Origin of the sequence: Pseudomonas sp. R43(2017) (assembly GCF_002112345.1) — a bacterium.
Taxonomy (GTDB): domain Bacteria; phylum Pseudomonadota; class Gammaproteobacteria; order Pseudomonadales; family Pseudomonadaceae; genus Aquipseudomonas; species Aquipseudomonas kribbensis.
The window spans coordinates 1-416,800 of record NZ_NEHJ01000006.1; the positions used below are offsets into that span (position 1 = coordinate 1).

The window sequence follows — 416,800 nt, forward strand, 5'->3', positions numbered from 1 at the left end:
GAAGACCGAACCGTTGAAAGCGCCAGACAAACCGGCATTTCCAACTCCTTCCAGGCTTCGATGATCTGAAGCAATCCGCCATCGAAACCTACATAACTCATTGAATCTCAAGGAGTTTTCCGTTTCGACTGCGCCGGAAGTGGGGCGAATTATAGAGACTCAGAATCTGCCGTCAACCCTTAATTTGGTTTTTCTATCAGCCGAATCAAAAAGCCCGCTTATATATAGACGCAACACCAGCGAATGCGCAGTATATTGCCCATCACTCAGTTAGTGCCTTCTACTGCCTTTACTATCGGACGATGCCACGCAATGAACGACCAACCCCGCAGTCTTGTATCCATCCTGTTTCCGGTTGGCCTGATATTGATCGCCATGGCATCGATCCAGTCAGGCGCGTCTCTGGCCAAAAGCATGTTCCCCATCGTGGGCGCCCAAGGCACAACAACGCTACGCCTGATGTTCGCCAGTGTGATCATGCTGCTATTGCTGAGACCCTGGAGGGCAAAGCTGACGGCCAGATCGCTACGAACCGTGATCGTGTACGGTATGGCGCTGGGCGGCATGAACTTCCTCTTCTATATGTCCTTGCGTACCGTCCCGCTCGGCATTGCGGTTGCGCTGGAGTTCACCGGGCCGCTGGCCGTCGCCATCTACGCGTCCCGTCGTGCAATCGACTTTCTCTGGATTGCCCTTGCCGCCGTCGGATTGCTGCTATTGATACCAACAGGTGCAGCGACAGCTGGTCTCGACCTTACCGGTGTGGCCTATGCGCTGGGTGCTGGTGTTTGCTGGGCACTTTACATTCTCTTTGGTCAGAAGGCCGGCGCTGACAACGGCGTGACGACGGCGGCACTGGGCGTGATGATCGCAGCACTGTTCGTCGCCCCCATCGGCATCGTCCACGCCGGCGCCGCATTGCTGACGCCGTCATTGATCCCGATAGCCATTGGTGTCGCAATACTTTCCACCGCCCTGCCCTACACCCTGGAAATGGTCGCCCTCACCCGTATGCCCGCTCGTACTTTCGGTACGCTGATGAGTATCGAACCTGCATTTGGTGCGCTATCGGGGCTGCTGTTCCTGCAGGAATATCTCTCCTTGTCACAATGGATGGCCATCCTCTGCATTATTCTGGCTTCGGTCGGTGCAACGATGACCATGGGCAGTCATGCCAAGCCCGTGATTGCGGCGGATTGAGAGCGGTTGTAACGAAGGTCTGGCATTTGCCGCTCATTTAGGCCATGTTTAGCCTCGCAACTCAGCGCCAGATATGGACTTTTTTCGGATAGGGACATCGGAACGCGTCAAGCGAGAGCGAATGCAGGCAGACCCGAGCGCCAGACTCGAGGCCGCCATAAGGACGGTAATGAAACGAATTTTGATACTGATCGCCATACTCGCCATTTCGGGATGCGCGGCGACCTCCAAGGCTCAGGTAAAGCACGGCAAAAAAGGGCTGCACATCAACTGTTCAGGACTTTCATCCTCCTGGGACAAGTGCTACACCAGTGCCGCCAACTCCTGCGCGCCGAAGGGTTACAAAGTCATCGCAAAATCCGGGGATGCGGTGGAGGAGCCGGGTGATTATCCCTTCGGCCTCAACCCCGCCGGCTATACCAGCCGAAGCATGATCGTTATCTGCAAATAAGCTACCGCCGCTATTGTGCTCGCTGAACAGCGAGCTGGCGGCCAATCTCTTCGTGACTGGATTCGAGCACCCGCTGCTGAATCTGCGGGGATGCCAACATCCGCGCCACCACCAATGCCCCGACACATTGCGACAGAATCGCCCAGGCCAGGCTGTCGCTCTCCAGAATCTGCGCCCAACTTTCCTGAAGCCGACAAATCCACAGCTCCGCCTGTTCCCGCACAACAACATCCGAGCGCGCAATCTCGGCGCCCAATGCCGGTAACGCGCAACCCAGCTCAGGTTGCTCGACATGAGCCATGCTCAAATACAGCTTCAGGCACCGCTCCAACCGTTCGCGATCCTGCTCACCCCGCCCGCCCAGCCGCTCCAGGCTCTGGCACAACTCGCGCTCGACAATAGCCGCGAATAACGCGTCCTTGGATGAGAAATGGCTGTAGAAAGCCGCGCCACTGAGGCCGATCGCCTTCATCAGTCCGTCGACGCCCATGGTTGAAAACCCGGCTTTTTTTGCAGACAGCGAGCTGCTTTGCAGTAGCTTTTCTTTGGTTTCAAGCTTGTGACCGGCGGAGTACCGCATGTATTTGCCCTCGCAATGGACTGCCTTGACGCTGGGCAAATCCTAGCATAACGTTCGTTCACTTAACGATCGTTTACTAAAGGGATCCACCCATGAATAACAAGAAGGTCGTATTGGTTGTCGGTGCTGGTGATGCCACGGGCGGCGCCATCGCCAAGCGGTTCGCCAAAGAAGGTTTCATCGCTTGCGTCACACGTCGCAGTGCCGACAAATTGCAGCCATTGGTGGAAGCCATCCAGGCAGAAGGCGGCGAAGCCCACGGTTTTGCCTGCGACGCGCGCAAGGAAGAAGACGTGATTGCGCTGATCGAAGATATCGAAACCCGCCTCGGTCCGATCGAAGCATTCGTTTTCAACATCGGCGCCAATGTGCCTTGCAGCATTCTCGAAGAAACGGCACGCAAGTATTTCAAGATCTGGGAAATGGCCTGTTTCTCCGGATTCCTCAATGCCCGCGAAGTCGCCAAGCGCATGGTCACGCGCCAGCGCGGCACCATTCTGTTCACCGGTGCTACCGCCGGGCTGCGTGGCGCTTCCGGTTTTGCCGCATTCGCCGGCGCCAAACATGGCATCCGCGCACTGGCGCAAAGCATGGCCCGGGAACTGGGCCCTATGAACATTCACGTCGCCCACATCGTGGTCGACGGCGCCATCGACACCGACTTCATCCGCAGCAATTTCCCCGACAAGTACGCCACCAAGGATCAGGACGGTATTCTCAATCCCGAGCACATCGCCGAGAACTATTGGTACCTGCACAGCCAGCCAAGGGACGCCTGGACTTTCGAGCTGGATCTGCGCCCCTGGAACGAACGCTGGTAACCCCTCCCAATAACAACAATGAGTGCAGCGATCATGAGCAAAACCGTGGAGTTCTACTTCGACCTCGGCAGCCCCGCCACCTATCTGGCGTACACCCAGCTGCCAGGAATCTGCGCCAAGACCGGCAGCCAGCTGATTTATATTCCGATGCTGCTGGGCGGCGTATTCAAGGCCACCGGCAACGCCTCACCGGCGATGATCCCGCCCAAGGGCCGCTACATGTTTCAGGACCTGGACCGCTACGCCAAGCGCTACGGCGTCCCCCTGAAATTCAACCCGCACTTTCCGATCAACACCCTGATGCTGATGCGGGCGGTGACCGGCATTCAATTGCGCCACCCGGAGCGCTTCCAGGCGTTCATCGACTGCCTGTTCAAAGCGTTGTGGGTTGAGGGTCGCAGCCTCGATGAACCGGCAACGGTTGCAGCGGTGCTGACCGAACATGGCTTCAATCCTGAGCAGGTACTGGCATTGACCAATGATGAAGCGGTCAAGACTGCCCTCAAGGACAACACCGAGACAGCCGTGAAACGTGGCGTTTTCGGTGCACCGAGCATGTTCATCGATAATCAGTTGTTCTTCGGTCAGGACCGGCTCGACTTCGTTGAAGAAGCCCTGCGCTAGATCTCTACCACCAGACGTCCCCGGGCTGCTTTCGATGAAAGCAGCTCATGGGCCTCGCCGGCTGATTCAAGCGTAAAACGACGCGCATCAAGCAGCGGCTTCACCTCTCCGGCTTCAATCAACAAGGCAGCCTGGTGCAAGATCTCGCCATGATGCTCGCCACCCTTTCCAGTCAGCAGAGGCATCAAGGTAAACACGCCAGAGTAGGTCGCCCCCCGGAATGACAGCGGCGCCAGACTATGCTGCCCCCAGCCCAGGCAACTCAGGACATGCCCGTGGTAGATAAGCGCAGCCTTGAAGGACGCATCCAGCGTTTCGCCGCCCACCGTGTCGTAAACGATGTCAAACCCCTCCCCGGCCGTGTACTCGCGGACATAGTCGTCAACCGACATTTCACGGTAATCAATGAACGTCGCACCATAACCTTCAATGATCTCGCGTTGCCCTGCGGAACCTGTCGCAAAAACCTCGGCACCAAACGAGCGGGCAATTTGCACCGCCACATGCCCGACGCCACCCGCCCCACCGTGAATCAATACTTTTTTCCCGGCACTCACCCGTGCCCGATCCACCAAGCCTTCCCACGCCGTAATCAGCACCAGCGGTAACCCTGCGGCCTCACGCATGCTCAGATTGACCGGCTTACGCGCAAGAAGCCGCGCATCAACCACCGCAAATTCCGCCAGCGAACCCTGCACGCCGCCAATGCCGGTCGCCAACGCATAAACCTCATCGCCCGGCACCCAGCCCGGCACACCCTCGCCCACCGCTTCAATCACACCCGCCAGATCCAGCCCCAGCACTGCCGGCAACGGCTGTCGAGCATGGGCGGCCTGCCCGGCACGAATTTTCAGATCCAGCGGATTCACACCACTGGCCTTGATCCGCACCAATACCTGCCCGGCACCCGCCACGGGGCGTTCAAGGGAAACCAAGCGTAGCGGCCCATTGGCGGCGTCCACTATCAGGGCATTCATGTGCAGTGAGTCAGTCATTTCGGTCATTCCTGTGGGAGAAAGTGAAGCCATGTTCTCCCAACCTAACCATGCCGATAAGACACCGAATGACTATAGTGATCATGCCAATCTGGCATGAATGAGGCGCTTCGTGGACAAGCTCAACGCAATGGCAATCTTCGTCCGGGTGGTCGAGCGCGGCAGTTTTTCCGCCGTGGCCCGGGAGTTGCGGACCACCCAACCCACCATCAGCAAGGTTCTGCGCGCCCTGGAAACCCAACTGGGCGGCAAGCTGATTGCCCGCAGTACGCGCAAGCTGTCGCTGACCGATGAAGGTCAGCGGTACTACAACGAATGCCGGAATATTCTTGCAGCGGTGGATGCTGCCGAACACAGTTTTCAGTCTGGCCGCGAAACAGTCGCCGGGGCGTTACGCATCGGCTCGTCAGTCAGCTTCGGCCGCCTGCAGATCGCTCCAAGACTCCCCGATTTTCTCAAGCTATACCCACAGGTTCAGATCGACCTGCACCTGAACGACCAGAACCTGGATCTGGTCAGCGAAGGCCTGGATGTAAGCCTGCGCATCGGAGAATTGAACGACAGTGGCATGATCGCCCGGCGCATCGGCACCACACATCGTGTCACCGTCGCAGCACCTGTTTATCTGCAACGCCACGAACATCCGCAATCGCCGCAGGATCTGGCGCAGCACAACTGCCTGCAATTCAACCTGCTCGAATCGCAAAACCTGTGGACTTACGAAAAGGACGGCCAGCGCCACGAGGTGCGCATCAAAGGCAACGCCCAGAGCAACAACTCCGAGGCGATCCGCGAAATGGTCCTGGGGGGATTGGGGATTTCGCTGTCACCGGTCTGGCTGTTCAGCGAGGACTTGAAGGCCGGTCGAGTGGTTGCCCTGTTGCAGGACTACCAGACCCGATCACTGCCGATACACGCGGTGTCCCCGGCGAACCGTCGCCAGTCCGCCAGGGTCAACGCGTTTGTCGAGCACATGACCCGGGCGCTGGCAACAGCACCCGAGCTTCAACCCATCAAATAGCGGCAGTACGCGTGTTCAGCCACGCCAGCGCCTCACCGCTGAGCAACGGGCTCAAACGCTCGCGCACTTCGGCGTGATAGGCGTTGAACCACTGCTTCTCTTCCTGCGTGAGCAAGGACGGTTCCAGGCAACGGGTGTCGATCGGGCACAGGGTCAGGGTTTCGAACTTGAGGAATTCGCCGAACTCGCTGCTTCCGGCAACTACGTTCATTGCCAGGTTCTCGATCCGCACACCCCAGCGACCCGGACGGTAAGTACCCGGTTCGATGGAGGTGATCATCCCCGGTTGCATGGCGGTTTGCGGCGCAGGCGCAGCCTGATAGGCAATCACCTGCGGACCTTCGTGCACATTGAGGAAATAACCTACGCCGTGACCGGTGCCATGGCCGTAATCCACGCTCTCGGCCCAGATCGGCGCACGGGCAATCGCATCCAGCAGCGGCGACAGAATGCCTTTCGGGAAATGCGCACGGGACAACGCAATCACGCCCTTCAACACGCGGGTGCAGTCACGTTTCTGTTCTTCGCTCGGCGTGCCGACCGCCACCATGCGTGTGATGTCGGTGGTACCGCCCAGGTATTGGCCGCCGGAGTCGATCAGCAGCAAGCCGTCACCCTCGATTACCGCGTGTTCTTCCGGGGTGGCGTGGTAATGCGGCATCGCGCCGTTGGCGTTGTATGCAGCGATGGTGTTGAAACTCAGCGACACATAATCCGGACGACGCTCACGGGCAGCCGTGAGTTTCTCGTCAATGGTCAGCTCGGTAATGCGCTCGCGGCCCCAGGCCGATTCCAGCCAGGTGAAGAACTCGCACAGCGCCGCGCCGTCCTGCTCCATCGCCTGACGAATGTGCTCGGCATCCGCCGGGCTTTTTTGTGATTTGGCCAATGTGGTCGGATTCAGGCCTTCAACCAGTTTCACGCCACTGTCGAGGTTGCCCAGCAGGCCGCTGGTCACCCGCGCCGGATCCACCAGCAGGCTCGCGCCGTTCGGGATCGCAGCCAAGGCCTCGGCGACTTCGCTGTAGTCGCGCAAGGTCACGCCGTCTTTTTCCAGCACGGTGCGCAGATCAGCGTCGACCTTGCTCAAGGCTACAAACAGCGTGGCCTGTTGTTGACCGATCAAGGCAAAAGAAACGAACACCGGGTTGAACGACACATCGCCGCCACGCAGGTTGAACAGCCAGGCGATGTCGTCGAGGGTGGCGATGAAGTGCCAGTCGGCGCCGCGTTCCTGCAGGGTTTCACGCAGCTGGGCGAGTTTCTCGCCACGGCTGACGGTCGCCTGCGGCGGCAAGTGTTGATAGATCGGCGCGTTCGGCAGACCCGGACGGTCGCTCCAGACTTCGTTCAACAGGTCGAGGTCGGTACGCAGGCTGGCGCCCCGCGCTTCGAGCTTGCTGCTCAGGGTCCGCGCCGACGCCACGGCCATTACCGCGCCATCGACGGCGACCACGCCACCTTCCGGTGTCTGCTCGGCGAGCCAGTCCAGCGGGCTCGGCTGACCCGGTTGCAGCTTCACCAGTTCGATGCCGCTGCCCTTGAGCTCCTTGGTCGCCTGTTCCCAGTAACGACTGTCAGCCCAGACCCCGGCGAAATCGGTGGTGACAATCAAGGTGCCGACCGAGCCATGGAAACCCGACAACCATTGCCGCCCCTGCCAGTAACCCGGCAGGTACTCCGACAGGTGCGGGTCGGCGGACGGCACCAGCAGAGCGTGGATGCCTTCGCGACGCATCAGTTCGCGGGTGTGCGCCAGGCGCTGGGGAACCGTTCCTTCGGTCAAAGTCTGGGTACTCATCGTGTCTCCTGCCAATCACTTCATCGTTATTGTTCGGTGCCGTTCGAAGCCGGCTCGTTAAAGCCCTGTCGCCCAGAATGCCGGAGCACTGGCGCAGGCGGTCTTGATCAGATCTACAGCTTTGTCGATGTCCTCAGCGGTGGTGAAACGGCCGAGGCTCAGGCGAATGGTACGGCCGGCCAGATGGGCATCGTGCCCCAATGCCAGCAAAACGTGGGACGGTGTATTGCTGGCGGAATTGCAGGCCGAGGTCGCGGAAAACGCGATCGAATGGCTCAGCGCCGCCGGGTTGAACTCGCCTTCGCCGAAGGTCAGGCTCAAGGTGTGCGGAATTCGTTGAGTAACGCTGCCATTGAGGCGTACGCCGGGCAGGCTCAAGAGTTGTTCGAGCAGACGCTCGCGCAATGCAACGATAGTTTTCTTCTCGTCATCGAAAGCCTCGGCGGCCAGGGCAAACGCCGAGCCCATCGCGGCGATCTGGTGCGTCGCCAACGTCCCGGAACGCAATCCACCCTCGTGGCCACCACCGTGAATCTGCGCCTGCAAACGCTGCTGCGCACGCGGGCCGACATACAACGCGCCGATGCCTTTGGGGCCATAGAGTTTGTGGGCCGAGAACGACATCAGGTCCACCGGCCATTGCGCCAGATCGATCGCGACCTTGCCGGCGCCCTGAGCCGCATCGACATGGAACAACGCCCCGCGCCCGCGCACCACTTCGCCGATGGCCGGGATGTCGTTGACGGTGCCGAGTTCGTTGTTGACCAGCATCAGCGACACCAGAAAGGTGTCATCGCGCATCGCTTCGCTGACCGCTTGCGGAGTGATCAGGCCCTCGGCATCCGGCACCAGATAGGTCACGGCAACACCGGCATCCTGCAATTGCCGGGCGGTATCGAGGATGGCCTTGTGTTCGATCTGACTGGTGATGATGTGGCCGCCGGACACCCCACGGGCCTGGGCGACGCCCTTGAGGGCAAGGTTGTTGGATTCAGTGGCGCCGGAGGTCCAGACAATCTGTTGCGCCTGGGCGCCGACCAGTTCGGCGACTTGCCGGCGAGCGTTCTCGACCGTTTGCCGGGCCTGCTGGCCAAAGGTGTGGGAACTGGAGGCCGGGTTGCCGAAGTTACCGTTGAAACCCAGACACTCGATCATCACCTGGATGACCCGCTCGTCCACCGGAGTGGTGGCGGCGTAATCGAAATACAGCGGACGTGTGTTCATAAAAAGACTCGCAGAGCGTGTTCCGGGATCAGGAAGCTCGTGTCTACAAACGGCACGACGCAGCCTTGTGAGCTGCGTCCGGGTTCGAGAGCGTCATCAATACCTGATCGGATGCCGTTAAAGAAGAACAACTTCATTTAAAAGTGCGTAGGAACGCTCCTGAACGCGACTTTAACAGGCATCGGGCCGGCGGTTGTAGCACTGCGTCAGCTAAAGCTTTCAAGGAGTAACGGATACAGCGAAATCACCAGCAGCGCCGCCATGCCCCAGTTGAACACCCGCAACCAGCGACGATCCTTGAGCACGTTGCGCAGCAAGGTCCCGCACGCCGCCCAGACGCCGACGCTCGGCAGGTTGATGATGGCGAACACCGCCGCAATCACAATCACGTTGGTGAAATAACCCTGCATCGGCGTGTAGGTACTGATGGCACCGATGGCCATGATCCACGCCTTGGGATTGACCCACTGGAAGGCCGCTGCGCCGAGGTAGCTGATCGGTTTCGCCTCGCCGGATTCGCTTTCGCCGACCGGGCCGGAATGGGCGATTTTCCACGCCAGGTACAGCAAATACGCCGCGCCCACATAACGCAGAACCGTATAAAGAAGAGGATAAGTCTGGAACACCGCGCCCAGACCAAAACCCACCGCCACCACCAGCACAAAGAAACCGCAGGTAATGCCGAGCATATGGGGAATGGTGCGGTTGAAGCCGAAATTCACCCCCGATGCCAGCAACATGGTGTTGTTTGGTCCCGGTGTGATCGAGGTGACAAGGGCAAACAGGGCAAAGCCCAGCAGCAGGTCGAGCGAGAGGGTCATGGCAGGCAGTCCGTCAGGGTCATTCAGGTGTTGACCCTATCCCACGGCGCCGCGCAAACCCACGGACAGTTGGGTAAAACTTCGAGCAGTACAGTTTCGGATCAGCTAGGACGACCGTGCAGCTGTATGGTCCGCTCCGCGCTCATTTCACCCTTGTTATCAAACCCGAAAGGCTTCTGTGGCTGGCCGAGCAGTTCGGCTTTTTTCACCTGGTATTCCTCGAAGGACAAGCCGCGACGGTTCAGGCTTTCGAGGGCCAGTTCGCGGGTTTCTTCCGCCGTGTAAGGGCGAAGTTCCGGGGAAACGTGGCTCGCGCAACCGGCGAGAACGGAGACAGCGAGCATCAGAGAAACAGTCAGTAAACGATTCATGGGAGCGTCCTGGCGAGCAGTGTGGGTCGATGGAGAAAGGCTACGCCCGGGCTCGTCGCGGCAGAAATCAACGCTCTCAATAGTGGCTATCAGGTTTCCGACAGATCAGCTTCGAATATTCAAAAACAATCTATCAATATCAATTAACAGTCTTTTACGGAATAACAGTCAGCCCTTATAAATCCTTCATCGCGTTCGGCACTGTTGCTCCAGCAACTGTTTCCCAGGCAACAGCGGTTCAACAAACCGACCTGATAGTCACAGGACCACAGCCCCCGACAACGCTCAAAGCCCCGGAATACGGGCCTTCCAGGAATTGGTACAGCGCTTGCTCTGCTCCAGTGACTACTCACTGCTCGCCGAGCAACTGTTGAAAAAGGAACTGACCATGTCGCGTCCATTGAAAGTCGTTGCCCTGTCCGGCGGAACCTGGCGTCCATCGCGCACCCTGGTGCTGACCCAGGCCCTGCTGACCGAATTGTCCGGGCACCTGCCCGTCGAGAGTCATCTGATCGAACTCGGCGACATCGCCCGCCCGCTCGGCGTCGCACTGTCGCGTCAGGAACTGCCGGCGGAAATCGAAGCCGAGCTGCAAGCCATCGAACAGGCTGACCTGTTGATCGTCGCGGCGCCGGTGTATCGCGGTTCCTATCCGGGACTGCTCAAGCACCTGTTCGACCTGATCGACCTGAATGCGCTGATCGACACCCCTGTGCTGCTCGCCGCCACCGGTGGCAGCGAACGCCATGCGCTGGTCCTCGATCACCAGCTGCGCCCGCTGTTCAGTTTCTTCCAGGCCGTGACCCTGCCGATCGGCGTGTACGCCACCGAGGCCGATTTCGCCGACTACCAGATCACCAGCGAACCGCTGAAAGCGCGCATCCGTCTGGCCGCCGAACGCGCCGCGCCGCTGTTCGGTGCACACCTCAAACCGTTGCTGAAAATTGCTTAAGGAGCTGTTCATGGATGTTTTCTGGTTCCTGCCGACCCACGGCGACGGCCACTATCTGGGCACCACCCAAGGCGCGCGCCCGGTCACCCTCAATTACCTGAAACAAGTGGCGCAAGCCGCCGACAGCCTCGGTTACCACGGTGTGCTGATTCCCACCGGGCGATCCTGCGAAGACTCGTGGGTGATCGCCTCGGCGCTGGTGCCGTTGACCGAACGCCTGCGTTATCTGGTGGCGATCCGTCCGGGGATCATCTCGCCGACCGTCTCGGCGCGCATGGCTGCGACCCTGGATCGACTGTCCAACGGCCGCTTGCTGATCAACGTCGTGACCGGCGGTGACCCCGACGAAAACCGTGGCGACGGCAGTTTCCTCAGCCACAGCGAACGCTACGAGGTCACCGACGAATTCCTCAAGATCTGGCGCCGCGTGTTGCAAGGCGAAGCGGTGGATTTCGAAGGCAAACACCTGAAGGTACAGAACGCCAAAGCCCTGTATCCACCGGTGCAGAAACCCTACCCGCCGCTGTATTTCGGCGGTTCCTCCGACGCGGCTCACGATCTGGCCGCCGAGCAGGTCGACGTGTACCTGACCTGGGGTGAACCACCGGCCGCCGTCGCCGAAAAGCTCGCCGATGTGCGTGAACGCGCCGCCCGTCACGGGCGCAAAGTGAAGTTCGGCATTCGCCTGCACGTGATCGTGCGCGAGACCGCCGAAGAAGCCTGGAAAGCCGCCGACAAACTGATCGAGCACATCAGCGACGAAACCATCGAGGCTGCACAGAAATCCTTCTCGCGCTTCGACTCCGAAGGCCAGCGGCGCATGGCCGCCCTGCACGACGGGCGCCGCGACAACCTGGAAATCGCCCCCAACCTGTGGGCCGGCGTCGGCCTGGTGCGCGGCGGGGCCGGCACTGCATTGGTGGGTGATCCGCAGCAGGTGGCGGAGCGGATCAAGGAATACGCGGACCTGGGCATCGAGAGCTTCATCTTCTCCGGCTACCCGCATCTGGAAGAGGCCTACCGTTTTGCCGAACTGGTCTTCCCGCTGCTGCCCGAGCCGTATGCAAGCCTGGCCGGACGTGGCGTTACTAACCTCACCGGGCCGTTCGGCGAAATGATCGCCAACGATGTTCTGCCCGCCAAAGCCAACGCCTGAGGAAGACCGAGTGACTGCCAAACCGCAAAGCACCCTGCTCTCCCCGTTGCAGACCGCCCGCCAACTGGCCGCCGAGTTCGCCCTGACCGCCGTCGAGCGCGACGAGCGCGGCGGCACGCCGAAAGCCGAGCGCGATGCCCTGCGCGACAGCGGACTGCTGGCCCTGAGCATTCCCACCCGTTACGGCGGCCTCGGTGCGCGCTGGAGCGAAACACTGGAAGTCGTGCGCGAGTTCGCCAAAGTCGACAGCTCGATTGCCCACGTCTTTGGTTTTCATCATTTGATGCTGGCTACCGTTCGCCTGTTTTCCCGACCGGAACAATGGCAACCGTGGTTTGAGCAGACCGCGCGACAGAACTGGTTCTGGGGCAATGCGCTCAATCCGCTGGACACCCGCACCGTGGTCAAGGACCTCGGTGGCTGGCGCGAGTTTTCCGGCAAGAAAAGCTTCTGCTCCGGCGCCAGCGATTCGCAAATGCTGATCGCCTCGGCGGTGGACGAAAGCAACGGCGGCAAACTGCTGATCGCGGCGATCCCCAGCGGCCGCAGCGGCATCACTTTGCACAACGACTGGAACAACATCGGCCAGCGCCAGACCGACAGCGGCAGCGCCACGTTCGAACGGGTGCGAGTCGAGGAATCGGAACTGCTGCTGGATCCGGGTCCGTTGAGTACCCCGTTCGCCTGCTTGCGCCCGTTGATCGCACAACTGACGTTCACCCACATGTTTCTCGGCATCGCCGAAGGGGCCTTCGAAGAGGCGCGGCAATACACCCTCAGCGAAACCCGGGTCTGGCACAAATCCTCGGTGCGCGAGGTGCGTGAAGACCCGTATGTGCTGGCCCATTACGGCGAGTTCTGGGTCGCCCTCGAAGGCATCCGATTGCTGGTGGAACGCGCCGCCGCGCTGCTCGACGAGGCATGGGCCAAAGGCCCGAACCTCAGCGCCGAAGAACGCGGCCACCTGGCCACGGCGATTGCCACGGCCAAGGTCGCCGCGAGTCGTCAGGGGCTGGAGATTTGCAGCCGACTGTTCGAAGTCACCGGCGCCCGTTCGACCCATGCGTCGCTGCGTCTCGACCGCCACTGGCGCAACCTGCGCACGCAAACCCTGCACGACCCGCTGGATTACAAACTCCATGAGCTGGGCGACTGGGCACTGAACCAGGCCCTGCCGGTGCCGACGTTCTATTCCTGATTTCCTTTCGTGGAGCGAGACCCATGCAACTGCTGACCCTGCCGCCCTCACCCGCCCTGGCCACTTCGATTCGCGCCACTGCCCAGGTGTTCGAAGACCCGAAATCCCAGGCCCTGCTCGCGCATCTGCAACAAGTCGCGCCGAGCGAAGCCAGCGTGCTGATCATCGGCGAAACCGGCACCGGCAAAGAACTGGTAGCGCGGCATATCCACAACCTGAGCAACCGACGCAACCGGCCATTCATTGCGGTCAACTGCGGGGCGTTTTCCGAATCGCTGGTGGAAGCCGAATTGTTCGGCCACGAAAAAGGCGCCTTCACCGGCGCCCTCAGCGCCAAAGCCGGGTGGTTCGAAGAGGCGGATGGCGGCACCTTGTTCCTCGACGAAATCGGCGATTTGCCGATGGCGATCCAGGTCAAATTGCTGCGGGTCTTGCAGGAGCGCGAAGTGGTGCGCCTCGGGTCGCGCAAGAGCATTCCCATCGATGTGCGGGTGCTGGCGGCGACCAACGTGCAACTGGAGAAAGCCATCAATGCCGGGCATTTCCGTGAGGATCTGTATTACCGGCTGAACGTGGTCAATCTGGAACTGAGCCCGTTGCGCGAACGGCCCGGCGACATCCTGCCGCTGACCCGGCATTTCATCGAAGCCTACAGTCAGCGCCTGGGTTACGGACGCATCACCATCAGCCCCGGCGCCGAACACAAATTGCGCGGCTACAGCTGGCCGGGCAACATCCGCGAACTGGAAAACGTCATCCACCACACGCTGCTGATCTGCCGCAACGGCGTGATCGAGCGCGACGACCTGCGCCTGTCGAACCTGCGCATCGACCGTCCGGACGATCAGCACGGCAGCGTCGACGACTCACCGGAAGCGCTGCTCGAACGCGCCTTCCAGAAACTCTTCGAACAACAGGCCGGCGCCCTGCATGAAAAGGTCGAGGATGCGTTGCTGCGTTCGGCTTATCGCTTCTGCCACTACAACCAGGTGCACACCGCCGCGCTACTCGGCCTGAGCCGCAACGTGACCCGCACGCGGCTGATCAAGATCGGCGAACTGGCAGTGAACAAGCGGCGGCCCACGGAAAACCTGCAGGGCGAGCGCTTGATCCAGCTGTCGATCTAGCCCACCAGTTGGCAGTGCAAACCATCGTCGTGACTGCGGGCGATGCTGCTCAGCACCTGGAATGAACCGAAGGTCACGGTTCGTGCCTGATGGGTGCGGATCAACTGCCAGAAATCCTGCTCGCCGGTTTCGAAACTCTGGAACGCCGCCTCCCCCGCCTCGCGGGATTGCCATTGCAGGAAACCCAACACCCGCCGGCCATCGTCGCTGGCCTGAACGCTGGCGCTGACGAAACCGGCGTAACGCTGGGCCAGACGCTCGGTCTGCACAGTCAGCGCCGAGACCAGCGCCGGCTGTTGGCCGGGTTCGATTTCAAATTCGATCAATTGGGTAAAGCTGCGGTTTTTCGCTGTGACTTGCATAACGCCCCCACTCGGTCAGGCGAATCTTGCGATTCGAAGGCCTGCAGGGTAAAACCTCGAGTTAACTAGAGGTCAAGGGGCAATTTTCAAATGGTCACAGCGGAAAACTTGCACAGGCAACTCACCGTCGGCGAAGTCGCGGCCCGCAGTGGTGTCGCCGTCACCGCCCTGCATTTCTATGAATCCAAAGGTTTGATCAAAAGCCAGCGCAATGCCGGCAATCAGCGCCGTTATCCACGGGAAGTGTTGCGGCGGGTGGCGTTGATCAAGGTGGCGCAACGGCTGGGCATACCCTTGGCAGAAATCGGCGAGGCACTGAAACAGCTGCCGGACAACCGCGCGCCGACGGCAGCGGACTGGAAAGTGTTGTCGGAACAGTGGCGGCGGGAGCTGGATGAACGCATCAATCAATTGATGCTGCTGCGGGATCGGCTGACCGGTTGCATCGGCTGCGGCTGCCTGTCGATGGAAGCCTGCCCGCTGCGCAACCAGGGCGATGTGCTGGGCGAGCAAGGGCCGGGAGCGCACTTTCTCGATGTCCCGGATTGACGGTTCCCACGGCGTGGGAACCGTCAAATCGAACAATCAGAAGCCCGGTGCAATCTGCCCTTTGTAGCGGGTCAGGATGAACTGGCGCACTTCATCGGAGTTCAACGCCTTGGCCAGTTTCTGCAGGCCCGGATCGTTGATGTTGTCGGGACGTGCGACCAGAAACTCGATGTACAGGCTCTTGCCCTTCTCGACGATCAATGCGCTGTTAGTGTCGATCCCGGCTTCCAGCGCGTAGTTGGCGAACACGAAGGCCAGGTCCACCTGACTCACCGAACGAGCCAGCAGCGCGCCTTCCAGTTCACGGATTTTCAGGTGCTTGGGGTTTTCGACGATGTCGCGCTGGGTGGCCAGGGTGTTGCTCGGATCCTTGAGCTTGATGAGCCCCGCCTCATGCAACAGCACCAACGCGCGACCGGTGTTCACCGGGTCGTTGGGGATCGACACACTGGCGCCGTCCTTCAGCTCCGAAATGTTCTTGATCTTGGTCGAGTAGGCGCCAAACGGTTCGATGTGCACGCCGACCACCGGCACCAGATTGGTGTGGCGGGTCTTGTTGAAATCATCGAGAAACGGCCGGTACTGGTAGTAGTTGGCGTCGAGGTTTTTCAGCGCCAGTTGCTGGTTGGGCTGGATGAAGTCGGTGAAGACCTTGATGTCCAGATCCACGCCTTCCTTGGCCAGGGTCGGTTTGACGAATTCGAGGATTTCCGCGTGCGGCACCGGGGTGGCACCGACGATCAGTTTTTCGTTGGCGTGAGCGCCGAACGACAGCACGGCAGCCAGAACGGCCAGGGTCTTTTTCATGGTTTGCTCCAAGGCAGATTTGAGTGGCCGTCGTGGGGTGGACGTGGGGCCTTTATGGGATGAACTGTTTTTTCTTCAGCGGCGGCTGTAGTGCGCCACCAGTCGGTCACCGGTCATTTGCAGGGCTTGCACCAGAATCAGCAGCAACACCACGGTGACCACCATCACGTCAGTCTGAAAGCGCTGATAGCCGAAGCGGATCGCCAGATCGCCGAGCCCGCCGCCGCCGATCACGCCAGCCATGGCCGTGTAATCCACCAGCACGATGGCAGTGACCGTCACCGCTGCCAGCAATCCTCCGCGGGCTTCCGGCAACAAGGTGTGCCAAATGATCTGCCAGGTGTTGGCGCCCATGGCCTGGGTTGCCTCGACCACGCCGCGATCGACTTCGCGCAACGCGGTTTCCACCAGCCGCGCAAAGAACGGTGTGCAACCGACCACCAGCGGCGGAATGGTCCCGGGCACACCCAGCGAGGTGCCCACCAGCAGCGTGGTCAGCGGAATCAGCACGATCAACAAAATGATGAACGGCAGCGAACGCAGCATGTTCACGATCACCGACAGCACCCGGTACACGCCGACCGTTTCATGCAACTGGCGTTTGCCGGTGAGAAACAGCAGCAACCCCAGCGGCAAGCCCAGCAACACCGTGAACAGCAGCGCCGCGCCGAGCATGCTTAACGTGTCGAGACAGGCCTGGGCAATGTCGGCCCAGTAAATGTGTTTGAACCACTCGGCCATGATCAGGACCAGTCGTGACGCGGTGGTTTGACGCCGTTGAGCAGCCAGTTGCCGACCACGTGGTATTTCCAGCGCACCGGGTCATGCAAGGTGTGGACCCGGGCGTTGCGCCAGTGGCGGTCGAAGTTGTGCTTCTTCAGGGTCGAACGGGTGCCACCGAGTTCGAACAACTTGTTGCTGGCTTCGATGGCGATTTCAGTGGTCAGCACTTTGGCCTTGGCCACGGCCAGGGAGGCCAGCGCGACGTTGTCTTCATCGGGTGCCGGGCGCGCGGCGTCGAGTGCCCAACCGGCCCGTTCGAGCAAGGCTTCGGCGGCTTCCAGACGGATTTCCAGCGCGCCGATCTGAATGATCGTCAGCGGATCTTCGCTGGCCTTGTCCACCCCGGCGTCGATCCATGGCCGGGCAAACTGACGGACGAACTCAACCGTGTCATGCAGCGCCGCCCGGGCAATGCCGGCGTCGATGGCGGCAGTGGTCAACTGGGCGAACGGCCCGGCCAGGGTCGGGCTCTCGTAGGAACGGTACGTCGGGAACAGATTGAACGGCGCCACGTGAAGATCTTCCGCCAGCACGGTGCCGCTGGACGTGGTGCGCTGGCCGATGCTGTCCCAGTCGTCGACGATCACCAGCCCTTTTGTGCCGCGCTCGACGAAAGCCAACTGACCCTTCTGTTCCTCATCCAGCGCCAGCACCGCCAGCCAGTGAGCATAGAGCGAACCGGTGCAGTAACCCTTGCGGCCGTTGATCACGAAGCCGTCACCATAACGACGGATCGTGGTCTGGATGTCCTGCACATTCTTGCCGCCGGTTTCCGACAGCGCATTGGCGAAGCGATGACCTTGCAGCGCCAGCTCAAAGAAGTGCGCCTGCTGTGCGGGCGTGCCTTGCAGGCGAATATCCTCGAGCAGGCAGTAGTGGTTTTGCGGGATCTGCCCGAGGGACGGATCGGCGGCGGAAATGATCGCGATCACCTGCGCCAGCACCGCACAGGACACCTGCGCACCACCGTATTCCTTCGGCACGGTGATGCCCCACAGGCCACTGTTGGAATACAGATCGACGACTTCGGCAGGGACTTCACGGTGGCGGTCACGCTCGGCGGCGTGCTCCTGCAAAACGGCGGCAGCCTGTGCGGCCACGCGCAAGGCTTCGGCGTCGTCGGCGATCCGATGGGCGGCCGGCGGGTTGATCGGATAAACGGAAGATTCAGACATGGATGACTCTCGGTATCGGTGTTGTACCGGGTCATTGCAGCTTCTGTGCCTGACTGGCAGCCCTTGTCTGACGCGGCTTTCAACGGCTTTCAACAGATCCTGACGATAAAAACCCGCGCATTCTGTTGCTTCACTGTCGATGGCTGAACACTGCTCGTCGGCTACTCGTTCATGGCTGCGCGACGGATCTATAGTTGAGCGACCGGAAACCCCGGCGAAGGCAAACCTTCAGTCACTCATAAAAAAGGGAGTACCGCCATGAGCGTCCAACCCATCCCGGAGGGGTACCACAGCGTGACCCCATATCTCGGCATCCATAAGGCCGCCGAGGCCATCGATTTCTATAAAAAGGCGTTCGGTGCCACCGAAGTCATGCGCCTGAGCATGCCTGACGGTCGCGTCGGCCACTGCGAACTGCGCATCGGCGACAGCGCGATCATGCTGGGCACACCGTGCGACCAGGGACCATTGAGCAACCCGGACAGCGCCGTGTCCGTCGGTCTGCATCTGTATGTGACCGATGTCGACAAGTCGTTCCAGCGTGCACTGGATGCCGGGGCGAAGGCAGTGTCCGAGGTCAAGGATCAGTTCTACGGGGATCGCAGCGGTACGTTGAAGGATCCCTACGGGCATCTGTGGTTCCTGGCCACGCGCAAGGAAGACCTGACCCAGGAGCAGATCGAGCAGCGGGCGAAGGAAATGTTTCAGCAGGCTCAGTAACGACGATTCTCCATTCCCGCGCCGCGCGCGGGGATGGGTGAACACGATTCATGAACCGTCGAACCACACTTCACGCCTTGTCATGAACGCCCGGCGATTTCAGGATGCAGGTCAACCGCCTGAATAAAGGATCTCCCCCGATGTTTGCCGGATTCGTCAAAGACCAGCGCCACGTCAATGGCGTGGACATCACTTATCGCCTCGGCGGCAGCGGCCCGGGCCTGCTGCTGTTGCACGGACACCCGCAGACCCACGTCATCTGGCACAAGGTCGCCGAGCAACTGGCCGAGCATTTCACCGTGGTCGCTGCCGACCTGCGCGGTTACGGCGACAGCAGCCGACCACCGGCCGATGAGCGGCACGCCCAGTATTCCAAACGGGAGATGGCCCGCGACGGCGTGGAATTGATGAAGGCGCTGGGCTTTACGCAGTTCTCGATCCTCGCCCACGACCGTGGCGCCCGGGTCGCCCATCGTCTGGCCCTCGATCACCCTGCTGCCGTGCAGCGCATGGTGCTGCTGGACATCGCGCCGACCCTGGCAATGTACAGCCAGACCAACGAAGCCTTCGCCCGGGCCTACTGGCACTGGTTTTTCCTGATCCGCCCGGCGCCGCTGCCGGAAACCCTGATCGAGGCCGATCCCGAAGGCTATCTGCGCAGCGTCATGGGCAGCCGCAGCGCCGGGCTCAAGCCGTTCACTGACGAAGCGTTCGCCGAATACCTGCGCTGCCTGAGCCTGCCCGGCAGCGCCCGTGGGATCTGCGAGGACTACCGGGCCAGTGCCGATATCGATCTGGAACACGACCGGGCCGACCTCGCGGCTGACCATCATCTGAGCCTGCCGCTGCTGGTGCTGTGGGGCGCCGAGGGCACGGTCGGTCGTTGCTTCGATCCACTCAGGGAATGGCAGCAGGTGGCCACCGACGTGCGCGGCAAGTCCTTGCCCGCCGGGCATTACCTCGCTGAAGAAGTGCCTGAGCTGTTGCTCGCCGAAGCGCTGCCGTTCCTGCGCTGAGCCATCCCGCCCATCCGCTCACCACGATTCCAACCGGTGTCGTGATGAGATTGCAGTCGCGAAACATTTACTTTCATATCCTTCATCGGGATTTGCTTCAGTCATCCGTCTTATAGAGATGCGGGCCAGTCGCGTAGGCAAAAGCCACGACCGGCCCTTCAGGGACTCCCGTGCTGCGAAGCCCGTAGCACCGAGCCCCCTCACTGAATCAAGACCCGTCATCATGTCGAAGAAATCCCGCTCGAAACTGTGGTTCCTCATACACAGCTGGTTGGCGTTGCCGATCTGGTTTTTTGTACTGATTGTCTGCGTCACCGGCACCCTGGCGGTGGTCAGCCAGGAAATCGTCTGGCTAGCCAACCCGCAGATGCGCGCCAGCGCCCCTTCGGACGACGCACCGCGCCTGAGTTACGACCAGATCCTCGCCGAAATCAAAAAAGCCGAACCGCAGACGCTGGTGCAAAGCATCAGCCGGCCTGACGAGTCGCACTTTGCCCTCGATGTCGAGGTCAGCTACCCCGACGGCCGCTCGCTGACGGTCTACGTCAATCCGTACACCGGGGTCATCCAGGGCACCGCGCCGACCTTTGACTTCAAGGCCTTCACCCGCGCCTTGCACGGCTGGTGGCTGGTGCCGTTCACCAACGGTTTCAGCTGGGGCTGGTATCTGGTGTCGTTCCTCGGGCTGCCGATGCTGGCGTCGCTGGTGACCGGGCTGGTGGTGTACAAGCGCTTCTGGAAGGGCTTTTTCCGCCCGACCCTGCGCTTCAACCACGGCGCGCGAATCTTCTGGGGCGACTTCCATCGCTTGAGCGGTATCTGGTCGATCTGGTTCATCGCGGTGATTTCCATCACCGGGGTCTGGTTTCTGATCCGCGCCCTGCTGTTCGATTTTCAGATTTCGATTTCCAGCGAGCCGATCATTCCGGCCATGTCCCGTGAAAGTGTGCCGATCTCCGCCGACGGCACGCCCCCGCCAAAGATCAGCCTGGATTCGGCCATCGAGATCGCCCAGACAAAAATCCCGGGGCTGGAAGCCAGTTTCGTCAGCCTGCCCGGCAACGCCTACAGCCACATGAGTGTCGGTGGTCGCGGCTGGTATCCACTGATGTTCCAGACCGCCACGCTCAATCCTTACAACGGTGAGATTGCCGCCTCGCGCCTGCTGTCCGACCGGTCGGCCGTAGAGTTCGTCACCGAATCCATGCGCCCGTTGCACACCGGCGATTTCGGCGGAATATGGATCAAACTGGTCTGGTTCTTCTTTGGTTTGCTGCTGAGCATGATGGTCCTCAGCGGTCTGCTGATCTGGACCAAACGCACCGCACTGGCCACGCTCAACGCGCTCAAGCGCGAAGACAAGAGAAACCGCAAGGCGATACCACGCTCGACTTCCCGACAGGAACCTTCGGAGGTGAGCCCGTGAGCCAGAGCAAAGCAACATCACCCTCGCGCCTGAGCCGGTTCTGGCACAAGTGGCGATTCCATCTCAATGTCCTGCTGTTGCTGATCCCGCTCGGGTTCATGCCCAAATATTTTGCCGATGCTTCGCTGTTTCGCGGCGACAGTGGACTGGGCGAACGGGAGGTCGGCGAAATCCAGGTCGGTCCCTGGAGCCTGCGTCTGGCGGAACTGCGTAATCAGGCGCCGATCCTGACCGGCCCTGCCGGTTACATGAAGGACTTCAGCGCCGCCCTTTGCGACGCCTGCATCGATCACGTCAAGGCAACTTACCTTCGCATCGGCAAACCCCGCAGCCTGCGGGCTGCCGGCGTGATCTTCTTCGGCACGCCGTATCGCATGGGCACCCGGTTGCCAGTGCCGGAAAAGACCGCCGCCGACGCCGAGCTGTGGATCACCATGGAAGGCTGGGACGGCAGCATGCACCAAGCCTCGATTCCGCTGAGCCAGGCCTCACCCGCCACCCTTGCCTGGCTGAACAAACAAGGAGCCAAACCATGAGTCGCCCTTTTCACCCGATCATGAACGCTGCCTTGCTGGCACTGTGTGCCGGTTTCAGCGCCAGCGCCCTGGCCCACAACCCGATGTGCGAGTGCAAAGCCATCGATGCCGAGCAGATCAAATGCACCGGCGGTTTCTCCGACGGCAGCGGCGCGCCGGGGGTGACCCTCGACGTGATCGGCTACGACGAAACCATCCTGGTACCGGGCAAGCTCGGCGCCGATTCGACCCTGACCTTCAAGAAACCCGGCGCCGAGTTCTACGTGCTGTTCGACGCCGGCCCCGGCCATGTGGTCGAAATCGACCAAGCGGATATCGAAGCCCCATGAACACGCCGACCACTCAAGTCGTGCGCCCTGCCGGCGCCGGCCATGAAACCCTCAATGTGCTGCTGATGTGCCTGCTGATCCTCGCGGTGGCCGGCTCCGTGGTGGCGTGGCGCGGTGTTTCCCATGAGCCGGAGCCGGTTTCCGGCCATCAGCTCGACGCCCGCCGCGACCTCGGCGCCAGCGAGCAAGGCATCTACGCCGACCTGCGGGTGACCCTCGACGAAATCCACCTGTTGCGTGAAGAACAGCAAGCGCTGCCAACCCCGCAGAACCTGGCGGATGAAGGTTTCGCGCCGTTCGCCCAGGACGCCAGCTCGGTCAGTCGTGGCAGCCATATCTGGCAATTGCTGGCCAACGCCGCCTATTTCGGCCACAGCCAGGCACCGGCCGTGGCCGGTTCGTTTCTGATGCGCCTGAACGACGCCGCGCCGGACATCTGGCTCAACCGCGCCGCCGATCTGCAGGCACCGACAGACCTGTCCGACGCGGCACTGACCGCCACCGGATGGAAACAGATCGTCGCGCAATTCGATGCCGGGGTGACCCGCGAACATCGTCATTGAACCCTCGCCTTCATTCGAGAGAAGACCGCTTGCCCATGTCTAGTTCATCTCAACGCCGCCCTTTCCTGCGCCTGCTGCTGATCGGCCTGTGCGCCTGCCTGCTGAGCCCGCTGGCCAGCGCCGATCCGGCCAAACGCCTGCGCATCGGCATCACCCTGCACCCTTATTACAGCTATGTGGCGAACATCGTCGGCGACAAGGCCGACGTCGTGCCGCTGATTCCTGCCGGCTTCAATCCGCACGCCTACGAGCCGCGCGCCGAAGACATCAAACGCATCAGCGGGCTCGACGTGATCGTGCTCAACGGTGTCGGCCATGACGACTTCGCCGACCGCATGATCGCCGCCAGCGAAACGCCGGACATCAAGACCATCGAAGCCAACGAAAACGTGCCGCTGCTGGCCGCCACCGGTGTCGCCGCGCGCGGTGCCGGCAAAGTGGTGAATCCGCACACCTTCCTGTCGATCAGCGCCTCGATTGCCCAGGTCAACAACATCGCCCGGGAACTGGGCAAACTCGACCCGGACAACGCCAGGACCTACACCCAGAACGCCCGCGCCTACGGCAAACGCCTGCGGCAGATGCGCGCCGACGCGCTGGCCAAACTGACCCAGGCACCGAACGCCGAGTTGCGCGTCGCCACGGTGCACGCCGCTTATGACTACCTGCTGCGCGAGTTTGGCCTGGAAGTGACAGCGGTGGTCGAGCCGGCCCACGGCATCGAGCCGAGCCCGAGCCAATTGAAGAAAACCATCGATCAACTGCGGGAACTGGACGTGAAGGTGATCTTCTCCGAGATGGATTTCCCGTCCACCTACGTCGAGACCATCCAGCGCGAATCCGGGGTGAAGCTGTACCCGCTGTCGCACATTTCCTATGGCGAATACACCGCCGACAAGTACGAAAAGGAAATGACCGGCAACCTCAACACCGTGGTTCGGGCGATTCAGGAGTCTGGCGCATGACTTCTAAAGAAAACCATATCGCCCGGGATATCGAGCACCCTGTGGGAGCGGGCTTGCCCGCGAAAGCGTCCGGACAGCCAGCATCATTGCCGGATGACACACCGCATTCGCGAGCAACCTCGCTCTCACACGTATCAGGCCCGACTTTGGATTTTTCTGAGGTCAGCCTGACACTCGGGCGCACCACGATTCTGGACAAGGTCACCTTCCAGGTGCAGCCCGGCAGCGTGCATGCGCTGGTCGGCCCCAACGGCGGCGGCAAGAGTTCGCTGATCAAGACCCTGCTCGGGCAGATGCCCCATCAGGGCCGGCTCAGCCTGCAATGGCCCGGCGAGCCCGGCACCATCGGCTATGTGCCGCAGGCGCTGGAATTCGACCGGGGGCTGCCGATGACCGTCGACGATTTCATGGCCGCCATGTGCCAGCGCCGCCCGGCGTTTCTCGGCCTGAGCAAACGCTATGCCGGCGCCATCGGTGATGCGCTGGAGCGAGTCGGCATGCAGGACAAGCGCAAGCGCCGGATGGGCGCGCTGTCCGGTGGTGAACGCCAACGGGTGCTGCTCGCTCAAGGCCTGATCCCCGCCCCGCAATTGCTGGTGCTGGATGAACCGATGTCGGCCCTCGACGAAGCCGGGATCCAGGTGTTCGAACGCCTGCTCGGCGACTGGCGCGCGGCGGGCATCACCGTGCTGTGGATCGAACACGACCTGGAAGCCGTCGGGCGTCTGGCCAACCGCGTCACAGGCCTCAACCGCCGGGTGCTGTTCGACGCCACGCCGCAACAGGCCCTGACCCCGGAACGTCTGCTGACCCTGTTCTCGACCCATCCACGGAGCGCTGCCTGATGAGTTACGAAGCCTTTCGTTTGATGGTTCAGGGCTGGGCGTCGTCCGGTTACCTGCCGGAAGCCCTGGCCTACGGTTTTGTGGTCAACGCGCTGCTCGCCGGCCTGTTGATCGGCCCGGTGCTCGGCGGTCTCGGTACGCTGGTCGTGGTCAAGCGCTTTGCGTTCTTCTCCGAAGCGGTCGGTCACGCGGCACTGACCGGCGTGGCCATCGGCATTCTGCTCGGCGAGCCCTACACCGGGCCGTACGGCAGCCTGTTCGGTTACTGCCTGCTGTTCGGCATCCTGCTCAATTACCTGCGTAACCGCACGGGCCTGGCCCCGGACACCCTGATCGGCGTGTTCCTCTCGGTGTCCCTGGCGCTGGGTGCCAGCCTGCTGCTGATCCTCGCGGGCAAGATCAACGTGCACATTCTGGAAAACGTACTGTTCGGCTCGGTGCTGACGGTCAACGGCAATGATCTGGCGGTGCTGGCCATCGTCGGTTCACTGGTGATGGCGCTGGCGTTGCCGCTGTACAACCGCATCATGCTTGCGAGTTTCAACCCGCAACTCGCGTCGGTGCGCGGCGTCGCGGTGAAGACCCTGGATTATCTGTTCGTGATTCTGGTGACCCTGATCACCGTCGCGGCGGTGAAAGTCATCGGCGCGATTCTGGTCGGCGCCCTGCTGGTGATTCCGGCGGCTGCCGCGCGTTTGCTCAGCCAGTCGCTCAAGGGCTTTTTCTGGTGTTCGGTGCTGATCGCCACGGTCAGCACGCTGTGCGGGATTCTCGCGCCCATCGTCTTCGACCTGCCGATTCCGTCCGGCGCCGCGATCATCCTCGTCGCCGGCATCGGCTTCGCCCTCGCGGCCATTGCCCGGGGCATCGTCCCCAGTCTGAAAGGGAACCTTGGATAAATGTCTTTTTCATTGCGACAACTTGCCCTGGCCATCGCCCTCGGCGGTGCCGTCTCCAGCCCATTGCTGGCCGCCGAAAAACCCGTGCGCGTACTGGCCTCGCTGCCGATCACCTACGGTTTGGGCGAAGTGCTGCTCAAGGGCACCGACATCAGCCTCGAACGCGCGGCGCCGGCAAACCTGCCGGGCAGCCGTCAGTACGCGTACTTCACCGGGCGCGGCGCTCCGGCACTGGACAAGCTGGCCAGCGGCGCCGATGCAGTGATCGGCGTGCGCTCGCTGTGGGCCGATGACCCGCTGTACCCGATGGCTCGACGCAGCAACATCCGCATCGTCGAAGTCGATGCCGCCCGGCCGGTGGACGGCGCCCTGCCCGGCATTGCCGTGCAGCCGGAGCTCAAGGTCGATGGCCTGAACAGTCAACCGTGGCTGGCCAGCAACAACATGGGACGCATGGCTGATGTGATGGCGGCAGATCTGGTGCGCCTGGCACCGAAAGACAAACCGAAGATCGAGGCCAATCTCGCCGCACTGAAACAGCGCCTGCTGAAACTCAGTGCCGACAGCGAGGCACGTCTGGCCAGTGCCGACAACCTTAGCGTGATGAGCCTGAGCGATCACTTCGGCTATCTGATCGGCAGCCTGAATCTGGAGTTGATCGGACAGGATCCGAGGCCGGATGCCGAATGGACGCCGGAAGACCTGAAAAAACTGACTGCAACGCTCAAGGACAACGACGTGGCGGTGGTGCTGCACCATCGGCAGCCGTCGGATGCGGTGAAAGCGGCGATTGCCGAGTCGGGCAGTCATCTGCTGGTGCTGAGCACCGATGCGGCGGATCCGGTGGCTGAGCTGGAAGGGAACGTGGATGCGCTGCTCAAGGGTTTGAGCGGCGCGTAACACCGAACCTCCGGACATGAAAAAACCCGCTGACTGTTTCCAGTCCAGCGGGTTTCTTTTTGGCTGAAGACTTACTGTGCAGCCGCTTGCGCTTCCATCTTCTGGCGCAGGCTCAGCGGGCGCATGTCGGTCCAGACTTCTTCGATGTAGGCCAGGCATTCTTTCTTCAGGCCGCTCTTGCCCACGGTGCGCCAGCCTTCCGGGATGGCCTTGTAATCCGGCCAGATCGAGTACTGCTCTTCGTGGTTGACCACGACCTGAAAGAGGATGTCCTCGCGGTCGAATACTGACGTCATGCTGTGTCTCCATCGTTGTAAGGGTGGGCTGCACGGTGGGTGCAGCCGGGTATGTAGAAGGAACGTTCGGCGCGGCGAAAAATTTACAGGGCGGCGGTAGCAGCGCTCAGCGCACGGCCGAAGATCTCTGCGACGCGGTCGATTTCAGCGGCGGAGATCACCAGCGGCGGCAGGAAGCGCACTACCGCACCATGGCGCCCACCCAGCTCCAGGATCAAACCGCGCTTGAGGCACTCGCGCTGCACCAGCGGCGCCAGACGTGCAAAGGCTGGCGGATGACCCAAAGCATCCGGCGTGCCGTCCGGATCCACCAGCTCGACACCGAGCATCAGGCCACGACCGCGAATGTCGCCCAGTTGCGGGAAGTCACGCTGCAGGATATGCAGATGCTCGCTCAGGCGTTCACCCATGGCGGCCGCGTGATAGCAGACGTTGTGCTCGACCAGATAACGCATCACCGCAGAACCGGCGGCCATCGCCATCTGATTGCCACGGAAGGTGCCGGCGTGGGCGCCCGGCTGCCAGGTGTCGAGCCAGTCGCGGTAGACCACCACCGCCAGCGGCAGGCTGCCGCCGATGGCTTTGGACAGCACCACCACGTCCGGGGTGATGCCGGCGTGCTCGAAGGCGAACATCTTGCCGGTGCGGGCGAAACCGCTCTGGATCTCGTCGACGATCAGTGCCACGCCAGCCTTTTCGGTGATGCGACGCAGACCGCGCAGCCACTCGATGTCCGCCGGGATCACCCCGCCCTCGCCCTGCACCGCCTCGACGATCACCGCCGCCGGCAGTTGCACGCCAGCCTCCGGGTCGTTGAGCAGGTTTTCCAGGTAACTGAGGTTGGCCTTCACGCCCGCCGCGCCACCGAGGCCGAACGGGCAACGGTAGTCATACGGGAACGGCATGAACTGCACGCCGTTGCTAAGCAGCGCGCCCAACGGTTTCTTCGGCCCCAGGCTGCCCATCAGGCTCAACGCGCCCTGGCTCATGCCGTGGTAACCGCCGGAGAACGACAGCACGGTGCTGCGGCCAGTGGCGGTACGCACCAGCTTCAGCGCGGCTTCCACGGCGTCGGTGCCGGTCGGGCCGCAGAACTGGATTTTCGCTTCCTTGGCCAACGCTGGCGGCAGCAACCCGAACAGATCCTGAACGAATTGGTCCTTCACCGGCGTGGTCAGGTCGAGGGTGTGCAGCGGCAACTCATCGGCCAGCACTTGCTGGATGGCCTCGATCACCACCGGGTGGTTGTGCCCCAGCGCCAGGGTGCCGGCACCGGCCAGGCAATCGATGAAGGTGCGGCCTTCAACGTCTTCGACATACAGACCCTTGGCACGCTTCAGCGCCAGGGGAATGCGTCGCGGATAGCTGCGGGCATTGGATTCCTGCTGGCTCTGGCGGGCCAGCAGCGGCGATTCATTGAACTGATACAGCGTTTCCGCCGGCGCGGAGGCGATCCGGGCCGACGACTCTTCGATAAGGCTGGTGGCGACTGACATCTCTCGACCCCTCAATTCGCTATGGATAGTGACCAAAACTGCACACCGCACAGGTGCGCGTTCCGGTCCCGGGGCGCACATGCAGGTTTTCCTGTTCTGGAAACGCACCAGCACGTCGAGGATTTACACCCTTGAGCGAGTTGTCATGCCGACAGCGGCAGCGACTTGTGCATCGGCAGGCTGCGCATGCCGTGGCGGATGAGCGGCGGTGCCGATTCGCGATAACCCAGACGCCGGTAGAAGGCTTCACCAGTGCGAGTGCTGGTGAGCACGGAACGGGCGCTGCCGCGAGTCAGCAGCCAGCCTTCAAGGTCAGTCATCAGCGCCCGGCCCACGCCCCGGCGAAACCATTCCGGCTGCACATGACACAGCGTGATATCGCCGTCGGCCAGCGCCATGCCGACGCCCACCGGTCGGCCTTGCATCAGGGCGATATTCAGATAGCGCTGCGGATCGGCGAGCCAGGCGCTGATGTGTTCCGGCGATTGCTGACGGATCCAGAGATCCACGAGGTGGGGGTCGTTACGATGGTCGAGCGCGCAACCGACGCGAATCGAACGTTCTACGATGCGGCTGATGATGCCGGTATCGGCCGCAGTGGCCGGACAAATGTAGATGGATGCATCCATGGCGCTGTTCCCTCAATCCATTGAGTCAAAGGCTGCGGCGACAATAGCGGCGCCGCCGGCGAATGACCAATGAAGAGAGGTTACATTTGATGTGCCGGGCTCAGGCCGGTTGCAGCGGCATGGTCAGCTCGACCCGCAAGCCATCCGGGCGACTGTCGAAATGCAGGGTACAGGCACAGCGCTGGACAATCGCCTGGACAATCGCCAGCCCAAGCCCGCAACCGGTGCTCTGGCCGTTGCGCCAGAAGCGTTGGGTCAGATGTTGCAGATCGTCCGGCGCAATCCCCGGTCCATGATCGCGAACGACAAAGCGCACGCGGTTGCCGATGGTTTCCAGACTCAGCTCCACGGCCCCCTCGGTCGGGGTATGGCGCAGGGCGTTATCGAGCAGGTTGCGCAAGGCCGCGATCGACAACACCGCCGGCATTTGCAGCGGTGCGCTGGACAGTTTTTCAGGCAGATGCAGTTTGATCCGCTGCCGCTCGTCGCTGGCAGAATCCTGAATCGCCAGTCTTGCCACTTGCTCGGCGCTGCACTGCACGCCGTCGTCGAACGACAGACTGCCCTCGACCCGGGCCAGCAACAGCAATTGTTCGAGGGTGCGGTGCAGACGGTCGGCGCCCTCCTCGGCCCGGGCAAGGGACTGATCGCGGGCGCTGCCGTCGGTCATGCGCGCCACTTGCAGGTGGGTCTTGATCGCCGTCAGCGGGCTGCGCAGTTCATGGGCGGCATCGCCGGTCAGGCGACGTTCACGCTCGATGGTCTTGCCGATGCGCTGGAACAGTTGATTCTGGGTTTCCAGCAGCGGTTTCAGTTCGCTGGGGAATGACTGCAACTGCAACGGTTCGAGGGAGTCGGCATTGCGGCGCATCAAGGCTTCGCGCAAGCGATTGAGCGGTGCCAGGCCCTGGCCGATCCCCAGCCACAGCAGGCACAGGCAGCCGAGCAGCGCCACACCCACCGGCACCGAAGCGGCCAGCAGGATCGACATGTTCAGGGCTTCCCGCTCGATCACCCGGTCGGCAGTGGTGATGCGCACATCGCCCCGGGCCAGGGTGAAGGTGCGCCATGGTGCACCGTCGATCATCTGGTCGTGGAAGCCCATTTTCTGCGCCTCCAGTGCCTGTTCCGGGTTGTTGTGGCTGCGGGCAAGGATCTCGCCACGCAACGAGCTGACCTGACAGGCCATGCCGCCGGGAATGTTCAGTTGTTCGGCACTGAAATGGGTGCCCTCGCCCTTGCTCGGAATTGCCGGCAATTGCTCCAGCAGCCCGGCGACCATTCGCGCCGAGGCCACCAGTCGCTGGTCGAGTGAAAACATCATCTGGTTGCGCAGGTCGCTAAGCATCCAGGCGGCCGCCAGGGCCCAGATCAGCGCGAACGCGGCGCCGAGGGTCAGGCTCAAGCGCAGGCGCAGACTCATCACTTGTCGGTTTCTCCACCATCGGCCGGGCCCAGGCGATAACCGAGACCACGCACGGTTTCAACGATGCCTTTGCCCAGTTTGCTGCGCAGGTGATGGATGTGCACGTTGAGGGCGTTGCTCTCCAGCTCATCGCTGAAACCGTAGACGCTGTCCTTCAATTGCTCGGTGGACAGCACTCGGCCACGGTTGTGCAGCAGGGCTTGCAGCAGGGATTGCTCGCGACGGGACAGGTCCACCGAACGGCCGGCCAACATGGTTTCACGGCTGCTCGGGTCGTAGGTCAGCGCGCCGTGCTCAATCAGGTTGACGCTGCGCCCGGCCACCCGGCGCAGCAGGGTTTGCAGACGGGCAAACAATTCACGCAGGTCGAACGGCTTGAGCAGGTAATCGTCGGCGCCGGACTGCAGGCCGTCGACCCGGTCGGTCACCGAATCCCGTGCGGTAAGGATCAGTACGGGAATTTCCAGACCTTGCTGGCGCAGCTGCTGCAACAGTTTCAGGCCATCTTCGTCCGGCAGACCGAGGTCGAGCACCATCACGTCGAATTCGGCGACCTTGAGGATCGCCCGGGCCTTGGAGGCGGTGTTGACGTGTTCGACCGTCAAGCCCTGGGCCGTCAGCCCGGCGACGATGCCACTGGCGATCAACTCGTCGTCTTCGCAAACCAGTACGTGCATTGGGGCGCTCCCTGAGCAAAAAAGCGAGTCAAACAGGTGAGGATTAAGATCAAATTATGACGATGGCGTCGATTCTCGCAAAGCGCATTCGCGCGAACGGACCGACCCTGAACTCCAGACAACATAAACAAATAATAAAAACTGTAAATAGCACCCACTAAAAACAACCACGCCCGTTTCAACCTGAAACATACCAATCAACCAGGCACCTTTTAAAATCCCGATATCAAACGCTACTATCCACCCACCAAACAAGCACAACAAACAAGCCCGATTACAATCATCTCAACACCCAATAATACCCAAACAACAAAGAGAGCACCCTTATGAAAAACTTCGTCACCGTCGACTGGCGCAATGGACCTGATCGTATTTTTTTCTTCTTCAAGGACACTAATACCTACTCCAGCTTCCATCTTGGAAACAATCACGTTGAAGAAGGCTACCCAACTTCTGTTGCTGGTCACTGGGGAGATTTCGGCCAGCACGTAAAAGACCTGAGGTTCGGGTTCACTACCCCGAGCCCCGACTGGCATAGCGCCGGCGGAGGAGACATGGTCTGGTTCTTCTACCTTGACGGCGATACCCCGATGGTTTGCAAGTATTCCCAGATCAATTCAAAGGTCGTATTCAAAAAAAATCTTTCAGATACCGACTGGTGGCCTCTAGGGAACTTTTTCAACAAAATCGTTGGTGTCATGCTGGATGAAAAGGCGGACTCCAAGCACACTTACTGGGTTTTCCTTAACGACGGGCGCTACTTTCAATACAGCCCTCGAACTCCAAGACCCCCTAAAGTAAAACCATTCAATGGCTCCGAATGGAAAGAACTTGAAAATTACAAGGACCGGATAATCACGACCGCCTTGAACGATTTTTCGATCTTCAACGCTTATTTCTACTTCTTCCTGACCAACAATGAATATTTGAGATTCGACGTTAAGAAAAGAACTGTAAACGGTCCTTTCCCGCTCCATGAAGGAACGTGGCCAGGATTGATTACAAAATGAACTCCCCGTGCATGGATGACAGGCAGGACGCGCCTTTGATGAACCGGTTGAGGGCTCGACTACTATTCTGGTAATCGCCGGTCGACACCGGACCGCAACCAACAACCTGGTCAGAGGTTGCCCCCTGAAAGAGTGCCGATTAGGCGGTTGGCCGTTTAAGCTGACATTATGCCGCGAACGCCACAGCGACAAGGGTGCCGCGGTTAATCATCGGTTAATCGCCGCCGCCCATTGTGCTCATCACTTGCACAGGGACAAGGCTCCTCCATGCGTCATATTTTTTTATTGTTTGCACTGTTGATTTCGGGTCTGGCCCAGGCAGGGAACGATCCTTTTGCGACAAAACCGGAATTTCTCCCGGTCGACAAGGCCTTCGTGCTGACGTCCGAACGTCTGGATTCCGGCGAAACCCAACTGTTCTGGCAGATCGCCGACGGTTACTACCTGTATCAGAAACGCCTGAAATTCGACGGGCTGGCGGCGGAAAACGCTCCGGCGCTGCCCGAAGGCGAATCCCACAGCGACGAGTATTTCGGTGAGCAGACGGTCTATCGCCAGGGCCTCGAGCTGAAAATCCCGGCGGCAGCCAAAGGCCAGATCAAGGTCAGCTATCAGGGCTGCGCCGATGCCGGCCTGTGCTACCCGCCACAGACCCGCGTGATCGACCTCGGTGGCAAAGCGGCCGCTACAGCGACGGATGAGGCGCAGGATCAAGCGTTGGCCAGCGGTCTGCAACAACACTCGTTGGGCTGGAGCCTGCTGGTGTTCTTCGGGCTCGGTCTGCTTCTGGCCTTTGCGCCCTGTTCGTTGCCGATGCTGCCGATTCTGGCGGGCATGGTGGTCGGCAGCGGTGCCACGCCACGTCGTGGTTTCGCGCTGGCCAGCAGCTATGTGGTTTGCATGGCGCTGGTTTATGCGGCAATGGGCGTGATCGCCGCACTGCTGGGGGCGAACCTTCAGGCCTGGTTGCAAAACCCGTGGCTGCTCGGGACTTTCGCGGCGGTGTTCGTGATTCTGGCACTGCCGATGTTCGGCTTCTTTGAACTGCAACTGCCGGTGGCCGTGCGTGATCGGCTGGAACACGCCTCGCGCAGTCGCAGCGGCGGCAGCCTGGTCGGTGCGGGTGTACTGGGCGCTTTGTCCGGCCTGCTCGTCGGCCCGTGCATGACCGCACCTCTGGCCGGTGCCCTGCTCTACATCGCGCAAAGCGGTAATGCGCTGCACGGCGGCTTGATCCTGTTTGCACTGGGCATCGGTATCGGCATCCCGCTGTTGGTGCTGGTGACGGTCGGCAATCGCTTCCTGCCGAAACCCGGCGCGTGGATGAACCTGCTCAAGGGCGTGTTCGGCTTCTTGTTCCTGGGTACGGCGGTGTTGATGCTGCGTCCGGTGCTGGACTCGTCGCTGTGGCTCGCACTGTGCGGCGCGCTGCTGCTGATCGCGGCCTACAGCGCGTGGAAACAGTCCGAAGGCTTCGGCCGGGTCGCCCAGTTGTTCGGTGCCAGCTCGCTGTTGCTGGGACTGTGGGGCAGTTTGCTGGTGGTGGGTGCAGCAGGCGGCAGCGATGATCCATTCCAACCGTTGCAGGTGTATAGCGCCGGACGCACCGGCACGGCGGCACCGAAGGGTCATGAAGCATTCATTACGATCAAGGATCCAGCGGCCCTGCAAAGTGAACTCGACGCCGCCAAGGCTCAGGGTCAGTGGGTGTTGCTCGATTACTACGCCGACTGGTGCACGTCGTGCAAAGTCATGGAGAAAAAGGTGTTTGGCCAGGCGCGGGTGATGCAGGCCCTGAGCGATGTGCGTTTACTGCGCCTCGATGTCACCGATGACAATGCCGCCAGCCGCGAACTGCTCGGCCGCTACAAGGTGCCAGGGCCACCGAGTTTTGTGTGGATCGGCACCGACGGTGAAGAGCGCCGCAGCCAGCGCATCACCGGCGAGGTCGATGCCGACACCTTCCTGCAACGCTGGACCACCACCCGAGACGCCCATTAATGCTGACCTTCACCCTCGGCACCTTTGCCATTGCGCTCAATCACCTGCTGCTGATCAGCGCCCTGGCGCTGGCGACATTCGTCGGCTGGCGGGTGGCCAAACGCGGTGGCGATAACCCCGAGTCGGCGCTGTTCAGCCTGTTCCTGTTGGGCATGCTCGCGGCGCGCATCGCGTTTGTCGCCGTGTACTGGGGTCACTATCGCAACGATCCGTGGCAGATCATCGACCTGCGCGATGGCGGCTTTCTCGCCTGGCCGGGGGTGATCGTGCTGTTGCTGGCGGCGCTGTATCGCGGCTGGCGCCGACCGGGTTTGCGTCGACCGCTGGGTTTTGGCGTGATCAGCGGCGTGGCGTTCTGGGTACTGGCGACCCTGTCGCTGAACATCTATGAACAAGGCACGCGCCTGCCGGACATCACCCTGCGCAACGCCGCCGGGGAAACCGTGAAACTCGCCGACTATCAGGGCGGCCCGCTGGTGATCAACTTGTGGGCCACCTGGTGCCCGCCATGTCGCCGGGAAATGCCGGTATTGGAAAACGCCCAGCAGCAACGCCCGGACCTGACGTTCCTGTTCGTCAACCAGGCCGAAAGCATGCAAAGCGTCGCGACCTTCCTCGAAACCCAGGGCCTGAGCCTGAACAACGTACTGTTCGACCGCAGCGGGCATCTGGGTCAGGCCGTGGGTTCCATGGCATTGCCGACTACGCTGTTCTATAGCCCTGACGGTCAATTGCTGGCCAGCCATCTGGGCGAGTTGTCGAACGCCAGCCTGGCCCGGGCCCTGGAAAACTTCGACACCCCGAATCCGACTACGAACGCCGCACCGGCCACCTCTGCAAGGAAACTGCCATGCCCCGCCTCCGCCACCTGCTGACGCTGTCTCTGGGCGCCGCCCTGCTGCACTTGCCGTCGGTGCAGGCCGCTGAAGAATTGCCTGATGCGATCAAGAAAATCGAAGCCAAGGGCGCCAAAATCGTCGGCCAGTTCGACGCCCCCGACGGATTGCGCGGTTACGCCGCGCAATACCAGAACCGTGGCATGGCGCTGTACCTGACGCCGGACGGCAAGCATGTGCTGTTGGGCAATCTGTACGACGCCGACGGCAACGACCTGAGCAGCGCACCGCTGCAAAAACTGGTGTACGCGCCGATGGCCAAGGAAGTCTGGGCCAAGTTCGAGGCGAGCAACTGGATTCAGGACGGCAAAAAGGACGCACCGCGCACGGTGTACCTGTTCAGCGACCCGAACTGCCAGTACTGCAACATGTTCTGGGAACAGGCGCGCCCTTGGGTCAAGGCCGGCAAGGTGCAGTTGCGGCACATCATGGTTGGCATCATCCGCGAAGACAGCCCGGCCAAATCCGCCGCGCTGCTGGCGGCCAAGGACCCGGCCAAGGCCCTGGACGATCACGAGAAGGCCGGCAAGTCCAGCACCCTCAAGGCCATGAAGGATATTCCGGCCGCCGTGCAGACCAAACTTGCAGCGAACATGCAGTTGATGGAGGACCTGGAATTGCAGGCCACCCCGGCGATCTTCTACATGGACGACAAGGGTGAACTGCAACAACAGCAAGGCGCGCCGACGCCGGACAAGCTGGCGAAGATTCTCGGGCCGATGTAAGGCTTGATATGCAGGCGCCCGAACGGGCGCCTGTTCGCGAAGAGAGATTCGCTCTAGCGGTTGCGCTCGTTCAGAAAAGTAAACAAAACCTCCGTCACAAACCCGGGATTCTCCAGATTGGAGATATGCCCCGCTTCCGGCACCAGCACACACGGGCAGCCGATCAGCTCGGCCATTTCCCTGGCTTCCGACGGAGGACGGGGTTTGTCCTGATCGCCGCAGACCACCAATGTCGTTGCTGCATTCAGTTCGCCCAGACGCGACAGCAGATCATCGCGGCCAAAGGTGATACGCCCCATCGGCACGATGCTTTGACGCAGGCGTTCGGCGGAATAGCCGGCGAGTTTTGCGCGGAAATCCTGATAGAGCGCCGACTCGCGGTCGATGCCCGGACGGAAGAAGATCGGCACCACGATGTCGAGCAACTGCTCGGAGATCCCGCCGCTTTCCTCGATCTGTTTGAACAGCGAGAAGTAATACTGGCGGGTCGGCTCCGGCTCGACGCGGACGTAGGTGTCCATCAGCACCAGACCGTTGAGCCGCTGCGGTGCCGACAGCGCGAGGCGCACGCCCCACATGCCGCCCACCGACAGCCCCACCAGCGTTACCCGGTCGATCTCCAGATGATCGAGCAAGGCCAGTGCCTGACGTGCGATGTCATCCAGTGATGTGGTGTTTTCAGGCAAGCGCCCGGATTCACCATGACCCCAGAGGTCCAGCGCAATCACCCGATAGTGCGGCGACAACGCGGCAATCTGCGGTGCCCACATGGCCTGGTCCCACAGGTAGCTGCCGGCCAGCAGCACCGCCGGGCCTGTGCCTTGATCAATGTAGTGAAGCGCTTGTCCGTCGACCTCGAAGAAAGCCATCGATTCACCTGCACGGTAAAAAAGAGAACCGGCAGACTGAGCTGCCGGTTCTCGATCGTCAACCCTGGAAATGTACGCGAATGTACAGGTTGAATGGTGTTGAACACGCAGCGCTGAAGACTACAAACCCTCCAGCTCCGCCATCAGATCATTCAACCGATCCACCTTCTCCTCGGTAATGTCACTGGCCGCCAGCCCTTCAATGTATTCGGCCAGTTCCTCCACCGTGCTGCATTCGAACATCGCCCGTAGCGGCACATCCCGTTGCAGGGCTTTCTGCACCCGCGAGGCGATCTGTGTGGCAAGCAGCGAGTGGCCGCCGAGTTCGAAGAAGTTGTCGCGTACGCCGACTTTCTCGACCTTCAGCACCTCGGCCCAGATATCGGCCAGGGTTTGCTCCAGTTCGCTGCGCGGCGCCAGGTAATCCTGGCTCTGCAACTGGCCGATCTCCAGCGCCGGCAGGGCCTTGCGGTCCAGTTTGCCGTTGGCGTTGAGCGGCAACCGGTCGAGCCACAACCAGTGCAGCGGCACCATGTATTCCGGCAGTTCGGCGCGCAGGCGCTGCTTGACTCGTTCCAGCCGTTCGCTCGGATTCAGTGCGGAATCTGCGGCGACCAGGTAGCCGACCAGATGCTTGCCATTGACGCCTTCCTGCACGCCGACCGCGCCATCGCGGACTTCCGGTTGTTCGTGCAGACGCGCCTCGATTTCACCCAGCTCGATCCGGTAACCGCGAATCTTCACCTGATGGTCGACCCGGCCGACGTATTCCAGCACGCCGTCACTGCGGCGGCGCGCCAGGTCACCGGTGCGATACAGACGCTCGCCCGGCGCACCGAACGGGTTCGGTACGAACACCGGCGCGGTGCGCAGCGGATCGCTGACATAACCGCGACCGACACCGGTGCCCGCCACGCACAACTCGCCCACCGCACCCAGCGGCACCAGATCCAGCGCGCCATCGAGCAGGTACAGCAAGTTGTTGTCGGTCGGCGTACCGATTGGCAGGTAACTGCCGCGAGTCGAGGCCATATCGACGCGGAAGAACGCCACGTCATCCGAGCACTCCGCCGGACCATAGGCGTTGACCAGACCGATCTCCGGATAACGCAGCAACCATTGGTGTGCCAGCTCCGGCGGCATCGCTTCACCGGTCGGCAGCATCCAGCGCAAACCGTCGAGGCTCAGGCGATCCGAAGCGAGCACGCCCTGAATCAGTGACGGCACGCTTTCCAGCACGGTGATGCCCTGCTGCTGAACATGCACCAGCAAACCCTGCGGATCGTGGGCGATGGTGTTCGGCACGATGTCCACCCGCGCCCCGAACAGCGGCGCGGCGAGGAACTGCCAGACCGAAATGTCGAAACTTTGCGAAGCGGTCTGGGCGATCACATCGGCGTCGCTCAGGTTCAGGTACGGAACCTTGCTCAACTGGTTGTTGAGCATGCCGCGCTGCTCGACCATCACGCCTTTCGGCAACCCGGTGGAGCCCGAGGTGTAGATCACGTAGGCCAGGTTGTCCGGCCCACTGAAGATGCCCGGATTCGCCGACGACACCGCGCCCGCCTGAACCTCTTCCCACACCAGCAGGCGTGGGCGGTTGGCGCAGCTGAATTCATCCAGCAAGGTTTTCGCCTGCTCTCGGCAAGCCTCGGTGCACACCAGCACCGGCGTGCGGCTGAGTTCGATGATGCGCTGCAGACGCTGACTCGGCAGCCCCGGATCCAGCGGCAGGTAGCCGGCACCGGCCTTGAAGCTGCCGATGATCATGCCCAACAGATCCAGATTGCGCTCGCCCAGCAGCGCCACCGGTTGATCCATCTGCACACCCGCAGCAACCAGCGCGTGGCCGAGACGGTTGGCGGTCTGGTTCAGCTCGACATAGCTCAACTGCTGATCGAGGCAACTGGCGGCAATACGTTGCGGATGCGCCGCGACCTGCGCTTCGAACAGTTCGACGTAGCTCTGCTCCAGCGGATAGTCGTGCTCACTCTGGTTGCAACCGTGGAGCAGGAAATCCTGTTCCTCATGGCCCAGCAGCGGCAAGTCAGCCATGTCGCCATGGAAGCCGTCGACCAATGCCAGCAGCAGACGCTTGAACTCACCGAGCATGCGTTCGATGGTTGACTCGTCGAAATAACGCTGGTCATAGGACAGGTGCAGACCGAGGTCGTCGCCGGGGTAGCAAACAGCAGTCAGCGGGAAGTTGGTATGGGTACGGCCCGAATCCGACGTCGCGTTGAGGCTCTGCGCACGGTCCAGCACCGAGACTTCCACCGGGGCGTTTTCGAACACGAACAGGCTGTCGAACAGCGGCTGGCCTTTCGGCAGTTCGCTTTGTTCCTGGATGTTCACCAGCGGCAGGTATTCGTACTCGCGCAGTTGCATGTTGCTGTCGAGCAGACCGCTCAGCCACTGACGCACGCTGGCACGCTGATCGTCCGCCGGGATCTGCACCCGCAGCGCGATGCTGTTGATGAACAGGCCGACGGTGCGTTGCATCTCCGGCATTTCCACCGGGCGCCCGGCCACGGTCACGCCGAACAACACGTCGCGATCACCGCTCAGGCGGCGCAGCACCAGCGCCCACGCTGCCTGGGCGAAGGTGTTGATAGTCAGTTGATGAGCCTGAGCCAGCTCACGCAGACGGGCGCCGTCCTCGACATTGAGTCGGGTGTAGCGGTCGCCGACGATCATGCCGCCGCTTTCGCCGGCGTGTTCACGCAGGAACGGCCGGTCGCTCGGGATCGGCGTGGTGCGCTCGAACCCTTGCAGGTTCTGCTGCCACCACTGACGCGCTTCGGCCAGACTCTGACGTTGCAGCCAGCCGATGTAATCGCGGTAGCGCGGCGGCACTGCCAATTGCGCTTCGCGACCTTCGCCAAGGGCGGTGTAGATCTCGAAGAAATCGTTCATCAGCAGCGAGCGGCACCAGGCATCGATCAGGATGTGGTGGTTGCTCATCATGAACCAGTAACGCGCCGCGCCGACCTTGATCAGGCGCAGGTGGAACGGTGCCTGATTGAGCAGATCGAACCCGGCCTCGCGCTCGGCCTTGAGCAGCGCTTGCAGTTTCGGCTCCTGCTCGGCGTCGGCGATGGCGCTCCAGTCCAGGTACTCGATCGGCGTGCGACCCGGGGTGTGGATCACCTGCAGCATGTCTTCGCCGACGTTCCAGCAGAACGACGCACGCAACGCTTCATGACGGGCGACCACAGCCTGCCACGCCTGGGCGAAGCGCTCGGGATCAAGTTCGCTATTGATGCGGTAGCGATCCTGCATGTAGTACAGACCGGTACCCGGTTCGAGCAAGGTATGCAGCAGCATGCCTTCCTGCATCGGCGTCAGCGGGTACACGTCTTCGATGTGCGCCGCCGGCACCGGCAGTGCGTCGAGTTGCGCCTGGGTCAGTTTCGCCAGCGGGAAGTCCGACGGCGTCAGGCCACCGGCGTCGTCCTGCAGGCAATGTTCGATCAGGCTCTGCAACTCGCCGAGGTAGGCGTCGGCCAGCTCGTTGATGGTCTGCGGGTCGTAGCGTTCGGCGCTGAAGGTCCAGCGCAGCAGCAGTTCCCCGCCGTACACCTGACTGTCGACGCTCAACTCGTTCGGCAACGGTGCGTGCGGATCGTGGGCCGCGCCAACCGATTCATCCAGCGGACGGAACAACGCGTCGCTGCCGAAGCTCTGGTCGAACTGGCCGAGGTAGTTGAAGGTGATCGGCGCGTTCGGCAATGCCGCCATGCTTGCGCGACTGGCGTCATCGGCCAGATAACACAGCACGCCATAACCCAGGCCTTTGTGCGGAACGGCACGCAGTTGTTCCTTGATCGCCTTGATCGAAGCGCCCTGCCCGGCGGCTTCTTCGATGTTGTGCGGGGTCAGCCGCAGCGGATAAGCGCTGGTGAACCAGCCAACGGTGCGGGTCAGGTCGATCTCGTCGAACAGGGTTTCGCGGCCGTGGCCTTCCAGTTGAATCAGCGCCGATGGCTGGCCGCTCCAACGGCACAGCACGCGGGCCAATGCCGTCAGCAACAGGTCGTTGACCTGCGTGCGATAGGCGCTCGGTGCCTGTTGCAGCAGTTGTTTGGTTTTTTCTGCATCCAGACGCACGCTGACGGTTTGCGCGTGACGATTCTCGTGACCGCCCTCAGGACGTTCGCATGGCAAATCGGCAGTCGGGCCAGCCAGTTGCGCCTGCCACCAGCTCAATTCTTCACGCAGGGATTCGCTGCCGGCGTAGGCCTGCAAGCGTGCCGCCCAGTCCTTGAAGGCACTGGTTTTTGCCGGCAGTTTCACCGACTGATCGGCGTCGAGCTGGCGATACACGGTTTGCAGATCGTCGAGCAGAACGCGCCACGACACACCGTCGACCACCAGGTGATGAATCGCGATGAACAAACGTTGCTGGGCGTCCGGCCCATCCACCAGCACCGCACGCAGCAACGGGCCTTGGGCAAGGTCGAGACTGCGCTGGGCGTCGGCGAAAAGTGCAGCGCACTTGTCCATCGACGGCACGCGAACCTGCCACAGCACGGCGGCATCGGTGACCGGTTGATGGGTTGCTTGCCATGTGCCGTTGGCCTCGGTGAAGCGCAGACGCAGGGCGTCATGCTGCTCGATCACCGCCAACAGTGCTTGCTCCAGACGGTGCGGTTCAAGCACAACAGTCGGTTCCAGCAGCAATGCCTGGTTCCAGTGCTGACGCTCGGGAATTTCCGTGTCGAAGAACCAGTGCTGGATCGGGGTCAGACGCGACTCGCCGGACACCAGACCTTGTTCAGCGGTCACGGTTTCACTGCGGCTGGCAACAGCGGCCAGGGTCTGCACGGTCTGGTGCTGGAACAGATCACGCGGGCTGAAATGAATGCCTTGCTGACGCGCCCGGCTGACCACTTGAATCGACAGGATCGAGTCGCCGCCCAGCTCGAAGAAGTTGTCGTTCAGACCGACCTGCTCGACGTTGAGCACTTCGCACCAGATCTGCGCCAGGGTCTGCTCCAGCTCGTTGCTTGGCGCCACGTAATCCTGACGATTGAGCTCCGGATCCGGTGCCGGCAACGCGCGACGGTCGAGCTTGCCGTTGGCGGTCAGCGGCATGCTCGCCAGCAGGATCAAATGGGTCGGCACCATGTAATCCGGCAGTTGCGTCTTCAGGTGCGCCTTGAGGGCTTCGCGCAGTTCGGCTTGCTCGGCTTCGCTTCGCGAAGCGATCTCGGTCACGAGATAGCCGACCAGTTGCTTGCCGCTCGGCGCATCCAGCGCCAGCACCACCGTTTCGCGGATCGAATCGTGGTCGAGCAGGCGGGTTTCGATCTCGCCCAGTTCGATACGGAAACCACGGATTTTCACCTGATGGTCGATCCGCCCGAGGTATTCCACCAGACCATCGGCGCGCTGGCGCACCAGGTCGCCGGTGCGGTACATGCGCCCGCCATCGGCGGCAAACGGGTCAGCGACAAAACGCTCGGCGCTGATGCCGGCACGGTCGTGATAACCCTGAGCCAGACCGGCGCCGCCGACGAACAACTCACCGGTCGCGCCTTGCGGCACCAACGCCAGATCGGCGTCGAGGATGTAGGCCACGCGATCACCGATCACGCTGCCGATCGGCACGCTGCCGGCGCCCTCTTCCAACACCTCCGGCGCAAGACTGGCCAGCGGCATGACCACAGTTTCGGTCGGGCCATAGGCGTTGAAGAACAGGCTCGGCTTGAACGCTGCGCGAATCCGTTGCAGGTGTTCGCCGGTCAACGCTTCGCCACCGGTGATGATCATGCGCACCGGCAGAATGTCGTTTTGCGTGGCGAGGAACTGCGCCAGCTGGCTGCCGTAGCTCGGGGTGAAACCGAGAATATTGATCCGATGTTCGCGGATCAGGCCGCAGATTTCTTCCGCGTCCCACTGCCCCTGCGCCCGCAGCACCACCTGCGCACCGCTGAGCAGCGGCACCAACAGGCGCTCGGTGGCGGCGTCGAAGTTGATCGAATAGAAGTGCAGTTCGCAGTCGTCCGGACGCATGCCGAAGCGCTCGATCACCGCCTGGCAGTGCATGGCGATTTCACCGTGGGACACCACCACGCCTTTCGGCTTGCCGGTGGAACCCGAGGTGTAGATCAGGTACGCCTGATGCTGCGGCAGGCTGATGAACGGAAGTTCGGTGGCCGGGTAATCGGCCAGCGCCGCACTGTCGTCTTCCAGGCACCAGCGCGCTACGTTCGACGGCAATTCACCGAGAGCCTTGAACATCGCGCGGTCGCTGAGCAGCAGGCCGACGCGGCTGTCTTCGATCATGTAATGCAGGCGATCGAGCGGGTACTCCGGGTCCAGCGGCACATAGGCGCCGCCGGCCTTGAGGATCGCCAGGAGGCCGACGACCATTTCCAGCGAACGCTCCAGCGCCAGGCCGACCCGCACTTGCGGACCGACACCGCGCTCGCGCAGGGCCCAGGCCAGACGATTGGCGCGGGCGTCGAGCTCGGCGTAGCTCAGGGTCTGCCCGGCGAAGGTCAGGGCCGGCGCATCTTTGCGCGCCAGTGCCTGTTCGGCGAACAGGTGATGAATGCACTGGTCGAGACGATGCTCGCCCGGTTCGACGCCGAGGCTGTCGAGCAATTGTTGTTGCTCAGGGGTGTCGAGCAGCGGCAATTCGCTGAGGCGTTGCTGCGGATCGGCGATCAACGCTTCCAGCAGATTGCGCCAGTGCTTGGCCATGCGCGCGATGGTCGGCTCATCGAACAGGTCGGTGCTGTAAGTCAGGCAGCAACCGAGGCGATGGTCGAGGTCGGTGACTTCCAGGTTGAGGTCGAACTTGGTCGCCCGCGCATCGTTGGCCAGATACTCGACGGTCATGCCGGCGAGCGTGCGGCTCTGCTGGAACTCCCAGCGCTGCACGTTGCACATCACCTGGAACAGCGGGTTGTACGCGGCGCTGCGCGGTGGCTGCAGGGCTTCAACCAGATGATCGAACGGCAGGTCCTGATGGGACTGGCCTTCGATCACGGTGTGGCGCACTTGCTCGAACAACTCGCCGACCGACATCTGGCCGTCGAGCTGGCAACGCAGCACCTGGGTGTTGAGGAACGCACCGATCAGCCCTTCGCTTTCCGGACGGATCCGGTTGGCCACCGGCGCACCGATGCGCAGATCGGTCTGGCCGCTGTAGCGGTAAAGCAGAGTCGCGAGTGCGGCGGTCATGGTCATGAACAGGGTCAGACCGTTCTGCGCGTTGAACGCCCGGACCCGTGCGGCAAGGTCATCGCTCAGGTCGAAACGGAACAGTTCACCCTGGTGGCTTTGCACCGGCGGACGCGGACGGTCGCCCGGCAATTCCAGCAGCGGATGTTCGCGGCCCAGTTGCGCGGTCCAGTAGTCGAGCTGACGCTGACGCTCGCCGGATTCCAGCCAGTGGCGCTGCCACACGCTGTAGTCGAGGTACTGCACCGGCAGCGGTTCCAGCGGTGAATCGCGATCATCGACAAACGCTTCGTACAGCGCGCTGAGTTCCCGGGCGAAGATGTCCATCGCCCAGCCTTCGGTGACGATGTGATGCAGGGTCAGGACGAAGTAATGCTCCTGCTCACCGGTCTTGACCAGACAGGCGCGCAGCAGCGGGCCGGTCTCCAGATCGAACGGCAGATGCGCTTCGTCGTCCGCCAGTTGCTGGACTTTCTGCTCGCGCACATCGGCGGCGAATTTCGAGAAATCCTTCCAGTCCATGCGCACACCGGTCTCGGCATGCACCTGCTGACGGGCCACACCGTCGACGCTCGGGAACGTGGTGCGCAGGGTTTCATGACGCAGGATCAATGCTTGCAGCGCCGACTCGAAACGCCCGACATCCAGCACGCCCCGCAGGCGCGCCATGCCGCCGACGTTGTACGCCGGGCTGTCCGGCTCCATCTGCCAGAGGAACCACATGCGCTGCTGGGAATAGGACAGCGGCACCGGTTGGCTGCGATCAACCTTGTCAATCGGTGGCTGTTTGTTGGTGCGGCCACTGGCCTGGATCTGGCGGATCTGCTCGGCGAAATCACCCAGTTCGCTGTGTTCGAACAAGGCACGCAGCGGCAGCTCGACGTCGCATGCCTGACGGGTGCGGGAGATGATTTGCGTGGCCAGCAGCGAGTGACCGCCCAGGGCGAAGAAGTCGTCGCGCAGGCCGACCTGTTTCAGGCCCAGCACTTCGCGCCAGATGGCAGCGATCTGTTGTTCCAGTTCGGAAACCGGTTCGACGTGTTCGCGCACTTGCCATTGCGGTTCGGGCAAGGCGCGGCGGTCGAGTTTGCCGCTCGGGCTCAGGGGCATTGCGTCGAGGCGCATCAGTTGTGCCGGGACCATGTATTCCGGCAGCTCGGCAGCCAGTGCGGTTTTCAGGCGAGCGGTTTGCGCGTCCTGATCTTCGCTGGCATCGGTTGCAGTGAAGTAGCCGATCAGTTGCGGGCCGGCGACGGTTTCGCGCACCAGAACGGCGGCCTGAGCGACGCCGTCCTGAGCCAGCAGACGCGCTTCGATCTCTTCCGGCTCGACGCGGAAGCCGCGCAGTTTGACCTGCTGATCGAGACGGCCGAGGTATTCGATCACGCCATCGTGGTTCCAGCGCGCGCGGTCACCGGTGCGGTACAGACGCGCACCCTGCTCGCCCAGCGGATCGACCACAAAACGTTCGGCGGTCAGCGCCGGGCGGCCGAGGTAACCACGGGCCAGTCCGATGCCGCTGATGCACAGCTCACCCGGCACACCGGCTGGCACGGGATTGAGATCGCTGTCGAGCACGCGGCAGACCACGTTGCCCAGCGGACGGCCAATCGGCGAACGCTCGCCATCGGCCACGCTGCAATGCCAGTGGGTGACGTTGATCGCGGTTTCAGTCGGGCCATAACGATTGTGCAGTTGCACCGCCGGCAGTTGCGCCAGCACGCGGTTGCGCAGTTCCGCCGGCAGCGCTTCACCGCCGGAGAACACGCGACGCAGGCTGGTGCACTCGGCGCTCAAAGGCTCGTCGATAAACAGCGCAAGCAGCGGCGGCACGAAGTGCAGCGTGGTCACGCCATATTCTTGAACAAGCTGCGCGATGCGATGCGGATCACGGTGTTCACCAGGGCCGGCGATCAGCAGACGTGCACCAGTGATCAGCGGCCAGAAGCACTCCCACACCGACACGTCGAAACTGATCGGCGCCTTTTGCATCAGCACGTCGGTGCCGTTCAGGCCATAGGTGTTCTGCATCCATTGCAGACGTTCGGCCAATGCCGCATGAGTGTTGCCCACGCCTTTCGGCTGGCCGGTGGAACCGGAGGTGTAAATCACGTAGGCGAGGTTGTCGCCGTGCAGGTGCAGGCCCGGTGCCTGGCTAGGCCAGTTTTCCAGGTGCAGGGTGTCCATGGCGATCACGCTGACGCCTTCGCTGGCCGGCAAGCGGTCGAGCAATGCAGTCTGGGTCAGCAGCAGTTCGACGCCGCTGTCGCTGAGCATGTAGGCCAGACGATCGGCCGGGTAATCCGGGTCCAGCGGCACGTAGGCGCCGCCGGCCTTGATGATCGCCAGCAGGCCGATCAGCAGTTGCGGCGAACGCTCGGCGGCGATGGCCACGCACACGTCCGGGCCGACGCCTTTGTCACGCAGGTAATGGGCGAGACGGTTGGCCTGGGCGTGCAGTTCAGCGAAGTCGAGGCTGCCGCCGTCCCACACCAGCGCGGTGCGATCAGGCGTCTGTCGTGCTTGTTCATTCAGCAGTTCCGGCAGCCATCGTTGCGCCGGGGTGCACGGGGCGACGCTCCACGTGTTTTGCTGAGAGCGCTCGGTGGCGGTCAGCAGCGGCAGGTCACCGATGGTTTGCTCCGGACGTTCGCAGACAGCACGCAGCAAGTTGCTGAAATGTTCGGCCAGACGCTCAATGGTCGCAGCGTCGAACAACTCATCGGCGTAGTCGAACGACAGCGTCAGGCGACCATTGCGGTCTTCTTCGCTGTGCAGTTGCAGATCGAACTTGGCCTCGCGGCTGTGCCACGGCAGTTCTTCGGCGAGCAGGCCCGGCAGACGCTTGAGCGCACTCAGATCGCGTTGCTGGTGGTTGAACATGACCTGGAACAGACCTTGTTCGCGGGCCTGAGGGAAGGCTTCGAGCAGTTGCTCGAACGGCAGGTCCTGATTCGCCTGGGCACCGAGCGCAGCCTGACGGGTTTGCGCCAGCAACTCGGTGAACGGCAGACGCGAATCGACGTCGGCGCGCAGCACCTGGGTGTTGATGAAGAAGCCGATCAGGCCCTGGGTTTCCAGACGCGGACGGTTGGCGTTGGGTACACCGATGCGGATGTCACGCTGGCCGCTGTAGCGATGCAACAGACTCTGCAACGCCGAGAGCAACAACATGAACGGCGTGGATTGATGGGCTTGAGCGGTCTGGCGGATGGCGTCGCTGAGGCTGATCCCCAGGCGAACGCTATGGCGTGCAGCGCTGTGTTTTTGCTTGGTCGAACGCGGATGGTCGGTCGCCAGTTCCAGCGTCGGATGCTCATCACCCAACTGCGCTTTCCAGTACGCCAGTTGCCGTTCACCCTCGCCCTGCGCCAGCCACTGGCGCTGCCAGCTGCCGTAGTCGGCGTATTGGGTGGGCAGTGGCGCGAGCTCGGCGCGCAGGCCTTGGGAAGCGGCGGCGTACAGGCGCGAGAACTCGTCGATCAATACGTTCAGCGACCAGCCGTCGGCGATGATGTGGTGCATCGTCACCAGCAGTTGGTGATCTTCGTCGTCGAGGCGAACCAGCGTCACCCACAGCAACGGGCCTTTCTCCAGATCGAACTGGGTGCGCGCTTCGTCTTCGCGGATCTGTTGTGCGCGGGCTTCACGTTCGCTGGCCGGCAGGTCGCTGATGTCGATCAGTTGCAGGTTGAATTCACCCGCCGCTTCGACCTGTTGCAGGGCCACGCCATCGCGTTCGAAGAAACGTGTGCGCAGGGATTCGTGGCGCTCGATCAGTTGCTGGAAACTGGCGCGCAGGGCTTCTTCGTCCAGTTCGCCACGCAGGCGCAGGGCGCCGGGAATGTTGTAGGCGCTGCTTTGTGGGTCGAGTTGCCAGGTGATCCACAGACGGTTTTGCGCCAGGGATTGCGGCAGTGCTTCGGTGCGCGACAACGCGGTGATTTCGCCCTGAGCGCTGCCGCCGTCCTGTTGCTGTTGCGCCACGGCGGCGGCGAACGCGGACAGGGTCGGCGCTTCGAACAGCAGACGCAGGTTCAGCTCGAGGCTCAGTTCTTCGCGCACCTTGGCAATCACTTGGGCGGCGGCAATCGAGTTGCCGCCGAGCAGGAAGAAGTGATCGTCGGCGTTGACCTGTTTGACGTTGAGCTGGTCGGCCCAGATCTTGCCAATCAGCGCTTCCAGTTCGGAGGCGGACGCGGTCGAATCCTGAGCGGTTTCAGCCGTAGTCATCGGGAACACCGCGTAGCTATCGAGGCTGCCGTCAGCCAGGCGATTACGGCAGGCCGAACGTTGCAACTTGCCGCTGGAAGTCTTCGGCAGCGCTCCCGGATTGAGCAGCACCACCACGCTCGGTGCTTCCTGATAAGCCTCGGCCACAGCCTGGCGGATGGCTTTGATCAGCGCTTCGGGCGGCAGAATCTTCTGCACGCTGCGGCTGATTTCCGCCGCGATGCCGATGCCTTCTTCACCATTCTGATTGACCGCGAATGCAGCAACGCGACCCTTGCGCACAACCTCCACTTCGTTCTCGACTGTTTTCTCGATGTCCTGCGGATAGAGGTTGTGACCGCGCACGATCAGCATGTCTTTCAGGCGACCGGTGATGAACAGTTCGCCGTCGCGGATGAAGCCCAGGTCACCGGTACGCAGCCAGGTCTGGCCGGCGTGCCGGACGAAAGTCTTGGCAGTCGCCTCGGGATTGCGCCAGTAGCCGTGGGCGATGCTCGGGCCTGTTGCCCAGACTTCGCCGACGGCGTTGTCGGCCAGTTCTTCGAGGCTGCCCGGCTCGACGATCAGCACCGCATGATCGGGCTGACTGATGCCGCAACTCATGATCGGACTGCCCTCGCCCGCTTCGGCACGGTTCTGGGCCAGTGCTTGATCGTCCACACGTAGCGCCGGAATGCCGGTGCCGCGCGGCGTGCCGGCGACGAACAAGGTCGCTTCCGCCAGGCCGTAGGACGCCATGAAGCTGCTTTCGCTGAAACCGCAGGCGGTGAATTTTTCGGCGAAACGATCGAGGGTGTCGAGACGGATCGGCTCGGAGCCGGAATAGGCGACGCGCCAGCGGCTCAGGTCGAGACGCTCGAGCGCTGACTCGCTGACCCGCTCGCTGCACAGTCGATACGCAAAATCCGGTCCGCCGCTAATGGTGCCGCCGTATTGGCTGATCGCTTCGAGCCAGCGCAATGGTCGGCCGAGGAAGTACGCCGGCGACATCAGGATGCACGGCACGCCGCTGAAGATCGGTTGCAGCAGGCCACCGATCAGACCCATGTCGTGGTACAGCGGCAGCCAGCTGACGATCACGTCGTCCGGGTTCACGTCGATGCCGAAGCCGTGACGGATCAACAGCTCATTGGCCACCAGGTTGCCGTGGCTGACCTGCACGCCTTTGGGCAGTGCCGTCGAACCGGAGGTGTATTGCAGGAAGGCGATGTGGTCTTGCGGCAGGTCCGGTTCAACCCAGTGTTCCGCCAGTGCACCGTCGAGGGTGTCGACGCACAGCAGCGGCGGCGCGCCTTCGATTTGCTGCAAGGCGTCGCGAAGGTCGGCGCTGGTCAGCAACAGGCGCGGTTCGGCGTCGGCGATGATCGACAGCAGACGCTCTTGATGGTGACGTTTGGCCGATTCCGGCGGATAGGCCGGCACCGCAATCACGCCCGCGTACAGGCAACCGAAGAACGCCGCGACGTAATCCGGGCCACTCGGGAACAGCAGCACCGCGCGATCACCGAGTCCAGCCTCGGCCTGCAACGCAGCAGCGATGGTCCGGGCGCGCTGATCGAGTTCGCGGTAACTGAGCACCACAGCCTGCTCCTCGGTTTCGGCGAGAAAGCGCAAGGCCAGCCGATCCGGCGTCAGGGCCGCGCGGTGCTGGAGGGCTTGGACCAGGGTGCTGGGGAGTTCGAACGCGTCGGTCATGAGGTTTCCTGCCTGAATTCGGCTTGCTGGTGGAATCGGGTTGGCTGCGGCACGCCCATGAGAGGCATGCGGGACACGGTCTTCGCCGACCGTGCAAGGCATTGGAATGCGGTAGGTCCGGGGCTGCGTACCCGGATCCATTCACCAATGAGAACGGATGACGTCTTGAAATAATTAGTCGGCAGGCTGGATCGCCAATGGGGCTGGGCGCATGGACGAATGCGGCGGCGTGTCGCAGTTCTCAGATCGCACCGTTATGGATCATTAGTTCTCTTTCTCAATTGACAATCATTATCATTCAACATAATTTGTCGCTCGATGTGTAGGACGGCCCCGTCCCCCAGGCGTCCCACTAACCTATTGGCAGCAAGGTGATTTCCATGACGGAACAAGTATCCACAAGCAGGTGCGATTCACCGCTACTTCAGGCATTCGTCGACAATCGACTGATTCTGGTCAAGATTGCAGCCCGCATTACCGGCTGCCGTTCACGCGCCGAAGATGTGGTGCAGGATGCGTTCTTCCGACTGCAATCGGCGCCGCCGATCACGTCGTCGATCAAGGCCCAGCTGAGTTATCTGTTCCAGATCGTGCGCAATCTGGCCATCGATCACTACCGCAAACAGGCGCTGGAGCAGAAGTACGCCGGCCCCGAGGAGGAAGGGTTGAACGTGGTCATTCAGGGTGCCTCGCCGGAAACCTCACACATCAACTTCTCGACCCTGGAACACATCGCCGATGCGCTGACCGAGCTGCCGGTCCGCACGCGCTATGCGTTCGAGATGTATCGTCTGCACGGCGTGCCGCAGAAGGACATCGCCAAGGAACTCGGCGTTTCGCCGACCCTGGTCAACTTCATGATTCGTGATGCGCTGGTGCACTGCCGCAAGGTGTCGGGCAGCCGCGCTGATGCAGTGTCGGCAAACCGTCGCTGACCGCACACCGCCAAAAAAAAAGATCGCAGCCTTCGTCGAAGGGCTGCGATCTTTTTTTGTTTCAGCGAGACGTCACGCCAGTTTGCAGCGATCAAAAAACCGCTCACGCCCGAGGATCATCAGCGCCGCGCGCTTGTGCGGGAAGTCGAATTCCTTTTCGCAGTGGAAGCACTGATTGTGCATGTGGCCGATCATCTTCGCGTTGTCGGCACGCGGCTCGGCGACGACGCGCTGGGTACGTGGATCATCCAGAAACAGATAGTGCACCAGCGCTGAAAGCCAGCTCGCCACTTTGTGCGGGCCGCGATGGTCTTCCTCACCGACCAGCATGTGAATGCCACGATCGTAATTGTCGGCATCGTAGAACGGCGCGATGCGATCTTCCTTGGCCCAGTAGGCTTCGAAGTAAGCGAATGGCTGATCGTCGAAACACCCGATCAGGGTCAGCGTATGCGGATCGGCGTCGAGTTTGCTCAGGTACTCGCGATGCTGTTCGAGGCTGCCCTCTTCCTGCCAGAAACTGGCCACTCGCGGGCTGTTCTGCCAGCGATTGAAACGCGTCAGATCCTGCTCGATCTCCACCGTTCGCAGAGAAATCCACGCACCCAGACGCGCATCGAAACGTCGATAGACCTCACCGCGCGGTTTGACCGGGCGCAGCGGATGGCGCTTGCCGTTGCTGATGACCATCTGCTGCGGGTAGCTGCCGGTCAATGAGGTACCCAACCAAGGCTGCGGCAGTTGCCAGAACAACGTGCGCTCGCAGCGATATTCGCCCGCCACGTCGGTGCTCACCAGCAAGCCGCTGAGCAAGGCTTCGGTCGGTGGCTGATCCAGTTGCCAGATCAATTGCTGACGTGCCGGATCCCGGGCGAACAGCCAATAACAGGCCGCCCACAGCGCCTGGCCTGGCGGCAGCGCATAACGTTCATCGATCTGGATCGGCCCCTGGCCTTCACGATCAAGACGCAGGCGAATCAGCGGTTGCCCGTCCAGGCTGAGGCTCAGACGGCTTTCGGTGGCATCGGCTATCAGTTGACTGCCCGAAGGCAAGGCCAGGGCAGTCAGGTCATTCAGATTGGACATGGGTCGGGCTCACGATAATCGTCGACAGTTCAACGATGGGACGTGAGCCGAAGCGGGAAATTTAGGCCGGGCGGATAAAACCACAGCTCATGAATGAGGCACCGGCACCACCGCAATCTTGTACGGATCGAAGATCTTCAGCATCTGGCCGTTGTCGCGCAGCCCTTGCAGCAGTTTGCCGAACGCTTCGCCGGTGATTGGCGTCTTCGGGCTGAGAATCGCGTAATGGTGGTAGATCTGGTCGATGCGCTGGGACACCAGCAGTTCGTCACGCACCTTTTCGTTGCGCAGCAGGTAATCGAACAGGTACGAGCGAGTCACCAGCGCAATGTCCGCCCGCCCGCGCAGCACCATTAACAGGTTGCTGTCGTGGGAATAGGTCAGTGTCGCGTTGTAAGTTTCAGCGAGGTACTTGGGGTCGGCATTGAAGTTGGCGAATTCGTAGTGATAGCCGCTGTACAGTGCCAGCCGCTTGCCCTTGAGATCGGCGAAGTAATTCTGCTGGCGACCGGGTTCTTTCTGCGCGACGAAAATCTCTGCGTCTTCCAGCCCCATGTCGACCGTGGTGTGGGGAATGTCTTTCCAGCCCCAGTCCGGGTTCTCGAAGATCGCCATGTCCGTGCGACCTTCCTTGAAATCGCCGAACCGCCGTGGAATCGAGGTGGGGACAAGCTCGAAACGATAGTCGCTCTGCGAGTGGTTCAATGCCTCGACCAGTTCCGGCAGCAGACCGGTGTCGGCGCCGTTTTCCGGGCGAATGGTGTAAGGCGGAAAATGCGCCGCGCCCACCCGAACCACTTGCACCGCCTGAGCGGGCAATACCCATAGTGCAGCCAGCGCTGCGAGCATCAGCCCCGCGGCCGTCCGATCTGGCGAAGACTTCAAAACACCCCACTCCCCGAAAAAGTACCGTTGCATGCATTCAAGCTAGGCGGTTTCGCCCAGTTAGCCAGTTTCCCGGGCCGATAGAAAGCGATTAGCGCTCTTCGAGCACCAGAATCAACGCCTCTTCGGCCAGTTGATCAAGGCTCAGGCTGCCGCCGGCGCGGAACCAGGTGGTGGTCCAGGACAATGCGCCCGTGAGAAAACGTCGGGTAATGAACACATCGCCGCGAATGAACCCCGCTTCTTTGGCTTCGCCCAGCACTTGCAGCCAGATGTCCTCGTAGATATCACGCAACGCCAGCACCCTGGCCTGACCGTCTTCGGACAGCGAGCGCCATTCGTACACCAGCACCGCCATCGCTTCGCCGCTGCCGCCCATGATCGACTGCAATTCGCAGCGGATCAGCGCCAGCACGCGCTCGCGCACATTGGCCGCATCGGCCAGGGCCGCCCGCATCAGCGCGGTGTTGTAGCGAATGGTTTCTTCCATCACGGCACGCAGGATTTCATCCTTGCTCTTGAAGTGATGAAAGATGCTGCCCGACTGAATGCCCACGGCACCCGCCAGGTCACGCACGGTGGTGCGTTCGTAGCCCTTGTTGCGAAACAGGTGGGCCGCCACTTGCAGCAGTTTGCCGCGAGCGCTGTCCGGGTCGGTCAACTGGCCTTCATCGACCAGTTCGCGCATGACCTTCAGGGCTTTTTGCTCGTCCACCCGTTCTCTCCTACAGTCGTTCAGTCGTCTGCCGCCCTGAAACCGCAGGGTTGCGCGGGCAATTTAAGCCGCCGGCCGCGACCAAGCAAGCGCTTGGGCAGAAGATAATTTCGCCTGTTTACAAACCAAGCGCTTGCTTGGTAGCCTCGATGCACTTCTGTCACAGGTTGCTGAGTCGGAGATGAAAATGCCCACCACGGTTCGCATCGGATGCGCCAGCGCATTCTGGGGAGACACCTCGACCGCCGCCGCGCAGCTTGTGGCCGGTGGAAAGCTGGATTATCTGGTGTTCGACTACCTGGCCGAGATCACCATGTCGATCATGGCCGGCGCACGCATGAAGGACCCGCAGGCCGGGTTTGCCGGCGATTTCATCGAAGTCCTCACGCCCCTGCTGCCGCAACTGGCGGAACAGAAAATTCGCGTCATCAGCAATGCCGGCGGGGTCAATCCCCAGGCCTGCGCCGCCGCGTTGCAAGCGGCCTGCGACAAGGCCGGCGTGGCGCTGAGAATCGCCGTGCTGTCGGGCGATGACCTGCAACCCCAGTTCAAACAACTCGCCACCCAAGGCATCACGGAAATGTTCAGCGGCGCCCCGCTGCCGCCGATGTGCGTGTCGACCAACGCCTACCTCGGCGCCCCTGGCATCGTCGAAGCCCTGCGCCTGGGCGCCGACATCGTCATCACCGGCCGCGTGGTCGACAGCGCGGTGGTCAGCGCAGCGCTGGTGCATGAATTCGGCTGGTCGTGGCACGACTACGACAAACTCGCCCAGGCCGCATTGGCCGGGCACATCATCGAATGCGGCGCGCAGTGCACCGGCGGCAATTTCACCGATTGGCGTGACGTGCCGGATTACGAACACATCGGTTTTCCGATCGTCGAGGTCAGCGCGGACGGCCAGTTCATCGTCAGCAAACCCGAAGGCTCCGGCGGGCTGGTCACGCCGCTGACCGTCGGCGAACAGATGCTCTACGAAATCGGCGATCCGCAGGCCTATCTGTTGCCCGATGTGGTCTGCGATTTCAGCCAGGTCAAACTCCAGCAACAAGGCAAAAACACAGTTCGGGTCCACGGTGCGAAAGGCCTGCCACCCAGCGACAAATACAAGGTCAGCGCGACATACCCGGACGGCTTCCGTTGCACCGCCAGTTGCCTGATCGCCGGTATCGATGCGGTGGAAAAAGCCCGGCGCGTCAGTCAGGCGATCATCGACAAGACCTCGGAAATGCTCGGCCAGAAAGGCCTCGGGCCTTACACCGAAACCCATATCGAACTGCTCGGCAGCGAAGCCACCTACGGCCCCCACGGCCAGCGCCGGGACAGCCGCGAAGTGGTGATCAAACTCGCCGTGCGCCACCCGAACAAACAGGCCCTGGTCCTGTTCTCCCGGGAAATCGCCCAGGCCGCCACCGGCATGGCGCCGGGCCTGACCGGCATCGTCGGCGGACGGCCGACGGTTTATCCGCTGATCCGGCTGTTCTCGTTCCTGATCGACAAAAGCGCCTGCAGCTTGCAGATCGACATCGACGGCGAGCGTCACCCGTTTGCCCTGCCCGCCTCGGCCACACTCGACAGTCAGGATCTGCCCCTGCCCCACGAAACGCCCAAACCTCAGGGCCGCGCCGACGCCAGCGTGCCATTGGTAAAACTGGCGGTGGCGCGCTCCGGCGACAAGGGCAATCACAGCAACATCGGTGTGATGCCGCGTCGCCCGGAATACCTGCCGTGGATCGCCGAAGCGCTGACCCCGGCGGTGGTTGTGGACTGGATGAGCCATGTCCTCGACCCGATTCATGGCCGGGTGGAACGCTGGTATCTGCCGGGTACTCACAGCCTGAATTTCCTGCTGGAAAACGCCCTCGGTGGCGGTGGTGTGGCGAGCCTGCGCATCGACCCGCAAGGCAAAGCGTTCGCCCAGCAATTGCTGGAAATCCAGATCCCGGTGCCGCAGAGCATCGCCGAACAGTTCGACTAGAGGATTGGCACCATGGCGTATGAATCGATTTTCAGGACCGATCTGTTCAGCGGCCAGACGGTGATCGTTACCGGTGGCGGCAGCGGCATCGGACGTTGCACCGCTCATGAACTGGCAGCGCTCGGGGCGACCGTGGTGCTGGTCGGACGCAAGCCGGAAAAGCTGCAAACCGTTGCCGCCGAAATTGCCGAGGACGGTGGCCGGGCGCACTGGAAGGCCTGCGACATCCGTGACGAAGAAGCGGTGAAGGCGCTGGTCAGCGAACTGATCCGCGAACACGGGCCGATCCACGGACTGGTCAACAATGCCGGCGGGCAATACCCGTCGCCGCTGGCCTCGATCAATCAGAAAGGTTTCGAAACCGTGCTGCGCACCAATCTGGTCGGCGGTTTTTTGATGGCCCGGGAAGTGTTTAACCAGTCGATGAGCAAGCACGGCGGCAGCATCGTCAACATGCTCGCCGACATGTGGGGCGGCATGCCGGGAATGGGTCACTCCGGCGCCGCGCGGTCGGGCATGGACAACTTCACCAAGACTGCCGCCTTCGAATGGGGTTACGCCGGCGTTCGGGTGAATGCCGTGGCGCCGGGATGGATCGCGTCCAGCGGCATGGACACCTATGAAGGCGCGTTCAAGGCCGTGATCCCGACCTTGCGCGAACACGTGCCACTCAAGCGCATCGGCACCGAATCCGAGGTCAGCGCAGCAATCGTGTTTCTGCTGAGTCCCGCTGCCGCATTTATCAGCGGCAGCACCTTGCGCATCGACGGCGCCGCCAGTCTGGGCAGTCGTGCATGGCCGCTGCACAAGGCGACCCACAGCGAATCCTTCAACGGTTTTCACCGGGCCTACATGCCAGACGTCTTGAAGGACAAGGAGTAAGCCATGCCGGTCATTCAGTCACAGCTCGACCCGCACAGCGAAGCCTTCGCTCGCAACCGCGCGGCGATGCTCACCGCCATCGAGCAAGTCCAGCAGCTCGAACAGAACCTGCTGAACAAGGCTGCCGAAGCCAAACCGAAATTCGACAAGCGCGGACAATTGCTGCCTCGCGAACGCCTGAACCTGCTGCTCGACCCCGGCGCGCCGTTCCTCGAACTGGCGAGCCTGGCCGGCTACAAACTGCACGACGACAAGGATGGCAGTTCGGCAGGGGGTGGCTTGATTGCCGGCATCGGTTACGTGTCCGGAGTGCGCGCCTTGATCGTGGCGAACAACAGCGCGATCAAGGGCGGGACGATTTCCCCGTCGGGTCTGAAAAAATCCCTGCGCCTGCAACAGATTGCCCAGGAAAACAAACTGCCGGTCATCACCCTCGCCGAAAGCGGCGGTGCCAACCTCAATTATGCGGCGGAGATTTTCGTCGAAGGCGCACGCAGCTTTGCCAATCAGGCGCGGATGTCGGCCATGGGGCTGCCGCAGATCACTGTGGTGCACGGCTCGGCCACCGCCGGCGGCGCGTATCAGCCGGGGCTGTCGGATTACGTGGTGGTGGTGCGCGGCAAGGCCAAGCTGTTTCTTGCCGGCCCGCCGTTGCTTAAAGCGGCGACCGGTGAGGTGGCCACCGACGAAGAACTGGGCGGCGCCGAGATGCACGCGCAAGTCGCCGGCACCGCCGAATACCTGGCCGAAAACGATGCCGACGGCGTACGTCAGGTGCGGGAAATCGTCAGCCTGCTGAACTGGAACGAGCAACTGCCGTGGCTACCCGAACCACAATTCAAAGAGCCGCTGTACCCCATCGACGAACTGCTCGGTCTGATCCCGGACGACCCGAAAAAGCCCTACGACGTACGCGAAATCATCGCGCGGATCGCCGATGAGTCGCGCTTCCTGGAGTTCAAGGGAGAGTTCGATCAGCAGACCGTTTGCGGTCACCTGAAAATTCAGGGCCGCGCCTGCGGCTTCATCGGCAACAACGGCCCGATCACTCCGAATGGTGCGAGCAAGGCGGCGCAGTTCATTCAGCTGTGCGACCAGAGCCAGACGCCGCTGCTGTTTTTCCACAACACCACCGGGTTCATGGTCGGCACCGAATCAGAGCAGAACGGCGTGATCAAGCACGGCTCGAAACTGATCCAGGCCGTGGCCAATGCGCGGGTGCCGAAACTGACGATCGTGGTCGGTGGCTCCTATGGTGCGGGCAACTACGCGATGTGCGGACGCGGGCTCGATCCGCGCTTCATCTTCGCCTGGCCCAACAGCCGCACGGCGGTGATGGGCGGCGCCCAGGCCGGCAAAGTGCTGCGCATCGTCACCGAAGCCAAACAGTTGAAGGACGGCCTGGTGCCCGATCCGAAAATGCTCGACATGCTGGAACAGGTCACCGCGCAGAAACTCGACAGCCAGTCCACCGCCCTCTACGGCAGCGCCAATCTGTGGGACGACGGGCTGATTGATCCGCGCGACACCCGCACCCTGCTCGGCTATCTGCTGGACATCTGCCACGAAGCCGGCATCCGCACACTGGCCCCCAACAGCTTTGGCGTCAGCCGGTTCTGATTGCCACGGACTCAAGGAGAACAATAAAAATGATCTTCACCCCGGAACACGAAGCCCTGCGCCGCACCGTCCGCCAGTTCGTCGAGCATGAGATCAACCCCCACGTCGATGAATGGGAAAAGGCCGGGCGCTTTCCGATCCACGAGATTTTCCGCAAGGCCGGCGACCTCGGTCTGCTGGGGATTTCCAAGCCGGAAAAATTCGGCGGCATGGGCCTGGATTACAGCTATTCGATCGTCGCCGCCGAAGAATTCGGCACCATCCATTGCGGCGGTATTCCGATGTCGATCGGCGTGCAGACCGACATGTGCACCCCGGCCCTCGCACGCTTCGGCTCCGATGAGCTACGCGACGAATTCCTGCGCCCGGCGATCACCGGCGAGCAGGTCGGCTGCATCGGAGTGTCGGAAGTCGGCGCCGGCTCCGACGTCGCCGGGCTCAAGACCACCGCGCGCAAGGATGGCGACGACTACGTGATCAACGGCAGCAAAATGTGGATCACCAACTCGCCAAGCGCCGACTTCATCTGCCTGCTGGCCAACACCTCGGATGACAAACCGCACGTCAACAAATCGCTGATCATGGTGCCGATGAACACGCCGGGCATCAGCCTCAGTTCACATCTGGACAAGCTCGGCATGCGCAGCTCGGAAACCGCCCAGGTGTTTTTCGATAACGTGCGCGTGCCACAGCGCAATCGCATCGGCCATGAAGGCGCCGGGTTCATGATGCAGATGCTGCAGTTCCAGGAGGAACGCCTGTTCGGCGCGGCCAACATGATCAAGGGCCTGGAATACTGCGTCGACAGCACCATCGAATACTGCAAGGAACGCAAGACCTTCGGCAACGCACTGATCGACAATCAGGTGATCCACTTCCGCCTCGCCGAATTGCAGACCGAAATCGAATGCCTGCGGGCGCTGGTCTATCAGGCCACCGAGCAATACGTGAAAGGCCAGGACGTCACTCGACTGGCCTCGATGGCCAAGCTCAAGGCCGGACGCCTTGGCCGCGAAGTCAGCGACAGTTGCCTGCAATATTGGGGCGGCATGGGCTTCATGTGGGACAACCCGGTGGCCCGCGCTTACCGCGACGTGCGGCTGGTATCGATTGGCGGCGGCGCCGACGAAATCATGCTGGGGATCATCTGCAAACTGATGGGCATCCTGCCGGGGAAAAAGAAATGAGCACCCTGCCCGCTTGCCAGACGCTGTTGCTGGAGCCGCATAACGGCGTGCTGTACATCACCCTCAATCGCCCTGAAAGCCGCAACGCCATGAGCCTGCAAATGGTCGCCGAACTGCGCGCAGTGCTTGCCGCTGTGCGCGATGACCGCAGCGTACGCGCCCTGGTGCTCAGCGGCGCCGGCGGGCATTTCTGTGCCGGTGGCGACATCAAGGACATGGCCAACGCCCGCGCCCAGGGCAGCGATGCCTATCGCGAGTTGAATCGGGCTTTCGGGTCGCTGCTGGAAGAAGCGCAGCACACACCGCAAGTGTTGATCACCGTGCTGCAGGGCGCGGTGCTCGGTGGCGGTTTCGGGCTGGCGTGCGTGAGCGATATCGCGATGGCCGATCATCAGGCGCAATTCGGTCTGCCGGAAACCAGCCTCGGCCTGTTGCCGGCGCAGATCGCGCCGTTTGTGGTGCAGCGCATCGGCCTCACCGAAGCCCGCCGCCTGGCCCTGACCGCCGCCCGCTTCGATGGTCATCAGGCTCGACGGCTGGGGCTGGTGCACTTTGTCGAACAGGATCCGCAGGCACTCGCCGAGCGTCTGGATGAAGTGCTCGATCACGTCTTGTGTTGCGCCCCCGAAGCGAATGCCGTGACGAAAAAACTGCTGCTGGCCAGCGCCGGCCAGCCATCGAGCGAACTGCTGGATGAAGCGGCGCAGTGGTTCAGCGAAGCGGTGACCGGTGCCGAGGGCATCGAAGGCACGATGGCGTTTGTGCAGAAACGCAAACCCGGATGGAGCACCTGACCCTGTGGGAGCGGGCTTGCCCGCGATGAGGCCCTTCCATCCACCGCCAACATTCAGGAAAAACCACCATGCCCGCCATCCATAAAATCCTGATCGCCAACCGCGGTGAAATTGCCTGCCGCATCCAGCGCACCGCCCAGGCCCTCGGTTATCGCACGGTCGCGGTGTTCAGCGACGCCGACGCCGATGCGCTGCATGTGCGGATGGCGGATCAATCGGTGCATATCGGCCCGGCACCGGTGCAGCAGTCCTATCTGAACATCCCGGCCATCCTCGACGCCGCACGGCGCAGCGGTGCCGACGCAATTCATCCCGGTTACGGATTCCTGTCGGAGAACGCCGAATTCGCCCGGGCCTGCGAACAGGCCGGCCTGACCTTCATCGGCCCCAGCGTCGAAGCCATCGAGCTGATGGGCAGTAAACGCCAATCGAAAATCGCCATGCTCGCCGCCGGTGTGCCATGCATCGCCGGCTATCAAGGCGCCGGGCAGGACGACGCGACCCTGACACGGGAAGCCGAACGCATCGGCTATCCGCTGATGATCAAGGCCAGCGCCGGCGGTGGCGGACGTGGCATGCGGCTGGTGCATCACGCATCTGAATTGGCGGAGCAATTGCGCACGGCTCGCTCGGAAGCCTTGAATGGATTCGGCAGCGACGAACTGATCCTCGAACAGGCACTGATCGAACCGCGCCATGTTGAAGTGCAACTGTTTGGCGATCGCCATGGCAACCTGATCTACCTCGGCGAGCGCGACTGCTCGATCCAGCGTCGCCATCAGAAGGTCATCGAGGAAGCGCCGTGCCCGGTGATGACCGAAGAGTTGCGTCAGGCAATGGGCGAAGCAGCGCTCAAGGCCGGGCGTGCGGTGAACTATGTGGGCGCTGGCACCGTGGAGTTTCTGCTCGATGCCCGAGGCCAGTTCTTCTTTCTGGAGATGAATACCCGATTGCAAGTCGAACACCCAGTAACGGAGTTGATTACCGGACTGGACCTGGTGGCCTGGCAACTTTTGGTTGCCGAAGGCCAGCCGCTGCCGTTGACCCAGGCGCAGGTGAAACTCGATGGCCACGCCATGGAAGTGCGACTCTATGCCGAAGACCCGGCCCAGGGATTCCTGCCGCAGACCGGGCGTGTCGAAGTCTGGGCACCGGCACTGGATCGGGGAGCCCGGATTGATCATGGGCTGATCGAAGGTCAGTCGATCTCACCGTTCTACGACCCGATGCTCGGCAAACTGATCGCCCACGGCGCGACCCGCGAAGAGGCCCGGCGCAAACTGTTGTGCGCAGTTCAGGACAGCGTGTTGCTGGGTGTGCAGAGCAATCAGCGGTTGCTGACCAGTCTGTTGCAGCATCCGCAGTTCATCAGCGGCGAATTCAGCACCGGGTTTATCCCGCAACACTTCGCCGACCATCCATGCCTGCGCCCGCATACACCGAGTGCCGAAGAACTCGCGATCGCGGCGTTGCTGTTCTATCAATCTGCCGCGGGTTCGCATCGCGCACCGTTGGCCGGTTGGCGCAACAATGCCGGCGCGCCACTGCACTATCGCCTGGGTCTTGAAGATCAGGAATGGAGCGTGCAATTACTGGCCGCCCCGGATGGCATCGTTCGGGTACAGGTCGCTGAACGCGCCTTCGAACTGAAGCTCATCGAACACGGCGAACGCTCGATTTCCCTGGACATCGAAGGCCTGCGCCAGCGCCACGCCTATCGCCTGCACGACGACCAGCTCTGGCTGTTCACCCGTCCCGGCAGCCTGCGTCTGGTGGATCGAACTCATGCCGTGATCGACAGTCAGACCAGCGTCAGCACCGGCACCTTGAAAGCCCCGATGGATGGCGCAATCATCGACGTGCTTGTCAGCGAAGGCAGCCCGGTCAGTAAAGGCCAGCTGCTGGTGGTGCTGGAAGCGATGAAAATGGAGCACCCGCTCAAGGCCGGCATCGATGGCGTGCTCAAGCGGGTGCAGGTCAAGGTCGGCGATCAGGTGAAAAATCGTCAGGTTCTGTTGCAGGTCGAGTAGTCACCGCGCGCATCCGCAAGGTTTGACTACGCTCTGAATAATCAGGACGCGGAAATCAGGAACCCTGCGATGCCCCATTGGCTGGTCATTGATCTGGAAGCCACCACCGATGAAGGTGGCTGGCCGGTTACGGAAATGGAGATCATCGAAATCGGTGCCACCCTGGTGGATCGAACCGGTCGCGAGCAGGATCACTTTCAACGCTTCGTCAAACCGACGCGTCGGCCACAGCTGACGCCGTTCTGTCGTGAGCTGACACACATCACCCAGGCCAACATCGACGCGGCGCAACCGCTGACCGAGGTCTGGCCGGCGTTCGAGCGCTGGCTCGCTCAGCATCAGACTCGCCTTGAAGGCTGGGCCAGCTGGGGTGATTACGACCGCAAGCAATTGCTTCAGGAATGGCAGCGCCTGCAACTCGACAGCGCCCTTAGCCGTGTGCCGCACATGAACCTCAAACAGCGCTTTGCCAAGGCCCGACGCCTTGAACGGCCTCTGGGACTCAATGGCGCCCTGCAACTGGCAGGCATGCAGTTCACCGGGCAGCAACACCGGGCACTGGAAGATGCGCGCAATACCGCCCGATTATTGCCGCTGGTGCTGCCGCTCTAGCGCAGGTGACGGCGCCTTGAGCCTTGTGCATACTGGCCGACCTTTTTGACCCTTTTTAAGCCCTTTTCGAGAGGAATCGCCCATGTTTAAAGTCAACGAGTACTTCGACGGCACCGTCAAGTCGATCGCTTTTGGCACCGCTGAAGGCCCTGCGACCATCGGCGTCATGGCCCCGGGCGAATACGAATTCGGCACCAGCCAGCGTGAAATCATGCACGTGGTTTCGGGCGCACTGACCGTCAAACTGCCGGACAGCAGCGACTGGGAAACCTTCGCCGCCGGCAGCCAATTCAACGTGCCGGCCAACAGCAAGTTCCAGCTGAAAGTGGCCGTCGACACCGCTTACCTGTGCGAATACCGCGGCTGAAACCCCGGTTTCCTGCGGCAATAAAAAATGCCCGTGTCCAAGGACACGGGCATTTTTCGTTTCGGGACGGTTATTCGAGGATTTCCACCGGCATGCCGACTTCTAGTCGACCGTTGCTGTCGTTGACCAGGTTCTGACCGAACATTGCACCGTCGGCCTGGGCACGGGTCTTTTGCAGGGTCGCCAGTGGCTCGCGGTCGGCGCTGCGCTCACCGGTTTTCGGGTCGATGGTGGTGAGAATGCAGCGCGAGCACGACTTGACCACGCGGAATTCGACATCGCCAATGCGAATGCGCTTCCAGCCATCCTCGGCATACGCCTCGCTGCCCTCGATCACCAGATTCGGCCGGAACCGCAGCATTTCCAGCGGACGCCCGACTTCCTGCGATAGATGTTGCAGCGACGCCTCGCCAATCAGCAGCAGCGGGAAACCGTCGGCAAAGGCCACCTGGTCGTCATCGTTGCCGTACCCGGCCTGAGTCATCCGGGCGCGGTCCAGTGGCACTTGCACCAGTCGGGTCGGCTTGCCGATGAATTCGCTGACCCAGCGGGCCGCTTCTTCACCGGCATCCGGCACACGCAAGGTGTCGCGCCAGATGGTCACGCCGCGCAGTTCGGCTTCGTTACCGGGCAACGCGATATCAATCGCCGAATGTCCCGGCGCATCAAGGGTCAGGCCACCGTCGGCATTCCACAGCGCGGACAACTGGCTCATCTTCGCTTCGGCACGCTGAGTCAGGAAGCGCCCGCTGGCCTCGTCCACCAGCATCCAGCGTCGGTCGCCCTCAAGCCCCAGTTTGTCCAGGCCGATCCCTTGCAGGACCTCGGCCTTGCCGGATTTCAGCGGGTAACGATAAAGCGCGCTCAGACGCAGCATGGCCAGCTCCCTGGTGGGTGAAAAACGCCACCCTATACGAGCTTTGTCGCCGAATCAAAGGCTGACGCCGGGTCAGCCTCGACAAGTTGATCAGGCCGGTACTTCGTCGAGCATCAGACGCTGGCGCACCACATCGACCAGCTTGTCCGGCTGGAACTTGGAGAGGAAGTTGTCGCAGCCGACCTTCTTCACCATCGAGTCGTTGAAGCTGCCGGACAGCGAGGTGTGCAACACCACATACAGGCCACGCAGACGCGGGTCGTTGCGGATTTCGGTGGTCAGGCGATAGCCGTCCATTTCCGGCATTTCCGCGTCGGTGAAGATCATCAACAGCTTGTCGGTCATGTTGACCCCGGTGTCGGCCCAGGCCTTGAGCATGTTCAGGGCTTTCAGACCGTCGCTGGCGATGTGCATCTTCACGCCCAACTGGCCGAGGGTGTCGCGCAATTGCGACAGGGCCACATTGGAATCGTCCACCAGCAGCACTTCACGGCCGCGGGCACGCTCCAGGACCGGATCTTCCAGTTTGTCGCGGGACACCTTGGCGTTGTACGGAACGATTTCGGCGAGGACTTTCTCGACGTCGATGATTTCCACCAGTTGATCGTCGACCTTGCTGATGGCGGTCAGGTAGTGCTGGCGGCCGGCACTGGTCGGCGGCGGCAGGATGGCTTCCCAGTTCATGTTGACGATGCGATCCACGCCACCGACGAGGAAGGCCTGCACCGAACGGTTGTATTCAGTAACGATGATCGTGCTGTTGGGGCCCGGCACCAGCGGGCGCATGCCGATCGCCTGGGACAGGTCGATCACCGGCAGGGTCTGGCCGCGCAGGTTGACCACACCGCAGACAAACGGGTGACGCTGAGGCATCAGGGTCAGCTTCGGCAGTTGCAGAACTTCCTGAACCTTGAACACGTTGATCGCGAACAATTGGCGCCCGGCCAGCCGAAACATGAGAATTTCCAGGCGATTCTCACCCACCAGTTGCGTGCGTTGGTCTACCGTATCGAGAATGCCGGCCATCAATGACTCCTGGGCTTGTTCTGGTGAATTCATTAAAGGGGGTTATCGGCGGATTCCGGCCAATCTTGATCCCCATACAAATCACCTACAAAATGCCATGAGCAGGCATTGATGTCACATTAACATCATGCTTTACTGGCCCCGTGATTTCATCTGCTACATTCTCTGCGGCGCGACCACGGTTTGCGCGGCAGGTTCCCGTGCCTAAGGGATTCCCCTAGTAACAATCAGGCCCAACCTGATGTTCGCAATATCCAATAGCCATTAATGTGACGCCATTCTCATTGCATGAACGGAGTCAGGCTTTTGTGTGCGATCGCAGTTCAGTGGAACCCCATCCTCTCGAAACCCCTGTCAAAAGCCTCGGCACCGCAGGGCGCGATCTCACGACGGTTCATGATCGTCGACACACACGACATTCGCTCATCAGACATGACGTTGTGGAGATAAGCATGCCGAACGACCGTAAAGAGTGGGCGCAGCGGTTCCCCGATTTTCTTGTCGAGGCTGAAACGCTCCTGGCCAAGTCCGAAGAGTGCCTGAGTCATTTGCAACTGATCAGCAATGACAAGGACGCAATCGATTGCATGCTCAGCACCCTGCTCAAACTGGCGAACAAGGCCGATGCCCTGGCACTGGTGGCAGTCTCCGAGTTCTGCCTGCACCTGCACGGTTTGCTCACTCAGACGCAAGATCATGTCGACCTGCATGCCCAGGCACTCGACGCCCTGAAAGACTGCTTCACCCTGATGGCCTGGCAACTTGAGCTGGTCGACCAGAGCACCGGCCAGTTGAGCCTGGACGAAAGCGAGCAGACGTCCCTCATCGAAGCGTTCGCCTTCCAGGTTGGGCAGAGCCAGTTTCAACCGCCGCTCAGTGCCAAACCCTTGTCCCTCGTGTCTTACTCGGAGCGACAAGCGTAATCGAGTGCACCCCGGGCCCGTTGGAGCCTGTTAGTTCGAGCCATCGAATGTCGCAATTGAATAACTCATGCCTGCCAGCGACATCTCCAAATAAATAATTACGCTTCAACATGCAGACTGCCTACCGTTGAAGTCAGGGTTTACCTGTGTATAAAAACTGAAGACTTCAGGTGTCATCGATAATTATCGACTCCAATAAATCAACTTTTTCCATTATGGAACTCGCGTCCAACATGGCGTATTTCCTGACTCTTTGGACATATAGGGCGAACGCGACCAACGGTATGTTAAGTGGTATTATGCCGCGCGTTAGTTGCTTTCACTTAATGGCACAGTGACTTCAATGATCGTTCTGCTCCGAAGTTGGCAGTCAATTATCGATCACTGAACCGTTTTGAAACCAACAACCTGAATCACAGATTTTCAGACAGAGACCGCCAGCCACTTTGACCGGTCTGCCCGCAGCGAACATCCATTGGCTCCATCCGCTATGTACGCCAGCCTCAAGTCAATCGCCACATGGCCACCCTCCAGAGAAAACGCGCGCAGGTTCACGCTCACGCTTTGCATTGGTGCAGCTTTGGGCAGTCTGCTGACTTATTGCCTGTCCGCACCGTTGTCGTTTGGCCTGCTGCTGCTCAACATGGCAGCCGCCGCTTGCGTCTTTACCCAGCATCGCCTGTCACGCAAGTCGATCAAGTTCCAGCCCCAGGAGCTGGCCGATCGATTGCTCGAAGTCCAGGAAAACGAACGCCATCGCCTCAGCCGCGAACTGCACGACGATATCGGCCAGTTGTTGACCGCCGCCAAGTTGCAGAGCGAATGGCTCAAACGGCGTCTGCCCGAGGACCTTCAGGAACAATGTTCGGCACTCTGCGACACCCTTGAGGAAACCCTCAATAAAGTCCGTGATGTTTCGGCCATTCTCAACCCACGGCAACTGACCAGCCTCGGGCTGGAAGCCAGCCTGCGCGCGCATTTGCTCAAGACACTGGCCAATACTTCGGTTCACTGGAGCCTGGACTGTCAGCAGCGTTTGAACGGCATCCCCGAAGAAATGGCTGTCGCCGCCTTCCGCATTACTCAGGAAGCCGTGACCAACATCCTGCGACATGCGCAGGCCAAGAACCTGCTGATCCGCGTGCAACGCCTTCCCCAAGGCTTGACCCTGCTGATCAGCGATGACGGTCTGGGGTTTGCCCCGGCCGCCAATCCCGGTCGTGAAGGACAACGAGGCATGGCCGGGATGGCCGAACGGATCGAGCAACTGGGCGGCAGCCTGAGCGTGACGAGCGAACCGGGCAAAGGCACTCAAATCGAAGCACTATTCCCCTGGGCGCCCCGTGCACTCGAGCGGGCCAGTACGAATAAGGTTATGCGTTGACTTGTAACTTACTTCTGGTGGATGACCACTCGCTGATCAGAGCCGGCGTGCGCGCTCTGGTGCTGGATATTCCCGGTTACGCGGTAATCGGCGAGGCCAATGACGGCTCGCAATTGCTCGAGATGGTCGAGCAGTTGAACCCCGATATCGTCTTGCTGGATATTTCCATGAGAGAAACCGGCGGCCTGGAGGCATTGCAGCGGCTCAGACGGGTTCGTCCGCACAGCAAAGTGCTGATTCTGTCGATGCACACCGACCCTGCGCTGATCATGCAGGCACTGGAGTCCGGCGCTCATGGCTATCTGCTCAAGGACACCACGGCCACTGAGCTCGAACACGCACTGGAAGCGCTGCGCAACAACGAACGCTATCTGAGCCCGGCCATCGCCCACACGGTGATCAACCAGGCCCTGACACGCAATCAGAAGTTGCAACCGGAAGTCGCCGATTCGCACAACCTGACAGCGCGCCAGCTGGAAATCCTGCGCCTGATCGTACGCGGCAAGTCCACCCGTGAGATCGCCAATGGTTTGGGTCTGAGCATCAAGACTGTGGAAACCCACCGCTCGCAGATCATGAAACGCCTGCAGATCTACGATGTGGCGGGGCTGGTACTGTTTGCCGTACGGGAGCAGATCATCAGTCTGGATGACTGACCCGCCGCGTCCTGCCCAACAGCGGCGAGTTCTCCGGCAAATGCACACGCAATGCCGCCGGACGCGCCGCAAACCGCAGACTGTCCCCTTCCAGCGGTTCACCATCGAGATTGATGCAGAGCCCTTCGGCGACCTTGATTTCGACCCACGGCAATCGTGTGCGGACAAACATGTTGTCGAGACCAAATCCGTCGCTGAGCAAATTTTTCAGCGTACCGACCAGTTCCTGTGGTGCCGGAAGAATACTGATATCCAGCAGGCCGTCATCCGCCAGTGCCTCCGGGCACAACACATGCCCTCCGCCTGCCTGGCGGCCATTACCGATACCCAGCGCGAGCAGTTCACCGCTCCAATGAAAGTCCGGCCCCTGCAATTCGCCATAGGCGGCGTGCAACTCACTGAATCGCGACAGCCCCGTAAACAGATAGGCCGCGCCGCCCAGCACCTTTTTCAGATCCTCCGAGGTATTGGCGGTGACCTGACTGCCAAACCCGCCCGTGGCCATGTTCAGGAATATCTGACCGCCCACCTCCCCCAGATCAATGTCACAGGCTGGCGCGTCAAGCAAATCGAGTGCCGCATCCGGTTCCAGAGGAACACCGGCCGCGCGGGAAAAATCGTTGGCGGTCCCCAACGGCAACAGCACCAGACTCGCCTTGCCCGGGTGAGCCGCCAGGGCCTCGGCGATGTCGCGCAAGGTGCCATCGCCACCGCCGGCAATGATTGTCCCGTATCCGGCAGTCAGCGCTTCTTCCACCAGACGCTGGGCATCGCCGGCCTCCCAGGTCAGGCGTACCGCCAGATCCCAGCCCTGTCCGCGCTTGCGTTCAACAGCGGAGCGAACCGCTTCGTTGAGTGCCTGCTTGCCATGCAGAATCAACAATGCCCTGCGCTCATCCATATTGGCCACTCCCGTTATTAAATCAGTTCGGGACATCTTGACCTTCACGGCACGCAAAAGAGCCACCGCAATCCCAAGTATTTCCTGAGTCCCGTCTAACTCGTCCTACAGGGCGGTATTTTTTCGTACGAAATGTAAGGAATCGGCTCAATTGACCAGTCTCGACCATTGGTACACCGTGTGTCGACAGCAACAATCTTCAACCCGATAACACAAGGATGTGCAGGTAATGAGTCACTACATCATCAGGTCTTTCGATCATTCGAGTTGCGGTTTCTGCCAGCAGAAACACATGGCAGCAGGCGGGGGTTTCCATGCACAGCCATGAAGCAAGAGTGGCGGTGAATCCGGTTGCCCCCCTCTCCAACAGTCGTGCCAGTCAAAAAGCCGAATTCAACAGCTGTACCAAAAACACTGGAGAAACCGTTATGGAACCTCGTGTCACCGAACTGGAAACCCACATCAAATACATCCGCCGTGACATGGACGAAGTGAAAGGAGACGTCAAAGCCATCAAACACCGTCTCGCCTACTCCGCAGGTGCCACAGCGGTTGTCCTTGGATTGTTGGGCTGGATTGCCAATAGTCGCTTTGACCAGCTCGTGACACTGATCAGCCGATGACTTACAAAGATGCAGGCCCGCGTTGGGCCTGCATTACGATGATCAGCCGAGAAGGTCACTCAGGGGAATGAAGGGCACCATGTCTCCCTGGGCCAGGGTACGCCCCTCCTGCACCTCTACCAATCCATCAGCCCAGGCGGCGCTGCGCAGAACACCTGAACTCTGGTTTCGGTAGATAGTTGCCTGTCCCTGCTCCAGTCGCCCCCGCAGGAATTCACGCCGATTGCCGGCCTGGGGCCAGACGAATCCAGCCGGGACTGGAAACTTGAGAGGCTCGACATCTTGCACACCCTGACGACGCAGCAGATAAGGCTTGGTCAGCAAGGCAAAAGTCACCAGGGTCGACGCGGGGTTGCCGGGCAGGCCGATGACCGGAACACCCCGGAAATGCCCAACAGTCAAAGGCTTCCCGGGCTTGATTGCCAGCTTCCACAGTGTCAGCTCACCCTCCTCCCTCAGCGCGACGCCGAGGAAATCCGCTTCCCCAACCGATACGCCTCCGGTCGACAGTATCAAGTCGGCCTCTTCGAGTTCCCCAAGACGTGCGCGGGTGGTGGGCAAGTCATCCGGAAGAATCCCGGCATCCAGCACCTCACAGCCCAAACGTTGCAACCAACTGCACAGCACCACCCGGTTGCTGTTGTAAATCTGTCCCGGGCCCAGTGCCGCTCCCGGTTCAACCAGCTCATCACCAGTGGACAGCACTGCCACACGGGGCTTGCGGATCACTTCAAGGCCGGCGCAGCCCAAAGACGCAGCCAACCCCAACTCGATCGGACCGAGCCGGGTTCCCGCGGACAGGATCAATTCGCCCACCGTGGTTTCCTGCCCCTGCGGGCGGATGTTCTGCCCGGACACCATGGGCTCAGTGAACCGAACTCGTTCGTCGGCCTCGATCACGGCGTTTTCCTGCATCTCGACGCAATCGGCACCTGGTGGAACGGGTGCCCCTGTAAAGATACGGGCACAGGTGCCTGGCTCCAGCGGCTCGGGCGCCTGACCGGCAAAAATCTTCTGACTGACCGGCATCGGCTCACCGGTCCAGTCAGCCAGGTTCAAGGCATACCCGTCCATGGCACTGTTGGGCCATGGCGGCAGGTCCAGTGTCGAAACCAGATCCCGCGCCAACACCCGGCCCTCAAGCTGCACCAATGGCAGATACTCGGACTCGGCGATACGCGAGGCGTCAGCCATTTCCAGCAGACGCGCCAATGCCACCTCGACCGGCATCAGGCTGCCGGTCTTGCCAGGCTTACCCGCGGGATTCACAAGGAGCCGCCTGTTTCAGGTGAGGGACGAAATTGCACGGACGATGCCGTGAATCCAGTTGCTCGGCCAGGATGCCATCCCAACCGGTGCGCACCGCATTGGTCGAACCCGGCAGACAGCAGACCAGCGTACCGTTGGCCAGTCCAGCCAGTGCACGGGATTGCACAGTGGAAGTGCCGATATCGGCCACCGAAATCTGTCGGAACAACTCACCAAAACCATCGACTTGCTTGTCGAGCAGGCACGCAACGGCTTCGGGTGTGCTGTCACGACCGGTAAAGCCTGTGCCCCCGGTAATCAGCACCACTTGCACGACATCTTCAGCAATCCAGTGGGCAACTTGCGCGCGGATTTTGTACAGGTCATCTTTGAGCAATACCCGCTCCGCCAGGTTGTGACCGGCAGCGGTCAAACGGTCGACGAAGACCTGGCCGGAGGTATCGGTTTCCAGAGTACGGGTGTCGCTGACCGTCAATACCGCGATATTGAGCGGTGCAAAAGGTACATCAGCCTTGGCTTTCATAGGCTCATCCAGTTGTAGGAGAAACAGCCCGGTGTTATATCACAGCGCCCCATTTTTTCGCCGAACCTGCGGAGAGTTGCCATGACTTCCAATACCCCTTTGCCACCCTGCTCCGTCCTGTTACTGGCCGGTGGACGTGGTCAACGCATGGGTGGCCAGGACAAGGGGCTGATTGAATGGCACGGGGAACCGCTGATCGCTCATTTGCAGCGCAAGGTTCGCCCGCTGACCGACGATCTGATCATTTCCTGCAACCGCAATCGCGAGCGCTATGCGCCCTTCGCCGATCAATTGGTGACGGACGACGAAGAAGACTTTCCCGGACCATTGGCCGGCATCCGTGCCGGTTTGCGAGCCGCTCGCCATCCCCATCTGCTGGTGTTGCCGTGCGACGTACCGCGAATCGATCTTCCCCTGTTACAGAGCATGCGCGAGACCGCCAGCCTGCACCCTGAAAACCCGTTGATGCTGCGTCACGACGAGCACTGGGAACCACTGCTTTGCGTAATTCCCGTGGCGCTTCTGCCCGCATTCGAAGAGGCCTGGCAAGAGGGAGAGCGCAGTCCTGGCCGGCTCATGCGCAGCCTTGGTGCCCAAGCACTGATTTGCCCGGACAACGACCCACGGCTGGCCAATCTCAATACCCCGGAACTGTTAAGCTCTCATAACACTGTGTCAGACTGACCGCATTCAAGGAACTCTCACGCCTTGCATACGTCTACAGCTCAGTAACCAAAAGAATTCCCTTCGGAGACAAACACATGACTCAACGGACTCTCGCCACTTTCATGCTCGCACTGGGCCTGGCCACCCTCGCCGGTTGCGCTTCGCCAACGGTGATCACCTTGAATGACGGTCGCGAAATCCAGGCCGTCGACTCGCCTAAATACGACAAGGATTCGGGCTTCTACGAATTCGAACAGCTGGACGGCAAGCAGACTCGCATCAACAAGGATCAGGTTCGCACCGTTAAAGAACTGTAAGCGACGCCAGATACAGAAAAGCCCGCATTTGCGGGCTTTTTCGTGAGCGTCAGAAAGATGGTTAGCACTATTACTCACCAGTCCAACGTGATCCGGCTTTCAAAATCACGCACCTGCCCAGTCACTGGATCAATGAACCGCAAACCCTGCGCCAGCAGCTTGAGCGGTTTGGTGTAATCGTCCTCGACGTCCTTCAACACCTCGGGATAGAACGGATCGTTGCAGATGCTCGCGCCCAATGCCGTCATGTGCACCCGCAACTGATGTTTCTTGCCGGTCACCGGATACAGGCCATAACGCCAGAGGTCGCCGTTCCGTTCCCGCACTTCCACTGCCGTTTCGGTGTTGCTGACACCGGGACCTTCCTGCATGCGGAAAAAAGGCTCGCCATCGACCATACGGCTCTTGTGTACCAACGGAAAATCCAGCCCCGGCAATGCAGCAGCGATCGCTTCGTAACGTTTTTCGATTTGCCGTGTCGGGAACAATGACTGATACGCCGAACGTGTCTGCGGATTGGCCGAAAAAATCACCAGCCCGGCGGTGTGCCGGTCGATTCGGTGCAACGGCACCAGGTGCGGGTTGTCCAGACGACGAATCAACCGGCGCAGCAGCGTCTGTTCCACGTACTCCCCTGCTGGCGTCACCGGCAGGAAATGGGGTTTGTCTGCGACGACCAGATGTTCGTCCGCGTAGAGAATCGACTCGACCACCGGAATCGGCTTTTCATCCGGCACTTCGCGAAAGTAATGGATGCGCAGGCCTTCCTTGTACGGCAGGTCCAGCGCAATCGGCTGGCCTTCGCCATCCAGTACCCGGCCTCGGGCAATCCGGTCCAGCCACTGATCGCGTCCGATGGCACTGAAGTGATCACACAGACAATCAAACACCGTCCGCCAGTCGCCCGGGGGCAGGTAAAGCGTGCTGGCCTGATTCTGTGCGGCGGAAAATGATGATGTGCTGGACATACGGAGAACTCGAACCCTCAAAGCAGAGCGGCATTATCCAACACCGGACGCAGCAGACCTAGCGCAGAATCAGGCGGGGATCGATTTGAGGGCCGCCGCCTCGGTGAACTCCTTCAGCCAGCGCAGTACATCGACAGCCTCCCAGCGGCCCGGGTCGTACAAGGCGTACAACAACCCCTGATAACCCACCACATCCAGTTGCTTGTGATAGCCGGCGCGCTGGAACAAGGCCTCGATCTCGGCAAAACAGGTATTGAAATGCAGCTTGTTGAAAGGCGTCTTGCCCTCCGTGACCAGACCGTCCAGACGCAATTCGCGGACGGCGTCGTGCACCACATCAACCGACATCCGGTTCACGCTGCTTTTCAACTGTTCGACATTGACCACGATTCATCCCTCAGACGTCCTGGCTGCCATGCCCGTTGCCCCGGAAGGACACAGCACGGCGAGCCCACTCAATTACTGTATACACATACAGTAACCGAATAAACCCGCAAGTGCCAAGGATCGATGAGCGTCGCGATGAATGGCCACGCCGGAACAACGTCGAGGGAAAAAGCTAACGCAGAAATGCCACAACCTGATCGGCACTGAACGGCCAGCCCAGCTCCGCTCCGGTATCGGCCCGGCGCAGCACAGGAATCCGCAGGCTGTAGGCCTCGAACCAGGATTCATCGTCGGCAATGTCAACCAGTTCCACCAGCAGTCCATGCTCGACGAACGGCATCAGCTCGGCTTCAGCGACTTCACACAGATGGCACCCCAGGGTGCCGAACAACTGGCATTCAGGAAGCATGCGCGTTCAATCCCAAAATTTGATTGGCCATTTTAGGCCTGACCTGTGAACCCGTCGACCCATCAGAGCCCTCGAGCCATCGACCGGTTCTGTCCTCGCAAAACCCTGACTCAAATCAGCCCGCACAAAGGCGTTTTACACCATGCTCCGGTGTTTTTTGCCTCTACGCTTGAAGAGCCTGACCCTGCCACCGGAGTGTTTTGTGTTTGCCAATCTGTTGATCATTCTTGCCTCGTCCCTGGTGATGATTGCCCTGTTTCGCCGCCTGCGCCTGCCACCGGTGCTGGGCTATCTGTGCGTCGGGCTGATGGTTGGGCCGAAGGCGTTCGACTGGATCAACGAGAGCGAACACCTGCCGGACCTTGCCGAACTGGGCGTGGTGTTTCTGCTGTTTTCCCTAGGGCTGGAATTCTCCCTGTCGAAAATGATTGCCCTGCGCCAGGTGGTTTTTCGTCTGGGCAGCCAACAGGTGCTGGTCAGTACGGCGCTGTTGGGAAGCGTGCTGATGCTGCTGGGCATGCCTCTCACCCCGGCGCTGCTGCTCGGCGCAGGGCTGTCGCTTTCTTCCACGGCGATCGTCACCAAGGAGTTGGGCAGCCTCGGCGAAATCTTCAGCAGCCACGGCCAGAACGCAGTGGGCGTCCTGTTGTTTCAGGACGTGGTAGCCGTGTTGTTGCTGACGCTGGTTCCCGTCTTCGCCGGCAGCAGCGATCAAGCCTGGTATTGGGCGTTGCCACTGACGCTGCTCAAGACTGTCGTGCTGTTCATCGGCTTGCTGCTGGCCAGTCGCTGGCTGTTGCCACGCCTTTTTCAGGAGGTGGCGGCATCGCGCTCGGCCGAGCTGTTCGTGCTACTGGCGCTGGTGATCGTGTTGCTCACGGCATGGCTGACTCACCTGCTTGGCCTGTCCCCTGCCCTCGGCGCCTTCCTGGCCGGCATGCTGCTGGGGGAGAGTCATTATCGGCACCAGATCGAAGCCGATATCCGGCCGTTCCGCGACATACTGCTCGGCCTGTTCTTCGTCAGCATCGGCATGCTGATCGACCTGCAATTGTTCGCCAGTCACAGCCTGTTGATTATCGCCATGACCCTGGGTTTGCTGCTGATCAAGGGTTCAGTGGTGGCGCTGCTGGTGAAATGGCGTGGCAGCGACAATGAAACCGCCTGGCGCAGCGGCCTGGCTCTGGCTCAGGGTGGCGAATTCTGTTTCGCCCTGATGGCGCAGATGCAGCAGAACCGGCTGATGCCCGCCGATCTCGGCGCCCTGCTCCTCGCTGCGACGTTCTGCTCGATGCTGCTCACGCCGCTGATGTTGCGCGCGGCCCCCCGCATCGCCGCCGCCCTGCACCGCAAACCCAATCAGGAAGCGCAGATCGAGGAAATCAGCGCCCTCAATGCCGGCCTGGATCAGCATGTGGTGATCTGCGGCTACGGGCGTGTCGGTCAGTCGATCGGACGCTTCATGCGCAATGCCGGGCAACCTTACATCGCCTTGGACAACGACCCCGTACGTATTCAGGAGGCAGCCACCGTCGAACGCGACGTGCATTACGGCGACTCTGCGCGTGGCGACCTGCTGACTGCGGTCGGTTTGCTGCGTGCAAGGCTGCTGGTGATTGCCGTGGATAAAAGCGATGTGGCGCTGCGGGTGCTCAAGGAGGCCCGGAGACTCAATCCGAAAGTGCCGATTCTGGTGCGCACCCGCGACGACAGCCAGTGGGCCGAACTGAAAGCCGCCGGCGCCAGCGAAGTGGTGCCGGAGCTGTTGGAATCAAGCCTGATGCTTGCCTCTCACGCCTTGATCCTGCTCGGTCTGCCGGCACACCAGGTGCAGGAGAAGGTCGATCGGGTGCGCATCGACCGCTATCGCCTGCTGCATGGCTTCTACCCGGGTGCCGAAGATGAAGAGACCTAGTCCTGACTCACCGCGCCGATCTTGTGCAACGACAGGTCCGCACCGTAATACTCCTGTTCCTGACTCAGGCGCAGACCATGCAGGGCCTTGATCGAACCGTAGACGGCAAATCCGCCGGCCAGGGCCACCACAACGCCCAACGCGGTACCGATCAACTGGCTGATCAGGCTGACACCACCCAGCCCACCCAGTGCGGTCGAGCCAAAGATCCCGCAGGCGATGCCGCCCCATACGCCACACAAGCCGTGCAGCGGCCAGACACCCAGCACGTCATCGATCCGCCATTTGACCTGCGCCGACGTGAAGCACCAGACAAACAGGGCGCCGGCAATCGCACCGGTGACCAGCGCGCCCACCGGATGCATCAGGTCGGAGCCGGCACACACCGCCACCAGACCGGCCAACGGACCGTTGTGCAGAAAGCCCGGGTCATTGCGCCCGACAATCAGGGCCGCCACGGTACCGCCCACCATCGCCATCAACGAATTGACCGCCACCAGGCCACTGACGCCCTGCAGGGTTTGCGCACTCATCACGTTGAAGCCGAACCAGCCGACGATCAGGATCCACGATCCCAGTGCCAGAAACGGAATGCTCGACGGTGCGAATGCCACCAGCCGGCCATCGCGATAGCGTCCATTACGCGGGCCCAGCAACAGCACCGCCGCCAGCGCCAGCCAGCCACCCATGGCGTGAACCACCACGGAGCCGGCGAAATCATGGAACGCGGCGCCGAATCGCGCGGCCAGCCAGGCTTGCAGACCATAGTTGCCGTTCCAGATCATCCCCTCGAAAAACGGATAGATGAACGCCACGATCAGCGCCGTCGCACACAGCTGTGGAACGAACCGCGCGCGCTCGGCAATGCCGCCGGAAATGATCGCCGGGATCGCCGCCGCAAAGGTCAGCAGGAAGAAAAACTTCACCAGCCCGTAACCATGATCGGCGCTGAGCACCGCCGCCGGTTGCAGGAACGTCACCCCGTACGAAATCCAATAGCCTATAAAGAAATAGGCCAGGGTGGACACGGCGAAGTCGCTGAGAATTTTCGACAGAGCGTTGACCTGATTCTTCTGGCGAACCGTTCCGACCTCCAGAAAGGCGAAACCGGCGTGCATGGCCAGCACCATGACCGCACCGATCAGAATGAACAACGTGTTGGAACTATGAACGAGCGTATCCACAGCGCTTTGCAGATTTTCCATGAAGAGGCAGACCCAAGGCTGAAAAAGGCACCAAAGCGGTTCATGCAGACATTTCATGCACCAAGTTGCGACCGCGCAGTCACAAGCCCGGGGGGCCGGCGAACCGCTTTGGCGCACGAGGTCGATGTCCTGAGCTGAACCCGTGTCATCCGGGCTATGATTTCCCGGCTTCGCGCCCGGCAACAGCGCACTGCTGCCGGGGAACGCACCACGACACAGCAAAAGATGTACCAGTCATTTGTACTGAACCTTCACGCAAGGCTCATACTCGAAAGTTTCAGAAGCCGCTTCAGACCGCCACCTACGGAGATTCCCAATGGCCAGCACCAAGGCAAAGACTGCTCAAGAAATCCTGATGAACGACTTCCAGACCCTGGTCAGCGACACCGAACGGTTGCTGGAACACACCGCCACGCTGGCCGGTGATCAGGCTGATGAATTGCGCGAACAGATCCATGAAAGTCTGCTGCGCGCGCGGGAAACCCTGAAGCTGACCGAAGACACTTTGCGCGAGCGCGGCCAGGCTGCGGTCACCGCCACCGAAGATTATGTGTCGGCCAACCCGTGGCAATCGGTGGGTATCGCCGCCGGCGTAGGCTTTCTGATCGGCCTGCTGGCCACGCGGCGCTGATCATGTCGATCGGTGAATCCGGCCCGACTGCGGGCACTGCCTCTTCCACACGGCGCCTGGGTGCTGCCGTCCTAGGTCTATTGCACAGTCACGTCGAGTTGTTCGGCATCGAGTTGCAGGAACAGAAAGCACGCACCGTCAGCCTGTTGCTGTTCGCAGGCCTCGCGCTGGTGTTTGCACTGCTGTTGCTGGTCGGCCTGTCGACCCTCGTCCTGATCGTGTTCTGGGACACGTATCGGCTCGCCGCCATCATCGGCCTGTGCGTGTTCTACACCCTGGCCGCGATCTTCTGCGGGCTGCGCCTGAAGGCTGCGATCTTCGATGAATCCTCGCCCTTCCATGGCACCCTGGAAGAACTGGCCAACGACCGGGAGCGCCTGCTGCCATGAGCCTGCCTGAACTTCCGCACAACAGCTCGCGCCAGGAAATGCGCAAGGCCCTGATCCGCCTGCGCATGGAAATGCATCGTCAGGAAATCCGCCACGAAACCGGCCAGGTGCTGCAGCCCTTGCAACGCATGCGCGGCATGTCGCAGAACCTGCAGGACGGTTTCGGCATCAAGCATGCGCCGTTGTGGGGCGTGGCCGCCGTGACACTGCTGGGGTTCCTGACCGGCAAAGGTGCGAAAAGCGGTGGCATCGGCGGCCTGAGCCGGTTGATCCGCCTCGGTACCAGCCTCGCGCCGCTGATCAAACTGGTCATGCAGAACTCGGGCAAACGCTGAGTTCCACATCTGGCTGCATTCTTGCACTGCTGGCGGGATTGAGTCTCTTCACCCGGAGATTCAATCCCGCTCGCCTACCCGGCCGGCAGGATCCGACCAGAACAACAATGACCAAGGAGGCCCCGTGATCGACGGGCAACCGCTCGCCTGCTTTCAGCCTTTCATCGATACCGCCACCGGACGCATTGCAGGCGTCGAGGCTCTGGGTCGATTGCGCCAGGTGCAAGGGCAACTGACATCGGTCGGGCCGCTGTTCGCCGACCCACGAACGCCCGCAACCGCCTTGCGCCGCCTCGACCGGCAGATTCGTGACAATGCGCTGAGCCGATTTCACGAAGCACCGCCGGACTGGTTTCTCAGCCTGAACATGTCACCGCGCTGGATCAGCCGTCTGCGCGCCGACCAGGCGCTACCCAGCCTGAAACAGCTCGCCCGGCATGGCATCGACCCGCAGCGGATTGTTTTCGAGATCACAGAACTGGGCGGCAACAGTCAGCGTCTGTCTGAAGTCGTCGCGCGCTATCGTGATGCCGGAGCGCGAATCGCCATCGACGATTTCGGCGCCGGCTATTCACAGCTCGATCGCGTGCTGGCCTTGCAGCCGGACATCCTCAAGCTCGACATGCGCCTGTTTCAGGCTGCCGCGCTCGGCGGGCCCAGCAGCGATGTGGTCAAGGCACTGGCGCAGATGGCCGAAAGGACCGGTTGCTGGATCATCGCCGAGGGCGTGGAGACCGAAGCGCAGCTGAATTTCGCACTGGAATGCGGCTCACGTTACGTGCAGGGTTTTCTGTTCGCCCGGGCGCAGGAGGCTTTCTTTGCGACGGATGCTTTCGTCCAGCGCTTCGCTGAACTGCGCCAGGCCTATGTGAAGCAGAAACTCGCCGAGCGCGGCAAGTTGATGTCCATGCGTCGACAGCTTGGCGAGTTGATGACGATTCTGCAGAGCTGGGCTCAAACCCGCGCGCCGCTCAGTGCCTTGCCGCAACTGGACGCCTTTCCGTGGTTGCTGCGGTTTTATCAGTGCGACCGTCAGGGCACGCAACTGACGCCGAATCTGGAATGGCGGCAAAGCGGCTGGGTCGCCGACAACCGTTACCTGGGTCACAACTGGTCGTGGCGTCCCTACTTCTACCACCTGCTGGCCGAAGGCTGGGAAGAACGCCGGCTGACGCTTTCCAACACCTACCGCGATGCCACCAGCAACCAGTACTGCCTGACCGCCGGCCAGTTTTTCGACAATGGCGAGCGCCTGCTGTTGATCGACATTGACGCCGCCGGACTGTAGTTGCGCTTGCAGACACTCGCCCGAACCGGGAAGCTAGGGCACCAGTCACCCGACGGAGAGAATCAGCCTTGGATTGGCAAACCCTGCTCAACCGCGAACGTCTCGGCAAACCGCTGCACAGCCCGCAGGAACTCGGCCGCAGTCCGTTTCACAAAGACCATGACCGCATCATTTTCTCTGGCGCCTTCCGCCGCCTGGGCCGCAAGACCCAGGTGCATCCCGTGTCGAGCAATGACCACATCCACACGCGCCTGACCCACTCACTGGAGGTCAGTTGCGTCGGCCGGTCGCTGGGCATGCGAGTGGGCGAAACACTGCGTCGCGCTCTGCCCGAGTGGTGCGAACCGAGCGATCTGGGCATGGTCGTGCAGTCCGCCTGCCTGGCCCATGACATCGGCAACCCGCCCTTCGGCCATTCCGGCGAAGACGCCATCCGCCATTGGTTTCAGCAGGCCGCCGGGCGCGGCTGGCTGGATGCGATGAGTGACGCCGAGCGCGGTGACTTCCTGAACTTCGAGGGCAATGCCCAAGGGTTTCGGGTCCTCACACAGCTGGAATATCACCAGTTCGACGGTGGCACCCGGTTGACCTACGCGACCCTCGGTACCTACCTCAAGTACCCGTGGACCGCACGTCACGCCGACTCTCTGGGTTACAAGAAACACAAGTTCGGTTGCTATCAGAGCGAGTTGCCATTGCTGGAGCAGATCGCCCACAAACTCGGCCTGCCGCAACTCGAAGAACAGCGCTGGGCGCGTCATCCGCTGGTTTACCTGATGGAGGCTGCGGATGACATCTGCTACGCGCTGATCGATCTGGAAGATGGCCTGGAGATGGACCTGCTGGACTATGCCGAGGTCGAGTCGCTGCTGCTGGGTCTGGTCGGTGACGATCTGCCGGAAACCTATCGACAGCTGGGCCCTCAGGATTCGCGCCGGCGCAAACTGGCGATCCTGCGAGGCAAGGCCATCGAACACCTGACCAACGCCGCCGCCCGGGCCTTTGTCGAACAACAGGACGCGCTCTTGGCGGGAACGCTGCATGGGGACCTTGTGGAGCACATGCACGGCCCGGCCAAACGTTGCGTGCTGAATGCCAAGGACATCGCCCGCAAGAAAATCTTTCAGGACAAGCGCAAGACCCTGCATGAAATCGGCGCCTACACGACACTGGAGATTCTGCTCAACGCGTTCTGCGGTGCGGCCCTCGAACAGCACAACGGGCGTACGCCGTCGTTCAAGAGCCGCAGAATCCTCGACTTGCTGGGCAACAATGCGCCGGACCCGCACGGCCCGTTGCACGCATCGTTCCTGCGCATGATCGACTTCATCGCAGGCATGACCGACAGCTATGCCAGCGACATGGCCCTGGAAATGACAGGGCGCTCCAGCCATTGATACGTCGTCGCCCGCCCGGTCAGGCATTGACCGGGCGGGCGACTGATGGATATTCCAATCCTTTCCTTATATCCCTGTTCGACGCTCGCGACGTATCGCCAACAAAAAACCGAAACTCATTGATGACTGACAAACATTAAACAAACAGGATTTTCAGTCACCCCCGCCCCCTCCATCGAACAAGTTCAGCTCGCGAAGCCATCCGCTACCTACGTCAAAACTAGTTCACACGTAGTCCCATTCCTCTTTATTTGTAGGACCGATCCTAGATTGCCACCGAGGTCCTGTCGGCTCATGCGACCGCTCTTTCATCTGAGCTAAGGTGCGCCCTTTATTAGTGTTCGCATGGGACTTTGTTATGAACTCCGTTTTTATTGTCGACGATCATCCGGTTATCCGTCTTGCCGTTCGAATGCTATTGGAACATGAAGGTTACAAGGTCGTCGGTGAAACCGATAACGGGGTCGACGCCATGCAAATGGTCCGCGAATGCACACCCGACCTGATCATTCTCGACATCAGTATTCCAAAGCTGGACGGCCTGGAAGTCCTTGCCCGCTTCAACGCCATGAGTTCTCCGTTCAAGACACTGGTCCTGACTGCACAGTGCCCGACGCTGTTCGGCATTCGCTGCATGCAGTCCGGCGCATCGGGTTATGTCTGCAAACAGGAAGACCTCAGCGAACTGGTCAGTGCCATCAAGGCCGTCCTTTCCGGATACAACTATTTCCCCAGCCAGGCCCTGAACCCTGTTCGCAATGATGATGTGCGCTACGCAGAACTGGAACTTTTCAAATCCGTCAATGACCGGGAATTGATGGTATTGCAACTATTCGCCCAAGGCCGCACAAACAAGGAAATCGCCAAAGGCATGTTCCTCAGCAACAAGACCGTCAGTACTTATAAAAAACGTCTGATGCAGAAACTCAAAGCCAAATCCCTTGTAGAACTTATTGAAATGGCCAAACGCAACGCACTCGTGTGAGAGACGACATGCCCAGTCGCTTGAAAAACTGCCTGATTGTATTGAGTGCATGCCTTGGGTTAAGTGCTCATGCAGCAGCCGCCCCCGTCATCTCGCAAGACCTGGCCCTGCTCAGTCGCTCGACCGACAAGCCACTTCCAGTCCTGCTCGATCATGCGCAACGGGATTGGTTGCGAAATCGCAATGAGCTGGTTCTGGGCACATCGGCTCCCGACTATCCGCCATTTGACATGACGGCCAGCGGCCGCGATTACGAGGGGTTCACGGCCGATTATGCCGGACTGATCGGTCAGGCAACCCGCCTGCCGGTCAGGGTCAAGCGCTTTGCCACACGGGACGCCGCGATCCGGGCACTGGTCGACGGCAGCATCGACATGCTTGGCACGTCCAATGGACTGGAGGCGGAAAACGCCAACATCATACTGTCCAGCCCTTACGCGATCGATCAACCGGTACTGGTCACCCGCACGGGTGAAACCCGGTCTCTGAGCGAAGGTCTGGCCGGATTGCGGCTGAGCATGCTGTATCACTATCTGCCGCTGGACGAAGTCAAGGCGCTGTATCCCAAAGCCCTCATCACCTCCTATCCGTCCTACCAGAATGCAATCAACGCCGTCGCCTTCGATCAGGCGGATGTGTTTCTCGGCGATACCATTTCCACTCACTACATGATCAGCAAGGGGTATCTGAACAACATCCGCATGGCCAATTTCGGCAAGCACGAAGCCCACGGTTTCAGCTTTGCCGTACGTCGCGACAATCCTCAACTGCTGGGTATCATCGACAACGTGCTCAAGGCTGTCCCGGGCAGCGAGCGGGAAACCATCGCCAAACGCTGGAGTGCCGGCAGCGATACCTTGCTGACCGACCAGAAACTGCAACTGACCCACCGCGAAGAACAGTGGCTGAAGAAACATCCGGTGGTGAGTGTGGTCGTCAACGAAGCCTTTGCCCCCCTGAGTTTCTTTGACACCGATGGCAACTTTCGCGGCATCAGCGCCGACCTGCTGGAACTCATCCGGTTGCGCACCGGCCTGCGCTTCGAAATCCGCCGCAGCCGCAGCGACGCCGAGATGATCAAACAGATCGAGAACCATCAGGCCGACCTGATCGCCGCCCTGCTGCCGACCGCCCAACGCGAGGAAACCCTGAAGTTCAGCCGCCCCTACCTTGAAAACTCCTATGTCCTGCTGACCCGCAAGGCTGCCGACAGTCCGACCCACCTGGGTCAGCTTAAACGCAAGCGCCTGGCCATCGCCCAGGGCAACCCGATGATCGAGTACCTGCGCAACGAGTTTCCACGCATCCAGTTGATCGAGACCCCGGACACTTTCAGTGCCGTGGCATTGCTCGACGAGGGGCTGGTCGAAGGCGCAGTGAACTCGCTGGTGATCGCCAACTACTTCATCGCCTCGCACATCTTCGAACAGCCCTTGCAGATCACTACCACCATCGGCACCCGGCAGGCAGCCTTTTCCCTGGCAACCGCCAGAGACAACACCGAACTGGGCTCGATCATCGACAAGACCCTGATGAGCATATCGCCCGAAGAACTGGGCATCATCAATGGTCGATGGAGGGGTTATTCAAGCCTTTCGCAAGGCACCTGGCACCAATATCGACGCCTGTTCTATCAGGTGATCGGGGCGGCCGGCCTGCTGTTGCTGCTGTCGATGCTCTGGAATGCCTACATGCGTCGCCAGATCAAGCAGCGCCAGGCTGCCGAACGCGCCTTGAACGATCAGCTGGAGTTCATGCGCTCGCTGGTCAACGGCACGCCTCATCCGATCTATGTGCGCGATCGACAGGGATTGCTGCAAAGCTGCAACGACAGTTACCTCGAAGCCTTCAAGGCCAGACGCGAAGACGTCATCGGCAAGAATGTGATGGAAGGTGTTCTGAACAACGCTTTCGAAGCCAGGGCCTTTCAGGCCGACTACCAGCGGGTCGTGAACGAGGGCAGACCGCTGGTGCTCGACCGGCCGTTGCAAATCGGCAACCGGCGCATGACGATCTATCACTGGATCCTGCCGTACCGCGACTCCAGCGGCGATGTTCAGGGGATCATCGGCGGCTGGATCGACATCAGTGAACGTCATGAACTGCTCGACGAACTTCGTGCTGCCAAGGAACGCGCGGATGATGCCAACCGTGCCAAGAGCACTTTCCTGGCGACCATGAGCCACGAAATCCGTACACCGATGAACGCGGTCATCGGCATGCTTGAACTGACACTCAAGCGCATGGACAAAGTGCATCCGGACCGCTCCAGCATCGAAACCGCCTACAGCTCGGCCAAGGATCTGCTGGGGCTGATCGGTGACATTCTGGATATTGCCCGGATCGAATCCGGACGCCTGAGCCTGAGCCCCGAACGGGTCAATCTCATCGATACCATTGCGTCGGTGGTCAGGATCTTCGAAGGCCTGGCCCGGCAGAAACGGCTGGCACTGATGGTGAACGTCTCCCCGCCCGAACTGAACATCGACGTACATCTGGATCCCTTGCGTTTCAAACAGGTGCTGTCGAACCTGATCAGCAATGCCATCAAATTCACCGAAAAAGGCCAGATCAGGATCTCGCTGGAACTGCTGGACAGCGATGATCCCGCTTGCTCGCAGGTGCAACTGACGGTTCAGGACAGCGGCATCGGTATTACTGCCGAAGACCAGCGGCGGCTGTTCGAACCATTCACCCAGGCCAGCCATGGCAGGAACAGGACAATCAGCGGCACAGGGCTGGGACTGGTCATCAGCCGCAGCCTGTGCGAAATGATGGGAGGGCAACTGCAATTGAGCAGCCAGCCCGGGATCGGCACACAAGTGAGTGTGTCGCTGCCGCTGGCAATCATGCCCGCTGAGGTGAAAAGCCGGAAACACGAACCACAGATCCAGACCGCCCTCACGCCCCTCAACGTTCTGGTGGTCGACGATCACCCGGCCAATCGCCTGCTGATGTGCCAGCAACTCGAGTTTCTGGGACACCGTTTCAGCATTGCCGAAGAAGGCCAGAGCGCACTGGAACAATGGAAAAACGGCGCATTCGATCTGGTCATCGCCGATTGCAACATGCCCGTCATGAACGGCTATGAACTGACCCGCGCAATCCGGCGCCACGAGAGCCTCACGCAACGCCCGACCTGCACCGTGCTGGGGTTTACCGCCAATGCCCAACCGGAAGAGGTACTTCGCTGCAAGCAGGCCGGCATGAACGAGTGCCTGTTCAAACCACTGAGCCTGAGTGCCTTGAGCCAATGGGTCGACAGTGTCCGGCCAATCCTCGATGCACCGGTGTTCCATGCACCTGCGTTCAACCTGCAGGGGCTTTATGCGCTGACCGGAGGGAACCCCGCCCAGACCAGGCGACTGTTGACCGAACTTCTGAAAAGCAGCCGGAATGACCGCCAGGATCTGCAGGCCTTGTCTCCCGGACGGGATCACCAGGCGCTGGCCGAGATGGCGCACAGGATCAAAGGTGCCGCACGCATTGCCCAGGCATCACGTCTGATCAACTGTTGCGAAGCACTCGAACAGGCTTGTCTGCAAGCTTTGCCGGTGGAGGAGATCGAACGCCGATGCAAGGCGAGCAACTTCGCCATTCTTGAGCTGGAGAAGGCGTTGGAGCAGCAACTGACGTTGACCGACCACAGCAGAATGACCGGGCCTTAACTATGCTTGGACGCTGAGCAGTGTGTTTATCAACTCGGAGAGTCCGTAATGCCCAGCCCACTGCGCCCGGATCAACGCCGGTTCCCCCTGCACGTGCATATCAGCGTCATGTTCACCTTTCTGCTGTTGCTCACCGGGGTTGTGCTGGGGCTGTTCAACTACCGGCAGACCACGCAGATCATTCTGTCGAGCAGCGAAAAGCTGTTCGAGCGCATCGAGCAGGATGTGCGCGTCGATCTGCAATCGACCTATGCGCCGATCCGGCACTTGCTGAGCCTGCTCGCGGACAACCCCGGGACTCAGGCCTCCGCCCTTGAACAACGCCTGACACTGCTCAAACCGTTCAGCCAGTCACTGGCGGACAACCCGGACCTGGCATCGTTGTATCTGGGTTACGACAACGGTGATTTCTTCATGGTGCGGCCGTTGCGCACCGCGTCGCTCAAAACCTTGCTCAAGGCGCCGGACGCAGCGGCCTATCAGGTCTGGAGCATCGAGCATGATGCCAATGGCGGTGTCCGGTCACAGTCGCTGTTCTTCGATCAGGCGTTGTCGGCGGTCGGTCATCAGGACAATCCGGACGATGCCTACGACCCGCGCAGCCGAAGCTGGTACACCGGCGCACAAAAACAGAACGAGCAGATCACCACCGAACCCTACGTTTTCTTTTCCACCCACAATGTCGGCACCACCCTCGCCCGGCGCAGCGGTGAGCACTCAGTGATCGCTGCCGACCTGACCCTCGACGCGCTGTCGGCGACCCTGACCAAGCACGTGGTGACGCCAGCGACAGAAATCGTCCTCTTCGACGCCGAAGGCAACGCCGTAGCGTACCCCGACAGCAGCCGGCTGATCGTCGATGATCGCACTGCGCGCCTGGCCAGGGCTGCCGACCTGAGCCCGGGCCTGCATGCCCTGCTGTCTGCCGATCATCAGGGCAAACGCCTGAATGCTGACGGGCGACGCTGGATCGTCGCCCGCAGCAGACTGCAGGAAGGTGGTCCGAAAGGTTTGCAGTTGGCCTTGCTGGTGCCGGAAGACGAGCTGCTGGTCGATGCCTATCGCATGCGTTGGCAGGGTGCGTTGATCACCCTCGCCACCCTGCTGTTGTGCCTGCCGCTGGGCTGGTTGATCTCGCGGATTCTGGTCAAACCGCTGCATTCACTGGTCAAGGAAGCCGACGCCATCCGCAGCTTCGATTTCAACTTTCCCGTGACCCGTCGCTCGCCGGTGCTGGAGGTCGATCAGTTGAGCGTGTCGATGGCGCGGATGAAAGACACTCTGGCCAGCTTCTTTCGCATCACCGACAGCCTGACCGCCGAAACCCGCTTCGCCCCGCTGCTGCAGCGGGTGTTGTTCGAAACGGTGCAGATTGCTCAGGCTCAGGCGGGGCTGATCTACCTGCGGGAAAGTGATGGCAACCGCATGGAACCTTATGGGCTGGTGGTCGATGGCACCTCACAGACGCTGGCTGCCTTCGATATCCAGGGACACAACCTCGACGCCACCCAAGGCCCCGGCTGGTTTGAGCAACTGGCGAAGGCCGACAACGTAGTGAGCAGCCTCGGCTTCGAACAGGCTGCCGACTTGCAAAAAGTACTGCTGGCCATGGAAACACCGCGCGTACACCTGATCGGGATCCGTCTGCACAACCGGCACAACGAGACAATCGGTCTGCTGGTATTGCTGATCAGCGACAGCGGCACCCCGGCCGACCTGGAAAAGCTGCGTCCCGACCGCATCGCTTTCCTGCAAGCGGTGTCCGGCGCGGCGGCGGTGAGCATCGAGAGCCAGCGCCTGCAAGCGCGGCAGAAACAGCTGCTCGATGCGTTCATTCAACTGCTGGCCGGCGCCATCGATGCCAAGAGTCCTTACACCGGCGGCCATTGCCAGCGCGTGCCGGAACTGACCCTGATGCTCGCCCACGCCGCGGCGGCGAGCGAAGCCCCGGCCTTCAGCGACTACCAGCCCAGTGAGGATGAATGGGAAGCCTTGCACATCGCCGCGTGGCTGCACGACTGCGGCAAGGTCACGACGCCGGAATACGTCGTCGACAAAGCCACCAAACTGGAAACCCTGAACGATCGCATTCACGAAATCCGTACCCGCTTCGAAGTGCTCAAGCGCGATGCCTGGATCAGCTACTGGCAAGCTCTGGCATCGGGTGGGGACGAACGACAACTGGCCAGCCTGCGCGACACGACGCTGGCGTCTCTGGATGACGATTTCAGTTTCGTCGCTCGCTGCAACCTGGGCAGTGAAGCCATGGCCGACACCGACCTTCAGCGTCTTGAGGGCATTGCGCAGCGCACCTGGACCCGCACGCTGGATGATCGGCTGGGCGTGTCCTGGGAAGAAAACCGACGCCAGGCACGAACGCCGGCGCCGACCCTGCCCGTCAGCGAAAAATTACTGTCCGACAAGCCCGAACACCTGCTCGAACGCGCCGACAGCGAGCTGATTCCGGAGGACAACCCATGGGGGTTCAAACTCGATGTCCCGCGCTACAAATACAACCGCGGCGAGCTGTACAACCTGAGCATTCCTCGCGGCACGCTGACACGAGAGGAGCGTTACATCATTAACCACCACATGGTGCAGACGATCCTGATGCTCAGCCATCTGCCCTTCCCCGGGCATCTGAACAACGTGGCGGAAATCGCCGGCGGCCATCACGAAAAAATGGACGGCACCGGTTACCCGAAACGCTTGAAACGCGAGGAAATGAGCCTGCCGGCACGGATGATGGCGATTGCCGACATCTTCGAAGCGCTGACCGCCGCCGACCGCCCATACAAAAAGGCCAAGACCCTCAGCGAGGCGCTGGGGATCATGGCCACCATGTGCCGTGAGGCGCATATCGATGCCGAGCTGTTCGGCCTGTTCATCCGCGAAGGCCTTTACCTGCAATACGCCAGTCGGTTCCTCGAACCGCAACAGATCGATGCGGTCGATCCCGCCGGCGTGCTGCGCAAGGCGGGCCTGGCAGCGTGATCAGCAGTCGGTCAGGCGCAGGAAGATCGCTGCCAGTCGTTCGATTCCGGCCTGATCGTCTGCGCCGAAACGCGAAAGCTTCGGGCTGTCGAGGTCGAGCACACCGATCAGGCGGCCGTCCTTGACCAACGGCACCACCAGTTCGCTGTTCGACGCGCTGTCACAGGCGATGTGGCCGGGGAACGCGTGAACGTCTTCGACCCGTTGTGTCTGCAGACTGGCCGCCGCCGCGCCACACACACCGCGACCGAACGGAATGCGTACGCAAGCGATCTGACCCTGGAACGGACCGAGCACCAGCTCTTCATTGCGATTGAGGTAAAAACCGGCCCAGTTCAGATCGTCGAGCTGGTTGAACAGGAACGCCGAAAACTGCGCGGCATTGGCGATGAAATCGCGCTCGTCCGCCAGCAGCGACTCCAGTTGCGCGGCCAACATGCCATAGCCTTCGAGGCCCTGGCCGCTCTGTTGCAAATCAATCATGCCTTGTGCTCCAGCAATTTCAGTCCCACCCAGTAACGGGCGAATTGGTACGCGCAACGTCCGTTGCGGTTGCCACGGCCGGTCGCCCAGCGCACGGCGAGAATGTCCAGTTGTTCGTCGCGCTGCCAGGTCAGGCCAGCCTTGGCGGCCAGTTGCCCGATCCAGTGTTCGACGACATTGAGGAAATGTTCCTGAGTAAACGGATAGAACGACAGCCACAGGCCAAAGCGATCCGACAGGGCGATCTTGTCTTCCACCGCTTCGCTCGGATGCAGCTCGCCGTCGACGCGCTTCCAGTTTTCGTTGTCGCTTTCCTTTTCCGGCACCAGATGGCGACGGTTGGAAGTGGCGTACAGCAACACGTTGTCCGGCGCTTGTTCCAGCGAGCCATCCAGCACGCTTTTCAGCACGCGGTAATCGCCTTCGCCGGATTCGAACGACAGGTCATCGCAGAACAGCACGAAACGCTGCGGCAACTTGGCGATCTGCTCCACCACCCGTGGCAGGTCGGCCAGGTGATCGCGCTCGATCTCGATCAGACGCAGGCCGGCCTTGGCGTGTTCGGCCAGCAACGCCCGCACCAGCGAGGATTTGCCGGTACCACGTGAACCCCAGAGCAGCGCATGGTTGGCCGGCATACCGTCGAGGAACTGTTGGGTATTTCGGCCCAGTTGCTCCAGTTGCCGATCGACACCGATCAGGTCCGACAGGCGCATGTCGAGGCTGACTTCCAGCGGCAACAGATAGCCGCTGCGACCATCGCGCTGCCAGCGTGCAGCCAGGCAAGTGCCCCAGTCGATGACCGGGCGCGGCGCCGGCAGCAGCGGTTCGATCCGCGCCAGAACCGACTCGGCGCGCTCAAGAAAAGCATTCAATCGGGAATCCACGTCTTCTCCTCGGGCTGGTTCACAGTAATGATGGCGATACAGCGACGACCGATAGCGTTCGACACCCGGCCCGGCCCTTGTTACAAGGCGATGCGGGAACTCCGGTATCCATGCATGATCGACTATGCTTGAGCAGCGAAGGGAAACGTAAGTGGTTCAACACCCCATGGATATCAAATTCACCCACCGGCTGTCTTACAAGCAAGCCAGGCTTACCGTGCTGGTCGGGTTCATTCTGGGCACGCTGCTCAGTCTGCTGCAAATCGGCATCGATTATGCCAGTGAAGACGCCTCCATCAACCGTGAAATCCTGTCTTTGCTGGAAATCAGCCATAACCCGGCCTCGCGCATCGCCTACAACATCGATGCCGAGCTGGCCCAGGAACTCACGCTGGGCCTGCTGCGCTCGCCGGCCATCATTTCCGCGCAACTGACCGACAACAATCAGACGGTGCTGGCCAGCGTCAAACGCCCGGAACTGCAAAGCGGCTATCGGTTGATCAGCGACTTTCTGTTCGGCGCCAAACGCGAGTTCGAAGACCGGCTCTATCTCGACCACTTGCCCAACGAATCCCTCGGTACGTTAAGCCTGGAAGTGGACACTTATGCCTTCGGCAGCCGCTTCCTGCGCCGGGCCGAAATCACGCTGCTCAACGGGTTTGCCCGCAGCCTGATCCTGACCGGCATCCTGCTGGCGCTGTTCTACGTGATGCTGACCAAACCACTGGTGCGGGTGATCCGTGAACTCAGCGGGCGCGATCCGCGCAGTGCCGAACCGACCACCCTGGAATGTCCGGGCGGACACGCCAACGACGAGATCGGCGTGCTGGTGAAGGTCGCCAACCAGCAGTTCGAGAACATCGCCACGGAAATCCAGCAGCGGCGCACCGCAGAAAACCGCCTTACTGACTACCTCGCTCAACTCGAAGATATCGTGTCGGCACGCACCGCCGAACTGAAGGCCATCAACGCCCGCCTCAGCCAGTCCAACGAGGAACTGGAGGTCGCCCGCAGCACCGCACTGGACATGGCCGAGGCGCGCTCGGCGTTCCTCGCCAACATGAGCCACGAGATCCGCACTCCGCTCAACGGTCTGCTGGGCATGATCGCGCTGTCCCTCGACGGCCCGCTCACTGGCGAACAACAGCAGCAACTGTCCATTGCCCACGACTCGGGCAAGGTGCTGGTGGAGTTGCTCAACGATATTCTCGACCTGTCGAAATTCGATGCCGGGCAACTGGAGCTCGAGCACATCCCGTTCGACCTCGGTTCGCTCGTTGAAGACACTGCCAACCTGCTGTCACAGAATGCGGCGCCAAGCGTCGAACTGACGTGTCTGATCGATCCGCACTTCCCGGCGCTGGTGCTCGGCGACCCGACCCGGGTCAGGCAGATTGTCAGCAACCTGCTGTCCAACGCCCTGAAGTTCACCCGCTTCGGCCGGGTCGATGTGCGTTTGTCGACCTGGAAGGACGGCGTGCGCATCGAGGTCTGCGATACCGGCATCGGCATTGCCCAGGAAGCCCAGGTGAAGATTTTCCAGCCGTTCACCCAGGCCGGGGCCGGTATCACTCGCCAGTACGGCGGCACCGGACTGGGCCTGGCGCTGACCTACAACCTGTGCGAAGCCATGGAGGGACGCCTGACGATCAGCTCGGAAGTCGGTTTCGGCAGCCAGTTCTGTGCCGAACTGCCACTGCCCTGCCACACCCGTGCGGTCATTCCGGCACAACTGCATGGCAGCGTGCTTGCCATCACCACAGCGGCCAGCGGACTGTCAGAGCTGCTGAGCAGTCTGTTGCCGGTCTGGGGCCTGTCGTACGAACAGCGCACGATTGAAGCGTCACTGCTCGGCCCGTCACCGGACATCATCATCACGGATTGCCCCGAATGCCTGTTCGGCCTGCGACCGACCATGACCGCACCGATTCTGCTGGTGACCGCCTACGGCAGTTTCCTGCCGGGCGAAGAAGCCGCCGCCCTCGCCCCATTGCAACAGCAGGCTCGCCCCCTGGCACGCAATGCGCTGTATCAGAATCTGCGCCGAACCCTGCAACCGGACATCACCACCATCGACCGCGGGCGGCTTGAAAGTTTGCCTTCACAGCGTCGCGGTCGGGTGTTGCTGGTGGAAGACAATCCGGTCAACCAACTGGTGGCCAAAGGCATGCTCAGTAAACTTGGTTGCGAAGTGGTAGTGGCGGCCCATGGCGCAGAAGCGCTGGATCAACTGGAACACCACGAATTCGATCTGGTGCTGATGGACTGCAACATGCCGGTGATGGACGGTTACGAAGCGAGCCGGCAGATCCGCCAGAGCGGTCGCTGGCCGCACTTGCCGATCGTGGCGTTGACGGCCAACGCCATGTCCGAGGAGCGGGAACGCTGTCGGGCGGCGGGCATGAGCGATTACCTGGCCAAGCCCTTCCGCCGCGAAGAACTGGCCGCGCTGCTGGATCAGTGGATACCGACTACGACAGCGCTTTGATTTGCCCCAGCAGATGATCAAGGCCGGTGCGCAGCTCGTTGAGCCGATCCAGGTCCACTCCGCTGTCACACAACAGGCGATCCTTCAACGGCCCGACCTGCTCGCGCAGCGCCAGCCCCTGAGGCGTCAGGCTCAGGTGAACCTCACGCTCGTCCCGCGCCGAGCGTTGACGCTGCACCAGTTGCAGTTGCTCCAGACGCTTGAGCAGCGGCGTCAGCGTCCCGGAATCCAGCGCCAGACGCTCACCCAGTGCCTTGACAGTGGGTTGCTCCGGCGGCATGTCCTGCCATTCCCACAACACCAGCATCGCCAGATATTGCGGGTAGGTCAGCCCGAGCTGATCGAGCATCGGCTTGTAGGCACGAATCACCGCCCGGGACGCGGCGTACAGCTTGAAGCACAACTGACTGTCGAGCTTCAGCGCATCGGCTGACAGTTCGTTCATTTGAGCAGGGCTTCGATCTCGCGGCTCAGGTCCTGCGGCTTGGTGGCCGGGGCGAAGCGCTTGACCAACTGGCCGTCCTTGCCGATCAGGAATTTGGTGAAGTTCCACTTGATGCCCTGGGAACCCAGTACGCCCGGTGCGCGTTTCTTCAGTTGCACGAACAGCGGATGCGCACCGGTGCCGTTGACTTCGATCTTCTTGAACAGCGGGAAGCTGACGCCGTAATTGAGCTCGCAGAATTCGCTGATCGCACCCTCGTTGCCGGGTTCCTGCTTGCCGAACTGGTTGCACGGAAAGCCCAATACCACCAGGCCCTGATCCTTGTAAGTCTGCCAAAGCTCCTCAAGGCCTTTGTATTGCGGGGTGAAACCGCACTTGCTGGCAGTGTTGACCACCAGCACCGCTTTGCCGGCGAAATCGGCCAGGGTCTTTTGCTCACCCTTGATGGTGGTGCACGGGATGGTCAGCAGGTTATCGCTCATTGGTGCGCACTCCGGGAAGTTGAGAAGCTGCAAAAATAGCGAGCAATTGAATTGTGTGCAATTTAATTATCCGAAAGGCGATCCAAAGATCGCCCGCATCGGTTATTCGCGCGGCACCAGGTCCAGGCACACCGAGTTGATGCAGTAACGCAGACCGGTCGGCGGCGGGCCGTCGGGGAATACGTGGCCGAGGTGCGCGTCGCAACGGGCGCATTTCACTTCGGTGCGGATCATGCCGTGGCTGGTGTCACGGATTTCAGTCATGGCGCTGTCGCCGATCGGCGCGTAGAAGCTGGGCCAGCCACAACCGGAGTCGAATTTGGTCTTGGAATCGAATAGCGGCTCATTGCAGCAGACGCAGTGATAGACGCCGTCGGTCTTGGTGGCGTTGTACTTGCCGGAGAACGGTCGCTCGGTAGCACTGAGACGACACACGTTGTATTGCTCCGGGTCGAGCATCGCGCGCCATTCTTCCAGGGTCTTTTCTATCTTTTCCATCATCACACCTCAGCGGCTGAAAAAGCCCGATCTGTACCTTTTCCACGGATCGGGCGGCACGTATGATTGCGCCTCGTCATACGCCAGTCTGGCAGCGGGATCCTGCGCATTCAAACGGATTGTTGGAAACCGCCGCTCAAGACGCTTGCCTGTGTGAAGACGCAGGATTCCCAGCACGGTTGTCCACTCGCCGTCTGGATCGTTCATTTTCGGGATCACATTGCCATGCAGTTCAGCAAATCGAACAAGCTCGCCAACGTCTGCTACGACATTCGCGGCCCGGTGCTCAAGCACGCCAAACGCCTGGAAGAGGAAGGCCATCGCATCCTCAAGCTGAACATCGGCAACCCGGCGCCCTTTGGTTTCGAAGCGCCGGACGAAATTCTCCAGGATGTGATCCGCAACCTGCCGACCGCCCAGGGCTACAGCGATTCCAAAGGCCTGTTCAGCGCACGCAAGGCCGTGATGCAGTACTACCAGCAGAAGCAGGTCGAAGGTGTCGGCATCGAAGACATCTACCTGGGCAACGGCGTGTCCGAGCTGATCGTGATGTCGTTGCAGGCCCTGCTCAACAACGGCGACGAAGTGCTGGTGCCGGCGCCTGACTATCCGCTGTGGACCGCTGCCGTGAGCCTGGCCGGCGGTAACGCCGTGCACTACCTGTGCGACGAAGGCGCCGACTGGTTCCCGGACCTGGCCGACATGAAGGCCAAGATCACCCCGAACACCAAGGCCATGGTGATCATCAACCCGAACAACCCGACCGGCGCGGTGTATTCGAAGGAAGTGTTGCTGGGCATGCTGGAACTGGCCCGCCAGCACAACCTGGTGGTGTTCTCCGACGAGATCTACGACAAGATTCTTTACGACGACGCCGTGCACATCTGCACCGCTTCGCTGGCACCAGACCTGCTGTGCCTGACCTTCAACGGTCTGTCGAAGTCGTATCGCGTGGCGGGCTTCCGTTCCGGCTGGATCGCCATTTCCGGGCCGAAGCACAACGCCCACAGCTACATCGAAGGCATCGACATGCTGGCCAACATGCGCCTGTGTGCCAACGTGCCGAGCCAGCACGCGATCCAGACCGCCCTCGGCGGCTATCAGAGCATCAACGACCTGGTGCTGCCGCAAGGTCGCCTGCTGGAGCAGCGCAACCGCACCTGGGAGTTGCTCAACGACATTCCCGGCGTGAGCTGCGTGAAGCCGATGGGTGCCCTGTATGCATTCCCGAAGATCGACCCGAAAATCTGCCCGATCCACAACGACGAGAAATTCGTCCTCGACCTCCTGCTGTCCGAGAAACTGCTGGTGGTTCAGGGCACAGCGTTCAACTGGCCGTGGCCGGATCACTTCCGCGTCGTGACCCTGCCCCGGGTCGATGACCTGGACATGGCCATCGGGCGCATCGGCAACTTCCTCAAGTCCTACCGCCAGTAACCGGCCATCCGTGCGCAACGAGCCTTTCGTTGCGCACTGTCTGATTCAGCAACACTTCTGCTCCGCCCCCTTCCGCACGCCTTCTACACTGTCGATTCGTACCGGTCACATGCGCCTGATGCAATGCCGGTGGGTGGCGCGTGGCTGTCATCCATGTCGTCTTCAGGAGTGGGAATTGACCCGCCCACCGGAGAATCCGATGCAGGACACAGTTTGAAATAGTCACTCGGTTGAATCACCCGGTGCCGCGCCTTATATACCCCGCAGTACGCTACATCTTTAGCTTGAGGAGATTTCTACAACCATGATGCGCATCCTGCTGTTTTTGGCCACTAACCTGGCGGTCGTGCTGATAGCCAGCATCACCCTGAGCCTGTTCGGCTTCAACGGGTTCATGGCGGCCAACGGGGTTGACCTCAACCTCAGTCAGCTGCTGGTCTTCTGTGCCGTCTTTGGTTTCGCCGGTTCGCTGTTCTCGCTGTTCATCTCCAAGTGGATGGCGAAGATGAGCACGAGCACCCAGATCATCACCCAGCCGCGCACCCGTCACGAGCAATGGCTGATGCAGACCGTCGAGCAACTGTCCCGCGAAGCCGGGATCAAGATGCCCGAAGTCGGGATTTTCCCGGCCTACGAAGCGAACGCGTTCGCCACCGGCTGGAACAAGAACGACGCGCTGGTCGCGGTGAGCCAGGGCTTGCTCGAGCGATTCAAGGAAGACGAAGTGAGGGCCGTTCTGGCCCACGAAATCGGCCACGTGGCCAACGGTGACATGGTCACCCTGGCGCTGATCCAGGGTGTGGTGAACACCTTCGTGATGTTCTTCGCGCGGATCATCGGCAACTTCGTCGACAAGGTGATCTTCAAGAATGAAGAAGGCCAGGGCACGGCCTACTACATCGCAACCATTTTCGCCGAACTGGTGCTGGGCATTCTGGCCAGCGCGATCGTGATGTGGTTCTCGCGCAAACGCGAGTTCCGAGCCGACGATGCCGGTGCACGCCTGGCCGGTACGGGCGCGATGATCAACGCATTGCAACGCCTGCGCGCCGAACAGGGTCTGCCGGTGCACATGCCTGATACCCTGAACGCCTTTGGCATCAACGGTGGCATCAAACAGGGTCTGGCCCGTATGTTCATGAGCCACCCGCCGCTGGAAGAGCGTATCGACGCCCTGCGTCGTCGCGGCTGACCAGCCCCGCTCAAACAGAAAGGCCCGCAGTGATGCGGGCCTTTTTTGTGCCTGTTACTGACCGGCCAGCCGGTACGCCCGCTCCTCCAGTCTTGTCACTCCCGCCTGCAGGAACTTCCCGCTTTCGCTCAGCACGTCCTGTTCCTCCAGCGCCTGCACCGTCCAGTCACCACCGAACAGCCGCTGCACCTCGGCATCTGTCACTGCAAACGGTGGTCCGGGCATCTGAGCCTGATCGTAATCCAGCGTGATCAGCAACCCACGCAGCCCCGTCGGCAGGATGTTCAACAAATGCGCCGCATAGCGCTCACGCATTGGCGCCGGCAAGGCGATCAGCGCCGCACGGTCATACAGCGCCGTGCAATCGGCCACATCATTCGCGGACAAGGCAAAGAAATCCCCGCACCTCAACTCGATCGCCCCGGCCCGATAGACTTTGAAGCCACCCTCTTCGCTGATTTGCGGTTGTAGTTGCTGCTCGCGGAAGAAATCCTCGACAGCCTTCTCGGACAGCTCGACACCGAGAACCCGATACCCCTGACCGGCCAACCACAGCAGATCCAGGCTTTTCCCGCACAACGGCACCAACACCCGCGACTGCGCCGGGATTGCCATATCGGGCCAATGCCGCTGCAAATACGGGTTCACCTCAGGCTGATGAAAGCCGATCTGGTTCGATTCCCACTTCTTGTGCCAAAAATCCGGCTGCATGCATCCTCCCAAGAATTCGATCAAAAAGCGTTAAAACTTATATTGGAATTAGATCAATGATCTGACTGAAGATGAGCCATCTTAACGCTCAGGAACCCTTCCATGTTTCCCAGCCTGTTTATCTCTCACGGCTCGCCCATGCTGGCGCTGGAGCCCGGCGCCAGCGGCCCGGCCCTGGCGCGCCTGGCCGCCGAACTGCCACGCCCGAAAGCCATTGTCATCGTTTCCGCCCATTGGGAAAGCCATGAACTGCTGGTCAGCAGCCATCCGCAACCGGAAACCTGGCACGATTTCGGCGGTTTCCCTCGTGCTTTGTTTGAAGTGCAGTACCCGGCACCGGGCAATCCGCAATTGGCCCGCGAAGTCGCCGATCTGCTGACCGCCAACAACCTGCCAGCACGCCTCGACCCGCAACGCCCCTTCGACCATGGCGTTTGGGTGCCGCTTTCGCTGATGTATCCGCAAGCGGACATCCCGGTGGTCCAGGTGTCCCTGCCCAGCCGTGGCGGCCCGGCGTTGCAGACCCGCGTGGGCCAGGCGCTGGCCGGCCTGCGCGATCAGGGCATTCTGCTGATCGGTTCCGGCAGCATCACCCACAACCTGCGGGAACTGGACTGGCACGCCGGCCCGGAAAGTGTCGAGCCGTGGGCCCGGGACTTCCGTGACTGGATGATCGACAAGCTCGCTGCCAACGACGAAACCGCCCTGCACGCTTACCGCCAGCAGGCACCGAACGCCGTGCGCAGCCATCCGAGTGATGAACACCTGTTGCCGCTGTACTTTGCCCGTGGCGCCGGTGGTGATTTCAGCGTTACGCACCAAGGGTTCACCATGGGGGCGCTGGGCATGGACATCTATCGCTTCGGCTGATGCCCAAATCGCAGGCAAAAAAAATCCCCGAACCAGTCGGGGATTTTTTATGTTCGATCAATCAGCCCGGGGGCAGATCAATCTTCGCGGTAGCGACGCAGCTTCAGCTGCTTGCCGGCAACGCGAGTGTCCTTCAGTTTGGTCAGGAGCTTGTCCAGACCATCTTCCGGCAGCTCGACGAGGCTGAAGCTGTCACGCACCTGGATGCGACCGATGGCTTCACGTGCCAGACCACCTTCGTTGAGGATGGCGCCCAGCAGGTTTTTCGCCGCGATACCGTCACGCGCGCCCAGCGCGGTACGGCAACGGGCACGGCCTTCGCCCAGCGGCATCGGAGCACGACGCTCGCGGTCACCACGGTCCGGACGATCACCGGAACGCTCAGGACGATCGCCACGTGGGGCGCTGTTCGGCACCAGTGGACGTTCCTTCTCGATCGCTGCCAGGTTCAGCGCCTGACCATTGGTGGCCTTGCGCAGCAGCGCGGCAGCCAGGGCACGCGGGGTGCAACCGATGTCGGCGGTCAGACGATCCAGCAGATCACCGTGAGTCGATTCGGCGTCAGCCACCAGCGGCGACAGGCTGTTGGTCAGTTTCTTGATGCGAGCATCGAGAACGGCCTGGGCGTCCGGCAGACGCACTTCGGCAACTTTCTGACCGGTCACACGCTCGATAACCTGCAGCATGCGGCGCTCACGCGGAGTCACCAGCAGCAGCGCGCGGCCTTCGCGACCGGCACGGCCGGTACGGCCGATACGGTGCACGTAGGATTCCGGATCGTACGGCATGTCCACGTTGAATACGTGGGTGATGCGCGGTACGTCCAGACCACGGGCGGCAACGTCGGTCGCCACAACGATGTCCAGACGGCCATCTTTCAGCGAGTCGATGACGCGCTCACGCTGGTTCTGGGCGATGTCGCCGTTCAACGCTGCGGCTTTGTAACCTTTGGCGTCGAGGGCGCTGGCCAGATCCAGGGTCGCTTGCTTGGTGCGCACGAACATGATCAGAGCGTCGAAGTCTTCCACTTCCAGCAAGCTGAGAACGGCAGAAGTCTTCTGGTCAGCGTGAACCAACAGATGAGCCTGTTCGATCGCGGTAACGGTCTGAGTCTTGCTCTGGATCTTCACGTGCTTTGGATCGCGCAGGTGACGCTCGGCGATGGCACGGATCGATTGCGGCAGGGTCGCCGAGAACAATACGGTCTGACGGGTTTCCGGCATGGCCTTGAAGATGACTTCGAGGTCGTCCATGAAGCCCAGTTTGAGCATTTCGTCTGCTTCGTCGAGAACCAGGTGGTTCACGGTCTGCAGCACTTTTTCGTCGCGACGCAGGTGGTCGCACAGACGGCCCGGAGTGGCGACAACGATCTGTGCGCCATTACGGATTGCTTTCAATTGTGGGCCCATCGGCGCGCCGCCGTAGACAGCCACAACAGTTACGCCCGGCATTTGCTTGGCGTAGGTTTCGAAAGCGGTTGCAACTTGTAGCGCCAACTCACGAGTTGGGGCCAGGATCAGAGCTTGCGGCTCGCGCTTGGACGGATCAATGCGGTGCAGGATAGGCAGGGCAAAGGCAGCGGTTTTACCGGTACCGGTTTGCGCCTGACCAATCATATCGTGACCGGCGAGGATGATCGGGATCGACTGCTGCTGAATGGCCGAAGGCTCTTCATAGCCGGTAGCGACTACTGCAGCGACAATATTGGGATGAAGTTCAAGAGCGGCGAAGCCGCCGATTTCCTGGGTCATGGGTCTGCCTCTAAGTGCATCCGCAAAGACCCATGCTCCAAAGCTGCACATGCCGTGTTGAGACTCAAGAGTCGCCCTGGCAGCTTTGTCGGCGGGGATTTGCGAAAACGAATGAATGAAAAAGAATCGTCAAGGAAGAGCCCGCAGTGCGGACGTGCAGCCGAAGCTGACTTCGGGGAATTGCGCTACCTAAACGCGGCCCGGTTAAAGGCCGGCGCGCACTATACCGGAATTTGCCCAAAAAGGGAGCTTTTTTTATCGGCGAAATACAGTTGTCACCGCTGTGTAACGGGGTTTTGCGGATAATCGGGCAAAGGTCTATTTTTCAAAGACCCCGGCCCTGCGGGCGATGGCGCTTAAACGATTCACCGACGTGCGGCATCTGGTCGCTGCACCCTTTCTTCCCGTCCGAGGAAACACCCATGAATCAGCCCTGCCCCGGCCGCGTCAGCCGTGCGCGCCACGGCCACGTCCATTTGATCGGTCTGGACCGTGCAGCCAAGCGCAATGCCTTCGACCTCGATCTGCTCAACGACCTGGCCCTGGCCTACGGCGAATTCGAGGCCGACAGCGACGCGCGGGTGGCGGTGGTGTTCGGCCATGGCGAGCATTTCACCGCCGGACTCGATCTGGTCAACGCCAGTTCCGCCCTCGCCCAGGGCTGGCAGGTGCCGACCGGCGGCTGCGATCCCTGGGGCGTCTTCGTCGGACCGCGGGTCAGTAAACCGGTGATCGTCGCCGCGCAGGGTTATTGCCTGACCATCGGCATCGAGCTGATGCTCGCCGCCGACATCAACCTGTGCGCCAGCAACACCCGCTTCGCCCAGATGGAAGTGCAGCGCGGGATCTTTCCATTCGGCGGTGCGACTTTACGCTTTCATCAAATCGCCGGCTGGGGCAATGCCATGCGCTGGCTGCTGACCGGTGACGAGTTTGATGCCCATGACGCGTTGCGCCTGGGTCTGGTGCAGGAAGTCATGGCCAGCGAAGACTTGCTGCCGCGCGCCATTGAGCTGGCCGAACGGATTGCCCGACAGGCGCCGCTTGGCGTGCAGGCGACACTGATGTCGGCGCGCCAGGCGCGCTATGAAGGCGAGACCGCAGCGGCGCAGAGCTTGCCGCCGCTGGTGAAGAAACTGCTGGCAACCGAGGATGCCAAGGAAGGTGTGCGTTCGCTGGTGGAGCGCAGACCTGGCGACTTCAAAGGCTTTTAAGACTCAAGTCGCCGGACGGATGCAGTTGATCAACGACTGCAACGAATAACCCAGCTTCGGCGCCAGCGCTTCAGCTCGCGCGGTAAGCGCCTGCATGTCCAGTACCTGATCGAGATCCGCCGGCACGATCAGAATCACGTTGCCCTCCTTCACTGGCAGTTCCCAGTAATGCCGGTGATAGAGCCCGCGCAGCAGCGCCGCCCCCAGCGGTTTGCCGTCATCGGTGGCCCACTGGTTGATCACCAGCCAGCCACCTGGATTCAGACGTTTCTGACAGTCACCGAGGAAATTCCACGCAAGGTGCGCGGCGCCCGGGCCGACATCGGTGTAGAGGTCGACGAAGATCAGATCCGCCGGTTCGGCCGTCGGCAGCAGCTCGATTGCATCGCCAACGCGGATGTACAGACGCGGATCGTCATCGAGACCAAGGTATTCGATGGCCAGACGTGGCACGTCCGGGCGCAGCTCGATGGCTTCGACGTCTTCCAGTGGCAGGAACTTGAGGCAGGCCTGGGTCAGCGTGCCGGCGCCAAGGCCGAGAAACAACGCGCTCTCCGGTTGCTCATGACACAGCGCGCCGATCAGCATCGCCCGGGTGTAGTCGTACTCCAGCCAGCTCGGGTCGGCGGTAAACACACAGCTTTGCTCGATGGCATCGCCGAACTCCAGAAAGCGGTAGTCGGCCACTTCCAGCACGCGAATCACGCCGAACTCATCCTGTACCTCGGCGAGCAACAGCTCGACGCGCTCCTCAGTCATTTCGTCTCCAGATCATTACCGCAACAGCACTGTGGCAAAGCGGCGATTGTCCGCGATGCGGCACGAGCAGGTCACGCACTAATTGCTGCTAACATGGCCGTCCGTGCGTAGAACCTTAGAGACCGTGATGAGCCAACCCTGGAGCCCTGACAGCTGGCGCGCCCTGCCGATCCAGCAACAACCCCGATACCCCGACGCCGCGCACCTGCGCCAGGTCGAGCAGACGCTGGCCAGTTATCCGCCGCTGGTGTTTGCCGGCGAAGCGCGGGAGCTGCGTCGTCAGTTTGCCGAAGTCACCCAGGGCCGGGCATTTTTGCTGCAGGGCGGTGATTGCGCGGAAAGCTTCGCCGAGTTCTCTGCCGCGAAGATTCGCGACACCTTCAAAGTGCTGCTGCAAATGGCGATCGTCATGACCTTCGCCGCCGGTTGCCCGGTGGTGAAAGTCGGGCGCATGGCCGGCCAGTTCGCCAAGCCGCGCTCGGCCAACGACGAGACCATCGACGGCGTGACCCTGCCGGCCTACCGGGGCGACATCGTCAACGGTATCGGTTTCGACTCGGCCAGCCGCGTGCCGGATCCGGAGCGTCTGCTGCAGTCCTATCACCAGTCCACCGCCACCCTCAACCTGCTGCGCGCCTTCGCTCAGGGCGGTTTTGCCGACCTGCATCAGGTGCACAAGTGGAACCTGGACTTCATCGCCAACTCGGCGCTGGCGGAAAAATACAGCCACCTCGCTGACCGCATCGATGAAACCCTGGCGTTCATGCGCGCCTGCGGCATGGACAGCTCGCCGCAACTGCGCGAGACCAGCTTCTTCACGGCCCACGAAGCGTTGCTGCTGAACTACGAAGAAGCCTTCGTGCGCCGCGACAGCCTGACCAACGATTACTACGATTGCTCGGCGCACATGCTGTGGATCGGCGACCGCACCCGTCAGCTCGACGGCGCTCACGTCGAATTCCTGCGCGGGGTGAACAACCCGATCGGGGTGAAAGTCGGCCCGAGCATGAACCCCGACGACCTGATCCGCCTGATCGACGTGCTCAACCCGGACAACGATCCGGGCCGCCTGAACCTGATCGCGCGGATGGGTGCGAACAAGGTCGGCGATCACCTGCCGGCGCTGATCCGCGCGGTACAGCGCGAAGGCAAGCAGGTGCTGTGGAGTTCCGACCCGATGCACGGCAACACCATCAAGGCCAGCAGCGGCTACAAGACCCGCGACTTCGCGCAGATCCTTGGCGAAGTGAAGCAGTTCTTCCAGGTTCACGAAGCGGAAGGCAGCTACGCCGGCGGCATCCATATCGAAATGACCGGGCAGAACGTCACCGAATGCATCGGTGGCGCGCGGCCGATCACCGAAGATGGCTTGTCGGATCGCTATCACACCCACTGCGACCCACGGATGAATGCCGATCAGTCGCTGGAACTGGCATTCTTGATCGCCGAGACGCTGAAACAGGTCAAACGCTAAATCGCGATGACGTTGGCTCGGTCGTTTTCGACTTGAGCCAACGTCACCCGCAACCGGTCGGCACTTTCGCGCTGGCAATTGAGTTGCACCTGCTCAAGCCCCAGCCAATCCGCCATCTGCCGCAGGTTCAGCGCCAAGGCCAGCATCCCCGCGTCGTCCAGTCCCGTTTCTTCCTCGTGCACCGCATGCACTGCCAGGCGCCCGGCCGCCCGTTCGGCACGCAGATCGACCCGCGCAGCAATCCGTTCGTTGTGCAGGAACGGCAGTACGTAATAGCCGTAAACGCGCTTGTCCTGCGGCGTGTAAATCTCCAGCCGATAGCGGAAATCGAACAGCCGCTCGGTCCGGCTGCGCTCCCAGATCAGTGAATCAAACGGCGACAGCAATGCACTGGCCTCGACCTTGCGCGGGGTTTTCGGCTCGGGCAGGCAGTAGGCAATCTGGCGCCAACCAGCGACTTCGCAGGTCAGCAGTTGCCCGTCCTCGACCAGTTCGGCCAGGCGCGGGCGGGCATCGGCAGGGTTCAGGCGGAAATAATCGCGCAGGTCTTTTTCCGTGCCCACGCCCAGAGCTTCGGCCGCGTGCCGCAGCAAACCGCGCTGCGCCTCGGCCTCATCGGGCAATGGTTGTTGCAGCACGGAGGCCGGGATCACTCGCTCCGGCAGGTCATACAGCCTTTCAAAGCCGCGCCGTCCGGCGACGGTCACTTCGCCGGCGGCAAACAGCCACTCCAGTGCATGTTTTTCCGCGCTCCAGTCCCACCAGGGGCCGGCCTTTTCCTCACGGGTCGACAGGCTTCCGGCGCCCAGTGCGCCCTGCTCCTCGACCGACGCCAGTACCCGGCGAATGGTGTCCTGTTGCTCGCGGCCGAAACGTGCCAGTTGCTGATAAATGTCTTCGCCCCGTTTGGCCCGCTGCATGCGCCAGCCCATCAACGGGTACATCGACAGTGGCAGCAACGACGCTTCGTGGCCCCAGTATTCGAACAGCGAACGACGTCGCCCCGAACTCCAGGCAGCCTGATCGAGCAAATCGGAAGGATAGGAACCGAGACGGGAAAACAGCGGCAGGTAGTGCGAGCGCACCACGGCATTGACGGAGTCGATCTGCAACAGGCCGAGGCGTTCGATCAGCCGGTTGACGTGCAGGGCTTTGACAGCCGGCGGCTGGCGCCCGTGAAACCCTTGGGCAGCCAGTGCCAGACGTCGAGCCTGTTTAAGGGAAAAGGACAAAGTCGCGGGCATATGTACCTCCGTGTCTGCTCGCAACCTACCTCACTACAAAGTGGTTTGTGTAGCGATGGCCTCATCATTTATGCATCGGATCGTCCCAGAACGGCCGAATCGCTTCATGTTCGACATCGGCACGGCTGACCCCGATATCCTTCAAAGCCTCGTCGCTCAGACTGGCGAGCAGTTCGCGTTCACGGTGAAGTTCGTACCAGCGGCTAAACTTGTGCAGCAAATCGGAAATCAGATGGACCGGCACTCTTTCATCGCTCACATACAGTTTTTGACCTTTCATCGTGTTGCCTCCTTTTTGGGATGGCTCAAGTCTCGCGCCGGGGCTACGATCAATCCAACGAATGTTTCTGATGGCATGCATCACGGAGATTCATCAATTGTCGGCGTACCCCAGTATCGATACCGATGTGCTGCGCACCTTTGTCGCGATTGCCGATCAGGGCGGTTTCACCCGCGCCGGTGAAATGGTCAACCGCACCCAATCGGCCGTGAGCATGCAGATGAAGCGTCTGGAAGAGGACGTGTTGCAGCGCCAGTTGTTCGAGCGTGACGGGCGTCAGGTGCGCCTGACCGCTGAAGGCCAGGTGTTGCTCGGCTATGCGCGGCGCATCCTGAAACTGCACAGTGAAGTGTTCAACACCCTGCGCGAGCCGCACATGGTCGGTACGGTGCGGATCGGCACGCCGGACGATTATGTGATGCGCTTTCTGCCGGGGATCCTGTCGCGCTTCGCCCAGTTCTATCCGTTGATCCAGATTGAAGTGCACTGCGAGTCGACCCGACAGCTACTGCAACGCACGGATCTGGATCTGTCGATCGTCACCCGCGAGCCGGGCAACGAGATTGGCCAGTTGCTGCGCAAGGAGCGCTTCGTCTGGGCCGAGGCGCAGAACTTCAGCGCCCACGAGCAGACGCCGTTGCCACTGGCGATGTTCAACAGTGATTGCTTCTGCCGCCTGTGGGCCTGCAATGCGCTGGACGCCATGGGCCGCGAATACCGGATCGCCTACAACAGCACCAGCCTTTCGGCATTGATGGCAGTGGTGAGCGCGGGTCTGGCGATCACCGCGCAACTGGAAAGCCTGATAACACCGGACCTGCGGATTCTCGGCGCCGCCGAAGATCTGCCGTTGTTGCCCGAGGCCAGCATCATGCTGATCCGCAACCTGAACAATCCGTCGCCAATCACCGAGTGCCTGGCCGAGCACATCGTTGAAGGCTTCAAACTTTAAAGGCGAGCATCACCGCACACAGCACCAGGAACCCGCAGAACAGCCCACGCAGGAGTTTTTCCGGCATGGCGTGGGCCACTTTCACGCCCCAACTGATGCTGGCCAGACCGCCGAGGGCCAGCGGCAGGCCGATCATCCAGTCCACTTCGTGATGCACCGCGTACGTCACCAGCGTGACACCGGTGCTGGGCAATGCCAGCGCCAGCGACAGGCCTTGGGCGACCACCTGAGTGGTGCCGAACAGGCTGGTCAGCACCGGTGTCGCCACCACTGCCCCGCCGACCCCGAACAGACCGCCCATAGTGCCCGACGCCGCGCCCAGCACGCCCAGCCACGGCCAGGAATAACGCATCTCGGAAGTCGCTGCCCGCCGCGCGCCGAACATTCGCACCAGGTTGTAGGCCGACAACGCCACGAGGAACGCGACAAATCCGATGCGCATGGTTTGCGCGTCGATGCCCACGGCCCAGATCGAGCCGATCCACGCAAAACAGAATCCCATCACCGCCAACGGCAGCGCGTGCCTCAGTTCAATGCGGTTGCGCTGATGATAACGCCACAGCGCCAGCATCACGTTCGGCACCACCATCACCAGCGCCGTGCCTTGGGCGATCTGTTGATCGAGGCCGAACCACACACCCAGCAGCGGAATGGCGATCAAGCCGCCACCGATGCCGAATATCCCACCCAATGTGCCAAGGGCGGCGCCAAACAACAGGTACAGCAAAAACTCGATCACAGCAGAATTCCTCATACGTCAGGCGCCCCATCCTACGCAGTCGGCGCTGGCACGGAAACGCACAGCAACGCACAATGGCTGTGCCAAATTCGCATAGGCACTGAGCCGATTCATGAACCCCAATCAATTGACCGAACAACTCGGACTGTTCCTCGACGTACTGGAGAGCGGCAGTTTTTCCGCCGCCTCACGTCGACATCCGCTCACGCCTTCGGCCGTCGCCCGGCGTATCGACAGCCTGGAAAGCGCTGTCGGCAGCCAGTTGTTCATCCGCAGCACGCATGCGGTGCGCGCCACACCGGCCGGTCTGGCATTTGCCGAACGGGCGCGGCGAATCGTTGCCGAGCTGCAACTGGCCCGCGCCGAAGCGGTGTCACTGAGCAGCGCGCCGGAAGGCCTGATTCGGGTGGATGCGCCGGCAGCGTTCGGACGGCGGCACCTGGCGCCGGTAATTGCCGATTTTCTGGTGCTGTATCCGGGCCTGGACGTGCAACTGCATCTGATCGACAGCTTTGTCGACATGGATGGCTCGAACCTGGGCAAGGTCGATCTGGTGTTGCGCGCCGGGCAAATGGCCGACACCCGACTGGTCGCCACACCGCTGGCGAGCATGGTGCGCATCGCCTGCGCCAGCCCCGACTATCTCAAGCGTCGGGGCGTGCCGAGCGAGCCCGCTCAATTGGGCGAACACGACGGCCTCGATTGGGATGGCCTTGCCCCGCCCTTCGCCTGGCGATTCGAACACGACGGGCAAATGCAACTTCACCGTCCGGCGCGCATTCGTATGAGCGCCAACAACGCCGAGGCCTTGGTCTGCGGCGCGCTCGCGGGACTCGGGATCGCGCATCTGCCGACCTGGCTGGCCAGCGAATACCTGTTGCGTGGCGAGTTGCTGCCGCTGTTCTGTGAAAACGGCCTGCCGAAACCGGAGAGCACCGGCATCTACGCGCTGCGGCTGGAACAACAGGCCAGCTCCCGCAGCCGCCTGCTGCTGGAATACCTCAAGACCCGTTTCAGCCCCGTGCCACCGTGGGATCTGGCGCTGCAACGAGAGCTTGGCCGGCACTGACCGATTCGCCACCGGGCACAATTGTCTGGCGCATTAAACAATCGAGCGCTAGATTCATCCGCATTACCGTTCAAGGCACCGACATGACCACCGACCGCAACACCACCGACCACTGCGAAGAACTGCTGCTCGACAATCAGGCCTGCTTCGCTCTGCATTCCACCTCGCTGATGATGACCAAGGTCTACAAGCCCTTGCTGCAAGCACTTGGCCTGACTTATCCGCAGTATCTGGCGATGATGGTACTGTGGGAGAAGGATGGTCTGACCGTCGGAGAAATCAGCACGCGCCTGCTGACCGACCCGGGTTCGCTGACCCCGCTGCTCAAGCGTCTGGAAGGTGAAGGACTCTTGAGCCGGACCCGCAGCCGCGAGGATGAACGGGTGGTGATCGTTGAACTGACTGCACAGGGACGCGCGCTGAAAGACAAGGCTCGGACCGTTCCGCAATGCATTCTGGGGGCCAGTGGCTTCACGCTGGAACGCCTGCAAAACCTGCAAGCCGAATTGCAGGCCTTGCGTGGTCATCTGCAGGACAGCCTGATTTAAGCGTCCCCTTCCCTGCAGGAGCAGTTTCGCACCTGCAGGGAAATCGCATTTTTCTCTGCTTCACCCCCCTCTCCCGAAATTTTTTTCTCTCGTTTTTATCTCAAAAAAAACCTTTCATATCAGAAGCTTGAGATCTCATCCCGAGCTGATCCACGTCTCGCTTCCGTACTTTCGCAAAAATTTATCTTGCGCACTAAATATTAGCGAAGTACATTTACTTCGCACCTAGTTAGCGCGCAAACAATTAGCGCAACAAACCACACACTCGACGAGGCTCACACCATGCAAACTCTCTACACCGCAATCGCAACCTCCACCGGCGGCCGTGACGGTCGTGCGATCTCCAGCGACAACATCCTCGACGTCAAACTGGCCACTCCGAAAGAACTCGGTGGTGCCGGCGGCGCGGCCACCAACCCTGAGCAACTGTTCGCTGCCGGCTACTCGGCCTGCTTCATCGGCGCCCTGAAATTCGTCGCCAGCCAGACCAAACGCAAAATCCCGGACGACGCGTCGATCACCGCTCACGTCGGCATCGGTCAGATTCCTGGTGGTTTCGGTCTGGACATCGACCTGCACATCGCCCTGCCGGGCCTGGAACAGGCCGACGCACAAAGCCTGGTCGACGCCGCCCACCAGGTCTGCCCGTACTCCAACGCCACCCGTGGCAATGTCGATGTACGCCTGCATGTGACCGTGTAACTGCCCGGCAGCAAAAATCGCAGGCACAAAAAAGCCCGACTCAATGGTCGGGCTTTTCCTTTCCGCAAAAAGCAGTGCTTATTTCGCACGGCCTTTGTAGGAACCGCCTTCGCGGGTATCGATCTCGATCATGTCGCCGATTTCGATGAAGTCAGCAACCGACAGCTCGGTACCGTTCTTCAGTTTGGCAGGCTTCATCACCTTGCCGGAAGTGTCACCGCGAGCGGAACCTTCGGTGTAGTCAACCTGACGCACGATGGTGGTCGGCAGTTCTACGGAAACCAGACGCTCTTCGAAGAACACGGCTTCGCAAACGTCGGTCATGCCTTCTTCAACGAAAGGCAGAACGCTTTCGATGTCTTCGGCGTTCAGTTCGTACATGGTGTAGTCAGTGGTGTCCATGAACGTGTAGGTGTCGCCGCTGATGAAGGACAGGGTCGCTTCTTTGCGGTCGAGGATCACGTCGTCCAGCTTGTCGTCCGCACCGTAAACGGTTTCGGTCTTGTAACCGGTCAGCAGGTTCTTCAGCTTGGTCTTCATGATCGCGCTGTTACGGCCCGATTTGGTGAATTCAGCTTTCTGAACCAGCCAAGGATCGTTGTCGATACGGATCACGGTACCGGGTTTGAGTTCTTTACCAGTTTTCATTGCGAATATCCGAATTTGGATGGGATTTACAAAAATCTAGGCCGCGTATCATATCCAATTTCGGTAAAACTGTACCAGCGCCGTCGCAAGATCGGCCTGCAAGGCCTGTTCCAGACACCATGCTTCGGCATTTTCCTGCAGTTCGGGCCAGTATTTACGGGCCTCAAGCCAGTGCTGGCCGATAGGCTGCCCGGCACTCCAGGCCCGCCAAAGACCGTTCATCGCCTCGGCAGCGGCGGGCGAAAGGCCTTTTCCGTAGAGCGCGAGGAAGGCGTCGAGCTTGTCCAGATGGATATCTTCGTCCTGCTGATAGATGTGCCACAGCATCGGACGACCGGCCCACTGCGCACGGACAAACGAGTCCTCGCCGCGCACCGCGTTGAAATCGCAGCACCAGAGCAATTGATCGTATTGATCCTGGCGGACAAACGGCAACACCTGCACGGTCAGCGCCTGGCGCACATTGAAGTCGCCGACCGACAGCGACTCGACACCGAGCCAGCGCGCGACATCACCGAGAATCCGCCCTTCCGGCACCAGCAGATGAGTCGGTGTCGAATCAGCGGCGAGCACATCCAGCCAGCTGGCGAGACCGGCATTCTCGTAGGCGAACAGCGAAATCAGTTGCGCACCGGGCGCAGGAACGACCCCCAAGGCTTGCAGGAATTGTCGCTGCGACTCGGGATCCTGCTGAAACCGCCGACGCCGATCCAGCAGTCCGCTTTCACGCAACAATCCGCCAGTGCCGGCCTGGAACCCCGGGAAGAAAAAGATCTTCTGTACGGACTTGTACTTCACCGAAGGCAGACCGTGGCAGCCAACCACCCAGTCCTCGGCGCTGAGATAGTCGAGGTTCATCCACAATGGCGGCTTTTCCCGCTCGGCCATGGCGTCCATGTAGGCGCTCGGCAACTGGCAGGCGAACGCGGCGATGACCACGTCGGCTGCGTCGGTTACTGGCCATTCTGCCGGCCAGTGCCGGACCTCGACACCCTGCTGCCATTGCGCATCGAGACTGATGTCGAGCTCCGGGCAAATACGCTCGAACGCACGCAGATCATCAACCCACAGCCGCACCGCCAGCGCATGCTCGGCCGCCAGTTGCCGGGCCAGACGCCAGGTCACGCCGATATCACCAAAGTTGTCGACCACGGTGCAAAAGATGTCCCAGCGGGTTTTCGGTTGCGGCATTCAAGACTCCCGTTGGCAAAAGCGCCGATTGTCCGCATTAATGTCCGCGTGCAGAAGAGCCGACGACAATTAATCTTCGTGCGACAATCGCCACTTGCCCGCAATCATCCGCCAGGAGGCAGCCATGCCCTACCGTCCTACCCCACGTCGCCCCTTGCCTGTCCAGCTTAGCGCGCTGCAATTGACCGGCAGCATTGCCCTGGGTCTGTGGCTGGGATTCCTGGCCATTGCGCTGACTTGCTGGCTCGCTTCGATGCTGTTCAGCCGCCAACTGCAACCGGTGGCGGATGCAGTGCAACAGCTGAGCAAGCCTGCGGTAGTCGCCCAGCCGCAGACCGAGCCCGAGTCGCAAAACCGCCTGTTCGAGCAGTACGAAGAAAACCTGCGCAAGAACGAACAGCAGAATCGCCTGGATCAGGCCCGCAGCAGCACGCGCAACCAGTCGAACCCTAAATGCCAGTTCTGGCTCCAGCAGGATCAGACGGCCCCAAGCGAAAAGAGCCGCGCCAACGTCCTGCAATTCTGCGATTGATCATGAACAAGCACACCGTCCACCAACTGATTCTCGACAAACTGCGCGTCGACCTCGATATCGCCGAACGCGCGGCACAAACCGCTTACGAAACCGCGACCCACGAAGAGAACATCGCCGAAAACAAGTACGACACCCTGGGGCTCGAGGCGTCGTACCTGGCGGCCGGGCAAGCGAAACGGGTCGAGGAGATCCGCCAGTCACTGGCGGTCTGCCAGAACCTGACGCTTCGGGCCTATGACGATCAACGCGGAATTGAGATCGGCGCCCTGCTCGGTCTGGAAGATGAAAGGGGTCGTGAGCAATGGCTGTTTCTGGCGCCGGATGCGGCGGGCCTGAAAGTCGACGTGGTCGGCCAGCCGGTCACCGTCATCACCCCGCGCTCGCCGCTGGGCAAAGGCTTGCTGGGCAAGTTCGAGGGTGACGAGGTGGAGATTCTGGTGGCGGGCACCCGGCAACAGTTCGCTGTTACCGAGGTGCTGTAGACAGGAGCTTAGTGAACCGGCAGTTCGACGCCTTCGAACAGCTCTTCGAGTTCTTGCTTGTTGTGGCACTGGATGGCCTTGGCCATGACTTCGCGGGTCAGGTGCGGTGCGAACTTCTCGATGAAATCGCACATGAAGCCACGCAGGAAAGTGCCGCGACGGAAGCCGATCTTGGTCACGCTGGACTCGAACAGTTCGCTGGCATCGAGTACCACCAGATCGTTGTCGAGTTTGGTATCGACGGCCATTTTCGCCACGATGCCGACACCCAGACCCAGGCGCACGTAGGTTTTGATCACGTCGGCGTCGGCGGCGGTGAACACCACTTTCGGCGTCAGACCGCGATGACTGAAGGCTTCGTCGAGTTTCGAACGGCCGGTGAAACCGAACACGTAAGTCACGATCGGGTATTCGGCCAGTGCTTCGAGGGTCAGCTTCGGCAGCTTGGTCAGCGGGTGGCCCTGAGGCACGACCACGCAGCGGTTCCAGCGGTAGCACGGCATCATCACCAGATCGCCGAACAGCTCCAGCGCTTCGGTGGCAATGGCGAAATCCACGGTGCCGTCAGCAGCCATTTCGGCGATCTGCATCGGCGAACCCTGGTGCATGTGCAGCGCCACGTCCGGGTATTGCTTGATGAAATTGCTGATCACCGGCGGCAGTGCATAACGTGCCTGTGTGTGTGTGGTGGCGATCGACAGGGTGCCTTTTTTCTCGTTGGAGAATTCCTGGGCGATCTGCTTGATGCTTTCGACCTTGCGCAGAATCTCACCGGCGGTGGTGATGATGCGCTCGCCGGCCGGCGTGACGCGGGTCAGGTGCTTGCCACTGCGGGCGAACACTTCGACGCCCAGTTCGTCTTCCAGCAGACGGATTTGCTTACTGATGCCCGGTTGCGAGGTGTAGAGACTTTGGGCTGTAGCGGAAACGTTGAGGTCGTGGTGCGCCACTTCCCAGATGTAGCGCAATTGTTGAAGCTTCATATGAATCCCTCAAAGCAGGTAGACGCCACGGGCATCAGCGACGGTATATAACTATATTAATGGTTTGAAGAATAAATCTAGAACTTTTTTATCAAAACGCCATTATTACCGTCTCAGCGATCCTCCCGGCGCCGACGCTCCACCAGCGGCACCATGTAAACCGGCACCTTGGACAATTGCAGCAATCGCGTCGCCGTGCGCCCCAACGGTGTTTCCGCCCCGACCCCGTGGCTGTGACTTCCTACGATCAGCAAATCGACGGAGAGTTTCTGGACCTGGTCGAGAATCACCTGCGACGGATCGCCCTGCAGCACCCGCACCGCGCGAATACGCAGCAGATCCTGCTCGCCCTCGTCCCCCAGCTCTTCGCGAAAACTGTCGAGCACCCGTTGCTCGATATTGGCGATGACGGTTTTCAGACCCTGACTGTGAAATTCGTTCAACGCCTGTTCGTCGAGATAGCTCTGCAACACCGACTCGGCAAACAACCCCATGGGCTCCACCGCGTGCACCACATACAAGTCGGCATTGAATGTTCGCGCCATCGCCAGGGCATGCTGCATCACTAACGGTGCGTACAGACCGAGGTCAGTGGCATACAGCATCGAACGAATCATATGACCTCCTCGCAAGCCAACATGGCGGAGATTTGATTCAGCTTAGCAGTGCCTTGGCGAGTACGACGTGCGACGCAACGTCTTGAACCACGAGGGCTTTAGACCGCCGGTTCGTTGCTGATGCCGTGGGGGACATGGCCGGTGGCAACCACCTCCCGGGCCAGCTCGCAGTGACCGGCCTGATCGTCGAAAAACACGTCCGCAGCGAACGCTTCAAGGAACGCCGACTTGGTCAGGCCGCCCAGAAACAGCGACTCGTCCAGACGGATGTCCCACTCACGCAAGGTGCGGATCACCCGCTCGTGGGCTGGCGCCGAGCGCGCGGTGACCAGTGCGGTGCGGATCGGGCAGTTATCGTCCGGGAACTCACGCTGCAACAGATTTAGCGCTGCCAGGAAGCCCTTGAACGGGCCGCCGCGCAACGGTTCTCGAGCGGATTCACGCTCCTTGGCCTGGAAGGCTTCGAGGCCGCCGGACTGATAAACCCGCTCAGACTCGTCGGAAAACAGCACCGCATCACCGTCGAAGGCGATGCGCAATTCATCACTGGCCGCACGGCTGGCGCCACCGGAAAGAATCGTCGCCGCCGCAAAGCCGTTGTCCAGCGCCGAGCGCACGTCCTCAGCATGAGTGGAAAGAAACACGTCGCAGCCGAACGCCTTGAGATAAGGATAAGGACTGCGCCCGCCGACAAACGCCGCACGGGAAATCGCCAGGCCGTAATGATCGATCGAGTTGAACACCCGCAGGCCGGTGTCGGCACTGTTGCGCGACACCAGAATCACCTCGACCCGGGCACGGCCGAGGCGACTGTTGAGGTTGAGCAGCTTTTCCACCAGCGGAAAGGCATCGCCCGGCGCGAGGATTTCGTCTTCGTGCTCAATCTGATATTGCCGATAGGCCTCGACGCCACTCGACAGGTAGACCTTGTGACTCTCGCTCAGATCGAACAGGGCACGGGACGAAATCGCCAGCACCAGTTTGTCATCGATGTTCTTGGCCATGCCTTCCCCCTGATCCCCTCAAAGAATCGACTCAGGTGTTACGCCGGTCGATGAAACGCAAATGGCGATACAACGCCTCGATTCGCGGCAGCTCGCAACCTGCCGCTTTTGCCGCCGCCAAAGGTCGAGCGTAGATGGCGTCCAGCTCCAGCGGTCGCTTGTGCAGAAAATCGTGGTACATGCTCGGCCAGTAGTCGGGCATTTTCTCGGTCATCATGAACAGGTACTCGGCGTAACCGGGCGGCATGTCATGGCCACAGGCCTTGGCGCCCTGCACCACTTCGGCCATCAGCGCCTGGATCTGCGCGCGGCTGTCGGCATCGGCCATCAGCGGCGTGGTACTCGCCCCGAGCAACACCGAAAGACCATTGTAGGGAATGTTCCAGACCAGTTTCTGCCAGCGCGCCTGATGCAGGTTCGGCATGGCCTGGGAGTCGATGCCGGCGGCACGGAACAGACCGACGCCCTCCTCGACGACCGCCATGCGCGCCGCATCATCGGCTGCCGGGCCGCTGTGATAACCGACGTTCACCGCCCCCAGCGCCTGATGGGTGATGTGGCCCGGACCTTCCCGATGAACGCAGATCAGGCACAGGCCGCCCAGCAAGTGCAGGGAATCGGGCAGCAACGCCCGCAGACTGTCTTCGACGTCGAGGCCGTTCTGCAGCACCAGCACTTTCGCGTCGGGTTTCGCCGCCTGAATGATCGACGGCGCCAGGCCAGCGTTGCTGGTGGTCTTGGCGCCAACCAGCAACCAGTCACAGGGCGGCATGTCCTCAGCCGATGAATAGGCCTGCACCGGGTTCAGCGTCAGTGTGCCGTGAACCGCGCTGTCCACCTGCAAGCCGCGCTCAGCGACCGCGGAAAACTCGCTGCGCAGCAAAAAGTGCACATCGAATCCGGCCCGGGCCAGCATCAAACCGTAGAACCCTCCGATTGCGCCGGTGCCGATTATCCCTACCACCGGCTTCTTGACGACTGCCCCCATCACGGCAACTCCTCTGCAATTCGATCCAGCGCCTGCGCCACGGCTGCGTTGAGCTCAGCGGCATTCAGACGCGTGTGTACTGCCCCAAAGAACTCGCCGTCGCGCACCACGAACAGCGCCGGCAAATGAAAGACCTGATAACGCTCGACCAGACCACCATTGTCGCCGGCGTCGATCCAGCACAGGCGATCGACTGCCAGATCCAGCCCCGGCAGAACCTCGCGGGCATAACGGCAACTGGCGCAGCCGACACTGGTGAAGATCACCAGCGAAACGCCGCTCATCGCCAGCAGCCGTTGGTCGGCGTCGAAATCGGTCAGTTCGGATTCGAACACTATACTGGGGGAAACAATGTCAGATGGCCGACACAGGGAGTCTGTGCTCATGGGACGGTTTATTCCTCATCCGGATGATGTGCCCGTCGAATTAACGTTGCTCAAACCTGAGTGTATTTCGCGGCAACAGCTGCACACTATCAGCCTCGGCGGCATCGCTTGCAATTACCACCGCGCCTGGCGTCATGGCACCGCGCTGCAAGTGCGCATGCCGACCCTCAATGCCGACATCTGTTATCCGGGCTACGTGGCCTGGTGCCTGCGACGCAAGAAAGGCTATCTGGTGGGCATCGCCTTCACCGACGAGCAGACCCTGTTCAGCGCCCGAATGGGTGAGCAGGTGTGTCAGATCGAACGCTATTGCCGACTCAACGACGCGCACGACGACCTACAGGATATTCAGGCCCTGGCCCTGCAATGGGTCGAACAACACGCCGACGAGTTCTCCCACGACACCGTTCGCAAGGCTTTTGCGCAGCCAGTACTGGACTGAACAGTGACTTGCCCATTGTCGACAGGCGCCTGACGCGCTAAGGTTCGGCTCCCCGACGCGCTTAAATCTGCTGTGCTCCGCCGCGCGGGGATCGCTGGCGGCCGGCACCCGTGACCTGACGAGTAACCGATGGCTGATTTACCGATCAACGACCTGAACGTCGCTTCCAACGAGACCCTGATCACTCCCGATCAGCTCAAGCGTGATATCCCTCTGAGCGACGCTGCCCTGCGCACCGTCACCAAGGGTCGCGAAGTCATCCGCAATATTCTCGATGGCACCGACCACCGTCTGTTCGTGGTCATCGGGCCTTGCTCGATCCACGACATCAAGGCTGCCCACGAATACGCCGACCGCCTGAAGGTGCTGGCGGCGGAAGTGTCGGACACCTTGTATCTGGTCATGCGCGTGTACTTCGAAAAACCGCGGACCACCGTCGGCTGGAAAGGCCTGATCAACGACCCGTACCTGGATGACTCGTTCAAGATCCAGGACGGTCTGCACATCGGTCGCCAGTTGCTGCTGGACCTGGCCGAGAAAGGCCTGCCGACCGCGACCGAAGCCCTCGACCCGATCTCTCCGCAGTACCTGCAGGATCTGATCAGCTGGTCGGCCATCGGCGCCCGCACCACCGAATCCCAGACCCACCGCGAAATGGCTTCCGGCCTGTCCTCGGCGGTCGGTTTCAAGAACGGCACCGACGGCGGCCTGACCGTGGCGATCAACGCCTTGCAGTCGGTCTCCAGCCCGCACCGTTTCCTGGGCATCAACCAGGAAGGTGGCGTGTCGATCGTCACCACCAAGGGCAACGCCTACGGTCACGTGGTACTGCGCGGCGGCAACGGCAAGCCGAACTACGATTCGGTCAGCGTCGCCCTGTGCGAGCAGGCGCTGAACAAGGCGAAAATCAAGCCGAACATCATGGTCGATTGCAGCCACGCCAACTCCAACAAGGATCCGGCCCTGCAACCGCTGGTGATGGAGAACGTCGCCAACCAGATCCTCGAAGGCAACCAGTCGATCATCGGCCTGATGGTCGAGAGTCACCTGAACTGGGGCTGCCAGGCGATTCCGAAAGACCTCGCAGACCTGCAATACGGCGTTTCGATCACCGATGCCTGCATCGACTGGTCGGCCACCGAAAACACCTTGCGCAGCATGCACGCCAAGCTCAAGGACGTACTGCCGAAACGTCAGCGCGGCTGACAGCCGTTTCGCAGGCATAAAAAACGCCGGGCATTGCCCGGCGTTTTTGTGTGTGCGGTGTGAGGTCAGTCAGATCTTGGCAGTGCGCCGCTGATGACGCTCCATGTAGCGCTCCACGTAGGAGCACGACGGGATGACCGTGTAGCCCATTTCATCGGCGTACTGCAGTGCCCGCTCGGTCAGGGCTGCCGCGATGCCTCGGCCACGCAATGCGTTGGGCACGAAGGTGCGGTAGATATCCAGGGTCTGTTTCCCCAGATCCATATAGGTCAGGTAGGCACGATGACCGTCCACATTGGTCTCGAACTGATGACCAGCCTGGTCATGGTGGATGGACAACGCCTCGCTCATCACTACTCCTCGCGGGTCTCGAATGCTGACCCCTACCTTACCGATGTTTTCCCGGCGAAGGAACATCTACGCCACCCCGTGCCTGATGGACACCGAGAAGAACCGCACCGATCTCGCGCAACCCGAGCACGTATCAAATAGTAGGCACCAATGACGAAAATGCTCAAGGCGCACTCGTCATCAGGCTGATTGACGGGGCAGTTCCGGTGGACTCAGGACCGGGTCGGGAGAACCTTGTCCCGCACCGAAAGGCTGAACATCGCCGGATGTTGAGACTTAAGACGTGCCTGGTTTTTTAAAGTCACCTGAACATGGACAAAGATATGCGAGCTGTCACGCAAAATCGGAACAAAAGTGTAGACGAACCCATATAGGCAGACTCTAGCCACTACCTGCAAAACAGCACCCGACAACGGGAACTTTTTCTCAATAACTCGCTCACGACGGGCGTTACAGCTGAATATTTTTTATACAGCCCGGTTAAAAGTTGCTCGAAAAAGAATCAACGCCTACAATTTTTTTTGCTTCTTGCCTTACGTCAGTTTACTTACTACAAGTAATGGGTAGTATGTACGCCGGCTATTTCCTCAATCGGAGGAGACAGCCACTTAATTGAAAGTCCTTGAAGGGGAACACGATGAACAACGTTCTGAAATTCTCTGCTCTGGCTCTGGCCGCAGTTCTGGCTACCGGTTGCAGCAGCGCATCGAAAGAAACCGAAGCACGTCTGACCGCTACTGAAGACGCAGCTGCTCGCTCCCAGGCTCGTGCAGACGAAGCTTACCGTAAAGCTGATGAAGCTCTGGCTGCTGCTCAAAAAGCACAACAGACTGCTGACGAAGCTAACGAGCGTGCTCTGCGCATGCTGGAAAAAGCTAGCCGCAAGTAATAGTCCTTCGGGATTGTTATCAAGCCGACCCGTTTTTCGGGTCGGCTTTTTTTTGCCTGAAATTTTCTTCATGCAATAAAAAACCCGCCGACGCGCAAGCATCGGCGGGTTCTGTTTTCCGGCTTACTGTTGCAGGTCGATCGGTGCGCTGGAAACGATCGGCGCCGAGGTGTTCGGTGTGCCGATTTCGGTTGGCAGGCCATCTTCCGCCGCCACCACATCACGCACCACATCCCAGTTCATGCGCAGGTTGTTGGTGATGTCTTCACGCTTGAGCATCGCGTTGATCACGGCGGTGTGCTTGTCGACCACCGACGGGTTGCCCTTGTCGTCGATCGGCGTGTGCGCTTCCAGGTAGATCTTGCCGCCACTGCGACCGAACTTGTACGCGTCGTTGAGTATTCGGACCGAAGTCCCCACCGGCACCATGCTGGCCATTTCCAGCACGTTGTTGTTGAACATGCGGAAGCAGCCGTGGCTGGTGCGCATGCCGATACCGAACTTCTTGTTCGAACCGTGGATCAGGTAGCCCGGCGTGCCCAGGGTGAACTTGAACGGACCCAGCGGGTTGTCCGGGCCGGCCGGCACTACGTTCGGCAGCGGATCGCCATCGGCGGCGTGTTCGGCCTTGATCGAGGCGGGTGGTGTCCAGGTCGGATTCGGCGTTTTGGCGGTGATCGTGGTGTGGGCGATTGGCGAGCCCCAGCCTTCGCGACCGATACCCAGCGGGAAGGTGTACACCACGTTCCGGCCTTTCGGGTAGTAGTAGAGACGGTACTCGGCAAGGTTGATCACGATGCCTTCACGCGGACCCGGCGGCAGGATGAAACGGGTCGGCAGGACCACTTCGGTGCCGGCGCCCGGCAGCCAGGCATCGACGCCCGGGTTGGCTGCGACCATTTCCGAATAACCCAGATCGTAGGTGGTGCCCAGATCGGCAAAGGTGTCTTCGTATTTGGCCTTGATCACCTGCACCTGGCCGATGATGTCTTCACCAGGTGGTGGCAGGGGAAACTCCAGGGCGGCAACGGGACCGGCCACACACAGGGCGGCAAGAGACAGGCAGCGGGTGACGGCAGGGAAACGCGGCAACATCCGGAGAATCCTTCGCAAGATCGACAAGGGTATAAGAACGCGATTGTACACCGCGCCCAGGGAATTCGGGGAGATGCGCCGATGGGCTGGCAGCAGTCTTCATAATTGAAGCTGTCGCCAGACCGGACGGTGTCCGGCAGGTGCGCGTGCTTAAAGCTCGAAACGTAGCTCGGGCCAGATCGGCGAGGTGCCACGCTTCTGCGATTCGAGAATCGCCCGGCACAGCGAGCACAGGCGCTGATCCTGAAACACCCGGCGATCCACGCTGGACCAGCGCGGTTGCGCCGGCAGCAGACTGCCGCAAAGGGTCCGGTCAGCCGAGCCACCGAGCTCCAGTTGACGGGTCACCAGATGCACCCGCACTTCCTGGCAGGCGAACAGATCCAGCTGTTCGTCAGGCTCGATCAGTTGGTAGGCAAACAGGGACCAGGCAGAACGCGACATCGGGGGCTCCATTTAGGGGGGCGCCACATTAGCCGAAAGCCTGCCGCTAGAAAAGCCTCATAACAGCGGTTTTAGCGTCGGCCAGACATTTTCCAGCAACTTGCCCTGAGCCCCGGCTGCCGGGTGCAGACCATCGGCCTGCATCAAGTCCGGATGCCCGCCCACACCCTCGAGGAAAAACGGCACCAGCGGGATCTTTTTCTCCTCGGCCAGCTTGCCGTAGACCTCGGCAAAGGCATCGGTGTAGCGCTTGCCGTAATTGGGCGGCAGTTGCATGCCGAGCAACAGCACCCTGGCACCGCTTTGGCGAGAGCTGTCGATCATCGAGGCAAGATTTTGTTGCAATTGCGTCGGCGGCATTCCGCGCAGGCCATCGTTGCCCCCCAACTCGAGGATCACCAGCTCCGGTTTATGCTCTGCAAGCAGCGCCGGCAGCCGCGCCTGGCCTCCGGCACTGGTGTCGCCGCTGATGGAGGCGTTGACCACTTTATCGTCAAAACCTTCGGACTTGAGCCGCTGCTCGAGCAACGACACCCACCCCAACCGGGTATCCAGTCCGAAACCGGCGCTGATACTATCGCCAACGATCAGGACTGTACCCGCCGCTGCGTTCTGGGCCATGCACATCAAGGCCAGGCCAGCACTCAAAAACCACACACGCATCGGATTCTCCATGGGCGCAAGCATTCTCACCGCGAAGAACCTTAGCAAAGTGGTTCCCAGCGCGGAAGGTGAACTGACCATCCTGCACGAACTCAGCCTGGAACTGAACAAGGGCGACAGCCTGGCCATCGTCGGCGCGTCCGGTTCCGGCAAATCCACCCTGCTCGGCCTGCTCGCCGGCCTCGATCTGCCGAGCAGCGGCGAAGTCGTTCTCGCCGGCCAGTCCCTGAGCAATCTCGACGAAGACCAGCGCGCGCGCATCCGTGCCGAGCACGTGGGCTTTGTCTTTCAGTCGTTCCAGTTGCTCGACAGTCTCAATGCCCTGGAAAACGTCATGCTGCCGCTGGAGCTCGATGGCCGCAAAGACGCCCGTGGTCGCGCCACCGAATTGCTACAACGGGTCGGTCTCGGCCAGCGCCTGACGCACTCGCCGCGCCAGCTCTCCGGTGGTGAACAACAGCGCGTCGCCATCGCCCGGGCCTTTGCCGCCGAGCCGGACGTGCTGTTCGCCGACGAACCCACCGGCAACCTCGACAGCCACACCGGCGAGCGCATCAGCGACCTGCTGTTCGAACTGAACAAGGAACGCGGCACCACCCTGGTGCTGGTGACTCACGACGAACGCCTGGCCCATCGCTGCCGGCGCCTGATCCGACTTGAAGCCGGCCTGCTGGTCGCCCCCCTGGAGCCTTGATGGCACGTCTGCCGCTGTTGCGCCTCTTCAGCCTTGCCCTGCGCCAGCTCATGCGCGATGCCCGCGCCGGGGAGTTGCGGGTGCTGTTCTTCGCCTTGCTGGTGGCCGTGGCGGCAAGTACTGCCATCGGCTACTTCGGCGCCCGCCTGAATGGTGCGATGACCTTGCGCGCTACCGAGTTTCTCGGCGCGGATCTGGTGCTCGAAGGCAGCTCCCCCGCACGGCCGGAGCAAATCAGAAGCGGCACCGATTTGCGCCTCGACCATGCACAGATCGTTGAATTCTCCAGCGTCATCGCCACCGACAACGGCATTCAGTTGTCGAGCATCAAGGCGGTCGACCGTGCCTATCCGCTGCGTGGCGAACTGAAAAGTGCCCCGGCACCGTTTGCTGCCGAAACGTCCGGTGGCGAACCACAACCTGGAGAAGCCTGGGTCGAATCGCGCCTGCTCACGGCGCTGGACCTGAAGATCGGCGACAGCATCGACGTCGGCATGAAGACGCTGAAACTGACAAGGGTGCTGACTTACGAACCGGATCGCGCCGGCAACTTCTACAGCCTGACGCCACGGGTGCTGATCAACCTCGACGACCTCGCCGCGACCGGCGTGGTCCAGCCCGGCAGCCGGGTGAGCTACCGCGAATTGTGGCGCGGCGAACCCAACGCGCTGGAAACCTATCGTCAACTGATCAAACCGGGCCTTGCCGCCAACCAGCGGATTCAGGATGCCCGCGACGGCAACCGGCAGATTGGCGGCGCACTGGGCAAGGCCGAGCGCTATCTGAACATGGCCAGTCTGGTCGCCGTGCTGTTGGCCGGCGTAGCGGTGGCGCTGTCGGCGAATCGCTTCGCCAGCCGCCGTTTCGATGCCAGCGCCCTGCTCCGCTGCCTGGGACTGTCACGCCGGGAAACCATGGTGCTGTTCAGCCTGCAACTGGCGGTACTCGGCCTGTTCGCCAGCCTCAGCGGCGCCCTGCTTGGCTGGCTTGCTCAGTTGGGATTGTTTGCGCTGCTGCATGATCTGTTGCCGACCGACGTACCGCCGGGTGGCTTGCTTCCGGCGCTCGCGGGGATCGGCACCGGGCTGGTGGCGCTGGCCGGTTTTGCTCTGCCGCCGCTCGCCGCCCTCGGCCGTGTGCCGCCGTTGCGAGTGTTGCGCCGCGACATGCTGCCAATTCCGTCGAGCACCTGGATGGTCTATGGCGCGGCACTCGGCGCGCTAGGGCTGATCATGTGGCGCCTGAGCCTGGATCTGCTGCTGACGTTTGCCTTGCTCGGCGGTGGCGTGGTCGCTGCGCTGGTCCTGGGTGGATTGCTGTTGCTGCTGCTCAACAGTCTGCGTCGCCTGCTGGCTCGCGCATCGCTGCCGTGGCGCCTCGGTCTGGGCCAGTTGCTGCGTCACCCTCTCGCGGCGGCCGGGCAGTCCCTGGCATTCGGTCTGATCCTGCTGTCCATGGCGTTGATTGCACTGTTGCGCGGTGAATTGCTCGACACCTGGCAAAACCAGCTGCCGAAAAATGCTCCCAACTATTTCGCCCTGAACATCCTGCCGGCGGACAAACAGGCCTTCACCGATCACCTGATCAATGTCTCGGCCCAGGCCGCGCCGTTGTACCCGGTGGTGCCGGGACGGCTGATCAGCATCAATGGCGAAGCGGTGCAACAGATCGTCAGCAAGGATTCGGCCGGCGACCGGGCGATCCAGCGTGACCTGAGCCTGACCTGGGCGGCCGACCTGCCGGCGGGCAACAAGCTCACCGCCGGTGAGTGGTGGAAAGATCAGCCACAGGACGATGTTCCGGGCGTGTCGGTGGAAGGCAAGGTTGCCGAAAGCCTCAAGCTCAAACTCGGCGATCACCTCGTGTTTACCGTTGGCGGAGTCAATCGCGAAGCGAAGGTCACCAGCCTGCGAGAAATCAACTGGGACAACTTCCAGCCGAACTTCTTCATGATCTTTCAGCCCGGCACGTTGAAAGATCTACCGGCGACCTACCTCACCAGCTTCTATCTGGCGCCCGGTCACGACCAGCAGATCGTCGAGCTGTCGCGAACATTCCCGGCGGTGACCATCCTGCAGGTCGAAGCCTTGCTCGAACAGCTGCGCAGCATCCTCGCCCAGGTCACCCTGGCGGTGGAGTACGTGTTGTTGTTTGTGTTGGCGGCCGGGATGGCGGTGCTGTTTTCCGGGTTGCAGGCCACGCTCGATGAACGCATTCGCCAAGGCGCACTGTTGCGTGCGCTGGGGGCGGAACGGCAGTTGCTGGTCAAGGCGCGGCGGATAGAGTTCGGCCTGCTTGGCGCGGTCAGCGGATTGCTGGCGGCCATTGGTACGGAAGTGGTGAGCCTGGTGTTGTATCGCTTCGCATTCGATCTACCCTGGCACCCGCATCCATGGTTGCTGGTACTACCGTTGATCGGTGCGGCCCTGATCGGTGGCGCCGGCGTGTTCGGCACCCGTCGGGCACTGAATGCGAGCCCGCTGACAGTGCTGCGCGAGGGTTGATAGACTCCAGCCCTCAATACCACAAGAAGTTGCCATGAGCCGTTATCGCCCTCCCCGCACCGCTGGCACCGCGCTGATCACCCCCGAAGGTGAAGCGCGGATGCGCGCCGAATTCCATGAGTTGTGGCACGTACGTCGGCCACAGGTGACGCAGTCGGTTAGCGAAGCGGCGGCTCAAGGCGATCGGTCGGAAAATGCCGAGTACACCTACGGCAAGAAGATGCTGCGCGAGATCGACAGCCGCGTGCGTTTTCTCACCAAGCGCCTCGAGGCGCTGAAGGTGGTCAGCGAAAAACCGAGCGATCCGAACAAGGTCTACTTCGGCGCCTGGGTGACCATCGAAGATGAGGACGGCAAACAGTCGCGCTACCGCATCGTCGGCCCGGACGAGCTGGATCTGAAACTGGGCCTGATCAGCATCGACTCGCCGCTGGCCCGTGCCCTGATCGGCAAGGCGCTGGACGCCGAAGTGCGGGTCCAGACGCCAACCGGCGAGCAATTCGTTTATATCGTGGCGATCGACTATCCCTGACGCTCAGCGCCGGGCAATCAGACCCTGGCGGGCAACGCGGGTCAGTTGATGGATCATTTCCGGAGCGTCTTCAGCGCTGGGCGACTGGATCACCGCCAGGTCGAAACTGTCATCGGCAAAACGCGCCAGCGACTCGCCGTCTTCAACGAACTGGATCAGGAATGCGGCAGGACCGCCGCTGCGACGTGGCCAGCCATCGAGATAACGCAACAGCGTCGGCTGATGTTTACCGCCAAGCAGGATTTTTGGATTGCGCTGGGTGATATGCGCGGTGATCGGCGCGGGACGTGCTGGAGGGCGAAGTGCATTCATCGTGTCGTGTCTCTGCCTCAAAAGTCTGCATGGCAGGTGAGAGGCAACACCGAACCAGCGCTTTAGCGGTATTTCGAAGCCCTGTTCCGGCTTCTGACGGCAACTGAAGAATAGTCACCTGGCGCCCCGCAAGTAGCTGTTTAAATCGGCGCATGAGCGGCATCCTAGAGAACGTGACCAGCGAGTGTCAAGAATCAGCCGCAACAAAAAAGGCCCGCACAATGCGGGCCTTTTGCTTGAACCAGAGCGGTTAACCGGCGATGGCGCGGTCTACCGAAAGTTTGCCGGCGCCTTCGATCATTACCGCGAGGCTGCCACCGAGCAGAGCCAGGGCGAACTCGTAACCGTTGTTGGCCATGAACAGACCGTTGCTGATGTGCACGGTGAAGATCGCCACCAGCGACAGGAAGGTCAGACCGAGTGCCGCCGGACGCACCAGCAGGCCGATGATCAATGCCAGACCGGCGAAGAATTCAGTACCGCCCGCCAGGGTCGCCATCAGGTAACCAGGCGTCAGGCCGATGCTTTCCATGTATTGCGCGGTGCCGGCCAGGCCGTAGCCACCAAACAGGCCGAAGAGTTTTTGCGAACCGTGGGCGGCGAAGATCACGCCGACGGCAATGCGCAGAATGGTCAGACCGTAGCCGGCGCGGGTGAACAGGACCTTGTTGATCAGAGAGCTCATGTTTGTATTCCTTGTTGGAGAAGTGCTTGTTGGTTGGCCGCCATATTAATCAGTTAAATTTATGTTAAAAGCGCAAATATTCCGCCATAACAATCAATTTATTTGATCATTTGCGTGAGACAACTTTCTGTCCCCGGGGCTCCAACGACTCACGCTCCCGGTCGAACGCCAAGTAATACTTGTTCACACTATTAACATAGCTGACGGCGCCCATACCCACCTGCTCCATGGCGATGCGCTCGACCTGGAAGAACCACTGGTTCGGGTTAAGCCCGCGGCGCCGGGCCTCGGCACGCATGCCCTGCACACGTTCCGGGCCGATGTTGTAGGCAGCCAAGGTGAACGCCATGCGCTCGCGCTCGTTGAGTTTGGGGCTGTTGAAGAACTTGCGGCGGATCATCGCCAGGTACTTGGCTCCGGCCTGCACATTCGCATCGAGATTCTGGATGTTGTTGACGCCGACCCGCTGCGCGGCGGACGGCGTGATCTGCATCAGCCCGGTCGGTCCGCCGCCACCGCGCGCACTGGGTTGCAGTGCGGATTCCTTGAACGCCAGCGCAGCCAGATTGAGCCAGTCCATGTTCTGCGCTTCGGCATGCTTTTGCAGGGTCGGACGCAGTTTTTCCAGGCGCTGGCGGTCAGCCTTGGCCAATGGATAGTGGACTTGATAGAGACGACGGTAGATCCGCAGAAACGCCGCGTCTTCGTTCGACGGCGTCTTGTAGCCGGTCAGGAAGCGGTCGATGCTCGCCCGCAGCATCGAGGCATCACGCCGCACGAACCAGTATTCCTCGCCCGGTTCGCTGATCATCAACTGCCGGTCGAAGCGCAGCTTTGGCAGGATCTTGCCCCAGCGCTCGGCAATCGGTTGCTCGACGATGGTCAGGTGGAAGATGCCACCCTGGACCATTTCCAGCACGTCCTCGACGGCCAACGTAGGATCGACCCATTCGATCTTGATCGGCGCCAGTTTGTGCAGCGCCAGTTTCTGGTTGAGCTGACTGACCGCGTCCCCCGCCGCACTGCCGGTGGGCAGCGCCAGGGTTTTGCCGGCCAGTTGCTCGACCTTGGTGTAGCGCTTTTCGCCCTTGATGCCGACCAGCACCAGCGGCACATTGCTGGCGATCGGCTCGCTACTGGCGACCGCGTGGCCCGGTTGCAGGTCGAGCAGTTCGCCCGGGGCCACCAGATCACCTTCGCCACGCTGTAGCGCGCCGAGTAACTGATCCTTGGCTTTGGGAATGATCTTGAGGGAAATTTCCTGGCCGTCACGAGCGTGGCCATTGAGGTACTGCTCGAAGGCGCGCAAACGGTGATATTCGACGCCGATGGTCTGGCCCTGGACTTCGCCGGAGCTATTGCGGCTCTGGTTGACCAGCACTCGCAATACACGGCTGCTGCGAATCTCGGTCAGGTCGCGGACCTTGGCGGCCGGCACGGCTTGCAGCGGCCCGGGCAGGCGCGCAACCGCCGTCAACGGCAGCAGCAACGAACCACACAGCAGGAGCAAAACCGAGGGACGAACCATCCACTCTCCGGAAAGAATACGGGGCGTTTTTTGCCGCTGAACGGTCGCAAAAACACCGACGAAAACAGAGCGCCTGGAGCGCTGATAAAGTGCGAGAGACTGGCACAGTGATGGCAACCGCGCCACCCCGTGTTGCCTCGCGGCCTCAACAGACAGCCATAAGCCGTTGTAGTTCTTGGTTTTTCTTTTAAATCTACTGCTCTGATATGCTTTCCGGCCTTCGGCCCGAGGTAGCACCATGCAACTCATCGATATCGGCGTCAACCTGACCAACCCCAGTTTCGCCGACAAACATCAGGCCGTGCTCGACCGCGCCTACGCTGCCGGGGTCTGCCAACTGGTGCTGACCGGCACCAGTGTCGAGGGCAGCGAACAGGCACTGGAACTGTGCCGGCAACTGGATGCGGACGGCCAGCGACTGTACGCCACCGCCGGTATCCATCCACATTCGGCCAGTGACTGGAACGCTGAAAGTGCACGGCGTCTGCGCGCTCTGCTGAAGGAATCGAACGTGGTGGCGGTGGGTGAATGCGGGCTGGATTTCAACCGCGATTTTTCCCCGCGCCCGCAGCAGGAAAAAGTCCTCGAAGAACATCTGGCCCTGGCCGTGGAACTGCAACTGCCGGTGTTCCTGCACGAACGTGACGCGAGCCAGCGCCTGCTGGAAATCCTCCGCGATTTTCGTGACCAATTGCCTGCCGCCGTGGTGCATTGCTTCACCGGCGAGCAGAAAGCGTTGTTCAGCTACCTCGATCTGGATCTGCACATCGGCATCACTGGCTGGATCTGCGATGAGCGTCGCGGCACCCATTTGCATCCGCTGGTGAAGGAGATCAAACGGGGTCGCCTGATGCTGGAAAGCGATGCGCCGTATCTGCTGCCGCGCACACTGCGACCGAAGCCGAAAAACGGACGAAACGAGCCGGCGTTTCTGACCGAAGTGCTGCGTGAAGTGGCGCTGCATCGGGGCGAAACCGAGGAAGATCTCGCAGCCCATACCACTGCATGCGCCCGGGCATTTTACAGACTGCCCGCCCTGCCCTGAGCCAATTCAGATGCATCAACTGTTGATGCATATCAAGATCCGGACACCTGCGTAGCGGCACAATAATGGCACCTTGCCAAAACTGTTTCCGCTATCAGAGAAGACCTCCATGGGTGCCTGGCTTAGCAATATCTCGCTGAAATACAAATTCTGGGCGGTCAATGCGGTCGCCTTCGTCACCACCCTGTTGTTGGTGCTGTACGCCGTACAGCTCGAACAACAGGCTCGCAGCCACGCCGCGCAGGCCTCCGTACAGGCCCAGGCGCAGTTGCTCAAGGCCTGGCCGGCCGGACAGGCGCTGCCCAAATCCGATCAAGTGCTGACGTTCAAACGCGGTGAAGCCCCGCGCCTCAGCGATCAGCCGCTGCTGGAGATCACCGACAGCAACGGCTGGATCGAGATCAGTCACCTGCCGTTGTTCGGCGAAAACCCGCTGCTCGGCGCCGAGGTGTTCAGCCGTGCCGATGGCCAGCAGGTCGCCGTGATTGCCTACGCCCCGAGCCTCAGCCAGGTGTTCAGCGAACGCTTCGCCAACTACGCGGTGGCGGTGTTCATCCTGATGCTGGCGATGCTCGGTGCTTCGCAGCTGCTGATCCGCTTTCTGCTCAGCCAGCTCAACACGCTCAAGGATGTGATGCTGCACGTGGAAAAAACCGGCGACCTTTCGGCCCGGGTGCCGCTGGCCTGCAAGGACGAAGTCGGTCAGATGGCCAATGCCTTCAACGCGATGCAGGCCGGCTACCAGCGCGTGGTCACCACCGTGGCCAACACCGCGCGGCAACTGGACGTCGGCGCAGCGCGGCTGGCGTCGAGCATGAACGAGGTGCGCCACGGCATGCTCGGCCAGCAGAGCGAAACCGATCAGGCCGCCACGGCGATCAACGAAATGACCGCCACCGTCTACCACATCGCCCAGCACGCCGGTGCCACGCGCGACTTGTCGCAGACTGCCGACGGTCTGGCCGGCAGCGGTCAGCAAGTCGTCACCCGCGTCCAGCATTCGATTGCCGGCCTGTCCAGCGGCGTGCAGCAGACGGCCGAGATGATCCAGCGTCTGGCCGAAGACAGTCAGAAAATCAACGGCGTGGTCAGCGTGATCCACAGCATCGCCGAGCAGACCAATCTGCTGGCGCTCAACGCCGCCATCGAAGCGGCCCGTGCCGGGGAAATGGGTCGCGGGTTCGCGGTGGTCGCCGACGAGGTGCGCAACCTCGCGAAACGTGTGCAAACCTCCACCGATGAAATCACCACCATGGTCTCGGCGTTGCAGGCTGGTACTCGCGATGCGGTGGATTTCATGCAGGAGAGTTCGTACAAGGCCGACGACTGCGTGCAACAGGCGCAAGAGGCCGGCGAAGCGCTGGCGGAAATCACCGGCGCGGTGGCGCAGATGCGCGAGAGCAATACGCAGATTGCGGTAGCGGCGGAACAGCAGAGCCAGGTGGCCGAAGAGATGAACCGCGCGGTGGTGAGCATTCGTGATGTGACCGAGAACACCGTGCAGCAGACCGTGGATTCGGCGACCACCAGTAACGAGCTGGCGACGCTGGCCGGGGAACTGAACAAGGCGATCGGTCAGCTGAAGCTCTAGGGGGCAACATCAGGAATGGCCATTGTCCCTATCACTGCAATAGCCAACCTTGATTCGCCGCCCTGGCTGCCCGGGCCTATTCTTCAACCATGAATCGAACATGGATTGAGGAGCAACAACATGGGCAAACGTCACCCCAACCTTCCCGCATGGCAATGGCGCGCGTACCCGGCCAATCACCAGCACCCGACCAATCTGGTGCTGCACTTGATTGCCGTGCCGCTGTTCATCGTCGCGTTTTTGCTGATCGTCTCGGGCGTGTTCAGTCTGAGTCTGGCGAGCGTGGTGATTGGCGTGATCGGGATCGTCGCGGCGCTGGGTCTGCAGCGCCACGGCCACAGCCTGGAGGCGCAAGCCTCCGAGCCGTTCAGTGATCGCAAGGACGCGGTATCGCGCCTGCTGGTCGAGCAGTTTCTGACCTTCCCGCGCTTTCTGCTCAGCGGCGGCTGGTACCGCGCCTGGCGTGAACGGCACCGCCGGCATTGAGTCAGGCGAAGATCGTCACCGTCTGCCGGCTCATGGCGATCAGTTCTCCCTGGGCGCTCCACAGTTTGGCGGCGACATGACCATAACCGTCGGCGGCGTACTCGATGTCCGCCAGATACTGGCACCAGTCCAGCGTGCTCAAATCGTGTAAAGGCTGAACGAATTCGATGGTCCAGGTCAGCGTGCTGCCCGGCGCCGGTTTCTTCAGATACGGCAACAGCGCAGGCGGCCAGGCATCAACCAGCGCCAGCAGATGCGCCTCGTTGACCGGCTCTTCCTTCACATCCCCACGCAAGCGCACCCAGCCGCCCATCAGCCGCGATTGAATGCCGGTGAACGGCATGCCGCCGACACTCCAGCGCATCGCCAGATGGCGCATGAACTCCGGGGTCACGCCTTTGATGTAGGGCAGTTCCTGGCAATCGTCCCAATGTTTCATCTCGGGTGCCGGATAGGCTTCAACCGCCACTTCCGAAGGGCGCGAAGCACCGAAGCTGCCTTGCACCATCGTCACCACCTGGCCGTTCTGTACGGCGCGTCCCAGCACCTGAATGACCGCTTTGCCTTCACGCAACACCTCGACCTCGAAGCTCACCGGCACTTCAGGCTCGACCGGGCCGACGAAGGTGATCGCCAGCGAACGTACCGGTCGATCGGCTGGCACCCGGGCGCGCATCACTTCAAATTGCAGTGCGGCAACCAACCCGCCAAAACTGGCCCGACCCTGGCCCCACTCGGCCGGAATGGTGACCTCCGGTTGACGGCGGACAGCATCGATCAGATCGCAGAAGCGCATGGGAACCTCGGACACGAAAAAGGGAATGACCGGATCTTAACCAGCGCGGCAGAGCGGCGCAGCGTCCATTCCGGTCAAAGAGACTGACAGATAAGACAGCCGCGCCGAGCTGTAGAGGGATTCAGGATTTGAAGCAGGCGGCGCTGAGTTTTTCCAGCACCCGGTCAGCCTTGCTTTCGGCCTTGATCATGGTGGCCTGCCAGGTGGCGACGCAGGGTTGCAGATCCGCTTCCTGCTCGGCCTTCGCCAGCCATTGCCAGCAATCGTGCCAGTCACCCAACGCACCCTGTGCGGACTTCAGGCGCTCCAACGCGGGTTTTGGCAGGCGATCGAGTTCGGGATAAGCCTCGATACCGTAGCGCACACGCTTGATCAGCAGGCGCAGGCGATGGCGGTCGTGGGCCGGATCGTGCAGCGCCACGTCGAGGTTTTTCCATTGTTTGCCCAGGCGTTTTTCGATGCGCTTGTCCAGATCATCGAGCAATCCCTGACGCTGGGACGCCCGCAGGAAACGCGGGAAGGCATCGAGGATCATCAGCAGCGAAGCCACTTCCGCACTCGCCGCCAATGCCGGATAAGCCTCGGCCATCTGCGCCATGCGCCGCTGCGCAGCCTCAGGCTGGCCATGTCCAAGCAGGTACGCCGCCAGCACCTCGCGGTCGCGCCATGGCGTGGTCACTTGCCCGACACCGGCCGCCGCATCTTCCAGTTGCTCGACACCGGGCAAACCGCGCAATGGCCGCAACAGGCTGCGCAAGCGGCGCACGGTGGTTCGCAAATCATGCAGCGCCTCAGGGTCGGTCCGGGCGGTCAAACGTGCCTGACAGGCCAGCAGCCTGACTTCCAGGCTCAGGACATGAGCCACCAACCGGTCGACCAACGCAGACATTACTTGCTCCTGTATTCAATGGCGCTGCATGAGTGTGCACCTGCGCAAGGCACCTGCACTTGCGCTACGTCAGCAGCTTAGCGCCCGGCGCGGGATTCGCGAATGTAGAAACGCGCCTTCTCGGCTTTGTTGCTGCAACCTTCGAAACCCTCGAATTGCTGCTGGGTCTTGGCCGCCGTCAACAACGACAGGGCCTTGGAGTAACTCACCGTTCCGGCAAAACCCTCGGCCTTGGCCAGATCCAGCTCATGCCATGCCGCATCGAGCTGGCTGCCGCAGCTGTCGCGGTAGGCAGTCTTGCCGGCGCAACCGGCCAATGCCAGAGCAATCAAGGGCACACAGATCCAGGCTTTCATCGCTTACACCTCAAAGATAGGTCAACAGTCGTGCAGTTAAGACGTTCGGGTGGTGAAAAAGTGCCTTGTGCCCCGTGAATCCACCGCACGGCAAAAGATAACGCCAGCGGGTCATGAAGTATCGAAATAACGACGCCAGCGCCACCCCGAACGACCCTGACGATTGTAGCCCGGCCCTCGATGGGTGCATTGTGGAAACCTGTCGGGGAGGAAGTCTGATGAAAAAGCGTGTCGCACTGGTGCTGGGCTCCGGTGGCGCCCGGGGCTATGCCCATATCGGGGTCATCGAGGAGATCGAACGGCGTGGTTACGACATCGCCTGCATTGCCGGTTGTTCGATGGGGGCGGTGGTCGGCGGAATCTACGCGGCCGGCAAACTCGACGAGTACCGACGCTGGATCGAAGGCCTGGATTACCTCGATGTGCTGCGGCTGGTGGACGTGAGTTTCCGCCTCGGCGCGATCCGTGGCGAAAAGGTCTTCGGCCAGATCCGCAAGATCGTCGGCGAAATCAACATCGAGGAGCTGCGCATCCCCTACACAGCCGTGGCCGCCGACCTCACCAATCAACAGGAAATCTGGTTTCAGGAAGGCTGCCTGCATCAGGCCATGCGCGCCTCGGCGGCGATTCCCAGCCTGTTCACCCCGGTGATGCAGGGCAACCGGATGCTGGTGGACGGCGGCATTCTCAATCCGTTGCCGATCGTGCCGGTGGTGTCGAGCCACTGCGATCTGATCATCGCGGTCAATCTCAACTCGACCAACCAGCGCCATTACAAATTGCCGGTGATCCAGCGCCCTGCCGCGTTTCGTAGTCGCTTCGACAATCTGATCAGTTCACTCGGTTCGAAGATGCCGTTCCGCCGCACACAAGCCGAGCAACTGCTGCGACTGGAACAGGAAGCGTTGCGCGCCGAGGCCGCCGAGATCAATCCATGGGTCGAAGGCGCAGAGCCCGAAACCCAGCAACCGGCCGCCGCCCCCGAGCGCGACGGCGCACCGAAGTCTGCCACCGGTTCGTTCATCGTCGATAACGTCGGGCCGGCGTCGTTACTGGATCTGATCAACCAGAGTTTCGAGGTGATGCAGACCTCGCTGGCGCAGTACAAGATCGCCGGGTATCCACCGGACATCCTGATCAACGTGCCGAAGCGAGTGTGCCGGTTTTTCGAGTTCTACAAGGCGCCTGAACTGATAGCACTGGGCCGCGAAATTGCCCGGGATACGCTGGATCGCTATGAGAGCGAGCAGAGCTAAACGCTGTTCTCGTTCAACAATCGATAGCCGACACCGGCCTCGGTCACGATGAATCGTGGCCGGGTCGGATCGTCCGCCAGTTTCTGCCGCAGATGGCCGACGACGATCCGCAGGTAATGACTGTCCTCGGTGTGGGTCGGCCCCCAGATGTCCTTGAGCAGTTGCTGCTGGGTAATCACCCGCCCCGGATGCCGCGCCAGTTGCGCCAGCACCGCGTATTCCTTGCGAGTCAGGGCGACTTCGACGCCGTCGAGCAGCACCCGGCGATAAGCCAGATCCACCGTCAGCGGGCCGAACTCGAGTGCCGCTTGTTGCGCCTCTCCGGCCGGGGCCTGGCGCAACAATGCTCGCACCCTGGCAAGAAACTCCTGAATGCCGAACGGTTTGGTCACGTAGTCGTTGGCACCGCCATCCAGCGCCTGGACTTTCTGCCCTTCGCTGGCCCGCACCGACAGCACCAGCACCGGCGCCGTGGCCCACTCGCGAAACTCGCGCAGCACTTGCTGGCCGTCCATGTCCGGCAGGCCGAGGTCGAGCACCAGCAGGTCGGGCTTGTTCAGCGCCGCCTGGGCCAACCCCTCGGCGCCGGTGCCGGCCTCCAGCACTTTGTAGCCTTGCGAGGCGAGGCTGATGCGCAGGAACTTGCGGATCTGCGGTTCCTCGTCGATGACCAAAATGGTCGCGGTCTGAGTCATGAGTTCACATCAACACAAAAGATTGGCAAGAGAGTAGCGCAGGCGGATTCAGGCTTCACCGTCCATCCCCGGTTGCGTCTGCAACGGCAGGTGCAGGGTGATGCAGGTGCCGTGTCCGTCGATGCCGTCGCCGACGCTGATCCGCCCGCCATGGGCGCCAACCATGCCCTGACAGATCGCCAGTCCCAGGCCGGTGCCCTGCCCGCCACGATCGCCCCGGGCGGCGGTGTAGAACATGTCGAAAATCTTCGCTCGCTCATCGACGGGAATCCCCGGCCCTTCATCGCTGACCGAGAAAAACACCTCGCTGTCATCCGCCCCGGCGCGCAGTTGCAGACGGCCGTGGGACGGCGAGAATCGCGCAGCGTTTTCCAGCACATTGACCAGCGCCTGTTCGATCAACGCGGCATGGACGAACAGCAGCGGCAACTCGGCCGGCACATCGGTGCTCACCTGTAACGACGACAACACCGCGCGCAGACGATTGAGCGCACTGCCGACGATGTCTGCCGGCGACACCCAGTCCCGCGCCAGCTTCAGGGCACCATGCCCGAGGCGAGTCATGTCCAGCAGGTTCTGAATGTAACGGTCGAGACGCTCGGCCTCATCGCGGGTGCCTTCGAGCAATTCGCGGCGATCCTCCAGCGGGATCGCTTCGCCGAGGGCCAACAGGCTGTCGATGCTGCCGCGCATTGAGGTCAGCGGCGTGCGCAGATCGTGGGACACCGAGGCCAGCAAAGCACTGCGCAGTTGTTCGGTTTCGCCATGCAAACGCGCGGCTTCCAGATCATCGGCCAGTTGCGCCCGGGCCAGTGCCTGCGCCAGTGGCTGGCTCAACGCGGTCAACAGACGCCGGCGTTGGCCACTCAATGTCTGGCCTTCTTTGGCGCACACACCGAGCAGTGCGAGCGGCCCGTCCTCCACCGACAATGGCCACCACCACCAACGCCCGAACGGCAACGTGCCGGTGCCCATACCCGCCGGTTGATCGTGTTGCCAGGCCCAGTCGGCAGCGGCGCGTTCCGACTCGGTGAATTGCAACGGCCCGCCGGTCTCGACTTTCCAGCCGCCCTGCCCGTCGCGGTTGAGCAGGCACAATTGCAGATCGCTCCAGCCATTGAGGTGCTGGGCGGCAGCGCTGACCACGGCCTGACGGTCGGTGGCGGCGGTGAGTTTGCGCGACAGGTCGAGCAGCTCGGTGGTCTCTTCCTGGGTATCGCGCAACGCCTGCAATTGCCGCCGCTGACGCGCCGCCAGATTGCCGGTGAGCGCCGCCATCAGCAGGAAAAACAGCAAGGTCAGCACGTCTTCTTCGCGCTGGATGGCGAAGGAAAAATTCGGCGGGATGAACAGAAAGTCGTAGGTCAGGAACGACAGCGCCGCACAGGCCAGCGACGGCCCCAGACTGCTGCGCACCGCCACCAGCAACACTGCCGCAAGAAACACCAGCGAGATGTTCGGCAACGGCAATACGCTGGACACCGCCCACGCCAGCGCACTGGCCAGAATGGTCGCCACCAGCGCCAGCGCATAGTCGAACCAGACCAGCGTCGGCGCCGTCCGCAGGCGTGGCGCGTGCTGCTCGTGATCGCTGTCCAGCACGTTGATTTCCAGGCCGTGGGACTGACGCAACAGACGCGCCGCCAGTCCACCGCCGAACAGCCGTCGACGCAGGCTCGGCCTTGACTGGCCGACCAGCACCAGACTGGCCCGGCGCTCGGTGGCGTGCTGGATCAAGGTCTTGGCCACTTCGCCGGCCCGCAACAGCACCACTTCACCGCCAAGCCGTTCGGCCAGTTGCTGGGCGCCTTGCAGGCGTAGACGTGATTGCTCGTCGCGCACGCTGCCGTTGTCGACGTGCACCAGGCTCCACGGCAAATGCCGACGCTGAGCCACACGACTGGCGTGGCGCACCAATCGTTCGGCATCGGCATTGCCATCGACGCCGACCAGCAGACGTCCGCGTACTGCCGGCGCCGCTTGACCGAGCTTGCGGTAGCCCTGGGCCAGATCGTTGTCGACCTGCGCCGCCGCCGTCTGCATCGCCAGTTCCCGCAACGCGGTGAGGTTGGTCTGAGTGAAAAACGCATCGATCGCGGCCCGGGCCTGCTCCGGCACGTAGACTTTGCCTTCGCGCAAGCGCTCAAGCAGTTCCCGGGGCGGCAGGTCGATCAGCAGCAGTTCGTAGGCTTCCTGCAGCACCCAGTCCGGCAGGGTTTCGCGCACCTGCACACCGGTGATGCCACGCACCTGATCGTTGAGGCTTTCCAGGTGCTGGACGTTGACCGTGGTGTAGACGTCGATGCCGGCGGCGAGCAGTTCCTGAATGTCCTGCCAGCGTTTGGTGTGGCGACTGCCGGGGGCGTTGCTGTGGGCGAGTTCGTCGACCAGCACCAGTTTAGGCTTGGCGGCGAGGAGACCGTCGAGGTCCATCTCCTCCAGCGTCACGCCACGGTATTCCGAACGCACCAGCGGCAGTTGCGGCAAGCCGCCGAGCAACGCTTCGGTTTCGGCACGGCCGTGGGTTTCGACCACACCGGCGATGACTTTCACGCCCTGGCGCAGCTGGCTATGGGCGGCCTGCAGCATGGCGAAGGTCTTGCCCACACCCGGCGCAGCGCCGAGGAAAACCTTGAGCCGGCCGCGTCCGTCGCGGGGCAGTTCTGCTAACAGCGCGTCGGCGCGGCCGGAGTCACTCATGCTTGAAGCTCTCTTCCTGAAGGATTCATTACAGCTTTTCCAGCGCCATGTTCAACGCCAGCACATTCACCACCGGCGGGCCCACCAGCGGCTGTTCGATGTGCGCGTCGAGCAACTGCTGCAAGGTCGCCACCGGCAAGTTGCGCGCGTGGGCGACACGCGCCAGTTGATAGGCAATCGCGGCCGGTGGCAAGTGCGGATCGAGACCGCTGCCGGAGGTGGTCAACAACGCCAGCGGCACCGGGCCCTGACCGGGCACCAGCAGCTTGTTGGCATCATCGATCACCCGAGTGGCCAGCGCCGGATTGCTCGGCGCCAGGTTGCTTGCGCTGCTCGACACAGTCGCGAAGGCACCGGCCGAAGGGCGTGGATGAAACCACGCATCGCCGACAAAATCCTGAGCGATCAGCGACGAGCCGCGCACCTTGCCTTCGGTGTCGCGCACCAGGCTGCCATTGGCCTGCTCGGGGAAGGCGACCTGGGCAACGCCAGTCACCACCAGTGGATAGGCAACGCCGGTGACCAGGGTCATCAGCACCAGCAGGCTCAGGGCCGGACGTAATATTGTGAACATTTCGGAATCCTCGAATTCGTGCTTGAAGCGGTGTGCCCGGCACACCGCTGTTCAGGTTCAAACCAGATGCAACGCCGTCAGCAGCATGTCGATCGCCTTGATCCCCACGAACGGCACCAGAATCCCGCCCAGGCCATAGATCAGCAGGTTGCGTCGCAGCAGCGCCGCCGCACTCGCCGCCTGTACTCGCACGCCGCGCAGGGCCAGCGGAATCAGCACGACAATGATCAAAGCGTTAAAGACGATGGCCGACAGGATCGCGCTCTGCGGGCTGCTCAAGTGCATGATGTTCAGCACGCCCAGTTGCGGGTAGATCGCAGCGAACAGCGCCGGCAGGATCGCGAAGTACTTGGCCACGTCGTTGGCGATGGAAAAGGTCGTCAGCGCGCCACGGGTCACCAGCAACTCCTTGCCGATCTGCACCACGTCCAGCAGCTTGGTCGGATCGCTGTCGAGGTCGACCATGTTGGCCGCTTCGCGGGCGGCCTGAGTGCCATCGTTCATCGCCATGCCGACGTCAGCCTGGGCCAGCGCCGGAGCATCGTTGGCACCGTCGCCGCACATGGCGACCAGACGACCGTCGTTCTGCTCGTGGCGGATGCGGGCGAGTTTTTTCTCCGGTGTCGCTTCGGCCAGCACATCGTCGACGCCCGCCTCAGCGGCAATCGCGGCGGCGGTCAGCGGGTTGTCACCGGTGACCATCACCGTGCGAATCCCCAGTTTGCGCAGCTCGGCGAAACGCTCGCGGATGCCCGGTTTGACCACGTCTTTCAGATGGATCGCACCGAGCAGTTTGCCGTCGGCGCAGACCAGCAATGGCGTGCCGCCGCTCTGGGCAATCTTGTCGATTTCCCGGGACAGCGCCGGCGCCAGATCCTTGCGTTGTTGACCGAGGAACGCCAGCAGCGAATCCACCGCGCCCTTGCGGAATACACGGCCCTGATAGTCGACACCGGACAAGCGGGTTTCGGCGCTGAACGGAACGGCAGTCAACGTTTCAAGTGCAGGTTCCGGCTGCGGATTGGAGCCGCGCAGGTACTCGACGATGGACTTGCCTTCGGCCGTTTCATCGGCCAGCGAGGCGAACAGCGCGCCTTCGGCGAGTTCACGGGCATTCACACCCGGCGCGGCATACACCGCGCTGCAGCGACGGTTGCCGAAAGTGATGGTGCCGGTCTTGTCCAGCAGCAACACGTGCACATCACCCGCCGCTTCCACTGCACGACCGGACTTGGCGATCACGTTCAGGCGCACCAGACGATCCATCCCGGCGATACCGATGGCCGACAGCAGGCCGCCGATGGTGGTCGGAATCAGCGTGACCAACAGCGCCACCAGGAACACCAACGGCAGGCTGCCGTTGGCGAAGTGGGCGAACGGTTGCAGGGTCACGACCACCAGCAGGAAGATCAGGGTCAGGCCGATCAGCAGGATATCCAGCGCCACTTCGTTCGGGGTCTTCTGGCGTTTGGCACCTTCGACCAGCGCGATCATGCGGTCCAGAGTCGACTCGCCGGGGTTGGCGGTGATCTTCACCAGCAGCCAGTCGGACACCAGCCGGGTGTTGCCGGTGACGGCGGAACGGTCGCCGCCGGACTCGCGAATCACGGGAGCCGATTCACCGGTGATCGCCGCTTCATTGACCGCCGCGATGCCTTCGATGACTTCGCCGTCACCGGGGATCATTTCCCCGGCTTCGACGCGCACCACATCGCCCTTGCGCAGGCTGGCGGCGGGCACCACCTGAAAGCTGCCGTTGGCCAGTTTGCGTCGGGCGCTCAGGCCTTCGCTGCCGGCCTTGAGGCTGTCGGCGCGGGCCTTGCCGCGGCCTTCGGCCAGCGCTTCGGCGAAGTTGGCGAACAGCACGGTGAACCACAGCCACAGGGCGATTTGCGCTGCTACGAAGGTCGGCACGACGTTGTCCGGGATGAAGCACAGCACGGTGGTGAAAATCGCGGTCAGTTCGACCACCAACATCACTGGCGAACGCACCAACTGGCGTGGGTCGAGCTTGACGAACGCTTGCACCAGCGCCGGGCGCCACAGGGCGCTGATCGCGGTTTTGGGCGCTTCTGCCGACTTGGCAGCTACCGCAGGTTTTGAAGCTGGAACATGCATATTCATGATGGATTCCTTAGAAGCCCATGCTCAGGTGTTCGGCAATCGGGCCGAGCGCCAGGGTCGGCAAGAAGGTCAGGCCGCCCACCAGCAAAATGGTCACGGTCAACAGGGTCACGAACAGCGGGCCGTGGGTCGGGAAGCTGTTCTGGCCGATCGGCGCGGTTTTCTTCATCGCCAGGCTGCCGGCCAGGGCCAGTACCGGGAGGATGTAACCGAAGCGACCGATCAACATGCCCAGGCCCAGCATCAGATTGTGGAACGGGGTGTTGGCACTCAGGCCACCGAACGCCGAACCGTTGTTGGCACTGGCCGAGGTGTAGGCGTACAGCAACTGGCTGAAACCGTGGGGGCCGGGGTTGCTGATGGTGGCCGCCGGGCCAGGCAAAGCAGCGGCAATCGCACCCAGCACCAGCACGCCGACCGGCATCACCAGCAAGGTCACGACCAGCAGTTGCACTTCGCGGGCCTGGAGTTTCTTGCCGAGGTATTCCGGGGTGCGGCCGATCATCAGGCCGGCGAGGAACACCGCGATCAGCACGTTCAGCAACATGCCGTAGAGCCCGGCACCGACGCCGCCGAAGATCACTTCGCCGACCATCATGTTGACCAGCGCCACCATGCCGCTGAGCGGGTTGAGGCTGTCATGCATGCCGTTGACCGAGCCGTTCGACGCCGCCGTAGTGGTCACCGACCAGAGCACGGTGGCGGTGGTGCCGAAGCGCGATTCCTTGCCTTCAAGCGGCGCGGTCTGTTCGACGGCCACGTTGTTCAGCGCAGGGTTCGGCTGATACTCGGCCCACATCGACGTAGCGCCGCCGATCAGGAACAGCGCGAGCATGCAGCCGATGATGGCGCGGCTCTGACGCAGGTCCTTGACGTAGTGACCGAAGGTGAACACCAGCGCCACCGGGATCAGGATGATCGAGGTGACTTCGAACAGGTTGCTCCATGCGGTCGGGTTCTCGAACGGATGCGCCGAGTTGACGCCGAAGAAACCACCGCCGTTGGTGCCCAGTTGCTTGATCGCAATCTGGCTGGCTGCGGGGCCGAGCGGGATCACCTGATCGACGCCTTGCAGCGTCACCGCATTCACGTATTGCGCGAAGGTCTGCGGCACGCCCTGCCACACCAGGTACAGCGCCAGCAGCAGGCACAGCGGCAGCAGGCCGTAGAGGGTGGCGCGGGTCATGTCGGCCCAGAAGTTGCCCAGAGTCTTGGTCGATTTGCGACCGATACCACGGCACAACGCAACGAGCACGGCGAGGCCGGTGGCGGCGCTGACGAAGTTCTGCACGGTCAGGCCGACCATCTGGCTCAGGTAGCTGAGGGTCGCCTCACCGCTGTAGGACTGCCAGTTGGTGTTGGTCATGAAACTGACGGCGGTGTTGAACGCCTGGGTCCACTCCTGGCCCGGCAGGTTTTGCGGATTCAGCGGCAGGTGATCCTGGAACAACAGGATCGCGAACAACAGCAGGAAACCCGCGAGGTTGAACGCCAGCAGCGCCAGCGTGTACTTCTGCCAGCTCTGTTCGTCCTGCGGATCGACCCCGGCAATGCGGTAACAGCCGCGCTCGACCGGACCGAGAATCGGCGTCAGCCAGGTGCGCTGACCTTCCATCACCTTGTAGTAGAAGCGCCCGAGGAACGGCGCCGGCAGCAACACCAGCGCGAAAAACGCGACGATCTGCCAATAGTCATAACTGTGCATAGCCGCTCCTAGTTCCGGTCCGCGCGCAACAGCGCAACCAACAGATAAATGAACAGCCCCACTGCCAGCAGCAGGGACACCCCGTCCAGAACGCTCATGGAAGATCTCCGTGTTACGGCGTATTGCCGCGTGTGGAGGCATTGTCGGAAAGGAGGCTGTAAAGGAACGAGACCGAGGGTGCGGGCGGGGCATAAAGAATGCGTAAAGAGTGGGTTTATGCCTTCTTTACGACTGCTCCCGATGTCCGACGCACCTGACTGGCGCACAGAAATGTGGCTATCGAGTCGCGAACATCCCCGATACGACAGCTTTCAGCCCATTGCGACCCGCCAATACAAAATGGCACGCCCACTGCACACGCCCTCCCCCGAGCTTTCCAAACCGTTCAGGGAGCAAACGCATGAACACACAACTCAAACCCACGCTGGGCACGCTGCACCTGTGGGGCATCGCGGTGGGGCTGGTGATTTCCGGGGAGTATTTCGGCTGGAGCTATGGCTGGGGCGTCGCGGGAACACTGGGCTTTCTGGTGACCTCGTTCATGGTTGCGACCATGTACACCTGCTTCATTTTCAGCTTCACCGAACTGACCACGGCGATCCCGCACGCCGGCGGGCCGTTTGCCTACAGTCGCCGGGCGTTCGGTGAAAAAGGCGGATTGATCGCGGGACTGGCGACGCTGATCGAATTTGTCTTCGCCCCGCCCGCCATCGCCTTGGCAATTGGCGCCTACCTCAACGTGCAGTTTCCGGCCCTCGATCCGAAACACGCAGCGGTTGGTGCATACATCGTGTTCATGGGCTTGAACATTCTTGGTGTGAAACTGGCAGCGACCTTCGAGCTGATCGTCTGCGTGCTGGCCGTCGCCGAGTTGCTGGTGTTCATGGGTGTGGTCGCCCCGGCCTTCAGCTTCAGCAACTTCGCCCTCAATGGCTGGGCCGGCGCGGACGTGTTCGGCGCACCGGCGATTGCCGGGATGTTTGCGGCGATCCCGTTTGCGATCTGGTTCTTCCTCGCGATTGAAGGCGCGGCCATGGCGGCAGAAGAAGCCAAGGATCCGAAACGCACGATTCCCAAGGCTTACATCAGCGGCATCCTGACCCTGGTGCTGCTGGCGATGGGCGTGATGTTCTTTGCCGGCGGCGTCGGCGACTGGCGCACCCTGTCGAACATCAACGATCCGTTGCCACAGGCGATGAAAGCGGTGGTCGGCGACAATTCCGGCTGGCTGCACATGCTGGTGTGGATCGGCCTGTTCGGGCTGGTGGCGAGTTTCCACGGGATCATTCTCGGCTACTCGCGGCAGTTCTTCGCCCTCGCCCGTGCCGGTTACCTGCCTGCCTCGCTGGCGAAACTGTCTCGCTTCCAGACCCCGCACCGGGCGATCATCGCCGGCGGAATCATCGGCATTGCCGCCATTTACAGCGACGGCCTGATCAATCTCGGCGGCATGACACTCACCGCCGCGATGATCACCATGGCCGTGTTCGGCGCCATCGTGATGTACATCATGAGCATGCTCAGTCTTTTCAAGCTGCGCAAAAGCGAACCGAATCTGGAGCGGACTTTCCGCGCGCCGTGCTACCCATTGATCCCGTTCATTGCGCTGGTGCTGGCGATCGTGTGCCTGGTGGCGATGGCCTGGTTCAACGCGCTGATCGGCCTGATTTTCCTGGGCTTCATGGCCGTCGGCTTCGGCTACTTTTTGCTCACCGGGCAACTACGGGCGAACGCGCCGGCGGACGCCATGTTGACCGGTCTTTAACCGCACCAGGCATAACCGGCCTAGAATGGAACCACTGCGATTTCCCATCGCTCAAACGTGGTAAGCAGCATCGCCGGCGAAATCCTCGCCCGACGACCTGCCATTAAGGAGAGCCGCTATGCCCTGGTATGCCTGGTTGATTCTGGTCGTTGCAATCGGCTCGATCGTGGGGGGGCTGATGATGCTGCGCGACACCGCCAACAAGGTCGAACTGACCGAAGAACAACGTCAACGCGTTGCCGAACGCAATGCCGAAGCGGACATCAAGGACGCGCAGGACCGCTGAACGAAAAACCCCGCCTGAATCGGCGGGGTTTATTTTTTATCGCGGTTACTTTTCCCATTCGGCCTTCGCAATGTGCAAGCCATGCAGGCCTTTGTACGCCGCGCGTTCCGGTTGGCTCCAACCTTCGAGCAGCGCATCGTCCAGACGATAGATTTCCACACCCAGCGGACGGCAAACGCTCAACGGATCCTGCGCGTCCGGCCCCCACATCGCCAGCGACAGATCACCGCCGGGGCACGTCGACAATGCACACAGCAAATCGATTTCCGCGAAGAATTCCAGATAATCGCCCTTTTGCGCCGGGCAGGCCTTCATGAAATACAGGTCATCGTGATTCAGGCCCGTACACTGAAAGATGTTCAGCACGTCGTGCACGTCGAATTCGGTCAGACCGTGGGGTAAAACGGCGCGAGTCAGGTTTGAATGGCAATGATGATGGAAATCTTCGCCGGTGAGCATCTTGTTCACATACGGATCACAGCGCGTACCGAGCAAATCGTGCAGGCGCCCGCCGTGTTCATCGATGCCGTAACCGGCCAGGCTGTCATCGGTAATGGTGACCAGCGGCCGCAGAAAAGGCAGGTTCGACCAGAGACGATCATGGGTGGTGACATGGGCGCCCTGCAGTTGTCGGGTGCGCGCCGCCCACATCCGTTCGCGCGGATCGTGGGCATTCCACACATTGAAGTCGCCCACCTGAGGCCCCACCGGTGTGGTGACACGAAACACATGGCCCGCCGGAACATGCCAGGCGCGGCCGGTGCGGATCGGCACTTCGAATTGCTCGATCAGGGTCCGCGCATCCTTGCTGTCGCGAATCCGCTCGTAGAACGGTGCATTGACCTGCAAGGCCGAGCCCTTACTGACTTGATAGGCGGCCGGATAGTCTTTGTACATGGTTCTCCTGCTCCTTCGGTGATGGCAACTTTGTGAGCTGCAACCACTATCCGTGCCAACCGTTGATGGCTGTTACGAACTTGTTGGATTCACCGGCAGGCTTTTTAGAAGTAGAAGTACAGTCACCATTCAATTTGCATTGGTTAAGATGGCGGTCTTGTTGCGGAGAGTTTAAATGCGTTACTCGCAAGATCATAAAGCCCAGACCCATCAGCGCATCATCAAGGAAGCATCCGAGCGGTTTCGCAAGGACGGCATCGGCGCGACCGGTCTGCAACCTTTGATGAGGGCACTGGGACTGACCCACGGCGGCTTTTATTCGCATTTCAAATCCAAGGACGACCTGGTCGAGAAAGCCCTGCAAGCCGCCGGCGATCAGGTCGCAGGCTTGTGCGAAGAGTTGTTCGCCCAGGAAAAACCGCTGGAAGCCTTCATTGATACGTACCTGTCCGAATGGCACCAGACCTCGCCTCATGAAGGCTGCCCGCTGCTGACCATTTCTTCGGAACTGGGATTGCGCGGCCAACCGAGCCCGACCAGCGACGCCGTGCTCAAGGCGCGTCTGGATCAGATCCAGAACACTCTAGACGGCGAGAACGCGGCCGAGAGCAGCATCGTCATCATGGCAACACTGGTGGGCGCGCTCCTGCTCTCTCGCAGTGTCGCGGATGCCGGATTTGCGCAGCAGATCCTCGACGTCACCCGCGAACACCTCAAGCGTTCCGAAGACTAAGCCTGCCAGCGCTTGAACAGCACGCTGGCATTGACCCCACCGAAACCGAAGCCGTTGGACAGCGCGTATTCGATCGGCATTGACCGCGCCTGACCGTGGACGATGTCCACGCCTTCGCTGGCCGGATCGGGATTGTCCAGGTTGAGGGTCGGCGGAACGGTCTGGTCGCGGATAGCCAACAACGTGAAGATCGCTTCCAGGCCACCGGCAGCTCCCAATAAATGGCCGGTGGCGGATTTGGTCGAAGTCACGGCGATTTTGTTCTGCGCTCCAAACACCGACTTGATGGCCGCCAGCTCGCCGAGATCGCCAACCGGCGTCGAGGTCGCATGTGCATTCAGATGATGCACCTGATCCGGCCCGATACCGGCCTGAGCCAGCGCCAGCGTCATGGCTCGTCGAGCTCCGCTGCCGTCCTCCGGCCCGGCGGTCAGGTGATAGGCGTCGGCGCTGGTGCCGTAGCCGACCAGTTCGGCCAGTGGCCTGGCACCACGGGCCAATGCGTGATCCAGAGATTCGATCACCAGCAACCCGGCACCCTCGCCCATCACAAAACCGTCACGCGCGCTGTCGAACGGGCGCGAAGCACGCTCGGGCGTGTCGTTGTAACCACTGGAGAGCGCCCGTGCCGCTGCAAATCCGGCAAGGCTCACGCGGTCGATGCATGCTTCCGCGCCGCCGCACACGGCAATGTCGGCCTCACCGGCACGAATCAGCCGAGCGGCGTCACCGATCGCCTGCACGCCAGCGGCACAGGCGGTGACCGGCGCACCTAGCGGGCCCTTCAGACCGTGCTGGATCGAGACATGGCCCGCCGCGAGGTTGACCAGAAACGAAGGAATGGTGAACGGCGACAAGCGACGCGGACCACGGCTGTCGGTGGTGCGCACTGCATCGGCAATTGCACCGAAGCCACCGACACCGGAACCGATGATGGTCGCCGTACGTTCCTGAGCGTGGGAGTCAGACGGATGCCAGCCGGCCTGCTCAAGCGCCTGCCGTGCAGCCTCCATGGCAAACAGAATGAAACGATCCATTTTCTTCTGTTCTTTGGGCGGCGTCGCCCGATCCGGATCAAAACCGGCTTCGGCGTCCTCTTCCATTGTCGGCACCGCGCCGCCGACCCGCGCCGGCAGATCCGCAACGACCGCCTCCGGCAGGTTCCGCAATCCCGAACGCCCGGCCAACAAACGCTGCCAGACGACTTCGACATTACAGCCCAGGGGCGATACCAGGCCCATACCCGTGACAACTACTCGACGCTGATCCATATCGGGTTGACCTCTCACGACTCAAAAGTCATTTACTTGTATCGGCTGGCCGCCGAGCTGTGGGACAGATTGGGTGCCATTACATGACGTGCAGCAACGAAGGCTTGCCATTCACCGGCATCGGGCAGCGAAGGTATCGTCACGAGTTCGCCCTGGTCCAGACCCGACAGCGCCGCATCCACCATCTCGCCCGCCTCCATGACCATCTCCGCCGGAATACCGCTGGCATCAAAACCGGAGCGCGCCCAGATTTCGGTGCGGGTCACCCCCGGCAATACCGCTTGTACCTTGACCCCGGTGCCTTCGAGTTCCGTATTCAGCGATTGAGTGAGGCTCAACACGTAGGCCTTGCTGGCACTGTAGGTGGCATTGAAACGCTCGGGGAACAAGGCGACCACTGACGCGATATTGATGATCGTGCCGCGCCCGGCCTTAGTGAACGCAGCGGCTGCGGCGGCTGCCAATCGGGTCAGGGTTGTGACGTTCAACTGAATCAGTTGCTCCAGTACATCGGGATCGGCATTGGCCAGCAACCCGTTGACAGCTACCCCGGCATTGTTGACCAGCAGGCTGATGCTGAAATCGCTACGCAGGCGCTGCTCAAGCTTGAGCACGTCATCCCTTTGCGTCAGATCGGCCTTGAGCACTTCGACCTGAACACCATGGTCGTTTCGCAATTTGCTGGCAGCAGACTCCAGACGTTCCTGATCGCGAGCCACGAGCAATAGATCAAAACCGCGCGCCGCCAACCGCTCGGCATACACCGCACCAATGCCTGAAGACGCGCCCGTGACAAGCGCCGTACCTTGGGATTTCGGGGAACTCATGACGATACTCCTGGAGTGCGTGAGAAATGAGCAGCCTTTGAAAGCACGATGGCTTTCGTGGTTGCCGAAATTATTATAGGCATAATCTCAGCGCAATATGATAGCCGTAATTTTCCATATTCCGACGGAAAGGCACTCTGCTCCCTCGCAGTCCTTCAGGACCGGGAAGCAAAAGGGCCGGTCAATGACCGGCCCCTTGGCATAGAACAACCAGCTTAGTTCACTTCCAGCTTGTCGCGATTGCGATCCAGAATCGCCTTGCCGATGCCTTTCACTTCCAGCAATTCATCTACGGATGCAAACGGCCCATTTGTTTCACGATAAGTAACAATCGCTTTTGCCTTGGACTCTCCGATACCCGACAGCTCCTTTTGAAGGGTGGCTGCATCAGCCTCGTTGAGATCGACTTTCTGGACGGCGGAAGTAGCTGACGAATCCATCACCAAAGGGGGCTTGTGCGCATCGGACGGCGCCACAGGCGCTGCGATTGCGGCAATCGAGGCGCTGGTCAGCAGGGCAAAAATCAGGGAGTAGAAATAACCGGTACGCATAAGTGACGCTCCATCATCAATTGAGAAAGCAGCTTTTCCGAAGCTGCTCTCCAACGTTAGGCGATGATGGGGGCAAGTCAAAAATGCGTCCGTTACAGGATGTGAAACAATCAGGGTTCGAGGCGACGCTGCTGATGGATCCAGTCGACGATCTCGCCGTCCGGTGTATAGCCGCTGACTGTCTCTCTCAGCAACTGACGAACCCTTGAATAATCATCGCGCTCCACGGCCTCCAGCAAGTCACCCAACCGGGCCTTCAGGAGATCCCAAGGCAGATGGTCTTCATTGGCCGTCATGATCATCGGATGGGGAGTGGCCGCCACATTATCGCCGATCAACAGCTCTTCGTAGAGCTTCTCTCCGGGACGCAGGCCAGTGAACTCGATGGAAATATCACCTTGGGGATTGCGCTCTGAACGGATGCTCAAACCTGACAGGTGGATCATCTTTTCCGCCAGTTCGACGATTTTCACTGGCTCCCCCATGTCGAGAACGAAAACATCGCCGCCCTGCCCCATGGAGCCTGCCTGAATAACCAACTGGGCGGCCTCGGGAATAGTCATGAAATACCGAGTAATTTTCGGGTGGGTTACCGTCAAAGGCCCACCTGACTTGATCTGACTGTGAAACAGTGGAATCACGGACCCTGAAGACCCGAGTACATTACCGAAACGCACCATGGTGAATCGGGTTTTGTTGACCCGGGAAACGTTGGCCTTGTCCCCAAACAGCACCGGTGCAACTTCACGACTCAAGGCCTGGAGCGTCAGCTCTGCCAACCGCTTGGTACTGCCCATGACATTGGTCGGACGAACAGCCTTGTCGGTCGAGATCAGCACGAAATTCGAAACACCCGACTGCAACGCTGCTTGCGCGGTGTTGAGCGTACCGATCACGTTGTTCAACACCCCCTCAGCGATGTTGTGCTCGACCATTGGCACATGCTTGTAAGCAGCCGCGTGATAAACGGTATCGACCTTCCAGGTTTTCATTACATCCAGCAGCTTGTCCTGATGGCGAATGGAGCCAAGGATCGGCAGCAATCGGACCGGAACGGATTCGCGGCAACCACGCTGCTCCAGTTCCGACAGGATGCTGTACAGATTGAATTCGCTGTGTTCGAACAGCAAAAGCGTGGTCGGCTGCAAAGAAAATATCTGTCGGCAGAGTTCCGAACCGATGGATCCCCCTGCCCCCGTGACCATCACCGTCTTGCCCTTGATGCAGCGTTCCAGCAGATCCGGCTGAGCCGGCACCGCGTCACGCCCCAACAAGTCGGCGATATCGACTTCCTGAATGTCTTCGACCTTTACCCGGCCACTGGCCAGGTCGGTAAAGTTGGGAACACTGCGCACATGCAGCGGAAAACCTTCCAGGAAATTGAGTATCTCCCTGCGTCGGGCACGGGTGGAAGAAGGCAAGGCCAGCAAAATCTCCTGTGCCCCCGTAAGGTCAATCATCTGCTGAATATGCTTTGGCTTATAGACCTGAAGTCCGGAAATAGACCGATCGGCAATACTCGAATCGTCATCAATAAAGGCCACTGGACGCATGACACGCCCCATGCGTAAGGCTGCGACCAACTGATTGCCCGCCACTCCCGCTCCGTAGATCGCCACTTTGGTCAGGCCATCATCGCGATTGGTGAAAGGCACATGCTGGGTTGCCGAAAACCAGTCGCCCATGAAGTACTGGCGCATACAAAGTCGTAACCCACCGATGATCACAAGGCTGAGCCACCAGTAGTTGAAAATGATCGAGCGCGGCACAACCGCTTCGTGATTGCTGTACCAGTAGACGACCAACGCAAGAATGAGGGATGACAGACTGACTGCCTTGATGATGACCACAAGCGCGTCGTTGCCGAAATAGCGCATGACCGCCCTGTACATCCCAAAGCGGATAAAAAGCGGAACGGCGATAACCGGGGCACAGACAAACAACCAGAGATGGACCCGGAGGGGATTGACCATTTCGTCAATGCCCAAGCGCACGATGAAAGCGAGCCAGAGCGCGACCCAAACGAGAACGACGTCAGTCAATACCTGTATCAACCGTTTCTGGCGCCGTGGAAGAGCCAGCAATTTGCTCCGCAATCTATCCATACGTTCCTGTACCAATCTGGCCTCCTCCTTCATTGGGTCTGATGAATCGCATTGTACGTAGGTAGCGATCACGGTTACACAAAATAGTAGAGCTCATCCCCCGCCTGACGAAATCTATCTCTGCACTCCACGCCCTCGCCAGACAGCTGCACGTTAAAAGGCCAGGCAGGTGCTCCGCCTCGTTCACCAAGGTATACTCCGCAGCCAAAATGTATATCACGCATCCGTCGAGCCGATGGAACGGCCTTTCAGAATCCATCGCATTGATGCCACACAATTTTCCTCGAAACTCCAAAACTGTACATTTAAAAAAATTTCAGGATTGACTCATTCGGCATCGCCATAGAAAAACTTCTCCAGTGGCACAGCAACATTCAAAAATAGCGATTATCGACCAACAACCGAAAACAACTACCGCATTGAAAAGTGAGCAAAAGCGATGCAGATAGCGTCCAGAATAAAACTGAAGATCATTGCAAAGATAATACTCTTTGCTTGCATTCTTACACCTGCCATTGCCTGGCTTTTACTCAAGACTTCACTTTCTACGCCAACGCTGTCGATATACACTGGAGTGTACCCAGCTGACCAATCCCAGTTATTTTATCAGCATGGCGAAGCATTCAGCGAAAGCAACTCTTCCGTCGTAAAGTTCAACAAATCAACACAGTCCTTTGACTTTCCGCTGCCTTCTTACGATTACAGCAATCTTCGCTGGGACCCACTGGAAAAATCCGGCACTTTTGACATCAAGTCAATTCGTCTCAGCTTTATGGGCTACCGAACCAACGTTAGTTTTGAAAACATCGTTCCGATCGCGGAAGTCGAAGAAACCGTCAGAGAAAAAGATCGGATTCACTATATCGTTCCAGAGGGTGCAACAGACCCGCAGATACATATTCATATCAACAGCCTAGTCATAGAGAAGCTGCGAACGATTACGACGTTTTTTGTGTCGGCGATTCTAGCCCTGCTGATTGCCATCTGGACAACTTCGCACAAGTCCATTATGGAATTTGCACAGCGTGATCATCTATTTATCAGAAAGATAAGAACGCATCTTGCGAACGAGCAATTCTCTCTGCAGGAATTCACCAAGCTACTCGGCATCGGAGTATTTCTAAACATTGTTCCCATCGTCAACTTTTTTCTGTCTATTGATGACGAAGCAGGTGCGTTCCGGACCGATCCCTCTATCTGGATTGCAGATGGACGCTGGACAGCATTTATCGTAGAAAAATTTATCTTCACCCAGCCGGTGATGCCTTTTGTTCCCAACCTGTTCTTCTACGTCTGCCTCGCCGCATCCTACATGTTCATTCTTCGCGCTTACCAGTTGCGCTTTTCCTGGATTACTGCGCTTGCGTACGGTGTGTTGATTGCCCACCCGATCTGGTGGTTCATTGCCGAGTTCTATTCCAATACGCCTTCCACAGGCCTGGGAATTCTCAGCCTTTCGATTGCAACGTACATCATCATGAAGACAGGAGCCCACGATCGCGTTGGCGCCAAAAAAATCATCCCACTGCTGGGGGCAAGCTGCTTTATCGCTATTGCTATTGGCGCATATCAATCATTAGTGATGTTTTATCTCGTCGCCGCAATTGGCGCCGTAATCTTTGAATTTCAGAACAAACAGTCCACTGCCTTGGTTGGTAGAAGCATTCCACTGAAAAGAATAATGTACTTGATAGCGGCACTGATTATGGGCCTCATCATCTATGTGATCATCAACAAATTTGCGCAATCCTTTCTCCCTTCAAACGGGGCATACATAAACAGTTTCCTGCGAATAGATGACCTCCTTGCTGACCCCGTTGGAATCAGTAAAGCCGTACTGAATGAAATGTGGAAAATTTACACGGGGTCAGGTGAAAGCTATGGTGTTACTTTTCTCGGGTCAGCTGCTGCCCTGGGACTTGCCATCTTCTTCCTGATGCATCAGAAAACAGTTAAATCAACGATCTGGATTGCAGCATGCATATCCGCACTGTTGGTTGCTCCATTTCTGCTTCACTTTGTAACAGGTGCCGTGTATCTGCCTTTACGATCAATGCTGGCCGTTTCTCTGGTCATCTGGATTGCGGTCGTAGTGATCCTGCAAAAGAAAGGTATTCTGCGAGGTATCGGAGTAGCGGTCACCCTGATCCTGCTTTTCCAAATGGTATCGGTCAACGGACAATATTCCGCGAGCACGATTATGGCGACAACCCATGACCGTCTGACAGCAGAAGCGATCTATTCAAGGATCGCTCAATTGAACCCTGATTTCGACAGAGATACCGTAGCGACACTTGATATCTATGGCCGCCTCCCCTTCAAAAGCCACTATCCAGCACCGCTCACTTCAACCATGAGCGCTTCATTCTTTGACTGGGATGACGGAAACCTGAATAGAATGGTGACCTATATGCAGTTGATCGGTTTCAATAATGTTGAAGAACTGGACATGGAGTCCAGAATCTCGTTGACGCCGCAATTTGAAGACATGCCAATTTGGCCAGCGAAAGACTCGGTCCAATTCAAGAACGGAATATATTATATAAAGCTCAGCAAGACTCCCGACCCTGTCCATGCCAAATACTATAAAAGCAGTTGAACAACATGGCAGTCATAGCTTTTTTGAATGAATAAAAAGCCTGCACCCTGAAGGGTGCAGGCTAGGCAGACTGTAGACTTTACGTAGAGAGCGGGCTATCTACCTGGCGAAGTACTTAGCTGCTGAATGGGAAAATACCTGCGCTTTAACTTTAGGGCTCGACGCCCCAGCTCGAGTCCAAACTTCTCCACCGTCTCGTACAAACCGTAACAAACGAGCAGCAAAATTATTGCAGTGATTAATTTTGCTGAGATCCCGTCAAATCCCAGTTTTTCAACAGGAAGCAATATATAAGCCCACAACCAGTTATGAAAAAGATATACAGAGTATGTCAAATTGGACAACAAACGTAGCAAAGAGCTATCGACCAGGCGATCACGCAACAACAATGCAAATATAAATATCAGAATCGATATCAAAGCATAGTTGTTTTCTTTCCAGTTCGGATGAAGCTGAGTAATCAAATCAACGAACATAAAAAACAGAGCGCCACAAACCAGCAAACATGCCAATACACCAATTTTTCTGCTTTGCGCCAGATAAATGCTCGAGCCTATGAAGAGAAACGATGTATACAGACTTAAATAACCATCACTCCAACCGTAGCCTGTTGGAAACGCGGGCAAATAATAAAGCATCACTCCGAGGGCAAGATAAATAACAGGAAGAACTTTCTGTCCGCGAAATGCACCTGTCACTTTTAGAAAACACATCAAAACATAAAACAGGACTTCAATACGTAAAGTCCACTCAACACCTGCCAGGCTGTAAGGGGTACCAAAAAAATCACCGAGCAATAGTATTCGCGGCAGCATGACATGAAGTTCAGGAAACGGCGTACCATAGACTGCCAAGCCGAAAAACTGCTCTGCAATTACTGCAAATATGTACAGTGGATAGATTCGAAAAAAACGCTTTATCAGAAAGTCCGCAGGCATCTCGGATTGAAGCACATGAGTGATGATATACCCCGACGTCATAAAGAATACAACAACGCCCGCGGCTCCACCCTCGCACAGCGGAATCAACAATTCTCCCAGACGCCTGAGTGCAATATGATTTCCCGGATTAGATGCAAGAGCAATCACGTCTTCAAAAAACTTATGCCCAATCAAGACGCTTACAAAAGCGAAAACTCTCATATAGTCTAAAAAAACGATTCTTCCCTTCATTGACTCGGGCATCGGTATATCCTGCATTTATAGCTCCAGCACCATATTATTAGCTGCTTTTACAATACCCGTCGGACACTCTATTATCGCCCAACAAATACCCAATGACTAAGAGCATAAGTAAGCGGAAGAGACAACACCACGACTACCAATGGCGCAAACTCTGGATAAAACGCTAACTTAGCAACAAGAACCCAAAGCACAATCATCCCAAACAAATACTGCGCTACATAAACGAGCGGAAGATAAAGAACAGACTTAACACCCCTATCACTCTTGAATACGAGAAACTTACCCAAGAAAAATGCCAGGACTATTCCGCACAAATAGCTGATGGTATAGCTCCATGAATAGGGAAGCACCAGCAGCAATACCAGGTATAATCCGTATGTCACCCCTGTATTCAAACCGCCACTTAGCAGAAATCTGAAAGCGCTGGACTTCATCAACTTTGCGACTAGCATGTTAGTCATCAACATCTTGTTTTTTTTCTAAAAGAAACTGATCGTAGTTCCGGATATAATCCTCTGAATCATAATAATCAGATGCAAAAACCAACAAAACCGCATCTGCTGAATACTTGTATTGAACCCCCCACGTCATCGCTGGCAGGTAAAGTCCAAGCGAGTGCGAGTCGAGCAAGAATTCCTGCCGCTGAACCCCATTGTCAGCCACGACATGAACACTTCCCTTCACAGCAATCAAAAACTGCTCGCATTTACGATGAGCGTGCTCCCCTCTGGTCTCCGCTGTAGGTACGTTTGTCACCAGAAAGTATCGCTTCACCGCAAATGGAACATCGCGTTCGAATTCACCCACCGACAGCCCACCGCGGATATCAACGGCTTCCAGCATGCGATGTAGCGTTACACCACATGGATATACCTCAGATGTACCAACACGAGCAGGGCCTTCGACATGCTGACCATCATTTGGCTTGGCATCCACATAGCCGATAATCTTGGCCGGGTTACCTACCACGATCGCATTGGGAGGCACAGAACGAGTGACCACGGCTCCAGCACCAACCATTGCCGACTTCCCGATGGTAATACCTGGCAAGATGGTTGAGTTCGCTCCCAGCGAGGCACCGCTCTTGATCAATGTTCTCGCAAATTCCTGAGGGTATACTTTGCTGCGAGGGAATATATCGTTTGTAAAAGTCACATTGGGACCGACAAAAACATCATCTTCGATCGTGATGCCATCCCAGACCTGCACCCCACATTTCAGAGTGACGCGAGAACCGATGTGCACATCATTCTCGATGAAAACATTATCGCAAACATTGCAGTCGTTACCGATGGACGCTCCCGGTAAAACATGGGCGAATGCCCATATCCTTGTACCATGACCTACTTTAGAGCTCTCACAGATCGCTCGATCATGAACAAAAAACTCAACAGAACTACTCATCTCGAACTCCAAACTCCGAAATCTTCATAGGAATCGCCAGTGGCCGACCTTTCGTATTCTCGTAGGTTCGCCAAGCGTACGAGCCAATGATCCCCAATCCGAGCAAATTTAAACTGCCAAGCAAAGTGATTGTAAACAGGGTCATGGCGTAACCCGGAACATCAATAAGGCCGCCCATACGCGCAATCAATACACTGACACCGTATAGTGCAGACAGTACTGAGCCCGTAGCGCCTACTCGAATGAGCAGTCGTATTGGCAAATCCGTAAATGAAAATACACTATCCATCAGATAGTTAACTTTCTTCCTGAAGGTCCATGCTGATTTTCCATGCTGCCTGGCAACTCGACTGTAATAGACAACTTTTCGCCGAAAACCCAGCCAGAATATCTGCGCCACCAAAGAACTATGTCGCTCATCGAGCTTCAGTAGATTATTTCTGAAATCGAGATTGCAGCCAAACATATCAACACCACCCGCCGGCATTTCGGGGATGACATAACGCTTGTAAAGCCCCCAAAAGGTTTTTGAAGCCAACTTCGAAAAAAAAGGATCCTGGCGGCTCTCACGAACCCCTACAACAACATCTACTGGCTCCTCTTTTAGAATCTGGTTCATACTTAAGACAAGGCTTGGCGGCTCCTGCAAATCTGCGGCCATTACCGCAAATCGGCATCCCTTGGCATGTTGCAGCCCGGTCCTGATGGCCATAAAAGAGCCAAAATTTTTAGACAGCAGTATCAGTTGCGAACGAAAATCGTGACTAGCTAGAAGACTTTGTAGCAACTCATATGATTTGTCAGGGCTGCCATCAACAACAAAGACAACCTCAAGTGAGTCCAGTAATTTTGAGCGAATATCTTCGATTGCATCCAGCAGAAAAGGAATCGATTCCTCGTTTCGATAGACAGGAATAATCAGCGATAGCACATTAATTTTCCTGCTCGAAGAATTTCTTAACAGTATTGATTACTCTCTCGACCTCTTCAGAGGTCAAGCCTGGATAACAAGGCAAGGAAACAACTTCAGTACAGGTCTTCTCAGTGACGGGCAAGTCACATTCTGCCTCATACTTGTAAGCCTGCTGCCGATGATCAGGGACAGGATAATGAACGTCCGTGGCGACACCATGTTGTTTGAGATAAGCGATGAACGAATCACGCTTCGCTACTCGCAAAACGAACAGATGACTGACAAAATCAACCCCGGTACTGCAAGGGAGCTTTACAGGCAGACCTAAAAATGAATCGCAATACCGCTGGGCAATCGAACGCCGCTCAGCATTCCAACCATCGAGCTTAGGGAGTTTCAAACGAAGTATCGCAGCCTGCATCTCGTCTAATCGACTGTTGCGACCGCCAGGAGTCGTTACATGATACTTGGTCGACCATCCATACTGTCGCAGCGTGGATAATTTTTGCGCCAGATCGGAAGACGAGGTGACAATCGCACCACCATCACCCAACGCGCCAAGATTTTTTGTTGGATAAAAGCTGAAGCATGCTGCGTCCCCAAAAGCACCCGCCATCCCGTCAGCAGATCTCGCGCCATGGGCTTGAGCACAGTCCTCAAGCACCAGGGCATTCCTCGAGCGCGCGATGGAAGCCAGAGTCTGAATGTCGCTCAACTGGCCATAGAGATGGGTGACGATTACCACCTTCGCATCGACGTTCAGGGCTTTTTCCAGCGAAACCGGGCACATCGTCAGGGTAACGTCGTCGACATCCACATAAACAGGTATCGCACCGACAGCATGAATGGCGGTACTGCTATAGAAACCAGCGTTGGCAACAGTGACAACACGATCACCTGGCTTGACTCCCAGCGCCAGCAACGCTATCTCAAGGGCTTCCGATCCATTCGCTACGGAAACACAGTGATCGGTCCCGACGTAATCGGCAAACTCACGCTCAAAGGCCTTCACTTCCTCTCCGAGAATGTACCAGTGCCGATTAATGACCCGCATAATCGGCTCGGCAAAATCAAGCCCGGCATTGGCCGCAACTGCTGAGAACAACGAGATTTGGTGATTTGCGTCCATGATTCATCCAGTTTTTTGGCTACCGAGTATAGGTATGCGGCGCACGAAAGCGATGTCGCGAAGGCAATCTCTCAAGGGCATCGCGGCACGACTGTTAACGTAAGGGCATAAGGCTTGCATAATGCCACAAAATATCCTGTGCAAACAGTGTTGGGGCGCGCTCACTTCTTCAAGAAGCATCGTGAGAAAGCTCCGGATCACGTCTCTTGACGGGCGGACGGTCCGGGATACTTGGTAAACGATAAAAATAAGGTACAATAAACGCCATTAGTTAATAAAAACCTCATCAAAAACTATCAATTCTCCGGATATAAAGTGATTACAGCAGACAAAAAAATCGCTGTTTTAATTCCCAGCTACAAAGTCAAAGAACATATTCTCGGGGTCATTTCGGCTATTGGTCCTGAAGTTGATACCATCTATGTAATTGACGACTGCTGCCCCGTTGAGTCTGGTAAGTTTGTCGAAGCAAACTGTACCGATCCTCGCGTTCGAGTGCTTAGAAACCCTGAAAACCAGGGTGTTGGCGGTGCAATGATGACTGGCTATCGGGCCGCCATCGCCGATGGTATGGACGTGATGGTTAAAATCGATGGCGACGGACAGATGGATCCATCCTTAATAACCCATTTCACCGACCCTATCCTGGCTGGCGAGGCTGATTATACCAAGGGCAATAGATTCTTCGATCTGGAAGAAATACGTGCAATGCCTAAAATGCGTCTATTTGGGAATGCTGTACTGTCTTTTATGACCAAGTTTTCCTCCGGTTACTGGGAACTGTTTGACCCCACTAACGGCTACACCGCAATTCACCGGGATGCAGCCCGACACTTACCATTTGACAAAATAAGTAAACGCTATTTTTTTGAAACTGACATACTGTTTCGCCTGAACATACTCCGCGCAGTAGTGATAGATATCCCCATGGACGCCAAATACGGGGACGAAGTCAGTAACTTAAAAATATCAAAAATTGTCGGTGAGTTTCTACTCAAGCATATCAGAAACTTTGGAAAGCGAATTTTCTACAGCTACTACCTACGAAACATGTCGGTGGCATCTCTAGAGCTTCCCATGGGGGTCATTATGTTGGCCGGGGGAGGAATATTCGGCTTGAGTCATTGGATTGATTCGATAAACTCAGGCATTCCCACGCCAGCCGGCACAGTCATGTTATCTGCGCTGCCAATTATTGTTGGCATCCAATTTATCCTGGCTTTTCTCGGGCACGATATCGCCTCCACCCCGAGACGTGCATTTCACCTGAACAAGAAAGGCGCCAACGCCGCTACACTTGCAAAAAGCGAAAGCAATTGATGATTTATTTTATAGCAATTCTCTGCGTAGTCGGCATCGCAACGGGCCAGATACTCTTCAAACTGAGTGCAGCCTCACTGCAGAAGACGGGTAGCTTCTTTGACCCCAATACAATGTTCATTATTTTCTGGGCTTTGGCGCTCTATGGAATCACCACCATTGCCTGGATCTGGGTTCTGCAAAAAATCGAGCTTGGGAAAGCGTATCCTCTAATGGCACTTGCCTTTGTGCTTGTTCCTATTGGCAGCCATTTTTTCTTGGGAGAAAGATTTCAGCTTCAATATTTCATCGGAGTTGCTTTGATCGTTTCCGGCATCGCAGTTGCTCTTAAAACGTGAAGCACTTACTCACAGTACGCTTAACAAAAAATTAATGAGCCTCACTGCCTTGAGAGCATCCGAAGGATTTTATTATGTCTGTTGTTCCTAAAGAATTGAAGCCCGAGACAGGACACTCCTGGAGGCATTGGTTCACGATCGATGCGACGATTTTTATATACTGCGTGATTGCCCTTTCTATTGTTTCCTCGCTCGGCGCTATAGCAATACATGTTCCAGGGCAAATCTCGATGGATACCAGTATCCAGCTATACGAAGCGGCAACAGGAGAACTTGCCAGCTTCAATCCGCCTTTTATGTCAGCGCTTTTACGCTGGCTCGGCGGAGGAGCTCAGTCAACATCCATCATTGTGATCATCAACGCCGTATTACTATACGGTTCGATGGCAACAGTCATCATTGTCCTGACGAACCTTAAACGCACTGATGGAACATTGCGAATTCAGGCCTGGCAAGTAATAGCTTCCGTATGCTTGATTATCAACCCAATCCTTTTCATTTATACCGGTATCATCTGGAAGGATGTCCTTTTCGGATCATTTCTAGCCGGAGCCTGCGCGGCAGGTTTGGCCGCCACAGGTGGGGGACTGCGATTCAAGCTGTCATGCACTGTTTTCTGCCTGTTCTTTCTTTCAATGGCCTACCTCACGCGGCAACAAGGGATTTTCATGGTTCCCGTGCTGCTCATCATTCCTACCATCGCACTCTGGAATCAATTTCCAAAAAATAGAGTTATAACCGTACTGTCGCTGGCAATCACTTTTGGTCTCATTACTGTAAGTTTGCAAAGTCTGGTCAAACTGAGCATTCATAGCCCGACCCAAAACTTTGAATCTGTCGGCTACAACAGCATTATGAAGTTTGACCTTGCTGGCATTGTTAATTACTCGGAGAGAACCAGTTCAGAATTCGCCTTTCCGATTAGTGATGATCAACGCAACGCGATCCGCTCGGTTTACAGCCCTAGCAGAGTGGACTTTCTCGATCGCAACCCGGTATCAAGCGCATGGCTGACGTTAACGTCCGACACGCTCAAAACCGCGTGGAAAGCCATGCTTCTACAAAACCCGGAAGCTTATATCCATCATCGCCTGCAGTCCTACGCCACGCTGCTTGGCCTGAAAGGTATTGAGGGAACACTCCCTGTACATATTGGAGTCGATGGCAATCCGCAATACCTGAAAGCAGTATCACTGGAAATAGGTGTGAATCAGCGAAGCCACCTGCTTTACAGCATCGCCTCAACCTTTTTCGACTGGCCGATTTACAGACACGCCTTCTGGCTGGGGCTAATGGTGCTGGTTTCCGCGGCGGGTTGCAAAGCAAGGTACGTCGGACACGCCAAGTCCATAGGAGCCCTGATATTCGTCGCCGCAGGCCTGATGTATGCTTCATTCCTGCCCACAACGATAGCATCAGATTTCAGGTACCTTTTCGGCGCTATTCCATTAGTTTCGATTATTTGCCTGATCGTTGTATTCGGACGAGTAAAGTCGACTGAACAAGGATCAAATCAGTAGAACAAAAACACCAAAAGCAGCAAAAGCTGCTTTTGGCAAACCCGTGACTTGCTTCCAATTCCCTTCCTATTTAGATTGCTCTTGATTTTCCGATGTTCCCGCCCTGAAGAACAGTGCCAAGAGCAATAACGGTGCATAAGCAATCAGCACTCCAGTTATGCCGGCAATAACGCTCGACACAACCAAATAAGCTATCGGAAATAACCAGAAGACGTTGATTAACGCCACACCCGCCGTAACCGGCATATGACTTCCAAAGCGTCGAGAAGCAAACTGATAGGCATGGCTTCGGTGAGCTTCATATACTTTTTCGCCACGAATCATGCGCCGAAATAGTGTAAAAGTGGCATCAACTATAAAGACACCTAAAAGGATGACCCACATCCAGATAAAGCCGGGTCCAATCCACGTGGATTGCAGCGACAGCAGCCCAAGGATTATCCCTAGAAAACCACTCCCCGCATCCCCCATGAATATCTTGGCTGGAGGGGCATTCCAACAAAGAAACCCACCGACCGCTGCTGCAAGCATGAGCGGCACCCACGCTGCCTGGCTTTCTACACCTCCAAGCCAATACAACAAACAAGCACCCAAGCAAACGATAACTGCCTCAACACTGGCAATTCCGTCAATACCATCCATGAAGTTATATAAGTTCAGCATCCATACCAAATAGAAGACTGCCAACACTTGCCCTAACCAACCAAGGTCGATAGTTGCATCAAATACAGTGATCGGCGCCATACCACCCATACAAAGCAGAATCCAAATAGCCGCTGCCGCATGTCCTAGTAATCGCCATCTGGCAGCAATATGGCCATGATCATCCATAAATCCGATAATCGCGACAACACCTCCCCCGCCAATCCCTGCCAACACTGTACCGAGCGGCAAATTCCCAACCCAGGCCAACGTTGCGTATGCAAACAAAAACGAAATAACTATTGCCACACCTCCACCACGGGGCGTGGGAACAGAGTGGGAACTTCGCTGATTGGGAATATCCATCAAACTATTAGTCAAAGCATACTTACGCAATGCCGCGGTCAGGATGAATGACAGTACAAATACAGAAAAAATCAGCCACCCCACCCTCATGATAAACTTTCCTTCTGAAAATATTGCGCCGTAGACTTCATTGCATCTTCAATGCTGACAGGAGGTTCCCAGCCTAATAACTTCTCAGCCTTGCTGATATCAACCTGGAGAGAATCAAATAACCGAGACGCAACGCCACTGCGCTTTACCAGACCTGCTATCACTTTCATCAAACTTACTGGAACTGGAACCAATCGGGCCGGCTTTCCTAGCGCCTCTGCCATCAAGCGAAGTAACTCTGTGGTTGACAAGTCTCTCCCGTCACTCACCAGGAATGTTTCATTGCTCGCATTGGGGTGTTCCAGGCAGACACATAAAAGATCAACCAGATTGGCCACAGCGACAAAACTACGTTTATTAGAGACTCTTCCGAATGGCAGCACCACTCCACGATTCAACCAACGCATCATGGCGTGAAAATTTGCTTTCACTCCCGGTCCATAAACCAATGGAGGCCGTACAATGACAAGCTCCATTCCAGTACTTTCAGCTATCTTGCGTAGCTCAACCTCCGCTTCAAATTTTGAAACAGCGTAGGGATCAGAAGGAGCCGGTTTATCATTTGCAGTAAATGGATGTGCGACTTTAGTAGCCTCTCCATTAACCTTTATCGAGCTTAAAAATATGAAACGTTTTGTTCCACTAGCCGCGGCCTGTCGAGCCAACGCCAGGGTTCCCTCGACATTAACAGAGCGAAACTCTGCCAAAGGATCAACCGCCAGTTCATTCATTACATGAACTCTCGCAGCGCAATGCACAAGGACATCAACCCCGCTCAGCACATCCTTATAGTCGCAGTCTTTACTTAAACTCGGAATTTCACGAACGGTCACACCGACCGGAGCTTCAAAACTATGCCGGACCGCAACAATAGTTTCGTAACACGGTGACATCGCTAAACGGTTCATCAATGCCGAACCAACAAACCCTGACGCACCTGTCACTAGTATTTTGGTTCGTTTCATGGAAATTTCATACCAACTACAAATAATTAAGACTTGCAGTCCAAGCCGCTCCCGCAGCAGGTCCGGTCAAATTAGAACCTACTGCGAGCAAGCAAGTTTTATCGAGTCATTACCTTTTTAATAAAACCGCTTACGCCGTCGCGTTTGATTACTCTCACAACGGTTTTAAAATGCTGAACGCCGACTTTAGGCGACGCCAGGCTTTGTCCTATTAGTGAAGCGATGCTTTGTTTAGGAACGCCACCGTCTACCGGTTGAGAAGCGCCGCTGTTGGTTTCAGCTTTCCACCAACTGAAATAGCATGGTTCCTGGGTACTGTAGGGAAGCGGAAATGCCTTCTGCACATCTACGCGCTGCTGATACAGACGACGAGCCTTTGCGGGAATAGGCTCACCGTTGTCAAATTGGCCCAGATACCAACCCTTCAGTTTTTGGTCACCTTGACCTTCTGCCTTGATATCCCGCGCGTAAATGTCCCATAGCTCCTGAGCAACATCTTGGCTGGATGCATAGCGCGCGAGCATTCCAAATCCGGCTCCGCTGTCATAGCCGGTAAAATGATAGAAGCGCAGAGGAACGCCGGCTACAAGGAAATTGCCCTCGTTATCTTTACTGAGCGGCCGATGGGCGATGTTCCAGGTAGCGACGTTGCATCCCCGGTCCCTAACAATATGCAAGCCACTGAAGAACGCCGGAGCCAGATCGCACCAGCGCTGATCAGTAAAGATACCCGCAGGGATATCATCACGGCAGAACAAACGTAAACGGTTCGCCCACCATTGGATAAATTCGAGTCCTTGGCCAGTCGTGCGGGCAGCGAAGAATCCAAGATTGTAGACCCCATGCTTCAATGCAGAGAGTTCATTGTCGCAAATCGAGGCGACATCCGACTCTTTATCCAGCAGATGAGGTGTCAACAAAATCTCATGCTGATCCAACAGCTCTGCGAGGACATTCAACGAGTTGAAAACCTTGATATCCGGATCAAGGTACATAACTTTGTCGACACCCGGCCGCTGGGCCAATACCTCTGCCGCCGTCCCTTTGACCGCAGTACAAAGCTCAACTACGGTGTGACCAAACGCCCACTGTTTCCAATCGGGGATGCCGAGATTTTCAATCGTGAGAACTTCATCGAATGGTTCCTCAGCCAAGTTGAATCCCGCTGGCAAATCATCGGAGTAGAGCAACACAAAAGTCCAGTCCGGGTGAAACTTTTTGACCGACTTTGCGAGCACTCTGGCCTTAGGCAGGTAGCTTTTGGTAATAGAGGTATAGACCAACATAATTTTATTCCTTTGCAGCTTTATGGATAGATTGGATAGCGGCCAGAATCTCTTCGGGGGCAGCACCGACCGGCACGACCTTACCCAATCGATATTCCTTGACCCGTCGTCCCTGAGCACCTATGTCAAAGGCGACAATAGGCATCCCCATCTCTATTGCTTCTGAAATTGTGTAACTGAACGTCTCCGGGACAATGGAAGCCATCAGCACTACGCTAACGCCAGTGGATTCAATGATCGATGGCAGCTCAACCGGGGAGTAACGACCATAGACGATTGCACTATCAGGCAGTGGAGTATAGCTCTCTCCAATGATGACTACCGGCACCTCTAGCGCTTGATTGTCAATATATGAGCATAGCGCACTGACCGAATCCCCACCCTTGATATGAGAAAGCGTGCCAATAACACCAACACTCAACTTTTCCGGAATGGCAACCTTCCTGGAAGACGCCAAATACTTCGCCTGATGCGGAACGACATGGAACTTTTCTTCAGGAATAACGAAGTCCAAGAGTAATATGTCGATCGATGAAGCATCGAAGCATGTGATCACATCACATACATCAAACAACTTTTGAAAAGGAGAACGCCATGCATCGATATCTACAGCCCTGTCGCTTTCGTTTAACCATGCGTGATACCAACTCAGGTTCTTAGGCAGGCATTTCTTGCAGACATTGTGATCAACCGGTACACCACAATATTTTTGTTCACTGTCTGAAAGATGTGGCGAAGGGCACAGTGCGTGGAAGTCATGCACTTTAAAATCGAGAGCGGCTCCCAAGCAATTCTTGAGATCGATAACATGATCAATAGATTGTTCTATGAATTTGTATCCATAAAACGAATTGACAACAATATTTTTGGCACCGGAAGCAGCCAGACACGCAAACAGCTCTTCGAGGCTTGAGGTCGAGTAGACCTTGGCATCAGACGCCGATTCGGTCCTGAGCTGAACATACCAATCGGCCTCCCAGCAATAAACTCTCAGAGACGGTTTATTTTCCGCAAGCATTACGGCAATCAGTTCAGAGGTATAAGCGTTCGACCCACCGCCTCCATTGTGGTCAAAAACAATCGTGTCGATTATAAGATCCGCGCTCGCAAGCTCGGACTTAAGCTTATCAATTTCAACAGCATTAACCTTGGCCGCCGAGTTATTAACCTGCACAGGAGATGTCATCGTCTGACGAAACATTCTCAATCTGTTTTTTAAAGCAGGTACGCCACCTTCACCCAAATCTTTGCGGACCGTACTAAAAAGTTTTGATACACCCTTGAGTCCCGGATATTTTCTATAATATGCGGAGACCATCGGGAGAATTTTTTTTAGCTTATAAAAATACCTCATGGCAAACCGCACAGGCGCAGTAACTCGCCACGAAGTGGAGGTGACCAGTGCCTGAATATCGCTATGCAAAGAGTATATGACTTGCTGCTTTGAATCGGCATCCGCTGCCAACGCAACTATCTTTTGTTCTGACTGCACAGCATTGAACTCGAGAATATCGATTCTTCGTTCTTTTTCGATGAGTACAGATTGATACTCATTTTTTTGTCTGACCCGCTCCCGGTCATTCAAAGGGGAGGGGAAATATAAGCCAAGCTTTTTCGCTGACTCTGTATAAGCCAGAACCTCGTGCGCGTACTGTGGCTTATGCAGCAATGGAAGAACAAAATCTTCCAGGTTGTTTATCTGAATCAAGCTCTCAAACAAACCTGCACGCTCAAGCGCTTCAATCTGTGTAGCAGGTGCCAACAATAGAGAAACCTCTTTAGCATCACCGAAGATATTTTCAGCAACACCATTGAAGTTTTCCGGATTGTAGGCATCGGACAATATCGCGAAAACCGTATAATTCACACCGTTACAAAACTCAAAGATCTCATAACCTGATGCGAGGGAGTTACACTCACAAAAAATCAATGGGCGGTCTTTTGAAACCACATTTCGCGCGCCCTCAAGGACCAGCCTCTCCATGCCCTCGACATCAAGCTTTATGAAGTCTATCGAGGGAACATCAAGTGAATCCACTGTGGAAATATCAACTTCATAGATATTGTTGATTTCCTTTGGCACGACATCATTTATCGATAGCCCGCCAAAGTTAACCGATTCGGTGATATCTATAGATTCCAGCGCGATGGTGCCCGGGGCTTCTGCCAACCCCATGTTGAACACGTGGACATTCTTTAAATCATTCAACTGAATGTTGGATGATAAAACCTGGTGAATTTCTCGACGCGGCTCGAACGAATAGACGCCACCGCTTTCACCTACGAACTTAGAAAACGCCAGCGTGTGAGTTCCGATGAATGCACCTACATCGAGCACATTCATACCTGGCTTTATTAGTTTATTCAGAAAAACCAGCTCGTCACCGGCCCATTCGCCGTATAACGAGAGAGAGTTGGACACCACTCTGTCTGCCGCTATAACATTCATCTTCCCATATTTAGTGGCAATCATCTCAACTCAACTCCGCACCGGCGACTGAACTTACAACTATATTCATATTCAGATCCTGCAATCCACTAATACCATGCACAAGCCTGCTATTCAAACTGTGCAGAGCCATCGCATCGTTCAACCAGTGATGTTGCACATGTTCATCGCCAATACCATCGGCAACCGCAATATTTATGGAATAATCACCTTGTATGAGAATCGGCATCCTGAAAGAAAAGTGGACCCTGACTTCTTCGTTAGGTCGAACACGCAATCCCGTGTTTCGAAACGCCAAATCCGTGCCCTCTGCAAATACATATTGGCCCAAGCGGTCTTTGATCATGATCCCAAACGCTGGATTATTGATGTATTTGGTAGCCTTGGCGAGAAGGGTAAATCTTACAGAGTCCCCTCCAACCAGATTACTGATCCGATCTCCCACTTCATTTTCAAACCAGGCATTCAGAATTCTAATACCATCGTTCCCAAATGATTCAGCTTCGTCCCTGAAAGGCGAAGCCTTGATTGGATTATCTGGCAGTTCATTCGCGCTGTATTGCTCCTGCTTTCCGTCCGTGGAATGCAATACCGGATGCTCGACACCATCGGATTCCGCGATGGCTTGTATATCCCTGTCAGCATATAAATCTTTTATGTAAGTTCGGCAGATGACGTCTGTCGCATCTACAATAGGCGGACCATTCTTTGTAAGAAGTACGCCGCGCTCGCACAGATTTACAACCGCACTGGTGTCGTGGCTTACAAATACCACCGTGCCGCCTTTTTCCTGATGCGCTCGAAGGAAACGCATGCACTTTTGCTGGAAGAAGACATCTCCGACCGCCAGCGCCTCATCCACTATCAATATATCTGCGTCAACGTGTGCAATTACGGAAAACGCAAGACGGACATACATACCGCTCGAGTAGGTCTTTACAGGCTGGTCAATAAAGTCTGCAATCTCGGAGAATGCAACGATATCATCGAACCGAGCCTCTGCCTCTTTACGAGTCAGCCCCAAGACAGCGGCATTGAGAAATACGTTTTCCCTACCTGAAAACTCGGGATTAAATCCAGAGCCCAGTTCAAGCAGTGCTGCAATACGTCCGTTAGTTTCTATCGATCCGGCAGACGGATGAAGCGTTCCGCATATGATCTGAAGTAATGTAGATTTGCCCGCACCATTCCTTCCAATAATGCCAACCGTCTCCCCTTTCTTGATTTCGAAGGAAACATTATTGAGCGCCCAATATTGTTTGTAGTACTGTCTTTCCAGGCGCCCGAAAACCTTACGAAAAAACGGAAAAAAGAACTGCTTCAGCCTGTCTCTAGGGCTTGAGTAAACCTCATAGAACTTGCTGATATCAGTTACGCGAATTGCAAACTCGTTAGAGGACATCTGCAAACCCCTTTCTGGTTTTTTGAAACCAGATGTAACCCATATAGGCAATCACCAGCGATGTACCGCTATATATCAGAAGCCCACTCCAGTTTGGCAAATCACCCCAAATCAAAACTGCTCGGGATTGTTCAATAATGAATGTCAGTGGATTGAGCAGTATGATTGAGCGAAACCGTTCAGGAACCGCGTCCAGCGGATAGAACACCGGGGACAAAAACATCAGCACTGTAGTAAAGATATTGATAGTTTGACCCACATCTCGGATAAAAACGCCAAGCGATGCAAGAAACCAAGATAACCCCACGATCAGCAACACCAAGGGAAGTATTACCAATGGAATCAAAAGTGCAGTCCAGGGAATGGATCCGTTAAAAACCACAAGAGCTAATAGCAATACCGCCAAGTTAATGGCGCTATTGAAAAGCGCTGCTAAAACAGTGACCAACGATAGCGTTTCGACAGGAAACACCACCTTTTTTACGAAGTTTGCATTCGCAACAATTAGACCTGGCGCCCTGTTAATCACTTCACAAAATAGGTTTAAGACAATAATCCCGACAAATAAAACCACCGCAAACTGCGTTTTACTATCGTCGCCACCTGCCCCTCCCCAACGAGCCTTGAAGATCTCGGAGAAAACGAACGTATACACTACGAGCATGAGTATTGGATTAAACAGCGACCACAGCAATCCAAGTGCAGAGCCTTTATACCTGCTCGCCACTTCACGCCGGGTCATCTGGTAAATAATCTGTTTGTTTCTCCAGAAACCCAGTAGAAACAAAAGAGGCGATATCGAATGAGCCGAATGAGGATTCACTCCGACGTTTACTTGAGTCATAGCCCACCCTTTTCCACTAAACACCTAACATATATATCAATCTCCATTGATAGCCAGAGATCAATTAAACTAGATTGCATTGCACAAAACCGCAAACACAAGCGCACAGCCCCCTAATAGAGTCTGCCGGTACACTCCTGACCTTTTTAAATAAAAAACACGAGTGACTACTCCGCCACTGCGAGCCTTCCGAAAACTCTCGAGCACCCGTTGATTATTTTTTGTCAAACTGTTCTGCATTGTTTCCAAAGCAAAAATATTTTTTTGATTCCAATCGTAGAAGCGACCGCTGAAAATCATTTTGAGTCGCTTGAGTCGAGCAAAAAAACTCGAGTTCGCCCCCACTATATTTCCAGCATGCTGCCTATAATGAAGGTAGGGTTGCTTATCATAATAAACAGCTCCACCCACACCGGTAATTACCAAATACGCCCACCAATCATGAGAAACTATCGGAAACTTTCGCCCAACCGACATCAGCAGTTTCTGAGCCGAATGGTTGAACACCATCGTATTGCCTCCCGCCAAGCTCTGTACCAAGGAATTACAGAATGACGGCGGACGCTTGAATAACGGTGACTGACCTACAGGTTCGCCATTTTCGGTGACAATATTGGTGCGCCCACAATAAAGTACCGGAGTGTCCGCAGGAGTCCTCCCGATACATTCCAGCGCCCTTTCTATCTTGTACGCATCCCAGATATCGTCCTGATCCGCCCAGGAATAATAATCCGAGCGACCTTCAAGATCACAAACGAGGGACATGAAATTTTGTGCGAACCCGGCGCGGGGACCATCGACTATCAGTAACTTTTCGGCGCCCCAACGAGATTGATATTCCCTGAGAATATCAATTGTGCGGTCTGATGATCCGTCATCAGATACCGTGACAGACCAATTTTCATGCGTTTGTGCAGCTATTGAGTCCAGTTGCTCCGCCAAAAAACGTTCGCCATTGAACGTGCAGAGCAAAATCTTGACGTGAACCGATTGATTCGACGGACGATTTTCCTTCCCCTCCTGGGATATTGCTAAACTCTTTTGAGAGCCTGACGTAAAACGGCTTGCCACTCGATCCAGCTCCATTCATATTTTGGCGTTCACCGATCAGAAAGGTCGCTTAAGACGCTTCTATCAGCAACGAAATAAGTGCACAAAATTCACAATTATAGCCATCCCCGCCTCACAATTGATAGCTACTTGCCATTAGGCAGACCGATCGCCAGAAGGAGAGGATGAATTGGCGTGATTATCACGGAAAAGATGGAACGAATTTTCGCTAAACCAAGGATACCAAGGCGCTGAAGGAACGACAAAAGGGTGGCAATATGCCCACATCTTAAACGTTCAATCATCGCGCCAAATGGCTGCCCAATATTCCGATTTTACTATAAAAACCTGGCTTTCTGGGTCAATCGGCATAGACAAAAAAATGTTTCCGACGCCCATGATTATTTTGGAGTCGGTCCGGAAGCTGATCAAAAATCACGATCGCTCTTCAGCATCCGGCGGAGTCATCGTAAGGTGACCGTCTTTGGCTCTGGCAAAGGCGCTTACCCAACAAATGACAGAAAACAGTATCTTATCTCTACGCCGACGCCGGCATTGAGCAGCCTGACAACCCAAGTAGAACAGCTCGCGCCAACCCATTTTAATCCACTTGCGAACAAAGATCTCATTTGACTTGTTGAGAACTTGTATGATCAATAGAACTTGAGAGAACCACCAACCGCTCTTAATAGTTCTATATCGACTAATCAACGGCTTCAACCCGACATTCGCGCCGACTTGATTCTGCAAATGCTGACGATAAAGGACACATGACTGAGAGTCGATAAACCATTTATACCCATTCGCACGAGCAAATCCATAGCAAAACCAATCGTGCAGCGTAATAGACTGAATCAACTCCCAATTTGCGATCAGGGCATTCTTTATCTGATGAGCCAGATGCAGCCGGAATACGTAAGTACAACCAGGGCCTGCGGCCTCAAAAAGATAATCCCAGGCTACTTGAGGCTGGCTTTTATCAAGAAGGCAACTTTTTCCACTGGGCCAGAAAGCAGTTACACTGCCCGAATAAGCGTCGCACGCCCCGTTTTGCAAGAAATGCGTAGCTCGTTTCAACTTATCGGAAAGCCAGATGTCGTCCTGATCTGAAAATGCGACGTAATCGAAATCACAAAAATCGACATCTCTTATGAGGCGATAAAAGTTTTTTCCCGCCCCACCAAATCGCCCTACCGAAGGTAACAAAACTACATTAGTACTATTCTCGGAAAGCGCTTTAACCCAAGCTTCGGTTCCATCCGAAGAGGGGTCAACACTGACAAAGATTGTTACGTCTACACCAACTTGATCCTGGATCGAGCGCACTTGCGCCTCGATCCACTTCATTCCATTGTAAGCAGCCAATAACACCGCAATTCTTGGCCTGATCACTGATTACGACTCACGTAAGAATAAATAGGCGGATCAGTGAGGGCCTACGGCCAACAGCTTGGACAAATACTGACCATAACCAGTCTTTTTCAGCGCTTCGGCCTGAACCGCCAGTTGCGCCGCAGTAATCCAGCCATTGTGATAAGCGATCTCTTCCAGGCACGCTACTTTCAAACCCTGTCGCTGTTCAATAGTGTGAACAAAGTGACTCGCTTCCAGCAACGAATCATGGGTACCCGTGTCAAGCCAGGCAAAACCGCGACCCAGCATTTCGACGCGTAACTCTTTCTTATCAAGGTAAGCACGATTGACATCGGTAATTTCCAGCTCACCACGCTCTGAAGGCTTGATGCTCTTGGCAATCTCGACAACGTCGTTATCGTAGAAGTATAAACCGGTCACCGCGTAATTCGACTTAGGCTTAAGCGGCTTTTCTTCGATGCTTAGCGCCTTGCCGCTGCTATCGAACTCGACGACACCAAAACGCTCTGGATCAGAAACGTGATAACCAAAAACGGTCGCGCCCTGTACTTGCGAACTGGCGGAACGCAGATTGTCAGAGAAATGTTGCCCGTAGAAAATGTTATCACCCAGAATCAAACAGCAGGGATCCTTCCCAATGAACTCCTCACCGATAATAAAGGCTTGAGCCAGACCATCCGGGCTCGGCTGCTCGGCGTAAGTGAGCTGAATTCCATACTGGCTACCATCACCCAACAACTTTCGGAAGCAAGGCAGATCTTCCGGTGTGGAAATGATCAGAACTTCGCGCATCCCCGCCAGCATCAACACGGACAGCGGGTAGAAGATCATCGGCTTGTCGTAGATTGGCAGCATCTGCTTCGACACACCAAGCGTCAACGGATGCAGACGCGTACCCGAGCCGCCGGCAAGGATGATGCCTTTACGATTTGTGGTGGTCATTTGTTCAAAACTTCCCTTAGCATTCGGTTTACACCACTTTGCCAATCCGGCAAGTGTAGAGAAAAACTGTCGCGCAGCTTCTGCGTGTTCAAGCGTGAGTTCAGAGGTCGACGCGCAGGCGTCGGGTAGGCTGTCGTGTCGATAGGATTGACAGCAGTGACGGCTAGCTGCTCGCCATTGGCTTGGGCAAACGCGATGACATGGTCTGCATAACCGTGCCACGACACTTCGCCACTCGCAGCCAGATGATACAAGCCCGCCAATTGCGGCTGTTGCAGCACCTGGCGAATCGCCAACGCTGTGACATCGGCTATCAGATCTGCGCCGGTCGGTGCTCCGATTTGATCGGCAATCACACTCAGCGTGTCGCGATCCTTTGCCAAACGCAGCATGGTTTTGGCGAAGTTATTACCGCGAGCACCGTAGACCCAACTGGTACGGAAAATCAGATGCTTGCATCCCGAGGCCGCGATTGCCTGTTCACCGGCGAGCTTGCTTGCGCCGTATTGATTCACCGGGGCGACGGCATCAGCCTCCTGCCACGGCGCGGAGCCCTCACCGCTAAACACGTAGTCGGTCGAGTAGTGAATCAACCAGGCATCGAGCTGAGCGGCCTCTTCGGCCATCAGCCGACTGGCTTGATTGTTTACACGATCGGACAGTTCATTTTCGGACTCAGCTTTGTCGACAGCAGTGTATGCGGCAGCGTTGACAATGATATCGGGCCTGATCTGGCGGATTGTCGCCCGCAATGCTTCCAGGTCCGACAAGTCACCACACAAACCATCGGCGACATTACGATCGAGCGCAATCAGCTCACCAAGCGGTGCGAGGGAACGCTGCAGCTCCCACCCTACCTGACCGTTTTTACCCAGCAGTAGGATTTTCATGCTTTGTTCGAACGATCTGCGTAGTTTTGGTCTATCCACTGCTGGTAGCTTCCGCTTTTTACGTGAGCAACCCATTCAGTGTTATTGAGATACCACTCGACAGTTTTGCGGATTCCGGTCTCGAAAGTCTCTTGTGGTATCCAGCCCAACTCGCGCTGGATTTTGCTGGCATCGATGGCATAGCGCTGATCGTGACCCGGGCGATCCTGCACATAAGTGATAAGGCTCGCGTGAGGGCGATGGGGGGAGTCTGGACGCAATTCATCGAGAAGCGCACACAAGGTGTTCACGACTTCAATATTCTGTTTTTCATTATGGCCACCGATGTTATACGTCTCGCCAATAACACCCTCGGTCACAACTTTATACAAAGCACGTGCGTGATCTTCTACGTAAAGCCAGTCGCGAACCTGATTGCCTTTGCCATAGACAGGCAGTGACTTGCCTTCCAATGCATTGAGAATGATCAGAGGGATCAATTTCTCCGGGAAGTGGCACGGACCGTAATTGTTCGAGCAGTTGGTGACCAGCGTCGGCAACCCATAAGTACGGGCCCACGCACGTACCAGGTGGTCAGAGCTGGCTTTGCTTGCGGAGTATGGCGAACTCGGCTGATAGGGAGTGGTTTCGGTGAAGAGATCTTCCGGACCTTCAAGGTCTCCGTAGACTTCATCGGTGGATATGTGATGAAAGCGGAAGTTTTCCTTACGCACTTCGTCCAGCATCGCCCAATAATGACGGGCAGCTTCCAGCAAAGTATAGGTGCCAATGATGTTGGTCTGAATGAACTCGGAAGGTCCGGAAATAGAGCGATCGACGTGAGACTCCGCGGCCAGGTGCATGATGGCATCCGGTTGGTGTTCACGCAGGACACGGTCGATCTGGTCACGGTCGCAGATGTCGACGCGCTCGAAAACATAACGCGAATTTCTGCTGACTTCCGCCAGCGATTCGAGGTTACCAGCGTAAGTCAGCTTATCGACGTTAACGACAGAGTCGCCAGTGTTCGAAATAATGTGACGGATAACTGCCGAGCCGATAAACCCGGCGCCGCCGGTAACTAGAATTTTCACGCGAAACCATACCCTTGAGCTGCGGACCGCACTCACGACGAGCGCTGCCTAATCCATGAATGCGAAAGCCACCTAACCTCGAGCTTCCGTCAGAGTCAGTCTGAATCGATGTGGCAACAGTGCCACTATCGAACAAGGGCTGCATTTTACAGCTTAATTAACGTTTTACTAATGGATATAGACAAGCAGCGACGCAAATTCGATGGACGCCCCTCACCTGTCGGTTTCAGACAAGGCGCTTGCGCGCAGCACGGGACGACCGTCCCAGAAACCAGCCCAGAACAGGGCCAACCAGCATTCCAAAGAGCAACGCGAGCACGATCACCAGAGATACCGGTAGTTGCGGACCAGCCCAGCCAAGAAACATGAGCGATATGGATTGCTGGTTTTCCAACACAAACGCCAGCATCACCAACGCCAGCAAAAGAATAAAAACGCAAAAAACTGCGCGCTTGAGACTATGCATAAGCACCCCCTGGAGTGATAGCAGTCTTCAAACCCCTTCCTCCTCTTCATTCACCCGATCACGCAATTCCTTGCCAGGCTTGAAATGCGGAACGAACTTTCCGTCAAGGCTGACAGACTGACCAGTCTTTGGATTGCGCCCGACGCGCGGCGCACGATAGTGCAAAGAAAAACTGCCAAAACCACGGATCTCGATGCGATCACCTGTAGCCAGACACTGGGACATTTGCTCAAGCATAGTCTTGATGGCCAACTCCACATCTTTGGATGAGAGCAGCCCTTGATGGGTGACAATTCGTTCGATCAACTCCGACTTCGTCATATTTTTCCCTTCTTTTTCAAGCAGCTAGATCAGCGCTTGAAAGGTTTTAGCATGCCCGGAAGATTTTGAACAGCCCAGGGGTTGACATATCTTGCCCCACATCGAAACGCCCATTTTCAGGGCATCACGCCACCCCACCCGTACAACGCACTCTCACCGACAGATAACCAACATGGTACGAGTGACGTAGCCTGCAGGATTGAAGCCGAAGGGAAACAAATCCTCATCCTTGGCGTCATCTGATCGCGTGACCACTTTATAACCTGCACCCTTGCATTCTTTCGCCGCACGCTTCTGACATTTCTCCCAACCCGAGCCCAATCCGGAGCAATCAACCTCAATACCACTGACACCGCGCACGGCATGAGTCTTGGCGCTGGTCGTACAGCCCGCCAAAACCAGCATGCCCATCAAGACTATAAACTTGTTCATTCACTTCCTTATGCCAGGCTCTACGCCCGACTACTGCGATCTTCAGACTAAGCCTAGACGCGAATAGACGATTGATCCGATTAAAGAAACAGACCGCCTTACAAAGGGAATGGTTTCACCCAGACAACACACAGCATGACGTCACACCAAATCGCAGGCACAAAAAAGGGCGACCGAAGTCGCCCTTTTTTAATGATCAGACAGAACTCAGTTCTGCTTGGCCATTGCTTGACGCAGCAGTGCCGCCATGGTGGTGTCAGCTGCTTCGCCTTCCGGAGCTGCTTTCAGGCTCTGGATGGCTTCTTTCTCTTCAGCATCGTCTTTCGATTTGATCGACAGCTGGATTACGCGGCTCTTACGATCAACGCTGATGATCTTGGCTTCTACTTGCTGGCCTTCTTTCAGAACGTTGCGCGCGTCTTCAACGCGGTCACGGCTGATTTCGGAGGCTTTCAGAGTCGCTTCGATATCGTCGGCCAGAACGATGATGGCGCCTTTGGCGTCAACTTCTTTCACGGTGCCAGTAACGATTGCGCCTTTGTCGTTAACCGAGACGTACTCGGAGAACGGATCGCTTTCCAGTTGCTTGATACCCAGGGAGATACGCTCACGCTCCGGGTCAACCGACAGGATAACGGTGTCCAGCTCGTCGCCCTTCTTGAAACGACGTACGGCTTCTTCGCCCACTTCGTTCCAGGAGATGTCGGACAGGTGAACCAGACCGTCGATGCCGCCGTCCAGACCAATGAAGATACCGAAATCGGTGATCGACTTGATGGTGCCGGAGATCTTGTCGCCCTTGTTGAACTGGCCAGAGAAGTCTTCCCATGGGTTCGACTTGCACTGCTTGATGCCCAGGGAGATACGACGACGCTCTTCGTCGATGTCCAGAACCATGACTTCCACTTCGTCGCCGACTTGTACGACTTTCGAAGGGTGGATGTTCTTGTTGGTCCAGTCCATTTCCGAAACGTGTACCAGACCTTCAACGCCTTCTTCCAGCTCAGCGAAGCAGCCGTAGTCGGTCAGGTTGGTTACACGAGCGGTAACGCGAGTGCTTTCTGGGTAACGGGCTTTGATAGCAACCCATGGATCTTCGCCCAGTTGCTTCAGGCCCAGGGAAACACGATTGCGCTCGCGATCGTACTTCAGAACCTTGACGTCGATCTCGTCACCAACGTTGACGATTTCGGAAGGGTGCTTGATACGCTTCCATGCCATGTCGGTGATGTGCAGCAGGCCGTCCACGCCGCCCAGGTCGACGAATGCGCCGTAGTCGGTGAGGTTTTTGACGATACCTTTGACTTGCTGGCCTTCCTGCAGGGATTCCAGCAGAGCTTCACGCTCGGCGGAGTTCTCGGCTTCCAGGACGCTGCGACGGGAAACGACAACGTTGTTGCGCTTCTGGTCCAGCTTGATGACCTTGAATTCCAGCTCTTTGCCTTCCAGGTGCGTGGTGTCGCGCACTGGACGGACGTCAACCAGGGAACCTGGCAGGAACGCACGGATGCCGTTAACGTCGACAGTGAAGCCGCCTTTAACCTTACCGTTGATAACGCCCTTGACCACTTCCTCAGCTGCGAAGGCTGCTTCCAGAACGATCCAGCATTCAGCGCGCTTGGCTTTTTCACGGGACAGCTTGGTTTCACCGAAACCGTCTTCAACCGAGTCCAGAGCAACGTGAACTTCGTCACCGACGTTGATGTTCAGTTCGCCAGCGTCGTTGTAGAACTGCTCCAGAGGGATCAGTGCTTCGGACTTCAGGCCAGCGTGAACGGTTACCCAGCGAGCTTGGTAATCGATATCAACGATAACACCGGTGATGATGGAGCCTGCCTGAAGGTTCAGGGTCTTTAGGCTTTCTTCAAAGAGTTCCGCAAAGCTTTCGCTCATTTTAATTCCTGTTGATTAGGGCGAAAAATACGCCCGTCTCCACATCCCAGACGATGCGGGTCAGTTTCATTTAAAGGAAGCCACCGCAGGACTATGACTGGTCCCCTGCGGCCTTCCTGGTCACCCGGCGATATCGCGAATGGCGATCTCGCTCATGATGCGTTCCAGCACCTGATCGATGGACAACTCCGTGGAATCCAGCTGTATGGCGTCGGCCGCCGGTTTGAGCGGGGCCACCGCTCGCTGGGTATCACGCTCATCGCGCGCACGGATCTCATCTAGCAGACTCGACAGACTAACACCCTCGACTTTGCCCTTCAACTGCAAATATCGACGGCGCGCCCGTTCCTCGGCACTGGCGGTCAGGAAAATCTTCAGCGGCGCATTCGGAAATACCACCGTACCCATGTCACGCCCATCGGCCACCAGGCCCGGCGTTTCCTGGAACGCGCGCTGGCGCTGCAGCAGCGCCTCGCGCACAGCCGGCAACGCAGCCACCTGGGAAGCGCCGGAACCGACGCTCTCGGTGCGGATGACATCGCTGACTTCATCACCTTCCAGAATGATGCGCTGCAATTGACCGTCGGTCGCCGCGATGAACTGCACATCCAGATGAGCGGCCAGTTTCTTCAGCAGCTCTTCATTGGTCAGGTCGACACCATGATTGTGCGCAGCAAACGCCAGCAGGCGATACAGCGCGCCGGAGTCCAGCAGATTCCAGCCCAGACGCTTGGCCAGAATCCCGGCTACGGTGCCTTTGCCCGAGCCGCTTGGCCCATCGATGGTGATGACCGGAGCAATGTTGTTCACGACTGAGCCTCTTGCGCCACACGAATGCCGACCTGCGCGCACAGCGCCAGGAAGTTCGGGAACGATGTCGCGACGTTGGCGCAATCATGGATGCGGATCGGTGCAGTGGCGCGCAGCGAGGCCACGCTGAAAGCCATCGCGATACGGTGATCGCCATGACCATGCACTTCGCCGCCGCCGATCTGGCCGCCGTCGATGATGATGCCGTCCGGGGTCGGTTCGCACTTGACGCCCAGCGCCAGCAAACCGTCCGCCATGACCTGGATACGATCCGATTCCTTGACCCGCAACTCTTCGGCGCCGGTCAGCACGGTGCGCCCTTCGGCACAAGCTGCCGCCACGAACAATACCGGGAACTCGTCGATGGCCAGAGGGACCAGCGCTTCCGGAATCTCGATACCTTTGAGTTTAGCTGCTCGCACGCGCAGGTCGGCAACTGGCTCGCCGCCCACTTCACGCTGGTTTTCCAGGGTGATGTCGGCACCCATCAGGCGCAGGATGTCGATCACACCGGTACGCGTCGGGTTGATGCCAACGTGCTCGAGCACCAACTCCGAACCCTCGGCGATCGACGCCGCCACCAGGAAGAACGCTGAAGACGAAATGTCGCCCGGCACTTCGATGTGGGTCGCAGTCAGCTTGCCGCCAGACTCGACCGATGCCGTGGCACCGTTGACATTCACCGAGTAGCCGAAGCCGCGCAACATGCGCTCGGTATGGTCGCGAGTCGGAGCCGGCTCGGTGACGGTGGTCTTGCCTTCGGCATACAGGCCCGCGAGCAGCAGACAGGATTTTACCTGAGCACTTGCCATCGGCATGGTGTAGGTCAGGCCTTTGAGCTTGTGACCGCCACGAATGGTCATCGGCGGACGACCGTCGGCAGCGGTTTCGATCACGGCGCCCATTTCCCGCAGCGGGTTGGCGACGCGATTCATCGGACGCTTGGACAGCGAAGCGTCACCGGTCAGGGTGCTGTCGAAGTCCTGCGCGGCCAGCAGGCCGGACAGCAGACGCATCGAAGTACCGGAGTTGCCCAGATAGATCGGGCCCGGTGCAGGTTTCAGGCCGTGCAGGCCGACACCGTGGATGGTCACGCGGCCGTGATGCGGGCCTTCGATGACCACGCCCATGTCGCGGAACGCCTGCAAGGTCGCCAGGGCGTCTTCGCCCTCGAGGAAGCCTTCGACTTCGGTGACGCCTTCAGCCAGGGAGCCGAGCATGATCGAACGGTGGGAAATCGATTTGTCACCCGGTACGCGAATCCGACCGGACAGGCGGCCACCAGGTTGAGCCAGGAAGATCAGATCGTTGGAATTCATAGCGTCCACATAGGCCCTGCGGGCCAGGATTTTACTGAAATGCTCGCGGGCAACCCGGGCGCGCGTGAAGACGCCCAACAATTGGTGCCCATCCCCTGCATCGACCGCGTCGCGCAAGGCGTCGAGGTCGCTGCGAAATGTATCGAGTGTGCGCAGGACAGCCTCGCGGTTGGCGAGAAAAATGTCATGCCACATGACCGGGTCGCTTCCGGCGATTCTTGTGAAATCACGGAAACCGCCCGCAGCGTAACGGAAGATCTCAAGGTTTTCATTGCGCTTGGCCAGCGAATCGACCAGACCGAAGGCCAGCAGATGCGGTAGATGACTGGTCGCCGCCAGTACTTCATCGTGACGCTCGACCTGCATGTGCTCGACGTCGGCACCGAGTTCGCGCCACAAGCGATCAACCACCGCCAGCGCAGCCGGATCGGTCTGCTCCAGCGGGGTCAGAATCACCTTGTGACGACGAAACAGCTCGGCATTGGAGGCTTCCACCCCGCTCTGCTCGGAGCCGGCAATCGGATGGCCCGGCACGAAGCGCGCCGGCATGCCGCCAAACGCTTCGGTCGCCGCACGCACCACATTGCCCTTGGCACTGCCGACATCCGTCAGGATCGCCTGCCCCAGATCCATGCCGGCCAGACGGGCCAGCACTTTTTCCATGGCCAGGATCGGCACCGCCAACTGGATCACGTCCGCACCCTGACAGGCAGCCACCAGGTCGTCTTCACAGCGATCCACCACGCCCAACTCGACCGCCAGCTTGCGCGATTGCGGGTCGAGATCGACCCCGACCACTTCGCGGCACACACCGCTTTCACGCAAGCCTTTGGCAAACGAACCACCGATCAATCCCAGACCGACCACCACCAGGCGCCCGATCATAGGTGCAGCAGATTGCAGCGCAGTGACATCACCCACGAGCCAGAACCTTGCGCAGCGCTTCGAGGAAGCGGCTGTTTTCCGCCGGCAGACCGATGGTCACCCGCAGATGGTTCGGCATGCCGTAGTTGGCCACCGGACGTACGATCACGCCCTCGCACAGCAGACCCTGGAACACCGGAGCCGCCACTTGACCGAGGTCGACGCAGATAAAGTTGCCCTTGGACGGAATCCAGCTCAGGCCCAGTTCGCGGAAACCCGCTTCCAGCTGCTGCATGCCGGACTCGTTGAGCTGACGGCTCTGCACCAGACACTCCTCGTCCTTCAGCGCCGCACAGGCCGCAGCCAAGGCCAGGCTGTTGACGTTGAACGGCTGGCGTACGCGGTTCAGCACGTCTGCCACCACCGGGGTGGACAAGCCGTAACCAACGCGCAGCGCCGCCAGACCGTAGGCCTTGGAGAAGGTGCGCGAGACCAGCAGGTTCGGGTAAGCCGCGAGGAAATCCAGGCCATCCGGCAGATCACTGCCCTCGGCGTATTCGATGTAGGCCTCGTCCAGAACAACCAGCACGTGCTCCGGCACGTCCTGCAGGAACTCGTCCAGCGCTTCGGCGCCGAACCAGGTGCCGGTCGGATTGTTCGGGTTGGCGATGAACACGACGCGAGTGTTGGCGTCGATGGCTGCCAGCATGGCCGGCAGGTCATGCCCCCAATCCTTGGCCGGAACGACTTTGGCCTGGGCGCCGACCGCCTGAGTTGCGATCGGGTAGACCGCGAACGCGTGCTCGCTGAACACCGCATTCAGGCCTGGCGCCAGATAGGCGCGCGCCACCAGCTCGAGAATGTCGTTGGAGCCGTTGCCCAGGGTCACCTGGTTCAGCTCGACACGGCACTGCTCGGCCAGCAGGGACTTCAGGGCAAAACCGTTGCCGTCCGGATAACGGGTCAGCTCGTCCAGCGCTTCGCGGATTGCGGCCAGCGCTTTCGGGCTCGCGCCCAGCGGGTTTTCGTTGCTCGCCAGTTTGACGATGCTTGCCGGATCCAGATCCAGCTCGCGCGCCAGCTCGTCCACGGGCTTGCCCGGAACGTATGGCGAAAGTTGTTGCACGCCCGGCTGTGCCAGAGCGAGGAAGTTGCCACTCATTTGCTACCGCCCCTTAAAGAACTGCTTTCGGGTAGGAACCCAGCACCTTGAGTGCTACTGCTTCCTGACTGATCTTTTCCAGCACACCTTTGATCAGCGGATCACGGTGGTGACCGACGAAGTCGATGAAGAACACGTAGGTCCATTTACCGCTGCGCGACGGACGGGTTTCGATCCGGGTCAGGTCGATCCCGTTGTCATGGAACGGCACCAGCAGCTCATGGAGCGCGCCGGGCTTGTTGCTCATGGACACGATGATCGACGTCTTGTCGTCGCCGGTCGGCGGCACTTCCTGGTTACCGATCATCAGGAAGCGCGTGGAGTTGTCCGGACGATCCTCGATCTTCTCGGCCAGACGGGTCAGGCCATACAGCCCGGCCGCCATGTCACCGGCAATCGCCGCCGAGTTCCACTCACCCTTGACCCGCTTGGCCGCTTCGGCGTTGCTGGAAACCGCCACGCGCTCCACATTCGGATAATGAGCGTCCAGCCACTTGCGGCACTGGGCCAGCGACTGGGCGTGGGAATAGATGCGGCTGATACTGTCGGTCTTGGTGTTTTCACCGACCAGCAGGTGATGGTGAATCCGCAGCTCGACTTCGCCGCAGATCACCATGTCGTGTTCGAGGAAGCTGTCGAGGGTGTGATTGACCGCGCCCTCGGTGGAGTTCTCCACCGGCACCACGCCAAAATTCACCGCACCGGCTGCCACTTCACGGAACACTTCGTCGATCGCCGCCATCGGTTTGCTGATGACTGCGTGACCGAAGTGCTTCATGGCCGCCGCTTGGGTGAAGGTGCCTTCCGGACCGAGATAGGCCACTTTCAGCGGGTTCTCGAGGGCCAGGCACGAAGACATGATTTCGCGGAACAGCCGCGCCATTTCTTCGTTGCCCAGTGGCCCCTTGTTACGCTCCATCACGCGCTTGAGGACCTGCGCCTCTCGCTCGGGACGATAGAACACCGGCTGCTCGCCTTCGGCCAGACTGGCCATCTTGACCCGGGCAACCTCTTCGGCGCAGCGAGCGCGATCGCTGATCAGCTGAAGGATCTTCTCATCAAGGTTATCGATGCGAACGCGCAGCGCCTTGAGTTCCTGCTCGGACATCAGGAGTGCTCCTTCTCGAACTCAGCCATGTAGCCAACCAACGCTTCAACCGCGTCCAGGCCCAGGGCGTTGTAGATCGAGGCACGCATGCCGCCGACCGAACGGTGACCCTTGAGGTTGAGCAGACCGCGGGCGTCAGCGCCGGCCAGGAAAGCCTTGTCCAGACGCTCGTCAGCCAGACGGAACGGCACGTTCATCCAGGAGCGGGCGTTGACGCTGATCGGGTTGGTGTAGAAATCGCTGTTGTCGATGAAGCCGTACAGGCGGTCTTTCTTCGCCTTGTTGCGCTGCTCCATCGCGGCGACGCCGCCCTGCTCCTTCAGCCACTCGAAGACCAGGCCCGAGAGGTACCAGGAATAGGTGGCCGGGGTGTTGTACATCGAACCGTTGTCGGCCGAGATCTTGTAGTCGAGCATGGTCGGGCACGAACTGCGGGCACGGCCCAACAGGTCTTCGCGAACAATCACCACGACCAGACCGCTCGGGCCGATGTTCTTCTGCGCACCGGCGTAGATCAGGCCGTACTGCGACACATCGATCGGACGCGAGAGGATATCGGAGGACATGTCGACCACCAGCGGAACGTCACCGGCCTCGGGAACCCAGTCAAACTGCAGGCCGCCGATGGTTTCGTTGGACGCATAGTGCAGATAGGACGCACCCGGGGTCAGCTTCCACTCGTTCTGACCAGGAATGGCCAGGTAGTCATAAGGCTTGGCGCTGGCGGCAACGTTGATGTTGCCGAAGCGACGCGCTTCCTCGATGGCTTTTTTCGACCAGATGCCGGTCTCGACATAGTCGGCAGTGCCGTTCTCGGGCAGCAGGTTCAGCGGGATCTCGGCGAACTGCTGGCTCGCGCCGCCCTGCAGGAACAGCACTTTGTAGTTGGAGGGGATGGACAGCAGGTCGCGCAGGTCCCGTTCGGCCTTTTCGGCGATGGCCACGTAGTCGTCGCTACGATGGCTCATCTCCATGACCGACAGACCCTTACCGTGCCAGTCGAGCATCTCGGACTGGGCACGCAACAGGACAGCTTCAGGCAGCGCAGCGGGACCTGCGCAGAAGTTAAAGGCTCGTTTGCTCACATCCACTCTCGCTATGCAATCACGGTAGCGGACAGAGCAAACACTCTGCCCTGCTACGATTTGGTTAGTCTTGCGACTCTTCTTCGTCTGCGGCGTCCGCCTGCAGGTTGTCGACCGCATCGTCCGGTTCGGCGCCGATCACGCCCTCTTCCAGCTCGACACCTTCTTCACCTTCAAACTCTTCACCCTCGACTTCCGACGGCTCCTGGACCCGCTCCAGACCGACCAGGGTTTCATCCTTGGCCAGCTTGATCAGGGTCACGCCCTGGGTGTTACGACCCAGACTGGAGACTTCGTCGACACGGGTACGCACCAGCGTGCCCTGGTCGGAAATCAGCATGATCTCTTCACCGTCCTGCACCTGAACCGCACCGACCAGACGGCCGTTACGCTCGTTGCTGACCATGGCGATAACGCCCTGACCGCCACGCTTGTATTCAGGGAACTCGGTAATCGCCGTGCGCTTGCCGTAGCCACGCTCGGAAGCCGTCAGGATCTGGCTGCCCTCTTCCGGGATCAGCATGGAAATCAGCTTCTGCCCTTCCGGCAGACGCATGCCACGCACACCGCGAGCGGTACGACCCATGGCGCGGACTTCGGATTCCTTGAAGCGCGTCACCTTGCCGCCGTCGGAGAACAGCATGATTTCCTGCTCGCCATCGGTGATGGCAGCGGAGATCAGGATGTCGCCCTCGTCCAGCTCCAGCGCGATCAGACCGACGCTGCGCTGACGGCTGAAGGCCACCAGCGGGGTCTTCTTGACGGTACCGTTGGCGGTCGACATGAAGATGAACGGTGCCTTCTTGCGGTCGGCAGCCTTGATGCGCGCGCGGCGCTCTTCTTCGGTTTCGTTGCTGTTTTCGATGTCTTCTACATCTGCCTCGGCGCCTTCGGCTTCTTCTTCATCAGCCTGACGCTTCATGGCTTCGAGATCGACCGGCAGCATGGTGGTGATGTATTCACCGTCATCCAGCGGCAGCAGGTTGACCAGCGGACGACCACGGGCGGCGCGGGACGCTTCCGGAATCTCGTAGGTCTTGAGCCAGTACACCTTGCCCTTGCTGGAGAACAGCAGCAGCGTGGTGTGGCTGTTGGCGACCAGCAGGTGAGCGATGTAGTCCTCATCCTTCACGCCGGTCGCCGACTTGCCTTTACCGCCGCGACGCTGGGCCTGGTACGCAGCCAGCGGCTGGGTCTTGGCATAACCGCCGTGGGAGATGGTCACGACGCGCTCTTCTTCCGGGATCATGTCGCCCAGGGTCAGGTCGAGGCGTGCATCGAGAATCTCGGTGCGGCGCACGTCGCCGTATTCGGCACGGATCACTTCCAGCTCTTCGCGGATCACTTCCATCAGGCGCACGGCACTGTTGAGGATGCGGATCAGCTCGCCGATCTGGTTGAGGATCTCTTGATACTCGGCCAGCAGCTTTTCGTGTTCCAGGCCGGTCAGGCGGTGCAGACGCAGCTCCAGAATGGCTTGCGCCTGTTCTGGCGACAGGAAGTACTTGCCGTCACGCAGACCGTATTGCGGATCGAGGTTTTCCGGGCGGCACGAATCGGCACCGGCGCGCTCGACCATGGTCATCACCGCACTGGATTCCCACGGCGTGCTGACCAGCGCTTCCTTGGCTTCCGACGGAGTCGGCGAAGCCTTGATCAGCGCGATCACCGGGTCGATGTTCGACAGGGCGACGGCCTGACCCTCGAGGATGTGACCACGCTCGCGAGCCTTGCGCAGTTCGAACACGGTGCGGCGAGTAACGACTTCGCGACGGTGACGGACGAAGGCTTCCAGCAGATCCTTGAGGTTCAGGATCCGTGGACGGCCGTCGATCAGCGCAACGATGTTGATGCCGAATACCGACTGCAGCTGGGTCTGGGCGTAGAGGTTGTTGAGGATCACCTCAGGCACTTCGCCGCGACGCAGTTCGATCACGACGCGCATACCGTCCTTGTCGGACTCGTCGCGCAGTTCGGTGATGCCTTCGAGTTTTTTCTCTTTTACCAGTTCGGCGATCTTCTCGATCAGACGCGCCTTGTTCAGCTGGTAAGGGAGTTCGGTGATGACGATCTGCTGACGGCCACCGACCTTGTCGATGTCTTCGATGATCGAACGGGCACGCATGTAAATGCGGCCACGGCCGGTGCGGTAGGCTTCGATGATGCCGGCGCGACCGTTGATGATCGCAGCGGTCGGGAAGTCCGGACCGGGGATGTATTGCATCAGTTCATCGACGGTCAGCTCGGGGTTGTCGATGAGCGCCAGGCAACCGTCGATGACTTCACCGAGGTTGTGCGGCGGAATGTTGGTCGCCATGCCCACGGCGATACCACTGGAACCGTTGACCAGCAGGTTCGGCACGCGGGTCGGCATGACCGCCGGGATCAGTTCGGTGCCGTCGTAGTTCGGCACCCAGTCCACGGTTTCCTTGTGCAGGTCGGCCAGCAGCTCGTGCGCCAGCTTGGTCATGCGCACTTCGGTGTATCGCATGGCCGCGGCGTTGTCGCCGTCCACCGAACCGAAGTTGCCCTGACCGTCCACCAGCAGATAACGCAGCGAGAATGGCTGCGCCATACGAACGATGGTGTCGTACACCGCGGTATCACCGTGCGGGTGATACTTACCGATCACGTCACCGACGACACGGGCAGATTTCTTGTACGGCTTGTTGAAGTCGTTGCCCAGCTCGCTCATCGCGAACAGCACGCGACGGTGCACGGGCTTCAAGCCATCGCGCGCATCCGGCAGTGCACGGCCGACGATCACGCTCATCGCGTAATCGAGATAGGACTGTTTCAGCTCGTCTTCGATATTGACCGGGAGGATTTCTTTGGCCAGTTCGCCCATGAGAAGCCTGATTCCTTTTTCTGGTGAAACTTCGCCATATCCATAGGGGACGCACGAAGCTCGTCGATGCAGGCCGAGTGCCATGCGCCGACTTACGACAAATCGACAAGTTGACCCTGGATTTGCGCAGTGAAGACAACCCCGTGGGACTGCCTCGGAAAACGCCGGATGTTATCACAAGAGCCGCCACGCACCTATCCCCCAGATGCGCATGGAGCATAGTTAGATGACCGATGACAGGCTTAACGGGGACGAGAGAGGCTCAGAGCTTCCCTGAATGCAAATTTCGAGACGAAATTACGGATGTTTATTGACTTTCAGGGCCTCATCGCAGGCAAGCCGGCTCCCACCGGGGCCATGTCTGGCACAAAACCTGTGGGAGCGATGGCAGCTTACCGGGCGATGAACACCCTTAATGCAAGCGCTTGCGGCACATCAACTGCGCCATCTTCGCGGTGTCCGGGCGCTCGACGATGCCTTTTTCAGTGACGATCGCATCGATCAGGTCCGCCGGCGTCACGTCGAACACCGGATTGAACGCCTCCACGTCTGCCCCGACACGCTTGCCGCCGACTTCCAGCAACTCGGCACCGTCGCGCTCTTCGATCGGGATGTCATCACCGCTGGCCAGATTCATGTCGATGGTCGAACTCGGCGCCACCACCATGAAACGCACGCCGTGGTGCATGGCGTTGACCGCCAGTTGATAGGTGCCGATCTTGTTCGCCACGTCGCCGTTGGCGGTGATGCGGTCGGCGCCGACGATCACCCAGGTCACACCTTTGGTTTTCATGATATGCGCGGCGGCGGAGTCGGCGTTGAGGGTTACCGGAATGCCTTCATTGGCCAATTCCCACGCGGTCAGGCGCGAACCCTGCAACCACGGCCGGGTTTCGTCGGCGTAGACGCGCTCGACCATGCCCTCGATGAATGCAGCGCGGATCACCCCGAGCGCCGTACCGAAACCACCAGTGGCCAGAGCGCCGGTATTGCAGTGGGTCAGAATCGCCTGGGCGTTGCCCTGGTGCTTGCGGATCAGGTCGACACCGAGCTGGGCCATGGTCAGGTTGGCTTCGCGATCGCTTTCATGAATGGCGATGGCCTCGGCTTCGAGCGCCTCCAGCGGATTGGCGTTGTCCTTCAGGCGATCCAGCCGGTCGTGCATGCGGTTCAATGCCCAGAACAGGTTGACCGCCGTCGGACGGGAATCGGCCAGCAGCATGAAATCCTCTTCCAGCGCTGCGTACCAGTCGCCACCTTCAGCGATCCGGGCACGGGCCGCCAGCACGATGCCGTACGCGGCACTGATGCCGATGGCCGGCGCACCGCGCACCACCATCGAGCGAATCGCTTCGGCCACGCCGGCGGCGCTGGTGTAGGCGATCCAGTTTTCCTCGAACGGCAAAACGCGCTGATCCAGCAGGTGGAGCGCGCCATCACGCCAATCGATGGCCTTCACTTTCTCCGCAGCCAACAGTCGATCGCGCATCCCTCACCCCGCACTCATGAACAAAAGCCGCCGATTATAGCGATCCCCCCGCGAAGACGCTCGGGTATACTTCGCCATCCTTTACAAAAGCACTGGAACCGACCCTCGATGCCGAAACCTGCCATTGCGCTCGACTTATTATTGCTGCCGACCTGGCTGGTACCCGTCGAACCCGCAGGCGTTGTGCTCAAGGAGCATGGCCTGGGCATCCGCGACGGTCGCATCGTGTTCATCGGCCCGCGCGCCGAAGCCTTGAAGTGTAACGCCGCCGAAGTCCGCGAATTGCCGGACGTGCTGCTCGCCCCCGGCCTGATCAATGCTCATGGCCATGCCGCCATGACGCTGTTCCGTGGCCTCGCCGACGATCTGCCGTTGATGACCTGGCTGGAAAACCACATCTGGCCGGCCGAGGGCAAATGGGTCGATGAAGATTTCGTGCGTGACGGCACCGACCTGGCCATCGCCGAGCAGATAAAAGGTGGCATCACCTGTTTTTCGGACATGTATTTCTTCCCGAAGGTTGCCAGCGAGCGCGTGCACAACAGCGGAATCCGTGCGCAGATCGCCATTCCGATCCTTGATTTCCCGATTCCGGGCGCCGCCAGCGCCGATGAAGCCATTCGTCAGGGCGTCGAACTGTTCGGCGACCTGAAGCACCACGAACGCATCAAGATCACTTTCGGCCCTCATGCACCCTACACCGTTGGTGATGAGAATCTGGAAAAAATCCGCGTGATCGCCGAAGAGCTGGACGCCTCGATCCACATGCACGTCCACGAGACCGCCTTCGAAGTGCAGCAAGCGGTCGAACAGCGCGGCGAACGCCCGCTGGCCCGCCTCGGCCGACTGGGCCTGCTCGGCCCGCGCTTCCAGGCCGTGCACATGACCCAGATCAGCGATGACGACCTGGCGTTGCTGGTAGAAAGCAACACCAGCGTGATCCACTGCCCGGAGTCGAACCTGAAGCTGGCCAGCGGCTTCTGCCCGGTAGAACGCCTGTGGCAGGCCGGGGTCAACGTGGCGGTGGGCACCGATGGCGCGGCGAGCAACAATGATCTGGACCTGTTGGGTGAAACCCGCATTGCTGCGCTGCTGGCCAAAGCCGTTGCCGGCTCCGCCACCGCGCTGGACGCTCACCGGGCGTTGCGCATGGCGACGCTGAACGGCGCGCGGGCCCTGGGGATCGAAGCCGAGACCGGCTCCCTGGAACTCGGCAAGGCCGCGGACATTGTCGCGTTCGACCTGTCCCGCCTGGCCCAGCAACCGGTCTATGACCCGGTCTCGCAACTTATTTACGCCACCGGCCGGGACTGCGTGAAACATCTGTGGGTTGCCGGCAAGCAGCTGCTCGACGACCGGCGCCTGACGCGCCTCGACGAACAACAGCTTGGCGAAACCGCCCGGGCCTGGGGCCGGCGCATCAGCGGCCACACCGAATCGTAAACACCCCGGGGCAAACTCCGGGGCTACAGCCTTTTTCAAGTTTTAGAGGATTGAATCATGAGCAACGTCGACCACGCCGAAATCGCCAAATTCGAAGCACTGGCCCATCGCTGGTGGGACCGCGAAAGCGAGTTCAAACCGCTGCACGACATCAACCCGCTGCGGGTCAACTGGATTGACGAACGCGTCAACCTGGCCGGCAAGAAAGTCCTCGACGTCGGTTGCGGCGGCGGCATCCTCAGCGAAGCCATGGCCCAGCGTGGCGCGACCGTGACCGGCATCGACATGGGCGAAGCGCCGCTGGCGGTCGCACAACTGCATCAGCTGGAATCCGGCGTGAACGTCGAGTACCGGCAGATCACCGCTGAAGCCCTGGCCGAAGAAATGCCCGAGCAGTTCGACGTCGTCACCTGCCTGGAAATGCTCGAACACGTACCGGATCCATCGTCGGTAATCCGCGCCTGCTTCCGCATGGTCAAACCTGGTGGCCAGGTGTTTTTCTCCACCATCAACCGCAACCCGAAGGCTTACCTGTTCGCCATCGTCGGCGCCGAATACATCATGAAGCTGCTGCCGCGCGGGACCCACGACTTCAAGAAATTCATCCGCCCGTCCGAGCTCGGCGCCTGGAGCCGCATGGCCGGCCTGACCGTCAAGGACATCATCGGCCTGACCTACAACCCGCTGACCAAGCACTACAAGCTGGCGGCGGACGTTGACGTCAACTACATGATCCAGACCCTGCGCGAGGAATAAGCCGATGGCCATCAGAGCAGTCCTTTTCGACATGGACGGCACCCTGCTCGACACCGCGCCGGATTTCATCGCGATTTGCCAGGCGATGCGCGCGGATCGCGGCTTGCCGCCGATGAACGACAAGCATATTCGCGACGAAATCTCCGGCGGCGCCAAGGCCATGGTCGCAGTGACGTTTTCGATGGATCCGGAATCACCGGGCTTCGAGGAGTTGCGCCTTGAGTTCCTCGAGCGCTACCTCGCCGGCTGCGCCGTGCACAGCAAGCTGTTCGACGGCATGGGCGAATTGCTGGCCGACATCGAGAAAGCCAATCTGCTCTGGGGCGTGGTCACCAACAAGCCGCTGCGCTTCGCCGAGCCGATCATGCAGCAACTGGGCCTGGCCGAGCGCTCGGCCTTGCTGATCTGCCCGGATCACGTCAAGAACAGCAAACCGGATCCCGAGATGCTGAACCTTGCCTGCAAGATGCTTGATCTGGATCCGTCGACCGTTCTGTTTGTCGGCGATGATCTGCGCGATATCGAATCCGGCCGTGACGCGGGCACCAAGACTGCCGCCGTGACCTATGGCTACATTCACCCGGACGACAATCCTCGACACTGGGGCGCGGACGTGGTGGTGGATCATCCGCAGGAGTTGCGCAAGGTGATCGATAACGCGCTGTGCAGTTGCTGACTCGGGCCCGCTCCATTCCCATGCCGGTCGTGGGAACGATCAGAAGTTAATGGATTAGAGGTTTTTATGTTTGATTATTCCGCTCGCCCCGAATTGCTCAAGGATCGGGTCATTCTGGTCACCGGTGCCGGTCGCGGCATCGGCGCCGCCGCTGCGAAAACCTACGCGGCCCACGGCGCGACCGTGCTGCTGCTGGGCAAGACCGAAGCCAACCTGACCCAGGTCTACGACGAGATCGAAGCGGCCGGGCATCCGCAGCCGGCGGTGATCCCGTTCAACCTCGAAACCGCCCTGCCCCATCAATACGATGAGCTGGCAGCGATGATCGAATCCGAGTTCGGCCACCTCGACGGCCTGCTGCACAACGCCTCGATCATTGGTCCGCGCACGCCGATCGAGCAGTTGTCCGGTGAAAATTTCATGCGCGTCATGCAGGTCAACGTCAATGCGATGTTCATGCTGACCAGCACCCTGCTGCCGCTGCTCAAACTGTCGCAGGACGCCTCGGTGGTGTTCACCTCCAGCAGCGTCGGCCGCAAGGGACGCGCCTACTGGGGCGCCTATGGCGTCTCCAAGTTTGCCACCGAGGGTTTGATGCAAACCCTGGCCGATGAAGTCGACGGCGTGGCGCCGGTACGCTCCAACAGCATCAACCCGGGCGGCACCCGTACCAGCATGCGCGCCCAGGCGTACCCGGGGGAAAACCCGCTGAACAACCCGACGCCGGAAGAGATCATGCCGGTCTATCTGTACCTGATGGGTCCGGACAGTACGGGCATCAACGGTCAGGCATTCAACGCCCAGTAATGCCATACGTCGCTTTTGTTGCCGCGGCGGATTCCCGTCGCGGCATACATTTGCCGCTTTGCGCAGGCCCGTTTCAGTCAAATTACCACCACTCGATTTCACGCTATAAATTCAACTCTTTGATTCACAAAGGTTTTAATAAAACCTGAACTGAGTGGCACGACTTTCGCTCTACATTCCCTCAAAGCACGCCGAGTGAAGGCAGTCGGGCAAGGCCTGATTTCGATAGCTGACTAATCGTCATCGGGCAGACTAAACTTGTGCCAAATGTCCTACGGGACTGATGGATCAGTATGACGCGCAGCCCATAGCCGCTCTCACCCAGCCTGTAAGACAGACTTACTGCTTAGGGGCTCACGCCATATGAAATCACCCTCCCAGACCACTGCAATTGACTTCGACAGTGCCAAATTGCAACGCCTGGGCTTTGGTCAGCTGCCTCCGCTGCTGCAGCGACCTGTCAGCCTGGCGCAACTGCGCCAGCAAATGAGCCTGCAACTGCAAACCAGCCTTGAGCCTCAACGCATCCTGGGTCTGTTTTTCCGCGAAGTTCAGCGCCTGGTACCACTCGACGCCTTGAGCTATGTGCACAGCGGCAGTGACCTGCGCCTGGAGTTCGGGGCCCGCGGTCATCACTCCGCCAGCTACAGCCTCAGCCACGATGGCGAGCACATGGGCGAGCTGGTGTTCCGCCGCAACCAGCGCTTCAGCGAGCAGGAACTGGGCAACCTGGAATCGCTCCTGTCGTCCCTGCTCTACCCGATGCGCAATGCGCTGCTCTACCGCGTTGCGACGCAGACCGCCCTGCGCGATCCATTGACCGGCGCCGGCAACCGCATCGCCATGGAGCAGACCCTGCAGCGGGAAATCGAGATGTCCCGTCGCCACCTGCAACCGCTGTCATTGCTGATGCTGGACATCGACCATTTCAAGCAGGTCAACGACAGCCATGGTCACACGGCCGGCGACGAGGTGCTCAAAGCCGTCGCAGCGTCGATCAAGGATCAGTTGCGCAACGTCGACATGGTGTTTCGTTATGGCGGGGAAGAATTTTTGATCCTGCTGTCCAACACCAGCCGCGAAGCCGCCGCGATGGTCGGCGAACGCCTGCGGTATGCAGCACAGGCCCAGGACTATTACGCCGATGGCCAGTTGATCGAATTGACCGTGAGCCTTGGCTGCTCGACCCTGCTGCCGGGCGAGTCCGCCGACAGCCTGCTGCGCCGCGCCGACAGCGCGCTGTACGTGGCCAAGCGCGAGGGGCGCAATCGCCTGACAATGGCCGGCTGAATTGACTCTGCCAAACAAAAACGGGAGCACATGGGCTCCCGTTTTTCATTGAGGTCGTCGGACTAGCTCTCGACCAGCGCCCGCCGCTCGCGCCCGACCAGCACCCGCTCCGAAAGCTCCAGCTGCATGCAGCGCTCAAGGAACAGGTACATGTAGTCATAGCTCTTGCACACAGCCTGGCGCAGCTCCGTCTGCAGCGCACGGCTCGGATTCATACCGGCCAGGGTGCAGATGATTTCCAGTGCCTCCCATGGATGGGCATCATCGTACTGGGCGTGCATCTTCAGCCACTTCATCGCCCGCTTTCGGTCTTCTTCAGGGAAAGCGGCGGCGTACACACCTGTCGAACAGACCAGCGCCGACCACTCCCCGGTCGCGCCTTCGATCGCATAGTTGGTGGCGGCAATGGCCACGATCAGCGAATCCGCCGAACTGGTGTGCCAGCACCAGTGACTCAGGGCGTGCAACTCCGGCGGCACTTGCTGCGCCTGCAGGTCTTCCAGGCTCACACCGTGGGCCCGGCTCCAGTTCAACCAGTAATCGGCGTGATTGAGTTCGACGCGGATGTTGCGCATCAGCCAACGCCGCGCCATGTCTTCGCCCGGGTGACGGGCGAACTTGGTCTTGGTGAGATTCTGCGCCATGTACAACGCAAATTGCTCAACGACGGGCCAGCCCCCGATGAGGTACTGGCGCATGGTCCTGGCGCTGAGCTTGTTATCACGCATGCGCAGGTAAAGTTCATGTTCGACAACCCGGCGTTTGCTCTCGCTGCAATCCTGGATCAACTGTTGTGCCCAGGCAGGATAACTTGCAGCTTCCATGAGTGGTCCGGTTCGGTTGAATGTGTCGATCACTGTTCGGCTCCTTTTGATTTGTGATTGTAAGGATCGGCAAGAGACTTCAACGGAACGTGCCAGGCGCCTTGAACAACAGCGGCTGCGGTCTGGCGGGCCGACTTTGCAAACTGTCGCAGGTAAACAACTGCGGGCGTTCGATGACATAACCCTGAGCGTAATCCACGCCGATTTCAAGCAATGCCTGCTCGATCTGGGCTGTTTCGACAAACTCCGCAATTGTCTGCTTACCCATGACATGCCCGATGTGGTTGATCACTTCGACCATAGCGCGGTTAATCGGGTCGTCCAGCATATCCTTTACGAAACTCCCGTCGATCTTCAGGAAGTCTACAGGCAAATGTTTCAAATAAGCGAATGAAGACATTCCGGCACAAAAATCATCCAGCGAGAAGTAACAACCCAAGCCTTTGAGTTCATTAATAAATCGGATGGCACTGCCAAGATTTGCAATGGCGCTGGTTTCTGTAATTTCAAAACAAATCATTTCAGGAGGCACGGAATAGTTATCAAACTGTTCCCGCAGAAAGTGCAAGAACGCGTCATCTCCGATAGTAATGCCTGAAAGATTAATCGCACACATTGCCAGAGGCTGTTCGCACTCTTCGTTAATACATTGAGCAATGACCTTAAATACATTCTGCACAACCCAACGATCCAGCGAAGTCATCAAACCATAACGCTCGGCTGCCGGTATGAAACTGTCCGGCAGAATCATCCGCCCTGCCTCGTCATGCAGGCGCAGCAGAATTTCGATGTGCCCGCCCGCGCCACCGGCCACCGAACCCAACGGGGCGATTTCCTGGGCATAGAGACAGAAGCGGTTTTCCTCCAGGGCCATGTGCAGGCGCTGCACCCAGGCCATCTCACCGAAACGCAAGGACAGCTCCGAGTCGTCGGCATGGTAGACCTGCACCCGGTTGCGGCCCTTTTCCTTGGCCATGTAGCAGGCCATGTCCGCCGCCCGCAGCGAGGCCTCGAGGGTGGTCGGGGTTTGCGCGACATGCACCAGCCCAATGCTGACGGTGGTCAGGAACGGTCGCCCCTTCCACACGAAATGCAGATTCTGCACCGTCTGACGCAGCCCTTCGGCGATTTTCTCGGCCGCCTCCGGCGCGCAGTTCTCCAGCAGAATGCCGAACTCATCCCCCCCCAGCCGCGCCAGCGTGTCGCCCTCGCGCAGGCCGGATTGCAGCAACGCACAGATATGCCGCAGCAACTCATCGCCCGCCGCATGCCCGCAGGTGTCGTTGACCAGTTTGAACTGATCGAGATCGAGGAACATCAGCGCATGCCGCCCGGGCTGCCGGGTCAGGTTGTGCAAGGCTTGCTCGAGGCGATATTCGAACTCGCGGCGGTTGGCCAGGCCGGTCAACGCGTCGTGGGTGGCCTGCCACGACAGGTTGGCGATGTATTGCCGCTCCTGGGTCATGTCATGCAGCACCAGCACCGTCCCGCTGACCTTGCCCGCATTGCGGATCGGCGCTCCCACCAGCGTCACCGATACCGTGCTGCCGTCCAGGCGCTGAATCAGCTTGGAATGCTCGCTGCCACCGCTGAGCTGGCCGCTGAGAATGTGTTCGATCAGCGTCAGCCCTTCGGTCTGGGCGTTGTCATCCAGCAGATTAAACAACGCCGCCAGCGGCAGACCCGCTGCCTGCTCAGCCTTCCAGTGGGTCAAGGCCTCGGCGGCCGGGTTCATGTATTCGATCGCACCGCTCACATCGGTGGTGATCACCCCGTCGCCAATTGACTGCAAGGTGATATGGGCCCGGTCCTTTTCCAGTTGCAGGGCTTCGGCAAAGGCATGCCGCTGCTTGAGCAGTTTGCGGGTGCGCAACAGCGCCAGGACGATCAGGCCCAGCGCCGTGGCTAGGTTGGTGAACAGCAACAGACGCAGGATTACCCGCGAGCCTTCGCCCAAGGCATCGCTGAACGCCTTGGCGGCGGGTGTCACACCATCGTTGATCGCAAAAATCCGGTCCTTCCAGCGCCGGATATCGGCATCGGTGGCGGCATTGGCCGTGATCCGCCGGTGCATCTCCTGCGCCACGTCATCGAGCTCCACCAGATAGGCGTCGCCCAGTGTCCAGCGGTCGATGGCGGTTTCCAGATAGCTGAAGTGGCGGAAGTTCAGGTACAGCCAGATCAGGCTGGAGACATCGTCCGGGTGGTTGCCGCCCTTGAGGATGCCCTCGCGGGCCGCTTGCAGGTCGGGTGGTTGCTTGTCCAGGGCCAGGCGCAACTGATGGCCGCCCTGAGGCACGGCAATCGCGTTCTGGTATTTGAGATAAATCGCCTCGTCACGGCTGTCGGCATACAAATTGAGGTAATAGATCGCGTCTTTCTGGCCCTTGGACCAGAGGCTCTCCCCCGCCACATACCCGCGAACGGCCGACAGGACGTAAAGACTCACGCCTCCCAGCAAGGCTTGAAACAACACGACGGCGATGAACGGCCAGACGATGCCCAACAGCCGTGGCGTTCCGAGAGTCCGCTTTTGTTTCATTGGATTCCTTGCGTGGTCACTGCCTGATCGCCCGTCTCTATCAGACCAACCTCCAAAGACTAGGAGGCGTTCGGGGTTCCGGCAAGCGACGGATCAGCCCTGATTCAGTACAAACGCAGGGTTATACATATGTAACGCCGGACAAGTGGCTGGCGACGTTTTACTGGCACTCCAGTTCCCCCCTTTCAGGGCAGGAAATCGTTCTCGCGGAGTGCTTCATGACATCGACTTCTCTCGCTACAACCGACACACCGGACACCCAGGAGTTTCGTGCCAGACAGGCATTGGGACTTGATCTGGGCCCCGACATCGAAGACCTGGTTCCCGAGCCCGACGCACGGGAAAAGAAAAGCTACAAGGCGCTCGAACGCGCATCACCTGAGCTTGCGCTATCCATGTCCATGCAAATGTATATGGCAAAAATCTCCGATACGCGGATCGTCGACACCGTAACGACCTTCATGAGCGGCCAGTCCACGTTGATAAAGCATCTGGGCGCCGCCACCCTTTCGAGCGCTTCCGTCGAGCAACTGCGCGCGACACCGTCGGTATGGCTGCAGAAAATACTCGACTCGACCCAGGCAACGGCTCTGACCGAGCAACTGTTGAAACAACTCAAGTGGTACGGTGCAAACCCCGGCGAACAGACTCCAGCGTCCATCCGCTATCAACTCTTGTGTAAAGCCATCCGTCTCTACGTGCGGGCACCTTCGGTCGATCACCCGGATGCGCTCGAAGGTTTCAGTTGGCAAGACCCTGCACACTGGGGCAAAAGCTACCAGACCCTGCGCAGTGCTTTCGAACAGCATTTGCTGAAAGCTCGGCGCGCCGCCGATAGCAAAGAAGCAATCGTGCTGGCCCATGTGCTGTACACCCGCGAGTCAAAGGATTTCACCGTGGGCGACATTCCGTCTGATCTTCGCTACAAGAGCTCGATGGTGTGGGTCAATTTCATGCACGGCGTGCTGCTGGCTGACGAACTTGGCCTTGATCGACTGCAGCCGCTTTCCTTTCAACAGCTCGTCAATCTGCCTCTGGAGCGCAGCACCAACGCTTCAACCGAGGAACTTGAAAAAATTACGCGACTGAGACTGAGTCCGGCACTCGACTGGGCAGTCTGCATGGGCATCGTTCAGCCACGAGTGGCATCCGACTACACCGAGGAGGAAATCGAACGAGCCATCGCGGCACTGGAACGCCAGAGCGAAAGCCTGAACAAGGCCGTGCAATCCCTGGAGCTGCGCCCGCCGGACAGATTGCAGATGGCCAAGCGTATGAAAGAAGATGCCCTGGGCACCCATGTACTGGGGACGGACGGACGCAAACTCCTGCGGGACGATCCGCCGGCCACTCTGGGGCACAGAGACATGCCGTCACTGAAACGGGAAGGGTACGGGTTTCTGGATCTCTTTGCCGATGGGCAATTCGATGATGGCAATCGATGGTTTTTCACCGAGCCAGATGGAAAAACGCGGACCTTCGAAGCGTTTCGCGTGGACAAAAACCGGTATTTTTACTCGGAACGCGAAATAGACGGTACCTATCGGCGGATATTTTCCGGCGGGACCGTCCGCAACCTTTCCGGCAAACCGCTCCCGGATGTCAACGCGGAGTTTGCATCGGCGTTCGACAAGCACCTGAGCACCATCAGATCTGCGTACAAGACCTTGGTTCTCAGTTTGTTGGTATCCCTGCCGCAGGCTGATCGCCGGACGCTGGAACAAGGTGATGTAGAGGTGCTGGGACTGCGCGCAAAAACAAGACCGGGCATTCATACAGAACCTCTGGCGAGGAAAGGCTTCGTACTGAAGGTATTACTGGAAGGCCAGTTCAGCTATTACGAGGTCATCCCGAGCGCCGGTTTCATTCGTCAGAGAACCGGGCTGAGGTTTTCGACCATAAATGGAGTGTTCACCGAGTTTCCGCTGCATGCGGTCATCCCCGGACAAACCTTTTCAAGCAAACACAGCACGTCGCTACTGCTCGACTGGGATGCTCATGCCAGAGGCTCCACCCCTGCCGCTCGGCAGTACTACATAGGATTCCTCGATGTCGTGGCCCGTATATCTCGGGACTCGGCCGCTAATGACGCGGCGGGAACAGGCCTGGAATCCTCCCGACTGGTTGCACTGGCAGACCACATCGCCACGCATTTTCTTTACGTCGATGAAAAGCATCTGCGCATTCAGGCCCGCGGCATGACGACCTTCGATATCACCCGGGCAAAAATCGAGAAACGGCTTGCAGTGCTCGAAACAATCGTGAAGAGCTTCGTACCGTTCTGGGGCAGCATTGACGATCTCTCGTCGGAGGGAACCGGGAAAAAAGTCATGGGCGCTTTGGGATTACTCCTCGATCTGGCGTCTTTCCTCTTCCCTGTAGGCAAGTTCATCTCGGGCTCGGTGCGACTGGCCCGGGCCGGCGCCAGCGTCACAGGCATAGTGGTCAAAGCCAGCCTTCCATCTTTCACGACCCTGTCGCGCAAGCTGATAACTTCCTCACTGAAAAACCTCAACCCGCTGGATGGCATCCCGAAACTGGCGAAGTCAGTTGCCCTAGGCAGCGGCAAAGGGTTGCTTGCTGCAGGCCGGCTGGGTCTCGGAGGGATCCGACGACTGACCGGGCAAGTCGACAACTACCGTCTGATTCGCAACATGCCACAGGCCATAGACCCCGGACGCTGGAAACCACTGACCCACGGCGATCAAATGGCAAGCATCAACGGCGTAGACGACATCCTGATACGCAACACCAGTCCGACAGACCTGAGTCGGTTCCACCTTGTCGATCCTGCCACGTCTCTGCCCTATGGCCCGCGTCTGAGCAACAACCCTGGAAACCTGATCCACGGCCAATCCACCTTCAAGACCTTGCCACCCTCTGAATCCCACGTGCTCGCCGAGATCCCGGAAAGCGCACACATTCGTGAAGTGCTGGAGGTCGATGGTCGAACCACGCTGTTGATTGATGACATCCCTTATCGACTGGATGGCGATCAATTGCGCCGCGCCGACCTGATCGATGGAACGTCGATGTTCAAATCCATACCTTGCCGGGTGCGACGAACACCGGGTAGCGATGTTTGCAAAACGAGCTATGTCACCCGGGCACCAGCGCCGACGCCTCTCCCGAACAGTCAAGACACAAGCAAGGGATGGGCGCCTTGGTTCGGCGATACCATTTACACGCCGGCCATCCCATCTCGGCCATTACTGAAAAGCGCCATCAAGACCTACAAGCAACTCAATGCATCATTGGAGTTTCAAAAGGGGATTTATGCGCGCATCAAGGTTCGCCTGCCCTACGATCGCTCAAAAAAGCTCGATACGCTTGAAGTCGGAGCAATCATCGTTCCCGCGAAAGATGACTCGAAGCACTATGTATTCACCCGCCTCAACGCCGGGGATTTTTACGTCGCCGAACGCCTGCCCGGACAGGCTCTTGCCGATCCTCTGGTTTTACGCAAGGCACAAACCCTGCCTGTAGGACTGGCTGAGGAACTGAAGACGGTTTATACCGGGTCGCTCAATGCCAACAACACGGCACGGATCCACACGGTTCCAGAGGTAGAGCGCGCCTTGAAAACCATGGAGGAAATCGCCATTCCACTCGGCACGAACGCCAATCCGCCTGCCGGCATGAAATGGCTGAAGGTAGACACCAGCCCCGGTGAAGCACTGATGTTCGACCACTCGACGCGAATGATCGTAGCGAAGCGTGCCGAAGGTGCCACCACGTGGGCACGAAGCAAGGACGCTCCTGAGGTTTTGCGGCAGCGGACAGCGGAAATTTTCGACACCCTGTTTCTCTCACCGACGATCAAGCCACCCGCTGCCAACGCGTCACTGCGCATCGAAGACACAATGCAAAAACTGCAAAAACTGCTAAGCCGATTTGACCGTACAGACAATGCCCGCAACATTGCCTATGCCGAAGTCATCACCGCAAAAGGCGTACGAGAAGTGTACGTCAGTGTTTCCGGTGCTCATGGCACAACAAAACACCTGCCCCTGTTTCGGCACCTGGGCGCCAATCATGTGAAGGTCGGCGACACGACCTACGTCAACGTCGACTTCAGCCTGACTGTTGGCAAGACGAACCTGGAGTTGACCGATAAAGGGCGCCTGGCAGCCGTCCCGCTGACTATCAAGAACATCGATACCTACACACCCACACTGGCGGCCCGACCGACCTCTCTGGACAGCGAAAGCAAGCTGATACGCGTGATTCGCGAGAAATACACCGATCCGCTTGAGCTGAAATCGGTGGACGTCGCTACCACGATGCCGCCCTGCGAATCGTGCTCACTGGTCATGAAGGAATTTGGTCATAGAGGTGAAGCCGATGCGTTGCAGGTTTTATGGAAATGACCTACATCCGCTGCAAATGCCCATACAGCTTGGCGTACAAACCACCATCAGCAATCAGTTGCTGATGGTCGCCATCCTCGGCCACTTGCCCGCCGTCGAACACCAGCACCCGGTCTGCCTGCTTCACTGCTGACAGGCGGTGGGCAATGATCAGCGTGGTGCGGCCATGGAGGAACCGCGCCATGGCCTGGTGCAGGTTGTATTCGGTGGCGGCGTCGAGGGCCGAGGTGGCTTCGTCGAGGATCACCACTTTCGGCTCGGCGAGGATCATCCGCGCAATCGCCAACCGTTGCCGCTGGCCGCCGGACAGGCGCACGCCGGAGCGGCCGACGATGCTGTCCAGCCCGTCCGGCAGGGCGCGGATGGCGGGTTCGAGCTGGGCGATTTCCAGCGCCTGCCAGCAGGCGTCGTCGCTGCGGGTACGGCCCATGGTCAGGTTGGCGCGCACGGTGTCGTTGAACAGCGCCGGATGCTGCAGCACCACCGCGACATTTTCCCGAACTGTTTCCAGGCCGATTTCCTGCTGGGTAGAGCCGCCGAAACGGATCGTCCCGGCCAGAGGCGTGTAGAGCCCCAGCAGTAATTGCACAAGGGTACTTTTGCCGCCGCCGCTGGCGCCGACAATCGCCACTTTCTCGCCCGGTGCGATGGACAGGTTCATCTGGTCCAGTACCAGTTCATCACCATAACCAAAGCTCAGGCCTTGCACCTCGATCCCGACGGTATCGCGGCCCTTGAACGGGTCGACGCCGCCGGGGTATTGCGGCTCGTCGGCGCGGGCCAGCAGCTCGTTGATCCGGCTCAGCGCGCCGCCGGCGGCGTAATAGGCGTATTGCAGGTTCAGCAGTTGTTCGACCGGGCCGATCATGAACCACAGGTAGCTGAACACCGCGAGCATCTGGCCGATCGACAAGTCGGAGAACAGCACCGTCAACATGGCCGCCGCGCGGAAAATGTCGATGCCGAACTGGAACAACAGACCGCTAGCCCGGTTCGAGGCGTCGGTCTTCCACTGCGAGTTGACCGCGTAGTTGCGCACTTCCTGAGCCCGCAGGCCGAGGCGCCCGAGGAAGAAGCCCTGACGGTTGCCGGCGCGCACTTCCTGAATCGCATCGAGGGTTTCGCTCAAGGCCTGAGTGAAGCGTGAGGTGCTGTCGTTCTCCAGTTTCTTCAGGTGCTTGACCCGTTTGCCCAACTGCACCGTGGCGTAGATCACCAGCGGATTGAACAGCAGGATCAGCAGCGCCAGTTTCCAGTGCATCCACATCAGGATGCTGGCGGTGCCGACCAGGGTCAGCATCGCCACCAGAAAACGGCTGAGGGTTTCGCCGACAAACTTGTCGAGGGTGTCGAGGTCGGTGACCAGGTGCGTGGTGACCGTGCCGCTGCCCAGGCTTTCGTATTCGCCCAAGGAGATCCGTTTCAGACGCTCGATCAGCCGCACGCGAATGCGATAGACGATGTCCTTGGCCAGCCGCGCAAACAACCGCGCCTGCAACACGCCAAAACACAGGGCACTGCAACGCAGGGTCAGGGTCACCACCAGCATCAGGCCGATGTAGCCCGCCGCCTGCTGCCACATCGAGGGCAGCACATGATTCATGACTTTCAGCGCCGCATCGCCGTGGCCGAGCAGGACTTCGTCCACCAGCAACGGCAGCAGCAACGGAATCGGCACGCTGCACAGCGTCGCCAGTACGGCCACGCCGTTGGCGATCCACAGGGATTTTTTGTGATGAAGTGCCAGTCGCCGGACTTCAGCCCAGCTCAGCCGGTCGACACGCTTGACGGCTGGCGTGTCATCGGCCGGGTCAGACACAGGCCGCGCGCTCCAGCCATCGACCGAGCAACGGTGACAGTTCACTGAGCGGCTGGTAGCCGTTGGTCAGCAACGCCAGTTGGCCATTGCGTTCGGCGAGCAGGGTCGGGAATCCGGCGATGCCCAGATCCTGAACCCAGTTGAAATCGGCCAATGTGGCCTCGTGCTGATCAGCACGATCGAACAACGCAGCGAATTCGATACGTGGCACGCCGGCCTTTTCGGCCAGTTCCACCAGCACGTCGGCGCGGGTGACATCGCGACCCTCGACGTAGAACGCGTGCTGGATCAGCCCCAGCAGCGTCCATGCACAATCCGGTGCCAGAGAACGCGCCGTGACGATGGCGCGGCAGGCAGGCTCGGTGTCATAGACAAAGCCCTCGGGCAACGCACCTTCGAACTTGAACGGCTGGCCGGTGGCTTCGGCGACGGCCTGCCAGTGTTCGAAGATATAGCGCCGGGTGGTCGGCTCCAGCGCCGCGCCACTACCGGTGCGCAACCCGCCAACCACCAGGTGCAGTTCCACCCCGGCAGCCTGCGCCTGCTCCACCAATGCCTTGGCGACCGGGGCAAATCCCCAGCACCACGAACACATCGGATCCATCACATAGAGCAGGCGTGCAGACATGATTAAGCCTCGGAGGATGCTTGCTTATAGTTGTAGCCGATCGGGTGCGGCATGTTGCGCGCTTTTGCCAGTTCGATCTGTTTCTGGCGGTCGATGGCGCTGCGGCGGGTCTTCTCGCTCAGGCTGTTCCAGCAATGCGGGCAGCTGATGCCGGCCACGTAATGCTCGGAGGCGCGATCCTCGACGCTGACCGGTGTACGGCAGGCATGACACTGATCGTAGTCGCCTTCGCTCAGGTCATGACGCACGGTCACGCGGTTGTCGAAAACGAAGCAGTCGCCCTGCCATTTGGTCTCTTCCTGCGGCACCTCTTCGAGGTACTTCAGAATGCCGCCCTTGAGGTGGTAGACCTCTTCGAAGCCTTCGCCCAGCATGTAGCTCGACGCCTTCTCGCAGCGGATGCCACCGGTGCAGAACATCGCGACCTTCTTGTGCACGGCCGGGTCGAAGTGTTCTTTGATGTAGTCGGGGAATTCGCGAAAACTGGTGGTTTTCGGATCGATGGCGCCTTCGAAGGTGCCGATCGATACTTCGTAATCGTTGCGGGTGTCGATCAGCAGCACTTCCGGATCGCTGATCAGCGCGTTCCAGTCCTGCGGCTCGACGTAGGTGCCGACCTTCTTGTTCGGATCGACGCCTTCGACGCCCAGGGTCACGATCTCTTTCTTGAGCTTGACCTTGGTGCGGTAGAACGGCTGCTCGTCGCAATACGATTCCTTGTGGTCGATATCGACCATGCGCGGATCGTTGCGCAGCCAGGCCAGCAGGCCGTCGATGCCTTCACGGCTGCCGGAAACCGTGCCGTTGATGCCTTCTTCGGCGATCAGCAGGGTGCCTTTGATGCCGTTGTCGACCATCGCTTGCAGCAGGGGCTCGCGCAGGTTGACGTAATCTTCGAGGGTGACGAACTTGTACAGTGCCGCCACGACAATCGGTTGTGTCATGGGTGTTTCTCCAGGTGGCTACCCTCGTAAAGGGTGAACCGGATGCGAAAAAAAACGCGCCGGGTGAGCGGCGCGTTGCGGATTCTAGCAAAAAACCTCAGTTCATTGCTGCAAGGCTCGATGCTTGCTGCCGCCGGCACAGGTCGGCGACGCCGGAGCGGCGCCCACTTCTGCCCATTCCTGCGGGGTGTAGGTGTGCAGCGCCAACGCATGGAACTCGCCCATCAGCTCGCCGAGCGTGCCGTAGACTTTCTGGTGGCGCTTGACCCGGTTCAGGCCTTCGAACTGCGCACTGACCACCACTGCCTTGAAGTGGGTCTGCAACCCGCGACTGTGCATGTGGCTTTCGTCCAGCACCTGCAGATGCTCAGGCTGAAGCAGCGCCAGCGTCGATTCGATGCGTTGTTGCATGGTCATCACGAACTCCGCTTACTTCTTCTTGGCCGGAGCCGCGCCTTTCGGTGCCAGCTCGTTGGTCATGTCGTCCAGCAGCTTGTTGACCACAGGAACGGCCGGTTCCAGTTTGGCCTGAGTCATCTGGGCCGATTGCTGAGTCAGCTGCGGCATTTTTTCCAGGACTTTCTTGCCCAGTGGCGACTGGTAGAACGCGACCAGGTCTTTGAGCTCCTGTTCGCTGAAGTTGCTGGTGTAGAGCTTGACCATGTCCGGCTTCAGCTTGTTCCAGCCAATGGCCTGGTCCAGGGCGGCGTTGGCCTTGGCCTGGTAGGTATCCAGTACGGCTTTCTTGGATTCCGGAGCCTTGGTCTGTTCAAAACGCTGGGCGAACATCTGCTGCACTTGCATGTACACCGGAGTGCCCAGCTTGTCAGCGTGCGCCAGGGTCAGGAAAGCTTCGGCACTGGCGTTGTGGCTGGCGGTATCGGCAAGCACCTGGCCGCTGGCGCAAACCAGGGCAACCGCGGTGCAGATGGCACGAAGACGAGTCATCGAGTTTCCTTTTCAGCTAGGCGAGGTAAAACCCCAAGGGCGACCATTCTGCGCCTGAATAACGCTGCGGCTCAACCCCCGGGCCTTGCCGCGCTTGATTGGCGGGGATTTGCCGGTCAACAATCGACTGGAGGGAACCACCCGGGCCGACACCGGCCTAAACTGCGCAAACAGACCAACAGGAGTGTGCACGATGAGCCGTATCGAAACCGACAGCCTGGGCCAGATCGAGGTCCCGGACGACGCTTACTGGGGCGCTCAGACGCAACGCTCGCTGATCAACTTCGCCATCGGTCAGGAACGCATGCCATTGCCCGTCCTGCATGCCCTGGCCCTGATCAAGAAAGCCGCGGCCCGGGTCAACGACCGCAACGGCGACCTGCCCGCCGACATCGCCCGTCTGATCGAACAGGCCGCCGACGAAGTGCTCGACGGCCAGCACGACGACCAGTTCCCGCTGGTGGTCTGGCAGACCGGCAGCGGCACCCAGAGCAACATGAACGCCAACGAAGTGATTGCCGGCCGCGCCAACGAACTGGCCGGCAACCCGCGCGGCGGCAAGACGCCGGTGCACCCGAACGATCACGTCAACCGCTCGCAGAGTTCCAACGACTGCTTCCCCACCGCCATGAGCATCGCCACCGCGCAAGCGGTGCAGACCCAACTGCTGCCGGCCATTGCCGAGCTGTCGGGTGGTCTGGCCGAGCTGTCGGCGCGCCACATGAAGCTGGTGAAGACCGGTCGCACCCACATGATGGATGCCACGCCGATCACCTTCGGCCAGGAACTCTCCGGTTTCATAGCGCAGCTGGATTACGCCGAACGGGCGATCCGCGCCGCATTGCCAGCGGTGTGCGAACTGGCCCAGGGCGGCACCGCCGTCGGCACCGGGCTCAACTCGCCCCACGGTTTCGGTGAAGCGATTGCTGCCGAGCTGGCTGCACTTTCCGGTCTGCCGTTCGTCACCGCGCCGAACAAGTTCGCCGCCCTCGCCGGCCATGAACCGCTGACCACGCTGTCCGGTGCCCTGAAAACCCTCGCCGTGGCGCTGATGAAAATCGCCAACGACCTGCGCCTGCTGGGCTCCGGCCCCCGCGCAGGTTTTGCCGAAGTGAAGTTGCCAGCCAACGAGCCGGGCAGCTCGATCATGCCCGGCAAGGTCAACCCGACCCAGTGCGAAGCGCTGTCGATGCTGGCCTGCCAGGTGCTGGGCAACGACGTGGCGATCGGTTTCGCCGCCAGTCAGGGTCACTTGCAGTTGAACGTGTTCAAACCGGTGATCATCCACAACCTGCTGCAATCGATCCGCCTGCTGGCCGATGGCTGCAGCAACTTCCAGCAGCATTGCATCGCCGGGCTTGAGCCGGATGCCGAAGTCATGGCGAAACATCTGGAGCGCGGCCTGATGCTGGTGACGGCGCTGAACCCGCACATCGGCTACGACAAATCGGCGGAAATCGCCAAGAAGGCCTACAGCGAAGGCAAAACCTTGCGCGAGGCAGCGCTGGAACTGGGCTATCTGACCGATGAAGAGTTCGATGCCTGGGTGCGGCCGGAGAACATGATCGAGGCCGGCGCCAAGGGCTGAGATCTTCAACGCCTGACAGTCCGTCTTCGCGAGCAAGCCCGCTCCCACATTTATCGCAATCCCATGTGAGGATGCGGTCGAATGTGGGAGCGGGCTTGCTCGCGAAGAACGATGACTCGGTTAACCTGCTGCTATACGCATCCGCCGGGCCTTGAGCCCGGCAATCAGCGAAGGCCCCAGTGCCACCAGCGCCGAACCCAGCACCACCAGCACCGCCCCGCCATACGCCAGCAAATTGATTTGCTCGGCATGCACATATTCCGGCCACACCCCGGCCGCCACCGCCACCGCTGCGAACGTCACCAGCGGCGTAATCGCCAACGTTGCGCTGACCCGCGAGGCCTCCCAATGCGCCAGTGCTTCGGCAAACGCGCCGTAGGCGATCAGGGTGTTCATACAGCACGCCAGCAGCAGCCAGCCCTGCAGCGGGCTCAACTCCAGCGCTTCGAGCGGATGCACCCACGGCGTCAGCAGCAAGGCGCAGAACAGGTAGATCACCATCATCACCTGCAGCGAATTCCATACCGTCAACAATTGCTTCTGCCCTAGCGCATAGAACGTCCAGACGGTCGAGGCCAGCAGCACCAGCAACACGCCGGCGGTGTAGTCGGACAACGACGTGAGCAATTCCGCCAGACGCTGATTGAAGAACAACGCAAAACCGATCAACAGCACCGCCAGCCCCATGCCCTGACCAATGCTGAAGCGCTCCTTGAACACGAACAGACTGGCGATCAGCAACATGATCGGCCCCATCTGCACCACCAGTTGCGCGGTGCCGGGGCTAAGCAGGTTCAGGCCCATCAGGTACAGCACGTAATTGCCCACCAGACCGAGCACCGCCATCAGCACCAGCCAGCCGCCCTTCGGCCCGAGCACCTTGCGATTCGGCAAACGCTTTGTGGCCGCCAGATAAATGAACAGGCAGCCGCCGGACACCGTCAGGCGAAACCAGGTTACCGTGATCGGGTCCATCACCTGCAGCACCTGTTTGAGCTTGATCGGCAGGATTCCCCACAAGAACGCGGTCAACAAGGCCAGGAACATGCCGTACACCCAACGACCCGATGAAACGTGCATGAGAACCCCGAAAGCCAATGACAGGAGCGCTCATTCTAGGCGCAGCGGCAAGCGCGACACAGGGACAGTTGCGCTCAAGCCGCAAATGAAACTGTGCAGGTCGCAGCATTAAATTGACGTGTTGCCGTTGATCGGCTGGCGAAGCGCTGCAAGTGGTTCAGGCATAAGCTCTTTGGATCCCATCCAGCGCAGCGCTCAAGGAGATCGATCATGTTCGGAATGCGCGCCCAGGACACCGCCCCCGCCACGCACTTTCGCAGCGACCGGGTGTGCCGGGTCAATGGCGAACTGTTTTTCAGCACCCGGGAGAACACCCTCGAAGGGCCGTTCGACAGCCCCGAGAAAGTCGAGCAGGAAATCCGCGCGTACATCGCGCGGATGCAATTGCTGGATTCCGACAGCCGGACTTAGCGCACGGCCTCAAACAACCCGGTCGCGCCCATCCCGCCGCCCACGCACATGGTGACAATCCCGTAGCGCAGATTGCGTCGTTGCAACTCACGCACCAGATGCCCGACCTGTCGCGAACCGGTCATGCCGAACGGGTGACCGATGGAAATCGAGCCACCGTTGACGTTGTATTTTTCGTTGTCGATTTCCAGCCGATCACGGGCGTACAGGCACTGCGAGGCGAACGCTTCGTTCAATTCCCACAAGTCGATGTCCGCGACCTGCAAACCTTTGGCCTTGAGCAGCTTCGGCACCGAGAACACCGGGCCGATGCCCATCTCGTCCGGCTCGCAACCGGCGACTGTAAAACCGCGGAAAAACGCCTTTGGCTTGAGCCCCAGTTGCAGGGCTTTTTCCAGGCTCATCACCAGCGTCATCGAGGCGCCGTCGGACAACTGCGACGAGTTGCCGGCAGTCACCGAACCGTCCTCGGCGAACACCGGTTTCAATCCGGCAAGGCTTTCATAGGTGGTATCCGGGCGATTACAGTCATCGCGATCGACGATGCCGTCGAGGATCTGCACTTCTCCGCTGTTCTTGTCCTCGACCCGGTATTTCACCGCCATCGGTACGATTTCATCATTGAACAGGCCTGCTGCCTGCGCCTGAGCGGTGCGGATCTGACTTTGCAGCGAGTAACGATCCTGCGCTTCGCGACTGACGCCATAACGACGCGCCACCACTTCGGCGGTCTGACCCATGGTGTAGTAGATGCCCGGGGTCTGCTGCTTGAGCAACGGGTTGATCAGATGATCGGTGTTGACGCTTTTCAGGGTCAGGCTGATCGACTCGACACCGCCGGCGACGATGATATCGCTGCAACCCGAAGCGATCTGGTTGGCGGCAATCGCAATCGCCTGCAGACCCGAAGAGCAGAAACGGTTGAGGGTCATGCCCGCCGTGCCGGTGCCCAGTTGCGAGAGCACCGCCACGTTACGGCCGATGTTGTAGCCCTGGGCGCCTTCGTTGGAACCGGCACCGACGATGCAGTCCTCGACGCTGGCCGGATCGACGTCGTTGCGCGACAGCAAGGCATTCACGCAATGGGCCGCCATGTCATCGGGGCGGGTCTGGTTGAACTTGCCGCGAAAGGACTTGGCCAGGCCGGTCCGCACGCTGTCGACGATCACCACTTCACGCATGGCATACCTCATTGTTGTAGTCGGTTGAGAGTGGACCGAGCATAAGTCCACCCAATCACCGACCGCGACAATCATTCACCTCGCGTATGCGTGCCCATCGTTCAGTCCTTGTGCTTCTTTTCCTTCTTGTCGGATTTCTCGAAGGCTTCTTCCAGCGCGCGATTGATCGTGCGCAGCACCTTGACCCGGGCCCAGCGCTTGTCATTGGCCTCGACCAGTGTCCACGGCGAGATTTCGGTGCTGGTGCGGTCGACCATGTCCCCCACCGCCGCACGGTAGGCGTCCCACTTGTCGCGGTTGCGCCAGTCGTCCTCGGTGATCTTGAAGCGCTTGAACGGGATCTCCTCACGGGCCTGGAAACGCTCCATCTGCGTGTCCTTGTCGATGGCCAGCCAGAACTTGACCACGATCACCCCGGCATCGGCCAGTTGCTCTTCGAAGTCGTTGATTTCACCGTAGGCACGCATCCAGTCGGCCGTGCTGCAAAAGCCTTCTATGCGCTCTACCAGCACCCGGCCATACCACGAGCGGTCGAACACGGTGAACTTGCCCCGGGCCGGAATGTGCCGCCAGAAACGCCACAGATACGGTTGCGCCCGCTCCTCTTCGGTCGGCGCGGCAATCGGCACGATGTTGTACTGACGCGGATCGAGCGCCGCCGCGACCCGGCGGATGGCCCCGCCCTTGCCCGCCGCATCGTTGCCTTCGAACACCGCCACCAGCGCGTGACGGCGCATGCGCTTGTCACGCATCAGCCCGGACAGGCGAGCCTGCTCGGTGATCAGTTGCTCTTCGTAATCCTTCTTGTCCAGGTTCTGGTTCAGGTTGAGGCTGTCGAGCAGGTTCAACTGATCCACCGATGTGCCCAGTGGCTGGGCACTGACAGCGTTCGAATGCACGTCCGGACGTTTCAGCGCATTTTGCAGGCCTTCGAGCAGGATCTTGCCCACGGTCAGGCTGCGGTAATGCGCGTCCACCCCTTCGATGACATGCCAGGGTGCGTAGTCGCGGCTGGTGCGGCGCAACACGCGCTCGCCGTATTTGACGAACTTGTCGTAGGTTTCCGACTGCTGCCAGTCCAGCGGGCTGATCCGCCAGCTGTGCAGCGGGTCGTCGGCCAACGCCTTGAGCCGCGCCTTCATCTGTTTCTTGGACAGGTGGAACCAGAACTTGAAGATCAGTGCGCCTTCATCACACAGCATCTTTTCCAGACGCTCGGCACCGGCGATGGCCTGATCCAGTCGCGGATCCTTGAACAAACCGTGCACCCGGCCCTGCAGCATCTGGCTGTACCAGTTACCGAAGAAAATCCCCATGCGCCCCTTGGCCGGCAGCATCCGCCAGTAACGCCAGGCCGGTGGTCGCGCCAGTTCTTCGTCGGTCTGCTGGTCGAAGGTACGCACTTCGATCAGGCGCGGGTCCATCCATTCGTTGAGCAGCTTTACCGTCTCGCCCTTGCCGGCGCCTTCGATGCCGTTGATCAAAATGATCACCGGAAAACGCTTTTGCTGCTGCAACTCGAACTGGACTTCCAGCAGTGCTTCACGCAGCGCGGGTACGGCGGCGTCGTAGGTTTCTTTGTCGATGGCGTGACCGATTTCAGCGGATTCGAACATAGGGACGGCTCCTTCCAGGATTCAGCAAGACTAGCGGATTGGGCACAGACGCGGCACAGAAATTCCCGCCGGGGGCGGATTGTCCTTGAGTCATCCGTAGCAAGGCTTGCCATGGATCAAGCGCTGCCCGCGTGATCGGCTAGAATGGCCGCCTTGCCGTTGCCGAGCCTGCCATGAAACCTGTAATGCCCCACGCCCAACTCGACTGGGATGACCAAGGACGCCCGCGTTCGCGAGTGTTCGACGATGTGTATTTTTCCGATCAATCGGGGCTGGAAGAAACCCGCTACGTGTTCCTTGAACAGAACCGCCTGGCCGAGCGTTTTACCGCGCTGCCGGCGGGCGGGCGACTGGTGATCGGTGAAACCGGCTTCGGCACCGGGCTGAATTTTCTCTGCGCCTGGCAGTTGTTCGAACAGCATGCGGTGGCCGGTGCTCGGCTGCATTTCGTCAGCGTGGAAAAGTACCCGCTGAGCCCTGCCGACCTGCAACGGGCGCTGGCGTTGTGGCCGGATCTCAAGCTGCTGTCCGATCAACTGCTCAAGCATTACGTGGCAATCCATCAGGGTTTCCAGCGAATTGTTCTGGATGACGGTCGCGTGACCCTGACGCTGTTGATCGGCGATGCGCTGGAGCAATTACCGCAACTGGATGGCCAGATCGACGCCTGGTTTCTCGACGGTTTCGCCCCGGCGAAAAACCCCGAAATGTGGACCGCCGAATTGTTCGCCGAACTGGCGCGGCTGGCGGCGCCCGGCTCGACCATCAGCACGTTCACCAGCACCGGTTGGGTGCGACGCCTGCTCAACGCCGCCGGGTTCAAGATGAAGCGCACGCCGGGTATAGGCCACAAATGGGAAATTCTGCGTGGCGAGTTTCTCGGCTGGCCGGAGGATGTGCCGTTACCCGCTGCGGACAAACCGTGGTTCGCCCGCCCTGCCCCCGTTGCCGGAGAACGACGCGTTTTGGTGATCGGTGCCGGCCTGGCCGGTTGCGCCACGGCGGCCAGCCTCGCGGCGCGGGGTTGGCAGGTCAGTCTGCTGGAGCGTCATGCGGGGGTGGCACAGGAAGCCTCGGGCAATCCGCAAGGCGTGCTGTACCTGAAACTGTCCGCCCACGGCACCGCACTGTCGCAGTTGATCGTCAGCGGTTTCGGCTACACCCGGCGCCTGCTGGAAACCCTGCAGCGCGGCACCGACTGGGATGACTGCGGCGTGCTGCAACTGGCGTTCAATGAAAAGGAACGCGAACGTCAGGCGCAACTGGCGGCCGCGTTTCCCGAAGACCTGCTGCAATGGCTCGATCAGCCCGAGGCGCAGGCCCGTGCCGGGATCGGTCTGGCCCACGGCGGTTTGTATTATCCCGAAGGTGGCTGGGTGCATCCGCCCGCGTTGTGTCAGGCGCAATCGGCACAGCCGGGCGTCACGCTGCTGACTCATCAGGACGCTGTCGAGTTGCGCAAGGTCGACGGTCAGTGGCAAGTTTTCGACGGCGGACAATTGATCGCCACAGCGCCCGTCGTGGTACTGGCCGGCGCCGCGGAGATCAAACGGTTTGCACAGAGCGCCGAGCTGCCGCTCAAACGCATTCGCGGGCAGATCACCCGTCTGGCACAGACCGAAGACAGCCAGGCACTGGCAACGGTGGTCTGCGCCGAGGGTTATGTGGCCCCCGCCCGCCTGGGTGAACACACCCTGGGTGCCAGCTTCGACTTCAACAACGACGACCTGACCCCGACCACCGCCGAGCACCTGGGCAATCTGGCGATGCTCGAAGAAATCTCCGACGACCTGGTCTTGCGCCTGCACATCAAGGATCAGGATCCCGAACGCCTTGAAGGACGTGCCGCGTTCCGCTGCACCAGTCCTGACTACCTGCCGATCGTCGGCCCGCTCGCCGACCGCGAAGCCTTCGATCAGGCCTACGCAGCCCTGGGCAAGGATGCCCGACAAGTACCGGACATCGCCTGCCCATGGCTGGACGGCCTGTACATCAACAGCGGCCACGGTTCACGCGGCTTGATCACCGCGCCACTGTCAGGTGAATTGCTGGCAGCCTGGCTGGAAAACGAACCACTGCCCCTGCCCCGCAGCGTGGCCGAAGCCTGCCATCCCAACCGGTTTGCCCTGCGCCGGCTGATTCGAGGCAAGTGACGGGAACAGCCAGCCCGGGATCAGACCCCGGGCAGGACGCAGGATCCCGATTCGATCAGTTCCAACACCTGTCCGGTCAACCGTTCGAGCAGGGCCTGCTCCGATTGCTCCAGCTCCGTGGCGCACCGGTTCATTTCGTTCAGATAATCGGCGGAACTGAGCTCTTCCGCCCCGTCGAACAACGCCTGGATTTCCTCATGATGAGGTTCGCGGGCTTCTTCGAACTGCTGCGCAAAACTGTTTTTCACGTAGTTGCTCCAGAAGGGTTGGCGAACCAGAAACGTCACCCACTCCGGTGAAAGCTCCGCGCTTTGGACCCGATTAATGGCCGTAACAAGTTCGTCCCCCGTCACATCGGCGAGCGCCGCGTAACGCATATGCGAGGGTTGGCCCGGCAGATCGAGCGCTCGGGACAGCCCCGTGCGATAGGCCAGGGTCACCTCCAGTGGATCGAGTGACTCCTGAGTGACTGCATGTTCGGCCGCAATCAGATCAACCTGCTCTAGCCGGAACAACCCCCTCGCCAGCCTGATCAGCGACGTCGCCGAAGGCTGGCGGCCGTCGCCGATGCGAGTCACGCGGTTGACGTGTACCGCGACCTCCAGATGACTGAAGTTGATCGCGGCATTATCGGTGCAGTTGATCGGGTTGGCCGCCAGATCGAAAATCTGTTCGCGCAGCTCGGCATCGGCCTGTGTGGCTTCCAGAACGGCCCAGACCCGACGGGACATCTCTTCGCGCACATACTCGGATTCGGCGGTGTTGCCCAGCTCCGCCAACAAGTGAAACAGCCCTTCGGACATCGGATCATCGTTGATTGCGGTCCACATCTGCAAACGCGCAGAACCCACCGTGCCCCCCGTTTCGGTCAGCCATATCGAACGTGCCTGATACTCGTCGAGTCGCGCAATATCGTTTTCCAGATAGCCCATACCGATCCCGACTTTCCTGCGATAGTCTTCCAGCCGGGTACTGCTGGGGTCTGAAATCGGGTTGTTGCGCAGATTGATCGTTTCGCTGAAACCTCTCGGTGTTTCAAAGAGCCACTCGGGCAAATCGCGGATGTCATTGTCACGCAGATCGACCCGATCCAGACTCGGCAGGCGCTCCAGTCCCTTGGGCAGCTCGGTGGTGCGTGTATTGCGCACAGACAGATCAACCAGTTCGAACATGTTGCTGACGTCCAGCGTCGCCCCCAGCGGGTTGTCTCTCAGATTGAGGCTTTTCAGATTGCGCATCTGGGAGAGTTTTTTCAGGGAGTATTCGGTCAACTGGATCCGGTTGCCTGCCAGGCTCAACTGCCTGAGGTGGGGCATGTTCGAAATCACCTCGGGCAACAGGGTCAGCCTGTTGCGGTCCAGGTCCAGAAACTCGACGTTCCTGAAAGCCTTGAGGAAATAGGCGACATCATTGTCCAGATGCATGTTTTGCAGGGACAGACGCTTTACATGATCGAACGACAGCCCCACCGGCAGCACCGGCAGTTTGCCGCAGCGCATGCCATCGAGAACCAGCCTGTAAACCGGGTATCCAGACTCTGCGGGAGCGAATATCAGACGCCGGAAGCAGTCCTCGATCTCGTATGCCACGATCTGCCGGCAATCGTGTGCTTCGGTCAATACGCCTCCCATGGCCTTTATCGCTGCTTCATCCTCTTTCCAGGTATCCAGCACTTCGCGCAGTCTTTCCAGATCCTCCTGCAACTTCCGGACGCGAATGGCGCGGGTCAGGTGATCACTGCCCAACCGATCAAGAAATTCACTGGCCTGTGCGTCGGAAAACAGGGGATAGAGCCTTTTCACCTTGCGCAACAAACGACGCGGATGCGTGACCGGTTCAACGGGTGAATCGGCGAGCATGCACACAGGCTCGGAGAGCTCCGGATGCAACTGCTTACCCGCAATGACCCTGGCGCACCCCTCACGTTCGTCCAGCGCACAGTCCAGAAGTTTGAGTCGCAGACGATAACCGTCGTCCGGCCTGGGTTCCGCAAATCCGATGGCTTTGCGCTGGCGCAACGTAAGCCCTTTGAGGATCGCGTGGTAAAGGCTTTCCGGTCCGGAAACCACATGGCCGAGCGATTTCCTGTTGCTGCCAAACACTTCGTAACCATTGTCGAGTCTGACCAGGGTGCATGAACTCGGCGTCACGAGCGGCTTCACGCCCAGGGTTTCGAGCAGGTCGCCATCCAGCTTTTTCGCCCGGACCTCCAGATAGAATTCCGGGTCCCATCCGCTGAGCTGCGACAGCAAGCGGATCGCCAGTTTCTCGGTATCGGCGCTGGCGATATCGGCAAGGTAAAACCCCGTCAACGCCTGATCCACACGCACGTCACTTGCCGCCTGACGAGCTCTCTGTGCAAAGGCCATGGGCATCCGTCCGGTGTTGCGCAGGTGCACCCGCTCAACTGTCGGTGTGCGCTTGAGCAACTCGCGCGCCGACCTCACCGGAAGCCCGGGATGAGCGCTGTGCACTTTCAGCAATTCGCCGGTGACCTCTCTGTCGAGCCCTCGGTAGAGGTGCTCGAAGGTCGGCCTGCGATCGGCCTTGACCGCGGCGCCGATCACCTTTGCCAGTTCTCCGCCGGCATCGGCCGGGGTCACATTCCTGCCCACCAGTGCCTCCACTTCAGCGGGACTCAAGCCGTCAATGACGGTCTGCAACAGCTCACCCTTGTCGAGCTGGGCGTCGCTCACAATGACACTCACGGTGTCATCGTCAATCGAACCGTGAGGAAAGGTTGCGGTGATCTTTCCGCTCTCGTCGACAACCTTGATGTAGCGATCCTGTGGCCAGTTCGCAAGCCCGGGCAAGGCCTGCAACTGTTCCTGTACATGGCGTGGATCGTTCGCTTCGCCACGCTCCATGGCAGTAACGAACTCACGCACCCTGCGCTCAAGCCCGAACCGTTCGATCATGTCGCGCATACGCGGTGCAAGCGGCAGGCCGTCATCGCTCAGACGATGCAACTCATCGAACCGAGTGTCGCTCAGCCGCCGGATCATCTCCAGGCGACTGTCTTCAAAACGCGCGAGCTGCGGATCGATACGCTTGAGGGTATAGGCCCCGGACCAGTGCTCGCTGGGTTCAGAGGCGTGACGCCAGCCACCGTCCTGGTTGCGCCTGAGTATCGGGGCATAAGCCTGCGGGCGGAGCGGATGCTGGATGCGCCAGGCCCTGGAAACCGGGTCCAGTGCTACGGCATAGGTTCGCTCGTCAACACGGACAAAGGTCTTCCCGGCGACCCGGTACAAGCCTGTTGTATCCGGTTCGGGACCGGCCTCTGCCGGCAGAGGCTGCTCGTAGGCACTCAGTTGCGGCCTCCACAACCGGGGCTGGGCATTGCGCCCCAGAATGGAAGTGAATGGTCGGAAAAAGTCCGGATGCTTCTGAACTGTCTTGATCACCAAGGATTTCACCCCCTTGATCCCGGCACCCACGGCGACCATCAGCGCAATGTTTTCGGCAACGCTGAGCAAATGCGAGAACGCCTCCTGACGGTCACCACGACTCCAGTCCTCGATCCCCTCGTACACCTCTGCAAGCATCTGGCCGATGGCGACGCCCATCATCAGTTGCCCCAGCACCGGTACGACAAAACCGGCGACATTGGCGACCGTCAAGCCAAGTTCCAGGTAATGGAGCAAGCGCTGCTTGCGCTCCTCTTCATCGACATCGGCAGTCGGCACCGCCAGCGCGCGCGCATCGAGCTGCAGCTTGCCGACATGGCTCTTGAGCATGAAATCGAACAGCGGATCGGTCATCTCCAGCTGTTTGACCTGCCCCAGGCTACCGGTATCGGCAATCGTCTGGAAAAAACCGACCTTGTCGACCTCGCCGATGCAGTGTGAAAAATAGCTCTTGTAACTTCCCAGCCCCAGGTTGAATTCCAGATAGGCGATGAACGCCGTGAAGCTTGTGTATTCGAACAGCGGCTGATCCGGCTCTCCGGGCATGTACACCAGGCACCATTGATCCGGATCCTGTTCGACCGATCGCTCTGAAAACACCACGACGCCCCAGATGCAGCTGTCGAGCAATTCAATGCCCTGCATGATCAACGGTCTGCCCTGGTATTGAAGGTTCTGGGCGGTGGCGACGCCAGCTGCATCGATCAAGCGTTGAACGGTCTGAAAGCCTTCCGGGGAGACGTGCTCTTTGAGCAGCGCCAGATGCAGATCCAGCTGCAGCATCTGTTTTTTCATCAACGTGATATTGCGCACAATGGCGCCGGTGGCGACCCGCTGACCATTGACCTCCCTGACTCCGAAAACCTCCTGGAAATGCAGTTGGTATTGCTGGCCGAGGTCCAGCTCCCGACAGAACCCGGCAAACGCTGCGGGCGTCAGGCCCGGGATGCCGTCAGGCATGCTGGCGATCCGCAGCAGGCTGCCTTCCGGGAAATAATCGGCTTGTGTCTCGTCATCGGTGAAGTTCTGCATCGCCGCTTCCAGCAGCGTCGGGGTGGCAGGAGGAACGACCGCCGCTCCTCCGCCAGGCTGGGTTACCGGCTTGCAGCCGCAATAACTTCCGGGCAGCTCGAGATAGTCCTTCTCGACATCGAACACCACTGACCATCGGGCAGTCAGGGCACTGGTCAGTCGTGCGATGCAAAAGTCCTTCAACGATTGCAACCGGCTCATGTCTGTTTCGACTTGCGCCTGCTTCGTATGCAGGTCGCGCGAGGTCTTGTCCAGTGCAGCCAACGTGTCGGCGCTGGCGTTAAGCAGTGCGAGGGGCAGGGTTTTCAGCAAGGTCTGGGCGGTGTCCAGATCGCCTGTGGCCTCCAGCAGAAAGCTCAGTTTCTGTTCATCTGTGAGGGGGGGCGATGTGGACGAATCCGGTGTCGTGGGCATGGGCATGGGCATGGGCATGGGCAATATTCCTTTATTGCTGTTGAGTCCCTTCACCTTATCGATCCCGGCGATGAATAAAAAACACGGAAAACTGCCCGTTCAATCCAGCAAACCAGCAGCAATCCGTATGTTTTGAATACTTATCTACTACCTCTGGCGCCCTGCAGGATGCTAATGGCCCACCGGTCAGACCGACACGCTTATAACCGATCGTTCTAAAACTCCCACATCCACACCGGGTCAGTTTCTGGGTACCGGCCATTTCGGCGCGGTTCAGCGACACCCTCCCCAACGGAAAAACCGGTAAGGACTTTATGTGCGGATTAGCTGGCGTTTTTGGTCTGGGGGTTTTAAAGGGTTTCAGGGGGCATTCACCCCCCTAAATCCCCCTCAAAAACGCAGGAATGGTACAAAAAGTGGTACGGAAATCCGGCCATCATTGTTGAAAAATGTAACGTGGAATGGGCAATCATCGACGGATTTGATAGAGTCCTTGCCCGCCTGGATTCGAGCGCGTACAGGCTTGGTGACTTTTGTAGATTTACGCGGTGGCGCTTGACTCAACGATGATGCTGGCCTAATCCTATGGTGGAAAGCACGCGTAAGACCCAGAACGATACTGGGAAAGTAAGGTCGTATTTTGAGGGAGCAGTTAACTGTAACCTCCTTGGAGAATGGCATTGCCATCTCAACTGGTTTCATAGGCAGGAGTTAGGGAAATGAAAGCGATGAAAATTGGCGTTGGTGAAGGTTGAAAAAATCCCCGTATAGAAAGAGGCTCCTTATAGGGGCCTTTTTTAATACCTATAATAAAGGAAGGACATGAACAAATTTTGGATTGGCGCAGGGGCTACTGCATTTGTATTGGGAATACTAGCGCGGATAGTCTTGTCCTACGGATTTCAACATCCGCTGCCATTCCCAATTGATCTGGTAGATGCCTTTATAGTCCTAACTGGCGCTCTCGTTGCGGTTCTGACAGTCCATCAGTTCATTCGCTCGAAGTATCCCGACACTAACGAAATGCTCCCTCTGTTTAGTGGTGTAATTTGGACGGTGATTGTGTCCAGCTATGTGATATTGCGTTACGAACCAACATATCAAACGTCTCTTTCGATCCTCGTAACCGGTGTTTTTGTGGGCATGGGGTGGTGGATCCAAGCAATTACGACAGCAGCAAATGCGCGCCGCACGCACACTTTGAACATCATCATGGCGTCTCGAACGAGTACCGAATATCAAGACCAGACGCGCGCAAGCTCAAAGCTGTATCGCTCAGGGGTGGTTTGTTCAGAGCTGGCAGAGTGGAGATTCAGCCCAAACAGGGATGAATTTAAAAATACCATTGTTCCGGACGATATAAATGACGCAATCAACGGCACCGTATACGTTCTTAATTACTTCGAGTTTCTAGCCCAAGGTATAAAATTCAGGGATCTTGACGACTGTTTATTGAGAGAGTGTTTTTCTGGAATTTTGGCAGGCATTGAGCGCCGCGGATTCCACATTATTATTGAAGCTCAAAAATCCGAGCCAAAGTGTTTTGAGGGGGTTATCAGGCTGACCAAGGACTGGAATGGTGAGTCGTATGTAGAAAAATACCGCGCGAACCCTGACAACGCTGCTGTGGGGGTCCGTTACCCGAGTGGTGCAGAGCTAAAAGCAATCCTCAATGCCAAATGCGTTGATCAGTCTGAGGAAACCATCGCTAAAGCGCCAGATGCGGCGAACGATGCCCCGACGGCAGCTGGCACTGGTAGCCTTCAGCGATAGCTTGACTCTAGCCGCACGTCATCTTTTCAAGGCAGCAAACATAGGCCTGGCACGCCTGCAGCGCAATCAATCCCCGGTCGCCTTCGTCGGTGATGACGACCATTCGTTGAGCAACGGCAGAGCTAGTTAGCTCGCAAACCTCTCCGCCGGCACATCCGCTGGGCGCAACATCAAAGTGCCTCCATTCAAACAACTCAATCAGAGCGGTTATTATCTCCGTCCGTTTTGCCTCAGAGCGGCATAAATCAAGGATTAACAAGGACGTTGCATGAGCGGTTACGTACCAAACCCGCCCAAGGGCTACCGCAACCGCGGCCAAGACCCTGTCGATATACATGCCCAGCGTTGGGCGGAATACAAAGATCTCCCACCCGAGAAAGACGCTGAGCCCAGCACTGTAGGCTGTGTGTTCACGAAGAGTTGTGACCTCCCTGATGGCGTGATCGATCACAAAAAACCATCTGGCTTCATTCCTGTCGAGAAAGTCGCCAATTTTGGCGAGTTCGCTATTCTTGGTGGCCGCCAAACTGATGCACAAGGAAACATCCCCCTCAAGAAAGTCAGCGGTGCTCTACCCGCTACCCTGGGAACACTTCTGCTGGGCGGAGCTGCTGCTTCGGCTACGGGTGTGTCTTGCGGTGGATTGTGCAGTGCTGGTGCTGCTATTGCAGCAGGGAGCACCGCAACAGGAGCAGGTGCCGCTGGTGGTACCAGCGTTATCACTGCCGGTGTAGCCGCTGGTGCTTTGGCGGGTGTAGTTGCATTGCTGTGGCCTTCGAGTTTGGGCGATAGCAGCCTCTACACAGAAGAACAACTTCAATCACTAAAGAAAGGCCGTACACGCGTTCGAATACATGTCGAGCAACAGGCGGATGGCACATTGAAGGGCTACGGGTACAACACTCAAAAGCGCACTGACTGGGAGATGATTCCAGTGGTGCAATTCAATGAGCAAGGCTCCCAGCAAGTGGCGGACTTTGGAGACGGGATAACCCTGATCTGGACTCCAGCTGTTGACCCATCTAGCACCTCAGGCATTCCCCCATTAGAGGGTGCTCCACAAGCCCCTCAGATCTGGATTTATCCGCCTACCGAACAGGCAGATAACATCATCGTCAGCCCGATCTACCCGGACGCTTACAAAGACTTCATCCTTGTGTTCCCGGCCGACTCGGGTGTACAGCCGCTGTACATCGTGATGAGTGTCAGGAATTCACCAGGTGTTGCAACAGGACAAGGTGAAGACGTGACGGGCATTTGGCTCGCCGGATCCAGTACGGGACTTGGAGCACCTGTACCGTCGCAAATAGCCAACCAGCTTCGGGGACAGGAATTCAGTAGCTTTGATGCGTTCAGGAAAGCGTTCTGGATGGCCGTAGCGAATGATCCAGAACTGAGCAAGCAATTCAGCTCTCGCAACCTGGCCGGCATGGCAAAAGGACTAGCTCCTGCTGCTCCTAAAATAGAGCATGCAGGAAAACGAATTGCATTCGAGCTGCATCATGTAGAGTTAATCAAGGATGGTGGCGCCGTTTACGATTCCGAAAACTTGCGAGCTGTTACACCACGGCGACATATCGACATACATAGAGGGATTGAGTGATGGATCTGAAGAGCAATCTTGCCGAGTACACAGAACAGGAATTCAAAGCCCTGATTGAAGCTATCGACGACGCTGACACGGAAGAGGCTCGAGGCGAATTGGTAGAGCATTTCAACAAGCTCGTACCTCACCCAGCAGGTAGCGATTTGTTGTTCTATCCAGAAGATGGAGCGGATGACTCACCAGAGGGCGTAGTGCAGGCAATCAAAGACTATTGCCTTGCCCATCACCTACAAAGCTTCAAAGCATAGAACTCTATTCGGGCCGGCACTTATCTACTTCGGTGCTGACACTTCTTTTGCGTAGGCCTGACACGCCTGCAGCGCGATCAATCCTCGATCGCCGTCGCCGGTGATGGCGACAATTCTTTGAGCATGCGCTGGGTCAAGTTCGGCTCTTGTGCCTGCATGAACCACGCCGCCGGCGCCGGCGGCGGCTGACACCCCGTCAGCGCCACCGGTGCGGCCGACTCCGGCGGCGAGTAGGACTGACAACCGGACATCAGCAGTGGCAAGGCGATCAGACAAGACTTGCTGAGCGTTCTTTGCATCGGATAGATCCTTGTAATGGGTTTCATCGTTGCGCTGTAGGCGCCCTTCCAGCGCCAGGCGCTTGCCCTGCTCGATCACCAGCGCGGCCACCATCGCTTCAGCGGCCACCTTGGCCACGTCGGCGGACTGGCGGGCCTGCTCGGCCAGTGCGTTACCGTAACGCCAGTCCTGAATCGCCCAACTGCCGGCAGCGCCGGCGCCGGCGATCGACAGCAGTACCAGGGCGACCACCCACGGCCGCGCCGGCGCCGGAATCAGATCGAGGATTGACATAGCACCGCCTTGGCCTTGGCCCACAGCTCGCGGCGCTCGACCTGCCCGGCGCTGGCCACGTTGATTTTCCGAGTGATGCCGTCGAACAACCCCGCGTCGGCCAGATCGTTAAGACCTCGATCCCACCAGTACCAGGCCGCCGACAGCGCGGCGTATTCCGGCTGCTCCAGCAGCTCGGGCCGATCGAGCAACGGCAAACCGAGCGCCTTGCCGCACAGGCGGTAGTTATCGCGACCGGTGATCTGGATCAGGCCGCGCCCTCGATAGCGGTAGCCGTCGCCGGACGCCTCGGGGCCGTTGCCCATCCGGCCGGCATAGACCCGGTTGCCCAGCTTTTCCGAGTTGTACAGATAGGCCTTTGCGGCCTCGATCTCGGCCGGATCGATGCGGCCGTTACGGTTGTCATCGAAACCCGACTTGAACAGCCGCGCGACCCGCTCGGCATCCCGGTAGTAAAGGCTTTCCGACAACTTGGTCAGGTGCTGCGACTCGTGCCCGCACTGCGCGATAAACGCGGCCTGGCGCACCGGCGACGTAATGCCGTAGCGCGCCATGGCCGTGCCGAGCGCGGACACAAAAACGCCCGCGACTGGGCGGGCGTTGGGGAGGATTTGCAGCAACTGCTGCTGATTGATGGGCATACCAAACTCCAGACATGAAAAAGCCGCACACGGCGGCTGATGGGGTTCTACTGCGGGTTACGCGAGGCTCACGACCTTGACCTGCTTCTTCTCCTTTTTGGCCTTCTTGCCTTTGGCCTTGGCTTTGCCGTTCTTGCCGCCGTTACATTCAACGGTGGTCGACCAACCGGCTTGGGTGTAGGTCTGCTCCACCGAGTCGGCCAGATACTCGCCATCGAGCCCGACCTTGAAGCCTTGGACGATCACCGAGCGCTCGGCAAAGATGTCGGTGCGGCCCTCCATTTCCAGGCGCACGCCGGCAGTGGAGCGGTTGAACGCTGCCAAACGCGCCTTGACCGCCGCCTCGGCCGCTGTCTTGTTCGGGTGAATATGCCGATCGGTATGCACCGCCGGCAGGCCCGCCGGGGCGTCGTCGTTCTCCAGGGAGACGACGGCGAGCTGGCCGGTCTTCTTGTCCTGATGCTTGGCCCCGACCGCCTTATGGGTGTTGCGATCGCCAAGGTGGAACTGCCAGCGGCTGACGTCGCCGCGCGTGATCACGATCGGCGCAAAGGCCTTGCCGCTCGCGGTCTGGCCACCCTGACGCGGCATGACCAGCAACTTGCCGTCGGCCACCTTGGCCGTGCAGTCGTATTGCTTGGCCAGTCGCGTGATGAAATGGAAATCGGATTCGTTGAGCTGGTCGGCCCGAACCACTTTCGTATTGACCGGGCAGACCGGCGACCAGCCGTTGCGCGCCGCGACATCGGCGACGATCTTGGACAGCGGCACGTTGTCCCAGCTTCCGCTACGCACGGTCTTGCCACTGCCACGCATGTCGCTGGCCTTGCCCTTGATCACGATGGTATCGGGCGGGCCGGACACGGTGACTTCATCCACCACATAGCGCCCCAACCGGGTCAGCTTGGTTTCGGCATAACCCAGATAGACCTCGATCCCGGCACCGCGCTTGGGCAGCACAATGGCGCCGTCGCGGTCATCGAGGCGCAGTTCGAATTCGTCCGATTCCATCCCGGTCTTGTCGGTGACGCTCAACTGCAACAGCCGGTCATTCAGCAGCGCCGTGATGTCGCTGCCGTCGGCCACAATTCGAAATCGCGGGGTCATGGATTGCTTCCAAAAGAAAGCCCGCACAGGGCGGGCCAAGTAGAGGGCGCGTTACGCGTAACGCGATGGGAGGCCGGCGACACTCCGGACGGGGTCAGTCCCACAGCGCGACCTCTTCAGACACGGCGGCCGGCAGATCCGGCAGCACGATCAGCACGCCGGCGCGGTATGGCTGTTCTTCGTCAGCCAGCCCCTGATTGGCATCCAGCACCGCCTCGACCACCCCAGCCAGGTCGCCGTAATAGTTATGACAGATGGTGTCCAGCAGATCCCCGTCAGATGTTCTGCATGTCGTCGCCATAGCGCACAAACTCCAGGTTGAAAGACTGCTTGCGCGGGATCCCGCCCGCCATCAACGCGCCCTGATCTTCATCCAGGCTTTTCAGGCACCACGTCCCCAGCACGTCGCCATAACCGGTGGTCAGGGTCAGCGGCTGAAGCTGGGCACCCAACGCGCGCAGGGTGTCGAGCTGCTTAAGACCACCCTTCAGGCCCGGAAAAATCACCCCTTTTAGGGTGATTTTCTCGTCGCCCATGCCCACCGCCTGCTGCGCCGGCCGCCGCGAAAGGCGCTCTTGCGAGGCCCAGCGGAATTCGGTCGTGCGCCGCAGCTCGTCAAAGGCGGCCGTGTCCAGGTTGAAGAAGTACGGCGCCGCCTTCGGGTCGCGCGGCTGAATGACCAGCAGGTGCGGAAACGGCTTGACCGCCTCCGGCGCCGGCGTCTGATCCGTGGCAAAGGCGCCGGTGGGCAGGATGTTGGCCAACGCCGGACTGGCCTTGCCGGCGATCTTGTTGATCGCCGTGGCGGCCTTCCCGGCCTGCTCCTTCAGCACGCCCAACCGCTCGTCGATCTGCGCCACCGCGCGGGTGGCCGTGCCGTACATGGCCACCACCCGCCCGACTTGCGCCTGGGCGGCATTGACCCCGCGCATGAGCCGCTGCAGCTTGGCCCCGACGGCCGGCCCGACCACGGGCAGGCCCTCCAGCTCGGACGCCGCCCCGGTGATTTCGCCGATCGCGCCATTTACCGGTCCCATCATGCCGTCCAGGCTGCGCCGGCCGGTTTCGCCGGCGGTGGTCAAGTATTTGAGCCCCGACTGCAATTGCCCCAATGCTTCCATGAATCCCCCGGATTAAACGTGCGGCGCATCGAACAGCTTGTTCGCTTCCTGCTGCTTGGCGAGGTCGCGATAGTGCTGATCGAGCATCGGCTTGAGTTTGTTGTAGAGCGCATTGGCATCCTGCACGTCGCCCTGCACGGTCAGGTTGAACGGCGCCTGAATATCCACCTTCGAATCGACTTTCACCGGCGCCGCCTCGGTCGGCTTGGCCAGCGGCCCGGCCTTGGCGTCGGCGCTGGCCGGCGGCAGCATCATCGCCCGGCCAACATCGCCGACTTGAAGCGACTTGTCCGCCGGCGCCGCCCCCGGTCGCGCCATCATCAAGGGCGCCGCCGGCGCGGCGAACGACTTGGCGATATCGCCCATCACCGGTTTGATGTCCTTGCCGGCGTTGGCCATCATCAGCGGCCCGGCATCCGGGACGCGTTTCAGCTCTTCAGACGTACCGAAATACTTCTTGCCCAGGAACCCACCCAGAGCGTCCCCGCCTTGGCTCCCCAAGTAGGCACCAATCAAGCCGCCGACGATCGTGCCGATGACCGGGACCGCCGAACCGATGGCCGCCCCCGCAGCAGCACCGGCCAACGTACCCGCCAATCCACCTGCAGCAGCGCCGTAACCCTCGGCCTTCTCATCCTGCGTTTCGGCGTTCTGGTAGGTGTCATAGGCCTTGAAGCCCGCATCCACCACAGCCACTACCGCCGTCCCCTTGACCATGTCGCCGACGCCCGGCCCCTTGTAATCGGTCTTCAAGCCGCCTCTGTGCCGCCTCCCCCCCTTCCTTTTCTTGCCATCACCGTCGACATCAAGATCCCCGGCATCCAGCCCGCCGCCCAGACCGCCGGCGCCCATATTGGTCACGATCACCTTTTGCGGGATGTTGGGGTTACCCATCATCGAGCCCCGGCCGATGTTCATCAGGCCCCGGGCCATCTTCAGGCCACTCCAGGCCGTGGTCAGGCCCGCCACGGCCGCGCCGGCCAACCCCAGCGCCGTCACCAGCCGTGGTGACTCTTCCGCCAACCGGCCCAGACTGCCGGTCACTCGCGTGAGACCGTCAGCCACCGCGTCCGTGACCGGCCGAATCGCATCCCCCACGGCCCGCATCGAGTCATCCAGGCTATGACCCATCTCGGCCCATTTCTGCGCCGAGGTCTGCCGACGCTCTTCCAGGTTCTTATCCAGAATTCCGGTCGCGCTCGCCGAATCCTTTTTCAGTTGCTCATACAGGTCCTTGTTCTGCATGAACGCGGTCAACGCCGCCTTGACCTGCATGTCGGCGAACAGATCACCGGTGCGCAAAGCCTCTTCCAGAGACTTCATCATGGCCTTGGCCTTCTCGGGGTCGGCCTCTTTACTGATAGCCGCCGTCGCCTTCGCCATCTCGGCCGCCCGTTTCGGATCGGTCGCTTCGATGTACTTCTGAGCCAACGCGAAACTGGATTCCAGCGTTGACTTGCCATGCTGCAGGCCGGTCTGCATCGACCCCTTGTAGTCGATGCCGGCCTTCTCGTAAGCCTTCACCGTCTCGCCCGAGCCGATTTTCTCCATCCAGTTCTTGAGGTTGTTGGCCGCCTCGTCTGAACCGCCGGCGGTCTTCATCTGCACTTGCAGCATGGCGCCCAACTGCGTCACCGAGTCCATGCCGGTGATGCCGAGCTTGCCCATGCCGGCCAGCAGCTCGGGGAACCACTTGGCCATGTCGACCGCTTCGAAGCTGCCCGCCTGCCCTTGGTAGGCGATGGCCTCAAGCGCCTTTTGCATCACCTCGGGGTCGGTGATCTTGGCGTTCTGCCCCAGGGCGTTGATCATCTTGGCCGTTTCGGTGCCTTCCGATCCCTGCCCCACGGCGAACTTGGCCGCCGTCGGCGCGTAGGACAGCGCTTTGTCCAGCTCCATGCCGGCACCCACCAGGGCGTTGACCAGCTCGGCCACGTCGTTGCGCGCCATGCCGGTGTTGCGCGACGTGTCGATCACAGTCTTGGATAGCTGCGCCTCTTCCGGGGTGTTGGCAATGTTGGCCTTGATCGCGATGTCGCGGATGATCGCGCCATAGTCCGCACTGACCTTGGTCGGAATGGCCGCCATCGCCGTCGCGGCGGTAGCCCGGCCGATGCTGCTGCGCAATTCCTGCTTGCCGGCGTCGAGCTGCATGTGGCCCTTGGCCGACAGCTCGGCACCCCGGGCCATCTTGCCCATCTGCGTGTAGGCCTTGCCGAGGTTGCGCACCTCCACGCCGTTTTTCTTCAGGGCGGCCAGATTGGCCTCCAGGCGCGCGCGCAACTTGTCGGCGCCCTTCTCACCATCCCGGTGCGCCTTCAGCCACTCTTCGCGCAGGCGCATGGTGTCGCCAATGGTCTTTTCCAAGACCCGGGCCTTTTTGCCCGTCTCTTCCAGCTTCTTGATCCGGCCGCCGACGTCCTTGAACGCCGCCCCCACCGTCGAGCTGATCGCCGCGCCAATGACCAGGCCCAGCGCGAGTTTATTCGCCATGTGCGTGTCCTACTTTCGCCGATTCAAAGGCGGCTCAATCCGTGAGCCACCACAGCATCCGGTCGAAGGTCATGGCCTCAATCTCGGCGGCAGAGAAACCCGTCTCTTTCGCCAAGCGCTTGGCCGCGACCTTCTGCGTCCCGGGGTTAAAGCTCGTCCTCTTCATCCAGGCGAAAATAGCCCGCCATGAGGCGCTTGTAGTTGCGCATCGAGAGCGTCATCAGCTCAGGCTCAGTGACCTGCGCCAGACTGCACAGCAGGTGCAGTTCGTACTTCTCGCTGTCGCCACCGGCCACCGCCGTCGCGGCGCGCTCATCACGCACGGTCGGCGCGCGCAGGGTCAGCTTGTCCACCGCCACACCGCCGATCGACACCGAGCCTTTCAGGGTCACGACGACGTGCGTATCGCTCACGGACAGCCACGACGGAACCGGTTTTTCTGCATTTACTTGGGTCATTTTCTTAAGTCCTTAAAGGCCGAGAGCGGTGCGTTCTTCGGCGAGCTGGTCGACGCCATCGACCACCTGAATCATGTTGAGGGGGTCGATTTCGTACATGACACGACCGTCGATTTCGAGCTTGTAGTAAGTGACCTTTACCGCGTGCTTGATTTCGGCCACGGTGGCCGCCTTCCAGTCGCCCGGATCGATTTCTTTCACCCCGCCGCGCAGGGTGGCAATCACCGGGACCTTCCGGCCTTTCAGATCCGAATACACACCACGGAACACCAGATTGGCCGCCGTCTGGTCAGCCAAGCCGAACAGCTTCAACGACTCGCGGCGCACGCCGTTGGTGGTAAACGACGATTCAAGCTTTTCCAGCCCCACGGCAAACTCAATCGGCGCCGCCATGCCGCCGCCCTGATAGTCCTCGACCTTCTGCGTCAACTTGGGCAGGGTCAGGGTCGGCACGTCGCCGGCAAAGCTCACGCCGTCCGAAAACAGCGCCATGTTTCGCAATACTTGAGGGATCATCGGTGCGCCTCCTTAGGCGATTTCAAGGACTTCAGTCGCCCATTGGTCGGTGACTTCAAAGAGGAAATTCGGGTTTTCGGCCGGCGGCACGTCGGTAAAGCGAATGCGCCAAAACACCTTGCCCTGCATGATCTGGCTGGCCGTGGTCAGCTCGTCGTCGGGATAGACTTCGAAATTGATGATCGCGCCGGCGTTCTTCTGATCGCGCATGAACGCGTTCAGGCCTTCGGTCACGTCCTTGACGTAGGTCTTGGTGATCGAGCGGTCGACCGCCCACTTGTGCCCGGCCTGCACCGCATCCATGAGGATGTCGCAGGTGCGCACGCGGGTGACGAACGCCCATTTCGGGTCGCTCGACAGCGTGCGGTTACCCCACAGGCGATAACCGCCATCGCGAATGATGGTGGCGATATTGGCGTTGTTGAGCAGGTTGGCTCGGCAGGTTTCGTCGCCGTCCAGGTATTCGATCGGGCGCGAGGTGCCGGTGATACCAACAAACTCCTTGTTCGACGGCGAGGCCCAGTAGCCGTACTGCGAATCCGTCCAGGCGAACAGGCCCGCCACCCACGCCGAGGCCGGTGCATCGATCGTCGCGCTGAGGATCGTGTCCCAGAACTGCACGCCCGGATCTGCCATAAACAGACGCTTGCTGCCGAACTCCTGGGCGTAGGCCAGCGCGGCCTCGTCGGTGGTGTTCGGGCCGTCGATGATGGCAATCGCGCGCAGCTTGGCGGCCAGTGCATCCATCGCGGTCGCCACCGCCTGAGTCGCCGAGTGTTTCGGCGCGATCAGCAGCTTGGGCTGCACGTTGTGTTTGCTCTTGCCATCGAGCAGCGCCTGAAGGCCGGTACGCTGACCACCCACCAGAACGCCGCCGATGATCGCCGAGGTTTGCAGGGCCGGGTCTTCCAGCTTCGGCACACCGACGGCGACGATCACCGCCTTGGTGCGCACGTAGATAGCCTGGGCGGCCTTGGTGATCGCCGAGTCAGCACCGAACGCCGCGATCGCCTCGCTCTCTCGGGTCAGCAGGATCAGCTCGCCGGCCTTGGCCGTGCCGCCGCCGAGAATGCCCGGGGTGAAGGTGTCGCACAGACCAATGATCGAGGACGACGGCAGCGAGATGGTGCGCGCACCGGTGTCTACCACCGTGGTCGTGATGCCGTGAAAGAAAGTCATTAGGCTCAATCTCCAGAAACGAAAAAGCCCCGCATGAGCGAGGCTGTTTTGGGTGTTCGCGTTACGCGTAACGGAAAAGAAAACGCCCCGTCAGTGCGGGGCGTTTATTGCAGCTCGACAGGCTCGGGCGGCGAGGAATCCGGCCAGCCTTCGGCCAGCATTTCTTCGCGGAAGGTTCCCGCAGCGATCAGATCGAGCAATGTTTTCTCTCGATCAAAGCAGGCTTGTACGTGGCCGCGTACAGCGTTGGAAATCTCCAAAATCTGCACAGCATCCAACTCGACGAAACCGGCGCCGGTTTTGAAGTTGCAACGATATGCAGAGTCAACCAACGCTGATACAGCCATGCCAGCGATCAGAGATTGACTGTCACGGGACGTATCAATCGGCAATCCAGCGACAACAACGCCGAGGCCTTCACGACGGTAGCGCTCGGCAGCGATCATCAAGCGAAGTTCATCTACCGACCAGCGCGCGGACTCCGGAGGGACGAATGACCACACATCGTCCTCTTGATGCGCCAGCCACCCTACCTTTGGCGCGATATCAGGCGGCACCTCGACCCATAAGAAGCTAGGGTGATACATCGTTGAAATATCACCGCTGGTTTCCGTCAGCTCAGCTACGGCACCGTCATAGATCCATGCGTAGGTTCTCATGCGTACTCCTCAATGAAGCAAACGCCTTTCCCGCCTTTGGCGCCGACTTTGGCTGCCGTGCTAGTTGTCGCGGAGATACCGCTCGCGCCCGCGCAGTAACCCGTACACGGATTGGCCGTCATATCCGTATAGCCAGAAGAACCGATGGGCGAGCTTCCTCCCAGCCCGGGAATAATTGATCCCGCTACCGACATGCCGCAGCCACCGGACATGCCTGCCATGCTCAGTACGCTTCCCCCTTCGGCTGCGGGGCCTGGCTTGCCGCCCGGCCAGAGTGCCGAAGTGCTGGTAGACACAGGGTTCCAAACTTGCGAAGGGCCACCACCAGGCGCAGTCAGCAAAGCGCCAAAGGACGTAGTTCCGCCCTTCGTGCCGTCTTGACCAATCAAGCCCGCCGCTCCGCCATCACCGATGGTCACCAACAACGATGCGCCCACCTGTGCAGCAGTAAACCAACCTTCGCCGTAACTTCCCGACGCGCCGCCACCCGAACAGGCTGTTTGCGTAGAAGTGGTAGCAAGCGTGCCCGAGCTACCGCCACCGCCACCGCCCGCACGAACACGCACGAATTTCATGCCAGGTGTCGGGATGTATTGGCGAGTATCGGTAATGACCTGCGTGCCGATGTAGCGCCCAGTACGGGCGGCCAATTCGGCGATGTCGATCGTTCCCTGGTTAACCGGTGTGTTCCAGGCCTTGATGCACCACATCACCGCCAAGTTGCGCCCACGGGTTTCAGTCGCCAACCGAGCGCCCATCACTCCCGTGGCCAGAATGCGACCATTTACTGGCCCGCCTTTACCGAAACTTACCGTAGGAAATTCGAAGGTGGTGATGTTGCCATCTGTCGGCATGACTGAGCCGGTTCCCGGGGTTAAAACGGTGTGCCAATGTTCTTGCAGCGCGTCACTCTGCAAGCTCCCGATCTGACGCCCAGCATCCACACCACGCCCATGATCCCAGCCACGCAGGAATTCACCGCGCGTATCCGGCAATCGCGTGTAGCTTGCATCGTCACCGGCAATGTTGAATTTCTTGCTCAGGTGCGCGGCAAGGTGCGGATAGAGCGCGTCCGGAAACAGACTGCCATCCGCTTCCAGATAGCCAGGTGGAACCACGCCAGCCGGAAACGCGACTGTCGCACCCACCGGCAGCGCCGAGGCCTGGGCAATCATCGCCTCGATCTGCGTCTTGGTGTAGGTGTCGGTGATGCCGAACCCGGCCAAAGTCGTCGGGTTTTCCCCCGACACGAACACGCCGCGACTATTGAACGTGCATTTGGCGTAGGTGCCGGCGGGCTTGTTGGGTGGCAACAGGCCGGTGAACAGATCGTCGACATAGCCCCGTGTGGCCAGCACCACGGACGGATCGATCTTCAACTGAATGTTCGACGTACCACTGGTGATGATGTGCATCCGCACCACCTGATTACGCCCCGAGCCCTGCGCCAATAACGGCTTGTAGCTCGGTGCCGCGTTGGCCACCGCGCAAAACACGCCGTCCTTGTCTTCCAGAGCCAGCTCGCGGATCCACCAGCCACCCACCTCCGGCGGCAGTACCAGCTCGGCGATCAGGACATTGGCGTCCGTCGGTGACACCCGCAACTGATTGAGCTGTGCGCGGTAGACCTGATTGACCAGCTTGGTCTGCGAGGGGCTGGGCACGGGATCGGTGCCGTTCGCATCACCGATCAGCATGTAGCGCGGCTCCCACGGGATGCCCAGCGAGTCGCAGTTGGTTTTCTTGGCAGCGCCCAGCGCCGTCAGCATGCCGCCAAAAATAGAGTTCTTATCAACCATTGGGGTACACGTCCAATTCGTCGAGGGTGTATTCGCTGACGCCGTGACTACCTTGAACCACCACGTCAATGTCTGGATTGCTCCAGGGGTAAACATCAATCTCGTCGCCGTCGTACACCGCGAACCCGACGAATTCGTCAAGGCGGGTTTCCAACGTGATATCGAGGCCGACCATGTGCCGCGAAACCGGCTTGGCGTCATCGATCAGGCGGGTCAGCTCCTGGTACATCTCCTCAGAAATGCCGGCGTCCTGGACGCCGACCTTCAGCGAGAACGTGCCGGGCACGCCCTGGGGCACCATGTCGAACCATTCGAGGATTTCGATCAGGTAGCCCAGCGGCTCAACCACCCGACGCAACGCGCCCCGGGTGCCCTTGTGCTTGTGGATGTAGAAAGACGCCTTGATGGCCGCCCGCTTGACCGACTCCGACCACCGGTAATCCCAGCGATCGACCGACCACGCCCAGGCCAGATACGGCAACAGGTGAACCGGACAGGTGTCCGGGTTGTACAACGTGCGCAACGGCACAATGGTGCGCTCGTAGAAAGCCGCCTCAATGGCCCGTTCCAGTTGGGTGCTATTGCTCGGCAGCAGGCTTCTCATGTCGCCCCCGCCATCGTCACCGTGTAGCCCGCGCAGAACGCCGCCTGCGCCTCGGTCGGTTTCAGGTCGAGCCACCCGGGCAACTCGACTCGGGAAACGCCGGCAACGTGCAATTGGGCATCCACCGCCGAGCGGGCCACCTCAACCCCCAGCCGCTTGCGTGGGTTGATCCAGGCCGCCAGACGGCGCTTGGCTTCGACCAGACTGGCGTCCGTTTCCGGACCGCTGCCGACCATGTGCAGGACGGCGTTAATCTGGTAGTCGAGGATTTCCGCGCTTTGCACCTTGACCCGGTCAGTCAGTGGTCGCACGTCCTCCTCGTTCAGCTTCTCCCGCACGATGGCCAGCAACTCAGGACTGGCCACGCCGCGCCCATCGCCCTCCAGGCTCAGCACCGTTACCGTAACGTCGCACGGCGCCGGCGATTCCGCCGAAGCATCCGCCACCAGCCCCGAGGCGTTACGCGTGTGCAGGATGTAGCTGTTACGCGGCCCGGCCGTGGTCAGGCCCTCATAGGCCAACTGGATGCGCTCGCGCAGGGCATCGTGTTCTTCCATGACCTTGGGCACCGGCGGCACCGCCGTCAGATCCTCGGCCTGAATCACCAGGCGCTCCAGATTGACATTGGCCGCAAGCTGGTCGAGGTCCGTACCGGTTGCGTAGGCCAACAGCAGCGCCTTGGCGCCATCATTGACCCGGGCCCGGTTGCCCATCTTCTGATAGGCCGCCACTTCCAACTGCATGACCACCGGATCGCTCTCCAGGTTGGCTGTCCAGTTGTCTCCCATGCCCGCCCGAAAGACGCTCAAGCCCTCTTGAAAAGTGACTTCGAAGTCCAGCGGCTCCAAGACATCCGGCGCCGGCAGCGCCGACAGATCCACAATACTCATGCGCTCACCTCGCCCGTGAAGCTATCGCCTTCGTATTCGCCGGCAATGGTGAAATTGATTTTCCCGCCCAGCACCGACACCACGCGCACGCTCTTGAGCTTTACCCGGGGCTCCCAACGCTCGATCACGCGCGCGGCCTCGGCCTGCACCGCGCTTTTCCAGCCTTCGTTAACCGGCAAGTCCACGTAACTGCGCAATTTGCTGCCGAACTCCGGGCGCTCACGGCGCGAGCCCAGCGGCGTGCTAAGAATCACCTGCAGGGACTGGAGCAGGTGCTGGATGCCGGAGATGGGTTGCCCGGTGTGGCGATCCATTCCGATCATTCAGGGTTACTCCAGGGCGACGAATTCGGTGTTGCCTTGCAGGAAGGCCAACGCCTGCGCGTCGTCGGCCTCCACCTCGACCGTGGTCTTGACCACCGCCAGCGTGCGCTCAGTGCCAGGAATGCACAGGGTGCGCGAGGTGAAAACGGTGTCGCGAAACTTCAACAGATTTGCCGCCGGCGATTGATCGCCCTCGGGTTTAGCGGTTGCTTTGGCCATGGGTTTCTCCGGGCACAAAAAAGCCCGCACGCAGCGGGCTGAATGGGTTGATGTGATTAATGGTTGTGGTGGTTGTCGCTCTTGCCGGCGGCCATGATGTTGCCGGTGGCGTCGATGCTGCCCGTTACGCGTAACGGCCCGTCGATATTGACCGGACCCTTGATGTTCACAGTGCCCTCAAGGTCGATCGTTCCCGACTTCACCCGCACCAGGTCATCCGTCACCACCACCTCCGACGCGCCGACCTTGATGGTCACCGTGCCGGTGGGCAGCGTGATGGTGTAGCTATGGGCCTGCCAGTCGTAGACCAGCCGCGCACCGTCGTCGAAATCCCAGACTTCGACGTGGTCGCGGTTGTCCGGCTGGGCGCCGGCATTGCCATACAGACCCGGAACGAAGGTGCCCATGCCCGCTTGACCGCTGGGGTTGAACAACACCCCTTGCTCGCAGAGGCTCGGCGCGCGCCAGTGGCGGGCCTTGCCGGCGGCGAGGCTGTGCCAGCGCACCCAGGTACTGGTCCACTCGCCGTTGGACACCTTCACCGCCGGCGCCGCCAGATCGACCCCGACCACCACACACGGCATCACCATGGCCGCGATCATGCGGTCATGTTCGGCCAGCGCCAGGGCGCTCACGGCAGATCCTCCGGCGGGAAGAACTCCGGCAGTTCGTCGTCATTGAAACCAAACATCAGCGTCCCCGGTGGCTCGTCCGGCCATGGCCATTCAAGCGTTCCGATTTCAAACGCCTGCGTCCATTGCACCGACCACATGACGAACTGCTCAAGGTCTTTTGGCGGCGCCTCTGGCTGCGCGTGGACATGCTCAGGTGGCCCCACGACAAACTCCAGATCCCAATACTGGAAGCGCAGCACCGCCATCATCTGCGCCGCCAGAATCGCCGCCTGCAACGACGCCTTGGGTCGCGTGGCATCGATCAGAATGCAGGACTGAAACCGGCCAATCAGCGCCGTCTGCCCCGTCGCCCGATCCTCGCCCAAGGTCAGATCCGTCAGACCGTACAACAGCGCCGGCACCTCGACTTCGTCGCCCAGTTCGGGAAACTCTTCGACGTGCAGGATCTTCGGCATCTGCGCCTTGATGGTCGCAGTAATCGCCTTATGTAATGTCGTCAGTTCGCTCACTGCTCACCCCCAACACCAGCTTGACCATGCCCGCACCGTCAGGCTCCGGACGGACGACCTTGTAACGGCCACCGCCCAGATGTTTCGGCAGATCGATGGTCAAGAAATCGCCTTTTTTGACATCCGGCACGTCGACCGCTCGCACGGTCAGACCGGGCTCCAGCACCGCGTCGGCATTGATCGCCGCCCCCAGCTTCATGGCACCACTCTTGCCGCCGAGGTCGGCACCAACAAAGGGCGAGACAAAATCGCCGTACACCGTGCGGCCATCGGCCAGAATCGCCGGATCGCCAAGACGCGCCACCAGCAGCGCGTCGGTGCGATCGGCCAAAGCCCGAAACCGATCAACCGGCATTACTGAACAATCAGCACGTTGGCATAACCGCCAACCGCATCGGATGTCAGCTTGCCGTAAGGTGCCGAGTCAGTCGTTCCGGCGGGCACCAGGGCACCGGCCTTGACGCTGGCCTTCATACCGGCCTTCAGCGCCGCATCCGCCGGCACGCTCCACTCGCCACTGGTGCGATACACAATGATGGTGCCCTTGGGGCCGCTGCTCATGGGCATCACGGCCAGATCGTTGATCACCTGCGGAATACCGGCGGCAGATCCACCGGTAGGGGCCGGCAGGATGACGGTGTCGCCAGTGCTTACATAGTTCGTGGCCATAGCCAGTTTTCTCCTGTCCAGAAACAACAAACCCCGCTCATGGCGGGGCTTTTGGGTGGGGGCGCCTTTAAGCGCCGGTGGACTTGTTCAGGCCGCGCGCGTCAAGCGCGGAGACACCGGCGTCGATCCGCACCTTGGTGGCGATACCGTCGCTGGTGAAGCCTTCCATCTGGTCGATGTAAGGGGTATCCACGCCGTCCAGATACGCCACTTCGATGGTGTCGCTGTCTTTCTTCGCGGCCAGATACCAGGCCGTCGACGAGTTGTCATCCAGACGCGGCTCGCCGATCACCTGGGCGAAGTTCTGGATCGGGTTGACCACGCCGGCGTTGACCTGAGCAGTCGGCACCGACGTCGAGCGGATCAACTGATTGGCCTGATCTTCCAGTGCGACCGGGCACAGCAGGAACGCGGGACGCACGTTCAAGGTGCGGGCCTTCTCGCCCTCTTTTGCCGGTTTGCCCTTCTGCAAGGCCATGGCGGTTTTCGCCGCGCTCATGGCTGGAATCGAGAGCTTCGACTCGGCGCCGGTAAACAGGTTATTGCGCGAGGCGTCGAACAGCGGTTTGCCGTTCTTCATCTTGCCGTTGTTGATCAGGGTGTCGTACACCAGATCACCGATGGTCGCGCGGGCAGCGGCGCCCATCAGGCGCGGAACGGCGCTCAGCGCGTCGAGGTCGTCGTTGATGATCGCTTGACGGTTGATGCTGAAAATTTCGCCGTAGGTCGCCAGACGGATCGTTTCGCCCGTGTCGCCGAGGGTGATGTACTTGTATTCAGCACCTGGGCGAACTTCACGCAGGGTCGACATCTGACCGAGGCCGACACGGTTGGCCACCTTGAAGTCGCTCAAGCGGCCTTGGCGCGTCCACAGGTGATAGGTTTCCTCGGCATCTTCCCAGCCGGCCAGCAACGAACGGTGCGAGGCATCGAGCAGGATGTTGCCGAAGTCGCTGGCATCGTGGGTAAACGCCAGACCGACCATGTCCATCGGGCGCAGGCTTGCCACGCCGATGTTGCGATCGGCCAGAGACGCCCGAGCCAGTTCGCGCAAGGTCATGTGGTTGTAAGCGTTGTCCGCTTGGTTGTCTTCCAGTTGCAGGCGACCGTACAGCGAGGCGCGCACGGAATCACCGACCAGATTGCCGTTGGTGATATGGCCCTGATGCCGAGTGCTGTTGGTCGGGGTGGTCTGCGCACCGATGGCAGCCAGCAGCTTGGCATTGGCGCTTTCCACGGTGCAGGACAGATCATTCAGGCAGGTATTAAGTAGATCGTCATGCACACCGCCGGCCGCGAACGGGGCAAAGGCCGCATTGATCGCAGTGCGGCGTGCCGCTTCGGCCACGGCGCCCTGCGCCATGATCTGGTCAGGGGTCAGCGCGTTTGGCGCTGGTGGCTGGTTTGGCGCCGGCGGAGTCACCGAGGCACGCGGGTCGAACAGGTTTTTGAGAGCTGCTGGCATTTTCTGGAAGTCCTGCATACGTTGTGAATTGATTTTGGCGAAGGTGTCCAACGACTCGACCAGCTCGTCAGCGAAACCCCGCTCGACCGCCTCGGCGCCAGTCATCCAGGTTTCGGCCGCGAGCAAGGCCTTGACCTCGTCCACCGACAAACCGGTCTTGCCGGTGTAGGCCGCCACCAGTGAGTCCTCGACCTGATCGAGCAGGTCGGCATAACGGCGCATTTCCTCGGCGTCACCGCCCTGAATGCCCCATGGCTTGTGCACCATGATCATCGCGTTGGACGGGATGCGGATCACGTCCGAGGCCATCAGCACCACACTGCCCATCGACGCGGCCAGACCATCGACCGTGCCTTCCACCCGGGCCGGGTGGTTCTTCAGCAGGTTGTAAATCGCCATGCCTTCGAACACGTCCCCGCCGGGGGAATGAACGTGAAGGTTGATCTGTGACACGTCACCGAGGGCTTTCAAATCCCGGGCAAACTGCGCGGCTGAAATGCCCCACGCGCCGATATCGCCGTACAGCATCAGGTCAACGACACCACCAGAGGCGGCCGCACGGATCTGATACCAACTTTGCTCGCTGCTTGGCTCAGCCTTGGCTTGGGTCGAGCCCCGTGGCCGCATCAGCGGCTCGTTTCTTTTCGTCATCATTGGGCTGATTCTTCCCGTAGATTTTGTGGAAGTAGTCCGAGCTGAACACCAGCCCGGCCTCACGGTTCGCGGCCACCTCAGCGATGCGCGAAGCCTTGAGTTCTGAAGGGTTACGCTGCCGCGAGCGAGCCACCTCGGCCTCGTCGGCAAAGCCAGACTCAACCAGCAGGTTCCAGGCCGTGGCCTCATGCACCGGGTTGATCCACGGCATCACCGGACCTTGATAAACCGCGCCGTAAACCGAGCGCGGATCAACGTCCGGCGGCACCACCAACTGGCCGCTCATGATCGCCATGCGCAGCCACGCGCGATAAACCGGGCGGCACCAGTAGTCGATGAATTCGTGCTGCAGCAGGTCGTAACCCAACTGGCCCTCGACCAGCTCCTGACGCTGGGCCGAATAGGTGCCGTCGTAGCTGCGCGCCACGCTGGAAAACGTGCCCCGCGTACCGGCCGCTACCGCCTTGAGCTGGCTGTTGCGAAACCCCTCCAGAAAGGTGTTGGGCCGGTTGCTTTCGATCATCCCGACGTCTTCACCGGGCAACAGCGTGTCAACCACGATGCCCGGTGCGATCGGAAACGTGCGCTCGGCCCGGGTTTCGCCCGCCGGCGCCGGTACAAAGTCTTCCGGCGCCCCCTTCTTGATGTACATGGCCAACGCCGCACTGATGCGCGCCGCGACCCGTTCGCTTTCCTCGTAGTCCTTGACGTCGGCCAGCCGGGTAATCACCGCGTGCAGCAGCGGCTGCCCCCGGTTCTGACCGATGCGCTTGCGGTGTGCGATGTGAATCATCTGCTCGACCGGCACGCGCTTGGTCTTCTGCGCCAGATTGCCGCCCAAGTCGCCCGGGTGGGTCTTCAGCAGGTGATAGGCACGTACCCGGCGCCACGCGTTACGCTCGACGCCCTGAACGATGTCCTTGGACAGATCGGTGTACTCAATGGGCAGGTAATCCGGCTCCAGCAGCTCCAGGGCAAACGGGACGCCGTGCAGGTGGTCGTAACCGGCCACCTTGCCCATCAGCATCTGCGCCAAGGCCTCGCCATCGCGCAGCCAGGTGCGACACACCAGCCGCTCCATCTGCGGCCGACTCAGCTCGCCGGAGGTTTCCGGACTGAGCGACCACTCCCCCCACAACGCCTTGATTCGTGCGGCAAACACCGCATGCACCGTGCCGTCGTAGCCCATAGGGATCGGCTCGACCGCAATGCCGGCCCCACCCACCACCCGCTCTTCCAGACGGTCAAACAACCCGGTGACAAGGTCGTGGTCTTCGTCCAGTTTTCGCGACTGCTCGCGCATGGATTTCAGCGTGCGATTTAGCGAGGCGTTCGCACTGCCCCGTTGCTTTTTGGCCTTGTGCGTGCGCGAAACGTTGGCGGCTTCGAAAGCCATGATCACGTTGCGCGCTCGCAGGCGCTCGGCGACCACGCCCGGAAACAACGGGGCCAGTGCCTTATCCAGCAGGTTCATGCCACTCACTCGAACGACGCCAGGGAATAACCCGGACGCCTCCCGCCTTGTGCTGCCGCACGCTCCTGCGCCAGTCGGCGCTCCCACTCCTGCCGACCCTTGGTGATGGCCGGCAGATCCACCATTTCCACACGGCGGCCGTTGAACTGCACCACCTTGCCGGCCAGCACGTCCGCTTCGGCTTGCAGGTATTTTTCCACCATGTCCTGCGTACTTAAGACAGCCATGCGCTTGCTCCTGTATCAATCCAGCCGCCGGCGGCAGGCTGGTGGTCTGGTTGGGTCGGAACCGGCGCAGGCGCCGGACTCGGGTCAGGTGGTGAAGGCGGCGCAATCACCGGTGCCGCCGGCTCTGGCGGTTCGTCCGCGTCGTCGGGCTCTTCCAGATCGTCCGGCACTTCCAAAACGCCGGCTTCCGGGTTCTGGCGGGCCAGATACTCCAGATCGAGGCCGAACTTTTCCTGACTGATGCGCAGCGCCGCCAAGGCGTACACAAAGCAGTCGAGCGCCTCGTTGCGCCGCTTGCTGGCATCCCAGCGCAGCACACGGCGTCCTCGGGCCATGACCCACTTTTTGGTTTCACTGGTGAGCTGTTGCAGCTCGTCGCCGTCGCAGATCTGGTCGTCGGCTGGGAAATGCACCAGACCCGGCACCGGACGATTGCCGTCCGGCTGTAGCTTGAGGCGGTTGTAGATCACCTCTTTGGCGTTGTCCGTGCCCACTTCGGTCAAGTAGGTTTTGGACTTCTTTTCCTTGCGGCGCGGAAAGCTCGCAATCGGCTTGCCGTACACGCTGGCCCCGAAAATCGGGATTACCCAATGCACGCCATGTTTGCGACTTTCGGCCCGGACGTCGTCCGAGTGGTGGCCGCCGGAGTCCCAGCACCAACGCTCGACCCGCATCACCGCACCGTCGGCCCGGGTGAACATGCGGTGCAGCTCAAGCCCGACCTTGCGCTTGAGTACCGCACTGGATGGATCGCCGGTCAGAATCCGGCGATAAACCAACCATGATTCCTCGCCAGCCCCCCAAGCCCAAACCCGCAGCTCGTAACGGTCGTCCTGCGTGTCGATCCCACCCGTCAGCACGACGGCGCGCGCTGGCACCTCCGAGGCGTAGACCTCGCGCCGTGCGTGCAACAGCTCCCAATCGACCTTCTCGGTCAGATCCTCTTCCCACGGCTCGCCCAACGTCGTGTTGACGAACGTCTTCAGCTTGCCCCGATCCTTGCCGGCCTTGACCCGCTCGTCGGCGATCTTCACCCAGGTCGTAAACGTGGAATAGATCGTCCAGATATGGAACGTCAGACGGCGCGGGGTCGGAATCGGCGCGCCATCCGGGCCGAACCATTCCATGCTGTCGCGCGTCCACACGCCGGTTTTCTCGCAGATGTAGCGCCCGGCTGGTCCGGCCTCGATCATTTCGTGGTGTTCGAAGGCACAGCCGTTGCCGGACTCGCACAGATACCAGGCCTTGTCGACCTCGCCGCGCTCATCCTTCGACCACTTGAGGCCAAACGGCTCGTCCTTACCGCCCCACTTCAGCGTCTGTTCCGTGCCGCAATGCGGGCAGCGAATGTGAAAGCGCAGCAGGTAGGCCGATTCCTCGGCCGCTCGGGTGATCTGGCAGCTACCGGCCAGCTTCGGCGTAGAGCCGCGTATCGACTTCGGAAAGGTCGCGCCCTCCAGACGCTTGTCCCCGAGGAAGGTCGGCGAACCTTCGTGGTTGATATCCGCGTCGAAGCTCGACAGCTCGTCATAGCCGACTTCGTCCGGGCTTTTCTCCCGGTAGTTGCCCGCCGCTTTACCGCCCAACCACCACAACACCTTGCGGTTTTCGAAGGTCTTTTGGTCTTCGGTGTTGTCCTTGTGTTTCTTGCCGAACCAGGGCGCCATGGCTCTGATCAGGGGCACGTCGCGGATCATCGGGTCGACGTGCTTTTTCATGATGCCCTTGGCGTCGTCGTCCGTCGGGCTCCACATGCAAATGCTGCGTTTCTTGTGCCTGAGCTTGTAGGCGATGTTCGCCATCAACATCTTGGTGTAACCGATCCGCGCTGACTTCGGCAGGTTCAGTTCGTGGATCAGGTCGTTACCCATGGCGTTCAGCAACGCCACTTGGAAAAACTCGGTCGTCCACTTCCCTTCCCCGTAGGACGATTCCGACGACATGTAGAAGTATTTGTCGGCCCACTCCACAGCGGTCATGGGCGGGTCGACTTCAAGGCTTTTCAGCCCCCTCCGGACAGCCTCAATCAGCGATGGCATCCAAGGTGGCGAGGTAGTCATTCAAAATTTCCGGTATGCGGTCAGCCAACCCAGCGGCAGCGTTACGCGTAACGGCGATTTCGCTTTCCACCGCCTCCAGATGCCGAGCGCTGATATCGGGGTGCTTGCGCTTGACGTTCTTGTGAACGGTGTTGAGGGTTGAAGCCAGTTGCGCAGACAGTTTTGCCAGCGCGAAAGTCATGAAAGGAACCGGTGCCACTTCCTTCTCACCGATTCGGTTTTTGCGGGCCTGGGCGTCGGCCTGTTCTTTCGTCAGACGCAGGCGCTCGCAATCGATCTTGTAGGCAATAAGCGGATCGACTTCCTCGGAGCCAGGTTGTTGTTTTCCTGTTTGATGTTGGAGCCGGTTATCCAGTACTGAACGGACGTCGTAAAACGACTCGCGACCAATCTTGGCGACGGCCTCCACGCCCCACTTATCGAAGGCTTGCGTCGTGATTCCCAGGCTTTCAGCCATACGGGATTTGTTCAGCCATTCAGGCTTACGAGTGATCGATGGATTAGCCATAACTACACAACAACCAACCTCTGAAAAAGAGTCATACGTAGTGAAGAGGCGGGGCCCGAATTACCCCCAATGGGGTGGGGTCCGGGAGTACCTTTCAGAAATGAGCCGGGGCCGCCTGTCAAGGGAAAATCTGCACGAAAACGAGAAATTTTCGACATTCTCAGGTCATCCCTGCGTACCCGAGTCGCGGGTATTGAAACCATCGGGCGGCCCGTTCAATGGGTCGTAGCAAGCCATGAGTTCACCGTCATCGTTGAAGTAAAGATTGATCAATCGTTCGGGGTTTGATGGAGTGCCGTCTCCGCGCATAGCGCTGACCCATATCAGCGAGACACGCGCAGCATTCGGAGTTAGGTGACAATCAATGGCCAAGGAAACCTCCCAAAAGATTCTTGCAGCGCTGGAAAAACTCGATGGCGTTTTAAGCCGACATGATCAGCCAGGTTCAAATAGCTCAGCACTCACTCAGGTCCGGTCTATCTGCATTGACCTAAAGGCCCACCACTCCTACATCGCAGAGAAGGCCGGTCGCATCTCACAGTTGGCAGGTATTTATTACAGCGAGCGCCAACACCTCAAATATCCCGGCGGCCATGAGTCGTTGATGGCGGAGATGAGCTATCAGCTGCCCGGTGTCATTCGCAGCCAATTGGCTCATCTGGAACGGCTGTCATCTGATGATGTGGGTGAGTACTGATCACCGCGCCGTTGCCATCGCCTCGGCGAATGCCTGGGCGAACTCGGTCGCGTGGTGCGCCTTCACTATGTTCTCGCCTATCTTGAAGAACGGGAAAATGGTGCGGTAACGCGGGGCCGACGCACTGAAGACGAACACCGGGCGAACCGCGTCGCCCATACCCATCGACTTACGCTCCCACACAGCACGAGTGCCATCGACCTCACCAGAGAAGAAGCGGTGAGCATTGCCCTTGGCTTTGCTTCGCTTGCTACCTGTGGCATTGGCTTGATAGCCCGATCGTGTCTCGGCAACGCCCAGACCAGAAAGGATCTTGGTCATCGTGCCGCGAGAGACGTTGCCGTATTGGTTCATGAACGGCGCTGTCGGCACGGCATATTCACTTGTCTGCATGATGCCGCGAGCAATGAGCGCTTTTTCGAAACGCTTGTGCGGACGCAGGCCGCCGCTGACAGCCTGCTGAAGGTAGGCATCTGCAGGGACGCCGGACGCCCAGGAATCTTTGAAATACACCTGGGCTGGCTTATTGCGCGTGGCTGCCTTCACAAACAGGCTGTTCAGAGTGGTGGGTGTCGGGCGATCAAGTCGCGCCTTCATCACCGGGATCATGCCCTTCTTGATCCGTTGGGCCAGGCGGGTAGCCGTAAGCATTTGCGCGAACGGCACCTGCCGCCGTTCGATGTCGTTCAGCTCCCACAGCACAGGTGCTGCATCCAATCCAAAGCCAACCTTGAACATCGCTGTGCCCTCCCCTCAGTGAACCATCACTTATCGTTCTGGTGGGTTCTGCGTCGATGGCTCGACACCCGCCTTCCTTGCCAAAAACTGGGTGTAAAGACCTCCTGCGACATCCGCGCCAATCACCGCAATGACGATGCCCAGACCTGCTGCAAGGTAAAGGTTGTTCCACAGCGCCATCGCAAGGAGAAGTGTGGCCATGCCCAACAAGCCGGATGCGAGAAAGCGTAAGGCGACTCGCTGCAGGATCTGCTGCAAGCCCAGGTCGCTACCTGATGCCCTCAACATCTCTCCTGACAGCCCTGCCATGCTCAGCAGGATCAGAAGCCAAAGGGGTACATCCGCGAGAGCTTGTTGCTCCGTGTTCATTTGTTGCCCTCAAATAGGTTCGACCTCCATGTCACCGTCATCCGCGAGAAGCAAAGAGCCGGGCATGGGGCCGAAAACGAAAAAGCCCCGGCAAATGCCGAGGCTTTGTAAATTAAAAATTTCGATTTTTATTCTTGCGCGGAGCCCGTGAGTTTCCGCCTGAAGTCACACATTAGGCCATCCCTGCGTCACCTCAGATTCGTATATGCCGCCCTTGGCTAGATGAATTAACCTACCGCGACAACGGATAACACTGACACCTACAAGAAATGGAGTTTTGCATGCGTAAGCTAATGATCTTGGCCCTCACGTGTTCGGCATGTCTTTCGGCTCAAGCTGCTCAATGGGCTCAGTACAACCCGCGAGCTTACATGCTCGTGCCCGCTGAAGACGAAAAAATGATGCTATTGGCGACCCTGAAGGGTGATGCGATCGCAATAAATCTCCTCGATGCTTCCGGCTCCGTTTGTGAAGAGTCGGAAACGAGCGACCTAACGCCTGCGGGCCCTTACAAGGTCAATGGCACAAACGTAAAATTCATCCAAGCGTGCTTGAATGGGAGCAGAGTGCTCGCGCCGGAGTCCTCCAAGGGGAAAGCATTTTTTTCAAACGCAATAACCAGCGGCCCGGCAACAATCGAGCTTGATCGCGGAGTAGTGCTCCACTTTGAAAGTGAAGACTTCGAATCGGTTAAGAAATCAATGCTAGAGACTAGATCGGCGCTTTGATCATCGACTAGCCTTCATGCCAAGCGAACGCTAGAGATCGGCCGGTGCCCCTTGCACGCTTCCGCCGAGTTTTTTCCAATCGCATAAAACAAAGAACCCCGCACACGGCGGGGTTTTGAATACCGTGCGTTTAACTCACTCGTTTGACGCTCCGCGAATCAAAATCATCTTTTACCGTTCTCACTATCGCCTCATAGACGGGAGCGAAGGCGCCTGTCTGAGCTTCACCAAGCGTGATAGATGCAGAATACTTTGTATGCCCGAGCAAGTTTAGGGTGTTGAAAGTGAATCTATTGGCATCGATAGAGAGGCGGATCTGCACGCTGTACTGCCACTCATAATCCGGGTTACCCGTTGGAAGAATCCTGAGGCGAACTGTGAAATTCAGCTCACCGACGCCATCCGGCTCGCAGTCATCTGTTTCCAACCCTCTCGGGTTGAACTCATCACCGGCCCCTACTCCAAGTCTTACTGCACCTGGTTCTTCAATACCCAGATATTTAGGGAGATGCGCTGCCAACTGAGTGGCGGCAGCCACCAGTTGCTCGCCTTGCTCGTCAACCGCTTGATCCCACTTGAGAATTTCATCTTGCAACTGTCGGTAAATCGTCATCACCTACTCCTTGTGGTGCAATAGCAAAGCGCCATGCTGACTGATGACGATACCAACAAAAAAGCCCGACGCAATGGCCGGGCTTTCTTTGTTGTGTCGCGCTTGAAAAGCTGAACACCGTGCCATGAAAACAGGAGCTTATCCGCGTGGAAAGACTTTTCTACGCAGCTTCGCGAATTCTCTCCAGCGCGCAGTCAACCCACGCAACCCCGGCCTTGATCAGCTCTCGGGCCTTGGCTTCGCCGATGCCCGCCGCACGGGCTATTCGCAGAGCAGGCCATTTGGCTCCGAAGTACAGCCAGATGAAGTCGCCCATTTGCGTGTCTCGATTGATCAGGCGAGCCACTGCACCGTCGATGACCAACGCCAGGTCATCGGTCAGGCTGTACTCCTTCACCCCTCCCGTACACGGGCTATTGTCTCGGATCAGCGCGTAGAGCGGCGACACATAGCTCGGTACACCCATGCTATCCATGCGCCAGAACCCCCACTGTTCCAGCATCCACTCGGTGTCGCCCAGAGCCTTCCCCACGTACGTTCTTTTTTTCATGCTGCCTTCCTCGGGTTTGGCTCATCCATGCCGAACAGCTCCCGCAGCAGCTTGTCAGCGATCTTGTTTTTTGCGTTGCCTTCAGTGATCCAGCGCCGGGCGAAGTCTTCAAATCCCAGGTTCACCCGGGATGCGTGCCAGTCAGCGACGATGTCCATGAAAGCGGCCGACGCGATCCGGCCATTGGGTCTGTCCAGCAGCAGACGGTTTCCCTGCTTCAGGAATTTGCACTCGACCACGGTCAGGCTCTTGCGCGGCAGTGCCGCAGTTACGTTGCTCATCGGGTTTTCCCTCTGTACTGACTGGCGAACGAGCGGCCCATTTCGACCTCCTCGTTACTCGGCTCGCGGTTGCCGGCGAAGTTGACGAATCGGGCGTACTGGCCCTGCTGCTGAACGAGACATGACCCGACCGGTGCGTGCCTGCACTTCGGCATGATCAGCTCGGTGACACCGTTCTGGCCCTCCTCCGAGTCGTTGTCGCGATGAACGAGGATGATGCAGTGGGCATCCGCCTCGATCTGTCCGGAGTCGCGCAGATCGGAGGCAATTGGCTTTTTGCCTGGGCGATTCGTCGAGTTGCGGTTCAGCTGCGCCAGCAGGATCACCGGCACCTCCAGCTCTTTGGCGATGTTGACGATACCGGTAGAGATCTTGCCCAGCTCCGAGGTGCGGTTGAACGACTTACCATCGGAGCCGATCAGGCCGATGTAATCGATCACCACCACGTCGAGGCCGTGAGTACGCTGCACCTGGCGGGCGATGCTGCGAATGCGCGCCACCGTCAGCCCGGACTTGTCACATACGAACAGCGGCACATCGAGGATCTTGCTCACGGCCGAGGTCAGCCGCGGCCAGTCATCGTCCTGCAGTTGCCCGTCATCGAGTTTGCGCAGGTCGATGCCGCCAATGGACGCGAGCGCGCGATTGCCCAGCTCCTCTTCGGGCATTTCCAGCGAGAACACCATGCCGACGCCAGCGCCGCTGCACGCAATGTGCTGTGCGATCTGCAGGCCGAGCGTAGTTTTACCACTGCCCGGCAGGCCGGCCACGATGGTGACGGTCTTCTTCCGCAGGCCGCGGATCAGTTTGTCCAGGTCCACCAGTCCGGTCGATAGACCAGATTGCAGGGTGCCGTTGAACTTGGAGTCGATGATGTCGATGTTGCGCGTCACCACCTCGTCCATGCGCTTGTAGTCCGGCTCTCCGGTTTGCAGGTCACGCAGATCCGCCATTGCTTGCTGCGCGCTGGCAATGATCTCGGCGACCGGCCGATTCTCGGTGGCCAGCTCGCGCACCGTGTCGGCAGCGTCGACCAGGCGGCGCAGTACCGCGCGTTCTGTCACCACCTTGGCGTAGGCCTTCCAGTTGGCGGTGCTGGGCGTGTTGCGCGCCAGCTCGGCGGCGTAAGCCATCGTTCGGGTGCCGCTCGGTAAGAACTCGGCGTAGTCATGCAACGTGACGGGGTCGACCGGGTTTCCACCTGCGTGACAGCCGACCATTGTCTGGAACAGTGCGGCGTTTTCTGGATCGTGAAAGTCCGCTACCTGCACCTGGCCGGTGATCGAGTCGAACAAATTGGAATCCAGCAGCATGGAACCCAGCAGTGCGTGTTCAGCCTCATCGCTGAACAGTTCGCGATACTCACTCATGCCGTGGCCCTCATCGAGGACCAGCTGAAACCGACGGCTTGACCACCGTTCTGGCGCAGGCGATCGAGCGCGCGATCACCGATGAACTGGCCAAGAGTGCTGGCCGGCAGGTTCGACACCACCACGGTCGGGCGCACCAGCTGGTACCGACGATCAATGACTTCGTGCAGCAGGCCCAGCTCGTACTCGCTGCCCTTCTGCGCGCCGATTTCGTCGATCACCAGCAGATCCAGAGCGGCGAGTTCGTTGATCACATCGCGCTCGGTGTATTCGGCGCCGCGCACCATCGCACCCTTGGCGATGCGGATGATTTCCGCCGCCGAGACGATGTGCGCCAACGCTCCGAATTTCCTGATCACCTGCTGGACGATGCCGCTGGCCAAGTGAGTTTTGCCGGTGCCAACGTTGCCGGTCAGCAAAAGCCCACGGCCGGCGCGATAGTTCTCCTCGAACTGGTCGGCATATGTCTGGCATACGATCAGCGCCGAAGTCATGTCTGCGGTGCTGGTCCGGTAGTTGTCGAGCGTGCATTCGACGAAGCGTGGAGTGATGCCCGAGCCGATCAGCAGCTCGTTCAGCGCCGTAGCCTTGCGGCGGGCCAGCGCCTGCGTGTGGGCCTCGCTGCGGGTGTCGGCGGTGTTCATCGCCTCCCACTGGCACCGGCGGCAGGTGCGCACCAGATACGAGCCGTCGAACTGCTCGACTTCGGCGCCGTCGACCATGCCGTGTACGGGGCACTGGGCCTCGAAGAAACGAACATCCGGCACGCGGCAGAAGTTAGAAATTGGTTTGGCCATGTGGCACCTCCGGATAAGCGTTTGGTTCGTGTTGCGGCAAGTTGGTGAACGTCGAGGCCTTCCCAGTCACTGGCTTGAGTTCGTCATGCCAGCGCTCACCGTTGAGCCAGGTCGCGGCATTCGGGATGTAACGCCCACCATCCTTCGTCCAGTCCTCGGAAATGCAGTGGCTGCCCAAAACAGTGATCAGGGTCTGGCGTAGTTCCTCGTTCGGCTTCAGCTTCGCCCAGGCCTTGGCGGCGTCCTTGCGAGACTTCTTCTTCGGGTACAGCTTCCAAAACTGGTCGAAGCCTTCCATCGAGTCAGTGCCCATAGATTTAGGTTCATTGTCTGGTTCAGAAGAGTGACTGGTTCTGGTGCTTTCTGGGCCTACACCCCCTGTAGGCTGTGGGCCTACACCTGTGCTTTCTGAGCCTATAGGGGTGCTTTTTTGGCCTACAGCCCAAAGATTCAGAAAGTACAGGTTCGTTGAGTTACCTTTCGGGCCTTCACGGTTCTCGATACGCAGGAAACCCTGGGCCTCAAGCTGCTTGATGTGTTTGCGCACCGTGCTCCGGTCGATCTCGCACTGGTCAGCGATGTGCTGGTAGGACGGCCAGCACTCCCCGATATCGCTGGCGTTGTCGGCCAACTTGATCAGCACCAGCTTGCGCAGCGGGTTTCCCACCTTGGCTTCCAAAGCCTTGACCATCAAATTCATGCTCATGGTCAGATCTCCAGCTCGGCGCAGACGCGGCGAATGAAGGCGTCGTAGGTCTCGCTCATTACCAGCCCTTGATCCTCAAGCGCCTGACGGTAGGCCTTGGCGCTTGAGTACATGACCCAGCGATCACGCTCTGGCAGTCCCTTGAATTGGCTGTAGCTCGGCCACGGGCCGGCGATCACCGATACCGGACCTTTCTCGGCGGTTGTGGTTTGCGGGAGTCGATTCATTGCAGCGTCTCCTGCTTGGCCTGAACGACCTGGGCGCCAGCAAACGGAGAGTCGGCGCCGAACAAATCAGGCAGATCCCCTTCTGGCGCTGTCTTGATCCAATCGACCATGGCCAGGAAGCAGGCCTCGAACAGCGGGCCACCTTCGCCCCATGCCTCAAACTTCGGGCTGACGCTGTTCTCTAGGCGAGCGACATAGATCAAGCCTGCCAGGCTTTGCTCCTCCTTGCTCGCCGCCTCCCTGTGAACAGGATTGATGCTGAGCAAGTCGCACAGCCCGACAAAGCCGATGGCTTCAAAAGCGCCCTCGGTATCCTTGATCAGGTTGTAGCCAAACCCTACGAGCCCCTGCTTGATGACTTTGAGCTCTTCGTCGCGGTGGCTTTTGGACTTCTGCATCAGCATGTCCATCTGGCCTTGCGCGAAAGGAAGGTATGGTTTGAGCTTCCCGGCCTCTCGGCGAAAAATACGACGCTCGTCATGGATCTGGGCGCGATGCCTTAGGCTGTTCCGGATGACCCGTCGCATAAGAATCATCATGTCGCGCTGAGAGAGGTCTTTGCGGGCAATTTTGCCGATTTTCTGCGCTACTTCGAGGTTGATTGTGTTCACGTCCGATCCTCCAGCAGATCATGGTCGCGTTTTGCCCAAAGCTCCTGGATCTTGGCGAAGCCCTTTCCAGTTACACGGCAGGTAAATTTGGTTTTGCGCTCCCCCGTCTCTTCGTCCCTATAGGAGTGAGCGGAAGCAACGAGATAGCCGGCCTCGATCTTGGCCTGGTACGGCTGGTTGTAGCGGTCAACCCAGCGCTTCTGTTTGAGGAACTCGAACAGACGGTTCTGGCCAGTACCGATGGCCTGCGCCACCTCGCGAACGTAGTGAACGCCATGAGACACAACGACCTGGTCGTGGAACTCAACCTTGGGCGCGTCGGCAACAACCTTTTGCTCGAGCAGCAGGTTTTCGCTGGACAGCTCCTTGTTGTCAGCCGTGAGAGCCACGACTTTGCTGACGTTCTCCAGCAACAAGCTTTGCAGTACGGCCGGATCGCTGAGAGCAGCCATTACACTGGCCTGGTGGTTGGTCAGCTTCTGTTCCAGCTCGGTCATGTAATCGAACACTGCGGCCTGCAGGTCGTAGCTGTAGGACATGGCCATCAGGCACGACTCGCGCTTTGGGAAGCGGTAGCCGGGAGATTTCCGCGTAGCGCCGTTGCCCACGATCACATCGAACATGCAGGAAAAATTTCCGGCATGTTCGCCAAGAACCCTAGGCACCTTCTTGAGGAGGTCGGCGTGCTCTACCTTTGCAAACCCTTCCGAGGGGAATGCCTGACCAGCCACCTCAGCCTGCCCCTGGCGATGGCTGTTGATGAAGTCGACCAGCTCCAGACTGGTCATCGTGATGACGGCATCGCCGCCTTGGAATTTGGTAATGGTCATTGCGCGCCCCCCGACCCAAAGGCCAACCAATTGATGTCGACCTTGCAGGCTCGGGCGATCTCGGCGAGGTAAGAAGTGCGCTTGGTCTTGCCGCTTTCGATCTGGCTGATTGACGTCTGCTGGGCACCGATCAAACGGGCGAGATCTGCCTGACTGAGTGGTGTGGATTCGCGCGCCAGCAAAAGCCGTTCGGCCAGAGTGGTGTCAGGGCCTTCCGGAATCCGCGCCACGTTCTCGTATTGCGCATTTTGTGGCGCAGGTTCCGACTCGCCCAACTGCTTGAACTGGTCGATGGCGCTGTACACGCCTCCGAATCCGGTGTCGCTGAAGTATTTCGCCAGCTCGGCCAGGGCGCCCGCAGACTTTCCACAGTTGTGCAGATGATCGAGGTGGATTGCGCTGGCCAGCGCGCATTGCCATTCGAGCAGATCCTTGGCCGCGAGCAGTTGAAACTCAGCCTCTTGAGCCGCTTCTTGCATGGTTGGAAGTGGATTGTTCATTTGGCTGCTCCCTGATGCGGGATGTTCGCCAGCTTGTAAGCAGCGGCGGCGCCAGCGTCGGCCATGGACATCGACAGGAGCGCCAGCGAGTTGATCAACCAGCCCGCGCTCATTGCGAGATCGTCGGTGAGTTCGTTGTGGTTCGCAGCGTGGGCGATCAGCTCACCGATGGCCGCGACGCCATGAAGGGTGCTGATCTGGAAATTGTCGTTGGTGTTTTCAATCGAGTTGAGATGCTCAACCTGATCGGGCGTGAGCTTCACGCCCTTGGTTGAGCAAGCCGGGAATTCGCGCTCAACATCAACAATCAGGTGTTTCCACATTGGAGCATTCATTGTGAAATCCCCCCTGTTTCCGCGCCTTTCTGAACAGACCAGACCAGCGCGCTGACCGTCTCCGCCAGAAACCCCAGAGCCGCCATGCCGTCGCAATACGCCATCTCGCCCATGTTCAGGCTGTCGTGCATGTGTTGGCAGATCTGTCCCAAGCCAGACGACAGGACCTTCGCGGTTTGGAGTGCATCCTCGGCGTTTACACCAGGCGCGACGCTGAGCATTTGAATGCCCCGGTTATCGATCGGCGTGTTGTAAAAACCCACAAGGGCTGTTAGCAGCTCTTGCGATACGATGGGGTTGGTGCTATTTTTTGGGTGCATGAAATCGTCCTCCAACAGACGAAGTAGTACGAAGACCCCTGCGAAGGGTCTGGTTAAGAAGCCCGCCTGCGAAGCGGGCTTTTTGTTGCCCGGAGAAAAGTCAGCCGGACAGCAAAAACTGGGAAGTCTCTCGGGGGCTCATGGGGCGACCTGCTGACCACTGTATGGAATACCAGCACCATCAGCGGACTGACGTTCGGTCGAGAGGTGCAGTACATTTGCGCTCAAGGTCGGCGACTGCTCTGGATAGAGATCTGGCCGGAGCTGCGAGCGTGAAATTCCAGACTCGGCCTCAATGCGAAGAACGTGCTTCCCAGGAACATGGCCAGTTGCGCACATGCGCTGAACGTTCTGTGGGGTGCAGCCCAGCTTTTTCGCCAAGTTCGTCTGACTCCCCAGTGCCCGTACGGCACTGGCCATTGCTTCGATACTCATATGAAATCCCAACGGATTTATGACATTGCCGCCGAGGTTACAGTCGACATTTGCCATTTACAAACGATATTTGCAATGCCGCCTACAAAAGGACGCTTGTAAGCTATGGACATGAGCACACCCACCATTGCACAAATCATCACTGAGGCACGCGAGCGTGCGGGCCTTAATCAGTCGGAGCTGGCGCGCCGCCTCGGCGTAACTCCGCAATCCGTACAAGCCTGGGAATCAGGGCGTGCGGTACCGCGCGCTGCCAAATTCCAAGCGATCGCACAGGTGCTAGGAGTTCGTGGCCACACTCTGCTGCAAGCGAGCGGAATGATGAGTGGCAAATCTGTTTCGGAGCTTCTCCGGATTTTAAGCGACGACGAGCCCCAGCCATCCGAAGGATCATTGCTCCAGGACATGCGCATTTGGGATGAAACCACTCCCCTCGATGACGACGAGATTTATGTTCCTCTTCTCCGAGAAGTAGAGCTCTCTGCCGGCTCAGGCAGATTCGCGATAGAAGAGGGGCCGACTTCCAAACTTCGCTTTTCAAAGCAGGATCTTCGTGCAAATGGCGTACAGTTTTCCGATGCCAAATGCGTATCCGTTAGCGGGAGCAGCATGCTTCCAGTATTGCGGGACGGATCTACCGTTGGGGTAAACGTCGGGAAAAACAGGCTTACAGACGTTGTAGATGGGGAAATGTACGCGATCAGCCACAATGGGCAGCTTCGAGTAAAACAGGTTTTCCGTCTGCCAACAGGTCTGCGTTTGCGCAGTTACAATCGAGACGACTATCCCGATGAAGACTATACATTCCAGCAACTGCAGGATGAGCAGGTAACTATCCTGGGGCATGTTTTTTGGTGGGGAATGTTTGCCTAACCAGTGATTGAAGGTCGCTTTCGCGGCCTTTTTCATCAACAAAATTACAAATATTATTTGCAATTACAAATTTCAGACTGTACTTTCACTCCATCGCATCCCGCATGGAGCTACCAGCATGAACGCAGCAACCACTATCACAGCCCACGGCCTGACCGGCTTCCTAGGTCGCGGCGCAGCTCAGCGAGAGCTTGAGTGCCTGCTGGAGGTTGCTGGTGGCTCTACCGGCAAAGAGGCTGCACAAGCTCTCGGAATGAGCGAAGACAGCGTGAAGAAGCGCTTGCTTTCTCTTACAACGAAACTTGGCGTAACCCGCCGCGCCGCTTTGGTTGCTGAAGCGTTTCGACTGGGCTTAATAGCCTTTACCGGAAACATGACTCCGGCACCTCATCAACATCACGAGCGGGATTCCCACGACGGCGTCTTCATCGCGTGATTAGCGGCGTGTGCCTGTGCGCGGGCGCAGTTCGGTGATCAGCGAGGCCTGACCCACCCCTGGAACGATTTTCGCGAAAGCCAACAACGCGGCCGGGATTCGCTCGGCCTGGAGATCCGCATGAGCACCAAACAATTTGATTCAAGGACGGCCGACAAGTTTGTCGCACGCCTGCCTGACGGCCTGCGCGCCGAGATCGAGGCAATTGCCAATGACAGCGACCGGAGCATGAACGCGGTGTTTGTTCAGGCGGTTCGACAGTACACAGACGGCCAGAAGCGTCAGCAGTTGTTGCTCGACTCCTTGGCAAATTCTGTCGCTTTAGCGTCGGCAGTTACCGACACGATGCTTATCGACGACCGCGTGCGGATGGCGGCCAACGCCCGGCGCTATGAGTGGCTGCGTGATCGGCAGATCATCCAAGACCATGACACCAACATTCTGGTGATGGCTGGCGACTCTTACTCCACCGGCGCTGAACTGGACAAGTGCATCGATGACGCAATGCGCCTCGAAGTGATGGAGGACGCCCCATGCGCCTGATGATCATCACCGCCCTGCTGCTGATCGCTGGGCATGCCTCCGCCGGCGAGCAGGTGCTGATCGACGTTCAACACGACAGCAAGCGCCAGGTGACTTGCTGGATCACCCCTCAGGGCGGAATCAGCTGTTTGCCCGATGGCTCGCTCCAACAGCAGTCCACCCCGTCAAGTGACGCGGGCCGGGCATCTCCAGCCGGTTCGGCGCATGAAATCACCTCGTTGGTGGCCACCCCGCTACCGCAGCTCGAGAGGTTCCAGCTATGAGCACCATCATTACGAATGGATCGACGATCACCCAGACGGCTGGAAATGAGTTCGCCAGTCTTGGCGCCCGCCTCGTCCGCTTCGGCCAAGCCCTGCAAGAGCCCAGCACCACCGTAAGCGAGCTGTCGAAGCTGGCCGGCGCCTGTGGTATCAAACTGAATCTGCGAGCAGTTGTTTCTTCGGAGATTTCTACCGATGACTGATAGAGCGCCCTTTTTCTCCGAATCCAGCGGCAATCTGTCGGGCCTGATAAATACCCCAATGAAGCGTAGTCGTGACGGTATCGGAAACTCCATCCAAATATGCTTCTTCGAAAATCGGCGAGCATGCCGAGTTGTAAACGCCAATAAACAGCTGTGGAATTCCTATTTTCGACAGCCTGGCCTGCACATCAATGATGATGCCGTTGGATGTGACTTCGTGATGATCCACGGTGGGCAAACGGCAGTCGGCCCACATCCAGTAAGCAGAACCGCGTTTCATTTCAAATCGCCTCCTTTTCCATCGAAGAGCATGCATGTTTCGTCGGTATTTGGTGTACCGCCGTATTTATCATCAGTCAATAAATTCTCAAAAATGATACACATTAAATTTTTGACTGTTTGGTTAAGGCTTGTTTCTGCGAAGTATGTCTCGCTGCGAGGTTCTCAGTGATGAATCAGAAGAGGATTCATCAAAATGAATTACCGGCCATCGGTCAGCCGTTCGCCGGCGGCTTCTTCGCTGGGCGCCCGTTCTTCGGTGGCGTGGAGCACGCACTCATCGACGCCGGCCGCGAGTTCGAACAGCCCGCGCAATGGTGGGACCGGGCAGGCCCGCGCCTGAATGTGCGCGGCAGCAAGTCCTACCACGACGGGCTGGCCAACACCCTGGCGATGGCCGAGGCCGGAAGTGCGATCGCACAGAAGGTGCTGACAATGGCGATCCGTGGTCACCGGGGGTGGCACATTCCGGCGATCGAGGAGTTGCAGCTTATGCGCGCCAATCTGCTGCAGCTGGAACCGTGGGGGAAACACTGGCCGGTCGATGGAGCTGGCGGGCCTGCCCAGGCCTTCGCGTTGCGCGAATACTGGTCCAGCACACAAAAGCCATCCGCCGGCAGCGCCTGGTGCCTTCACATGCTGCCCTGGTGCACGCCGGATACGAACTGGACGAGCAAGGAAAAGGCCGTCCGCCCGGTGCGCACCCTGCCGATCAAGGCCGGTGCCTTTGTTCATGCGCCGTCGACCGACGCGCCGCTGGCCGACACAGATCTGCGAGGTCTGGCCAATGAGGCGGCAGTTGCCAGCGTGATCGAGCGTTTCGTGAACGAAGATGCCGGGAAGTTCTACGGGCGCACCGATGCGCTGGTGGCCGAGCTGGCAGCAATTGCAGGAGGTCAGGTCCATGGCTAAGACAATCCTACGAGTGCGCGAAGGCTCGATCGCGTACTACCTGAACGAGTCATCGGTAGGCGCCAAGAACAGCGGCCGTCGATTCATCCTGAGCCGCACCAGCGATCACGGGAAAACGAAAGACGGTTGGATCAAGGTCAACTCGACGGAGCACCAGGTGCTGGTCGACGCGGAAGGCGATGTCGAGCGGTTCGCCGCCTGCGCCAGCCTGTTCGCAAGTAAGCCACATCGCCCGCACGTTGATCGGCATCACATCCGTGGGATGGCCGGCAAGTGGGAAGGCGTGGCATTTCCAGCTCGCGTGACGCATGGGCGTGACGCGACACAAAACGCAAATCAAGAAAACGTGTCGCGACACGTAGGAGGTGACTGATGGGGGCTGCTGAAAAATTGCCCGAAGAGGAAGGTCACGACAAAGTGACCGAGAAGCGGATGGCGGAACTGGTGGGCACCACAGCGAAGGCGCTGCAGCGCAAGAGAGAGCGGAAGATCATCCCGCAAGGCGTCTGGTCGAAGATCGACGGCCGGATCATGTACAGCAAACGGAGATACGACGAATGGATCGAAAGTCTGTGGACTTGCCAACAGGGGTTGAGTTTGTCGGTCCATCAATCCGAATTCGTTTCTCCTGGAACAAGAAGCGGTGCTGTGAAACGCTCCCCTTCCCTCAGACCGCGAAAGGAATCGCCGCAGCGGCAAACCTTCGTTCTCAGGTAAAGCAACTGGACAAGCTCGGCGCACTCACCCCGCAAAAGTACGCCGAGCTGTTCCCGGGCACTCGTAGCGCCGAAGTTCAGACCATGCCGATCTTCTTCGACTATGCCCAGGACTGGCTCGACAGCCTCCAGATCGTGGAAAGCACGCGCAAAAACTACCGGTCAACACTGCAAAATTACTGGGTTCCCTACCTCGCAGCCAAGCCAATGGACAAGATCACACCTGTGCTCTTGCGAAAGGTCGTCAACGACATCGAGTGGACCTCGGCCGTTCGGCGCAAGGATGCAATCAGGCTGATGACCACCATCTTCACCCAGGCCGTGCGTGACGAGCTGATTCACCGCAATCCGGCCAGTTCGATCCCGCCCACTCGCGTGACAAAACGCGACCTCGATCCGTTCTCACGCGACGAGGCTGACCTGATCATCGAAAAGCTGTACGAACTGACGAGCGGCCTACAACAGATTTACGCGATCTTTTTCGAGTTCTCGTTCTACACCGGCATGCGTCCGGGAGAGGCAATGGCACTGCGCTGGGAAGAGATCGACATGCGCAAGAAGACTGCCAAAGTTTGCCGCATTCGCATCTATGGAAAGATCCAGGAGCGAACTAAGACGAAGAGATCCCGCGAAGTTTTATTGAACGATCGCGCAATCAAGGCGCTCGAAAAAGCCAGGCCACTCACAGCGGCGCGTTCGGATTATGTGTTCGCGCCAGAAGGATCGGGAGATAAATCAGAGTTGTATATCCGATCCGAGACTGGCCCAAAACGCTACTGGTTGAGCGCGCTGCGAAAGTTAGGTATTCGGCATCGCAGGATGTATGACACGCGCCACACGTACGCAACGATGTGTTTGATGTCGGGGATGAATCCAGCGTTCATTGCCGCACAGCTTGGACACAGCGTTCAGATATTGCTTTCCACCTATGCCAAGTGGATCAACTCGCCGAACGACTGGGCGGAGCTTGAGAAGCTGGATCGATTGGAAAGTGGTACAAAAACGGTACGGGAAAATCACCAGTAGCTACATGAGCGCCGAAATACAAAGGGTTTACGGTACATGTGCGGATTAGCTGGCGAGTTACGTTTTGATCAACAACCTGCAGACCTTGCAGCCATCGAGCGAATCACCCATCACCTGGCGCCTCGCGGCCCGGATGCGTGGGGTTTTCATGCCCAAGGGCCGATTGCCCTGGGCCATCGACGCCTGAAAATCATGGACCTGTCGGACGGCTCGGCGCAGCCGATGATCGACAGTCAACTGGGCCTGTCCCTGGCCTTCAATGGCGCGATCTACAACTTCCCGGAACTGCGTGCCGAACTCGAGGCGCTCGGTTATGCGTTCTACTCGGGCGGCGACACCGAAGTGCTGCTCAAGGGCTATCACGCCTGGGGCGAGGCGCTCCTGCCGAAACTCAACGGCATGTTTGCCTTCGCCATCTGGGAGCGAGATGCCCAGCGCCTGTTCATCGCCCGGGATCGTCTCGGCGTGAAACCGCTGTACCTGTCGCGCACCGGCCAGCGCCTGCGTTTTGCCTCGGCCCTGCCGGCGCTGCTCAAGGGTGGTGACATCAACCCGATCCTCGATCCGGTGGCGCTCAACCATTACCTGAATTTCCACGCCGTGGTACCTGCACCGCGCACCTTGCTGGCCGGCATCGAAAAACTGCCGCCAGCGAGCTGGATGCGCATTGAAGCGGACGGCACCACCGAGCAGAAAACCTGGTGGACCCTGCCCTACGGCCCACACGACGACGAGAAAAACCTGACTCTCGAAGACTGGCGCGACCGCGTACTCGACAGCACCCGCGAAGCCGTGGCGATCCGTCAGCGGGCGGCGGTGGATGTCGGCGTACTGCTTTCCGGTGGTGTCGATTCGAGCATGCTCGTTGGCCTGCTGCGTGAAGTCGGCGTGGAGAACCTGTCGACCTTTTCCATCGGCTTCCAGGATGCCGGCGGCGAACGCGGAGACGAGTTCCAGTACTCCGACCTGATCGCCAAACACTACGGCACCCGGCACCATCAACTGCGCATCGACGAAAAAGAGATCATCGAGCAACTGCCTGCCGCGTTCCGCGCCATGAGCGAGCCGATGGTCAGCCACGACTGCATCGCCTTCTACCTGCTGTCCCGGGAAGTGGCCAAGCATTGCAAAGTGGTGCAAAGCGGCCAGGGTGCCGACGAATTGTTCGCCGGTTATCACTGGTATCCGCAAGTCGATGGCGCGGCCGATCCCTACGCGGCGTATCGCGAAGCGTTTTTCGACCGCAGCTACGACGATTATGCCGCCACGGTGCAGCCGAAATGGCTGACGGCCAATGACGCCGCCGGCGACTTCGTGAAGGAACATTTCGCACAGCCCGGCGCCGATGCGGCGGTCGACAAGGCCCTGCGCCTAGACAGCACGGTGATGCTGGTGGACGACCCGGTCAAACGCGTCGACAACATGACCATGGCCTGGGGTCTGGAGGCGCGCACGCCGTTTCTCGACTATCGCCTGGTGGAATTGTCTGCCCGTGTTCCCGGCAAATTCAAACTGCCTGACGGCGGCAAGCAGGTCTTGAAAGAAGCCGCACGGCTGGTCATTCCGAGCGAGGTGATCGATCGCAAGAAAGGCTACTTCCCGGTGCCCGGCCTCAAGCATCTGCAAGGCGACACCCTGAACTGGGTACGCGAACTGCTGCTGGATCCGAGCCAGGATCGCGGCCTGTTCAACCCCGCCATGCTCGACAAATTGCTGACCGATCCACAAGGCCAGTTGACCCCGTTGCGCGGCTCCAAGCTGTGGCAACTGGCGGCGCTGAACCTGTGGCTCAGCGAACAAGGAATCTGATCGATGAAACCTCACGCCACGGCTTACAGCCAACGGCTGCTGCGCGGTCAGACACCGTCCTACGAACGTTTGCAGGCGCGTCTGGCCGAGGATGGCAACCAACCGAGTGCCGAGCCGATTGCCGTGCATTGCGGCTGGGGCCGGTTGCTGATCGGCCACACATTCCCCGACCCGGCCAGCCTCGCCCAGGAATTGCTCAACGAGCAGCCGGGCGAGCGCGATATCGCGTTGTACGTGGCCGCGCCGCAGCAGATTCTCGGTCTGGAACCGACTCAACTGTTTCTCGACCCCTCCGACACCTTGCGCCTGTGGTTCAGCGATTACCGCCAGGCCACCCGGGTGTTTCGCGGCTTCCGCATCCGCCGCGCACAAAGCGAAGAGGACTGGCAGTCGATCAATCAGCTGTATCAGGCGCGCGGCATGCTGCCGATCGACGCCACCCTGCTCACCCCGCACCATCAGGGCGGCCCGGTGTACTGGCTGGCCGAGGACGAGGACAGCGGCTCGGTGATCGGCAGCGTCATGGGCCTCAATCATCAGAAGGCTTACAACGACCCGGAAAACGGCAGCAGCCTGTGGTGCCTGGCGGTGGATCCGCAGTGTTCGCGTCCCGGGGTCGGTGAAGTGCTGGTGCGGCATCTGATCGAACACTTCATGAGTCGCGGTTTGAGCTACCTCGACCTGTCGGTGCTACACGATAACCGTCAGGCGAAAAACCTCTACGCCAAACTCGGTTTTCGTAACCTTTCGACCTTCGCCATCAAGCGCAAGAACGGCATCAATCAGCCGCTGTTTCTCGGTCCCGGACCAGAGGCCGATTTCAATCCCTATGCGCGGATCATCGTCGAGGAAGCCCATCGACGTGGCATCGATGTGCAGGTGGACGATGCCGATGCCGGGCTGTTCACCCTCAGCCATGGCGGGCGTCGGGTGCGTTGCCGCGAATCCCTGAGCGATCTCACCAGCGCCATCAGCATGAATCTGTGCCAGGACAAAAGCCTGACCCACAAGGTGCTGAAAAACGCCGGGTTGAATGTGCCGTCACAGCAACTGGCGGCGAACGCGGACGACAATCTGGCGTTTCTCGACGAGCATCAGCGGGTGGTGGTCAAGCCGCTGGATGGCGAGCAAGGTCAGGGCGTGGCCGTTGACCTGCGAAGCATCGAAGAGGTGCAGCAAGCGATCGATTCGGCGAAACAGTTTGACAGCCGCGTGCTGCTCGAAAGTTTCCATGAAGGCCTCGACCTGCGGATTCTGGTGATCGGTTTCGACGTCGTCGCAGCCGCGATCCGCCGGCCTGCCGAGGTGGTGGGTGACGGTCATCACTCCATCGGCGCCCTGATCGAAGCCCAGAGCCGACGCCGGCAAGCGGCCACCGGCGGCGAAAGCAAAATCCCGCTGGATCATGAAACCCAGCGCACCCTGCACGCTGCCGGTTACGACTACAGCAGCATCCTGCCGGCCGGCGAGCATCTGTTTGTGCGGCGCACGGCGAACCTGCACACCGGTGGCACCCTGGAAGACGTCACAGCGATTCTGCATCCGACCCTGGTCGATGCCGCCGTGCGCGCAGCGCGAGCGCTGGACATTCCGATGGTCGGGCTCGACCTGATGGTGCCCGCCGCCGATCAGCCGGAGTACGTGTTCATCGAAGCCAACGAACGGGCCGGCCTGGCCAACCATGAGCCGCAGCCGACGGCCGAGCGGTTTGTCGATCTGTTGTTTCCGCACAGTCAGCCGGCAGTCTCTTGATTACCCGGTGTCTGTATTGACGCCTTCGCGAGCACGCTCGCTCCCACAGGGTACCGCTGCTTATGTGGGAGCGAGCTTGCTCGCGAAGAGGCCTGACCAGACACCACAAACTTCCCTCATCGAAACCATCGATGCGCCCAACTCATCAGGAGTTTCCATGACAACGAACATTCCCGAACCGGATCTAAACTACCTGCAAAAAGTCCTGCTGGAAATGCTCGCCATTCCCAGCCCCACCGGATTCACCGACACCATCGTGCGTTACGTCGCCGAGCGGCTGGAAGAACTCGGTATTCCCTTTGAGATGACCCGACGCGGCACGATCCGCGCCACCCTCAAGGGCAAGAAAAACAGCCCCGACCGTGCGGTCTCGGCGCACCTGGACACCATCGGTGCCGCCGTCCGTGCAGTGAAGGACAACGGCCGTCTTACCCTGGCGCCGGTCGGTTGCTGGTCGAGCCGTTTTGCCGAGGGCAGCCGCGTCAGCCTGTTTACCGACAACGGCGTGATCCGTGGCAGCGTGTTGCCGCTGATGGCGTCCGGGCACGCCTTCAACACCGCCGTGGACGAGATGCCGATCAGCTGGGATCACGTCGAACTGCGCCTGGACGCCTACTGCGCGACCCGCGCCGATTGCGATTCGCTGGGTATCTGCGTGGGGGATGTGGTGGCGTTCGATCCGCTGCCGGAATTCACCGAAAGCGGCCACATCAGCGCCCGACATCTGGACGACAAGGCCGGGGTCGCCGCGCTGCTCGCAGCGTTGAAAGCCATCGTCGACAGCGGTCAGGAGTTGATGATCGATTGCCATCCGCTGTTCACCATCACCGAGGAAACCGGTAGCGGCGCGGCGGCGGCCTTGCCGTGGGATGTCAGCGAGTTTGTCGGGATCGACATCGCGCCGGTTGCGCCCGGCCAGCATTCCAGCGAGCACGCGGTGAGCGTGGCGATGCAGGATTCCGGCGGGCCCTACGACTATCACTTGTCGCGGCATCTGTTGCGGTTGGCTGGCGAAAACGAGTTGCCGGTGCGTCGCGACCTGTTCCGCTATTACTTCAGCGATGCCCATTCGGCGGTCACCGCCGGCCACGACATTCGCACCGCCCTGCTCGCCTTTGGTTGCGACGCGACCCACGGCTACGAACGCACGCACATCGACAGTCTGGCGGCACTCAGTCGCCTGCTGGGGGCGTACATCCTGAGCCCGCCGGTGTTCGCCAGCGATGCGCAACCGGCCAACGCCTCACTGGATCGCTTCAGTCACCAGATCGAGCACGAGACACAAATGGAAAGCGACACCCGGGTGCCGTCGGTGGACAGCCTGGTGGGGCAACGCTCGGACAGTTGAGTCTGGCCCTCGGCGATCATTCGCCGTAGCATCCCGACATTGATTTAGCCGAGGTGCCCATGCTGATTCCCTACGACGCGCTCGAAGTCGACACCCTGACCCGCCTGATCGAGGATTTCGTCACCCGCGACGGCACCGACAACGGTGACGACACCCCGCTGGAAACCCGCGTGTTGCGGGTTCGCCAGGCCCTGATCAAAGGCCAGGCGCTGATCGTCTTCGATCCGGAAAGCGAGCAATGCCAGTTGATGCTCAAGCACGACGTGCCCAAGCACCTGTTCGACTGAAACGGTCAGCGGCCCTTACCGTTGACCTGCTTGCGCTGGATCCGCTCGTAGACTTCGGCACGATGCACGTTGACCTGCTTTGGCGCCTCGACGCCGAATCGCACGCTGGAGCCGTTGACTGCCAGAACGCGCAAAGTGATGTTGTCGCCGATGGAAATCAGTTCACCGACAACACGGCTGAGTACAAGCATGGGGGTTGTCCTTCAAGGTTTTCGAGCCTTGAAGATGCGCGGCTTTCGAGCGCCCTACAATGCGCTGCGGGCAAATCAGTCAAACCCTACACGCCATGGCGCATCAGCCTTCAGACGTTTCCGTCAAACCGGTGTTTCAAGTCGCCGAAAACCGTGGCCCGAACAGAATCACGCTGGCCCCGATCACGCACAAGGCGACACCGATCCAGTCCGAGCCCAGCGGACGGATGCGCTCGACCACGGCCAGCCAGCCAATCGAGGCAATGATGTAGATCCCGCCGTAAGCGGCATAGGCGCGACCGGCGTAGGTCGCTTCAACACGCGTCAACAGCAGCGCAAACAGGGTCAGGCTGAGCAGCGCCGGGATCACCCACAAGGCGCTCTTGCCCTGGCGCAACCACATCCAGAAAGCGAAACAGCCGGCGATTTCAAACAGCGCGGCGAGGAAAAACCACAAGTAGTTGAGCATGCAAATGACTCGTCAGGGTGACTGTGGCGGTCACCCTAACGACGGGGCTTTAGCTGCGCAAGTTCAGCCGTTGTTCTGTCTGGCCTTGGCGCGCATCTTTTCGGCCATCGCGGTCATTTCGTTGTACAGCAGCTGCGGGTTCTTCTGCTTGATCGCCCAGGCCATGCGGCCCTGTTCGTGGGGCAGGATCATGAACTCGCCGGCGGCGACCTGCTGGTAGATGTAGTCGGCGATATCGGCGGCGGTGATCGGTGAACTTTCCAGCAACTTGCCGACTTGGGCTTTCATGGCCGGTGTCGGGCCACGGAACGAGTCCAGCAGATTGGTCTGGAAGAACGACGGGCAAACCACATGGACACCGACTTCCTGCTGGGCCAGTTCGATCAGCAGGCTTTCGGACAACGCCACCACGCCAGCCTTGGCCACGTTGTAGTTGCTCATCGCCGGGCCTTGCATCAGTGCCGCCATCGAAGCGATGTTGATGATCTTGCCCTTGCTCTGTTCCAGCAGCGGCAGGAACGCCTTGCAGCCCTTGACCACGCCCATCAGGTTGATCGCGATCTGCCAGTCCCAGTCTTCCAGCGACAGTTCGCTGAAGAATCCGCCCGACGCCACACCGGCGTTGTTGACGATGATATCGATACCACCGAACTTCACTTCGCAGGCCTGGGCGAATGCGGTGAGCTGGCTGTAATCGCGCACGTCGCAGCGCTGGATAAAGCCATCGCCACCGGCCTCGCGCACCAGTTTGAGGGTTTCCTGCAGACCCGGCTCACTGACATCCGACAAGGCCAGTTGCCAGCCTTCACGCGCCCAGCGCAGCGCGATTTCGCGACCCAGGCCGGAGCCCGCGCCAGTGATCATCATGCGATTTTGCATAACAGACAGCCTTGTTGTTCCGGGGAAGATGCGCGGAGTGTAGCGAAGGATCCAGAGCGACCCACGCTCCATCAGATTGCTGAATGGCAAGAGCAAACCGTGGCATCGAACGAAATAAGACCGTGAACCAAATACGTTAAAAAAACATTGAATTTTCTTTCACGCGCGCCAGTCGGAATTTGTAAGCCGTCTGGATTTAGTTCAACTTCCAGCCGCCCTTGAACAACGAGACTCTTCAGACACTATCAACAAGGAAATCGACATGGGCACAATTCTTATCATTATCCTGATCCTGTTGCTGATCGGTGGTCTGCCGGTCTTCCCGCACTCCAGAAGTTGGGGTTACGGTCCTTCGGGCATTATCGGCGTAGTGCTGGTTGTACTGTTGGTGCTGCTGTTGCTCGGCCGCATATGACGTTTTGACCGAAAAAAAAAGAGGCCCTGAAAAGGGCCTCTTTTTTATTGCGCGGAATGATCAGTCCGGCTTGCCGTTAATCACACCGGCGGTGTTGTCGAGCAGGCTCTTGGTAGCCGTCTGCAGGAACGCTTCGAGCTTGAGTTTCAGCTCGGCAGTACGCGGCGCATCCGGAATGATTTCAGCCGAAGGATTCGCGCCCAGTTGGTACTGGTAGATCTTCGGCGCCATTTCCTTCTCTTTCGGCAGTACCAGGATCTGGTCAGCGGTCACGATGGCAGTGGTCTGCTCGCTGCCCGATGGCTTGATCACACCGAAACCGGTGTCGCCTGCCGGCAGGTTGAGCAGGTCACGACCCCAGCACTGATGACGCACTTCCCCACCCAGACGACCCATGATGGTCGGCACGATGTCGATCTGCGTACCCACGGTGTGGTCACGGGTGCCGAATTTTTCCTGGATGCCCGGTGCGATCATCAGCATCGGTACGTTGAAGCGGCCCAGGTCCATTTCGGTGATCTGACGCTCGTTGCCGAAACCGTGGTCGCCGACGATGACGAACAGGGTTTCCTTGAAGTAAGGCTCCTTGCGGGCCTTCTCGAAGAACTGGCCCAGTGCCCAGTCTGCGTAACGCATGGCGGTCAGGTGCTCGTTGAGCGTGCCACGGTCGGTCACGCGCTCGACCGGCAATGGCGTCGGCAAGGCGTACGGCGTGTGGTTGGACAGGGTTTGCAGCAGCGCGTAGAACGGCTTGCCGTTTTCCCGTGCCTTCAGCTCCACCAGACCGCGGTCGAACATGTCCTGGTCGGACACGCCCCAGGTCGGGTCGGAGAACACCGGATTGACGAAGTCATTACGGCCAACGAAGTTGGTCATGCCCTGGTTGCTGAAGAAACCGGACTGGTTGTCCCAGGCAAAGTCACCGTTGTAGACGTAGACGTCGTCATACTTGCGCGCGCTGAGCAGCTGCGGCAGGCCGGACAGTTTGTGGCTGCCTTCCGGGGTCTGCATCAGGTATTCGAAACCCGGCAGGTTCGGGAAGCACGCCATGGTGGCGAACATACCCTGGTGGGTGTGGGTACCGTTGGAGAAGAAGCGGTCGAACAGCAGGCCTTCCTTCGACAGTTTGTCGAGGTACGGTGTGATGTTGCCCGGCGCGCCCAGGGCGCCCACCGAGTGACCGGCCATGCTTTCCATCAGGATCACGACGACGTTCTTGATCGGCAGGGTCTTGTCCGCTGGCGGCGTGTAGTCACGACGCACGGCGGCGATGTCGGCATCCACCAGTTTGTCATCCGGCATCACCAGCATGTCGCGCACGACCTTCTGCGCCTGATCCTGCGGCAGCGTGGCTTTCCAGATGTTGTTGCGGTCTTCGCCCATGCGGTCCTTGGCTGCCGCGATCAGCGACAGGGTGCCATTGAGGCCGAGCTGGTTGGCGAAGTTCGATTCGGTGGTGTACACGTCACCCCAGCGCAGTGGCGGGCCCTGACGCAGGGTGCCGCGCACGGCGACCACACAGATCAGCAGGCACACCACGAACACCGCCAGACGCGCATACCATGGCGCCACCTGACGGGTGCCGACGTTGCCGCCGCTGAACGGGCCACGCGGACGGGTCAGACGGTCGGCGCCCTTGAACGCCAGGGTCAGGATCACCGTGCCCACGGCCCAGGCCAGCAGGTAGCGCACCACCGGGAAACCGTACCAGAGCATGCTCATCACGGTTTTCGGGTCTTCCTTCACGTACTGGAACACCAGGCCGTTGAGGCGCTGGTGGAACTCACGGTAGAAGTCCATCTCCATCAGGCCAAGGAACAGCGCGATGCTGGAGGTCACAGTCAGCCACAGGCGGAAGAACCCGCGCGCGGCCATGGCCCGGGCACTGAACAGCGCCAGAACCATCGGAACGCAGAGGTAGACCACCAGGCGCAGGTCGAAACGCAGGCCGTTGGCGAAGGCTTCGAGGAAGGTCGAAGCCGGGGTGTCGAGGATCATCTCGCGGTTGTAGACCAGCAGCGCGAGGCGCAGCACGGAAAACATCACCATCATGACCAGCGCGCACAAGAGCGTGTAGGCCAGATGCGATTTGACGGTCGGTTGCAGCAGGCGACTGGAAGATCGCTGCTGATTCAGGGCGTCCGGGTTTGCCATGTCGTTTTAGGACCCATTGGAAGTTGAAGTTGCAAAAATACAGCTGCGCCCTGCCCTCTGTTGGCCATTCCAGGCCCCGGGGCTTGCGCGGTGCGCAAATGTTGCACGATCACCGGCGGCATTGCCATTGATTACTGCCCTGCTGCCGGACTCTTTCATTAAAGGCACGGCATACCCGGACAGATTCAAATTGCGCGGGCGAATTGTCTTGAAGCGTTTGTGAAAATTTCGTGCAACGCATATTCGGAAACACAATATCGCTACAAAACAAAACGCCCCGAGTTCTTCGGGGCGTTTGCAGAGCACGCGATGCTTACTTCTCGGCGCGTTCTTTCAGGGCTTTCAGGGTATTGAACGGTGCGTCGACCACAAACTTGTTGGCGATCATCGATGGCACGCTGCCGCCTGGCTCGGTGTGGACCTGATAAGTCACTTCAACCTGATCGCCTTTTGGCACGAATTTCCAGAAGCCTTTGACCTGAGCGACACGCACAAAGCCTTTTTCTTCCGGCAGGTACTTCGGCACGCCTTCCAGATTGCGGGTCAGGCTGCCATCGGCGCCTTCAACGGTGGTGACGTGCAGGATCGAGTCGCGCGGGGTTACCGGCCATGGCGTGTTGAACTGGGTGTAGGTCCAGCTCTGGTCGCCTTCGTGCTTGAGCAGTTTCTGGGTCTTGCACTCGTGAATCCAGGCACAGGCACCGGAGACGTCTTCCTGCAGTGCGCGCAGTTTGGCGACGGTCGTCTTCATCAAGGTCACGCCCTGATACGACTTGTAGTCCGAACCCGGCACTTCGCTCAGGGAAACCTTGATGCCGTCTTCGTTCTTGGCCACTTTCCAGTCTTCAGCCTGGGCGGCCGAAGTGGCCAGCACGGCAGTCAAACCACACAACACAGCGATACGATGCAGCGAACCCATAGTCTTATTCCTTATTGTTGAAGTTCCGTACGTTTGACACATCACGCCGCCGTCATCTGCTCCCACCAGCCGAGCAGTCTGATCGCCTCTTCCTGACTGCTTCCGCAGACTTCGACATCGGCGCTGAACCCTGAACAGACCGCCGGGCGTTCCGGTCGGCCGAAAATGCTGCACAGGTTTTCGACCGAGAGCTGAACGCAACGTTCGCCGGCAGGTTTGCCATCGGGCATGCCTGGAATCGGCGAGCTGATGGAGGGGGCAATGCAACAGGCGCCACAGCCTTCACGGCATTTCATGACGACGAGTTCCTCGCGACGGGCAATGTGTTAAAGGGACGCGGAACAGGGTAACCGCTAAAACGGCTGTTTTAAATTCCCTGAACCGGGGTTTTTACGCAGAAACGAAAGTGACTGACCAGTCTCCGACAAAGCGTCTGGTCTGCGGGTCACGGATCGATTGAATTTACTGCTTGAATTCGAAATCCAGCGCCGCACCTTCGACTTCACGGCGTTCTTCGTTACGCAGCTGCAACTGCATTTCGTTGCTCAGCAGACGACCGTTGAGCTGGAAGCCACTGTCTTTCTCCCCGAACATTTGCGGCAGGATCGCTTCGCGCTTGGGCAATGGCACGCTTCCAACCGGTTTCAGCTGCTGAACCATGTCTCTGGGCAGGCTCAAGTCGAGCTTGGCCGGGGGAAGCGGCGTCTTGGCCACTTCACGGGCCGATTTCGACTTTGAGGCGACCGGCGCACGTTTCTTTGCCGGGGCGGCTTTCTTCTGTTGCTTGTCTTTCGCAGGAACGGCTTTCTTGCTGGCCACCGGTTTTTTCACCGTGGAGGCTGCTGTCGGTTTTTCCGAAACGGCAGCGGCCATGACAGCTGGCGCGTGACCGATCATCAACAGACCAAGCAAAACCCAGGCAGCAGGAAAAATCGCTTTCATGGAACCTACAACGCTAACGGCAGAGGGCCATATGCTCGCCTGTTGAACGCCGCATGACAAGCGTGCGACACAGTCTGTTCAGAAACCGCCGGCCGTTTCCTGACACAGTTGAGTCGCCAGCAAACCCAAAGTCATCAACGCCCGTTCCGCCTCGCGATTCCACGGCGTGCCGCAATTCAGACGGATACAGTGGTTGAACTGCTCGGTATTACTGAAGATCAACCCGGGCGCGATGCTGATGCCCTGTTGTAACGCGCGGACATGCAATTCCTGTGTATTGACCCGCCCCGGCAGGCTCACCCACAGGATGAAACCGCCCGTAGGCCGGGTCATCTGCGTGCCTTCAGGGAAGTACTGCTGCACCGCCAACTGGAACGCGCTGAGGTTTTTTCGGTATTCCTGGCGGATGTACCGTAAATGCCGGTCATAACCGCCATTTTCCAGATAGGCGGCGATCGCCATTTGCGTGACGCTGCAAGCCGAATGCGTGGTGAAGGTCTGCAGACGCTGGATTTCCTGCTGATACTTGCCGGCGATCATCCAGCCCACGCGCACACCCGGCGACAAGGTCTTGGAGAAACTCGAACAGTAAATCACCCGATCCAGCCGGTCGTAGGCCTTGAGGGCCTTGGTGCGGCCTTGCTCGAACATCAGTTCGCCATAGATGTCGTCTTCGACGATCTGGATATCGAAGTCCGATGCCAGACGCAGCAATTGTTTTTGCCGCTCTTCGGGCATGGTGCCACCCAGCGGATTGCTCAGCCGGGTCGTCAGCACCAGGGCTTTGATCGACCACTGGTTGGCCGCCAGTTGCAGGGCTTCGAGGCTCATGCCGGTGGCCGGGTCGCTGGGGATTTCAATGACTTTCAGGCCCAGCAGGTCGGCCAGTTGCAGCAGTCCGTAATAGGTTGGCGATTCGGCGGCGATCAGATCGCCCGGACGGGTCAGCACGCGCAGCGACATCTGCAAGGCATCGACACAACCGTGGGTGATCACCACTTCCGAAGGATCGACCACCACACCGGCGTCGCGCATGCGGATCGCCACTTGTCGGCGCAACGGTTCGAAGCCCGGACTGAACATGTAGCTGAAAGCGCGCGGGCTATGGAATCGGGTGACCTTGGCCAATTGCTGATGCAGCGCGCGCACCGGCAAGTAATCGACGCTCGGTACGGCTGCACCCAGCGGGAATACGCCTTCGCGGCGCGACTCGACCAATACTTGCTGAATAATGCTGGCGCGGGTGACCAGGCCAGGTCGTTCGACCCGGGCAATGTCCGGCGTTGGTGCGGTCAGGGCCGGCGTCTGGTGTACGTAGTAACCGGATTGCGGCCGTGCACGGATCAGCCCCTGATCCTCGAGGTTGGCGTATGCCTGCAATACCGTGGCATGGCTGACATTGAGCTGCGAACTCATCTTGCGCACCGAAGGCACGCGCTCGCCCGGTTGATAGACGCCACGGCGGATGTCTTCGGCCAGCTGTTGAGCAATACGTTGGTAGAGCAAGAGATTGGTCATGACGCAGCACTCGATATCACGGGCGTTTTATTTTTGTGTGAACAATACCGGAACAGTTCTGAAGTGTACTGGGACAGTTGCCATATTAGTCAACCATACAGTCCAGTGTCGGATAAATCTGTACTGCTTTGTGAGGTAATCGACAGACGTAAAAAAGCCCGGCGCTGCATGGCAGCCCGGGCTTTCCAGTAACGCCACCCTCAGCGGGCGGCGCCGAGCTGGCCTTTTTCGTCGGAGAACACGATTTCCACCCGACGGTTCTGCGCACGCCCGCGCTCGGAAGCGTTGGCGTCCACCGGATATTCGTCGCCGTAACCTTCGACCTGAATGCGTTTTTCGTCGATGCCCAGGTCGGTCAACACATCAGCTACCGACTGCGCACGATCACGAGACAGCTTGAGGTTTTCCTGCTTGCCGCCAGTGCTGTCGGTATAGCCCTCGATGCGCACCACGCGCTTCGGATTGAGCTGCAGGAACTGCACGATCTTCAGGACCACGCGATTGGCCGAATTCTTCAGCTCGGCCTCGCCGGTGTCGAACAGCACGTCACCCAGGGTCATCACCAGGCCACGGTCTGTCTGGGTGGTGGCCAGTGCGACAATCTGCTCTTCCAGCCATTTGCCCTGCTGCTGCACGCTCAACAGTTTGGACTCGCGCAGCGCCAGTTGCAGACGCTGGCGCTCCAGTTCCAGCTTCGCCGCACGCTCTTCGTTGAGCACCAGGTTGGTGTGCTCGCGGGCGATCTGGCTGTAGCGCTGGCTCAGATAGGAGTAATGCGCCACGTCCGAGCCACTGCCCCAATAAGTGGACAGGCGATCGGCACGGGCCAGGGATTCACCGGCACGGATCACGTCTTTCGGCGCGATACGCAGCACATTGGAATCTTCCTTGACCTTCTGGAAGTCAGCGCTGGCTTCCTGCAAGGCGGTTTCGCTGTGTTGCCCGGCGCAACCGTAAAGGCTGGCGCAACCCACGAGGATCAGAGTGCCGAAGGCTTTTGAAGTCAGCTTCATTGGGCATCCCCCAGTTGCTTGCGCAGGCGGACGATGCGGGTGTTGAGCACGCTCAGCTGCTCTTCGCTCTTCTGGGTCAGCACCTTGGCTTCGGCCAGGCGTGCATCCAGCTCGGCCTGTTCGGCACGCATCCGCGCGTTCTTGAAGGATTCGCCGGCCATGCTGCCCTTGGCCCGGTTGAACTTGTCTTCTGCCAGTTTCATTTCCGGCACTTCGTCGGCGGTGGCGCCGACGGCCTTGGCCTGCTCGAGCGCCTGCTCGGTCAAACGCATTTGTTCATTGGGTGCCGGATCGCTGGCGCAACCGGCCAGGGCCAGAACGGCCAGGGCCGTGAAAAGAACTCGATTACTCACTAAGAATCCCTACTGTTTTGGGGCGCTGACAGGTTGTTGCGGCGGCTGTTGCTGCTGCGCCTTCCAGCGCTCGATGTTGCGTTGCAGCGCGGCTTCCGTCAGGCCGGACGCGGGCAATTCTGTCATCTTTTTGGCCAGCTGTCCGCGCAACCACGGATCGTTGCAGGCCGAGTTGTGGGAAAGCGCGAGGAACAGACCGGGCCGGTCAATCGGTTGCTCGAAGGCGAGCAGATCATTGGCCATGCCCAGTGCCTGCGCGGCCGCCATCCCCGAGTAACGGCCGGCGAGTACATATTCCACCTCGCCCAGCAGCAGTTTCTGCAGGGCTTGAGTGAGGTTTGCCGTACGGGTCAGGGTCAAATGCTGCTCGGCGAAAGTGCCGAATGCCTGGGTCATTCGAGACTTTTCCGACAATCCTCCTTGATGGCCCTGAAGGTCCTTCGCTTCGCTGTAGACCAGGGTCGAGCCCCTGCGGGTCCACACCAGATAGTCGTTTTCCAGCAGCGGAGGATGAATGTAGTCGAAGTTTTCCAGCTCATTAAAGGCCAGCGGAGCGTCGGCCAGCATGTCCATGCGCCCGCTGCGCACTTCGTCGAGGGCCTGGGAGCGCTTGCCGGCGTACAGCAGTTCGACCTTGATGCCCAGGTCTTTCGCTACCTGTTGCAACAGGTCGGCGCTGGCACCGATCAGTTGTTTGGGGTTCTGCGGATCCTGCCAGAGGTACGGCGGTGCATCCGGGCTGCCGGTGACGACCAGCCGCTCGCACTTGCCCGCCGCCACCGACAGACCCGGCAACAATGCCAGCCCCAGCAACCACGAGCAGCCCAACCGACGATGCAGATCCATGGCGAAACGCTCCCACTCAAATCCGAGACAAAAAAAAGCCCGACCAACAGGCCGGGCTCTTTATAAGTGAAGCCGCCGGATTAGACCAGCTTCTCCAGCTCAGGTACGGCTTCGAACAGATCCGCCACCAGGCCGTAATCGGCCACCTGGAAGATCGGCGCTTCTTCGTCCTTGTTGATCGCAACGATCACTTTGGAGTCTTTCATGCCGGCCAGGTGCTGGATCGCGCCGGAGATACCGACGGCGATGTACAGCTGTGGCGCAACGATCTTGCCGGTCTGACCGACCTGCATGTCGTTCGGTACGAAACCTGCGTCGACCGCGGCGCGGGAAGCACCCACAGCAGCGCCCAGCTTGTCGGCCAGAGCGTACAGGTGTTTGAAGTTGTCACCGTTCTGCATGCCGCGGCCGCCGGAAACGACGATCTTGGCAGCGGTCAGCTCAGGACGATCGGACTTGGCCAGTTCTTCGCTGACGAAGCTGGAAGTGCCGGCGTTGTGAGCAGCAGCAACTGCTTCAACGGCAGCCGAACCACCTTCAGCGGCAACCGGGTCGAAACCGGTGGCACGCACGGTGATCACTTTGATCGCAGCGGTCGATTGCACGGTAGCGATGGCGTTACCAGCGTAGATCGGGCGCTTGAAGGTGTCAGCGCTTTCTACCGAGATGATCTCGGAGATCTGGTCAACGTCCAGCTGGGCGGCAACGCGCGGCAGGATGTTTTTGCCGTTGGAAGTGGCGGCAGCCAGGATGTGGCTGTAACCCTTGCCCAGTTCAGCTACCAGCGGAGCAACGTTTTCCGGCAGCTGGTGCGCGTAGGCAGCATTGTCGGCGTTCAGGACTTTGCTCACGCCAGCGATTTTCGCAGCGGCTTCAGCCACGGCGCCAGCACCCTGGCCTGCAACCAGAACGTGGATGTCGCCACCGATTTTGGCAGCGGCAGCAACGGTGTTCAGGGTGGCCGGGGCCAGCACCTTGTTGTCGTGTTCGGCGATTACCAAGATAGTCATGATTAGATTACCTTCGCTTCGTTTTTCAGTTTCTCGACCAGTTCAGCCACCGACTTGACCTTGATGCCTGCGCTGCGTGCAGCCGGCGCTTCGACTTTCAGGGTCTTGTTGGTGGAGGCGGTGGAAACGCCCAAAGCGTCCGGAGTCAGCGTCTCGAGAGGCTTCTTCTTGGCTTTCATGATGTTTGGCAGGGACGCGTAGCGCGGCTCGTTCAAACGCAGGTCGGTGGTGACGATCGCTGGCAGTTTCAGGGAAACGGTCTGCGCGCCGCCGTCGATTTCGCGGGTCACGGCAACGCTGTCGCCGGAGACTTCGACTTTCGAGGCGAAAGTGCCCTGACCGTAGCCGCTCAGTGCTGCGAGCATCTGGCCGGTCTGGTTGTTGTCGCTGTCGATGGCCTGTTTGCCCAGGATCACCAGCTGAGGCTGTTCCTTGTCGACCACGGCCTTGAGCAGCTTGGCCACGGCCAGGGAAGTCAGGTCTTCAGCGGATTCGACGAGGATGGCGCGGTCGGCACCCAGAGCCAGTGCGGTACGCAGCTGTTCCTGAGCGGTGGACGGGCCGATGGAGACGACGACGATTTCAGTCGCAACGCCTTTTTCTTTCAGGCGTACGGCTTCTTCCACTGCGATTTCGCAGAACGGGTTCATCGACATCTTGACGTTGGCGAGGTCTACGCCGGAATTGTCCGCCTTGACGCGAACCTTGACGTTGTAATCCACAACGCGTTTGACAGCTACAAGAACCTTCATGGATTCCTCGTTACTCTCCGGTGAAAAGAAAGTCGCCTAGGCGAACCTGGCGGTTGATGCTCATCGGGCACAAGGGCACCTCCAAAAACGCCGGCTGAGTCGGATGACCGTTCGTCAGTCGTGACCGACGAGTCATGCCGCTCCGCGGTGTGTAAACTGCGCGCCGAACCTGCGCTGCGCATCACCGGTTACCGCCTACGCCCTGTCTTTAGAGGTGCTCTTGAAACCACCATTCAGCCTACGGCGAGCGCAAAACCGCCCGTATCTTGACCGGAACGCCCATTCTGGTCAATACGCCAAAATGCCCTGTCATAAGCCCCGCTTCTTTGATTTCTCTGGGCTGGAGCCGATTCAAACAAACGTTTGTATTGGACGCTAAGAGTGGTGTAGATATAATGCGCCGCCTAGAGAGAAAGGTGGTTTGCCCATTATTAGCCTTGACGTTAACGTAAAGGCAATAACGGATACGACACCGAACCTCCAAATTAGAAAAAAAACTGTTGAGCCTTGAGTAGGAGATAGCCTGTGGAACGCGAATACATGGAATTCGACGTGGTCATCGTCGGTGCCGGCCCCGCTGGCCTGTCCGCCGCCTGCCGTCTGAAGCAGAAGGCCGCCGAAGCCGGTAAGGAAATCAGCGTCTGCGTGGTCGAAAAAGGCTCCGAAGTCGGCGCGCACATCCTGTCCGGTGCCGTATTCGAACCACGGGCCCTGAACGAACTGTTCCCGGACTGGAAAGAACTCGGCGCCCCGCTGAACACCCCCGTCACCCGCGATGACATTTTCGTGCTGAAAAACGCCGAAAGCGCGCAGAAGATTCCTGACTTCTTTGTGCCCAAGACCATGCACAACGAAGGCAACTACATTATCTCCCTCGGCAACCTGTGCCGCTGGCTCGCTCAGCAGGCCGAGAACCTGGGCGTGGAAATCTACCCGGGCTTCGCCGCTCAGGAAGCGCTGATCGATGAAAACGGCGTGGTGCGCGGGATCATCACCGGCGACCTCGGTGTCGACCGCGAAGGCCATCCGAAAGAAGGCCTGTACACCCCGGGCATGGAACTGCGTGGCAAATACACGCTGTTCGCCGAAGGCTGCCGTGGCCACATCGGCAAGCAACTGATCAAGCGCTACAACCTCGACAGCGATGCCGACGCCCAGCACTACGGCATCGGCCTGAAAGAAATCTGGGAGATCGACCCGGCCAAACACCAGCCAGGCCTGGTAGTACACACCGCCGGTTGGCCGATGGACATCATGGGCACCGAGAACACCGGCGGCTCGTTCCTCTATCACCTGGAAAACAACCAGGTGGTGGTCGGCCTGATCGTCGATCTGTCCTATAGCAACACTTACCTGTCGCCGTTCGACGAGTTCCAGCGCCTCAAGCATCACCCGGTGCTCAAGCAGTACCTGGAAGGCGGCAAGCGCATCAGCTACGGCGCACGTGCGATCTGCAAGGGTGGCCTGAACTCGCTGCCGAAAATGGTCTTCAAGGGCGGCGCGCTGATCGGATGCGACCTCGGCACCCTGAACTTCGCCAAGATCAAGGGCAGCCACACCGCGATGAAGTCCGGCATGCTCGCCGCTGAATCCGTGGCCGACGCGCTGTTCGCTGAAAAGGACGGCACCGAAGAACTGACCACCTACGTCGACGCCTTCAAGAAGAGCTGGCTCTACGAAGAACTGTTCGCCAGCCGCAACTTCGGCCCGGCGATCCACAAGTTCGGCGCCATTGTCGGTGGCGGTTTCAACTGGCTGGACCAGAACATCTTCGGCGGCAAACTGCCGTTCACCCTGCACGACACCAAGCCGGACTACGCTTGCCTCAAGCTTGCGGCCGACTGCAAGAAGATCGACTACCCGAAACCCGACGGCAAGATCAGCTTCGACAAGTTGAGCTCGGTGTTCATCTCCGGTACCAACCATGAAGAAGAACAGCCGTGCCACCTGAAACTGACCGACCCGACCATCCCGTTGAGCCGCAACCTGCCGATGTACGACGAACCGGCGCAGCGTTACTGCCCGGCCGGCGTGTATGAAGTGATCACCAAGGAAGACGGCGAGAAGCGCTTCCAGATCAACGCCCAGAACTGCGTGCACTGCAAGACCTGTGACATCAAGGACCCTTCGCAGAACATCACCTGGGTGACGCCGGAAGGCGCCGGCGGCCCTACTTACCCGAACATGTAAGTCGAATCGCTGAACATCAAGGCTCCCTGTACGGGGGCCTTTTTGTTGCCCGCGATTTGTACAGGATCAAGCCGCCCGCTCATCCCCCGGGCTGCGCTCGAAATAACGTTTGTATTCGCGACTGAACTGCGACGTGCTCTGATACCCCACCCGATGCGCCACCTGCGCTACTCCCAGCCCCTCGGCGATCAACAACGTCTGCGCCTTCAACAGACGTAAACGCTTCAGATACTGCACCGGCGACAGCAACGTGCTGCGTTTGAAGTGTTCGTGAAAAGTCGAAACGCTCATGTTCGCGCAGCTGGCCAATGTTTCGACGTTCAACGGTTCGGTGTAGTGCGAGTGCAAATGACTGATCGAAGCCGCCACCCGGGCGAACTGCCCCTGCTGCTCGACCAGTGCCCGCAGCACATCAGCCTGTGGGCCACGCAAAGCGACGAACAACAATTCGCGCACCCGCGCCGGTCCGAGAATCTGGCACTCCAGCGGATCGTGCAGACAGCGCAGCAAGCGCTCGACGCAGCCGCGCATGTCATCGTCGAGCACAACCGACGTCATCGACTCCGGGGTCTGCGCCGGAATATGTCGCCCCGGCGCCAGCCCCATGGCCAGCACCAGTTCACCGAGCAGCACCCGGTCGATCGCCACCGACACGCCGAGCAACGGCGCGTCCGGCAACGCATAGGTCTCGCACTCGAACGGCACCGGCAACGCCTGGATCAGGTAATGCCCGGCACCGTATTCCATGGTGCGCGGCCCCAGATACGCCAGCTTGCTGCCCTGGGCAATGATCATCAGGCTCGGTTCATAAATGTGCGGGCCACGGGCGACGTCGCAACTGGCGCGCAGCACCTGCACGCCCGGCAGCCCGGTCTGGCTGTAACCATCGCGCAGCGCCAGCGGTTCGATCAGCGAAACCAGGGTGGCGTTGGCATCAAGGTGACGGGTCAATTGCATCGGGCGGCTCTTCAGAAAAAATCACGGAAAAAGGGATAAAAGCATCATCGCAGATCCTTTTGCCAATGCGACCGATCAACCCCGCATGCCGGAGGATTAGGCATGACACCCGGAGGAATCGCCATGGCCGGACGACCGGACGGCGCCCAGAATGCGCCGCCTCACTTGTCACTGCTTTTGCGAGGTTTCACATGTACACCGCCATCGGCTATGCCGCTCAAACGGCCACCACGCCCCTCGCCCCGATGAAGTTCGAACGCCGCAGCCCTCGGGCCGACGACGTCGCCATCGACATCCTGTACTGCGGCGTCTGCCACTCCGACATCCACCAGGCGCGCAACGAATGGGGCATCGCCGTTTACCCGTTGATGCCAGGCCACGAGATCGTCGGAAAAGTCACCGCCGTCGGTGCGAATGTCACCAAACACAAGGTCGGCGATCTGGTCGGCGTCGGCTGCATGGTCGACTCCTGCCGCACCTGCGAAGCCTGCCAGTCGAACCTCGAGCAATATTGCCTCGAAGGCCCGACCATGACCTACGCCACACCCGACCGGGTCGACGGCAGCAACACCATGGGCGGTTATTCGGACAGCATCGTGGTCAGCGAACACTTCGTGGTGCGCATCCCCGAGAAGCTGGATTTGGCGGCGGCTGCGCCGATTCTCTGCGCCGGCATCACCACCTACTCGCCGCTCAAGCATTACGGCGTGAAGGCCGGCGACAAGGTCGGGATTCTCGGCATGGGCGGCCTCGGCCACATGGGTATCAAGTTCGCCAAGGCCATGGGCGCCGAAGTAACGCTGTTCACCCGCTCCGCGAGCAAGGCCGAGGAAGGTCGTCGTCAGGGCGCCGATCACGTGATCGTCTCCACCGACGAAGCGCAGATGAAAGCTGCGGCCGGTCGCTTCGACTTCCTGCTGGACACCATTCCGGTGCAGCACGATCTCAACCCGTACCTCGACACCCTGCGCTTCGACGGCGTGCACATTCTGGTGGGCCTGATCGAACCGATCGATCCACCGGTCCACGCCGCCAAACTGGTTTTGGGTCGCCGGGTACTGGCCGGTTCGTTGATCGGTGGCGTCGCCGAAACCCAGGAAGTGCTGGATTTCTGCGCCGAGCACAACATCAGCTGCGACATCGAAATGCTCGACATCCGCCAGATCAACGAAGCCTACGCCCGCATGATCGCCGGTGATGTGAAGTACCGTTTCGTGATCGACATGGCGACTCTGAAGCTCTGATTCCTCAGACCTTCAAGCCAAGCTCTGCCGAGAGCCGGGCCGTGACCCCCTTGATCAGGGGAATCAGCTCGGCCATTTTCTCCAGCGGCATGTACGGCACGGTGCTGGCGATGCTGATCGCCGCGACGATGCGCTTGCTCGCGTCGCGGATCGGCGCCGCAACGCAGCGGATCGACGGTTCGTTGTCTTCCAGATCGAATGCGTAGCCACCGGCCACGTACTCGGTCATCCGCTGCTCAAGCTGCTCCCATGACTGCTGCGGATGCTGCGGCCAGAACTGACTTTTCCCACCCGCCGGCAGGCTGATGTCGTACAGACGCTGCCAATCCTGCGGCGCGTCATCCAGCATCAGCGCCTTGCCGATCCCGGTCCGCGCCAGCGGCATGCGATGACCGACCCGCGAGCGCATTTCCGGGCCGTTGCGCCCCGGATTCTTCAGCAAATAAAGCACTTCGTCGCCTTCACGAATCCCGAGGTGAACGGTATCGCCGGTCAGCGCCGACAACTCGTCCAGATAAGGCCCGGCCAGGGTCACCAGCGGCAACTCTTCGCGCGCCTGGAAACCCAGTTCGATCAGCTTCGGCCCCAGCAGATAACCGACTTGCGGCACGACGCGCAGGTAACGCTCGTCCACCAGGCAACTGGCCAGACGATGGGTGGTGCTACGGGTGGTGCCGATCAGGCGGGCAATCTCTTTGAGATCGCGGGCGCCACTGGCGACCGCCTGCACCACACCCAACCCGCGAAGCAGGGTCTGGGTGCCAGTGGGCGCGGCGTCCTTGGCATTTTTCGGGGCGTCTTCCTGCATATCCAGCCTTTAGCGTTGAGCGAGGGAACGGGCGGCATTATGGTCGCCCGACAGGGACGACTACAACTCGATGCGCTCGACCTTGCCCACCAGCAGCACGTAGGACAAAGCACCGATCAAGGCCAGAACCGCGATGTAGGTGATCGCCGGGGCGAACGAATCGCCGCTGGCCAGGAAGCCGATGACAATCGGCGTGGCAATCGCCGACAGGTTGCCGATGAAATTGAATACCCCCCCGGTCAAGCCCAGCAACCGCGCCGGCGCCAGCGTCGACACCAGCGACCAGGTGATCGACGCCAGCCCGTTGCCGAAAAACGCCAACGCCAGGAAGGCAATCACCAGCGGTGTCGACTCTACGAAGTTGGCACCGATGATCGAGGTGGAAATCAACAGCCCGCCAATGATCGGCAACTTGCGCGCAAACCCGACGCTGCAACCACGGCGAATCAGGAAGTCGGAAAAGCACCCGGAACACAGCACGCCGATGAACGCGGCGAGAAACGGCAGCGACGCCAGCAGACCGGACTTGATGAAGTCCATGCCGCGATACTTCACCAGATAGGTCGGGAACCACGTCAGGAAAAACCACAGCGTCGAGTTGAGGCAGAACTGGCCGAGGTAAATCCCCCACAACTTGCGCTTGCTGAGGACGATGCCGAGATCGGCCCAGCTGAATTTCGCCTTCACTTTTGCAGTTTCGGCGGCGATGTCCACCAACCCGCCGCCCTCGCGGATCAATTCGATTTCGCCTTCGTTGGCGCCTTTGAAATCACGCGGCTCGCGATACACCGCGTACCAGATCGCCGCCCAGACAATGCCCACCGCGCCGGTCACGACAAACACCATGTGCCAGCCAAATTCATGTTGCAGCCACGCCAGCACCGGGGTCAGGAACGCCAGCCCGACAAACTGCCCGGAGGTGTAGAAACCGATGGCCGTGGCCCGCTCACGCTCGGGAAACCAGGTCGTCACCACGCGGCTGTTGATCGGATACGCCGGCGCTTCCAGCGCACCGACCGCCATGCGCAGCACGAACAGCGCGATGAAACTGGCGGCGAATCCGAGCATCACGGTGGCCAGCGACCACAACAGCAGCGCGACGCTATAAAGGATGCGCGGCGGCACCCGATCCACCAGCCAGCCACCGGGGATCTGCATGGCGGCGTAGGTCCAGCCGAACGCGGAAAAGATCAGCCCGACATGCACCGGATCGATGCCCAGTTCGGAGGTGAGAGCCGGGGCGGCAATCGACAGGTTGCTGCGGTCGAGGTAGTTGATGACCACGGTGATGAACAGCAACACCATGATGAAGAATCGCTTGCGGCTGGGCGTGACTAACGTCGCTTGCCCGGTGAGGGTTTGCGGTTGCATGGGGAGCGCCTCTTCTTATGTTTATTGAGGTCGGGGGGGATGCAGATCTCCGCTCCATGGAGATCAACCTGTGGGAGCGAGCTTGCTCGCGAAGCGATCTATCAGGCGACATCGGTTTCGAATGTGCCGCCCTCTTCGCGAGCAAGCTCGCTCCCACAGTGTTTGGTGTTGGGTCAGAAAAGACTCACCACTCGGCAAAACTGCCATCGGCATGGCGCCAGATCGGGTTGCGCCAGCGGTGGCCGACCGCCGCGCGTTCGATCACGTATTCCTCGTTGATCTCGATCCCCAGGCCCGGGCCGTTCGGGATCTTTACGAAGCCTTTGTCGTAATCGAACACCCGTGGATCCTTCACGTAATCGAGCAGGTCGTTGCTCTCGTTGTAATGGATGCCCAGGCTCTGCTCCTGGATAAACGCGTTGTAACAAGCGGCGTCCAGTTGCAGACAGGCTGCCAACGCGATCGGCCCCAGCGGGCAGTGCAGCGCCAGCGCCACGTCGTAGGCTTCGGCCATGTTGGCGATCTTGCGGGTCTCAGTGATGCCGCCCGCGTGGGAGGCATCCGGCTGGATGATGTCGACGTAACCTTCGCTCAACACCCGTTTAAAGTCCCACCGCGAAAACAGTCGCTCGCCGAGAGCGATCGGGGTGCTGGTCAGCGGTGCCAGTTCTTTCAGCGCTTCATAGTTTTCGCTGAGCACCGGCTCTTCGATGAACATCAATTTGTACGGGTCGAGTTCCTTCATCAGCACCTTGGCCATGGGTTTATGCACCCGGCCATGGAAGTCGACGCCGATGCCGACATTAGGTCCGACCGCATCACGCACGGCGGCGACGTTGGCCAGCGCCAAGTCGACTTTCTCGAAGGTATCGAGGAATTGCAGCTCCTCGGTGCCATTCATTTTCACTGCGGTAAAACCACGACCCACCGCCTCTTTCGCGGCCCGCGCGGTGTCTGCCGGACGGTCACCGCCGATCCACGAATACACACGGATCTTGTCCCGCACCTGACCACCGAGCAGATCACTGACCGACACGCCGAGCGCCTTGCCCTTGATGTCCCACAGCGCCTGGTCGATGCCGGCCAGTGCGCTCATATGGATTGCGCCGCCCCGGTAGAAGCCGCCGCGATAGAGCACGGTCCAGATGTCTTCGATATTGCGTGGGTCTTTGCCGATCAGGTAGTCGGACAATTCCTCGACCGCAGCGGCGACGGTGTGGGCCCGGCCTTCGACCACAGGCTCGCCCCAACCGGTCACGCCCTCGTCGGTTTCGACTTTGAGGAAGCACCAGCGCGGCGGAACGATGAAGGTGGTCAGTTTGGTGATTTTCATCTGCTTGTCTCTCTTGTTAGATGCAGCGCACGCAGCGCCGGAAAAGTCTTAGCGAAGGGCCTTCCAGGCCGCCACGTAGGCCTTGGCATTGGCCGCCACTTGCTCAGTCGTCATGCCCGGTTTGAACAGCCCGGAACCGAGGCCGAAGCCTTTGACGCCGGCGTCGATGAACACCTGCATGTTGTCCGGGGTAATGCCGCCGACCGGCGCCAGGATCGTCCCGACCGGCAACACCGCCAGCCAGGCTTTCACCACTGCCGGGCCCATCTGTTCGGCCGGGAACAACTTGAGAATGTCCGCGCCCTCCTCCAGCGCCGCAAAGGCTTCAGTCGGCGTGGCAACACCGGGCGACAGATACAGCCCCGCCGCTTTCGCCGCCCGCAACACCTTGGCATCGCTGTGGGGCATGACGATCACCTGGCCGCCGGCTTCCTTCACTAACTCCACCTGCTCAGGCGTCAGCACCGTGCCGGCACCGATCAGGCAATCGGCGGGCAAGGTCTTGCGCAGGATGCGAATGCTTTCGTACGGCGCGGGGGAATTGAGCGGTACTTCGATGACGCGAAATCCGGCCGCATACAGGACTTCTCCGACAGCCGCGGCTTCCTGCGGATGCAGGCCGCGCAGGATCGCGATCAGACCGTTTTGCGCCAGTGCTTGCTTGAGCATGTCAGGCCTCTAGTCAGGGTTAACGGGATGAGGAATCGATCAGTCCGGCGGCAAGCGCCAATTGCCACAGTCCACGCTCGGTGGCTTGCTCCGCCAAAGTCACTTGGGCGAAACCGCAGGCGTCGAGGGCCCGGCTGTAACGGGCGCACAATTGCGCGTTGCCGATGAGGATGATCGAAGGAAGCTGTGCGCTGTTGCGCCGGCGTCGTTGCACGGTGGCCAACGCTGTCAGCTCGTGGCCGATCAGCAGGCCGGACAGATAATCCGGTTGCGCGGTGGCGCTGAGTTCACCGGTCAAACCGAGGCTGCGGGCACTGAACAACGTCGATAGCACGCCGATCTCGCCCTCCGCCGACAGCGCCACCTGCACGCCGCGATCAAAGGCCTCGGCGTCGAACGTCGTACTGTGCTGCTGGGTACGGCCGAGAATGCTGTGTTCGCTGAGCACGGCGAACACTTCGCCGGTCATGAAGGTGTCGAAACGGGTGATGCAGCCGCTGGCCACTTCCACCCATTTCGAATGACTCCCCGGGAGGCCTATCAACAGATCATTGCCCGCCTCGTCCGGCAAATTCTGTAGGACGCCGAGGACCTGGGTTTCTTCGCCGCGCATCACGTTCGGCAGCTTTGAGCGCTGAATCACACCCGGCACGATATGCACATCGACACCGCGAAGGCTGCGAACGGTTTGCAGGGATTTTCCGAGATCGGCGACGTTGGCCGGCGTATCGCGGTAGGACGCTTCGCGCCAGCCCTGGGCGCTGCCGACCATGCCGCAGGCAATCACCGGCAAGTCGGGCTGCGCATCGAGCCAGTCACCGCAGGCCTCGTCGAACGCCAGCTCAAACCCCTCGGCGCATTCACGACCGTTGATGACCCGCGGTGTCTTTGGCAGCTGCATGATCCCGAACGACAGCGACCGCTGCGCCAGCACCTGCCCGTCCGCCCCGAGTTTGTAAGCACGTAGGGAGGTCGTCCCCCAATCGAGCGCGATCAATTGCGCCAGCATCGCTTCACCTGTTTTGTTATTGGCAGTGAGTGAGCTGGACTATAAACCCGGGCACAACAAAATCTCAATATATAAATAACAATCCCATAATATGAGACAAGGACAAAAAAATACCGCAGCCAGTAACAGCGCCTTTAGAGAAATTCACCTTCCCTGCAGGAACCGTCTCGGGCTGCGGTTGTCCTGGCGCGGCTCAGTTGCCCTCAGCAAACTCGCGCAATACCTTGCCATCCATGCGATACCTCACCCACTCTTCCTGCGGCTGGGCACCAAGGGACTTGTAGAACTCGATGGCCGGGGTATTCCAGTCCAGCACGCTCCATTCGAAGCGGCCACAGTCGTTGGCGCAGGCGATTTTCGCGAGGTGGCGCAGCAGGGTTTTGCCGGCGCCGCCGCCCCGTTGTTCGGGGGTGATGTAGAGGTCTTCGAGGTACAGGCAGTTGCTGCCCAGCCAGGTCGAATAGCTGAAGAAGAACACCGCAAAACCGATCGGCAAACCGTCACGCAGGCAGATCAGGCCGTGGGCGGTGGCGCCTTCGCTGAACAGACTGCGCTCGATGTCGGCGACGCTGGCGATGACTTCGTGACGGGCCTTTTCGAAGTCTGCCAATTCGGTGATGAACGCGAGGATTTGCGGTGCATCGCTGGGGGTCGCCGGGCGGATTTCGATCGTCATGGACGGGCCTTGTCTGAAAAATGAAAACGCCATACTAAGGCGGCGCGCGGCGCTCGTCACATGGCAAAGCAAACACTACCCTACTCAATCACAGAAACACGGCGATCCGTGTGGGAGCGAGCTTGCTCGCGAAGGCGTCCCGCCAGTCGATGTAGGTATTGCCTGTGCCGAGGTCTTCGCGAGCAAGCTCGCTCCCACAAGGATTGTTGTTTGCTTTATAGGACATGCATGAACACGATCGCTTTTGAACCACTCGCCTCACTCGCCGCCGAACTGCTGCCCCACGCCCTGGAACCGTCGGAGGACGGCGCCCATGATCTGTCGCATCTGCAGCGGGTCTGGCACAACGCGCGTACCTTGCAGGCCGAAGAAGGTGGCGATCTTGAAGTCCTTCTGGCAGCGGTGCTGCTGCACGATTGCGTGGCCGTGGAAAAGAACTCTCCACTGCGTTCACTGGCATCACGCCTGGCTGCGGAAAAAGCATCGACGGTGCTGGCAAACCTGAACTGGCCCGAAGAAAAAATCAGTGCAGTGGTCCACGCCATCGAAGCCCACAGTTTTTCCGCCAACATTACACCGACAACTCTCGAAGCCCGACTGATGCAGGACGCCGACCGTCTCGACTCTCTCGGCATGCTCGGCGTCGCCCGCACGTTCTACACCGCAGGACGCATGGGCAGCGCACTGTACGACCCGCACGATCCCGAAGCCCGGAAAAGGGACTACGACGACAAGCGATTCTGCCTCGATCATTTCCAGACCAAACTGCTGCACCTTGCCAAGGGTTTCCAGACCGCTGCCGGACAACGTCTGGCACGCATCCGTCATCAGCGCCTGAAAGGTTTCATGGAGCAATTCAAGGAAGAGATCGGCGTCGCCTGAAGGCGTTACTCCGGTCATTCACGATCCTGAGATCGCCAAGCTCAGACCTAAACCACGGGCCTGACGTGTTAGATAGATGACGCTCAATTTTTCCGGTCAAGGAACCGCGTCATGCCTCAAGCAACACCCCAGGTCCCGGGCAAACTGTTCGGCCTGTTCTGCCTCGCCAGTTATCTGTTGTCGCTGTCCTATGGCGCGACGTTTCTGCTCTCGCTGCTGATCGGTTCGCGCGGCGGCAACGAGCACGATGCCGGCAGCGTGATCAGCGCGGCGATGCTCAGCACCTTCGTTGCGGTGCTGGTGTCCGGGCACCTGTCCGACTGGCTGGGCGCGGCGCGTTCGATTGCGCTGTTCGGGCTGTTGCTGGTGGCGGCGAGTCTCGGGTTTGCGATGACGCCGGGCTTCGGCCATCTGCTGCTGTTTTTCGGTTTGCTGCTTGGCTTGGGCTGGGGCGTGTTCTACACGCTGGGACCGATCATCGTCGCCAGTCTGGTGAGTCCGGCACAGCGGGCGAAATATTTTGCGCTGCTGTCCGGCAGCATGATGACCGGGATCGGCAGCGGCCCGCTGCTCGGGCGCGCCGCCATTGCGCTGGGGTTGCCGGTGACGTCGGCGTTCTATCTGGCGGCTGCGGCGAGTCTGATCGGCGTGCTGCTGTTCTGGCGTCTCGGTGCTCGATTGAAAGGCACACAGGCGACATCGGCAGCGCGAATCTCCTGGCAAGCGACTGCTCAGGTGCTCAGTTCCCGAGCCGTGTTTCCGATCATCATGGTCGGCCTCGGCGGTTGCGTATTCGGTGGTCTGTCGAGTTTCCAGACCAGCTATGCCGCCGCCCGTTCGCTGGATTATTCGCTGTTCTTCCTGGGCTTCATGAGCGCCGCCATCAGCAGCCGGATGTTGATCGCAGGCTACGTGGTCAAGCGTGATCCGCTGCGGGCGTCGTGTCTGCTTTCGGGGTTGATGCTGGGCTCGATCGTGCTGTTTGCGTTCGGCGTGCAGAGTGGTTTCAGCTATCTGCTGGCAGCAGTGATGCTCGGTGTCGGTTACGGCCTCACCTACTCGGTAATCAATGGACTCGCCGCCAACGAGGCACCGGCCGGCACCACGTCGCAAGCGTTGTTGCTGTTCAGTCTGGCGTACTTCATCGGTGTATTCGGTTTCCCGCTGCTGGCCGGAAAAATCATCGTCCAACACGGCATGGCGACGCTGTTGCTGACGGTGCTGGCGGTGGCGGCGTTGAACTGGTCGATCACCCTCGGCCGTCTGCTCTGGCGGCGACTGGCGGTGGAAAGCGCTCTGACGAACTGAACCGTTCGTCATTCAATCGGCACCTATGCCGCACGAGGACAGACCAAGATCAGGTAAGGATTCCAATCACTGGAGACACACCATGATCTCGTCAAGGTTGACTGCTTTCGTGTTCACCGCCCTGCTCTGCCCCGTGGCGTTCGCCGCGACTGCCACGGGCACCGGCCCCACCGATCCGGTCACGCCACCGCGCGCCCCTGCGATCAACAGCGCGCCGGGCATGAATACCGATGGTTCCGGCGTTCCGCTGATCAATCAGCCGCCGGCCACCGGAACCGATCCGCGCACCCAGGGCAATGACCCTGGTCGTCAGGGCGGAATGAACACGCCGGACTCTCCTACTACCCCGGACAACTCGGGCTCCGGCATCGGTTCGAAAACCACCACCGGAGGCTCGGGTTCCGAAGGCACCGGTCAGTAGGCGGAAGATTCGCGGATCAGCGCATCGACTTCGTCAGAGCCCGGTGCGGTCGCCGGCCCCCGGCGAGTGACGGCCAACGCCGCAGCGGCGTTGGCGCGCCTCGCGGCTTCAACAGCCGCCAGACCCTGCGCCAGCCCGGCGACAAACACACCGGCATGGGCATCGCCGGCGCCGTTGCTGTCCACGGCCTGCACCTTGAAACCCGGCACATGCTGACGCTCGCCGTGCTGATGAATCCAGCAACCTTGCGGGCCGTCGCGCACCACCATCAGCACCTCCTGTGGCAGATGCACGGCCAAGCGGTCCAGCGCCGTTTCGATGTCCGCTGCGCCGGTGAAACGCAGCGCCTCGACACTGTTGCTGGTCCACACGTCGATGCGCGGCAGCAGCGCCTGCATCATCGGTGAGTCCGGTGATTCCACCAGCGGGCCCGGATCGAACACCACGTTGATCGACTTCGGCAGCGCCAGCGTCCAATCCAGCAACGCCTGAGCCTTGCCGCTGTGCAGCAGGCTGTAGCCGCTGACGTAGACATAATCCCCCGCCTCGGCGGCAACGCTGTGCAGTTCCGCCGCCGTGACTTCACCTTCGGCGCCAATGTAGGAAATGAAACTGCGCTCCGCCGACGCATCGGTCAGCGCCACGCAAATCCCGGTGTCGCGTTCCGCAGGCTGTTCGATGCCGATGCGGATGCCTTCGGCGTTCATCGCCTGCCGTGCCAGATCACCGAAGCGACCGTTGCCGTGGCGACCCAGGTAGACCACCGGCAAACCGTTACGCGCGGCGGCAGCCATCACATTGAAGCCGCCGCCGGCTTCGAAACTGGCGGACTGCGCCAGCACGTCACCGCCGATTTGCGGCAGCGCGTCCACGGCCATGACCAGGTCGATGATGACCTGGCCGGTGTGCAACATCTTAGGCATGAGCATTCTCGGATTGCGCGGCGCGGCGGTCTTTCGCCCCGCCGAGTACGAAGTAAATGCCGCCGGCCACCACGAAGGTCACGATCCAGCCGAGGCCGTTATGGCCCAGCCAGGAGTCGGACAGGAAACCCTTGAACCAGACGTTCTCGGCGGTGGTGCCGATGGTGGTGAAACTGAAGCCCAGCACGATGGCAATCGCCCAGGCGCCGAACGCGCGCCACTCGATGCCGCCGCTGTACCAATAAGCGCTGCTCGGGCTGACATCAAGCAGGTCTTTGGGGCTGTAGTAGTGACGGTGAATCAGGTCGACCACGAAGATCCCGACCCACGCGGTGATCGGCACCGCCAGCAGGGAGATGAAGGTAATGAACGGGCCGTAGAAACTATCGGCGATCAGCATGAAATAGATCGAACCGGCGAAGATCGCGACGATGTCGACCACCACCGCGTACACGCGTTTGACCTTCAGGCCGAGGGTCAGCGTGGTCAGGCCGGCGGAGTACACCGACAGGTTGTTCGACAGCAACAGGCCACCGAACGCGGTGATCAGGTACGGCACGGCCATCCAGGTCGGCAGCATGTCGCGGATCGCGACGATCGGGTCAGTCGCCGAGGCCAGATCGTTGTTGCCCACCGACAGCAGGCCGCCGAGAGTGATCAGCAGCACCAGCGGAATCCCCGCACCGAACGCCGCCGAAGCGACCAGACGCACAGCCTTGACGCTGCGATGCTGATAGCGCGACATATCGGCGCCGGCATTCGCCCAGCCGATCCCGGTGCCGGCGGCCATGGTGCCGATACCGATGATCATCGCGCTCATCGGCGCCGGGGTGGCGTTGAACACCGCGCTCCAGTCGATGGTCGCGCAGAGGAAGCCGCCCACCAGAATGTTCAACGCACCGAACACGTAGGTCGCCCACTTCTGGATCACCAGCAACGTGGCATGACCGAGGCCGGACACCGACAGGGTCAGCAACACGAAAATCGCGATGAAGATCAGGGTCAACACCGGCGCGCTTTTGGCTTCCACCGGCGAGCCGAACAGGATCGAGCACAACGACAGCAACACGAACGCCGCCGTGGTGGTGTTGACGGTTTCCCAGCCCAGGCGCGACATCAACGACACCAGCGTCGGACCGATATTGCCGCGCACACCGAAGATCGCCCGCGACAGGGTCAGGCTCGGCGCACGACCGCGACGGCCGGCAATCGAGATGATCCCCACCACCGCGAACGAACCGGCAGCGCCGAGGATCGCGACGATGATTGCCTGCCAGATCGCCAGGCCGCGAAACGCAACCAGCGTGGCGCCCAGCGGCAGGCCGAGGATGGAAATATTGGCAGCGAACCAGACCCAGAACAGTTGCAGCGGATGGCCGTTGCACTCGCCTTCCGGCACCGGTTCGATACCCCGGGTTTCCAGTTGCCCGGCGCTTTGCCCGGCGGTCGATGAACTCATGAGAAATGCTCCTGTTTGCCTTTATTGTGGTTGTGGCAATGACGCAGAACGACAAGACATCCCGCCCTTCCTGGGCCTGTCTGCGCGATCCATTGCGGGTGAATATTCGAGATTTGTTGTACGCCTTTCGCGAGCAAGCTCGCTCCCACATTTGAATTTGTGGCGCTCACACAGCCCCTGTGGGAGCGAGCTTGCTCGCGAAGGCGTCAGTCCAATCAGCGCAAGGCCAAAAGCCCTTTCACCAACGGTTCCAGCTCCAGATCGTTGACGGCTTTGACGGTTTCAATCATCGCCGCCGGCCAACTCTGCAGACCCAGGCAGGCCCCAAGCATGGCACCGAGAATCGCGGCGATGGTGTCAGTGTCGCCACCGAGACTGGCGGCCATGCACAGCGCATCGAACGGCGACATTTCTCCCACAGCGACTTGCTGCGCGAGGGCAAACGAAACCACCACCGATTCCTGCGACGCCACCGAGGTGCCGATCACGTCGTACAGCAGATCCGCGAGCAACACCGGATCACTCTCGACACTGATACTGCGCGCCCAACTGATCCGCGACGCGATGCGCCCACCGGCAACCCAATGCCCGTGCGCCTCAGCTTGCTGGGCGATCTGCTGGCCGAGGTTCAGAGCCTCGCCCAGATCCAGGCCGTTGATGCCGGCCGAGACCACCGCCGCCACCGCCGCCGCGCTGGAAATCCCCAGCGTGGTGTTGTGAGTGACCTGACAGGCCTGCACCACCGCCGCGATAAAGCGCTCGGGATCGGCTACATCGGCGGCGATTCCCACCGGGGTGATTCGCATTGCTGCGCCGTTGGTGGTGCCGTAACGCCCGGCCTCTTCCGGCGAATGACCGGCGAGGATCATCTCGATCGCACGTTTGGTGGATGGGCCGAGCAGGTCCTGCGAGCCCTTGGCCTGCATCTCGGCTTCCCATTCGATCAACCGTTGCGCCAGCACCGCCGGTTCGATCCGACCGCGACCTTCGACCAGCAACTCGCCGACCAGAATCGCCTGTTCGGTGTCATCGGTAATCGAGCCTTTTGGCATGTTCGCGGCAATCGGTTGCAAGGGGCCGGCGTCTTGCAGATCGGTGATCTGGCCGAAGCGCTGCTTGATGGTTTCACGATTCAGGGATTGCGTCGGCATGCCCAGCGCGTCACCAAGGGCCAGGCCATAAAACGCGCCCAGGGCACGGTCGAGGGCGGTCATTTCGATTCTCCAAATTGCAGGTGCAGACGGAAATGCACCGGATCGAGCAGGCTTTCGACCTGTTCCATGAAACGGTTTTGCCGGTCGTAGGTGGTGCGCAATGCCTTGAGGAACACCGTGCCCTCGGGACGGCCGAGCAGTTCAGCGTCCACCGCGTTGAGCGGCTCGGCGCCGATCCACTGATCGCCGCGCTCGCCGATGTAGCCGTAAGCCGCCAGGGTGACGGTCAGCGAATTGTCGATCAGGCCCACGCGCGGCAGGCTTTCCAGGCCTCCGGTGGCGGGCATCAATGAACGTTCGAGGGACACCAGTGTGCCGTCGTTGGAGCGGCGCCGACGATCGAGGGTGATGAATTGGTCGGTGCCGAAGCGCGGCAGCAGATCGGGCCGGGTCACGGCTTCCAGGCGCAACACTTCGGTGTTGATCAGCGCCCCGCTGTCGGCCAAGGCCTGGGCCCAGCCGCTGCGCTGGTCGAGCACCACACCGTCGAAGGTGACGATGGAGCCGACCCCGCTTTGCGTGGCGATGTAATTGCGCCGTTTCAGTTCGGCCAGCGCTTCGCGCAACGTGCCACGGCTGACGTTGAATTCCTGAGCCAACTGATGCTCGCCGGGCAACAGAAAGCCGTCCTCCATGAGGCCGCTCTCGATGCGTCGGACGAGCTCGTCGACCACCCGTTGTTTCTTGTCAAATCGTACCTGTCTAATCATGTACAAAGTGATAACCGAAACAAGACAGGGCGAGCAAGGAGTATTTATCTGGAAGTGACGGAAGGTTCGGTAGACAGGATGAACTGTGGGAGCGAGCTTGCTCGCGATAAGGCCTGCACATCCGACATCAAAGTGCCGGTTCTACCGCTATCGCGAGCAAGCTCGCTCCCACAGGGTATTGCGGATTACCGTTGCTTGAGCCGGTCGATAACCACAGCCAGCAGCAGAATCGAACCCCGAATCACATACTGATAAAACGTGTCGATATTCTTCAGATTCATCGCATTCTCGATAATCGCCAGAATCAACACCCCGGCAATCACATGCCGGATCATCCCGATCCCGCCGCTCAGCGAAACCCCGCCCAGCACGCAAGCCGAAATCACCGTCAGCTCAAACCCCTGCCCGATCATCGGCTGTCCGGAAGTCATCCGCGACGCCAGAATCACACCCGCCAAGGCACCAATCACGCCATGCACAGCGAAGATAATGATCTTTGTGCGATCGACATTTACACCCGCGAGCAACGCCGCCTCCTGGTTGCCGCCGATGGCCATGGTGTTGCGCCCGTAGGTCGTGTAGTTCAGCAGCCAGCCGAAAAACAGGAAGCAGACAATGGTGATCAGGATCGGCACCGGCACACCGAACAACTGGCCGTTGCCGAACACGAAGAACGATTCCTGGGACACGCCCACTGCTTTGCCATTGGCAAAAATGTAGGCCAGGCCACGGACGATCTGCATGGTCGCCAGCGTCGTGATCAGCGCATTGACCCGCAACTTGGCAATCACGATGCCGTTGATCAGCCCGACGATCAGCCCCATCACCAGCGCCGCGCTGACGCCGAGAAACACGCTGTTGGTGTCGCGCATCACCACCGCAGCGACCACGCCGGCACATGCAATCACCGAGCCCACCGACAGGTCGAAATGCCCGGATGCCAGGCAATACAGCATGGTGCACGCCGCGATCCCGGTGGTGGAAATCGCCAGGCCCAGGCCACGCATGTTCAGCGGCGAGAGGAAGTTGTCGATCAGCAAGGTGCAGGCGAGAAAGATCCCGACCGCCGCCAGCAACATGACCCAGTCATCGAGGAAGCGCCGCATATCCAGAGGTTTGCGCGCGGTCGGCAGGGTTTCGTTTTGAGTTGTCATCATAGTCACCTCTCAGTTCGCCGCGCCGCTGGCGCGATGGCGCGGCAAAGCCAGTTGCAGCAGGTTGGATTCGTTGGCCTGGTCGCGGCTGACTTCGCCACGCAGGGCGCCCTCGCACAGCACCAGAATGCGGTCGGAAATGCCCATCACTTCCATCAGATCGCTGGACACCACGATCACTGAAATACCGTCGGCAGCCAGGTTATGGATGATCTGGTAGATCTCGGCCTTGGCGCCGATGTCGATGCCCCGGGTCGGCTCGTCGAGCAGCAGCACTTTCATCGGCATCGACAGCCAGCGGCCGAGAATCGCCTTCTGCTGGTTGCCACCAGAGAGAAACTTGATCTGCTGCCCGGCGTGTGGGGTTTTCACTTTCAGGGCCTTGATCTGTTTGTCGGCGTTGCCCTTTTCCCACATCCCGCGCAGCAGGCAACCGAGCCCGGAATTGGCTCCGCGCGCACTGATGTTGATGTTCTCGGCGACACTGGCCAGCGGGATGATGCCTTCCTTCTTGCGATCCTCCGGGCACAGCAGAATCCCGGCGGCGATAGCATCCCGGGGCGAACGCAGCTTCAGTTCATGGCCGCGCAATTCCAGACGCCCGGCGGTGTTGCGCTCCAGTCCACTGAGCAGCCGAAACAGCTCGGTGCGCCCTGCCCCGACCAGCCCGAACAGCCCGAGAATCTCGCCTTTGTGCGCATCGAAACTGATTGGCTCACGCAGGCCCGGGCCGAGTAATCCATCGACTCTCAGCGCCACCGCGCCACGGGGGCGACCGCGATAATCGTAGATGTCCTGAATGTCGCGCCCGACCATGCAGGTCACCAGTTGATCGTGGGTCAGCTGACTCATGTCATCGAAGGTGCGCACGTAGCGACCGTCCTTGAATACCGTCACCGCGTCGCAGATGCGGAACACTTCTTCCATGCGATGGGAGACGTAGAGCACGACTTTTCCTTCGTCGCGCAGCCGGCCGATGATCGCCATCAAGCGGTCGATTTCCCGCGCCGAGAGACTGCTGGTCGGTTCGTCGAAAGCGATCACATGGGCGCCACGGGACAACGCCTTGGCGATTTCCACCAGTTGCCGCTGGCCGAGGGACAGGCGCCCGACTTTGGTCTGCGGGTCGATTTCATCGGCCAGGCCCTTGAGGCAGGCCAGGGCTTGCTGACGCAATGCGCCGCGATTGATCAGGCCGAAACTCGCCGGCAGGTGACCGAGAAACAGGTTCTCGGCCACGGTCATTTCCGGCACCAGATGCAGCTCCTGGTGAATCACCGCCACGCCGCTGCCGATGCTGTCGGCGGTGGACTTGAAGGCCATCGTCCGCTCGCCGATCTGCAACTCGCCACTGCTCGGAATGTAGGCGCCGCCGAGGATTTTCAGCAGGGTCGATTTGCCGGCGCCGTTCTCGCCCATGAGGGCGTGCACCTGCCCGGGATGGGCGACGAAGCTGATGCCGTCCAGCGCCTTCACGCCGGGAAAGGTCTTGCCGATCCCTTTGAAACGCAGGCTGCCGGCACCGTGTTGTTGTGTCTGTACTTGCGCATGCATTTAAGCCACCTCATCACACCGTTCAAGCGGCCCGGCTGCCCGGGCCGCCGCTGCCGTCAGTTCCACAGGCCGATCTTTTCCAGCTCCTGCTTGAAGTTGTCGCGGGTGATCAGGGTGACGTCGTCCATCGCGGTATACTTCGGCGGCTCTTTGCCAGTGGTGACCCACTCGTACATCATCTCGGCAGTCTTGTAGCCCTCGATGTGCGGGCTCGGCAGCATCGAACCGTAGAAGCCGCTGTTGGGCTTTTTCAGCTCGCCAATGGCGTCGGTGCCATTGATGCCGATGCCGATCACGTTGGCGGCGGCGAACCCGGCGGCTTCGGTGGCGCGCACGCCGCCCAGCACCGTGTTGTCGTTCATGCCACCGATGATCAGGTTCTTCGCCGCGCCCGGCAGCTTGACCAGCGCCGAGTTGGTGGCGTCCATGCTGCCCGGTACGTCGAGGGTTTTCAGGGCGGCTGTCAAAATATGATCTTTCGGCAGGCCGGCGTCTTCGAGCGCCTTCATCGAGCCGTCGGTGCGCTTCTTGCCGGTGTCGAGTTCGTTGTAGGTGTTGACCACCGCGTAGGTGTCTTTCCAGTCCCAGTTACGCTTTTTCGCCTCGGCGGCCATGGCGGCGCCCTGCTTCTGGCCGACTTCGAACGCGGCCATGCCGAGGTAAGGCACCTCTTCCATGAACTTGCCGTTGGCGTCGACGAAACGGTCGTCCACGGCGATCACTTTCAGGTCATTGAGTTTGGCCTTGGCCATGATCGCCGGGCCGAGGGACACGTCCGGTGGGCAAATCACGAAACCCTTGGCACCGTTGGCCGCAAGGCTGTCAATGGCCGAAAGGGTTTTCTCGCCGTCCGGCACGGCGATCTTGATCAGCTCGAAGCCTTTGTCCTTGGCAGCTTTCTCGGCGAAGGCCCATTCAGTCTGGAACCACGGCTCTTCGGCCTGCTTGACCAGGAAACCGATCTTCACCGGATCGGCGGCCAGCAGCGAACCACTCAGGCTGAACGCAGTGACCGCCAGCGCGGCACTGCACAGGGTACGAATCCCGAAACGACGTTTCATAAGCAGACTCCTTGTTATTTTTCTTGAGCGTTATTTGAAAAGCGTTACAGCGGTCGAAGCGTTTCCCGCAAATCATGACGACAATAGTCATATCGTATGATGATTGGATTTCAGGCGGACCTTACCGCCTGCAATCCGCTTTTTCAGTCGTGGTACATCACCGAGCGACCCCCATCGATGGTGATGCACGAGGCATTGATGAACGGCGCTTCATCGCTGGCCAGGAACACGGCGGTCATCGCCACTTCAATCGGCTGACCGATGCGTTTCGGTGGATGCAGATCGAAGGCGCGCTGGCGTTCGGCGTGGGGGTCGGCGAAACCGTTCCAGTAATCGACGTTGAGCTGGGTCTCGATATAGCCCGGCGCAATCGCGTTGACGCGAATGCCCTTCGGCGCGTACTCGATGCCCAGCGCGCGGGTCAGCCCGAGCAAACCGTGCTTGGCCACCGGGTACGGGAAACAACCGGGAATGATGTTGGTGGAATGGGTCGAGGCAATGTTGATGATGCTGCCGATGCCCTGCTCGATCATCTGCGGCAACACGGCCTTGCAGCCATACCAGGCGCCGTCGAGGTCGATGGCGAAGCAGCGGTGCCAGTCTTCTTCAGTCATTTGCAGCGGATCGCGGAACACGTTGACCCCGGCGCAGTTGACCAGAACGTCGATGCGTCCGTGCAGCTCGATGGCCAGTTTGGCCATGGCGTGCAGATCCTGCTGGCGCGACACGTCGGCCTTGATCGCTTGTACATCGGCGCCCTGCTCGCGCCAGTGGGCAGCGACTTTCTCGACTTTTTCAGCCTGGATATCGCTGATCACCAGTTTGGCCTGCTGCGAGGCGAAGGTCGCAACGATCGCTTCGCCAATGCCTTGGGCGGCGCCGGTCAGCAACACAACCTTGTTTTTCAGGCGCTCGCCTTTCGGTGGCTCGGGCACTGGGGGCAGGGACAGAGGTTCAGCCATGAATCAGGACTCCTGTTCGAAAGCATAAAAAAACCGGGCATCTGACGATGTCCGGTCTGGAAGGCTTCTTGAACGAAACAGGCAAGCGCCGCTGACGGCATCGGGCCGTTGCGAGACGCTGACTCCGCTGGGGAGTGCGATGGAAATTCGCTGCATCACTTCACCTGTTTTGTTCTTTTTAAGTGTGAGTGCGTGTTACTGCTGGAGCCGACTATAAACCCGACCGCCAAATAATCTCAATATATAATTTTGCATCCCATATTTTGGGATCTAATCAGCAAAACGTGTACAGAGCTTTCCGGCGACATTGACCCGCAACGACAGCAAGGCGCCGTCCAGCGGGTGGTTCAGCGGACTTTTGGCGCTGGTGATGTAGAGGGTTTTCAGGTCTGCGCCGCCGAATACGCAACTGGTGGGACGGCTGATCGGCAGATCGATCTTGCGGTCGATCCGGCCATCCGGCGTTAGGCGCAGCAGGCAGCTGCCGTCCCAGCGGGCGTTCCAGACGTAATCTTCGGCATCCATCGCCGAACCGTCCGGGCCGCCGTGCTGATCGGCGCTGTACCAGGGCTGGGCGGTGTCGAGGTTGCCGTCGGTATGGATGAAATAGCGGTACAACGTGCCGTCGAGGCTGTCGCCGAACAGCAGCGTGGTGCCGTCGTCGCTCCAGAGCAGCGTGTTGGGAATGCCCAGGCCACGCAGCAATGGCGTGACGCGTTTATCCGGATCAACCCGGAACAGCCCGCCAGAACGACGGGTGATCGGCAGATCCTCGCCCTGCTCGCCGATGTTGTTTTGCATGGTGCCGAGCCACAAGCGGCCCTGGCCATCGCAACGTGCTTCGTTGGCGCGGTTGCTCGGTTGCGGATCGGCGACGCAGAACAGCGTCAGTCGCGGCTCAAGTCCGGGGGAATCCAGATCGAGTCGGTAGACGCCGCTGCTCAGGGTCACCAGCGCATCGCCGCTGGCGCAGGGAATGAACGCCGAGACGTGCTCCGGCATCTGCCAGATCTGCACATTCTGCCCGATCAGCCGCAGCGCCTGCCTGCCGGCGATGTCGACCCAGTACAGCGCCTGGGTCGGTGCATCCCAGAACGGACCTTCGCCCAGTTGCGCCCGATGCTCTGTCACCGCAGTCCACGTCATGCAACCTCCTGTCTTGTTGTTTTTCTCAGCTGGCTTTTTTGTCGGCCATCACCTGCGGGTAGAACCGCTTGATGGCGAGGTCGGCATTGTCGATCAGGGTCATGCAGGCCCACACCCCGCGCGCGGCATCCCGGGCGGCGATGGCGTCGGCCATGTCTTTGTGGATGGGCAGAGTGCGGCGCAATTCGTCGGGGTCGGCGGCGGACACTTCGAAGGACACAGCGAGCAGCGCGCCAAGGGCCGGCACCATTTGCTCGATGAATTGATTGTGGCTGGCGGCGAGAATGCACTCGTGGAAAAACTGGTCGGCGCGGTTGTAATCGATGCCGCTGTGCGCGGCCCTCTCCAGGGCGTTATAGGCCTGCTGAATGGCTTGCACCTGTTCGACGGTCGCCCGCTCGCAGGCCCAGCGCACCGCCATCGGTTCGATAGTGCGGCGCAGGTCGAGCAGGTCATCGACGAAGTTTTCCGGCAAGCCGCTGCGCGACAGCCAACCCACGACTTGCGGATCGAACAGATTCCAGCGCTTGATCGGCAACACCCGGGTGCCGACTTTCGGCCCGACTTCGAGCAGGCCTTTGGCGACGAGGGTCTTGATGGCTTCGCGGATCACGGTGCGACTGACACCCAGCTGTTCGCCCAGCTCGGCCTCGACCTTGATCGCCTGCCCCGGCTTCACCTGGCCGGCGGCAATCCAGGCGCCCAGCCAGTCAACCGTTGATGCGTGAAAACTGCTCGACATGAACACCTCGAAGCCGTTCGCTGTGGTTGCTCAAGCTAATCATCATACGATTGAGAGTCAACGACAAAAAAACCGCAGCCTGCTTTCACAGACTGCGGTTTTTTTAAGGTTCGAGGCCGATGGGGAAGAACTCGCCGCCACTCCAGACGCCGAGCCAGCGCTGGCCATCGATTTCTCGGCTGACCGCCAGCTCCACCAATTGGTAGAACACGTTGCGGTGGATCAGCGCTTCGAGGTTGGTGCGTACATGCACGTAGGGCGCAGGTTCTTGAGTGACCGGGTCGATTTCGACACGGATCGGATGTTCCGGGCCGGCCTCGGTGGTTTCATCGACGTTGGTGGTGAAGCGCAGCAGTTGCGCCTCACCCTCGCCCTCCACTTCGACGGCAATCGCCACGAACGGCGCGTCATCAACCTTGATCCCGACCTTTTCAACCGGAGTGATCAGGAAATAATCATCGCCATCGCGGCGGATGATGGTGGAGAACAGCTTGACCATCGGCTTGCGCCCGATCGGCGTACCCAGGTAGTACCAGGTGCCGTCACGGGCGATGCGCATGTCGATGTCGCCGCAGAAATCCGGGTTCCACAAGTGCACCGGCGGCAAGCCTTTGGTTTTGGGGATTTGCCCCAGCAGGTCATTGGCTTTTTGCGGGCCACTCATGGCGTACTCCTTGAATTACTGGTCCCCGACGCCCAGCAGGCTGCGTGCATATTGCGCCAGCGGTGGGCCGATCAGGTCTTCGGGCTTGTTGTCGTGGAACGTCAGTAAACCGCCACGACTCTTGATCCGTGCAGTATCAATCAAATACTGGGTGCTGGTCTCGATCAACATGATCTGAATCACGCCGCCGTCGATACCGAGGCGATCCACGGCTTCCTGATCCAGCCACTCATCGGAGTTGCCGATGCGGTCGTCAGCCTTGGCGAAGCGGGTGTACAGCAGGTAGTGAGCGCCGGCGTCGCGGGCTTCGCCCATCGCTTGGTCGAGGCCTTCCGGCGCACGGGCGCGGCGGACCATCGGGAAGTATTCGACGAAGCCTTTGAAGGCCTCTTCGGCCACCACGTTGGGACGCGGGTAGGAACCACCCGGCGGCGCGAACGAGCCTTGCGCGATGTAGATGAACGAATCCGGCTGAATGCGGAAATTGTTTACGCGGCGGCTGTCGCTGTGATCCAGCAGACCCGCGTCGCTCATCTGGTAGCGAGTCCCTTCGGCCATGTCACTGACAGTCATACAGCCGCCCAGCGCCAAAACGGCCAGCAGCAAAACCAGGCTACGCATCCTAATCCTCCAGAAGCCGGTGACGGAAAACCGGCGAATGGCCGTAGGATGCAGCTTTTGCGCCAGTCCTTGGAAATGTGCAGGTATCCGCTTTGAAATAAAGCTTTTGTGGCGAGAGACTTAGCCGCCGATGATCTTCATGACGGTTGCGCCGCCGGAGAATGCGACTTCCTGCTTGTCGCCCAGCGCCTTGACCAGCAATCGTTGCAACGCCGGCAGCGCCTCGTGGCGCGGCTTGTCGAGCAGGTCACCGACATAGTGGCGGTTGCTCGAAGACAGGCAGCCATGCAGCCATCCGGTGGACGACAGGCGCAGTCGCGAGCAGGTTCGGCAGAACGGCACGCTTTCGTTGGCGATCACGCCGAAGGTGCCCAGGCCGGGAATTGCATAGCGAACAGCCGTGGCGTCCACTGGCGCGTCGGTTTGCGCATATTCGTAGCGCTCGCCGATCAGTTCCAGCAATTGCTGCAGGCTGACGAACTGCTGCAGGAAAGCGTTGGAGTCCTTGGCCAGGTGGCCCATCCGCATCAGCTCGATGAAACGCAGCTCGTAGCCATGCTCAAGGCAGTAATCGAGCAACGGCATGACCTGATCGAGGTTCTGCCCGCGCAACGGCACCATGTTGACCTTGATCTTCATGCCCGCCGCTTTGGCTCGATCCATGCCGTCGAGCACCGTTGCCAGATCGCCGCCACGGGCAATGCTGCGGAATGCGCCGGCGTCCAGGGTATCGAGGGAAACGTTGATCCGGCGTATACCGGCATCCACCAGCAACGGCAGTTTTTTTGCGAGCAACTGACCGTTGGTGGTCAGGCTGATGTCTTCCAGCCCCATTTTGCCGACGGCGCTCATGAAGGATTCGAGTTTGGGACTGACCAGCGGCTCGCCACCGGTAATGCGCAGGCGTTCGATGCCGGCGGCTTCGATCAGGTAGGCAACGCCGCGTGCCATGGCCTCGGCCGACAGTTCATCCTGCGCAGCCACCAGCCGCTTGCCGTTGGGCACGCAGTAGGTACAGGCGTAATTGCAGGCTGAAGTCAGACTGATCCGCAAATTGCGAAAACGCCTGCCTTGACGGTCAACGATCATGAAGCACTCCGGCGATGGAAAATCGAGCGGCTAAAACTTGACTCACAATTCAAGTTTTAGCAAGCCCTATGCCTGAGTATATTCCTGCGGTACTGCGCCATGTAGCGAAAAACACGGCGCATAAGGCGACTGAATGATTCAGCTGCTTGGCGTTTCAGGGTCGCGCTTGCGCTTGTTGCCCATGCGCACGCCGATATCCATCAGGAACTGGAAGAAACCTTCCTGATCTTCCAGCACATTGCTCCAGAACGGCGAGTGATACAGCGCCACCGCGCCGTGCACCAGCGCCCAGGACGCGCAGTAGTGGAAGTACGGCGGCACGTCTTCGAGCTTGCCTTCGCTGATGCGACCCTTGATGAGCAGGGTCAGGCGTTCGAAGTTCGAGGCACGGATCTTGTGCAGCTCCTCGACCATCTCCGGGACCTGATTGCCCTTGACCACCTTCTCTTCCAGGCGATCGAACAGGCGATAGCGCTGCGGGTCGCGCATGCGGAATTCAAAGTAGGCACGGGACAGCGCTTCCTTGTCCTTGTCGACATCGGCCGAATGCAACAGCTCGTTCAAGTCGCGCTCGTAATCGAGCATCAGGCGCAGATAGATTTCCGCCTTGGACTTGAAGTGCTTGTAGATCGTGCCTTTGCCGATACCCACGGCATCAGCAATCATCTCGACGGTGACACTGTCTTCACCTTGTTCGAGGAACAGCTTGAGCGCGGTATCGAGAATTTCTTGCTCGCGGCGACGAAACTCACGGACCTTACGAGGTTCTTTGTGCATAAGAAAAGGTCTGTAGGGGTCAAAATTCGAAGCCGCGTATTATGCCTAACTTGCGCAAAAATGCACGGATCATCCGACCATATCTGTGTTTCTTGTTCATTTCACGAACGTTTCGGGGGGAATGAGAACATAACCGAAGCGAACGTATTCCAAATTTGTTTAAAAACCCCGACCGGCCAACTGGACTGAACGCCAGACTGATCAATACTTGAACTGTCGGGCGACATCTCCCCCAAGTGTCGCGCCGGTAAAGGTACCAAGGGACCGCGTGCCTTTGTTTTACTCCTAATGGTCTTAACCCGGATTCACCCCCCAGAACCCGGGTTTTTTTTGCCTGCGATTCAGGCTTTTACGTGCGCCAGCGGAAACAGTCGCTTGAAGTTCTCGGTGGTCTGCTCGGCAAAGCGCTCGTAATTTTCGCCCCGCAGCATTGCCAGAAACTCTGCCACTTCCCGCACGTATTGCGGCAGGTTCGGCTTGCCGCGATAAGGGATCGGTGCCAGGTACGGAGAGTCGGTCTCCACCAGCAGACGATCCGCCGGCACCTTGCTCGCCACGTCGCGCAGCGCATCGGCATTGCGGAAGGTGACGATACCCGACAGGGAAATGTAATAACCCATGTCCAACGCTGCCTTGGCCATGTCCCAGTCTTCGGTGAAGCAATGCAGCACACCGGCCTGGGGCAGCGCGGCTTCGCGCAACAGTTCAAGGGTGTCGGCGCGGGCGCCACGGGTGTGAATGATCACCGGTTTGCCGGTCTGTTGTGCGGCTTGCAGGTGCAGACGGAACGATTCCTGCTGCAGTTCGGCGGCTTCCGGCTCGTAGTGGTAGTCCAGACCGGTTTCGCCGATCGCCACCACTTTCGGGTGATTGAGCTCGTGCAGCAACCAGTCCAGCGCCGGTGCAGCGCCCGGCTGCACATCCAGCGGATGCACGCCGACCGAACAATCGACGTCGTCGTAACGCTCGGCCAGTGCTTTCACATCAGCCGCGTTATCGGCACTGACGCCGATGCACAGGAAATGCCCTACGCCGCGTTGGCGGGCTGCATCCAGCGCAGCATCCAGAGAACCGTCGTGAGCGGCGAGGTCGAGGCGATCAAGGTGACAATGGGAATCTACGAGCATAAAAAGGACTGCAACTTACATCGTATGAGTGGGACGGTCGGACTTCAGGGCTCCGGCCAGATGAGTTTCGATGCGACTGCGCGCGGTGTTGTCGCCATCGTTGAATTGCACGCCGACGCCGGCAGCGCGATTGCCCTGGGCGCCTTTGGGGGTGATCCAGGCGACTTTGCCGGCCACCGGTATCTTTTCCGCTTCGTCCATCAGGTGCAGCAGCATGAACACCTCGTCGCCCAACTTGTAGCTCTTGTTGGTCGGGATGAACAGGCCACCGTTCCTGATGAACGGCATGTACGCGGCGTAAAGGACGGACTTGTCCTTGATGGTCAGGGACAAGATGCCGTTGCGCGGCCCCGGGCTGACGGGTTCATTCATGTTGACCTCCACTGCTGATGTTCAGAGTCTAGGTACACATTCTTATCTTTGGCCAGGCAGACTCGCCCATTGCACCAACAACGCTTCCAGCAGCAATGCCGCGTTGAGATTGGCCTTGCTCAGGACTTTCTGGCGCTGGGCGAGAATCCAGTCCTGGATATCGAGGACTTTGCCCTGGGCACTTTTCTGCGCCAGGTACTGCACGACCTTGCGCATGTCGGTCAGGCCGAGGCCCGCTTCATCCTGGGTCAGTTGGTAGCGCAGGATCAGGCTCGACCAGTCGCAGAACCAGTCGAACAGGCGCAGCATCGGAATGTTTTTCCACTCCTCGGCCAGTTGCGTCGGCGATTGCTGCTGCTTGAGCAGCTTCTTCACGCCTTCGACCACCTGCGCCCGCTGTTCGCGCACGCCCTGCCCCTGCAAGGTGACGGCTGCCAACGGCGAGCCAGCGGCCAGGGTCAACAGTTCGACACGTTCGTCTTCGGAACATTCCGGCAATGCCTGAGCCAGCCATTGCCGGCTCATGGCCTCGCTCGGCAGCGGGCAGGCCTGCTGCACGCAGCGGCTCTTGATCGTCGGCAATAAACGGCTCGGCTGGTGACTGACCAGCAACAGCACGGTATCGCCGGACGGCTCTTCAAGGCTCTTGAGCAAGGCGTTGGCGGCGTTGATGTTCATCGACTCCACCGGCTCGATCAGCACCACCTTGCGACCGCCCAGTTGCGCGGTCTGCACCACGAAACTGACCAGATCTCGCACTTGGTCGACCTTGATCGCCTTGTCCGCCTCTTCCGGTTCGAGGATGTAATTGTCCGGGTGGCTGCCGGCCTTGAGCAGCAGGCAGGATTTGCACTCGCCGCAGGCTTCAGGCGTCGAACGCTGGCACAGCAGGCTGGCCATAAGGCGCTCGGCCAGCGCGCGCTTGCCGATCCCGGCAGGACCGTGCAACAGATATGCATGGGCGTGCTGAGTGCGTCCGGCCAGTTGCTGCCAGAGACTGTCCTGCCACGGATAGGCCTCAGCCACGGCTCAGCTCCAGCAAACGCGGAAGCAAGCCGTCCAGCGATTGCTGGACCTGCGCCAGCGGCTGACCGGCGTCGATCCGTACGTAACGCGCCGGATCCGCCTCGGCACGCTTGAGGAACGCACTGCGCACGGCCTCGAAAAACGACCGGCCTTCCAGCTCGAAGCGATCCAGTCGACCACGGGCACTGGCACGGGCCAGGCCGATTTCCACCGGCAGATCGAAAATCAGCGTTAAGTCAGGGCGCAGGTCGCCCTGCACGAAAGTCTCCAGCGCCGCGATGCGTTCCAGCGACAAGCCGCGGCCACCGCCCTGATAGGCGTAAGTCGAATCAGTAAATCGATCACACAGCACCACCGCACCACGGGCCAGCGCCGGGCGGATGACTTCAGCCAGATGCTGGGCACGGGCGGCGAACACCAGCAGCAACTCGGTGTCCGGGTTCATCACTTCGTCAACGGGGGCCAGCAACACCTCGCGAATGCGCTCGGCCAGCGGCGTACCGCCGGGCTCGCGGGTCAGCACCACTTCGATACCGGCGGCGCGCAGGCGCTCGGCGAGGTATTCGCGGTTGGTGCTCTTGCCGGCGCCTTCCGGGCCTTCCAGGGTAATAAACAAGCCAGTCACAGGCAGTCCTTAATCAAAGTCATTGCGCGTTTTGCGGTGCGGCCGCTTCGGTTTCCGGCGTCGGTGCGGGCTCCTGGGCAGGAACCGGCGGCAACGACTCGGGCGCAGTGTCGGGTGATGCGGCAGGAACGGCTTCGCCGCTTGCCGGAGTGGCTTCCGGCGTCGATGCCGGCGCCGGGCTCGAGCGGTAATCCGCGCGTCGTTTGAGCTGGAACTCACGCACCGCACTGTTGTGTGCATCAAGGTCGTCGGAGAACACGTGACTGCCATCACCTCGGGCAACAAAGTAGAGGCTGGTGCCTTCCACCGGGTTCAACGCGGCGTGAATCGCTTCACGGCCGACCATCGCAATCGGCGTCGGCGGCAGCCCCGGAATCACATAAGTGTTATACGGCGTGGCTTCCTTGAGATGCGCACGGGTCAGCTTGCCGTTGTAGCGATCACCCAAACCGTAGATCACGGTCGGGTCGGTCTGCAACTGCATGCCCAGCGCCATACGGCGCACAAACACGCCGGCAATCTGGCCACGTTCCTGGGGAACGCCGGTTTCCTTTTCCACCAGCGACGCCATGATCAGCGCCTGGTAAGGCTCGGAGTACGGCGCATCGGTGGAACGGCTTTCCCACTCCTTGGCCAGCACTTCGTCGAGGCGGTCGAACGCCTTTTTCAGCAGTTCGGTATCGGACGCTCCGCGCACGAAACGGTAGGTATCGGGGAAGAATCGACCTTCGGGAAACACGCCCTTGTGGCCGATTTTGCTCATCACATCGCTGTCGCTCAGACCGGTCAGGGTCTGCTCGATCTTTTCATCCTTCGCCAGTGCGGCGCGAACCTGACGGAAATTCCAGCCCTCGACGAGGGTCAGGCTGTACTGGACCACCTCGCCACGCTTCCACAGGTCGATCAGGCCCTTGACGGTCATGCCCGGCTGCATGCGGTATTCGCCCGTGTGAATCGGGGTGCCGGACAGATTGAAACGCCAGTAAATGCGTAGCCAGAACGCGTCCTTGATCACGCCATCGGCTTCAAGTCCGAGAATAGTGCGGGTTGGCGTGGATCCCTTGGGCACATCCAGCAGTTCTTCCTGCGTGATGTTCAGGGGCTGTTCCAGTGCCGAATGAATCTTCCAGGCGCTGGCGCCCAGCAGCAGCCCTGCCAGAACCAGTCCGGTTTCCAGCAGCAGCAAAAGTTTACGTCTCACGAATCAGGCATCCAGTAGCGTGCGGGCAATGGTTTGCAGTTTACGGGTGAGCGGCCCAACCGGCCAGCTCAGAGCAGCGTACGCGCGTACCGGCCAGACGCCATACACGCTGTTGCAGACAAAGACTTCATCAGCCCATTGCAGCTGATCAAGGCTGATATCGGTAATTTGCGAGGGGATACCCGAGGATGTTGCCTGAAACAATAGTTCGGCGCGCATCACACCGGCCACACCGCAGCGTTTCAGATCCGCCGTGACCAACACGCCATCGCGCACCAGAAACAGGTTGCTGAACACCCCTTCGATCACTCTGCCTGCCTGGTCGAGCATCAAGCCTTCGGCGTGCTCGCTGTCCTGCCATTCGGCGCGAGCCAGGACTTGTTCCAGACGATTGAGGTGCTTGAGGCCTGCCAGCAAGGGCTGGATGGACAAACGCGTCGTACACGGAAACAGGCGGACGCCTTGCTCGCCATGAACGGCAGGATAAGCCGCCGGAGGATTGCCTTGCAGAATGCGTCGGCCCGGCGCCGAAGGATCCGGCGCATAACCGCGAAATCCGTCGCCACGGGTGAGGATGAGCTTGAGCACACCCTCGCCCATGGCTGCCGCATAGGCTTGCAGCTCGCTACGGATCAGCTCGATATCGGCCGCGATGGCCAGGCGTGAACAGCCCTCGGCCAGCCGCGTCAGGTGACGCTCCAGCAGCAGGGGCTGGCCGCCACGTACGGCGATGGTCTCGAACAGACCGTCGCCGTAAGCCAGGCCGCGATCTTTCAGCGACAGAGTGTCAGCCGGTTGACCGTCGACCCAGCAGTCCATCAGCCGGCGAACCGACGGAACGCCAACGTGCCGTTGGTGCCACCAAACCCGAACGAGTTGGACAGCACAACGTCGATGTCCATGTTGCGCGCCGTGTGCGGCACGAAGTCGAGATCGCAGCCTTCGTCCGGCTCATCAAGGTTGATGGTCGGTGGCGCCACCTGGCTGTTGATCGCCAGCACGCTGAAGATCGCCTCGACCGCGCCCGCTGCACCCAACAGGTGACCGGTCATGGACTTGGTGGAGCTGACCGCCAGTTTGTAGGCGTGATCACCGAACACCGACTTGATCGCATTGGCTTCGGCAAGGTCGCCGGCCGGCGTCGAAGTACCGTGGGCGTTGATGTATTGCACTTGATCAACGTTGATCTTCGCATCGCGCAGCGCATTGGTGATGCAGCGTGCAGCACCGGCGCCATCGGCGGGTGGCGACGTCATGTGGAACGCGTCGCCACTGGTGCCGAAACCGATCAGCTCGGCGTAGATGGTCGCACCACGGGCCTTGGCGTGTTCGAGTTCTTCGAGCACCAAAGCGCCGGCGCCGTCGGAAAGTACGAAGCCGTCACGGCCCTTGTCCCACGGACGGCTGGCACGGGTCGGTTCGTCGTTGCGGGTCGACAGTGCGCGGGAGGCGCCAAAGCCGCCCATGCCCAGACCGCACGCAGCCATTTCGGCACCGCCGGCAATCATCACGTCGGCTTCGTCGTACATGATGTTGCGGGCCGCCATGCCGATGCAGTGCGTACCGGTGGTACACGCTGTGGCGATGGCGTAGTTAGGCCCCTGTGCCCCCAGGTGGATGGACAGGAAACCGGAAATCATATTGATGATCGAGCCAGGCACAAAGAACGGAGAAATCCGGCGCGGACCGGTCTCGTGCAGGGTGCGGCTGGTTTCTTCGATGTTGGTCAGACCGCCGATACCCGAACCCATGGCCACGCCAATGCGTTCACGGTTGGCATCGGTGACTTCCAGGCCGGCATTGCGTACGGCTTGAAAGCCGGCCGCCAGACCGTACTGAATGAACAGGTCGAGCTTGCGCGCTTCCTTGACCGACAGGTATTCCTCGACATTGAAGCCCTTTACCGAGCCGCCAAAGCGGGTGGAATAGGCAGAAAGGTCGGTGTGTTCGATCAGACCAATGCCACTGCGGCCAGCCAGAATGCCCTGCCAACTGCTCGGCACATCCGTGCCCAGTGGCGACAACATACCCATACCGGTGACTACGACGCGTCTACGCGACACAGCACTCTCCTTTTTCAAATGACGATTTTGCATCAGGCCTAAAGAAAAAACCGCACGCCATGATGGCAGTGCGGTTTTTCCATGACAGCAAGCAACGATTACAAACTATTACGCCTGGTGGCTAGTAACGTAGTCGATTGCAGCTTGTACAGTAGTGATCTTCTCAGCTTCTTCGTCAGGGATTTCGGTCTCGAATTCCTCTTCCAGAGCCATCACCAGCTCAACGGTGTCAAGGGAGTCGGCACCCAGGTCTTCTACGAAGGAAGCGGTGTTTACCACTTCTTCTTCTTTAACACCCAGTTGCTCGGCAACGATTTTCTTGACGCGCTCTTCGATGGTGCTCATACCTTGTTTTCACTCCTAATGGACAAATTCAGGCAGCTGGCCAGTGGGTAAGTGTATAAAAAGACTTTTCAGCTTTTCAACTGAAAGCTTCACTCCTCAAACCCTGCGACCCTCTGCCTATAAATAGATTGCAGCTTTATAACGGATTTTAGACAGCTCGTATGACATTTTTTTGAAGCAATCCGTCACATTTGAATTACATGTACATCCCGCCGTTAACCGGGATTGTAGCCCCGGTCACGTATGCCGCACCGTCGGATGCAAGAAAAGCGACCACGGACGCGATCTCTTGAGCTTGCCCCAGACGGCCCAGCGGAATCTGCGTCTGCAAGGCTTCACGCTGTGCTTCAGGCAGCTCGCGCGTCATATCGGTGTCGATGAACCCTGGGGTTACCGAGTTGACCGTAATCGAACGCGAACCGACTTCACGCGCCATGGCACGGCTGAAACCTTCCAGACCGGCCTTGGCGGCTGCATAGTTTACTTGGCCAGCGTTGCCCATGGCACCCACCACCGAGCCAATACTGATAATTCGACCCCAACGCGCCTTGGTCATGCCGCGCAGAACGCCCTTGGACAGGCGATACAGACTGTTCAGGTTGGTATCGATCACGTCGTACCACTCGTCGTCTTTCATGCGCATCATCAGGTTATCGCGGGTGATGCCGGCATTGTTGACCAGGATCGCGACCGGAGCACCGAATTGCTCCTGAATGCTTGCCAGCACTGCGGTAACCGATTCGTCACTGGTGACGTTCAGCTCGAAACCTGCACCCTGAATGCCATTCTCTTTCAGGGTCGCAGCAATGCGCTCGGCGCCCGAAGCGGAAGTCGCGGTGCCGACAACGATGGCGCCCTGACGACCCAGTTCCAGTGCGATAGCCTGGCCGATACCACGGCTTGCGCCGGTGACCAGTGCAACTTTACCTTGCAGACTCATGCAAGTTTCTCCTGATTCAGACAGCCGCCGCGCGAGCGGCAGCGAAAGCGTCTGGGGTATTGAGGTTGGAAGTCGAAACGCCTTCGGCGCAACGTTTGTTCAGACCGGCCAGCACTTTGCCAGGGCCGCACTCGACCAGACTGGTCTCGCCTTTCGCTGCCAGAGTCTGTACGGACTCGACCCAGCGAACCGGCTTGTAGAGTTGCTCCAGCAGATCGCGCTTGAGGGTTTCCAGATCCGCCGGCACCTGAGCGCTGACGTTCTGTACCACAGGGATCTGCGGCGCCTGCCAGTCGATGGCAGCGATGGATTCGGCGAAACGCTCGGCAGCCGGGCGCATCAGCTCGCAGTGCGACGGCACGCTGACCGGCAGCGGCATGGCACGCTTGGCGCCACGGGCCTTGCAGCCTTCGATGGCGCGTTCAACGGCAGCCTTGGCACCGGCGATCACCACCTGGCCCGGGGAGTTGAAGTTCACAGCGCTGACCACTTCGCCTTGCGCCGCTTCGGCACAGGCCGCCAGCACATCGGCGTCTTCCAGACCGAGGATGGCCGCCATGCCGCCCTGCCCGGCCGGAACGGCCTCCTGCATCAGCTGGCCACGGCGCTCGACGAGTTTTACCGCGTCCGCCAGGCTCAGGCTGCCGGCAGCAACCAGTGCGCTGTATTCACCCAGGCTGTGACCGGCAACGAATGCCGGGCGCGCGCCACCTTCAGCCAGCCACAGACGCCACAGAGCGATCGAAGCGGTCAGAATGGCCGGTTGGGTTTTGTCGGTTTGATTGAGCAGCTCTTCCGGACCCTGTTGGGTCAGCGCCCACAGGTCGTAGCCCAGAGCTTCGGATGCTTCTTTGAAAGTTTCGAGGATCAGTGGATGTTGCGCGCCCAGCTCGGCCAGCATGCCGAGGGACTGCGAACCCTGTCCTGGAAAGACGAATGCGAGGGAAGCAGACATGTAACAAGCCCCTAATGATCTTGTCGTCGGAAAAATGGCATCCCGCTAGAGGGACGCAAGAAACTGACAGTTGGATGGCCCTTTGAACCGGGCGGTCACATTTAAGCATTGTCCGACGAAAACGCCTAAGACAACAAATCCTCCAGACGGCCGTGCAGGCGCTCGGGAAGATTCTCCTGAATCTCGATCAGTGCTCGCTGAATGGCGCTCTGAAACCCCTGAACTCCAGCCGAACCGTGACTTTTCACGACAATTCCCTGCAAGCCGAGAAAACTTGCGCCGTTGTGTCGCGCCGGCGCCAGATCAGCCTGCAGACGCTTCATCAATGGTAACGCCAGAGCACCGACAGCACGGGAAGCCAGATTTTTCTTGAACAAGGCCTCGATACGCGCGGCGATCATCGTCGCCAGGCCCTCGCTGGACTTGAGCAGGATATTGCCGACGAAACCGTCGCACACCACGACATCCGCCTCACCGCGATACAAACCGTCGCCTTCAATGAAACCGATGTAATTGATACCCCGGGCCGCTTGCAACAATGTTGCAGCCAGCTTGACCTGCTGATTGCCCTTGATGTCCTCGGTACCGATGTTCAGCAACGCGACGCGCGGACGGGCAATGCCCAGAGTTTGCGCGGCCACGGAACCCATCACCGCGAACTGCAACAAGTGCTCGGCACTGCAATCAACGTTGGCGCCCAGATCGAGCAACTGGCAGTAGCCCTTCTGCGTAGGAATCGCGGCAACCATGGCCGGACGATCAATCCCCGGCAGGGTCTTGAGCACAAAGCGCGACAGCGCCATCAACGCACCAGTATTGCCGGCACTGACACAGGCCTGAACCTTGCCATCACGCAGCAATTCGAGAGCGACACGCATCGACGAGTCCGGCTTGCCACGCAAGGCCTGGGCAGGCTTTTCGTCCATGGTGATGACTTCGGACGCCGGAACAATCGTCAGGCGCGCGCGATCGGCAGCCGACTGGCCGGTGATCAGTTCTTCAAGAAGGGAGGGTTGACCGACAAGGGTCAGGTGCAGCGAGGGCGTAGCAGAAAGGCAAGCAAGGCTGGCCTGAACAATGCTGCGGGGACCGAAGTCCCCGCCCATTGCGTCAATCGCGATGACTTGAGCGGACAAGTGATTACTCGTCAGCGCCCTTGTCGATCACTTTACGGCCACGGTATACGCCTTCTGGCGATACGTGGTGACGCAGGTGAACTTCACCGGTGGTTTTTTCTACAGACAGGGTGCTAGCCTCGAGAGCGTCGTGCGAACGGCGCATGTCACGGGCAGAGCGGGATTTTTTGTTCTGCTGAACAGCCATAATTGATTAACTCCTAAACGTTTGGGTCACGCTTTAACTGCGCCAATACACTGAACGGGTTGGACCGCGTTACCTCGTCCTCGCTCGGTTCGGGCTCATCTGCTCCCGCCGGCTGCTGGCATTCTTCCGGATGATGAGCAGGCACAATGGGCAAGGCGAGCAGAAGCTCCTCCTCGATCAGTGACTGCAGATCCAAAGGATCTTCGCCCAGTTCCAGCACGTCATAACCTTTCGGTAACGACTGGGTATTCGCACCCTCCTTCACCACGGCGTAACTGCATTCGCTGTGGATCGGCAGGGTGACCAGCTCAAGACAACGCTGGCAAACCATTTTGACTTCGGTGTCGATAAAGCTGTGGATCACCACAGATTTACGTTCATCTCGTTCAAAAACTAATTTGGCCTGCACCGTACCGACATCGTCGGAAAGCGGGTCGCAGAGTCTCTTCAAATCGGCCAGCAGCAGTTCACCTTGAAGGGTGGTGCCACGGTCAGCCAATTTGCGCGGGTCAACGTGAGGTGGAATCGGGTCATTCAACATAGGCGCAGCATTATAGGGATGCACCCACCCATGTCAAAGGAAATTGTGCCCTGTCCGTCACTTGCAAGCCTCCGCTAGAATCTGCAGCCTGCCTCAGGAGACGCGAATGCTGCCTTTATTACTCGCTTCAAGCTCGACCTATCGTCGGGAATTGCTCAATCGCCTGCGCTTGCCGTTCGTCTGCAGCTCACCGGACATCGACGAAAGTCATCTCGCGGGAGAATCGGCAATCGAACTGGTCAAACGCCTCGCCGAACACAAAGCCCGGGCACTGGCCGACAGCCACCCTGCCCATCTGATCATCGGTTCCGACCAGGTAGCCGTGCTCGGTGAGCGAATCATCGGCAAGCCGCACACCTTCGAAAACGCTCGCGACCAACTGATGGCCGCCAGCGGCGCCAGCGTGACCTTCCTCACCGGCCTGGCCCTGCTCAACAGCCAGACCGGCCACTGCCAGGTCGACTGCGTGCCCTTCACCGTACACATGCGCGTACTGGATCAGGCCCGCGTCGAGCGCTACCTGCACGCCGAACAACCCTACGACTGCGCCGGCAGCTTCAAGGCGGAAGGACTGGGCGTAAGCCTGTTCCAGTCCACCGAAGGCCCCGACGCCACCAGCCTGATCGGCCTGCCGCTGATTCGCCTGATCGACATGCTGCTGGCGGAAGGCGTACAGATCCCCTGACCCACAAAAAACCGGCCACGAAGGCCGGTTTTTTTTTATGCATCAAGCAATCAGCGCAACGATGGCCCGTGAAAACCCATCCACATTGCCAACTGCTCGGCCACACTGGCGCCCAGTTTTTTCGAGAAGCGGTCGAACGGCGATTCCTGAACGGTAAAGTCCACCAGTTCCTTTTCGCCAATCACATCACGCGCCACCGAACTGGCATTGCCCAGACCATCGATCAACCCCAGCGGCAGCGCCTGCTCGCCGGACCAGACCAGCCCGGAGAACAGCTCCGGATGCTCCTTGTCCTTCAGGCGATCGCCACGCCCTTGCTTGACGCTATTGATGAATTGCTTGTGCGTGGTATCCAGCACACCCTGCCAGAACGCGGTCTCTTCCGGCTTTTGCGGCTGGAACGGATCAAGGAAGGACTTGTGCTCGCCAGAGGTGTAAGTGCGACGCTCGACGCCCAGCTTCTCCATGGTGCCGACAAAGCCGTAACCGGCCGCCGTCACACCAATGGAGCCCACCAGGCTCGCCTTATCGGCATAGATCTGATCCGCCGCGCTGGCGATGTAATAGGCCCCGGACGCACCGAGGTCGGAAATCACCGCATACACCTTGGTATCCGGATGCAGGCCGCGCAGGCGCTTGATCTCGTCATACACATAACCCGACTGCACCGGACTGCCACCCGGGCTGTTGATGCGCAGGATCACGCCCTTGACCTTCTTGTCCTCGAACGCCGCACGCAGACTGCCGACGATATTGTCGGCACTGGCCGGCTCTTTATCGGCAATCATGCCGGTGATATCGATCAGCGCCGTGTAATTCGAACTGCGGGTGGCGCTCTTTTCCATGTCCATCAACGGCGTGAACAGGAGCAGCGCGACAAACAGGTAAACAAACGTCAGCAGCTTGAAGAAGATCCCCCAACGCCTGGAACGACGCTGCTCCTGCACACTGGCCAGCAAGGTCTTTTCCAGCAGCTTCCAGCTTTTCGCATCACCGTCGTCGGCAGTTGCCTTGGCCGGTGCTTTCCATTCGTCGGTCATGCCATCCACCCCAGCAAAAACGTATTAAGCCCGCTGCGCCAGCCAGGCATGCAATTCAGAAAACCGGTCAATCGACAGTCGCGGCTCAAACTGCTGCAGCGACTCGATTGATTGCGCACCGTAGCTGACCGCCACCGAATCCATCCCCGCGTTACGCGCCATCAACAGATCGAAGGACGAATCGCCGACCATCAGCGCCTGTTCGGCACGCACACCGCAATGCGCAAGGATCTGTTCCAGCATCAGAGGGTGCGGCTTGCTGGCAGTTTCATCGGCAGCACGGGTGATATCGAAATAATCTTCCCAGCCATTGGCCTTGAGCACCCGATCCAGCCCGCGACGATTCTTGCCGGTCGCAACCGCCAGGTGATAGCCCTGCTCGCGAAAGGAGGCCATCGACTCGACTACGCCTTCGAACAACGGCGAAGGGACGGCTTCTGCAGCGATGTAGTGATCCGCGTAATATTCGCGGAACAAGGTCATTTCGGCATCGCTGATTTCCGGATACAGCGTGCGGATCGCCTCGGACAAGCCCAGACCGATGATGCCTTTGACGGCAAAATCATCACGCAACTCGAAACCGGAACGCCGGGATGCCGAGTGCATTGCCTCGACAATCCGATGAATGGAATCGGCCAGTGTGCCGTCCCAATCGAAAATCAGCAGCTTGTAATCAGATGGGCGCACTCAATCGCTCCACAGTCTTGGCCCACATTTCATCGACCGGTGCCTGCAACTTGAGTTCACCGCCATCGGGCAGTGGCACGGTCAGCATGTAGGCGTGCAGGAACAGGCGCTTGCCGCCCAGATCACGGATTTCCTTGCTGAAATTGTCATCGCCGTATTTGGTGTCACCCGCAATGCAGTGCCCGGCGTGCAACGTGTGAACGCGGATCTGGTGCGTGCGACCGGTGATCGGCTTGGCTTCGATCAGAGTGGCAAAATCGCCGAAGCGACGCAGGACCTTGAACACGGTCACAGACTCCTTGCCCTCCTCCTCGTCGACCTCGACCATGCGCTCACCGGAGCGCAGATTGCTCTTGCCGAGCGCCGCACGGACTTGCTTGATCGAGGTCGCCCAGTTGCCGCGAACCAGTGCCATGTAGCGCTTGTCGACACCGTCACCGCGCAACGCGGCATGCAAGTGACGCAACATGCTGCGCTTCTTGGCGATCATCAGCAGGCCGGAGGTGTCGCGATCGAGACGGTGGACCAGCTCGAGCTCCTTGGCATCGGGGCGCAACTGACGAAAGGCTTCGATCACGCCGTAATTCAGGCCGCTGCCACCGTGAACCGCAATGCCGGCGGGCTTGTTGATCACGATCAGGGCTTTGTCTTCGTAGACAATCGAGGCCTCCAGCCGCTGCAACAGACCCTGGGCCAAAGGCACCGGCTCGTCACGTTCAGGCACACGAACCGGCGGCACGCGCACGATATCGCCGGCCTGCAGCTTGTATTCGGGCTTGATCCGACCTTTGTTAACTCGCACTTCGCCTTTGCGCAAAATGCGGTAAATCAAGGTCTTGGGCACGCCTTTGAGCCGGGCGAGAAGAAAATTGTCGATTCGTTGGCCGGCATATTCCGGCGAGACCTCAAGCAATTGAACGCCTGGAGTCGAAGGGGCAGTAGTCGTCATGCCGCGGATGATAACAATTTTTATGGAATTGAAGCACTTAATCATTGCTGCTATAGTCGCGAACGCCGCCAAAAGCGGCCTGGACAGCGGAACCACGGTCAAAAACCGGCCCTGACCAACGCAATTCACCAGGACGCGAGGCCGTCCTACGGGGCTTTCGCTACGTAACGGTGGAGTTTGCAGCTGTAACAAGCGCAGGTGACATGAGGCCTGAATCACGCCGCAAAGCAGAGTTCTGACTCGCCACGCGAGCCATATTCACGGCCAGTTCACAAAGTGCAGTCAGCCGCGGATGACCCCGAGCGAAAGCGCCGGAAACACCGCCTGAATTAGCCATGATGCGTGACCTCCCCTTTCGGAGCTCACGGTAAATGCCAACCCGCTGCGGATTCTGCGCGCGGCAGCACCCGAATTATCAGGGATACGTGTAGGGTGGAGATGCACAACCGCTGGACTGTGTAGCAACAGGCTTTATCAAGACGCTTCATCTCGTCCACAGCCACGGTTGATTCCTCCTCCTGACTGAGTGCTTAAGTAGCCACAGCAAGCAGGACGCGTACGTCGCGATAACGGCCCAATTGGCCGGACATCGCTGGACACGGGAATGGCCAACCACTCCCGACGCACCTGACACCGACCGTGAGAAGTCGTGTGTGCCGAACGCCGTTTCCGGCAGCCCGGAAACCGACGGTACTACATGAAAAGAATGCTGATTAACGCAACTCAACCCGAAGAGTTGCGTGTTGCACTGGTAGATGGCCAGCGCCTCTACGACCTGGACATCGAATCCGGTGCACGCGAGCAGAAAAAGGCCAACATCTATAAAGGCCGTATCACTCGCATCGAACCAAGCCTTGAGGCTGCCTTTGTCGATTTCGGCTCCGAGCGCCACGGCTTCCTGCCCCTCAAAGAAATCTCCCGCGAATACTTCAAGAAAGCCCCCGAAGGCCGCGTCAACATCAAGGACGTCCTGAGCGAAGGCCAGGAAGTCATCGTTCAGGTCGAAAAAGAAGAACGTGGCAACAAGGGCGCAGCCCTGACCACCTTCATCAGCCTGGCCGGTCGTTATCTCGTTCTGATGCCGAACAACCCGCGTGCCGGCGGCATCTCCCGTCGCATCGAAGGCGAAGAGCGCAACGAACTGCGTGAAGCCCTGAACGGCCTGGTCGCTCCCGCCGACATGGGCCTGATCGTGCGCACTGCCGGCCTGGGCCGCAGCAGCGAAGAAATGCAGTGGGACCTCGATTACCTGCTGCAACTCTGGACCGCGATCAAGGAAGCCTCGCTGGATCGTTCCGCGCCATTCCTGATCTACCAGGAAAGCAACGTCATCATCCGCGCCATCCGCGACTACCTGCGCCAGGACATCGGCGAAGTGCTGATCGACAGCGTTGAAGCCCAGGACGAAGCCCTGACCTTCATCCGCCAGGTGATGCCGCAGTACGCCAGCAAGATCAAGCTGTACGAAGACAGCGTTCCGCTGTTCAACCGTTTCCAGATCGAAAGCCAGATCGAGACCGCTTTCCAGCGCGTCGTCGAACTGCCTTCCGGCGGCTCCATCGTCATCGATCCGACCGAAGCCTTGGTGTCCATCGACATCAACTCGGCCCGCGCCACCAAAGGCAGCGACATCGAAGAAACCGCCCTGCAGACCAACCTTGAAGCGGCTGAAGAAATCGCCCGTCAGTTGCGCCTGCGCGACATCGGCGGCCTGATCGTCATCGACTTCATCGACATGACCCCTGCCAAGAACCAGCGCGCCGTGGAAGAGAAAGTCCGCGAATGCCTGGAAGCCGACCGCGCCCGCGTGCAGATCGGCCGCATCTCGCGCTTCGGCCTGCTGGAAATGTCCCGTCAGCGCCTGCGTCCTTCGCTCGGCGAAAGCAGCGGCATCGTCTGCCCGCGCTGCAGCGGCACCGGCATCATCCGTGACGTCGAATCGCTGTCCCTGGCGATCCTGCGCCTGATCGAAGAAGAAGCCCTGAAAGACCGCACCGCCGAAGTTCGTGCGCAAGTGCCGATCCCGGTGGCCGCGTTCCTGCTCAACGAAAAACGCAACTCGATTACCAAGATCGAACTGCGCACCCGCGCCCGCATCGTCATCCTGCCGAACGACCACCTCGAAACTCCGCATTTCGAAGTTCAGCGTCTGCGTGATGACAGCCCGGAAGCCGCGACCAACCAGTCCAGCTACGAAATCGCTGCCGCTGCCGCCGACGTCGAAGACGTCCAGCCAGCCGCCGCGACCCGCACCCTGGTTCGCCAGGAAGCCGCGGTCAAGACCGCTCCGGCCCGTGCCAACGCTCCGGTTCCGACCGAAGTCGCCGCTCCGGCCCCGGCACCAACTCCGGTTGCCGCACCTGAGCCAAGCCTGTTCAAAGGCCTGGTGAAGTCGCTGGTCAGCCTGTTCGCCACCAAGGAAGAGCCTGTTGCTCCGGTTGTGGTTGAAAAACCGGCCACCGAGCGTCCGGCCCGCAACGAAGAGCGTCGCAACGGTCGTCAGCAGAGCCGCAACCGTAACGGACGCCGCGATGAAGAACGCAAGCCGCGCGAAGAACGTGCTCCACGTGAAGAACGCGCACCGCGTGAGCCACGCGAAGAGCGTCAGCCTCGTGAAGCCCGCGAACTGCGCGAGCCACGCGAGTCCCGTGACGAAGCACCGGCAGCCCGCGAAGAACGCGCACCACGCGCTCCTCGTGAAGAACGTGCACCACGTGCTCCACGTGAAGATCGCAAGCCGCGTGGCGAGCGTGAAGAACGCGTACGCGAACTGCGCGAACCTCTGGATGCTGCGCCAGCCGCCGCTGCCGCTGTAGCCGCCACCGCTGAAGAGCGCCCGGCCCGTCAGCCACGCGAAGAACGCGCGCCACGCCCACCGCGTGAAGAGCGTCAACCGCGTGCCGAACAAGCCGCCGCTGCTGTCGCGGAAGAAGAAGTCACCACCAACGAAGAGCAACTGCCGGAAGACGGTTCGGAGAACGCCGAAGGCGATCGTCCACGCCGCCGCTCCCGTGGTCAGCGTCGTCGCAGCAACCGTCGCGAGCGTCAACGCGATGCCAACGGCAACGTGATCGAAGGTTCGGAAGAATCCGCCGAGAACGCTGAAGCCGCCGAGCCGAGCACTGCCGATCTGGCTGCTGGCCTCGCCGTTACTGCCGCTGTTGCCAGCACCGTGATCAGCGCTCCGGCCGAAGCCCAGGCCCACGAGCAAGCTGAACGCGCTACCGCTGCCACGCTGGAAACTGCTCCAGTTGAAGCGCCGGTTGTTGAAGCCACCACTCCGGTAGAAGTGGTGGCTGCTCCGGAAGTCGAAGTGGCGCCGGTTCGCGAAGCTCAGCCTCAGGTTGAAGTCGCTGCCGAACCTGCCGTGGCCTTCGAAGCACCGGTCGTTGTTGAAGCATCGGTTGTCGAAACCGTCGCTGAAACCGTGACCGAAACCGTGCGTGAAGTTCGCGAAGAACAGACCGCTTTCAACTGGGTCGCCGAGCCGGTTGTCGCTGAAACACCAGCGCCAGTGGTTGAAGCGCCTGTCGTGGAAGAAGCCAAGGCTGCCGAGCAAGTAGTGGTTGCCGAACCGGCACCGGTCGTTGAAGCCCCAGTGGTAGAAGCGCCAGTTGTCGCCGAAGCACCTGCTCCGGTAGTTGAAGCGGCTCCAGTTGTCGCTCCAGTCAGCGCCCTGACGCCAAGTGGCCGCGCCCCGAACGACCCGCGTGAAGTGCGTCGTCGCAAGCGTGAAGAAGAGCGTCTGCAGAAGGAAGCCGAACTGGCTGCCGCTGCCGCCGCTGCTCCAGCCGTTGCCGAAGTGGTCGAGGCAGCCCCTGCCCCGGTTGCTGAAGAAGCTGCCGCAGAAGTGATTGCCGAAGCACCGCGCTCCGTACAGGAAGCGGTCGAGCACCACGAACAGGCCCAGGAAAAAGAACACGAGCCTAAACCTCTCGTCTGATTCCGAGCGCCAATGAAAAGCCCCGCCTGGTGATCCAGGCGGGGCTTTTTTTATGCCTCGCGGTTTGTATCAGGCCGGCGGAAAAACCAGTGCCTGCGGCTCATCGATATCCCACAGCACGCCAGGATCATCCACGGCAACCTCGACCACCCGCCCTTGCTTGAACAAAGGTCTGGCCCCGCGATCACCGGACAATGCCATCAGTCCGTGCCCAAACGAGCGACCAAATCCGACCGGATGCCCAAACTCGCCACCCTGCACCGGAACACTGACCGCATCGTCGGCAATCGCCGCCACTACCCGCTCAATGCTCGATGGCAGGATGAACGGCATATCACCCAGCACAATCAGCCAGCCATCGGCATCCGGGCAAGCCGCCACACCCGCCGCGATGCTGTCGCCCATCCCCGTAGACTCGATCGAAACAATGTCGCACCCATAAGCCTGCGCCATCCGCATCGCCTGTGGCCGCGCTTCGGTCGTTACCAGTACTCGCTTGTCGAGACTCGCCGGCAGGTTCACCAGCGTCTGCTCGATCACTGAACGCACGGCTCCGTCACGCCCCGTGCAATCGGCCAGCAGCTTGTCCTTGTCGTCACCCGCCACTTCGCGAAAGCGGCTGCCCTCGCCTGCCGCCAGCACAATCACTCCGATGGTTCGACTCATGCTCGCTCTGCCTTCTTCTGCTTCAACTCGACACCATTCTTGATCGCGACGATTTCCGCCAGCAACGACAATGCGATTTCCGCCGGGGAATGACTACCGATCGGCAAACCGATCGGCCCGTGCAATCGAGCGATGGCCGCTTGCGACAAGCCTAGCTCAGCCAGATATTCCCGGCGCTTGAGGCTGTTGACGCGCGAGCCCAGGGCACCGACGTAAAACGCCCTGGAATCCAGCGCCGTCAGCAGCGCCATGTCGTCCAGACGCGGATCATGGGTCAGGGCAACAATGGCGGTGCGCTCGTCGGTCTGAATGCTCAGCACCGCCTCATCCGGCATACCGGGGACAAAGCGGCCATGCTGCTCTTCCCAGTCATACACGAATTCGCTGCGGGGATCGCAGATCAGCACTTCGAAATCCAGCAGTCGCGCCATCTCGGCCACATAGCGCGACAACTGTCCGGCACCGATCAGCAGCAGGCGCCAACGCGGGCCGTAGATGGCACGCAAGGTCTTGCCGTCGAAAACCAATGCATCCGTTTTGCTCGCCGGCGAAAGAATCACTTCACCGCTTTCGAGGTTCAGTTCGCGAGCAACGATTTCATGAGCCTCACAACGTGCCAGCAATTCAGCGACCCACGCCGGATCGCCGACTCGCTCTTCGGTGAGGCGCAAAGTGCCGCCGCACGGCAGGCCGAACCGCGCCGCCTCCTCCCGGGTTACGCCATAGGTGATCAACTGCACCGGCGGCCCGTCGGCGGGAATTCGCCCGTCGTGCAAGCGGGCGATCAGATCGTCCTCGACACAGCCGCCGGACACCGAACCGATCACCACGCCATCCTCACGCAACGCCAGCATCGCGCCGGGGGCCCGGGGCGCAGTGCCCCAGGTCTGCACGACAGTGAACAACACCACCCGCTGCCCGGTGCGGCGCCACTCCAGGACGCTGCGCAGGACATTGAGATCGGCGCTGTCCATCACGCTTGCGCCTTTTGCCAGCCCTGCAACTGGTAACGCACCGGCAGGCTGCGGATGCGCTGGCCGGTCGCGGCGAAGATCGCATTGCACAACGCCGGCGCAATCGGCGGCACGCCCGGCTCACCGACACCGCCCAACGGCACCTCGCCCGGCGGCGTCACCAGATGCACCGCGACTTCCTTTGGCGCCAGCGACATGCGCGCCACTTCATACATATGGAAGTTGTCTTGCTGCACCTTGCCGTCCTTGAAGCTGATCTCGCCCCACACGGCATTGCCCAGGCCCATCACACAGGCGCCTTCGAACTGCGAACGGATCCGCTCGGGGTTGATCTGCGGCCCGCAATCCACGGCGATGTCAGCCTTGTGCACGATCAGCGTGCCGTCGTCCTTGACCTCGACTTCGATCACCGCCGCCACATAGGTGACGAAGCTGTAATGCACTGCCAGGCCGAGGCCACGCCCCTTGGGCAGTTTCCGCCCCCAACCCGCAGCCTTGGCCGCGGTTTCCAGTACGGTGCGCATCCGTCCGGTGTCGATCGGATAACGCTCGGGGGATTCACCGTAGTTCCACTCTTCGCTGAGCGTGCGCGGGTCGATCTGACGATCCGGGCCGAGCAGTTTGATCTGGTACTTGAGCGGATCTTCCTTGGCCTTGTGCGCCAGTTCATCGACGAAGCTCTGGATCGCAAAACCATGGGGAATGTTCGACACCGAGCGATACCAGCCGACCCGCGTATGGACCATGGCCTCGGGGTTTTCCAGGCGTACGTTGGGAATCGCGTAAGCCATGTTGGTGAAGCCCATGCCCAGCTCGAACGCGGCTTCGTGATTCATGCCCGGCGCAAACAGCGCGGTGATGCTCGGCGCCACCGTGCGGTGCAGCCAGGCGGATGGCAAACCATCCTTGCCCACGCCGGCCTTGAGGTATTCGGCGGACACGGTGTGGAAATATGAGTTGTGGATGTCGTCTTCGCGCGTCCACTGGACCCGCACAGCCTTGCCGGGGAACTCCTTGGCAAGGATCGCCGCCTCAACGACAAAGTCCGGCTTGGACTTGCGGCCGAAACCACCGCCGAGCAGGGTCACGTTGAAGGTCACGTTGTCGAACGGCAGACCGAGACGTTCGGCGATCCGCTCACGGGTGACCTGCGGCGCCTGGCTCGGCGCCCAGGCTTCGCACACGCCCTCTTTATAGCGAGCGATGGCCACCATCGGCTCCATCGGTGCCTGTGCCAGATGCGGCAAGTAGTAAGAAGCTTCCAGGGTGCTGGCTGCGCCTCCAATGGCTTTTTCGATGTCGCCGGTGTTGCGCACTACTTTTCCCGGTTTCAGCGAAGCGGCTTCCAGCTCCTTGCGGTAGGCGATCGAGTCGTAACTGGCGTTCGGGCCATCGTCCCACTCGATCTTCAGCGCTTCACGGCCCTTGAGTGCCGCCCAGGTGTTGCTGGCCACCACGGCCACGCCGCCCAACGGCTGGAATTCCGACGGCAGCGGCCGCGGTTCGATCTGGATGACTTTGAGCACGCCCGGCACTTTCAGCGCGGCGCTGTCGTCCACCGACTTGACCTTGCCGCCATACACCGCCGGACGGGCGATCACGGCATACAGCATGCCGTCGAAATGCACGTCGGCCCCGTACACGGCACGGCCATTGACGATGTCATCGCCGTCGATGGCTTTCGTCCCTTCCTTGCCGATGTAACGGAATTCCGACGGCTGCTTGAGCCGCAGGCTGTCACGGCCCGGAACCGGCAACGCACTGGCGGCAGCGGCCAGCTCGCCATAGCCCAACTCGCGCCCGGACGGTGTGTGCATGACTTTATGCAATTGCGCACGGCATTCGCTGACCGGCACCTTCCACTGCGCGGCAGCCGCCTGCTCCAGCATGGTCCGGGCAGCGGCGCCGCAACGACGCATCGGCTCGTACCAATGACGCATGCTGCGCGAGCCGTCGGTGTCCTGGTTGCCGAAACGCACTTCATCGCCCGGCGCCTGTTGCACTTTGACGTGGGCCCAATCGGCCTCCAGCTCATCTGCGACCACCATGGTCAGGCTGGTGCGCACGCCCTGGCCCATTTCCGAGCGGTTGCAGACCACGGTCACCGTGCCGTCGGCGGCGATGCTGACGTAGACCTTCGGATCATCGATCCAGCCATTGGGCATGCCATCGGCGCCGAATTTCTTCGGTTTGTCTTCAGCCAATGCATCCTGCCAGCCCCAGCTCGCGGCCAGCACCAGCGCCCCGGTGGCACCAACACCCTTGAGGAAACCCCGGCGGCTCAGATTGCTCAGGGCGAAATCGTTCGGCAAGCGGCTCATGCCTTGGCCTCCTTCAGGTGAGTGGAGGCCTGGCGGATGGCGGTCTTGATCCGGTTGTAGGTGCCGCAACGGCAGATATTGCCGACCATCGCCTCTTCGATCTGCTCGTCGCTCGGGTTCGGGTTGGTCTTGAGCAACGCAGTGGCGGACATGATCTGCCCGCCCTGACAGAAACCGCACTGGGCCACGGCGGTGTCGAGCCAGGCTTGCTGGACGATCTGGCCGATCGGATCGGCGTGCAGATTGTCGATGGTCGTTACATTCTGCCCGGCCACCGAACCGATCGGCGTGATGCAGCTACGCACCGGCAATCCATCGATATGAATGGTGCAGGCGCCGCACAGGCCCATGCCGCAGCCGAACTTGGTGCCGTTGTAACCGGCGACGTCACGGATCGCCCACAAAAGGGGCATGTCCTCGGTGACATCGAGTGGATGGTCTTGGCCATTGAGTTTCAGGGTAATCATGGGCACGCCCGCATATTCATGGAGGTTATGGGGTCGAGCAATCTGCCGCCGGAAATCAGCGGTGGGTTCACGCAGATCGACTCAGGCTAATGAGGCTCTCTTGTGCCGACGAAAACGTCTGCACCGGGCCTTTGGTGGAGCAAAGGGGTTTATCGTTAGCTGGCTAAGTTAACCCGGGATTAACAAAAAAGCCCTGCACTTTTTAAATAGTGCAGGGCTTTGGATTGCGCCTTGAAAGCGTAGCCTCAATAACGGTTGGGCTCCATTTCCAGCTCGACATTGAAACGTTCTGCAATGTCTTTCTGGATACGTTGCGCCAGATCGAGCAGTTGCAGCCCGGTCGCCGCGCCGTAATTGACCAGCACCAGCGCCTGCAATTTATGCACGCCGGCATCGGCCTCACGGAAACCTTTCCAGCCTGCCCGTTCGATCAACCAACCCGCCGCCAGCTTCATCTGACCGTCCGGTTGCGCATAGGCCACCAGATCCGGATGCTGCGCCTTGATCTGCGCAACCACCGCCGCCGACACCAGCGGGTTCTTGAAGAAGCTGCCGGCATTGCCCAGCACCGCCGGGTCCGGCAGTTTCTCGCTGCGGATGCTGCAAATGGCGCGGCTGACATCTGTCGGCGTCGGCTGCTCGATGCCCTGCTCGGTCAGGCGCTGACGCACCGGGCCGTATTCCAAATGCAGATGGGCGACTCGATTCAGTGCAAAGCGCACCCGCAGGATCAACCAGCGACCCGGATGCTGCTTGAACACGCTGTCACGGTAGGCGAAGTTGCACTCTTCCAGACTGAAGTCGCGCAGCTCGCCGGTCTGACGATCCAGCGCCGTCAGGCCGGCGAACACGTCCTTGATCTCGACACCGTAGGCACCGATGTTCTGCATCGGTGCGGCGCCGACGGTGCCGGGGATCAGACTGAGGTTTTCCAGCCCGGAAAAACCCAGCGCCAGCGTGTGCTGAACAAACGGATGCCACGGCTCACCCGCCTCGGCCTCGATCACCACGCGGTTGCCATCGTCGTTGATGACGCGAATGCCACGGCTGGCCATGCGCAGCACCAGTGCCGGGATGTCCGCCGTCAGCAGCAGATTGCTGCCACCGCCGATTACCAGCAACGGCACATCGTGGACAGACGCATAAGCCAGGGCTTCGCGCACATCGCCGTCGTTGTGGGCTTCGGCAAACAGTTGCGCGCGGACGTCCACGCCAAAGGTGTTGAACGGTTTAAGGGAAACCTGAGGGTGTACCTGCAAACTCATAACCGGCCCTTCACTTCGATCAGCAACCGGTCGCAGGCGCGCTCGATCAGATCCAGCACCTGCTCGAAACCCTGATCGCCGTCGTAATACGGATCCGGCACTTCATCGACTTCGCCTTCATAGCGACGCAGGAACAGGTCCAGCTCGGCCTTGCCGGTAGACGGTTGCAAGGCCTTGAGGTTTCTCAGGTTGCTGTTGTCCATGGCGAGGATCAGGTCGTAGCTGGCGAAATCGGCGCGGCTGACTTGCTGGGCGCGTTGCGCCGACAAGTCGTAACCACGCAGCTTGGCCGCAGCCTGACTGCGTTTGTCCGGCGGATTGCCGACGTGCCAGTCACCGGTGCCGGCGGAAGCCACTTCGACCTGAGCGTCCAGGCCGGCCTCACGCAGCTTGGCGCGCATCACGCCCTCGGCGGTGGGCGAGCGGCAGATGTTGCCCAGGCACACGAACAGAACGCGCATCAGGCCTCCAGCAGGCGACGGACGCGCTCGAGGTCTTCGGCGGTGTCGACTCCGGTTGGCGGCGCGATCAATGCGTCAGCCACATGAATCCGCACGCCGTGCCACAGGGCACGCAATTGTTCGAGGGATTCGGTGTTTTCCAGCCAGCACGGGCCCCAGTTCACGAAGTCCTGAAGGAAACCGGCGCGGTAGGCATAGATGCCGATGTGGCGGCGATACGGCACGCCTTCCGGCAGCACGTCGCGGCTCTTGGCGAACGCGTCGCGCGCCCATGGCAGGGTCGCACGGCTGAAGGTCAGCGCCAGACCGTTGAGGTCGCTGACGACCTTGACCACGTTCGGGTTGAACAGGGTTTCCACGTCCTCGATCGGCTCGGCCAGGGTGGCCATGCGCGCTTCGGTGTGGGCCGCAAGATTGGCGGCGACTTGATCGATCACGCTTGGCGGGATCAGCGGTTCGTCACCCTGGACGTTGACCACGATGGCATCCGGCTCCAGGCCCAGCTTCGCGGCGACTTCGGCCAGGCGATCGGTGCCGGAGTTGTGATCTTCACGGGTCAGCACCACTTCGGCGCCGAAAGCCTTGCAGGCCTCGACGATACGCGCGTCGTCGGTGGCCACGACCACACGGCTGGCGCTGCTTTTGCTCGCCTGTTCCCAGACGTGCTGGATCATCGGCTTGCCGGCGATGTCCAGCAGTGGCTTGCCCGGCAGGCGGGTCGAGGCGTAGCGCGACGGGATGACAACGGTGAAGGCTGTGGTCATTTATCCAGACGCTCGTCGGTGGTCAGGGTGCGGGCTTCGCTTTCCAGCATGACCGGGATGCCGTCACGGATCGGGTACGCCAGGCCGGCGCCCTTGCTGATCAGTTCGGTCTTGTCGGCGCTGAGCTTGAGCGGGCCTTTGCAGACCGGGCAGGCGAGGATGTCGAGCAATTTGGTGTCCATGAACATTCCCTGGATAAAAACGGTTTAAGGCAAAAGACGATCCGGCAACAGGCGCATCAGTTGCGTGTCGAACCAGGCCACGAAGGCCGGCGACGGCACGGCATCGACCGCCAGGTACCACCAGTCGGCGGCAGCGAAGGCGCGGCACTTCACCGCGTCCTTCTCGGTCATCACCACTGGCAATGACGGCGTGAAACTCAAGGCCTGCACGCTGTATTCGGCGTGGTCGGCAAACGCGTGGGGCAAAGGCCGCCAGTCTAGCGCTTCGAGGGTATTGAAGAAACGTTGCGGATTGCCGATCCCGGCGACCGCATGCAGCGACTGCCCGGCTGGAAAATGTTCGAGCGGCTGGCGTTCGCCGCTGAGCAGATTGACCAGCGCCGTGGGTTGCAGACGGAAAGCGAAACCGTCCTCGCGATCCTCAGGAGCGCCGTTGAACAGCACGCCATCGACGCTTTGCAGACGTTCGATCGGTTCACGCAATGGGCCGGCGGGCAGACAGCGCTTGTTGCCCAGCCCACGGGCGGCGTCGATCAGCACCAGCTCAAGATCCCGTGCCAGTCGATAGTGCTGCATGCCGTCATCGGACAGGATCAGGTCCAGCGGCTCACTGGCCAGCAAGGCTTTGACGGCAGCACCGCGATTCGGGTCGATCATCAGCGGCACACCGGTGCGCTGCACGATCAGCAGCGGTTCGTCACCGGCGATGTCGGCGCCGTGATCGGCTTCGACCCGCCACGGCAACTGCGGTGGCTTGGCGCCGTAGCCGCGACTGACCACACCGACCCGCAATCCGCTGCGCCGACAGTGTTCGATCAGCCACAGAATCATCGGCGTCTTGCCGGTGCCACCCACTGTGATATTGCCGACCACGATCACCGGCACTGGCGACTGGTAGATCTCGCCCTCGCCGTCGAGAAAACGCTGACGCTTGCCAGCCACCACGCGGCGATACAGCCACTCCAGCGGCCGCAACAGCGTCAGGGCCGGGTGCCCCTGATACCATGCGGCGAGCAGACGATCGGACATGGCCATCAGGATTTGGGTGCCGCCTCGACCGTGGTCATGCGCAAATGGCTGAAACCGAGCTTGCCGGCCGCGTCCATGGCGGTGATCACGGATTGGTGCTGGGTCTTGCCATCGGCACTGATCGACAATGGCATGTTGGTGTCACCGTTGGCTTCTTTCTGCATGGCTTCCATCAGGGTCGCCAGGTCGTTCTTCGGCAGAATCCTGTTGTTCACCGAGAACACGCCTTCAGCGCTGATGGCGACGTCCAGTTGCTTGACCTGCTGATCCTCGGCCGGTGAGCCGCTGACCGCTTCCGGCAGATCGACGCGCAGCTGGGTTTCGCGGGTGAAGGTGGTGGTCACGACGAAAAACAGCAGCAGAATGAACACCACGTCGATCAACGACGCGAGGTTGATATCGATGGTTTCCCGGGGCTTGCGACGGAATTTCACGCTTTGCCCCCGGCCAGATCGACGTCACGGTCGCCCTGCACCACTTCCACCAGTTTGATCGCTTCCTGCTCCATGCCGACCACCAGTTCATCGATGCGGCGTTGCAGGAAACGGTGGAAGAACACCGACGGAATACCGACCATCAGGCCCGCCGCCGTAGTGATCAGCGCCTTGGAGATACCACCGGCCAATACCGAAGCGTTGGTGGTCATGCCGGAACCGGTGAAGGCGCTGAAAATATCGATCATGCCCAGCACCGTACCCAGCAGACCCAGCAACGGCGACATGGCGGCGATGGTGCCCAGAGCATTGACGTAGCGTTCCAGCTCGTGGATGACCCGGGCGGCGGCTTCTTCAATGCACTCTTTCATGATCTCGCGACCATGCTTGGAGTTGGCCAGGCCCGCGGCGAGGATTTCACCCAGCGGCGAATTGGCGCGCAATTCCTTGAGTTTTTCCTTGTTGAGCTGCTTGTCCTTGATCCAGACCCAGACCTGACCCAGCAGATGCTCAGGGGTGACGCGACTGGCGCGCAGCGTCCACAGGCGTTCGGCGACGATCGCCATGGCGGCGATGGAACTCAGAATGATCGGCAACATCATCCAGCCGCCGGATTTGACCAATTCCCACACAGTGACAGCCCCCTCGAAAAAGTGCGCCACTTTACCATACCGGTTCGCGATAAAGACCCGTCGCCCCGACGACCGTACTCAACGGTGCGCCGCCCCCGGCTGCGGCGGGTCGCGCCAGAACCGGCGTTGCTGACGCATCGACCGGGCCGGCTGAAACCGACCCAGTTGCAGATGAATGGCACCCTGCTCGGCGCTGTCATGGATGCGCAAACCCTGCTTGCGGTAACGGGCGATGACGGTCGGATGCGGATGCCCGAACGAATTGCCCTGCCCCCGGGAGATCAGCACGTCCCGAGGCTGCAAAACCTTCAGCAACGCCATCGATGAGGAACTGCGGCTGCCATGGTGCGGGGCTTGCAGCCACTGATTAGGGACCGCCAACACGCTGTTAAGCAAATCCCGTTCGGCAGCGGTGTCGATATCGCCGGTCAACAGCAATCGCTCGCCGTTGGCTTCGATCTGCAGGACGCAGGAGCGCTGATTGCTGTCTTGGGCACCGGCCCACTGCCATAGATGAAAAGCTACGCCGTCCCACTGCCACTGCCGACCACTTTCACAGGTTTCAGCGTTCAGCGCTTCGGGCAGCCCCGACGGATCGCCGCTGATCACCCGACTGACCGGCAAGCCGCTTGCCACGGCCAGCGCCCCTCCGGCATGGTCGGCGTCGGCATGGCTGAGCAGCATCAGATCGAGTTGCTCCACACCCAGTTTGTGCAAGGCTGGCAGCACCACTCGCTCGCCGACATCGAAATCGCCGAAGCGCGGCCCAGTGTCGTACAGCAATGTGTGATGGCGTGTGCGGATCAAAATCGCCAGCCCTTGGCCGACATCGAGTTGCCAGACGTCCGCCACGCCTTCGGACAGCCGCTCCCGGGGCGGAAATGCCAGCACCAGCAGCAACGGCCAGCCCAGAGGACGCAATGGAATGCCTCGGGGCAGCAATAACAACACGGCACCGATGCACCCCAGCGCCAGGATCCATGCCGGCATCGATGGAGCAACCCACGCCGGCCAGCGCCCGGCGATCAGGGCCAGGGCATGGAACAACCCGTCGACCAGCCCGCCGGCCAACCACAACAGGCCTTCGCCAACATAGGGAATCGGCAACAACAAAGTGCCGAGCAGTGCCGGCGGCAGCACCGCAAAACTGATCCACGGCACCGCCAGCAGATTGGCCAGTGGCCCGCTGAGGCTGATCGGCAGGCCCAGGATCAGCATCACCGGGCATAAACCGATCGCGATCAACCATTGGGCTCGCGTCCAGGTCTGCCACCAGCGCCACGGCCCCAGACGACCGCCGAAGGTAAAAATCAACACAGCCACCGCCGTGAACGACAACCACAATCCCGGGCGCAGACTGGCCAACGGGTCCATCAGCAGCACACCATTGAAGGCCAGCAATAACGGCCACCAGGCACCGAGATGGCGAAAACGCAATCGCCACAGCAACACCAGCGCAACCATCACGCAGGCCCGCCGCACCGGCACATCGAACCCGGCCAGCAAGCCGTAACCCAGCGCCGCCGAGAATGCCAGACCACAGGCCCACGGCAGCCATGGCCAACGTAACGGCCACACACCGAATCGCGCCAGCCCGGCGATCAGCCCGTACATCACCGCCGCCAGCAGACCGATGTGCTGTCCGGAAATCACTAGCAGGTGCACGGTGCCGGTGTCCTGCAGGATCTGCCAGTCCTCGCGACTGAGCCCCGAGCCATCGCCCAGCACCAACGCCGCCAGCGCAGCACCCCGGCCCTGGGTGTCCACCGCCAGCAGACGCTGTCGGATGCCGTCCCGCCAGGCCCACTGCGCCGCCGCCAGCCGGTTGCCGTCCTTCACCGTGCCGGTGGCGCCGATGCGTTGCGCCAACAGCCAGGCCTCGTAATCGAAGGCATCGGGATTGAGCAGCCCGCCGGGACGTTTGAGTTTGACCGCCAACCGCCAGCGCTCGCTGCTGTTGACCGGTGGCCCGTCGTACCAGGCCAGACGCATCAGCGAAGGCAGTTTCCCGTGACGGGAACGGGCATCGGCCAACTCGAAGCGCACGACCCCGTCGCCGCCCTGCGGCAGGCCGACTATCCGTCCTTCCACCCAGCGCGTCTCGCCGTCCAGCTCCGCTGGCAGTCGCTCATTCAGCGCCCATTGCGCGGCTATGCACGACCAGGCGAAGCCGAACAGCAAAAATGCCAGCGGATAACTGCGAAACGGCAACAGCATCAGTGCCACCACCGGCAGCCACAGCATCCACCCGACCGGCGGCAAGGCCGGCAAAAAAACCGGGGCTAGCAGACCGACTGCCAGCGCCATCATCCCTGTGCGCATACGCCCGTCCTTGAGAGTCCCCTCTTCAGGCATAGCCCCTGTGGGGCACAGGCGTCGTCAACAATTGTCACAAAGTCTGAATGGGCGCTTCGTAGAATCCAGACATACTTGCCGCCTTAACCGACCGAGAAGCCTTATGCCCCGGCGCTTATTCAAACGTTACATGCCCGACCCGACGAGCATCAGGGAACACAAATCCTTACGCTTTCTCGGCAAGTTGCTGCATGACCCGAACCTCTGGCACCTGAACCGGCACTCGGTGGCCCGGGCCATGGCGGTTGGCATTTTTGCGGCTTTCCTGCCGATTCCCGCGCAGATGCTGGTGGCCGCCGCACTGGCCATCACCGTGCGCGGAAACATGCCGATTGCCGTCAGCCTGGTCTGGCTGACCAATCCGGTCACCATGCCGCCGGTGTTCTACTGCACCTACAAAGTCGGGGCGTGGCTGATGGACATCCCCGCCCGTACCTTGCCGGACTCTCTGACCTGGGAGTGGATCAGCGGCGAACTCTCGACCCTGTGGCAACCGTTCCTGCTCGGTTCGGTGGTGGTCGGGCTGGCGCTGGGCGCCCTCGCCTATTGTCTGGTGATGTTGTACTGGCGCTGGTGGGTCGCCCGGCAATGGGCGCGACGCAAGAAAAGTCGCCAGTCGTGAATGCAAAACGGCCTCCGCAGTGGGAGGCCGTTTTTTATTGCAGCGCCGAATGGATCAGGTACGCATACCGCGACCGCTCACCAGCAACCGCGCACAACCGAAGTAAAGCACCACGGTCGCCACCAGCATAAAGGTGATCGCGATACCGATGCGGATATCCGACACACCGAGAATGCCGTAACGGAAGGCGTTGACCATGTGCAGCACCGGGTTGGCCAGCGACACGGTCTGCCAGAACGGCGGCAGCAAGGTGATCGAGTAGAACACGCCACCGAGGTAGGTCAGCGGCGTCAGCACGAACGTCGGGATGATCGAAATATCATCGAAGTTGCGCGCAAACACGGCGTTGATGAAACCGAGCAGCGAGAAGATCGTCGCCGTCAGCACCACCACCAGGACGGTAACGCCCAGGTGATGCACCTGCAGGCTAGTGAAGAACAACGACAGGATCGTCACGATGACGCCGACCATCAGTCCCCGCAGTACGCCGCCGAGGGTGTAACCGATCAGGATGGTGTGCGGCGACACCGGCGACACCATCAGTTCTTCGATGGAGCGCTGGAACTTGCTGCCAAAGAAACTCGACACCACGTTGCCATAGGAGTTGGTGATCACCGACATCATGATCAGCCCCGGCACGATGTACTCCATATAACTGAAGCCACCCATGCCGCCGATCTGCTTGCCGATCAGGTTGCCGAAGATCACGAAGTACAGAACCATGGTGATCGCCGGCGGCAGCAGGGTCTGCGGCCAGATCCGGGTGAAGCGCCGGACTTCGCGGTAAACGATGGTGTTGAGGGCGACGAGGTTGGGGCGCAGTTCGGAACTCATACCGCCACCTTCGACAGATTTTTCTCCACCAGGGACACGAACAGCTCCTCGAGGCGATTAGTTTTATTGCGCAGGCTCAGCACTTCGATGTTCTGCAGGGCCAACTGGCCGAACAGCGCGGTGATGCCCATGGACTTGTCGACCTGGACTTCCAGGGTGTGCGCGTCTACCAGACGGGCCGGATAGCCGGCCAGCTGCGGTGCAACCGCCAGATCGTTCTTCAGGTCGAGCAGGAAGGTTTCCACATGCAGTTGCCCGAGCAGCTGACGCATGCTGGTGTTCTCGACAATGGTGCCGTGGTCGATGATGCCGATGTTGCGGCACAACTGTTCAGCCTCTTCCAGGTAATGGGTGGTGAGGATGATGGTGATGCCTTTCTGGTTCAGCTCGGTGAGGAAGGTCCACATCGAGCGGCGCAGTTCGATGTCGACGCCGGCAGTCGGTTCGTCGAGGATCAGCAGGCGTGGCTCGTGCACCAGCGCCCGGGCGATCATCAGACGGCGTTTCATGCCGCCGGACAACGAACGCGACGGCACATCGCGCTTGTCCCACAGGCCGAGCTGGGTCAGGTACTGCTCGGCGCGTTCCTTGGCGATTTTCGCCGGAATGCCGTAATAGCCGGCCTGGGTCACGACGATGTCGAAAGTCTTTTCGAACTGGTTGAAGTTGAATTCCTGGGGCACCACGCCGATCGAGCGCTTGAGCGCCGCCGGGTTCTTGTCCAGGTCGTGACCGAAGATATTCACCGTGCCGCTGGTCTTGTTCACCAGGGTCGAGAGAATGCCGATGGTCGTGGATTTGCCGGCGCCGTTGGGGCCGAGCAACGCGAAGAAGTCACCTTCAGCGACGTCCAGATCGATACCACTCAAGGCCTGGAACCCGTTGCCGTAGGTTTTGGTTAGCTGCCGGATGGACAGAGCGGAACTCATATCGGATTACGCACCAAGAAGAGAAAAAGGACTGAATGACGGCGGGCGGCGAGGGAGACAACCGCGGCGCACAAGCGCAATGGTGCTTGCCGCCGCCGCACAAGTACAGTCAAGTGTGTCGATAGTAGGTATTAAGTCAACGCGGTCATGACGGCTTTGCGATACGCCGGACGCTGCTTCAGTCGCGCGTACCAGGCTTCCAGATGCGGCATCGGCGCACGCTCGATCGGCATCTCGAACCAGGCATAAATGAAACTGCCGAGCGGAATGTCGCCCATGCCGATTTCACTGCCGGACAGGTATGGCTGGTTTTTCAGGGCCTGATCGGCCATGGCCAGCAAACCTTCGCATTCCTTGATCGCGGCATGGATCGCCGGCCAGTCCTGCTTGTCCGCCGGGGTGCGCAGAACGCCCCAGAACACCGTGCGGAAAGGACCTGCGAAACTGGACGTGGTCCAGTCCATCCACTTGTCGGCGATGGCGCGGGTCTGCAGATCCGCCGGATACCACGGGGTGTTCGCCGCATGCCGGGCCAACAGGTAGCGAACGATGGCATTGGACTCCCACAACACAAAACCGTCGTCTTCGATCACCGGCACCCGACCGTTCGGGTTCATCGCCCGGTACTCCGGCGTATCGACCACGCCGAACGCGCCACCGGCATCGATCGCCTCATAGGCCAGCCCGAGCTCTTCGGCCGCCCACAACGGTTTTCTGACATTCGACGAATTCTTGCGACCCCAGATCTTCAGCATGACCGCCTCTTTTCCATTGAGTGGGCGAGCAGCATACGCCGGATCAGCGGCTGCCGACATCACCGCGCAGGTCACTGGACAGTGGCGTCTGCCGATCGTTGAACAGGTGCGGATAGCATTTCTGCAGATGTTCGAAGAAAAAGGATTCCGGTACATCGGCGAACTGGCCGTGATCGACCAGGTACTCCATCAGTAGCGCGCCATCGCTGTTGTATGGGTGGAAAACGCTGTCGTTCATGCCGTCGAATTCCAGCGGCGCAACGTTGAACATTTCGCAGAGCTTCTGGTTGAACGCGGGCGTGGCTTTCACCCAGCGATCGTTGAGAAACAGCTCGGTATAACCATGCATGGCGAACACTTCGCTTCTCAGCAGTTCAAGCAGACGCGGCGTCGACAGGTGATTTTTCACATCCGCCAGACCGATGCGTGCGGGGATCCCGCAATGGCGCGCGCAACCGGCGAGCAGAGTGGCCTTGGGCACGCAATAACTTTCGCCCGCCGCCAGCGCGTAGCTGCCGCGCAAGGTCTGCGGGTCGCGGCTGAAGGTGTACATGTTGTAACGCACCGCCTCGCGCACGGCGTAATAAAGACTGATCGCCTGCGCGCGGGGGTCGCGGCTGGCACCACGGTGCCGTTCTGCGAACTCCATCACCGAGGGGTGGTCACTATCGATGAAGCGGCCGGGGCTCAGATACTCGCGCATGACGACATTCTCCTGGGTGAACCCGGAGTCTAGCGAGAGGATCAGCACAGAGATAACGACGTTTCGGCCAAACATGGACGCAAAGCCGCGGAGTCTGCGAACGATTTCCTACGCGTGTTGCCCACCGAAACTACAAAAGCCATCCAGGGTTTCCCACGATTTAGATCAGCTTGCTCTGACCGCCCCGTTTTGCAGATGCCGTCTAAGCTCTGGAGGGTCGTTCGCCCTGGTTCACGGAGGATTGAATATGCTGTTGTTGTGGATACTGGTTCTGATCGTCGGCGTGGCGTATCTGACCCACCGGCGCATCGCCCCGCTGCCGGCACTGGGCATCGTCGCGGCCTATTTGCTGGCGATGGGTATTTTCAGCCACGCGCCAGGCTGGTTGCTGCTGATCTTCTGGGTCGTACTGGCCATCGTCGCGGCTCCGTTGCTGCTGCCGGATCTGCGCCGCAAACACTTCAGCGCGCCGCTGTTCAGCTGGTTCCAGAAAACCCTGCCGCCGATGTCGCAGACCGAGCGCGATGCAATCGACGCAGGCACCGTGTGGTGGGACGGCGAACTGTTCAGCGGTCGCCCGGACTGGGAAAAACTGCTGTCCTACCCCAAGGCGCAACTGAGCGACGAGGAACAGGCCTTCATCGACGGCCCGACCGAAGAACTCTGCGCGATGGTCACCGACTGGCAGATCGGCCAGTCGATGGACTTGCCGCCCGAAGCCTGGACCCACATCAAGGAACACGGTTTCTTCGCCCTGATCATTCCCAAGGAATTCGGCGGCAAGGGCTTCTCCACCTACGCCCACTCTCAAGTGGCGATGAAACTGGCAACCCGCAGCGGCGACCTCGCTTCTACCGTGATGGTGCCCAACTCCCTCGGCCCGGCCGAACTGCTGCTGCATTACGGCACCGACGAACAGCGCAATCATTACCTGCCACGACTGGCCCGGGGCGACGACATTCCGTGCTTCGCGCTGACCGGCCCGCTCGCTGGTTCCGACGCCGGCGCCATGCCCGACACCGGGATCATCTGCAAGGGTGAATGGGAAGGCCAGGAAACCCTCGGCCTGCGCCTGAACTGGGAAAAACGCTACATCACCCTCGGCCCGGTCGCGACCCTGCTCGGCCTCGCCTTCAAGGCCTATGACCCGGATCACCTGCTGGGCGACAAGGAAGACCTGGGCATCAGCCTGGCGCTGATCCCGACCGATACTCCCGGCGTGGAAATCGGCCGTCGCCACCTGCCGCTGGGCGCTGCGTTCATGAACGGCCCCAACTCCGGCAAGGACGTGTTCATCCCGCTGGACTTCCTCATCGGCGGCCAGGACATGCTTGGCAAGGGCTGGATGATGTTGATGAATTGTCTGTCGGTCGGGCGTTCGATTTCGCTGCCGGCGGTGGGTACCGGTGCGGCCAAGTTCACCAGTCTGGTGACCGGGCAATACGCGCAGATCCGTGAGCAGTTCAATGTTCCGCTGTCAGCGTTCGAAGGCATTCAGGAAGCCATGGCCCGCATCGGCGGCAATGCGTGGATGATGGATGCTGCGCGGATGCTGACCGCCAACGCGGTGGATCTGGGCGAGAAGCCTTCGGTGCTGTCGGCGATCCTCAAGTATCACCTCACCGAACGCGGCCGCGAGTGCATCAGCCACGCCATGGATGTGCATGGCGGCAAGGCGATCATCATGGGCCCGAACAACTACCTGGGCCGCAGCTGGAACGGTGCGCCGATCTTCATCACCGTGGAAGGCGCGAACATTCTTTCGCGCAACCTGATGATCTTTGGCCAAGGCGCGATCCGCTGCCATCCGTTCGTGCTCAAGGAAATGGCCCTCGCCGGACGCGAGGACAAGGATCAGGCACTCAAGGAGTTCGATGGCCTGCTGCTCAAGCACATCGGATTTGCCGTGAGCAACGCCGCCAGCACACTGGTGCTGAACTTGGGTTTCGGCCACTTCGAACACGCGCCGGGAGACAAACTCAGCCAGGGTTACTTCCGCGCGCTCAACCGGCAGGCTGCCGCGTTTGCCATGCTGGCCGACCTGAGCATGATGCTGCTGGGCGGCGAACTGAAACGCCGCGAGCGGTTGTCGGCCCGTCTGGGTGACGTGCTGAGCAACCTGTATCTCGCCTCCGCAGCGCTCAAGCGTTATCACGACCTCGATTCCCCGGCGTACATGGAACCGCTGTTCAGATGGGCCATGGAAGAAAGCCTCGGCCAGTCGGAAAAGGCCCTGGATGAACTGCTGACCAACTTCCCGAACCGGGTTTTCGGCTGTCTGTTGCGGGTGATCGTGTTCCCGTTCGGTCGTCGTCACAAAGGCCCGTCGGACAGACTCGGTGCCGAGGTGGCCGGCGTCATCGGTCGGGCCAAGGGCGATCCGGCGCTGGAAGAACTACTCGCCGGCTGCTATCGCCCGCAATCGGCGGACGATGCGGTCGGTGCACTGCAACACGCCTGTGATCAGTTGAACGCCGCGCAACCCTTGCACAAAAAGCTGCATACGTCGCTCAAAAGTGGCCAGGTCAAACCGGTCGCCGGCGAACACGCCATCGATGCGGCACTGGAAGCCGGGGTGTTGCAGGCGGTGGAAGCCCAGACCCTGCGTGATGCGGAAGCGGCGCGGCGCAAGGTGATCGATGTCGATGACTTCGACAAAGAGGAGCTGAAACCGGCGGACGGCAAAATCCGCTGATCCCTTCAATCAGTGAAAAACGGGCGCAGGGGCTTTATACTCCCGCGCCCGTTTTGCTCTTGAGGACTTATCTCGTGTCCAACGTCGTTGCCGATCATCTGGTTTTGCTCGACCACCTGCGCAGTATCCTGGTCGCCGTAGGTGAGGCCGATCAGGTTCCCGAAGAAAGCCATGCCCTGTTCCTGGAGCGTTTCGACGAACTGCTGGCGTCACTGCCGATCGAGCCGATCGAAAGCCAATACCTGGGCCAGGACATCCTGACTCAAGTGATTACCCGTTATCCGCAGATTGCCCACCTGATCCCGCGGGATCTGCTGTGGTTCTTCGCCGGCGACTGCCTGCATTACCTGTCCGATGAAGAAATCGACATGTATCAGGCACTGGAAGAACGTCGCTACGAAGCTGAACAGAACGACGAACCGTTCGACTGGAATCAGGAAAAACAGCTGCTGGCGATGTCCGCCCAGGACAGCAAGCACTGATTTTCGCCAGACAATGAAAAGGCCCGCATGGTGATCCATGCGGGCCTTTTTTTTGCGTCGCCGTTACAGCAACCCTTCCCCCTCCGGCAATTCGTACTCGGCCAACGATTTTGCAGCGTTGGGTTTTCCCGGTTTGCTCAATGTCGGCTCCTTCTCCAGGCACTCCACCAGATAGTCGATGAACACCCGCAGCTTCGGTGGCAGATAACGCGTCGGCGAATGCAGCAACCACAACCCGCCGTGGTAGGACGCCAGGAATGTCCAGTCCGGCAGAACCTGCACGACCAACCCCTGTTCCAGGGCATAGCGAGCCGTGAAATACGGCAGGCTGCCGATACCAATATGCTGCAACACAGCGCCCAGACGCACGCCGGTGTGATTGGCGGCATACCGGCCACGCACGCCGACCGTCACTGCCTTACTGCCCTTCTTGAATTTCCAGCGCGCATCGCTCGGGGTTTCGCCCAGGTAGATACAGCTGTGATTGAGCAAGTCATGGGGATGCGTCGGCGTGCCATGTTCGGCCAGGTATTGCGGCGTCGCACAGAGCAAATGGTCGATGGTCAGCAATTGCCGCCCGACCAGTCCTGCCGGCGGCCGCTCCGTGATGCGAATCGCAAGGTCGACATGATCGTCGATGAGATCCACCTGCCGGTCTTCCAGCAGCAACTCCACATCAACCTTCGGATAACGGCGTAGAAACTCCGGCATATGCGGATGAATCACGAAGCGTCCGACCGCTTTCGGCACACTGACCCGCACCAGGCCTTCGGCTTCGTGGGTGAACTGACCGCTGATTTCCATCACCGAGCGGGCCGCGCTGACCATTTCCTGACAGCGCTTGAACACCTCTTCCCCTCCATCGCTCAGACGCAATTTGCGCGTTGTGCGTTGCAGCAGCCGCGTGGCCAATGCCTTTTCCAGCCGGGAAATACTGCGGCTGACCGCCGAGGGTGATGAGCCCAATTGACGAGCGGCTTCGGAGAAGCTGCCGGTCTCCACGACCTTGACGAAAATCGCCATTTCACCGAGCAACGGCAGAGGAAGATTTATGCTCACAGCGCAACAGTCCTTTGATGTTTGAACGGATTATCACGTTATTGCACGATTCATATAATTAAAAAAGAAACTTTAATAAGGGCATGGAATATGACGCTTCGCCTCTTTTTCCATAGTGATGACCTCAAGGCCAATGTGGAAGTCCTCGACTGCACGCCCCACGAGAACGAATTCGCTGTGGTGCTGCGCGCCACTCTGTTTCACCCGCAAGGTGGCGGGCAGCCTTGCGATACGGGCTGGATCGGCGACAGCCAGGTCTTGCGTGTCGTACAGGAACCGGACCGGATCATTCATTTCGTCGACCAGCCGGTACCACTGGGCATGACCCAGATCCGCATCGATGAAGAGCGTCGCCGCTTCAACACCCGCATGCACTCCGCCGGGCATTTGATCGGCCACTTTGTTCAGGCCATGGGCTGGATGCCGATCAAGGCACACCACTGGCCGGACGAAGGCCGGGTGCAATTCAAGCCCGGGGATTGTGCTCAGGACGTCGATGCGCAAACCGTTCAATACGGCATCGGGCAATGGATCGAACACGACCTGCCCCGCCTGACGTCCCTGCGCGAAGGCGCGCGGGAAATCGGCTTCGGTGAACTGCCGGCCTACGGCTGCGGCGGCACCCATGTACGCAGCCTGAAGGATCTGGGCACAGTCACGATCGCGTCCCTTTCGCAGAAGAAGGGCACGCTGTCCGTCCACTACAACGTGGATTGAGGATTTCGGACGCTGCCGGTTGCAGCGTCCGACGCCGGGGGAACCGCATTCGCCGGTTCCGTTGACTACTCGTTAGATGGACCTGAAACCATGATGCTTGACGTCGAGCGTCTCGATGAGACGTGCATAAAAAAACTGGCCAACGAAGAAGTCCTCGCCATCCGCGTCAAAGGCTTTTTGCCTGAAGACCAGGCGATCCGGATTGGCGACAAGATACTCGAGCCCGGCTTCGAGGGTTACATCAACGCGCCCAGCATTGGCCGCATCGGCATGGCGTTCTATGAGGCGGAAAACCAGCCGTTGCTGATCGAGGATTACTTCGAACGCGCCACCGGCAACATTGCCGAACTGCGCAATCGCTGTGCGCCCTACTCCTCGCCGATCGATACCCTGCGCTGCATGCTCGACGAATCCTGGCCGGCAGGTGCCCATCTGGAAAACCTGTACGGACGCAAGATGTACGTCGGTCTGTCACGGGTGGTCAAACCCGGCGTCTGCTTCCTCGCCCACCACGACATTTTCGCCAAGGATGCGCCGGAGAGTTTCCAGGCCCGCAGCCTGGAGGCGCAATTCGCCTGCAACGTCTACCTGAACATGCCGACCGAGGGCGGCGCGCTGCAGATGTGGGAAGACGACATTTCACCGGACCGCTTCGATGAAATGCGCGGCGACAGCTATGGCATCGACCCGGCACTGCTAGGCCCACCCGCCCTTGAAGTTCGCCCGGAACCGGGGGATTTCATCATGTTCAATTCGCGTCGCATGCACTCGGTAACGCCGGGCGTGGCAGATCCGCGCTTGAGCCTTTCGTTTTTTGTCGGCTATCGCGGCAATGCATCACCCCTGACTTTCTGGAGCTGAAATGACATCGAATTACCTGGGCGAGTTTCTGGCGCTGGCTACCATCCACTTTCTCGCCGTGGTCGCTCCCGGCCCGGACTTCGCCGTGACCATTCGCCAGAGTGTGCGTTTCGGGCGGCTGGTCGGCATCTGCACGGCACTGGGCATCGGCGCGGGGATTTCCGTGCACGTGCTGTATACCCTGCTGGGCGTCGGCGCCTTGATGCACACCACGCCGTGGCTGCTGACGGTGGCCAAGGTCGTGGGCGGCGCTTACATTTTCTACCTCGGTATCAGCCTGATCCGCAGCAAACCCAAGACAACGCTGGAAGGCGAAAAGACCAGCGATGAACCGCTGGTCGAACAATCGCTGTTCAAGGCGTTTTCCACCGGTTTCCTGACCAACGCCACCAACCCCAAGGCCACGCTGTTTTTCCTGGCGATCTTCACCACGATCATCAGCGCCAGCACGCCGCTGGAAATTCAGGCCCTGTACGGGCTGTGGATGTGCAGCGTGAACGCGTTGTGGTTCGTGATCGTTGCGTTGTTCTTTTCGAGCAGCAAAGTGCGGCTGTTGTTCATGCGCATGGGCCATTGGTTCGAGCGCAGCATGGGGGTGATTTTGATCCTGTTTGCCGGGCGACTGGTGTTGTCGATGTAAACATGCTGATCGGAGAAGCCCGTTCCAGACAGATTGGACGGGCTTTTTCGATTCTGCGCCGCTTTTGCATTTCTGTGCGACGCGTCCCACTTCGGGGGCTCCCCTATCACTCGCTTGCAGTGTTAGTTTGCGAAACCGTCTGACGCATCGCTCAGACACTTCCTACTTACCACCTGCAAAGGAATGCCCTTAGCAATGGATTTTTCACTCAAGCAACTGGCCGCGTCGACCCTGATTCTGGCCAGCCTTTCGTCTGTGACACTGCCCGCCCACGCCAACATCACACCGCAGCAAAGCGCGACCATCCTCAAGACATTCAGCGATGCCAAGGTCAGTGATTTCCGCCAGTTCCTCGGCGAAGTGGCCAAGAGCGACCTGAGCAAGACCGACGACCTGCGCCCTTCCATCAGCGCGTTTCTCGACAACAAGACACTGACTGCCGAGCAGCAAAACGAAATCTATCGCCTGCTGGGCCTCTACACCCGGGCGAAATACGGCAAGGCCGCTCTCGAAACCCTCCGCGAACTGGTGGAGATCCCGACTGATCGCAAAGAGGGTGTCGCCCAGCACGAGAATCCTGAATTCATCAAGATCGCCGCCAAGATCAAGGACCTGGCCGAGTCCTTTGGTTTGAACTACCGAAACATCGACAACCGTGTCTACGAGATCTCTCTCGACGGCAGCGGCAAGGAAGTCGTGGGCATTCACGCGCACGCCGACGTGGTGCCAGTGACACCGGAAAACTGGGTGCTGAAGGACGGCACCAAACTCGACCCGTTCAAGGTCACGCTGATCGGCGACCGCATGTACGGCCGTGGCACCGAGGACGACAAAAACGGCATCGTGGTGACGCTGTATGCCATGAAGGTGATCAAGGAAGAAAAGCTGCCGCTGGCCCGCAATTTCAAACTGCTGGTGGACACCACCGAAGAAACCACCGGCGACGCGATTCCTTACTACTTCGAACGCAACCCGACGCCCGAGTACAACCTGGCGCTGGATGGCGGCTACCCCGTGGTGATCGCCGAGAAAGGCTACGGCACGGTCATGGCCAAATTCGCCAAGCGCAAGGCCGAGGGCAAAGGCGCGGAGCTGATCTCGATGACCGGCGGCATGGCGACCAACCAGATTCCATCGGTTTCGGTCGTCACTCTGTTGACAGACAAGCCTGCTGAACTGGCCGCCAGCCTGCAAAAGGCCGGTAACGAATACGCTAAACAACATGGCGGCGATTTCGAAGTAAATGCCAAGGTCGATGACAAGGACGTGAAACTCAGCGTTACCGGCGTGTCCGCGCACTCTTCCGAGCCTGAATCCGGCGTCAACCCGGTCGCCCGCATGCTGGACTTCATCCACAGTGTGGATGGCAAGATCGCGTTCAAACACAACCACATCACCGATGCTGCCCGTTACGCCGCCGACAACTGGGGCCTGGACTACAAGGGTGGCAAGCTGGGCGTCGGTTTCGCCGATGACTTCATGGGCCCGCTGACCACCTCGCTGACCTATGTCGGGATGGACGACAAGACCTTCAAACTCGCGGTCAACCTGCGCGTGCCGAAGGGCAAATCGCCGGAAGTGCTCAAGACCGAAATCGCCGACAAACTGGCGGCCTGGAGCAAGAAAACCCACGTCGCGGTCAACTTCGATTACTCGATCGCCGAGCCGATGTACCGCAACCCTGAAGGCGAGTGGGTCAAAGCGCTGCTGGCCGTGTCCACCGAAAATCTGGGCATGAAACACGAGTTCGGCACCTCTGCCGGCGCCACCTCGGTGCATGAACTGCCCAACGGTGTGCAATTCGGTCTGGCCCGACCTGAGGTCAAATACACCGGTCACACCGACGGCGAGTTCAAGACCGTTGACCAGTTCCTGCTGGACCTGCAGATCGTTACCGAAATGATGGGACGGATCGGGCAACTGCCGAAACTTTGATCGCGACACCGGCCCGCCACCTTGGCGGGGCCACAAAAAAGGACCGTGAGGTCCTTTTTTTATGGCGCGACAAATAACGCACAAACAAAAACGCCGCTCATCACTGAGCGGCGTTTTTGTTGAATATGGAGCGGGAAACGAGACTCGAACTCGCGACCCCGACCTTGGCAAGGTCGTGCTCTACCAACTGAGCTATTCCCGCAATGGCGTCCCCTAGGGGACTCGAACCCCTGTTACCGCCGTGAAAGGGCGGTGTCCTAGGCCACTAGACGAAGGGGACAGGCTACAACTTTCACTAATAAAAACGCCGCTCATTGCGGAGCGGCGCTTCTTGAATTTGGAGCGGGAAACGAGACTCGAACTCGCGACCCCGACCTTGGCAAGGTCGTGCTCTACCAACTGAGCTATTCCCGCAAATGGCGTCCCCTAGGGGACTCGAACCCCTGTTACCGCCGTGAAAGGGCGGTGTCCTAGGCCACTAGACGAAGGGGACACGCTACCCGGAACACATGGTGTGTGTTTCGGTGTCCAGATCCGCATCCGAAGATTTGGTTCTGGTTTCACTCAGCACCGCCCGAAGGCACTGCCGTTTAAAATTGGAGCGGGAAACGAGACTCGAACTCGCGACCCCGACCTTGGCAAGGTCGTGCTCTACCAACTGAGCTATTCCCGCATTGGCGTCCCCTAGGGGACTCGAACCCCTGTTACCGCCGTGAAAGGGCGGTGTCCTAGGCCACTAGACGAAGGGGACACACTACAACATTCACTCCCTGCCGCGTTTCGCTGTGTGCTTTACGCTGCAAGTGGCGCGCATTCTATGGATGGATTGGAAGGTCGTCAACCCCCTGATATAAATTTATTTAAATCAATGACTTCGCCCTGCTTTACGAGCCGATTCGGACTTTTCCGTCGCCCGACGATTGACGCCTATATTCCGACACTCGCCAAGGCGTTATAGTCCACGGCACAGGTGATGGCAATCTGTACCCCAAGGGCCAGCATTTATATAAGCAGGCTTGCGGCCGATACAGATGAAGCTTCGCTGATCCAACCCGTCGAGCGGCGCTAGGCTCCCATATGCCGAGCTACTACACTCGCACGCGAACCCTATTAAGAGGTCTTACCGGTGACACCACTCATGATCACCCTGCTAGTCATAGCCGGGATCGCAATCTTGATCGCCATTGGCTACATGAACCATGTGGTGGAGAACACCAAACTGGAGAAGGCTCGCACCAAGGTCGAACTCAACGACCGCCTGCGCCGCTGTGGCGAACTGACCGAAACCTTCCCCGGCCAGTTCATGACCCCGGCCCTCAAGCTGTTGATGACCCGCCTGGAACTGAACGTCTGCCAGCGCCTGCTGAATCTGGAAAAAACCAGCGCCACCACCAAGGCCCGCATCACCGAACTGAGCGCCCTCGTCGCCCAGGGCGAATCGATCCCGGTCAACAACCCGCCGGCGCCGATCCAGACCGAAGCCAAGGCCAAAGACGTGCGCTTCCTCCTCGAAGCCCTCCACGGCCAGATCACCCGCGCCGCCCAGGACGGTTTCCTGCCACCGAACGAAGCCAAGCACTGGATCCGTGAAGTGCGCCATATCCTGGTGCTGCTGCACATCGAGTTCTTCAACAACCTCGGCCAGCACGCCCTGCAACAAAACCAGCCAGGCCAGGCCCGGCTCGCCTTCGAACGCGGCGTGCAATACCTGCGCAAACAGCAGGATCCGCAGATCTACGCCGAACAACTCCAATACCTGGAAAAACTCCTGGCCCGCGCCAACGCCCAGGTCATGGACAAGATCGCCCCGGTCGAAGGCGAAGAAAACCAGCTGACTGCCGGCCTCAAGGATGTCGAAGCGGATGCGGACTGGAAGAAAAAAGTGATTTACGACTGAGTGCAGATGTTGAGAGAAGCCACCGAGAGGTGGCTTTTTTATTGGCTGCTGGAAAGATCAAAATCAAAAGCGCCCTCATCGGAACGCCGCCCGCCTACCCCTCCCGACACGTCGGACCGCCCGTAGGGAGAGGGGGCCGACCGAGGTGTTTGAGTGAAGTACGCCGACGTGAGATACCGAGGTGAACTCAGGTCTTAAAAGCCCACATCCCGCACCTGCTTTGGCTTTGGCTTTCACCACTCAACACGATGAGCGTTAGCTCGAGTACCGCTTTTGACGTACCGGCCCCATCGGAAGGCTGAGTGGAGGGATTTATCCGGGGGTGGGCGCGCAGCGCCGTTTGGCGAAGCCAAACACATCGAGAGGAGGTGCAGCGAAGCAAACCGTAGGCGATGCCCCCGGATGAATCCCGGAGCGAAGGAACACCGAGCCAAAGCGAGGTGCCGAACGCAGGGGCCCAGACCTTTGCTTACTTTGGGGCGTTTGCCAAAGTGAGCCGCTGTAAGAGCGGAACCGCCAGCAGCAACACCCGAAGGAACGGATATTCACAAAGAACACCCAGAGCCTGGTCGGCCCAAAGGCCGCCAAGGTCAAAGCCGAAAGTGCCCCACCATCCCCCGCAACTCACTCCCCAGCTGCGCCAGCTCAACACTCGAAGCCGCATTCCCGCGCATCGCAATCGAAGACTGATCCGCACTAGCCCGAATACTCGTCACACTGCGATTGATCTCCTCGGCCACCGAACTCTGCTCCTCGGCCGCCGCTGCAATCTGCTGATTCATCTGCTGAATCAACGAAACCGCCGCCGCAATACTCCCCAGCGCACTTTCAGTCTGCAATGCATCACTCACCGCCAGCTTCACCAGCTCGCCACTGCTCTGAATCTGCTGCACCGACGAATGCGCCGCCGAGCGCAAGGCACTGACCAGTCGCTCGATCTCTTCGGTCGACTGCTGCGTACGTCGGGCCAACGCCCTGACTTCATCGGCGACGACCGCAAAGCCCCTGCCCTGCTCGCCCGCCCGCGCCGCTTCGATCGCGGCGTTGAGCGCCAGCAGATTGGTCTGCTCGGCGACGCTTTTGATCACCTCGAGCACCGTGCCGATGTTCTGGATTTCTGCGCTCAGGCTTTCGATGCTCGAACTGGCCGACGTCGCCGAATCCGCCAGTTGCTCGATCCGCGCCATGCTCTGGCGCACCACCTGCTGACCGCTCTCGACCTTGCCGTCGGCGGTCTGCGCCGCAAGTGCGGCTTCTTCGGCATTGCGCGCCACATCATGGACGGTGGCGGTCATCTGGTTCATGGCCGTGGCAACCTGCTCGGTTTCCTCTTTCTGGCTGCTGACTTCCAGGTTGGTCTGTTCAGTCACCGCCGACAGCGATTGCGCGGAACTGGCCAACTGTTCAATGCCTGCCTGCAACCCGCTGACGATGCTGCTGAGGCCCGCGCCCATCTGTTGCATGGACTGCATCAACTGGCCGATCTCGTCACGACGAGTCACTTCCACCGTAGCACTCAAATCACCGGCGGCGATCCGCTGAGCGACAAGCATCACGCTGCGCAACGGCGCGACGATCAACCGGGTGATCACCCACGCCGCAATCAGCCCGACCAGCAGCGCCAGCGCCGACGAGCCGATGATCAGCACCGAGTTCTTCTTCAGCTCACCCTGCATCGCGACGTCCTGGGCGACATAGGCCTGATCGACCCGCTCCACTACCTCAGCGGCACGCTGATGCAGTTGCTCGTAGACGGTTTTTTCCTGAGCCAGAAGGCCGGTGTACTCGGCGAGCTTGTCGTTGAAACCGGCGATGTGCCCTGACACTTCATTGAGAACCGTCAGATAGCCTTCGTCCTTGACCGTGGATTTCAGTTGTTCGGCTTGCGTCTGGGCCTGGGCGGCCTGTTCGATGTTGCCCTTGGCGCTGTCATCACCCTTGCGACTCTGATCCAGCCTTACCCGCGCCTCGTTCATGGCTTGCAGCATCAGGCGCGAGACCTGGCTGACCTGACTGGCCTGCTCGATGAACTGCGCCCCGTCCTTGCCCTCGCTGTCTTTCAGCGTATAGGCGCCGTCATCGGCGAGCCCGGCCTGCAGGACATCGAGGTTGTTGGCGACGCTGGACACCGACCAACTGGCCATTTCCAGCGCCAGATCCTTGGCCTGGGTCAGCGACACGAACTCATCGAATGCCTTGCGATATGCGCCCAGAGACTGCTGGACATCGTTCATGACCGACTCATTGCCCGGCGATTGGGCCTTGAGCTGATCGGCCATGGCGACCAGGCCATCCACACCCTCGTGCAAGGCATCGGCGGTTTTCGGATTGCCGTGCAGGGCGTAATCCTGCTCCAGCAGGCGCACTTTCAGCAGGCCACTGTTGAGCGAGGACATCTGTTTTAGCCCGTCGAAGCGCTGACTGATGGTCTGCAGGGACCAGACGCCGATGGCCGCCACCAAGGCAGTCAGCAGCAATACCAGCACAAACCCGATACCCAGTTTTTTCGCCATACCGAGGTTGGCAAAACGTCCTTGCACGGCCGAAATCATTGCGCGTAGTCCCCTGCCAAAGTCTGTTGCCGAAGAGTCGCAACGGCCATGAACCAGCACAAGACTCTGGCGTCGGAATAATGGCAAAAAGCTAGGCCTGCGTCGTTTTCAGAACACTTGAGGTCGATCCACGGCCGTACTGCGAAAGAATTGCCGCGCCCTCGGATCGCAAGCATAGGCCACATTGATCCGCTGCCAGTCACTGGCTTCACCACTGGGACTGAAGGAAGAAGCGCATGCCAATTGCACACCATGATGCAAGGCCTGCCTGCGCAGGTGCTCATCATTCGTCAGCGGCGAACGGGCCCAGATGAACAGCCCGCCGGTGGGTTTGCCGAACACCTCCCAATCGGCATCCTCCAGCGCCTGCAGGGCCGCCGCGCGATCGATATTGAGCCGCTGGCGCTGGCGCTGCACCAGTTTGCGATACGCACCGCTGGCCAGCAGCGCCGCCAGAACGGCCTCGCTGAACCTTGAAGTGCCCATGCAACTGATCATCTTGACCCGCGCCAGTTGCTCGATCACCTCGCGGCTGGCCGACACGAAGCCTGCCCGCAACGAGCTGCTCAGTGTCTTGGAAAAACTGCCGACGTAAATCACCCGCCCGTCTTCATCCAGTGCCGCCAGGCGCGTGCCGCTGCCGTTATGCAGATCGGCGTAGACGTCATCTTCGATCAGCAGCAGGTCGTAGATTTTGCTCAATTGCAGAATGCGCCGCGCCACGGCCGGCGCCAGACAGCTCCCCGTGGGGTTGTGGTGGTGACTGTTGATGAACAGCGCTGCCGGCCGGAACTGCCGCAACAACGCCTCGAGCGCCTCGAGGTCAGGCCCGCCAGGCGTGCGGCGAACCTCCAGCATGCGCACGCCGTGCAGCCGCAAGAGATCGAACAGCGGCGCATAACCCGGCGTTTCCACCACCACACAATCCCCCGCCCGGAACAGCGTGCGCACGATCAGATCGAGCCCGTGGCTGGCGCCGGCCGTCGTCAGCACACAATCTTCATCGGCGGTGATATCGAGCATTCCCAGCCGTTTGACAATCTGTTCGCGCAGCGCGGGGAGCCCGAGGGGCGTGTTGTAGTTGAACAGGCTGGCCATGTCGGTGCGGGCCACCTGACGGATCGCATAGGCGAGATCATCGGACTCTCGCCAGCTCTCCGGCAAAACCCCGTCACCCAGTTTCAACCCGCCGCGCCAATGCGGATCCGTATCACAGCCATGGCGTTCGCCCTCGAAAGCCGGACTGTCGAACGACTTGCAACACGCCGGCAATGTGCTTGAGACCATGAACCCCGCCCCTTGCCGCGAGGCGAGAACACCCTGTGCCACCAGACGTTCGCAAGCCTCCATGACGTACGACTGGCTGAGCAGATTCAATCGCGCAATCTGTCGAATGGATGGCAGGCGCGTGGCAGGCGGCACCTGTTCCTGCACGATCCACTTGATCAATCCATCCACGATCTGCTGTACGACCGGCACCATTGCCTGTCGGTCAATTCTCAATTCCATGAGTGCACAAACTCCTGTCCGTTTTGCCCGCAGCAGTAAATCACAGCCGCGCCGGTCAGGCTGTGCGACAAAGACGTCAAAAGCCACCCTTCTAACTATTTGAAACACATTGTTTATCAATGACATGGAACCGGGCACAGACGAAAAGACCCGCTGTCGGGCGGGTCTTTTCCTGCATTAACAGATGCCTTTTCAGAACGCGGTCACGCCTCCGTCCACGGCCAGCGAATGGCCAGTGGTGAACGCGGCGCCATCGCTGCACAGGTACAGCACGGCGCTGGCAATTTCCTCGACCTTGCCGATGCGACCCACCGGATGCATGGCGTTGGCGAATTCGCCTTTTTTCGGGTCGGCCTCGTAGGCGCGACGGAACATGTCGGTATCGATCACCGCCGGGCATACCGCGTTGACGCGGATTTTCTTCTTGGCGTACTCGATGGCGGCCGACTTGGTCAGACCGATCACCGCATGCTTGGAGGCGGCGTAGATGCTCATCTTCGGCGCAGCACCCAGCCCAGCCACCGACGCGGTGTTGACGATCGCCCCGCCGCCCTGGGCCAGCAGCAACGGCAACTGGTACTTCATGCACAGCCAGACGCCCTTGACGTTGACGCCCATGATCGCGTCGAACTCATCCATCGAGCCCTCGGCCAGTTTGCCCTTCTCGATTTCGATCCCGGCGTTGTTGAAGGCATAGTCGAGACGGCCGTAGGTCTTGATCACCTCGTCCATCAGATTTTTCACTTCGCTTTCGACGGTCACGTTACAGCGCACGAAGGTCGCTTCGCCGCCGGCTGTACGAATCAGCGCCACGGTACCTTCGCCCCCGGCGGCATCCAGATCGGCGACCACCACTTTCAGACCTTCGGCGGCGAATGCCTGGGCGGTCGCGCGACCGATACCGTTGGCGGCGCCAGTGACGACGGCGACCTGACCGGAAAACGTCATGCTCATTGTTATGTCCTCGAATGCGGGGGATTGATGAAGGCAGCATAGCCACAGCCACCTCCCCGGCGGCAGCACTATCAGACGGCCGTTTGACCACCCATGAATCGCAGTGATGAACCCGTGCGGGCCACTATCACCCTGCTTGATCGGCCTGCATTCGCCTCGTCAGCCAACCTTGCGGCATCGCCGAGGACGGTCTATCAACAAGGCTTCATCCCGTTGAGTGCCTGTCATGACTAACCAGACCAATCGCCAGTTCCTGCTCGCCAAACGCCCGGTGGGCGCCGCCACCCGCGAGACATTCACCTATCAGGAAGTCCCGGTCGGCGAGCCGTCGGCAGGGCAGATTCTGGTCAAGAACGAATACCTGTCCCTCGACCCGGCCATGCGCGGCTGGATGAATGAGGGCAAGTCCTACATCCCGCCGGTGGGTCTGGGCGAAGTCATGCGCGCGTTGGGCGTAGGCAAAGTCGTCGCGTCAAACAATCCGGGGTTTGCCGTCGGTGACTACGTCAACGGTGCCATTGGCGTGCAGGATTATTTCCTTGGCGATCCAAGAGGTTTCTACAAGGTCGATCCGAAACTGGCACCGCTGCCGGTTTATCTGTCCGCATTGGGCATGACCGGCATGACCGCCTACTTCGCCCTGCTCGATGTCGGCGCACCGAAGGCCGGGGACACTGTGGTGCTGTCCGGTGCCGCGGGCGCGGTCGGCAGCATCGCCGGACAGATCGCCAAGATCAAAGGCTGCCGGGTGGTCGGTATTGCCGGTGGGGCGGACAAGTGCAAGTTCCTGATCGATGAACTGGGCTTTGACGGCGCCATCGACTACAAGAGTGAAGACGTGCTGGCCGGCCTTAAACGCGAATGCCCGAAAGGCGTGGACGTGTATTTCGACAACGTAGGCGGCGATATCCTCGACGCGGTGCTCAGCCGTCTGAACTTCAAGGCCCGCGTGGTGATCTGTGGCGCCATCAGCCAGTACAACAATAAAGAGGCGGTCAAAGGCCCGGCCAATTATCTGTCGCTGCTGGTCAACCGCGCGCGCATGGAAGGCTTCGTGGTGATGGATTACGCGGCGCAGTACGCCAGCGCCGCCCAGGAAATGGCCGGCTGGATGGCCAAGGGGCAGCTCAAGAGTAAGGAAGACATCGTAGAAGGTCTGGAAACCTTTCCGGAAACCCTGGGCAAACTGTTCAGCGGCGAGAACTTCGGCAAACTGGTGTTGAAGGTCTGAAAACAAATCTGAAACAAAGAAGGGAGCCATCAGGCTCCCTTCTTTGCATCTTCAGCTGTTCGCTCAGGCCAGTTCGGCAACCACCGCAGCCAGGGCCTTGGCCGGATCCGCCGCCTGGCTGATCGGACGGCCGATCACCAGATAATCGGAACCGGCATCCAGCGCCTGACGCGGGGTCAGGATACGACGCTGGTCGTCCTGGGCGCTGCCGGCCGGACGAATGCCCGGCGTCACCAACTGCAGCGACGGATGCGCGGTTTTCAGCGCCGTGGCTTCCAGCGCCGAGCACACCAGACCGTCCATCCCGGCCTTTTCGGCCAGCGCTGCCAGGCGCAGCACCTGCTCCTGCGGCTCGATGTCCAGACCGATACCCGCCAGATCCTCACGCTCCATGCTGGTCAGCACGGTCACGCCAATCAGCAACGGCTGCGGGCCGCTGCGCTTGTCCAGCTCTTCACGGCAGGCCGCCATCATGCGCAGACCACCGGAGCAGTGAACGTTGACCATCCACACGCCCATCTCGGCAGCGGCCTTGACCGCCATCGCCGTGGTGTTGGGAATGTCGTGGAATTTCAGATCGAGAAAGACTTCAAAACCCTTGTCGCGCAGGGTTCCGACGATTTCCGAGGCACAGCTGGTGAACAGTTCCTTGCCCACTTTGACCCGGCACAGTTTCGGGTCCAACTGGTCGGCCAGCTTCAGTGCGGCGTCACGGGTGGGGAAATCCAGGGCGACGATGATAGGAGTCTGGCAGGCGGACATGGATGGGCTCTCAGGCAAGTCGAAATCGGCGCGCATTGTAGCGGAACCGGCGGCGGCGCGGCACCCGATGATCGGTAAATCGTCGCGCCGGACGTGATCAGCATAGCCTTGCAAGGTATTGTGTCGAAGCCGATACACAACCGACACGCCGACAACATGCGCCCGCGCTAGCCTCGCCAGCCGCAACAAGTCCTTACAGCAGCCCTTCCCGCCTCACGGCCGGACGCCTATGCTGAAACCACAACCTCGCAGCCTATCTTTGTGGTTGGCGGCTTACTGGCAGATGAACAGCCTCATGCACAACTCCCAAGTCTCCGTGAATGAAGAGCAGAAAGACGACAAGCGCTGGAGCATCCGCGCCCTGATCGTCGACGACGATGTGCCGATCCGCGAACTGATGATCGACTACCTGGCCCGTTTCAACATTCACGCCAGCGGCGTCACCGACGGCGCGGCCATGCGCCAGGCGATGCAGGCCGAGCATTTCGACGTGGTGGTGCTCGACCTGATGCTGCCCGGCGAAGACGGTCTGTCGCTGTGCCGCTGGCTGCGCGCGGAATCGGACATCCCGATCCTGATGCTCACCGCCCGTTGCGAACCCACCGACCGCATCATCGGCCTGGAACTGGGTGCCGATGATTACATGGCCAAACCGTTCGAACCTCGGGAACTGGTAGCACGCATCCAGACGATTCTGCGCCGGGTGCGCGACGACCGCACCGAACAGCGTGCGAACATTCGCTTCGACAACTGGCGCCTGAACAGCGTCCTGCGCCAGTTGATCGCAGACGATGGCTTGGTGGTGCCGCTGTCCAACGCCGAATTCCGCCTGCTCTGGGTGTTCATCGAACGACCGCGCCGGGTGCTCAGCCGAGAACAGTTGCTGGACGCTGCCCGTGGTCGCTCGATCGAGGCCTTCGACCGCAGCATCGACCTGCTGGTCTCGCGCCTGCGACAAAAACTCGGTGACGACCCGAAAGCCCCGCAGTTGATCAAGACCGTACGCGGTGAGGGTTACCTGTTCGACGCACGGGACATCGGCTGATGCGGGGGCGCTTCGACACGCTGTTCGGCCGCCTGTTTGGCGTGCTGTTCGTGGCGATCGTCCTGGCGCACCTGCTGGCTTTCGCCTGGTTCCACCATTACGGCCCGCCTCCCCCCCCTCCGCCGCCGGAGTTTTCCCAGGGCGTCGAAGGACAACGTCCGCCACCGGAACCGCGCTTCGCCCATCGACCGCCGCGCCCCTGGTTCGGCGGGCCGCTGGTGCCACTGACCTTTCAGTTCATCTCGCTGATGATCGCTGCATGGTACGGCGCCAAACTCCTGAGCCGCCCGATCCAGCGTCTGAGCGACGCCGCCGAACGCCTCAGCGAAAACCTCGACAGCCCGCCGCTGGAAGAGTCCGGTCCGCGCGAGGCCCGGCAGGCGGCCCATACCTTCAACCTGATGCAGCAGCGGATTCGCGAACAGGTTCAGCAGCGCGCGCGCATGCTCGGCGCCGTGTCCCATGACCTGCGCACGCCACTGTCGCGGCTGAAACTGCGCCTGGAAAAAATCGACGACGACAAACTCCAGGGCCAGATGCGTCAGGACCTGAACGACATGATCGGCATGCTCGACGCCACCCTCACCTACCTGCACGAACAACGCACCAGCGAAGCACTGCAGATGATGGACGTGCAGGCACTGGTCGAATCCCTGTGCGAGAACGCCCAGGATCAGGGCGCCGACGTGCAGGTCAGCGGCCATTGCGCGCCCCTGGCGGTTCAGCCAATGGCCCTGCGCTCGTGCATCAACAACCTGATGGACAACGCCTTGCGCTACGCCGGGCAAGCACACATCGAGCTGCAGGATCAGCGCGAACACCTGCTGATCCGCGTCATCGACCGCGGCCCGGGCATCGCAGCGGACAAACGTGAAGCCGTGTTCGAGCCGTTTTTCCGCCTGGAAGGCTCGCGCAACCGCAACTCCGGTGGCGTCGGCCTGGGCATGACCATCGCCCGGGAAGCCGCGCAACGCCAGGGTGGCCAGTTGAATCTCGAAGAGACGCCCGGCGGCGGCCTCACTGCCGTGATTCGCCTGCCACGACTGTAAGCCCGACTGTGTACCGTCCGGTACAAAACCCATATACCTGCGACACCTCACGCCTTGAGTCTGCAAGCGCCGGTTCATGAACCGGTTTTCCATTACAAGGAGTGAGCCCATGATCGGTAGCGTCAGCAACTACACGAGCTATACCAGCACCAGCAGCACTTCCACACAAAACGCCCGCAGCCAGCAACTGCAAAAGGAACTGTTCGCCAAACTCGACAGCAACGGCGACGGCGCGGTGGATCAGGACGAACTGAACAGCGCCCTGTCGCAAAAATCCAGTGACGGGTTGCTGGTCAACCTGAGCAAACAATTCGGCGAACTGGACAGCGACAGCAACGGCAGCCTCAGCGCCGAAGAAATGGCCGCGATGGCCCCACCGCCACCACCCGACCACAACCAGGCCCCCGACACCGACCTGGCCGACGCCCTGATCAAGGCCCTCGACACCGACGGCGACGGCGCCATCAGCAGCGACGAACTGAGCAGCGGCCTGACCAGCGCCGGCAGCACCGCCGACAGCAGCAAAATCTTCTCCGCCCTGGACAAGAACAAAGACGGCGTCGTCAGCCAGGACGAACTCACCGCCAGCCTCACCCCGCCACCGCCACCACCCCGGGTTTCCAGTGACGAACTGTTCAGCCAGCTCGATGCAGACGGCGACGGCAATGTGACGGCGACCGAGTTGAGCAGCGCATTGCAGGCCAGCGACAGCACCTCGTCCTCCAACAGCGACACCAGCGCGGCGCTGCTCAAAGTGCTGGATAGCGACAGCAGTGGTGGCGTGAGCAGTGATGAGTTGAAAGCCGCGTTACAGGCGGGACGCCAGCGTCCGAGCGATGAACAGACCGCCAGTACCACTCAAACCACGACCGAAGCGTTGAACCGGATGATTGCCAATCTGAGCAAGCAGTATTCGCTCGGTAGTACGGCGTCGGTGGGCAAGTATTTGAATGTGGCGACGTGAGGTAATCCAAAAACAGGATGAGCGTTAGCTCGACAACGCTTTTGATCTTGATCCACCCGCCCCTTCGGAAGGCTGAGTGGAGGTGTTCATCCGGGGATTGGCACGTAGTGCCGTGCGGCGAAGCCGAACTCATCGACGAAGTCGATGCCCCCGGAGGGACACCGGAGCGAAGGAACCCGAGCCTGCGAGGGCCGAACGCCGGGGCGAGCGTTTTTTTGCTTACTTTTTTGAGGCGTTTGTCAAAAAAGTGAGTCGCCGTAAGGGCGAAACCATAAGCCGCCGTTACCGAAGAAACGGATATGTACACAGTAGATCCAAAGCCTGGCCGGCCCAAAGGCCGCCAAGGCCCACCATCAACGCCGATCCTCAACCCGAACCTGACTCTTGCTCCAATCCGTCAACAAACTATAAGCCACCGCCAAAAGCGTAGGCCCGATAAACAACCCGATAAACCCGAACGCAATCAACCCGCCAAACACCCCGAGCAACACAATCACCAGCGGCAGATTCCCGCCACGGCTGATCAGATACGGCTTGAGCACGTTGTCCACGCCACTGATGATGAACGTCCCCCAGATCCCGAGAAACACCGCCATCCCGTACTCGCCCTTCCAGGCCAGCCACGCCGTGGCCGGAATCCACACCAGCGGCGGCCCCATCGGAATCAGGCTGAGCAGGAACGTCACGATTCCCAGCACCAGTGCCCCCGGTACCCCGGCAATCAAGAATCCGATCAACGCCAGGATCGCCTGCGCTGCCGCCGTACCGATCACCCCGTTGACGACCCGCTGCACCGTACCGGCCACCAGTTCGATGTAATACCCGGCACGATCGCCGATCAACCGTTCCAGCAGGCTGTGCACGAACGCCGCCAGCCGCGGCCCGTCACGGTAGAAAAAGAACACGAAGACAATGCTCAGGGTCAGCTCGAGAATCCCGCCGCCGATCTGCGCACTGCGCGCCAGCAGCCAGTTGCCCACCTGCCCCAGATAAGGCTTGAGCGACACCATCAACGCCGCCCCCTGCTGATCGACACTGTTCCAGAAACCGACCAGCCGCTCCCCCACCAGCGGAATCGTGCCGAGCCAGGCCGGCGCTTCCGGCAGGCCATCGACCTGCACATCCTTGATGAACACGGTGGCATCGCGCACGTGATCGGCCAGGTTGAACCCCAGCCAGACCAGCGGTGCCGCCACCAGCAGCATCCAGCCCAGGGTCAAGATGCTTGCCGCCAGTGATTCGCGTCCGCCGAGCCAGCGCGTCAGCAGGCGCATCAATGGCCAACTGGCGAACGCCAGCACCGCGCCCCAGAACAGCGCCGACCAGAACGGTGCCATCACCCAGAAACTGGCGCCGAACAACACCAGCAACAGGATCTGCACCAGCAGACGATCATTATTGGGCATGTGAAATCTCGAAAAAGTCAGTCAGGCAAAGAGTAGGCGAACACGCCGGGCGTGTCCGCCGCAGACACCTTATCGCAACAAATCGATGCGCAGGCCGACGCCTTCGACACTGCCGGTCTCCATACGTGCGGCCCGCACACCCTGCGTGATCAGTGCCTGACGCCAGGCTTCGGCCTTGAGCCCGGAAACCGTCACCCGCAACGTCGTGTCGAGGTTCAGGCCACGGGACAGCAGACGCAGCCAGGTGTCATCCGGATCGTCAGCCAGTTTCGGCAATTTCAGCTCGCCGGTGTCTTTCAACTGGCGCAACAGGGTCGCCGATGTCGGCAGCAACTCACCCAACGGCGTGGCGGCCTCGAACTGCTCGACATGCAGATAGGCTTTGCGATTGCCGCGAGTGATGCTGTAAAGCGCCACCAGCGTATTGTCGCGAGGTGCCGCGAGCCTCAGCAGCAGATAGGCCTGTTGCTCGTCGGCGCCATACAGCTTGGCGTTGCCGAAGACCTCGTTGGCCCACAGGCTGCTTTCACCGCAATCCCTGGCCTGACACCAGAACAACAGCTCGGCGTCCTGTTTTTGCAGGGCCTCGCGGGCGACGGTGAAGGCTTCATTGGCGGAATGTTCGGGCGGCAGTTCGTAGGTGACCGAGGTGGTCTGCCCACGGGCGCCGACCTGACCGTCGAAACGCAACTGGCCGCTGATCTTGCGGATCGAGCCCATCGGGTATATCCGCTCCAGCTCCACGGGAGGGCGATAGTCGACGATCTGCGCATCGGCCAGACGCGGCACGATCGGCAGATCCTGACTGCCCGGCAGGTCGGCAGCGAGCAACACGGGACTGAAACAGCACAGCGCCAGCAGACTGAAAGATCGCATGGACAGGCTCATCGGATCGGCATGGCCGGGGCGCCTTTCTGGCTATTCGGGTTCGCAGCGGTGTAGAAATCCATTGTGGTTGTCTCCCATTTCAACCCGCCCAGCCTCGACAGTTGCCCGGGGCAAGTCAAGGAATGGCGAAGAACCGATTGAAACAGTCTGCGACAAGAACCGCACCCGACTCGTCGTTCAGGTGCAGATGGTGCCCGCCCGGCAGCTGTTCCCGACTAAAGGGTAGACGCTCCAGCAGCTCGGGGTGTTTGGCCAGCATGCCGTCGGCCGCCACCACCAATTGCGTCGGACAGGCAATGCGCTGGATGAAGGCCATCGCCTGCTCCTGAGTCAGACGCAGCGGCGATGGCAGGGTCAGACGGTTGTCGGTGCGCCAGGTGTAACCGCCGGGCACCGGCATCAGGCCGCGTTGCGCCAGCAGTTCGGCGGCTTCACGGCTGACCGCCACCAGGCCTTTCATGCGCACTTCGATGGCCCGGTCGAGGGTCGCGTAGACCGGTTTGCGTTTTTCCCGCAAATCAAGCTGTGCCTGCAGTGCCATGCCCATGCGTTCGGCGGCGTTTTCGCCTTTATCCGTAGGAGGAATCACCCCGTCGATCAGCGCCAGATGGGTGATGCGCTCCGGCAACGACCCCGCCAGCACCAGCGAAACGATCGCCCCCAGCGAATGCCCGAGCAGGCCGAAGCGCTGCCAGCCCAGTTGTTCGGCGACTTGCAGCACGTCATGGGCGTAATCCCACAAGGCGTAACCCGCGCCGACCGGGCGATGCCCCGAATGACCATGACCGGCCATGTCCAGCGCAACAATGCGCAAGCCTTTGAGCTTCGGCGCCAGGCGAGCGAAGCTGTTGGCATTGTCCAGCCAGCCATGCAGGGCAATCACCGGCAACCCGTCTTCCGGGCCGAAAATGTGTGCCGCCAGCTCGATATGCGGCAGGCTCAGGCGCACTTCTTCGACCGACGGGCTCATGCGCAATCCTTGTGCTGGCGGTTTTCCCAGCGACTGAACAGGTTTTTCAGCAACTGCGCGGTGTCCTGCGGCCGCTCAAGGGGAAACATGTGACCGCCGGGCATCGTCAGCGACTCGCCCTGAGGCAGACGGCCGACGAACCGGGTGTGATGGTTCATCACCACGCGACTCTTGTGCCCGCGCACCACCGCCAGCGGAACCTGAAGCTGCCGGGTCCGCCCCGGACTGGTGTGCGGCACACCGCGATAGATGCTGATTTCGGTGGCCGGATCGAAGCGCAGGCGCAACTTGTCGCCGACCTTGTGCAAGCCATGTTGCAGGTAGGCGTCGAAGCATTCTGGATCGAATCCGCGGAACAGGGTCTTGCCGGCAAAGTAGCTGCGGGCACTGTCGAGGTCGGCGAACTCTTCGCGCCGCCCCAAGGTGCGACCGGCCGGGGTGAGTTTGTCGATGAAGCCAAAGCGCTTGGCTGCGCGGATTACCCAGCGATCGGTGCGGGTCAGCACCGGCGAATCGAGCATCACGACTCCGCGATACAGCTCAGGGCAACGCAGTGCGGCGTGCAGGTGCAGCATTCCGCCGAAAGAATGGCCAACGCCCCACACCGGCTCGTCCTGCTGTTGCAGGTGATGGATCAGCTCGTCCACCAGGTGGTACCAGTTGTCACCCGCCGGAAAACGCGGATCGTGTGCATGCTGCTCCAGATGCGTCACCCGGAACTCGGGCTCCAGCGCCGAGAACAGCTTGCCGTAGGTGCCGGAAGGGAAACCGTTGGCGTGGGCGAAGAAGATCGGTTGCGACATACGGGTAAATCCATGGGCGGTAAACGTGGCGTTGATTGTCCGTAAGACCGCGCTTCACAGCAATGACCGTAACTGCCAGGAATGATGACAGTCCGGTCAGGGCTATGACGGATCGGTCAGCGTGCCGGCGGCTGCTCGCCCAGCGGCACCACGGCCATGGTCAGCCGCGACACGCAACTGGCCTTGCCTTCATCGCTGGTCAGGCGGATGTCCCAGACATGGGTCGTGCGGCCGATGTGAATCGGCTTGGCCACCGCCGTCACCCGGCCGCTGCGCAGGCCGCGCAGGTGGTTGGCGTTGATCTCCAGCCCCACGCAATAGAACTTGCTGGCATCGATGCACAGGTAACTGGCCATCGAGCCGACGGTCTCGGCCAGCACCACCGAGGCGCCGCCGTGCAGCAGGCCGTAAGGCTGATGGGTGCGATGGTCGATGACCATGCTGGCCGTCAGCGACTCCTCGTCGAAGGACTCGAAGCGGATGTCCAGCACTTCGCCGATGGTGTTTTTCTGGATTGCGTTCAACTGCTCGATGTTCGGAGTGGTGCGCCACAAGGTCATCGCAGGCTTCCTTTGTTGTTTTGATCGACGCTCAATCCTGCCACAGCACCGCCTCGCTGCGCTCGCTCCATTCTTCGAAGCGCGCGCCGTAAGTGTCTTCGATCACGTTGCGCTTGATCTTCAGGGTCGGCGTGAGGAAGCCGTTTTCCACCGCCCAACTGTCCTTGACCACCACCAGACGACGCAACCGTTCGTGCTTGTCGAGCACGGCGTTGACCTCCTCCAGCAGCTTTTCCAGGCTCGAATGCAGTTGCGGCCGTGCGTCTTCATGCCCGGCTGCCGAGATCACACACAACCCCAGCGGTGCACTCAGACCATCGCCGACCACGCAGACCTGCTCGATTCTTGTATGCACGGCGAGACGGTTTTCGATCGGCGCCGGTGCGACGTATTTACCCTTGCTGGTCTTGAAGATTTCCTTGAGCCGCCCGGTCAGGCGCAAACGGCCTTCGGCGTCCTGCTCGCCCTTGTCGCCGGTGCGCAGGAAGCCGTCGGCGGTCAGGGTCTCGGCGGTTTTCTGTGGTTCCTTGAAATAGCCCAGCATGTTGGCCTGGCTGCGCACCTGCACTTCGCCGGACTCGTCGATGCGCACCTCGACGTCAGGACATGGCCGGCCGATCCAGCCTTCCTTGTATTGCCCCGGCAGGCAGATGTGCGAATAGCCGCAACTCTCGGTCATGCCGTAGACCTCCAGCACGTCGAGCCCGAGCTTCTGATACCAGCGCAACAAGGTCAGCGGCACCGGCGCTGCACCGGACAGGGCCACGCGCAAGGCATCGAGGCCCAATCCGGCCAACACCTTGTGGCCGATCCGTTTGCCGATGAAGGGCAGACCCAGGAGAAAATCCAGACGTTTCGCCGGGATCTTGCTGTAGACGCCCATCTGGAATTTGGTCCAGATCCTCGGCACGCCAAACATCGCCGTTGGCCGCGCCCGTCTCAGATCGTCGAGAAAAGTATCGAGACTCTCGGCAAAGAACACCGTCTGCCCGGTATAGATCGACGCCAGCTCGACGAACATCCGTTCAGCCACATGGCACAGCGGCAAATAGGACAGCAGCCGATCGTTTTCATTGAGGCCGAACAATTGCGTGCCGCGAGTCGTTGCGAACCCTAGGTTGGCAAAACTGTGCATCACGCCTTTGGGCAGGCCGGTGGTGCCGGAGGTGTAAATGATGGTCGCCAGTTGTTCGGCGGCAGGTCGCGGATCGTCCTGGATCGGTGAATAACGTTGCAGGTCGCCCCAGTTGAAATCGAACTCGCCCGGTGGATGCAGCGGCAAGCTGATGGTCGGCAGATTCGTCGGCACACCCACCGACATCCCCGGCCAGTCATCCAGTTTGCCGACGAACGCCAAGACGCTTTCGGAATGGGTGAGGACCTGATTGACCGAGTCGGCCGTGAGGTTGGGATAGAGCGGCACGGAAACATGCCCGGCCATCCAGATCGCCAGGTCGGCGATGATCCAGTGCGCGCAGTTTTTCGAGATCAGGGCAATGTGGCTGCCCTGGGGCAACTCCCGGGAGCGCAGCCAGTGTGCGGCGCAGCGGGCCTGATGGCCTACATCGGCCCAGGTCAGCGTCTCGACCTGACCACCGCCGACGGGTTGCACCAGAAAGCGTTGGCGCGGGTGCCGGGCCTCGCGCTCGTAGAACACGTCCAGCGGCAATCGAAAAGCAGCAGACATGCGACTCGCTCCTTTCTTTTTGGGATGGAGCAAGCGTAGTCAACCAAGCAAGTGCTTGGTTGACTATTTCATACAAAAAATTTCACGGATGCTTGAGGCTGTTGAGTGTCATCGAGCCGATCAGCAGCTCGCTGTGCTCAAGCTCGGCGAGCCCGGCAGTACTGACCTTTTCCGGCGGATAACCGGCGCCGTGTTGCAGGTAGCTGAGCAGATGCCCGACCAGCGGATTGTGGCTGACCAGCAGCACGTTGCTCACCGACACCAGTTGCTCGGCGACGCGGTCCGGATCGACTTCCGGTGTCAGCCATTCGACCGTGCGGATCTCCGGCTCGAACCCCAGCGCCTCGCGCACCAGCTGCGCAGTCTGCTGCGCCCGCAAGTACGGACTGGCGTATATCGCCGTCAGTGGCTGGCCCATCAATCGGGCGGCGCTGCTGAGCACTTCCTTGCGGCCGTGAGCGGTCAGTTCCCGCTCCGAATCGGGGCGCGAGCCATAGGGCTCGGCCTCGCCGTGACGCAATACCCAGAGTTTCATAGCTTGGGTTCCTCATCCCGGGCCGGATGCGGTGCCGGCGCGACGACGTGTGGCGCTTCACCTTCCGGGGTACGCGGCGCCGGCCAGTCGGCGAACGGCCAGGGTTTCTGGTCGCTGTGAAAACTGCCGAACCGGCCGATCTGGGCCAGGAACTGGCTCAGGCTGTCGCCGAAATTCATCAGACCGGCGCTCGGGGCGCCATAGATCAAACGATAGATCAACTGCACCAGCACCACCGCGCCGAGGATGAACTGCGCCACCTGCCAGACCACGATGTAGACGATCATCCACAACACCCGCAGCAGGATGGATTCGTACTTGGCTTCGGTTTTCGGATCGTTCATGTCTAGCTCCCCTGCCCTGAAATAAAAGGCAATCAGTTGAAACCACTGGTGGAAATGAAGTCGACGTCGGTCTTCGGCTCGGCGCGCATCAACAGGCCGATCACCTGTTCCAGCGTGCGCCCTTCGAACAGGATCGCGTGGAGCCCGGCGACCAGCGGCATATACACCCCGACCTCCTGGGCCTTGGCCTTGAGCACTTTGAGGGTGTTGACCCCTTCAGCCACTTCACCAAGGCGCGACACCGCTTCGTCGAGGCTCAAACCCTGACCGAGGGCGAAACCGACCTGATAGTTGCGGCTTTTCGGCGACGAGCAGGTGACGATCAGGTCGCCCACCCCGGCCAGACCGAGGAAGGTCATCGGGTTGGCGCCCTGATTCACCGCAAACCGGGTCATTTCGGCCAGGGCGCGAGTGATCAGCATGCTCTTGGTGTTCTCGCCCATCTCCAGCGCCACCGCCATGCCGGCAATGATCGCGTAGACGTTTTTCAGTGCGCCGCCCAGCTCCACGCCGAAGCGATCTGCACTGGCGTAGACGCGGAAGGTGCGACCATGCAATGCGGCCTGTACTTCTTTGCACAGTTCTTCGTCTTCACTGGCGACCACCGTGGCGGTCAGCGCGTGCTCGGCGATCTCCCGCGCCAGGTTCGGCCCGGACAGCACGCCGATGCGCGCCTGCGGGGCGATTTCTTCGAGGATCTGGCTCATCAGTTTGAAGGTGTGGGCTTCGATGCCCTTGGTCAGGCTGACCAGCATCTTGCCGCTCAGGCGCTCGGCATGCGCCGCCAGTACCGTGCGCAGTGCACTCGATGGCAACGCAACAAAGCACAACTCGCAGGCATCGAGGGTTTCCTGCAGGTCAGTGACGGCCTTCACGCCCGGCAGAATCTTGATGCCCTTGAGATAACGCGGGTTCTCGCGATTGACCCGGATGGCCTCGGCCTGTTCGGGGTCACGCATCCACTGCCGGACTTGATGGCCGTTCTCGGCCAACAGATTGGCCACGGCGGTACCGAAACTTCCGCCTCCCAGGACCGCAATCGGGCGCTGTTCAGTCATATGTAATCCGTTAATCCATACCAGTGGCGATGCGGGCATTATACGGAGCGGCCCCTTCTCGGACAGCCCCGGCGTCAATTACCCGCACTTGTAGGAAGAAGACCAATAAAACCGAGGAAAATGCCCGCAACGTGACTGGAAAAGTCACTGTCCTCGGTTAACATGCGCGCCAATTCTTTGCTATCAAGGCTGCGTCGTGTTTTCTGGCACTCCCTCCCCGCGTTCGTCCCTGCTGCTGGCGCTGCTGTTCAGCCCGATGTTGCTGGCGGACGACCTGTTTCTCGACGGCGAGGCCTTGCCCCAGATTCTCACGGCCACGCGCCTGAAACAGTCACCAGCGGAAGTCCCCGGCAGCATGACCGTGATCGACAGCGAACTGATCAACGCCAGCGGTGCCCGGGACATCAGCGAATTGCTGCGCCTGGTGCCCGGGATGATGGTCGGCAACATCAGCGGCAATCAGGCGGTGGTGAACTATCACGGCACCAACGCCACCGAAGCGCGGCGCATGCAGGTGCTGATCGACGGCCGCTCGGTGTACCGCGCCGGCCTGGCCACGGTGGACTGGAGCGACATCCCGGTGGCCATGGAAGACATCGAACGCATCGAAGTCTTTCGCGGCCCGAACACCGTCAGTTACGGCGCCAACGCGCTGATGGCGGTGGTCAACATCATCACCCGCAACCCGGCCGACAGCCACGGCACTCGGCTGAAAATCACCCGTGGCCAACGGGGCATCAACGACTTCTATGCCAGCCAGGGAACGGGCTGGAACGGCGGCGACCTGCGTCTGTCGCTGTCGGGCCAGGAAGATGACGGCTTCGACAGCGACCGCACCGGCGCCGATTACCGCGACAGTCGCCGCTTGAACCGCTTCAGTCTTGCGGTCAGCCAGACCCTCAGCGACAACCAGAGCGTGGACTGGCAGCTCAACGCCAAGGACGGGACCAACCAGCGGCCTTACACCTATCGCCCGGTGTTCTCGGGGATTACCGCTGCCGGGAATAATTCCGACGTGATCGCCAAGGATTACGCCGGTTCGGTTCGCTGGAACCTGGACATCAACCCCGACCACAGCCTTTATGTACAAGGCTCGGCGCAACACTGGGACCGCCAGCAGACCTGGCGAGCCTGCGACGCCGAGGTGTCGTTCAGCCCACAGTTGACCGAACTGTGGCAACTGAACCCCAATTACACCGAACAACTGGCGCGCAACATCACCCGCTACACCGGGCCCGGTGCCGCCCCCGGCACGCCAACGGAAATGGCTCTGGCCAATCAGGTGCTCGATCAATGGCGTAACGGCGCCAGCCGGACCCTGTGCGGCGACATCGACCAGAGTGCCCGGGAATCGCGCTATGACCTGGAGTTGCAGGACACCCTCAGTCTGTCCGACAGTCTGCGTCTGGTCAGCGGCCTGAACTATCGTTACGACCGGGCCGATTCCGAGACCTATTTCAACGGAACCCTGGACGACACCACGTGGCGCGCCTTTGGCCAACTGGAATGGCGCGCCAGCGAGCACTGGCTGTTGCAGGGCGGCGCCATGTTTGAAAACACTCAGTTGATCGGCAGTTCGCTGACGCCCAGGTTTGCCGTCAATTACCTGATCAACCCGCGCCACAGCCTGCGTGCGGTGTACTCGGAAGCGATCCGCTCGCCGGACATGTTCGAGAACAACGTCAACTGGAGTTATCAGGTGACCAACCTGCGCCCCTCTGCCTATGGCCAGTCTTCGGCCCGTTACTTCGTCAAGACCCGGGGCCCCGGCGATCTGGACCAGGAACACATGCGCTCGCGGGAACTGGGCTACAACGGCTTTTTCCCGGAATGGGGCCTGGCGCTGGATGTGAAGCTGTTCTACGACGAAATCACCGGGATGATCAGTGAACCACTGCGCAACAATCAGTACATCGCCAGCAACGCCAACGATTCACGCTTTCGCGGCACCGAAACCCAGCTGGACTGGCGCCTGAGTGCGGCCGATCGACTGCGCCTGACTTACGCCTACGTCGACGCTGAGGCAAGCAACCCGCTGGACCAGCAGTTCACCGCGCGCAACAGCGGCTCGGCCGGCTGGCTGCACGATTGGGGCCAGGGCTGGAACAGTGCCCTCTTCTATTACGGCGACAATGCACTCAACGGCTATCGCTTCGAGCGGGTCGACACGCGCATCGCCAAACGCATCCCGCTGGGCAAGGCTCAACTGCAACTGGCCGGGGTGCTGCAACAGCGTCTGGACAATGAGCCAACCACGTTCGTCGACAACAATTACGACGAACGCCGGGTGATGTACTTCAGCGCCGAGCTGGAGTTCTAGATGCGTTACGCCATGTCACGAAAGATGCCAACGGCCGCCCAATGGCTGGCGGGGCTGTGTCTGTTCGTGACTGCCTGGCTGCACGGCGTGGCGGTACAGGCGGCCGACATTCTGCTGACCGGCGCCGAGGAAAGCCCCGGCGTGCAATCGTTCGTCCAGGCCCTGAGCGAACTGCGTCCCACCGATCGCGTGCATTTCCAGCCACTGGCGAGCCTGCCGGCACCGGGCAAGCTGCCGTCCAGCCTGCGCCTGATTCTGCTGGACCTGCCGAGCCTCGACTGGCGCATGCAGGAACCCCAGGGGCCGGCGACGCTGGTCCTGCGCATCAGCCGTTTGCAGGCCAGGCAACGCTTCGGCAGCGCGCAACCGCCGCATTTGAGTCTGCTGTGGAGCGATCCGCCGCTAAGTCGCCAGTTACAACTGATCCGACGGATCCTGCCTCAGGCTCAGCGAGTCGGCGTGCTGTTCGATCAGCACAGCGAGTTCCTGCTCAAGGAACTGCAATCGGCCGCCCAACCGCTGAAGCTGCAAATCGTCCCGCAGCGCTGGGACAACACCCACGACAGCCGCCCCTTGCAGACCGTACTGAAGAACAGCGATGTGTTGCTGGGTCTCGACGACCCTGACCTGTACAACCCGAGAACCGCGAAGAACCTGCTGCTCAGCAGCTATTCGCGGCAACTGGCGCTGATCGGTCCGAACGTCTCGTTCGTGCGCGCCGGCAGCCTCGCCAGTACTTACAGCGACCAGAGTGACTGGCTGACGGTGCTCGACGAATTGCTCGACCGCCCACCGGCCGCCTGGCCGAGAGCGCTCTATCCCGGGCGTTTTAAAGTTTCAAGCAATGCGCAGGTGGCTCGTTCATTAGGAATAGAGCCGATGAATGAAGCGTCTGTTGCCGCAGAGCTGGCCGAAGGAGAGCGCCGCCCATGATTTTCCGCCGTTGGGACATCAATACCCGCACCCAGTTGATCAGCCTGGGTCCTGCGCTGTTGCTGACCTTGCTGTTGATCAGTTTTTTCACCTTCGTGCGCATCCAGGATTTGCGCCAGGAGCTGAATCACACTGGCCAACTGATCGCCAACCAGCTCGCGCCCGCTACCGAGTACGGGGTGATTTCCGGCAACAACGAGGTGTTGGAAAGCCTGCTGAAAGCCACACTGGCCACGCCCAATGTGCGCTTTCTCGAAATCCAGGACAGCGCCAACCGGATTCTGGCGTATGTCGAACAACCATCGGATACGCACAAACGCCCGCATCAGGTCGAAGTGTTCCAGTCACCGGTGCGGCTGCAACGGATTGCCTTGCACAATGATTTCTTTCAGGACGGCAAGACCAATAACGGCGGTGCCAGCGAGGATTATCTGGGGCGGGTGATCGTCGGCCTTTCCAACGATGCGTTCAGTCAGCGCCAACAGGAAATCCTGCTCAAGGCCGGGATCCTGGCGCTGTTCGCCCTGCTCTTCACCTTCGTTCTGGCGCGTCGCCTGGCCGGTAGCCTGTCGCAGCCGATCCGCGACATTGGCAATGCGGTCAAGGCGATTCAGGACGGCGACTACAAGACGCCGTTGCCGATTGTCGATGACACCGAGCTGGGGGCCTTGTCGCAGCACATCAACAATCTGGCCCAGGCGCTGGAACAGGCCAGTCGCGAACAGCACCAGGCCATGGCGCAACTGATCCAGACTCGTGAAGAGGCGGAAAAGGCCAACAACGCCAAGTCGGACTTCCTGGCCATGATGAGCCATGAACTGCGCACGCCAATGAACGGTGTCCTGGGCATGCTGCAATTGCTGGAAACCACGGAGATGACCGAGGAGCAGATCGAGTACGCGGCGCTGGCTTCCGAGTCCACCGAGCATTTGCTCAAGGTGATCAACGACATTCTGGATTTCTCGCGCATCGAGCGTTCGGAACTGGAGCTGGAGCACATTCCGTTCAACCTCGCCGACCTGATCGGCGCTTGCGCGCAATCGTTCCAGCACAGCGCTGCACAGCGTGGCCTGGAGTTGCAACTGCGGATTCCCGAAGACCTGCGCGGTTTGCAGGTACAGGGTGACCCGACGCGGATCCGGCAGATTCTGGTCAATCTGGTGGGCAATGCGCTGAAGTTCACCGAACAGGGGCGCGTCAGCATCGAGGCGCAGTGGCAGTCGCTGGATCACGAATTGCTGTGGTTCACCTGCTCGGTGCGCGACAGCGGCATCGGGATTTCTTCGGAAAGCCTGGAATTGATGTTCAACGCGTTCCAGCAGGCCGACAGCTCGATTTCGCGTCGTTATGGCGGGACCGGTCTGGGCCTGCCGATCGCCCGCACCCTGGCCGAACGCATGGGCGGCACCTTGCGCGCACAAAGCGAAGAAGGTCGCGGCTCGGTGTTTACCCTGGAAATTCCGCTGGCTCTATATAAGCAGGCATTGCCGATGCTCGCAGCGCCGCGCGCAATCGATGGCAATGCTCACGGCGAAGGCCGCAATGTCCTGCTGGTGGAGGACAACCCGGTCAACCAGACCGTGATCGAGGCCATGCTGCGCAGCCTGGGCTTCACTGTAAGCGTCGCCACCGATGGCATGCAGGCTGTACGCAGTGCCGGAGGCAGTCGTTTCGAGGCTATCCTGATGGACTGCCGTTTGCCGATCATCGACGGTTACGAAGCGACCCGACAGATCCGCCGCCTGCCCGGCTGCGGCCATGTGCCGATCATCGCCCTGACGGCCAACGCCTTGCAGGGCGACCGGGAAAACTGCCTGTCGGCGGGCATGAACGATTACCTGGCCAAGCCATTCAAACGCAATGACCTGCAGCAGATTCTGCAGCGCTGGGTGCAGTAGAGAGGCCCTTTCGAGCATCTGCGACTGGCGTGAAAAGCGAAAGTGCGGCAGTCTTAGGCACCCGAACGAGCCTCAAAAGGGGCTTGAATAAAAATTTCAGTGCACAAGTGTACATTCATGTCCTTGGTGCTGTGACTTTCACCACAACGCAATAGTCTATGAGTAGGCTGCCGGTTCGAGGCATGAACGCGTCGATCGGTCGGGAAGATTTGCCCCACCTGCCGCATGGGATTATTGAGGAGCTCGCATGACCAAACAAAACGCCTTTACTCGGGAAGACCTGCTGCGCTGCAGTCGCGGTGAGCTGTTCGGCCCAGGTAACGCGCAACTGCCCGCCCCGAACATGCTGATGGTGGATCGCATCACCCTGATCAGCGAAGAAGGCGGCAAGTACGGCAAAGGTGAATTGGTCGCCGAGCTGGATATCAACCCTGACCTGTGGTTCTTCGCTTGCCACTTCGAGGGCGATCCGGTGATGCCGGGCTGCCTGGGTCTGGACGCCATGTGGCAACTGGTCGGTTTCTTCCTGGGCTGGCAAGGCCTGCCGGGCCGCGGCCGTGCGCTGGGTTCGGGCGAAGTGAAATTCTTCGGCCAGGTCCTGCCGACCGCCAAGAAAGTCACTTACAACATTCATATCAAACGCGTCCTGAAGGGCAAGCTGAACCTGGCCATCGCCGACGGTTCGGTGACTGTCGACGGTCGCGAAATCTACACCGCCGAAGGCCTTCGCGTCGGCGTGTTCACCTCCACTGACAACTTCTAAGGGTTATTCGCATGCGCCGCGTCGTTATCACTGGTCTGGGCATCGTTTCGTGCCTGGGCAATGACAAAGAGACCGTCTCCGCTAACCTGCGTGCAAGCCGCCCTGGCATCCGGTTCAACCCGGAATACGCCGAAATGGGTCTGCGTAGCCAGGTTTCCGGCTCCATCGACCTCAACCTTGAAGAACTGATCGATCGCAAGATCTATCGTTTCGTCGGCCACGCAGCGGCTTACGCCTACCTGGCCATGAAAGACGCCATCACCGATTCCGGCCTGACCGAAGAGCAGGTATCCAACCCGCGTACCGGCCTGATTGCAGGTTCGGGCGGTGCGTCGACCCTGAACCAGATGGAAGCGCTGGATATCCTGCGCGAGAAAGGCGTCAAGCGCGTTGGCCCATACCGTGTAACGCGGACCATGAGCAGCACCGTTTCGGCGTGCCTGGCCACGCCGTTCAAGATCAAGGGCCTGAACTACTCCATCGCCTCTGCCTGCGCCACCAGTGCTCACTGCATCGGTACCGCCATGGAACAGATCCAGATGGGCAAGCAGGACATCGTGTTCGCCGGTGGCGGTGAAGAGGAGCACTGGAGCCAGTCGTTCCTGTTCGACGCAATGGGCGCCCTGTCCAGCAAGCGTAACGACACCCCGGAAAAAGCCTCCCGCGCCTACGACGCCGACCGTGACGGTTTCGTCATCGCTGGCGGTGGCGGCATGGTCGTGGTCGAGGAGCTGGAACACGCTCTGGCCCGTGGCGCGAAGATCTACGCGGAAATCGTCGGCTACGGCGCGACTTCCGACGGCTACGACATGGTGGCTCCAAGCGGCGAAGGCGCGATCCGCTGCATGCAGCAGGCGCTGTCCACCGTCGACACCCCGATCGACTACCTGAACACCCACGGCACCTCGACTCCGGTCGGCGACGTCGCGGAAATGAAAGGTGTGCGTGAAGTGTTCGGCGACAAGGCCCCGGCCATCAGCTCCACCAAGAGCCTGTCGGGTCACTCCCTGGGCGCCGCCGGCGTTCACGAAGCGATCTACTGCATGCTGATGATGGAAGGCAACTTCATCGCCGGTTCCGCCAACATCGACGAACTGGACCCTGAAGTGGCCGATCTGCCGGTGCTGACCAAGACCCGCGAGAACGCCACCATCAACACCGTGATGAGCAACAGCTTCGGCTTTGGTGGCACCAACGCCACCCTCGTGCTGAAGCGCTGGGAAGGCAAGTAATTCCCTTCCGCTGAGCCGCACATGAAAACGCCCCGACTGGTTCGGGGCGTTTTTTTTCGACTGGAAAAAGCACTTTTCAGCCGCACCAAAATGAAACTTCTGTCATGCAACTTACCGCCCTGCGACTGAATGTCGCGGATTCAGCGGGCTCCAGCGCTGTTGCAGATTTCGCAAGAATACATTGCACAAATCGAGCGTTTACTTAGCAGGCTAACAAATTTTATAAAAGAGTCCTGCACACGCCTTGCTGCAGATAACAGAGATTGGAGCTAGCAGATGACTGTAAAAGTAACTGAACGCGACGATTCACACATGTCCCATGAAGGCGTAGCCGCCGGCGTACGGATCTGGGATGTGCATCAACAAGACTTGCTGGTCGGCATGTTCCACAACGAGATCGACGCCCACAACTACAAGGCCGAACTGGAACTGCAAGAACGGCAGCGGGATCTGAAATCCGCCTGAACCGAAACCACAGCATTGAAAACGACAAACCCCGCCATTGGCGGGGTTTGTCGTTTTCGGGCGTTTCAGGGCCGCTTCGCAGCCCGGCAAAACCCGCTTACCACATCAGATCGTCAGGGATCACATACGCGGCGTATGGATCATCCTCGGCACTGACCTCTTCGACCTTCTCGTTGAGCTGCACGATGCGCTGCGGATCGCGCTCCTGAATCTTCAGGGCCGCTTCACGAGGAATCACTTCGTAGCCGCCGGCATGGTGCACGATCGCCAGCGAGCCGCTGCTGAGCTTGTTGCGCATCAGCGTGTTGACGGAGATGCGCTTGACCTTCTTGTCGTCAACGAAGTTGTAGTAGTCCTCGGTGGTCAGCTTCGGCAGACGCGAGACTTCGATCAACTGCTTGACCTGCGCCGCGCGGGCCTTGGCTTCCGCCTTTTCCTGCTGCTGACGGTTCAGCTCCTGGTCGCGCTTGACCTTCTCGGCCTGAGCTTCCTGGGCAGCACGCTGCTGGGAGTCATCCAGTTCGATCTGCCCCTTGTGGGCCAGACGCTGCTGTTTCTGTTTGTCTTTGCTGACCTGTTTGGCCTGCTTTTGGTTGACCAGTCCTGCCTTGAGCAACTGGTCGCGAAGGGAAAGGCTCATTGATGCTTACTCACTTGGGCAACGGCTCAGCCGCAGCTGGGCAAATTCTTTTCCTGACGTTTGGCTTCACCCCACAGGGCGTCCAACTCTTCGAGGGTGCAATCTTCCATGGGGCGGTGGGTGTCGCGCAATGCCTGTTCGATAAAACGGAAGCGTCGTTCGAACTTGCCATTGGCGCCACGCAGTGCGGTTTCCGGATCGACCTTCAGATGCCGGGCCAGATTGACCACGGAAAACAGCAGGTCGCCGATTTCGTCGGCCACCGCTTGCGGGTCATTTTCGGACATGGCTTCGAGCACTTCATCGAGTTCCTCGCGCACCTTGTCCAGCACCGGCAAGGCGTCCGGCCAGTCGAAACCGACCTGCCCTGCGCGCTTCTGCAACTTGGCCGAGCGGGACAAGGCCGGCAATGCAGCCGGCACATCGTCGAGCAGTGACAGTTGCTGCGGCTCGGCGGATTTCTCGGCGCGTTCTTCGGCCTTGATCTCCTCCCAGCGCTGCTTGACCTGCTCTTCGTTCAGGCGCGGTACGTCCAGCGGCGCATACAGATCGCCGGTCGGGAAGACATGCGGGTGACGACGAATCAGCTTGCGGGTGATGCTGTCGACCACCCCGGCAAATTCGAACCGCCCTTCTTCCCGGGCCAGCTGGCTGTAATACACCACCTGAAACAACAGATCGCCCAACTCGCCCTGCAAGTGATCGAAGTCGCCGCGCTCGATGGCGTCGGCAACTTCGTAGGCCTCCTCGAGGGTGTGCGGGACGATGGTCGCGTAAGTCTGCTTGATGTCCCACGGGCAACCGTACTGCGGGTCGCGCAGACGGTTCATCAGGTGCAACAGGTCTTCAAGACTGTAGGTCGGTTTCATGGAGTCCGGTTACGCCGCGTCTCGATGATGTTCGGCAACTGGGAAATCCGCCCCAGCAACCGGCCCAGTGCGTCCAGCCCCGGAATCTCGATGGTCAGGGACATCAGCGCCGTGTTGTCCTCCTTGTTCGAGCGGGTGTTGACCGCCAGCACGTTGATCCGCTCGTTGAGCAGCACCTGCGAAACGTCACGCAACAGACCGGAACGGTCGTAGGCGCGGATGACGATGTCCACCGGATAGGTGAGCACCGGCACCGGCCCCCAGCTGACCTGGATGATCCGCTCCGGCTCGCGCCCGGCCAGTTGCAGCACCGAGGCGCAGTCCTGACGGTGAATGCTCACGCCACGGCCCTGGGTGATGTAACCGACGATCGCATCGCCCGGCAATGGCTGGCAGCAGCCGGCCATCTGGGTCATCAGGTTGCCGACGCCCTGGATCTGGATGTCGCCGCGCTTGCCCGGTTTGTAGCCGGTGGCCTTGCGCGGGATCAGTTCCAGCTGTTCGTTGCCGCGTTCCGGCTCGACCAGTTGCTGCGCCAGGTTGACCAGTTGCGCCAGACGCAGGTCGCCGGCCCCGAGGGCGGCGAACATGTCTTCGGCGGTTTTCATGTTGGCCTTGTCGGCCAGCTTGTCGAAATCCACCGCCGGCAGACCGAGGCGATTGAGCTCGCGCTCGATCAGGGTCTTGCCCGCCGCGACGTTCTGGTCGCGAGCCTGCAGCTTGAACCAGTGAACGATCTTCGCCCGCGCCCGGGACGTGGTGACGTAACCCAGGTTCGGGTTCAGCCAGTCGCGGCTCGGCGTGCCGTGCTTGCTGGTGATGATCTCGACCTGCTCACCGGTCTGCAGACTGTAGTTGAGCGGCACGATGCGCCCGTTGATCTTCGCGCCACGGCAGTTGTGACCGATTTCGGTGTGCACGCGGTAGGCGAAGTCCAGCGGCGTCGCGCCCTTCGGCAAGTCGATGGCGTGACCGTCCGGGGTGAAGATGTAGACCCGGTCCGGTTCGATATCGACCCGCAGCTGTTCGGCCAGGCCGCCGATATCGCCCAGTTCTTCGTGCCACTCGAGCACCTGACGCAGCCAGGAGATTTTCTCTTCGTAGTGGTTCGAGCCGGATTTGACGTCGGTGCCCTTGTAGCGCCAGTGCGCGCAGACGCCGAGCTCGGCTTCTTCGTGCATCGAATGCGTACGGATCTGGACTTCCAGCACCTTGCCTTCCGGACCGATCACCGCCGTGTGCAGCGAGCGGTAGCCGTTCTCTTTCGGGTTGGCGATGTAGTCGTCGAACTCTTTCGGGATGTGCCGCCACAGGGTGTGGACGATGCCGAGCGCGGTGTAGCAGTCGCGCATTTCCGGCACCAGCACGCGTACGGCGCGCACGTCGTAGATCTGGCTGAACTCCAGACCCTTGCGCTGCATTTTGCGCCAGATCGAATAGATGTGCTTGGCCCGGCCGCTGATGTCGGCGTCAACGCCGGTGGCCTGCAATTCGTCCTTGAGCTGGGTCATCACATCAGCGATAAAACGCTCACGGTCGAGCCGCCGCTCGTGCAGCAACTTGGCGATCTGTTTGTATTGATCAGGCTCAAGGTAACGGAAGGACAAATCCTCCAGCTCCCATTTGATATGACCGATGCCGAGACGGTGAGCCAGCGGCGCATAGATGTCGAAGACTTCCCGGGCGACCCGGTTGCGCTTCTCGTCATCGGCGGTTTTCACCGCACGGATCGCGCAGGTGCGTTCGGCGAGTTTGATCAGCGCAACGCGTACGTCGTCGACCATCGCCACCAGCATCTTGCGCAGGTTTTCCACCTGGCCCTGGGTGCCCATCACCATCGACTGGCGCGGACTGAGACTGGCACTGATCGCCGCCATGCGCTGCACGCCGTCAATCAGTTTGGCGACCACCGGGCCGAAGCGCTGGCTGACCGCTGCCAGTTCGATCTGGCCTTCGCGCACGCCACGGTAAAGCACCGCCGCGACCAGCGAATCCTGATCGAGCTTGAGGTCGGCGAGAATCTCCGCGATCTCGAGGCCGGTGCTGAAACTGCCGCTGCCTTCGGACCAGAGATTCTTTGCCGCGTTGGACTGTTGCTCGGCCTGTCGAGCGTACTCACAGGCCTCCTTCAAGGCTTCGCGATCCAGTGCCAGATCGACACTGACCGCATGATCGAGCCAAGCCTCGAGATTGATACTGCCGTCGGTGTTGATCGGCTGGTGTGCTCTCACCTGTACCATCTTGCTTTACCTTCCCTACGACGCAGACTCAATGCGTCAAATCACTGACCTTGATTGCCCGTCCGCACTCGCGGGGCTAAGACGAGTGCTGCACGGGCCGATCAGTCGGATCAGACGAGCCATCCTAGCTCGCTTCAAATAACGCCATGGCCTCGACATGTGCCGTCTGAGGAAACATATCGAGAATCCCGGCACGTTTTAACCGGTAGCCCTGCTTGATCAATTCGACCGTATCGCGCGCCAGAGTTGCAGGGTTGCACGACACATACACCAACCGCTCGGCACCCAGGGTCGCGAGCTTGCGCACCACCTCGAAAGCACCGTCACGCGGTGGGTCCAAGAGTACCGCAGAAAAGCCGTTTCCGATCCATTCGGCATCGGTCAAAGGCTGGGATAAATCGGCCTGAAAAAACTTTGTGTTATGCAAATTGTTACTGGCGGCATTGGCGGCGGCGCGATCGACCATGGTCTGCACGCCTTCGATAGCCACCACTTCACGCACGGATTTGGCCAGCGGCAAGGCAAAGTTGCCGAGACCGCAGAACAGGTCGAGCACACGCTCATCGGCGGTCGGTTTCAACCAGTCCAGCGCCTGGGCGACCATGGCTTCGTTGACCCCGGCATTGACCTGAATGAAATCCCCCGGCCGCCAGGCCAGTTCCAGATCCCACTGTTCCAGGCGATAACCCAGCGACTGCGTGGCATCGACCGGCTGCGGTTCACCTTCGCCGTGCAGCCACAACTGCGCTTCATGGAAGGCGCAGAAATCCTTGAGGATCGTCAGATCAGCCTCGGACAACGGCGCCATGTGACGCAGCAGAACGGCCAGGGACGAGCCACTGAACAATTCCACATGCCCCAGCGCCTGAGGTTTGCTCAGGCGACGGAGCATCTCCGGCAGACGGGTCATGATCGGCTGCAAGGGCTGTACCAGCACCGGGCATTCGCTGATCGCCACGATGTCCTGACTGCCGGCAGCGCGGAAACCGACTTCAAGGGTTTTGGCCTTGCTGTCCCAGCGCACGGCAATACGGGCGCGGCGACGGTAGCCGAATTCCGGACCGGTCAAGGGTGCAGCCCACTCTTCAGGTTCGACACCGGCGACTCGTGAAAGCTGCTCGGCGAGCATGCGCTGTTTCAGGGCAAGCTGTTCGCCGTGGGGCAAATGCTGAACGCTGCAACCGCCGCAACGCCCGGCGTGCTGACAAGCTGCCGGGCGACGCAATTCGCTGGCGGTGAACACACGCTCGGTGCGCGCCTCGACCACTTTGCCGTGGGCGCCAAGCACCCGCGCTTCGACTTCTTCACCCGCCAGGGCGCCGAGGACGAACCAGGTCTTGCCTTCAAAAAACGCGATGCCGCGACCGTCATTGGCCAGGCGCTCGATCTTCAAGCGCTGCTTTTTGCCGGTCGGGAGTTGCGGGGCCTTGCTGCCGCCGGTGGGCTGGAAGCGCAGGCCTCTCTCGTGCTTGGCCATCAGTTGGCCGCGTCGAAAATGCCGGTCGACAGGTATCGGTCGCCACGGTCACAGATGATCGCGACGATCACCGCGTTTTCAACTTCCCTGGACAGGCGCAGCATCGCTGCCACCGCACCGCCCGAGGACACACCGCAGAAGATGCCTTCTTCCCGGGCCAGACGACGGGTAACGTCTTCAGCTTCGCTTTGCGCCATGTCGACGATGCGGTCGACACGATCAGCCTGATAAATCTTCGGCAGGTATTCCTGCGGCCAGCGGCGGATGCCGGGAATGGCCGAGCCTTCCATCGGTTGCAGGCCGATGATCTGCACGCTGTCGCTCTGCTCTTTGAGGTAGCGCGACACGCCCATGATAGTCCCGGTGGTCCCCATGGAGCTGACGAAATGGGTAATGGTGCCCTGGGTCTGACGCCAGATTTCCGGGCCGGTGGTGGTGTAGTGCGCTTCGGGATTGTCGCCGTTGGCGAACTGATCCAGCACCTTGCCACGGCCTTCGGCTTCCATCCGCTGGGCCAGATCGCGGGCGCCTTCCATGCCCTCTTCCTGGCTGACCAGAATCAGCTCCGCGCCATAGGCAGTCATCGCCGCCTTGCGCTCGGCGCTGGAGTTGTCCGGCATGATCAGGATCATCTTGTAACCCTTGATCGCGGCAGCCATCGCCAGGGCGATCCCGGTGTTGCCCGAGGTTGCTTCGATCAGCGTATCGCCGGCGTGGATCTGCCCGCGCAACTCGGCACGGGTGATCATCGACAGCGCCGGACGATCCTTCACCGAACCCGCTGGGTTGTTCCCTTCGAGCTTGAGCAATAGGGTGTTGCTGGTGACACCGGGCAGGCGCTGCAAACGCACCAGCGGCGTGTTGCCGACGCAATCGGCGATGGTTGGGTACTGCAAGGTCATGGCGTTTTTCGCAATCCGGACAGCGGGGGCGCCTATCATACCGGCAAACCTGCGCGGCCCATATCACGCAAAGTGTGGTGCTTATGGTTTCTTGGAATAAGCAGTAAAAGTCGCCGTTGGTGCGGCTTTTTAAAGAGTGTCAGCAGTGCTGACACTTTCTTGTGCTGTTCACACTATCTGCGGGCGACACACATCCACCACAGGAGCTGTCTTGCCAGCGAAGGCGTCGGGAGTGACGGCACTGTCATCCGCCACCAACCGCAAATTCAATCGCAATCCCGACTGGCCGTTCTCGGCCCATAAAGTCCCGCCCTGGCGCTGCACCGCATTCCTCGCAATGCTCAACCCCAGACCGAAACCTCCGTCCCCCGGCCGCGAGCCGTCGAGCCGGGTGAACGGCGAGAAGATCCGCTCAAAATCCGCCTCGGCCACGCCGCCGCCCTCGTCCTCCAGCCATAGATGCCAGTAATCCCCGTCACGCCGGCCATCCAGCCGCACGATGCCGCCGCTGGGCGAATGACGGATCGCATTGCGCAGGATGTTTTCCAGCGCCTGGGCCAGGGTATTGAGATTGCCGCGCACCCAGCACGATGCATCCACCGCACATTGCAACTGGCCCACCGGACAGCAACTTTCGTAACAGGCGTTTTCCGTGAGCATTTCCCACAGGGCCTGGATCTGGATCGCTTCGTCCGGCAACGGAGCACGCTCGGTTTCGAGCCAGGCCAGTTGCAGGGTGTCTTCGACCAGCCGTTGCATGCCATCGACTTCGCGGCCGATGCGCTCGCGCAACGGCAACAGCTCCTGCTCGCTTTCGCTGGCCACCCGCAGGCGGCTCAGGGGCGTGCGCAGTTCATGGGACAGGTCGCGCAGCAATTGCTGTTGCAGGGCAACGGTCGATTGCAGGCGTTCGGACATCGAATCGAAGGCCCGGGCCAGTTCGCCGAGCTCGTCCGGGCGCTGGGTGATGCCGCTCGACAGACGCACATTCAGTTGATCGGCACGCCACGCGTTGGCCTGTTCGCGCAGGTTGTTCAGCGGCACCACCAACAAACGGTAAAGGCCCACGCACAGCAACAAGGTGAACAGACCGGGGATCACGCCATTGGTGATCACTCGCCAGAACACTCGGTACTTGCCCGGCAGGAAGCGTTCAGGCAGCTCGATGACCAGACTGCCGGCGGCCGGTTCTATGGGGAATGGCACGCGCAGCCACGGCCGGCCCTGCTTGTGAATCGGCCAGTCGAGGCCGCGCAGAAAAGTCAGGTGCTGGATTTCCTGTGCGTTCAGCGGATCACTGCTCAGCGACTGCAGGTTGCCGCCGATCACGCCAACCCAACCGGACTCGCGCAATTCCATGCTCTGCAACCAACGGTCAATGCCAATACGCTGATCGCGCTGCCACGCCGCTTCGGCTTCGGCGGCATAACGCGCCAATGTGCCGCGCGCCTCGTCAGAGAGGAACTGATTGCGCTCCTCCATATAGCGGCCCCAGGACCAGCTCAACCAGATCATCAGCAGACAGAACGCTACCAGCAGACACGCCAGCTTCCAGAAAAGCGAATGCCGGCCCGGCAGATCAGACACCTTCATCGACGGCGCTCAGAACGTAGCCCTTGCCCCACACCGTGCGCACTTCCCGCTCGGTGTAACCGATGGATTTGAGTTTGCGGCGGATCTGGCTGATGTGCATGTCGAGGCTGCGGTCATGGGCCGCGTAGCCGCGCTGGAGCACGTGCTGATAAAGGAAGGCCTTGCTCAGCACCTCTTCATCATTGCGATTGAGGGTTTCCAGCAAGCGGTATTCGCTGCGGGTCAGGCCGGCGGGCTGATTGTGGTAGGACACCTCGCACTGTTCTTCGTCGAAATGCAGACCGCCCGCCGCTACAGGCTCAACGCTGATTGCAGGACGCCGATCGAGGGCGACCCGACGCAGGATCGCTTCGATCCGCACATGCAACTCGGCCATGCTGAACGGCTTGGGCAGATAGTCGTCGGCCCCCAGGCGAAAACCGCTGATACGATCAGCCTCGGCCCCCAGCGCCGACATCAGCAGTACCGGCGTGGAATGGCTCTGACGCAGTTGCGTCAGCACATTCAGGCCATCGAGCCCCGGCAACAGAATGTCCATCAACACCACATCGAACGGCTGGCGTCGGGCGATGCTCAGGCCTTCGCTGCCGCTCTGGCACCAGGTGACCTGGAAGCCGCTGCGCCCCAGTTGTTCGTGAACATAGGCACCGAGGACGGGATCGTCCTCGATGGAAAGAATGCGTGGCTGGCCAACAGAGACAGGAGTCATGACTATCTGCAAATAATTCTCAGTTGGGCGATTATTCAAGATTGCCCGCCGCCCGGCAACCCAAGGTTGACCTGCCGGACAAATGACCGGCACCGAAACGACCGATCACGACATGATTTTTCCCGGGAATGCCCGCAAGCAAATCGCTACACTGCGCCCATGCCGCGTGCCGGAAGCACGCAAGAGTCGATGATCAGCGGGATGCAGGAGATAGGCGTGCTCAAGAAACTGGGAATCAAAGGTCGCGTGTTGTTGCTGACCCTGTTGCCGACCAGCCTGATGGCACTGGTGCTGGGCGGCTATTTCACCTGGACGCAGCAGTCCGACCTGCAGGCCCAATTGATGCAGCGCGGCGAAATGATCGCCGAGCAACTCGCTCCGCTGGTGGCGCCGGCCATGGGCCACGGCGATGCCGAACTGCTCGAGCGCATCGCCACCCAATCCCTGGAACAACCGGACGTGCGCGCGGTGACCTTCCTCGCGCCCGACCGCTCGCCGCTGGCCCACGCCGGCCCGACCATGCTCAACCAGGCCCCCAGCGGCGACAGCACACAATTGCTGCGGCGCAGCGGCAACGACGCCACCCGCTATCTGATGCCGGTCTTCGGCAAGCATCGCAACCTTGCCGGGGAACTGATCCCTGAAGAGTCCGACCGCCTGCTCGGCTGGGTCGAACTGGAACTCTCGCACAACGGCATGTTGCTGCGTGGCTACCGCAGCCTGTTCGCCAGTCTGTTGCTGATAGCGGCGGGACTGGCCGGCGCCGCATTGCTGGCGCTGCGCATGGGCCGCACGATCAATCGCCCGATCAGCCAGATCAAACAGGCAGTCGCGCAACTCAAGGACGGTCATCTGGAAACCCGCCTGCCGCCCCTCGGCAGTCAGGAACTGGATGAACTGGCATCCGGCATCAACCGCATGGCCGGCACCCTGCAGAACGCCCGGGAAGAATTGCAGCACAGCGTCGATCAGGCCACCGAAGACGTGCGCCAGAACCTGGAGACCATCGAGATCCAGAACATCGAGCTGGACCTGGCCCGCAAAGAGGCCCTGGAAGCGAGCCGGATCAAGTCCGAGTTCCTCGCCAACATGAGCCACGAAATCCGCACGCCGCTCAACGGCATCCTCGGTTTCACCCACCTGCTGCAGAAAAGCGAGCTGACCCCGCGCCAGCTCGACTATCTGGGCACCATCGAAAAGTCCGCCGACAGCCTGCTGGGGATCATCAACGAAATTCTCGATTTCTCGAAAATCGAGGCCGGCAAACTGGTGCTCGACCATATCCCGTTCAACCTGCGCGACCTGTTGCAGGACACCCTGACCATCCTCGCCCCCGCTGCCCACGCCAAGCAGCTGGAACTGGTAAGTCTGGTCTATCGCGACACCCCGTTGTCGCTGGTCGGCGATCCGCTGCGGCTCAAGCAGATCCTCACTAACCTGGTGAGCAACGCGATCAAGTTCACCCGCGAAGGCACCATCGTCGCCCGCGCGATGCTCGAAGAGGAACACGAAGACAGCGTGCAATTGCGCATCAGCATTCAGGACACCGGTATCGGCCTGTCGAACCAGGACGTGCGCGCGTTGTTCCAGGCGTTCAGCCAGGCTGACAACTCGCTGTCGCGCCAGCCCGGCGGCACCGGTCTCGGCCTGGTGATTTCCAAGCGCCTGATCGAACAGATGGGCGGCGAAATCGGCGTCGACAGCACCCCGGGCGAAGGTTCGGAATTCTGGATCAGCCTGAGTCTGCCCAAGACCCGCGACGATGCCGAAGACCTGCCCGCCGCGCCATTGCTCGGGCGCCGGGTGGCGGTGCTGGAAAACCACGAACTGGCGCGTCAGGCCTTGCAGCATCAACTGGAAGACTGCGGGCTCGACGTCACCCCGTTCAATACCCTGGAAAGCCTGACCAATGGCGTCACCGGCGCCCATCAGACCGATCAGGCCATCGATCTGGCGGTGCTCGGCATCACCAGCAACGACATGCCGCCGGAACGACTCAACCAGCACATCTGGGATCTCGAACACCTCGGCTGCCGGGTACTGGTGTTGTGCCCGACCACCGAACTGACGCTGTTCCATCTCTCGGTGCCCAACCCGCACAGCCAGCTCCAGTCCAAACCGGCCTGCACCCGCAAGCTGCGCCGGGCGTTGTCGGACATGGTCAACCCGCGCCAGACGCGCAGCGAACCCGGCGAACCGCTGTCGAGCCGTGCACCGAAAGTGCTGTGCGTCGACGACAACCCGGCCAACCTGTTGCTGGTGCAGACATTGCTCGAAGACATGGGCGCCAAGGTGCTCGCCGTCGAAAGCGGTTACGCCGCGGTCAAGGCCGTGCAGAGTGAAACCTTCGATCTGGTGCTGATGGACGTGCAGATGCCGGGCATGGACGGGCGCCAGAGCACCGAGACGATCCGTCAGTGGGAAAGCGAACGTCATTGCACGCCGCTGCCGATCGTCGCCCTCACCGCCCACGCCATGGCCAACGAAAAACGCGCACTGCTGCAAAGCGGCATGGACGACTACCTGACCAAACCGATCAGCGAACGTCAACTGGCCCAAGTGGTGCTGAAGTGGACGGGACTGGCGCTGCGCAATCAGGCACCGGACCGTGGCGGTGAAAGCCTCGTTGGGCATCAGGACCTGCCGGTACTGGATCACGAGGAAGGCTTGCGCCTGGCCGCCGGCAAGGCGGATCTGGCGGCGGACATGCTGGCCATGTTGCTGGCTTCACTCGAGGCCGACCGTGAAGCCATTCGCACGGCCCGGGACAATCAGGATCAGAACGGTCTGCTCGAACGGGTACATCGCCTGCACGGTGCCACCCGCTATTGCGGCGTTCCACAATTGCGCGCGGCCTGCCAGCGCAGCGAAACCCTGCTCAAGCAGGAAGATCCCAAGGCCTCAACCGCACTTGATGAACTGGAGCGGGCGATCAATCGTCTGGCGGCGCAGGCGAAGATCAGCGCCTGATCCACGGCAATGCCGGTCAACGCCGACGCGGCTAAAGTGGTCGCGGGTGATTCGCGCCCGCGTCGATGCTTCAGGAGAATTGCATGCGCACGATCGTTTTCAGCAGCCAGACCTACGACCGCGACAGTTTCCTTGCCGTCGACTGCCCGGCCGGCATCGAGCTGCACTTTCAACCGGCCCGACTGAGTCTCGACACGGCGCCACTGGCCGACCGGCACGAGGTGGTCTGCGCCTTCATCAACGACGACCTCGGCGCTCCCGTGCTGGAACGTCTGGTGGCCGGCGGAACCCGGCTGATCGCCTTGCGCTCGGCGGGTTACAACCATGTCGACCTGAACGCCGCCAAACGCCTGGGGCTGGTGGTCGTGCGCGTTCCGGCCTACTCGCCCCACGCAGTGGCCGAGCATGCGGTGGCGCTGATTCTTGCGCTCAACCGCCGACTGCACCGGGCCTACAACCGCACCCGCGAAGGCGATTTCAGCCTGCACGGCCTCACCGGATTCGATCTGGTCGGCAAGACAGTCGGCATTGTCGGCACCGGACAGATCGGCGCGACATTCGCCAAAATCATGCACGGTTTCGGCTGTGAGCTGCTGGCCTTCGACCCGTATCCGAACCCGGCCGTCGAAGCCTTGGGCGCGCGCTACTTGAGCCTGCCGCAACTGCTGCAGCAATCGCAGATCATCAGCCTGCACTGCCCGCTCAACGAGCAGAGCAAGCACCTGATCAACCGTGATTCGCTGGCGCACATGCAGCCGGGCGCGATGCTGATCAACACCGGCCGCGGTGGCCTGGTGGACACGCCGGCGCTGATCGACGCCCTGAAGGACGGTCAGCTGGGTTATCTGGGGCTGGATGTTTACGAAGAAGAGGCGCAGCTGTTTTTCGAAGACCGCTCCGACCTGCCGTTACAGGACGACGTACTGGCGCGACTGCTGACCTTCCCCAACGTGATCATTACCGCGCATCAGGCGTTCCTGACTCGCGAAGCACTGGGTGCGATTGCCGCGACCACCCTGCATAACATCGCGACCTGGGCGGCGGGATCACCGCAGAACCAGGTCGAGGGCTGAACGATCAGGCATCAGGCAGGAGGTGGCGTCGGAGAAATCGCCACACACAGAATCAACAGACCGAGCCAGCCGAAGCCGATCAGTCGCTGCTGGAAGGAATGCCCCCGGCGCAACAGGAACCAGACAAAGATCATCGGCATCAGGAACGCCATGATCTTCAACCAGCCTTCGACCGGACGCACGCCGTCGGCATTCAACTGAGGTTCGGCCGCTCGCTCGGCCTGTTGCCGGCGCCGGCGTCCGGCAGCGGCGGGCATGACTTTGGGTTCCGGGGCAGGCGCGGGAGCTGCGACGAAAGCTTCGGGAACCGTCTTGTTCCGGGGCAGACTGCCAAAGGAAATCGTTGATGCAGCAGAGTTCGCTTTTGCCGGTACCTGCGCGCCCGTCATCGGAGCCCCGCAATGAATGCACGCCTTCGCTTCGGGGCTGATGCTCCGCTTGCACTCATAACATTCGATCAGCGCCATGTTCCGTTCCTTAGAGATGAAGGCGGCAGTTTGCCACGACTGCGGTGTCGATTTGAACCGGATCGAAGGTCGCACGTGCGCGTTATTCTGCAATCAAGCCCGTGCTAGCATGTCGCGCATATTTGGAGGACCCATGGTCGAACACGATTTCCGCTACACCCTGATGAACCCGCAACACACCCTCACCGAATGCCGCGCCCTCGTACCGGGCCGTTATCAGGTCACCGGCAACGGTGGCTCGATCCGTATCGGTGACGTGCTGGTCGTGACCCTCAAAGGCAGCAAGGACTTGTCCATGCGCCTGACCGTCGACACCGTCCGCCACCTGATCAACCCGCCAGGTCAATGGACCGCGATGACCACCGGCCCGGTGTTCGGCGAACTGGCGATCCACACCTGGCAGGTCAACTGCGACAGCTGCGCCAAGGAGCTGAGCTTCGAATTCGCCGTGGACGCCAAGCTCGGCAAACCGGCTGAGAAACCGGCCGCCACCGCACGCATCGCCGAGCTGGGCTGGAAAGCTGTCGGTGACAAGCACCTGTGCCCGAAATGCCAGGAGCCTGCATGATGAAACACCTGGCCCTGACCGCCGCTGTCGGCGCCGGCCTGATGGGCTGCGCCGCGGAGCCTGTGCAACTGCAACAGGACCGCAGCTATATCCTGGAATGGATCGGCGAGCGGCCACTGATGGATTACAGCCACCTGACCGTGACCCTCGGCGAAGATGGCCGGGCCTATGGCAATGGCGGCTGCAACCACTGGTTTGCGCCCTATACCCTCGATGGCGACAAGCTCAGCTTCGGCAAGATCGGCAAGACCCGCAAACTCTGCGCTCCAGCGCTGATGGAGCAGGAACAGCGTTTCCTGCAGGCCCTGGAGAAAGTCGAGCGCTGGGACGTTTCGCCCATCGAGCAGATGCGCTTCTGGCCTGCCGAAGGCAAGCCGTTGCGCTGGTGGCTGGAAGAGGGCTGAGCCTCTAGATCGCCAAGCCCCTCACCCTAACCCTAACCCTCTCCCAAAGGGAGAGGGCTGGGGTGAGGGATGCTTTTAGCAGCAACTTAATTGCTCGCCTTCAACGCCTCAAGCTTCGCCATCACCCCCGCCGCCGTCTGCTCACCCATCAACTGTTCCCGCACCTTGCCCTTGTTGTCGATGATGTAGGTCACCGGCAAGGCTTCGCTGCGCGGCAGTTCGAACAGATCCGCCGGATCCTGCGCCAGCACGGTGAACTTGATGCCGAGTTTCTCGCTGGCACCTTTCAGTTCTTCACCCTGCACATTGTCGAAGTTGACCCCGAACACCCCGATCTTCTTGCCCTTGAGTTCTTCGGCCAGATGATTGAGTTCCGGGATTTCCGTGCGGCACGGACCGCACCATTCAGCCCAGTAATTGAGTACCACCCATTGCTTGTCCAGGCGCTCGGACGCGACTTTCTGCCCGTTCTGATCGATGCCGTAGTCGTTACCGCAGCCCCCCAGCATCAACGCCCCGATGATCGTCAATGCCGCTGCCAGTCGCCGTGTCATGTCATGTTCCTTGTGAAAAATTGAATGCGCCTGCGACCCATCGCCTCCCAAGGTTCTGGATTGCGCGCTGCACAGTTAGAATAGCCGCCACTCTACGCAAGAAGCGACCCGCCCATGACCGATCTGACGCTTTATCACAACCCGCGCTGCTCGAAATCCCGCGGTGCGCTCGAACTGCTCGAAGCCCGTGGCCTGACGCCAAACGTCGTGCGCTACCTCGAAACACCGCTGGACGCCGCGCAAATCAAGGCCCTGCTCGGCAAGCTGGGGATCAGCGCCCGGCAACTGCTGCGCACCGGCGAAGACGAGTACAAGACCCTGAACCTGGCCGATTCCAGTCTCACCGAGAAACAATTGATTGAAACGATCGCGGCGCATCCCAAGTTGATGGAGCGACCGATTCTCGAAGCCGGCGACAAGGCCGTCATCGGCCGCCCACCGGAGCAGATCCTGGAGCTGTTGCCGTGAGTGCGCCGTACATTCTGGTTCTGTATTACAGCCGCAGCGGTTCGACCAACGAGATGGCCCGGCAAATCGCCCGTGGCGTCGAGCAGGCTGGCCTCGAAGCGCGCCTGCGCACCGTGCCGGCGATTTCGACCGAGTGCGAAGCGGTGTCGCCGGACATTCCCGATGAAGGCGCGCTGTACGCCACGCTGGATGACCTGAAAAACTGCGCCGGCCTGGCCCTCGGCAGCCCGACCCGTTTCGGCAACATGGCCGCGCCGCTCAAGTACTTCCTCGACGGCACCAGCAACCTGTGGCTGACCGGCGCGCTGGTCGGCAAACCGGCCGGCGTGTTCACATCCACCGCCAGCCTGCACGGCGGTCAGGAAACCACGCTGCTGTCGATGATGCTGCCGCTGCTGCACCACGGCATGTTGATCACCGGCCTGCCCTATAGCGAATCGGCGCTGCTCGAAACCCAGGGCGGCGGCACGCCTTACGGCGCCAGTCATCACGCCGGGGCAGATGGCAAAAGTGGTCTCGATCAACACGAAGTGGCGCTGTGCCGCGCACTGGGCGCACGTCTGGCCAAAACGGCCCAGAAACTGGGGAACTGAGATGGCCAGAAAGCCGAAAGTCCTGCCTGCCGTCGAATGGCTGGAGCCTCGGGTGCGGGCGATGCGGGTGATCAGTCTGCTGTGCTTTTTCGGTCTGGCCGGACTGCTCGCCGCGTATTACCTGGTGTTCGCCGACCTGCATGGCGCACGGACGTGGGTGATTCTGCTGATCGAACTGATCCCGTGGCTGGTGCTGGCACCGGGCATGATCATGGGCAGCACCCGCGGGCATTCGTGGATGTGCTTTGTGGTGAATCTGTATTTCATCAAGGGCGCACTGGCGGCGTATGACCCGAGCCGTCAGCTGTTTGGCGTGCTGGAGATGATCGCCAGTCTGGCGGTGTTCTGCTCGGCGCTACTGTATGTGCGCTGGCGGTATCAGCTGAACCGCAAGCTGGCCGGCGAAGGCGAGATCAGCGTCGCCTGAGCGGACGCCTTCGCGAGCAAGCTCGCTCCCACAGGGGAACGCATTCCAAAATGTGGGAGCGAGCTTGTTCCGGGTGGCGTTCCGACGATTGGAGCGACTCAGTCTCAGTGATTGACGGTGTAAGCCAGCATCATCGAAATCTGGCTCATCGGCCGCCCGCCACTCTCTTCATGCCACTGGTTGAACGCGTTCTGCACCGTGGCCAGATCCCGCAGACTGCTCGGCACCTTGTCGACGATCTTCTGTGCATTCAACGCCGCGACCACATCGTAGCTCGGCACGAACGTGTCCTTGCCGACCATGCGCAGGAACCGTGGCGCCGACAGCCCGCCCAACTGGTGGCCGTGCTTTTTCAGGTAGGTCCACAGGCCGACGATGTCGGTCACCGGCCAGTCCGCCAGCAATGCGCCGAAACTGCCCTTCTCTTTCTCGACATCCAGAATGAACTGCGCATTGCGCGGCACGCTTTTCAGTTTGCCCAGGTGACGGATGATCCGCGCGTCCTGCATCAACCGCTCAAGGTGTTCGGCGCTCATCAGCACGACCTTTTCCGGGTCGAACCTGAAGAACACTTCTTCGAAGGCCGGCCACTTGGCATCCACCAGGCTGTGTTTGAGCCCGGCACGGAACACCCGCAGGGCCATGGTCGAGAGATAACGGTCGTCACTGATCTGGCGCAGTTGTGCCGGGGTCTTGGGAACGGGCAGATGGGCTTCCAGTTCAGCCGCCGAACCGAAGCGGTTCAGACAGTATTCGTGCAGCCACTTGTAGTCGCGCATGCCCTCTCCTAAAAAACGAATTGAAAACGGCGCCCACGAGCGCCGTTTTTTTCAAGCGATTGGATCGCTTACAGGTTCACCACGTTGACGAAACGCGAAGCCGCGGATTCATCAATCTTCAGGCTGGTGAAGTCGAACAGGTTACGGTCGGCCAGTTGCGACGGGATCACGTTCTGCAGGCTGCGGAAAATGCTCTCGGTACGGCCCGGGGTCTTGCGCTCCCAGTCCAGCAGCATTTCCTTGACCACCTGACGCTGCAGGTTTTCCTGGGAGCCGCAGAGGTTGCACGGGATGATCGGGAATTGCTTGAAGTCCGAGTAGGCCTGGATGTCTTTCTCGTTGCAGTAGGCCAGCGGACGGATCACCACGTTGCGCCCGTCGTCGGCGCGCAGCTTCGGTGGCATTGCCTTGAGGCTGCCGTTGAAGAACATGTTGAGGAAGAACGTCTCGACGATGTCGTCGCGGTGATGACCGAGGGCCATTTTGGTCGCACCGATTTCGTCGGCGAAGGTGTACAGCGTGCCGCGACGCAGGCGCGAGCACAGCGAACAGGTGGTCTTGCCTTCCGGGATCAGTTCCTTGACCACCGAGTACGTGTCTTTCTCGACGATGTGGTACTCGATGCCCAGCTCTTTCAGGTAGGCCGGCAGCACGTGCTCGGGGAAGCCCGGCTGCTTCTGGTCCATGTTCACGGCGACGATCTCGAACTTGATCGGTGCAACCTTCTGCAGGTGCATCAGCACGTCGAGCATGGTGTAGCTGTCCTTGCCTCCGGACAGGCAGACCATGACCTTGTCGCCGTCTTCGATCATGTTGAAGTCGGTGACTGCTTCGCCGGCCAGGCGGCGCAGGCGCTTTTGCAGTTTGTTCTGGTTGACCGTAAGAGTGCCCATGACGCGAAATCCGTGAGGTGTGACGAAAGGCGGGCATTTTACGCAAAAACACTGGGGTTGTGGCCACAGGTTGTCGCCCCCTCGAATGCCCGTCTGCACAGACCCCGACGCGATTACCCCGCCGGTTTACAGCGCGATTTGCTCTAAGACCCCAATACCTGTGCGGTTAAGACCTTCCTATACTGCGACATAAGGTCGCACGCAATCTGAAGACCTGTATTTGCTCGGCCACATTGGCCCGTAGGCGCTCCGCTGGGGGGCGATGGCAATAACGAGAGGAGTGACTGGCATGATCCATCACGTAGTGGGACTTTTTACCCACCCCGATCAGGAATGGAAGGAAATCCGTGGCGACCAAGAGGAAAGCATCAGCCACATGTACCTGACGCACACGCTGATTCTGGCGGCGATCCCCGCTGTTTCGGCGTTTATCGGCACGACTCAGGTCGGTTGGGTGATCGGCAGCCGCGCCCCGGTGATGCTCACCGTCGAAAGCGCGTTGTGGATGACCATCATGTCGTACCTGGCGATGCTCGGCGGGGTCGCGGTCATGGGGGCCTTCGTGCACTGGATGGCCCGCACCTATGACGCCAACCCGAGCCTGGCCCGTTGCGTCGCGTTTGCCACCTACACCGCGACACCGTTGTTCGTCGGTGGCCTGGCGGCGCTGTACCCGCATATGTGGCTGGGGATGATCGTCGGTACGGCGGCCATCTGCTACACGGTGTACCTGCTGTATGTGGGGCTGCCGACCTTCATGAACATTCCGTCTGACGAGGGATTCCTGTTTTCCAGCTCGGTGCTGGCGGTAGGTCTGGTGGTGCTGGTCGCCATCATGGCGTTTACCGTGATTGTCTGGGGACTGGGCGTGGGGCCCGTCTACACAAATTAGAGAGCCACGAACTAGTTGGCTGCAACGCCGAGAAGAACAAGATCCGCCAACACAGGCCGCCGCGAGGCGGCCTTCTCATGCCAGGGAAAAGCGCCACGACCATTCGGCAGTTCGGCGATACGCAAGGCCGGACGGTTGCGGCATACTCCGACTCTCTGGAGATCCATCAAGCATGCCCGAGCAACTCAATACCCGCGTCGAAGACTGTTTCCAACTCGCTGAATCCTTTTTCAAACGTCCTTTCAAACGCCCCGTGGTGAGCCTCAAGCTGCGCGGGCAAAAAGCCGGGGTCGCGCATCTGCACGAGAACCTGCTGCGCTTCAACCCGCAGCTGTACCGGGAGAACACCGAGCATTTCCTCAAGCAAACCGTGGCCCACGAAGTCGCGCACCTGATCGCCCATCAACTGTTCGGCGACCGCATCCAGCCCCATGGCGAGGAGTGGCAACTGATCATGCGCGGCGTTTACGAGCTGCCGCCGGATCGTTGCCATACGTATGAGGTCAAACGCCGCAGCGTGACCCGCTATATCTACAAATGCCCGTGTGCCGACAGTGATTTTCCGTTTTCGGCCCAGCGCCATAGTCTGGTCAGGCAGGGGCGACGGTATCTGTGCCGCCGATGCCGGAATACATTGGTGTTCAGTGGCGAGATGCGGGTCGAGTAACCCTTCATCTCGTTCCCACGCTCTGCGTGGGAACGAGCTATAAAACGACTTTCGCGGCACGTAATTCGGCAATCCGCTCAGGGCTCAAGCCCAACTCCCCCAACACCTGATCCGTATGCTGCCCCAGCGCCGCGCCGACATGTCGCGGTGCCGGCAAGGCTTCGGAGAACTTCAGCGGGCAAGCGATCTGCGCCTGCGCCGAGCCATCCCCACGGGGTACCTGAGTCACCAGCTCCCGCGCCTGCAATTGCGGATGCTGCACCGCCTCGCCCAGATTCAATACCGGTTCGACACAGGCATCGATTCCGGCAAACAACTCGCAAAGTTCAGCAAAGTCATGCTTCTCGAACTCGACCTTCAAGGCATCCTTGAGCGCCCGCTGCTGCTCAGGCTTGGGTGACAAACCCTGGGCCGCCAGTTCCGGCCGCCCCAACGCCGCACACAGTTGCTGCATGAACGCCGGCTCCAGACTGCCCACCGACATCCAGCGCCCGTCGCGGGAGCGGTAGCAGTCGTAGAAGCTGCCACCATTGAGCATCTGATCCTCCCAGCCCGGCTCCTCGCCGCAGGCCAGATACCCGGCGCCGGCCATGGCGTTCAGGCTGAAGGCGCAGTCGGTCATGCTCACATCCAGGTGCGTGCCCTGCCCGGTTTGCTGTCGTGATATCACTGCCGCCAGCAGGCCGATCACCCCGTGCAGCGAGCCACCCGCGATATCCGCCACCTGCATGCCCAGCGGCAACGGCCCGCTGTCGGCGCGCCCGGTGTAACTGGAGAGCCCGGCCAGCGCCAGATAGTTGATGTCGTGGCCGGCGCGATCCTTGTACGGCCCGGTCTGGCCGTAACCGGTGATCGACACATAAATCAGCTTCGGATTGATCGCCTTCAGCGCCTCGTAGCCCAGCCCCAGCCGCTCCATCACGCCGGGGCGGAACTGCTCCAGCACGATGTCGTACTCGGCCAGCAACTGCTTCACCAGCTCCAGCGCCTCGGGCTGCTTGAGGTCCAGCGCCAGACTGCGTTTATTGCGATTCAGGTAGGCGTGGCTGGCCGAGACCCCGTGATCGTGGGGCGGCAATACCCGCAGCAGATCGAGGCGAGTCGGCGATTCGATGCGCAGCACCTCGGCGCCCATGTCCGCCAGCAGCAATGAGGCAAACGGTCCCGGCAGCAGGGTCGAGAAATCCAGAATCTTCAGTGAGGCCAACGGTGCAGACATGGGCGATCTCCATCAACGATGCATGCAGCCTAGGCAGCCGTCGGCGATGGGGCAATTACCGGATGCATCAGTTGCGCTGACCGTTGCGCTCAAACAGCAGGCAAGAAAAAACCCGCCGAAGCGGGTTTTTCCATTCAAGCGATGCTTACTTCACATTGCTCGGGGTCGGGCCTTCGGCCACACCCAGGTCGTCTTCGTGACGCTGGTCGACGATACCGCGACCGCCCGAGGCCAGCTCGGCGTCCAGTACGTCAGTGTCCAGTTCCTTGACCCACTTGGCCACAACGATGGTGGCAACGGCGTTGCCGACCAGGTTGGTCAGGGCGCGGGCTTCGGACATGAAGCGGTCGATACCCAGGATCAGTGCCAGACCGGCCACCGGCAGGTGACCTACCGCCGACAGGGTGGCGGCCAGCACGATGAAGCCCGAACCGGTCACACCGGCGGCGCCTTTGGAGGACAGCAGCAACACCACCAGCAGGGTGATCTGGTGAGTGATGTCCATGTGGGTGTCGGTCGCCTGAGCGATGAACACGGCCGCCATGGTCAGGTAGATCGCAGTACCGTCGAGGTTGAACGAATAACCGGTCGGGATCACCAGACCCACTACCGATTTCTTCGCGCCCAGACGCTCCATCTTGATCAGCATGCGTGGCAGTACCGATTCCGACGAGGAAGTGCCGAGTACGATCAGCAGCTCTTCACGGATGTAGCGGATCATTTTCAGCACGCTGAAGCCGTGCATGCGGGCGATGGCACCCAGCACGATCAGGATGAACGCCAGGCAAGTGATGTAGAAGCACGCCATCAGTTGACCCAGCTGCACCAGCGAGCCGACACCGTAGGCGCCGATGGTGAAGGCCATCGCACCGAAGGCACCGATTGGCGCGAGCTTCATGATCATGTTGATGATGTTGAACATCACGTGGGCGAAGCGATCGATAAAGTCCAGGATCGGCTTGCCGTAGGCACCCAGGCGGTGCAGGGCGAAACCGAAGATCACCGAGAACATCAGCACTTGCAGGATGTCACCGGTGGCGAACGCGCCGACGATGGTGGTCGGGATCACGTTGAGCAGGAAGCCGACAACGCTCTGGTCAGCGCCTTGCTGCACGTAGGTGGCGACTTTCGAAGCGTCGAGGGTGGCGACGTCGATGTGCATGCCGTTGCCCGGCTGCACGATGTTGACCACGATCAGGCCGACCAGCAGGGCGATGGTCGAAACGATTTCGAAGTACAGGAGTGCGTAACCGCCGGTCTTGCCGACCGACTTCATGCTCTGCATGCCGGCGATGCCGCTGACCACGGTGCAGAAGATGATGGGGGCGATGATCATTTTGATCAGTTTGATGAACCCGTCACCCAGCGGCTTTACGGCCACGCCGAACTGCGGGTAGTAGTGACCGAGCGCAATACCGATACAGATTGCGACGATCACCTGGAAATACAGGGATTTGTACAGTGGCTGACGAGTCGTCATTGCAAAGTTCCTCAAGAGTCCCGCGTGGCAACATCCATCTGTTGAACGCGACACTTGAATTGCGAACCCTCCTGCACTGGAGGGATTTGTTGTGTCGAACGACGCTTTCCGGACCGGCTCGGCGCACGCTTCTGTCGCTCTTATCGCAAACGTCGTGCCACTTTGGTGCAAATTGCTGCAAGCCTTTTGATATCAGGGGATGCAGGTTTTTCTGTGTCACCATTCGGTTACCCAAGTGTGGCGGATTTCCGCCAACGCACCTGCTCTCGTCCTACAATTTGGCGGAAATCCGCCTTGTTGCCGATCAGAGCCGCCGGCTACCATCGGTCGCCAGAGGAAGGATTTGCCGCTTATGCGCGAACGCACCATCGCCAGTCACTTCGCCCGTGCCGCCCTCGTCGGCGCACGCCGTCGCGGGTTCGATTATTCGGGCCTGCTGCTGCAACTGGGCATCAGTCCCGAACTGCTCGACGAGCCCCGTGCGCGGATCGCTCCGGAACTGTTCACCCAACTGATCCAGAACCTGTGGCTGGCCCTGGACGACGAATGCCTGGGCTTCGGCAACGCGCCCAGCAAGACCGGCAGTTTCGCCATGATGTGCCACGCCATCATCCATTGCCGCAGCCTGGAAAAGGCTCTGCAGCGCGGCTTATTGTTTTATAGCCTATTCCCCGAGGCCCCGCGCCTGAGCCTGACCCATGAAGACGAATGGGTGCGCCTGAGCCTCGACGATTCGCAGTTGTGGGACCCGGATCACTTTCTCTCCGAGAGCCTGCTGGTGATCTGGCACCGCCTCGGCAGCTGGCTGATCGGCCAACGGATTCGCCTGGAACAGGCAAGTTTCAGCTACCCGAAACCGGCGCACGGGGCGGAGTACGATTTGCTGTTCTCGTGCCCGCTGGCGTTTTCGGCGCCGCAAAGCAGTCTGGTGTTTCACAGTCGCTATCTGCACATGCCGCTGTTGCAGGACGAGCGCACCCTCAAGCACTTTCTCGAACGCTCCCCCGCCGACCTGCTGTCTCGCCCGGACGACGGCAACAGCCTCAGCAGCCGATTGCGCCGCCTGCTCAGTCACGACAGCGCGCGCTGGCCGGACCTGGAGGCCGTCGCGGCACACCTGCACATCAGCCCGCAAACCCTGCGCCGGCATTTGCGCGAAGAAGGCACCAGTTTTCAGGAATTGAAGGATCAGTTGCGCCGAGACATCGCGATTTATCACCTGGGGCGGGCCGATCTGTCGTTGCAACAGATCGCCGAACAGCTCGGGTTCTCCGAGCCGTCGGCATTTCATCGGGCGTTCAAGAAGTGGACGGGGCTGACGCCGGGGGCGTATCGGGCGCAGGAACAGTAGGCGATCACACCGCCGGAAAATGAATCCTGAACGCCGCCCCGCCCATCGGCGAATCGCCCAGGGTCAATTTGGCGTTGTAGCTCTCGATGATGTCCTTGACCACCGCCAGGCCGATCCCCTGCCCAGGGTGCTGACGATCCAGACGTTCGCCGCGCTCAAGAATCCGCGCCCGCTGATGTTGCGGGACGCCGGGACCGTCGTCTTCGATACACAATTCGCTCCCGGCCAGTGTTTCGCGCACGCTGATGCGCACTTCGCCCAGGCACAGGCGATAGGCGTTTTCCAGCAGGTTGCCCAGCATTTCCAGCAAGGCGCCCTGCTCGATCGGCAGGTAGCAGTGTTCCGGCAGGTCGAATGCGACCCGCACGCGCTTGTCTCGGTAGACCTTGTCGAGGGTGTCGCACAGGCTTTTGAGCACCGGGCGCAGGCGCACCTGATGGCGCACCAGGCCACTTTTACGCAGGCTGGCGCGTTGTAACTGGTAGCTGATCTGCTGGCTCATGCGTTCGATCTGGGTTTGCAGTACCCAGGCCTGATCGCGATCTTCTGGACGCTGGGCCATGTCTTCACTGACGCCCTGCAACACCGCCAGCGGGGTTTTCAGACTGTGGGCCAGATCGTCGAGGGAGTCGCGGTAACGGCTGCGTTGCTGACGCTCGCTGTGCAGCAAGCGGTTGAGCGAGCCGGTCAGGCGCAGCAGTTCACGGGGGTGCTGTTCGGTGAGGCTTTCGCGGGTGCCGCTTTCGATTTCGTCCAGTTCCTGACTGAGCCTGCGCAAGGCTTTCAGGCCCCAGGTCAGGCCGATCCACAGCAACGAAAGCAAGACCAGCAACGCAGCGCCGAAGCCGAGGTAGAGGTTTTCCCGCAGACCTTCGAGGGTGGTTTCGTATTCGCGCACCGGTTGCAGCGCGACGATGCTGAACGCCGCATTCTTGCCGCCGAGCAGTTTGACTTCGACGTCGTAGACGAAGAACTCCTGGCCGCTGGCTTCGCGAATCCGCGCGAACTCGCTGCCCATTCCGTCGTAACGCGGTTTGTAGTTGATCTGCTCTTCCTGGGTCGCTTTCGAGCGCCAGACCAGATGACCTTCGCGGTCGTAGATGTAGCCAAGCAAACGGAAGTCGGCGAGGTTGAAACGCTCGTCCGGCAACTGCATCGGCATCACCAGCCGACCGTTTTCAATCCGTGCAGCAGAAATCAGTGTGGTGACATCCGAGGCCAGGCGCTGCTCGATGGAATCCTGCAGCGCCAGGCTGAACGCCCCTTGCATCGCCGGAAGCAAGGCGAGCATGAAGAACACCGCCAGCGTCGTGGCGGCCAACATCAAACGAACACGAAGCGAACGGATCAAGTGCAGCGCTCATTGAACAAATAGCCCAGCCCGCGCACCGTGTCGATCGGCTTGAAACCGGCCGGGCCTTCGAGCTTGCGCCGCAGACGTCCGACCAGCACTTCGATCACGTTCGGATCACGCTCGTCGTCGTCCGGGTACAGCTGTTCCATCAGGCGATCCTTGGGCACCACTTGCTGGTGGTGACGCATCAGGTACTCGAGAATCCGGTATTCGTAGGCGGTCAGCGCCAGCGGCTGTTCATCGAGGGTCGCCTGCTTGCGATTGAGGTCGAGCAGCAGCGGCCCGGCGACAATGGACGACTGGGTGAAGCCGCTGGAGCGACGCAACAGCGCATTGAGCCGGGCTTCAAGTTCTTCGAACTGGAACGGCTTGACCAGGTAATCGTCGGCACCGGCGGCCAGGCCTTCGACCTTGTCCTGCCAGTTGCCACGGGCGGTGAGAATCAGGATCGGAAAGCTCTTGCCGTCCTGGCGCAACTGGCGGATCAAATCGAGCCCGCCCATGCCCGGCAGGCCGAGGTCGATCACCGCCAGGTCAAAATTGAATTGCCCGGTCTGGTACAGCGCCTCTTCGGCATTGGCCACGGACTCGACCACGTGACCGCTTTCCGTCAGGCGGGTTTGCAGGTGATGGCGCAACAGCGCTTCATCTTCGACGACCAACAGTTTCATGACACTCTCCCGGGCCAATCAGCATCTCCAACAGCATACCTGCGACAACGGTGTACTGCCGCTTTTGAGGGTCCTGTTCATTTCATCCCTCGGACGTGGTTCAAGATTACTGAACCCGGCCTGTACCTGCCCTGAACGCACCCTGAACCCGGGCGCAATCAAATGAACTAGGCTGTCTTGACCTTTTATTGTCAGGAGACCCGATCATGCGCCTGTTCCTTGCCCTCACCCTGCTCGCCTTCAGCAGCCTCAGCGCGGCTGCGATCAAAACCGAGGAAATACCTTACCAGAGCGCCGACGGCACGAAACTGATCGGTTATTACGCCTACGACGACGCGATCAAGGGACCTCGCCCCGGTGTGGTGGTGGTCCATGAATGGTGGGGCCTGAACGACTACGCCAAGCGCCGCGCACGGGATCTCGCCGGCCTCGGCTACAGCGCCCTGGCGATCGACATGTACGGTAACGGCAAGAATACCGAGCACCCGAAAGACGCGATGGCATTCATGCAGGCGGCCACGCAGAACGCCGATGCCGCCAGCAAACGCTTCGAGGCCGGCCTCGACCTGCTGAAAAAACAGCCACAAACTGACACCGGCAAACTGGCCGCCATCGGTTACTGCTTCGGTGGTGGCGTGGTGTTGAATGCGGCGCGCCAGGGTGTGCCACTGGCCGGTGTGGTGAGTTTCCACGGCGCACTCGCCACCAAGACTCCTGCGACGCCCGGCAGCGTCAAGGCGAAGATCCTCGTCGAGCACGGCGCACTGGACAGCATGGTCACCGCCGACAACGTCACGGCATTCAAGTCTGAAATGGACAAGGCCGGCGCCGACTATAAATTCGTCAGCCTCGACGGCGCCAAGCATGGTTTCACCAACCCCGATGCGGATCGTCTGAGCCACGGCGATCACGGTGGCCCGGACATCGGCTACAACAAGGCTGCGGATGAAAAATCCTGGGCGGACATGCAGGCCTTCTTCAAGAAAATCTTTGGCTGAACCCACTCTCTCCCGCGCCCTGCGCGGGAGCGTTCCACATCTGCGCACTATCCAGCCTCAAAGCAACCCGGCAAAATGCCCGCCATGAATTCCAGCCCCCTCCTCCCCGCCTGCTGCACCCCGCTCGATGCCCATTGGCCATTGCCGATCGTGCTGCCGGACACCGTGCTGCTGAGCACCCATTTCGACCCGTCGCAATTGCTCGGCGATGATTTCCGCCGCAGCGCCATCGAGCCGCCGCCGAGCATCCAGCGCTCGGTGGCCAAGCGTCAGGCGGAGTTTCTGGCGGGGCGGATCTGCGCCCGGGCCGCGCTGCAACAGCTGGAAGGTTCAAGCAGTGTTCCGGCCATTGGCGAGGATCGCGCACCGGTGTGGCCGGCACATATTTGCGGCTCGATCACCCACAGCACGGGCCGGGCAGCGGCGATTGTCGCCAACAAACAGCACTGGCGCGGACTGGGCATGGACATGGAAAACCTGCTCAACGCCGAACGGGCCGAGCGCCTGGCCGGGGAAATCCTCACGCCAGCGGAAATGCAGCGCATGGCCGCCGGCGCCCGCGATCAACTGGCGTTGTGGGTGACACTGACGTTTTCAGTGAAGGAGAGCTTGTTCAAGGCGCTGTACCCGATCGTCCAGAAGCGCTTCTATTTCGAGCACGCCGAAGTACTCGAATGGACCGAGCAAGGTCATGTGAGGCTGCGCCTGCTGACGGACCTGTCCAGTGAGTGGCACAACGGGACCGAACTGGATGCGCAGTTCGGGGTGCACGACGGGCAGTTGTTGAGTCTGGTCAGCATTCAGGCTTGAGCGGCTTCAGCGCCGCTCCTGATTCCGCGGCCAGCTCAGGCTGAAACACGCCCCGCCCAGACTCTTGCTCTTGCCGATCAGCGCCCGGCCGTCATGCCAGTGAATGATCCGCCGCACGATCGACAGCCCCAACCCGTGTCCACCGGACGCCCGGGTACGGCTGTCGTCCAGCCGCAAAAATGGCGTGAAGATTTTCTCCCACGCACTTTCCGGCACACCGGGGCCGTCGTCTTCGACATCCACACGACAACGCATCTGCCCGACCTGATAACTGACCGTGACCTTCGAGCGCGCATGGCGCATGGCGTTGCCCACCAGGTTCTGCAAGGCCCGATGCAGATAACGCGGCTCGGCCTCGACCCAGGCATCGTCGCAATCAGCCGCCGACAGGCACAAACCGCGTTGCACCGTGACGTCGGCGCGCAGTGGCGCCAGTTCTTCGATCACCTGATTGACCAGTGCATCGAGGTCGATGCGCTGGAAGGTCAGCGCCGGCGAGCCCTGCTCCAGCCGCGCGTAGGTGAGCATTTCGTCCACCAATTTATCGAGGTCCTCGATGTCGTGGTCCATGCCCTCGCGGTACTTCTCCAGCGCTTGCGGGGTGGTGGCCGAGCCGATCATTTCCAGACCGAATCGCAGGCGCGCCACCGGCGTGCGCAACTCATGGGACACCGCACGTACCAGTTCCCGCTGGATCGCCAGTAACTGTTGCAGGTGCTCGGCCATGCCGTTGAACGCCGCCGCCAGTTTGCCCACCGAGTCGGCACCGCGTGCCGGAACACGGGTTTCCAGGCTGCCCTTGGCGATGCGCGTGGCCGCCGCTTCGAGACCGCGCAAACGCCGTTCGAGCTGACGCACCAATAAATAGACGATGAGGCCGATCAGGGTCAGACCCAATGCGGCAATCAGCACCAGCCATTGCGGCGGGTACGGATTCATTTGATAGAGCGGACCGATTTCCAGCACCCACGGTGTACCGACCATCCCGGCAAACACCCGGATCGAATCACCGCCCTTGCCCAGCGCCATCACCGTATCGCCTTCCGAGACGCGACGACTCTGATCTTCATCCATGTCGGCCTCGTCCACGGTAACCAGCCGCAGATCGAAGCCGAAGCCCTTCTCTTCCTTTAATTGCGCGAGGCGTTTGGGCTGCTCGCCCATCGGCACCCGCACCAGTTCATCGGCCAGCAAGTAGATGGTCGCCCGGGCCAGTTGCTCGCTGATCTGCTGCACCTCGCCCACCAGCACCAACTGTTCCTTGTCGCTGACCAGACGGTAGACCTTGGCCGCGTGCGGACCGGTCTGCTCCACCAGGGCCTGGCCGCGCTGCACGCGGGTACGCTGGGTCAGATCGAGATCGGTCTGGGTGAACGTCTGCAACGTCAGCGGAATCCCCAGCAGCCGCTCCCACACCAGCAAGGCGCGGTGGCGCTCGGTCTCGTTCATCGGTTGCAGGTTGTCGGCCATCAGGGAAAACGTGCCGTGGGCCAGGCGCTCGCGGTATTGCTCGCTGCGTACCTGGTTGAGCAGGTGCAGCGCCAGCACGCCGAGCACCGCCACCAGAATCAGCGCCGCGCACATGCCACCGTAGATGCGCAGGAAGATCGAGTTCACAGCGGCAGTTCTACGCAGGCTTCAGGCACGAACAGATAACCTTTGCTGCGCACGGTCTTGATCAGGCGCGGGTGATCGGGGTCGTCGCCGATTTTCGGGCGGATGCGCGAGATGCGCACATCGATCGAGCGGTCCTGACCGTCGTAACCAATGCCGCGCAACGCGGTGAAGATTTCTTCCCGTGACAGGATGCGCCCGGCGTTGGACACCAGCAGCCACAGCAGATCGAATTCAGCGCTGGTCAACTCGATGCCGCTGTCGCTCAGCCAGGCTTCGCGCAAGGCGTTGTCCACCACCAGCGGGCCGAATTGCAGACGGCGTGGTTTGCCCGCCGCCGGCTCCGGTGCGTCACTGCGTCGCAACAGCGCCTGGATGCGTGCCAGCAACAGTCGTGGGCGCACCGGTTTGCACACGTAATCATCGGCGCCGATGTCGAGGCCGAGGATCTGGTCGGCGTCGTCGGTACGCGCGGTCAGCATGAGGATCGGCCCGTCGTACTGGTCGCGCACCTTGCGGCAGATGCTCAGGCCGTCTTCACCGGGGAGCATCAGGTCGAGGATCACCAGGTCCGGCTGTTCCTTGATGATCCGCGCCGCCGCCAGCGCCCCGTTGCCTTCGATCTCCACGCGCAATCCGTTGGCTTGCAGGTATTCGCGGGTCAGTTCGGCCAGACGCTGGTCGTCCTCGACTATCAATACCTGCCAGGCTTCTTGCTCCACGGGTGACCTCTGCTTGCCGATGCTGCGAATAAAGGAAGGATCCTCCCGTCTTTTTGTCATCTTTAAGGAGGATAAGAATGCGTGTGTCAGGGCCGATTGTATAAACGGCGTACAGCGAGAACACAAGTCGGTAAATGCGTTCGGACAAGGCCGTTTTTTGTGATAGGGTTCGCGCCCTTAAAAATCCGCTGAAGCGTTTTTCCCGGCGAAAAAACAGTGACAAACGGTCTAGCTCAGCAGGTTCACGGCCTACAAAGGTTTTCCCTGTTTCGCACACAATTTACGCACAGGGTTATCCACAGGCTGTCCGTTGCAATCGCCCCCCAAAACGCATTATCTTGTAGCCCGCGCTCAAAAAAACCCTACATGTAGGGGTTAGCGCCAAAAACCAAACACAAACCGGACAGTGAATTCAAGGCTTTTTATTGCCATTGTCGGGTTGAACCAAACGTATTTTCAGAAGCCCAAACCGCGCCTGCGGATGGCTACCGTTTTTCAGCCGACCACGGCGTAAACGGTACGGGTGTTGCAGTCCGAAACTGCTCCCCGAAAGGAATGCGGTTTCACGCGTATCGCGCGAACCGAAGACTTCGGCATGGAAGCGGCGCCCACAAGGCCCACTTCCTGAACTGTCCCGAAGTCGTTACCCGGCGCTGGCCGGTCGTAGTGCTTCAGGACGGAACGGTGGGCACCGTGATGGTGCCCAAACAAACATAGAGAACGTGGAGACACCCATGCAAACCGACACAACTCGCGAGAACCCGCAGGGCACCTTGCCGCAGGCCGCCGATTCGAATTCGGATCTGGCTGCCACCGCGCCTGGTCAACTGCGTGTGATCAAGCGTAATGGCACTGTCGTTCCTTACACCGATGACAAGATCACCGTCGCTATCACCAAAGCGTTTCTCGCAGTTGAGGGCGGCACCGCTGCCGCTTCGTCGCGAATCCACGACACCGTTGCCCGCCTGACCGAACAGGTCACCGCGACCTTCAAGCGTCGCATGCCTTCGGGCGGCACCATCCACATCGAAGAAATCCAGGACCAGGTCGAACTGGCCCTGATGCGTGCCGGCGAGCAGAAAGTGGCTCGCGACTACGTGATCTACCGCGACGCCCGTTCCAAGGAACGCGCCACCCGCACCACCGCCGACGCACCGGTACAAGCGCACCCGTCGATCCGCATCACCCGCGCCGACGGCAGCCTCGCGCCGCTGGACATGGGCCGCCTGAACACCATCGTCACCGAAGCCTGCGAAGGTCTGGCCGAAGTCGACGGCGACCTGATCCAGCGCGAAACCCTGAAGAACCTGTACGACGGCGTGGCCCTGAACGACGTCAACACCGCGCTGGTAATGACCGCCCGTACCCTGGTCGAGCGCGAGCCGAACTACTCGTTCGTGACCGCCCGCCTGCTGATGGACACCCTGCGTGCCGAAGGCCTGGGCTTCCTGGGCGTCGCCGAGAGCGCGACCCACCACGAGATGGCCGACCTGTACGCCAAGGCGCTGCCGGCCTACGTCGCCAAAGGTATCGAGTTCGAACTGCTGAACCCTGTGCTGGCCGACTTCGACCTGGAAAAACTGGGCAAGGCGATCAACCACGAGCGCGACCAGCAATTCACCTACCTGGGCCTGCAGACCCTGTACGACCGTTACTTCATCCACAAGGATGGCGTGCGTTTCGAACTGCCGCAGATTTTCTTCATGCGCGTGGCCATGGGCCTGGCGATCGAAGAGAAGCAGAAAGAAGACCGTGCGATCGAGTTCTACAACCTGCTGTCCTCGTTCGACTACATGGCTTCGACCCCGACCCTGTTCAACGCCGGTACCCTGCGTCCACAGCTGTCGAGCTGCTACCTGACCACCGTTCCGGACGACCTGTCGGGCATCTACCACGCGATCCACGACAACGCCATGCTGTCGAAATTCGCCGGCGGCCTGGGCAACGACTGGACCCCGGTTCGTGCACTGGGTTCGTACATCAAGGGCACCAACGGCAAGTCCCAGGGCGTGGTTCCGTTCCTGAAAGTGGTGAACGACACCGCCGTTGCCGTTAACCAGGGTGGCAAGCGCAAAGGCGCTGTGTGCGCCTACCTGGAAACCTGGCACATGGACATCGAAGAGTTCATCGAACTCCGTAAGAACACCGGTGATGACCGTCGTCGTACCCACGACATGAACACCGCCAACTGGATCCCTGACCTGTTCATGAAGCGCGTCTTCGATGACGGCAAGTGGACCCTGTTCTCGCCATCCGAAGTACCGGACCTGCACGACCTGACCGGCAAGGCCTTCGAAGAGCGCTACGAGTACTACGAAGCCCTGACCGAGTACCCGGGCAAGGTCAAGCTGTTCAAGACCATCCAGGCCAAAGACCTGTGGCGCAAGATGCTGTCGATGCTGTTCGAAACCGGCCACCCATGGCTGACTTTCAAGGACCCGTGCAACCTGCGCAGCCCGCAGCAGCACGTCGGCGTGGTCCACAGCTCGAACCTGTGCACCGAGATCACCCTGAACACCAACAAGGACGAGATCGCGGTCTGCAACCTGGGCTCGATCAACCTGCCGAACCACATCGTCGACGGCAAGCTGGACACCGCCAAGCTCAAGCGCACCATCGACGTCGCCGTGCGCATGCTCGACAACGTGATCGACATCAACTACTACTCGGTACCGCAGGCGAAGAACTCCAACTTCCGTCACCGTCCGGTCGGCCTGGGCATCATGGGCTTCCAGGACGCGCTGTACCTGCAGCACATCCCTTACGGTTCCGACGCTGCCGTCGAGTTCGCCGACAAGTCGATGGAAGCGGTCAGCTACTACGCGATCCAGGCTTCCTGCGACCTGGCTGACGAGCGCGGCTCGTACGAGACGTTCCAGGGTTCGCTGTGGTCCAAAGGCGTACTGCCGCTGGATTCGCAACAGATCCTGATCGAAGCACGTGGCCAGAAGTACATCGACGTCGACCTGACCGAGTCCCTGGACTGGGCACCGGTTCGCGCCCGTGTACAGAAAGGCATCCGTAACTCGAACATCATGGCCATCGCACCGACCGCGACCATCGCCAACATCACCGGCGTATCGCAGTCGATCGAACCGACCTACCAGAACCTGTACGTGAAATCGAACCTGTCGGGCGAATTCACCGTGATCAACCCGTACCTGGTTCGCGACCTGAAGGCTCGCGGTCTGTGGGACTCGGTCATGATCAACGACCTGAAGTACTACGACGGTTCGGTTCAGCAGATCGAGCGCATCCCGCAAGAACTCAAAGAGCTCTACGCGACCGCATTCGAAGTGGACACCAAGTGGATCGTTGACGCCGCCAGCCGTCGTCAGAAGTGGATCGACCAGGCCCAGTCGCTGAACCTGTACATCGCCGGCGCATCGGGCAAGAAACTCGACGTGACCTACCGCATGGCCTGGTACCGTGGTCTGAAAACCACCTACTACCTCCGTGCCCTGGCCGCGACCAGCACCGAGAAGTCGACCATCAACACCGGCAAGCTGAACGCTGTTTCCAGCGGCGGCAACCACGGTGACGATTCGGTCCTGGCAGCGCCAGCCGGCCCTGCTCCAGTACCGAAGGCTTGCGCCATCGACGAGCCGGATTGCGAAGCTTGCCAATAAGCTGAGCTGAGTCAGGCGTTGCGAAACGCCTGATCGAGAAGCCCCCGACAGACTTCTGGTTTGTCGGGGGTTTTCTTTTGCCTGCGGGAAAAGCTAAAGCGCCCTCACCCTGGATGGGGCAAGAACCGATCGAGTCGCCGGGAAGATGTAAGCCGAAGTGAAATACCGAGATGAACTTCGAGATATAAAAAAGAATATCCCCAACCAAACCAAACCAAACCAAACCAAACCAAACCCAGCTTTGGATTTGGCTTTGGCTTTGGCTTTGGCTTTGGCTTTCCACCACTCAACACGATGAGCGTTAGCTCGAGTACCGCTTTTGATCTTCGGGCGACGTCGGAAGGCTGAGTGGAGGGATTTATCCGGGGGTGGGAGCGCAGCGACCGTTTGGCGAAGCCAAACACATCGAGAGGAGGTGCAGCGAAGCAAACCGTAGGCGATGCCCCCCGGATGAATCCCGGAGCGAAGGAACCCCGAGCCCCAGCGAGCGGGCCGAACGCAGGAGCAAGCGTTTTTTTGCTTACTTTTTTGAGGCGTTTGTCAAAAAAGTGAGTCGCCGTAAGGGCGAAACCGCCAGCCGCCACACCCGAAGAAACGGATATTCACCCAATCAACCAAAGCATGGCCGTCCACCAGGACGCCACGCCAAACAAAAAAAAAGCCCCTCAAAAGAGGGGCTCCTTGAACAACCAAAAATCAGGTCATCTGAATGATGGTCTGCATGATGGTGCTCTGGGTCGAGATGGTCTTGGCGTTCGCCTGATAGTTGCTCTGGCCCTTGATCAGGTCCACCAGCTCATTGGTCAGGTTAACGTTCGACTCTTCCAGCGAGTTGGAAGCGATCGAACCCAGGGTGCCGGTTTCCGGCGCGTCGTAGCCCGGGATACCCGAAGCATAAGTCTCTTTCCAGCTGGTACCACCGATAGGCTGCAGGCCCTGTTCGTTGGTGAAGCTGGCCAGCGCAACCTGGCCGATGGCCTTGCTCTGGTTGTTGCTGAAGTTGGCGAACAGGGTACCGGTGCCGTCGATGGTCAGGTTGGTGATCTGGCCGGTGGCATAGCCATCCTGCGTCGGGATCGAGCGCGCGGTATCGGCGTTGTACTGAGTGGTCTTGGCCATGGAGATGGTGATGCCGGCCGGGTTTGCCGAAGCACCGTTGGCAGTCCAGACACCATTGGTCACAGTCCCTGGCACCCAGCCAGTGAGCTTCAGGTCACTGCTGATCGTGGCTGGTGGAGTGCTGACCTGAGTCAGTTTACCGGTGGAGTCGAAGGTCATGGTCGAAGCCACTGGCGCGGTGAGCTTTGGATCACTGCCGGTAGCATCCGGGTTACGACCGTCCACCAGGGTGTAGACCTTCCAGGTGTTGGCACCGGTCTTGACCATGTATTGATCCATGGTGTGCTGGTTGCCCTGGCTGTCATAGATCGGAGTACTGAACGACTTGGTGTAGGTCGCCGTGTTGGTCGGGTCGAATTTGCCGGCCGCCGCAGTATCATCGATCACCGGAGCGGTCGAGTTCAGGTTGATGGTCGAAGTCACCAGCGAGGAAGACTTCGGCGCCAGGTTCGAGGTATCGATCTTCAGGTCGGTCAACACGCCGTTGATGATCTTGCCGTTGGAATCCACACCATAGCCCTGCAGACGCGAGGTGTAGTCGGTGTTGGTGATGTAGCCGTCCTTGTCGACCTTGAACGTACCGGCACGGGTGTAGGACACCGAACCGTTGTTGCTCAGGGTGAAGAAACCGGAACCGTTGATCCCCATGTCCAGCACGTTGCCGGTGTTGTTGATGTCACCTTGGGTGAACTGCTGGGAAACGTTGGCCAGGCGCACGCCGTTGCCGATGACCTTGCTGCCGCTGCCCAGGCGAGTCGCCGAGTAAACGTCTTCGAATTCCGCGCGGGACGATTTGAAACCGGCAGTCGCGACGTTGGCGATGTTGTTGCCGGTCACGTCCAGTTGCTTGTTGGCTGCATAGAGACCGCTAAGGCCGATATTGAAAGACATATTCCACTCCTTTGTGCCGGTTAGTCGGCTCTATATACCAATGGTTTGTACTTTGGACAGGGCGACGGTGCCCTTGCCGGACAGGTTGAGCATCAGCTCGCCGCCGGTCTGGCTGATCGTCACGCTGGTGACGGTGGCCGGCAGGTAGGTCGCCATATCGGTCGAGGTACCATTGATCGAGGCGTTGGCCTTGACGGTATAGGTACCGGTCTTCACCAGGTTGCCGTCCTTGTCCTTGCCGTCCCAGGTGAAGCTCGCATTGCCTGCGGCGCGACTGCCCAGATCGATGGTGCGAACGACCGTGCCGCTGCTGTCGGTGATGCTGACGGTGCCGCCGGCAATCGACGACGGAACGGTGACCGAACCGGTCATGCCTTTGCTCGGATCGTCGAGCTGGACCGAGTTGGTCTGCACAATCACGTTGCGGCCAACCAGCGACGAAGCCTGCAAGGCTTGCGACGAGTTGTAGTTGCCGGCCAGCGAACTCACGGTGCTGTTGAGGGTGGTGATCCCCTCGAGGCTGCTGAACTGCGCGAGCTGGGCAACGAATGCACTGTTGTCCTGTGGGTCGAGCGGGTTCTGGTTTTTCAGCTGGGTTACCAGCAGTTGCAGGAACGCATCCTTGCCCAGGGCCTGGCCGCCGGTGGCGCTGTTGGTAGCCGAAGCGATGCCGCCGGTGGTCGTGCTACTGGTCTTCTTCGAAGAGTTGGCCAGTATGTCGTTCATCGTCAGGCTGCTGGTGGTATCGGTAACACTCATGGCAGTCGCCCCTTATCACTGACCGAGGGTCAGCACCTTCTGCATCATGGTTTTGGCGGTGTTCATCATTTCGGCGTTGGTCTGGAAGGACCGGCTCGCGGAAATCATGTCGGCCATTTCTTCCACCACGTTGACGTTCGGGTAGTAGACATAGCCCTTGGCGTCGGCGGCCGGATGGTTCGGCTCGTAGCGCGCTTCGAGGTTGCTCTGGTCTTCGACCACGCCGAGCACCTGTACGCCCTGGCCTGCGGCGTCCTGGTTCTGGAACAGCGAGTTGCTGCCGCCGCTCTGGCCGCCCTGGAACATGGTGGCGAACACCGGGTGACGGGCGCGATAGGTCTGGTCGATGCTCGACGAGACGGTTTCGGCGTTGGCGATGTTCGAAGCCACGGTGTTCAAACGCGTGGTCTGGGCGCTCATGCCGCTGCCGGCAATGTTGAAAACGCTGGACAGGGACATGGATTACTCTCCGCGCAGGGCTGACACCAGCCCTTTGAATTTGCTGTTGAGCAGCGTGAAGCTGGCCTGGAAGCCGACGGCGTTTTCCGCGTAGTTCGACTGTTCCAGCTGGGCGTCAACGGTGTTCTGGTCGATCGACGGCTGCATCGGCGTGCGATACATCAGCGACTCGTCGCCATTGCCCAGGCCTTCAGCTTCGATGTGACGGCTGTTGGTCATGTTCAGGGCGATGGTGCCGTTGGCGTTCTTCTGGCTCTGTGCTTCGAGCACTTTGGAGAAATCCAGATCCCGAGCCTTGTAGTTCGGGGTGTCGGCGTTGGCGATGTTGTTGGCCAGGACTTCGGCACGCTGGGCGCGGAAGCCCAGGGCTTTTTCGTGAATTCCGAGCGCTTTATCGAAGCTGATGCTCATGTCGGGAACCTTCAGGTGACCGGGTTTTTCGTAACAGGGTTATAGCAAGCGTCGTGCCAGTTTCAAAAAGCCCCGGATTCCGGGGCTTTGCAGGGAATCGGCAAGGCGGCAATGCCAGAAAAGCGGCAACGGGTTTCCGCCGAATGCCGCTTTTCTGCCGCTTGCCGCCACCGCAAAAACCTTCAGGCATAAAAAAACGGGAGCCCCTGAGGACTCCCGTTTTTTTGTGTTGCCGGTGCCGGTCACTTCGCCTGGTAAATGATCCCCGGGCTGCACTGGACCATCTGGTAATGGTCCGGCAAACCGTTCAGCGCTTCGGAAGCGCCGAGGAACAGATAGCCGCCCGGTTTCAGCGTGCTGTGAATGCGCAACAGGATGTCTTTCTTCACCTCGGCGGAGAAGTAGATCAGCACGTTGCGGCAGAACACGATGTCGAATTTGCCAAGACTGGCATAGCTGTCGAGCAGGTTGAACGAGCGGAACTCCACCCGGTTCTTGATCGGCGCCTTGATCACCCAGCGCCCCGGCCCTTTCGGGTCGAAGTAGCGCTGCAGTCGATCGGCGGACAGACCGCGACCGATCGCCAGGCTGTCGTACTCGCCGGTCTTGCAGTTGGTCAGCATGCTGCCGGACAGATCCGTGGCGACGATCTGCACGCCCATCTTCAACTGACCGATGTTGGTCCGCTCGAACTCGTCGATCGACATCGACAGCGAATAGGGTTCCTGACCCGACGAGCAGGCCGCCGACCAGATCCGCAGACGCTGGTTGGGAGCGGCCTTGATCGCCTCGGGCAGTACCTTGTTCTTCAAGACTTCAAACGGATAGGTGTCGCGAAACCACAGGGTTTCGTTGGTCGTCATGGCATCGACCACCTGCTCGCGCAAACCGCTGCGCGGCTGGGTCTGGATGCGCTGTACCAGCTCACCCAGGGACTTGATGCCTTGCTGCTCCATCAGTTTGTTGAGACGGCTCGAGACCAGGTACTGCTTGTTTTCACCGAGCAAAATGCCACAGGCTTTTTCCAGGAAGACCCGGAACTGTTCGAAATCCAAATTACCCGTAGACAAATGATGCCGCCTCTTAAATCGTGTTGACCGCCAGGGACGGAAAGTCCCTAGCTGATATCTGCTGCTTTGATCCGGTCGACTACCCGGGATGCCAGGTCATCAGGACGGAATTTGGCCAGGAAGTCATCGGCACCGACCTTCTTGACCATCGCCTGGTTGAACACACCCGACAACGAAGTATGCAGGATGATATGAAGCTTTTGCATGCGAGGGTCGCCGCGGATTTCCGCCGTCAGGGTGTACCCGTCCATCTCCGGCATCTCGATATCGGAGATCATCATCAGGAACTCTTCTTCCGGCTTCTTGCCCTCGTCGACCAGCTTGCGCAGGTAATCCAGCGCCTGCTTGCCGTCGTTCAGCGCCACCACTTCGACACCGACTGTCTGCAGGCAACGTGTCACCTGCTTGCGCGCCACCGACGAGTCATCGACCGTCAGCACCCGCAGAGACAGCGCCTTGCTCTGGGTCTCGACATCAACAACGCCGACCGAAATCGCTTCCGGTGTCGGTGCGACTTCCGCCAGCACCTTCTCGACGTCGATGATTTCGACTAACTGATTGTCCACCCGAGTCACAGCGGTCAGGTAATGATCGCGACCGGTGCCCTTGGGTGGCGGATGGATCTCTTCCCAGTTCATGTTGACGATACGTTCCACCGAGCGCACCAGGAAACCCTGGGTCTTGGTGTTGTATTCCGTGATGATCACGAACGGACTGTTCTTGTCTTTCAACGCCCCGGAGCCGGTCGCCATTGCCAGATCAAGGATCGGAATGGTCGCCCCCCGGATATTCGCCACCCCGCACACGACAGGACTGGACTTGGGCATCAGCGTCAGTTGCGGGCATTGCAGCACTTCCCGAACCTTGAACACGTTGATCCCGTAGAGCTGCTGGCCGTCGAGACGGAACAACAACAGCTCCAGGCGATTCTGCCCTACCAGTTGCGTGCGCTGGTTCACCGAATCCATTACACCAGCCATGCCCAGACTCCTACACCAACGCCAAGTGTTGTTGCGACGCACATTCATTGCTAAACGGCACGGCGCTTGCTTTTTAACTCGTATGAACATTCAAACGACATTTTTCCGACGCCTGACATCCCCTATCCGCAGAGGACTTTGCGCGGTGTCTGCCGCTTGCCTGTTTTTCGCGGGCAGCCCTGCCAGTGCTGATGCGGTTACCTTGCCTGACATGCTTATCGGCGTCACTCAGGGCTTTCTTGAATTCACCGTAGAAGACTATCTGGCTACCAGTCAAACGGAAGGGCGTTATGAAATCGAGGTCAAGCAGCTCGATCCGCGCATGCGCATGCCTATGTGCGACAAGGAATTGACAGCGTCCTTGGAGAGTCCGGGGCGTCCTCTGGGTCGTGTGACCGTCAAGGTCCGCTGTGAAGGCGCCTCCCCCTGGACCGTGTTCGTACCCGCTCAAGTCCGCCTGTTTCGCGAGGTTGTGACGACCACTCGTCCCCTCAAGCGCGCAGGGATAATCGAGCCTCAGGACGTGACGCTGCGTGAACATGACGTCAGCCAGATCAATCAGGGTTTCCTGACGTCGGTGGATGAGGCGATCGGGCAGAAATTGACCCGACCAACGGTCGCCGATCAGGTGATTACCCTTGTGCATCTGGAACAGGCGGAAGTCGTTCGCAAAGGCGATCAAGTGGTGATTACCGCCCGTAGCGGCACACTGGCCGTGCGCATGCCGGGCGAAGCCCTGTCCAATGGCGGTCTGAAAGAACAGATTCGAGTGAAAAACCTCAACTCCCAGCGGGTCATCAAGGCGCAGGTCATGGCGCCGGGCCAGGTGGAAGTGGCAATGTGAGCAACGACTGGAGCAATGACAGGAAAGCCTCGTGAGTGATCGCGCAGAAAACTGGCGCCAACCTGAGCTGTTCCCTAAACTGTGCCGCAGCAGGATCTGTGCGGCGCATGCAGGCTTATTGGTAAAAGAGCCTAAAGTTTTCCAGGGGATGGCCGAGAACATGGCAAGCGTCCAAATTCCCAGAGGTTTTTAACATGGTCATCGATTTCAGCCGTTTGAACAGCTCCTCGTCACTTACGGGCAGTACACGTACCAGCGCGCCCAAGGAAACCGCCGAAACCGGCACCTCCGCGCCGCTGAATACCCCGGCCGAACAGGCCAGTACCGCAAAAAGCGGGGAATCGGTACACCTCAGCAATGAGGCTCAACAGTTGCAGAAGGTCACTGACAAGCTGCGCGATCAGCCTGCCGTCGACAAAGCCCGCGTGGCCGAGTTGAAAGCAGCGATTGCCGATGGCAGCTACAAAGTCGACAGCAACCGTGTAGCCAGCAAACTGCTCAACTTCGAAGCCCAGCGCTAGGCCTCGGCCTGCGCCAGGCTTTTGGACGCTTAAAACCCAAGGCCAGCCATGCACGACACTACTTTATTGCAACTGATCACCGACGACTTTGCTCCAGCTCAACAACTGCTGGAGTTACTGCATACCGAGTCCCTCGCCTTGCACGGTCGCGACATGCCCCTGCTGGAAGAAATTCTGGCGCGCAAACAGGCATTGATCATTCTGCTCGAGCAGCATGGCCGCAAGCGCAGCGAAATCCTCGCCAGCCTCAATCTGTCGCTCGACCGCCGGGGCCTTGAACAACTGGCCAGCCAGTCGAGCATCGGCGAGCAGTTGCTGAGCCAGAGCGATGTCCTGACTGACCTGATCGCCCAGTGCCAGGCGGCCAACGTCAAGAATGGCCAGTCGATCGTGATGCAGCAGGCCGCCACGGCCAATCAGCTGAAAATCCTCACCGGTGGCGAGCCTCCCGCGCTCTACGATGCCAGCGGCACCTTCTCCAAACTGCAGAAACCGCGCGCGCTCAGCCAGGCGTGATGCTTTCTTCCATGCTTGCGCCCTATCAACGCGCGATACATGCTGGCAAAATACTGGCCAGCCGTAGTCAAAATTTGTCTGGAGATTGATTTAACGTGTCCAATGATGACGCTCCGCAGCCCCCAAAGGTGCTTACCACGCCCCTGGAGATCTCCAGCAATCTGCGCCAGCTGCAAGAGAGCCACGATCCGCTGATCATCACCTTTCACGAGCGCAGCCAGCGCTTCCAGAGCTACCTGATCAAGGTTGACCGGGAAACCGCCACCATTGCCCTGGACGAAATGATCCCGCGCGATGGCGAGCGCTTCCTGCTGGCTGGCGAACCCTTCAAGGTCGAAGGTTTCCACGAAGGCGTGCGCATCGCCTGGGAATACACCGGCACGCTGGACATCAAGGAATCCGACGGTGACCGCTTCTATGTCGGCGAGATGCCCACCGAAGTGGTCTATCACCAGCGCCGCAACGCCTTCCGCGCCGCACTGAAGCTGACCGATCTGGTGAGCGTCGAACTGGGTGGCGAAAAGCTCAAGTCGCCGATCAGTGGCAAGCTGCTGGATATCTCCGCCACCGGCTGCAAGCTGCGCTTTGAAGGCGACATCACCGACCGCCTGCAACTGGGCCAGGTCTACGATCGCCTGATCGCCCCGCCGCTGTTCGGCAACCAGCCAGCGGCGGTCGAGTTGCGTTACCTGCACTTCGAAGAAAAACTCAACATCACCTTCGCCGGCCTGCGCTTTCACAACATCAGCGGCCCGGCAGCGCGCAACGTCGAGCGTTTCGTCTACCAGTTGCAACGTGAAGCACGGCGCTTCGACAAAGACGATCTCTGATTCGTACGCACCATTAAAAACGGGCAGTCCCTTGCGGTGACTGCCCGTTTTTTTATGCCTGATGTTTTTTCAGGATCAGGGCCTGGCGCCACTGATGTCCGGTGCAGGATTGTCGTTGCCGGCATCCGGCTCAACAGGTGATTCTGGTTCAGTGGCGGGCTCGGGTGCCGGTTCAGGTGCGACCGTGGTCTGCATCTGCTCCTGTACCACTTGCTCGTCGACCCGCGGATCCAGCGCTGCCACCAGCGGCGAACTGGACATGCTGTCCGGCATCGCCACGTGATGCAGCGGTGCGTCGTCGACCTGGTGCAGATTGGTCACGGCTTTCGGCCGAATGCGCCACACCAGCACCAGCGCGAAAAAGGTGAAGAACGCATACAGGCTCTGGCTGCCGAACATTTTCATCAACACACCGGCCAGCAGCGGCCCGATGCTGGCACCGACCCCGTAGGTCACCAGCAGCATCGCCGTCAGCGACACCCGCCGATCGCCTTCGACATGGTCGTTGGAGAACGCCACGGCCAGCGGGTACAGGCAGAATTGCACCAGCGAACACAGGAAGCCGACGACGAATAAAATCTCCAGCGGCACCTGCGGCATGATCGCCAGTGGCAATGCGGCTATAGCCAGAAACCCGGCGAAGCAGCGGATCAGCAAGGCCCGGTCATAACGGTCGGACAACCAGCCCAGCGGCCATTGCACCAGCAGCCCGGCAAAAATGCAGGTACCCATGAACAGACCGACCTGTTCGGTGGACAACCCCTGCTGCGACGCATACAGCGGTGCCAGACCGTAGAACGAACCGATGATCAGCCCTGCCCCGAGCACCGTACTCAACGACTGCGGCACGCGCTTGATGAAGAAGCGCGGCTCCATCGGCGCCGGATGCAACGGTGCCGGGTGAATCCGTCGGGTCAGCGCCACCGGCACCAGACACAGGGCAAAACACAGGGCGACCAGCATCAGCAGTTCCAGGCCCAGGCCCGGGTGCATGACCAGGATCAGCTGACCGAGCACCAGCCCCAGATACGAGGCAATCATGTAGCCGCTGAACACCACGCCCCGCTGGTTGGCGTCGGCCTGTTCGTTCAGCCAGCTCTCGATCACCATGTACTGGCACATCATGCCGAGGCCGACAATGGTCCGCAGCACCAGCCAGGCCGGCAGCCAGTCCACCAGGCCATGACCGAGCACCGCTGCGCCGACGATCCCCGCACAGGCGGAGTACGCGCGTATATGTCCGACCCGGGCGATCAGCCGGTGGCCGATCTTGCCGCCCAGTACCAGACCGAAATAGTTGGCCGCCATCAGCGCACCGACCCACAGTCCGTCGACATGGTCGGCCGCCAGACGCAACGCCAGATAAGTAGAAAGAAGGCCCGAGCCGATCAACATCATCAGCGAGGCGAAATACAGCGCTCGAAAGGATTTCCAGATTTGGCGCATCGGCGTTCCGAGCGGCTCCTTGCGGTGAGTGTCGGGCTATCGAACGATAGCCCGATGACGACATTTCGTCAGGCCTGGGCTGCCAGAACGCGCCGTTCCCAGGGAGTGATCTCATCAAAGAAACTGGTCAGCTCCATAGTCTTCGAAGCGATGTAGCCTTCGATGAACTCCTTGCCGAACAGTTCCTTGGCCAACTGGCTGCGTTTCAGACGCTCGAGCGCGGCGTGTAACGTACACGGCAGCGAAAGGTTGTCCGGCACTTCGAATTCACCCTGGATCGGTGCACTCGGTTCCAGCTCATGCTCGATGCCATGCAGACCAGCTGCCAGGCTCGCAGCAATCGCCAGGTACGGGTTGGCATCGGCGCCCGGCAAACGGTTCTCGACCCGACGGGCGACCGGCGAACTGGCCGGAATCCGCAGACCCGCCGCGCGATTGTCGTGGGACCAGCAGGCATTGTTCGGCGAGGCAAACGGATGGCACAGGCGCTGATAGGAATTGACGTTCGGTGCAAACAGCGCGGTGAAGTCCGCCATGCCCGCCTGTTGCCCGCCGATGAAGTGGCGGAACATCGCGGTCGGCTGACCGTTCTCATCGCTGAACACATTCTTGCCACTGCCGATCTCGACGATGCTCTGATGGATGTGCATCGAACTGCCCGGCGTATGTGCGAGCGGCTTGGCCATGCAGACCACGGTCAGGCCATGCTTGAGCGCGACTTCCTTGAGCAGGTGCTTGAACAGGAAGGTCTGGTCGGCCAGCAACAGCGGATCACCGTGCAACAGGTTGATCTCGAACTGACTGACGCCCATTTCGTGCATGAAGGTATCGCGCGGCAGGCCCAGGGCCGCCATGCATTTATAGACTTCACTGAAGAACGGTCGCAGACCGTTGTTGGAGCTGACGCTGAACGCCGAGTGACCATCCTCGCGACGTCCGTCGAGGCCGACCGGTGGCTGGAACGGTTGCGTTGGATCGGTGTTCGGGGCGAACACAAAGAATTCGAGTTCAGTTGCCACTACCGGCGCCAGGCCGAGGGCCGCGTAGCGGGCAATGACTTTCTTCAGCTGACCACGGGTCGACAGGTTGGAGCTCTCGCCGGTCAGCTCATCGGCATCACAGATGGCCAGCGCACGCGGCTCCTGGCTCCACGGTAGAGGATGAATTTGCGCAGGATCAGCCACCAGCGCGAGGTCGCCGTCATCGCTGCCGTAGAACCGTGCAGCGGGATAGCCCCCCATGATGCATTGCAGCAGCACCCCCCGGGCCATCTGCAAACGCCGCCCTTCGAGGAAACCCTCGGCGGTCATTACCTTGCCCCGTGGCACGCCGTTCAAATCCGGCGTGACACATTCAATTTCATCAATGCCCGTCAATCGCTGCGCGAGTGAACGCTGGCCATCGGTTGTCATGACGCAATCCTTGTTATTGTGCGAGCCGCGAACGGCGACCCGGACAAAATAGGCTTCAGCTGTTCGGAATATCAAGCAGCGGCCAACAAAAAGAATGCCTGTCGATGAATTCGTGAGTCAGGGCAGGTAAATACTGAACACGCCGCCACCCAATGGCCCGCCATTGCGGATCTCGGTACGACCGCCGACACCGTTGCGCTGATGCAATGCCGCGATGCGCCCGGCGAAGTACAGACCGAGGCCGGTACTGCCACTGCTGTGATTGATGCCCTGCACATAATCGGCCTGGCGCTCGAGCATCTCGACCGGGTAACCGTCGCCGTCGTCGTTGATGCTCAACACTAGTTGCCCGGCCTCGTCGCTGACGGTGATCAGCAGCGATTCACGGGCGTAGCGGATCGCGTTGTTGATGCAATTGCCGAGCACCGAAGCGATCAGTTCACGATCGAAGAACCCCAATGGACTGAGCGGATCGACTTCGTAAGTTGCGACGATGCCGCGACTGGCGAAAACCTCTTGATGAGCCGCCAGTTGCGCCTCGATGAAATCGTCCAGTTCGTGATACGCCGGCTGCAACGGCATCTGGTTGACGCCGAGCTTGTACAGCCCGAGCAACTGCACCAACATGCCGTTGAGGTGGGCGAACTCGAAGTCGATCACGCCCTGCTCCGGCACCTGACGCTGGTCTTCGGGCAGGCGCGCCAGCCATTGGCTGTGGGCCTGCATCAGCATGGCCAGAGAGTTCTTCATGTCGTGCACGGTGGAGGCGATCACCGTGGAAAAATCCAGTGCCTGCTCGTCTTGATTCATTCGCCAAACGCCTTGCTTTTCAGCTTCTGATAACGCGGATAACGCGCGTCGGTGTCGGGCATCAGGCCGACCATTTTCAGGCAGGCCCGACACTCTTCCAGTTCCGCCGACGGCACACTGGTGTCGGTGCCGTGCAGCAGCGACTGCGCCATGTTCAGCGCAATACTGATGTTCTTCGGCTGCATCTTCAGCGCCTTGCGGAATACTTCGCGGGCCTCTACCAGGTTGCCGGTCTTGTACACGCGCACGCCCTGACGGTTGAGGTCGGCGGCGGCATTACTGGAGCTGAGAATAGTCGGATCGTCGGTGAGCTTGGCAATGTCTTTCATCACCGTCGGGTCATCGCCGTAGATTTCCGCACAGCTCTTGAGCATCGACGTGCCCGCCTCCGCCTGCCCCAGCATCTGCAATTGCTTGGCGACCAACAGCGCCGCCTCGGGACTCATGAACTGTTCCATGCCGTCGAGACGCATCAGCGCTTGTTCGGTGAGCTTCTCGGCGGTCTCGGCGTCGTTGAGCAACAGACTGGTGGCCTTCATCAGGCGCGCACGAATCTGCAAGCCAGGATCGGTCGGGTTTTCCTTGGCCACGGCACTGAGGGTGGTGTTGATTTCCAGGCGCGTGCGGGTATCGAGGCCCTTTTCGCTGCCCTTGCTGATCAGCGCGTGAGCAAGACCCAGGTTGCTTTCAGGATCCTTGAAGCGCGACTGCGCCCCCTGCGCAACAGCCTGACGGTAGGCTCGCGAAGCCGTGTCGAAATCCTCGTTGGCCATTGCCAGTTTGCCGAGCAGCGCCTGTCGGCGTACCGCCAGTGGCGACAGGCGAATCGCCTCCTCCAGTGTCCGCTGTGCGCCTTTGGTATCACCTTCGGCCACAAGGACATCCGCCATGCCGTCGTAGAGCGCCGGCATCATCGGAAACACTTTCAGGGCTTTTTCATACACGCCTTTGGCCTGGGCCACCTGACCGCGCTTGAACAGCAACTTGCCCAATCCGGCAAAGGCCCACGGCAACGGCCGGTCGGCGATGATGCTGTCATAGAGACGCTCAAGCGCTTCGTTCTGATTCATGTCACGCAAGGCATCGGCACGGTAGCGCAGGCACAGCGGCGAATAGCGGATGTCCTGCTTGCACAGGGCGATACAGGCGTTGAGCACTTCGACCGGTTTGCCACGATCGAGGGCCTGCAGAATCGGCTTGAGCAAGGTCTTGCGCTGCTCCAGACGCTCCAGACGTTGAGCCAGGCCGATCCGGTTGAACGGTTTGGTCAGGTAGGCGTCCGGCTCGTGCTCCAGTGCACTGAGCACCATCGCCTGGCTCGTCTCGGCGGTGACCATCACAAACACGGCTTCGTGACTGATCAGCTTTTCCATCATCAGGTCTTCCAGCACCTGCTGACCGTTTTTCTTGCCGTCACCCAGGTGGAAATCCTGAAGGATGAAATCGTAGGACTTCTGCGCGCACATTTTCAGCGCCTGCTCACCGGTGTCGGCGGTGTCCACGTCCTTGACGCCCAACTCGCGCAACATCGAGCGTACGGAACTGCGGAAATCCGAGAAATCATCGACGATCAGAAAACTCTTTTGGTGATACGACAGCATCGAGGATTTCCAGACAATTGAAGTAGAAGAACCGAGGGCTTTCACAAGCGCGCAGATGATAACTGGAGGCTAAATGCTATCAAGCGATTTCATGCGCAGCCGATGAGATTGCAAGTGCCGATCGGGTTATCGGCCAGAAGTGACATTCTCTGAAGCAGGCACTTCAAGATTCCTTATGCAACAACTGGCCTGTTCGGCTGCTCACTCCCTCATAAAAGGCTTGGATCGTGTATATCAAAGGACGCTACATCGTGTCCGCCGGCGTTCTGCTGTTTCTCCAGCAGGAAATGGCGACCGGAATGGACTGCACAAAAGCGGTAAACACCGTCGAAAACACTATCTGAGCCGAAAATCTTGGCCAGGTATAGCGTGCCCACTGGATAAGCAGAAATAGAAACTTTCCTGCGGGCAAAACAAAACCCCAACTGCTTTCGCAATTGGGGTTTCGGAATTTAATCTTGACGATGACCTACTCTCACATGGGGAAACCCCACACTACCATCGGCGATGCATCGTTTCACTTCTGAGTTCGGGATGGGATCAG

At 60.1% G+C, this 416,800-nt stretch carries 400 protein-coding genes, 6 tRNA genes, 1 rRNA gene and 1 pseudogene; 146 read left to right on the forward strand and 262 right to left on the reverse strand.

Features of this window, described 5'->3' with window-relative positions; translation table 11 throughout:
- Positions 1-312: 312 nt before the first annotated feature.
- Together rhtA and CAG02_RS17680 are read left to right on the forward strand one after the other, a co-directional pair.
- Positions 313-1,200 carry a threonine/homoserine exporter RhtA gene (gene rhtA, locus CAG02_RS17675; protein ID WP_085710677.1) on the forward strand — a complete coding sequence of 296 codons (888 nt, stop codon included), beginning with the start codon at positions 313-315 and terminating at the stop codon, positions 1,198-1,200.
- Between the two features lie 169 nt (positions 1,201-1,369).
- Positions 1,370-1,651, forward strand: a complete 282-nt coding sequence (locus tag CAG02_RS17680; RefSeq protein WP_085711012.1) for a hypothetical protein — start codon at positions 1,370-1,372, stop codon at positions 1,649-1,651.
- A gap of 10 nt (positions 1,652-1,661) precedes the next feature.
- On the opposite strand, the gene CAG02_RS17685 is transcribed toward CAG02_RS17680, so the two are convergent.
- Positions 1,662-2,231 (reverse strand): TetR/AcrR family transcriptional regulator, encoded by a 570-nt coding sequence (locus CAG02_RS17685; protein WP_085710678.1) that lies wholly within the window; start codon positions 2,229-2,231, stop codon positions 1,662-1,664.
- A gap of 92 nt (positions 2,232-2,323) precedes the next feature.
- Between CAG02_RS17685 and CAG02_RS17690 the strand changes: the two genes are divergently transcribed.
- Positions 2,324-3,052 carry an SDR family oxidoreductase gene (locus CAG02_RS17690; protein WP_085710679.1) on the forward strand — a complete coding sequence of 243 codons (729 nt, stop codon included), beginning with the start codon at positions 2,324-2,326 and terminating at the stop codon, positions 3,050-3,052.
- Positions 3,053-3,085: 33 nt separating this feature from the next.
- Positions 3,086-3,676, forward strand: coding sequence for a 2-hydroxychromene-2-carboxylate isomerase (locus CAG02_RS17695; protein WP_085710680.1), 591 nt, complete (start codon positions 3,086-3,088; stop codon positions 3,674-3,676).
- On the opposite strand, the gene CAG02_RS17700 is transcribed toward CAG02_RS17695, so the two are convergent.
- Entirely contained in the window at positions 3,673-4,671 is a 999-nt protein-coding gene (locus CAG02_RS17700) for a zinc-dependent alcohol dehydrogenase family protein (protein ID WP_085710681.1), read from the reverse strand. The two genes, CAG02_RS17695 and CAG02_RS17700, sit on opposite strands and share 4 nt — an antisense overlap.
- A 112-nt stretch (positions 4,672-4,783) precedes the next feature.
- Here CAG02_RS17700 and CAG02_RS17705 point away from each other — a divergent pair, with 112 nt between their 5' ends.
- Complete coding sequence (locus tag CAG02_RS17705) at positions 4,784-5,692, forward strand: LysR family transcriptional regulator (RefSeq protein WP_085710682.1); 909 nt, start codon at positions 4,784-4,786, stop codon at positions 5,690-5,692.
- Here CAG02_RS17705 and CAG02_RS17710 read toward each other — a convergent pair.
- The 4 genes from CAG02_RS17710 to CAG02_RS17725 form a co-directional block, all read right to left on the reverse strand.
- Positions 5,685-7,493, reverse strand: a complete 1,809-nt coding sequence (locus tag CAG02_RS17710; RefSeq protein ID WP_085710683.1) for an aminopeptidase P family protein — start codon at positions 7,491-7,493, stop codon at positions 5,685-5,687. The two genes, CAG02_RS17705 and CAG02_RS17710, sit on opposite strands and share 8 nt — an antisense overlap.
- A 57-nt stretch (positions 7,494-7,550) precedes the next feature.
- Positions 7,551-8,717, reverse strand: a complete 1,167-nt coding sequence (locus tag CAG02_RS17715; protein WP_085710684.1) for an aminotransferase class V-fold PLP-dependent enzyme — start codon at positions 8,715-8,717, stop codon at positions 7,551-7,553.
- Positions 8,718-8,923: 206 nt separating this feature from the next.
- The gene (locus CAG02_RS17720; protein WP_085710685.1) at positions 8,924-9,538 is read right to left on the reverse strand and encodes a LysE family translocator; all 615 of its coding nucleotides are present in this window, start codon (positions 9,536-9,538) and stop codon (positions 8,924-8,926) included.
- 101 nt (positions 9,539-9,639) lie between these two features.
- Complete coding sequence (locus CAG02_RS17725; protein WP_085710686.1) at positions 9,640-9,909, reverse strand: hypothetical protein; 270 nt, start codon at positions 9,907-9,909, stop codon at positions 9,640-9,642.
- A gap of 388 nt (positions 9,910-10,297) precedes the next feature.
- On the opposite strand from CAG02_RS17725, the gene msuE reads away from it, so the two are divergent.
- Genes msuE through CAG02_RS17745 form a run of 4 tightly spaced genes read left to right on the forward strand, consistent with a single transcriptional unit; the run spans position 10,298 to position 14,342 of the window.
- Positions 10,298-10,861, forward strand: coding sequence for an FMN reductase (msuE, locus tag CAG02_RS17730; protein WP_085711013.1), 564 nt, complete (start codon positions 10,298-10,300; stop codon positions 10,859-10,861).
- Between the two features lie 10 nt (positions 10,862-10,871).
- Positions 10,872-12,017, forward strand: a complete 1,146-nt coding sequence (gene ssuD, locus CAG02_RS17735) for an FMNH2-dependent alkanesulfonate monooxygenase (RefSeq protein ID WP_085710687.1) — start codon at positions 10,872-10,874, stop codon at positions 12,015-12,017.
- A gap of 10 nt (positions 12,018-12,027) precedes the next feature.
- Positions 12,028-13,215: an acyl-CoA dehydrogenase family protein gene (locus tag CAG02_RS17740; RefSeq protein ID WP_085710688.1), complete on the forward strand. Its 1,188-nt coding sequence runs from the start codon at positions 12,028-12,030 to the stop codon at positions 13,213-13,215.
- Positions 13,216-13,238: 23 nt separating this feature from the next.
- Positions 13,239-14,342 (forward strand): sigma-54-dependent Fis family transcriptional regulator, encoded by a 1,104-nt coding sequence (locus CAG02_RS17745; protein WP_085710689.1) that lies wholly within the window; start codon positions 13,239-13,241, stop codon positions 14,340-14,342.
- Here the strand turns inward: CAG02_RS17745 and CAG02_RS17750 are convergent.
- On the reverse strand, positions 14,339-14,704 hold the full coding sequence (locus tag CAG02_RS17750; protein WP_085710690.1) for an antibiotic biosynthesis monooxygenase: 366 nt from the start codon (positions 14,702-14,704) through the stop codon (positions 14,339-14,341). The two genes, CAG02_RS17745 and CAG02_RS17750, sit on opposite strands and share 4 nt — an antisense overlap.
- A gap of 90 nt (positions 14,705-14,794) precedes the next feature.
- Between CAG02_RS17750 and soxR the strand changes: the two genes are divergently transcribed.
- Entirely contained in the window at positions 14,795-15,253 is a 459-nt protein-coding gene (soxR, locus tag CAG02_RS17755; RefSeq protein WP_085710691.1) for a redox-sensitive transcriptional activator SoxR, read from the forward strand.
- Between the two features lie 36 nt (positions 15,254-15,289).
- On the opposite strand, the gene CAG02_RS17760 is transcribed toward soxR, so the two are convergent.
- From CAG02_RS17760 to CAG02_RS17770, 3 genes are all read right to left on the reverse strand, one after another.
- Positions 15,290-16,060 carry a MetQ/NlpA family ABC transporter substrate-binding protein gene (locus CAG02_RS17760; protein WP_085710692.1) on the reverse strand — a complete coding sequence of 257 codons (771 nt, stop codon included), beginning with the start codon at positions 16,058-16,060 and terminating at the stop codon, positions 15,290-15,292.
- Between the two features lie 75 nt (positions 16,061-16,135).
- On the reverse strand, positions 16,136-16,801 hold the full coding sequence (locus CAG02_RS17765) for a methionine ABC transporter permease (RefSeq protein WP_085710693.1): 666 nt from the start codon (positions 16,799-16,801) through the stop codon (positions 16,136-16,138).
- A 2-nt stretch (positions 16,802-16,803) separates the two neighbouring features.
- Entirely contained in the window at positions 16,804-18,018 is a 1,215-nt protein-coding gene (locus CAG02_RS17770) for an SfnB family sulfur acquisition oxidoreductase (RefSeq protein ID WP_085710694.1), read from the reverse strand.
- A 258-nt stretch (positions 18,019-18,276) separates the two neighbouring features.
- Between CAG02_RS17770 and CAG02_RS17775 the strand changes: the two genes are divergently transcribed.
- The 10 genes from CAG02_RS17775 (at position 18,277) to CAG02_RS17820 (ending at position 26,217) form a co-directional block, all read left to right on the forward strand.
- The gene (locus tag CAG02_RS17775) at positions 18,277-18,738 is read left to right on the forward strand and encodes a VOC family protein (RefSeq protein ID WP_085710695.1); all 462 of its coding nucleotides are present in this window, start codon (positions 18,277-18,279) and stop codon (positions 18,736-18,738) included.
- Between the two features lie 140 nt (positions 18,739-18,878).
- Positions 18,879-19,754, forward strand: coding sequence for an alpha/beta fold hydrolase (locus tag CAG02_RS17780; protein ID WP_085710696.1), 876 nt, complete (start codon positions 18,879-18,881; stop codon positions 19,752-19,754).
- Positions 19,755-19,977: 223 nt separating this feature from the next.
- Positions 19,978-21,180: a PepSY domain-containing protein gene (locus CAG02_RS17785; protein ID WP_085710697.1), complete on the forward strand. Its 1,203-nt coding sequence runs from the start codon at positions 19,978-19,980 to the stop codon at positions 21,178-21,180.
- A complete protein-coding gene (locus tag CAG02_RS17790) occupies positions 21,177-21,716 on the forward strand; it encodes a thiamine pyrophosphate-binding protein (protein WP_085710698.1) in 540 nt (179 codons plus the stop codon). Before CAG02_RS17785 ends, CAG02_RS17790 begins: the two co-directional genes overlap by 4 nt.
- Positions 21,717-21,736: 20 nt before the next feature.
- Entirely contained in the window at positions 21,737-22,045 is a 309-nt protein-coding gene (locus CAG02_RS17795) for a hypothetical protein (RefSeq protein ID WP_225739982.1), read from the forward strand.
- Complete coding sequence (locus CAG02_RS17800) at positions 22,042-22,608, forward strand: DUF6162 family protein (RefSeq protein ID WP_085710700.1); 567 nt, start codon at positions 22,042-22,044, stop codon at positions 22,606-22,608. The genes CAG02_RS17795 and CAG02_RS17800 overlap by 4 nt, the downstream gene beginning before the upstream one ends.
- Before the next feature lie 35 nt (positions 22,609-22,643).
- Positions 22,644-23,573 carry a metal ABC transporter substrate-binding protein gene (locus CAG02_RS17805; RefSeq protein ID WP_085710701.1) on the forward strand — a complete coding sequence of 310 codons (930 nt, stop codon included), beginning with the start codon at positions 22,644-22,646 and terminating at the stop codon, positions 23,571-23,573.
- Positions 23,570-24,418 carry a metal ABC transporter ATP-binding protein gene (locus tag CAG02_RS17810; protein WP_085710702.1) on the forward strand — a complete coding sequence of 283 codons (849 nt, stop codon included), beginning with the start codon at positions 23,570-23,572 and terminating at the stop codon, positions 24,416-24,418. Before CAG02_RS17805 ends, CAG02_RS17810 begins: the two co-directional genes overlap by 4 nt.
- Positions 24,418-25,317, forward strand: coding sequence for a metal ABC transporter permease (locus CAG02_RS17815; protein ID WP_085710703.1), 900 nt, complete (start codon positions 24,418-24,420; stop codon positions 25,315-25,317). Before CAG02_RS17810 ends, CAG02_RS17815 begins: the two co-directional genes overlap by 1 nt.
- Positions 25,318-26,217 carry a metal ABC transporter solute-binding protein, Zn/Mn family gene (locus tag CAG02_RS17820; protein WP_085710704.1) on the forward strand — a complete coding sequence of 300 codons (900 nt, stop codon included), beginning with the start codon at positions 25,318-25,320 and terminating at the stop codon, positions 26,215-26,217.
- A gap of 71 nt (positions 26,218-26,288) precedes the next feature.
- Here CAG02_RS17820 and CAG02_RS17825 read toward each other — a convergent pair whose 3' ends face one another.
- From CAG02_RS17825 to CAG02_RS17845, 5 genes are all read right to left on the reverse strand, one after another.
- Positions 26,289-26,513: an MbtH family protein gene (locus CAG02_RS17825; RefSeq protein ID WP_011335246.1), complete on the reverse strand. Its 225-nt coding sequence runs from the start codon at positions 26,511-26,513 to the stop codon at positions 26,289-26,291.
- Positions 26,514-26,596: 83 nt separating this feature from the next.
- A complete protein-coding gene (locus CAG02_RS17830) occupies positions 26,597-28,009 on the reverse strand; it encodes an aspartate aminotransferase family protein (RefSeq protein ID WP_085710705.1) in 1,413 nt (470 codons plus the stop codon).
- Between the two features lie 143 nt (positions 28,010-28,152).
- Positions 28,153-28,638, reverse strand: coding sequence for a GNAT family N-acetyltransferase (locus CAG02_RS17835; RefSeq protein ID WP_085710706.1), 486 nt, complete (start codon positions 28,636-28,638; stop codon positions 28,153-28,155).
- A 100-nt stretch (positions 28,639-28,738) separates the two neighbouring features.
- Entirely contained in the window at positions 28,739-30,061 is a 1,323-nt protein-coding gene (locus tag CAG02_RS17840) for an ATP-binding protein (protein ID WP_085710707.1), read from the reverse strand.
- Positions 30,061-30,741 (reverse strand): response regulator, encoded by a 681-nt coding sequence (locus tag CAG02_RS17845; protein WP_085710708.1) that lies wholly within the window; start codon positions 30,739-30,741, stop codon positions 30,061-30,063. The genes CAG02_RS17840 and CAG02_RS17845 overlap by 1 nt, the downstream gene beginning before the upstream one ends.
- Before the next feature lie 326 nt (positions 30,742-31,067).
- On the opposite strand from CAG02_RS17845, the gene CAG02_RS17850 reads away from it, so the two are divergent.
- The 4 genes from CAG02_RS17850 to dsbG all read left to right on the forward strand — a co-directional run bounded on the left by CAG02_RS17850 (position 31,068) and on the right by dsbG (position 35,373).
- A complete protein-coding gene (locus CAG02_RS17850) occupies positions 31,068-31,751 on the forward strand; it encodes a hypothetical protein (protein WP_085710709.1) in 684 nt (227 codons plus the stop codon).
- 267 nt (positions 31,752-32,018) lie between these two features.
- Positions 32,019-33,752, forward strand: coding sequence for a protein-disulfide reductase DsbD (gene dsbD, locus CAG02_RS17855; protein ID WP_085710710.1), 1,734 nt, complete (start codon positions 32,019-32,021; stop codon positions 33,750-33,752).
- A complete protein-coding gene (locus tag CAG02_RS17860; protein WP_085710711.1) occupies positions 33,752-34,627 on the forward strand; it encodes a TlpA disulfide reductase family protein in 876 nt (291 codons plus the stop codon). Before dsbD ends, CAG02_RS17860 begins: the two co-directional genes overlap by 1 nt.
- A complete protein-coding gene (gene dsbG, locus CAG02_RS17865; RefSeq protein ID WP_085710712.1) occupies positions 34,603-35,373 on the forward strand; it encodes a thiol:disulfide interchange protein DsbG in 771 nt (256 codons plus the stop codon). The genes CAG02_RS17860 and dsbG overlap by 25 nt, the downstream gene beginning before the upstream one ends.
- A gap of 53 nt (positions 35,374-35,426) precedes the next feature.
- Here dsbG and CAG02_RS17870 read toward each other — a convergent pair whose 3' ends face one another.
- Together CAG02_RS17870 and CAG02_RS17875 are read right to left on the reverse strand one after the other, a co-directional pair.
- A complete protein-coding gene (locus tag CAG02_RS17870; RefSeq protein ID WP_085710713.1) occupies positions 35,427-36,242 on the reverse strand; it encodes an alpha/beta fold hydrolase in 816 nt (271 codons plus the stop codon).
- Positions 36,243-36,362: 120 nt separating this feature from the next.
- On the reverse strand, positions 36,363-49,364 hold the full coding sequence (locus CAG02_RS17875) for a non-ribosomal peptide synthetase (protein WP_085710714.1): 13,002 nt from the start codon (positions 49,362-49,364) through the stop codon (positions 36,363-36,365).
- 380 nt (positions 49,365-49,744) lie between these two features.
- On the opposite strand from CAG02_RS17875, the gene CAG02_RS17880 reads away from it, so the two are divergent.
- A complete protein-coding gene (locus tag CAG02_RS17880) occupies positions 49,745-50,299 on the forward strand; it encodes an RNA polymerase factor sigma-70 (RefSeq protein WP_007955779.1) in 555 nt (184 codons plus the stop codon).
- A gap of 72 nt (positions 50,300-50,371) precedes the next feature.
- Here the strand turns inward: CAG02_RS17880 and CAG02_RS17885 are convergent, their stop codons facing one another.
- The 3 genes from CAG02_RS17885 to CAG02_RS17895 all read right to left on the reverse strand — a co-directional run bounded on the left by CAG02_RS17885 (position 50,372) and on the right by CAG02_RS17895 (position 52,985).
- Positions 50,372-51,385, reverse strand: a complete 1,014-nt coding sequence (locus tag CAG02_RS17885) for a GNAT family N-acetyltransferase (protein WP_085710715.1) — start codon at positions 51,383-51,385, stop codon at positions 50,372-50,374.
- Positions 51,386-51,472: 87 nt separating this feature from the next.
- Positions 51,473-52,270 carry an ABC transporter substrate-binding protein gene (locus CAG02_RS17890; protein ID WP_085710716.1) on the reverse strand — a complete coding sequence of 266 codons (798 nt, stop codon included), beginning with the start codon at positions 52,268-52,270 and terminating at the stop codon, positions 51,473-51,475.
- A 91-nt stretch (positions 52,271-52,361) separates the two neighbouring features.
- Positions 52,362-52,985, reverse strand: coding sequence for a TetR/AcrR family transcriptional regulator (locus tag CAG02_RS17895; RefSeq protein WP_085710717.1), 624 nt, complete (start codon positions 52,983-52,985; stop codon positions 52,362-52,364).
- 187 nt (positions 52,986-53,172) lie between these two features.
- Between CAG02_RS17895 and CAG02_RS17900 the strand changes: the two genes are divergently transcribed.
- The 8 genes from CAG02_RS17900 to CAG02_RS17935 all read left to right on the forward strand — a co-directional run bounded on the left by CAG02_RS17900 (position 53,173) and on the right by CAG02_RS17935 (position 62,455).
- A complete protein-coding gene (locus CAG02_RS17900; protein WP_085711014.1) occupies positions 53,173-54,963 on the forward strand; it encodes an acyclic terpene utilization AtuA family protein in 1,791 nt (596 codons plus the stop codon).
- 12 nt (positions 54,964-54,975) lie between these two features.
- The gene (locus tag CAG02_RS17905; RefSeq protein ID WP_085710718.1) at positions 54,976-55,845 is read left to right on the forward strand and encodes an SDR family oxidoreductase; all 870 of its coding nucleotides are present in this window, start codon (positions 54,976-54,978) and stop codon (positions 55,843-55,845) included.
- 3 nt (positions 55,846-55,848) lie between these two features.
- A complete protein-coding gene (gene atuC / locus CAG02_RS17910; RefSeq protein ID WP_085710719.1) occupies positions 55,849-57,465 on the forward strand; it encodes a geranyl-CoA carboxylase subunit beta in 1,617 nt (538 codons plus the stop codon).
- 29 nt (positions 57,466-57,494) lie between these two features.
- Complete coding sequence (gene atuD, locus CAG02_RS17915) at positions 57,495-58,652, forward strand: citronellyl-CoA dehydrogenase (protein ID WP_085710720.1); 1,158 nt, start codon at positions 57,495-57,497, stop codon at positions 58,650-58,652.
- On the forward strand, positions 58,649-59,446 hold the full coding sequence (locus CAG02_RS17920; protein ID WP_085710721.1) for an enoyl-CoA hydratase/isomerase family protein: 798 nt from the start codon (positions 58,649-58,651) through the stop codon (positions 59,444-59,446). Before atuD ends, CAG02_RS17920 begins: the two co-directional genes overlap by 4 nt.
- A 68-nt stretch (positions 59,447-59,514) precedes the next feature.
- Positions 59,515-61,476 carry an acetyl/propionyl/methylcrotonyl-CoA carboxylase subunit alpha gene (locus CAG02_RS17925; protein ID WP_085710722.1) on the forward strand — a complete coding sequence of 654 codons (1,962 nt, stop codon included), beginning with the start codon at positions 59,515-59,517 and terminating at the stop codon, positions 61,474-61,476.
- A gap of 69 nt (positions 61,477-61,545) precedes the next feature.
- Positions 61,546-62,088: an exonuclease domain-containing protein gene (locus tag CAG02_RS17930; protein ID WP_085710723.1), complete on the forward strand. Its 543-nt coding sequence runs from the start codon at positions 61,546-61,548 to the stop codon at positions 62,086-62,088.
- Between the two features lie 82 nt (positions 62,089-62,170).
- A complete protein-coding gene (locus tag CAG02_RS17935; RefSeq protein ID WP_007940055.1) occupies positions 62,171-62,455 on the forward strand; it encodes a pyrimidine/purine nucleoside phosphorylase in 285 nt (94 codons plus the stop codon).
- A 70-nt stretch (positions 62,456-62,525) separates the two neighbouring features.
- On the opposite strand, the gene CAG02_RS17940 is transcribed toward CAG02_RS17935, so the two are convergent.
- Complete coding sequence (locus CAG02_RS17940; protein ID WP_085710724.1) at positions 62,526-63,332, reverse strand: MOSC domain-containing protein; 807 nt, start codon at positions 63,330-63,332, stop codon at positions 62,526-62,528.
- A gap of 90 nt (positions 63,333-63,422) precedes the next feature.
- Positions 63,423-64,358: a chemotaxis protein CheV gene (locus tag CAG02_RS17945; RefSeq protein ID WP_085710725.1), complete on the reverse strand. Its 936-nt coding sequence runs from the start codon at positions 64,356-64,358 to the stop codon at positions 63,423-63,425.
- A 452-nt stretch (positions 64,359-64,810) separates the two neighbouring features.
- Between CAG02_RS17945 and CAG02_RS17950 the strand changes: the two genes are divergently transcribed.
- From CAG02_RS17950 to CAG02_RS17960, 3 genes are all read left to right on the forward strand, one after another.
- On the forward strand, positions 64,811-65,281 hold the full coding sequence (locus CAG02_RS17950; RefSeq protein WP_085710726.1) for a hypothetical protein: 471 nt from the start codon (positions 64,811-64,813) through the stop codon (positions 65,279-65,281).
- A gap of 490 nt (positions 65,282-65,771) precedes the next feature.
- Positions 65,772-66,665: a sensor histidine kinase gene (locus tag CAG02_RS17955; protein WP_085710727.1), complete on the forward strand. Its 894-nt coding sequence runs from the start codon at positions 65,772-65,774 to the stop codon at positions 66,663-66,665.
- Entirely contained in the window at positions 66,662-67,321 is a 660-nt protein-coding gene (locus tag CAG02_RS17960) for a response regulator transcription factor (protein WP_085710728.1), read from the forward strand. Before CAG02_RS17955 ends, CAG02_RS17960 begins: the two co-directional genes overlap by 4 nt.
- On the opposite strand, the gene yegS is transcribed toward CAG02_RS17960, so the two are convergent.
- Positions 67,305-68,222, reverse strand: a complete 918-nt coding sequence (yegS, locus tag CAG02_RS17965; protein ID WP_085710729.1) for a lipid kinase YegS — start codon at positions 68,220-68,222, stop codon at positions 67,305-67,307. The two genes, CAG02_RS17960 and yegS, sit on opposite strands and share 17 nt — an antisense overlap.
- Positions 68,223-68,536: 314 nt before the next feature.
- Between yegS and CAG02_RS29835 the strand changes: the two genes are divergently transcribed.
- The gene (locus CAG02_RS29835) at positions 68,537-68,845 is read left to right on the forward strand and encodes a hypothetical protein (RefSeq protein ID WP_170931619.1); all 309 of its coding nucleotides are present in this window, start codon (positions 68,537-68,539) and stop codon (positions 68,843-68,845) included.
- 42 nt (positions 68,846-68,887) lie between these two features.
- Here CAG02_RS29835 and glp read toward each other — a convergent pair whose 3' ends face one another.
- Positions 68,888-70,114, reverse strand: a complete 1,227-nt coding sequence (glp, locus tag CAG02_RS17975) for a gephyrin-like molybdotransferase Glp (RefSeq protein WP_085710730.1) — start codon at positions 70,112-70,114, stop codon at positions 68,888-68,890.
- Positions 70,098-70,637 (reverse strand): molybdenum cofactor biosynthesis protein B, encoded by a 540-nt coding sequence (gene moaB / locus CAG02_RS17980; protein ID WP_085710731.1) that lies wholly within the window; start codon positions 70,635-70,637, stop codon positions 70,098-70,100. Before moaB ends, glp begins: the two co-directional genes overlap by 17 nt.
- An 81-nt stretch (positions 70,638-70,718) precedes the next feature.
- Here moaB and mobA point away from each other — a divergent pair, with 81 nt between their 5' ends.
- Positions 70,719-71,321, forward strand: a complete 603-nt coding sequence (gene mobA / locus CAG02_RS17985) for a molybdenum cofactor guanylyltransferase MobA (protein ID WP_085710732.1) — start codon at positions 70,719-70,721, stop codon at positions 71,319-71,321.
- A gap of 77 nt (positions 71,322-71,398) precedes the next feature.
- On the forward strand, positions 71,399-71,620 hold the full coding sequence (locus tag CAG02_RS17990) for a YgdI/YgdR family lipoprotein (RefSeq protein ID WP_085710733.1): 222 nt from the start codon (positions 71,399-71,401) through the stop codon (positions 71,618-71,620).
- A 74-nt stretch (positions 71,621-71,694) separates the two neighbouring features.
- Here the strand turns inward: CAG02_RS17990 and CAG02_RS17995 are convergent, their stop codons facing one another.
- From CAG02_RS17995 to CAG02_RS18005, 3 genes are all read right to left on the reverse strand, one after another.
- Positions 71,695-72,588, reverse strand: a complete 894-nt coding sequence (locus tag CAG02_RS17995; protein ID WP_085710734.1) for a pseudouridine synthase — start codon at positions 72,586-72,588, stop codon at positions 71,695-71,697.
- Between the two features lie 69 nt (positions 72,589-72,657).
- Positions 72,658-72,975, reverse strand: coding sequence for a transcriptional regulator (locus CAG02_RS18000; protein WP_085710735.1), 318 nt, complete (start codon positions 72,973-72,975; stop codon positions 72,658-72,660).
- A 172-nt stretch (positions 72,976-73,147) separates the two neighbouring features.
- A complete protein-coding gene (locus CAG02_RS18005) occupies positions 73,148-73,384 on the reverse strand; it encodes a glutaredoxin family protein (protein ID WP_085710736.1) in 237 nt (78 codons plus the stop codon).
- A 202-nt stretch (positions 73,385-73,586) separates the two neighbouring features.
- On the opposite strand from CAG02_RS18005, the gene CAG02_RS18010 reads away from it, so the two are divergent.
- A complete protein-coding gene (locus tag CAG02_RS18010) occupies positions 73,587-75,299 on the forward strand; it encodes a monovalent cation:proton antiporter-2 (CPA2) family protein (protein WP_085710737.1) in 1,713 nt (570 codons plus the stop codon).
- Here CAG02_RS18010 and CAG02_RS18015 read toward each other — a convergent pair.
- Positions 75,296-76,504 (reverse strand): ammonium transporter, encoded by a 1,209-nt coding sequence (locus tag CAG02_RS18015; RefSeq protein WP_085710738.1) that lies wholly within the window; start codon positions 76,502-76,504, stop codon positions 75,296-75,298. The genes CAG02_RS18010 and CAG02_RS18015 overlap by 4 nt on opposite strands.
- 316 nt (positions 76,505-76,820) lie before the next feature.
- On the opposite strand from CAG02_RS18015, the gene CAG02_RS18020 reads away from it, so the two are divergent.
- The 8 genes from CAG02_RS18020 (at position 76,821) to CAG02_RS18055 (ending at position 88,191) form a co-directional block, all read left to right on the forward strand.
- A complete protein-coding gene (locus CAG02_RS18020; RefSeq protein WP_085710739.1) occupies positions 76,821-77,135 on the forward strand; it encodes a YqjD family protein in 315 nt (104 codons plus the stop codon).
- 2 nt (positions 77,136-77,137) lie between these two features.
- Positions 77,138-77,524, forward strand: coding sequence for a phage holin family protein (locus CAG02_RS18025; protein WP_065257074.1), 387 nt, complete (start codon positions 77,138-77,140; stop codon positions 77,522-77,524).
- Positions 77,521-77,859, forward strand: a complete 339-nt coding sequence (locus tag CAG02_RS18030) for a hypothetical protein (protein WP_085710740.1) — start codon at positions 77,521-77,523, stop codon at positions 77,857-77,859. Before CAG02_RS18025 ends, CAG02_RS18030 begins: the two co-directional genes overlap by 4 nt.
- A gap of 124 nt (positions 77,860-77,983) precedes the next feature.
- Positions 77,984-79,147, forward strand: a complete 1,164-nt coding sequence (locus CAG02_RS18035) for an EAL domain-containing protein (RefSeq protein ID WP_085710741.1) — start codon at positions 77,984-77,986, stop codon at positions 79,145-79,147.
- A 68-nt stretch (positions 79,148-79,215) separates the two neighbouring features.
- Complete coding sequence (locus tag CAG02_RS18040; protein WP_085710742.1) at positions 79,216-80,544, forward strand: deoxyguanosinetriphosphate triphosphohydrolase; 1,329 nt, start codon at positions 79,216-79,218, stop codon at positions 80,542-80,544.
- A 358-nt stretch (positions 80,545-80,902) separates the two neighbouring features.
- Positions 80,903-81,529 carry a response regulator transcription factor gene (locus tag CAG02_RS18045; protein WP_085710743.1) on the forward strand — a complete coding sequence of 209 codons (627 nt, stop codon included), beginning with the start codon at positions 80,903-80,905 and terminating at the stop codon, positions 81,527-81,529.
- Between the two features lie 8 nt (positions 81,530-81,537).
- Positions 81,538-85,197 (forward strand): transporter substrate-binding domain-containing protein, encoded by a 3,660-nt coding sequence (locus CAG02_RS18050; protein ID WP_085710744.1) that lies wholly within the window; start codon positions 81,538-81,540, stop codon positions 85,195-85,197.
- Between the two features lie 48 nt (positions 85,198-85,245).
- On the forward strand, positions 85,246-88,191 hold the full coding sequence (locus CAG02_RS18055) for an HD domain-containing phosphohydrolase (protein WP_085710745.1): 2,946 nt from the start codon (positions 85,246-85,248) through the stop codon (positions 88,189-88,191).
- Here CAG02_RS18055 and CAG02_RS18060 read toward each other — a convergent pair whose 3' ends face one another.
- A complete protein-coding gene (locus CAG02_RS18060; protein ID WP_085710746.1) occupies positions 88,192-88,674 on the reverse strand; it encodes a GAF domain-containing protein in 483 nt (160 codons plus the stop codon).
- Positions 88,671-89,561: an ATP-binding protein gene (locus tag CAG02_RS18065; RefSeq protein WP_085710747.1), complete on the reverse strand. Its 891-nt coding sequence runs from the start codon at positions 89,559-89,561 to the stop codon at positions 88,671-88,673. The genes CAG02_RS18060 and CAG02_RS18065 overlap by 4 nt, the downstream gene beginning before the upstream one ends.
- Positions 89,562-89,727: 166 nt before the next feature.
- Between CAG02_RS18065 and CAG02_RS18070 the strand changes: the two genes are divergently transcribed.
- Positions 89,728-92,049: a response regulator gene (locus tag CAG02_RS18070; RefSeq protein WP_085710748.1), complete on the forward strand. Its 2,322-nt coding sequence runs from the start codon at positions 89,728-89,730 to the stop codon at positions 92,047-92,049.
- Here the strand turns inward: CAG02_RS18070 and CAG02_RS18075 are convergent.
- From CAG02_RS18075 to CAG02_RS29600, 4 genes are all read right to left on the reverse strand, one after another.
- Positions 92,033-92,494, reverse strand: a complete 462-nt coding sequence (locus CAG02_RS18075; RefSeq protein WP_085710749.1) for a MarR family winged helix-turn-helix transcriptional regulator — start codon at positions 92,492-92,494, stop codon at positions 92,033-92,035. The genes CAG02_RS18070 and CAG02_RS18075 overlap by 17 nt on opposite strands.
- Positions 92,491-92,976, reverse strand: coding sequence for a glutathione peroxidase (locus CAG02_RS18080; RefSeq protein WP_085710750.1), 486 nt, complete (start codon positions 92,974-92,976; stop codon positions 92,491-92,493). Before CAG02_RS18080 ends, CAG02_RS18075 begins: the two co-directional genes overlap by 4 nt.
- A 102-nt stretch (positions 92,977-93,078) precedes the next feature.
- Positions 93,079-93,474, reverse strand: coding sequence for a peptide-methionine (R)-S-oxide reductase MsrB (gene msrB, locus CAG02_RS18085; RefSeq protein WP_085711016.1), 396 nt, complete (start codon positions 93,472-93,474; stop codon positions 93,079-93,081).
- 9 nt (positions 93,475-93,483) lie between these two features.
- A complete protein-coding gene (locus tag CAG02_RS29600) occupies positions 93,484-93,681 on the reverse strand; it encodes a hypothetical protein (RefSeq protein WP_139831879.1) in 198 nt (65 codons plus the stop codon).
- Positions 93,682-93,699: 18 nt separating this feature from the next.
- Here CAG02_RS29600 and CAG02_RS18090 point away from each other — a divergent pair, with 18 nt between their 5' ends.
- On the forward strand, positions 93,700-94,911 hold the full coding sequence (locus CAG02_RS18090) for a pyridoxal phosphate-dependent aminotransferase (RefSeq protein WP_085710751.1): 1,212 nt from the start codon (positions 93,700-93,702) through the stop codon (positions 94,909-94,911).
- 304 nt (positions 94,912-95,215) lie between these two features.
- Positions 95,216-96,103 carry a protease HtpX gene (gene htpX / locus CAG02_RS18095; protein WP_085710752.1) on the forward strand — a complete coding sequence of 296 codons (888 nt, stop codon included), beginning with the start codon at positions 95,216-95,218 and terminating at the stop codon, positions 96,101-96,103.
- A gap of 54 nt (positions 96,104-96,157) precedes the next feature.
- Here htpX and CAG02_RS18100 read toward each other — a convergent pair whose 3' ends face one another.
- Complete coding sequence (locus CAG02_RS18100; protein WP_085710753.1) at positions 96,158-96,814, reverse strand: thiopurine S-methyltransferase; 657 nt, start codon at positions 96,812-96,814, stop codon at positions 96,158-96,160.
- 102 nt (positions 96,815-96,916) lie between these two features.
- On the opposite strand from CAG02_RS18100, the gene CAG02_RS18105 reads away from it, so the two are divergent.
- Positions 96,917-97,684, forward strand: a complete 768-nt coding sequence (locus CAG02_RS18105; protein ID WP_085710754.1) for a class III extradiol ring-cleavage dioxygenase — start codon at positions 96,917-96,919, stop codon at positions 97,682-97,684.
- A gap of 77 nt (positions 97,685-97,761) precedes the next feature.
- Here CAG02_RS18105 and CAG02_RS18110 read toward each other — a convergent pair whose 3' ends face one another.
- A complete protein-coding gene (locus CAG02_RS18110; protein WP_007955707.1) occupies positions 97,762-99,435 on the reverse strand; it encodes a DEAD/DEAH box helicase in 1,674 nt (557 codons plus the stop codon).
- A gap of 422 nt (positions 99,436-99,857) precedes the next feature.
- Here CAG02_RS18110 and CAG02_RS18120 point away from each other — a divergent pair, with 422 nt between their 5' ends.
- On the forward strand, positions 99,858-100,649 hold the full coding sequence (locus CAG02_RS18120; protein ID WP_085710755.1) for a crotonase/enoyl-CoA hydratase family protein: 792 nt from the start codon (positions 99,858-99,860) through the stop codon (positions 100,647-100,649).
- A gap of 3 nt (positions 100,650-100,652) precedes the next feature.
- On the opposite strand, the gene CAG02_RS18125 is transcribed toward CAG02_RS18120, so the two are convergent.
- Positions 100,653-101,408, reverse strand: coding sequence for a spermidine synthase (locus CAG02_RS18125; RefSeq protein WP_085710756.1), 756 nt, complete (start codon positions 101,406-101,408; stop codon positions 100,653-100,655).
- Between the two features lie 127 nt (positions 101,409-101,535).
- Here CAG02_RS18125 and CAG02_RS18130 point away from each other — a divergent pair, with 127 nt between their 5' ends.
- The gene (locus tag CAG02_RS18130; protein ID WP_085710757.1) at positions 101,536-102,882 is read left to right on the forward strand and encodes a class II 3-deoxy-7-phosphoheptulonate synthase; all 1,347 of its coding nucleotides are present in this window, start codon (positions 101,536-101,538) and stop codon (positions 102,880-102,882) included.
- On the opposite strand, the gene CAG02_RS18135 is transcribed toward CAG02_RS18130, so the two are convergent.
- Positions 102,879-104,126, reverse strand: coding sequence for a winged helix-turn-helix domain-containing protein (locus tag CAG02_RS18135; RefSeq protein WP_085710758.1), 1,248 nt, complete (start codon positions 104,124-104,126; stop codon positions 102,879-102,881). The genes CAG02_RS18130 and CAG02_RS18135 overlap by 4 nt on opposite strands.
- A gap of 64 nt (positions 104,127-104,190) precedes the next feature.
- Positions 104,191-104,406, reverse strand: a complete 216-nt coding sequence (locus CAG02_RS18140) for a DUF1127 domain-containing protein (protein WP_085607148.1) — start codon at positions 104,404-104,406, stop codon at positions 104,191-104,193.
- Positions 104,407-104,503: 97 nt separating this feature from the next.
- On the opposite strand from CAG02_RS18140, the gene CAG02_RS18145 reads away from it, so the two are divergent.
- Positions 104,504-105,358 carry a LysR substrate-binding domain-containing protein gene (locus tag CAG02_RS18145; protein WP_170931623.1) on the forward strand — a complete coding sequence of 285 codons (855 nt, stop codon included), beginning with the start codon at positions 104,504-104,506 and terminating at the stop codon, positions 105,356-105,358.
- Here the strand turns inward: CAG02_RS18145 and CAG02_RS18150 are convergent.
- Positions 105,348-106,097 carry a sulfite exporter TauE/SafE family protein gene (locus tag CAG02_RS18150; protein ID WP_170931620.1) on the reverse strand — a complete coding sequence of 250 codons (750 nt, stop codon included), beginning with the start codon at positions 106,095-106,097 and terminating at the stop codon, positions 105,348-105,350. The two genes, CAG02_RS18145 and CAG02_RS18150, sit on opposite strands and share 11 nt — an antisense overlap.
- Positions 106,098-106,209: 112 nt before the next feature.
- Between CAG02_RS18150 and CAG02_RS18155 the strand changes: the two genes are divergently transcribed.
- The 3 genes from CAG02_RS18155 to CAG02_RS18165 all read left to right on the forward strand — a co-directional run bounded on the left by CAG02_RS18155 (position 106,210) and on the right by CAG02_RS18165 (position 108,416).
- Positions 106,210-107,166 carry a LysR family transcriptional regulator gene (locus CAG02_RS18155; RefSeq protein WP_085710761.1) on the forward strand — a complete coding sequence of 319 codons (957 nt, stop codon included), beginning with the start codon at positions 106,210-106,212 and terminating at the stop codon, positions 107,164-107,166.
- Positions 107,167-107,249: 83 nt separating this feature from the next.
- Positions 107,250-107,714, forward strand: coding sequence for a MarR family winged helix-turn-helix transcriptional regulator (locus CAG02_RS18160; RefSeq protein ID WP_085710762.1), 465 nt, complete (start codon positions 107,250-107,252; stop codon positions 107,712-107,714).
- Positions 107,715-107,996: 282 nt separating this feature from the next.
- Positions 107,997-108,416, forward strand: a complete 420-nt coding sequence (locus CAG02_RS18165) for an organic hydroperoxide resistance protein (protein ID WP_085710763.1) — start codon at positions 107,997-107,999, stop codon at positions 108,414-108,416.
- Between the two features lie 78 nt (positions 108,417-108,494).
- Here CAG02_RS18165 and CAG02_RS18170 read toward each other — a convergent pair whose 3' ends face one another.
- On the reverse strand, positions 108,495-109,064 hold the full coding sequence (locus CAG02_RS18170) for an elongation factor P (RefSeq protein WP_003226785.1): 570 nt from the start codon (positions 109,062-109,064) through the stop codon (positions 108,495-108,497).
- Between the two features lie 48 nt (positions 109,065-109,112).
- Positions 109,113-110,255: an elongation factor P maturation arginine rhamnosyltransferase EarP gene (earP, locus tag CAG02_RS18175; protein ID WP_085710764.1), complete on the reverse strand. Its 1,143-nt coding sequence runs from the start codon at positions 110,253-110,255 to the stop codon at positions 109,113-109,115.
- A gap of 124 nt (positions 110,256-110,379) precedes the next feature.
- Here earP and CAG02_RS18180 point away from each other — a divergent pair, with 124 nt between their 5' ends.
- Both CAG02_RS18180 and CAG02_RS18185 read left to right on the forward strand, forming a co-directional pair.
- Complete coding sequence (locus CAG02_RS18180) at positions 110,380-110,787, forward strand: hypothetical protein (protein WP_085710765.1); 408 nt, start codon at positions 110,380-110,382, stop codon at positions 110,785-110,787.
- Between the two features lie 2 nt (positions 110,788-110,789).
- Positions 110,790-111,272 carry a GreA/GreB family elongation factor gene (locus tag CAG02_RS18185; protein WP_085710766.1) on the forward strand — a complete coding sequence of 161 codons (483 nt, stop codon included), beginning with the start codon at positions 110,790-110,792 and terminating at the stop codon, positions 111,270-111,272.
- Positions 111,273-111,280: 8 nt separating this feature from the next.
- Here the strand turns inward: CAG02_RS18185 and cysB are convergent, their stop codons facing one another.
- From cysB to CAG02_RS18210, 5 genes are all read right to left on the reverse strand, one after another.
- Complete coding sequence (gene cysB / locus CAG02_RS18190) at positions 111,281-112,255, reverse strand: HTH-type transcriptional regulator CysB (protein WP_007955684.1); 975 nt, start codon at positions 112,253-112,255, stop codon at positions 111,281-111,283.
- A 113-nt stretch (positions 112,256-112,368) separates the two neighbouring features.
- Positions 112,369-112,872, reverse strand: a complete 504-nt coding sequence (locus CAG02_RS18195; RefSeq protein WP_085710767.1) for a universal stress protein — start codon at positions 112,870-112,872, stop codon at positions 112,369-112,371.
- Positions 112,873-112,970: 98 nt separating this feature from the next.
- Entirely contained in the window at positions 112,971-113,876 is a 906-nt protein-coding gene (locus CAG02_RS18200; protein ID WP_085710768.1) for a 5'-nucleotidase, read from the reverse strand.
- Positions 113,877-113,907: 31 nt separating this feature from the next.
- The gene (locus CAG02_RS18205) at positions 113,908-114,864 is read right to left on the reverse strand and encodes a putative 2-dehydropantoate 2-reductase (protein WP_085710769.1); all 957 of its coding nucleotides are present in this window, start codon (positions 114,862-114,864) and stop codon (positions 113,908-113,910) included.
- Positions 114,864-115,250, reverse strand: coding sequence for a co-chaperone YbbN (locus tag CAG02_RS18210; protein ID WP_085710770.1), 387 nt, complete (start codon positions 115,248-115,250; stop codon positions 114,864-114,866). Before CAG02_RS18210 ends, CAG02_RS18205 begins: the two co-directional genes overlap by 1 nt.
- On the opposite strand from CAG02_RS18210, the gene CAG02_RS18215 reads away from it, so the two are divergent.
- Together CAG02_RS18215 and CAG02_RS18220 are read left to right on the forward strand one after the other, a co-directional pair.
- Positions 115,249-115,692, forward strand: a complete 444-nt coding sequence (locus CAG02_RS18215; protein ID WP_085710771.1) for a PilZ domain-containing protein — start codon at positions 115,249-115,251, stop codon at positions 115,690-115,692. The two genes, CAG02_RS18210 and CAG02_RS18215, sit on opposite strands and share 2 nt — an antisense overlap.
- A gap of 129 nt (positions 115,693-115,821) precedes the next feature.
- Entirely contained in the window at positions 115,822-116,898 is a 1,077-nt protein-coding gene (locus CAG02_RS18220; protein WP_011335309.1) for a 3-deoxy-7-phosphoheptulonate synthase, read from the forward strand.
- Positions 116,899-116,967: 69 nt separating this feature from the next.
- Here CAG02_RS18220 and CAG02_RS18225 read toward each other — a convergent pair whose 3' ends face one another.
- On the reverse strand, positions 116,968-117,249 hold the full coding sequence (locus CAG02_RS18225) for a GNAT family N-acetyltransferase (protein WP_007955658.1): 282 nt from the start codon (positions 117,247-117,249) through the stop codon (positions 116,968-116,970).
- A gap of 637 nt (positions 117,250-117,886) precedes the next feature.
- Between CAG02_RS18225 and oprI the strand changes: the two genes are divergently transcribed.
- Positions 117,887-118,138 (forward strand): outer membrane lipoprotei OprI, encoded by a 252-nt coding sequence (oprI, locus tag CAG02_RS18230; protein ID WP_003183784.1) that lies wholly within the window; start codon positions 117,887-117,889, stop codon positions 118,136-118,138.
- A gap of 123 nt (positions 118,139-118,261) precedes the next feature.
- Here oprI and CAG02_RS18235 read toward each other — a convergent pair whose 3' ends face one another.
- The 3 genes from CAG02_RS18235 to CAG02_RS18245 form a co-directional block, all read right to left on the reverse strand.
- On the reverse strand, positions 118,262-119,233 hold the full coding sequence (locus CAG02_RS18235; protein ID WP_085710772.1) for a L,D-transpeptidase family protein: 972 nt from the start codon (positions 119,231-119,233) through the stop codon (positions 118,262-118,264).
- A gap of 150 nt (positions 119,234-119,383) precedes the next feature.
- Entirely contained in the window at positions 119,384-119,677 is a 294-nt protein-coding gene (locus CAG02_RS18240) for a hypothetical protein (protein WP_007908575.1), read from the reverse strand.
- A 57-nt stretch (positions 119,678-119,734) separates the two neighbouring features.
- Entirely contained in the window at positions 119,735-120,340 is a 606-nt protein-coding gene (locus CAG02_RS18245; RefSeq protein ID WP_085710773.1) for an arylesterase, read from the reverse strand.
- Between the two features lie 10 nt (positions 120,341-120,350).
- Here CAG02_RS18245 and CAG02_RS18250 point away from each other — a divergent pair, with 10 nt between their 5' ends.
- From CAG02_RS18250 to greB, 3 genes are read left to right on the forward strand one after another with little or no spacing between them, the layout of a single operon-like run.
- Positions 120,351-121,034, forward strand: a complete 684-nt coding sequence (locus CAG02_RS18250; protein WP_085710774.1) for an ABC transporter ATP-binding protein — start codon at positions 120,351-120,353, stop codon at positions 121,032-121,034.
- A complete protein-coding gene (locus tag CAG02_RS18255; RefSeq protein ID WP_085710775.1) occupies positions 121,034-123,538 on the forward strand; it encodes an ABC transporter permease in 2,505 nt (834 codons plus the stop codon). The genes CAG02_RS18250 and CAG02_RS18255 overlap by 1 nt, the downstream gene beginning before the upstream one ends.
- A gap of 34 nt (positions 123,539-123,572) precedes the next feature.
- Entirely contained in the window at positions 123,573-124,070 is a 498-nt protein-coding gene (gene greB / locus CAG02_RS18260) for a transcription elongation factor GreB (RefSeq protein WP_003226818.1), read from the forward strand.
- Between the two features lie 3 nt (positions 124,071-124,073).
- On the opposite strand, the gene CAG02_RS18265 is transcribed toward greB, so the two are convergent.
- From CAG02_RS18265 to CAG02_RS18275, 3 genes are all read right to left on the reverse strand, one after another.
- Complete coding sequence (locus tag CAG02_RS18265; protein WP_085710776.1) at positions 124,074-124,382, reverse strand: hypothetical protein; 309 nt, start codon at positions 124,380-124,382, stop codon at positions 124,074-124,076.
- 250 nt (positions 124,383-124,632) lie between these two features.
- Positions 124,633-125,067 (reverse strand): DoxX family protein, encoded by a 435-nt coding sequence (locus CAG02_RS18270; protein ID WP_085710777.1) that lies wholly within the window; start codon positions 125,065-125,067, stop codon positions 124,633-124,635.
- A 106-nt stretch (positions 125,068-125,173) separates the two neighbouring features.
- Positions 125,174-126,595 carry a transglycosylase SLT domain-containing protein gene (locus CAG02_RS18275; RefSeq protein WP_085710778.1) on the reverse strand — a complete coding sequence of 474 codons (1,422 nt, stop codon included), beginning with the start codon at positions 126,593-126,595 and terminating at the stop codon, positions 125,174-125,176.
- A 238-nt stretch (positions 126,596-126,833) separates the two neighbouring features.
- Between CAG02_RS18275 and CAG02_RS18280 the strand changes: the two genes are divergently transcribed.
- From CAG02_RS18280 to CAG02_RS18290, 3 genes are all read left to right on the forward strand, one after another.
- Positions 126,834-127,640 (forward strand): TatD family hydrolase, encoded by an 807-nt coding sequence (locus tag CAG02_RS18280; RefSeq protein WP_085710779.1) that lies wholly within the window; start codon positions 126,834-126,836, stop codon positions 127,638-127,640.
- Positions 127,641-127,749: 109 nt separating this feature from the next.
- Positions 127,750-129,231, forward strand: coding sequence for a methyl-accepting chemotaxis protein (locus CAG02_RS18285; protein ID WP_085710780.1), 1,482 nt, complete (start codon positions 127,750-127,752; stop codon positions 129,229-129,231).
- A gap of 120 nt (positions 129,232-129,351) precedes the next feature.
- Positions 129,352-129,717, forward strand: coding sequence for an Mpo1-like protein (locus CAG02_RS18290; protein WP_085710781.1), 366 nt, complete (start codon positions 129,352-129,354; stop codon positions 129,715-129,717).
- A gap of 1 nt (position 129,718) precedes the next feature.
- Here the strand turns inward: CAG02_RS18290 and CAG02_RS18295 are convergent, their stop codons facing one another.
- From CAG02_RS18295 to CAG02_RS18305, 3 genes are all read right to left on the reverse strand, one after another.
- Positions 129,719-130,513 (reverse strand): acyl-CoA thioesterase II, encoded by a 795-nt coding sequence (locus tag CAG02_RS18295; RefSeq protein WP_085710782.1) that lies wholly within the window; start codon positions 130,511-130,513, stop codon positions 129,719-129,721.
- A gap of 121 nt (positions 130,514-130,634) precedes the next feature.
- Positions 130,635-131,402 carry a CHAD domain-containing protein gene (locus CAG02_RS18300; protein ID WP_085710783.1) on the reverse strand — a complete coding sequence of 256 codons (768 nt, stop codon included), beginning with the start codon at positions 131,400-131,402 and terminating at the stop codon, positions 130,635-130,637.
- Positions 131,403-131,479: 77 nt separating this feature from the next.
- Positions 131,480-131,758 carry a hypothetical protein gene (locus CAG02_RS18305; protein WP_007963692.1) on the reverse strand — a complete coding sequence of 93 codons (279 nt, stop codon included), beginning with the start codon at positions 131,756-131,758 and terminating at the stop codon, positions 131,480-131,482.
- Positions 131,759-131,976: 218 nt separating this feature from the next.
- Here CAG02_RS18305 and CAG02_RS18310 point away from each other — a divergent pair, with 218 nt between their 5' ends.
- The gene (locus tag CAG02_RS18310; protein ID WP_085710784.1) at positions 131,977-133,014 is read left to right on the forward strand and encodes a patatin-like phospholipase family protein; all 1,038 of its coding nucleotides are present in this window, start codon (positions 131,977-131,979) and stop codon (positions 133,012-133,014) included.
- On the opposite strand, the gene CAG02_RS18315 is transcribed toward CAG02_RS18310, so the two are convergent.
- From CAG02_RS18315 to kdpF, 6 genes are read right to left on the reverse strand one after another with little or no spacing between them, the layout of a single operon-like run.
- On the reverse strand, positions 133,011-133,709 hold the full coding sequence (locus tag CAG02_RS18315) for a response regulator (protein WP_085710785.1): 699 nt from the start codon (positions 133,707-133,709) through the stop codon (positions 133,011-133,013). The two genes, CAG02_RS18310 and CAG02_RS18315, sit on opposite strands and share 4 nt — an antisense overlap.
- 48 nt (positions 133,710-133,757) lie before the next feature.
- Entirely contained in the window at positions 133,758-136,409 is a 2,652-nt protein-coding gene (locus tag CAG02_RS18320; protein WP_085710786.1) for a sensor histidine kinase KdpD, read from the reverse strand.
- A gap of 28 nt (positions 136,410-136,437) precedes the next feature.
- Positions 136,438-136,983, reverse strand: coding sequence for a potassium-transporting ATPase subunit KdpC (gene kdpC, locus CAG02_RS18325; RefSeq protein ID WP_085711017.1), 546 nt, complete (start codon positions 136,981-136,983; stop codon positions 136,438-136,440).
- A 57-nt stretch (positions 136,984-137,040) separates the two neighbouring features.
- Positions 137,041-139,107: a potassium-transporting ATPase subunit KdpB gene (kdpB, locus tag CAG02_RS18330; protein WP_085710787.1), complete on the reverse strand. Its 2,067-nt coding sequence runs from the start codon at positions 139,105-139,107 to the stop codon at positions 137,041-137,043.
- Between the two features lie 10 nt (positions 139,108-139,117).
- Positions 139,118-140,812: a potassium-transporting ATPase subunit KdpA gene (gene kdpA / locus CAG02_RS18335; RefSeq protein ID WP_085710788.1), complete on the reverse strand. Its 1,695-nt coding sequence runs from the start codon at positions 140,810-140,812 to the stop codon at positions 139,118-139,120.
- 8 nt (positions 140,813-140,820) lie between these two features.
- Positions 140,821-140,910, reverse strand: a complete 90-nt coding sequence (kdpF, locus tag CAG02_RS18340) for a K(+)-transporting ATPase subunit F (protein ID WP_007899818.1) — start codon at positions 140,908-140,910, stop codon at positions 140,821-140,823.
- 302 nt (positions 140,911-141,212) lie between these two features.
- Here kdpF and eat point away from each other — a divergent pair, with 302 nt between their 5' ends.
- Both eat and CAG02_RS18350 read left to right on the forward strand, forming a co-directional pair.
- Positions 141,213-142,577: an ethanolamine permease gene (gene eat / locus CAG02_RS18345; protein ID WP_085710789.1), complete on the forward strand. Its 1,365-nt coding sequence runs from the start codon at positions 141,213-141,215 to the stop codon at positions 142,575-142,577.
- A gap of 118 nt (positions 142,578-142,695) precedes the next feature.
- Positions 142,696-142,863 (forward strand): DUF2897 family protein, encoded by a 168-nt coding sequence (locus CAG02_RS18350; RefSeq protein WP_065257130.1) that lies wholly within the window; start codon positions 142,696-142,698, stop codon positions 142,861-142,863.
- A 45-nt stretch (positions 142,864-142,908) separates the two neighbouring features.
- Here the strand turns inward: CAG02_RS18350 and CAG02_RS18355 are convergent, their stop codons facing one another.
- Positions 142,909-143,760, reverse strand: a complete 852-nt coding sequence (locus CAG02_RS18355) for a DUF1989 domain-containing protein (protein ID WP_085710790.1) — start codon at positions 143,758-143,760, stop codon at positions 142,909-142,911.
- A gap of 175 nt (positions 143,761-143,935) precedes the next feature.
- On the opposite strand from CAG02_RS18355, the gene CAG02_RS18360 reads away from it, so the two are divergent.
- Positions 143,936-144,493, forward strand: coding sequence for a TetR/AcrR family transcriptional regulator (locus CAG02_RS18360; protein WP_085710791.1), 558 nt, complete (start codon positions 143,936-143,938; stop codon positions 144,491-144,493).
- On the opposite strand, the gene fabF (CAG02_RS18365) is transcribed toward CAG02_RS18360, so the two are convergent.
- The 4 genes from fabF (CAG02_RS18365) to CAG02_RS18380 form a co-directional block, all read right to left on the reverse strand.
- Positions 144,490-145,764: a beta-ketoacyl-ACP synthase II gene (fabF, locus tag CAG02_RS18365; RefSeq protein ID WP_085710792.1), complete on the reverse strand. Its 1,275-nt coding sequence runs from the start codon at positions 145,762-145,764 to the stop codon at positions 144,490-144,492. The genes CAG02_RS18360 and fabF (CAG02_RS18365) overlap by 4 nt on opposite strands.
- A gap of 32 nt (positions 145,765-145,796) precedes the next feature.
- Positions 145,797-146,591, reverse strand: coding sequence for an SDR family oxidoreductase (locus CAG02_RS18370; protein ID WP_085710793.1), 795 nt, complete (start codon positions 146,589-146,591; stop codon positions 145,797-145,799).
- Between the two features lie 215 nt (positions 146,592-146,806).
- Entirely contained in the window at positions 146,807-147,142 is a 336-nt protein-coding gene (locus tag CAG02_RS18375; RefSeq protein ID WP_085710794.1) for a helix-hairpin-helix domain-containing protein, read from the reverse strand.
- A 110-nt stretch (positions 147,143-147,252) separates the two neighbouring features.
- Positions 147,253-149,247 (reverse strand): nucleoside-diphosphate sugar epimerase/dehydratase, encoded by a 1,995-nt coding sequence (locus CAG02_RS18380; RefSeq protein ID WP_085710795.1) that lies wholly within the window; start codon positions 149,245-149,247, stop codon positions 147,253-147,255.
- A gap of 439 nt (positions 149,248-149,686) precedes the next feature.
- Between CAG02_RS18380 and CAG02_RS18385 the strand changes: the two genes are divergently transcribed.
- Positions 149,687-151,846 (forward strand): glucosyltransferase domain-containing protein, encoded by a 2,160-nt coding sequence (locus tag CAG02_RS18385; RefSeq protein ID WP_085710796.1) that lies wholly within the window; start codon positions 149,687-149,689, stop codon positions 151,844-151,846.
- A gap of 95 nt (positions 151,847-151,941) precedes the next feature.
- On the opposite strand, the gene CAG02_RS18390 is transcribed toward CAG02_RS18385, so the two are convergent.
- The 5 genes from CAG02_RS18390 to CAG02_RS18410 are packed head-to-tail and all read right to left on the reverse strand — an operon-like array spanning position 151,942 to position 156,476.
- Positions 151,942-153,045: an acyltransferase gene (locus CAG02_RS18390; RefSeq protein ID WP_085710797.1), complete on the reverse strand. Its 1,104-nt coding sequence runs from the start codon at positions 153,043-153,045 to the stop codon at positions 151,942-151,944.
- A gap of 56 nt (positions 153,046-153,101) precedes the next feature.
- Entirely contained in the window at positions 153,102-153,497 is a 396-nt protein-coding gene (locus tag CAG02_RS18395) for a GtrA family protein (RefSeq protein WP_371856507.1), read from the reverse strand.
- Positions 153,484-154,434 carry a WxcM-like domain-containing protein gene (locus CAG02_RS18400; RefSeq protein ID WP_085710798.1) on the reverse strand — a complete coding sequence of 317 codons (951 nt, stop codon included), beginning with the start codon at positions 154,432-154,434 and terminating at the stop codon, positions 153,484-153,486. The genes CAG02_RS18395 and CAG02_RS18400 overlap by 14 nt, the downstream gene beginning before the upstream one ends.
- The gene (locus CAG02_RS18405) at positions 154,427-155,371 is read right to left on the reverse strand and encodes a glycosyltransferase family 2 protein (RefSeq protein ID WP_085710799.1); all 945 of its coding nucleotides are present in this window, start codon (positions 155,369-155,371) and stop codon (positions 154,427-154,429) included. Before CAG02_RS18405 ends, CAG02_RS18400 begins: the two co-directional genes overlap by 8 nt.
- Positions 155,367-156,476 carry a DegT/DnrJ/EryC1/StrS aminotransferase family protein gene (locus tag CAG02_RS18410; protein ID WP_085710800.1) on the reverse strand — a complete coding sequence of 370 codons (1,110 nt, stop codon included), beginning with the start codon at positions 156,474-156,476 and terminating at the stop codon, positions 155,367-155,369. Before CAG02_RS18410 ends, CAG02_RS18405 begins: the two co-directional genes overlap by 5 nt.
- Positions 156,477-156,791: 315 nt before the next feature.
- Here CAG02_RS18410 and CAG02_RS18415 point away from each other — a divergent pair, with 315 nt between their 5' ends.
- The 3 genes from CAG02_RS18415 to CAG02_RS18425 all read left to right on the forward strand — a co-directional run bounded on the left by CAG02_RS18415 (position 156,792) and on the right by CAG02_RS18425 (position 159,654).
- Positions 156,792-157,796 (forward strand): glycosyltransferase family 2 protein, encoded by a 1,005-nt coding sequence (locus CAG02_RS18415; RefSeq protein ID WP_085710801.1) that lies wholly within the window; start codon positions 156,792-156,794, stop codon positions 157,794-157,796.
- Entirely contained in the window at positions 157,796-158,134 is a 339-nt protein-coding gene (locus tag CAG02_RS18420) for an EamA family transporter (RefSeq protein WP_085710802.1), read from the forward strand. Before CAG02_RS18415 ends, CAG02_RS18420 begins: the two co-directional genes overlap by 1 nt.
- Before the next feature lie 74 nt (positions 158,135-158,208).
- Positions 158,209-159,654, forward strand: a complete 1,446-nt coding sequence (locus tag CAG02_RS18425) for a hypothetical protein (protein WP_085710803.1) — start codon at positions 158,209-158,211, stop codon at positions 159,652-159,654.
- Between the two features lie 66 nt (positions 159,655-159,720).
- Here CAG02_RS18425 and CAG02_RS18430 read toward each other — a convergent pair whose 3' ends face one another.
- The 22 genes from CAG02_RS18430 to mtnA form a co-directional block, all read right to left on the reverse strand.
- Complete coding sequence (locus CAG02_RS18430; protein ID WP_085710804.1) at positions 159,721-160,752, reverse strand: glycosyltransferase family 4 protein; 1,032 nt, start codon at positions 160,750-160,752, stop codon at positions 159,721-159,723.
- Positions 160,749-161,717 carry an SDR family oxidoreductase gene (locus CAG02_RS18435; protein ID WP_085710805.1) on the reverse strand — a complete coding sequence of 323 codons (969 nt, stop codon included), beginning with the start codon at positions 161,715-161,717 and terminating at the stop codon, positions 160,749-160,751. Before CAG02_RS18435 ends, CAG02_RS18430 begins: the two co-directional genes overlap by 4 nt.
- Before the next feature lie 98 nt (positions 161,718-161,815).
- Positions 161,816-163,003 carry a hypothetical protein gene (locus CAG02_RS18440; protein ID WP_085710806.1) on the reverse strand — a complete coding sequence of 396 codons (1,188 nt, stop codon included), beginning with the start codon at positions 163,001-163,003 and terminating at the stop codon, positions 161,816-161,818.
- Between the two features lie 4 nt (positions 163,004-163,007).
- On the reverse strand, positions 163,008-165,476 hold the full coding sequence (locus CAG02_RS18445; protein ID WP_085710807.1) for an FkbM family methyltransferase: 2,469 nt from the start codon (positions 165,474-165,476) through the stop codon (positions 163,008-163,010).
- 1 nt (position 165,477) lies between these two features.
- Entirely contained in the window at positions 165,478-166,854 is a 1,377-nt protein-coding gene (locus tag CAG02_RS18450; protein WP_085710808.1) for an ABC transporter ATP-binding protein, read from the reverse strand.
- The gene (locus CAG02_RS18455) at positions 166,844-167,677 is read right to left on the reverse strand and encodes an ABC transporter permease (RefSeq protein ID WP_371856509.1); all 834 of its coding nucleotides are present in this window, start codon (positions 167,675-167,677) and stop codon (positions 166,844-166,846) included. Before CAG02_RS18455 ends, CAG02_RS18450 begins: the two co-directional genes overlap by 11 nt.
- 90 nt (positions 167,678-167,767) lie before the next feature.
- Positions 167,768-168,769: a glycosyltransferase family 2 protein gene (locus CAG02_RS18460; protein ID WP_256576897.1), complete on the reverse strand. Its 1,002-nt coding sequence runs from the start codon at positions 168,767-168,769 to the stop codon at positions 167,768-167,770.
- Positions 168,770-169,183: 414 nt separating this feature from the next.
- The gene (locus tag CAG02_RS18465) at positions 169,184-170,140 is read right to left on the reverse strand and encodes a glycosyltransferase (protein WP_256576898.1); all 957 of its coding nucleotides are present in this window, start codon (positions 170,138-170,140) and stop codon (positions 169,184-169,186) included.
- Between the two features lie 33 nt (positions 170,141-170,173).
- Positions 170,174-171,064 (reverse strand): glucose-1-phosphate thymidylyltransferase RfbA, encoded by an 891-nt coding sequence (rfbA, locus tag CAG02_RS18470; protein ID WP_085710812.1) that lies wholly within the window; start codon positions 171,062-171,064, stop codon positions 170,174-170,176.
- Positions 171,061-171,954 carry a dTDP-4-dehydrorhamnose reductase gene (gene rfbD / locus CAG02_RS18475; RefSeq protein ID WP_085710813.1) on the reverse strand — a complete coding sequence of 298 codons (894 nt, stop codon included), beginning with the start codon at positions 171,952-171,954 and terminating at the stop codon, positions 171,061-171,063. Before rfbD ends, rfbA begins: the two co-directional genes overlap by 4 nt.
- Positions 171,951-173,027, reverse strand: coding sequence for a dTDP-glucose 4,6-dehydratase (rfbB, locus tag CAG02_RS18480; RefSeq protein WP_085710814.1), 1,077 nt, complete (start codon positions 173,025-173,027; stop codon positions 171,951-171,953). The genes rfbD and rfbB overlap by 4 nt, the downstream gene beginning before the upstream one ends.
- Positions 173,028-173,253: 226 nt before the next feature.
- Entirely contained in the window at positions 173,254-173,493 is a 240-nt protein-coding gene (locus tag CAG02_RS18485; protein WP_085710815.1) for a lipopolysaccharide assembly protein LapA domain-containing protein, read from the reverse strand.
- 27 nt (positions 173,494-173,520) lie between these two features.
- On the reverse strand, positions 173,521-173,814 hold the full coding sequence (gene ihfB / locus CAG02_RS18490; protein ID WP_025805547.1) for an integration host factor subunit beta: 294 nt from the start codon (positions 173,812-173,814) through the stop codon (positions 173,521-173,523).
- A gap of 153 nt (positions 173,815-173,967) precedes the next feature.
- On the reverse strand, positions 173,968-174,246 hold the full coding sequence (locus tag CAG02_RS18495; RefSeq protein ID WP_085710816.1) for a hypothetical protein: 279 nt from the start codon (positions 174,244-174,246) through the stop codon (positions 173,968-173,970).
- A gap of 207 nt (positions 174,247-174,453) precedes the next feature.
- Positions 174,454-176,139 (reverse strand): 30S ribosomal protein S1, encoded by a 1,686-nt coding sequence (rpsA, locus tag CAG02_RS18500; protein ID WP_007950918.1) that lies wholly within the window; start codon positions 176,137-176,139, stop codon positions 174,454-174,456.
- A gap of 120 nt (positions 176,140-176,259) precedes the next feature.
- Positions 176,260-176,949, reverse strand: a complete 690-nt coding sequence (gene cmk, locus CAG02_RS18505) for a (d)CMP kinase (protein ID WP_007950916.1) — start codon at positions 176,947-176,949, stop codon at positions 176,260-176,262.
- Positions 176,946-179,153, reverse strand: a complete 2,208-nt coding sequence (locus CAG02_RS18510) for a bifunctional prephenate dehydrogenase/3-phosphoshikimate 1-carboxyvinyltransferase (protein WP_256576904.1) — start codon at positions 179,151-179,153, stop codon at positions 176,946-176,948. Before CAG02_RS18510 ends, cmk begins: the two co-directional genes overlap by 4 nt.
- A gap of 28 nt (positions 179,154-179,181) precedes the next feature.
- Positions 179,182-180,294, reverse strand: a complete 1,113-nt coding sequence (gene hisC / locus CAG02_RS18515) for a histidinol-phosphate transaminase (RefSeq protein ID WP_085710818.1) — start codon at positions 180,292-180,294, stop codon at positions 179,182-179,184.
- Between the two features lie 13 nt (positions 180,295-180,307).
- Entirely contained in the window at positions 180,308-181,402 is a 1,095-nt protein-coding gene (pheA, locus tag CAG02_RS18520) for a prephenate dehydratase (protein ID WP_007950913.1), read from the reverse strand.
- On the reverse strand, positions 181,402-182,487 hold the full coding sequence (gene serC / locus CAG02_RS18525) for a 3-phosphoserine/phosphohydroxythreonine transaminase (RefSeq protein WP_085710819.1): 1,086 nt from the start codon (positions 182,485-182,487) through the stop codon (positions 181,402-181,404). Before serC ends, pheA begins: the two co-directional genes overlap by 1 nt.
- A gap of 64 nt (positions 182,488-182,551) precedes the next feature.
- The gene (gyrA, locus tag CAG02_RS18530; protein ID WP_085710820.1) at positions 182,552-185,335 is read right to left on the reverse strand and encodes a DNA gyrase subunit A; all 2,784 of its coding nucleotides are present in this window, start codon (positions 185,333-185,335) and stop codon (positions 182,552-182,554) included.
- A gap of 412 nt (positions 185,336-185,747) precedes the next feature.
- Positions 185,748-186,824 (reverse strand): S-methyl-5-thioribose-1-phosphate isomerase, encoded by a 1,077-nt coding sequence (gene mtnA / locus CAG02_RS18535; protein WP_085710821.1) that lies wholly within the window; start codon positions 186,822-186,824, stop codon positions 185,748-185,750.
- Between the two features lie 108 nt (positions 186,825-186,932).
- On the opposite strand from mtnA, the gene CAG02_RS18540 reads away from it, so the two are divergent.
- The 5 genes from CAG02_RS18540 to CAG02_RS18560 all read left to right on the forward strand — a co-directional run bounded on the left by CAG02_RS18540 (position 186,933) and on the right by CAG02_RS18560 (position 191,796).
- On the forward strand, positions 186,933-188,267 hold the full coding sequence (locus CAG02_RS18540) for a TRZ/ATZ family hydrolase (RefSeq protein ID WP_085710822.1): 1,335 nt from the start codon (positions 186,933-186,935) through the stop codon (positions 188,265-188,267).
- A gap of 57 nt (positions 188,268-188,324) precedes the next feature.
- Positions 188,325-189,023: a bifunctional 2-polyprenyl-6-hydroxyphenol methylase/3-demethylubiquinol 3-O-methyltransferase UbiG gene (gene ubiG, locus CAG02_RS18545; protein WP_007950906.1), complete on the forward strand. Its 699-nt coding sequence runs from the start codon at positions 188,325-188,327 to the stop codon at positions 189,021-189,023.
- Positions 189,024-189,027: 4 nt separating this feature from the next.
- Entirely contained in the window at positions 189,028-189,699 is a 672-nt protein-coding gene (gene mupP / locus CAG02_RS18550; RefSeq protein ID WP_085710823.1) for an N-acetylmuramic acid 6-phosphate phosphatase MupP, read from the forward strand.
- Between the two features lie 66 nt (positions 189,700-189,765).
- Complete coding sequence (locus tag CAG02_RS18555) at positions 189,766-190,506, forward strand: YciK family oxidoreductase (RefSeq protein ID WP_085710824.1); 741 nt, start codon at positions 189,766-189,768, stop codon at positions 190,504-190,506.
- Positions 190,507-190,869: 363 nt separating this feature from the next.
- The gene (locus CAG02_RS18560) at positions 190,870-191,796 is read left to right on the forward strand and encodes a GGDEF domain-containing protein (RefSeq protein WP_085710825.1); all 927 of its coding nucleotides are present in this window, start codon (positions 190,870-190,872) and stop codon (positions 191,794-191,796) included.
- 62 nt (positions 191,797-191,858) lie between these two features.
- Here CAG02_RS18560 and CAG02_RS18565 read toward each other — a convergent pair whose 3' ends face one another.
- Together CAG02_RS18565 and CAG02_RS18570 are read right to left on the reverse strand one after the other, a co-directional pair.
- The gene (locus CAG02_RS18565; protein WP_085710826.1) at positions 191,859-192,653 is read right to left on the reverse strand and encodes a TenA family transcriptional regulator; all 795 of its coding nucleotides are present in this window, start codon (positions 192,651-192,653) and stop codon (positions 191,859-191,861) included.
- 46 nt (positions 192,654-192,699) lie between these two features.
- Positions 192,700-195,162: an EAL domain-containing protein gene (locus tag CAG02_RS18570; RefSeq protein ID WP_085710827.1), complete on the reverse strand. Its 2,463-nt coding sequence runs from the start codon at positions 195,160-195,162 to the stop codon at positions 192,700-192,702.
- A gap of 218 nt (positions 195,163-195,380) precedes the next feature.
- Here CAG02_RS18570 and CAG02_RS18575 point away from each other — a divergent pair, with 218 nt between their 5' ends.
- Positions 195,381-199,532 (forward strand): hypothetical protein, encoded by a 4,152-nt coding sequence (locus tag CAG02_RS18575; protein ID WP_085710828.1) that lies wholly within the window; start codon positions 195,381-195,383, stop codon positions 199,530-199,532.
- A gap of 1 nt (position 199,533) precedes the next feature.
- Here the strand turns inward: CAG02_RS18575 and CAG02_RS18580 are convergent, their stop codons facing one another.
- From CAG02_RS18580 to CAG02_RS18600, 5 genes are all read right to left on the reverse strand, one after another.
- Positions 199,534-201,351, reverse strand: a complete 1,818-nt coding sequence (locus tag CAG02_RS18580; RefSeq protein ID WP_085710829.1) for an ABC transporter ATP-binding protein — start codon at positions 201,349-201,351, stop codon at positions 199,534-199,536.
- On the reverse strand, positions 201,344-201,979 hold the full coding sequence (locus tag CAG02_RS18585; RefSeq protein WP_085710830.1) for a DsbA family protein: 636 nt from the start codon (positions 201,977-201,979) through the stop codon (positions 201,344-201,346). The genes CAG02_RS18580 and CAG02_RS18585 overlap by 8 nt, the downstream gene beginning before the upstream one ends.
- 2 nt (positions 201,980-201,981) lie before the next feature.
- Positions 201,982-202,923 (reverse strand): rhodanese-related sulfurtransferase, encoded by a 942-nt coding sequence (locus CAG02_RS18590; RefSeq protein WP_085710831.1) that lies wholly within the window; start codon positions 202,921-202,923, stop codon positions 201,982-201,984.
- A gap of 102 nt (positions 202,924-203,025) precedes the next feature.
- Positions 203,026-203,340 carry a BolA family transcriptional regulator gene (locus tag CAG02_RS18595; RefSeq protein ID WP_085710832.1) on the reverse strand — a complete coding sequence of 105 codons (315 nt, stop codon included), beginning with the start codon at positions 203,338-203,340 and terminating at the stop codon, positions 203,026-203,028.
- 12 nt (positions 203,341-203,352) lie between these two features.
- Positions 203,353-203,871 carry a DUF2059 domain-containing protein gene (locus tag CAG02_RS18600; RefSeq protein ID WP_085710833.1) on the reverse strand — a complete coding sequence of 173 codons (519 nt, stop codon included), beginning with the start codon at positions 203,869-203,871 and terminating at the stop codon, positions 203,353-203,355.
- Between the two features lie 193 nt (positions 203,872-204,064).
- Between CAG02_RS18600 and CAG02_RS18605 the strand changes: the two genes are divergently transcribed.
- On the forward strand, positions 204,065-205,459 hold the full coding sequence (locus tag CAG02_RS18605) for a class II fumarate hydratase (RefSeq protein ID WP_085710834.1): 1,395 nt from the start codon (positions 204,065-204,067) through the stop codon (positions 205,457-205,459).
- Positions 205,460-205,579: 120 nt separating this feature from the next.
- Here CAG02_RS18605 and CAG02_RS18610 read toward each other — a convergent pair whose 3' ends face one another.
- Positions 205,580-206,539 (reverse strand): DMT family transporter, encoded by a 960-nt coding sequence (locus CAG02_RS18610; protein WP_085710835.1) that lies wholly within the window; start codon positions 206,537-206,539, stop codon positions 205,580-205,582.
- 210 nt (positions 206,540-206,749) lie between these two features.
- Between CAG02_RS18610 and CAG02_RS18615 the strand changes: the two genes are divergently transcribed.
- Complete coding sequence (locus tag CAG02_RS18615; protein ID WP_085710836.1) at positions 206,750-206,950, forward strand: DUF6316 family protein; 201 nt, start codon at positions 206,750-206,752, stop codon at positions 206,948-206,950.
- Here the strand turns inward: CAG02_RS18615 and CAG02_RS18620 are convergent.
- Complete coding sequence (locus CAG02_RS18620; protein WP_085710837.1) at positions 206,947-208,131, reverse strand: thiolase family protein; 1,185 nt, start codon at positions 208,129-208,131, stop codon at positions 206,947-206,949. The two genes, CAG02_RS18615 and CAG02_RS18620, sit on opposite strands and share 4 nt — an antisense overlap.
- A gap of 101 nt (positions 208,132-208,232) precedes the next feature.
- Positions 208,233-209,747: a polyphosphate:AMP phosphotransferase gene (gene pap / locus CAG02_RS18625; RefSeq protein ID WP_085710838.1), complete on the reverse strand. Its 1,515-nt coding sequence runs from the start codon at positions 209,745-209,747 to the stop codon at positions 208,233-208,235.
- Positions 209,748-209,920: 173 nt separating this feature from the next.
- On the opposite strand from pap, the gene mnmC reads away from it, so the two are divergent.
- Complete coding sequence (gene mnmC / locus CAG02_RS18630) at positions 209,921-211,900, forward strand: bifunctional tRNA (5-methylaminomethyl-2-thiouridine)(34)-methyltransferase MnmD/FAD-dependent 5-carboxymethylaminomethyl-2-thiouridine(34) oxidoreductase MnmC (protein ID WP_085710839.1); 1,980 nt, start codon at positions 209,921-209,923, stop codon at positions 211,898-211,900.
- 20 nt (positions 211,901-211,920) lie between these two features.
- Here the strand turns inward: mnmC and CAG02_RS18635 are convergent, their stop codons facing one another.
- Positions 211,921-216,774 (reverse strand): NEL-type E3 ubiquitin ligase domain-containing protein, encoded by a 4,854-nt coding sequence (locus CAG02_RS18635; protein ID WP_256576899.1) that lies wholly within the window; start codon positions 216,772-216,774, stop codon positions 211,921-211,923.
- Positions 216,775-217,578: 804 nt separating this feature from the next.
- Here CAG02_RS18635 and CAG02_RS18640 point away from each other — a divergent pair.
- The 3 genes from CAG02_RS18640 to CAG02_RS18655 all read left to right on the forward strand — a co-directional run bounded on the left by CAG02_RS18640 (position 217,579) and on the right by CAG02_RS18655 (position 220,383).
- Positions 217,579-218,529 carry a DUF4760 domain-containing protein gene (locus CAG02_RS18640; protein ID WP_139831880.1) on the forward strand — a complete coding sequence of 317 codons (951 nt, stop codon included), beginning with the start codon at positions 217,579-217,581 and terminating at the stop codon, positions 218,527-218,529.
- Between the two features lie 268 nt (positions 218,530-218,797).
- Complete coding sequence (locus CAG02_RS18650; protein WP_085710841.1) at positions 218,798-220,132, forward strand: S-type pyocin domain-containing protein; 1,335 nt, start codon at positions 218,798-218,800, stop codon at positions 220,130-220,132.
- Positions 220,132-220,383: a bacteriocin immunity protein gene (locus CAG02_RS18655; RefSeq protein ID WP_085710842.1), complete on the forward strand. Its 252-nt coding sequence runs from the start codon at positions 220,132-220,134 to the stop codon at positions 220,381-220,383. The genes CAG02_RS18650 and CAG02_RS18655 overlap by 1 nt, the downstream gene beginning before the upstream one ends.
- Before the next feature lie 24 nt (positions 220,384-220,407).
- Here the strand turns inward: CAG02_RS18655 and CAG02_RS18660 are convergent, their stop codons facing one another.
- The 24 genes from CAG02_RS18660 to CAG02_RS18775 all read right to left on the reverse strand — a co-directional run bounded on the left by CAG02_RS18660 (position 220,408) and on the right by CAG02_RS18775 (position 241,166).
- Positions 220,408-220,956, reverse strand: a complete 549-nt coding sequence (locus CAG02_RS18660) for a lysis system i-spanin subunit Rz (RefSeq protein WP_085710843.1) — start codon at positions 220,954-220,956, stop codon at positions 220,408-220,410.
- Positions 220,938-221,597, reverse strand: a complete 660-nt coding sequence (locus tag CAG02_RS18665; protein WP_085710844.1) for a glycoside hydrolase family 19 protein — start codon at positions 221,595-221,597, stop codon at positions 220,938-220,940. The genes CAG02_RS18660 and CAG02_RS18665 overlap by 19 nt, the downstream gene beginning before the upstream one ends.
- Positions 221,598-221,654: 57 nt before the next feature.
- Positions 221,655-222,704 (reverse strand): phage late control D family protein, encoded by a 1,050-nt coding sequence (locus CAG02_RS18670; protein WP_085710845.1) that lies wholly within the window; start codon positions 222,702-222,704, stop codon positions 221,655-221,657.
- Positions 222,705-222,798: 94 nt separating this feature from the next.
- Positions 222,799-223,005 carry a tail protein X gene (locus CAG02_RS18675; RefSeq protein WP_085710846.1) on the reverse strand — a complete coding sequence of 69 codons (207 nt, stop codon included), beginning with the start codon at positions 223,003-223,005 and terminating at the stop codon, positions 222,799-222,801.
- On the reverse strand, positions 222,980-223,825 hold the full coding sequence (locus tag CAG02_RS18680) for a phage tail protein (protein ID WP_085710847.1): 846 nt from the start codon (positions 223,823-223,825) through the stop codon (positions 222,980-222,982). Before CAG02_RS18680 ends, CAG02_RS18675 begins: the two co-directional genes overlap by 26 nt.
- 12 nt (positions 223,826-223,837) lie before the next feature.
- Entirely contained in the window at positions 223,838-226,318 is a 2,481-nt protein-coding gene (locus tag CAG02_RS18685; RefSeq protein WP_085710848.1) for a phage tail tape measure protein, read from the reverse strand.
- 146 nt (positions 226,319-226,464) lie between these two features.
- Positions 226,465-226,776, reverse strand: coding sequence for a phage tail assembly protein (locus tag CAG02_RS18690; protein WP_085710849.1), 312 nt, complete (start codon positions 226,774-226,776; stop codon positions 226,465-226,467).
- Positions 226,777-226,788: 12 nt separating this feature from the next.
- Positions 226,789-227,292 (reverse strand): phage major tail tube protein, encoded by a 504-nt coding sequence (locus tag CAG02_RS18695; RefSeq protein ID WP_085710850.1) that lies wholly within the window; start codon positions 227,290-227,292, stop codon positions 226,789-226,791.
- 12 nt (positions 227,293-227,304) lie between these two features.
- Positions 227,305-228,471 carry a phage tail sheath family protein gene (locus CAG02_RS18700; RefSeq protein WP_085710851.1) on the reverse strand — a complete coding sequence of 389 codons (1,167 nt, stop codon included), beginning with the start codon at positions 228,469-228,471 and terminating at the stop codon, positions 227,305-227,307.
- Positions 228,472-228,575: 104 nt separating this feature from the next.
- Positions 228,576-229,130 carry a DUF4376 domain-containing protein gene (locus CAG02_RS18705; RefSeq protein ID WP_256576900.1) on the reverse strand — a complete coding sequence of 185 codons (555 nt, stop codon included), beginning with the start codon at positions 229,128-229,130 and terminating at the stop codon, positions 228,576-228,578.
- Positions 229,127-230,929: a phage tail protein gene (locus tag CAG02_RS18710; protein WP_085710852.1), complete on the reverse strand. Its 1,803-nt coding sequence runs from the start codon at positions 230,927-230,929 to the stop codon at positions 229,127-229,129. The genes CAG02_RS18705 and CAG02_RS18710 overlap by 4 nt, the downstream gene beginning before the upstream one ends.
- Positions 230,922-231,533, reverse strand: a complete 612-nt coding sequence (locus CAG02_RS18715) for a phage tail protein I (protein ID WP_085710853.1) — start codon at positions 231,531-231,533, stop codon at positions 230,922-230,924. The genes CAG02_RS18710 and CAG02_RS18715 overlap by 8 nt, the downstream gene beginning before the upstream one ends.
- Positions 231,530-232,423: a baseplate J/gp47 family protein gene (locus CAG02_RS18720; RefSeq protein WP_085710854.1), complete on the reverse strand. Its 894-nt coding sequence runs from the start codon at positions 232,421-232,423 to the stop codon at positions 231,530-231,532. The genes CAG02_RS18715 and CAG02_RS18720 overlap by 4 nt, the downstream gene beginning before the upstream one ends.
- Positions 232,420-232,746 carry a GPW/gp25 family protein gene (locus CAG02_RS18725; protein WP_085710855.1) on the reverse strand — a complete coding sequence of 109 codons (327 nt, stop codon included), beginning with the start codon at positions 232,744-232,746 and terminating at the stop codon, positions 232,420-232,422. The genes CAG02_RS18720 and CAG02_RS18725 overlap by 4 nt, the downstream gene beginning before the upstream one ends.
- 6 nt (positions 232,747-232,752) lie before the next feature.
- On the reverse strand, positions 232,753-232,965 hold the full coding sequence (locus CAG02_RS18730) for a hypothetical protein (RefSeq protein ID WP_085710856.1): 213 nt from the start codon (positions 232,963-232,965) through the stop codon (positions 232,753-232,755).
- 56 nt (positions 232,966-233,021) lie between these two features.
- A complete protein-coding gene (locus tag CAG02_RS18735; RefSeq protein WP_085711021.1) occupies positions 233,022-233,567 on the reverse strand; it encodes a phage baseplate assembly protein V in 546 nt (181 codons plus the stop codon).
- 29 nt (positions 233,568-233,596) lie between these two features.
- Positions 233,597-234,109 (reverse strand): hypothetical protein, encoded by a 513-nt coding sequence (locus CAG02_RS18740; RefSeq protein ID WP_256576901.1) that lies wholly within the window; start codon positions 234,107-234,109, stop codon positions 233,597-233,599.
- The gene (locus CAG02_RS18745; protein WP_256576902.1) at positions 234,084-234,440 is read right to left on the reverse strand and encodes a hypothetical protein; all 357 of its coding nucleotides are present in this window, start codon (positions 234,438-234,440) and stop codon (positions 234,084-234,086) included. Before CAG02_RS18745 ends, CAG02_RS18740 begins: the two co-directional genes overlap by 26 nt.
- 23 nt (positions 234,441-234,463) lie before the next feature.
- Positions 234,464-234,778, reverse strand: a complete 315-nt coding sequence (locus CAG02_RS18750) for a hypothetical protein (RefSeq protein WP_085710859.1) — start codon at positions 234,776-234,778, stop codon at positions 234,464-234,466.
- A 67-nt stretch (positions 234,779-234,845) separates the two neighbouring features.
- Positions 234,846-236,897, reverse strand: a complete 2,052-nt coding sequence (locus CAG02_RS18755; protein ID WP_085710860.1) for a ClpP-like prohead protease/major capsid protein fusion protein — start codon at positions 236,895-236,897, stop codon at positions 234,846-234,848.
- Positions 236,836-238,371: a phage portal protein gene (locus CAG02_RS18760; protein WP_085710861.1), complete on the reverse strand. Its 1,536-nt coding sequence runs from the start codon at positions 238,369-238,371 to the stop codon at positions 236,836-236,838. The genes CAG02_RS18755 and CAG02_RS18760 overlap by 62 nt, the downstream gene beginning before the upstream one ends.
- Positions 238,372-238,376: 5 nt before the next feature.
- Positions 238,377-238,598, reverse strand: coding sequence for a primosomal replication protein PriB/PriC domain protein (locus CAG02_RS18765; RefSeq protein ID WP_085710862.1), 222 nt, complete (start codon positions 238,596-238,598; stop codon positions 238,377-238,379).
- The gene (locus CAG02_RS18770; protein ID WP_085710863.1) at positions 238,586-240,658 is read right to left on the reverse strand and encodes a phage terminase large subunit family protein; all 2,073 of its coding nucleotides are present in this window, start codon (positions 240,656-240,658) and stop codon (positions 238,586-238,588) included. The genes CAG02_RS18765 and CAG02_RS18770 overlap by 13 nt, the downstream gene beginning before the upstream one ends.
- Positions 240,621-241,166: a terminase small subunit gene (locus tag CAG02_RS18775; protein ID WP_085710864.1), complete on the reverse strand. Its 546-nt coding sequence runs from the start codon at positions 241,164-241,166 to the stop codon at positions 240,621-240,623. The genes CAG02_RS18770 and CAG02_RS18775 overlap by 38 nt, the downstream gene beginning before the upstream one ends.
- Positions 241,167-241,530: 364 nt before the next feature.
- On the opposite strand from CAG02_RS18775, the gene CAG02_RS18780 reads away from it, so the two are divergent.
- The gene (locus CAG02_RS18780; protein WP_085710865.1) at positions 241,531-241,863 is read left to right on the forward strand and encodes a hypothetical protein; all 333 of its coding nucleotides are present in this window, start codon (positions 241,531-241,533) and stop codon (positions 241,861-241,863) included.
- On the opposite strand, the gene CAG02_RS18785 is transcribed toward CAG02_RS18780, so the two are convergent.
- Positions 241,864-242,601: a hypothetical protein gene (locus CAG02_RS18785; protein ID WP_085710866.1), complete on the reverse strand. Its 738-nt coding sequence runs from the start codon at positions 242,599-242,601 to the stop codon at positions 241,864-241,866.
- Positions 242,602-242,631: 30 nt separating this feature from the next.
- The gene (locus CAG02_RS18790) at positions 242,632-242,970 is read right to left on the reverse strand and encodes a phage holin family protein (protein ID WP_085710867.1); all 339 of its coding nucleotides are present in this window, start codon (positions 242,968-242,970) and stop codon (positions 242,632-242,634) included.
- A gap of 281 nt (positions 242,971-243,251) precedes the next feature.
- On the opposite strand from CAG02_RS18790, the gene CAG02_RS18795 reads away from it, so the two are divergent.
- The gene (locus CAG02_RS18795; RefSeq protein ID WP_085710868.1) at positions 243,252-243,698 is read left to right on the forward strand and encodes a hypothetical protein; all 447 of its coding nucleotides are present in this window, start codon (positions 243,252-243,254) and stop codon (positions 243,696-243,698) included.
- Between the two features lie 130 nt (positions 243,699-243,828).
- Here CAG02_RS18795 and CAG02_RS18800 read toward each other — a convergent pair whose 3' ends face one another.
- The 13 genes from CAG02_RS18800 to CAG02_RS18860 form a co-directional block, all read right to left on the reverse strand.
- On the reverse strand, positions 243,829-244,311 hold the full coding sequence (locus CAG02_RS18800) for a hypothetical protein (protein WP_085710869.1): 483 nt from the start codon (positions 244,309-244,311) through the stop codon (positions 243,829-243,831).
- A 160-nt stretch (positions 244,312-244,471) separates the two neighbouring features.
- A complete protein-coding gene (locus tag CAG02_RS18805; protein WP_085710870.1) occupies positions 244,472-244,861 on the reverse strand; it encodes an antiterminator Q family protein in 390 nt (129 codons plus the stop codon).
- Positions 244,858-245,142 (reverse strand): hypothetical protein, encoded by a 285-nt coding sequence (locus CAG02_RS18810; protein WP_085710871.1) that lies wholly within the window; start codon positions 245,140-245,142, stop codon positions 244,858-244,860. Before CAG02_RS18810 ends, CAG02_RS18805 begins: the two co-directional genes overlap by 4 nt.
- Complete coding sequence (locus CAG02_RS18815) at positions 245,139-246,512, reverse strand: DnaB-like helicase C-terminal domain-containing protein (RefSeq protein ID WP_085710872.1); 1,374 nt, start codon at positions 246,510-246,512, stop codon at positions 245,139-245,141. Before CAG02_RS18815 ends, CAG02_RS18810 begins: the two co-directional genes overlap by 4 nt.
- Positions 246,509-247,309 carry an ATP-binding protein gene (locus tag CAG02_RS18820; protein ID WP_085710873.1) on the reverse strand — a complete coding sequence of 267 codons (801 nt, stop codon included), beginning with the start codon at positions 247,307-247,309 and terminating at the stop codon, positions 246,509-246,511. The genes CAG02_RS18815 and CAG02_RS18820 overlap by 4 nt, the downstream gene beginning before the upstream one ends.
- Positions 247,290-248,015, reverse strand: a complete 726-nt coding sequence (locus CAG02_RS18825; protein WP_085710874.1) for a helix-turn-helix domain-containing protein — start codon at positions 248,013-248,015, stop codon at positions 247,290-247,292. Before CAG02_RS18825 ends, CAG02_RS18820 begins: the two co-directional genes overlap by 20 nt.
- Before the next feature lie 2 nt (positions 248,016-248,017).
- Positions 248,018-248,242 carry a hypothetical protein gene (locus CAG02_RS18830; RefSeq protein ID WP_085710875.1) on the reverse strand — a complete coding sequence of 75 codons (225 nt, stop codon included), beginning with the start codon at positions 248,240-248,242 and terminating at the stop codon, positions 248,018-248,020.
- Complete coding sequence (locus tag CAG02_RS18835) at positions 248,239-248,853, reverse strand: hypothetical protein (protein WP_085710876.1); 615 nt, start codon at positions 248,851-248,853, stop codon at positions 248,239-248,241. Before CAG02_RS18835 ends, CAG02_RS18830 begins: the two co-directional genes overlap by 4 nt.
- Positions 248,850-249,683, reverse strand: coding sequence for a phage antirepressor KilAC domain-containing protein (locus tag CAG02_RS18840; protein ID WP_085710877.1), 834 nt, complete (start codon positions 249,681-249,683; stop codon positions 248,850-248,852). Before CAG02_RS18840 ends, CAG02_RS18835 begins: the two co-directional genes overlap by 4 nt.
- Positions 249,680-250,183, reverse strand: a complete 504-nt coding sequence (locus CAG02_RS18845) for a helix-turn-helix transcriptional regulator (protein ID WP_085710878.1) — start codon at positions 250,181-250,183, stop codon at positions 249,680-249,682. Before CAG02_RS18845 ends, CAG02_RS18840 begins: the two co-directional genes overlap by 4 nt.
- Positions 250,180-250,506 carry a hypothetical protein gene (locus tag CAG02_RS18850; RefSeq protein WP_085710879.1) on the reverse strand — a complete coding sequence of 109 codons (327 nt, stop codon included), beginning with the start codon at positions 250,504-250,506 and terminating at the stop codon, positions 250,180-250,182. Before CAG02_RS18850 ends, CAG02_RS18845 begins: the two co-directional genes overlap by 4 nt.
- An 8-nt stretch (positions 250,507-250,514) precedes the next feature.
- Positions 250,515-250,838 carry a hypothetical protein gene (locus tag CAG02_RS18855; RefSeq protein ID WP_085710880.1) on the reverse strand — a complete coding sequence of 108 codons (324 nt, stop codon included), beginning with the start codon at positions 250,836-250,838 and terminating at the stop codon, positions 250,515-250,517.
- A 138-nt stretch (positions 250,839-250,976) separates the two neighbouring features.
- Complete coding sequence (locus tag CAG02_RS18860; protein WP_371856508.1) at positions 250,977-251,330, reverse strand: transcriptional regulator; 354 nt, start codon at positions 251,328-251,330, stop codon at positions 250,977-250,979.
- Positions 251,331-251,378: 48 nt separating this feature from the next.
- Here CAG02_RS18860 and CAG02_RS18865 point away from each other — a divergent pair, with 48 nt between their 5' ends.
- From CAG02_RS18865 to CAG02_RS18885, 5 genes are all read left to right on the forward strand, one after another.
- On the forward strand, positions 251,379-252,146 hold the full coding sequence (locus tag CAG02_RS18865) for an XRE family transcriptional regulator (protein ID WP_085710882.1): 768 nt from the start codon (positions 251,379-251,381) through the stop codon (positions 252,144-252,146).
- 118 nt (positions 252,147-252,264) lie between these two features.
- Positions 252,265-252,582 carry a helix-turn-helix transcriptional regulator gene (locus tag CAG02_RS18870; RefSeq protein WP_085710883.1) on the forward strand — a complete coding sequence of 106 codons (318 nt, stop codon included), beginning with the start codon at positions 252,265-252,267 and terminating at the stop codon, positions 252,580-252,582.
- Positions 252,583-252,702: 120 nt separating this feature from the next.
- Positions 252,703-253,125, forward strand: a complete 423-nt coding sequence (locus CAG02_RS30275) for an Arc family DNA-binding protein (protein WP_085710884.1) — start codon at positions 252,703-252,705, stop codon at positions 253,123-253,125.
- Entirely contained in the window at positions 253,116-253,388 is a 273-nt protein-coding gene (locus CAG02_RS18880) for a hypothetical protein (protein ID WP_085710885.1), read from the forward strand. Before CAG02_RS30275 ends, CAG02_RS18880 begins: the two co-directional genes overlap by 10 nt.
- A complete protein-coding gene (locus tag CAG02_RS18885) occupies positions 253,385-253,591 on the forward strand; it encodes a hypothetical protein (RefSeq protein WP_139831882.1) in 207 nt (68 codons plus the stop codon). Before CAG02_RS18880 ends, CAG02_RS18885 begins: the two co-directional genes overlap by 4 nt.
- Here CAG02_RS18885 and CAG02_RS18890 read toward each other — a convergent pair.
- A complete protein-coding gene (locus tag CAG02_RS18890; protein ID WP_085710886.1) occupies positions 253,578-253,871 on the reverse strand; it encodes a hypothetical protein in 294 nt (97 codons plus the stop codon). The two genes, CAG02_RS18885 and CAG02_RS18890, sit on opposite strands and share 14 nt — an antisense overlap.
- A gap of 170 nt (positions 253,872-254,041) precedes the next feature.
- On the opposite strand from CAG02_RS18890, the gene CAG02_RS18895 reads away from it, so the two are divergent.
- The 7 genes from CAG02_RS18895 to CAG02_RS18925 all read left to right on the forward strand — a co-directional run bounded on the left by CAG02_RS18895 (position 254,042) and on the right by CAG02_RS18925 (position 261,720).
- A complete protein-coding gene (locus CAG02_RS18895; protein WP_085710887.1) occupies positions 254,042-254,782 on the forward strand; it encodes a DUF1566 domain-containing protein in 741 nt (246 codons plus the stop codon).
- Positions 254,775-255,155 carry a hypothetical protein gene (locus CAG02_RS18900; protein ID WP_139831884.1) on the forward strand — a complete coding sequence of 127 codons (381 nt, stop codon included), beginning with the start codon at positions 254,775-254,777 and terminating at the stop codon, positions 255,153-255,155. Before CAG02_RS18895 ends, CAG02_RS18900 begins: the two co-directional genes overlap by 8 nt.
- A gap of 184 nt (positions 255,156-255,339) precedes the next feature.
- Positions 255,340-256,524, forward strand: coding sequence for a site-specific integrase (locus CAG02_RS18905; RefSeq protein ID WP_085710889.1), 1,185 nt, complete (start codon positions 255,340-255,342; stop codon positions 256,522-256,524).
- A 36-nt stretch (positions 256,525-256,560) separates the two neighbouring features.
- Entirely contained in the window at positions 256,561-258,333 is a 1,773-nt protein-coding gene (locus CAG02_RS18910; RefSeq protein ID WP_085710890.1) for an N-acetylglutaminylglutamine amidotransferase, read from the forward strand.
- A gap of 3 nt (positions 258,334-258,336) precedes the next feature.
- The gene (gene ngg, locus CAG02_RS18915) at positions 258,337-260,085 is read left to right on the forward strand and encodes an N-acetylglutaminylglutamine synthetase (RefSeq protein ID WP_085710891.1); all 1,749 of its coding nucleotides are present in this window, start codon (positions 258,337-258,339) and stop codon (positions 260,083-260,085) included.
- Between the two features lie 157 nt (positions 260,086-260,242).
- On the forward strand, positions 260,243-261,433 hold the full coding sequence (locus tag CAG02_RS18920; RefSeq protein WP_085710892.1) for an osmoprotectant NAGGN system M42 family peptidase: 1,191 nt from the start codon (positions 260,243-260,245) through the stop codon (positions 261,431-261,433).
- A gap of 59 nt (positions 261,434-261,492) precedes the next feature.
- Complete coding sequence (locus CAG02_RS18925) at positions 261,493-261,720, forward strand: YheU family protein (protein ID WP_085710893.1); 228 nt, start codon at positions 261,493-261,495, stop codon at positions 261,718-261,720.
- Between the two features lie 5 nt (positions 261,721-261,725).
- On the opposite strand, the gene csrA is transcribed toward CAG02_RS18925, so the two are convergent.
- The 3 genes from csrA to CAG02_RS18940 form a co-directional block, all read right to left on the reverse strand.
- The gene (gene csrA, locus CAG02_RS18930) at positions 261,726-261,911 is read right to left on the reverse strand and encodes a carbon storage regulator CsrA (protein ID WP_085710894.1); all 186 of its coding nucleotides are present in this window, start codon (positions 261,909-261,911) and stop codon (positions 261,726-261,728) included.
- A 136-nt stretch (positions 261,912-262,047) separates the two neighbouring features.
- Complete coding sequence (locus tag CAG02_RS18935) at positions 262,048-262,380, reverse strand: YnfA family protein (RefSeq protein WP_085710895.1); 333 nt, start codon at positions 262,378-262,380, stop codon at positions 262,048-262,050.
- 63 nt (positions 262,381-262,443) lie between these two features.
- Positions 262,444-263,259: an SDR family oxidoreductase gene (locus CAG02_RS18940; RefSeq protein ID WP_085710896.1), complete on the reverse strand. Its 816-nt coding sequence runs from the start codon at positions 263,257-263,259 to the stop codon at positions 262,444-262,446.
- 256 nt (positions 263,260-263,515) lie between these two features.
- On the opposite strand from CAG02_RS18940, the gene CAG02_RS18945 reads away from it, so the two are divergent.
- The gene (locus CAG02_RS18945; protein WP_169432680.1) at positions 263,516-263,674 is read left to right on the forward strand and encodes a DUF3309 family protein; all 159 of its coding nucleotides are present in this window, start codon (positions 263,516-263,518) and stop codon (positions 263,672-263,674) included.
- 60 nt (positions 263,675-263,734) lie between these two features.
- On the opposite strand, the gene CAG02_RS18950 is transcribed toward CAG02_RS18945, so the two are convergent.
- From CAG02_RS18950 to CAG02_RS18995, 10 genes are all read right to left on the reverse strand, one after another.
- Positions 263,735-265,828, reverse strand: a complete 2,094-nt coding sequence (locus CAG02_RS18950; protein ID WP_085710897.1) for an LTA synthase family protein — start codon at positions 265,826-265,828, stop codon at positions 263,735-263,737.
- Positions 265,829-266,141: 313 nt separating this feature from the next.
- On the reverse strand, positions 266,142-266,747 hold the full coding sequence (locus CAG02_RS18955; protein WP_085710898.1) for an START domain-containing protein: 606 nt from the start codon (positions 266,745-266,747) through the stop codon (positions 266,142-266,144).
- A 41-nt stretch (positions 266,748-266,788) separates the two neighbouring features.
- Positions 266,789-267,043: a YkgJ family cysteine cluster protein gene (locus CAG02_RS18960; protein WP_085710899.1), complete on the reverse strand. Its 255-nt coding sequence runs from the start codon at positions 267,041-267,043 to the stop codon at positions 266,789-266,791.
- 166 nt (positions 267,044-267,209) lie between these two features.
- A complete protein-coding gene (locus tag CAG02_RS18965; RefSeq protein WP_085710900.1) occupies positions 267,210-267,689 on the reverse strand; it encodes a translation initiation factor 2 in 480 nt (159 codons plus the stop codon).
- A 78-nt stretch (positions 267,690-267,767) separates the two neighbouring features.
- Positions 267,768-269,207 carry a PLP-dependent aminotransferase family protein gene (locus CAG02_RS18970; protein WP_003226969.1) on the reverse strand — a complete coding sequence of 480 codons (1,440 nt, stop codon included), beginning with the start codon at positions 269,205-269,207 and terminating at the stop codon, positions 267,768-267,770.
- Positions 269,208-269,407: 200 nt separating this feature from the next.
- Positions 269,408-270,220, reverse strand: a complete 813-nt coding sequence (locus CAG02_RS18975; RefSeq protein WP_085710901.1) for an OmpA family protein — start codon at positions 270,218-270,220, stop codon at positions 269,408-269,410.
- A complete protein-coding gene (locus CAG02_RS18980) occupies positions 270,217-270,573 on the reverse strand; it encodes a DUF4398 domain-containing protein (protein WP_085710902.1) in 357 nt (118 codons plus the stop codon). Before CAG02_RS18980 ends, CAG02_RS18975 begins: the two co-directional genes overlap by 4 nt.
- Before the next feature lie 9 nt (positions 270,574-270,582).
- Positions 270,583-271,419: an ABC transporter substrate-binding protein gene (locus tag CAG02_RS18985; protein ID WP_085710903.1), complete on the reverse strand. Its 837-nt coding sequence runs from the start codon at positions 271,417-271,419 to the stop codon at positions 270,583-270,585.
- An 80-nt stretch (positions 271,420-271,499) separates the two neighbouring features.
- Positions 271,500-272,429: an electron transfer flavoprotein subunit alpha/FixB family protein gene (locus CAG02_RS18990; protein WP_085710904.1), complete on the reverse strand. Its 930-nt coding sequence runs from the start codon at positions 272,427-272,429 to the stop codon at positions 271,500-271,502.
- Between the two features lie 2 nt (positions 272,430-272,431).
- On the reverse strand, positions 272,432-273,181 hold the full coding sequence (locus tag CAG02_RS18995; protein ID WP_007950859.1) for an electron transfer flavoprotein subunit beta/FixA family protein: 750 nt from the start codon (positions 273,179-273,181) through the stop codon (positions 272,432-272,434).
- Positions 273,182-273,706: 525 nt separating this feature from the next.
- Here CAG02_RS18995 and CAG02_RS19000 point away from each other — a divergent pair.
- Positions 273,707-275,371, forward strand: coding sequence for an electron transfer flavoprotein-ubiquinone oxidoreductase (locus CAG02_RS19000; RefSeq protein ID WP_085696964.1), 1,665 nt, complete (start codon positions 273,707-273,709; stop codon positions 275,369-275,371).
- A gap of 66 nt (positions 275,372-275,437) precedes the next feature.
- Here the strand turns inward: CAG02_RS19000 and CAG02_RS19005 are convergent, their stop codons facing one another.
- The gene (locus tag CAG02_RS19005; protein WP_007950856.1) at positions 275,438-276,328 is read right to left on the reverse strand and encodes an AraC family transcriptional regulator; all 891 of its coding nucleotides are present in this window, start codon (positions 276,326-276,328) and stop codon (positions 275,438-275,440) included.
- A 191-nt stretch (positions 276,329-276,519) separates the two neighbouring features.
- On the opposite strand from CAG02_RS19005, the gene CAG02_RS19010 reads away from it, so the two are divergent.
- Positions 276,520-277,572, forward strand: a complete 1,053-nt coding sequence (locus CAG02_RS19010) for an NAD(P)-dependent alcohol dehydrogenase (protein WP_085710905.1) — start codon at positions 276,520-276,522, stop codon at positions 277,570-277,572.
- A 4-nt stretch (positions 277,573-277,576) separates the two neighbouring features.
- Here CAG02_RS19010 and CAG02_RS19015 read toward each other — a convergent pair whose 3' ends face one another.
- The 6 genes from CAG02_RS19015 to CAG02_RS19040 form a co-directional block, all read right to left on the reverse strand.
- On the reverse strand, positions 277,577-278,380 hold the full coding sequence (locus CAG02_RS19015) for an IclR family transcriptional regulator (protein WP_085710906.1): 804 nt from the start codon (positions 278,378-278,380) through the stop codon (positions 277,577-277,579).
- 60 nt (positions 278,381-278,440) lie between these two features.
- The gene (locus tag CAG02_RS19020; protein ID WP_085710907.1) at positions 278,441-279,751 is read right to left on the reverse strand and encodes an MFS transporter; all 1,311 of its coding nucleotides are present in this window, start codon (positions 279,749-279,751) and stop codon (positions 278,441-278,443) included.
- Between the two features lie 184 nt (positions 279,752-279,935).
- Entirely contained in the window at positions 279,936-281,084 is a 1,149-nt protein-coding gene (gene dgoD / locus CAG02_RS19025; RefSeq protein ID WP_007950849.1) for a galactonate dehydratase, read from the reverse strand.
- A 48-nt stretch (positions 281,085-281,132) separates the two neighbouring features.
- Positions 281,133-281,753: a 2-dehydro-3-deoxy-6-phosphogalactonate aldolase gene (locus tag CAG02_RS19030; RefSeq protein WP_085710908.1), complete on the reverse strand. Its 621-nt coding sequence runs from the start codon at positions 281,751-281,753 to the stop codon at positions 281,133-281,135.
- Positions 281,754-281,772: 19 nt separating this feature from the next.
- Positions 281,773-282,762: a 2-dehydro-3-deoxygalactonokinase gene (locus CAG02_RS19035; RefSeq protein WP_085710909.1), complete on the reverse strand. Its 990-nt coding sequence runs from the start codon at positions 282,760-282,762 to the stop codon at positions 281,773-281,775.
- Between the two features lie 193 nt (positions 282,763-282,955).
- Entirely contained in the window at positions 282,956-283,438 is a 483-nt protein-coding gene (locus tag CAG02_RS19040) for a GNAT family N-acetyltransferase (protein ID WP_039770630.1), read from the reverse strand.
- Positions 283,439-283,666: 228 nt separating this feature from the next.
- Here CAG02_RS19040 and CAG02_RS19045 point away from each other — a divergent pair, with 228 nt between their 5' ends.
- The 3 genes from CAG02_RS19045 to CAG02_RS19055 all read left to right on the forward strand — a co-directional run bounded on the left by CAG02_RS19045 (position 283,667) and on the right by CAG02_RS19055 (position 286,049).
- The gene (locus CAG02_RS19045; RefSeq protein WP_085710910.1) at positions 283,667-284,320 is read left to right on the forward strand and encodes an HD domain-containing protein; all 654 of its coding nucleotides are present in this window, start codon (positions 283,667-283,669) and stop codon (positions 284,318-284,320) included.
- Positions 284,321-284,431: 111 nt separating this feature from the next.
- Positions 284,432-285,628 carry an MFS transporter gene (locus CAG02_RS19050; protein ID WP_085710911.1) on the forward strand — a complete coding sequence of 399 codons (1,197 nt, stop codon included), beginning with the start codon at positions 284,432-284,434 and terminating at the stop codon, positions 285,626-285,628.
- Positions 285,629-285,710: 82 nt separating this feature from the next.
- Positions 285,711-286,049 (forward strand): hypothetical protein, encoded by a 339-nt coding sequence (locus CAG02_RS19055; protein ID WP_085710912.1) that lies wholly within the window; start codon positions 285,711-285,713, stop codon positions 286,047-286,049.
- Here CAG02_RS19055 and CAG02_RS19060 read toward each other — a convergent pair.
- The 27 genes from CAG02_RS19060 to CAG02_RS19190 form a co-directional block, all read right to left on the reverse strand.
- Positions 286,043-286,972: a PfkB family carbohydrate kinase gene (locus CAG02_RS19060; protein ID WP_085710913.1), complete on the reverse strand. Its 930-nt coding sequence runs from the start codon at positions 286,970-286,972 to the stop codon at positions 286,043-286,045. The genes CAG02_RS19055 and CAG02_RS19060 overlap by 7 nt on opposite strands.
- Positions 286,965-288,431, reverse strand: coding sequence for a cytosine permease (locus CAG02_RS19065; protein WP_085710914.1), 1,467 nt, complete (start codon positions 288,429-288,431; stop codon positions 286,965-286,967). Before CAG02_RS19065 ends, CAG02_RS19060 begins: the two co-directional genes overlap by 8 nt.
- Before the next feature lie 215 nt (positions 288,432-288,646).
- Positions 288,647-289,645, reverse strand: coding sequence for an ADP-ribosylglycohydrolase family protein (locus tag CAG02_RS19070; protein WP_085710915.1), 999 nt, complete (start codon positions 289,643-289,645; stop codon positions 288,647-288,649).
- Positions 289,642-290,355: a GntR family transcriptional regulator gene (locus CAG02_RS19075; protein ID WP_085710916.1), complete on the reverse strand. Its 714-nt coding sequence runs from the start codon at positions 290,353-290,355 to the stop codon at positions 289,642-289,644. The genes CAG02_RS19070 and CAG02_RS19075 overlap by 4 nt, the downstream gene beginning before the upstream one ends.
- A 185-nt stretch (positions 290,356-290,540) precedes the next feature.
- Positions 290,541-291,509: an L-arabinose ABC transporter permease AraH gene (gene araH, locus CAG02_RS19080; protein WP_085697229.1), complete on the reverse strand. Its 969-nt coding sequence runs from the start codon at positions 291,507-291,509 to the stop codon at positions 290,541-290,543.
- Positions 291,510-291,521: 12 nt separating this feature from the next.
- On the reverse strand, positions 291,522-293,063 hold the full coding sequence (araG, locus tag CAG02_RS19085) for an L-arabinose ABC transporter ATP-binding protein AraG (RefSeq protein ID WP_085710917.1): 1,542 nt from the start codon (positions 293,061-293,063) through the stop codon (positions 291,522-291,524).
- Between the two features lie 56 nt (positions 293,064-293,119).
- Positions 293,120-294,124, reverse strand: a complete 1,005-nt coding sequence (locus tag CAG02_RS19090) for a substrate-binding domain-containing protein (RefSeq protein WP_085710918.1) — start codon at positions 294,122-294,124, stop codon at positions 293,120-293,122.
- A 143-nt stretch (positions 294,125-294,267) separates the two neighbouring features.
- Complete coding sequence (locus tag CAG02_RS19095; RefSeq protein WP_085710919.1) at positions 294,268-295,086, reverse strand: SDR family oxidoreductase; 819 nt, start codon at positions 295,084-295,086, stop codon at positions 294,268-294,270.
- Between the two features lie 270 nt (positions 295,087-295,356).
- Entirely contained in the window at positions 295,357-296,232 is an 876-nt protein-coding gene (locus CAG02_RS19100) for an SMP-30/gluconolactonase/LRE family protein (RefSeq protein ID WP_085710920.1), read from the reverse strand.
- A 25-nt stretch (positions 296,233-296,257) separates the two neighbouring features.
- Positions 296,258-296,974, reverse strand: coding sequence for a FadR/GntR family transcriptional regulator (locus CAG02_RS19105; RefSeq protein ID WP_085710921.1), 717 nt, complete (start codon positions 296,972-296,974; stop codon positions 296,258-296,260).
- A 103-nt stretch (positions 296,975-297,077) separates the two neighbouring features.
- Positions 297,078-297,638 (reverse strand): DUF1285 domain-containing protein, encoded by a 561-nt coding sequence (locus CAG02_RS19110; RefSeq protein ID WP_085710922.1) that lies wholly within the window; start codon positions 297,636-297,638, stop codon positions 297,078-297,080.
- Positions 297,639-297,653: 15 nt separating this feature from the next.
- A complete protein-coding gene (locus CAG02_RS19115) occupies positions 297,654-298,259 on the reverse strand; it encodes a DUF4823 domain-containing protein (RefSeq protein WP_007950810.1) in 606 nt (201 codons plus the stop codon).
- Positions 298,260-298,379: 120 nt separating this feature from the next.
- Positions 298,380-299,348 (reverse strand): GTP 3',8-cyclase MoaA, encoded by a 969-nt coding sequence (locus CAG02_RS19120; protein WP_085710923.1) that lies wholly within the window; start codon positions 299,346-299,348, stop codon positions 298,380-298,382.
- Positions 299,349-299,486: 138 nt separating this feature from the next.
- Complete coding sequence (locus CAG02_RS19125; protein ID WP_007950805.1) at positions 299,487-300,125, reverse strand: TetR/AcrR family transcriptional regulator; 639 nt, start codon at positions 300,123-300,125, stop codon at positions 299,487-299,489.
- 341 nt (positions 300,126-300,466) lie between these two features.
- A complete protein-coding gene (locus CAG02_RS19130) occupies positions 300,467-301,252 on the reverse strand; it encodes a TatD family hydrolase (RefSeq protein ID WP_085710924.1) in 786 nt (261 codons plus the stop codon).
- Between the two features lie 15 nt (positions 301,253-301,267).
- The gene (locus tag CAG02_RS19135) at positions 301,268-301,624 is read right to left on the reverse strand and encodes a PilZ domain-containing protein (RefSeq protein ID WP_085710925.1); all 357 of its coding nucleotides are present in this window, start codon (positions 301,622-301,624) and stop codon (positions 301,268-301,270) included.
- 42 nt (positions 301,625-301,666) lie between these two features.
- Complete coding sequence (locus CAG02_RS19140; RefSeq protein WP_085710926.1) at positions 301,667-302,650, reverse strand: DNA polymerase III subunit delta'; 984 nt, start codon at positions 302,648-302,650, stop codon at positions 301,667-301,669.
- The gene (tmk, locus tag CAG02_RS19145; protein ID WP_085710927.1) at positions 302,643-303,275 is read right to left on the reverse strand and encodes a dTMP kinase; all 633 of its coding nucleotides are present in this window, start codon (positions 303,273-303,275) and stop codon (positions 302,643-302,645) included. The genes CAG02_RS19140 and tmk overlap by 8 nt, the downstream gene beginning before the upstream one ends.
- Positions 303,276-303,294: 19 nt before the next feature.
- On the reverse strand, positions 303,295-304,476 hold the full coding sequence (gene mltG / locus CAG02_RS19150; RefSeq protein WP_085710928.1) for an endolytic transglycosylase MltG: 1,182 nt from the start codon (positions 304,474-304,476) through the stop codon (positions 303,295-303,297).
- Positions 304,477-304,479: 3 nt separating this feature from the next.
- Complete coding sequence (pabC, locus tag CAG02_RS19155) at positions 304,480-305,295, reverse strand: aminodeoxychorismate lyase (protein ID WP_085710929.1); 816 nt, start codon at positions 305,293-305,295, stop codon at positions 304,480-304,482.
- Positions 305,295-306,539, reverse strand: a complete 1,245-nt coding sequence (fabF, locus tag CAG02_RS19160) for a beta-ketoacyl-ACP synthase II (RefSeq protein ID WP_007908259.1) — start codon at positions 306,537-306,539, stop codon at positions 305,295-305,297. Before fabF (CAG02_RS19160) ends, pabC begins: the two co-directional genes overlap by 1 nt.
- 108 nt (positions 306,540-306,647) lie before the next feature.
- Positions 306,648-306,884, reverse strand: coding sequence for an acyl carrier protein (gene acpP / locus CAG02_RS19165; protein ID WP_003175607.1), 237 nt, complete (start codon positions 306,882-306,884; stop codon positions 306,648-306,650).
- Between the two features lie 196 nt (positions 306,885-307,080).
- Positions 307,081-307,824 (reverse strand): 3-oxoacyl-ACP reductase FabG, encoded by a 744-nt coding sequence (gene fabG, locus CAG02_RS19170; RefSeq protein WP_085710930.1) that lies wholly within the window; start codon positions 307,822-307,824, stop codon positions 307,081-307,083.
- A gap of 16 nt (positions 307,825-307,840) precedes the next feature.
- Positions 307,841-308,779 carry an ACP S-malonyltransferase gene (fabD, locus tag CAG02_RS19175; protein ID WP_085710931.1) on the reverse strand — a complete coding sequence of 313 codons (939 nt, stop codon included), beginning with the start codon at positions 308,777-308,779 and terminating at the stop codon, positions 307,841-307,843.
- A 125-nt stretch (positions 308,780-308,904) separates the two neighbouring features.
- Complete coding sequence (gene plsX / locus CAG02_RS19180) at positions 308,905-309,915, reverse strand: phosphate acyltransferase PlsX (protein ID WP_074688106.1); 1,011 nt, start codon at positions 309,913-309,915, stop codon at positions 308,905-308,907.
- 4 nt (positions 309,916-309,919) lie between these two features.
- Positions 309,920-310,102, reverse strand: coding sequence for a 50S ribosomal protein L32 (rpmF, locus tag CAG02_RS19185; protein ID WP_003179396.1), 183 nt, complete (start codon positions 310,100-310,102; stop codon positions 309,920-309,922).
- A gap of 13 nt (positions 310,103-310,115) precedes the next feature.
- Positions 310,116-310,643, reverse strand: a complete 528-nt coding sequence (locus tag CAG02_RS19190; protein ID WP_085710932.1) for a YceD family protein — start codon at positions 310,641-310,643, stop codon at positions 310,116-310,118.
- Positions 310,644-310,749: 106 nt separating this feature from the next.
- Here CAG02_RS19190 and CAG02_RS19195 point away from each other — a divergent pair, with 106 nt between their 5' ends.
- A complete protein-coding gene (locus tag CAG02_RS19195; protein ID WP_085710933.1) occupies positions 310,750-311,328 on the forward strand; it encodes a nucleoside triphosphate pyrophosphatase in 579 nt (192 codons plus the stop codon).
- A gap of 50 nt (positions 311,329-311,378) precedes the next feature.
- Here CAG02_RS19195 and sppA read toward each other — a convergent pair whose 3' ends face one another.
- Genes sppA through rluC form a run of 3 tightly spaced genes read right to left on the reverse strand, consistent with a single transcriptional unit; the run spans position 311,379 to position 314,004 of the window.
- The gene (gene sppA, locus CAG02_RS19200) at positions 311,379-312,368 is read right to left on the reverse strand and encodes a signal peptide peptidase SppA (RefSeq protein ID WP_085710934.1); all 990 of its coding nucleotides are present in this window, start codon (positions 312,366-312,368) and stop codon (positions 311,379-311,381) included.
- A gap of 24 nt (positions 312,369-312,392) precedes the next feature.
- Positions 312,393-313,055, reverse strand: a complete 663-nt coding sequence (locus CAG02_RS19205; protein WP_085710935.1) for an HAD-IA family hydrolase — start codon at positions 313,053-313,055, stop codon at positions 312,393-312,395.
- Entirely contained in the window at positions 313,042-314,004 is a 963-nt protein-coding gene (gene rluC, locus CAG02_RS19210; protein WP_011335441.1) for a 23S rRNA pseudouridine(955/2504/2580) synthase RluC, read from the reverse strand. The genes CAG02_RS19205 and rluC overlap by 14 nt, the downstream gene beginning before the upstream one ends.
- A 697-nt stretch (positions 314,005-314,701) precedes the next feature.
- Here rluC and rne point away from each other — a divergent pair.
- Positions 314,702-317,947: a ribonuclease E gene (gene rne, locus CAG02_RS19215; protein WP_085710936.1), complete on the forward strand. Its 3,246-nt coding sequence runs from the start codon at positions 314,702-314,704 to the stop codon at positions 317,945-317,947.
- Between the two features lie 69 nt (positions 317,948-318,016).
- Here rne and CAG02_RS19220 read toward each other — a convergent pair whose 3' ends face one another.
- From CAG02_RS19220 to CAG02_RS19275, 12 genes are all read right to left on the reverse strand, one after another.
- Positions 318,017-318,613 carry a nucleotidyltransferase family protein gene (locus tag CAG02_RS19220; RefSeq protein WP_085710937.1) on the reverse strand — a complete coding sequence of 199 codons (597 nt, stop codon included), beginning with the start codon at positions 318,611-318,613 and terminating at the stop codon, positions 318,017-318,019.
- Positions 318,610-319,587, reverse strand: coding sequence for an XdhC family protein (locus CAG02_RS19225; RefSeq protein ID WP_085710938.1), 978 nt, complete (start codon positions 319,585-319,587; stop codon positions 318,610-318,612). The genes CAG02_RS19220 and CAG02_RS19225 overlap by 4 nt, the downstream gene beginning before the upstream one ends.
- A complete protein-coding gene (locus tag CAG02_RS19230) occupies positions 319,587-321,908 on the reverse strand; it encodes a xanthine dehydrogenase family protein molybdopterin-binding subunit (protein WP_085710939.1) in 2,322 nt (773 codons plus the stop codon). Before CAG02_RS19230 ends, CAG02_RS19225 begins: the two co-directional genes overlap by 1 nt.
- Positions 321,905-322,375 (reverse strand): (2Fe-2S)-binding protein, encoded by a 471-nt coding sequence (locus tag CAG02_RS19235; protein WP_085710940.1) that lies wholly within the window; start codon positions 322,373-322,375, stop codon positions 321,905-321,907. The genes CAG02_RS19230 and CAG02_RS19235 overlap by 4 nt, the downstream gene beginning before the upstream one ends.
- Positions 322,376-322,620: 245 nt before the next feature.
- Positions 322,621-323,640 (reverse strand): UDP-N-acetylmuramate dehydrogenase, encoded by a 1,020-nt coding sequence (murB, locus tag CAG02_RS19240; RefSeq protein WP_085710941.1) that lies wholly within the window; start codon positions 323,638-323,640, stop codon positions 322,621-322,623.
- Positions 323,637-324,101: a low molecular weight protein-tyrosine-phosphatase gene (locus tag CAG02_RS19245; RefSeq protein ID WP_085710942.1), complete on the reverse strand. Its 465-nt coding sequence runs from the start codon at positions 324,099-324,101 to the stop codon at positions 323,637-323,639. Before CAG02_RS19245 ends, murB begins: the two co-directional genes overlap by 4 nt.
- Positions 324,101-324,865 carry a 3-deoxy-manno-octulosonate cytidylyltransferase gene (gene kdsB, locus CAG02_RS19250; protein ID WP_074688122.1) on the reverse strand — a complete coding sequence of 255 codons (765 nt, stop codon included), beginning with the start codon at positions 324,863-324,865 and terminating at the stop codon, positions 324,101-324,103. Before kdsB ends, CAG02_RS19245 begins: the two co-directional genes overlap by 1 nt.
- A complete protein-coding gene (locus CAG02_RS19255; RefSeq protein ID WP_003179363.1) occupies positions 324,862-325,047 on the reverse strand; it encodes a Trm112 family protein in 186 nt (61 codons plus the stop codon). Before CAG02_RS19255 ends, kdsB begins: the two co-directional genes overlap by 4 nt.
- Before the next feature lie 24 nt (positions 325,048-325,071).
- On the reverse strand, positions 325,072-326,082 hold the full coding sequence (gene lpxK / locus CAG02_RS19260; RefSeq protein WP_085710943.1) for a tetraacyldisaccharide 4'-kinase: 1,011 nt from the start codon (positions 326,080-326,082) through the stop codon (positions 325,072-325,074).
- The gene (locus CAG02_RS19265) at positions 326,082-326,510 is read right to left on the reverse strand and encodes a biopolymer transporter ExbD (RefSeq protein WP_085710944.1); all 429 of its coding nucleotides are present in this window, start codon (positions 326,508-326,510) and stop codon (positions 326,082-326,084) included. Before CAG02_RS19265 ends, lpxK begins: the two co-directional genes overlap by 1 nt.
- A complete protein-coding gene (locus tag CAG02_RS19270) occupies positions 326,507-327,142 on the reverse strand; it encodes a MotA/TolQ/ExbB proton channel family protein (RefSeq protein ID WP_162803506.1) in 636 nt (211 codons plus the stop codon). The genes CAG02_RS19265 and CAG02_RS19270 overlap by 4 nt, the downstream gene beginning before the upstream one ends.
- Positions 327,143-327,220: 78 nt before the next feature.
- Entirely contained in the window at positions 327,221-329,464 is a 2,244-nt protein-coding gene (locus CAG02_RS19275) for a DNA internalization-related competence protein ComEC/Rec2 (protein ID WP_085710945.1), read from the reverse strand.
- A gap of 136 nt (positions 329,465-329,600) precedes the next feature.
- Here CAG02_RS19275 and CAG02_RS19280 point away from each other — a divergent pair, with 136 nt between their 5' ends.
- Positions 329,601-330,119, forward strand: coding sequence for a DUF2062 domain-containing protein (locus CAG02_RS19280; protein ID WP_085710946.1), 519 nt, complete (start codon positions 329,601-329,603; stop codon positions 330,117-330,119).
- A gap of 54 nt (positions 330,120-330,173) precedes the next feature.
- Here CAG02_RS19280 and CAG02_RS19285 read toward each other — a convergent pair whose 3' ends face one another.
- From CAG02_RS19285 to CAG02_RS19300, 4 genes are all read right to left on the reverse strand, one after another.
- Positions 330,174-330,953 carry an ABC transporter permease gene (locus tag CAG02_RS19285; protein ID WP_085710947.1) on the reverse strand — a complete coding sequence of 260 codons (780 nt, stop codon included), beginning with the start codon at positions 330,951-330,953 and terminating at the stop codon, positions 330,174-330,176.
- Positions 330,950-331,882, reverse strand: coding sequence for an ABC transporter ATP-binding protein (locus tag CAG02_RS19290; RefSeq protein WP_085710948.1), 933 nt, complete (start codon positions 331,880-331,882; stop codon positions 330,950-330,952). Before CAG02_RS19290 ends, CAG02_RS19285 begins: the two co-directional genes overlap by 4 nt.
- Positions 331,883-332,013: 131 nt before the next feature.
- Positions 332,014-332,637: a glutathione S-transferase family protein gene (locus CAG02_RS19295; protein WP_085710949.1), complete on the reverse strand. Its 624-nt coding sequence runs from the start codon at positions 332,635-332,637 to the stop codon at positions 332,014-332,016.
- A 43-nt stretch (positions 332,638-332,680) separates the two neighbouring features.
- On the reverse strand, positions 332,681-333,340 hold the full coding sequence (locus CAG02_RS19300; RefSeq protein WP_085710950.1) for a transglutaminase family protein: 660 nt from the start codon (positions 333,338-333,340) through the stop codon (positions 332,681-332,683).
- 247 nt (positions 333,341-333,587) lie between these two features.
- Between CAG02_RS19300 and CAG02_RS19305 the strand changes: the two genes are divergently transcribed.
- Complete coding sequence (locus CAG02_RS19305) at positions 333,588-336,035, forward strand: acyl-CoA dehydrogenase (protein WP_085710951.1); 2,448 nt, start codon at positions 333,588-333,590, stop codon at positions 336,033-336,035.
- A 74-nt stretch (positions 336,036-336,109) separates the two neighbouring features.
- Positions 336,110-336,517 carry a PA2817 family protein gene (locus CAG02_RS19310; protein WP_007950758.1) on the forward strand — a complete coding sequence of 136 codons (408 nt, stop codon included), beginning with the start codon at positions 336,110-336,112 and terminating at the stop codon, positions 336,515-336,517.
- Between the two features lie 63 nt (positions 336,518-336,580).
- Here the strand turns inward: CAG02_RS19310 and CAG02_RS19315 are convergent, their stop codons facing one another.
- Positions 336,581-337,576: a LysR family transcriptional regulator gene (locus CAG02_RS19315; RefSeq protein ID WP_085710952.1), complete on the reverse strand. Its 996-nt coding sequence runs from the start codon at positions 337,574-337,576 to the stop codon at positions 336,581-336,583.
- Between the two features lie 90 nt (positions 337,577-337,666).
- Here CAG02_RS19315 and CAG02_RS19320 point away from each other — a divergent pair, with 90 nt between their 5' ends.
- The 4 genes from CAG02_RS19320 to CAG02_RS19335 all read left to right on the forward strand — a co-directional run bounded on the left by CAG02_RS19320 (position 337,667) and on the right by CAG02_RS19335 (position 341,729).
- Positions 337,667-338,293 (forward strand): hypothetical protein, encoded by a 627-nt coding sequence (locus CAG02_RS19320; protein ID WP_085710953.1) that lies wholly within the window; start codon positions 337,667-337,669, stop codon positions 338,291-338,293.
- Between the two features lie 90 nt (positions 338,294-338,383).
- The gene (locus CAG02_RS19325) at positions 338,384-339,154 is read left to right on the forward strand and encodes a 2OG-Fe(II) oxygenase (protein ID WP_085710954.1); all 771 of its coding nucleotides are present in this window, start codon (positions 338,384-338,386) and stop codon (positions 339,152-339,154) included.
- 1 nt (position 339,155) lies between these two features.
- Entirely contained in the window at positions 339,156-339,794 is a 639-nt protein-coding gene (locus CAG02_RS19330) for a LysE family translocator (RefSeq protein WP_085710955.1), read from the forward strand.
- Positions 339,795-339,989: 195 nt separating this feature from the next.
- The gene (locus tag CAG02_RS19335) at positions 339,990-341,729 is read left to right on the forward strand and encodes a dipeptidase (RefSeq protein ID WP_085710956.1); all 1,740 of its coding nucleotides are present in this window, start codon (positions 339,990-339,992) and stop codon (positions 341,727-341,729) included.
- A 126-nt stretch (positions 341,730-341,855) separates the two neighbouring features.
- Here CAG02_RS19335 and CAG02_RS19340 read toward each other — a convergent pair.
- The 6 genes from CAG02_RS19340 to CAG02_RS19365 all read right to left on the reverse strand — a co-directional run bounded on the left by CAG02_RS19340 (position 341,856) and on the right by CAG02_RS19365 (position 342,480).
- Positions 341,856-341,931 (reverse strand) — tRNA-Gly (locus CAG02_RS19340).
- 2 nt (positions 341,932-341,933) lie between these two features.
- Positions 341,934-342,009, reverse strand: a tRNA-Glu gene (locus CAG02_RS19345).
- 58 nt (positions 342,010-342,067) lie between these two features.
- A tRNA-Gly gene (locus CAG02_RS19350) sits at positions 342,068-342,143 on the reverse strand.
- 3 nt (positions 342,144-342,146) lie between these two features.
- Positions 342,147-342,222 (reverse strand) — tRNA-Glu (locus tag CAG02_RS19355).
- 104 nt (positions 342,223-342,326) lie between these two features.
- A tRNA-Gly gene (locus CAG02_RS19360) sits at positions 342,327-342,402 on the reverse strand.
- A gap of 2 nt (positions 342,403-342,404) precedes the next feature.
- Positions 342,405-342,480, reverse strand: a tRNA-Glu gene (locus CAG02_RS19365).
- A gap of 387 nt (positions 342,481-342,867) precedes the next feature.
- Between CAG02_RS19365 and CAG02_RS19370 the strand changes: the two genes are divergently transcribed.
- Positions 342,868-343,626, forward strand: a complete 759-nt coding sequence (locus CAG02_RS19370; RefSeq protein WP_065261849.1) for a hypothetical protein — start codon at positions 342,868-342,870, stop codon at positions 343,624-343,626.
- A 590-nt stretch (positions 343,627-344,216) separates the two neighbouring features.
- Here CAG02_RS19370 and CAG02_RS30280 read toward each other — a convergent pair.
- The 4 genes and pseudogenes from CAG02_RS30280 to CAG02_RS19385 form a co-directional block, all read right to left on the reverse strand.
- Positions 344,217-345,098 (reverse strand): methyl-accepting chemotaxis protein, encoded by an 882-nt coding sequence (locus CAG02_RS30280; protein ID WP_371856510.1) that lies wholly within the window; start codon positions 345,096-345,098, stop codon positions 344,217-344,219.
- 27 nt (positions 345,099-345,125) lie between these two features.
- Positions 345,126-346,178: pseudogene (locus CAG02_RS30285) on the reverse strand (methyl-accepting chemotaxis protein); the annotation flags it as partial.
- 108 nt (positions 346,179-346,286) lie between these two features.
- Positions 346,287-347,687: a PLP-dependent aminotransferase family protein gene (locus tag CAG02_RS19380; protein WP_085710958.1), complete on the reverse strand. Its 1,401-nt coding sequence runs from the start codon at positions 347,685-347,687 to the stop codon at positions 346,287-346,289.
- 192 nt (positions 347,688-347,879) lie between these two features.
- Complete coding sequence (locus CAG02_RS19385) at positions 347,880-348,641, reverse strand: SDR family oxidoreductase (protein ID WP_085710959.1); 762 nt, start codon at positions 348,639-348,641, stop codon at positions 347,880-347,882.
- A 226-nt stretch (positions 348,642-348,867) separates the two neighbouring features.
- Here CAG02_RS19385 and CAG02_RS19390 point away from each other — a divergent pair, with 226 nt between their 5' ends.
- Complete coding sequence (locus CAG02_RS19390) at positions 348,868-349,872, forward strand: NADP-dependent oxidoreductase (protein WP_085710960.1); 1,005 nt, start codon at positions 348,868-348,870, stop codon at positions 349,870-349,872.
- A 63-nt stretch (positions 349,873-349,935) separates the two neighbouring features.
- Here CAG02_RS19390 and pyrF read toward each other — a convergent pair whose 3' ends face one another.
- Entirely contained in the window at positions 349,936-350,634 is a 699-nt protein-coding gene (gene pyrF, locus CAG02_RS19395; RefSeq protein ID WP_162803507.1) for an orotidine-5'-phosphate decarboxylase, read from the reverse strand.
- Between the two features lie 283 nt (positions 350,635-350,917).
- Here pyrF and CAG02_RS19400 point away from each other — a divergent pair, with 283 nt between their 5' ends.
- From CAG02_RS19400 to xopAW, 3 genes are all read left to right on the forward strand, one after another.
- Positions 350,918-351,679, forward strand: a complete 762-nt coding sequence (locus tag CAG02_RS19400; protein ID WP_371320993.1) for a response regulator — start codon at positions 350,918-350,920, stop codon at positions 351,677-351,679.
- On the forward strand, positions 351,679-352,728 hold the full coding sequence (locus CAG02_RS19405) for a HAMP domain-containing sensor histidine kinase (protein WP_085710963.1): 1,050 nt from the start codon (positions 351,679-351,681) through the stop codon (positions 352,726-352,728). Before CAG02_RS19400 ends, CAG02_RS19405 begins: the two co-directional genes overlap by 1 nt.
- Positions 352,729-352,837: 109 nt before the next feature.
- On the forward strand, positions 352,838-353,692 hold the full coding sequence (gene xopAW / locus CAG02_RS19410; protein WP_085710964.1) for an EF-hand domain-containing protein: 855 nt from the start codon (positions 352,838-352,840) through the stop codon (positions 353,690-353,692).
- Positions 353,693-354,045: 353 nt separating this feature from the next.
- On the opposite strand, the gene CAG02_RS19415 is transcribed toward xopAW, so the two are convergent.
- From CAG02_RS19415 to CAG02_RS19455, 9 genes are all read right to left on the reverse strand, one after another.
- Positions 354,046-355,098 (reverse strand): AI-2E family transporter, encoded by a 1,053-nt coding sequence (locus CAG02_RS19415; protein ID WP_085710965.1) that lies wholly within the window; start codon positions 355,096-355,098, stop codon positions 354,046-354,048.
- Positions 355,099-355,167: 69 nt separating this feature from the next.
- Positions 355,168-355,974, reverse strand: coding sequence for a DUF4892 domain-containing protein (locus tag CAG02_RS19420; protein ID WP_085710966.1), 807 nt, complete (start codon positions 355,972-355,974; stop codon positions 355,168-355,170).
- 127 nt (positions 355,975-356,101) lie between these two features.
- On the reverse strand, positions 356,102-356,956 hold the full coding sequence (locus CAG02_RS19425) for an alpha/beta hydrolase (RefSeq protein ID WP_085710967.1): 855 nt from the start codon (positions 356,954-356,956) through the stop codon (positions 356,102-356,104).
- Positions 356,953-357,759, reverse strand: coding sequence for an alpha/beta fold hydrolase (locus tag CAG02_RS19430; protein ID WP_085710968.1), 807 nt, complete (start codon positions 357,757-357,759; stop codon positions 356,953-356,955). The genes CAG02_RS19425 and CAG02_RS19430 overlap by 4 nt, the downstream gene beginning before the upstream one ends.
- Positions 357,760-357,875: 116 nt before the next feature.
- Positions 357,876-358,319: a hotdog fold thioesterase gene (locus tag CAG02_RS19435; RefSeq protein ID WP_007957810.1), complete on the reverse strand. Its 444-nt coding sequence runs from the start codon at positions 358,317-358,319 to the stop codon at positions 357,876-357,878.
- A 31-nt stretch (positions 358,320-358,350) separates the two neighbouring features.
- Complete coding sequence (locus tag CAG02_RS19440; protein ID WP_085710969.1) at positions 358,351-360,006, reverse strand: AMP-binding protein; 1,656 nt, start codon at positions 360,004-360,006, stop codon at positions 358,351-358,353.
- An 82-nt stretch (positions 360,007-360,088) separates the two neighbouring features.
- A complete protein-coding gene (sixA, locus tag CAG02_RS19445) occupies positions 360,089-360,541 on the reverse strand; it encodes a phosphohistidine phosphatase SixA (RefSeq protein ID WP_085710970.1) in 453 nt (150 codons plus the stop codon).
- Complete coding sequence (locus CAG02_RS19450; RefSeq protein ID WP_085710971.1) at positions 360,538-360,885, reverse strand: DUF4389 domain-containing protein; 348 nt, start codon at positions 360,883-360,885, stop codon at positions 360,538-360,540. Before CAG02_RS19450 ends, sixA begins: the two co-directional genes overlap by 4 nt.
- 32 nt (positions 360,886-360,917) lie before the next feature.
- Positions 360,918-361,943 (reverse strand): NAD(P)H-dependent glycerol-3-phosphate dehydrogenase, encoded by a 1,026-nt coding sequence (locus tag CAG02_RS19455; protein WP_085710972.1) that lies wholly within the window; start codon positions 361,941-361,943, stop codon positions 360,918-360,920.
- Between the two features lie 256 nt (positions 361,944-362,199).
- Here CAG02_RS19455 and CAG02_RS19460 point away from each other — a divergent pair, with 256 nt between their 5' ends.
- The 6 genes from CAG02_RS19460 (at position 362,200) to CAG02_RS19485 (ending at position 369,554) form a co-directional block, all read left to right on the forward strand.
- On the forward strand, positions 362,200-364,263 hold the full coding sequence (locus tag CAG02_RS19460; RefSeq protein WP_371856511.1) for a TonB-dependent receptor plug domain-containing protein: 2,064 nt from the start codon (positions 362,200-362,202) through the stop codon (positions 364,261-364,263).
- Positions 364,264-365,196 (forward strand): ABC transporter substrate-binding protein, encoded by a 933-nt coding sequence (locus CAG02_RS19465; RefSeq protein ID WP_085710974.1) that lies wholly within the window; start codon positions 364,264-364,266, stop codon positions 365,194-365,196.
- Positions 365,193-367,094 carry an ATP-binding protein gene (locus CAG02_RS19470; protein ID WP_085710975.1) on the forward strand — a complete coding sequence of 634 codons (1,902 nt, stop codon included), beginning with the start codon at positions 365,193-365,195 and terminating at the stop codon, positions 367,092-367,094. Before CAG02_RS19465 ends, CAG02_RS19470 begins: the two co-directional genes overlap by 4 nt.
- Positions 367,095-367,341: 247 nt before the next feature.
- Positions 367,342-367,857, forward strand: coding sequence for a 3-hydroxyacyl-[acyl-carrier-protein] dehydratase FabA (fabA, locus tag CAG02_RS19475; protein WP_003227150.1), 516 nt, complete (start codon positions 367,342-367,344; stop codon positions 367,855-367,857).
- 11 nt (positions 367,858-367,868) lie between these two features.
- The gene (gene fabB / locus CAG02_RS19480; protein WP_007974551.1) at positions 367,869-369,089 is read left to right on the forward strand and encodes a beta-ketoacyl-ACP synthase I; all 1,221 of its coding nucleotides are present in this window, start codon (positions 367,869-367,871) and stop codon (positions 369,087-369,089) included.
- Between the two features lie 276 nt (positions 369,090-369,365).
- Entirely contained in the window at positions 369,366-369,554 is a 189-nt protein-coding gene (locus CAG02_RS19485; RefSeq protein ID WP_007957795.1) for a hypothetical protein, read from the forward strand.
- Positions 369,555-369,651: 97 nt separating this feature from the next.
- Here CAG02_RS19485 and CAG02_RS19490 read toward each other — a convergent pair whose 3' ends face one another.
- From CAG02_RS19490 to CAG02_RS19520, 7 genes are all read right to left on the reverse strand, one after another.
- Positions 369,652-370,194 (reverse strand): DUF2058 domain-containing protein, encoded by a 543-nt coding sequence (locus CAG02_RS19490; RefSeq protein ID WP_085710976.1) that lies wholly within the window; start codon positions 370,192-370,194, stop codon positions 369,652-369,654.
- Positions 370,195-370,220: 26 nt separating this feature from the next.
- Positions 370,221-371,063 (reverse strand): nucleoside triphosphate pyrophosphohydrolase, encoded by an 843-nt coding sequence (mazG, locus tag CAG02_RS19495; protein WP_085710977.1) that lies wholly within the window; start codon positions 371,061-371,063, stop codon positions 370,221-370,223.
- Positions 371,060-373,303, reverse strand: coding sequence for a GTP diphosphokinase (gene relA / locus CAG02_RS19500; protein WP_085710978.1), 2,244 nt, complete (start codon positions 373,301-373,303; stop codon positions 371,060-371,062). The genes mazG and relA overlap by 4 nt, the downstream gene beginning before the upstream one ends.
- Positions 373,304-373,427: 124 nt before the next feature.
- Positions 373,428-374,780 (reverse strand): 23S rRNA (uracil(1939)-C(5))-methyltransferase RlmD, encoded by a 1,353-nt coding sequence (gene rlmD, locus CAG02_RS19505; protein ID WP_085710979.1) that lies wholly within the window; start codon positions 374,778-374,780, stop codon positions 373,428-373,430.
- Complete coding sequence (gene cysM, locus CAG02_RS19510) at positions 374,780-375,682, reverse strand: cysteine synthase CysM (RefSeq protein ID WP_085710980.1); 903 nt, start codon at positions 375,680-375,682, stop codon at positions 374,780-374,782. Before cysM ends, rlmD begins: the two co-directional genes overlap by 1 nt.
- Positions 375,683-375,850: 168 nt before the next feature.
- Positions 375,851-377,275, reverse strand: a complete 1,425-nt coding sequence (locus CAG02_RS19515; protein WP_085710981.1) for a sensor histidine kinase — start codon at positions 377,273-377,275, stop codon at positions 375,851-375,853.
- Positions 377,262-377,984 (reverse strand): response regulator transcription factor, encoded by a 723-nt coding sequence (locus tag CAG02_RS19520; protein ID WP_085710982.1) that lies wholly within the window; start codon positions 377,982-377,984, stop codon positions 377,262-377,264. The genes CAG02_RS19515 and CAG02_RS19520 overlap by 14 nt, the downstream gene beginning before the upstream one ends.
- 216 nt (positions 377,985-378,200) lie before the next feature.
- Between CAG02_RS19520 and CAG02_RS19525 the strand changes: the two genes are divergently transcribed.
- Both CAG02_RS19525 and CAG02_RS19530 read left to right on the forward strand, forming a co-directional pair.
- Positions 378,201-380,954: a response regulator gene (locus tag CAG02_RS19525; protein WP_085711023.1), complete on the forward strand. Its 2,754-nt coding sequence runs from the start codon at positions 378,201-378,203 to the stop codon at positions 380,952-380,954.
- An 83-nt stretch (positions 380,955-381,037) separates the two neighbouring features.
- Positions 381,038-382,027 carry a 2-hydroxyacid dehydrogenase gene (locus CAG02_RS19530; RefSeq protein ID WP_085710983.1) on the forward strand — a complete coding sequence of 330 codons (990 nt, stop codon included), beginning with the start codon at positions 381,038-381,040 and terminating at the stop codon, positions 382,025-382,027.
- A gap of 11 nt (positions 382,028-382,038) precedes the next feature.
- Here CAG02_RS19530 and CAG02_RS19535 read toward each other — a convergent pair whose 3' ends face one another.
- Positions 382,039-382,494, reverse strand: coding sequence for a hypothetical protein (locus CAG02_RS19535; RefSeq protein ID WP_085710984.1), 456 nt, complete (start codon positions 382,492-382,494; stop codon positions 382,039-382,041).
- Between the two features lie 133 nt (positions 382,495-382,627).
- On the opposite strand from CAG02_RS19535, the gene CAG02_RS19540 reads away from it, so the two are divergent.
- Both CAG02_RS19540 and CAG02_RS19545 read left to right on the forward strand, forming a co-directional pair.
- Positions 382,628-383,062, forward strand: a complete 435-nt coding sequence (locus CAG02_RS19540) for a hypothetical protein (protein ID WP_007957770.1) — start codon at positions 382,628-382,630, stop codon at positions 383,060-383,062.
- Complete coding sequence (locus CAG02_RS19545; protein ID WP_085710985.1) at positions 383,062-383,466, forward strand: META domain-containing protein; 405 nt, start codon at positions 383,062-383,064, stop codon at positions 383,464-383,466. The genes CAG02_RS19540 and CAG02_RS19545 overlap by 1 nt, the downstream gene beginning before the upstream one ends.
- 86 nt (positions 383,467-383,552) lie before the next feature.
- Here the strand turns inward: CAG02_RS19545 and CAG02_RS19550 are convergent, their stop codons facing one another.
- A complete protein-coding gene (locus CAG02_RS19550; RefSeq protein ID WP_085710986.1) occupies positions 383,553-384,020 on the reverse strand; it encodes a TlpA disulfide reductase family protein in 468 nt (155 codons plus the stop codon).
- 114 nt (positions 384,021-384,134) lie between these two features.
- On the opposite strand from CAG02_RS19550, the gene arsC reads away from it, so the two are divergent.
- Genes arsC through CAG02_RS19565 form a run of 3 tightly spaced genes read left to right on the forward strand, consistent with a single transcriptional unit; the run spans position 384,135 to position 385,508 of the window.
- The gene (arsC, locus tag CAG02_RS19555; RefSeq protein ID WP_085710987.1) at positions 384,135-384,488 is read left to right on the forward strand and encodes an arsenate reductase (glutaredoxin); all 354 of its coding nucleotides are present in this window, start codon (positions 384,135-384,137) and stop codon (positions 384,486-384,488) included.
- Complete coding sequence (gene wrbA, locus CAG02_RS19560) at positions 384,485-385,081, forward strand: NAD(P)H:quinone oxidoreductase (RefSeq protein WP_085683574.1); 597 nt, start codon at positions 384,485-384,487, stop codon at positions 385,079-385,081. The genes arsC and wrbA overlap by 4 nt, the downstream gene beginning before the upstream one ends.
- 1 nt (position 385,082) lies before the next feature.
- The gene (locus tag CAG02_RS19565; protein ID WP_085710988.1) at positions 385,083-385,508 is read left to right on the forward strand and encodes a DUF2069 domain-containing protein; all 426 of its coding nucleotides are present in this window, start codon (positions 385,083-385,085) and stop codon (positions 385,506-385,508) included.
- Positions 385,509-385,612: 104 nt separating this feature from the next.
- Here CAG02_RS19565 and CAG02_RS19570 read toward each other — a convergent pair whose 3' ends face one another.
- A complete protein-coding gene (locus CAG02_RS19570) occupies positions 385,613-386,287 on the reverse strand; it encodes a DNA-3-methyladenine glycosylase I (RefSeq protein WP_085710989.1) in 675 nt (224 codons plus the stop codon).
- Positions 386,288-386,355: 68 nt separating this feature from the next.
- Positions 386,356-387,180, reverse strand: a complete 825-nt coding sequence (gene ttcA / locus CAG02_RS19575; protein WP_085710990.1) for a tRNA 2-thiocytidine(32) synthetase TtcA — start codon at positions 387,178-387,180, stop codon at positions 386,356-386,358.
- A 289-nt stretch (positions 387,181-387,469) separates the two neighbouring features.
- On the opposite strand from ttcA, the gene CAG02_RS19580 reads away from it, so the two are divergent.
- Together CAG02_RS19580 and CAG02_RS19585 are read left to right on the forward strand one after the other, a co-directional pair.
- Positions 387,470-388,072, forward strand: coding sequence for a Yip1 family protein (locus tag CAG02_RS19580; RefSeq protein ID WP_085710991.1), 603 nt, complete (start codon positions 387,470-387,472; stop codon positions 388,070-388,072).
- A gap of 172 nt (positions 388,073-388,244) precedes the next feature.
- Positions 388,245-388,739 (forward strand): SprT family zinc-dependent metalloprotease, encoded by a 495-nt coding sequence (locus CAG02_RS19585; RefSeq protein WP_007957760.1) that lies wholly within the window; start codon positions 388,245-388,247, stop codon positions 388,737-388,739.
- Between the two features lie 37 nt (positions 388,740-388,776).
- On the opposite strand, the gene CAG02_RS19590 is transcribed toward CAG02_RS19585, so the two are convergent.
- A complete protein-coding gene (locus tag CAG02_RS19590; RefSeq protein WP_085710992.1) occupies positions 388,777-389,958 on the reverse strand; it encodes a CaiB/BaiF CoA-transferase family protein in 1,182 nt (393 codons plus the stop codon).
- Positions 389,959-390,103: 145 nt separating this feature from the next.
- Positions 390,104-391,438: a dicarboxylate/amino acid:cation symporter gene (locus CAG02_RS19595; protein WP_085710993.1), complete on the reverse strand. Its 1,335-nt coding sequence runs from the start codon at positions 391,436-391,438 to the stop codon at positions 390,104-390,106.
- Between the two features lie 352 nt (positions 391,439-391,790).
- On the opposite strand from CAG02_RS19595, the gene CAG02_RS19600 reads away from it, so the two are divergent.
- Positions 391,791-392,789, forward strand: a complete 999-nt coding sequence (locus CAG02_RS19600) for an AraC family transcriptional regulator (RefSeq protein ID WP_085710994.1) — start codon at positions 391,791-391,793, stop codon at positions 392,787-392,789.
- Between the two features lie 4 nt (positions 392,790-392,793).
- Here the strand turns inward: CAG02_RS19600 and CAG02_RS19605 are convergent, their stop codons facing one another.
- Together CAG02_RS19605 and CAG02_RS19610 are read right to left on the reverse strand one after the other, a co-directional pair.
- On the reverse strand, positions 392,794-394,140 hold the full coding sequence (locus tag CAG02_RS19605; protein ID WP_085710995.1) for an ATP-binding protein: 1,347 nt from the start codon (positions 394,138-394,140) through the stop codon (positions 392,794-392,796).
- Positions 394,137-394,814, reverse strand: a complete 678-nt coding sequence (locus CAG02_RS19610; RefSeq protein ID WP_085710996.1) for a response regulator transcription factor — start codon at positions 394,812-394,814, stop codon at positions 394,137-394,139. Before CAG02_RS19610 ends, CAG02_RS19605 begins: the two co-directional genes overlap by 4 nt.
- A gap of 206 nt (positions 394,815-395,020) precedes the next feature.
- Between CAG02_RS19610 and CAG02_RS19615 the strand changes: the two genes are divergently transcribed.
- A complete protein-coding gene (locus CAG02_RS19615; protein WP_085710997.1) occupies positions 395,021-395,812 on the forward strand; it encodes a dienelactone hydrolase family protein in 792 nt (263 codons plus the stop codon).
- A gap of 84 nt (positions 395,813-395,896) precedes the next feature.
- Positions 395,897-396,622 carry a 4'-phosphopantetheinyl transferase gene (locus tag CAG02_RS19620; RefSeq protein WP_085710998.1) on the forward strand — a complete coding sequence of 242 codons (726 nt, stop codon included), beginning with the start codon at positions 395,897-395,899 and terminating at the stop codon, positions 396,620-396,622.
- Positions 396,623-396,628: 6 nt separating this feature from the next.
- On the opposite strand, the gene CAG02_RS19625 is transcribed toward CAG02_RS19620, so the two are convergent.
- Positions 396,629-398,239: an ATP-binding protein gene (locus CAG02_RS19625; protein WP_085710999.1), complete on the reverse strand. Its 1,611-nt coding sequence runs from the start codon at positions 398,237-398,239 to the stop codon at positions 396,629-396,631.
- Positions 398,236-398,958: a response regulator gene (locus tag CAG02_RS19630; protein WP_085711000.1), complete on the reverse strand. Its 723-nt coding sequence runs from the start codon at positions 398,956-398,958 to the stop codon at positions 398,236-398,238. The genes CAG02_RS19625 and CAG02_RS19630 overlap by 4 nt, the downstream gene beginning before the upstream one ends.
- Positions 398,959-399,692: 734 nt before the next feature.
- On the opposite strand from CAG02_RS19630, the gene CAG02_RS19635 reads away from it, so the two are divergent.
- On the forward strand, positions 399,693-402,587 hold the full coding sequence (locus CAG02_RS19635) for a ribonucleoside-diphosphate reductase subunit alpha (protein WP_085711001.1): 2,895 nt from the start codon (positions 399,693-399,695) through the stop codon (positions 402,585-402,587).
- A gap of 696 nt (positions 402,588-403,283) precedes the next feature.
- On the opposite strand, the gene flgE is transcribed toward CAG02_RS19635, so the two are convergent.
- From flgE to CAG02_RS19665, 6 genes are all read right to left on the reverse strand, one after another.
- A complete protein-coding gene (gene flgE, locus CAG02_RS19640; protein ID WP_085711002.1) occupies positions 403,284-404,597 on the reverse strand; it encodes a flagellar hook protein FlgE in 1,314 nt (437 codons plus the stop codon).
- A 30-nt stretch (positions 404,598-404,627) separates the two neighbouring features.
- Positions 404,628-405,356: a flagellar hook assembly protein FlgD gene (flgD, locus tag CAG02_RS19645; RefSeq protein WP_085711003.1), complete on the reverse strand. Its 729-nt coding sequence runs from the start codon at positions 405,354-405,356 to the stop codon at positions 404,628-404,630.
- A 15-nt stretch (positions 405,357-405,371) separates the two neighbouring features.
- A complete protein-coding gene (flgC, locus tag CAG02_RS19650) occupies positions 405,372-405,815 on the reverse strand; it encodes a flagellar basal body rod protein FlgC (RefSeq protein WP_054593596.1) in 444 nt (147 codons plus the stop codon).
- Positions 405,816-405,818: 3 nt separating this feature from the next.
- The gene (gene flgB, locus CAG02_RS19655; protein WP_025112931.1) at positions 405,819-406,226 is read right to left on the reverse strand and encodes a flagellar basal body rod protein FlgB; all 408 of its coding nucleotides are present in this window, start codon (positions 406,224-406,226) and stop codon (positions 405,819-405,821) included.
- 242 nt (positions 406,227-406,468) lie between these two features.
- Positions 406,469-407,296 carry a protein-glutamate O-methyltransferase CheR gene (gene cheR / locus CAG02_RS19660; RefSeq protein ID WP_007960327.1) on the reverse strand — a complete coding sequence of 276 codons (828 nt, stop codon included), beginning with the start codon at positions 407,294-407,296 and terminating at the stop codon, positions 406,469-406,471.
- A gap of 47 nt (positions 407,297-407,343) precedes the next feature.
- Positions 407,344-408,276: a chemotaxis protein CheV gene (locus tag CAG02_RS19665; protein WP_065258844.1), complete on the reverse strand. Its 933-nt coding sequence runs from the start codon at positions 408,274-408,276 to the stop codon at positions 407,344-407,346.
- Between the two features lie 82 nt (positions 408,277-408,358).
- Between CAG02_RS19665 and flgA the strand changes: the two genes are divergently transcribed.
- The 4 genes from flgA to CAG02_RS19685 all read left to right on the forward strand — a co-directional run bounded on the left by flgA (position 408,359) and on the right by CAG02_RS19685 (position 410,987).
- Positions 408,359-409,120: a flagellar basal body P-ring formation chaperone FlgA gene (gene flgA / locus CAG02_RS19670; RefSeq protein ID WP_085711004.1), complete on the forward strand. Its 762-nt coding sequence runs from the start codon at positions 408,359-408,361 to the stop codon at positions 409,118-409,120.
- Between the two features lie 194 nt (positions 409,121-409,314).
- Positions 409,315-409,641 carry a flagellar biosynthesis anti-sigma factor FlgM gene (gene flgM / locus CAG02_RS19675; RefSeq protein ID WP_085711005.1) on the forward strand — a complete coding sequence of 109 codons (327 nt, stop codon included), beginning with the start codon at positions 409,315-409,317 and terminating at the stop codon, positions 409,639-409,641.
- Between the two features lie 48 nt (positions 409,642-409,689).
- Positions 409,690-410,157 (forward strand): flagella synthesis protein FlgN, encoded by a 468-nt coding sequence (locus CAG02_RS19680; protein ID WP_085711006.1) that lies wholly within the window; start codon positions 409,690-409,692, stop codon positions 410,155-410,157.
- 95 nt (positions 410,158-410,252) lie between these two features.
- Positions 410,253-410,987, forward strand: a complete 735-nt coding sequence (locus tag CAG02_RS19685; RefSeq protein WP_085711007.1) for a flagellar brake protein — start codon at positions 410,253-410,255, stop codon at positions 410,985-410,987.
- A gap of 75 nt (positions 410,988-411,062) precedes the next feature.
- Here the strand turns inward: CAG02_RS19685 and CAG02_RS19690 are convergent, their stop codons facing one another.
- The 5 genes from CAG02_RS19690 to rrf form a co-directional block, all read right to left on the reverse strand.
- Positions 411,063-412,433 (reverse strand): MFS transporter, encoded by a 1,371-nt coding sequence (locus CAG02_RS19690; protein WP_085711008.1) that lies wholly within the window; start codon positions 412,431-412,433, stop codon positions 411,063-411,065.
- 68 nt (positions 412,434-412,501) lie between these two features.
- Positions 412,502-413,743 carry a glutamine synthetase family protein gene (locus CAG02_RS19695; RefSeq protein WP_170931624.1) on the reverse strand — a complete coding sequence of 414 codons (1,242 nt, stop codon included), beginning with the start codon at positions 413,741-413,743 and terminating at the stop codon, positions 412,502-412,504.
- 219 nt (positions 413,744-413,962) lie between these two features.
- Positions 413,963-414,655, reverse strand: a complete 693-nt coding sequence (locus tag CAG02_RS19700) for a sensor histidine kinase KdpD (RefSeq protein ID WP_085711010.1) — start codon at positions 414,653-414,655, stop codon at positions 413,963-413,965.
- On the reverse strand, positions 414,652-416,256 hold the full coding sequence (locus CAG02_RS19705; protein ID WP_085711011.1) for a tetratricopeptide repeat-containing response regulator: 1,605 nt from the start codon (positions 416,254-416,256) through the stop codon (positions 414,652-414,654). The genes CAG02_RS19700 and CAG02_RS19705 overlap by 4 nt, the downstream gene beginning before the upstream one ends.
- A gap of 456 nt (positions 416,257-416,712) precedes the next feature.
- Positions 416,713-416,800 (reverse strand): 5S ribosomal RNA (gene rrf, locus CAG02_RS19710); the annotation flags it as partial.

Coding starts and splice junctions, on each gene's coding strand:
- CAG02_RS18615 (WP_085710836.1), top strand. CDS start 206,750: ATGTTCGGAATGCGCGCCCAGGACACCGCCCCCGCCACGCACTTTCGC.
- kdpF (WP_007899818.1), bottom strand. CDS start 140,910: ATGAGCGTTCTGGACGGGGTGTCCCTGCTGCTGGCAGTGGGGCTGTTC.
- CAG02_RS18200 (WP_085710768.1), bottom strand. CDS start 113,876: ATGGCCAAGAACATCGATGACAAACTGGTGCTGGCGATTTCGTCCCGT.
- rhtA (WP_085710677.1), top strand. CDS start 313: ATGAACGACCAACCCCGCAGTCTTGTATCCATCCTGTTTCCGGTTGGC.
- CAG02_RS18125 (WP_085710756.1), bottom strand. CDS start 101,408: ATGACTGAGGAGCGCGTCGAGCTGTTGCTCGCCGAGGTACAGGATGAG.
- CAG02_RS18725 (WP_085710855.1), bottom strand. CDS start 232,746: ATGATCGGAATGGATCGCCACACCGGGCAACCCATCTCCGGCATCCAG.
- CAG02_RS18060 (WP_085710746.1), bottom strand. CDS start 88,674: ATGATTGATTTGCAACAGAGCGGCCAGGGCCTCGAAGGCTATGGCATG.
- CAG02_RS19690 (WP_085711008.1), bottom strand. CDS start 412,433: ATGCGCCAAATCTGGAAATCCTTTCGAGCGCTGTATTTCGCCTCGCTG.
- mtnA (WP_085710821.1), bottom strand. CDS start 186,824: ATGCGCGATCGACTGTTGGCTGCGGAGAAAGTGAAGGCCATCGATTGG.
- araH (WP_085697229.1), bottom strand. CDS start 291,509: ATGACAACTCAAAACGAAACCCTGCCGACCGCGCGCAAACCTCTGGAT.
- CAG02_RS18250 (WP_085710774.1), top strand. CDS start 120,351: ATGGGCGCAAGCATTCTCACCGCGAAGAACCTTAGCAAAGTGGTTCCC.
- CAG02_RS18245 (WP_085710773.1), bottom strand. CDS start 120,340: ATGCGTGTGTGGTTTTTGAGTGCTGGCCTGGCCTTGATGTGCATGGCC.
- CAG02_RS18810 (WP_085710871.1), bottom strand. CDS start 245,142: ATGAGCAACGTAACTGCGGCACTGCCGCGCAAGAGCCTGACCGTGGTC.
- CAG02_RS18760 (WP_085710861.1), bottom strand. CDS start 238,371: ATGAACCTGCTGGATAAGGCACTGGCCCCGTTGTTTCCGGGCGTGGTC.
- CAG02_RS18435 (WP_085710805.1), bottom strand. CDS start 161,717: ATGAAACGAACCAAAATACTAGTGACAGGTGCGTCAGGGTTTGTTGGT.
- CAG02_RS19415 (WP_085710965.1), bottom strand. CDS start 355,098: ATGCCCAATAATGATCGTCTGCTGGTGCAGATCCTGTTGCTGGTGTTG.
- CAG02_RS18270 (WP_085710777.1), bottom strand. CDS start 125,067: ATGAGCTCTCTGATCAACAAGGTCCTGTTCACCCGCGCCGGCTACGGT.
- CAG02_RS17775 (WP_085710695.1), top strand. CDS start 18,277: ATGAGCGTCCAACCCATCCCGGAGGGGTACCACAGCGTGACCCCATAT.
- CAG02_RS18640 (WP_139831880.1), top strand. CDS start 217,579: ATGAACAAATTTTGGATTGGCGCAGGGGCTACTGCATTTGTATTGGGA.
- dsbG (WP_085710712.1), top strand. CDS start 34,603: ATGCCCCGCCTCCGCCACCTGCTGACGCTGTCTCTGGGCGCCGCCCTG.
- CAG02_RS18840 (WP_085710877.1), bottom strand. CDS start 249,683: ATGACCATTACCAAATTCCAAGGCGGCGATGCCGTCATCACGATGACC.
- CAG02_RS19280 (WP_085710946.1), top strand. CDS start 329,601: ATGCCCCGGCGCTTATTCAAACGTTACATGCCCGACCCGACGAGCATC.
- kdpA (WP_085710788.1), bottom strand. CDS start 140,812: ATGCACAGTTATGACTATTGGCAGATCGTCGCGTTTTTCGCGCTGGTG.
- kdsB (WP_074688122.1), bottom strand. CDS start 324,865: ATGACCACAGCCTTCACCGTTGTCATCCCGTCGCGCTACGCCTCGACC.
- CAG02_RS18935 (WP_085710895.1), bottom strand. CDS start 262,380: ATGCTCAACTACTTGTGGTTTTTCCTCGCCGCGCTGTTTGAAATCGCC.
- fabB (WP_007974551.1), top strand. CDS start 367,869: ATGCGCCGCGTCGTTATCACTGGTCTGGGCATCGTTTCGTGCCTGGGC.
- eat (WP_085710789.1), top strand. CDS start 141,213: ATGAACACACAACTCAAACCCACGCTGGGCACGCTGCACCTGTGGGGC.
- CAG02_RS19005 (WP_007950856.1), bottom strand. CDS start 276,328: ATGCAATTGACCCGTCACCTTGATGCCAACGCCACCCTGGTTTCGCTG.
- CAG02_RS19380 (WP_085710958.1), bottom strand. CDS start 347,687: ATGGAATTGAGAATTGACCGACAGGCAATGGTGCCGGTCGTACAGCAG.
- rluC (WP_011335441.1), bottom strand. CDS start 314,004: ATGACGACTACTGCCCCTTCGACTCCAGGCGTTCAATTGCTTGAGGTC.
- ihfB (WP_025805547.1), bottom strand. CDS start 173,814: ATGACGAAGTCGGAGTTGATCGAACGAATTGTCACCCATCAAGGGCTG.
- gyrA (WP_085710820.1), bottom strand. CDS start 185,335: ATGGGCGAACTGGCCAAAGAAATCCTCCCGGTCAATATCGAAGACGAG.
- CAG02_RS19120 (WP_085710923.1), bottom strand. CDS start 299,348: ATGATCGTTGACCGTCAAGGCAGGCGTTTTCGCAATTTGCGGATCAGT.
- CAG02_RS18185 (WP_085710766.1), top strand. CDS start 110,790: ATGAACAAGCACACCGTCCACCAACTGATTCTCGACAAACTGCGCGTC.
- flgD (WP_085711003.1), bottom strand. CDS start 405,356: ATGAGTGTTACCGATACCACCAGCAGCCTGACGATGAACGACATACTG.
- CAG02_RS19600 (WP_085710994.1), top strand. CDS start 391,791: ATGCGCGAACGCACCATCGCCAGTCACTTCGCCCGTGCCGCCCTCGTC.
- CAG02_RS19035 (WP_085710909.1), bottom strand. CDS start 282,762: ATGCTGGCGCAATTGATCGCGCTCGATTGGGGGACGACCTCCCTACGT.
- CAG02_RS19540 (WP_007957770.1), top strand. CDS start 382,628: ATGGTCGAACACGATTTCCGCTACACCCTGATGAACCCGCAACACACC.
- CAG02_RS18750 (WP_085710859.1), bottom strand. CDS start 234,778: ATGGCCACGAACTATGTAAGCACTGGCGACACCGTCATCCTGCCGGCC.
- CAG02_RS17935 (WP_007940055.1), top strand. CDS start 62,171: ATGTTTAAAGTCAACGAGTACTTCGACGGCACCGTCAAGTCGATCGCT.
- CAG02_RS17690 (WP_085710679.1), top strand. CDS start 2,324: ATGAATAACAAGAAGGTCGTATTGGTTGTCGGTGCTGGTGATGCCACG.
- CAG02_RS18830 (WP_085710875.1), bottom strand. CDS start 248,242: ATGAATCGACTCCCGCAAACCACAACCGCCGAGAAAGGTCCGGTATCG.
- CAG02_RS18370 (WP_085710793.1), bottom strand. CDS start 146,591: ATGAGTTCCCCGAAATCCCAAGGTACGGCGCTTGTCACGGGCGCGTCT.
- dsbD (WP_085710710.1), top strand. CDS start 32,019: ATGCGTCATATTTTTTTATTGTTTGCACTGTTGATTTCGGGTCTGGCC.
- CAG02_RS18210 (WP_085710770.1), bottom strand. CDS start 115,250: ATGAGCACAGACTCCCTGTGTCGGCCATCTGACATTGTTTCCCCCAGT.
- fabG (WP_085710930.1), bottom strand. CDS start 307,824: ATGAGTCTGCAAGGTAAAGTTGCACTGGTCACCGGCGCAAGCCGTGGT.
- CAG02_RS18300 (WP_085710783.1), bottom strand. CDS start 131,402: ATGTCTGCGTTGGTCGACCGGTTGGTGGCTCATGTCCTGAGCCTGGAA.
- CAG02_RS17725 (WP_085710686.1), bottom strand. CDS start 9,909: ATGAATCGTTTACTGACTGTTTCTCTGATGCTCGCTGTCTCCGTTCTC.
- CAG02_RS18690 (WP_085710849.1), bottom strand. CDS start 226,776: ATGACCCAAGTAAATGCAGAAAAACCGGTTCCGTCGTGGCTGTCCGTG.
- CAG02_RS18235 (WP_085710772.1), bottom strand. CDS start 119,233: ATGTTGCCGCGTTTCCCTGCCGTCACCCGCTGCCTGTCTCTTGCCGCC.
- pap (WP_085710838.1), bottom strand. CDS start 209,747: ATGTTCGAATCCGCTGAAATCGGTCACGCCATCGACAAAGAAACCTAC.
- CAG02_RS18420 (WP_085710802.1), top strand. CDS start 157,796: ATGATTTATTTTATAGCAATTCTCTGCGTAGTCGGCATCGCAACGGGC.
- acpP (WP_003175607.1), bottom strand. CDS start 306,884: ATGAGCACCATCGAAGAGCGCGTCAAGAAAATCGTTGCCGAGCAACTG.
- CAG02_RS19590 (WP_085710992.1), bottom strand. CDS start 389,958: ATGTCTGCACCGTTGGCCTCACTGAAGATTCTGGATTTCTCGACCCTG.
- CAG02_RS18895 (WP_085710887.1), top strand. CDS start 254,042: ATGAATCAGAAGAGGATTCATCAAAATGAATTACCGGCCATCGGTCAG.
- CAG02_RS18695 (WP_085710850.1), bottom strand. CDS start 227,292: ATGATCCCTCAAGTATTGCGAAACATGGCGCTGTTTTCGGACGGCGTG.
- CAG02_RS17840 (WP_085710707.1), bottom strand. CDS start 30,061: ATGAGTCTGCGCCTGCGCTTGAGCCTGACCCTCGGCGCCGCGTTCGCG.
- CAG02_RS17820 (WP_085710704.1), top strand. CDS start 25,318: ATGTCTTTTTCATTGCGACAACTTGCCCTGGCCATCGCCCTCGGCGGT.
- CAG02_RS18990 (WP_085710904.1), bottom strand. CDS start 272,429: ATGACTATCTTGGTAATCGCCGAACACGACAACAAGGTGCTGGCCCCG.
- CAG02_RS18610 (WP_085710835.1), bottom strand. CDS start 206,539: ATGCACGTTTCATCGGGTCGTTGGGTGTACGGCATGTTCCTGGCCTTG.
- arsC (WP_085710987.1), top strand. CDS start 384,135: ATGACCGATCTGACGCTTTATCACAACCCGCGCTGCTCGAAATCCCGC.
- CAG02_RS18395 (WP_371856507.1), bottom strand. CDS start 153,497: ATGTTGATGACTAACATGCTAGTCGCAAAGTTGATGAAGTCCAGCGCT.
- CAG02_RS19100 (WP_085710920.1), bottom strand. CDS start 296,232: ATGACGTGGACTGCGGTGACAGAGCATCGGGCGCAACTGGGCGAAGGT.
- cysB (WP_007955684.1), bottom strand. CDS start 112,255: ATGAAGCTTCAACAATTGCGCTACATCTGGGAAGTGGCGCACCACGAC.
- CAG02_RS18815 (WP_085710872.1), bottom strand. CDS start 246,512: ATGAGTGAGTATCGCGAACTGTTCAGCGATGAGGCTGAACACGCACTG.
- CAG02_RS17750 (WP_085710690.1), bottom strand. CDS start 14,704: ATGCAAGTCACAGCGAAAAACCGCAGCTTTACCCAATTGATCGAATTT.
- CAG02_RS18600 (WP_085710833.1), bottom strand. CDS start 203,871: ATGACTCGTCTTCGTGCCATCTGCACCGCGGTTGCCCTGGTTTGCGCC.
- CAG02_RS19615 (WP_085710997.1), top strand. CDS start 395,021: ATGCGCCTGTTCCTTGCCCTCACCCTGCTCGCCTTCAGCAGCCTCAGC.
- oprI (WP_003183784.1), top strand. CDS start 117,887: ATGAACAACGTTCTGAAATTCTCTGCTCTGGCTCTGGCCGCAGTTCTG.
- CAG02_RS18290 (WP_085710781.1), top strand. CDS start 129,352: ATGGGCAAACGTCACCCCAACCTTCCCGCATGGCAATGGCGCGCGTAC.
- CAG02_RS17785 (WP_085710697.1), top strand. CDS start 19,978: ATGTCGAAGAAATCCCGCTCGAAACTGTGGTTCCTCATACACAGCTGG.
- CAG02_RS19115 (WP_007950810.1), bottom strand. CDS start 298,259: ATGCGTAGCCTGGTTTTGCTGCTGGCCGTTTTGGCGCTGGGCGGCTGT.
- CAG02_RS18310 (WP_085710784.1), top strand. CDS start 131,977: ATGAAAAAGCGTGTCGCACTGGTGCTGGGCTCCGGTGGCGCCCGGGGC.
- CAG02_RS18660 (WP_085710843.1), bottom strand. CDS start 220,956: ATGTCAATCCTCGATCTGATTCCGGCGCCGGCGCGGCCGTGGGTGGTC.
- CAG02_RS19595 (WP_085710993.1), bottom strand. CDS start 391,438: ATGACGACTCGTCAGCCACTGTACAAATCCCTGTATTTCCAGGTGATC.
- CAG02_RS17700 (WP_085710681.1), bottom strand. CDS start 4,671: ATGACTGACTCACTGCACATGAATGCCCTGATAGTGGACGCCGCCAAT.
- rpsA (WP_007950918.1), bottom strand. CDS start 176,139: ATGAGCGAAAGCTTTGCGGAACTCTTTGAAGAAAGCCTAAAGACCCTG.
- CAG02_RS18635 (WP_256576899.1), bottom strand. CDS start 216,774: ATGCCCATGCCCATGCCCATGCCCACGACACCGGATTCGTCCACATCG.
- CAG02_RS18575 (WP_085710828.1), top strand. CDS start 195,381: ATGACATCGACTTCTCTCGCTACAACCGACACACCGGACACCCAGGAG.
- CAG02_RS17830 (WP_085710705.1), bottom strand. CDS start 28,009: ATGTCAGTCGCCACCAGCCTTATCGAAGAGTCGTCGGCCCGGATCGCC.
- CAG02_RS18650 (WP_085710841.1), top strand. CDS start 218,798: ATGAGCGGTTACGTACCAAACCCGCCCAAGGGCTACCGCAACCGCGGC.
- msrB (WP_085711016.1), bottom strand. CDS start 93,474: ATGGAAAAGATAGAAAAGACCCTGGAAGAATGGCGCGCGATGCTCGAC.
- CAG02_RS19695 (WP_170931624.1), bottom strand. CDS start 413,743: ATGACCGCCGAGGGTTTCCTCGAAGGGCGGCGTTTGCAGATGGCCCGG.
- CAG02_RS17870 (WP_085710713.1), bottom strand. CDS start 36,242: ATGGCTTTCTTCGAGGTCGACGGACAAGCGCTTCACTACATTGATCAA.
- CAG02_RS18320 (WP_085710786.1), bottom strand. CDS start 136,409: ATGAGTGACTCCGGCCGCGCCGACGCGCTGTTAGCAGAACTGCCCCGC.
- CAG02_RS19075 (WP_085710916.1), bottom strand. CDS start 290,355: ATGATTAGACAGGTACGATTTGACAAGAAACAACGGGTGGTCGACGAG.
- CAG02_RS19325 (WP_085710954.1), top strand. CDS start 338,384: ATGATGCTTGACGTCGAGCGTCTCGATGAGACGTGCATAAAAAAACTG.
- CAG02_RS17815 (WP_085710703.1), top strand. CDS start 24,418: ATGAGTTACGAAGCCTTTCGTTTGATGGTTCAGGGCTGGGCGTCGTCC.
- CAG02_RS18020 (WP_085710739.1), top strand. CDS start 76,821: ATGGCCAGCACCAAGGCAAAGACTGCTCAAGAAATCCTGATGAACGAC.
- rpmF (WP_003179396.1), bottom strand. CDS start 310,102: ATGGCTGTTCAGCAGAACAAAAAATCCCGCTCTGCCCGTGACATGCGC.
- sixA (WP_085710970.1), bottom strand. CDS start 360,541: ATGAAACTCTGGGTATTGCGTCACGGCGAGGCCGAGCCCTATGGCTCG.
- CAG02_RS19195 (WP_085710933.1), top strand. CDS start 310,750: ATGCTGCCTTTATTACTCGCTTCAAGCTCGACCTATCGTCGGGAATTG.
- yegS (WP_085710729.1), bottom strand. CDS start 68,222: ATGGATGAGCGCAGGGCATTGTTGATTCTGCATGGCAAGCAGGCACTC.
- hisC (WP_085710818.1), bottom strand. CDS start 180,294: ATGAGTGGCAACTTCCTCGCTCTGGCACAGCCGGGCGTGCAACAACTT.
- CAG02_RS18680 (WP_085710847.1), bottom strand. CDS start 223,825: ATGGAAGCATTGGGGCAATTGCAGTCGGGGCTCAAATACTTGACCACC.
- CAG02_RS30275 (WP_085710884.1), top strand. CDS start 252,703: ATGAGCACCAAACAATTTGATTCAAGGACGGCCGACAAGTTTGTCGCA.
- CAG02_RS18100 (WP_085710753.1), bottom strand. CDS start 96,814: ATGCAGCCGGATTTTTGGCACAAGAAGTGGGAATCGAACCAGATCGGC.
- ubiG (WP_007950906.1), top strand. CDS start 188,325: ATGAGCAACGTCGACCACGCCGAAATCGCCAAATTCGAAGCACTGGCC.
- CAG02_RS18985 (WP_085710903.1), bottom strand. CDS start 271,419: ATGGATCTGCATCGTCGGTTGGGCTGCTCGTGGTTGCTGGGGCTGGCA.
- CAG02_RS17990 (WP_085710733.1), top strand. CDS start 71,399: ATGACTCAACGGACTCTCGCCACTTTCATGCTCGCACTGGGCCTGGCC.
- CAG02_RS19700 (WP_085711010.1), bottom strand. CDS start 414,655: ATGAATCAAGACGAGCAGGCACTGGATTTTTCCACGGTGATCGCCTCC.
- lpxK (WP_085710943.1), bottom strand. CDS start 326,082: ATGGCCATGTCCGATCGTCTGCTCGCCGCATGGTATCAGGGGCACCCG.
- CAG02_RS17745 (WP_085710689.1), top strand. CDS start 13,239: ATGCAACTGCTGACCCTGCCGCCCTCACCCGCCCTGGCCACTTCGATT.
- CAG02_RS19190 (WP_085710932.1), bottom strand. CDS start 310,643: ATGTTGAATGACCCGATTCCACCTCACGTTGACCCGCGCAAATTGGCT.
- CAG02_RS18220 (WP_011335309.1), top strand. CDS start 115,822: ATGGCTGATTTACCGATCAACGACCTGAACGTCGCTTCCAACGAGACC.
- CAG02_RS18390 (WP_085710797.1), bottom strand. CDS start 153,045: ATGCAGGATATACCGATGCCCGAGTCAATGAAGGGAAGAATCGTTTTT.
- CAG02_RS18380 (WP_085710795.1), bottom strand. CDS start 149,247: ATGGATAGATTGCGGAGCAAATTGCTGGCTCTTCCACGGCGCCAGAAA.
- CAG02_RS19440 (WP_085710969.1), bottom strand. CDS start 360,006: ATGTCTGCTGCTTTTCGATTGCCGCTGGACGTGTTCTACGAGCGCGAG.
- CAG02_RS19285 (WP_085710947.1), bottom strand. CDS start 330,953: ATGAGTTCCGAACTGCGCCCCAACCTCGTCGCCCTCAACACCATCGTT.
- pheA (WP_007950913.1), bottom strand. CDS start 181,402: ATGTCCGAGCAGGAACTCAAGGCGCTGCGCGTTCGCATCGATAACCTT.
- CAG02_RS18965 (WP_085710900.1), bottom strand. CDS start 267,689: ATGAAAGCGATTTTTCCTGCTGCCTGGGTTTTGCTTGGTCTGTTGATG.
- CAG02_RS18790 (WP_085710867.1), bottom strand. CDS start 242,970: ATGAACACGGAGCAACAAGCTCTCGCGGATGTACCCCTTTGGCTTCTG.
- CAG02_RS17715 (WP_085710684.1), bottom strand. CDS start 8,717: ATGAACACACGTCCGCTGTATTTCGATTACGCCGCCACCACTCCGGTG.
- CAG02_RS19010 (WP_085710905.1), top strand. CDS start 276,520: ATGTACACCGCCATCGGCTATGCCGCTCAAACGGCCACCACGCCCCTC.
- CAG02_RS17930 (WP_085710723.1), top strand. CDS start 61,546: ATGCCCCATTGGCTGGTCATTGATCTGGAAGCCACCACCGATGAAGGT.
- CAG02_RS18890 (WP_085710886.1), bottom strand. CDS start 253,871: ATGAAACGCGGTTCTGCTTACTGGATGTGGGCCGACTGCCGTTTGCCC.
- CAG02_RS19050 (WP_085710911.1), top strand. CDS start 284,432: ATGCCTCAAGCAACACCCCAGGTCCCGGGCAAACTGTTCGGCCTGTTC.
- CAG02_RS19705 (WP_085711011.1), bottom strand. CDS start 416,256: ATGCTGTCGTATCACCAAAAGAGTTTTCTGATCGTCGATGATTTCTCG.
- CAG02_RS17780 (WP_085710696.1), top strand. CDS start 18,879: ATGTTTGCCGGATTCGTCAAAGACCAGCGCCACGTCAATGGCGTGGAC.
- CAG02_RS19065 (WP_085710914.1), bottom strand. CDS start 288,431: ATGAGTTCATCGACCGCCGGGCAAAGCGCCGGGCAACTGGAAACCCGG.
- CAG02_RS19255 (WP_003179363.1), bottom strand. CDS start 325,047: ATGGACACCAAATTGCTCGACATCCTCGCCTGCCCGGTCTGCAAAGGC.
- CAG02_RS18090 (WP_085710751.1), top strand. CDS start 93,700: ATGCAGTTCAGCAAATCGAACAAGCTCGCCAACGTCTGCTACGACATT.
- CAG02_RS18920 (WP_085710892.1), top strand. CDS start 260,243: ATGACAACGAACATTCCCGAACCGGATCTAAACTACCTGCAAAAAGTC.
- CAG02_RS18865 (WP_085710882.1), top strand. CDS start 251,379: ATGGACATGAGCACACCCACCATTGCACAAATCATCACTGAGGCACGC.
- xopAW (WP_085710964.1), top strand. CDS start 352,838: ATGATCGGTAGCGTCAGCAACTACACGAGCTATACCAGCACCAGCAGC.
- CAG02_RS18970 (WP_003226969.1), bottom strand. CDS start 269,207: ATGACCAATCTCTTGCTCTACCAACGTATTGCTCAACAGCTGGCCGAA.
- CAG02_RS18445 (WP_085710807.1), bottom strand. CDS start 165,476: ATGATTGCCACTAAATATGGGAAGATGAATGTTATAGCGGCAGACAGA.
- CAG02_RS17680 (WP_085711012.1), top strand. CDS start 1,370: ATGAAACGAATTTTGATACTGATCGCCATACTCGCCATTTCGGGATGC.
- CAG02_RS19275 (WP_085710945.1), bottom strand. CDS start 329,464: ATGCGCACAGGGATGATGGCGCTGGCAGTCGGTCTGCTAGCCCCGGTT.
- CAG02_RS19665 (WP_065258844.1), bottom strand. CDS start 408,276: ATGGCTGGTGTAATGGATTCGGTGAACCAGCGCACGCAACTGGTAGGG.
- CAG02_RS18765 (WP_085710862.1), bottom strand. CDS start 238,598: ATGGCTGTCTTAAGTACGCAGGACATGGTGGAAAAATACCTGCAAGCC.
- CAG02_RS18925 (WP_085710893.1), top strand. CDS start 261,493: ATGCTGATTCCCTACGACGCGCTCGAAGTCGACACCCTGACCCGCCTG.
- soxR (WP_085710691.1), top strand. CDS start 14,795: ATGGTCACAGCGGAAAACTTGCACAGGCAACTCACCGTCGGCGAAGTC.
- CAG02_RS19530 (WP_085710983.1), top strand. CDS start 381,038: ATGCGCACGATCGTTTTCAGCAGCCAGACCTACGACCGCGACAGTTTC.
- CAG02_RS18165 (WP_085710763.1), top strand. CDS start 107,997: ATGCAAACTCTCTACACCGCAATCGCAACCTCCACCGGCGGCCGTGAC.
- CAG02_RS18780 (WP_085710865.1), top strand. CDS start 241,531: ATGGCCAAGGAAACCTCCCAAAAGATTCTTGCAGCGCTGGAAAAACTC.
- CAG02_RS18620 (WP_085710837.1), bottom strand. CDS start 208,131: ATGCGTGAAGTGGTGATCGTCGACAGCGTGCGGACCGGCCTGGCCAAG.
- CAG02_RS18430 (WP_085710804.1), bottom strand. CDS start 160,752: ATGAGGGTGGGGTGGCTGATTTTTTCTGTATTTGTACTGTCATTCATC.
- CAG02_RS29600 (WP_139831879.1), bottom strand. CDS start 93,681: ATGAACGATCCAGACGGCGAGTGGACAACCGTGCTGGGAATCCTGCGT.
- CAG02_RS19620 (WP_085710998.1), top strand. CDS start 395,897: ATGAATTCCAGCCCCCTCCTCCCCGCCTGCTGCACCCCGCTCGATGCC.
- CAG02_RS19235 (WP_085710940.1), bottom strand. CDS start 322,375: ATGATTACCCTGAAACTCAATGGCCAAGACCATCCACTCGATGTCACC.
- flgC (WP_054593596.1), bottom strand. CDS start 405,815: ATGTCCCTGTCCAGCGTTTTCAACATTGCCGGCAGCGGCATGAGCGCC.
- CAG02_RS18485 (WP_085710815.1), bottom strand. CDS start 173,493: ATGCATAGTCTCAAGCGCGCAGTTTTTTGCGTTTTTATTCTTTTGCTG.
- cysM (WP_085710980.1), bottom strand. CDS start 375,682: ATGACCTTGCAGTACCCAACCATCGCCGATTGCGTCGGCAACACGCCG.
- CAG02_RS19470 (WP_085710975.1), top strand. CDS start 365,193: ATGATTTTCCGCCGTTGGGACATCAATACCCGCACCCAGTTGATCAGC.
- mobA (WP_085710732.1), top strand. CDS start 70,719: ATGACTTCCAATACCCCTTTGCCACCCTGCTCCGTCCTGTTACTGGCC.
- CAG02_RS17685 (WP_085710678.1), bottom strand. CDS start 2,231: ATGCGGTACTCCGCCGGTCACAAGCTTGAAACCAAAGAAAAGCTACTG.
- CAG02_RS17800 (WP_085710700.1), top strand. CDS start 22,042: ATGAACACGCCGACCACTCAAGTCGTGCGCCCTGCCGGCGCCGGCCAT.
- rfbA (WP_085710812.1), bottom strand. CDS start 171,064: ATGACCACCACAAATCGTAAAGGCATCATCCTTGCCGGCGGCTCGGGT.
- CAG02_RS19290 (WP_085710948.1), bottom strand. CDS start 331,882: ATGAGTTCCGCTCTGTCCATCCGGCAGCTAACCAAAACCTACGGCAAC.
- mupP (WP_085710823.1), top strand. CDS start 189,028: ATGGCCATCAGAGCAGTCCTTTTCGACATGGACGGCACCCTGCTCGAC.
- CAG02_RS18855 (WP_085710880.1), bottom strand. CDS start 250,838: ATGCACCCAAAAAATAGCACCAACCCCATCGTATCGCAAGAGCTGCTA.
- rfbD (WP_085710813.1), bottom strand. CDS start 171,954: ATGAAAATCCTACTGCTGGGTAAAAACGGTCAGGTAGGGTGGGAGCTG.
- CAG02_RS18180 (WP_085710765.1), top strand. CDS start 110,380: ATGCCCTACCGTCCTACCCCACGTCGCCCCTTGCCTGTCCAGCTTAGC.
- CAG02_RS18800 (WP_085710869.1), bottom strand. CDS start 244,311: ATGACGATTTACCGACAGTTGCAAGATGAAATTCTCAAGTGGGATCAA.
- CAG02_RS17710 (WP_085710683.1), bottom strand. CDS start 7,493: ATGAGTACCCAGACTTTGACCGAAGGAACGGTTCCCCAGCGCCTGGCG.
- CAG02_RS17950 (WP_085710726.1), top strand. CDS start 64,811: ATGCCGAACGACCGTAAAGAGTGGGCGCAGCGGTTCCCCGATTTTCTT.
- CAG02_RS19305 (WP_085710951.1), top strand. CDS start 333,588: ATGCTGTTGTTGTGGATACTGGTTCTGATCGTCGGCGTGGCGTATCTG.
- CAG02_RS18275 (WP_085710778.1), bottom strand. CDS start 126,595: ATGGTTCGTCCCTCGGTTTTGCTCCTGCTGTGTGGTTCGTTGCTGCTG.
- CAG02_RS17900 (WP_085711014.1), top strand. CDS start 53,173: ATGCCCACCACGGTTCGCATCGGATGCGCCAGCGCATTCTGGGGAGAC.
- CAG02_RS18170 (WP_003226785.1), bottom strand. CDS start 109,064: ATGAAAACTGGTAAAGAACTCAAACCCGGTACCGTGATCCGTATCGAC.
- atuD (WP_085710720.1), top strand. CDS start 57,495: ATGATCTTCACCCCGGAACACGAAGCCCTGCGCCGCACCGTCCGCCAG.
- CAG02_RS19125 (WP_007950805.1), bottom strand. CDS start 300,125: ATGCACAAAGAACCTCGTAAGGTCCGTGAGTTTCGTCGCCGCGAGCAA.
- CAG02_RS17940 (WP_085710724.1), bottom strand. CDS start 63,332: ATGCTGCGTCTGAGCGCGCTTTATCGTTACCCGCTGAAATCCGGCAAG.
- CAG02_RS18700 (WP_085710851.1), bottom strand. CDS start 228,471: ATGACTTTCTTTCACGGCATCACGACCACGGTGGTAGACACCGGTGCG.
- CAG02_RS19060 (WP_085710913.1), bottom strand. CDS start 286,972: ATGCCTAAGATGTTGCACACCGGCCAGGTCATCATCGACCTGGTCATG.
- fabD (WP_085710931.1), bottom strand. CDS start 308,779: ATGTCTGCTTCCCTCGCATTCGTCTTTCCAGGACAGGGTTCGCAGTCC.
- CAG02_RS18400 (WP_085710798.1), bottom strand. CDS start 154,434: ATGAGTAGTTCTGTTGAGTTTTTTGTTCATGATCGAGCGATCTGTGAG.
- CAG02_RS18050 (WP_085710744.1), top strand. CDS start 81,538: ATGCCCAGTCGCTTGAAAAACTGCCTGATTGTATTGAGTGCATGCCTT.
- CAG02_RS18870 (WP_085710883.1), top strand. CDS start 252,265: ATGAACGCAGCAACCACTATCACAGCCCACGGCCTGACCGGCTTCCTA.
- CAG02_RS19055 (WP_085710912.1), top strand. CDS start 285,711: ATGATCTCGTCAAGGTTGACTGCTTTCGTGTTCACCGCCCTGCTCTGC.
- CAG02_RS17945 (WP_085710725.1), bottom strand. CDS start 64,358: ATGGCCGGCATTCTCGATACGGTAGACCAACGCACGCAACTGGTGGGT.
- CAG02_RS19680 (WP_085711006.1), top strand. CDS start 409,690: ATGCACGACACTACTTTATTGCAACTGATCACCGACGACTTTGCTCCA.
- CAG02_RS18770 (WP_085710863.1), bottom strand. CDS start 240,658: ATGACTACCTCGCCACCTTGGATGCCATCGCTGATTGAGGCTGTCCGG.
- CAG02_RS18910 (WP_085710890.1), top strand. CDS start 256,561: ATGTGCGGATTAGCTGGCGAGTTACGTTTTGATCAACAACCTGCAGAC.
- CAG02_RS19565 (WP_085710988.1), top strand. CDS start 385,083: ATGGCCAGAAAGCCGAAAGTCCTGCCTGCCGTCGAATGGCTGGAGCCT.
- relA (WP_085710978.1), bottom strand. CDS start 373,303: ATGGTACAGGTGAGAGCACACCAGCCGATCAACACCGACGGCAGTATC.
- CAG02_RS18015 (WP_085710738.1), bottom strand. CDS start 76,504: ATGGAAAATCTGCAAAGCGCTGTGGATACGCTCGTTCATAGTTCCAAC.
- CAG02_RS18655 (WP_085710842.1), top strand. CDS start 220,132: ATGGATCTGAAGAGCAATCTTGCCGAGTACACAGAACAGGAATTCAAA.
- CAG02_RS19385 (WP_085710959.1), bottom strand. CDS start 348,641: ATGAGCATGACGTTTTCCGGTCAGGTCGCCGTCGTCACTGGCGCCGCC.
- pabC (WP_085710929.1), bottom strand. CDS start 305,295: ATGGACTGCTGGGTCGACGGTCAACCGGCTGACACTCTGTCGCTGAAA.
- CAG02_RS17920 (WP_085710721.1), top strand. CDS start 58,649: ATGAGCACCCTGCCCGCTTGCCAGACGCTGTTGCTGGAGCCGCATAAC.
- CAG02_RS18595 (WP_085710832.1), bottom strand. CDS start 203,340: ATGACCATGCAACAACGCATCGAATCGACGCTGGCGCTGCTTCAGCCT.
- flgE (WP_085711002.1), bottom strand. CDS start 404,597: ATGTCTTTCAATATCGGCCTTAGCGGTCTCTATGCAGCCAACAAGCAA.
- ngg (WP_085710891.1), top strand. CDS start 258,337: ATGAAACCTCACGCCACGGCTTACAGCCAACGGCTGCTGCGCGGTCAG.
- CAG02_RS18360 (WP_085710791.1), top strand. CDS start 143,936: ATGCGTTACTCGCAAGATCATAAAGCCCAGACCCATCAGCGCATCATC.
- CAG02_RS17955 (WP_085710727.1), top strand. CDS start 65,772: ATGTACGCCAGCCTCAAGTCAATCGCCACATGGCCACCCTCCAGAGAA.
- CAG02_RS19610 (WP_085710996.1), bottom strand. CDS start 394,814: ATGAAACTGTTGGTCGTCGAAGATGAAGCGCTGTTGCGCCATCACCTG.
- CAG02_RS18775 (WP_085710864.1), bottom strand. CDS start 241,166: ATGGCTAATCCATCGATCACTCGTAAGCCTGAATGGCTGAACAAATCC.
- CAG02_RS17875 (WP_085710714.1), bottom strand. CDS start 49,364: ATGACCGACGCGTTCGAACTCCCCAGCACCCTGGTCCAAGCCCTCCAG.
- CAG02_RS18375 (WP_085710794.1), bottom strand. CDS start 147,142: ATGCGTACCGGTTATTTCTACTCCCTGATTTTTGCCCTGCTGACCAGC.
- CAG02_RS18410 (WP_085710800.1), bottom strand. CDS start 156,476: ATGGACGCAAATCACCAAATCTCGTTGTTCTCAGCAGTTGCGGCCAAT.
- CAG02_RS18785 (WP_085710866.1), bottom strand. CDS start 242,601: ATGTTCAAGGTTGGCTTTGGATTGGATGCAGCACCTGTGCTGTGGGAG.
- moaB (WP_085710731.1), bottom strand. CDS start 70,637: ATGAAAGCCAAGGCTGATGTACCTTTTGCACCGCTCAATATCGCGGTA.
- CAG02_RS18720 (WP_085710854.1), bottom strand. CDS start 232,423: ATGAGTATTGTGGATCTGTCGGCGCTGCCGGCGCCGGATGTCTTGGAG.
- rlmD (WP_085710979.1), bottom strand. CDS start 374,780: ATGGCCAAGCACGAGAGAGGCCTGCGCTTCCAGCCCACCGGCGGCAGC.
- CAG02_RS18560 (WP_085710825.1), top strand. CDS start 190,870: ATGAAATCACCCTCCCAGACCACTGCAATTGACTTCGACAGTGCCAAA.
- CAG02_RS18555 (WP_085710824.1), top strand. CDS start 189,766: ATGTTTGATTATTCCGCTCGCCCCGAATTGCTCAAGGATCGGGTCATT.
- CAG02_RS18255 (WP_085710775.1), top strand. CDS start 121,034: ATGGCACGTCTGCCGCTGTTGCGCCTCTTCAGCCTTGCCCTGCGCCAG.
- CAG02_RS18285 (WP_085710780.1), top strand. CDS start 127,750: ATGGGTGCCTGGCTTAGCAATATCTCGCTGAAATACAAATTCTGGGCG.
- CAG02_RS19635 (WP_085711001.1), top strand. CDS start 399,693: ATGCAAACCGACACAACTCGCGAGAACCCGCAGGGCACCTTGCCGCAG.
- CAG02_RS18425 (WP_085710803.1), top strand. CDS start 158,209: ATGTCTGTTGTTCCTAAAGAATTGAAGCCCGAGACAGGACACTCCTGG.
- CAG02_RS18195 (WP_085710767.1), bottom strand. CDS start 112,872: ATGATTCGTTCGATGCTGTATGCCACTGACCTCGGTCTGTACGCACCG.
- CAG02_RS18730 (WP_085710856.1), bottom strand. CDS start 232,965: ATGGCCAAAGCAACCGCTAAACCCGAGGGCGATCAATCGCCGGCGGCA.
- CAG02_RS18120 (WP_085710755.1), top strand. CDS start 99,858: ATGAATCAGCCCTGCCCCGGCCGCGTCAGCCGTGCGCGCCACGGCCAC.
- CAG02_RS19335 (WP_085710956.1), top strand. CDS start 339,990: ATGGATTTTTCACTCAAGCAACTGGCCGCGTCGACCCTGATTCTGGCC.
- CAG02_RS30280 (WP_371856510.1), bottom strand. CDS start 345,098: ATGCAGTCCATGCAACAGATGGGCGCGGGCCTCAGCAGCATCGTCAGC.
- CAG02_RS18295 (WP_085710782.1), bottom strand. CDS start 130,513: ATGCGCTTCTGCGATCTGATCGATGCTGTCCGCCGTCAACCGGAGGTC.
- CAG02_RS18825 (WP_085710874.1), bottom strand. CDS start 248,015: ATGAGCATGAATTTGATGGTCAAGGCTTTGGAAGCCAAGGTGGGAAAC.
- CAG02_RS18495 (WP_085710816.1), bottom strand. CDS start 174,246: ATGAACAAGTTTATAGTCTTGATGGGCATGCTGGTTTTGGCGGGCTGT.
- CAG02_RS19570 (WP_085710989.1), bottom strand. CDS start 386,287: ATGCGCGACTACAAGTGGCTGCACGAATACTGTCTGAACCGCTTCGGT.
- msuE (WP_085711013.1), top strand. CDS start 10,298: ATGTCGCGTCCATTGAAAGTCGTTGCCCTGTCCGGCGGAACCTGGCGT.
- CAG02_RS18900 (WP_139831884.1), top strand. CDS start 254,775: ATGGCTAAGACAATCCTACGAGTGCGCGAAGGCTCGATCGCGTACTAC.
- CAG02_RS19515 (WP_085710981.1), bottom strand. CDS start 377,275: ATGAAGGTGTCTGATCTGCCGGGCCGGCATTCGCTTTTCTGGAAGCTG.
- CAG02_RS17905 (WP_085710718.1), top strand. CDS start 54,976: ATGGCGTATGAATCGATTTTCAGGACCGATCTGTTCAGCGGCCAGACG.
- CAG02_RS18940 (WP_085710896.1), bottom strand. CDS start 263,259: ATGCAAAATCGCATGATGATCACTGGCGCGGGCTCCGGCCTGGGTCGC.
- CAG02_RS17805 (WP_085710701.1), top strand. CDS start 22,644: ATGTCTAGTTCATCTCAACGCCGCCCTTTCCTGCGCCTGCTGCTGATC.
- araG (WP_085710917.1), bottom strand. CDS start 293,063: ATGCATGCGCAAGTACAGACACAACAACACGGTGCCGGCAGCCTGCGT.
- CAG02_RS18025 (WP_065257074.1), top strand. CDS start 77,138: ATGTCGATCGGTGAATCCGGCCCGACTGCGGGCACTGCCTCTTCCACA.
- CAG02_RS17925 (WP_085710722.1), top strand. CDS start 59,515: ATGCCCGCCATCCATAAAATCCTGATCGCCAACCGCGGTGAAATTGCC.
- CAG02_RS18820 (WP_085710873.1), bottom strand. CDS start 247,309: ATGGCCAAACCAATTTCTAACTTCTGCCGCGTGCCGGATGTTCGTTTC.
- CAG02_RS18675 (WP_085710846.1), bottom strand. CDS start 223,005: ATGGCGACGACATGCAGAACATCTGACGGGGATCTGCTGGACACCATC.
- earP (WP_085710764.1), bottom strand. CDS start 110,255: ATGCCGCAACCGAAAACCCGCTGGGACATCTTTTGCACCGTGGTCGAC.
- CAG02_RS18080 (WP_085710750.1), bottom strand. CDS start 92,976: ATGAGCGATAACCTGCTGACCATCCCGTGCACCACCATCAAGGGTGAG.
- CAG02_RS18670 (WP_085710845.1), bottom strand. CDS start 222,704: ATGACCCCGCGATTTCGAATTGTGGCCGACGGCAGCGACATCACGGCG.
- CAG02_RS19130 (WP_085710924.1), bottom strand. CDS start 301,252: ATGCTCGTAGATTCCCATTGTCACCTTGATCGCCTCGACCTCGCCGCT.
- CAG02_RS17850 (WP_085710709.1), top strand. CDS start 31,068: ATGAAAAACTTCGTCACCGTCGACTGGCGCAATGGACCTGATCGTATT.
- CAG02_RS18805 (WP_085710870.1), bottom strand. CDS start 244,861: ATGAAAAAAAGAACGTACGTGGGGAAGGCTCTGGGCGACACCGAGTGG.
- CAG02_RS17995 (WP_085710734.1), bottom strand. CDS start 72,588: ATGTCCAGCACATCATCATTTTCCGCCGCACAGAATCAGGCCAGCACG.
- CAG02_RS18225 (WP_007955658.1), bottom strand. CDS start 117,249: ATGAGCGAGGCGTTGTCCATCCACCATGACCAGGCTGGTCATCAGTTC.
- ssuD (WP_085710687.1), top strand. CDS start 10,872: ATGGATGTTTTCTGGTTCCTGCCGACCCACGGCGACGGCCACTATCTG.
- CAG02_RS19450 (WP_085710971.1), bottom strand. CDS start 360,885: ATGAACGATCCGAAAACCGAAGCCAAGTACGAATCCATCCTGCTGCGG.
- CAG02_RS19030 (WP_085710908.1), bottom strand. CDS start 281,753: ATGCTCAAGCAAGCACTGGCGCAAAACGGTCTGATCGCGATCCTGCGC.
- CAG02_RS18215 (WP_085710771.1), top strand. CDS start 115,249: ATGGGACGGTTTATTCCTCATCCGGATGATGTGCCCGTCGAATTAACG.
- CAG02_RS19015 (WP_085710906.1), bottom strand. CDS start 278,380: ATGCAGGAAGACGCCCCGAAAAATGCCAAGGACGCCGCGCCCACTGGC.
- CAG02_RS17720 (WP_085710685.1), bottom strand. CDS start 9,538: ATGACCCTCTCGCTCGACCTGCTGCTGGGCTTTGCCCTGTTTGCCCTT.
- CAG02_RS17880 (WP_007955779.1), top strand. CDS start 49,745: ATGACGGAACAAGTATCCACAAGCAGGTGCGATTCACCGCTACTTCAG.
- CAG02_RS18280 (WP_085710779.1), top strand. CDS start 126,834: ATGCAACTCATCGATATCGGCGTCAACCTGACCAACCCCAGTTTCGCC.
- CAG02_RS18585 (WP_085710830.1), bottom strand. CDS start 201,979: ATGTCTGCACGCCTGCTCTATGTGATGGATCCGATGTGTTCGTGGTGC.
- CAG02_RS18005 (WP_085710736.1), bottom strand. CDS start 73,384: ATGCTTCCTGAATGCCAGTTGTTCGGCACCCTGGGGTGCCATCTGTGT.
- CAG02_RS18045 (WP_085710743.1), top strand. CDS start 80,903: ATGAACTCCGTTTTTATTGTCGACGATCATCCGGTTATCCGTCTTGCC.
- CAG02_RS18880 (WP_085710885.1), top strand. CDS start 253,116: ATGCGCCTGATGATCATCACCGCCCTGCTGCTGATCGCTGGGCATGCC.
- CAG02_RS19390 (WP_085710960.1), top strand. CDS start 348,868: ATGACTAACCAGACCAATCGCCAGTTCCTGCTCGCCAAACGCCCGGTG.
- CAG02_RS19490 (WP_085710976.1), bottom strand. CDS start 370,194: ATGAGCCTTTCCCTTCGCGACCAGTTGCTCAAGGCAGGACTGGTCAAC.
- CAG02_RS18070 (WP_085710748.1), top strand. CDS start 89,728: ATGGATATCAAATTCACCCACCGGCTGTCTTACAAGCAAGCCAGGCTT.
- CAG02_RS18950 (WP_085710897.1), bottom strand. CDS start 265,828: ATGGCAAACCCGGACGCCCTGAATCAGCAGCGATCTTCCAGTCGCCTG.
- CAG02_RS19135 (WP_085710925.1), bottom strand. CDS start 301,624: ATGAATGAACCCGTCAGCCCGGGGCCGCGCAACGGCATCTTGTCCCTG.
- CAG02_RS18140 (WP_085607148.1), bottom strand. CDS start 104,406: ATGAAAGGTCAAAAACTGTATGTGAGCGATGAAAGAGTGCCGGTCCAT.
- greB (WP_003226818.1), top strand. CDS start 123,573: ATGAGCCGTTATCGCCCTCCCCGCACCGCTGGCACCGCGCTGATCACC.
- CAG02_RS17765 (WP_085710693.1), bottom strand. CDS start 16,801: ATGGCCGAGTGGTTCAAACACATTTACTGGGCCGACATTGCCCAGGCC.
- CAG02_RS19020 (WP_085710907.1), bottom strand. CDS start 279,751: ATGCAACCGCAAACCCTCACCGGGCAAGCGACGTTAGTCACGCCCAGC.
- CAG02_RS18105 (WP_085710754.1), top strand. CDS start 96,917: ATGTTTCCCAGCCTGTTTATCTCTCACGGCTCGCCCATGCTGGCGCTG.
- murB (WP_085710941.1), bottom strand. CDS start 323,640: ATGAGTTTGCAGGTACACCCTCAGGTTTCCCTTAAACCGTTCAACACC.
- CAG02_RS18075 (WP_085710749.1), bottom strand. CDS start 92,494: ATGAACGAACTGTCAGCCGATGCGCTGAAGCTCGACAGTCAGTTGTGC.
- CAG02_RS29835 (WP_170931619.1), top strand. CDS start 68,537: ATGCACAGCCATGAAGCAAGAGTGGCGGTGAATCCGGTTGCCCCCCTC.
- CAG02_RS18735 (WP_085711021.1), bottom strand. CDS start 233,567: ATGATCGCGGCCATGGTGATGCCGTGTGTGGTGGTCGGGGTCGATCTG.
- CAG02_RS18755 (WP_085710860.1), bottom strand. CDS start 236,897: ATGATGACGAAAAGAAACGAGCCGCTGATGCGGCCACGGGGCTCGACC.
- CAG02_RS18135 (WP_085710758.1), bottom strand. CDS start 104,126: ATGCCCGCGACTTTGTCCTTTTCCCTTAAACAGGCTCGACGTCTGGCA.
- CAG02_RS18315 (WP_085710785.1), bottom strand. CDS start 133,709: ATGACTCAGACCGCGACCATTTTGGTCATCGACGAGGAACCGCAGATC.
- CAG02_RS19040 (WP_039770630.1), bottom strand. CDS start 283,438: ATGACGATCGAAATCCGCCCGGCGACCCCCAGCGATGCACCGCAAATC.
- kdpC (WP_085711017.1), bottom strand. CDS start 136,983: ATGTTCACAATATTACGTCCGGCCCTGAGCCTGCTGGTGCTGATGACC.
- CAG02_RS19420 (WP_085710966.1), bottom strand. CDS start 355,974: ATGCGATCTTTCAGTCTGCTGGCGCTGTGCTGTTTCAGTCCCGTGTTG.
- rne (WP_085710936.1), top strand. CDS start 314,702: ATGAAAAGAATGCTGATTAACGCAACTCAACCCGAAGAGTTGCGTGTT.
- CAG02_RS18240 (WP_007908575.1), bottom strand. CDS start 119,677: ATGTCGCGTTCTGCCTGGTCCCTGTTTGCCTACCAACTGATCGAGCCT.
- CAG02_RS18110 (WP_007955707.1), bottom strand. CDS start 99,435: ATGACCCAGGAAATCGGCGGCTTCGCCGCTCTTGAACTTCATCCCAAT.
- atuC (WP_085710719.1), top strand. CDS start 55,849: ATGCCGGTCATTCAGTCACAGCTCGACCCGCACAGCGAAGCCTTCGCT.
- flgM (WP_085711005.1), top strand. CDS start 409,315: ATGGTCATCGATTTCAGCCGTTTGAACAGCTCCTCGTCACTTACGGGC.
- CAG02_RS17810 (WP_085710702.1), top strand. CDS start 23,570: ATGACTTCTAAAGAAAACCATATCGCCCGGGATATCGAGCACCCTGTG.
- CAG02_RS18885 (WP_139831882.1), top strand. CDS start 253,385: ATGAGCACCATCATTACGAATGGATCGACGATCACCCAGACGGCTGGA.
- CAG02_RS19230 (WP_085710939.1), bottom strand. CDS start 321,908: ATGAGCCGCTTGCCGAACGATTTCGCCCTGAGCAATCTGAGCCGCCGG.
- CAG02_RS19220 (WP_085710937.1), bottom strand. CDS start 318,613: ATGAGTCGAACCATCGGAGTGATTGTGCTGGCGGCAGGCGAGGGCAGC.
- CAG02_RS19545 (WP_085710985.1), top strand. CDS start 383,062: ATGAAACACCTGGCCCTGACCGCCGCTGTCGGCGCCGGCCTGATGGGC.
- CAG02_RS18685 (WP_085710848.1), bottom strand. CDS start 226,318: ATGGCGAATAAACTCGCGCTGGGCCTGGTCATTGGCGCGGCGATCAGC.
- sppA (WP_085710934.1), bottom strand. CDS start 312,368: ATGACCGACGAATGGAAAGCACCGGCCAAGGCAACTGCCGACGACGGT.
- ttcA (WP_085710990.1), bottom strand. CDS start 387,180: ATGGGCACTCTTACGGTCAACCAGAACAAACTGCAAAAGCGCCTGCGC.
- CAG02_RS18665 (WP_085710844.1), bottom strand. CDS start 221,597: ATGCCCATCAATCAGCAGCAGTTGCTGCAAATCCTCCCCAACGCCCGC.
- CAG02_RS19520 (WP_085710982.1), bottom strand. CDS start 377,984: ATGACTCCTGTCTCTGTTGGCCAGCCACGCATTCTTTCCATCGAGGAC.
- fabF (WP_085710792.1), bottom strand. CDS start 145,764: ATGGATCAGCGTCGAGTAGTTGTCACGGGTATGGGCCTGGTATCGCCC.
- CAG02_RS17845 (WP_085710708.1), bottom strand. CDS start 30,741: ATGCACGTACTGGTTTGCGAAGACGACGAGTTGATCGCCAGTGGCATC.
- CAG02_RS19295 (WP_085710949.1), bottom strand. CDS start 332,637: ATGCTGAAGATCTGGGGTCGCAAGAATTCGTCGAATGTCAGAAAACCG.
- CAG02_RS19105 (WP_085710921.1), bottom strand. CDS start 296,974: ATGTCGAGCAGTTTTCACGCATCAACGGTTGACTGGCTGGGCGCCTGG.
- CAG02_RS17885 (WP_085710715.1), bottom strand. CDS start 51,385: ATGTCCAATCTGAATGACCTGACTGCCCTGGCCTTGCCTTCGGGCAGT.
- CAG02_RS19370 (WP_065261849.1), top strand. CDS start 342,868: ATGATCACCCTGCTAGTCATAGCCGGGATCGCAATCTTGATCGCCATT.
- CAG02_RS18160 (WP_085710762.1), top strand. CDS start 107,250: ATGACCACCGACCGCAACACCACCGACCACTGCGAAGAACTGCTGCTC.
- CAG02_RS19070 (WP_085710915.1), bottom strand. CDS start 289,645: ATGACCGCCCTCGACCGTGCCCTGGGCGCGTTTTATGGCCTGGCCCTT.
- CAG02_RS18305 (WP_007963692.1), bottom strand. CDS start 131,758: ATGAAAGCCTGGATCTGTGTGCCCTTGATTGCTCTGGCATTGGCCGGT.
- csrA (WP_085710894.1), bottom strand. CDS start 261,911: ATGCTTGTACTCAGCCGTGTTGTCGGTGAACTGATTTCCATCGGCGAC.
- CAG02_RS18350 (WP_065257130.1), top strand. CDS start 142,696: ATGCCCTGGTATGCCTGGTTGATTCTGGTCGTTGCAATCGGCTCGATC.
- CAG02_RS18905 (WP_085710889.1), top strand. CDS start 255,340: ATGGATCGAAAGTCTGTGGACTTGCCAACAGGGGTTGAGTTTGTCGGT.
- CAG02_RS19580 (WP_085710991.1), top strand. CDS start 387,470: ATGATCCATCACGTAGTGGGACTTTTTACCCACCCCGATCAGGAATGG.
- CAG02_RS18995 (WP_007950859.1), bottom strand. CDS start 273,181: ATGAAGGTTCTTGTAGCTGTCAAACGCGTTGTGGATTACAACGTCAAG.
- CAG02_RS17760 (WP_085710692.1), bottom strand. CDS start 16,060: ATGAAAAAGACCCTGGCCGTTCTGGCTGCCGTGCTGTCGTTCGGCGCT.
- CAG02_RS18955 (WP_085710898.1), bottom strand. CDS start 266,747: ATGGGTTCGCTGCATCGTATCGCTGTGTTGTGTGGTTTGACTGCCGTG.
- CAG02_RS18705 (WP_256576900.1), bottom strand. CDS start 229,130: ATGAGAACCTACGCATGGATCTATGACGGTGCCGTAGCTGAGCTGACG.
- mnmC (WP_085710839.1), top strand. CDS start 209,921: ATGAAACCTGTAATGCCCCACGCCCAACTCGACTGGGATGACCAAGGA.
- CAG02_RS19435 (WP_007957810.1), bottom strand. CDS start 358,319: ATGACCTTGTGGCGCACCACTCCGAACATCGAGCAGTTGAACGCAATC.
- CAG02_RS18570 (WP_085710827.1), bottom strand. CDS start 195,162: ATGAAACAAAAGCGGACTCTCGGAACGCCACGGCTGTTGGGCATCGTC.
- fabA (WP_003227150.1), top strand. CDS start 367,342: ATGACCAAACAAAACGCCTTTACTCGGGAAGACCTGCTGCGCTGCAGT.
- CAG02_RS19300 (WP_085710950.1), bottom strand. CDS start 333,340: ATGCGCGAGTATCTGAGCCCCGGCCGCTTCATCGATAGTGACCACCCC.
- CAG02_RS18205 (WP_085710769.1), bottom strand. CDS start 114,864: ATGGGGGCAGTCGTCAAGAAGCCGGTGGTAGGGATAATCGGCACCGGC.
- CAG02_RS17695 (WP_085710680.1), top strand. CDS start 3,086: ATGAGCAAAACCGTGGAGTTCTACTTCGACCTCGGCAGCCCCGCCACC.
- CAG02_RS19535 (WP_085710984.1), bottom strand. CDS start 382,494: ATGGCGCTGATCGAATGTTATGAGTGCAAGCGGAGCATCAGCCCCGAA.
- CAG02_RS18850 (WP_085710879.1), bottom strand. CDS start 250,506: ATGTGGAAACACCTGATTGTTGATGTTGAGCGCGAATTCCCGGCTTGC.
- CAG02_RS19090 (WP_085710918.1), bottom strand. CDS start 294,124: ATGAAACGTCGTTTCGGGATTCGTACCCTGTGCAGTGCCGCGCTGGCG.
- CAG02_RS19465 (WP_085710974.1), top strand. CDS start 364,264: ATGCGTTACGCCATGTCACGAAAGATGCCAACGGCCGCCCAATGGCTG.
- CAG02_RS18715 (WP_085710853.1), bottom strand. CDS start 231,533: ATGAGAAGCCTGCTGCCGAGCAATAGCACCCAACTGGAACGGGCCATT.
- CAG02_RS18845 (WP_085710878.1), bottom strand. CDS start 250,183: ATGAACAATCCACTTCCAACCATGCAAGAAGCGGCTCAAGAGGCTGAG.
- CAG02_RS19585 (WP_007957760.1), top strand. CDS start 388,245: ATGCCCGAGCAACTCAATACCCGCGTCGAAGACTGTTTCCAACTCGCT.
- CAG02_RS19430 (WP_085710968.1), bottom strand. CDS start 357,759: ATGTCGCAACCGATCTTCTTCGCCCACGCCAACGGTTTCCCTTCCGGC.
- CAG02_RS19330 (WP_085710955.1), top strand. CDS start 339,156: ATGACATCGAATTACCTGGGCGAGTTTCTGGCGCTGGCTACCATCCAC.
- CAG02_RS19460 (WP_371856511.1), top strand. CDS start 362,200: ATGTTGCTGGCGGACGACCTGTTTCTCGACGGCGAGGCCTTGCCCCAG.
- flgA (WP_085711004.1), top strand. CDS start 408,359: ATGAACATTCAAACGACATTTTTCCGACGCCTGACATCCCCTATCCGC.
- CAG02_RS17825 (WP_011335246.1), bottom strand. CDS start 26,513: ATGACGTCAGTATTCGACCGCGAGGACATCCTCTTTCAGGTCGTGGTC.
- CAG02_RS18510 (WP_256576904.1), bottom strand. CDS start 179,153: ATGATCGGGCGCCTGGTGGTGGTCGGTCTGGGATTGATCGGTGGTTCG.
- CAG02_RS18355 (WP_085710790.1), bottom strand. CDS start 143,760: ATGTACAAAGACTATCCGGCCGCCTATCAAGTCAGTAAGGGCTCGGCC.
- CAG02_RS17770 (WP_085710694.1), bottom strand. CDS start 18,018: ATGTCTGAATCTTCCGTTTATCCGATCAACCCGCCGGCCGCCCATCGG.
- CAG02_RS18590 (WP_085710831.1), bottom strand. CDS start 202,923: ATGACACAACCGATTGTCGTGGCGGCACTGTACAAGTTCGTCACCCTC.
- CAG02_RS18860 (WP_371856508.1), bottom strand. CDS start 251,330: ATGGCAAATGTCGACTGTAACCTCGGCGGCAATGTCATAAATCCGTTG.
- CAG02_RS18030 (WP_085710740.1), top strand. CDS start 77,521: ATGAGCCTGCCTGAACTTCCGCACAACAGCTCGCGCCAGGAAATGCGC.
- CAG02_RS19485 (WP_007957795.1), top strand. CDS start 369,366: ATGACTGTAAAAGTAACTGAACGCGACGATTCACACATGTCCCATGAA.
- CAG02_RS19045 (WP_085710910.1), top strand. CDS start 283,667: ATGAACACGATCGCTTTTGAACCACTCGCCTCACTCGCCGCCGAACTG.
- CAG02_RS19225 (WP_085710938.1), bottom strand. CDS start 319,587: ATGGACAGCGCCGATCTCAATGTCCTGCGCAGCGTCCTGGAGTGGCGC.
- CAG02_RS19400 (WP_371320993.1), top strand. CDS start 350,918: ATGAACAGCCTCATGCACAACTCCCAAGTCTCCGTGAATGAAGAGCAG.
- dgoD (WP_007950849.1), bottom strand. CDS start 281,084: ATGAAAATCACCAAACTGACCACCTTCATCGTTCCGCCGCGCTGGTGC.
- CAG02_RS18385 (WP_085710796.1), top strand. CDS start 149,687: ATGCAGATAGCGTCCAGAATAAAACTGAAGATCATTGCAAAGATAATA.
- CAG02_RS18130 (WP_085710757.1), top strand. CDS start 101,536: ATGAGCCAACCCTGGAGCCCTGACAGCTGGCGCGCCCTGCCGATCCAG.
- CAG02_RS19320 (WP_085710953.1), top strand. CDS start 337,667: ATGACGCTTCGCCTCTTTTTCCATAGTGATGACCTCAAGGCCAATGTG.
- CAG02_RS18440 (WP_085710806.1), bottom strand. CDS start 163,003: ATGTTGGTCTATACCTCTATTACCAAAAGCTACCTGCCTAAGGCCAGA.
- CAG02_RS19110 (WP_085710922.1), bottom strand. CDS start 297,638: ATGAGTGGCCCGCAAAAAGCCAATGACCTGCTGGGGCAAATCCCCAAA.
- CAG02_RS18710 (WP_085710852.1), bottom strand. CDS start 230,929: ATGGTTGATAAGAACTCTATTTTTGGCGGCATGCTGACGGCGCTGGGC.
- CAG02_RS19405 (WP_085710963.1), top strand. CDS start 351,679: ATGCGGGGGCGCTTCGACACGCTGTTCGGCCGCCTGTTTGGCGTGCTG.
- CAG02_RS17860 (WP_085710711.1), top strand. CDS start 33,752: ATGCTGACCTTCACCCTCGGCACCTTTGCCATTGCGCTCAATCACCTG.
- CAG02_RS18155 (WP_085710761.1), top strand. CDS start 106,210: ATGAACCCCAATCAATTGACCGAACAACTCGGACTGTTCCTCGACGTA.
- CAG02_RS18795 (WP_085710868.1), top strand. CDS start 243,252: ATGCGTAAGCTAATGATCTTGGCCCTCACGTGTTCGGCATGTCTTTCG.
- CAG02_RS19245 (WP_085710942.1), bottom strand. CDS start 324,101: ATGCGCGTTCTGTTCGTGTGCCTGGGCAACATCTGCCGCTCGCCCACC.
- mazG (WP_085710977.1), bottom strand. CDS start 371,063: ATGAAACCGACCTACAGTCTTGAAGACCTGTTGCACCTGATGAACCGT.
- CAG02_RS18450 (WP_085710808.1), bottom strand. CDS start 166,854: ATGTCCTCTAACGAGTTTGCAATTCGCGTAACTGATATCAGCAAGTTC.
- CAG02_RS17835 (WP_085710706.1), bottom strand. CDS start 28,638: ATGGATGCATCCATCTACATTTGTCCGGCCACTGCGGCCGATACCGGC.
- flgB (WP_025112931.1), bottom strand. CDS start 406,226: ATGAGCATCAGCTTCGATAAAGCGCTCGGAATTCACGAAAAAGCCCTG.
- CAG02_RS19425 (WP_085710967.1), bottom strand. CDS start 356,956: ATGAGCCCGTCGGTCGAAGAAGTGCGCCTGAGCCTGCCGCATATCGAG.
- CAG02_RS19095 (WP_085710919.1), bottom strand. CDS start 295,086: ATGGCTGAACCTCTGTCCCTGCCCCCAGTGCCCGAGCCACCGAAAGGC.
- CAG02_RS18605 (WP_085710834.1), top strand. CDS start 204,065: ATGAGCCGTATCGAAACCGACAGCCTGGGCCAGATCGAGGTCCCGGAC.
- CAG02_RS19550 (WP_085710986.1), bottom strand. CDS start 384,020: ATGACACGGCGACTGGCAGCGGCATTGACGATCATCGGGGCGTTGATG.
- htpX (WP_085710752.1), top strand. CDS start 95,216: ATGATGCGCATCCTGCTGTTTTTGGCCACTAACCTGGCGGTCGTGCTG.
- pyrF (WP_162803507.1), bottom strand. CDS start 350,634: ATGTCCGCCTGCCAGACTCCTATCATCGTCGCCCTGGATTTCCCCACC.
- CAG02_RS18960 (WP_085710899.1), bottom strand. CDS start 267,043: ATGAAATGCCGTGAAGGCTGTGGCGCCTGTTGCATTGCCCCCTCCATC.
- CAG02_RS18975 (WP_085710901.1), bottom strand. CDS start 270,220: ATGAAGCTGACTTCAAAAGCCTTCGGCACTCTGATCCTCGTGGGTTGC.
- CAG02_RS18055 (WP_085710745.1), top strand. CDS start 85,246: ATGCCCAGCCCACTGCGCCCGGATCAACGCCGGTTCCCCCTGCACGTG.
- kdpB (WP_085710787.1), bottom strand. CDS start 139,107: ATGAATATGCATGTTCCAGCTTCAAAACCTGCGGTAGCTGCCAAGTCG.
- CAG02_RS17795 (WP_225739982.1), top strand. CDS start 21,737: ATGAACGCTGCCTTGCTGGCACTGTGTGCCGGTTTCAGCGCCAGCGCC.
- CAG02_RS18265 (WP_085710776.1), bottom strand. CDS start 124,382: ATGAATGCACTTCGCCCTCCAGCACGTCCCGCGCCGATCACCGCGCAT.
- CAG02_RS18540 (WP_085710822.1), top strand. CDS start 186,933: ATGCCGAAACCTGCCATTGCGCTCGACTTATTATTGCTGCCGACCTGG.
- CAG02_RS19455 (WP_085710972.1), bottom strand. CDS start 361,943: ATGACTGAACAGCGCCCGATTGCGGTCCTGGGAGGCGGAAGTTTCGGT.